We start from the raw sequence: 405610 nt of genomic DNA, 5'->3' as shown, positions 1-405610 counted from the left end.
GGGAGTGCGGCACTCCCCTAAGCCACCACCACCCGCCACACCGCAGAGCCCAGCTCCGTCAGCGGCTGGCGGACGATCGACAGCCCGTCGTAAGGCCCAGCCATCCGCTGCAGCACCTTGCCGATCTGTTTGGCGCTCTTGCCCGCCAGCGCGGCCCGCAGGTGCGGGTCTCGCTCGGCCTGCCGGATCATCATCGCCACCGTGAACGGCGCATCAGCGAAGCTGTCAGCCAGCCCGGCGACCAGTCTGGCGGGATCAAACGGCGGCGAGGCCAGATCGAAGCCGCAGCGCGGACAGCGGCACGGCGGCGGCGGCTCGTGGGCGCCCCTTCGGTCCCGCCTCAAGACCAACCTCCCTCGGGTGGCCGGGCTGAGCGTCGCTCGCTGATCTCAAGGCCAGCATGGCATTTGCGAGGCTGTGACCGTTGGCCGCCCGACCTGAGGTTGGGCACCGCTAGGCAGGTTGGGCGCAAGAAACCCCTGTAATTATAGGAGATGCCCAACCTGCCCAACCTGCCCAACCTAAATAGAGTTCTAGGACAGCGGTGCATTTCGGTGGCCCGGACGGCCTCGGCGGCCGTGGCGGGAAAAACGCCAGACACTATGCGCGCCCACCCTTTAGGGTGGGCAGGTTGGGCGGGAACCGGGTTAGCCACCTGTCTTGACCTTCCGGAAATAGCCCCGGACGCGCTCGGAACCGATGGTGAGTTTGCCGGAACGCATCCAGCCCAGCCGCTTCATCACCACCGACAAGCGCATGGTGTGAGCCTGCGTCTGTTGGCCGGGCGGAATATCCAGCACGTAAGTCAGGAGATCGCGGCTGGCGACGCACTCCTCGTCCTCAGTGTTGCGGTAGACAATGAGCCGCACCTTGGCCTCGGCTGAGGCATCGGCCCCTTTGATCTCCTGATACAGGTGGATGATTGCAAGTTCAGCCTCCCACGGGTCTTTGACCCGGCGTTCGTCCTGCACGACGGCGGCATCAGCCCACATCGTTTCATCCAGCGTGATGCTCTCGCCTGCGGACTGGCACCTCGCGGCTTCACCGATTAACTGCAGCCGGTCGCGCTTGAGCTTTTCAACATCGATCGCCTTCGTCACCCGCAGCGGCCAAAAGCGGCGGTTGCCTGTCTGGCTCTGCAGATATTCGTCGCTGTTGGTGCTGCCGACCTCGATGGAGTGCCTTGGCTGCTTCACCACGAAATGGGCGAAGGCCGCTCGGGCGATGTCCGTGGTGCGACTGGCAAACGCCTTGACGGTCTCGACCTCGGCCTTCTTCATCCCGGCGAGATCGGCATTTTCGTGCAGCCAAATCTCTGACAGCTGCTCTTGGACCTCTCGGTTTCCTTTGCCGATGATCGCTTCATCGGAGAAGTTTTCGTCACCAGCAAGAACACGCCAAGCCGTGGATTTGTTGTAGCCTTCAACGCTCTCCAACACGGTGATCGTGTCGTACTTGCAGCCGGGCTTGCGGGCGCGGGCGACCATCGCAATCATGGTCTTGCGTAGGAATGCGCGATTGACCGGTGTGTCCTCGCAATTGAAATAATCGACGGCCATCCTGTCGAGACGTTCGACGCCATCCCATTCGGCTTCGGCCTTATCGATCAGGTCGCACACTGGATTGAAGCAATGCTGTAGTGCCAGCGACTTCACGGCATCGCGGGTCGCCTTATCTTCCAGATCGAAACCGAACTTGTCGGACATCAGTTGGCGCAGAGCGATGATGCCGTCGTCGCTGACTTCGCCTAGGATCGATTGCAATTCGTGCCTGATGGTGCCGTCGCGAAATCCAAACAGCGTCTTGTTGTGGAACGTGTCGCGGCTGCAGGTGATGCCAAGCGCCACGATCGCAAGGCGCGCATTGTGCATGCTGGGGATCGGTGTGCCGTTCTTGCGCTGCTCTCTCCAATTCGGTGAACCTGCGATTGGCGCGTTGCTGGTCGATGTTGCTGCTGTCTCGTCGCCGTTGCGGCTGCCGCGATAGTCCAACCAATCAGCGATCTGCATCGCGATTTTCTCGTCGAACATTGTCTTAAGCGACGGGTAACCGCGCGACGGTCGGCCTTGCTGATGTTCGGTCGCCTGATCTTCTGCGGCCCGCATGCGGTCGCGTCGCTCGTTATCGCCTGCCGCCTTGGCGACGGCTTCGGCGAAATACTTGATCTCGGGTGGCTTGTAGCCGCAGCGCGCCAGAAAGCCGCCGATAGTCAGCGCCGCGTCGTGTCGCGCGCCTTCACCCGGCCAATAGCGCGCCAAGAGCGCAAGCGCACCGAGTAGCTTCGCGCGGCGCACAAGATCGTTGTCATCGGCAACAGCAGGATCACCATTCTCGCTCCACGTGATCTCTTCGCCGCTCTCATGCACCGAACCGGGGAAGATTGTCTGCGCGCCCTTGTCGCCGCCCACGCGGATTTCCAGCACCGTATTCTTTTTCTTGTCGGGATGTACCGGGTCGATCAACTTCAACGACGCCTTGTCGAGCGTCGCCGCCAGCGTCGTGCGATACTCCCAATGACTATCACGCTTGCTGGTGCGGCCGAAGATCGCGGCGGTTTTCGGCAATACATACGGCGCGATGGCGATGGCTTCGGCACAATCAAGATCGAGATCAGTCAGGCCGTTCGATGTCGGCCCCATGATGATGCCGATATTCTGGGAAGCACCGTTGAAATATTCCGGCACGTTGGCTTCGGTAATGACGCGACGCTGCCAACCTCTCCCGGTCGGCCCCTTCGATTGGTAGGGGACAGGCACTGGGTTCCAGCCGCGACGGCAATAGGCGACGGCGATCTTGCTCACCCGGCCTTCAAGGTCTAACTTCTTTAAACCCATTTCCGGCCTCCAACGCCGCCGATGGCTTGTCTTGAAATCCGCCGCGCCGGTTCGCTCCCGGCGCGGTTTTCGTTGGCGTGAGTTGTCAGTTCCTTTGACATCCCAAAAGAAAAAGCCCCGGACGATGCCGGGGCTTTGCGGTGTCGCAGTGCGTGATGCGGGACATCAGGCGATCTCCCCCAGTAGCCGGTTGAGAGCCGCTGTCGGGATCAGCAGACGCTTGCCGAGCTTGATCACCGGGAGATCACCACGGTGTACCGCGTCGTAAGCTTGGTTGCGCCCGATGCCCAGCCGCGTCGCAGCTTGCTCAACGGTGATGGTCGCGGTGATGATTGCTTCGGCCGCTGCCGATCTCGGTGCAACTGCGGGCACTGCTGCTGCCTTACGTACTTTCTTTTTCTGCTGGCTGACCATCGCACCTCTCCTCCGGAACTGTAGTGGTATGCCACTACGCTACACCTCCTTTCCAAGCCTTGACAATCCCCGTAGTGCCATTTAACTACAGAAAATGGGGATGGAACGGGAGCGGTGGGGATGAAGAAGGCGAAATCAAAAAAGGCGAAACCTGAGCGCGCTCGGTTGCCTGTCAGCCTGAGAATGTCCGCTAAGACGAAGGCCATCGTCGCTGCAGCTGCGGAGGCGAGCCAGCTCTCGCAGTCGGCACAGATCGAGGCGTTGATTGAACGGGCCGTTACCTACGACGCCATGCTCGACGCGATGAACACGACCATGGCCGACATCAAGAAGGGCAAGCTCGAAGCTGCGTTGCGTGAGGCGGGATACAAAGCCGTTCACTCACCGTACGGAAACATCTGGTTGCCGCCCGGTCATCCGGGAGGATCGCACGGCGGCTTCACTGATCCAGAAGGGACAGAGAAATGAAAGGCACGATCAAGCAGCGCTCGGAAGGCTCATATTCGCTGATCATCGATTTGCCGCGCGAGCGCGGCGAAAAGCGCAAACAGAAGTGGGTGACGTTTCGCGGTAGCAAGCGCGGCGCTGAGAAAGAACTCGCGCGCCTGATCACCGAGATAGAGGATGACAAATATGTAGAACCCTCCAAGCTAACGACCGGGCAATGGGTTGATCAGTGGATCGAAGCCGGTGCGCCGGGAAAGCGGAAGAAGAAAGTCAATCAGCGAACGTTGGAGCGCTACGGCCAACTACTTCGAACGCATGTAAAGCCCGTGATCGGCAGTCGTTTGCTTCAGAAACTGCGCGCGGAGGAGATCGATAAGCTGTACTCCGACATGGCGGACGCCAAGATCATTTCCCCTCGGACGCAACACCACGTCCATACTGTTCTTGGCTCTTGTCTGGGGACTGCTCACCGCAAGGGTTTGATCGCAGTCAATCCAATGTCGCGCGTCGAACAAATTCCCGCACCAGAAGCCTTTGACTTTGACCCCGATGATCAGGAAGAGGTTGATCAGATCGGCGAAGGTCTAACGGATACCGAATTGAGGACATTGGTTGCCGGGTTCAGGTCAGTAACCATCTATCCGGTCGTAGTGCTCGCCGCCGCCTGCGGCGCACGCCGCAATGAGTTACTGGCGCTGCGCTGGACTGATCTCGACACCACTAAAAAGACGCTGCGGATTGAACGCGCTTTGGAGCATACCAAGAAATTCGGCATCAGGATCAAGCCGCCGAAGACCAAGCGCGGCTTCCGAACCATCAATCTGGACGATGACGTGATCGCGGTGCTGTTGCAGGAGAAGCAGCGGCAGCTACGTCTCTGTGCTGGTGTACCGGACGGAGCCGACGTTGACCTATCCTTGATCAAATTGCCTAGCGGCGCTTTGATGTTTTCGGCGATCTCGGTGTCGTTCACGACCCCCCGACATCCACGCAATTTCTCGCGGGATTTTGCCGACCGCGCGGAGGCGCTTGGGTTTGGGAAGACCCGGTTCCATGACCTGCGCGGCATCCATGCAACCGCCCTGCTCGACGCAGGCATCCCGGTCCACACCGTCGCGCAGCGGATTGGCGATGACCCCGCCGTGGTGCTGCGCAACTACACCAAGCGAAAACGCTCGCAGCAGGCGGACGACAAGTTGACGGAGGCGCTGGCTGGGTTGGCGGCGGGATTTCTCAGCGCCGGTTAGCAAACGCGTTAGCAAATTTGGGGCGGGATACCCCGAGAGCAACCTAAGTGACTGATTTTACTGGCAGGAGTGGCAGGGCTCGAACCTGCGACCCCCGGTTTTGGAGACCGGTGCTCTACCAATTGAGCTACACTCCTACGAACCCGCGTCACCGCGGATCAGGGGCGCTTTCAAGCACAAGGGACGGCCGGTTTGCAAGGGTGAACCGCGTCGGCTTCGCTTGTTTGTGCCGGGGTTTCCGGGCCACAGTCCGTTCACGATAACGAAAAACAACCGGGAGTGCCCATGACCGCGACAGCGACCGCCACAGCCGCCCCACAGGCCACGACCGCGCTCCAGACCCCGCCTGTGCCGGAAGCGCGCCCCGAGACGCTCGGGCTGTCGCGTCCCCGTCTCCAGGCCATGTCGGACGCATTCAAGCGCGAGATCGACAAGGGAACCGTTCCCGGCATCACCGTGCTGGTGGCCCGGCGCGGCCAGATCGGCTGGTTCGAGGCGCTCGGCAAGCAAAGCCCGGCCGGCGCCGCACCGATGGCGCGCGATTCGATCTTCCGCATCTTCTCGATGACCAAGCCGATCGTCTCGGTCGGCATCATGGCGCTGGTCGAGGATGGCCAGCTCCTGCTCGGCGACGCCGTCGCAAAATTCATCCCGGAATTTGCGAACCAGAAGGTCGGCGTCGTCAAGGACGGCAAGTTGGAGCTGGTGCCCCCGACGCGGCCCATGACCGTACAGGACCTGCTCCGCCACACCTCCGGCCTCACCTACGAGCACCAGGGCGACGGCCCCGTGCACAAGCTCTACCAGGAGTCCCGCGTCCGCAGCCGCAAGATCAGCAACGCCGAGCACGCCGCGCTGGTGGCGAGCTTTCCGCTGGTCTGCCAGCCCGGCGCGGCGTTCAACTACAGCCGCTCGACCGACATCCTTGGCCGCATCATCGAGGTCGTCAGCGGCAAGACGCTCGGCGCCTTCCTCACCGAGCGCGTGCTCGCACCGCTCCAGATGGCCGAGACCAGCTTCTCCGCATCCGAGGCTAATGCCGGCCGGCTCGCCGAGCCGTTCGCGGCCGATCCCTGGACCGGCGACAAGGTCGCGCTGTTCAACATGCTCGAGCAGCCGGTGATGGAGTCCGGCGGCGGCGGCCTGGTCTCGACCACGATGGACTATGCCCGCTTCTGCCTGATGCTGCGCAATGGCGGCACGCTCGACGGCAACAGAGTCATCGGCCGCAAGACGCTGGAGCTGATGGCCTCCGATCACCTCGGGCCAGGCGTTGCGATCAACGGCACCCTGCTCTCGCCCGGCCACGGCTTCGGCCTCGGCTTCGCCGTGCGCAAGGAGGCCGGCATTGCGCCCTTCCCCGGCAGCGTCGGCCAGTATTTCTGGAGCGGCATTGCCGGCACGTTCTTCTGGATCGATCCGAAGGAGGATCTGTTCGCGGTGTTCATGAGCCAGGGCCCCGGACAGCGCGACTACACGCGGACCTTGGTGCGGGATCTGGTTTACGCTGCGGTGGAGTGAAGTCTCGCTCGTGCCCCGGACGCGACGCAGCGCGTAGCGGTGCGGCGCAGAGCCGGGGCCCATGCCTCTGCAATCTAGCCCTTGGCTTTCTGGGTCCCGGCTCTGCGGAGCGGCACTGCGTGCCGCACCGCGTCCGGGACACGAAACCATCAACTGATCGTCGCGCCGCCGTCGATCACCATGGTCTGGCCGGTCATGAAGTCGCCGGCCGCAGAGCCCAGGAACACCGCGGCGCCTGCGATCTCGTCGGGGATGCCGATGCGCTCCAGCGGCGACCGCGAGGTCGAGGCCTTCAAATTCTCCGGATTGTCCCACAGCGCCTTGGCGAAGTCCGTCTTGATCAGGCCCGGCGCGATGCAGTTCACGCGGATGTTGTGCGGGCCGTATTCACAGGCGAGGTTGCGCGCGAGTTGCATGTCGGCGGCTTTCGAGATCGCGTAGGCACCGAGGATGGTCGAACCCTTGAGGCCGCCGATCGAGGAGACGATGATGATGGAGCCGTCCTTGCGCTCGATCATCTGCGGCACCACCATCGAGATCAGCCAGTTGTTGGCGACGATGTTGTTGTCGAGGATCTTCCTGAACTGATCGTCGGAGATGCCGGCGAGCGGCCCGTAATACGGGTTCGAGGCGGCGTTGCACACCAGCACGTCGATCTTGCCGAAGGCACGGTTGCTCTCGTCGACGAGGTTCTGCAGGTTCTCTTTCGACGAGATGTTGGCGGCGACCGCGATTGCGGTCCCTTTGCCGAACTTGTCGTTGATCCCCTTGGCGACCTGCTCGCAGACATCGGCCTTGCGCGAGGAGATCACCACCTTGGCGCCGTGCTCGGCCATGCGCTCGGCGATCGCAAGCCCGATGCCGCGCGTCGATCCGGTGATGACGGCGACTTTCCCCTTCATGTCGAACAAGGTCATGTGTCTCTCCCTGATTGATCTTGGTATTGAATGTCATCCCGGGGCGATGCGAAGCATCGAACCAGGGATCTCGAGATTCCGGGTCGGGTCCTTCGGACCATCCCGGAATGACAGCTTAACTCAGGCGAGCTTCTTGACTTCCGGTCCCGCCGGCTGGTGCATCGCTGCGTGCGCAGCATCCGCAATCCACGGCTGCTGGTTCACCATCGGCAGTCGCCAGACGGTGCGCTCGGGACTCGCAAAATAGTCCAGCCGCGTCACCGAGCAATTGTCGATGTCGAACGACAGCCCGCGCTCCGGCTGGCCGTCGAGCGCGAGGCCCAGCGCCGCCTTGATCGTGCCGCCATGCGCGACCGCGATGATGTCCTGTCCTGCCGCCTCAGCGTTGATCCGCTCGATGGTGCGGCGCGTGCGGTTGTAGAGGTCCATGAAGCTCTCGCCGCCGGGCGCGGGCTCGTTGACATCGGCGAACCAGCTCGTGCCGACGGGGCGGCTCGCGATGAACTGGGCCCGGTTCATGCCCTGCCAGCGGCCGAGATTCTGCTCGGCGAGATCCGCTTCCCACTTCATCGACGCAGGCCTTGGAAAGCCGGCGGCCCAGATCGCCTCGGCGGTCTGGTGGGTGCGCATCAGGTTGCTCGAATACCAGGCCGCCGTGCGTGGCAGCACCTTGGCAACAGCATTGAACACATAGGTGTCGCTGGTGTCGCAGGCGATGTCGGACTGTCCGTAGATGTTGCCGCCGTCATTGCGCACCGGCGCGTGACGGACCCACCACCATCGCGTGACGACCACATTTGGCTTGTCTGCACCTGCCATCGAAACCCTTCCATCCCGTCTGATGTCGCTGTACGTGAGTAGCGAACGTGCCTCAAGACACTTTACCGTTTGAAATCTTGTTTGAAATTCCGCCGCGCGGCAAGCGCCGCGCGGGGCACCACAAGGGAGAAACGCATGGGCCGCCTGCAAGGCAAATCCGTCATCATCACCGGCGCCGGCAGCGGCATCGGTCGCGCGGCTGCGCTGCTGTTCACCAAGGAAGGGGCCAAGCTGATCGCGGTCGATCGCACCGAGGCCGTGAAGGAGACCGTCGAGGAGGTGAAGAAGGCCGGCGGCATCGCGGAAGCCATGATCGCGGATGCCGGCTCCGAAAAGGACGTCATCGCCGTGATCGACAAGGCGGTGAAGGCGCATGGCCGGCTCGACGTGATCTGGGCCAATGCCGGCATCTCCGGCGGACTCGTTCCGCTCGCCGAGCAGACGGTGGAGCACTGGCAGGAGATCTTGCGCATCAACCTGATCGGGCCGTTTCTCGCGGTGAAATACGCGATGCCGCACATGGTCAAGCAGCAGTCCGGCGCGATCGTGCTGACCGCCTCCGTCGCCGGCCTCAAGGCCGGCGCGAGCGGACATCCCTATGCCGCGAGCAAGGCCGGCGTGATCAGCCTGGTGCAGACCACGGCCTATTCGCTCACCGGCACCGGCGTGCGCATCAACGCGGTCTGCCCCGGCCTGATCGAGACGGGCATGACAAAACCGATCTTCGACCGCGCCAAGGAACGCGGCACCCAGGACAAGATCGGCCAGCTCAATCCGCTCAAGCGCCCCGGCCAGCCGCACGAGCTCGCGGCGATGGGACTGTTCCTGGCCAGCGACGAGGCCTCGTATGTCAACGGCCAGGCATTCCCGGTGGACGGCGGCCTCACGGCGTCGATGCCGTACACGGGCAAGCCGGTTTAATTGGGATCCCGTGTCCCGGACGCGCTGCAGCGTTCTTACGCTGCAGCGCAGAGCCGGGACCCAGGACGCCACACGGGTCGCTGCAACATGGGGCCCCGGCTCTGCAGCGCATCGTCGAAGAGACGCTGCGCTGCGTCCGGGGCACAAGAGCGGAATGTTCGCGCTTACTGCCTCAGCATCGTCAAAATCTCTCCGCGGCGACAACAATTGATCCGTCATCCTGAGGTGCGAGGCGTGCGATGCGGACGCATCGCATGCAGAGCCTCGAAGGATGAACGGCCGAGCTGGTGCAGCGGGGCCGTCGCCCTTCGAGGCTTGCTCTGCGACGCCATCGCGCCGCAGCGCGCGCACCTCAGGGTGACGGTGATGCATAGGGTTTGCAATGTACTCGCCTTCATGCGGACACAGCATCGCATCCTCGCGGCGCACTTCGCCCGAGCTTTGCTTGTCGCCTCGCCCTCAATTGAAAGAGGGCGCAGGGAAGACCGGGCGCCGGCTGGCACCCGCGGTCCACTGTGCGAAAGCGTGTGCTTAAAAAAAGCTGCACAGCGGCATACAGGTGAAGCCAAAACATCCGGCCTTCCCTGCGCAGTGGTTTGACGGCTTATGTCGTGATCTCCCCGGGGAGCGATGCACTATTGCCCCCGTCGCCTTGCGGATGACTGACGGTGCGAGCCCGGTCGGGCCGCAACGTCACCGCAAGACTTGGCGCACAGACCCCGGGCGCCAGGACCACACGATTTTGCCGTACGCTGATGGCACCGGTCGTATGCGCGACCACCTTGCTCACGGTTGCCCGCCCTGCAAGCCCGTTCGCGCCAACGCCATCTGCGTCCACCGCCGCCCGGCCCGCGTTCGTGACGATCGCGATACGCCCCTCTTCCATGGGCCGGATTGCGGCGACACATACGCCGTTTCCGAATTTCGGTAAAGCGGAATATTTTGGGCGAGACGTCTTGACCGATGGTTTGGGTGTTTTGCCCGACAGGCAACGCAAGGTCTGGTAGCTCTTCCCTCGTCATTCCGGGGCGCGACGAAGGCGCGACCCCGGAACCCATGTCACCGCGGGTGATGCGGCCCGATGGATTCCGGGCTCGATGCTGCGCATCGCCCCGGAATGACGGTTGCGATGTTGATTTGCCCGACCGGGCGCCACATTGGTATGGTTCCTGCAAGCGTTTCAGCCTCCATTCCCCCGACAGAACGAGACAATGCCAAGCTCAAGACCCGACCGTATTCGAAAACTCCTCGCCGACCTCGTCGGTTTCGACACCATCAGCGACCGCACCAACCTGCCCCTGATCGCCCATATCGAAAACTATCTCGCCGCGTTCGGCATCAAGGGTGAGCGCATCGTCGACGAGACCGGCGAGAAGGCCGCGCTGTGGGTCACGATCGGGCCGGAGGATCGTCCCGGCATGGTGCTGTCGGGCCATACCGATGTGGTGCCCGTCGTGGGCCAGGACTGGAGCCATGATCCGTTCAAGCTGGTGGAGTGCGACGGCAAGCTCTATGGCCGCGGCACCACCGACATGAAGGGATTTGTCGCGGTGTGCCTCGCCATGGTGCCGGAGATGCTGGAGGCCGGGCTCAAGACACCGATTCATCTGGCGATCTCCTATGACGAGGAGATCGGCTGCGTCGGCGTGCGGCCGATGCTGCGCGAGGTCGCGAAGAAGAAGATCAAGCCGCTCGGCGCCTTCATCGGCGAGCCGACGCAGATGCAGGTCATCATCGGCCACAAGGGCAAGCACGGCGTGCGCGCCACCTTTCGCGGCCTCGCTCGGCATTCCTCGATCGCGCCCGACGGCGTCAACGCGATCGAATATGCCGCCGAGCTGATTGTCGAGATCCGCCGCCGCGCCGAGAAGCTTGCGGCCGTGCGGTCAAACGACAGCCTCTACGACGTTCCGCACTCGACGCTGCTCACCAGCATCGTCCATGGCGGCGCCGCGCTCAACATCGTGCCTGACACCTGCATGGTGGATTTCGAATGCCGCGGCATCGGCATCACGGAGTCGCGGGAGGTCACGGATGCGATCGTCGCCTGGGCCAAGGCCGAGCTCGAGCCGGCGATGAAGACCAGACATCCGGAGTGCGGCATCGATTTCGAGGAGATCCTCGACTACCCCGCCCTCGACACCGCCTCCGACGCCGCGATCGTCACGCTCGCCAAAAGCCTGGCGGGACGTAACGACCACGCCAAGGTCGCCTTCGGCACCGAGGCGAGCCTGTTCTCCAGCATGGCCGATATCCCGTCGGTGGTGATCGGCCCCGGCTCGATCGCGCAGGCGCACACGCCGGACGAGTTCGTGGAGATGGCCGAGCTGGAAAAATGCGCAGGCTTCGTGGAGCGGCTAATCGCACATTGTAAGATGGGATAGGCGACAATCAGCAAGCCCATGGCAGGGAAAGTTCGACCACAACTGAAGTCGCTGTTCAGTCCGGACGCCGATCCGATTGATCAGTTCATGCCGGACGGACCGTTCGGGATTCTGGTCATGGCTATGATTGGACCTGCGGACAGCTTGGGTGAAGAGTCCTTCGACTTCATGCTCTGCACTCCCGATTGGTTCGCTTCGTATATGAAGAGCGACATCGTCGAGGGGAGGCACTACCTCTTCGTCAAGGAGTTCAATTACGCGCAACTGAAAAGGTTTATCGAGGACTATTGCGTTAAATGCTCTGCAAACTCATGGCCTGAGGTGGCCGAGAAGCTTGCTCGGCTCGGGAAATGGGAGTTTGAGGACTACGTAGAGCATAGGCCGCCCCCAGCAGCGTGGTAACGGCGGCCAGTCGGGTGGCAATGCAGCGTGGCTCAAAGAACAATGGCGAAAGAAGAGTTCGCCTCATCGCAGCTAGCATGCCCCGGCTTGACCGGGGCATCCAGTACGCCGCAGCCTCTCGGTTCAAGCACCAGCGTCTCTGGAATGCTGGATTGCCCGCCTTCGCGGGCAATGACACGGAGTGTGTGGAGGCAGCTCGAAACCACTAACACAAAGCGCGGCCACATCGGCCGCGCCCTTGTTGTCCTACACCGCGCCCGCCTTCTGCGCATATTCCCACGACGCCTTCGACAGCGGCACGGTGCGCTTGGCGGATTCGAGCGCCTTGGCGTTGGCGGCGGTGCCGTCGCGGACGCGGCCGGCGATGCCCTGGGTGATGCCGGCGAGACGGAACAGGTTGTAGGCGAAGTACCAGTTGAGATCCGGCACCGTCATCTTGGTGACGTTGCAATAGATCTGCGCGGCCTCTTCCACGCTCGGGATGTTGAGCGCCTTGAGGTCCGCGCCGTCGAGGCCCGGCATGATCCACTGCATCAGGAGATAGGTGAAGTCGGCCATGGGATCGCCGAGCGTCGACAGCTCCCAGTCCAGCACCGCCTGCACGCGCGGTTCCGTCGCGTGGAAGATCATGTTGTCGAGGCGATAGTCACCATGGACGACCGACACGCGCGCCTGTTCCGGCACCGTCCGCGGCAGCCATTCGGCGACCTTTTCGAACTCGGGAATGTGCTGGGTCTCGGAGGCCCGGTACTGCTTGGTCCAGCGGTCGATCTGGCGCGCGAAATAGTTTCCGGGCTTGCCAAAATCGCCGAGGCCGATCGTAACAGGATCGAACATGTGGAGCTTCGCCAGCGTCTCGATCTTGCTGGTGAAGATCTTGCGCCGGTCGTCCGGCGCCTGGCTCGGCAGCGTCGGATCCCAGAACACCCGGCCCTCCTCCATCGACATGATGTAGAAGGCGGCACCGATGATGCCGTCGTCCTGGCACAGCGCATAGGCGCGCGCGACCGGAAAGCCCTGCTTGCCGAGCGCGGCGATCACGCGATACTCGCGATCGACCGCATGCGCCGACGGCAGCAATTTGCCGAACGGCTTTCTGCGCATCACGTAGGAGCGCTTCGGGGTGTCGAGCCGGTAGGTCGGGTTGGATTGGCCGCCCTTGAACTGTAGGACGACCAGCGGCCCCTCGAACTCTTCGACGTTCTCGCGCATCCACGCTTCGAGCCGCAGCTCGTCGAAACGATGCCGCTCCTCGACCGGCTTGGTGCCCGAGAACTCTTCGTCTTTCCTGACGCCGTCAGCCACGATGACGCTCCCTCTTCAGTCCGAACATGATCCTAATCGGTAGCCGCTGACGCACTTGCGTCAAGCGGTTACCGCAATTGGATCATGTCCTGTCGTTTCTTCAAATCGGGAGCGCCGCAGGGCTCCCCCGCTTAGTGATTGGGAGAGTTTGCATACTTCCGAACCTCGAGCCTGGCAATGGCGCGGTTGTGCACCTCGTCCGGGCCGTCGGCGAGCCGCAGCGTGCGGATGTGGGCGTAGTCCTTGGCGAGGCCCGCCTCGTCCGACACGCCAGCACCGCCAAACGCCTGGATCGCCTCGTCGATGATCTTCAGCGCCATGTTGGGCGCCGCGACCTTGATCATGGCGATCTCGGCCTGCGCGGTCTTGTTGCCGACCTTGTCCATCATGTCGGCGGCCTTGAGGCACAGAAGACGCGTCATCTCGATGTTGGTGCGGGCTTCGCCGATGCGCTGCTCCCACACCGAATGCTCGACGATCTTCTTGCCGAAGGCGGTGCGCGAGGTGAGCCGCTTCACCATCTTCTCCAGCGCCTCCTCGGCCTTGCCGATGGTCCGCATGCAGTGGTGGATGCGACCCGGACCGAGGCGGCCCTGCGCGATCTCGAAGCCCCGGCCTTCGCCGAGCAGGATGTTCTCCTTCGGCACCCGCACGTTGTCGAGCAGCACCTGGGCATGACCGTGCGGCGCATCGTCGAAGCCGAACACGGGCAGCATCTTCTCGACCTTGATGCCTGATGTGTCGAGCGGAACCAGGATCTGCGACTGCTGCTGGTGCTTGGCCGCCTTGAAATCGGTCTTGCCCATCAGGATCGCGATCTTGCAGCGGGGATCGCCGACACCGGATGACCACCATTTGCGGCCGTTGATGACGTAGTGGTCGCCGTCGCGCTCGATGCGGGTCTCGATGTTGGTGGCGTCGGACGAGGCGACCGCCGGTTCCGTCATCAGGAAGGCCGAGCGGATCTCGCCGTCCATCAACGGGCGCAGCCATTTGCGCTTCTGCTCCTTGGTGCCGTAGCGCATGAACACTTCCATGTTGCCGGTATCAGGCGCGGAGCAGTTGAACACCTCGGAGGCCCAGGTGATGCGGCCCATCTCTTCGGACAAGAGCGCGTATTCGAGATTGGTCAATCCCGCACCGCGGAATTCATCATCTTCATGCTCGTTCGGCGGCATGAACATGTTCCAGAGGCCTTCGGCCTTCGCCTTCTTCTTGAGGTCTTCCAGGATCGGGATGACCTTCCAGCGGTCGCCGTTCTTGTCCTGCTGGTCGTAGATCGGCACTGCCGGGCGCACGTGCTTGGCCATGAAGGACCGCACGCGATCGAGCCATTCCTTCTGCTTGGTGGACAGATCAAAATCCATGGGACGCTCCTCGTTTTCTCTCTCGCAAACCCTTTTGCGCCGGACTGTCCTCCCGCCGCGCGCGGCCCGCAAGCGCGAAACTGCGAGGCGCACCGGAACCCATCACAGTTGCGAATGAGTCCCGATTGCGGATTGACTTTCCCGGCCTTCAAACGATAGTTTCATACAACTGTTTGAATTGCAACTCCCTCGCTCACGGCGTCATTCCGGGGCAGCCTGCAGGGCTGAACCCGGATCTCGAAGTTGTGGCGCGAGATTCCGGGTTCGACGCCGGCGCGTCCCTCCGGAATGACGGGATAAGAGCCATGGCCAGCGATCATACGAGGTCTGCCATTCTCGCCGCCGCCGAACGGCTCTATGCCGATCGCGGCTTCGGCGACGTGACGCTGCGCGACATCGTCGCGGAGGCCAATGTCAACCTGGCGGCGGTGAACTATCATTTCGGCTCGAAGGACGAGCTGATCGCGGAGCTGTTCGTCACACGCTCGATCGCCACCAACCGCGAGCGCCTGCGCGAATTGAAGGCGGCGGAAGAGCAAGGCGGCGGTCGCGCGCCGATCGAGGTGATCCTGCGCGCGCTGGTCGGGCCGACCTTGCGCGGCTGCCTCGGCCCGGCGAACCAGCGCTCCACCGCCGCGCGCTTCATGATCCGCGCCTCGATCGAATCGGTGCCGCCGATCCGCCGCATCAAGAACCGCGAGATCGACCATTTGCGGAAATTCGCCGGCGCGATGCGCCGCGCCCTGCCCGAGCGCAGCGAGGTCGATATCTACTGGGGCCTCAACTTCGCGCTCGCGATGGCGCACCACACCATCCGCGAGAGCGAACGGCTGACGAAGCTGTCGGAAGGCAAATGCGACCTCGACGACGTCGAGGACGTGGTCGCGCGCGTGGTCAGCGTCGCGACGATGGCGCTGACGGCGGGAAAGGTCGACGCAAAGCCGAGAGCGCTGGCGCGGGATTCGCGCTGATCAATGAACATCGATCGCAAGCCGAGCGAGTTGGTCCCGCTTGCGGCAAGACCTCGGAAGTCCGGGTAGCGGCGACAGCGCCTATATCCGCTGCGGCATCTCCTCGGCCTCTTCCTTGGCGAGCAGCAGCAACATCTCGATGCCCATCTCGCCTTCCTGCGGCGAGCGGATGAACTTTATTTCGTCGGCGCTCTGCCGCAGCGCAGCAACGATGGCGACGGCCTGATTGGCGGTGGCCGCCTCGGTCGCCAGAATGGCCTTCTGGTCCTTGGCCTGGAACCCGATCGTGTAGGACATTCACTTCCCTCCCGAACTCAAGTGGAGGGATCGAATCAGAGTCTCGCGCGAAGGGGAAGCCTGTGCGACTACGGACCGGGATTATTTGGGGATTGCGCGCAAGCTTCAGGCAAGCCCCAGCATCCCGCGCGGGTCCTCGGCTGTCGCAATGGCGCGCCGAGGCTCGCGCTCCCTCCGGCGAAAGCGCAATGCGATGAGGCTGAATCGTCATCGTGCTTCAGGTTGTTGTTCAAAGCATGATCTTTTCGGAAAACCGCTGCGCACTTTTCCGGAGGATCATGCTTCAGATGATCCCCTGCTGCCTCAGCGTCTCGATCTTGCCGGCATCATAGCCGAGCTTGGCGCCGAGCACTTCTTCGGTATGTTCCCCCAGCAGCGGCGGGGCGCGGTAGGTCTCGATCGGCGTCTCCGAGAGGGTCAGCGCGTTGCGGACCAGCGAAAGATCGGGTTTGAAGGGGTGGTCGACCTTCACCCGCATGCCGCGCGACTGGACGTGCGGATCGGAGAACACCTGCTCGAAATTGTTGATCGGACCTGACGGCACGCCGGCCTCCTCCAGCTTTTCCAGCCAGTAGGCCACCGGCTTCTTCAGGAACAGGCCGGCGAAGATCGCCATGATCTCCTTGCCGTGCACGACGCGATCGTTGTTCTTGACGAAGCGCGGATCGTTAGCGAGTTCGGGCTCGCCGAGGACGGCGCAGGTGCGCTGAAACTGGCCGTCGTTCCCGACCACCAGCATCAATTCGCCGTCGGCGCAGCGGAACACGCCGGCCGGCATGCCGCCATTGCCCCAGGTGCCGCGGCGCGGCGGCGTCTTGCCGTTGACGAGATAGATCTGCAGCCAGTGCGACAAGGATGCGATGACGGTGTCGAACAGGCAGACGTCAATGTGCTGTCCCTGCCCGCCATTGGCATCACGATGGTAGAGCGCCGAGAGAATCCCGATCGAGGAGTTCATGCCGGTCATGTAGTCGACGATCGACGGGCCGACCTTCATCGGGCCCTCGCCCGGCTCGCCGTCGATATGGCCGGTGACGCTCATCAATCCGCCCATCGCCTGCAGGATGGCATCATAGCCGGCACGCGGCGCATACGGTCCGGTCTGGCCGAAGCCGGTCACCGAGCAATAGATGATGCCGGGATTGATCGCCTTGATGGTCTCGTAGTCGAGGCCGTAGCGCTTGAGATCGCCGACCTTGTAGTTCTCCATGAAGACGTCGGCGTCCTTGGCGAGCTCCCGGACGATCGCCTGCCCTTCCGGCTTGGCGATGTTGACGGTGACGGACTTCTTGTTGCGGTTGGCGCAGAGATAGAACGAATTGTTGTTGTTGGCCTTGCCCTCGGGGTCGGTCAGGTAAGGGGGGCCGAAGGCGCGCGCGTCGTCGCCGGTGCCCGGCCGCTCGATCTTGATCACCTCCGCGCCGAGATCGCCCAGCATCTGGGCCGACAGCGGCCCGGCAAGCACGCGGGTGAGGTCAAGGATCTTGATGCCTGAGAGCGGCAAGGCCGACATATCGATTTCCTCCGGGGAACTGATCTTGGCGCGGCGGCGAGATCGAAAGGCCGCGCTCCCTGCGGATACACTATTTTCGCGCCCTGAGCACTGCACTGACGGCATACGGCCATCTCCTGCCGGGCAGCGGCGCCAATTCCTGCCCGCAACTTCCCGCACCGCGAATTTCGCCTCGCGGTCTCAGGTTGCGCCCGCCGCGACCACCCGCGGCCGGCGGCGGCCGAGCAGGACCAGGATCAGCACCGTGGCGCAGGAGAAGACAAAGGTGAGACCGAGCGCACCGCGGCTGCCGAACTGGGTCAGCAGGCCGACGAGGAGCGGCGGCGAGACCGCCGATGCCAGATTGAGCGGCAGCGCGATCATCGACATGGCCTTGGCGAACTCGGCCTGGTCGTAGAACACGAGCGGGATGGTCGCCCGCGCCACCGCCATCGCGCCGCTGCCGGCGCCATAGAGCAGGATGAACACCGCGACCGCCCAGGTGGCGCCCTCGCTCATCATCAGCAGCAGCATGGCGACCGGCAATGCGGTGCCCGCCACGAGCCCGGTCGTGATCCCGTCCCACCGGCCGCCACCGAGGAAATCCAGCCCGCGGGCGCTGACCTGGATCACGCCCAGCATCGAGCCGAACCCGAGCGCCTGCGCCGGCGTCAGCCCCTCCGCCCGCAAGAGCTCGATCAGGACGGCGCTGATACCGAAATTGACGAAGGCGTTCAGCGTGATCGCGGCGACGACGAGGCCGAACGTACTCCTCGGAATCGCAGGCGGCGGCGACCGCCTGGCCGGTTCGGCGCCATCGTCCTTTGCGACGATCCGGCGTGGCGCGAAAAAAGCATAGAGCGGGAGGCTGACGACGAGCATCATCGCCGCGTAGACGAGGCACGTCCACCGCCAGCCGAGATGGCCGCTCAGGAACGAGGTGGTCGGCCAGAAGATGCTGCTGGACAGGCCCGTCACCAGCATGAGCGCGCCGATCGCGCTCTTGGCCCGCCGCCCCGCGACCTCGTTCAGCATGATATAGGCGCCGGTCGACAGCGTGGCGCTGCCGGCGATGCCGAGCACGATCCACGCGGCGAAATAAAGCATCGGCTCGCGCGCGAGCGAGAGCAGCACGAAGCCCGGCGCAGTGACGATCGTACCGACCATCATGACCGTCCGCGCGCCATGCCGCGCAAACGATTTGGCGAGCAACGGGCCGCACAGCCCCATCGAGACGTAGAGAACGGATGTCCCGGCGAACACCGCCGGCAGGCTCATGCCGAGATCGGCCGCGAGATCACGCCCGACGATGGCGGGAAGCCCGATCGTGCCCCATCCGACCAGCTGCGTGATCGCGAGCACCAGCAGGACGCCGATGAGCCTGCCGTCAGATTTCAAGAACCGCATTCCAATCGCCTGCCCGCCAGGCACAGATCGCGCCCGGCGGCACGTCATACCCGGTATACGGGCCGAGCGGGAATGTCGGTTCCGAATGGCACCGCGGCGCCAGCCGCAGAGCGATTGTCAGGACGTGTGGCCGGGATCGATGTGCTTCGGAGTCTTCTTGTCCCGCTGCGGCGTCATCTTGGCCGGGTCAGGCGCACCGGGCACGCCGCGCTGCTCGCGCTGGATGTCGTCCTCGGACCGGGGCGGCTCGACGCCGTTCTGCTCACGGAGCTTGGTCATCATCGCGGCCTCCTTCTCTCGGTTGTTCTACACACCGAGCGCGTTGTCGCCGGCTTCGCGGCCGGGGACGCTGACATGGACTTCATGCCCCTCGCGAAGGGCCAGGGACGCCGCGGCCACCGCCGACTCGAAGGCGGCTTCCTTGGTGGCGTATCGGCTCTTGACGTCGCCGTCATGCAGCACGCCCCATTCGTCCTGCACCGGTACGATGGCATATTGAGCAAGGCCCATTGTCGAACTCCTCCCGTTCTCGAAGTCTAATGTTGCGTCAGCTGCGGATGCGCTGCCGTCACCCGCCAGACCGTGTTGCCGCTGTCGTCTGCGACCAGAAGCGCGCCGGTCTTGTCGATGGCGACGCCGACGGGGCGGCCGCGCGCCTGGTTGTCACTGTTGAGAAAGCCCGTGACGACGTCCTGTGCGGGACCGCTCGGCTTGCCGTCCGTGAACGGCACGAACACGACCTTGTAGCCATTGAGCACATGCCTGTTCCAACTGCCGTGCTCGCCGACGAACGCGCCGCCGCGATAGGCGGCCGGCAGACCGGCGCCGGTGTTGAAGGCGAGCCCGAGCGGTGCGACATGCGAGCTCAGGGCATAGTCCGGCACGATCGCCTTGGCGACGAGATCCGGCCGCTCCGGCTTGACGCGGGGATCGACGTGCTGGCCGAAATAGCTGTAGGGCCAGCCGTAGAAGCCGCCGTCCTTCACCGAGGTCATGTAGTCGGGGACGAGATCGGGGCCGAGCTCGTCGCGCTCGTTCACCACCGTCCACAGCGCGCCGGTCTGCGGCTCGAAGCTGAGGCCGTTCGGGTTGCGCAGACCGCTTGCGAACAGGCGCCAGCGGCCGCTGGCGCGGTCGATCTCGAGGATCGCGGCGCGATTGTGCTCGGCCTCCATGCCGTTCTCGGTGATGTTGCTGTTGGAGCCGACGCCGGCATAGAGCTTCGAGCCGTCGGGACTAGCGACCAGGCTCTTGGTCCAGTGATGGTTGATCGGTCCGCCCGGCAGCGGCGTCAGCACCGTGCCCGGCGCGGTGATCTTCGTATCCCCTTCCGTGTAGGGATATCGGACGATCGCGTCGGTGTTGGCGACATAGAGATCGTTGCCGACCAGCGCGACGCCGAACGGCGAATTGAGATGGTCGAGGAACACGCTTTGCGTCTCCGGCACGCCGTCACCATTGCTGTCGCGCAGCAGTGTGATGCGATTACTCTCGCCGGTATCGCCGCCGGAGGTCGCCCAAGACTCGACGAAGCCCATCACGATCTCTTTGGGCCGCTTGATCGGGGCGCCCTTCGGCGCCTTGGATTCCACCACCAGCACGTCGCCATTGGGCAGCACGTAGAGCGAGCGCGGGTGCTGCAAGCCCGTGGCGAAAGCCTTCGCCTGCAAACCTTGCGCGACGGTCGGCGTCTCGTCCTTCTTCCAGCCGACGATGGGGGCGATATGGATCGGCGGCACCAAATATTGCTGGATGTCGGGGAGTGTCGGGTTGGCGCCTACTTGCGCCCTGGGATCACCGCTGCCGTCATTGCAGCCGGCCAGAAACAGCAACGACGAGCACAACAGCGCGTGGGCAAGCAAGTGCTTCATCGCGCAACTCCCACGCCGTGGCGATAGACCAGGGCCGAGCCGAGCCAGCCCGTGACAGGCAGGATCAGCACGGTGATCGCCGAAAGCACCAGCCCGACCGGCCACACCGAGGTCCAGGCATCGCGCATGTGGATCATCGTGTTGAAGATCGCCAGGATCAGCACTACCGCATTGCCGATCAAATGCGGCCAGGCCGGCGCCTGCGCCCGCACCAGCCGGTTACCGAGGAAATCGATCAGGCCCGCGATGGCCGCCAGCACGCCGAAGATGACGCCGACGAGAAGAAGCCAGGCCGAAAAATCCGCCCACATGATCTCGGCGCTGACGACATAGGCGATATCGGTCAGCAGCGCCCCGACAAAACACGCGATCGGGATCGGCACCAGCATCGGATGAATGGGATGACCCGCGATCTGCGCGGTGCTGTGCACGCGCACGTCTTCTTGCACGATTGGCCTCGTGTGACTCTCGGCCCCTTCCCGTGCGGCCAACTCAGGCTAGCGATGAAGGTTCCTACCGTTGTGCAGCAAGCCGTGCGCTGACCTCACACGCCCGCCCATGCGCGCTTTCGCCATCGTGAAGCGAGGCCATGGCTCTCGCGCCCATATCCGGCCGGAACAACGGCCGGGCCAAATCCTTCACGTAGTCGCGAGCTTCGAGCCCCAGGGCGCAGCCGATCGCTCCGGGCCAACGCGGCCCGAGGCATCCAGCTACTAACCATCATGCACTCCACAATGCAGTGATGGAGCACCTACGTCCGCAGGCTGTGCTTGTTCAGAACCCTGACCGTGCTGGCCCGTGGTCCCTTCTCTCCGAGATCCTCAACAAAGCTGACACGCGAGCCGACGGCGATGCTCGCGCGGCCCTCCACAACGCTGTTACGATTGAAATAGACCTCCTGGCCGTCGGTCCCTTCCAGAAAGCCGAACTCGCCGCTGGGATCGATACGCACGACGGTCCCAACCGGTTCTCCTTCGTGGAGCTTGGTCTGGCCGTGCATCACACGCACCTGGTCCTGCAGCTGCCGCCGTGCGCGCTTGAATGCATCGTCCACCGCAAAGGTCAGATCGGCGTACCGCTCGTCCTGCTTGGGCGTCCGCCCGACATTGACTTCGCGCCCTTCGGGAAGGCACAGGCGGATGCTCACCTGGTATTGACCGCCCGTCTTGTGACGATCACCAGGGCCTCTCACGACGATGCGGCCCGCGGTCGCTCGACCGTAGCGCTTTTCCAGCTCAGCAATGTGCCCGTCGATCGCCGCTTGCAGCTTCGGGGACGCCGTCACGTGCTCGAACTCGATTTGAGCCGGGGTTTGCATGGTCGCGCTCCTCCTATCGGACGGACATTCTGAGCACACGATGCGCCCAAAACCTTGCGCGAGATCAACCCGATCCGATTGGCAATCCGCCGTGGGAACCTTGCGGCACGTCAAAGCAGGCTGGCCCGAGCCCGCAAATAATCAACGATCGGTCTCTGGTCCGGGAGCAACATCATGAGCATGTCCACGGGTGTGACTGCGTTGGACCATTCGGTCCAGGAAATAAATGTCTGGCTCAAGGCCATCGACGAGCAGCTGGCCTTGGAGAACCGCCATCAGGCCTACAGCGCATTGCGAGCCGTTCTGCATGCGTTGCGCGATCGGTTGCCGCCGGAGGTGGTGGTCAAGCTCGGGGCTCAGCTGCCGATCATGGTGCGCGGTATCTACTACGAGGGCTGGCGCTTGGCGGCAACGCCGACCAAGGAACGGCATATCGAGGAATTTGCGGCACATGTCGCCAGGGAGCTTCCGCCGCAGTTCCCGCTCACTGCGCTCGGCGCAGCCCGCGGCGTCTACGAAGTGCTGTGGGAGAAGCTGGATCCCGGCGAATTCGAGAAGTTGATGGCCCATCTTCCGGCGCCGCTCAGGAATCTACAGGGCTGACCAGACCGGGGGGCGGTGCATGAAACGCGATCAATCGTTCGACGTTCTCATGCCGCCGCTGGGGCTGGCAGGAACGCTGACGCTGCCGGAAAATGCCCGTGGTCTGGTCGCGTTTGCGCACGGCAGCGGCTCCAGCCGGTTCAGCACCCGGAGTATCGCGGTCGCGCGTGGACTGAACGCACGCGACTTCCCGACGTACGCTGGCGATCAACCCCTGCAGAATTAACGGACGGCGCCCCGGATCCATGCTATCGGAAGTGATGAGAGCGCTCATTATGGCTTTGCTTTTGGCCTGTTGGCCGGCGGCGGCATAAAGCAACAAAGAGGAGCTCTCCCGGAATCAGATCAAGGTCATCCACACAAAAGAAAACGCGGATGAAGCGACAGGCCGCCCGAAGGAGTGAGCATGGGATCGCGACGCGCGCGGCAAGCGTCCTTGGGATGAGGGCCCGGACGGCCAGAAGTGAGGCAGCATCGTTGTCCTCGTGCGCCTTGCTTCGCTACCAGATCGCCACGGCCTTCATCAGTTCAGCTGGTTGCAGTGGCTTGCTGAGAAATCGCGCTTGCGAGGGCATTTCGGTTACGTGAGGATGCCTCTTGCCCGACATCAGGACTAATCTGACGGGCGGCCATCGATCTCTCACCGCGCTCGCCAGCTGCAGTCCATCCATGGAACCGGGCATGTCGATATCGGTTAACAGCAGGTCGAACATGCTCTGCGCCAGCATCCGGACGGCAACATCGGCGTTCTCTGCCACGGCCACCTCGTACCCTGCTTCCAGGAGTTGAACTTCAACATCCATGAGAATGAGGGGCTCGTCTTCGACGATCAAGATCTTCAACGGCCCGCTCCTGAGATGAGACCAATTCTTTCCAAGTCCCCCGTTCGAGCTAGGTTCCAGAGACCACAAGAAATGGCGCCAGCCCCCCACGACCTCGCAGACATCATCATCACGGATGAACTCGCAAAAAGGGCCTCGGAGCCGCCCGACTATCTGCGCGAGAAGCTTGCGTTTCGGGATTTGGCCGATGACATGGCCGATAATCCGAAAGCGGTGCTGCCTCGCCTGGTGCGGCTCGCGATGGAGGCCTGCGGAGCAGAATCGGCGGGTATTTCCCTCCTGGAGCACGAGGTTCGCGAGTTCAGGTGGTTTGGACTTCATGGGGCTCTCGCGGCCTTTGAAGGAACACGAACCCCGCTTGATTACAGCCCTTGCGGGGTGACGCTGCAGCAAAATGCTCCAGTCCTGATGAAGCATCCGGAGACGGTCTACGGCTGGATCAGGAGCGCAGGCATCACCATCCCAGAAGTCCTGCTCGTCCCCCTGCACTTGCGACGGCCTGCCGAGGATAGCGGCGCAGGAACGCTCTGGGTCGTCGGTTCGGAGCCGGGCTTCTTCTCCCTGGAACATGTACGTGTCCTGACCGAGCTTGCCGCCTTCTCGAGCGTGGCGATCCGAATGATACAGGCCGAGGAAGTCGTTCAGGCAGCTTTGCAGGAGCAAGAGCAACTCACGCGTGAAATGTCCCATCGCATCAAGAATCTTCTCGCCATCACGGACGGCATGCTGCGACTGACCGCGCGCACCGCGACCACCAAGGAGGAGTTGGTGGCCAAGATGTCGGGGCGACTCCTTGCACTTGCGAACGCCAATCAGCTGGTCAGACGGCCCTTTGCGCACGACACCATATTGCGGGTTGGGCTTCAGCAGCTGATGGAGACCATCCTCAAGCCGTATGAGCGCGTCTCGACAGAGGGGCCCGACGTTGCACTGGGCGATCATGCGAGCAACAGCATGGCCCTCGTTTTTCATGAGCTCGCCACCAATGCCGCCAAGTACGGTGCGCTGAGCCGCGACGAAGGACAGGTCAGTGTAGGATGGTCAATCCATGACGATCGTCTGGAGGTGACATGGAATGAATCCGGCGGGCCGCGGGTCAGCCAACCCGAAACGAGGGGGTTCGGATCCACTTTGATCGAGACGACAGTCCACCGTCATAACGGGACAATACGGTATTCCTGGCTCGATGACGGCCTGACCGCTGTGATCATCCTCCCGCTCTCCAGCCTCGCCCGATAGGCGGACCGATTGGGGTCGGCAGCCTCATTGATCGTGCGCGCATCGCGCGTTTCAACTGTCGGCATTTCCGCTGAGGATTTGCTCCTCGCCCACTGATGAGCGCTCTCCATCCCTGACGTCGAAACAGCAGGACTGCCGAACACGTCCCTATTTGCGTCGACCAGTCGACTTAGCCTCCCGAGCCAAGCGCTCCGCCTTCAAGCGCTCGCGGTTGTCTTGAAACGACTGTTGCGCCATTTCATAGTCATTCGGCTGCTTCGTCTTCGTCGTGTCGACCTGTTTGAACAGCTTGTCGGCCTCGCGCTTGGCACGAGCCGTGCGATTGTCATTCGTCCTCATTTCGTTGTCCTTCGATTGAGTGAACGCGGCGCCTGCCGGTCACATTGCCTGATTGTCTGAGGCGAATAGCGCTTGCAAGCAGCTTGATCGATCGTCGTGGCTGGCCACCACAGTGCTTGCGCTCATGGCATCTTCGGGCGCGGCCGCTCGCAAGCCAATCCAAGTCAACTCATCGTTCGACCATGAGTTCCCCCACCTCCACACGAGCCGGGACCGAAGAAGAATTAGCTTGGAACATCGGACCTCTTGCCCCATATTTTCAGGTATCACCGACATCAGCCAACCATGGGCGTCGGTGGCTGAGAGACCACGCGCGCTCCCGCCTGCAGAGGGAGCGCCGTGATGACCCGGTACTACTTCGACATTAGAGACGGCCAGGATCTCTACCCCGACGAAGAGGGCCTTGATCTCGCCGATCAGAAGGCGGCCGAGATCGAAGCTGCAAGAGCGTTAGGCGATTTGGCCAAGGACCTTCCCCCACTCGATGAGCGCCAGCACATGGCGATCGAGGTTCGAACGATGAGCGGACCAATCTTCCAGGCCGCCTTTGTATTTGAGATTGCCCGGCTGAAGCAATAGGACCGGGTGCTTTTGAGATGGCGCTCGTCTTGCGATCCGCCTGCCGTCTCTGCCCCAGCAAGGGACGGAGACACTCTCTTGATGCGATTCCAAAACAATAGCAGCGCCGACGCTGGATGCTTGCCTCCGGCTCAACAGCGGCCAGCATCCCGACTGGATTTCGGTCATCTTGTTGGGGCAAGCGGAAGATGACTATGCTGGCGTCGCCTTCCTCCAGCTCGCCGCAGGGCACAGCATTCTGGCATTCCGCCAGCGAAGTGCGTGCCAGGTTCGACCTCTGCGCTATCGCATCGCGAAGATTTCCTGATGGAACCTGTCGCCGACAGGAAAGCCGTGCGTGGCAAAGTCTCGCCTGAGCGCTTCACCGAAGGCGGTCGGGCCACAGAACCAGATGCTCGCCGTGCGCCATTCCGGCGCCGCTTCGCGAATGCGCTCGCCACTCAGTCGTCCATCACGGGCGTCGACAAGAACGTGCAGGCGTACATCAGCCGAGTGCGCATCCGCTGCAAGCTTTCCCAGCGCCTCCTCGTCGACATCAGCCGTGGTGTGAAAGAGGTGAACCGTCGGCGCAATGGTGCAAGCGGGAGTCCCCGTCTGCATGGCCAGTTCCTTCATGCGGGCGACGAAAGGCGTGATGCCAATGCCTCCGCCGATCCAGATCTGGTGCGCGCAATCGTCGTCGAAAGTGAAGCAACCGTAGGGCCCTTCCACCTTTACTTCCTGCCCGACGCGGAGCTTCTCCCGCAGCCGGCTGGTGTGGTCGCCCAGTTCCTTAGTGATGAAGGTGATCCTGGGGTTTTCAGCCCTCCAGGCGGACGCGATCGTGTAGGGATGGGCGCCCTCCGAGGTGTCCGACGTGGCGAAGGCAAATTGGCCCGGTCTGTGTCCCGGCCAGCCGTGCGGCACCTCGATTTCGGTCTCGATTGCTCTGACGCCGGGATAGTATTTCAGAGAGGTGATCCTGCCATTAACCTGCCGCCCAGCGCCCACGCGTCGCAGGAGCGCAAGAACGGCCGCCCATGTGCCGCAGGCAAGCAGCCCGCCCATGATCCAGCCGAGCGGGGACATCCAGTAGCTGAACTTCATCAGAGTGACGGCATGAAAGACCAACACGAGGTACGCAAGGGCGATAAGCCGATGCGTCTTGTAGAACAGCCGGTAGGGAAACCACTGAACGAGTGCCAGAACGATCAGCACCACAGTCCCATAGAATGCCCACTCGCCGAGCCCCTCCGCCAACCCGCGCAGGCTGGCAAAGAAGGCTTCAATGGGATTCTCGATGATGGGCCTCGCGCCACGCTCCGGTCGCGCCAATAGACCCCAGCCGACTGCCCATTTCGGGCCATTGGCCCATAGCCAATGAACAATGGCCGTCACAAGGGCCGTGATGCCGAACCATTTGTGCAAGCGGTACATCTTGTCGAGGCCGCCGAGCCACGCCTCCGGCCAGCGCGGTCGCAGTGCGAGGATCATCGCCATGCTCATGCAACCGATTGCCAGGACGCCGCTTAACTGCACCATCCTCTCGCGAAGCGGGAAAAAGGGACCGGTCCCGAATGGACGGGGTTCCGCAACCAGCCAGAGCAGGACGAGAACCGCCAGACTACCCCAAAATGCCCGCTTTAGATTTTGCATGTGGGCCCTGTCTCATGCCGACATCGGCGTGACCGATCGCAGGGCACAATGGAGCCGATCGAGCCGTGTCGCATTGAGCTGACTCAATGCTGCACACATCAGAAGCCACAAGGCACTTGTGGGAGGCCAGCTTCTCCTGCCTGGCAACCCCTCCAGCGTTGATCCACGTCAAGACAAATGGATCGAACTGCGGGCAGGCTTCGACAGGTGTTTCGCTGAACTGGGGTACCGCGATGAGAATGCTGCTCGTCGCAGTTACAGTTGCGACTTCAGCATTTGGTCAGACCGGTCCTGTCGCCGCGCTATGCACGCAAGACATCCAGATCTGTTGCGCCAACAAGGGACACGGTTCGCGCCAGACCCGAACTTGCATGGAGGCCAATCGCGACAAGCTGTCTGCCGAACGTCAATAAGCGCCCGAGACTACCGGGCGCGGCAAGGGCCGGAGCAAACAGGGAGCCAAGTTTCCGGCCAGCTACTGGGTCTCCGGATGCGCTGCCGATGTCTCAACTAACAATCGATCGGATCTGGAAGTCGATTGCCGCAGGTATTGCCGGCAGTATCGCCCATTCGCTGCTGATGTATCTCAAATCTCGCGAAGGGCTGCTTCCATCGTTTCAGCCCTACGACAATCTCCAGGCAACGCTCAGTCATTTGGTGGGGAGCGCCGTCGATCCCATTGTGCCGTGGGCGCTATCATTCCTGAACGGTTCCACATTGGTCGGGCTTGTTTTCGGATACTCTTATCAGCGGTTACCCGGCAAGACTGGGGTGACGAAGGGTGCGGTATTCGGAGTATTCGGATGGATCATCATGGGACTGGTATTCTTCCCGATCATCGGCCTCGGCTTCTTTGCACTCGATGCAGGGCTCGGCATCTCGCCGGCATTGTTCTCTCTGATGATGCTGCTCAGCTACAGCATCGTCATGGGCATTGTCTACAATGCGCTCTACGCCAAGGACGGAAAGACCGGCAAAGACCGGCTACAGCATTGGTGAGATCGCCGGTACACTTCCATATTCGAGCGACAGGAGGAGCAAGGAATCCCTCCAGATCAACCTTAGCCCGCTCGCATATCGAGCTGTCGCCTATGCCGCCACGGCTTCGTAGATATCCTCCTCCTGAGCCGTGTGCATGCGCACCAACGTTTCAATCGCCTCGATGACCCGCTGAGCGTCCCGGACCAGATAGCGGTCGATCTTCTCAGACGGAATGTCCTCGACGATCCGAGCGAGCAGCCGGGCGAGGTGCAGGATCTCCCGATGCGCGCGGCTCATGGCAGACAGGCCATGGCGGTCGCGCAGAACCTCCGCAAGCTTTGGATAGACGCTGTCCTCATCCTCGCGCTCGTGCATCACGACGCTATTCTGAACCAGGCGGTGGGCTTCCCCGATCAACGCCGCGGCGGATTCGGGCGTCACGTCGTCCAGCGCGTCGACGATATCGCGCAGGCGGTCGAGATCCCTAAAGAGGGCCTGATGATCGTGATGCAAGGACAAGCCTTGCTCCGTCGTGATGCGCGGGCCGCCCCTGACCAGGGCCGGAGTGAGCGCCCGCAGCGCATTCAAAATGACCGCAACATCGATCACCTCCTGGACGATCGCCGCGGGCACGGGATCGAGCCAGCCAAGAGTGGCGGCGACCATTGCCACCAGTGACAGCCCCATGCCGACGACAATGCTCTGCACGGCGATACGCCGCGCCCGCTGTGCAATCACGATCGCTTCGCCAACCCGATCGAGCCGGTCCGCCAGAATCACCACGTCCGCGGCCTCGGACGAGGCGCTCGCGCCGCGAGCGCCGAGCGCGACCCCGATGTCGGCCACGGCCAGCGCCGGGGCGTCATTGATGCCGTCGCCGACCATGATGGTCGGATGCTGGCGCTGCTCGGTACGCACCGCCTCGACCTTGTCCGAAGGAACGCGGTCGGCCAGCACGGCATCAAGGTCGAGCGCCGCACCGATTGCCTGCGCCGCTGCGGCGCGATCGCCGGTGACCATCACCATCCGCACAATGCCGGCATCGCGCAGCAGCCGGATCGCGCGTGGCGTATCGGGCCGCAGCTCGTCGGCCAGCAGCAGTGCGCCGATTGAACGACCATCAACAGCAATGAATACGATCAACGCCGAACGCCACGAGGCGCGCCGGATGGCGCGCAGTTCCCACGGCGATAGCTCGGCATGTGAGAGAAGCATCTCTCGCGAGCCGGCGGTGACCTGGCGTCCATCGATCAGGCCGCTCAGGCCCGACCCCATGGTCTCCTTGACATGTTCCGGCGGCCTCAGTTTGAGACCGCGATCGACGGCGGCAGCAACGACCGCCTTCGCGAGCACATGATGCGAGGCTTGCTCGAGCGATGCCCCAAGCGTCAGGACCTCGTCCGCGTCCTGCCCCGGCGCGACCTCGACGGAGAGCAACCGCGCCCCTCCCACGGTCAGGGTGCCGGTCTTGTCGAGCAGGACGGTGTGCGCGCGCGCCAGCGCCTCCAGCGCCGCTCCGCCCTTGACCAAGATGCCGCGGCGGGCGGCTTGCGCCACGCCGGCGATGAAGGCGACCGGTGCGGCCAGGATCAGCGGACAAGGCGTCGCCGCCACCAACACAGCAAGGCTACGGGTCAGATCGCCGGAGATGCGCCACGCCACGAAGGCCATGACGAGCGTCACCGGCAGAAAGATCAGCGCATAGCGGTCGGCCATTCGCACGAAGGGAGCCTTCGCCGTCTGGGCCGCCGTCACCATGCGCACGATGCCGGCGTAGGTGCTCTCGCCAGCCGGCGCGGTCACGGTCAACTCGAAGGTCTCACCCGCATTGAGTGAGCCCGAAAGCACTGCGCTGCCGCGTGTCTTCTCGACCGGAATGGGTTCGCCTGTTACCGCAGACTCGTCGATCGTGGCCGAGACCGAGCCGACGATACCGTCGACAGGCACAATCTCGCCTGCCCGCACCAGGAGCTGTTCGCCGACTGCGACTTCCTCGATCGGCACTTCCTCGATCCGCTCGTTGCTTTTGCGATGAGCCTGCCGCGGTGCCCGATCGACCAGGGATCGCAGGTCGCGCTCCGCCCGCGCGATCGCGATGTCCTCCAGCACATTGCCGCCGGAATACATCAGCGCAACGACGGCGCCGGCAAGCGGCTGGCCCAGCGCCAGCGCCGCGCTCATCGACAGCAGCGCAATCGCGTCCACGCCCAGACGGCCGCCCAGCAGGTCCCTGACGATCGAGACCGCCAGTCCGCCGATCACGGGCGCAGTGCCGAGCGCCCATGCGAGATCGGCCAGATCGAGGCGGCCGACGGCTCGCGCAAGAATACCCGCGGCCAATCCTGCGATTGCAATCGCAACCAGGGTCCATCGCAAGACCCGCTCAAACGACATGGTTTGGTCCCACAGCTACCGGAACGTTACTCTCGCCCGAAACCAGCACCGTTGTTTGAGCAGGATCAACCGCAGAGATGAAGAAACGCCAATTCGCAAGCGCTCCTTCGCAGGGATCATTGCAAGGCTGGGGCGCAACTGGCGTATGCGGGGCGAAAACGAGAATCCCTGCCACTCACGGACCGCGACATCTCGGGTTCTATCCACTGCGCCCGAACGAAATCCCGTGCGGCGGCAACATCTCAGCCACGTTCAACGACCTCGCGGGCTTGCGACATCTCTGCGGCCGTCAGATTGACCGAAATCAAGCGGCCTGGCGGCGGCCTCGTCGATAGTTCCAAGCCGCTGGTCCTTGCAGGAGATAACTCGAAGTGGATACCGTGCCGGGATCTGCTGTCGCATCTCCGGCACGCTCGCGGCGGATGCATGCGATGCTGCCGTTCATTGCTATCGTCGTCGGCCTCCTTTTTCTCGAGCCAGCGGGCGTGGCACTTGATCTATTGCTGCCGGCGGTGACCATGACGTTGATACGAATCCGGCGGGGTTGGGCAGCAGTCGCGATCGAAGCACCGCCACAAGCACAAGAACGTGACGCCGTGCAGTACACATGATGGATTTCCTGAAGCCGAGCCTAAGCCCCGACGTCATCGCCATCATCGTTGCACTCGGCATCGGGCTCCTGATCGGTCTCGAGCGAGAACGCCGCAAGGGCGAGGGACCGGGGCGCTCGCCTGCCGGGCTGCGTACCTTTGCCGCGGCATCACTCGCCGGTGCCGTCAGCGTCATGATCGGCGGCAAGGGCCTGCTGGCGCTCGTGACTGCCGGGATCATGGCCATGACCGCGATCGCCTATCTCCGGTCCAGGAGCGACGATCCCGGCTTGACTTCGGAGACCGCACTCATCCTGACGGTTCTGCTCGGCGGACTGGCCACCCAGCGTCCCCTTTTGGCCGCGGGCGTTGCCGTCATTCTGGCCATTCTGCTTGCAGGCCGTGCGGCATTGCACGACTTCGTCCGGAAGGTGCTCAGCGAAGGCGAGGTCAAGGACGGCCTGATCTTTGCCGCCGCCACGCTCGTTGTCCTACCCTTGCTTCCGGATCGGCCGGTGGGCCCCTATGGCGCGCTCAATCCACGCGCGATCTGGATCATCGTCATTCTGGTGATGGCCATCGGCGCCGCCGGGCATGTTGCAATACGCCTGCTCGGCGCAAGAGGCGGTCTTGCTGTCTCAGGCTTCGCCTCGGGATTTGTCTCCAGCACGGCCACGATCGGAGCGATGGGGGCGCGGGCTCGCAAGGCACCGGAGCTGCTTGGCGCCGCCACCGCCGGCGCAACGCTTTCGACCGTCGCAACGAACGTTCAGCTCGTCGCGGTGCTCGCAGCGACAAATCTCGCTACGTTGCAGAGTCTGATGATTCCGCTCCTCTGTGCCGGTGCCGCGGCAGGTCTCTATGGCGCGATCTTCACGGTGAAGGGCATGCGAGAGACGAGCGCCGCCGAGCTCCAGCTCGGACGTGCTTTCAGCCTGCCGACGGCCTTGTTGCTGGCCTTGACGCTCTCCGGCGTCCTCGTGCTCTCTGCCGGCCTGCGGGACGCGTTCGGGGAAACCGGCCTGCTGGTCAGCGCGGCCGTAGCCGGGCTCGCAGATACGCATTCGCCAGCCGTCGCCACAGCCACCCTCGCCGCCTCGGGAAAGATCAACTCCGCCGACGCTGTGACTCCGATTCTGGCGGCGCTGTCGACAAATACGCTCAGCAAGATCGTGGTCGGCTGGGTCAGCGGCGGGCGCTCCTTCGCGCTGCGGCTGATCCCCGGCCTCGTGCTGGTCATCGCGGCCGCATGGGCCGGCGCTGTCGGTCCTGACGTCGCTCACCAGATGTTTCAGAGATAGCCGGGAAGAGGCGCAGGTTCTGATGCCGACAAGCGATTTGATGCATGAAGTTGGACTGACAACGGCGACCGCGCATTCGTTGCCGGCGAGCGAAATCCTTCGCGCGCTTCAGGTCGAGCCGGAGCAAGGCCTCGCGGAACGCGAGGCGACCGAGCGCCGCATCCGCTTCGGGTCGAACGCGATCGCTGCAAGGAAGCGGGTCAGCGCCCTGACCATACTTCTTCACCAGCTGCAGACCCCGGTGGTCTACCTGCTGGCGGCAGCCGCTGCGCTCGCCTTCTGGTTCGGCGAACTCGCGGAAGGCGTGGCGATCGTCGCCGTTCTCGTCCTCAACACCCTCATCGGCTTCCTGACCGAAATCAGGGCGGCGCGATCGATCGAGGCCCTGCGCGCGCTTGGCCGGACATCGGCTCGCGTGCGACGCGACGGTCACACGCGCGTGCTCCCGGCGGAGGACCTCGTACCCGGCGACATGCTCCTCGTCGAGGCCGGCGACGCGATCTCGGCTGACCTGCGCATCGTGGAAGCCTCGCGGCTTGCGGCCGACGAGTCGACCCTGACAGGCGAGTCGGTGCCGGTCGACAAGTCGTCCGAGCCGGCCGCCGAAGATGCGCGGATCGCCGAACGCACATCGATGCTGTTCAAGGGCACGGCCGTGACGCGCGGCAGTGGTCTTGGCGTCGTCGTCGCGACGGGCTCCCGGACCGAACTCGGCCGGATCTCTCACCTCGTCGAAGGCGCGGAGCCCGAGAGCTCACCGGTTGAACGCAGGCTCGCACGGTTGTCCGGGCAGCTCGTCTGGGCGGTCGGGCTACTGACCGTCGTGATCGCGGCGGTTGGAATGGCGAAGGGAGAAGACGCTTTCCTGGTTGTGGAATCGTCGATCGCGCTCGCGGTGGCCGCCATTCCCGAGGGCCTGCCGATTGTGGCCACCCTCGCGCTCGCCCGCGGGATGTGGCGCATGGCCCGCCAGAATGCACTTCTGGAGCGGCTCTCCGCGGTCGAGACATTGGGCGCGACCACGGTGATCCTGACCGACAAGACCGGCACGCTCACCGAGAACCGGATGGCCGTGCGGCGGTTGTGGGTCGAATCCGGCGAAGTCGAAAAGGCCGGCGCGGAGGAGCTTGCCGGCGATGCGCTGCTCCAGCGGCTGCTGCATACAATGGTACTTTGCAACGAGGCCTCGCTTGGCCATGGGGGAGTAGCCCATAGCGGTGATCCCATGGAAGTGGCGCTGCTGCAGGCTGGCCGGGCGGCGGGTTTGAACCGCCGCGAGCTGCTGCGCGGCTTTCCGATCGCGGCCAAGCACGCTTTCGACAACGAAAGCAAGATGATGGCGACCGTGCACCAGCACGGCGACGCGTATTTCTATGCCGTGAAGGGCGCACCGGAGCATGTGCTCGCGGCGTGCACCGGCATGCTCACCGAGAACGGCGAGACGACACTGGACGAAGCCGCGCGCCGTCTATGGAGCGGGCGGATTGCCGAGCTCGGACAGCACGGCCTGCGCGTGCTCGCCTGCGCGACCAAACTGGCGACATCCGCAGATGCTGAGCCCTATGGCGAGCTGGTGTTCGTGGGCCTCGTTGGCCTGGAAGATCCTGCGCGCGCCGACGTTCCGCAGGCGATCCGCGATTGCCGTCATGCCGGCATCCGCGTCGTCATGGTGACCGGCGATCATGCCGTCACGGCCCGCAGCATAGGCCGTGCGATCGGGCTCGAGGCTGACCATGTGGCGGAAGGCCGCCATGTCGAGCATCTCATCGAAAAGCATCCGCAGGAGCTGGAGCGCATTGGCATCTTCGCCCGCGTCAGCCCGGCGGAGAAACTTGCGATCGTACGCGCGTATCAGGCGTCCGGTGAAATCGTCGCGATGACCGGGGATGGCGTGAACGATGCACCGGCGTTGAAGCAGGCCGACATCGGCGTGGCCATGGGCCTGCGCGGAACGGACGTCGCGCGCCAGGCGGCGGCGATGATCCTGCTCGACGACGCCTTTCCGACGATCGTCAAAGCGGTTCGGGAAGGCAGAGTCATTTTCGGCAATATCCGTCGGGCCGCCGCTTACCTTCTGTCCTGCAACATCAGCGAGGTCATGGTTGTTGGGATCGCGATCGCGGCGGCACTGCCCCTGCCGATCCTGCCGCTGCAGATCCTGTACCTAAATCTCGTGACCGACGTATTCCCCGCTTTCGCACTGGCAATGGGCGAGGGAGAAGGCGATATTCTCGAGCGGCCGCCGCGCCATCCGAAGGAGCCGATCCTCGGTCGCCGGCAATGGACAACGATCGTGCTGCAGAGCATTCCGCTGGCGGGCGGAACTTTCGCGGCGCTTGGGCTGGCGCTTTCGGCCGGCTGGACCGGCGAGGCAGTGGTCACCACCACATTCCTGACGATCGCATTCGCGCAACTCTGGCACGTTTTCGACATGCACAGCAGCCGCTCCGGCGTCGTCGCCAACGAGGTCACGCGCAATCCATGGATCTGGGCTGCCGTCGGCCTCTGCGGCGCTCTGCTCGCGGTTCCTCCCTACTGGCCGCTGATGGCGGAAGTCTTGCACGTCACCCCTCCGACGGCGGCGATGTGGGCCATCATCATGGGCTGCAGCCTGGCGCCATCGCTGCTAATTCAGGTCGGCCGCGCCATCATCGCGCTTGCCAATCGAGGTCGCTAAATCACCGCCGCCAATCGCGCCTGGAATGTTTTCCGCGAGCGCCGCCGCGCGGCCCCTCGGACCCGGAGCAACGGGATCGGGATGGAGCGGGTGAAGGGAATCGAACCCTCGTATTCAGCTTGGAAGGCAACGCCGGCCCCATAATCGCACATCACGCGGGATCACCCTAAACCACCGCAAACATCTTGTTTTATGGCGCCTTCTCTTTGATCTACTTCCGAAACTTCGAGATGTTTTCGCTCAGCCAGCCCGCGGCAGACCGCGGTGCGTGGCCCGTCAAATTTTCAACCGTTGACGTCGTTTCAGCGAGCGCCGAATCGTGGAAGAGACGATCCAGTCCGACCAGCAAGTCAGCCACAAATTCATTCAGTCCCGAGGCGAGCAGTTTTTCGCGTTGCTCCGCGCCGCTTCGCTGCTGATATGTGACGGTCCGCCCAAGTAGTTTCGATATTTCTTCGGCGATCTCTGGCATGCTCACCGCCCGTGGCCCGGTCAGGTGATAGGCGCGCTGAGCAGTCGGGTGTGCGTCGTCCAGAAGCGCAGCGCGCGCGACATCCGCAACGTCGCGCGTGTCGATCAAATTAACCAGTCCATCGCCCGCCGCGCCGCCCCATGAGCCATCGGTAACTTGAGCGCCGGTCCGTGCCAGGATATCGACGAAGGTTGATGGACGCAAAACCGTGTAGCCGATGTCGAGAGTCGCCAGATGCGCCTCGATTTGCATGTGCCAGTCCATCGGATGCAACCGAGAGGGCGGCCCCATCGCGGACAATTTTACGATGTGACCGACGCCTGCGCCGACAGCTGCATCGATCAGTGCAATCTCGTTGTCGACTTGCCGAGGTGAGGTGCCGTGGGCAAGAAAAAGCCGATCGGCGCCACGCAAGGCGTCCTCGAGACTAGACGGTACATCGAAGTCTACCACCGCAAGAGAAGCATCGGAGGGCACGCGTTGTGCGTCCGGATTCCGGGTCAGCGCCACCAAATCAAGAGGTTCGGATACCAGGCTTGCGATGAGGGCTGAGCCAACTCGGCCTGTGGCGCCGGCAACGGCGATCCGGGGGCGACTGTCGTTACTCCGGGAGTGCTTGAGCATTGAGGATCCTTTGGGTATCTTGGAACGATCAGTTCAAGATTGTTGGAACGATCGTTCCAACATGTCAAGCGAGAATTCCATGAGCGGAAAGCCCCAATTTGATGACAGTGCCGTGATCAGCTCCGCAATGGAGATCTTCTGGCGCCATGGCTACGCAGCATCGTCGATCGATCAACTGACGACCGCGATGGGTCTGTCGCGCTCGAGCATGTACAAGCGGTTTCGGGACAAGGACGGCTTGTTCCAGGAGGTTCTTTCGACCTACGCCCAGCGCGTCCTGAAGCGGATGAATGCGGTTCAAGCCAGTACGAAGCGCCAGCAGCTTGAAGCTCTCTTTCACGAATTCCTGCCCAGAGAGGGCAAGACGGCGCGCCCCTCCGGCTGCATGCTCGCTCGATCCTGCACGGAAATGGCCGATCTGCCACCTGCGAGCCAGGCGGTCGCGCGGGAGGGCGTCATGAGCCAGCGCGCCATCCTCGACAGAATCTTGCGGGAGGCTGTCGCCAGGGGAGAATTGGCCCCCACGTCTGACATCGCCGGTCTGTCGTGGCACTTCCTCGGCGTGTTGCAGGCCATGATGAACTTGCCGCAGGCCGGCGCCACGTCTGGAGAGCTTCGCCGAGTTGTCGAACTTGCGATGCTGGCATGGCCATCGGCACCAGCCGCTGCGGCGCCTCAACGGTCTGGCAAACGGAGATCATCCAGCGCAAGGCCTGGCGAGGTCAGCATGCCGAGGCGCGCCAGCAGGAACGAAGACTGTTCATAAGGCGGCCCTTCATATCTTCATCGGCCAGAAACGTCGGCGCCAAGCGCACGCCCTCGCGAGAGCAACTCGAATGCGTGCCCTCTCCCAGGAAGCGCCATCACGCCTCGCTTGCCGGCAGCGAACCAGCAAGCGTCTGCGCTTCTGACTTGAGCGCTTTCAGTTCAGTCGTCTGCGCCTGCGCGTCGAAGCGTTTCGGATGGCTGAAACCCACAGCAGTCTCCTGCCGGTCTACCTTCATCATGACGACGAGGCCAAGCAGGACGCACAGATGAAGTGCATCAAGCGGCGCAAGCAGGCGGCCAGAAAGTGAACATTTGTCGGAATGGATTCAGCCGCCTTGTCGGAATGTAAATCAGGAAAACCGATAAGTGATTGAAAATATTGGAGCGGGTGAAGGGAATCGAACCCTCGTATTCAGCTTGGAAGGCTGCTGCTCTACCATTGAGCTACACCCGCGTCGGCCGATCCCCTAACACGGCCGGGCGGCGGTCTCAACTGCCGAGGAGGTCGCTTTCTCGGCCCTCACAGGCTTCGCGGACCGCCCCGGTTCCTCCGGACCCGCCGCCCTTAACAGCGGCGGCAAGGTTGCCTATATTGATGTTTCCCGAAACCAACGAAAGGAGGTGATCCAGTGTCTTATCTCAAGCGCTGTCACCTCGCTGGGATCGCCCGCTGAGCTTTGACTAAAGGCTTGGCATCGGGGCGCTCTCAGCCCTGGACCAGCGAGCACGAAATCGGGCGCGACGGGGCCTCCCCGCCGCGCCTTTTCCTTGCGATTTCTTTGAAACTGGAAGCCGGTCGGCCGGCGCGAGGCCGCTCGTGCGGCGCGACGGCGGCGATCAGCATGCCGAGGCACCGGCCACGACTTGCACGGTGCGGCTCCCCACCAAGCAGCACCGTGAGGAGGCTCGTCAGAAGGCACGGGACGACAGCCTTGCCCGTTCGGCTCATGATTGCGAGCAGGAACGGCATCGCCGCGATCGACAATTGCAGGACGATCATATGAACGACCGGCTCGTCGAAAGGCTTCAGAAGCCGCAGATGTTGAGCGCGCGCGGCCGTTTGCCGCGCCGGCTTTCCACGATCCGCTCGCCGCCGTTCTCGGCCGAGCTGCCGTAATAGCGTGATGACCGGCCTGGTCGTGCAGATCGGCCGGCTCCGACTGTCCCGCCCGCCGCGCGTCACAGATGATCTTGATGGTATGTCCCGACATTGCCGCCTCCCGCAAAAGCCTGTTGTTTATGGTGCATCAGTCGCGACCCGTTCCGGCGGCGTTCACATGGCCGGGGCGCAATCGGGTTTCAGAACCGTTTCGCCACCTTGCCGGGCACGCAATATTCGTCTCGGGATTGTCGGGACGGGCTGCCGTGCTACGTCCTTGGGACCTGTGCAAAGAAAGAGGTGACGATGCTCTACGCGATCCTGGCCTACCACGTGGAAGACGAGATCTTGTCCTGGACGCCGGAGCAGGACGCCGCAGTCGTGGCCAAAGTCATCGAGGTTCAGGCGCCCCTCCGGGCAAGCGGACAGTTTGGACCGGCGGCCCGCCTGGATGAGACCCGAAAGGCCCGCACCTTGCGCGGCCCTGGCGCGGGAATGGTGCTGGACGGGCCGTTTGCCGAGACCAAGGAACAGCTTCTGGGCTTCCACCTGATGCAATGCGCCACCGAGGATGAGGCAATCGCGGCGGCGCGGAAGCTGCGTGCGGTCAATCCGACGGCGGTCTACGAAATCCGGCCGGTCAAGCTTTACGTGCCGGCCGATGGGTTCGGGGCGACGGAGGGGTGAGCTGAAGCATGATCCGGAAAAGTGCGCAGCGGTTTTCCCTCGCGACAAACGCGGAACGCGTTTGCGCGGAGATCATGCCGAAACACCAACCTGAAGCGCGACGGCGTTCATCCTGATCGCATCGCGCGTTAGGCGTCCGGCCCGGTCCGCGGATTGTAGAAACGCTGGATCACGATTCCGCCGAAGGCGATGAACCACAAGAAGGGCGCGACGTGCGGCGCGAACGCCGCAACGATCGTGCCCGGGATGAACACCAGCAGCGGAAACAGCGCGGCCATGATTTCCTGGCGCCAGCCGCCCAGGATCCTCCACCACAGCCAGGCGTTGAGGCCCGCGATCGCGGTCAAATGCAAGCCGTAGAGCACGGCGACGGCGCTGCTCATGCCGTAATTGGTGTAGAGCCCGTTGGTGACCGGCAGCAGCACGATCGAGAGCAGAAAGAACAGGTTGAGGATCACGTCGCCGCGGCTGCCGACCGGCTGGCGCGCCAGCCGCCGGTGATGGCTGATCCAGAACACGCCGGCGATGATGAAGCTGAGCGCAAAGCCTATCAGCTTGCCGGAATAGACCCGGGCAAGGTCGTTCCAGTCCGGCGCGCTGGTGAACACAGCGGCCTTGGGCAGATCATAGGCGAGAAGCGTCATGCCGACACCGAAAATGGTGTTGCTGAGCGATTCCAGCCGTCGCATCTCGAACTGGTCGGGCTTGAGCTCGGTCATGTCGGGCATGGGGTGCGCTGGAACTGGGGGCCATCTTCCCCCTAAATCCTAATTCCGGTTCCGTCCAGCCGCATTGCGATTCGCGCCGGGATCGCCGACTCTCCCTCTTTCACCGGGGCGATTCGTGGCGACATATCTGGACACGCTCAATGCGGAGCAGCGCCGCGCCGTCGAGCATGGCGTGGTCGAGGGCTCGACCGTGGGCGCTCCCCTGCTCGTCATCGCCGGCGCGGGCTCCGGTAAGACCAACACGCTGGCCCACCGCGTCGCGCATCTGATCGTCGCAGGCAGCGACCCCCGCCGCATCCTGCTGATGACGTTTTCGCGCCGCGCGGCGGCGGAGATGGCCGGCCGCGTCGAGCGCATCGCCCGAAAGGTGCTGGGCGAGAACAACGCCGCGATCATGCGCGATGCGCTCACCTGGGCCGGCACCTTCCACGGCATCGGCGCGCGGCTCTTGCGCGAATATGCCGAGCGGATCGGCGTCGATCCCGCCTTCACCATCCATGACCGCGAGGACTCTGCCGACCTGATGAACCTGGTGCGGCACGAGCGCGGACTGTCGAAGACCGCGAGCCGCTTTCCCGCCAAGGGCACCTGCCTCTCGATCTACTCCCGCTGCGTCAACGCCGAGATGGAGATCGAGAAGGTGTTAGGGGTGCACTATCCCTGGTGCAGCGGCTGGGCCGCCGAGCTGAAGGGCCTGTTCGCCGCTTACGTCGAGGCCAAGCAGGCCCAGCACGTGCTCGATTACGACGACCTGCTGCTCTACTGGTCGCAGATGATGAGCGATCCGCTGATCGCGGAAGAACTCGGCGGTCGCTTCGACCACGTGCTGGTCGACGAATACCAGGACACCAACCGCCTGCAATCCTCGATCCTGCTGGCACTCAAGCCCGACGGGCGCGGCCTCACCGTGGTCGGCGACGACGCGCAGTCGATCTATTCGTTCCGCGCCGCCACCGTGCGCAACATCCTGGAGTTTCCGCAAAGCTTCTCGCCGCGCGCGGAGATGATCACGCTCGACCGCAACTACCGCTCGACGCAGGCGGTGCTGTCGGCGGCGAACGGCGTCATCGGCCTCGCGCGCGAACGCTTCACGAAAAATCTCTGGACCGAGCGCACCTCAGGGCAGAAGCCGCAGCTCGTCACCGTGCACGACGAGGCCGACCAGGCGCGCTACATCGTCGAGGCGGTGCTGGCGAACCGCGAGCAAGGCGCGTTGCTCAAGCACCAGGCGGTGCTGTTCCGCACCTCCTCGCATTCAGGTCCGCTGGAGATCGAGCTCACGCGCCGCAACATTCCCTTCGTCAAGTTCGGCGGGCTGAAATTCCTCGACGCCGCACATGTCAAGGACGTGCTGGCGCTGTTGCGCTTTGCCGAAAATCCGCGCGACCGCGTCGCCGGCTTTCGCATCCTTCATCTGTTGCCGGGCATCGGGCCCGCGACCGCACAGCGCGTGCTCGACCAGATCGCGGAGAGCACCGATCCGCTTGCCGCGCTCGGCCGGCTCCCGGTGCCGGCGCGCACCGGCGACGACTGGACCGACTTCGTCCGCACGGTCGAAAATCTGCGCTATTCGGAATGGCCGGTCGACCTCGAGCGCGTGCGGCTCTGGTACGAGCCGCATCTCGATCGCATCCACGAGGATTCCGAGACGCGCCGCGCCGATCTGATGCAGCTCGAGCAGATCGCGAGCGGCTATGCCTCGCGCGAAAAGTTCCTGACCGAGCTGACGCTCGATCCGCCGGATGCGACCAGCGACAAATCCGGACCGCCCCTGCGCGACGAAGACTATCTGATCCTCTCCACCATCCATTCCGCCAAGGGCCAGGAGTGGAAATCGGTGTTCGTGCTCAACGTCGTCGACGGCTGCATGCCGTCCGATCTCGGCGCCGGCACCAGCGCCGAGATCGAGGAGGAGCGCCGCCTGCTCTACGTCGCGATGACCCGCGCCAAGGACGATCTCCACCTCGTCGTTCCCCAGCGTTTCTTCACCCACGGCCAGGCCGCAAAGGGCGATCGCCACGTCTACGCCTCACGCACCCGCTTCATCCCGGAGCAGCTGGTCCATCTGTTCGAACGCACCGCCTGGCCGAAGGCCGCAGCAGGTGCTGCGCGCACCGCAGCGCAGGGGCCGAAGATCGACATCGGGGCGCGGATGCGGGGGATGTGGCGGTAGACACAAGAGGCTGGTCGCGGGACGTGTCAGGATAACTGGAACAGTGGAGCTTCGACATGAAAGCCGTAGTCGTCGAGCAATACGCCCCCATCGATCAGATCGAGCTGAAGGACGTCCCGGCCCCATCCATGGAGCCCGGCCAGTTGCGCATCCGCGTCGAAGCCGCTGGAATCGGCTTTGTCGACGGCTTGAAGATCGAGGGGCGCTATCAGACCAAAGATCCTCTGCCATTCGTTCCCGGGACAGAGTTCGCGGGCGTAGTGACCGACGCACCCGACGCACCTGACGGCTACCAGCCGGGCATGCGAGTAATGGGAATGACGCGGTCGGGCGCGCTTGCTGAGGAGATCGTCGTCAGCCCCGCAGCGCTCCATTCCCTGCCGGACGGCGTTGCGGCCGAGGTCGCCGCCTCGTTTCGCGCCAATTATCTGACCGCGCTCTATGCGCTCAGTGCACGCGCCTCGCTCTGCGCAGGTGAACAACTTCTCGTGCTTGGCGCGGCTGGCGGTACGGGAATCGCAGCCGTCCAGATCGGCAAGCTGCTCGGCGCTCGCGTGATCGCAGCGGCATCGACGCCGGACAAGCGCGCGTTCGCGCAGGCACACGGCGCCGACGCCGTGATCGACTACACCCAGGCCGGCTGGCGCGACACGCTGAAGGACTTGACCGGAGGACACGGCGCCGACGTGATCTTCGACCCCGTTGGCGGCGAGATCTCTGTGCAGGCTTTTCGCTCCATCGCCTGGCGCGGCCGCCATCTCGTGGTCGGGTTTGCCGCAGGCGCCATCCCCGCGCTGCCGTTCAACTTGCCGCTGCTGAAAGGCGGCGCTCTGCTCGGCGTCGACCTTGCGCAGATTCCAACGCGCGAGCCCGACGAGCAGACGCGCCTGATGTCGCAATTGACGGGCTGGCTTGCCAACGGCCAGCTGAAGCCCGTGGTTGGCCAGGTTTTCGCCTTCGAGGATTTCCGCGAGGCGTTCAAGACGATGCAGGCGCGCGCTGCGCTCGGCAAGATGGTGGTGAGGATCGCGCGATAGAATTCGCAAACGGAAACCGAGCATTTCCGCAGGTGCGCTTGTGACCGGGCCGCGGTCCCTTAGATCTGGCCGATCCTCCCACAGAGACCTGATCGATGACCGCACCGCTTGAATTCGGACTGGATACCTTTGGCGACGTCACGAGAGATGCGTCCGGCGCCTTGATCACGCATGCGCGGGTGATCCGCAACATCGTGGACGAAGCCGTGCTGGCCGACGAGCTCGACCTCGACTTCATCGGGCTTGGCGAACACCACCGCGCTGACTTCGCGATCTCCTCGCCCGAGACCGTCCTCGCGGCGATCGCATCGCGCACCCGGCGCATTCATCTCGGCTCGGCCGTGACGGTGCTGTCCTCGGACGATCCGATCCGCGTGTTCCAGCGCTTTGCCACGCTCGATGCGCTATCGAACGGACGCGCCGAGGTGATCCTCGGCCGCGGTTCGTTTACCGAATCCTTTCCGCTGTTCGGCTTCGACCTGCGCAAATATGAAGAGCTGTTCGAGGAGAAGCTCGATTTGTTCGCCGCGCTCTTGTCGCAGCAGCCGCTGACCTGGGAAGGCAAGCTGCGTCCGCCGCTGCGGGATCAGCTGGTCTATCCGCCGGTCGAGAACGGCACGCTCAAGACCTGGATCGGCGTCGGCGGCAGCCCGCAATCGGTGGTCCGCGCCGCGCATTACGACCTGCCCTTGATGCTCGCGATCATCGGCGGCGATCCTGCGCGCTTTGCGCCCTACGTCGATCTCTATCACCGCGCCTTCAGGGAGTTCGGCCGCCCGGCCAAGCCGATCGGCGTGCATTCGCCGGGCTACGTCGCCGAGACCGATGTGCAGGCGCGCGAGGAGCTCTGGCCCGACTACAAGGCCATGCGCGACCGCATCGGCAAGGAGCGCGGCTGGCCGCCGATGGGGCGCGACGAGTTCGTCAGCGAGGCCGAGCACGGTTCGCTCTATGTCGGCTCGCCGGAAACGGTGGCGCGGAAGATCGCGAAGACCGCGAAGGCGCTCGGCATTTCGCGGTTTCAGTTGAAGTATTCGGCAGGACCTTTGCCGCACGAGAAGCTGATGCGGAGCATCGAGCTTTATGGGCGGAAGGTGGTGCCGATGGTGCGGGAGATGATGGGGTAGCGTCTTGAGGCGGCTTCAGTCCGTCTTCGCCCTACGGGCTTCGCCGGACACCACGCTTTGCCCTTCGGACCTCACGTGGCTGCGCCACGCGGAGCCCGAAGGGCGAAGCGTGGTGGGGGAGGCAGGACTCGAACCTGCGAAGCCATGAGGCGGCTGATTTACAGTCAGCTCCCTTTGCCACTCGGGACACTCCCCCGCTCGACGGCAGCACAATCGGGCCGGACCTTGCCGGCGACCGAAGTCGGCCATGGAACGTGAAGGCCGCGACAACCCGGATCGGGGCGCGACCGGGCGCGTTTATGGGCGATGCAGTGGGGCAAAGTCAACCGAGGCAAACAGCTAAAATCGCCCTCGCAGCCATCGAAATTGCCATATTCCGGAACCCATGACAGAAGCGAGCCCATGAAGGATCGAAAATTCGGCCCCAAGGGGGGGCGCGGCGGGGCTAAGCCCTTCAACCGGCCCGGGAAATCGGCCGGCCGCTCGGCGTGGCGCGACCGTGATTCGCAGCTCGACGGCCCCGTCATCCTCTATGGCTGGCACACCGTCACCATGGCGCTGGCCAACCCTCGGCGCCGGATCCGCAAGCTGACGCTGACCGAGAACGCCGCAAGGCGCCTTGCGGACGAGAACATCGAGACCCGCGTGGCGCCGGAGATCGTGCGGCCCCAGGAGATCGACCGGCTGCTGTCGCCCGACGCCGTGCACCAGGGCCTCTTGGCCGAGGCCGATCCCCTGCCCTCGCCGGATATCGAGACCCTGACGCAGGGAGGCATGGTGCTGGTGCTCGACCAGATCACCGATCCCCACAATGTCGGCGCCATCCTGCGCTCGGCCGCAGCGTTCGCGGTGAAGGCGATCGTGACCACGGCGCGGCACAGTCCGGAAGCGACCGGCGTGCTGGCCAAGGCCGCCTCCGGCGCGCTCGAACTGGTCCCGTTGGTCACGGTGCAGAACCTCGCCCGCGCGCTGACGGCGCTGAACGAGCGCGGCTTCCAGACCGTCGGCCTCGACAGCGAAGGCAGCGAGGATATCAGCGATGTCGCGCTGCGCGAGCCGCTTGCACTCGTGCTCGGCGCCGAAGGCAAGGGCCTCAGGCAATTGACCCGCGAGACCTGCAGCGTCGTGGCGCGGCTCGACATGCCCGGCGAGATCAAGAGCCTCAACGTCTCGAACGCCGCCGTGCTCGCGCTCTATGTCGGCGCGAGCCGGCTCGGCCTGATGAAGCGCTAAGGCGCAATGCGATCAGGATGAATCGTCATCGCGCTTCAGGTTGGTGTTTCGGCATGATCTCCGCGCAAACGCGTTCCGCGTTTGTCGCGAGGGAAAACCGCTGCGCACTTTTCCGGATCATGCTTTGACACAACAAAACGCCCGCCCGCATCGCGCGGACGGGCGTCTCGTTGGGCTTTGGCCGATCAGAGATCAGTGATAGCGGCGCAGCGCGCGGTGACCGCCATAGTAATGCGGCGCGTGGCGATGAGCGTAGCCGTAGCGCGGACCGTGGCCGTAGTGCACACGCGGCAGATAGCCGTAGCGGGGGCCGTAGCCATAACGATACGGACGGTAGTACGGGCGGCGATAGGGGTAAGCGGCCGGCGGTGCGACCGCAGCGGCACGATAGCCGTAGCCGTAGCCGTAATTGGCGGGCGCAACGACCGCGTCCTCACGGTAGGTCGGATACGGCGCGAACGCGCCCGGACCGGTATAGGTCGGGCCCTGGTTCACGTAGTAATACTGCGTGGTCGGCTCGACGAGACGCTCATAGGCGCCATAACCGTAGCCGTAGCCATACCCATAGCCGCCGCAGCCAGTGTTGCAGCCGGAATAGACCGGCGCAACCGGCGCGCACGTGGTGAAGCCGCAGGCGGCGGCGGGCGCGGTGGCGGCGAACGTCACGGCTGCTGCCGCGACCAGTCCCGAAATCATCTGACGCATTACTCTCTCCTGTTGATTTCCGTTTTTTTGGATTGTCACGTTTCTCAACCCGGCGGCCTGCCGGGTAGCTCTGTACGCGGCCGCGGCCGAGGGGGCCGAGGACGATCGTTGATCTCGGGCGCGTAGATCACCGGCGGTGGATCGACGGGCGCGTCCATCTGCGGCGGCAGCGGCGCGGACGACGCGCCCCAACTCTGGTGATAGCTCTCGGCGGGCTTCGGCAATTTGCGGTTCGCCGGCGGCTCGACCTCGAGCCGACCGTAGCCGGGCCGATGGCCGAGCGTCGGATAGTAATGGCCGACATGGTCGGGCTGCCGATCGGCGATATAGCGTCCGCCATAGATCGTCGGCTGCACCTGCTGGTTCTTGCCCAGACCCCAGACGCCTTCGACCACGCTGTAGGACGCGTCGATGTTGTTGATGATGATCGGCACCCCGGGGCGGCCGGGAACGACGATATCGAAGCCCTCGCCGGCAAACGCCGTCGCAGGCAGTCCGATCAGAAAGGCGGCGAGCGCCACGGCGCGCATGAGGAGACCCCGATTATCCGGCGACAACCTAACCGATCGCCACGCAGAGAGGGTTAAGGCCTGCTCACCAATTTCCGGTAAGCCTAATGTGTAAGGGTTGCGCGCCGCTCAAATGCCGCAAAGCGAGCTAGCGAAGTGTTAACGGCGAAGGCTCCGCCGCCGGAACAACGCTGCCGTGCTCACATCCGTTTGACTGTCCAGCTGCGAAAAATCCCACGGTTGCATCGGAACGTCCTGCGCCTTCGGCGTTTAGCCCCCGTCAACAAGATGGGAGCGAACAGCCATGAACATCAAGCTTCTCGGGGCGACGGCGATTGCAGCGACCATGCTGGCAGGCTCCGCCATGGCGCAGGCGGTCGTCACCAATCCCGGCCGCTGCGCGGCGCAATTCCCCAACGCCAACTGCCAGAACCTCGGCCCGGGAAACCCCTACACCGATAGCGGCTATCGTCATCGCCGCGCGTCCTATCGTCAGACCAATAGCGACTGGAATAACGACTGGAACAGGAGCCGCACCGGCTTCTGGCCGACCGACGTCGCAGCGGGCGTTGCCGGCGCCGCGATCGGCACCGCTGGCGCGATCGCCACCGCCCCATTCCGCGCCTGGGACAATTCCTACGCCTATGACAATTCGTGGGACCGCGGCTGGAACAATCGTGGATGGGACAACCGCACCTACGCCCAGCGCAACGGCTTCGTCTGTACGCCCGGGACCTGGTTCAAGGGCGAAGACGGCCGCCAGCACATCTGCCAGTAGGTCAACGAGCGCGAGCGCGATGGATCAGGCGGCCTTCGGGCCGCCTGTTTCGTGCCTGCATCCATCATCGCGGGTTCTGGCACTTTCCGACCAAGTCTGATATTGCGACGCCCGGGCGGACAACCGGCGCACATGCCGGGCCCCGCTCTGCTTTCAAGCCTCGCCGGCTTAGCTCAGCGGTAGAGCAGCGGTTTTGTAAACCGAAGGTCGGGGGTTCAATCCCCTCAGCCGGCACCAGCAGGTGCCTGCATTTTCTAGGGTTTCCCCGTTTTCACGTCCCCGGCAAAGTCGGCACAGACGGCGAACGACTGCGGTTTCGACAGGCACAAAAACAGGATCATTTGTTCTCGGAGCGTTCTGACCTATTATTGGATCGGGCTGGAGAGAGCAAAAATGGATCGAGCGGAGCTATTTCGGATTTATGAATTGGGCGCCAATATTCGCCCGCTTTTGAGCCTGCAAGACAACATCGCCCTTGGAGATTTCTTTCTGCCGATGCTCAACGCCCAAGGAGCGCTTAAGCAGCTGCTCGGGCCCAATCCCCAGGCAAAAGTGGACCTTTGTATAGGTGAAGCTCAGCGACTTCTCGCAGTACTCGATGAAGTTGAGAAGGAGCACTATCAGGATGCAAATGGCAGCTGGCAATGGCCGAAAGACCCAGGCGTCCCGGTTGGCCCATTCACCCTTATGACATTGCGACCTGCGGCTCAGTCATTCGAGACGGTGTTGCGCGTCGAAATGGAAGTTGCAGCTTCCTATTGGGTGCCCAAACGGGGATCCTACAGCACTCGCGACCTGGTTGATGAGTTCGAGAGAGCATTCCTTCCAGAGCTGCACTCGTCTATCGGCCCTGTGGCTCTCGCCGAATATCGGAGCGCCGGCAGGTGCTTTGCCTTCGGCCTTTGGAGTGCAGCCGGCTACCATGTGTGCAGAGCAGTAGAGGCAGTCTTGCGGCGTTACTATACAGCATACACGAATCAACCCGACACGGGCGTTCGTAACTGGGGCGGCTTGCTGCATCGCTTGAATCTGATCACCACCGGTACCATTCCTCAATCCAAAACGATGTTTTATCTGCAGCAGTTGAAGGACAATGATCGCAACCCGCTGATGCACGTCAGAATCGTGCTCAATGAGGGAGATGCGGACATTCTGTTGAACCAAGCCAAAGTGGTTATAGCTTTAATGGCTCGCGAGATACTCGCGATTGAACACTCCAAGCCAGCGACTGCGCTTGTACAAATCGCCGGCGGAAAGCCGTAACCAAGTTAACCCGCTCTACGAAGAACAGCACCCTACTGATGGGGGGCGGGGCGGCTCCTTTGCCATTCCCTCGGCGATAAATTTGTGTCGCTGCGTTCACGTGCGAGAAAGCGACGGTGCCGCCACCTATGCCCAAGATCACCCTTGGCGAAATGCGTCACGGCCGCGCCGGCGCGCGGGGCCTGCTGGTGTTCTGCGCCGACCACCGCTGCGGCCACATGATCAGGCTACCGCCTGCCGAGGTCGATCGCTGGCCCGATGACGTGAGCCTGTCGGACCTCGAGCCCAGGTTCATCTGCAGCAAATGCAGCCGGCGCGGTGCCGACGTCCGGCCGGATTTTCGGCCAGCCCGCATGGGCACGGGCTGATCGTCTCCGGCGGATTTTTTTCGACCAGGAACCTGACCGGTCATTTGCGGCTTACAGATCAATCGAACGGTGTCAGGAGGCGTCCCATGGCTGAGCGCCGTAGGGTGAAGCAAGTTCGCTCTCTCGAGGAGAGACTGGCCGAACAGGCGGCTAAGCTCAAAGAACAAGCCGCGAATCTCCCGGCCGGCGCCGAGCGCGAGAATCTCCTTAGGAGAGCGCGCTTGGCCGAGACGGGTGCCCATTTGAGTGAGTGGATCACCTCGCCCGGGCTTCGGCCGCCCAAACTGACGTGATCGCTCGGCTTGTCCGTCTTCTGCGGTTCCTTGCTTGGAACAACGATCCTGCGCCGAGACGAAATACTCCTGAAACAATCCGCTGCTTACATGCCTGCATCCGGGCACGTGTTTGTATCCTTAGCTGTTTGCATCCCGGGGCTGGTATTTTTGCACCTTATTTTTATCCGAAGCGCTCAGACTTCTGACAGGGCCGCCGCGAAGGCGGCCCTCTCCTATTAACCGCTAGCGCCGACGCCTGCCGAGCTCGCCCGCTAGATGGTTCGCCGTCGTCACCGGAACGAATCAACTCCGAAGGACTCGAATCCACCTGTTCGTGTTGCGTGGAGTTGGCCTGTGGCGTGGCGTCGCGAGAAGTGGAAAGAGATCGGGATCAAGGCCCCCTTCCCCGGCTTCATCGAGCCCGTGCTCGCCGAGCAGGTCGATCGCGTCCCACGCGGCGAGCGGTGGATCCACGAGATCAAGTTCGACGGCTACCGCGGTCAGATCCACATCGCCAACCATGAGGTGAGGATCTACACGCGGAACGGCCACGACTGGACAAAGCGCTTCCGGAAAGTGGCGCACGATGCCGATCTGATCAACGCGACGTCGGCAATTATCGACGGCGAGATCGTGGTGCCCGGCGAAGGCGGCAAGACCGACTTCGCGACCCTGCAGAAGAGCCTCACCGGCAAGGCCGAAAACCTCGTCATGGTGGCATTCGACCTGCTCTATTTCGATGGCCGCGACCTTCGGAAGTTGCCGCTGCTCGAGCGCAAGGCCGCCCTCAAGGCGCTGCTCGCCGGCACGCCGATCGAGTACAGCGACCATTTCGACCTGGACGGCGCCGAGCTCTATCGGCGCGTCTGCGCCGGCGAACTCGAGGGCGTCGTCTCCAAGATCGCCGATTCCCCCTATGGCGGCCTGCGCGGCAATTACTGGGTCAAGACCACCTGCGCCCACCGCGAGACGCTGGCGATCGCCGGCTTCAAGATCAAGGACAACCGCTTCGACGGTATCTATGTCGGCCGGCAGCACGGCGACAAGCTGGTCTATGCCGGCAAGGTCGAGCACGGTTTCGAGGACACGGCCGTCAAGGATCTGCAGCGCAGGCTGAAGAAGCTGGTGCGCAAGACACAGCCCTTCGCCAGGCGCATTCCCAACAGCGGTATCTGGGTCGAGCCGCGCCTTGCCGCCGAAGTCGAGTACCGCGCCAAGTCGGCGAATGGCCATCTGCGGCATCCGTTCTTCAAGAGCCTGCGGGAGGATCTATGATGGTGCTTATATCCGATGCCGAGCACATCGAGCAGAGCTACGACCTCGCCATGATGGCGCTGGCCGACTACCTCACGCATGAGCGCGACGCTGTGGCAACGGTCGATGCACTGCTGCGCATTCTCGATCGCGACAGCCTTCGGGACGCCATCACGGAGGTGCTGGTCGACGCCCGCGTGCATCCAAGGCCGAAGGCGGACACGCCGGTGCGGACATGACAAAGCCCGGCGCGGGCGCTGGCCTGTTTCCGACGTCAGTGGCTTAGTTTGATTTTGGAGTGGCCTGATCTGAAAATGGAACTGGAGTTGTTGAGGTGAATCAATCCTTACCGAGGGCCGCTTGATGAATTGAGCCATGAGCAAGGAAGCACCGGCGCCACCACCAAAGAAACCTCCCGAGGAACAGCGCACGGAAGAGCTGCGCGAGATCGTCAGGCAGGACATTAAGGAACAGCGCGAACTTATCGAAAAGCTGCGCCGCAAATTGCATTGAGGCCGCCCCAGTTGCCGGCGTCCAGGTCAATCTTCCGTCAGTACCCCGGCGCGAGAGGCATCCCGCGCCGGGCTGGAGGCTTGACACGATCTGAAGGGCCGCAAGGCCTCTCACCTAACGGCGCACGCCGATGCTCCGCATCGCGCGGGGGTTCACGATCACGTATCCGGCGATCGAGCGGGCATGCAGCCGAGTCGCGTGACGGCCGGAGTTGGCGTCATAAGCAAGCCAGGTCGAGCCGCCGAGATGCTGCTCGAGCACGAACACATGATGCCGCCGCACCGCGACCATGCCGGTGGCCGGTGCCGCGCGCGGAAAGCCGAACCAGGCGGCCGCCAGCCACAGCTTGCGGACCGGATTGCCGAACACCCGCACCGCCGCGCCGCAGCCGCAGAACGCGCGCCGCGGGCACCCCTGCGGATGCGGCAGGATCTGCGCCGGCCGGGCTGCCATGCGCGCACCGAACCGCGCCGGCCGGGCCGGTGCAGCGACCGAAGCGACCTCGCACGGAAAGATGACGTTGCAGCCGGGATCGAGCGTTGCGGCGCGCACGTGGCGCGGACGGGCGTCGGCGACGGATGCAAACAGGGCGCAGCAAAGCGCCGCCAGGACGAGGCGAAGCAACATGGAGTTTCCTTTTTTCGATGGGGATGGTGCGCGCGGCTACTGCCGGCTGTTCCAGCGGCCGTCGGCGAGCCGGTTGATGCCCTTCAGGATCTCGCGCAGCAGCTCGACCATGTCGTCACTGTGCTCGGCCATCTCGAAACTGTTCTTCTCGAGGTGGCCGAGCTGCTTGTAGGCTTCCCACTGCCAGCGCTTCTCCTCGTCGGTCAGATCAAGGCGGACCGTGAGCACCTCCTCGATGCGGACGACACGAACCTCGTCGTCGTCGGCACGGGTGCGCTGGTTATCCTGCAAGCCCCTCCGGATCGCCCAGAAGCCGGCGGCTGCAACCAGCAGCCCGATCACGATCCCCTGCGCCACCGGCCACGGCCCCAGCGCCTTAAGAAGTTCTTCCATTCGCCACCACCCGATAGGCCACGTCGAGCTCGCCCAGCACGAACATCGACCAGAAGGGCACCCCGGGCGACATGAAGCCCTGGCTGATCGAGAGCTGGATCAGCGCCAGATCGAACTGCACCCACATCACCGCGCACGCCGCCGCGGTCACGGCCCGGATCATCGGCCCGACACGGCGCCCCCTCACCTGGTGCCCGTTGAGCAAGAGACCGACCAGCCGGGCCCAGCCGATCGCGAACAGCAGACACGCCGTGACCCATGGCGAGATCACCAGCGCCATCCACTGGAACGCCGAGGCGCGCAGGATCTCCGGCGAGACGAACGTTGCCACCGCCAGCCACAGCATGGCGATGGTAATGAGCCATTCGTAACGCCGGCCTTCGAGGTAGTAGCTGAGGAGACGCATGCGGCTTCAATCGTCGTCCCGCGGCTCGAGCAGCCGCTCGATGGCGCTGCGCGGCGGCCGGGGCGCCGGCGCAGGCGGCGGCACCACCACAGGCGCCGGCTCGATCGGCGGCGCAGCTGCAGGCCATTCCTTCGCCGGCAACACGCGATCGCGGATCCTCCGGGCTAGGCTCTTGCGCTTCGCCGGCGGCGGCTTGGTCACGTCGATCAGGCCATTTTCATCGAGCCCTGCCGGCCGCGCCTGAGGCCGCCTCCAACGACAGCCCCCGACGCCGCCCTCGACCGTGCTGTCGATCCAGTCCTGGTCGTAGGCAGCCTTGCCCCGCACCTCGTATTTCGGTGCCTCGAAGATCTTGCATTCGCCGCCGGCGATCGAGACCGGACCGCCGTGGCCGCAGCCGGCGAGCAGAAGGCCGAGCAGCATCAACACCGCAACGCGCATCACGAACACCTCCCCTCGCTCTGGATCCAGCGGCCGCCGCGGTCGCGGCATTCACGCCAGGTCTTGCGCAGCTCGGTCGCCTGGCCGATCGCGCGCTTGTCCTCGGCGGCGATGTCGGCGAGCGCGCGGCGGTAGCCGGCCTGGTCGACCTTGTGATGCCAGACGCCGTAGACTGTGCCGGCGACCAACAGCGGGCCAACCACGGCGACGATCCGCATGCCCCAGGAGGCCGCCTTCCAAGCGAGCAGAAACGCTTCGATCATTGCCGTTCTCCGGTTTGCACTGACAGCGTCGAGGTCTTGATCGCGCGCCAGGAATTGTAGGCGATGAAGGCGAGTCCGCCGGCGCCGAGCAGCCACCAGATCTCCGAGGGCATGCCGGCGACATGGCTCCACAGCGTCGACACCAGGCCCGGGTGATCGTCGACGACGTCGCGATGATCGGAGAAGAAATTCCATGCGTCCGCGATGCTACCGCTTACGCTGTCCCAGACCGCACCGACGCCGGCGACGATCGAGCCCCAGAGCGCCGCAAGGAAATTGCGCTTGGCCGGCACCACCTCCGGCGCGAGCTGGGTCACCACCTTCGGATCCGCCGCGGCGCGTGCCTCGCTGACCGGCCGATACCAGCCCTCGGTCTCGGCCTCCGTCAGTTCATCGCGCACCTGGTCGGCGATGCCGTGGAACGTCTCGACCGACGTCGGCAGCGGCAGCGCCAGACCGCGATCGTTCATGAAGCCCGACAGCGCACCGCTGGTGCCGCTGCCCCAGCGGCCGTCGATCACACCGGGCGAGTAGCGGCGCGCCTTGAGGCGCCTCTGCACGTCAAAGAGCACGGGATCGCCGCGCACGTCGGGATCGAGCGGCTGCACGTTCGGCGGCGCCGGCGCCGGATCGTCCTGCGTCGCGGCCGCAACAGCGTCCTGCTCGGCCGCCGGATCCATGGTGACGAAGGACGCGACCGGCGTCGCCGAATAATCCGCCAGCACCTGCTTCGCCTTGGCGAGATATTTGCGGCACTCGGCAAGGCCGTTCTTGCCGCCGTTGATGATCCACCGGGCCTCGACGACGTCGTCGCGATCGGCCGCGGCGTTGCAGCGGCCGTCCTGCGCCCATTCGAGATAAGCTGCCATGAACGCCGAATCCGGCTGGTGCAGCAGCTCCGGATGCTCGACCAGCGGCAGGCCGGTCTTCTTCGCCATCTTCGCGTAGTTGCTCTTGCCCGTGGCCTGCATCATGCCGCCGCCGCGATAGAGCCAGCCATCGTTCGGCCCGGTGTTGTTGAATTCGCGCATCTTGGTCGGATTGCCGACGCCATAGACCCGGTTGAACAGCACGGGCCCACGCCGTGCGACCGGCAGCGCCGCGATGCGCTTCGCCTCTGCCGCGGTCACCGCCGCGCTGTGCCGGCCGACGCCGAAGATCTCCATGATGCGCGCCGCCCTATAGGCCCCGCTCTCCTCGAGGATCGAGAGCCCGCCGGTCTCGGTCATGATCTGCGCCAGGAAATGTGCAGCCCGTAAGCGCGTCGTCAGCCCGGCCTTGGCGACCGCGTTCGGCCAGCCGCGCACGATCGCCGCGACCAGGTCGCCGCGCGCGCCGCTGCCGGCGATCGCCTTCAACTGGGCAGCCGTGATCGATTGCGGCATGGGCATAATCCTTTCTGGAAGGTAGTCCGAAGAGGAGCGGGCCGCGTGCTATTCCGTATTGCCCGAGTAAGTTGCGGCCGCTAAAAGGCGAGCGTCGAGCACCCTGCAATCGGTGCGACAATTTTGGCGGGGAAGCTTCCCGCAATGCGAGGCGAGAGAAGGCCACTCCTCACCATGTCTTCGATGGAAACGCCGCCCGACCCGGACGAGCCAGAGCCGACTGAGGAGGAGATCAACAAGGCCGTTAAGGACTTCGTGCTCGACGTTGGCGTCCTTGTTGCGCTGGCTGCGACGATAGTCGGATATCTCCAGGCGACGGGACGAATTCACTTTTTCTAGTAGCCGCCGCGCGCGTCAATGAGCGCTCGTTCCCATGAAATAGGTCTTTGTGCTCTGCCCGTCGACAGTAGCGGCGCCGCCGGAGGTCTGAAAGGCCCGAATAGTATAGGCGACGCCCTCGTCCGCGACGTCGAACGCGACGCCGCCAACCTGCAGCTCACTGGTGCCAGAGGCATGCTTCGCATCCAAGCGGTGAAGCGCAGTGCCGTTCTTGTACAACCAAAGCTCGTATCGCGCCTGATCGACAGTCACCTGGAATGTTGCGGCTGCGCGAATCTCGATTTTGCGAGCCCCTGGCGTCCATGTGCTCGAAGCAAAGTCGCCGGCAATGTCATAGAGTTCTGTCCCGAATGACAGTGTCGTCAACGTCGATGCCGGAACGCCCTGATCGGTGTTGTTGTTGTGAGCCGAAAAGCCCGACCCGACCGCATCCGCTGACTTGAGGACGCGGCGAAACTCCTCGACAACCATCGCCCCGCGGACGACCAAGCTCGAGCCGATCGTGTCGATCACATCGGCCGCATTTCGCTGTGACAGACGTTTCTTGTAGTAGCTCTGCGCGCTATCGAGCGCGGTCACCGCCTCGGTAGATAGCGCCGCGTTCCCCGAATTGATCGGATGCACGCCGTCGGTATCGAGCAGCGAGGTGTCCCACAGCACGCTCTTGGCATCGATCGGAACGACCCACAAGCCGAGCCCGACAAGTTCGTCGACGATGTTGGCTATGCCGACGTTCAAACGATCGCGCCGCGTCGCGTTGGTGCCCTGAGCCGACTCGCCAACTCCTGAGAAGTGGTGCAGGTTGAATACGTTCACCAGCGGCATGGCCTCGTTCTGCGCGCCGGACAGACCAGCCACATAGCTGATGAAAATGTCGTTGCCGGCGCCGGTAGGCGCAAGATTGGCGACCGAAACCTCCAGCTTCGAGTTGTCGTCGATCCCGACGTTCTTGTAGATCCGCACGAACGGGATCGTCTGCGTCGGCGAGCCGCCCGGCGAATTCGAAAGGATCGTAGGCCGCTTGAAGGAGATGGTATTCTCGACGATCGGCGCCGAGTGATCGGAATTGCCGATGGTCACCGCGCCGATGCCGTTGGATGACGTATTGGCCCAGCCGGCGACGACGACATGCCGGCCGAACACCGTCGCGCGCTTCACGGCGCCGTTGGTGGTGGTCGTCGTCCCGCCCGGATCCAGCGTACTGCCGATATTGCCCCACGCGCCGGCGGCCACGCTCATGGCCTGGCCGGTGACGCGCTTTGCGGTCGGAATGGCGAGATGGCACAGCAGCGCCCGCAGGCCTTCGAGCGACGTCTGCTCGGTCTTGCGATTGTTGCCGGAGTCCAGAATGCAATCATTCGTCAGCAGCCAGACGAACGACGGGTTAGCGATCGAGGGCGATCGTTGCCAGCCGTAGATCGAGGCCTGGTCGGCGATGGTCGCGCCGGATACGGCGTTGGTGACGATCGTCCCCCAACCTTTGGCAGTCTGGATCAGCGCCGGCAGCGCCGGCGAGCCATGGGCATTGGTGAACAGGCTGTCGCCGATGAAGTAAGGCCACGGCGAGGCCACCGGCCCGTAGGCCGGCCGGATGATAGGATCCGCCGCCAACGCATAGCCTTGCGCGAGAGTGGCGCTGTCCGCGGAATCCGACGCGGAATCCGCAGCTGCCGCCTGCGCTGCCTGAGCCGAGGCCAGGATGCCGTCGGCGTCGACATTGGTCGACAGCAGCAGCGTGAAGTGATCTGCCGCGCCAAGCATCAGGATCGGCGAATTGATCAGCAGCTCGCCGCCGAACAGCGCCGTGCCGAATGCCGAGCGGACCGGCAGCGCGCCCTGGCTGTTGTAGTTTAGCGTGGTCGCACTGGTGTTGTTCGCGGTCGGAGTCAGCAGGAACAGCTTGCGGCCCGGCTGCAGCGGCGTCTCAGGCCCGGTCGCAACGATCGCATTCGCCGTCCCGCCCGTCACCGTCAGCGGCACGATCACGCTCGGAAGATCACCGACGCGCGACCATGATCCCGTGCCGGAGGCGCCGGACTTGACGTAGAAGCCATTGTTGCCCGGGCTCGCATCATTATAGACGATCGCCGACGAATTGGCGCCGTGGGCCAGATCAGCGCTGAGTGCGGACAGCGTGGCATAAGCAAGACCAGCGGCGCCCGCGCCTGCATTGAGCATCGTCTCGAGGAATGTTCCCCATGCGATCACATCGTCCTTGACGACCGGATTCGGCCCTGACGCGGGCACGCCGGCAGTCACGTAGCGGCGAAAGATTTCGGCGGCAGTCTTGATGATCGCCATCGGGAAGACCTTCTTTGATTACAGAAAAAAAGCAGATTGCTATTGCAGGGCGAGCAACGCGTCGGGATCGACCAGATTCCATGAGAAGGTCACGCGGCCGTTCACCAGATCGATCGCGCCGCGGTCCTGGATCTCGACGACGCAATCCTCAAGCCCCCTCACTTCAGGAAGCTGCACCCGGACCCAGCGCTGGCCCAGATATCGGAGGCCATAGAGCGTCGTCACGAATGTTCCAGCCATCGCCGAATTGAGGCGCAGCAGCGCCCGCCCCGCGAGTGTCGCCGCCTGGTCGGCATCCTGCACCCAGGACAGGTCGAGCGGCCTCGCGCGCACGATACCGGCGCGCGCGATCGCCGCCTCGTCCCTGACGGAGTCAATCTGGTCGGTCGTGTAGGCGAGATCCGGATTGGTATAGGTGACGTCGAGTTGATTGACCGACTCCTCGTCGGCCTGGCCGCGCCGCCAGCTCCAGCCCAGAATATGATCCGACGACAGCGGCGGCTCGACCGGATCCCGGTAGACGCCGACCGTCAGCGCCAGGCTGCCGTCGCCATTCTCCACCATCCATCCGTCGCAGGTCGCGAGGATCTTGTTGACGACGTTCTCCGGCGAATTATCGAACTGGTAAAATCCGGCCGACTTGTAGCGCGGACGGCCGCCGACATCGATGTCGCAGAGCTCCGCCTCCACCATCCATTGCGCCAGCACGTCGGGCGGAAACAGGACGTCGAACTCCTCCCCCATACCCCCATCCGCCTCGGTGATGTAGTCCATCAGCTGCAGCACCGGGTTTGGTGACGCCAGCCAGGTGGACCGATTGGACCGCGATTGCGCGCCGTCTCGCGGATCGAAAACGGGCGCGCACCTCGCAACGACGGAGAGATCCGGCCGGCCCCGCGGGAATTTCTTCGTGAAATCCTCAGGATTGCCGGGCGCAGTGCAGATGACCGACGCATAGGCAATGCCATTGCCGACATGCGCCGAATCCCAATTCGCAGGCATGCTGGTCATCGGCGCCGGCGCGAGGCCACCGAGCCGCGTCTGTATCGCAACATTGCCTCCGTAGCTGCCGTCCGACAGCGCATCCACGCTGCCCGCGCCGCCCGTGAGGACGGACGGCGTCGTCGTTACGACATCATCGCCCAGGTACAGCGACAGCAGGGTCTCGACCCGCCCGGAGTGAAACGCAATGACATCATAGGAGCGTGACGGCGGACTGTCGGCCTCATAGAACATATAGGCGCCGCCGAGCCTGTTGATCCAATAACCCCGCTGCCGCGGCGGCACAGCCTGCCGGAGAACCTGCGCGCCGTTCTCCGGCTTCGGAACCTGCGGATTGTTGAGCGCATATTGCAGCCCAATCGTCGCCGCTGTGAGCACGGCCGCACCAACCACGGCGTTGACCGTTAGCGTTCCGACGATCGCCGTCGTTCCAAGAGAAGCCGCTCCGGCTACGCCGGCAGCCTCGATCGAGGCGAAAATGAGCGCGCCAACCGTCTCAGCCACGGCCGACACTCCACGCCGCCAGGACAGGCAACGTCGCGACCACGACACCGCGCGGCCACGACAACAGCGCAACACGTCCTCGATCCATCGCGATCGCGCCAGCGGGAACGCGCAGGCCGCGCGCGTTCGGCGCCAGGACCAGCGCAACGTCGCCGGCCGCCGGCTGCGCGACCACCGCCAGCCCGACCCGCGCAAAGCGCCGCCGGCACGCCGCCACCATCCCGCCTTCGCTGCGGATAGCGGCCCTATACTCGGCCTCCGTCGCGTAGGCGCCTCGCCGGTCCGGCATCGCGTCGGGATACCCGCACGTGATCAGCCAGTCAGCCATCAGCGTCGCGCAGTCATGAACCCCATAGGCGCAATCGCGCCCGGCGACGCGATCGAGATAGATTGCGAGTTGCATCAGAAGATCGGCCATTTCTTGCTGAACCCGTGCGCATATTTGCCCGTGAAGTCGCAGAACGTATCGCCAGGAAAGCGCGCCTGATGATCCGCATCGGAATAGTAGGAAAAGGACGGTCGGCGCCGACCCGTGAACCGCGTGCCGCAGGATAGCGTCAGCGTGCGCGTGATCAGGCCGCCGGCGGACGCGACCTGCTCGCCCCCGAGAAAATCAGCAACGTAATAGGCCAGCCAATGCACCGGGCCGATCAATTGGAAGTCGGCGCCCATCAGCGCAAAGCCGACAACGACCGCCTTTCCCTTGACCTGCTCGGCGTCGTCACCCGATGCAATCGTGGCGACGTCGCCGGCGACGCCGGACAGGACGAACTCGACGCGCTCGGCCGCGCCGTTGAGCAGCTGCGAGATTTGCGGCAGGTCGAGCAGGACACGCATTCCGCGATACCGCGCGCCGGCCGGATCAAACACGTTGACGCCCGGCTCGATCGCGCCAAAGCCGAGCCAGATCCGAACCGGCTCCGGCTCGACGTCGAGGCGAAAGAATATCCCGAGATTGGCGACACCGGACTGCAGCTGCGCCAGCTCCTCGTCGGAAAAATTCATGTGATCGGCGCCTCGACGAAATCGACGCTTGCACTGTTGAACGTCCACGGCACGACCCGCAGATCCATCGACGACGGCTGCGCCAGCCGCATCAGGCAGCGCGGCCGGTCGAACTCGAGGCTTTCGCCCGAAGCCACGGCCTCGCGCAGCGGCGGATTGAACGTGATGGTCGCCTCGCTGTCCGACACCATGTCGACCGTCGCGATCTCATAGAGCCGCCAGCCCCAGGTCGGATGATCGATCGAGAAACTCTCGCCGCCGAGCAGCGCGCCGGAATTGGCGATCTCGATCTCGAGCGAGGTTGCCCGCAAGGCGGCCGCGCCGGCCGCGACGATATCGATCACGGGCTGGTAATAGCCCATATCGTCAGAGAACCATGCGCCGTCGCTGTGCGGCAGCGCGATCGGCGCCTGCGCGACCCCCTCCGGCCATGGCCGGAACAGCGCATCATTGCGCGGCACGATGAGATTATTGACGCCCCCGGCGGCGACCTGGCGGACGGCCCGCCAGAGCAAGGTCGAGATCCGCTGGCGATCGCGGCCACGATCAGGCACCGCCTGGCCGGACCGGCCAGACAGGCCGATTTCCGACATTTGGCAGGTCCAGTATCCGCCGCCATCGGAGCGGGTCAGCGTACCGACGCCGCTCGCGATCGCCCCGCCAGCAACGGCGACGCCGGCAAGATTCCACGCATGCGACCGCTCGCGCAGTAGCGCCCGCGGAAATTCGACGTCGCCCATCAACCGACCCCCGTCGTCTGCATGCGTTGCGTCGTCACCATCACGCGATTGACTTGGTCAACCTTGCGATGCGCAGCGACCACGGCCGCCTCGAGTTTTTCGATGGTGCCCGGCGCCACGTCGCCGGCAACCATGAACGTGTTTTGAATCGTGGTGCCCGACGCAGCCCGGCGTGCGACACTATTCGGAATGACCTGCGCGCCGCGCGGCAGGTTGACGATCTCCGGACCGCGCTCGCCGACCCAGGTCGGACCGCCGCGCCAATTGTCGGTTCCCTGCGCATTGAACCCGATTTTCGGAAACAGCTGCGATCCGATCTGCATCGTCCCCACCGAGCCGCCACCGCCGCCGCCGAACAGGCCGCCAAGTGCGCCGGCAATCGGCCCCGTGATCGCCTGGCGGATCGCGATGCGCGCCAGATCGGCAATGATGGAATTCGCCATTGCCTTGAAGGCATCGGCCGCGCTCTCCGTCCCCGTGATGACACCGAGCAGCGCATCCTCGAATGAATGCAGACCGTTCAGGCCCGCACCCTGCAGCTGCGCATTCGTATCGCGCGCCGCCCGTGCAAAACTCAGCAGCGGTCCGTTTGCATCCTCGGCCGCCGCCTTGGATCGCGCATAGGCGTCGGCGAGCGCATCGATCTGCACGCGCTGCGCTTCCGTGACCGTATTCGCGTCGAGGCCGGCCTGCTTGTTGGCCGCCTTGGCGGCCGTCTCGAGCTCGACAGTCTTGCGCGCCCGCTCGCGTGCGTAGGTGCCGAGATCAATCGCCGCGGTCTCGGCCTCCTGCACGGCGATGCGCTTTTTGGTCTGTTCGACCTCGCGCTCGAATGCGTCGGTCTTGTCGACGCCGCCCGTGTCGGCCGGAAGTTTCGTTTTACGGCCGCCGTCGACGCGGATCCGCTCCGGCTGGATGCCGACCGCGTCATAGAACTTGCCGGCATCCTCCTGCGTCATCTGGACGCCTTCCCCGCCGACCGTCATGCGCTGCTTGGCGGCTTCAAAGCGGTCGATCAATCCGATCGCCTCGCGAACGCGGCCAGAGGCCAGCAGGTCGAAACTGAGCGCGAACATTTTGACCGCGATCTCCAGACCCTTGAAGGTCTCGAGCAGCGCCGGCCCGCCCCAATCAACGGCGATTTTTTTATAGGCTGTCGAGGCCCGCTCCTCGATCTTGCGAAACGCTTTGTCGAGCTCGCCGGCCTTGTCGATCAGTCCCTGGTCGAGCACCACGCCGGCGGCCTTTGCGTTCTCGATCAGCGCCGGCAGGCCCTGCTCGGCGATTTCCTTGAGCGTGCCGACCATCTTCGGCCCGGCCTGGCGGCCGAATGCCTCGGTCGCGAGGCGCAGCTTTTCCTGCGGCGTCTCGGCATTCGTGACCAGGCGAGCGAAGTCGACGAGCAGCGCCTCGTTCTCGCGCAGCGTGCCGCTACTGTCGCGCAGCGCGACGCCATTCGCCTTGAATACTTCGGCGAGGTAGCCGCTGCCGAGCGAGGCCTTGGCGATGCTGTCGGAAAACTTGTCGAACGCGCGATCGGCGAGCTCGGCGTCGCCGCCGGCCTGGCCGAGCGTGTGCCGCAGCGCCTGGATCGCATCGGTCGACAGGCCGACGCGCTCGGACATATCGCCGAGATCGTCGACCTCGCCGATCGCGCGGCGGATGCCGCCGATCGACTGCTCGAGCGCCAGCGCGCCGGCAGCGGCGCCGACCAGGCCGCGACTGAACGAATTGAGAAAGGTGTCGGCGACGCTTGGATTGATCCGCTTGAACCGCCCCTCGATCGTCTTTGCGGTCGCGTCGGTCTGCCCGACCGCTTTCGCCAGCGATTTTTCATATTTCGAAATGTTCGCCTCGAGGGAAACGACCAGGCGCTCGAGATCGGTTGCCACGCCATCTATTCCTTAGACTTGAGCCAATCCCAGAGCTCGTCGGTCTCGGCGTCGGTCAGGCCGTTGCCGCTGTCGAGCTGCCCCGCAATCATTGCGTAGAATTGCCACATCGACATGCGGTCGACCTGCTGCGGCGACAGGTTCAGTTTTCCGGCTGCGCCGTAGATGGCTCCGAACCGGATTTTTCCATTGGGGAGATCGTCGACGCGAGTCCCGCCCGGTCCGGAGCCCCGGATTTTTTTTCGATCTGCTCCTCCGGCGCGCCGTAGCAACCGGCGGAAAGAACCGCGATCGCATAGAGCAGGTTTTCCGCCGGCGGATGCGCCTCGACATAGGCGCGGGTTTTCTTCAGAGCGTCGACCGGCGCCAAGCCGCCGCCGACCAGGCCGAGCCGCAAAACGTTGCTGATGTCCTCGATCCTGCAGGCCTTGCTATGCAACCGATCGAGGACGACGAACGGCCCGGCGTCGCAGGCTTCCTGCAGCTTGGCAAGCTCGCCCCAGGCGAGACGGAAATGATAGGTTCCGTCCGCCCAATCGAGCGTGACCGACGCGTCACGGCTCAAGGCGTCACCACGCGCACGAGCTCGCCGTCGCTCTGCATCTCGACGTTGGCCGTCGCCCGGCCGCCCTGCTCGGCGCCGGCTGTAAAGGTCGCGACATGCATGAAGCCGGTCCAGGTAATCGTCTTGGCCGGAAACTCGACCTCGATCTTGACCGGCACGCTGTCGACGTCCTCCCAGGCATCGAGCCAGGTCTCGACCGACTCCGCAGCGAGCACGCCCTCGCCCGAGATCGAGGCCGACAGGCTCGAGGCATCGCGGCCGACCCAGGCGACCGCATCGGGATCGTCGCAGTCGGGCAGATTGACGTCGGTCAATTCCTTGGTCAGCGTCAGGGACTTCGACGTGAAGCCGCAGGGCGCCGCATAGACGATCGGGTCAGCATCGTTGCCGAGCAGCACGCGAAACTTGCCGAACTTGACGGTGGTTGGATCGGCCATGGGTTTGTTCTCCTGTTAAGGCTGGGGTTGCTCGATCAGCGCGACGAACTCGATGACTGCGTGACTGGTCAGTCCATCGGGATCACGGAAATTGCGGGTCTGGCGGTGCAGGATCGACACCAGCGCGTTCTCGGCCAGGGCGAGATCGTGATCGTGCAGGGCAGCCCGCACCGCCTCCGCAGTCTGCTTGACCTCGGGAAAGCCGACGGCGCGCGACCATGCGTCGATCTGGATAGAGATTTCGAAGGCTGTGATGCAGTCGGAATCGTCCGACACCATTTGATCCGGCCCCCAAGACACATAAGGGAACTCGACTTCCGGTGGCACGCGATCATAAACGCGCGGCCCCACGAGAGATGCCAAAGCCGGATAGGCCTTCAGCCGCGCCACGATCGCGCCCTGCAGTTCGAGCGAGGGGCTGGTCACTTTGCTGCGACCTTCTTCGCCGCCTTGTTGGTCGCCCGCGAGATCCGGGATTTGACGCGCTTGCGGAGCGCGCGATAGGCCGGATAGAAAAACGGCTGCGCCACCGTGCCGGGATGCTCCGTGCCCTTGAACTTGCCACCGTTCAAATGCGGCGACGTCCCGAATTCGACCAGGTGCGCATAACGCACCTTGCTGTTGCCGGCAGAGATCCTGACGGTGAGATCCGGATCGCCGGCGCCGGCGCTGCCGGCCAGCGACGAATAACGCGCCTTCTCGCCGCCCCAGGTCTGCACGATGCTGTCGCGCAACGCGCCCGGCGGATTGCCGTGCGATCCCGTCGCGCTGACCGGCGCCAGCCGCTTCTGCATATCCGTGATCTCGTCCGCGCCCTGGGCGAGCGCCTGCTTAATCGCGGATCGGACCTCGACCGGCAGCGCCCGCATCTTCGCCAGCAGCCGCGCGCGGCCCTCGACCTTCGTTGCCATGAATCTCACCTGCCTGTGCTGAAACGATCGCGCGCACCGCAGCCTCCGGAACGCGTTGGTAGGTCCGGCCTGCGGCATAGGCGATGATCACGCCGGCACGCGGGCGGTAGTCGAAGCTGCGCTTCATCAGGACGGTCTTCACGTCGCGACGCCCGTCTGGCAGAGCAGCTCGAGGAAAGCGCTGCGATCGGTCGGATCCGCGATCGAGCGGATGTTGTAGATCTCGCCGGTCCGCGCATCGCGCGCGCGCCAGTCCGCTTTGATCTGCGCCGTCTGCGAGCTCCGCCGCACCGTGATCGTCACCGGCTGCTGGCCGGAGAGTCGAGCCGCCGTCACCTCCTCGCCGCCGAAGCGGGCCTTGACGCCGGCCCAGACCACGAACTGCTGGACGTAATCGGCCTGCGTGTTGCCATAGCCGTCGTCGACGGACTCGCGGCGCTCGAAAGCGATGCGATGGCGGAGCGCGCCGGCGCCGGTCATGACGATGCCCGATTACAGCGTGACGCCGGAGATCACAGGGTGACCCCGGGCGCCTGGATGGCGATCGTCAGCGTGCTCGCATCCTTGGCGAGGCCGATCTGGCAGACGTTCTCGCCGGCGCCGAGGTCGGCGGCGGGCTGGATGCCGCCCGGTGTCTCGCTGAGATAGTAAGGCGAGCCCGGCGTGAGCGTCGCGCCCATATTGACATCGCCGCCGGTTGCGACCGCCAGCGGCTGATTGAGCGCGGCACCATTGAGCGCAACGCCGCCGGCCTTCCGGGCCTCCGCCGTCGCCGAATTGCTGTCCGCGAGCATCCACTTCTTCGTGGTCGACGAGAGATAGACCGTCTTCCCGGCGGCGACGGTCTCGCCCGCGTTGTTGCTTCGGACGATGATGGCATTCGCGGCGGCGACGACGTTGTTCGCGGTGATGGTGAGGTCGGCCATGGGTGGTCTCTCCTGTGGTGGGGATCAGCTGTAGACGCGGTACGGCGAAATCATCTGCATGATGTGCGCGGGCAGCTCGACGGGCTGGCCGCCCGGGCCCGAGACGACGTTCTCCCGGAACTGATAGAGCGCGCCGACATAGAGCTTCAGCCAGGCCTTGATCGCCGCCGGCAGCCGGTCGACCACGGGCGGAGCTGCCTGCGCATCCGCCGGCGGATAACCGCAGGTGAAGCGGATCTTCACCGCCGCGGCGTCGCAGCGCACGGACGGCCAGCTCTCGCCATAGGGCGGCGCGATGCCCTGGCAGATCGCCCCCTGCCCCAGCACGCGATAACCGGTCCCGGCCGCAAGCGCCTGCGTGCTGCCTGTGCCGTCGACATAGGTCACGCTGTCGATCGAGATCAGCGGCGGATATGGCAGCACGATCAGATCCGGCTCGCCGCACTCGCGCTGCCAGAAGTCCCGCAGCTGCAGCTCCCAGGTCTGCGGCCGCAGCGCCCGGCCGAGCCACCCGCCTGCGGCCGGATCGAGCTGGCCGACGGCGGCCAGGATCATGCCGTCGATCAGATCATTATCGTCGTCGGAATCGACGCGAAGGTGCTGCCTGACCTCGTCCCGGGTCAAGACGTCCGCGCTCGGCGGCGTGATGAGCACGCGCTCGGAAGGATGCATGGGTGGTCTTTCCGGGAAAGCTATTTAGAGAGGGGGTGGTTAGGTCGCCATCCGCTGCCTTGAAGGGAGCGGACGGCGCAGGCGCCTAAATCACCTTGCGCACAGACGCGCGAGAAAAGTCGATGCTTCCGCTTGGACTGCCCGACGCCGGCGGCTGCACGGTGCCGGCGAGGAAGACGTGAGACACTCCGGACGGCACCACCAGCGGTTCGGTCTTGAATATCACGCTATCGGTACCGGACGGCAGCGCGCCGTTGCTCGGCGAATAGTACCCGTCCCACGTCTGCGTCACGATCCCAAACCCGGCGTTGTAATAGACGAGGTTCAAGCCGACTCCGATTAAGTCCGCGGTCGACAGGTTCCAAGAAGCCTGCATTTCGGCCTGAAGCACGTCGCCTTCGCTGACGTTCGCGATCAGGTCTTCGCTCGCCAGCACCAGGCCGGTCCCGTCAGACGTGCCGCCGATCGTAATCCGCTGCGAGGCGAGGTTGGTGTAGCCTGCAACAGTCTGTTTCGATCCGGCCGCGGACGCGCCGCTATTCGCGTTGCGCTGAAGCGACCAGCTCGCGGCAACCGTGCCGGATGCACCGTTCGCGACACCGCCGCCCGTGCCGCTGAGCAGGCCATTGGCGAGCAGGTTGCCACGCGGGTTCTTGGTGGCGTCGTAGGTGTCGCCGAGCACCGAAAACCGATCGTCGAATGCGGGGAGGAACGGAGAGATCCCGTCTGCCACGACCCGGCCACCGGCTCTTGCAGACGGCTGGTTATCGTGAATACCATCGCGCAAAAAGTCGGAGATTGCCTGCCCGGTCGCAAAGTCGAGATAGCGCGGGTTCATGTCGATGGGCAGTATTCCGGGTCTGGACCATGCGTAATCGATGATCAATCGATTGAGCGCCGATGCCTGGAAAACGACGTCTGCGCTCTGCGGCGCCGCGGAGCCGTGGACGCGAAGCGGGATAGTCACGACGAATGTCCCGCGCTGTAGCAGCGCGTCATAAATCGCTTGCAGATCGGCCCAAATCGTGGCGGTCGAAGCCGGGCTTCCGTCGAGGCTGTTCTGTCCGCACATGACAAAGCAGATGTCGAGATCAGCAGCCAGCGCCTGCGGCAATTGCAGGGTGCGCACCTCCTCAACACTGGCACCGCCGACCGCAAAGACATTCGACGTCGAGATGTCCAATCGATCATTGAGGTATCGCCTCGCCCACGCGAGCCATCCCCAGTTCGTCCAGCCGTTGCCGACGGCGTCCGCGGTCAGGCTGTCGCCGATCGCTCCGGCCTTCCGAGCCCCGGAGATGACGCGAGGATATGATGCAAAAAGCTCACATGCCCCGATCCTAATTAGCCGCCAGCACCACGACATAGACGCCGTTCAGCGTCACGCGCGCTCCGTTCAGCGTGACAAATTCCCAATGAAAACCAGACGGCGCGTGGCCTGCGGCGAATTGGGGGGCGTTCGCTGTCCCAACGGCAGCGCGCAGCACATGTGTCTTGACGTCGGCCACTGCGGCGTCCCTCAGTTGTTCTCGGCCGAGATGATAGCGGCGAGATCGGACGTACTGCCGAACGTGATGGCGCCATCGGCCTCGATCGCGAAATAGAGATTCCGATCGGGCGAAGCCATGTCGTAGTAGAGATACGGGATTGCGGCGCCGACGCCGATGAGCTCGACCGTGTACCAGGGATTGACGCCCACCGGCGCGACCCAGTCGCCGGCAGCAATCGCAATGCTCTTCAGGAGCTTGGCGCGATCGGCGGCTGCCAGCACCAAGGCAGCATTGTCGGTGAAGGTCGACGCCGAGGGGTTGCTGTCGAAGATGTGCAGGAAGGTCTGCACCGTGATGTTCGTCAACGAGTGCAGGGCGAAGCGGGTGATAATCCCGGATCCGCCCTTGCCTCGCGCAAAGTTCGACAGCGTACGGAGCGGGCCGACGGCGTCGCCGTCGGCATAAGCCGCGGTTTGAACCGCGAGAGCGGACCGGATCGTCAGACCTGTGCTCATGGTGATTCTCCGATAATCCGGCCCGCAGGAAGCGCGCCTAGCGATTGTCGACCAGGACGTGGAAGACGCCGACCTTGGAGGCGCCGCCCTGGGCCAGAACGATCTTGACGCGATCGCTGGCCATGCCGACCGGCTCCAGGACCGCAGTGCCGCCGGCGGCATAGAGCGCGGCCGCACCGACCTGCGAATGCGTCGCCGCGCGCGGATAGCGCACGGTCGAGGCGTTGACGTTCGCCTCCGTCCAGATGTTCTCGCCGGTCGCCTCAGCCGTGATGGTGAAATCGACACCATCGGTGTAGCCATTGCTGCCGTCCTTCGCGTAGTGGACGCTGTGGATCTTGCCATCGAAGCGCGGCGTGTAGGCGGTCGCGGTGCCGTCCGCGGCCGTGGTGACGCTGACCTTGTAGCGACGCATGTGTTCTTCCCCTTCTGCTATGGCGCGCCAGGCGCACCGCTGGTCGTCAGCGGGCGGAATGCCCGCTTCCTGAAATCGAGAGCCGGCTTGGGCCGGACCTCTACTTGTTGTCGGGCGCCTTCTCGGCCTTGTTGCGCGGCTTGCGCTCGGCCTTCATGCGCTGGACCTTGTCGGGGTGCTTCTTCAGCAGCTCCTCGCCGAGGGAATCGCTGACCTCGATCTCCTGGCCGGGTTTCAACGTGTCGCGCGACACCGAGCTGATGTGCAGCTGGTCCGTCATCTTGAGCCTCATGGCTTCTCGCTCCTGGTTTGCTCTGCCCTTACCCTAGACACGGAAAAGCCCGCGCCGTTGCCGGCGCGGGCTCCCCCATCACTCGCTGCGCTCGATCAGGCCGCGAGCGCTCCCGTGAACGTGCCCTTGATGAAGGACTCGGGACGGTAGACCGCGAGCGCCAGGCGCTCCTCGGCGAGGATGGTGACCAGGTTCTTGATGAAGTTGTCGCCGTCCTCGGTCGAGATCTCGACACTGGCATCCTCGCGATCGAAGATCTGCGCGCCGAGCTGGAAGGCGCCGACCAGGAAGTTGTCGACGGTCTCGGCCTGCGTCTCGACCACCGGCAGGCGCCACAGCCGCGGCTCGATGCCGCCCTGCGGATTCGCCATCAGATAATCGCCGACGTCGGTCTTGGTCAGCTCGATGTCGGCCCAGTCGGACGGATGCATCACGATGCCGTTGGCCGGGTACTCCGCCAAGAAGGCCTGCAGGATGGCGAGGCGGATGACGTCGATCTTGGTCAGGCTGCCCGCGGCGGACGGCACGATCGGCGCCGCGTAGGCGGTCGCCTGGGTGTTGATGCCGTTGAGGTCCGTGCCGGTCCCGCTGCCGTTGAGGAGCTGGCCCTCCTCGACATAGGCGAGACCGTAGCGCAGGCGGCCGTCAATATAGGACTGCAGCTGCGGTACGTCGGACAGGATCTGCCGGGTCGCCTTCACCCAGTGCGCGACCGTGGTGACGCTGGTGGTCATCAGGTCGAACTTGATTTCGGACTGCGGCTTGCTGGCGCCGGAGGTTTCCGACATGGTCGCGGCGCTGTTGGTGAAGCCGGTCTCCTTGACGTACTGGATCGCGTTGGAGTTGGTGCGGCCAGGCGTGATGAGATCGCGGATCGTCATGCGGCGCTGGGGCGGCGTGATGATGCCGGCCAGACGCTGCGGCACGATCAGGTCGCCGGCGGATCCGTTCGCATCCGTGGTGAGCGACGAGATGATCGCCTTCAGCTTCATCGAGACCCGGCCCTTGCGGCCAGACTTCAGGAAGTCCAGCACTTCCGCATTCTCGACCACCTGCTCGCCAATCGTCTTCTGACGCTCCGGGCCGCCGCCCTGCCGCAGCTGCGTCATCTTCTGCTCGAGCTCGGTCATGCGCTGGCTGATCTCGGTGTGCTTGATCAGCGCGTCGTCGGCCGACTTCTTGGTCTCGGTGGTGATGTTGCCGAGATTCTTCAGCTCGGTCTGGGTAGTCTCGCCCGCCTTCTTGACGTCATCGGCGGCCTTCTTCAGCTCGACCGCCATCTCGGTGATCTGCTTCTCGAGCGTGGCAAGGCCCGCGGCATCGGCGACGATGCCGCCAAAGGCGTGAGCATGTGCAACGGCGGAGTAGTCGAGCACAACGACCGCGACAAACGCGATCGCAACGATGCCGGCGAATGCCAGCAACGGCGTGTAACGCTTCATGTGATTCCCCTTCAGGGTTTGGTGGTGATGGAGCGCAGCGACGCGAGAGCGTCGCTCAGCGCGGACTTGATCGCCTCGCCGCTCTCGGACTCGCTCCGAACAGCTTTCGCATAACCGACAGAGGCGATCTGCACGGCCATGGCTTTCGGGATGCCTGCCTCGCGCAGGACATCCTCGAACTCTTTGATTGACGGCGGCTCACCGTCGCGCAGGCGGCGCGCGAACTCGCCCAGCGCCTCGCCCTTCACGCCGTCGACGAGCGCGCGGCGGTTCGCCGGAAACGAGACGATGGAGACTTCAAGCAGATCGAGCTTGATGAGCTTGCGCGGCTCACCATCCTTCGCCGGCTCCACGTCGACCTCGCGGTATCCGATTGAAAGCCCGCGGACGGCTTTGGCCTTCAACAAGCTGTATGCCTTGTCGGCGGTAGGGACGCTTTGCTTGATGAGCAACTCGCCCTCGGAATAGAGGCCCTTGCCATCGTCCGCGAAGTCGTCCCATACGCCGATCGGCTCATAGGTGTCGTGTTGCCAGAGCATCAGCGGGAACGTCCCTTCCCGCTTGTGGCGGGCGAGGCTGTCTGCAAACGCGCCGGGCTGCACGGCTTCGTTGTAGCTATCCCGCACGCCGAAGACAGAGGCGTAACCTTTAAGGCGGCCGGACTCGTCCATTTCCTTGACCTGGAACGGAAAGTCCTTCGTTCGCGGCGCCGTCATCGCGTTCTTGAGCTTCATGGCACGGGTTCTCCAGGAGCGGGCTGCACCGGCCGCGGCGGCAGCTTGCCGAGCATGTCGAGCGGCACCAGGTTGGACTGCACGGTCAGCACGTCGCCGCCAGGCTTCGGCGGCCGGTTGTCGAGCGCGCGGCCTTCATTGCGCGTGAGGTAGCCGTTCTGCCCCAGCGACGACAGCAGCGCGGCGCGGCCGGCGCTGTCGGCGCGCAGGAGGCCCTCGACGTTGAACTCGGCGAAGATCCGCCCGCGCTCCTTCGGCACAACCAGGCGCTTCTTGATGGCCTGCTCGATGCGGGTCAGGTATGGCCGCAGGCCGAGGGTAAGCCAGCCGAGCATGATCTGCTCGATGCCGGATCCCCACATGGTCTGCCCGTCGGCGGAGTGGCCGATCAAAACCGGCGGCACGCGCAGCCAGCGGCAGATGTCCTCGACCGAGAAGCGCCAGGTCAGCAGCATCTCGGCATCCTTCGGCGGCAGGCTGACGGTTCGGACGTCGAAGCCATGCTCGAGTAGACCAGCATTGGTCGTCTCGCCGCCGATATAGGGGTCGATGAAGGCCTTGCGAAAATCGCTGCGCTGGCCCTGGTCCATCTTCACGCCGGGAGGCGCCGTGAAGAAGATCGAGCTCTTCATGCCGTTCTTGAACGTCGCGCCGGCGGAGGCGCCGATCGCCTCGGCGATCGCCAGGCTCTGGCGCGCGAAGGCGATCACCGAGAGACCGCCGCCGTTACCATCGTCGCCGAAGCCGCGGATGTGGAAGACGTCATCCTCGGTGAGGCCGATGTAGCGCTTGCCGCGATGGGTGAAGCTGTAGCGCAGGACGCCCTTGTCGTCGCGTTTGCGATCCATGTCGCCCGGCGCCGCCGACAGCGGCGTCAGAGAGATGATCGAGCCATCCTCCCGCTTGTCCTTCAGCGAATAGGCGTTGCCGAAGATGCAGAGCGAGATGACCTGACTCTCCCAGAACTCCGCCGCGGTCTGGTCGGCGTTCGGGCTGTCATGCAGCGTGCCGTACAGCAGATGACCGTCCGCCGGCGCCTTGCTGCCGTCGCGCTGGCGCTCATAGATGCCGAGTGGCAGCGTCGAGATGGTCTCGGCGTTGAGGCGCACACAGGACCAGAACGACGACAGCCGCATGGCGCCATCGGGCCCGACGTCGCGCCCGGCCCAATTGTCGCTGGAGCCGCGCCGCGAGTTCTGGGGATCCTGCACCTTCAGCGCAGGCTTGTGCCACCATGACGTGAGCCAGCTCATCCGGCCATCACCGCATTCTTGAGGAAATCGCTGATGTCCATGACGCCTTGCGGATTCCAGCTCATCAGGATCGCCGCTTCGAACAGCGCGATCAGCGGATCGATCTTGGCACGGCCGGAGATCTGCTTGGTGATCAGGAGGTGATTGCCCTTCTGCTCGACCTTGGCATTGCCCATCACCCACGCCATCAGCAGCTGGTCCGCGTGCCAGAACGTGCCGTCATCGAGCTTCAGCTCGAGTCCGTACATCGCCGGCGCCAGGGCCGGCCCCTGCATCAGCCGGCGGATCTGCTCGGGCTGGATGCCCGCTTCGGCCAGCGCCTCGAACACGGCCGCGGCGTTGTTCGGGTCGACGCCGACGGCATCCTTCTGCGGCAGGAGGCCGGAGGCACGCACCTGCGCGACCAGCTCGACGAAACGCTTGTGGCGCGTGGGGCCGTCGCCGATCGTCAGCGACTTCTCCTCGGCAAAGTCTCGCAGCAGCGGCGCGATCTCCTTTCGCCGATCCAGCACCTTCGGATCGGCGAAGGCGTGGCACCAGGACAGCCACTCGCGCGTCTCGCGATCGCGGCCGATCACGGCCAGGCCAAGGAGATCGTCGAGGCCGCCGCCATCGGCGCCCAGCGTCACGACCTCGGAACGCGCGAGCAATGATTCAAGCGTGAGCGTTTCGTCGGCGGCGCCTTCCCAGAAGTCCGCGCCGCGCCAGCCGTCGGCGCCGAGGCCGACGCCGATCTCGATGTTGAGATGCTGCGAGGCCCAGATCTGTTCGGCTTCCTCATTCGCCTTGCCGTTGTTCTGGTAGTCCTCGAGGAGGCGCTGCGGGTCGATCGAGCGGCCGAGGTTGGGGAGCAACAGCGACCAGTTGTCGACGTTGCGCCAGTACTCCTGGTCCTTTTGCAGCTCGTGCGGATACTCGTAGAGCACGGGCAACAGGATCGGGTTGGGGCCTCCCTTTCCGTCACGGATCGCGCGCGCCTTCTTCAGCTCGTTGCGCCAGATGCCGGCCGGCGGTTCGTCGGACTGCGTCGTGATCATCAGCACCTGGCCGCCCTGCATCGTGATGCCGCCGCCGCGGATCTGCTGCATCACGGCGGCAGCCTTGGCCTTCTTGCCGAGTTCGTGCAGCTCGTCGATGATCGTGAGGATCGGGATCTCGCCCGTCACGATCGAAGTGTCGAACGTCTTGACGTCGAGCTGGGTGCCCGTCTTCCGACGCGTGATGCACTTGAGGTGGTCCTGCACCTTGAAGATCGCATCCAGCTTCTTGTCGAGGCGGATCATGCCCTGCGCCTGCTCGAAGCAGCGCTCGGAGATGTTCTGGCTCGGCGCGACGATCAGCATCTGGCGGTTCGGTGCCTCTTCCAGGAACAGCGCAGTCAGGCCGAGCGCGGCGACATAAGTCGTCTTCGAATTCTTCTTCGGCACCATGCAAAGCAGTTCCCAGACGAGCCGCCGCCTGGTGACCGGATCCTCGCTCGCCAGGAAGGCGCAGAGGATGGCCTTGAACCAGTCGCCGCAGGCCTCCGCCATCGACGGCGTGCCGGGGACGTCGGGAAGCCGCAGCCGGTTGAAGAAGGCCAGCGCCTTCGCCGCCTTGGCCTCGTTCAGCGGCACGTCGGCCATCGGGATCTGGCTGGCCTGGATGCGCTCCCACCAGTCTGGGCAGGCGAAGCGCGGCAGAACCTCAGTGGACCGCATTCTGCGCCGCCGCTTCCTGTTCCAGCTCAGACATCAGGTCGGCGTCGGCGTCGAGCGCGCGCTGCTCCTCGATCAGCTTCTTGCCGATGCGCTCGGCCGCGGGCTTGTCGGCCGGCTGTGCGGCGAAGCTGCTCTCGACCTGCATGCGGTCATTGCGCTCGACATAGGCCAGCCACAGGCGCATGGCGCCGGCGTTGCCGTCGACGACGCCCTGCCAGAGCTTCATCGCGAAGGCCGACTCCATGCGGTCGCGCATCGCGTCGCGCACCTTGAGTTCGGCTCTAAAATACCGCTTCACCGTCGCCGGCGAGACGCCGAGCGCGTTCGCCATCACCGCGATCGACTTGCCGAGCGCCAGCAACAGCTTGATTCTGTTCCGATCTTCCGGCGTCGGCTCATACGGCGGCCGCCCGCGCTGGCCGCGGCCAGAGCGAACCGGATTGCCGAAGAGGTCGAAAACGTCGTCCATCAGAAAAAAATCCGCGAATGGGAGAGCCGCCGGTCCGTGGAGAGGGAGTTTGTGGACTTTTGACCCGCCCTACCCTCAGTGCCAGACGCCGCGGGTGTGCAGCGAGGACTGCTCGGCTTTCTGCTTGTCTCGATCGTGGCAGGTCTTGAGCAGCGTCTGCAGATTGGTCTTGTCCCAGAACAAGCGCTCATCACCACGGTGTGGGATCTTGTGGTCACACACCAGCTTCGAAGTGTCGCCCTCGATCACGCCGCAGCCGCATTGGCAGGTGAAGAGATCGCGTACGAAGATCTCGATACGCAGCGCCTGCCATCGGGCTGTCTTGTACCAGCGCTTCCATGGCGGCATCTGTGCTAGCCTCGGATGGCCAACAAGGAGGAACCGATGGCAGACGATCCGAAGAACGTAGGGAAAGGCGACCGCATTCGCGCCTCACAGCAGCCGCACGAGGTGCAGTACATCGCAAAGAAGTTCAACATCAGCGGTCAGGCAGCATCAGGCGCCATCCGTGCAGCAGGCCCGACCAGGGAGAAGGTCTACGACTACATCAGGCAGAAGAAGGACGGCGACTACGCCTAGAAAGGAAGGCCGCTTGCACCAGGGAGGGCAAGCGGCCTTGGAGGTAGTCGTCCCAAGAGGAAACGCGAGGGCCGGCTGAGCCCGCCGCTTACCTTAGACACGACAAAGCCCGGCCTGATCTGATCTGAGGCCGGGCTTTGCTTTGGATACAGTGAGGGATTGATGAAGCGCGACCGCTTCTGACCGCCTACTCCGTTCCGCTTGCTGACCGAGCCGGTACTAGGAGAGACTGAGGAGATCTTGCAGTGCCTGATTCCGCTTAGCTGAGTCAAGCGAGCGCAGCTGTCGGAAACACTTTTCCACCCTTCGCGGCTTAGCTCCTCGCTTGCTGTGGTGCCGAGGCTTCTTTGCTGCGGACCATCGTTGGCCGTTCTCCACGGCACGTACCAGACTGATCTCCTCGTCGGAGAGCGGACCCAACGTGCCGACAACGCCGTCGACAGCGAGCAACCGACCGTAGTTGCCGTCCCACAGGAAGACGAAGACGTACCCCGGAAACATCGGCCCTCGACGTACCACCTTGCGACCGCGGCTCACGACAGTCTCTACATATTCGGGCTGGTAGATGCCAAAACGGCGCTTTGCCAGCTCATCGACAGCGTCGCGGGACGCAATCTCAACCGCGCACCACTTGGCCTCAGCACCTTCGGATAGCTGCGCAGCGCGTGGATCAACAGGTGCCCGCGGCCGCGCGAGCTCTGCACGTGCATCGGCCGAGAGCATCTCCGCCAACACTTCCGGCGAGAAGGCCGCCGGCAACTTCGTCGTCGTCATAGTCCAACATCTCGATCTCCACACGATTTGCTGGTGATGGCCCGGCCCGAAAGCCGGTTCGAGAAACGGTACCAGTCGGGTACCGTTTCTCCGGGAGGATCATGGGAGCTTGCCTAGGGCCCCTCAACGATCCTCCCGTCTCAAGAAAGCATTGCGAGACAAGGCTTTCTTAAATCCATTGGGAGGTTGGGAGGATTGGGAGCTTATTTCCGTTTGTCATATGTGTGCCTGCGCGCGCACGCGCATGTAACGTATGGAAACAAGCTCCCGAAATTCCCTCAACCTCCCATTCGCTGAAAACTCAACGGCTTAACCGACTTTGATTCTTCCCAACTTTGGGAGGTTGGGAGGATGCGTCGCCGCTCTTCGAGCTTTGCCGCACGTGTCAGATCTCGATCGCGCCGGCATCTGCCGTCTCCTTTTCCCCGTCGTCACGCATGCGCAGCGGGTTGCCGTCGGCATCGACGAAGTCGTTCACGCTCTTGGTGAGCTTGATGTCGAGGAACCACATCACGTTGGACTGCTTACTCTTGTAGCCGCGCTCCTGCATCGCCAGCGATAGCCCGCGGTTCTTCCAGGCGTTCTCGCCTGAGGCCTTGCACCAGGCCTCATAGACCTGATGCAGCACGCTCGACTGCACGCGATCCCCGATGCTGTCGGCCACACAGGCGCCCAGGAAGCGGCCGAGCGGGTCGGAGGCGGCCCGATACTCGGCCGTCGCCTGGACGACGTCCTCAGGCTCCTGCAGCCCCTTGTCGAGCCAGATGCGCAAACCATCGAGCAGCCAGTTGAGAATGCCGGCACCTTCGGCGCGCAGCTTGTCGCCGAGGTGGATGTCGCGCTCTTCCTTGGGAATGGTGACGCTGAAGGGCACGAGGCGCACGCGGCGCCAGATGCCTTCGTCGGTGCCCGAGATCGTCGGCCGGTAGTTGCCCGACATCGTCAGCTTGAACTGCGGATAGAACTTGAAGAAATCGCGGTTGAGGTGTCGCGCCTGGATAGGCTCGCCGCCCGTCACCAGCTTGACCAGCGCCTCGGCCAGCTTTGCACCCTTCTCCGGTTCGGAGGTCCGCAGCATGCGCACGCCCGGCAAAATGGCGAGATCCGGCGTGGCCTGGCCGGCTCCACGCGATTTACCGTGGTCGAGGAACGTCTCGATCGGGACGGTCTCGCCATAGTCGCCGGCGACGAAAGACACGGCATCCATCAGCACTGATTTGCCGTTCGAGCCCTTGCCGTAGAGGAAGGCGAGCAGCTGCTCGGTGACGCCGGTCATCGACACACCCAGCCACTGCTGCAGGAAGGCTCGCATCTCGACCCGCGGCTGCACGCGCTCGAGGAAGGCATCGAACACCTTCCGCTCCGCATCGGGATCGTAGTCGACCGGCGCCAGCTTGGTGATCATGTCGGCTGGATCGTGCGGACGGAACTCGACATAGTCGCCTTCCGCGCGCTTGGCGACGACCAGCGTGCCGTTGCGGACATTGATCTTCATCTTGTCGGCGTCGAGCTTGTCGATCGACACGGCGAAGTACGGCGCCCCGCGCTTCGACAGCGCGCCGAGCTTGTTGACGGCCTCCGAGCTGCGGCCCCAGGCCGCGACCTTGTCGGAATACAGCGTCTTGTTGCCGTCGCGGTCGACCTTGAAGACGAAGTCGCGCGCCCCGCGCGGCGGGTCCGGATCGTCCTTGCAGCCGCTGGCCTTCAGCTCCTTCGCCTCGTCCTGGATCATCCGCACGGTGTCGTGCTCGGCGATCTTGACCAGCTCCTCGGCGCCCTCGCGGCTCCAGCGGCGGCCGTCCCATGTCAGCCAGCCGATCGCCGGGCACCACAACAGCCGATCCTTGTAGCGCTCACGGAAGCGCTCAGCATTGCCGAGGTCCGTCAGCGGAAAGAATGCCAGGCGCATGTTGCGGACGTCATCGGCCTCCGCCGGTGGCCGTGGCGGCTCGCCCCCTGCACCCCAACCGCCGGCAGATTGCGGCACAGCTCCCGTTTGGGAGCTTGGCTTGCCATTCGTCCCCGGTGGGGGTGCAGGGGCGACGGAAGAATCGGGAGGATTGAAATCATCTGGGGGCCGCGCGTCGCCGGCGGCGCCGAGGCGGCCGGAAGAGGACACGCGGTCGGCCGCGTCGGCATCCTCCCTGCGGCCATCATCTCGAGTCACACCCGCGACGTCTCTGCGGCCGCGCGGCCGGCTTTGCCGATCCGCCGCCTGGCGGCGGATCTCGTTCAAGTCGCGCGGTTGCGATCGGCCTTTGCGGAATCCACTCTCGATCGTGGCGCGAACCGCGCGCAGACCATCGTCGCGGATCAGCCCGCAGTCCGCGGCCGCATTCTCGAGCGCAGCACGCACGAAGCTCTCATTGAGCGCGCCGGCGGCAACCAGCTGAGCCAGCTTCAGGCTGGCGATGTTGAGCGCATCGTTCCGGCCGCCCTGTCCCGCCTGGCGCACAGTCTGCAGCTCAGCATCGAGGGCCGAGAGGCCGTATTTGCGCACGGCCTCATCACCGGCCGCGATCGTGTCGCCCTTGCCATCTTGGTTTGCGCCGTTCGCTGACGCTCGGGCGCCCGGCGGCCTGACGCCGGCGGCCGCGCGCGCGCCGATGCCGGATCCTTGGCCGGATCCTTGCGCCGGCTTCTCCTCGAAGGCGCCGCGGCGCAGGATCAGGTCGACCAACGCCGCCGGCGCGATGGCCACGTCGAGCTGCTTGTCGCCCCAGGCGTAGGCCACGCCGTCCTTGCGCAACGATGGCGGCGCAATGACGTAACCGCCCTCGCCGCGAATATCGATCCGCGAGCCCTTGCCGAGCAGGTTGGCGCGATTGCCGATCTCGGATCCGTCGGCCGGCAGCTGGAAATACAGATGCACGCCGCCGCGTGGCGTCAGCGCGTACCTGGTCGGCGGCAGCGGGGCGCCGATCGCGCGCTCGAGGTTGATCTGCAGCGTGGCGGCCTCAAACACCTCGCCGGTCGCCTTGTCCTCGCCGGCGTCGACGTCGACCACGAACGCGCCGATCGGCGCGCCGGTCGGCAGTCCGATCATCGCCTGCGGCCAGCGCTGCCACCAGGCGCGGATCATCGTCTCATCCGTGGTCGCCAGCTTCAGCCCGCCCTCGCCGGCAACGTCGCTCTTCACCAGCGGCTGCTTGGTGCCGGGATGACATGGGAAGACAGACCAGCCGCGGGCGGCCAAGGCGAGCGCGTGCTCGAGCATGCTCATTCCGGCTCGACCTCGACTTCGGTCTCGCCGGCGCCCACCTCGATCGCCTCGGCCGCCTTCTCGGCGATGAATTTGGCCGCAAACTTCCCGCGATACTCCAGCCGATCGAGGATCTCCTGGTCACTCTGGATCATGTCGAGCAGACGCACGATGCCCGCGAAGGCATCGCGCCGCTCGGTCATGCCGGCGTCGGCCTCCTTCAGCTGCCCGCCAGCGACCAGCGCGTCCTGGACGATCTCGATCCGCTCGGCCTCGATCTGCGCTTGGTACTGCATTTTTGCGAGGGTGGACTTGCCGGGAGGCTTCACCGTTCCACCCCTTGTGATGAAAGACAGAACCAATCAAAATCGAGGGATTGCCTAATGGAGATTTCAGAATGCCCCTTATTACCGATCCATCTCGCCACACCGAGCTCCAGCCTTTCGAAGGCATCGCGTTTGCGATGTTCGACCAGGAACACCGCGTCCTCTGCTTCGTCACATGGGCTGCGTTGCTCGATCGCGCTGCAAAGGATGGCACCCGTCAAACGGACGTCAGAGGCACGTTCGACCGGTACCGTTTGAAAATCGAACAGATCGCGAGCAGAAATTACGACCAGGGGGAAGCCAGGCCCGTAGTCCGCACCGAGCAGCTCACGCCGCGCTAGCAGTTCCGCGTCCTCAGCGGCACCCGTTCGATCGAGACCGAGGCGGATCGGTGCGACGAAGCGACCTTTGTAGGAATGGGCGACCATCAGGCCATCCCTTTCGCTTCGATCAAGCCCAGCATTTCCGCCGGAATCTCGCCTGCCCTGTTCTTGGCCTCGACCTCGTCAGCCAGATTGCGCAGCTCCGGCGCGACCCATTCGAGGCCGGTCGACTTGCCGCGCCACTCCGGCGCGCGGTGGTGCTTGTCGTAGATGTTGGCAAGCCCGCGCGCCTCGATCGCGCCGAGATGCAGCGATGCGGTGTGAACCATCATCACCACACGCCAGCCCTTGCGCTCGATCCAGGACACGCCGACAGTCAGCTGCGCATCCGCTGGCGCGTTCATGCAGGCCTGGCCGAACTTGCGGAAAGCTTTATGGGGTTTCACGACGTCAGATCCACAATGATCACGACGGTGCACACGGACTCCTCGGCACCGCCCGGAAAGCAGACCGGCTGACAGGTCGGATTGTGATCGAACGCGGATCCCAGAGAGTAGCTGCCCTCCCAGCCGTTGCTGCAAATACAGCGCAGCCGATCGCGCTTCGGATCGCTCCAGCGATCGGGATAGTCCTCCGCAGCTGCTAAATGCCACATCTCACCCCTCCCGCCGGCACCAGGCCGGCCGCATTGAGCCAATCGTTGATCTTGATCAGGGCGAGACGCTTGGCGTCGTCGACATCGCTGGCCGGGCGCCAGCTGGTCGAGGCCGAGGCTTCCGGTAGGTGCAGGCGGAAGCAGGCACGGTGCCGATCGCCCTCGATCGCATGGATCTCGCCGACGCGCACCCTGCCGAGCAGCACGGCCTCGCGGCCGAGCGTCAGCCGCTCGAACGTCACAACGCCGTCGTGGGCCTCGCCTGCCATCGCAATCAGCGCTTCTTTGCGGTTTTCTTCGCGGCCGTCTTGGCGAGGCGCTTCTGTGCGATCGTGGCTTTCTTCGCCTCCCGAGTAGCCTTGGCTTTCTTGACGGCTTCGCGGATCGACGGCGCCTTCGCCTCTGGCTTCGCAGCTGCCGCCGGCGCGACCGCGGCCGGCGCCTTGTAGCCCTCGCTGCCAGGTCCCTTATAGTGCACCGTGCGTAGCTCCTTCGGCAGCCAGCCGGTCTTGCCGACATTGGCAAGCGCGAACTTCCAGATCTCCTGCTTGGTCTTGCCGGCGATCTTGCGGGCCTCGTCCTGGTTGATCGCCTCCGCAATCGCCTTCAGCACGAACCCCTTCGGCGCCGACGAGAAGTAATCCTCGACATCGAAGCGCTTGGCGATCGCGGCGTTGAACACGTTGGCATCGAGCGTCTGCCGGATGGTCGGAAACTTGGTGCGCACTGCGTCAGGCGTGCGATAGCGGCTATCCGGGACGATCTGGGCACAGACGATCTTTGCCAGCACCTCGGCGAAGGGCGACTCCTGGAGCAAGGGATCGCCGGCGATCGCGTCGCGAGTGGCAGCCGTCAGCTGAGACTCGAGCCGTTCAATCAGGGCATTCGATAGAGTCTTTGGTTCGGGCGGCAGCTTGCCCTCGTCCTTCGCGGCTCTCGCCTCGGCCTTTTGCTGCACCTTGCGCTCGGCCTTTTCGACCTCCGCGGCCTTTTCCTTCTGCGCCGGCTTCACACGACCGTATTCGATCTTGAGGAAACCGTCGTCGTCGACCTCAAGGAAGCATCCGGCCTTGGCCATCATCGCCGGCGTGTAGGCGCGGAGCTGAATGGTGCGCTTCAGCTTGCGCAGCTCGAGGAACGCCTTCTGTCCATCCGCAGACAGCTCATGATATTGCGGCTTGGCATATTGACCACGACCGCGATCGCGCGCGATGGTGCCGGCGAGCTCGTCCAGGCGCACCTGTTCTTCGTCAGTGGGCTTGCCTTCGGCTTTGAGGTGGCCGTAGTTCCAGGCATTCTGCGGCTGCGGGATCGCAAAGCCCCACCCCGCAGCCTTCAGCGCCTTGCACTCCTCGGCGAGCTTCTCGTCCGCAAGTTTCTTCGCGAGGTTCTTGTCGGACACCTGATGGTCGACACCGAACAGGTCTCGCGTAACCTTGCCGCCCTTCGCGACATAGGCGTCAATGCCGACGAATTCCACAAGCGCGCCGGCGTCGCCAGTGACCTCCAGGAGTTCCTTGACGTCCCAGACGTCGATCTCGCCATGGCGCTCTTCCTCGAACAGCTGCTTCAGGACCTCGTCCTGGCGGCTGTGATCCGCCAGCGTGAACGCAGTGGCCGCCGTCGAGGTAATGTCGCCGCTGCGCCAGGCCGCCCGCACGTTCGGCGACAGATGGCCGAGCGCCAGCACCTGCTCGACCTCGCGCGGCGTCATGCCATATTGCCGGGCGATCTCCTCTTCGCTCTTGCCGCGCTCGTCCCGCAGCTTGGCAAAGGCCTCGTATTCGTCGACCGGATGAAACTTCTTCGCCAGCACCGAGACCGCGAGCGAGTCCTCATAAGCCCGTTTGGCCGTCGTCAATTTGCAGTCGATAAGCTCGGACGATTCTTCGCCATAGATCATCCGCAGCGCCTTGAGCGAGCGGTTGCCGTTGGAGACGAAGTAGATATCGGGCACGCCATCGTCATAGACCAGGAGATCGTCGATCTTGCCGCGCGCGTGGATGTGCGCGGCGAGCTCGGCAATACCGTCCTCACGCCCGGTCACGCGCGCGTTGCCGGGATGGTTCGGGGCCTCGTGGCCGTGCCGTAGGTTCTTCAGCGGGACTTGGATATGCGATGGCTGCATCGTCAGTCTCCCTTGTCGGTTTCAATGAGGTAGCTGGCCGCCACGCCCAGCGGCGACGCCGGCGAGCCGTTCGGGTTGCGCTTCATGGCGTGGCAGATGATGTCGGGCGGGCAGCCGTATTGCAGCGCAAGCGACATCAGGATGGCGCCATCGTTGGCGAGAACGTCGAGCGCGGAGTTCACCTTTTGCGCGTTGATGAACACCTCGACGACAGGCCCGGCGCGGCCTCGCGTCACCTCCCGGCCGAGCCCGATCTTGTAGCGCTGCTCGTCGTGCTCGATCGCGATGGTCTCATGTGCGCGCCGATCGGCGGGCCGCTGGCGATGGGTCATGGCTGCTCCTGCCGAATCCGACGCGCGGCGAGCCGCACCCACCATTGCCGGCGCTCTCCCGGCACGTTGGCCCACAGCACGCGGCCGCCGCCGACCTCGAAGACGTCGCCCTTGAACGAAATGCGGTCATCCCAGCAAGTGAAGCGTGTCTCGAGCTGGTCCCACTCGAAGAAGCCGCTGCCGCTCGCGTGGAGCTTGCCGGCCCGGTCGTACCAATAGTGCTTCCACGGCCGCACCACGTAGGGCCGGTGATAAAAGATCACGGTGTTGATGTAGCAGCAGTGCGCCTGCGCCAGATGCGGGCCCGGCGCCTTGGTGAGCACTGGCTCCCAGAGCACCAGGAGATGCGGCCGCGGCCGCGCGACCAGCACGTCGCTGATGTCAGGTGCGCGATCGATGCCGAGACCGGCGCGGTTCCGCCATTGGACCCACGCCAGCGAACCGCGGACGCCGCACGGCCGCACCTCGTGCTCGCTCCAGGCGTCGCGATCGCGCCACAGCCGCGGGCGATAACGATGGGGCTCGATGGTGGCTGTGGTCACGCCGCCCTCCGCGTCACGGGATTGGTCGTGAACCGCTCCGCATCGTCCGGCCTGGTCAGCGTGTCCTTCGCGATCGGCGGGATCCAGAACGGCGGCTGCGGCTTGTGGCCCTTGACCCAGACCAGCCAGAGATAGGCCGTGGCGGTGCCGCCCTCGGGGTCCCAGCGGCCCTTGCACAGCGGCACGCGCTCGGTGAAGAAGGCGACCAGCGTCGGCGGCGTCTTGGAGAAGATCCGCTCATAGCGGCCCTCGCCTTCCAGCCATTGCAGCCGGACGAAGATGGCGACGCCGACGCGCGCGAGCTGCAGCATGCGCAACAGGAAGCTTTCGGCCAGCGCACCGAACGGCGGATTGGTGATGAACCAGTCGGCGGTCTGGCTGGTGTGCTCGTCCAGGAAATCGGCGACGTCGCCATAACCGTAATCGTGGATGTCGCTGGCGAACACCTTTGCGAAGTACTCGGCCAGCACCTCCGCGATGTGGCCCTCGCCGCAGGCCGGCTCGCGGGCGCTGGCGCGCGCGATGCGGAGCTTGAGGTGGGCGAACACGAGCTCGATCAGCGCGCGCGTGGCAAAGGGCGGCGTCGGGAAGTAATCCAGGCTGTCGTCGGGCTCGACCCGGCCGGACATGATCGCCCGCGCGCCGTGGATGATGCCGGAATTGTCGATCGGGTCGACCAGGATGGCGCGACCCGACGAGAGCCGGTCCCGTGTCGCCTGGCACAGCGCGGCAAACTCCGCCGCCGGCATCGCCGCCGCGGCTTGCGCCCGCGACGACAGCTTCTTCTTCAGCCCGATCTCCTCGAGCGTCGCGCGCGAGGTGTCGTCCTTGCGCCGGCGACCGCCGCCCGCAGCGATCAGGCCCGCCTCCTGCAGCGCGTGCAGCATCGTGCCGAGCTTCCGCTCCGCCTCGAGCTGCAGCACCGTCACCTCGATCAGCGCCGCGCGATCCTGGACGTGCCGGGCGTGCAGCTTGACGTGATCGAGCTGCAGACGGATCTCCAGAACGTCCCTCACCTCCCTGGCCTCGACCAGGGCGGCCCGGGCACGATCGCAAAGATCGACGTAGGCGGCTAGCAGGGTCATGCCGCCCTCACGTGGTCGAGGAAGCCCTGCGCGATCGCTTTGCTCTCGGCAGAAAGCCGATAGCCCCGACCCCAGACCGTCTCAATTTCAACGCCGAAGCGCTTGAGCTTCTTGCGGGCCTTGCAGACATAAACATCGATAATCTTGATCTCAGGGTCGAGATCAGGCCGGTCGCCATAGAGGCCGACCATCGCCAGCTCCTTGGTGACGAGATCGCGCCGCAGCAACAGACCGAACAGAACGGCCTCATGGGCGGTGAGACCGAAGACGAGCGGCACGTCGATGCGGATCCCGACCAGCTCCTCGAGCACACGGATGCGCTCGCGCAACTCGTCGTTTTCGTGCTCCAACCGCTGGACCAGATCGTCGCGAAGCGTCGTCATGCGGCATCACTCCGGTCGATGCGGCGCAGCCAGCGGTTGGCGACTTCACGCCAGATCGCCTGCCCCTCGCTCTTCGCCCTGACGTGCGCTTTCGCCAGCCCTTCGGCACCCTCGACCCTGATCGCCGCCGTGAGCACGTCGAGGTCGATATCAGTCCGCTCCTCGCAGATGATGCGTTCGGCGGCCAGGATCTCGGCGCCTGTGATTGGCGCCCGCTTGGCCTTGACCAGGCACTGCAGCACCTTGCGCGCCGGGATAACGCCGCGCTTCTTGACCAGCCGGCGCACCAGGCCGAGCGCGGCCGTGTCCCCTTCGGCGATCGCCGACGACGGCGAGATCAGGCGGATGCGAACGCCGGCACGCTTGCAGACGTTGTCGACATCGACCGCATCGGGATCTCCGGAGGCGAGCAGAGCCCGGTAGATATCGAAAGGCGTAACCTTGATGCGATCGAGGTTATGTCCGACGAAGGCCCGCGCGCGCTCGTCGACACTGTCGGCGCCGACGATCAGGATCAGGATCTCGGGGATTTTCAGCGTGGCGGCGATGATGGCCGTGTGCTGGCCGTCGATGACGTGCAGCGTGGCAGGTCCGGTCTGCACCACGATCGGCGGCTTGTAGCGATTCCAGCGGAACGTTTCGATCGTGCGCCGGATCAGCCGGATCGAGCGTTCGGAGAGGTCGCGCTGATAGGTACCGTCGACCATGAGGCTGGTCGGGGCAATCCACTTTGCGACCGGCTTCTGACCGAAGTCACTCGCTGCGGACGGCATCAAGTCCGGGAAATTCATCGGCCTGATGGTACGGAGCTTGGCGCTCATCGCCGATATCCCTCCCCGGCCGCTTCCTTCTCGTTCCGCAGCGCCTGCCAGGCTTCGCCGCGCAGGATCGGCAGCAGCGCGCCGATCGCGGAGAGCCATCGCGAACCGGGGTCCATCTCGCCGGCGAAGTAGGCTTCGGTGCAGGCGACGATCGCGACGCCGGCGGCCGTGCTGCGGATGCCTTCGGCCGGCCGCTTGTCGGCATCGCGGATCTCTTGCGCGAGCAGGGCAAAGCGGGTGTCGGCGGCGAGGCCATGGTGGCGCGCTGGCCTGGTCAGCAGCTCCTCGGTGAAGCCGATCAGCTCGGTCAGCGTTTGCGACAGCGGCCTCACGTCGACACCTCGACGATTTCGCCGACCTGCGCCTTGCGCCAGAAGCGCCGGCCATCCTGCGTCTCCCACAGGCGCTCGATGGTGACGCCGAAGAAACCTTGCCGAAGGCGCACTCTGTCGAGCTGCGCTTCACCGGCAACATTGCGATCCGGCGGGGGTGGCGGCGCTGTCTTCATGCCGAGACTCCCTGCTCACGCGCGAAGCGCGCGCGCTCGTGCTGAACCAGCTCCATCAGCGAGGCGAGCACGTGCATCCAGCGGTCGAGCCGGGCGGCCTCGCCTTGCGGCTCTGCGGCGACCAGCGCTGTGGTGGCCATGGCGACGTTGAGCATGCGCACCGGATTGAGCAGGCCATTGGCCAGCGGGTCGGCGAGCAGCAGGTCGATCTGCATCTGCTCGGCGTGCATGCCGAGCAGCGTCGGCCCGTCCTGGCCGTGCAGGAACGAGGTGGCGTGCTTGACGGCGCGCACCGCCAGCATGTTCGCGACCTGGCGCGAAGCGTGCGAGAGCCGGTCAGACATTGCCGGCCTCCTGGCGGTCGCACCTGATCAGCCGGAAATAGCGGACGGCGGGAAACCCCGTGTGGAGTGGGTCCCCGCCGTCCGCCGCCGTGCCGGAGGGCACCCGCACGGATCGGAAGAAGAGAGGCCGCCGCAAGCCGAGCGGATCGGCGGCCGCCCGCGCATCGGCCCGGCGCGTCAACGCCTCCAGGTCGGCGCGCGTGTAGCCAAAGGAAGGCTTGTCATTGAAGGAAGGCTTGGCCGACGGGTGTCGCGGCCGCCGGCCAAGCCACATCGCGCACGCCAGACTGAGCGCGACGAAAACAGTAGCGATCGAGATCAGGATCTTTGCTGCCATCATTGTCAGACACGTCTCCTCATTCGCCGGACAGGGTCCGGCGGTGGGTGGGCTCGAAACGCGGGTGGTTACTGGCGAGAAGGCCTAGTCCGGCCCCTCCCGGATTGTGGACGGTCTGTGGAGCACGCCGGGCGAGCCTTGCGACTCACCCGGCGCGCCGTCTTCGTTGGAGTCGTCCAAACCACCAACGGAGCTAGAGGGATGAAGATGTTCGATGCGGCGGCCATCGCCGCTTGGAACGCGGCGCTCGACGACCGGCCGGCAGAGATCACGGAGATCGAATGGTCTGCCCTGCCCCAGGTCGAAGCCTTCGCGCCCGTCGCGATGAACGCCGGCATGAGCTTTCGCCTGCGCGCCCGCGATGGCAGCACCTATGCTTTCGTCATCAACCCGGTCGCAGCGCGCCACCTCGCCGCTTGCATCCTGAGCATGGGCATGCAGGCCGGCTGGCTCGATGCCGGAGGCAATATCATTGCACCCCACCGGCCGCCGCTCGATTCCTAATTTCTGCGAGAACGGCATGCCCTTGGCCGGCTCGGTCGTCTCGACGATCGCGAAGCCCGGGAGCTTGACCAGGTCCGGCGTCGTCCAGGGGATCTCATGAAGTCTTTCGAAGACGGCAAGCGTTCCGCCGTCGAGCCCGATCGTCACAGTCGACGACCGTGCTACCGCCGGCTTCACCGCCGCAGCCAGCGGCGCCGCAGCCATCAGTCCGAACAAGGAGCGCCGCGAGATCATCGCACGCCCTCCCCGCCGGCAACGCCATGAGGCCGTTGCGACCGCCGCAACCAGGCGTGATAGACCTGCCGCATCTGCCGGCCCTCACGAAGCCGGCGACGACGCAAGGATTCGAACGGATACGGCTCGACACCGAGCACCTTACAGGAGACCTCATGACTATCGGCAACCCCGAAGAACTCGGCCGGCGCTGGGCCGACCTGCTCGCCGAGCGGGCCTTTGATGAGATATTGGCCGCCCTCGCAGCGCTCGATCGAAAACTTGCCCTGGAGACTCTCGGGCGGATCGAGCTGATGATCGGGGACGAGCTCGCGCAGTTTCGTCAGAAACACCCCGAGGGGGTCACTCCCGCCAACATGGAGCGGGCTCTTGCGGTCACAATCGAGGCGGCCGGCGAGATGATGCAGACCGCGCGCGAGCTGGTGGACGAGGTCAGCCAACCGCCGAAGGATTGATGGCACGGCGCTCCTCATCGTCCACCATCCTCGCCGCGGATGCTCAACCCGCCGCCAATCGTATGACCGCGCAAGCCCGATGCGTGCGCAGCCAGATGCGGCGCGTCGCCCATATCAGGATGATCGGCAGCGGCGCGCCGGAAGGAAAGCCGTGCGAGATCCGCCGGATGAACTTGGGATACGGCATCGCGCCCTTGGCACCGTTGCAGGGCTGGCAGGCGGCGACGATGTTGCCGCGGAAGGTCCGTCCCCGCCGGGATCGCGGCCATTTGTGATCCGCGGTCGCACAGGCGAGCGGCAGCGGCGCCCGGCAATAGTGACAGCGGCCCTTCTGCTCGTGCAGCGCTTCCCGCTTCAGGCGCTGCACCTTGGCCGACCGTCCCATCGCGCGAAAACCCCTTGAAATGCAGGCACGGCGCGCGTTGTCCACAGGCGTCCACAGGGGACAAATTCGATCTCGAGAACAGCTTATCCACAGCCGGAAATTTCGCGCCGTTCGAAGCCGCAGAGGCCTCGCCGGTTCCAGACGCGAAACGTAGGGTGCCGCTCATGATGCCACCCGCTGCACAGGCCGCTGGATGCCTTCCGGCCACTCCGCATTGCTCGGCCAATTATCGGAGAACCAGGCGATGACCTGGTCATACTTCCGCGCCGTGAAGGTCTTGGACGTGTCGCTCAGATGATCGAAGAAGCGCCAGTCGCCAGCGGCAAGGCGGCCGAGCGTGGACAGGCTCACGCTACGAGCTCCGGTGTACGTCACCGCCAGCGTCGAGAGGTTGCGAATCAGCTCCTGTTCCATGATTCGAGCCGTAGTCGGAATTTTCCGATTCGCCAAGATCAAAACGTCGGAAACATCCCATTCGCCTTTGGAAAACAGGCGTCGGATAAATCCGTCATGGCGAAAGATGAATTGCGTCAACGGATTAGAAACCGGCTGGCCGAACTGGAAATAGGCCCCGTGGAGGCTGCGAACTCCGTCCCCGGGCTGGAGCGCAATTTCATCCGCGACCTCTTGGAGGGCAAGAAGCGGTCCTTCAGCAGCGCGAAGCAACCCTTGGTCGCGCAGGCATTGCAGTGGGAACTGCACGAACTCCTCGGCGCTCGGGCGCCCATCCCTCCCCAGGCCGCCCCTCGGGCGCGCATGAAGCTGGTCCCGCTGCTCGACCGTGTGACGGCCGGTCGGCTAGCCAGTCCTTCGTCTCAGATCCCGGTGGAGAAGGTCCCTCTGCTTGCCTTCGCTGATCTCGGTCCCGGCGAGTTTTTCGCCTTGAAGGTTGAAGGGGATTCGATGGATCGCATCTCTCCTGAGGGCTCCACGATCATCGTCAATCGCGCCGACCGTCAGCTTCTCAGCGGCAAGTACTACGTCTTTGCGGTGGAAGGCGAGACGACCTACAAGATGTGGCAGGGTGGCGAGCACGAATTCCTGATGCCGCTGTCGACCAACCCGCTGAACAAGCCGATCTTCTTCAAACGCAAGCGCGACCTCGAGGTGATCGGCCGCGTGAAGCGCACGCTGCTGGATCTCTGAGGGATGGGCGGCCGCGATGGCATCATGGGGGTTTCGGAAGAGCTTCACCATCGTGCCGGGGTTGAGGCTCAACATCGGCAAAAAGAGTGCCAGTGTCAGGATTGGCGTCCGAGGCCTCGGCTTCACCGCGGGGACCGCGGGCAAACGTGTTTCGGCGTCCATTCCCGGCACTGGCCTCAGCGCAACCCATAAATTCAACCGCGACCGCTCTTCGCGAGAGCGAGCGATTGCTGAAGTCGACCCTATGGTCTTGCCTCGGAAGCGGCGGCCGTGGGGCTGGCTGCTCCTGATCTACCTTGCTGCCTCGCTCATTTGGTGGCGCGTGCTGGACACCTACCAGCTATTGTAGCCAGCGGGATTTTTCCGACGCGATGATTGACAGTCGGAAATTTCCTACTACCCTGCTCTCCCGCATCACCCGGGAGACACCCCATGCCGCGCCGGCCCGACGACATCTCCAAGACCGATTTCGCCCATCAACTCCGCCTGCACAGCCTCGCCTTTCTTCCCAACATCAACCGCTTTATCGACCTGCGCTATCCGGAAGCCCGCCGGCACGTCCTGCCGGTGATGGCTGAGGACGGCCGCACGCTCCTGCGTGAGGCCTCGATCCGCTCCTGCCTCGCCGCCCGTGCCGCCTATGAGGCCGAGCTGGCCGAGAAGGCCCGCGCCGAGCAGAGCAAGGCCGACCTCGCCGGGCGCCTGGCGCCGGCCGCGATCGCGCCCTGCCGCGCCGACCTCGACGGGCCCGCCGCGGTCAACCAGCTCGCCGACGATTTCATCCTGCAGACCACGCGCAACGACGGGGTGGTGTTCGCCGACCTGATCCGCATGGGCTGGCAGGCCGAGCAGCTGAAGCAGCACACCCCGGCCGCCCGCATCGTCGCCCAGCGGCGGCAGGAGAAGCAGATGGCGGAGATCAGCGCATGATCCTGCTGCACCTGGATAGCCATCCCAGCGCCGGCCCTGCCAACCGCAAGGACCTGATCGCGCGCATGGCCGCGGATCTCTGCCGCGTCGGCCTTCCGGCCGACGAGCGCGAGGCGATCCGCACGCTCTGCGCCCTGAATTACCGCTATGGCGATGTTGCCGTGCTGGCCGAGGACGCGCTGCTCGAAGCGCGCCAGGCCGCCGTCGGCGAGGCCATGGCGATCGAGACTCCGCCGCTCCCGACTTCGGCCAAGGCCTCGCAAGCCCCACTGCCGGAAACAGTCCTGGCCGCCCCGGGATCAAGGAGCAGCGGCCTTTTATCCCTGCAGGTCTTGGAAGCGCCGCTCTCCTGGCGCGATCCCGGAGCCGGCCGATGACCGACAGGATCGGATCTGTCGTCGAATACGTCCACCGCCAGGCCATCGGGCAATACTGGCTCGATATCCTCGTCGATCGCGCGCATTGGGCCGCGCTTGGACCGTTTGCGACGGCGACCGAGCGTCAGGCTGCCCACGACGACATGCTGGCGATGATGCGATCGGTCGGCGCCCGCGATCTTCCGGGGCGCGCGCAATGAACCGTCCCGCCCGCCAGCGGATCAAGGTCGCCGACGCCGTCGCCCTGCTCGGCCTCGAGGCCCGGACCGTGCGGGACATGGCCCAGCGGGGCGAAATTCCCGGGGCGGCCAAGCCCCGGGGGGTCTGGACATTCGACCTCGCCCTGCTGGAAGATTACCAGCGACGTTGCGAGGAAACGGCATGCCAAAGAGCTCAAGACCTAAAGCCCCGAAGGGCTGTTTCTGGCGTGGGGACACCCTCTACGGCCGGATTCAGACCGCAGGCGGCGACATCAAATGGTCGCTGCGAACAAGTGATCCAGCGGTTGCGAAGAGCCGGCGTGAAGCCGAGCGCGCCCGCGCCGTAGCCGCCCAGCGCTACGGCGACCAGCGCCGGACCTATGCCGAGGCGCTGGAGGCCTGGGAAGCCCACATCGTCAAGGAAGTCAGCGACGCGACGCTGCGGCGCTACGGCAGCTCCCTGGCGAATCTGAACCCCCATCTGGAGGGGCTCTATCTCGACGAGATCGACCGCAAGCTGATCGGCAGCATCGTGGCGGCGCGGCGCGAGCCCGTGGTGCCGCGCGGCAAGAAGCATCCGATGCGCGTGTCGAACGCGACCATCAAGCGCGACCTCACCGCGCTGTCCTCGGTGCTCGCCTTTGCCGCCGACGAGGAATGGATCGAGGCCAATCCGGTGCTGGCCTGGCTGAAGCCGGGCGGCCGGCGCAAGTCACGACTGGCCGAGCGGCGGGACCCGATCGTGCTGCCCGATCCCGCCCATGTCCGCATGGTGATCGATCGGGCCCCCGGCCTGTTCGGCGCACTGATCGAGACCGCCTGGAAGACCGGGGCCCGCCTCGAGGAGCTCGGCAGCCTGACGCGGTCGAGGTTCGATCGAAACAGCAAGCAGCTCACGCTGATCGGCAAGCGCAACAAGCTGCGCACGATCGACCTCGTCGACGGCGGCGAGGATTTCGGCTTCCGCGTCCTGGCCGGCCTGCCGGTGACGATGGAGGCCAGCTGGCTGTTCTGGTATCGCGACGAAAGGCACAAAAGAGCCGGCCAGAAGCCGACGGTGCGCCGCTACGCGCAGATCTCGTCGAACTTCGGCCGGCTGGTCGAATCCGTGGCGCGCCAGGCGCAGAAACAGGATCAGGACTTCCGCCCGTTCCGCTTCCACGATCTCAGGCACCTGCACGCGGTGGAATGGCTGAAAAGTGGCCGTTCCATCTACACTTTACAGCATCGGCTCGGCCACACCTCGGTCAAGACAACCGAGATCTATCTGGCCTATTTGACGCCCTCCGAGAAGGAACAGGCGATGTTTGCGCGCGCCTCGACAGGATCAAATTCAGGATCGTGAGAAGTGCCCAGGATCAGGATGGCTGCGCGAGAAGTGCCTGCGCCACAGCGATATTCTGGATCTGCGCTGAGGCTCCGGTTTACTCTGCGGGAAGATTTGTAAACCGAAGGTCGGGGGTTCAATCCCCTCAGCCGGCACCACGTCTTGACTGCAGTTTCAGCTCGAAGTCTTGAGCGCGCTGCTATTCGAGCCGCTATCGGGCTTCGCATTCGGCAATTGATCCAGCGGCCAGAGCCCGAGGCTCTTGTCGCGCCAGCCACCACCGCCCTCCTCGCAATGCTCGTTGATCAGCGTGTCCGGCGCGGGCCAGTTGAACGGCGCCTTCTCCATGTTGAGCGCCCGCCAGTCGCCGTCCTCGCAATCGCGGTTGCCGTCCCATTCGGGAAAGGTAGTGACCAGCAGGAAGCGCGCCCCGCTCATCCGAAATTGCGCGAGGGCGCGATCGATGTTTGCAAAGCTCAGATGCACCAGGCAGTCGCGGCAGAGAATGAGATCCGCAAGCGGCAATGCATCGCGCGTGATGTCGGCGACGAGAAACCGGCCAGGCGAAGCGCCGTCTGCGACACGCCGACGGTTGGCCTCGATCAGCGATGGCACGATGTCGATGCCGGTGTAATCGACATCGAGCTCGAGCCGGCCAATCCACCCGGCATCGCCGCAGGGCGCATCCAGCAGCGAGCGCACGCGGAGCCGTTGCAGCAGCGCAGGAAGCGCCTCGCGGATCGCGGCGGTCGCGGGATCCTCCGAGCCGAGGCCGGATACCGAAGTGGCCGCGCCCCAAAGGTTGGTCCGCTCGATGCGCTCGAACCGTGCGGCGAGATCGAGGCCTGCGAGGTTCTCGCGGTCGGCAAGGAAACGTTCATGGGCGAGCACGGGAGGACGACAGGAGATCATCGGACGAGCCTCGAGCCAAGTCGCGAGCCAGTGTACGAGCGATGCGTCGCCGCCGAAATAGCCTACCTTTCCCTCAGGCCGGCTTCTGCCACTCCATGACGTGAAAGAAGGGCACGCGGCGATGACGGGAGACCTGCTCGGGACTGCCGCCTGTCGGCTGCGGCTCGACGAACAGACGCAACTGCAGACCGCGATCGAGCAACAGGGTCATGTAGGTGCTGAGCGGACGGTGCCAGTTCTGGATCCGGATGCCGTGCCAGGCGGCCCAGATCGGACGCTCGTCCATGTAGTGATCGATGGCGAAGCGCATCTCGCCCTCGCTGTCGCGTGTCCAGCCGTCCGGCTGGCCGGCGGTGTTGAAGCTCGTCAGGTTGGCGATCAGCAGCGTACCGCCCGGGCGCAGCGCCGCCACCATCCTTGCGATCGCAGCGTCGAGATGGGGCATGTCGATCAGGCTGAGATAGCTGACGACGAGATCGAAGCTCGCCTCGACCTCCATCGTCTCGGCGCGGCCGAGCCGGTAGTCGCCGTCCGGGTCCAGCTCGCGGGCGCGCGCGAGCAACGCCTCGGTTGGATCGATACCGGTGGTGCGGATGCCGGCCCGCTGCATGATGCGGCAGAAGCGCCCTTCCCCGCAGCCGACGTCGAGCGCGCTGCGGAAGCTGCGCCCTTCGATGCGCTCCTTCATCGGCGCGTCCAGCACGAAACGGCGACCATAGTCGCCATCTTGCCCCTGCTCGACGATCCAGGCAGCCGCCGACGCGGCCCAGCCGTCGCTGACGTCCTCGTTCATAGGCAGACCTTCAGGAGTGGATGTTGGCCGCGGCGCATCGCAGGCGCCGCTACTGATCATAATTTGGATCCGAGTTCAACATGAAGTAGCGTGCGCATACGATGCGCTCCACCACGGTCAAAGAGAAAGCCAGGATCGCCGCCGGTGCGGTTGCGGCTGTCGTAATGACGGCCGTGCTGTTCGCGATCGCAATGGGTTTTCTGCTGGCACGATAGGTCGATGAATGCCGGACCGGAACCAAAGACGTGCGTCACTCGTTCTTGACCCATGCGGATCAGGGAAGAAAACCGAAACATCATTCTGCTGGTGACAGTGATGCTGTGCTGTGGCGCCGTGGCCGGCACGTTGACGCTGTTCGAGGCGGAGCTGGTGCCGGCCCCTGAAAAGCGCGTCGCCGAGAGAGCCGTGATCGACGTCGGCCGGACATCGATCCAGGCTCCAGTCCGGGTGATCGGCGCGCCGTTTGAGCCCAACGTCAATCCCCGCGAGCGGTAGCGCTCACCGCGGCGAGGTCTCCCTGCCCTCCGCGGACAGGGCGTGGGCACGCGCCAATTCTTCCGCGAACGCGATCACCTCCGCCCGCTTGTCGGGCGGCAGCGACAGGAACGCGCGGATGAGCCTCAGCCCCTCCACTTCGTCCGACCGTTCTTCTCCCGCAGCCATTCTGTCAATGTCGGGCGATCGGGAAAAATATGCAATCCTTTTCGAACCTTCTTGATTCGATGCGGCCGCTTTGCTGGAATGAGCGCGGCTGAGGTGGATCATGAAATGGATCAGGGAACGCGACGCACTGATCGCGCAGACACTGGCCTTCGTCCAATTGGTGACCGGCAGGAAGGATGACGTCCTGCAGCCGGATGCGCCCGCGGTTGGCTCGCCCGTCGCGCTGGACATCGTCGCCATGGAGGCGGCCGCCGTCGAGGTCGAGCCGCCAAAAGTTCCGCTTCCGCCCCGGCCCGCACCTCTCACGGCGCGGGCAAGCGGCGATTTCCGCACCGAGATGCAGGCGCGCCTTGCCAATTTCCGGAAGCATCAGGAGCGCTTCGAGCGCGAGCGTGAGGAATACTGTACGGCGACCCTGACCAGATTGCGTGCCGCCATCCGCGACGCCGGCCCACGGGCCAAAAAATAGGGCCCGGTCAAAGGCCTACAGCCAGGACCAGACCAGCCAGAGATTGGCCGCGCAGGCGCCGAGCAGCGCCAGCGTGAGCGGCAGGAGCATGTGCCCGCAGGAGGTGTTCAGGTCGCTCGTCATGGCGGAAAACATCCGCTGATTCCGGCCGACGAGTCCCAGGGATTCTTTTTTCCGGGATTCAGGACTCGTTAAGGACTCAAGGACCGGCGGCGCCCGATCACGGCCCCGTGATCTGGGGGCGGGCCGGAACCCCTGACCGGGCAAGCTCGTTAACCGGGTTTCTTGGAGCGGGAAGAATGCCCTACGCCCTGTTCTGCAACGATGCCCAGATCAGCAAGGCCTATCCGAGCGAGTCGGACGTCTGGAAGCTCGCGCAGCGAAGCGGTCTCGTCGTGGACGTGGTTGCGGACGACGAGCGGCCGGGACCGCGCCGGGTGCTCGACAACGGCTACGAGATCGCGCCGTGCCAGGCAGCCCAAGGCGAAGACCCCGCCCAGAACAAGGCTGAGGCCGACCAGCAGGCGAGGATGGAGCTTGAGCTGAATTCCTGAGCTCCGGCACGAAACCGGGGCGGGCTCAGGGCGTCGCGGCCGCCAGCGAAGCCTGCTCGCCCGGCGTGGCCACGCAGGCCTTGCGGCGATGTAACCCACGGATGGCGCCGGTGACCTTCATCACCTTGCCCGACGGACAGGAAGCGTCCTTGACGAAGGCCACCTCATAAGGTGCCAGCATCAGAGGCTCGGATTTGAGGATTGTCTGTGCAGAGCACGGCAGGAAGGAGAAGCATGAGAGCACCACTGCCGACACCAAGATACGCATGTCCGTCGTCCCACCAGCCCGATAATTGTCATATAACGCGTTCCGGAGCGCGAGTTCCGTAGATCGCAAAAATTATTTTTGCTTTACCCCGGCCCCATGACGCGCGTGAGAAGGCGCGCCAGCCACCATTTGCAAGCAAATGACGCGCCAGATGGTTCACGCAAAGCAAACAACCGGCTGACAAACCGGCAAATCAAAGGCCGGCGGAGCCGGCCTTTGTCGGGTCTTCAATCGCCGCGGGCAGTCAGTAGCGGGAGCCTGCCGGACCGCCCCAGCCGAAGCGGTAGTTCACCCCGACCTTGACGGTATGCTCGTCCTCCCGGCCGCGAGCACCGACGATGTCGGCCGGGCCGGAGGTAAAGGTGGTGCTGCCGAAATTATAGTACTGGTACTCGGCCTTGGCCGACCAGCTCGGCGCGAACATGTATTCGAGGCCGGCGCCGACGGTATAGCCGTCCTTGTTGTTGCCGGTGGTGGTGAAGGCCTGCGGCACCCCGGCGATGTTCACGCCAAGGCCGTTATTACGCCAGGCATAGCCACCCTTGGCGTATAGCAGCGTCGGCCCCCAGGTGTAGCCGATGCGACCGGTCACCGACCCGATCTGGTCGGTGTTGGAGGTCACCTGCGTGCCCAGCGGGAAGGTGGCACCGTTGTTGTTGGTCGGCAGCCAGGAATACTGAGCTTCGATACCCACCACCCAGTTGGGCGCGAACTGGTAGTCGAAGCCGCCCTGCACGCCGCCCATGAAGCGAGCGTCGCTGGATTGGAAGCTGCTGTCGCCGGCAAACGCGCCGCCGACATGGCCGCCTATGTAGAAACCGGTCCAGTTGTAAATGACCTGCGGCGGCGTATAGGCCGGAGCCTTCGCGTAGGTGCGCGGCTGAATGTCCGCGGCGGCGGCCGGCGCGGCCAGCGCAAGCACAGCGGCTGCACCCAGCAAAATCGATCTCATGATCATCCCCGTTCTTTCATAACGACACTCAGGAAACAACGTGGCGTGAATTGGGTTGCTTCGCGGCGATGCCGGAACGTTGATCGTTCGTCACTGTGACGGGGTGGCAACAACGCGATTTTGTTCCGTCACACCACCTTGAGCTAACTGTTTTTGTCGCGTGCACAAGGCCTGGCGCAACGATTTGTCTCAAGAGGAAATCACCCCGTTCAAAGCTCGCCGAAATGTGATCCAGCGGCTCCGGCTGCGTCTGTCTAACAACAGGCGATGAAGGCGGGCTTTGCGCTACCGCGTCATCTTTTCCAGATCCGGAAAGGGTGCGTAAACCGCACCGGCGCACAGATCGCTGGTCCGGTCGACCACGCGGTCCGCCCGGCCGTTGACGAAGATCACGGCCCGTTCGCGCATGGCCTTGTAGCTGCCATCGGTCTCGCGCGGGGTGAAGTGCAGGCAGCTCACATAGAACTGCCGGCCGCCGACTTCGCGCTGCACCGGTTCGGCCATGCTGGCGTCGCGCACGCCGACCGGATTGTTGAGATAGGTCCGCATCAGGGCCAGCGTGTCGCTCCGGAAATTGTCGGGAAACGGCTGCGGCCCGCCGGCCTGGGTCCCGCCCATCAGCGTTGGACGGTCACCGTCGCTGCCGAGACAGGCCGCAAGCGCCAAGGGCAATGCCAATATCACCGCACATCTCGCCAACCGCCCCACAGGCCCCGCTCTCCGCTCGATCAGATCAGGGAGACGTTCTAGCCCCAAGCCTGCACGAAGGGAATTCGCTTGCCGCGGCGCAAGCAGCGCACCGGCCCGCCGCCGGCACCTCGGGCTTTCGCACGAGACTGGGCGAACGGACCGGGCCTGAAGTCCGCGCGCGGCGGCGGGGCAATGCCAGGGATGCCGCCGCGCGGGATCAGCCGTCAGTTGCGCTGGTCTGATGCCGCCGGCTTGGTCACGTCCGGCTGCGCCTTCTGCGACTCCTTGGCCGTGACCTGCTTGTGATGATGGCGATCCTTGCGCACGGTCTTGTGCTCGCGGGTGGTGACCGCGGCGTTTGCATTCATCGCCTTCGACTTGGTATCCACCTTGGCGTCCGCCTTGACGTCGGCGGGCTTGACGTCAGCGGCCTTGGCGTCGGCCTTGACGCCGGCGTCCGGTTTCGCGGCGGTGGTGGACGCCTTGGTCTGGCTCTGGTCCGCCTTGATCACAGGGGCGGTCGTGGTGGTCTTGCCGGCCTCGGCGGCGAAGGCCGGGGCTGCGATCACGGAAGCTGCGAGCAAGGCTGCGGAAATGGTCTTCAGCATGATGGTCTCCTCTTGGAAGGATCTCGAGGCGGCGCCCTCTCGCCTACCCTTCGATCGTAGGTCGGAACCTAGAGGCGACGCACTGAACCCAGTCTGAAGCCCCTAGCAGGCTTCCGTTCATCTCGATGACAAGTTTGTCATCTGCAGCTGGGCGAACAGATCGTGCGAAGCGGGAATGTTTCCGCCAGACGGGTGTTTCGGTCTTCAGGCAATCGTGTAGGATCGCCACGTTCCATACGGGAGAATTTAGATGCGCAAACTCTCAATGCTTGTCGTGCCGGGACTGGTCGCCATGTCGCTGGCGGCCGCACCGGTGCTGTCCAGCGCCTATGCCGCGGGCGGCGACTCCCCTTCGCCGCCGCCGAGCTCGGACTCATCGACCAAGAAGGGCAAGAAGAAGAGCTCTTCCGTCAGCGATCCCAAGTTCCTCGCCGCCTATCGCACCGCCTACACCGCGATCTACGACAACCACGACTACACCGGCGCGATCGGCCAGCTGAAGTCGCTCAAGCGCGACGACGTCGCCGACGTCGCCAATCTGATCGGCTACTCCTATCGCAAGCTCGGCGACTACCAGTCGTCGAAGGTCTATTACGAGCTGGCGCTGAAGGACGATCCGAACCACGTCCGCACCTGGCAGTATTACGGCCTCTGGCAGCTCGAACAGGGCAACCGCGAACAGGCGCAGTATCATCTGAACAAGATCGCCTCGCTTGCCGGCACCGACAGCTCGGAGTATCGCTCGCTTGCCGCAGCGCTCGACAAGCCGACCGGCGCGACGCTGGTCTACTGAGACATCGCATCCTTGAACGAAGTCGACGGGCACAACCTTTCGGGTTGTGCCCGTTCCGCTTTCTCGGCTAGCCTCCGCCACCAATCTTCCCTGCAGATTGGTATGCAATGGACACGTGGCTGCGATCCGCGATCGACTACATCGGCTCCTGGATCGAATTTCAACTGACGACAATCCAGCAGCCCGGCGTCATCGTCGCATTCGCCCATCGCGGCGAGGTCGTCGCCGAGCATGCGTTCGGCCTCGCCAATCTCGATACCGGCGAGAAGCTCACCCCACGCCACCGCTTCCGCATCGCCTCGCACTCCAAGAGCTTCACCTCGGCCGGAATCATGAAGCTGCGCGAACAGCGCAAGATCCGGCTCGACGATCCCGTGGGTGATTATGTCGGCGGCCTGCACCCGCGCGTCGCCGAGACGACGATCGCGCAAGTGCTGTCGCACAGCGCGGGATTGACGCGCGACGGCGCCGATTCCGGCCAGTTCATCGACAGCCGCCCCTATCTCGACACGAAAGAGTTGCTCGCGGAATTGAAGCTGCCGACCGCAATCGAACCCGGCACCCGCTTCAAATATTCCAATCACGGCTTTGGGCTGATCGGCCTCGTGATCGAAGCGGTGACCGGGGAGCCCTACCCGGTCTGGATCAAGCGCGAGATCATCGAACCTGCGGGCTTGCGCGAAACCGAGCCGAATGCACCGCTTGCCAGGGGCACGCCGTTCGCGTGCGGTCATACGCGCATCGTCCCGCTGGGCGAACGCTGCGTGATCCCCGGCAACAATCCCGCACATGCGATGGCATCCGCCGCAGGCTTCGTCGCCACCGCCGCCGACACCGCCCGCTTCTTCGCGCAGCTCGCACCCAACGCGAAGAAGAGCGTGCTGTCGGTCGCGAGCCGCCGCGAAATGACGCGACACCATTGGCGCATCCCGCAGAGCTTCGAGACCTACTACGGCTTGGGCGTCAATGCCGGCAAGACCGACGGCTGGGACTGGTTCGGCCATGGCGGCGGTTTCCAGGGCTACATCTCCCGAACCTGCTCCATTCCCGCTTGCGAGCTCGCGATCAGCATCCTCAGCAACTCCATCGACGGCGCGGCCCCGTTCTGGATGGACGGCGCGATGCAGATCCTGCGCACCTTCAAGACTCGCGGCGCACCCGACCGCCGCGTGCGCGACTGGACCGGCCGATGGTGGACGATCTGGGGCGCGACCGATCTCGTCCCCGCGGGCAACCGTGTGCTCGTCGCCAATCCGCAGTTCAGCAATCCCTTCATGGATGCCGCCGAGATCGAAGTCACCGGCCGCGACAGCGGCAAGCTGGCCTGGGCGGCCGGCTATTCGAGCCATGGCGAGCCGGTGCGCCGGATCCGTGACAAGCGCGGCAAGATCAGCGACATCTGGATCGCCGGCGCGAACGTGAAGCCGGAGCGCGTCGTGGCGAAGGAAATCGCCCGCCGATATCCGCCGCGCAAACGAAGGCCTACTCCCTGATCAATCGCTCGACCTCGCTGCGGAACGCCTGCCGTGATCCGTCGCGTGAGTAGAACATGTGGCCGCCGGGATAGACGACGAACTTCACGCGTTGCGTCACGAAGGCCGGCAGCTGGTCGAGCACCCGCTTCGTTCCGAAATAGGGCGTGGCGAGGTCGAACAGCCCGTGCCCGACCAGGACGTTCAGCTTCGCATCTGTGGCGAGGATCTGGCGCAGCTCGGAGACCGATTGCGGCGGGTTGATGCCGCGGCCGAAGTCCCAGTGGCCTTCCACGGCGCCGTTCAGGACTTCGTAGGAGCCGTCGGGCCGCCAGTTGAGCTTGCGCGTCAGCACGTCGACCGCTGCGCTCGTCAGCGGCGCCTGCAGCGAATCGCCGGAGGGATCGCCGAAGCGCGAGCTGCTGGAATCCGGATAGGGATCGAAGCCACGCACGGAGGCGTCGTAGCGTCCCGTCACCTTGCCGTTCTTGCGGTCGAACTCGCGGCGGAATTCACCGACGTCGAAGCGGCCGGCCAGCCTGCGGCTCACCGCCTGGTCGATGCCGGTGAGTTCGGCGACCTTGTCGGCCAGGCGATTGGTGGCTTCCTTGTCCGCCTCGCCCTTGACGAGGTCGGCCAGGAACTCGCCGCGCGCGTAAGCCTCGACGTCGGCGAGGTCGGCGCGCTTGACCGGTCCCTTGGCCTCGCGCGCCACCGCGACATAGCTCGGCAGCGTCGCGACATATTGCAGAAGGCTGGTGCCGGCGAACTCGCGAAAATCCAGCAACGGCGACACCATGATGAGTCCCCTGACGCCGACACCGTGTTGAAGCTGCAACTGGCGCACGACCTTCGGGCCGCGAATGCCGCCATAGCTTTCGCCGGCGACGTATTTCGGCGAGGTCAGCCGATCATGTTTCTCCAGCCAGCGGCGGATCACGAGCGCGATCGAATTGGCGTCACCGTCGACGGAGTAGAAGGATTTTCGCGCGTCCTCGCTGCTGGCGACAAATCGGCTGTAGCCGGTGCTGACGGGATCGATGAAGACGAGATCGGTGAAGTCGAGCCAGGTCTCCGCGTTCGGCTTCACCTCGGGCGAGGCCGAGGGCGACAAGGCTTCGCCATCGAGCGGCAGCCGCCATGGCCCGGCCGCGCCGAACTGAAGCCACGCCGAGGACGCGCCGGGGCCGCCATTGAACAGGAACGTCACGGGGCGCGTGGCGCGGTCGGCACCATCGAGTTGATAGGACGTGTAGGCGATGTCGGCCAGCGGCTCGCCCTTGCCGTCGAACACGCGGATCGAGCCGGCCGTCGCGGCGAAATTGAGGGTTCGGCCGGGCAGATCGAGCGTCTGCTTCGTGGCCGAATCCGGCGGGAGACGGTGCAGCTCGGCCGCCGATGGCGACGCCTGCGACGCGTTCTGCGGACCACCGCCGCGACTGCCCTTCTGCCCGGACGGGGCAGTTGTCTCCGAGGGCGGCTTCGGCGGATCGTCCGCGCGCGCAACTCCAGCAAGCGCGAAAGCCGAGACCGCCAGCATCAGGACCGTTCGACGGAGCGCCGGCAAATTCGTGACCATGATCGTTCTCCCTGCCCGGCCGTGACAGCCGGTGAGGACAGAAAGGTTAGCCCGGAATTGCGACGCTTTGGGGAATCCCTGGTCTGGCCGGCCTGAACCGGCCGCAGAGGGTCAAATCACCCGGAGCGACAGTCTCCGTCAGCTTTGGAGGGCGGTCCTCCTCGACAATGCAGGCCCACCTCGTATAGACGAGCCCGGCGGAACTTACTCGAGCCAGCGGCACCTGCCCCGGAAGCCATGACAAAGCCCTCGCGATACGACCGGATCGCCTTCGTCGCCAGCCCGAGCAGCGAGGCGCAGGCCGCCTTCGGCCAGCTCACCAGGGACTATGGCAATTACGACCCGAAGGATGCCGACGTCGTCGTCGCGCTCGGCGGCGACGGGTTGATGCTCCAGACGCTGCACCAGAACATGCACACGGGAAAGCCGATCTACGGCATGCACCGCGGCACGGTCGGCTTCCTGATGAACGAGTACTCGACGCACGATCTGCGGGCGCGGCTCGAGGCCGCGCATGAATCCGAGATCAACCCGCTCCTGATGCGCGCGACCGACATGCACGACCGGGTGCATCTGCACCACGCCATCAACGAGGTCGCCCTGTTCCGGCAGACCTACCAGGCCGCGCGCTTGAGGATCCTGATCGACGAGCGCGAGCGCATGTCCGAGCTGATCGCCGACGGCATCATGGTGGCGACGCCGGCGGGCTCCACCGCCTATAATCTCTCCGCCCAGGGACCGATCCTGCCGATCAACGCCGCGCTGCTGGCACTGACACCGATCAGCGCCTTCCGCCCGCGCCGCTGGCGCGGCGCGCTGCTGCCCAACACGGCCTATGTCGTGATCGAGGTGCTGGAGGGCGAGAAGCGTCCCGTCGCGGCGGTCGCCGACCACGACGAGGTCCGCGACGTCCGCCGCGTCGAGGTGCTCTCCGACAGGACCATCTCGATGCGGATGCTGTTCGACCCAGGACACAGCCTCGAAGAGCGTATCCTGCGCGAGCAGTTCGGCTACTGAACCGTCCGCCCCGCAACGCCTCCGGAGCCCGATCGCAACCCTTCGTTAACTCCCGGCACGATATGGTTAACGAAGGTTGACCGCTTTGGCCCGGGCGTCATGTTTCGCATCGACTTCAACAAGCTTCGCTTCCTCGTCTGCGACGACAATCCGCACATGCGCCGCATCCTGCGGACGCTGCTGCATTCCTTCGGCGCGCGCGAGGTCTATGAAGCCGAGGACGGCGCCACGGCCCTCGAAATGTACAGCCATTACGTGCCCGACATCGTCATCACCGACTGGGCCATGCCGATCTTCGACGGGCTCGAGCTTGCGCAGATGATCCGGCAGCCCGAATCGAAGGGCAACCCCTACGCACCGATCATCATGCTGACCGGCCATTCCGAGAAGCGTCGCGTCACCGTCGCGCGCGATGCCGGCGTCACCGAATTCCTGGCCAAGCCGATCTCGGCCAAGGGCCTCTATCAGCGCATCCTCAACGTGGTCGCCAATCCCCGCCCCTTCATCAAGACCAAGACCTATTTCGGGCCGGACCGGCGCCGCAACACCAACTCCGCCTATATGGGCCCCGAGCGCCGCGTCGGCGAAAAGCACGAGGTGCTGCAGCAGCCCTCGCTGCTCGACAAGGCCCGCTCGTCCATCTAGCGCAACGTCTTCAGGCGAGGCAGGTATCATGGCGAAGAACAGCGCAAAGGACATCGAGGTCAAGGCCTTCGCCACGCACCACGTCATCACTCAGCCCAACCCGCTGCGCAAGGTCCTGCGCCGCGTCGAAGAACAGGACATGGACGATCCGGTCGGCCGCGCCGAACAAGCGCTCGCGAGCCTCTCCGGTGAGTTCAAGGACTGGATGGCGATCGAGGTCCAGAGACTGTCCACCGCCTGGACCGCCGTGCAGAAGGATGGCTTCACGAAGAAGCTGCGCGACGAGCTGTTCCACGCCGCACACGACATCAAGGGCGATGCGGCGACGTTCGGCTTTCCTTCGGCAGCGGGAATCGCCGAGAGCCTGTGCCGAGTCATCGAGCACGCGCCTGATCTGGAAAAGGTGCCGGCCGAGCTGTTCACGCACCACATCAATGCCATTCTCGCCATCGTGCACGAGAACACCAGGCTCGACAGCCTCAGCGTCTCCGCCGAGCTCAGCCGCCGCCTGCGCAAGGTCGCCGACGACTATCTCGCCAACGTCAACCGCGACCGCCCTGAGCATCTCGAGGTCATCCTGGCCCCGAGCATCGCGCCGGTGGAGTAAGGTCCAGCTCTCTCCTCGTCATCGCGCGCAGCACTTGCGACGAAGCAATGACGGAATGTGAGGCTGCTTCATCCACACGGGCAGTATCGTAGGGTGGCAAAGCGAAGCGTGCCCACCAATCGATTTTGAGCTGCGCGGATAGATGGTGGGCACGGCGCTTCGCGCCTTTGCCCACCTACGGCATCTCGTTACGCCGCGATCAGGTCGTCGTACAGCGGATCGATTGCATCGTCCGCGACCAGCTCGTCGCAGAACAGTCTCGCCTCTTCCCGTGCCGATTCCGTGGCAAAGCGGCGCAGCAGGACCATCAGCGGTTCCGTGGCGCCCCGGTCGCTCTCGCAGTGGGTGAGCACGCGCTCGACCATGCGCCGGCGCAGCCGCGCCGCGCCGTCGTCGCTATCGACAAAGCCTTGCTCGTGGCAGGCATCGAGCGCGACCTGGAACGCCGCAAACGTCGCCTCCGGAAGCCCGGCGCGACGGAGCAGCGCGTAAAGGCTATTGCCGCCGCGATCGTGCAGCAGCGCGGAGACACGCGCCAGCGGCAAATCGGCGAGCTCGGCGAGGGCCGCGTCGAACAAATCGAGATTGCCCGAGAGCAGTGCACGCAGGATCAGCCCCGCGGTCAGCTGGCCGGTGATGCGCAAATGCCTGACCAGGCCTTGCATGTCCTCGCCGCGCGAGCGCGCCGCGATGTTCATGGTGGAGCGGTCACGTGCCTCGATCGTGATGCGGTCCGCGCGGTCGGCGCTGAGCCAGTTCCGCGCCACGACGAATTGCGCCAGCGTCTGCGAGAGCTTTGCCACCAGCGCCGCGCGCGTTGCGGCCGGCAGATCCTCCAGCACCAGCATCGCCTCGCGGATCGCGGCGAGATGGCCGTGGCGCTCGACGATGCGGTCCCAGGAGAACGGGGCGAGTTCGGCGTGGGGATTCTCGATCAGCTCCAATGCGGCAGCTGCGCAGCCGACTTCGGCGATCGCGGCGCACACCGACACCGGCAACGCAATGCGGCGGGCCACCGCGCATTGCACCTCCTCGTTTCCGGTGGCGACGATGTCGACGAGGTCGGCGTCGATCAGCAGCGGGGAATGTTCGAGCACTGGCAGCGCGACGGTCGGCTGATCTGCCGACAGCGCTCGCACGATTGCGGCCGGCGCCTCGGCGCTGCGGGCAAAGGCCTCGGCCATCGCCTGCCGCACCAGGGGCGAGGGATCGTCGAGCAGCATCAGAAGCGCGCCTTCGGCGGCGATGCGGTCGTCTGCAGAAAGGTCTGAGATCAGCCAGGCCCGCGCCAGCGCCCGTGTCGCCTCGGCCCGCTCGCCTGCGGGCGCCGTCCTGATCCAATTAATGAACTGCCGAACAATCATCCTGCTTCCGGCTTACACAAACAAACGAAAAGAGTGACGGCTCGTCACCTGCAACACAAAATAAACCATGACGCTTAACAAAGCGTTCACCATAACTGACTGGTTTTATTGACGTTTTGTTAATGGAACAAAAGCACTACCCACACGTGCGCCGACAGCAACGCACGCCTTCGGCGAATGCGCCGAGGAGTCGGGCCCGCCTTCGGGAGAGGGGCACGCAGCATGGGTCCCGGCTCAGCGCAGCAGCGTTTCACGCTGCAGCGCGTCCGGGACACGAGACGGCGACTAGCTCGAGAACGTGCCGCTACGATCGCTGAAGAGATCGAGCGGCTGCGGCGGCCGCAGGTCCGGCGTCGCCGACGCGACCGAGGTGAGCGAGGCGTTGTTGCCCCATAGTTTCTGCACCGTGGTCGAGACCGGCTGCGTGGCATCGCCGGGCTGATAGATCGAACGAAACACCGGCGTGCCCGCCGCATTGTCCGCGAGCGTCGTCGGCGAGGTCGCACTGACGGGCGTCGCGGCGCGTGTGTTCGGGAAGGTCTGAAGATAGACGGCATTGTCGATCACCGGCGCCGTCGGCTGCACGCCGATCGCACTCGCGACCTCGGTGGTCGACGGCGTGTCGCCATACATCGCCATCGCGCTGCGCGTCACTTTCGAATTGGCGGCACTGGCGTAGCGCGCGTCGAGCACCGAATAGACTTCGGAGACGCTGCGGGCGCGGCCGTCTTTGGCGTAGAAGATCGAGCGATTGGCGGACGCCGCGTTGGGAAACAGCCGCGCCCCGACCGCCTGCGGATTGTCCTCGGCATTGGCGATCAGCCTGGCCGCGCCGCCGACGCCCATAAAATGCGCCATATAGAGCTCGCTGTCGGACGGCCTGCGGCCGAGCAGGCCGGTGAGCTTGAAGCTGTTCGACTGCGTCAGTGCCGCCGCCATGCTGGAGGCGGCTTCGGGGTCGTCGCGCAGCTTCATGATCGACCGCTTCATCACGGGATCATCGACGGTGTAGGTGCCGGCCGAGGTTCTGGTGATGGCGTCAGCGTAGCTGCCATAGCCGAGCTGGGTGCCGGCTTCCTTCACCGTGCCAAGCCAGGTCTGGTCGATGAACTGGTAGAGTCCGTGCGCGGACGAGGTGGTGGCCCCCGCCGTCGGATCGAAATCCGATTCCATCTTGGCGGTGGTCAGCATGTACTGGAAGCTGACGCCGGAGATATTCGAGGCCTGCTTGATCGCACCGGCGACACGCGCGCGCGACGGATCGAGTCCGACCGTCTGCGTGGCACTGGAATTGTCGATCGACATGATGAAGTGCCCGCCCCGCGCGGCATTGAGCGACGCCGGCAATTCGGCGCCCGTCGTCTCACCGTGGGACAGGCATGGTTAATGCGGGGTTAATTGGCTTTCCGCGTCATTCCGGGGTGTCACGCAGCGATGAACCCGAAATGGCGAGGGTTACTTCTTATAGACCTCGCTCGGAACGAACAGCCGCTCCGTATCGGCGAAGACGAGCCTGGCGCCGCCGCCCTCCGCTTCGATCTTGCGATAGAAGCAGGACCGGCGCCCGGTATGGCAGGCCGCGCCGACCTGCTCGACCCGGATCCAGACCGCGTCCTGGTCGCAATCGGTGCGCATCTCGACCACGCGCTGGGTCTGACCTGAGGTCTCACCTTTTCGCCACAAGGCATTGCGCGAGCGGCTGAAGTACCAGGCATCGCCGGTCGCGATCGTCTTGCGCAGCGCCTCCTCGTTCATGTGCGCGACCATGAGCACGTCGCCGGTGGCGACGTCGGTCGCGACGCAGGTCACGAGCCCGCTCGCATCGAACCTGGGCAGGAAGGCGAGACCTTCTTCGATCTCATGGGAGTGAGCGGACACAGGACCCTCGCGAGTTTACTTTGCGAGGTCAGCGCGTCGTGCCTCGCACCAGGGACAGGAAACGGGCCTGCTCCGCCGGATTGTCGCGGAACATGCCGGTGAAGCGGCTGGTGAAGGTGGAGGCACCATGCTTGGCGACGCCACGCACCGACATGCAGGTATGCTCGGCCTCGATCAGCACCGCGACGCCGCGCGGCTTGAGGATCTCGTCGATGGCCGCTGCGATCTGAGCCGTCAGGTGCTCCTGGGTCTGGAGCCTGCGGGCGAAGATGTCGGTCAGGCGCGCAAGCTTGGACAGGCCGACGACACGTTCCACCGGCGTATAGGCGATGTGCCCCTTGCCGTAGAACGGCATCATGTGATGCTCGCACTGCGAGGTGAACTCGATGTCGCGCACCAGGACGAAGTCGTCATAGCCGGCGGTCTCGCCAAAGGTCCGGTCGAGCACCTCGGCCGGGCACTGGTGGTAGCCCTGATAGAGTTCGTCGAAAGCTTCGACGACACGGCGCGGCGTGTCGAGCAGGCCCTCGCGCTCGGTGTTCTCGCCGATATAGGCGAGCAACGTCTTCACCGCGGCTTCCGCCTCGGCGCGTGCCGGGCGCGGCTGGTCAGCGCGAACGGCGGCAGCAAGGAATTCTGCAGGATCAAGCTCGGCCGGGCGGCTATCGGGCTGCCGGTCGGCGGGCTTGTTGGGGCGGATGGATTTGATTGCAGCGTCCATATCGACTCCGTTCGACGGCCTTGCGGCCGGAGTGTCACCGGCAGACGGGGCGGCCAAGCCGCCGGACGCCTGAACAGAACAAGTTTCGGCGGAAAGTCCTGAGGCGATAACGCCGGCAGCGCATATCTGGATCACCGCCACCGCACCGCTGGACTGTTTTTCCACCAGTTCCGTCTCTATATAGGACCGTGGGCGGCGCCCGCCAAGGCCGATCCGGCCCGGAAGTGGCTGTGGACGTGTTGGACTCCATCACATGCTGAACGACATCTACAACAAGCGGATCATCGAACTGGCCGGGAATATTCCGCGCCTCGGGCGGCTGTCGGACCCCGACGCCTCCGCCACTGCCCACTCCAAACTGTGCGGATCGACCGTGAAGGTCGACCTCAAGATGAATGGCGATACCGTCACCGACTTCGCGCATGACGTGAAGGCGTGTGCCTTGGGTCAGGCCTCTTCATCCATCATGGCAAGTCACGTGGTCGGCTCGACTGCGAGCGAACTCCGTGAGTTACGCGAAACCGTTCGCAAGATGCTGAAGGAGAACGGTGCGCCTCCCGAAGGCAAATGGGAAGAAATCAAGTTCCTCGAGCCGGTCCGCGACTACAAGGCACGCCATGCCTCGACGCTTCTGACCTTCGATGCCGTGGTCGATGCCATCGGCCAGATCGAAGCCAGGGCCAAGCAGCCGGCCGCTGCGCAGGGCTGATCCCAAGCCGATGTCATTCCGGACCGCCCAAAGGCGAGCCCGGAAATCATGCGCTACAACATCTGGATTCAGCGTTCGTCGCTTCGCGACGCCTCGGAATAACCGTGCGGGGAGCTTACTTCTGCGTCGCCGCGGCCGGCGCGGCCACGCCACCCGTCGGCACCAGGGCTTCCGCCGTCTTGGTCGATTTGGCAGACTGCGCCTGCTCCGGTTCCGCGCCGAACCTGGCCTGCGTCTTCGGTGCCAGCTCCGCCATGGCCGGCGCTGACATATCCACATGCGGGAGCACATCAGCCACGAGATCGGTCGTGACCAGATTGGTAAGCTTGAGCTCGCCGGCGTCGAGCTCGTGCAGGTCTTCCCAGGGCGGAACACTGAGCGCAAGCGACAGCAAGTCGCCGGCGCCGCCCATGTCGAATGTGTATTTGGCGAGTCGGCCGATGTCGCGCTCCACGATCATCAGATCCTGCGCGCTGTAGCTCGCCGCCTTGGCATCGTCAGCCCGGTCGCCCATCCAGATCTGGTGGACCCGGACATGGGCGGCTTCCGGCACGTAGCGCTTCTTGCCGGCGAGCAGCAGGAACACGCACATGGATTCGCAATAGGCCTCCGGCGCGACCGCCGGGCGGGTCGACGGCCCGCCGCGGAGGCTGACGCCGACCGTGGTCAAAAGCCCGAGATTGCGGAAGCGCCGGCCGAGGGTGATCGCGTCATTGACGGACCCGCCGCTCGAATCGAGCACGACGGTCGCGCCCCCGAGCTGGCGCCCGCGCGAAAACTCTTCGAATTCCCTTGGCGTATCGGCGGTGATGATGCCGACCGCGCTGACCCAGCCACGGCAGTTCGGCTCGCAGGCGACCCAGCTGAACTTCATCGGCAGCTTGCGCTCTTCGAGGGTATTGCTTGCCCGGGCCGACGACCCGAAAGTCGCGACGGCGCCAGCCAGCGCGACTCCACAGACGGCGGTTCCCACCAGCAACCAGCCGCGAAGATTGAGCGACGTCAGACGTTTCAAACTGGTCCCTTCCCCAAGCCCCAAGGCGATTCAGGCAAGCCCCGTTTTGCGCGTTCAATGAGTCTACACATGAACGTCACAAAAATGGTATCCGGGGGAATACAGCTCGTCCAGAGATACTTGCTGCACTGCTCCCAAAAAGCACGCAAAACAGGGCGTGCAAACAACAGCTTACGGTTCCCTGCGCCGGAACCGGGCAACCCCTGGCTTAAGGTCGCAGCAAAGCGCACATGAAGCATTCAGCCTGCGAGCATTGTTCCAGCCCTGTCGACGGTGCGCTCCGGCTGCCCCGCAGATTTGGGCGTGCGCTGATCTGGCTGTATCGGCATACGCTGTCGCCCCTGGTGGGTTACAACTGCCGGCACTTGCCGACATGCTCCGTCTACGGCGATGAGGCAATCGAACGGTTCGGGCTCTGGGCCGGCGGCTGGATGACGCTCGCGCGCCTGCTCCGCTGCAATCCCTTCGGCACGTCCGGCATCGACAACGTGCCCCTCGCCGCGCCGCAATGCGCACGCTGGTATCTGCCCTGGCGCTACGGCCGCTGGCGCGGGGTCAATGCCGCCTGACGCTTGCTGCGGTGCTTGACCATCGCCGCCCTGGCCGGAACCGGCACTTTCCGCTCGCGTTGTTTCGATGCTCCCACGGGAGGAAACAACAATGCGCTGGAAAATCAGCCCTCATTTTCACTACCGGCATGGTCCGAATTTCGCTCACAGAGGACACGATCCCAGAACCATCGACCTGCTCGCCGTCATCGCGCTGCTCGCGCTCGTCCTCGGCTCAGGTTGGTATCTGGCGAGGAGCTTCGCGACACAGCCAAGCACGACGACGTTCATCGTGCCGAGCCAGAGCGTGCATTGGTAGCTCAGAGATCCAGCACCAGCCGCTCGGCATCCGAGCCCGCCACGCAAACCATGAGATAGCGTTCGCGTTCATACGGCGACAGGATGCGGTCGCGGTGAACCGGCTTGCCTTCGATCCATCCGACCTTGCAGGCGCCGCAGATGCCGCCGCAGCAGGAGGTCGCGATGTCGATGCCTCCCTCCTGCAATGCGGCCAGCATGGTCTGGCCGGCCCGCACCTCGATCTCGGCGCCCGAGCGCGCCAGTGACACTGTAAACGGTTTGGCGTCGGGATCGATGACCGGTGGCGGTGCGATGAACCGCTCGATATGGACGCTCGCAGCGGGCCACGCTGCAGTCACCCGCTCGAAATCGTGGGTCATGCTTTCCGGGCCGCAGCAGGCGACCATCGTCTCAGATCCGCCCTCTCCGACGAGCGCTGCGAGATCGGGGCGCCCGCTCCGGGACGTCCGATGCACGATGATGCGCCCCTCTTCGACCAGCGCGCCGAGATGCGTGGCGAGCGGCACCTCCTCACGCACGATCAGATGCAGCGTGAAGTCGGCTTGCTTCGTTCGTTCGAGATGCCGCGCCATGGACAGGAACGGCGTCACGCCGATGCCGCCAGCCAGGAACACGTAGCGCGCGATGCGCGCTTGGGGCTCAAGTCCGCCGCGTGGCAGCGACACGCCGATGACATCGCCGATGCCGATTTCGTCGTGCAGCGCCCGCGAACCGCCGCGTCCATCCGCTTCGCGCTTCACCGCGATGACATAGCGCTTGTTGTCCGCGGGCTCGTTGCACAGCGAATAGGTGCGGACCAGCCCGTTCGGCAGATGCAGATCGATATGCGCGCCGGGTTTGAACGGCGGCAGTTCCCACCGGTCGGGATCTGCCAGCGTGAACAGTTTGATGCCTGCCCCCGCCTCCTCGATGCCGGTGACGACCGTCTTGACCGTCGTGATCGGTCGCGCGCTCATGCCGCATTCCGCACGGTATCGCCGACCCTGACGACGCCGCCTTGCAGGATCTTGCAGTTGAGGCCGGAGCGATTGATCAGGGGATCGAAGATCGCCTTGCCGGTGATCTCCTCGATATGCCGGCACGGCACCGACAGCCGCGTCGCTTCCAGCAGGGTCTCGCCCAGCCAGAAGCGGCGGCCGACGAGATGATTCAGCGGCACGCCCTTCACCGTGACGTTACGCCGATGCTCTTCCGGGCCCAGCTCGATCCCGGCGTCGCGCTTCAGCGCAACCAGCGTCTCGAGTTCGAACAGGGTGACCTGCCGGCCCTCTTCCGGCTTGTGCGAATAAAACCCCTCTTCCTTGCCGATCATGTAGCGGTCGCCCTCGATTCCTTTCCCGGCGACGAGGGTGATGGTCTCGGCTGCGCGCATCGGCAGGAACGCGCGCGGCGTGAGATGGAGGAAGCGCACCACGCCGGTCCAGCCGAGCTGTGCTGCGCCCTGCGCCGCACCGGCGCTGATCGTATCAAGCATGACAAATCCTTTTGAGAAGCCGTGGCGCCGCCGGCAGCGGCGCCGCGAGATCAGGTCAGTTCCTTGTTCGCCATCTCCGGCGCGAACGTGGTCGCGATCGCGGTGATGGCGGCGCAGGCCACGAGCAGCAGCGAGACCGGCCAGGTGGCGCCGCCGCTCCAGGCCATCAGAGAGGCCGCAATCAGCGGCGTCAACCCGCCGCTCAGGGCCGCACCGACCTGGAACCCGAGCGAAGCACCGCTGTAACGCAGCCGCGCGGTGAACAGCTCGGAGTACCAGGGCGCGCCGATACCGAACATGACCATCTGACCGAAGGTGATCGCGACCACGATGGTGCAGACAACGATCGTCGGATCGCGGGTATCGAGCAGCCAGAACAGCGGGAAGGCGAACAGCGCCGAGAACAGACAGCTCGCATAGAACATCGTCTTGCGGCCGACCAGGTCGGACAGCCAGCCAAACAGCGGGATAGCGAGCAGCGCGACCAGCGATGCGGCGAACGCCCCGTTCAGCACCACCGCGCGCGGCAGGCCGAGATTGGCGGTGGCATAGGACATCACAAACACGCCGCCGATGCTGGCATAGGCGATCTCGGAGATCTTCAGACCGACCGCGGTGAAGAACGGCCGGCGGTGGTGCCTGAAGATCTCGAGCAGTGGCAGGCTTGCGACTTCCTTCTTGGCCTGGACCTGACGGAAGGCGGCGGTCTCTTCCATGTTGAGGCGGATGTAGAGACCGACGCCGACCAGGAGGATCGAGATCAGGAAGGGGATGCGCCAGCCGTAAGTCATGAAGTCGCTCTCCGGCAGGCTCGCCACCAGCGCGAACATGCCGATCGCGGCGAGATTGCCGATGGGGTTGCCGACCTGCACCATGCTGCCGAGCAGGCCGCGGCGATGCGTCGGGCAGTTCTCGACCACCATCAGCACGGCGCCGCCCCATTCGCCGCCGAGGCCGATACCCTGGAGAAAGCGCAATCCGATCAGCAGCACCGGCGCGGCAATGCCGATCTGCTGGTAGGTCGGAAGCAGGCCGATCAGGAAGGTGCCGATGCCCATCACCATGATCGTGATCGCGAGCATCGCCTTGCGGCCGACCCGGTCGCCGTAATGGCCAAAGATCGCCGCACCGAGCGGCCGCGCCAGAAATCCGACGGCGTAAGTGCCGAAGGCCGCGATGGTGGCGAGCGCGGGGTTGCCGGCGGCGAAGAAGACCTTGTTGAACACCAGCGCGGTCGCCGTGCCATAGATGAGGAAGTCGTACCATTCGATCGCGGTGCCGATCACGCTCGACCACACGATCCGTCGCAAGCTCGCCGCCTCGTCCGGCGCTACGTTCAGGGTTACGTCGTCTGCTACGGTCATCGATCTCTCCAAAAGGTACCGGCGCCTGGGAAAAGCAGTTGGCTCGGTCGCGGTGCCCATCGGCAGCCGCGACGGTAAAATCGATCATGTTTACTATTGGAAATCAACGCCGCGGAACGCGGCAAATGCCGACGATCGCGGCAATGCCGACGATTTGCACCAAAATTCGGCGAATATCTGCGTTATACCAATTCACCTGCTCATAATATCCGCGCCCTTGCTCGAAATTTCTGCTCAGGAGTTTTCCAGTGGAATACGCTTGCGAGCGACCGGCGCAGGGCCTTGCCGGCCGCCGGGCTGGCAGTCCGGCGGCTTCTGTTGCAAAACAGGCTTCAGCAGTTCGGGAGACTCATGCGTGCTTGACGTCAGCAAAGCGACAGCGGTCGGGGCCAACATCCGCCAGGCGCGGATCGCCAAGGGCCTGACGCTGGACCAGCTTGCGAGGCAAAGCGACCTCACCCGCGGCTACATCTCGCTGGTCGAGCGCAACCTCAAGATCCCCTCCCTCGCAGCCCTGCTGCGGATGGCCGCCGCGCTCGAGGTCAATGTCGCGAACTTCTTCGACCCGAACGCCGAGCCGGCACCGCGCTACACGCTGTTCCGCCGCCAGGACGGCAATGTGCCGCTGTTCCAGGACACGTTTGGCGTGGTCCCGCTGGCGACCGGTCGCACCCGCAAGATGATGGAGCCTTTTCTGCTGAGCCCGCCGCACAAGGCGGCCACGCGCGCCTCGCATGCGGGCGAGGAGCTGCTGTTCGTCATCAACGGCAGGATCGCGATCAAGCTCGATGGCGAAGAGCTCGTCCTCGGCAGGGGAGATTGCCTGTATTTTTCAGGCGAGACGCCGCACGAGGTCAGGAGCCTCGGCCGACAGAAGGCCGAAGTGCTGGTCGTCGTGGCCCAGACGTCTTGACGCCCAGCCTCGGCAATAGCCTACCGGAACCAGAAGAAACGGCCCTGTGACGGCGGAATCGACTCCGGCGGCCGCAGCCGCTTCGGGCGCGGAGGCCTTGGCGGCGGCTCGGTGGCCGAAGTGGTCTCCGCAGTCGGCGCAGTCTCGCTGCCCGGCACCTTCACCAACAACAGCAAATTCGATTCGCGCATCCGCCAGCGATAGCCGACGCCGAAATCGATCGGCTGGGCGCGCGTGAACAGTTCGGCGTAGCGCTCCTGGTAGCGGCCGGGGAATTCGTCGATGGGGCCGAGATAGCGGCCGAATGGGAAGAACCGCCATTGCCGTGCGTTGTAGTTCGCGAGCGGAATGCCGGAATCGTCCTGGATGATGGTGGCACTGTTGGCAAGCAGCCAGTCGCGCACGACGGAGAAATTGCCGGAGTGCAACAGATAGGACGCACTCTTGAGCAGGCTGTTGCCGGGCCCGAGCGTCTCGCAGAACTTCAGGAAGCCTGCGGCGCGCGCGCCGGAATTGGATAGATCGGTCGAGAAATAATACAGCGTGCGCGCTTCCCCATCGCTGCCGGCGAAGGTGATGCGGACGCCGCGCGTCGCGTTTCGTCCCGGATTGTCGTCGCCGACATGCACCCCGCCCCTGTCGTCGAGCGCGATCATCTCGACATTGCGGATGGTCTTGCCGGAGCGCGCGAGGAAGACATAGAGGATCGGCAAGGTGCCGTTGACCTGGTTGGCGCGCAGATCGACCTTCATCTGCTTGGTGATGAAGAAGGAGAAGCTCAGGATCGAGCCGAGCGAACGCTCGACATTGTAGAGCGCGGCGGCGACCGAACCACGCGGCAGCCGCGTCAGGTCGGGCACGGCGCCGACCGGCTCCAGCGCGCCGAGCACATACGTGCTGGCCTTGGAATAGAAGGCATCGGCGTAGAGGAAATCCGGGCCGCTGAACATGTAGAACATGGTCGGCCGGGGCGCGGCGAGATTGGCGTCGGCCCAGCTGCGGATATTGGAGAGCTGCCGCTGTTCGAGCTGGGCGAAGGCGCCGTCGAAGAACTTTGCATGGCGCTGCCAGCCCGGATCCTTGGTGAGCGGCACCAGCGGCGAGTCCGCCGAAGGCTGCATGCCCGCAAGGAAGCGCGCGGTGTCGTCGAAGCTGGCGTCGGCAGCATGCGCGGACGAGACGACCGCAGCCAGCAGGGCAAGAGCGAGCGCCGCAATTCTCATGGGTCGAAACATCTCTATTCGCGGTGTGATGAGTTGCCGGCGGCAGCCGGCCGCCTGCGGAACACAGCATAGATCAACAGGCCCGCGAGCATGACGAGCATCCCCGAGAGCGACTGCACCGGCCGCTCGGTCAGGAGGTAGTACATCATGAAAGCGGTCACGAGCAGGAAAACGAGCGGCGTGAACGGGTATCCCCAGGCGCGATAGGGCCGCGGCAGGTCGGGATCGGTGATGCGCAGCTTGATGACGCCGGCGACCGTGAAGAACGAGCAGAACAACAGCGCGAACTGGATGAAGTCGAGCACCGCCTCGAAGCTGCGCGTGAACAACAGCAGGTTGGCGATGGCGAGCTGGAACAGGACGGCATAGGCCGGCGCACCGCTCGCCGATCGCCTCGAAAACACGCGCAGGGCCGGAATGTCCTCCCCCATCGTCATCATCACGCGCGGCCCGATCCACATCATCGCGCTGATCGAGGAGATCAGGCCGACGCAAATCATGGCGCCGACGATCCGGCCGCCGAGGCTGCCGAAGATGGCGCTGCCGGCGACGCTGGCGACGTCGAGCTGGCCGGCAAGCGCACTCACCGGCGTGGTGTAGAGAAACACCGCGTTCAGCGCGACATACAGCACGAGCACGATCAGCGTTCCCACAAGCAGCGCGCGCGGCAGGCTCTGCTGCGGCGTTTTCATCTCGCCGATGATGTAGGTCGCCGCATTCCAGCCCGAGAAGGAATACATCACGAAGACGAGGCCGATCGCGAACGGCGCGCTGACGATGTGGGCGAGATCGCCCGGCTGCGGCGTGAAGGCGATCGGCTGCTGCGCGCCGACGACGAAGCCGGCGACCAGGAAGGCGATGATCAGGACGACCTTGAGGATGGTCGAGATCAGCTGGAAGGTCGAGGAGTGCCGGACTCCGGTCAGTTGCACGAGCGAGACCAGCCACACCACGCCGATGGCAAGCGGGATCGGCGGCAGATCCGGGACAACCGATTTGGCGTATTCGCCGAACGCCATCGCCGCGAGCGCAACCGGCGCCGCGAAGCCGACCGTGGCCGACACCCAGCCGGCGAGAAAGCCGAAGGCCGGATGATAGGCGCGGCCGAGGAAATTGTACTCACCGCTCGAGCGCGGAAACATCGCGCCCAACTCGCTGTACGCGAACACCCCGCACAACGCGACGATGCCGCCGACGGTCCAGAGCAGCAGGATCGAGAAGCCGGACGGGATGTCCTTGACCTGGAAGCCGAGGCTGGTGAAGACGCCGACTCCGATCATGTCGGCCACGACGATGGCGGTTGCGACCGGAACGGAGACCCCGGCCCCGCTCCCGGTCAGCCGGCCCATCCAGGCTGCGGTTCCCGCATCTGATGCCGTCATCGGGGTCCTTAACTTCAGGCGTCTCGCCTCGCAGGCCATCGTGCAGTCTGGCCCAGTCAATTCAAGCAGGGTTAACAAGGGTTAAATGAGGCAACGGTAGCGGGTACCAAAACACCGACTAACCACGCTTTTGGACAATGACGCCTGGATTGCCCCGAAATTCCCCGTTCGCGCTCCCCACAATCAGGACACGATTGCATGGTCATTTTGAGCGTTCCGGATGTGGGGAAGTTTCTCCGGACGCTTAACGTCGCCTAAAGCCGGTCGGCTCAATTGTCTGAAAGCATGCCGACGGACTTGATGTCGTGACTTGGGGTCATGGGTGGATGTTCGGGGCCGTTCCGAGACCGAGAGCTGACTGTCGTGCCGATCGGACAACGTCCGATGCGCGCGATCGTGCGCTCCGGATCGGCCTGATCTCGGCCTTGGTGCCGCTGTCGCTCACGCTGGTTCAATGCGGCAAGGCGCCCGATCCGGCGGCGCTGGCAACGAGCTCGCAGGCGAATGTCCAGGTCGTCGCCAAAACCAGTTCGCAAACCTCCAACCCACGCGTGGCAAGCGGCGACACGTTCGAGGACCGCTTCCCCGCCCCGCAGTTCAAGGAGCGCTTTCCCTCGGCGAGCGAAAGCTTCCTGCAACGGCAGATGGCGGACTTCTCGCCCAGGCGCGCCGTTCAGCAACAACCGTCGGAGCAAGCGCCTTACAAGGTGGCTTCGCTCGAGCCGCAGGTCCCCTACAAGCGTCCGCCGCGCGACGACCTGACGACACTCGTCAGCATGAAGTCGTCGGCCTTCCCTTACTTCGGCAACAACCCCGCCTCCGACGCGCCCTTCCTCAACATTTCCAAGGGCGACCGCCGCGGCCACCGCAGCTATTCCGGTCGCGTGTTCTGGCAGGACGAGACCTACAGCGACAGCCGGGTGCTGGTGCACGTGCCCGAGCATTTCGACGTGCACAAGCCCGGTGTGATCGTGGTGTTCTTCCACGGCAATGGCGCCACGCTCGAGCGCGACGTACGCGACCGCCAGCTGGTGCCCAAGCAGATCACGGATTCCGGCGCCAATGCCGTGCTCCTTGCACCGCAAATGGCCGTCGATGCTGCCGATTCCAGCGCCGGCAAGTTCTGGCAACCGGGCGGGTTCAAGCGCTTCATGGCGGAATCGGCCGACCATCTCGCCCGCCTCAGCGGCGATCCGAACAGTGCGCGCGCCTTCGCCAACATGCCGATCGTGATCGTCGGCTACAGCGGCGGCTTCCTGCCGACGGCCTGGAGCCTGGAGGTCGGCGGCATCAGCGACCGTGTCCGCGGCGTGGTGCTGCTCGACGCCATCTACGGCGAACTCGACAAGTTCGCCTCCTGGATCGAGAGCCACCGTTCCGGCTTCTTCGTCAGCTCCTACACCCGCTACACGGCGCGGCGCGACCGTGAGCTGATGAGCATGCTGCGGCAGAAGGGCATCAGCGTCGCCGAGGACATGGAGGGGCCGCTCCGTCCCGGCAGCGTGGTGTTCGTGGAGACCGGCGACGGCATCACCCATCGCGACTACGTGACCCGCGCCTGGACGCGGGATCCGCTCAAGGATGTGCTGGTGAAGATGTCGGCAACGCCGTCGCTCGCGCTCACGCGCGTCGCCTCGACCAATCCATCCGCATCGAGCCGCTAGGCCCGATTGCTCAGCTCGATCAGCGACAGAGCCCTGACCTGGCGAATATCAGTTCTTGGGCAGCTTCGGAATGCTCTCGGCAAAGCCGTTGAAGCAGGCCAGCCGTTCGTCCTCTTCCTTGAAGAACCGGCAGTCGGCGTAGCCCTTGGCCTTCGCCGGCTTCGGTTTCGGCGCCGGCGGGATCACGGCGTCGTAGCAGTTGAGGCGATCCTTGGTGCCATCGTCGATCTCGAGGCAGGCCTGGAGCCGGACGGCAATCGACTGCGGCTTGCCCTTCGCTGCCGCGGCGGGATTGGCCGCTGCCTCTTTGGTTCCCTTCGGCTTGACCTGCACCAGCGGCTTGTCCCCGACCATCGGTGGCTTCTCGGTTTGCGCAAATGCGGAAGCTGAATAGAGCACCGCGGCAACCGCCAGAATCATCCTCATCTCAGTCAACTCTCTTTGGTCCCCATGACCGGCCTTCTAGCGCCCTCACGCGAGGTTTGCCAAGCACCTTGCGCACAGGAAAGACGGCGTTCAGGCGGTTGTCGCAGCCGCCGGCCGTGGCCGGGTCAGCACCAACAGGATCAGCGCCAGCACGACGAATCCGACCGCGACGAAGCCGAGCGTGTGCAGGAGCTCGCGGGCAAACAGCAGCCCACCGACGGCGGAGCCGACCGCCTGGCCGATATAGAGGACCGAGCTATTGAGCGCGACGGTCGCCGATGCCAGCGGCGGCGCGGCCGCGACCAGCCGCACCTGCTGCATCGAATTGGTCGCGGCGAAGCCAAGGCCCCAGGTCGCGACCGCGCCCGCCATCAAGACGAGCGAGCCGGCGCCGAGCGCCCATCCGGTCATCCCGGCAAGCAGCAGGCAGGTGAACAGCAACGAGGTGCGATAGGGCCCCGAGGTGTCGACGATGCGGGTCGCGATGACAACGCCAAGGAAGCCGCAGATGCCGTAAAGCGCGAACACCATGCCGATCGCATCGGCACCCGCGCCGGTGAGCCTGTTGAGCAGCGGGCCCATATAGGTGAACACCACGAACTGCCCCGACATCTGCAACATCGTGATCGCAAGCAGCAGCAGGATCGTCCTGCTCCGGCCGACCGCGGCCCATGTCTTCAGATCCACCGCTGCGCCCTTCAGGCCCGCCGGAAGGCGCAGCAGCAACAGCAGCAAGCTGATGCAGCCGAGCGCGCCGATCCCGCCATAGGCCGCGCGCCAGCCATAGCGGCTGGCGATGAAGGTGATCAGCGGCAGGCCGACGGCGGCTGCCAAAGACCAGCCAAGGAAAATGTATGCAATGGTGCTGCCGCGCCGTTCCGCCGGCACGATCAGCGCTGCCGTGCCGGCGGCCTGCGGCGTGTAGAGCGCGCCGACCGCGAGCATCACGAGGCGAATGACGAGGAGGCTGGCGTAGTCGGGCGCAAAGGCCGAAGCGAGATTGCCGAAGGCAAGCACCGCAAGCGTCGTCGCGAGCAGCGTCCGCCGCTCGATGCGGCTGGTGAGCCAGGCCGTCAGCGGCGAGCCGATGCACAGCGTGACCGCACCGAACGTGATCAGGAGCCCGGCCGCATGGATGCTGACCTGAAGTCCCGTCGCCAATTCCGGCAGCATGCCCGCCGGCGCCAGCACCGAGCAGCCGGTGACGAGATTGCCGAGCATCAGGGCGGTTGGCGCGAAACGGCCGGCGGCGGGGGCTTTTTCCATGCAAGTGCATGTAGAGCAGGCTTGCGGCCAGTTGAAGGGCGCTGCTCGAGATAGTTGGTGCAATGTCCCGGGTTTTGCGCGTCACTTTCTTGGAAATGCCGGATTGCACAGGCCGAATCGCCTGATATATCGCTCGTTCCCGCTTACCTGCGCTCGTTCGCAGGAGTGAGCCTCAGGAGAAAAGCAATGACCGACCAGCCCAAATCCGAGTCCGGCTTCCAGTACAGCCTCTCCAATCTGAAGCCCGTGACTCCCGCTCCCAGAGTCACCCTCACCTTCCCCGACGGCGCCCAGCGCCAGTTCGACAAGGGCATCACCGGCCTCGATATCGCCAAGGGCATCTCGCCGTCGCTGGCCAAGCGCACGGTTGCGATGGCGCTCGACGGTACGCTCGCCGATCTCAACGACCCGATCGAGGCCGACGCCAAGATCGAACTCGTCAATCGCGACGATCCGCGCGCGCTGGAATTGATCCGCCACGATTGCGCGCACGTGCTGGCGGAAGCCGTGCAGACGCTGTGGCCGGGCACCCAGGTCACCATTGGTCCCGTGATCGAGAACGGCTTCTACTACGACTTCTTCCGCAACGAGCCGTTCGCTCCGGAAGACTTTGCCGCGATCGAGAAGAAGATGCGCGAGATCATCGCGCGCGACAAACCGTTCACGAAAGAGGTCTGGGATCGCGAGAAGACCAAGCAGGTGTTCCGCGACAAGGGCGAGGCCTTCAAGGTCGAGCTGGTCGACGCCATTCCCGGCAACGAGCCGATCAAGATCTACTACCAGGGCGACTGGTTCGATCTCTGCCGCGGCCCGCACATGACCTCGACCGGCAAGGTCGGCAATGCCTTCAAATTGATGAAGGTGGCCGGCGCCTATTGGCGCGGCGACAGCAACAACCCGATGCTGACCCGCATCTACGGCACGGCGTTCGCCAAGCAGGACGATCTCGACGCCTACCTCAAGCAGATCGAGGAAGCCGAGAAGCGCGACCATCGCAAGCTCGGGCGCGAGCTCGACCTCTTCCACTTCCAGGAGGAAGGTCCGGGCGTCGTGTTCTGGCATCCGAAGGGCTGGACCATCTTCCAGCAGCTGATCGCCTACATGCGCCGCCGCCTCACCGGCGACTACAACGAGGTCAACGCGCCGCAGATCCTCGACAAGGTGCTGTGGGAGACCTCGGGCCATTGGGGCTGGTATCGCGAGAACATGTTCGCGGCACAGTCGGCCGGCGACGAAGCCGAGGACAAGCGCTGGTTCGCGCTGAAGCCGATGAACTGCCCGGGTCACGTGCAGATCTTCAAGCACGGCCTGAAGAGCTACCGCGACCTGCCCTTGCGTCTTGCCGAGTTCGGCGTGGTGCATCGCTATGAACCGTCGGGCGCCATGCACGGCTTGATGCGCGTGCGCGGGTTCACCCAGGACGACGCGCACATCTTCTGCACCGAGGACCAGCTCGCCGAGGAATGCCTGAAGATCAACGATCTGATCCTGTCGACCTATGCGGACTTCGGCTTCACCGGCGATCTCACGGTGAAGCTCTCGACCCGGCCGGAGAAACGCGTCGGCACCGATGCGATGTGGGATCACGCCGAGCGCGTGATGGCCACCGTGCTGCGCGAGATCCAGTCGCAGAACAATCACATCAAGACCGAGATCAACCCGGGCGAAGGCGCCTTCTACGGGCCGAAGTTCGAATACGTGCTGCGCGATGCCATCGGGCGCGACTGGCAGTGCGGCACGACGCAGGTCGACTTCAACCTGCCGGAGCGATTTGGCGCGTTCTACATCGATCATGACGGCGGCAAGAAGCCGCCCGTGATGGTGCACCGCGCGATCTGCGGCTCGATGGAGCGCTACATCGGCATCCTGATCGAGCACTATGCCGGCAACTTCCCGCTCTGGCTCTCGCCGGTGCAGGCGGTGGTCACGACCATCACCTCGGAAGGCGACGAATACGCCAAGCAGGTTCTCGAGCAAGCGCGGCGCGCCGGGCTTCGGGTCGAGATCGATCTGCGCAACGAAAAGATCAACTACAAGGTCCGCGAGCATTCGCTGGCCAAGATCCCGGCGCTGCTCGTGGTCGGCAAGAAAGAGGCCGAGACGCATTCGGTCTCGGTCCGCCGGCTCGGCAGCGACGGCCAGAAGGTCATGACGACCGCCGAGGCGATCGCCGCCCTCGTCGACGAGGCGACCCCGCCGGACGTCCGGCGGGCGCGTGGCGGCGTCTGATCCCTGAAATCGATCTAAATTCGCTTCCGGTTGCGGGCGTGCATGCCTATCTCGGCATGGCACGCCCGACGACCAGCCGAAGAGGACATCGCAGTGCCCGACGCCATCGAACTCCTGAAGACCCGCCGCTCGGTCAAGCCGCGCGAAATGACCGGCCCCGGCCCCTCGCCGGCCGAACTCGAGACGATCCTGACCATCGGAGCGCGCGTGCCCGATCACGGCAAGCTCGCGCCCTGGCGCTTCATCATCTTCGAGGGCGATGCCCGCCAGCGTGCCGGCGAGGTGATCGCGAGGGTCTTTACCCGGAAGAATCCCGGCGCGCCGGCGGCCGACGTCGAGATCGAGCGCAAGCGCCTCACCGATGCGCCGTTGGTGATCGGCATCGTCAGCTTCACCAAGCCGCATCCGAAGGTGCCGGCGTTCGAGCAGGAGTTGTCGGCAGGCGCCAGCGCAATGAACATCGTCACCGCCGCCACCGCGCTCGGCTACGGCGCCTGCTGGCTAACCGGTTGGTTCTCGTTCGACCGCGACGTGCTTGATGGGCTCGGCCTCAAGCCGGACGAAAAGCTCGCCGGCTTCATCCATATCGGCACGCCGACCAAGCCGAGCGAAGACCGTCCGCGACCGTTCCTTTCGGAAATCGTGACGCGCTTTTAATCGATGTCTTGTTGACGACTCGAACGTTGCGCGGCTTAGATCCCGGCGGGGGAGGAAGCCCGGATGCGACGGCGTGAATTTCTTGTCGGGGCCGCGATGCTCGCCGGTGCGATGGCGCGAAGCCGTGCTGCCGATATTCCCGCTCCCTCATCCGAGGGGCTCGATCGCATCACGGCGTTTTTCGACAACGAGGTGACGAGCGGCCGGCTGCCGGGCGCGGTGATCCTGGTCCAGCAGCACGGCAAGCCGGTCTATCTGAAGACCTTCGGCGTGCGCGACACCAGGACCGGCCTCGCCATGACGCCGGACACGATCTTCTCCATCCACTCCATGACCAAGCCGATCACGTGCCTTGGCGCGATGATGCTGATCGACGAGGGCAAGCTTGCGCTCACCGATCCCGTGTCCAAATACGTCCCCCTCTTTGCCAAGACCAAGGTGGGCCTCCAGACCACCGATCCGCACGGCGAGCTGGAACTTGACTTCGTGGCCCCGGTCCGTCCCGTCAATATCGAGGATCTGCTGCGGCACACCTCGGGTATCAGCTACGACTATATCGGAGCCGAATGGGTCGAGCATGCTTACAAGGCGGCCGACATCTTCGAAGGTCCTTTCAACAACAGGGAGTTCGCCGACCGGATCGCTAGGCTGCCGCTGGCACGGCAGCCTGGAACGCTGTGGCGCTACGGCCATTCCACCGACGTGCTCGGCAGCATCATTGAGATCGTCTCGGGCCAGACGCTGTATCAATTCCTGAAACAGCGCATCTTCGACCCGCTCGGCATGAACAGCACCAAATTCGTGCTCGCGACCGAGGACGAGCTTGCGCGGATGGCGCGGCCGCTGCCGAACGACTTCATCCTGCTTGCCGGCGAACGCGAGCGCCTCGCCCATCCCGAATGGCAATCCGGCGGCGGCGGCCTGCTCTCGACCATCACCGACTATCAACGCTTCTCGCAGATGCTGCTCAACGGCGGCGAGTTCGCGGGCAGGCGCTATCTCAGCCCGGCCGCGTTCAAGGCCATGACGACCGATCACATCGGACCGGGCTCCGGCGTCGCACGCGACTATTTCTATTTCCCGGGCGACGGCTTCGGCTATGGCTACGGCCTTGCGGTGCGGACCGATCCCGGCAACGCGAAACCGCCGCCGCCGGGCTCGCTTGGCGAACTGAAATGGGACTCCGGGAGCGGCACCTATTTCGGCGTCGATCCCAAGCTCGACATGGTCTACCTCATGATGCAACAGACCCAGAACGAGCGCGGCCGCATCACACCCGCGTTCAAGGCGCTTGTCTACGACTGCTACCCGCCCGCACTACGCCGCCCGTGAGGTGCGCTCACCGAAATCGGCGAGGAGCTTTCCGATCTCAGCCGCGGGCCGCGCGGCACTGAACAGGAATCCCTGCACCTCGTTGCAGCCTTCGGCGCGCAGCCAGTCGAGCTGATCTTCAGTCTCCACGCCCTCCGCGGTCGTGGTGATGTTGAGGCTGCGGCCGAGCCCGGAGATGGCGCGCACGATCGCGCCGCAGTCGGGCCGCTGCGCCAGATCCTTGACGAAGGAGCGGTCGATCTTGATCTTGTCGAAGGGAAAGCTGCGGAGATAGCTCAGGCTGGAATAGCCAGTGCCGAAATCGTCCATGGAAATGCCGACGCCGAGCTCGCGCAACTGATGCAGGGTCGCGAGATTGGCCTCGGTCTCGGCCAGAAAGATCGACTCGGTGATTTCGAGCTCGAGCCGCTTCGGCGACAGGCCGGACTGCGCCAAGGCCGAAATCACCACCTGAACCAGGTTGCGGCTGCGGAATTGCGCCGGCGACAGATTGACCGCGACCTTGACGTCGGCTGGCCATTTGACCGCCTCGGCGCAGGCTTCGCGCAGCACCCACTCGCCGAGCTGGATGATGAGGCCGATGTCCTCGGCAACAGGGATGAACTCCGCCGGCGAGATCATGCCCTTGTCGGGGTGATGCCAGCGCAGCAGCGACTCGAAGCCGGAGATGCGGTCGGAGGCGATCGACACCAGCGGCTGATAGTGCAGCTCGAACTCGCCATTGGCGAACGCACGACGCAGGTCGAGCTCCATGTCACGGCGCCTCTGCGCCTGGAGGTCCATCTCGCGCTCGAAGAAGCGGTGCACGCCACCGCCATCGGACTTCGCCCGGTACAACGCCATGTCGGCATTGCGCATCAACTCTTCCGGCGTCGTGCCGTCGCCCGGCGACAGCGCGATGCCGATGCTGGCGCCGATCACCATCTCCTGCCCGTCGAGATCATAAGGTGCCTTCACCATATCGATCAGCAAGGACGCGCAGGCGCTGGCCTCGTTCGGCGAGACGTCGGCGGCCAAGATGACGGCGAACTCGTCACCGCCGAGCCGCGCCGCGAGATTGGCGCCGCGGACCGCGGTGGTCAGGCGCTCGGCGACCTGCTTCAGCAGGCGATCGCCCACCGGATGACCGAAGGAATCGTTGATGTTCTTGAACAGGTCGAGATCCATGTAGAGCACGCCGACCCGTTTTCCATCGGCCTGGTCCAGCGCCTGCTTCAGCCGCTCCTGGAAGAACTCGCGGTTCGGCAGGTCGGTGAGCCCGTCATGGTGCGCCATATGGGCGATGCGGGCCTCGGCCTTGCGCCGCTCGGTGATGTCGACCACCGCCACCAGGTAGCCGTCGCGGTCGTCGAAGGCGACGCGGCGGCCGAAGGTGAGCACCTCGATCTCGCTGCCGTCGGCGCGCAGATGCCGCCAGTTGCGCGAGGAGTGGTAGGCGTCGCCGAGGCGCTCCAGTGCCTCGGCGTGGCTGTCCCACTCGTCCTCCGGCCAGATCTCGTGCAGCTTCATGCGCAGGAAGGTGGCGCGGCTGTAGCCGTAATGCTGGACCGCGGCGTCGTTGACGCTGAGGAACGCCTTGGTCTGCGCGTCGAACACCCACATCGGCATCGGATTGTTGTCGAACAGCAGGCGGAACGAGGCGTCGCGCCGCTTCAGCGCGGTGACATCGGAGATCGTCAGCGAAACCACGTCGGCGAAGGCGGTGGCGCTGAGCCTGAGGTAGCGTGCCTCGCTCTCGATCTCGAAGTGCTCGCCGCGGCCGCTCAGAACGGCCTTGAACAGGAATTCCATCACCTCGGGCAAGGCCAGCAGCGTGCCGCCCTCGCCGATCCGCCGCCACAACAGGCTTCCGCTCGCAACCTTCAGCAGCGCGCCCGCGCTCTTGTTGTGATGCACGACCTGAAGATCGAACGGCTTGCCGCCCGCATCGCGCAGCATCACGAGGGAGACCACCGCATCGTCGGTCGAGGAAAAGATCGCGTCGAGGAGATTGTATTGCGCGCCGCGCTCGTTGACATAGGCGCCGACCAGCGTCGCGCCCCAGCGCGAGGACGTCGGCAGCGCCAGCACGTCGTAGGTCCTGACCATGCCGTCGCGCACGCAATGCGCTCTGCCCCGGTGCGGCCGTCCGGTCGCAAGCGCGCTCGCCGCGGCTTCCGACAGCGCCGTGGCACAATCGGGCGACAGCTCGGCGACGGGAATGTCCCAGGCTTCCTCGCCGAGCCATTTCTGCACGTAGCGTCCGCTGCGCGACAGTTCGAGCGCACCGTCGTTCTTCAGCAGCGCGATGTGATCGGCGAGCCGTCCGAGGCTGCCGAGCATCACGTCCTCATAGCGCGGCAGCCGCTCGCCCGGCTTCAATGCCGCATGCCATTTGCGCTGAAGCACCGGGATGTCGTCAAACATTTCGGTGGCCGGTTTTCCCGACACCCTCTTCGCGGCATTCATGGCAGTCCCCAACGCACTTTGCCGGCGCATCCAATGCAGACGCGCTTAACGACGTGTAAAAAGCGCGCAGGCGCGGGTTCCATTCGGCGATTATGACAGTTTTAAGTCAGGCGTTGGTTAGTGGGCGTTAGAGACTATGACAGTTGTGCAAAGGCGATGCTCTCGTGTCCCGGACGCGGCGCAATGCCGCAACGCGCTGTTGCATGGGCCCCGGCTCTGCAGCGCACCGCTTCGCGCTGCGTCCGGGGCACGAGATCGATGTTGGGATGCACTGTCTCACGCCGTCATTGCGAGCGCAGCGAAGCAATCCAGAGTCCCTCCGCGGAAAGAATCTGGATTGCTTCGCTGCGCTCGCAATGACGGAGTGTGTGGGTGGCAGGCCGCCCTCCAATTCGCAGTTCAATTGCAGACACAGCTGTGCATCCTCGCGGCTCATTCCACCCGAGCTTTGCGTCGATGTCTCACCCTCAAATGGAGAGGGCGCAGGGAAGGCCGGGAGCCGGTTGGCTCCCGTGGACCGCCATGCCGGACGCAAACTGCGTGCGCTTCGATGCATAGCGGGTAACAGGGCAACCGGGGACATCCCGGCCTTCCCTGCGCAGTGGTTGGAACGGCTTATGTCGTGATCTCCCCGGGGAGCGATGCACTATTGCCCCCGTCGCCTTGCGAATGACTGACGGTGCGAACCCGGTCGGGCCGCAACGCCACCGCAAGACTTGGCGCACAGACCCCGGGCGCCAGGACCACACGATTTTGCCGTACGCTGATGGCACCGGTCGTATGCGCGACGACCCTGCTCACGGTTGCCCGCCCTGCAAGCCCGTTCGCGCCAACGCCATCTGCGTCCACCGCCGCCCGGCCCGCGTTCGTGACGATCGCGATACGCCCCTCTTCCATGGGCCGGGTTGCGGCGACACATACGCCGTTTCCGAATTTCGGTAAAGCGGAATATTTTCGGCGAGACGTCTTGACCGATGGCTTGGGTGTTTTGCCCGACGGGAAACGCAAGGTCTGGTAGCCCCGGCGTTGGCTCCATCCGGGCTGCTACGGGTGCGTGCCCGCCAACCGCTCGATCACCAGGTCCAGCAGCGCGCGCAGGCGAGCCAGGCGCTTGAGGTCGCGGTGATAGCCGACGAAGGTATCGCGACCGGGCGGCGACGTACCGATGTCAAGCGCGACGAGGCGACGGTCGCGGTCGCCGAGCGGGCGCGGCAGCACCGCCAATCCGCCGCCGCTCGCGCAGAGCTCGGCCTGCGCCTGCCTGTTGTTGCTGCGCGAAGCCACTTCCGCGTTGGGCAGCGCGCGTTTCAGCCAGGCCGCATCGGGCATGTCGGCGAATTCGACGTTCATGGTCACGACGCGGACGCCACGCCCGTCGCCGGCGCGCGGCGGCTTGCTGCCCTTCTTGCCATAGAGCGCGTAAGGAATGTGCAGCAGCTTCCTGGAAATAATCTCCGGCTCGCTGAACGGCTTAATGCGGAAGACGAGATCGGCTTCGCGGCGCGGCAGGCTGTAGAGGCGCGCATCGGTCAGGAGTTCGACGGTCACCCTCGGATGACGCTTGCCGAAGGCGGCGATCACCGGCGCGAGCATCACCGTCCCGAACCAGTCCGACGACGACAGGCGCAAGAGGCCATCGAGCTGCGTCTCCGCGCCGGAGGCGTGACGTTGAAGGGCGAGCGCTTCCTCCTCAATCCGCTCGGCATGGCGCAGCACGGCGGTGCCCTCGTCCGTGAGGACGAAGCCGTCGGCGGTGCGCTGGAACAGCGTCTGCCCCAACGCCTGTTCGAGCGCGCGAAGCCGCCGGCCCATGGTCGGCTGGGTCTGGCCGATCTTTCGCGCGGCAGCCCCGAGCGTGCCTTCGCGCGCGATCGCCAGGAAGATGCGCAGATCGCTCCAGTCCATCGGAAACCCTCATGCAATAATGCACGTTGATCGTACATCGTCGTTGCTTTTCATGCAAAAATTCATGGGCATATAGGAGGGCGACAATGGAGCGGAACGATCATGACCGAACGATCGACAATGCGTGCAGCCGTGCTGGAGGCGCACAACGCGCCGCTGCGGCTCTCGACCATCTCCACGCCCGGAATCGGCCCGCGCGAGGTGCTGGTCCGGGTGTGCGCGAGCGGGGTCAATCCGCTCGACACCAAGATCCATGCCGGCACGGCGCCGCATGCGCGGCATCCGCTGCCTGCAATTCCCGGCATCGATCTCGCCGGCGTGGTCGAGCAGGCCGGACACGAGGTGACGCGGTTCAAGCCGGGCGATGAAGTCTATGGCATGACCGGAGGCGTCGGCGGCGTGCAGGGATCGCTGGCCGAATTCGCCGCTGTCGATGCCGACCTGCTGGCACCGAAGCCCGCCAATCTCGCCATGCGGGAAGCGGCAGCCCTGCCCCTGATCTTCATCACGGCCTGGGAAGGCCTGATCGACCGCGCGTCGCTGGGGGCCGGCCAGAAGGTGTTGATTCATGGCGGCGCCGGCGGCGTCGGCCATGTCGCGATCCAGATCGCACGCGCCTTCGGAGCGAACGTGTTCGCAACCGGCTCGGCGGCGCAGCGCGCCACGATCGAAGGTTTTGGCGCCATGTTCATCGACCGCAACACGCCAGTCGAAACCTATGTTGCGCAGCATACCGGCGGCCGCGGCTTCGACGTCGTCTACGACACCGTCGGCGGCAAGGTGCTCGACGCCTCCTTTGAAGCGGTGCGCCGCTTCGGCCATGTGGTGAGTGCGCTCGGCTGGGGGACGCACGCGCTTGCGCCGCTGTCGTTCCGCGCCGCAACCTATTCCGGCGTGTTCACGCTGCTGCCGCTGCTGTCGGGCGAAGGGCGCGCGCATCATGGGGAGATCATGATGGAAGCGACGCGCCTGGTGGAGGCGGGCAAGTTGGTGCCGCTGCTCGATGCCAGGCATTTTACGCTGGAGAATGTCGGCGACGCCTATGCGCTGATCCGCAATCACGCAGCAAAGGGCAAGCTGGTCGTCGACGTCTGGTGAGCCTGTTGCCCGTTGGCGCCGCTAGTCCTCGCTGGACGCGGCGGAGCGGTTGCGCAGATAGGCCTGCGACAACAGAAAGAACAACGCGCGCTCGCCTTGATATTTGGCAGACGGCCGGGTGCGCTCGAAGCCATCGGCAAATATCTTGCCGGACTGGTCGCACACCTGCCATCGCCAGCCAAACCGCTTGCGCCTGGTAAGGATCACTTCGAACATGCCGACGGGCTTGGTCCCTGCTCCTTGCCGGTCTCGCAGACGCACAGGCCTGCTCCGGCTACCCCCATTAGATGGATGACCGACATATAACCCAGTGCGGTGGAAAGAGAATAAAATAGATGATCGGAAACTCGTATCGTGCGCCGGAGTGTGACGAAGCCGCGGTGCGGGAATAAGCCGTGGTCAGCGGTGTTTCCTCCGTCCCCAAGCGGCCATTTGGTCAAAAACACGGGGTGCGGCGGCGAAGAGCGTTGCTTCCGGCACCCCGGGACCGATCTGGCGGTAACAAGAGATGCACGTCCGTGCGCTGGATGAGAACGATCGTGCGGTGCGTCAAGTCAGGCTGCACGCAGCGCCGCTTCAGAAGCGCGATGCGATCAGGGTGAATCGTCATCGCGCTTCAGGTTGTTGTTCAAGCATGATCTTTTCGGAAAGCGCTGCGCACTTTTCCGAATCATGCTTCAGCGCGCGACGACTTCGACTTCGCCGTCGACGCCGTTGACGACGTTGAAACCGCGCTCGTAGACCTTGCCCTCGTTCTTGGCGATGGCGCGGTATTCGCCTTCGGAGAGCACGACGCGCGGGAAGGCGCCGATCGATTCCTTGATGACGTCGCCGCCAGGGGTCAGCACCGACCAGGCGGTGTTGGCGAGCGCCTCGCCGCCCCTGTCGCTGACCAGCTTGAGGGTGATGACGGCGGCACGGTGGGTGATGGTGACGTCGGTGAGCTTGCCGGCCTGGACGCGGATGTCCGAGCGCACCACCGAATTGGCGTCGCCGTAGTTGGAGACGATGTAGTAGGTGCCCTCCGGAATCAGCACGACGTCACCGGCGGCGACGTTCGGCACCAGCGATGCGCGCTCGCCGGATTCGAACTGGCTGCCCTTGTAGATCGCGAACGAGATCTGGTTCTGCGGAATGCGACTGGTGCCGACGCGGCCCTCGATGCGCAGGCCGCCCGCCGGCAGCACGAAGGATTCGCGGTCCGTCTCCGCCTTCAGGGCGACGGTGCGCACCGCGCTGACGAGGCCGAAGGCAACATGTACGACGTAATTGCCGGGCGGCAGCACGATGTTTGGCGTGGCGTTGCGGTCCTCGCGGATCAGCTTGAAGGTGCCGTTCTCGTCGGGACGGTCGGCGAACACGCGCCAGACCAGGCCGCTGGTGATGGGCGGAGAGTCCTTGCCGTATTTCGCCGTCAGCGACAGCACGCCCTGCCCCGGCACGGCCGCGTTCAGCGGGGCGGCCGGTGGCACGGTCGTGACCGCGGGCGGCGGCATGCTGGGCGTCGCGGGCTGCATCAGCGTCGGCGGCAGGCTTGGGGGCCCCGCGCCAGGGCCGGAGGGCGGCGCCAGGCTGACGGCGCCGCCGGGGTCGGGCACCGATGCCGGCGGCACCGGCGGCGGACGATCGGAGAAAAGCTGCGCCTGCGCAGCAGTTTGGCCTGAGGTAACGAGGCACGCCGCAAGGATCAGCGCCGGCAGCAGCCTGCCGCTGCGCCGCCATCCGATGATGCCGTCACCCCCGCGTGTCATACTCCCTGCTTTTCACCGAAAACGCGGCAAATTCAAGCCTCTGAAACCCCAGGAAATACGGCCCCGCGCGCGATCGATGGAACCCGATTGACGCTTACGTGATTGCCCCGGAGCCAACCATCCCTCGCCATACTCCTGCCCCGTGCCCTTCGCAAAGCGGCATAAACCATGCTTCACCCCTGATCTGGCGGAGCGCAACAGCGGTGCCTAGTCTGGTGATACGGGCTGGCCTCGGCGTTAGGAGGGTTTCGGTGCTGGACAGATTGAAGGGTCGGGGCTCCAATGGCGAGAAGGTGGGACTCGGCAGCATCCGCCGGCCGGTCATCGGCCTCGCCCTCGGCGGCGGCGCGGCGCGCGGCTTTGCCCATATCGGCATCATCAGGACCCTGCTCGCCAACGGCATCGTGCCTGACGTCGTGGTCGGCACCTCGATCGGCGCCGTGGTCGGCGGCCTCTATGCGGCCGGCCAGCTCGACACGCTGGAAGAATGGGGCCGCAGCCTGCAAGGCATGCGCAACATCCTCGGCTATCTCGACATCCGCCTCAACGGCTCCGGCCTGATCGGCGGCGAGAAGCTCGCAATCCGGCTCGAGGAGGCCTGCGGCCAAACCCAGATCGAGGACCTTCCGATCAAGTTCGCGGCCGTGGCGACCGAGGTCCGCACCGGCCACGAGATCTGGCTGACACGCGGCCGCGTGGTCAACGCGATGCGCGCCTCCTATGCGCTGCCGGGCATCTTCGCGCCGGTGCTGATCGGCGACCGCTGGCTGGTCGACGGCGCGCTGGTCAATCCGGTACCGGTTTCGGCCGCCCGGGCGCTCGGCGCCGAAATCGTCATCGCCGCAAATCTTTCCAGCGACATCTTCACCCATTCCACGACGATCTATTCGCACGGCGCGATGCCGGCGACGGTGGCGCCCGAGGCCGGGGAGACGACGGTCAAGCGGCGCTTTCCGCGGTTGTTCTCGCCGGAGAAAACCGTGAAGCGCGAGTTCTTCGGCGGCGGCGGGCGGCCCGGCATCTCCTCGGTGATGGTCGATGCCTTCAACATCATGCAGGACCGCATCACCCGCGCCCGCCTCGCCGGCGATCCGCCTGACATGCTGATCACGCCACGGGTCGGCCAGATCGGCTGGTTCGACTTCCACCGCGCCGATGAGCTCATCGCCTTCGGCACCCGTGCAGCCGAGCGCGCGCTGGATTCGATCCAGGAGGCCATCCATGTGCTGGCGCCGGCGCCCGAGGGCACCGCGCCGAAAGCACAGGAATGAGGCCGGTTGTGAGGGCGGTCAGGCCGTCTTGATGTAGTCGCGCAGGGCTTCCTGCTCCGACTCGTATTCCTGGACCCGGCGCTTGACGATGTCGCCGATCGAGATCAGGCCGACCACCTTGCCGTTGTCGATCACGGGCAAATGGCGGAACTTGCCCGACGTCATCATCTCCATCAGCTCGGCCACGGTGTCGGTCTCCTTGCAGGTCACGACCTTGCGGGTCATGACGTCCGAGACCGGCGCCTCCAGCACGCCGGCGCCGCGCTCGCCCAGCACGCGCACAATGTCGCGCTCCGACAGGATGCCCTCGAGTCGGCTCTGGTTCATCACCAGCACCGCGCCGATCTTCTTCTCAGCGAGCAGCTTGATCGTGGCGGCCAGCTTGGCGTCGGGCTCGACGCTCACGATCTGGTGCCCCTTGGTGTTCAGAATGGAACGTACCGTCATTGCAGCCTCCCTGAATCGGAGCCGTCCGCCCTCGAGGCGATCCGAACTTGTTCTTCGAGTCTTCAACTAACAGTTTTGGCGCCGGTTTCACGCTCAGGCGCGTTGCGAAGCGTCGCCGCTAGCAGCTTGCGGCTTCGAAACATTGTTCTCGGGGATGATGGATGAATTCGGGCCGCGCCGCAAGCGCCGCTTCAAATACGGTTTGAAATGTCCTGTGATGACGCATCCGCAGCATCGCCTCGAACGCGCGGCACGGGATCGAACAGGGCGAACAGCAGCAGACCGGCAAAGAAGCCGCCGATATGCGCCTGCCAGGCGACGCTCGTGGTCTCGGAATCGATCCCGATCGCGCCGACGCCGAAGATGATGTTGACGCCGAACCAAACGCTGAGGAAACCGATCACCCGTCCGTCGCGCAGCGCGCGCGACAGCGGCAGCGCCGGAACTTTTGCGGCGGTATCGGCGTCCGAACGGCTGAACGACAGGAAGCTGCCGCGGACGAAGGCGAAGCGGATTGCGGCTGCCATCGCACCCGACACCGAGGCCGAGGCGCCGATCATCGGCGCCACCGCATGCTCATGGGTGATGAGATGGGCCAGCGCGCCGGCCGCCGCCGTCACCGCCAGGAAGACGAAGAACCTGACCGCGCCGAAGCGCCGCGCCAGCGCGCTGCCGAACGGCAGCAGCCACAGCACGTTGAAGCCGAGATGGGTCAGATTGGCGTGCAGCAGCGAATAGGTGACGAAAGTCCAGACCTTCGCACCCGCCCCGCCCGGGATCTGCAGATTGAGCAGCGAGGAATCGTAGCGCTTCGGGATGAAGCCGAACACGTCGATGGTCCAGTTCTCGAGCTCCGGCGGCAGCAACACCCGCAGATGGATCACCGCCAAAAGCAGGATATAGGCGGTCAGCGCCGCGGGCAGCGTCAGGATCGGCTCCCGCGGAGCCTCCTCGACGACGGCAGGCACGTCCGGTGACGAATCTTGCGGGGAATCCAAGGCAGCTTCGCTTTCAGGCGCGATCGGAGCGGTAGGCTTGGAGATAGTCGCCTTTGCCGTCCCTGCGCAAGTGCACAAACGGAAAAGGCGCGAGATGTCCGGCTGCGATCCGGACGGCCGCTGGGCCCCGGCTCTGCAGCGCATCACTGAAGAAGTGCTGCGCTGCGTCCGGGGCACCAAACCGCTCCGCCAAGGTCCCGTGTCCCGGACAAGGCGCGGCACGACGTGACGCGCCGCAGATCCGGGACCCAGTTGGCCGCAAGCTCGAACCATGCAATTTTAGATAGTTCCACTCCCGGACTTCGCCGATGCAAACCGCCTTCTTTGTTTACATCCTTGCGAGCAGACGAAACGGCACGCTGTATGTCGGCGTCACCAACGATCTCGCCCGCCGAATGGCCGCACACAAGGCCAAGCTCGTGCCCGGGTTCACGAAACAGTATGGGATCACTCTGCTCGTCTATTTCGAGACCTATGAGTCAATTCTCGAAGCACGGGCGCGCGAGCATTCGCTGAAGCGATGGCGGCGCGCGTGGAAGCTCAAACTAATCGAAGATCTCAATCCCGACTGGCGCGACCTCACGGAGGAGCTGAACTCGCTGGCAGGCTGACTGGGTCCCGGCTCTGCGCAGCAACGCTACGCGCTGCAGCGCGTCCGGGACATGGAGACTTCACCGGCCCGAACCGCTTTCGTGTCCCGGACAAGGTGCGGCACGAAGTGACGCGCCGCAGAGCCGGAATCCAGAAGCGCCAGACACTCGCTGCTGCATGGGCCCCGGCTCTATAGCGCATCACTTGAAGAAGTGCTGCGCTGCGTCCGGGGCACGAGAGATACTGTGAAAAAGGAAAAGGCAGGGCCCTGGGAAAGCCCTGCCTGTCCGTGTCGGTCTTCCGGTGGCCGGAGAGACAAGGAGTATCCCCACCCCTCCCCGCGGCCCGTGACCAAACTGTTTGACGCCCTGTGTACAGGCCTTGCCGAGAACCTGGAGAAAGCGGCGAGGCTTGCGACCGCGGTCACCATAACAGGCAGGCGGCCGGCACAAAGCGCATAGTTAATTTAACGTTAACGACGCAAAGGCAGGCACAACAGGGCCGAAAACGCCGCTGCGGCATGGACGCTGCAAATCCCCTCCTGCACAACAAGAGAAGGGATCGCGGGTGCACTGAAGCGGGACAGGTTTGTCCCGTGAGGTCGCGCCCGGGGGTTAGCGTTCAGACATGAAACATCCGTCGAGCCGCGCGTTCTTCGCGTATTGGAACAAGAAGCGCGGCACTGCGCGAGCCCCTGACCGGGCCGACATCGATCCGGCTGCGGTCCGCGGCCTGCTCGGCGACATCTTCGTGCTGTCCTGCGAGCCGAACCTCGGCTTCCCGTTTCGCGTCGCCGGCACGCGCGTCTGCGCGCTCGCAGGAACAGACCTCAAGGACCAGAGCTTTGCGGCGCTGTTCGCCGATGCGAGCCGCAGCGAGATCGAGGAGATCACGACAATCGTCGCCGACGAGACGCTCGGCGCGATTGCCGGCGTCACCGCGGTGCGCGAGGACGGCAGCAAGGCGCATCTCGAACTGCTGCTGCTCCCCTTCAACGCCCGCCCGCACACGCCGGTGAGCGTGACAGGCGTGCTCGCGCCGTTCGACGACGAATGCGGCTCGCTCTCCGCCTTCACCCTCACCTCCTGGCGCTATCTGCACCAGCCGGAGAAACTCCTGCCGCGCACCATCCGCAAATTGCAGATCGCACGCGGGCTGATGGTGTATGAGGGGCTGAGATAGTCTCCGCCGTCCGCCGCGCGACGAACCAACGCGCGGATGGCCGTTTTTGCCGGATCTGCGTCATTCCTGATGTCGTTGCCAGCGGTTAGCTTCCGCCTCGCGTGAAGCAACGAGGATCGGGTGACACCATCATGATATGGCGCATTCTGGCGTTGTGTGGCGTCGGCTGCGTGGCACTGCTGGCGGCGATCGGTGGAACCTGGCTGTTCCTGCTGCCTGGCTCGCCGGTTCAGGGGACCGCGCCTGCGATATCCAAGGACGAGACCGAGGCGACGCTTGCGGCGTTGAAGCCACCAAAGCGCAAACGTCCCCTGATCGCCATCGTCGGTATCAACGAGATGAGCGAGACCACCGACTATCTGATGCCGTACGGCATCCTCGCGCGCGCCGATGTCGCCGACGTCCTCACCTTGGGGACGCAGCCCGGACCCGTCGCGCTCTATCCCGCATTGAAAGTGCAGCCGCACGCGACGATCGCCGAGTTCGACGCTGCGCATCCCGACGGCGCCGACTACGTCATCGTGCCGGCGATGAGCCGCGAAGACGATGCCGTGGCCCTGCAGTGGATCAAAGACCAGGCCGGCAAGGGCGCGATCGTCATCGGCGTCTGCGTCGGCGCCATGGTCGTTGCCAATACCGGGCTGCTTGACGGCCGCCGGGCCACCACGCACTGGTATTCCGTGCGCGACCTGCAAAAGCATCCCGCGATCCGCTATGTCGCGGACCGCAGGCTGGTGGTCGACCGCGGCGTCGCGACGACGACCGGCATCACGGCGTCCATGCCGATGGCCCTGACCCTGGTCGAGGCCATTGCCGGCCGCGCCAAGGCGCAAGCGGTCGCCCGCGACATCGGACTTGCGGAATGGGATGCGCGCCACCGCAGCGAAGCCTTCCAGTTCACACGCCCCTTTGCACTGACGGCGATCGCCAACACGCTCGCATTCTGGAACCGCGAGCAACTCGGCATCGCGCTGACGCCTGATATCGACGAGGTGTCGCTTGCGCTGATCGCCGATGCGTGGTCGCGCACCTATCGCTCGCACGCGCTCACCTTCGCCGCCACGGCAGAGGCACGGACGAGCCGCAGCGGCCTCCGCATCCTGCCGGACAGGATCGCGGCCGACTGGCCGGCCAAGCAGACGCCGCCGGCCGCCGTCAACCTGCCGCCGGCGCGAGCGCTGGACCAGACGCTGCAATCCATCGATGCGCGCTACGGGCCGCGCACGGCCGACTTCGTCGCGATGCAGCTCGAATATCCGAGATAACGGCACGGCAGCGCGCCGGCTGTCGCGTGCAACGGCCGACGCACCGTGTTTGCGCAGAGCGCCGTTACGGCGTCGCCAGATGCCAGGCACCGTTCAAGAAGCCGTCGCCGGTGATGTCGCCGGGCTTCTGGTCCTTGGCGAAAGTGTAGAGCGGCTTGCCCTTGTAGGCCCACTGCTTCGAGCCGTCGTCGCGCGTGATGATGGTGTAGCCGTCGCCGGCGGCGTCGCCCGCCTCGGCCTTCAGCACCGGCCAGTTCGTCGCACATGGACCGTTGCAGGACGACTTGCCGTCCGCATCCTTGTCGAAAGTATAGAGCGTCATGCCCTTGGCATCGGTGAGCACGTTGCCCTTGTCGGTCTTGCCGGTCTTGGTCGGCGGGGTGGCAAAGGCGGCGGGAACGATCGCGAGCGATATTGCCAGCGCGAGCGCGAGGCGGATCGAGGACGTCATGATGTCTCCTGTCATGCAATTGGCTTGCATGGGTAGGACGCCGCACGCGGCCTCGTATTCCTCGGATCGCAGAAAGATATTTTTCGCTGCGCGCGCCAACGCAGCGGAATAAACTGGACCAACCGAGACGGAACGACGAAGAGACATGAACAAGCCGCACTGGCGCCCCGTGCACCCATCCGATCTGCCCGCGATCAGTGCCATCGCGGCGCGGATCCATCCTGATCTTCCGGAACGCCCCGAGGTATTCGCGGAGAAGATGCGGCTCTATCCCGACGGATGCCGCGTGCTTGTCGCCGGCGACGAGATCGCCGGCTACGGGCTCGCGCATCCCTGGAAGCAGCATCAGATCCCGCCGCTCGATCGCTTCCTCGAACGACTCCCCGAAGATGCAGACTGTCTCTACGTGCACGATATCGCCGTGCTGCCGGATCGGCGCGGCGGCTTTGCGCGCGCCTATGTGACCGGGATCGCGGAGCTGGCGCGCGCCTCCGGCATCGCGACGCTCGCACTGGTCTCGGTCTACGCCACGCGGCCGCTGTGGGAACGTCTCGGCTTCCGTGCCGTGGCGGCGGATGCGACGCTGCATGCGAAGCTGGCCTGCTACGGAGAAGGCGCGACCTATATGTTGCGCGACCTCGCTGCGACGTAACATCCCGCCCCCGGCTCACTCGGGCGTGAAACCGCCTCCTCGAACCGAGTCAGATCAGCCTCCGTCGAGAGAGTGTGTGTGCGAGCCCTTCCGGTCTCGCGAACCGAGGCTGGAGAATATCCATGACGCTCACATTGACGAAAGTTGCCCTGATTGCATGCGTTGGGACGGCCGCGTTCACCGCGACCAGCGCCACCGCGACGCAGTACCGGACCTATGGCTGCGACACCGCCTTCTTCGAAGGCTGCGGCTTCCTGATCGAGACACCCAACGTGGGCAGAAAACCCACCACCGTCATCCATCGCGATACCTCGCCGATCTACATGAAGCAGACCGATCCCCGCTACAGCTCGTCGATGCGTGATGCCGGCGGTGGTGGCGGAGGCGGAGGTGGTGGTGGCGGCGGAGGCCGCTGAGCCCACACCTGCCTTTTCAGATGGTGTCGCCGGTGCAATCCGGCGTCATCATTGCAGTCCGGGTTGATCGGTGACCGATCAACCTCGCCGCTTCTTCTTGGCCTTCTTTCCCGGCGCGCCCTTCGCGGGCCACGGCGTGACCGACGGCTCTGCGTGGCCCGGCCGGCTCTTGTGCTTCTTGTTTCCGAAGGAAGGAGCATCGGCGAATTTCGGCGCGCGATCGCCGTGAGGTTTGCTGCGAGGCTTGAATCCAGCTGCCTCGCGCGGGTGATCGTCGCGCCGTTCACGATGATCGCCGGCCTCGCGCCGGGGCGCGTGAGAGCGCTCCTCCGAAGCTTCCGGCCGGCGCGGCGCCTCCGCCATCCGCTCGATGCGGATGCTGTCTTCCTTGTCCGGACGCTTGATCTTGGCGGCGAACGACTCCGCCGCCCGCTCGGAAATCTCGAACTCGGTGGTGGTGTCCATGATCTTGATGGCGCCGATGTCGCGCTTGTCGATGCCGCCGCGGCGGCAGATCATCGGCAGCAGCCAGCGCGCCTCCGCATTCTTGCGTCGTCCGATGGCGGCGCGGAACCAGACGCTGCCTTCCGCCATGCCGTGTTTCGACGATGCTTTACCAGACTTCGGTCGGAGCCGCGCTGGGCGATCCTCGCCATCCGCGCCTTGAGATTTGTCGCGACCGCGATCATCGCGCGTCCGGCTGCCTCGCTCGCCGGGATCGATGATGTCCTCGGGAGATGGCAGCCGCGCACGGTAAAGCCGCGCCAGCGCGGCGGCGATGTCCTCCGCCGAGCGCTCGGCCAGCAGCGCCTGCGCCAGCACCAGATCGTCGGCCGTCGTCTCCTCGGTGAACAGAACGGCCTTCATGCGCGCGTGATCGAGCTTGCGGATTTCCTCCGCCTGCGGCGCGGTGCCCCAGGCCGCATCGATGCCGGACACATTGAGCAGCAGCTCCGCGCGGCGGCGGCGCGCCGGCGGGACGAGCAGCACGCTGGTGCCCTTGCGGCCCGCGCGCCCCGTGCGGCCCGAGCGATGCTGCATCACCTCGGCGTCGTTGGGCAGATCGGCATGAATGACGAGGTCGAGGCTCGGCAGATCGATGCCGCGGGCGGCGACGTCGGTGGCGACGCAGACGCGGGCGCGCCCGTCGCGCAGCGACTGGAGCGCCAGGGTGCGCTCGTTCTGCGTCAATTCGCCGGAGAGAGCGACGACCGAAAAGCCGCGCTCCAGCAGCGCCGCCTGCAAATGCCTGACGGCATCGCGCGTGCTGCAGAACACCAGCGCGCTCGGCGCCTCGTAGAAGCGCAGCACGTTGACGACGGCGTGCTCGACGTCGGCGGGCGCGATGCGGATCGCGCGATACTCGATATCGGCGTGACCGCCTTCGTCACCGGCGACCTCGATCCGGAAGGCGTCGCGCTGGTATTGCCTCGCCAGCGCGACGATGCCGCGCGGAAACGTCGCCGAGAACAGCAGCGTGCGGCGCGTCTCCGGCGTGGTCTCGAGAATGAATTCCATGTCCTCGCGAAAGCCGAGATTGAGCATCTCGTCGGCCTCGTCGAGCACGACGGCGGCGAGTTCGGAGATGTCGAGACGGCCACGCCGCAAATGATCGCAGAGCCGGCCGGGCGTGCCGACGACGATGTGAGCGCCTGCCGCCAGTTCGCGCTGCTCGCGCCGCGGATCCATGCCGCCGACACAGGAGACGACGCGCCCGGCGGCATGCCCGTAGAGCCAGGCCAGCTCGCGCTGAACCTGAAGTGCAAGCTCGCGGGTCGGCGCCACGATCAGGGCGAGCGGCGCTGCCGCGGGCCCGAACTGCTCGGCGTCATCAAGAAGATTCTTCGCGATGGCCAATCCGTAGGCGACAGTCTTGCCGGAGCCGGTCTGGGCCGACACCAGAAGGTCACGGCCGCTGGCTTCGTGAGCGAGCACGGCGAGCTGGACGGGGGTCAGTGAATCATAGTTCCGCTCGGCCAAAGCGCGGGCGAGCGGCGGGGTCAGGGCCGGAAGGGACACGAGATGGAGAACCTTGGTTGATTCAGGCGCGGAACGGTGATCCGGCGAACCTGAGCTGCATGCGCGGCGAACGGCCCGGCCGCACGCTGGCGATTTGATCTGGGCGCTCTTTACGCCAAGCGCCGGCAAATCGCCATGCCTATGTTGCATGGCTTGAGGGAAAGCACCGCGCCCGAAGGTTGCAGCGGATTCTTGCGGCCACCTTGATTAACATCGGCGCAACCGGATCTGGCGGCGACTGAGCCGAGATCGGACCCTAAGGGATGGAGAGCACAACGATGCGATTGGCAGTCATTTCCGATATCCACGGCAACCTTGCTGCGTTGGAGGCCGTGCTGGCCGACATCAAGGCGCGCGCCGTCGATCGGATTGTGAACCTCGGCGATTGCGTCACCAGCCCGTTGTGGCCGAAAGAGACCTTCGAAGCGCTGCAAGCGCTGTCGTTGCCGACCGTGCGCGGAAACCATGACCGCTGGATCGAGGAGTTTCCGGACGACAAGCTCTCCCCGGCAGGCCTGTTCGCCCGCAACGCATTGACAGCGGAGCAGCGTCGCGCGCTGCACGGCCTGCCCACCCAGTTGCGGCTGGACGACGGAATCCTGGCCTGCCATGGCACGCCCGAGAACGACACGACGTGCCTGCTGGAGGAATCGCTCGACGACGGCCGTTTTGTGCCGGCGCGCCGGGACGTTCTGGAGGCACGCCTCGCGAGCGAACTGGCAGCGCGCGTGGTGCTGTGCGGTCATAGCCACCGGCAGGCGGTCGTTCAGGGTCCCGGCGACCGTCTGGTCCTCAATCCGGGAAGCGTTGGCTGCCCGGTCTTCGCGGACCTTCCCATCGCCGCAAGACTCGAACACCGCTCGCCTCACGCCCGCTACGCGATACTCGCGAAGCGAAACAAGCGCTGGCAGGTCGAACTCCTGGCGCTCGAATATGATTGGGACGCCGCATCGGCGCGCGCGCTCGCCAACAACCGCCCCGATTGGGCGCAGGCCATGCTGACCGGGAGCGTCAAATAGCCGGTTGCACCCGAGATCTCCGCATACGCGACGGCAGCAAGATCGCCCCGCAATGACGGTGTTGTCGCGCCCGCCTCGCAATCCCAAATCGTGCCCCACCAGAGAGCAACGGGTGAAACATGACAAATAGCATATCGCTTGCCGACAAGCTCGCGACTTTTCAGGACTATTGGTCGCCGCGCACGGTCACGACCTTCAACGATTGCGACGTGATGGTGGTGAAGGTGAAGGGCGAGTTCACCTGGCACAAGCACGACGACACTGACGATTTCTTTCTCGTCCTCAAAGGCAATCTGGACATCGAACTGCGGGATCGGACGGTGACCCTCGGTCCGGGCGAACTCTACGTCGTGCCCAAAGGCGTCGAACATCGCCCGGTAGCCCGCGAGGAGGTTCATCTTCTGCTGATCGAGCCGACCGGGACGCCGAACACCGGCGACAAGGCAACCGCAGCGGCGCGCAAGCTCGCATAGCGGGCCACTTGCTCGGCGTCATCGGTAGTGCGCTCAGATCTCCGCGTACACCTCGAGCAGATTGCCGTCGGGATCGCGGAAGAACAGCGTGCGATGGCCGAACGACTGGTCCGTCGGCGGCGACAGCAGCGCCACGCCTTGCCGCAGGAGTTCATCGGCGCATTGATCGACTTCGGCGGCGGAGACCTTGAAGGCCAGTTGCAGCGAGGCGCTGCCCGCCGGGATCGGCGCATCGGAGGCAGTCCGGCTCGGCCTCGCCAAGGCCAGCGTGTTGCCGCCCAAGCCGTATTCGATCCAGTTCGGTGACAGCTCGCGCAGCAGCGGGAAGGCGAGGACGTCTTCGTAGAAGCGGCGCATCGCCGCCATGTCGCGCACGAAAATGACGGTGTAGTCGATCGCGCGGATGGCGTTGAAGGGGGAGCGTCGGTTTGGGTCGTCAGTCTCTTCGTTTGTCATTTCATCGTGCAATCCAAACTCCGACGCGTAGCCCGCATGAGCGAAGCGAGATGCGGGAATCATCAGCAAGGCCCCTACACGTCTTCACTCCACCAGTTCCGGCCACGGCACGATGGTCGATTTCACCGTCTTCATCGCCATCGCATCCCTCACCGCCTGTCCGACGCCCTCTTCCGTAAACGGATAGATCGTCTGCATCTTCAGCCACGGGTATTTGTCGCGCGTCCGATACAGCATGTCCACACCGAGCGGCAGATCGTTGCCGGTAAAACCCCAGGATCCCAGCACGTTGAGATCCTTGGTGCAGATGCGGTGCCAGGAGGTGTCGATCGAGCCGGCGTCGGTGAACTGGCCCATCTCGACATAGGTGCCGCCGTCGCGCAGCATCTCGATGCCTTCGGGGCCGGCGGTGGGATGGCCCGAGCAGTCCATCACGAGATCGGCGCCGAAGCCGCCGACGATTTTCCTCACGCGATCGACGCGCTGCTGCGGCGACTTGAGCTCCTCGATATTCACCGTGGCTTCCGCACCGAACTCACGCGCGAGCTTGAGCCGCGGCTCCTCCGGCGCGCCGACGCAGATGACGCGCCCTGCTCCCATTTCCTTTGCGGCCGCGACCGCCAAGATACCGATCGGGCCGGAGCCCTGGATCACCACCGTGTCACCCCAGCTGAAACCACCGGCGCGGGTCGCGCGATTGAAGGCGCGGATGCAGGAGGTCAGCGGCTCGGATAGCGCACCTAACCGCAACGACATGTCGTCGGGCAGCTTGTAGATCTTGGTGCCCGGCAGCATGTCGAGATCGACATAGACGTATTCGGCCCAGCCGCCCCACAGGTGCGGCGCCTTGTCGAAGCCGAGATAGCGGCCGTAATAGACCGGAGTCAGGCACTTGTTGGCTACTTGCGGATAATGGATGCAGTAGTAGCAGCGGCCGCAGGGCATCAGCGGCGGGATCATCACCTTCGAGCCGACGGTCAGCGGCTTGCTCATGAAATCCTCGGAGAATTCATCGCCGCATTCGACGATGACACCGCCGAGTTCGTGGCCGAGCGTGAACGGCCACGGCAGCGGCTTCGGCCAATGCCCTTTCAGAATATGCAAATCGGTGCCGCAGACCCCGCAGGCGCCGACCTTGATCAGCGCGCCCTTGCGGCCGACCTTCGGCCACGGCACGGTGCGGATGACGGGCTCTGAGCCCGGCCCTGCGTGGGTGCAGACGCGGATGGATTCCATGGCTGTTTCCTCGCTGCCCGTCTGTTGTGATTTGTGGTGCGGGCGTATCGCGAAGCTATCATAGCTCAGCCAGCGAAGGCGGAAGTGCCCTATGTGACCGGCGCACCCTCATTGCGCTGCAAGCGCCCGCATTTCGGCAAGATACTTGCAACGACGCAAGCAGTGCCGCACCAATTCCATTTCGGGGAGCCCATGACTGACAATATACGCGCGCTCTTCGATCGCTGGGAGCGGGTTTGGCATGAGGGGCGATTTGACCTCATCCCGGACTGCGTAGGATCGCATTACATCCGTCATGACGAAAGAGGCGACCGGACCGTCACGCGGGACGAGTATGCTGCGGAATTGCAGACTGTGCACCGAGACCGGCCCGGAATCCGCGTCGTGGTGTATGACCATTCTTTCTCGACTGACCGCGCGTGGTTCCGATTTGCATTCGTTTGGCCCGATCCCACGACCGGCGAGCAGCGCAGCCGCGCCGGCATGCAAAGCTACCGTATTGAAGGCGGCAAGCTGGCCGAGACCTGGATCACAATGCTTGGTCTTGGAACCACATGGGCCGACGAACCCCAGGAAAGCTGGACCCGCCGCAAGACGTGAGGAGAGCTCAGGTTCGGGACGTCGCTCGTCCGCCCGTCGCGATTTGCGGCGCCGGAGCACGGTCGATAGCGCGACGAAGTCACGGCTACCATGCAGGGCATGGCTGGTCTTCGTCCACGTGCAAAGTCTTGAGCCGTCGCCAGCGAACGTGTAAGGCGCCAAGAGTCCCACTCTGGTCATCCCGTGAACCCCCTCCCCCAAAATCCCATGGCCGCATCCGGATCGTTTGCGGCGATGAAGTCCGTGCCCTACCGTCTCCAGTTCGCCTCTTACGTGCTGGCGATGATGGCGGACAATATCGAGCATGTGATCAGCTATTGGGTGGTGTTCCAGAAATTCCATTCGCCGACGCTGGGCGGGTTTGCCGTGCTGTCGCACTGGCTGCCGTTCCTGCTGTTCTCCGTCGCGGTCGGTGGCCTCGCCGACCGGTTCGATCCGCGCCGCATCATCCAGTGCGGCATGCTGCTGTTCATCGTCGCCTCCGCCGGATGGGGCTTCTTCTTCCTGACCGATACGATCCAGATGTGGCACGCGATGCTGCTCCTGGTGATCCATGGCTGCGCCGGCGTGCTCTGGCAGACGCCGAACCAGCTTCTGCTCTACGACCTCGTCGGCCCGGCCGATCTGCCGAGCGCGGTGCGGCTGAATGCGATGGCGCGCTATCTCGGCATCCTGGTCGGACCCGCAGTCGGCGGCATCATCATGCTGACGCTCGGTCCCTCGCACGGCATCATCTTCAACACGCTGTTCTATCTGCCGATGCTGCTTTGGCTGTTCTGGGCCCCGGTCAGGGACAAGAGCGTGGCGGCGCGTCGCTTCGCGGTGCGCGGCCTTGCCGACATCGTGCTCACCATCCGCACGATCGACACCCAGCCCGTGCTGTCGGCGATGACGTGGCTTGCCGGCCTCACCTCCTTCATGATCGGCAACGCCTATCACGCCCAGATGCCGGGCTATGCCGGCGATCTCGGCCATGGCGATCCCGGCGTCTCCTACAGCGTGCTGCTCGCGGCGGATGCGGCCGGCGCGCTGCTGGCCGGCATCGCACTGGAATCCTGGGGACGGCTGAAGGGCACCCCGCGCACCGCAATCACGCTGGCGATGCTGTGGAGCGTGGCGCTGCTCGGCTTCGCACTGGTGCCGGTCTATCCGGTCGCGATTGCGCTGCTGTTCTTTGCAGGCTTCTTCGAGCTCTCCTTCAACACCATGGCGCAGGCGCTGGTGCAACTGAACGCGCCGCACGACATCCGCGGCCGCGTCGTCGGCCTTTACAACATGGCCGGGCTCGGCATGCGGGCCTTCAGCGGCATCACGGTCGGGGTAGCAGGCGCGGCGATCGGGATCCATTGGTCGCTCGGGCTCTCGGCCGCCGTGCTGCTGGCGCTGCTGTGCCTGCTGTATCAGCGCGCGGCGAAGGCGGCGTGAGGGCGCAGCGTTACGACACAGCCGATTGACTCCGGCGTCCCCTCACCGCACGCTCAAGACTTTTGGGAGATGGGGCATTGCGCAATCGCTGGGGCATTCTTGCGATCCTGTTCGTCGTGCGCCTCACCATCGCGTTCCAGTTCCAGAGTGTCGCGGCGGTCGCCCCGCTGCTGCAACAGACCTTCGGCGTCGGCCTTGCCGATATCGGCATCCTGATCGGGCTGTATTTCACGCCGGGCGTCGTGCTGGCGCTGCCGGGCGGCGCGATCGGCCGCACGCTCGGCGACAAGCCGACCACCATCGCCGCGCTGCTGCTGATGACGGCAGGCAGCCTCGTGATGGCTACCACCGACATCTGGGGCTGGCAGATGGCGGGCCGGCTCGCCTCCGGCGCCGGCGGCGTGCTGCTGACGGTGCAGCTCACCAAGATGGCCGCGGACTGGTTCGCGGGCAAGGAGATCGCCACCGCGATGGCGATCTTCGTCAATTCCTGGCCGGCCGGCGTCGCGATCTCGCTGCTGGTGCTGCCGGCGATCGGCACCGCTCATGGTGCGGGCGCCGTATTCCTGTCCGTGGGCGCACTGACCGCGATCGGCATTCTGCTGATCACGTTCTACCAGCCGCCGCCGGGAGCCGGCGCCGGCGCTGCCGGCTCGGGCCGGCTCGATCCGCTGGCGCTGCTGGCGGTGATCGTCGCAGGGCTCATCTGGGGCCTCTATAATGTCGGCTTCGCCATGATCTTCTCGTTCGGCCCGACGCTATTGGCCGAGCGCGGCTGGAGCATCGCCGCGGCGGGCTCGGCGATCAGCCTCGTGATGTGGCTGTCGGTGATCTCTGTGCCAGCAGGCGGCTATCTCGCCGACCGCTTCAAGCGACCCTTTATATTGGCGATCGGGGCCAGCCTCATCGTGGCAGGACTGCTGGCCTGGCTGCCGCGATCGGACGCGGTGATCACCATCCTGATCCTGATCGGCCTGATCGGAGGCCATCCGGCCGGCCCGATCATGAGCCTCGCCGCCCGCGTGCTCGCCCCGGACACCAGGGCGATCGGGATGGGCGTGTTCTACACCCTCTTCTATGCGACCATGATGCTGGGGCCGGCGGTGGCTGGGCGGCTCGCCAAATCGGCCGGGACCGCCGCGGTCGCGCTCGACCTCGGCGCGCTGACAGTGCTGGCGTGCCCGCCCCTGATGTGGCTTTTCGAGCGCATCGTGTCTGTCCGTTGCCGCCGCGCCCAATCCTAACGCGACATTAACCCTACGCACCTTAGGGTCGTCCCGGACTCCGCCCGGGCGGGGGGTCGGGTGTTGAAAATGGCGTTGGCGAACAAAAAATTTCTTCCGGCCGCCGAGGAGCGCAGGCGCTTCCAGCGGGTGAAGGTGCACCTGCTCGGCCGTTACATGCTGCCGGACCGACGGGAATTTCCCTGCCAGGTGATCAACATGTCGCCGGGCGGCCTCGCTTTGCTCGCGCCCGGCATCGGCAATGTCGGCGACCGCGTCGTCGCCTATCTCGATCATATCGGCCGCGTCGAGGGCAAGATTACCCGCATCATCGACAACGGCTTCGCCATGACGATCGGCGCGACACCGAGGAAGCGCGACAAGCTCGCGGCCCAGCTGACCTGGCTCGCCAATCGCGACATCCTCAATCTGCCGGAGGACCGCCGCCACGACCGTATCGTGCCGCGCAACCCCATCGCGGTGCTGACGCTTGAGGACGGCACCAAGATGACGTGCCGCATCATCGACCTCTCTCTGTCGGGCGCCGCGATCGCCGCGGAGAACCGCCCGCCCCTGAAATCGACGGTTCTGCTCGGCCGGGTCCAGGGCCGCGTGGTCCGAAACCTCGAAGACGGCTTCGCGCTGGAGTTCCTGCACGAGCAGCCGATCGAGACTCTCGAAGAGAGCGTTACCGCGCGGTAAAGCGCGCGGACGCGAAAACCTCATTATTTCCAAGCTGGAAGGCGGCCTCCGGGATACGGACGCCGCCTTTTTCGCGTCCCGCGGCGGCCGCCTTGCGGTTAACGCGTCGGTCGCGGAGCGGCGCGAACGCCGGTTCTGCCAGCGTTTCCAAGTTAATCGGTAAAATTTGAATCGATTGCAGTCATATCAAATTTTATTCGAATTCAATTCAAGTATAGATCGAATTCGCCGCGCCTTTTACTTGCATTCGTCTCGACTTGACTTGACTGACTTAGCGGCAACTCAAAAGCTCCGTGCGAAATGTGGTCCCAACAAGAAACGGGGACCGCAATGTTTGACTTCAGGGGACAGGGGAAGAGGCTGGCGCTGGTCGCCATGCTCTTCGGGATCAGCGCGGCGGCGCAGGCCGGCGAAAGCCGTCTGCTCTACGCGAGCCTCGGCGACACCACGCGTGCGCCGATCGGCTGGGTCGAGTTCTGCGCGGACAACGCCGCCCAATGCCAGGGCGCAGCGATGCAGCCGCGCGACATCGTGATGTCGCAGGCCGCATGGCGCGACCTCGTCAAGGTCAATCGCTGGGTCAACGAGACCGTCAAGCCTTTGACCGACCAGGAGCACTGGGGCGTGATCGAGAAGTGGTCGCTGCCATCAGACGGCTACGGCGACTGTGAAGACTACGTGCTGTTGAAGCGCAAGATGCTGATCGACGCCGGATGGCCGCGCCAGGCCCTGCTGATCACCGTCGTGCGCGACAAGAAGGGCGAAGGCCACGCGGTGCTGACGGTGAAGACCGACAAGGGCGAGTTCGTTCTCGACAATCAGAACGAGAACGTCGTTGCCTGGACGGAGACCGGCTACCGCTTCGTCAAGCGCCAGTCGCAGAGCGATCCCAACGTCTGGGTCTCGCTCGGCGATACCAAGCCGGCGGTCTCCACCGCCAGCGCGAAGGATCAGTAGGAACGAGACAACGAGTTACGCGGCCCGGTCACATCCCCACCCCTCCCCGTCCCAGACCGGTTCGCGCGCGCCCAGCCATCCCCCAATGGCTGGGCGCAACTTTTTGGGCTATGCCGGCGCTGTCTCGGCGGCAGCCGGAGCCGCCGCTGGCCGCGCGATCAAGGCATAGGCGACCGGCACCACGAACAGCGTGAACAGCGTGCCGATCGACAGCCCGGTCGCGATCACGAGGCCCATATTGTAACGCGACACCGCGCCCGCGCCGCTCGCGGTGATCAGCGGAACGACGCCGAGCACCATCGCCGCGGTCGTCATCAGGATCGGCCGCAGCCGGATCGCCGCGGCCTCGATGATCGCGTCCGTCGCCGCCTTGCCCTCGAGGCGCAGTTCGTTGGCCACCTCGACCATCAGGATGCCGTGCTTGCTGACGAGGCCCATCAGGGTGAGCAGCCCGACCTGGGTGTAGATGTTGAGGCTCGCGCCGCCGATGCCGAGGCTGATGAAGATCAGGGCGCCGGCCAGCGACATCGGCACCGACACCAGGATGACGATGGGATCGAGGAAGCTGTTGAACAGCGCGGCGAGCGCCAGGAAGATGATGATGACGGCGAAAGCGAACGTCGTGACGAAGCCGCCCGACTCCTGCTCGAGCTGCCGCGAGGCGCCGCCGAAATCCACCGTGTAGCCGGCCGGCAGGGTTTTCGCGAGATCCTTGAGCGTGGCAAGCGCGCTGCCCATCGACACCGTCGGCATCGCAACGCCCGAGATCGTCGCCGCATTGATCTGCTGGAAATGGTTGCGCGACTGCGGAACGGTCCTGTTCTCCAGATGGGCGACGGTCGACAGCGGCACCATCGAATTGTCGCTCGCCTTGATGTAGTAGCCGAGCAGCTGGTCTGCCGTCAGCCGATCGTTCTGCTTGGCCTGAGGAATCACCTTGTAAGATCGGCCGTCCAGGCTGAAATAATCGAGGTAGTTCCCCCCGAGCATGGTCGCGAGCGCACCGCCGAGATCACTCATCTTGAGGCCGAGATCACCGGCCTTGTCGCGGTCGAAGGAGACCAGCGTCTGGGGCCTGTCGATTTTCAGGTCGGTATCGAGGAAGATGAATTGGCCGCTCTTCAGCGCCTGCACCATGAAGTTGCGCGAGACCTGGTCGAGTTCGTTGTAGGAACCGGTCGTACCGATCACGAACTGGATCGGAAGGCCGTTGCTGCCGGGCAGCGGCGACGGCTGGAAGGCGACCGAGCGCGTGCCCGCGATGGTGTTGAGCAGGTTCTGGAAATCCGGCTGGAGAGTCTTCGTGGTCAGGCTGCGCTGGTCCCAGGGCTTGAGCACCCAGCCTCCAATCGCCTGGGTGGGCGTGTCGATCTGGAAAAGGGTCTTCGTTTCCGGGCGCTTGGCCACGAGATCGTAGACCTGCTGGCTGTAGAATTGCCGCTGCTGAAGTGTCGCTGAGGGTGCCGACGTCGTCAGCGAGAGCACGACACCCTGGTCCTCGTCGGGCGCGAGCTCGCTGGTCGAGGTCGCGTAGAGCCAGGGAATGCCGGCCAGCAGCAGCAGCGCGAACACGGCCACGACTGGCTTCATCGCAAAGACGGCCTCCAGCCGGCGGCGATAGGCGCCTGAGAGCCACTCCAGCACGTGGTCGATCGTCCCGACCAAGCGCGCCTCCCAGTTCGTCGCATCGCGCTCGGTCTTGCGCAATAGCCAGGCGCAGTTCATCGGCGACAGCGTCAGCGCGATCACCGCCGATACCGTGACCGCGCCTGCGAGCGTGAAGGCGAACTCGGTGAACAGCGCGCCGGTGAGGCCGCCCTGGAATCCCACGGGCACGTAGACCGCGATCAGAACCACGGTCATGGCGATGATCGGGCTTGCCAGCGCGCGTGCGGACTGGATCGCGGCCTCGACCGGCGCGACGCCTTCGTCGATCAGCCGGTGCACGCTCTCCACGACGATGATGGCGTCATCCACCACGAGCCCGATGGCGAGCACGAGTGCAAGCAGGGTCAGCAGATTGATGGAGAAGCCCATCAGCAGCATCAGCCCGAACGTGCCGATCAGCGACAGCGGGATCGCGATGACCGGGATCAGGACCGATCTCCACGAGCCCAGGAACAGGAACACCACCACGATCACGATCAGCACCGCTTCCACCAGCGAGTGGACGACCTCGTCGATCGAGGAGTTGACGAAGTCGGTGGAGTCGTAGAGCACCTCGCCGACCAGACCGTTCGGAAGCTGCGCCTTGATGTCGGGCAGTACCGCCTTCACACCGTTGATGACGTCGAGCAGATTGGCGGTCGGGGCCGTCTGGATGCCGATATAGACAGCCGTCTTGCCGTTGAATTTCGTTTCGCTGTCGTAATCGTCGTTGCCGAGCGTCACGTTGGCGACGTCGCGCAGGCGGATGATGGCGCCGTTGACGGTCTTGACCACGAGGTTGCGGTACTGCTCCAGCGAATGGAGGTTGGTCGAGGCAGCAAGGTCGACCTGCACGAGCCGGCCCTTGGTCGTGCCGAGGCCGGAGATGTAGTCGTTGCCCGACAGCGCGGTCGATACCTCGCTTGCGGTGAGGCCGTAAGCCGCCAGCTTGTCGGGATCGAGCCAGGCCCGGAGCGCAAACTTCTTGGCGCCCAGCAATTCGGCCGTCTGCACGCCGGCGACGGCCTGAAGGCGCGGCTGCACCACGCGCGTCAGATAGTCGGTAATCTGGTTCGGCGCCAGCACGTCGCTGGCAAAGCCGATGTACATGGCGTCGATGGTCTGACCCACCTTGAGCGTCAGCGTAGGCTGTTGCGTGCCGCTCGGAAACTGGTTGAGGACCGAATTGACCTTGGCGTTGATCTCCGTCATCGCCTTGCCGGAATCGTAGTTCAGCCGCAGATTGACCGTGATGGTGCTGGAGCCGGTGACGCTGCTCGAGGTCATGTAGTCGATGCCGTTGGCCTGGGCGATGGCGTTTTCGAGCGGCGTCGTGATGAAGCCGGCGATGATGTCGGAATCCGCGCCGGCATAGGCGGTGCTCACCGTGACGATGGCGTTCTGCGTGCGCGGGTATTGCAGAATCGACAGCGTCGCCATCGAGCGCAGGCCGAGCACGAGGATCAGCGCGCTGACCACGAGCGCCAGCACCGGCCGGCGGATGAAGATATCGGTGAAGCGCATCTTGTCCTGAACTCGTTGGTCGCCACTCGTTGCTGCGGTATCCTCGCGCCGTCGCGAAGCCTACTGGTCGACGATGTTCGGCGCGGCCTCGGCCTGCGGCACGTGTGAATTGTCGATCTTGACCGGGCTGCCGTTGCGCAGCTTCAGCTGGCCGGCGATGACCACCGTCTCGCCCGGCTTGATCCCATCGTTGACCGCGACGCGGTCGCCTTTCGGGGGCCTCGTCTTGACGAACATCTGCCGCGCGGTGCCCTGTCCGTCATGGAGATCGTCGACGAGGTAGACCAGGTCGCCGTAGGAATTGTTCACGATCGCGGTGAGCGGGAGGGTAACGACCTGTTCGGGCTTGCCGACGGCGATCTCGACCTTTGCGAACATGCCCGGCAGCAGCCGGGCCTCGGCGTTGCGCAAGGTGGCGCGAACCTGGACGTTGCGGCTGCTCGAATCCACCTTGGCGTTGATTGCCGTGATCTGCCCGGTGAAGCGCTCGGCCGGAAACGCATCGACTGCGACCGACACGTCCTGCCCGATGCGGATCGAGGCCAGCGCCTGCTGCGGCAGGTAGAAGTCGACATAGATCGGATCGAGACTCTGCAGCGTGACGATGCTGGTGCCGGCGGAGAGATACTGGCCGAGATCGACGGCGCGGATACCGAGGCGCCCGGAGAACGGCGCCTTCAGCGTCTTCTGCTCGAGCAGGGCCTTCTGCTGCTCCACCAAGGCCTGTGCGTTCTTCAGGTTGGCCCTGTCGCTGTCGACCGTCGCCTGGCTCACCGCGTTGAACTTGATCTGCTCCTCGTCGCGCTTGAGCACGATCGCGTAGTTCTCCGCCGTCGCCTGCAGTGAACGCAGCTTGGCGAGGTCGTCGGTCGCCACCAGCGACAGCAGGGTCTGTCCAGCCGTGACGCTGTCACCCGAGGAGAACTCGATGCTCTGCACGATGCCGGCGACCTGGAGCGCGAGGTCGGCGCCGTTGACGGCGCGCAGCGAGCCGACCGCGCTCAGGCTGGACTGCCAGGGCGCGTTCGCGGCAACCGCGGTGGAGACGGTCTGCGGCGGATTGGCCAACGCGCCGATGGCCCGCCTGATCATGACCTCCTTGAAGGTCTGGAATCCATAGAGGCCGCCGAACAGGATCGCCATCCCGCACAGCATGATTGTCATCCGCTTGATCATCGCAACGCGTCCTCGGTCTTCTTGTCGACGCCGGCGAAGTACCCGGCATTGGCGCGCGGCAGCGCGTCCGGCGTTTCATCCACGCGATTCCACCAGCCGCCGCCGAGCGCCTGAAACAGCGCGGCGGTGTCGGTAAAGCGGGTCGCCTGCGCCTTGACGCGCGACACCCGTGCGTTGAGGTAGGATTGCTGGGCGTTGATGATGTTGGCGTACGGAACGGCGCCGGTCTTGAACTGCTCGACCGCCATCGCGAGGCTGTCGGCCGTCGCCTTCTCGGCGGCGGTCTGCGCCTTCAGCGTCGCGGCGTCGTACTGGATGGCGCGCAGGGAATCGGCCACGTTCTGGAACGCGGTCACCACCGTGCTCTTGTAGAGCGCGAGATCCTGCTCGAACGCCGCCACGTCGGCTTCCTTGGTGTGGTACAGCGTTCCGCCGTCGAAGATCTTCTGGCTGACGCTGGAAGCGGCACTCCAGACGATCGTCTCGGGCGAGAACAGCCGCTCGGGGCTGGTGGCGCCGTAGCTGCCCGAGAGCGTGAGTTGCGGCAGCAGGTTGGCGATGCCGACACCGACGGTCGCGGTCGCCTGATGCAAGGTCGCCTCGGCCTGACGAATGTCCGGCCGCTGCCGCACCAGCGTCGAGGGCAGCGACAATGGCAGCCGGCCGGGCAGGCGCAGATCGGCCAGCCGCACATGCTCGCCGCGGTCCTGACTCGGCAGCCGGCCGAGATAGGCCATCAACTGGTTGCGCTGTTGCGCCAGCTGCTTCTGCAGAGGAGCCAGCGTCGCCTTGGCTTGCGCCAGCGTCGCCTCTTGCGACAGCAGGTCGGATTTCGAGATCGCACCGATGTCGAACTGGCGCTGGATGCGCGCCAGCTGATCCGACTCCGCCTTGATGATCTCCTCGGTCGCAAGGATTTGATCGCGGAGCGAGGCATCCGTGATCGCGGCCGTCACCACGTTGGCGGTCAGCGCGAGATAGGTCGCTTCGAGCTTGAAGCCCTGATAGTCGGCCTGGGCTTGCAGCGCCTCGACCTGACGCCGCGTGCCGCCCCAGATGTCGAGCGCGTAGGACACGCTGACGGAAGCGTTGTAGAGCGTGTAGGTCGAACCTTGCGCCGGCCACACCCCCGACTGCGACGTGCTCGTCCGGTCGCGCTCCGCCGCGGCGCTACCGGACACTTGCGGAAACAGGCTGCCCTGTTGCGCCAGCGCATTCTCCCGCGCATAGCGCAAGACGAACTGCGCCGCCTGCACGTCGGGATGATTGCGGATGGCTTCCTCGACAAAGGCGTTGAGTTGCCGCGACCTGAACAGCGCCCACCAGGCGCCGGGAATGTCCCTGCCTGTTTCGAAGCCCTGCGAATTGCCGCCGGTCACCGGCGCACTCGTGGTGGCGGCCGGGCGCTGCTCGCGTGTGTAGCCGTTCACGGCCGGTCCGGCCGGCGACACGAAGTCCGGTCCGACGGCACAGGACGCCAGCACAACGCCGCAGAGCGAGACGCCGGCCCAGGCCGAGGCCCGCGCCGGCCGCCACCCTGCTGCGACGACGGGGACGTGCCTGGGCCTGCCTGGAAGAGGAGCTGTCAAAGAACTAAACCGTTTAGTTTTTGTCCGGGAGGCTGTATGTTGCAGGTTGGAACCAAAAGTCAAGCCGTGGGGTTAGGGGTCAATGACGACGACAGTGCATAAGGCGCAGATGCGAGAGACCAAAGGACTGGCCGATAGAAGTCAGAAGCCGCGCGCCAGGGCCAAGCACAGCCAGATTCTCGACAGCGCCCGCGTTCTCTTTCTCGATCAGGGTTTCGATGCCACCAGCATGGACGCGATCGCGCGCGAGGCCGGGGTCTCGAAGGCTACGCTCTACGTTCATTTCGACGACAAGGACGATCTGCTGCTCGCGCTCGTGAATGAGGAGTGCAAGCGCTTCGGGCCGAAGACGCTATGGCGCGACCATGGCGGCAAGATCGATCTCAGGGCAGAACTCCACGCCATTGGCACGACGTTCCTCGAAGCCTTTCTCGACCAGCGCGGGCTTGCCGTGCACAGACTCGTGATGTCCTGCGCCTCGCGTTATCCGCGCGTGGCGGAGGTTTTCATGAAGTCCGGACCGGACCGCTGCGACGCCGAAGTGGCCGCCTTCCTGCGTGCAGCGCAGGCGCAGGGCCTTGTCGACGTTCCCGACGTCGCCATGGCGGCGACGCAGTTTCTCAGCCTGATCCAAGGCAAGGAGATCCTGAAATGGACCCTCTCGATGAAGACGCCGAGCCCGGCCCGCCATCGCGCGCTGATCGAGAATGGCATCAACGTGTTTCTCGCGGCCTATGAGCGACGTCCCGCGGCGGTGAAGCAGACGCGGCGAAACCCGGCGAAGGCATCTGCGCGCCGCTAAAGCGCGATGCGATTAAGATGAATCGTGATCGCGCTTCAGGTTGTCGTTCAAGCATGATCTTTTCGGAAAGCCGCTGCGCACCTTTCCGGATCACGCTTTAGTATCAGAACCGCTCAGGCGCCCAGCACGTCGGCGAGCCGCCGATCCGCGGCGTCGAGCTCTTTCAGGAACAGTTCGGCCTCGATCTCCTGCAGATGCGACAACATCAGCGCGCACGCGGCCTCGCCATCGCGCCGGCCGATCGCCTCGACGATCCCGGCGTGATGATCGGTGCCGCAAGCCGGCGTGTCGTGGCGGCGGTAGAGCAGGATGATGAGCGAGGAGCGCGCGATCAGCTCCTTGAGGAAGCCGAGATAGATGCTGTGGCCGCTCATCTCGGCGACGAGACGATGAAACTCGCCGGAGAGCCGCACCGAGGCGCGCGCATCGCCGCGCAGCTCCGCCTCGCGCTCCTCGGTGAGATGGCGCTGCAGGCGATTGATCCAGGCCGGAGACGCCGCATCGATCGCGTGATCGACGATGGCGGGCTCGATCAGGCGCCGCGCCTCGAACACTTCGCGAGCGTCGGCAGGCGTCGGCCGCGCGACGAAGGCACCGCGGTTCTTCTCGATGTTGACGATGCCCTCATGCGCGAGCTGCTGCAGCGCGGTGCGCACCAGCGTGCGGCTCGCGCCGTAGATATCGCCGATCTCGTCCTCGCCGAGCTTCGTGCCCGGCAGCAGGCGATGTTCGAGGATCGCGGCGGTCACGCCCTCCCGGATACGGCTGACGCGATCGCTCGCATCTGGCGCATCGGATTTCGGGCGGGTCTTGGCAGCCATTGGTGTGAGGGCTCGATCGGCGACGTTCGGCCAAATGGTAGTCGACGAGCTGTATCCAATCACAGGCGAAACTTTATACAATCTGCGCCCGTTTTGTGTGCAGAGAGGAGCACCGGCGTCGGCCAGCCAGCCGGGGTCGGAATTGACCTAACGATCTGACTCCACTGCACAGTTCTCTGAAATCGGTTGGCTGAAGGCGCTTGGCACGGAGCTTGCGGAGAGAGGCGCATCGCCCCTGCTCGGACACGCCATGGCCACTCCCGCCGCTCTCGAACTGGTCGCCGTCACCAAGCGCTACGACACCACGCTGGCGGTCGACAACGTCAACCTGAAGATCCCGGCAGGCACCTATTGCTGCCTGCTCGGCCCCTCCGGCTGCGGCAAGACGTCGACCCTGCGCATGATCGCCGGCCACGAGGCGGTCAGCGAGGGCGACATCATCCTCGGCGCGCAGAACGTCACCGACCTCGAGCCGGCCAAGCGCGGCACGGCGATGATGTTTCAGTCCTACGCGCTGTTTCCGCACCTCAGCGTGCTCGACAATGTCGCGTTCGCCTTGAAGATGCGCGGCATCGACAAGCCGACGCGGCACAAGCGCGCCGGCGAATTGCTCGAGCTGGTCGCGATGAGCCAATATGCGGGCCGTCTCCCGGCGCAGCTTTCCGGCGGCCAGCAGCAGCGCGTGGCGCTCGCCCGCGCGCTGATCACCGAGCCGCAGATCCTCCTGCTCGACGAGCCGCTCTCCGCGCTGGATCCGTTCCTGCGCATCAAGATGCGCGGCGAGCTGAAGCGGCTGCAGCGCGAGCTCGGTATCAGCTTCATCCAGGTCACCCACGGCCAGGAAGAGGCGATGGCCCTCGCCGACCACATCGTGGTGATGAACCAGGGCCGGATCGAGCAGCAGGGCACGGCGCGCGACATCTTCCATCATCCCCGCACCGAATTCGTGGCGCGCTTCATCGGCGGCCACAATGTCCTCAGCGACTCCGGCAAGCTCATCGCCGTCCGCGCCGATCAGCTCGGCATCGTGCCGTTCGCCGACGGCACGTTCGGCGCACCGGCCTTGTTGACCCAGACCGAGTACCAGGGCGCCTACATCGCGGTCTCGCTCACGCTCGACGACGGCACGGCCCTGTTCTCCCACGTTCCCGAAGCCACCTTCGACGTCCACCCGTTCCGTCCGGGCGATCGCGTGCTGGCGACCTGGGATCCCGCCAAGGCGCAACCCCTGCAATAGCGCCGATCGATCACCGGAATGCGCAACAGAGGAGTGATGACATGACCGAGACCACCAGGACGAAGGGCGTCAGCCGCCGCACGCTGCTCAAGGGCACCGCAGGTCTCGCCGGCCTTGCCGCCGGCTCGGGGGCGATCACAGGCTTTCCCTACGTGAAGTCGGCCGACGCGAAGGTGCTGCGCTATCTCGGCACCGCCGTGAACGAGGGCGACGACATCGCAAAGCAGTGCCTGAAGGACACCGGCATCAAGATCGAATACATCACCGCGACCACCGACGACGTCACCAAGCGCGTGATGACCCAGCCGAACTCCTTCGACGTGCTGGACACCGAATATTTCTCGCTGAAGAAGATCGTGCCGTCGGGCAACATCCTCGCGCTCGACGCCAGGAAGATCAAACAGTTCGACAACATCACGCCTGTGTTCACCAAGGGCGAGACGCCAGGTGGCAAGAAGATCGGCGGCCAGGGCACGGCGCCCTGGAAGGTGCTCTACCTCGAAGGCAAGGACTCCAAGAAGTTCGCGACGTCGGCGACCGAATTCGTGACGCTGATCCCGACCGTCTACAACGCCGACACGCTCGGCATCCGCCCCGACCTGATCAAGCGGCCGATCAGCTCGTGGTCCGAACTGCTCAACCCCGAGTTCAAGGGCAAGGCCTCGATCCTCAACATCCCCTCGATCGGCATCATGGACGCCGCGATGGTCGTGGAAGCCACCGGCAAGCACAAATATGCCGACAAGGGCAACATGACCAAGGAAGAGATCGATCTCACCATGAAGGTCATGACCGAAGCCAAGAAGGCCGGTCAATTCCGCGCCTTCTGGAAGGATTTCAACGAGAGCGTCAACCTGATGGCCTCGGGCGAGACCGTGATCCAATCGATGTGGTCGCCGGCGGTGACGAAGGTGCGCTCGATGGGGATCGCCTGCACCTTCCAGCCGCTCAAGGAAGGCTACCGCTCCTGGGCCTCCGGCTTCTGCGTCTCCAAGGGCGTCTCGGGCGCGAAGCTCGAATGGGCCTATGAGTTCGTCAACTGGTTCCTGTCCGGCTACGCCGGCGCCTATCTCAACCGCCAGGGCTATTACTCGGCCGTGCTCTCCACCGCGAAGGCGCATATGGAGCCCTACGAGTGGGCCTACTGGATGGAAGGCAAGCCGGCCGAGAAGGACATCAAGGCGCCCGACGGCTCGCTGCTGGAGAAGGCCGGCGCGGTGCGCGACGGCGGCTCCTACGAGGACCGCATGGGCGCAGTCGCCTGCTGGAACGCGGTGATGGACGAGAACGACTACATGGTCCGCAAGTGGAACGAGTTCATCGCGGCGTGACGTGATGGACACCTCCGAGGACATCCTGCATCAGGTATCCCCGGACCTCGTCCGGGGATCGGAGACGGCGCGCCGCAGCAAGACGGCGCGACCGTCACCGTCTTTGGTATCCTGGCTGCAGGCCGGGCCGATGATGCTGGTGTTTCTCGCCTTCTTCCTGATCCCGCTCGTCTTCGTCGTCATCGTCTCGTTCTGGGATTACAACGAATACCAGCTGCTGCCGGTCTTCTCGGGCCGCGGCTACACCGATACGTTCGAGGGCTGCATCGCGCAGCTCCCCGAGCTGTGCACGATCGGCAAGACCTATCTGAAGACGCTGAAGCTGTGCTTCATGGTCTGGGCCATCACGCTGTTCATCGGCTTCTGGGTCGCTTATTTCCTCGCCTTCCACGTCAAGTCCAAGACCTGGCAGATGGGATTGTCGCTGCTGTGCACGATCCCGTTCTGGACCTCCAACGTGATCCGCATGATCGCCTGGATTCCACTGCTCGGGCGCAACGGCCTCGTCAACTCGGGCCTGATGAAGACGGGCCTGATCAACCATCCGATCGAATGGCTGCTGTTCTCCGAATTCTCCGTCGTGCTGGCGCTGGTGCACCTCTTCACCTTCTTCATGGTGGTGCCGATCTTCAACTCCATGGTGCGCATCGACAAGTCGCTGATCGAGGCGGCCTATGACACCGGCGCCACCGGCTTCCAGACCCTCGTCAACGTCATCATTCCCCTCGCAAAGCCCGGCATCGTGATCGGCTCGATCTTCGTCATCACCATCGTGATGGGCGACTTCATCACCATCGGCGTGATGGGCGGCCAGCAGATCGCCGCCGCCGGCAAGATCATCGAGACGCGGGTCAACGCACTGCAATTCCCGGCCGCCGCCGCCAATGCCGTGATCCTGCTCGCGATCACCTTCCTGATCATCACCATGATGTCGCGCATCGTCGACATCAAGAAGGAGCTCTGAGCATGAGGGAAGGACGTCCGCGCTCCTTCTACGTGCTCGCGATCTTCTTCGCGGCCTATGTGCTGTTCCTCTACGGGCCGATGATCGCGATCTACGTGCTGTCGTTCCAGGGACCGCAGGGCGGCCTCACCTTCCCGATGAACGGCGTCTCGACCTTCTGGATCGCAAAGCTGTTCCAGGGCACCGGCATCGTCGATCTCGGCGCGGCCTTCCGCCGATCGCTGCTGCTTGGCCTCGTCGTGATGGTCCTCACCGTCGTGCTGTCGGTCGCCGCAGGCATGGCCTTCCGCAGGAAGTTCAAGGCGCAAAGCATCCTGTTCTATTCGGCGATCGCGAGCCTGATCGTGCCCTCGATCATCACCTCGCTCGGCATCTCGCTGGAATTCCGCATCATCGACGATCTGATCAAGGCGCATTGGAACGAGAATTTCGAAACCTCGATGGGCCTGCTCACCTCCGGGCTCGGCGCGCACCTGACCTGGACGCTGCCGTTCGGGCTGCTCATCATGTTCGCGATCTTCAACCGCTTCGACCCGCGCCTCGAGGAAGCCGCGCGCGATCTCGGCGCGACACCATGGCAGACCTTCCGTCACGTCGTGCTCCCGATCATCCTGCCGTCGGTGATCGGCATCGGCCTGTTCGGCTTCACGCTGTCCTGGGACGAACTGGCCCGCTCCAGCCAGGCCATCGGCGCTGTGAATACATTGCCGCTCGATCTGCAGGGCCTCACCACCACCGTGACGAACCCCGACATCTATGCGCTCGGCACCGTGATCTCGGCCGTCTCGTTCACCGTGATCTCGCTTGCGCTCGGCACCATCCACGTGCTCAACAAGCGGCAGGCGGCCAAGGGTTCGGACGCCGGCAAGGGACTCGTCTGACAAGGAACTTGTCTGATCCGATGCGGCTTCACGTCGTCAATCCCAACACCACTGCGTCGATGACGGCGAAGATCGCCGCTGCGGCGCGCAGCGTCGCCCTGCCCGGCACGGTGATCGACGCGCGTCAGCCGACGATGGGCCCGGTCTCGATCGAGGGCTTTTACGACGAGGCCTTCGCGGTCCCCGGCATGCTCGGCTGCATCCGTGAAGCCGACCGCGACGGCGCGGACGCGCACATCATCGCCTGCTTCGACGACACCGGCCTCGACGCCGCGCGCGCCGCCGCAAAGGCGCCGGTGATCGGCATCGGCGAAGCCGGCTTCCACATGGCGAGCCTGATCGCCGCGCGCTTCGCCGTGGTGACGACGCTCGGTGTCTCCATCGTGCCGATCGAGCACAATCTGAGGAAATACGGCCTCGCCGAGCGCTGCACCCGGGTCCGCGCCGCCGAAGTGCCGGTGCTCGCACTGGAAGAGCGCAATACCGATGCGCTCGGCAGAATTTCGGCGGAGATCACTGCCGCGATCCGAGACAACCGCGCCGAGGCCATCGTGCTCGGCTGTGCCGGCATGGCCGATCTCGCCGCCGATCTTGCCGCCACGCACGGCCTGCCCGTGGTCGACGGCGTCGCCGCGGCGGTGACGCTGGCGGAATCACTGGTGCGGCTGGGGCTGAAGACCTCCCGGCTCGGGCCCTATGCCGCGCCGCGATCGAAGCCCTATGATGGACTGCTGTCGGGCTTTCGTCCGTAAGCGCAGCACCACATACCTATGGACGGCATGAGCACGGGGTCCGTGTGCCCGGCCCGCACCGACACCGCGACGATCGGCCTCGTCTGCCGATTCTGATGCGGAATCACTGACGCGCGCAGCCCCGACGACCGGATCAGCAACGCGTCCTCGGGCGGACGCCTGCGACCCGGATGGAGGGAATCTCGCGAAAATGCGGCGGAAAAGGTGTTATTGAACCTCTTTTTGCAGCCGCCGGTCCCATTAATCCCAACCAGCCTCTTTTTGGTCCTATTCCTTGCCGAAACCTAAGGCTTTCGGGACGCCCCGGTGGCCCTCTGGGTTGCCGGTCTTCGCCATTCGCCAAGTTTCCATTTGGGTTTTGTCAGCGATGATCGATCTCGCCCGGGACACACCGTCCACCTCCCTCCTTCGCCTTGGCGGCCAGCCCATCGCGCTGACCGCTGCAGCCCTCTTGCTCCTGATCGCGGGCGTGACTTCAATCGCGATCTGGCGTGCCTATACCGGCGCCGCCCCTGAGAGCGACCGCATGGTGGCATCGCGGCAGCTCCAGGCCCGCGCGGCCCAGGCGTCCGAGCAGCTGGTCGAGAAGACCAAGGGTCTGGAGGCGACCCAGCAGGAGTCGATCGACCAGCTCCAGGTGGTGCAGGATCAGCTCCTGACCATGAAGCGGCTGCTCGCCGCGCAACAGGCCGATACCAAGCGCCTGTCAGAGCAGGTCGCCACCCTGAACGAATCCATCGACGGCTTGCGCCAGTCATTTGCCAGTGCGCGGGCGACCGAGGTCGAAACACCGTCGGTTACCCGCAGGAAACCGGCGCGGCACCGCGTCCAGGCCAGCGCGCGCAAGCGGTCGCGCGGCTGAGCCGACAGCCGCGGGAACTTTATTTTCGCCACTTGTGAACTGGATCACATTCGCCCGTAGGATTCCGCGCGATGTTGGCATCTACCGGATGGCGTGAGCCGATTTCAATATCCGGGGCTGGCAAGGTCGTTGACGGTATACTGCGTCAACGGCCTTGTTCTTTAACAGGTTTATTCGGTCTTACTCGCAGACGTCGACGCGGCGGTACCGCCATCCCGACGGCGTCATGACACGCTTCCGCGCGACATAGCAGCCGCCGTAACCGTCGTTGTAGCCGGGGCCGTAATAGTAGGGATCGCCGTAGTAGGGATAACCATAGCCGTAATAGCCGCCGTAGTAGCCGGCACCGACGAAACCCGCGCCGATTGCGACTCCTGGCCAGAAGCCGCCGCCATGCCAGTGGCGATGCCCCCAGCCTCCCCCATGGAAGCCGCCGCCACGAAAGCCGCCGCCATGGAAGCCTCCGCCATGGAAGCCTCCACCATGTCCGAAGCCGCCGCGCGCCTCGGCCGCCTGCGGCGCCAATAGTCCGAACGCCGCCACAGTCAGCGCCGCCACGATCATCTTGCGAAACATCACTCGATCCTCCGCGTGGAGACACTCCACGCTTCAAAGCCGGACCAAGCTAACGTCAGTTGGGAACTCGTGACAGCCACGCTGTCTCACTTCCGCGCGAGCGTCAGCAGCCGCGGCAGATGCTCTTGATCTTCCTGTCGAGCTGCCGGTTCTCAGCATTGACGGCGGCATCAGCCGCCTCACCTCCGCCGGTGCCGGTCGTGACTCCGGAGCCAGGGCCGGATGATTGAGCCGTACCCAGGCTGTTGGTACCGGGCGGCGGAACTGGCGAATTGGCAAAGCCTCCGGTCGATCCTACCGAGCCTCCCGTCGATCCCACTGAGCCTCCGCTCGATCCGGCTGAGCCGCCGGTCGTTTGCGCGAACGATGAGGCGGGCAAGGCCGCGAGTGCGAGGATCATGATCACAGTCTTTATTGAACTGGTTGCAGACGATCTGGCCATCGGAAGTCCTCCTTTGCCGGTCAACCGACGCGGCGAAGACAGGTTCCGGAACAGACGTCTTAGGCGCAACCGGCGTCGCGTTCGCCGCGCAATGCTGCCGAGCTGATTATGTCCACTCCGCGCCTTACCGCGATGCGTCAACCGATCCGCTTCAGACCCTTCTTGAAGCGCGGGCCGTTGGCGACATAGAACTTGGCCGCGCCTCCCATTCGCTGCACCTGGGCGTCGTCGAGCGTGCGGACCACGCGCGCCGGCGAGCCGATGATGAGGGAACGTTCAGGAAATTCCTTGCCCTCGGGAATGACGGAACCGGCGCCGACAATGCTGTTGCGGCCGACCCTGGCGCCGTTCATCACGACCGAGCCCATGCCGACAAGGGCGCCCTCCTCGATGGTGCAGCCATGCAGGATGACATTGTGGCCGACCGTGCAGTTCCTGCCGACGTGAAGCGGAAAGCCGAGATCGGTGTGGCAGGTCGAGCCGTCCTGCACGTTGGCGCCCTCGCCGATCTCGATCCACTCGTTGTCGCCGCGCAGCACGGCGCCGAACCAGACGCTCGCACCGGGCTTCAGGCGCACGCGGCCGATCACGGTCGCGGTCTCCGCGATGAAATAGTTGCCGTCGGCGGGAAGATCGGGCGCCTGCCCGTCGAGCTCGTAGATCGCCATCAAGGTCTCCTGTCGGGTTGACCCAGCCATAGCGAAACGGCGGCTCCGACGCAAAGGGCCGGCCGCACTCAAAGCGAGGCGTTAGACCAGAATGCCGGCCGCGCGCAGCGTCATCAGAAAGAAGGTGCCGCTCATCATGCTCCAGAAGCCGGCGATGACGGTCGCCATCATCACGAATTCGACGCGGCGGCTTTCCACCTGCACGCCGCGCAGCGTGTTGCGCATGATGATGAAGGGCGCGGCGAACACCAGGAACGGAACCGCCGCGAAAGTTTTCGGCGCCACGCCATCCTGCAACAGGCCGAAGCCGGCGGGCCGCTGCGCGAGCGCCTGGTAGCCGTTCACGAGCGCGCCAGCGAGCGCGAAACCGATGCAGATCGAGAAGAAGGTATTGAGAGCTTCGGGTGTCATCGGAACAGTCCGCATTTACACAACGCCGGAGCTTTCCTGTGACAAAGAGTGCCGGTTAACGCTACATTATCCTTAAGAGAAGGTTAACGCGGCCGGCCGGTCCACGCAGGGCCGTCCCCGCCTCCCGCAGCCGGGAATGCTCCGCGAAACCGCCCTCGCGTGGCATATTCGCCGCTGATTCGTCGGCCATCGGCCGACCTCCGGCTCGACTTGCGCAATTCATGACGGTGTCTTCGGCAGCTCCCCTCAGGTTCCCCCGCACGCGCACCCGCGCGCATGTCCTCCCGATCGTGCTCGCCGGCACTGCCGCGGCATGCGCGGTTGCGCTCGTCGCCTATTTGTTGTGGCCGACCTGGGGCCCCAGGGGCGCCAACGCCCCGGACAAGCTGCCGGTGAGCATCGGCGGCACACTGTTCAACCTGCCGACGGCTGCGATCCGCATGAAGATCCAGCGGCACTCGGGGCCGCAGGAGCGCATCGATCTCGACTTCCTCTATCCCTCGCTGGAGCCGCCCGGCGCGCCGAAGCACGTCACCGCCGACACGGTGGAAGCGGCGGTGCAATCGATCGACCGCATCTTCCTGTCGATCGCGGCCCATCACGATGCGCTCTCGCCCGAGCAGCGGACGGCCACGATCTATCCGCGCTATCTCGATCAGGCAGCAGTGATGCCCGCGGACGGGCTGACGATGCGGATGTTCCGCACCGACACGCCTTACGGCAGCGAGGATCTCTATTCCGCGGCAAACCCCGCGCTGGCCGCGCGCTGCACCCGCGATGCGGCCACACCGGGCATGTGCCTCTCGGAGCGCCGCATCGGCGGCGCCGACCTCACCTTCCGCTTCCCGCGCAGCTGGCTGTCGCAGTGGCGTGACGTGGCGGATGCGATGGACAGGCTGACGGAGCAATTGCGCGGGCCGAGGGGCTGAGCTCGGCCCGCGCTCCCCCTGGCCCGCCGCAAGATCGAAGCCTCCCCGACGAAAATAGCGAAAACAACCCCATGCACAGTAGCCAAGTCGCTGCGATTATTCGTATTTTTCGAAGGCAACTTTGACCCGTCGGGCATGGGGTGACGGTCGCGGAGGCGACCGCGCAGGTCCGCGTGCGCGACAAGACATAGCTCTTGCGGCGGCGAGGTCCGCCCTCCCTTGACGGAGGCCTCAGTCCCGAACCTTCTGCGCCCGATACAGGCTCGGGGTCGTCCCGACCGCCTTGCGGAAGGCGCGGTTGAAATTGGCCTGCGACGAAAATCCCGTGGCGTAAGCAATGTCGACCAGCGGACGATCGCTGGTCGACAAGAGGTTCCTGGCGAGGTCGAGGCGCTGCCGGCTGACATATTCATGCGGCGCCGCGCCGGTTGCCGCCTTGAAGCTGCGGGAGAAATGCGCCGGGCTCATGCACGCCACCGACGCCAGTTCCTTCACCGTGAAATCGCGATCGACGGACGCCGCGATGAACTCCGTCACGCGCGACAGCCGCCTGGCGTCGAGCGGCTTCTGGACAGCATGGGGTTGCTTCAGCCGGACTGACGTCGCCGCATAGCTGTGCACCAGATGAGCCGACAGGGCCCGCCCCAGGCTCTCGATCAGGAGGCGGCCGGTCGAGGTCTCATGTTCGAGCTCGCCGAGGATCCGGTCCGCGACGTGCTCGATGAAGATGTCGCGGTCGATGCTCTCGTAGCGGATCGACATTCCGGACGGGTCGATGTCGAGATCCCGAAGCATGGTGTCGTCGAACGGGTGTCCGGGAAGAAAGATATGCAGGCACTCCTGCATCTGGTTCTCGACGCGGATGAAGTCCTCGCGGATGCCGGCCGGACACAGCCACACGGTGCCCCTTCTGCCGAAAGTGCGCTGCCGCATGCCTGCACCTTCCCGATCGACGACCGAGTTGCCGCGCAGCAGGATCGCGATCTCGGTGTCGCGCGGCAATTGTGCCGGCAGATCACCCGGATCATGGCTCCACCGCTCCGCAAGCAGGTGCGACCAACGCCGCTCGTTGGATGTCTGAAGCATTCTGCCGGTAACATATTTATCGACAGAATTGCCGAGCATACCCATCGTGTCTCTCCGTCAGACAACGCGATGTGCAGGTAAAGGTAGTGCCGGGTCCAGCAATTAGCATGCCAGAGATCGGCCCGGGCGTCCACCGGCCGAGAGCAGGCTGGGACAACAACACCGCACGTTTTGAGAAGCCAGACCGGGCCCGACGACCGCATCCTTCGGATTGCCTCAAATCAGGAAGCGGAGAGTTCCATGGCAAGGACCACGGTCATTGGCGCATGCCCCCACGATTGCCCGGACACCTGCTCGATTCTGACCACGGTCGAGGACGGCAAGGCCATCGCCGTCCGCGGCAATCCCGACCATCCGTTCACGCGCGGACGGCTTTGCGTCAAGGTCAACAACTACGAGGAGCGTGTCTACAGTGACAAGCGCGTGCTGTATCCGCTCAAACGCGTCGGACCGAAAGGCACCAGGCAATTCCAGCGGATCTCCTGGGAGGAAGCGCTCGCGACCATTGCCTCGCGCTGGACATCCGTCATTGCCGAGCACGGTGCGCAGGCAATCCTGCCCTACAGCTATCTGGGCACGCAGGGCGTCATCAATGGGCTGAACGTCGGCGATCCCCTCTTCAACAAGCTCGGCGCGACGGTTCTGGAGCGCACCTTCTGCGATTCCGGCTCTTGCACCGCGTACATGATGACGATCGGGCACACGCCGGGCGTCGATCCCGAGAGCTTCGTGCACTCGAAGTACATCATCCTGTGGGCCTGCAACACGCTGAGCACGAACTCGCATCACTGGCCGTTCATCGAGCAGGCGAAAAAGGCCGGTGCCAAGCTCGTGGTCATCGATCCCGTCCGCACCCGCACCGCGCGCCTCGCCGACTGGCATATTCCGATCCGTCCCGGCACCGATGCTGCGCTGGCGCTCGCGATGATCCACATCATCATCAAGGAGAATCTGGTCGATCGCGACTATATCGACAAATACACCGTTGGTTACGACGAGCTGGCCGAACGGGTCTCCAGCTACACACCCGAATTCGCCTCGCAGGAAACCGGCATTCCCGTCGACGACATCCTCAAGCTGGCGCGGGAATATGCGACGACACCTCCGGCCGTCGTCCGCATCGGCGTCGCGGTCGAGCGGCATGCCGGCGGCGGTCAGACCGTGCGCGCGATCGCCTGTCTTCCGGGACTGATCGGCGCCTGGAAGCACGTCGGCGGCGGGCTGCTCCAGCTCCCGATCTGGGCGTTCCCGGTCAGATGGGACGTGCTGATGCGTCCCGATCTCCAGCCGGAGAGGATGCGCGTGCTCAATTCCTGGCGCCTCGGAGCGGCGCTGACGGGCGAACTCGGCTTCGATCCGCCGATCAAGGCGCTGTTCGTCTACAACGCCAATCCAATGGCGATGGTGACCGAACAGGGCAAGCTCGAAAAGGGATTGGAACGCGAGGATCTCTTCACCGTCGTCAGCGAGCACTTCCTGACCGACACCGCCAAATACGCCGACATCGTTCTGCCCGCAACCACGCAGCTCGAGCAGAAGGACATCATGTTCTCCTGGGGGCATCTCTATCTGTCCTACAACAACCAGGCGATCGCGCCGCTCGGCGAGGCCGTGTCCAACACCGAGCTGTTCCGCCGGCTCGCGCGCGCGATGGGCATCACCGACCCCTCCTTCTTCCGGAGCGACGACGAGATCATCGAGGCCTCCCTCGACTGGAGCAGCCCGGTGCTCGCAGGCATCACGCTCGACGACGTCAAGGCCAAGGGCTATGCGCGCCTCAACATGCCCGCGCCGGCCGACTGGGCGCCGCACCGCGAGGGTAATTTTCCGACCGCATCGGGGAAGTGCGAGTTCAGCTCGACCATCGCCGCCGGCGGCAACTTCGTGGTGCCGCTGTTCCGCCAGGGCTACAATGGCGATCAGGACGCCACGCCGGTCGATCCTCTGCCCCACTACATCCCGCCGAACGAGAACCCGCGCACCGCGCCCATGCTCGCAACGCGCTATCCGCTCAGCCTGATCTCGCCGAAGAGCCACGCCTTCCTGAATTCGAACTACGGCAACCTGCCGGCGCAGACCGCGCAGGCTGGCGAGGAACAGGCGGTGCTCCTCAATCCGGACGATGCGGCACAGCGTGGCATCGTCGCGGGCGCGCCGATTCGCGTGTTCAACGACCGTGGCGCGTTCGAGGCCTTCGCGACCGTTTCGGCCGACGTCATGCCGGGTGTGGTGGTGGCTCCCTCGGGCTACTGGCAGCGGTCCAATCGCAGGGGCGCGACGGTTCACGTGCTGACGCCTCCCGCCTTCGCCGACCTCGGCCGTGCCCCGACATTCTCGGACATCCTCGTTCAGGTCAGCGGGGCCTGACGATGACATATGTGGTCACCGACAATTGCCGCGGCTGCCGATACACCGAATGCGTCACCGTCTGTCCCGTGGAGTGTTTCCACGTCGATGACACCATGACCTACATCGATCCGGAAAACTGCATCGATTGCGGCGGCTGCGCGCCGGCTTGCCCGGTCGGCGCGATCGAGCCCGACTATCGCCTCGCCGCGGACAAGAAGTACTGGATCGACGTCAACCGCAAGCGCGCGACCGAGACTCCCGTCATCAGTGCACGCCTGCCGGCCCTGCCGGGGGCCGATGAACGCAGGCAGGCGCTGGGCCGATGACGGCGTCCGCTGCAAACGAAAACCGCATCGCCGTCGTCGGCAGCGGACCGAGCGGCTTCTACACCGCCGAGGCCCTGTTGCGCTCGGGCGTGCCCTTGACTGTCGACATGTTCGAACGGCTCCCGGTGCCGTACGGGCTGGTGCGGTTCGGCGTGGCTCCCGACCATCCAAAGCTCAAGCAGGTCACAACGGCATTCGACCGGATCGCCGCCATGCCCGGGTTTCGCTTCATCGGCGGCGTGACCATCGGAGACGACGTCACGATCGACGAGCTGCGCGAGGCCTATGACGCCGTCGTGCTGGCGACGGGCGCCGAACTGAGCCGGGCGCTCGACATCCCCGGCGAAACACTCCCGGGCAGCCACACGGCGGGCGATTTTGTCGCGTGGTACAACGGGCATCCGCAGTTTGCGGATCTGCGGTTCGATCTTCATCATGAGACCGCGATCGTCATCGGCCATGGCAACGTCGCTCTCGACGTGGCGCGCATCCTCGCCAAGACCGCGGACGAGCTGCGCCGGACCGACATCGCGCGTCACGCGCTGGACGTGCTGGCTGAGAGCCGGATCCGCGAAATCCACGTCGTCGGCCGCGGCGGACCGGCGCAGGCCAGGTTCACCGCAAAGGAATTGCGTGACTTTCTCGAACTCAACACGTGCGACACATGCGTCGACATGCGCAACGTCAGCTCTGATGAATTCGAGCCGCGATCTTCCGGCGATCCGGAGCTGACCGAAAAATTGTCGTTGCTGCGCGCGTTCTCGCAGGCCGCCGTGACGAAGCCGCGGCGCTGCGTTTTTCGATTTCGTCTGTCACCCGTGGCGCTCCGCGGACGAGACCGCCTGGAGGCCATCGCGTTCAAGCAGGAATCGGGCGCTATCGAGGACATCGCATGCGGCCTCTCGCTCAGCAGCGTCGGCCGGAAGACCACGCCGGTGGCTGGGGTTCCCTATGACGCGCGTCGCGGCGTGCATGCGAACGTCGACGGACGTGTCGCGGTCGATGGTTCGGTGACCGAGGGCCTCTATGTCTGCGGATGGAGCAAGCGCGGGCCGAACGGCACGATCGGCACCAATCGCGGCTGCGGCATTGCGACCGCAGAGGCCGTCCTGGCGGATATCACCCATCGACGGCCGCGCTCGGACACGCCTGACGCACTGCTTGCGCGCCTGACCAGCCGCGTCGCACGCATCGTGAGCTATCCGGATTGGGCCACGATCGACGCGGCCGAGAAGCGCAGGGGAGCCGTGCTGGGCAAGCCCCGGGAGAAGTTTGTCACGATTCCCGACATGCTCGCCGCCGTGGGCGCGTGACGGAGAAGCGTGCACGGACCGCGAAGGTAACGGCGTCATTGCGAGCGCAGCGAAAGAATCCAGAATCCCTGCGCGGAAAAATTCCTGGATTGCTTCGCTTCGCTCGCAATGACGATGGGGAGCGAGTTCAGCTCGATCTGCGTGCCCCGGACGCAGCGCAGCGTCTCTTCGACGGTGCGCTGCTGAGCCGGGGCCCATGTTGCGGAGATGCGTCGTGCGGCTTCCTGGGTCCCGGCTCAGTACTGCAACGCCGTAAGCGCGTTTACGCGCGTCCTCGACGCGCTATGGGCGTTGCAGTACGTCCGGGACACGAGAGAACGCCGCGCATGGCGAAGACTCAGCTCCGCTCGCGACGACGGCGTACCAGCAGCTACTCCTGATCGACGAGATCGTCCTCGAGGATGGCCATCTGGAACTGGAACGAGCGATCGTCGTCCTCGTCGTCGACGAAGAGCACGCCGATGAACTCCTCGCCGATATAGACTTCGGCGGAATCGTCCTTCTTCGGCCGCGGCACGACGCGGATCTTGGGATTGCCGAATACGCGCTTCAGATACGCGTCGAGCTTCCTTACTTCCTTGACGTCCACGGCAAGTCTCCAATCGAAATCTAACGTGGCGGGGTTTTAGGACGAGACGCGACGAACCGCCAGCATGAATTGCCAAAGAATTTGGGGACGACAAGGGCCGGAGAATCCGGCCCTTTGCAACGTCAAACCACGGTCTCAAAGCCCCATGGCGTTGATCATCTGATCCATGGTGCGCGAAGGCTCGGCGCAGCCGGCTTCGCCGACGATCTTGGCGGGCACGCCTGCGACCGTGACGTTGTGCGGCACCGGCTTGACCACGACCGAGCCGGCAGCGATGCGGGCGCAATGGCCGATCTCGATGTTGCCGAGGATCTTCGCGCCGGCGCCGATCAGGACGCCGTGACGGATCTTCGGATGACGATCTTCATTCTCCTTGCCGGTGCCGCCGAGCGTGACGCCGTGCAGGATCGAGACGTCGTCCTCGATCACCGCGGTCTCGCCGCAGACGAAACCGGTGGCGTGGTCGAGGAAGATGCCGCGGCCGATGCGCGCGGCGGGATTGATGTCGGTCTGGAACACCGCGGAAGCGCGGCTCTGCAGATAATACGCAAAGTCCTTGCGGCCCTTCAGATAGAGCCAGTGCGCGAGGCGATGGGTCTGGATGGCGTGGAAGCCCTTGAAGTAGAGCAAGGGATCGATGAAGCGCGAGGTCGCGGGATCGCGATCGTAGACGGCGACGAGATCGGCGCGGAAGGCGTTGCCGAGATCGGGATCGTCGCGCAGCGCTTCGTCAAAGGTCTGGCGCACCAGATCGCCCGACAGCGCGGAGTGATCGAGGCGGTCGGCGACGCGATGGACCACGGAGTCTTCGAGGCGGCTGTGGTGCAGCACCGTCGAATAGATGAAGGTCGCAAGCTCGGGCTCGCGGTGGACGATGTCCTCCGCCTCGCCCCGGATCCGATCCCAGATCGGATCGAGCGATGCGAGCTTTCCTCCCGGATTGACCTGATGCACTGCCATGCGATTTGCTCTCTCGAATTGGCCTCTTTTACCGGCTGTATAGCACAGTCTAGGCGACAAAGTCCTGACGGGCTTGCCTGAGAGTGAACAGCACCTTGCCCCGCGGGGGCACGCCAAGGCTTTGAAACACAAGCATTTCTTCTGACGCCCCCAAGCGGCAAGGTCGGCTCAAAGTGGTCAGAGTTCTGCCAAATTCAAGCGGGGCGGCATCAAACTATTGGTGAATTCTCTCCGAGCAGCTATTGCAGGCCAGGTCCGAACGAGGGGCACGGAACCGATTTGACCATCACCACCGATCAATTGCGCGCACGCGCCGCTGATACGTTTTGGCTTCGGCTCGCGGCGGCGGCCCTGCCCCTCCTGATGATCGCGCCGGCGTTCTGGAACGGCTATCCGCTGTTGCAATGGGATACCGGCGGCTATCTGGCGCGCTGGTACGAGGGCTATCTCGTCCCAAGCCGCTCCACGGTGTTCGGCCTCTATCTGCACTATGGCGAGAGTTTTGGCTTCTGGATCAATCTCGCCGTCCAGTCGCTGGCGACGCTGTGGCTGCTGCAGCTCACGCTCCGTCTGTTCTCGATGATGCAGACCTTCCGCTTCGTCGCGATCAGCCTTGGCCTGATCCTGTCGACCGCGCTGCCCTGGCTTGCAAGCCTGCTGCTCACCGACATCTTTGCAGGACTCTCGGTGCTGTCGCTGTTCCTGCTGGTCATCGGAGGACAGCGCACGTCACGGCTCGAAAAGGTCGCGCTGTTCGCCTTCACCGCCTTTGCGGCCGCGACCCACAGCGCGACGCTCGGCGTGCTGCTCGGTCTCTGCGCCGCCGGCTGGATAGCGCGGCCGTTCGTGGGCAAGCGGCTTCCGCTTGCCGGATTGACACAGGCGAGCCTCACCATCGTTGCGGGCGGCCTGATGCTGGTGTCGGCGAATTACGCGCTGTCCGGCAAGTTGGCCTGGACGCCCGGCGGCTACGGCGTCGCCTTCGGCCGGATGCTGCAGGATGGCATCGTTGCGCGCTATCTCAACGACCATTGCCCGCGCGAACGCTACAAGCTCTGCCCCTATCGCAACGAGCTGCCGGCGAGCGCCGACGAATTCCTGTGGGGCAAGAGCATGTTCAACACGCTCGGCCGCTTCGATGGGCTCAACGAGGAGATGGGCTACATCGTCGTGCATTCGCTCGCGGACTATCCGGCCTGGCAAGCCGGCGCGGCGTTGCGCGCGATGGGACAGCAATTGCTGCATGTGGCGACCGGCGAAGGCACCAATGGCTGGATTCCGCACACCTACGGCATCATTGAGCGCTACATCCCCTCCCAGGTCGCGCCGATGCGGGCGGCGCGGCAGCAGCACTGGGACATCGATTTCGACTACGTCAACTGGCTGCATGTGCCCGTCGCGCTGGCCTCGATGCTGGGGCTGGTCCTTCTGCTCGCGCATGCGCTGGCGAAGCGCCGGCTGGACGACCTGACGCTGCTGGCCGCGACGGTGACGCTGGCCTTGCTCGGCAACGCCTTCATCTGCGGCGTGATCTCCGGCCCGCACGACCGCTACGGCGCGCGGATGGTGTGGGTTGCGACGTTCGTGGTGCTGATCGCCGCGACGCGCCGTATCGGCGAGGACGTCAAAGCGCGATGAGACTGGGGTGAAGCGACATCGCGCTTGGATTCGTCCGAGCAGCAATCGCTTTCATCGAAAAGGAACACCCGGAACTGACTTGGCGTTCAACAGCCTCTCCGAGTCGGCAAAGAACCAGAGTCCGATAACAGCCCTTGGCCGGCTCCGGGCGCTCTCGAGCGGGCCGCTTGCACGTCCGCTCGTGCCCCTAAGCGGACATGTAGCGGACGTCCTCGGGCAGCAACGCGGGCCGCGGGCCGAGGAAAAGGAAGTAGCAGCCGACCACGATCAGGATGATTCCGGAAAGTCCCAGAAGGATCGACGAGAAAGGCCAGCCGAATTCCCTGCTGCGCATCCGGCTCCGTCATGTCAACGGTGCCGGTGGTCCCCACCTCCACGATGCCTGCCGTGCATGAAAAAATGCATGAGCGGACAAGCTAGGAGAGGCAACCAGAGCAGAGCGCCAAGCACATGGGCCTGATGCTGGGTGAACAGCAGCGCGCCCGCGATAGCCGCGATAACGGCAAGTCCCACAACGGTTAGAGAATTGCGCGACAGGCCCCGGCGTACTCCGGCCTGATCGTGGGCATGGTCTGGCAAGGTCATCGGAGCACCTCAAGACGGCACCATTGCCTGATCGGCGAACAGGGCCAAAACCAAGTCTCGCAGATCTCGCATGAATAATCTTGATGCACGTCAAACTGCGGTTCCCCGTAACGGTCGGCAACGGCAGCGTTGATGTGCATCAAATCGCGATCTCAGGACTGTTGTTTAATGGAATTTCAACAGGTCTGTCTCAACCGGAGGAACGTCCATGACTGCCAAGAATTTTTTCGCTGTGCTGGCGCTCGCTTCTCTCCTACCTGCTCCCGCAATGGCTCAGACCGCAACGAAAGACACTGAAAAGAGCGGTCACCACTATCAGGGCGGGCCGAAGACCGAAGTGCCTCATCACATGGGTAAGAAGGAAACTACCGGAAAGGCGACCACCGGCCAGTCCGGCGGACATCACTACACCGGCGGACCAGCAACATCGACACCGCATCACATGGGCGACAAAAAGTAAGCGGCATGAGAACCGGTGGCGTGCCGCACCGATGATGCGCCCTCCTTATAGGAGTAACTGGCATGGCAAAGCTCCCTTATGTGCGAACTATGTTCGCAACTTGCATGCTGTTTCAGGTGATCTACGTTCTATGCGTGCTTCTCTGGTTGGCCTTCCCGGACTTGAAGGGCCATGAACTCCTCCCGATTGTCTTTCCCGGTTTCAAAACGATTGCGGTCGGGAGCCTCATCTACGGCCTTGTCGCCAGCATGATCTACGGGTGGGCCGTTGCGATCATCTACGTCTTCTTCTTCAATCTTTGGCCGCAACTCGTGGCTGCTGTGATTGGACCGCGAGCGGTGCAACGCACCTAAAACGGACATCGGAGACTACTGACGAACAACTCCTGCCGCCTGCAAACAACTGACTGGTTGGCTCGAACCGAACGGCGAGACGCCAGCATTTAGCCCTTTGCCGACGTTCCTACTCGCTTCGAACCGACGTCTCATCAGCGCCCTTAGAGGGCTCCAGATCTCTGCGCATGAAGGAGTGGACGGCCTACCCTGAAGGGAGCGGATGCCCTCTTGTGATGGGACATTTCAGAATACGGTGACAGTGCACTAATCTCCGCACGGCGCGGCTATCCGGAGCGCTGATCAGCGCCAACTTTGTGCACGGTCACCGCAATGGAGCATGCCAGCAGGTGCTCGAAGACAAATCCCGGATCACTGAAGCTGAAGCTCCTTAAGGCGAATGCGCAGGCCCTCGCCTCAATGCGTTCACACCGCCTTGGCGAGCGCGAACAACCGGAAATCTTCGAGCGCCGCGTGCCGATGCGGAGCGACTTCGCGCCGGTAGGTCTCGGTGTCGACGATCGCGCGGAAGGTGGCGAAATCGGCGTATTCATTGATCGCCGCTTCGTCCCAGCGTTCGCCTGGCGAGCCGACGAGGCTCGTCAGGACCGGGCCAGAGAACATCCGCGCGAGCGGCTTGCCGGCCGCGAAACGCCGGAATGCCGGCCTGTAGCGTTCATTGAAGGCTTCGCGGCCCGTACAGGGCGCGGCGTCGAACCCGTCCTCGTAACGCGCCTGCGCGCGGTAGCGAAGCAGATTGAGCATAAAGACCGGCTGGCCGGATGGGATCGCCCGCTCGGCGGCGTCAAGGGCTTGCAGAGTGATTTCGATAGGGTTCATCGGACTTCCCGCGTTTTGGCGTCGCAGACTGCGCGCTGGCGCTTCGTGATTAACCGTTCGGGCCTGGCTCTTGTAGTGACCCCGCAGCCATGACTATATGGACTCCATGTCCACAACGGCTTTGCCTCCCGATCTCTCGCGTCTTCTCGCCTTCGTCCGCGTCGTCGAGGCGGGCTCCTTCGCCGAAGCCGCGCGGCGGGCGGGGACGACCACCTCGGCGATGTCCAAGGCGGTCGCCCGCTTCGAACAGGCTCACGGGCTGCGGCTTTTGCATCGCTCCACCCATTCGTTGGCGCTGACCGACGAGGGCGACAGGCTGATGACGGCGGGACGCGCGTTGGTCGAAAGTCTCGCCCGTGTCCAATCCGCGCTCGGCGAAGTCGCGCGCGACGATGGCGGACGGGTGCGCGTGACCGCCCCCGCCTCGTTCGCGCGCGCCTGCATCCTGCCGCGACTGCCCGCGTTCCTGCGGGAACGGCCGGAAATCGAGATCGAGGTCAAATTCCGCAACGAGATTCTCGATCTCGCGGCGGAAGGCGTCGACGTCGCGATCCGCTCAGGGCCGCTCGACCGCGCGCCGGGCCATCAGGCGCGGCGGCTTTGCACGTTCTCCTGGATCGCTTGCGCCTCGCCCGCCTATCTGAAGGCGCGCGGCGCGCCGGCGACTCCATACGAGCTTTCCGCGCACGACCATGTCGGCTTCCGGAATCCCGCGAGCGGTCAGATCCTGACCTGGCGCTTCGCCGACCCGCGCGGCAAAGGACCCATTCGCGTCGCGCCCAAGCCCAAGCACATTTGCGACGACGCGCACGCTTCGCTCGCTTTGATCGCGAATGGGTTTGGGGTCGGCTGGGGGCCAGCGTGGCTCGTCAACGAAGACCTTCGCACCGGCCGACTGGTCGAAGTGCTGGCGCCCTGGCGCGCGCCTGGGGAACCTCTATGGATGCTGCGCACCTCGGGCCGCCGCCCGCCCCTGCGTACACAGCGCGTCATGTCGTTCCTCACCACGCTTCCCGCCGCGTTCAGCGACAAGTCGGTGTGAAGCATCGGCCGTCACCGAAATTCAGGCGCCAAGCAACTGAGCTCCAGGTTCCAGGAATTGGTGGGCGAAGACCCCTCTTGGCCCTTTGCCGGCTCAGCCGCGGCGTGAGAGGAAGTCGAGCACGCCGGTCTTGTAGACCTTGTCGCCGACCGCACGCATGTGGTCGCGATTGGGAATATCAAGCACTTCCGAGCCCGGGATGATCGCACCCAGCGCGCTGGCGGAGCCGGCGACGTCGTCGGCGCTGCCGACCGCGATCAGCACGGGCACCTCGATGCGCGCAGCCTCGTCCTTCGTCATGAGATCTCGCGTACCGCGCAGGCAGGCGGCGAGTGCACGGCGGTCGGAGCGCGTCTGATCGGCAAACGCGCGAAAGGTGCGGCCGACGGGATCGGTGACGTCCTCGAGCTCCGGCGCTTCCAGCGCTTTCGCCACGTTCTCTCCGGGTCCGGTGCCCTCGATCAGGCCGCCGATGCCGATGCCGCCGAGGATCGCCGAGCGCAGGCGCTGCGGCTCGTTGAGCGAGAGCCACGCCGTCATCCGTCCCCCCATCGAATAGCCCATGATGTCGGCCTGCGGGATGGCGAGATGATCCATCAGCGCGAGCACGTCGCCGGCCATGGTCGGGATCGAGTACTGTTCTGGCTCGTAGAGCTTCGCGCTTTCGCCGTGGCCGCGATTGTCGAGCGCAATCACGCGGCGGCCGTTCTTGCGCAGCTCCGAAACCCAGGTCGGATAGACCCAGTTCACGTTCTTGCTGGAGGCAAAGCCGTGCACCAGGATGATCGGATCGCCCTCGCCTTCGTCGAGATAGGCAATTTCAACGGCGCCGTTGTGAAAGCTCGGCATCATCAGTTCCGTGGGGTCTCTGGGGGGAAGGTTGATCTTAGACATGATCCGGAATTGTGTGCAGCGGTTTTTCCGCGCGACAAACGCGGACCGCATTTGCGCGAAGATCATGCTCAAACAATGACCCACAGCGGCGGCGACGAATTACCTCGATCCCATCGCGATTTAGGCCCTGAGGGCCGCATCCGCCAAAGCGGCGTCAGCCGCGATCTGCGCCCGGCGAAGCCGCCGCGCCCGCCTGCGATCGCACCAGGCCTGGGTCAGGCGCTCGGTCGTCGCCTTGATGGAGGACAGAAGGCCGAACAGCGTCAGTGCGGCGCCGAACAGCGCGAGCGCCAGATCGAACGCGCCGCCGAGGAGCAGCAGTGCGCCCCGGCCCAGGAGCTTCATGATCGCGCGCGTCTTGCCGCCCTGCGCTTCCGCAAGCCGCGCCGCGCGCGCGAGGTCCTTGGGACCCTCGGCCATGCGCAAGGTGTCCATCGCACCGCGCGTGCCGGTCTTTTCGGCGACGCGCGTGACGTCCTTGCCGAGCCGAACCAGCGCACCGGCCTTCTCGGCCCGGAACGCGGCCTTGATCGCGCTCATGGTCTGGCCCGGCCGCAGCACCGAGCCTGATACCACCGCGTTCCGGAGCGTCGGCGTGTCGACGACCTCGCGCGCCGACCGGCCGGCCCATGCGGCCAGTCCCTCGCCGAGCCGTCCGACTTTGCGCGCATCCTTCACCAGCGTCAGTCCGGCGCGCACCGGCGCGGCACCGCCGACGGACACGTAGGTTGCCGCCGTCACCGCAAGGCCGGCAGCCGCAAGCCCGAGCACGAGACGGTCGGTGTCCTCGCCCATGGCAAGATGCTTGCCCTCGCGCACCACGTCCCTGATGTCGCCGAACACGAACAGATCGCCGGCGACCGTTCCCGACAGGCTCGCGACGTCGTCGGCGTTGCCGGTGACGAGACCGGTGGCGAAGCGTTTGGCGAAATGCGAGGTGGAGTTCTCCGCCTTGACGGCGTCACTGACACGGTTCAGGAGGTCGTCGGGGAGCGCGATGTTGCGATCGCGCGCCAGCGCAACGAAACTGTCGGCGAGATCGGCATCGCCGGCGGCGAGCGCGGCCTCGATATTGTCCTGAACCAGCCGGTCGTTCCGCCGCAGCAGCGCATCGAGCTTCAGCTCCGACAGCGCGGAAGGATCATCCTGGGCAGCGAGGATCGCGCCGGCCTCACGGGCATGCGGCGCGACCTGCACGAGCATGAAGCTGCACGCCGCGATACCGGTCAACGCTGTGCTGATTCGCAGCCACTTCATGCGGAATGCCTGGATGGTCCCTTCGGGTCGCTTGCGCCTGACGATTCGTCCTTCGTCGCAACTTGCAGTCGTCCATAGAGATAGTTTGCCAAAATTGCGACACAACGTCCCCGACGAAAGAAGGGCTTCTCTCAGGCCTCAAGATTGTGTCGAATTTGCATGAGCAAATGAGCATGGGGCAATTGCGAACCTTTCGGTTCCACTGGACTAGCAATCATCTGCACCCGTAAGTATGGTCCGCGGCGCCTCAAAGATGCCGCGTCAGTTCTTGATTGTGTCTGCCGCCATTGCCACTCCAGGATGAGTTACGATGTCCGATCATGTCGTCCCGCACTTCCATAACGATGCCGGTGTCCCCGTCATCGAGATCGGCTCGCAAGAGTTCATGTGTGTGGGCGCCAACCCTCCGTTCGACCATCCGCACGTCTTCCTCGACCTCGGCAACGACAACGAGATCATCTGCCCCTATTGCTCGACGCTGTACCGCTTCGCGGCCGACCTGAAGGCGGGCGAAGCCCGCCCGCCGGAATGCGTCCTGAAGGACAAGGTGGCCTGACCGCTTCCATCGGTCAGGGGTGGCGCTCTCCCGAACGATTGTCATCGCCGGTGCCGGTATCGGAGGCCTGACGGCTGCGCTTGCGCTCGCGGCCCGCGGCTTCCGCATCGTCGTGCTGGAAAAGGCCGAGCGCCTCGAGGAAGTCGGCGCCGGCCTGCAGCTCTCCCCCAATGCCAGCCGCGTCCTGGTCGAGCTCGGCCTGACCGAACGCCTCAAGGCGCGCGCGGTAACCCCGGAAGCGGTCTCGATCATGAGCGCGCGCGCCGGCGGCGAGCTCTTGCGCATGCCGCTCGGCGAGGCTGCTTCGGCGCGGGCCGGCGCTCCGTATTGGGTGGTGCACCGCGCCGACCTCCAATCCGCGCTGGCGGGCGCTGTCGCCGATCATCCCGACATCGACCTGAAGCTGGGTGCAACCTTCGAGGACGTCGCGCCCCACGCCAAGGGCCTCACCGTCGTCCATCGCAGCGGCACGATCCGCCGCAGCGATCTCGCGAGCGCCCTGATCGGCGCCGACGGCATCTGGTCGACGGTCCGCCAGCATCTGTTCCCCGAGGTGCAGCCGCGCTTCTCCGGGCTGATCGCCTGGCGCGGCACGCTCGATGCCGCGCAACTGCCGAAGGACTATGCCGCGCGCCGGGTGCAGCTCTGGATGGGGCCGAACGCGCATCTGGTCGCCTATCCGATTGCCGGCGGACGCCAGATCAACGTGGTCGCGGTGCTGCCCGGCACCTGGAACCGGCCGGGCTGGAGCACGCCCGGCGATCCCGTCGAGGTGATGGACGCCTTTGCCGCCCCGCGCTGGCCGCCGGCTGCGCGGATGATGCTCGCCCCGGTCGAGAGCTGGCGGAAATGGGCGCTGTTCGGCGTGCCCGACGGCTGCCCCTGGAGCAAGGACCCGGTGGCGCTGCTCGGCGACGCCGTGCATGCGATGCTGCCCTTTGCAGCCCAGGGCGCCGGAATGGCGATCGAGGATGCCGCCGTGCTCGCCCGGCATTTGAGCCCTGAGGCCACCGAGAGCACCAAGGACATCGCCGCCGCGCTGACGCAATACGGCCGTGCCCGCCAGGCGCGGGTCCTTCGGGTGCAGCGGACCGCGCGGCAGCAGGGCAGGATCTATCATCTCGGCGGGCCGCTCGCGCTCGCACGCGACCTTGCGATCCGCGCGCTCGGCCCGGAGCGCATGCTGGCGCGGCAGGACTGGATCTATAGCTGGCGTCCCTGATGCGAAGCGCGGTCCGCGGACGCCTCGGCAGATCACCTTTTTCCGGATGTCGAAGCGGGCTTGCCAGCGGGTGATGGCGGCTCCGCCGCAGGCGGCGTCGCCTCAGGCATCTCCCGGCACTTGTTGCGGCGCCAAGCCTCTTCCAACAACTGCGACTGCCCGCGCACAGCAATATAGTCGTTGCGATAGGCAAGCTCGGATACGACCGCGCCACCTGCCCCCGTCTCGGCCTTCTCCATCAGCCTCTGCAGATCGGCAGTGCGCTTGGCGAGCGCCTTGCGCTCGGTCTGCAGCTGCTTGCAGTCGTACAATTCATATCTTGCGGGATCGGCAAAGGCCGGTGCGATCGTCTCGCTTATGCCGGCGCAGCCGGAGAGCGCGGCGCCGGCGACAAGCAGCATGAGGAGCGCGCCAAAGCCGCGCAGCGAAGAGGAAAACGAAGCAGCCATGCCGGATGAATAGTCCCCGTGGATTGAGAATGCCTAAAGCAACAACAGATGTCCGGATTGAGGCTTTGCCTTGTGCGTCCGGCTCGCTTAAGGAAGAACCGTCCCTCCGGGTCCCAACGCGCCAATTCCAGATGGCCGGAGATGGACTTAAGTGTTTGATCTCGTTGGATCAAGCGGGCATGGCGGAATTGGTAGACGCAAGGGACTTAAAATCCCTCGGTGCGCAAGCGCTGTGCCGGTTCGACCCCGGCTGCCCGCACCAACGGAGCTGATGGCGCAGGCCGTGCGCGGCCCGGAGACGACCGCGCGGTGGATCCATGACGTCCTGCAAGGCGCTTTCGCGCCGTGCGAATTCGTCCGATCCAGAAGCATTTGAGCGCGGTGGAGAGCAGGACAAAACTGCTCGATCAGATTCTCCCGCAAAGGAGATCAATGGCACTCGCGCGCCAGCTCGTGATCCTGCTCGACGGCGCCACGACCGTGATGCTGCTCCATCGCGATCTCGCCTATGTCGATGCCGCCGGACAGTTGGCGCTCGACGTGATCGAGCGGGCCCGCAGCACCCGCTGAGCTCCTTGCCGTGAGCTCCGACGGCCCTCACAAAGTCTTGTCCGCCCCTGCTCCGCCTGCCAGCTATCCCGAAACGAGGGTTGTGCAACGCAGCATGAACGGAGATAAAGCCGCTCGATTTCAGGGGTGAGATTCTTGTCTGACGTCAATGCCGACGATTGGGTGTCCGCGGGACACCGCCCGATGGGATTTCCAGAATTCGTCATCGTGATCGCGTCCATCATGGCGCTCAATCCGCTTGCGATGGACATGATGCTGCCGGCGCTACCCAACATCGGCACCGCCTTCCAGATTCCCGTCGCGAACCATCTCCAGCTGGTGCTGTCGACCTTCCTGATCGGCTTCGGAGCCGGACAGTTCGTCATGGGGCCGCTGTCGGACCGTTTCGGCCGCCGGCCGGTGCTGCTCGGCGGCATGGCAGTCTATGCGGTCGCGAGCGTGCTGGCGGTCGCGGCGCCCTCGTTCGAGACGCTGCTGCTGGCGCGCGCGCTTCAGGGGCTCGGCACCGCGGCGACGCGCGTGATCGCGACCTCGATCGTGCGCGACTGCTATGTCGGCCGCCGCATGGCGAGCGTGATGTCGCTCGCGATGATGGTGTTCATCGCGGTGCCCGTGATCGCGCCCTCGTTCGGACAGGCGGTGCTGCTGGTGACGGCGTGGCGCGGCATCTTCGTGGTGCTGATGCTCTACGGGCTCCTCGCGCTCGCATGGTGTGTGCTGCGGCTGCCCGAGACGCTCCCCGAGTCGGAGCGCAGGTCACTGGCACCGGCCGACGTGCTCTCGGCGTTCCGGCAGACCGTGACCAATCGCCAGACCATCGGCTATGCCACGGCTGCCGGCAGCGTGATGGGCGCACTGTTCGCCTACGTGTTCTGCGCCCAGCAGGTCTTCACCGGCATCTATCGCCTCGGCCATTACTTCCCGCTCGCTTTCGCGGCGGTCGCGGTCGGCGTCGCCATTGCCGGCTTCCTCAATGCAAGGCTGGTCGGGCGGCTCGGCATGCGCGTGATCTCGCACGGCGCGCTGACGCTCTACACGGTGGTGGCCGGCGTGATGCTGCTGACGGAAAGTCTCGGCGTGCTGCCGCTCGCCTTGTTCATGGTGCTCTCCGCCCTGATGATGTTCTCGTTCGGCATGATGGTCGCCAACTTCACTGCGCTCGCGATGGAACCGCAGGGACACATCGCGGGGACCGCCTCATCGCTTTACGGTTCGATCACGACGCTGATCGGGATCGTGGTCGGCATGGTGATCGGGCAGAGCTTCGACGGCACGCTGCTGCCCTTCTCGATCGGCTTCTTCCTGTCGACCCTCGCCGCGCTTGCGATCGTGCTGGTGGTCGAGAAGGGACGGCTGTTCAAGCCGCATCATCGCCCTGCCTAAACCATGATCCGGACGCTTCATCCCAATCGCATGGCGCTTTAGGGAACCACGCGCCGGCCTCGATGTTGTCCTGCAGCAATTCGAAAGGGCGCTGCAATGGAACTGGAACACCGCGAAGACCACGCCGAGGTAGAACGGCAGAAGACGGAACGTTCCGAACCGCGCGCTGAGCAGGCCACCTTGACCACGCCGCTTGCGAGCGAGGGGCTCGAAGGGGTACGCGATAGCCACTGCTGAGCACGACGCCTGCTCAGTCGCTCGCGCCGGCTGGCGCCGAAATCATCCGCAGCGCCGACGCGAAACCGACAAACGAAAACGGCGCCGCTGATGACAGCGGCGCCGCGTTCGTTGGCACGAAAGGGAGCGAGACGCACCCTTTGCCTACTCGGTCCTGTCCTACTCCGACTTGTCCATATTCCAGAACACCGGCGTCGCCGGACCGTCGATCACGCCGCTAATCGACTTCCGCCATGCGCTCGGACCCTGATACTGGCCGAGCGGCACATAGAGCACCTGATCGTAGACTTCCTTCTGGATCTCGACCGCGATCTTCTTCTGATCCTCCGCCGAGGTCGCGCGAACGAAGGCATCCTTGAGCTGCTCGACCTTGACGTCCTCCGCCCAGCCGAACCAGCCCCCCTTCTTGCCCTGCCCGCCGACGGCGACGTTGGAGATCGGGTTGACCACGTCGGCGCTGACCCAGTTCGTGATGAACATGTTCCAGCCGCCCTCCTTCGGGGACTTCTGGCTGGCGCGCCGGCTCACCACCGTCTGCCAGTCGGTGGCCTGCAGGTCGACCTTGAAGCCGGCTTCCCGCAGTTGCTGGGCCACCACGATCGGCTGAGCCTTCAGCGTCAACACGTCGCCCGGCGCCATGAGCACGACGGGTGTCCCGTCGTAGCCGGACTCGGCGAGCGCCTTCTTGGCCGCAGCAATGTCACCGCCCTTCGCGAGGGTCTCACCGCCAATGTCGGTCGCGAAAGGCGTGTCGCAGATGAAGATCGCGGCGCAGGTCTTGTAGTACTTGGGATCGCCGATCAGCGCATCGAGCACGTCCTTCTGCTTGACCGCCAGGAGTGCCGCGCGGCGAACCTTGACGTTGTCGAATGGCGGATGGAGGAAGTTCATCCGCGCACCCGTCTGGAATCCGAACTTGTTCAGGATCTCGGTTTTGAGCCCCTTGTCGGCTTCGATGGCGGGCAACATTTCAATGGCGGGATTTTCCATGAAATCGATGTCGCCCGACTGCAGCGCGTTCAACGCGGTCTGGGCGTCCGGCATGGTGATCCACTCGACGCGGTCCACCTTCACCACCTTGCCGCCGGCAGTCCAGCTCGCCGGCTCCTTGCGCGGCACGTAGTCGGTGTTCCTGACGTAGATCGATTTCACGCCGGGCTGGAATTCCGACGCCACGAACTTGAAGGGACCCGAGCCGATCTGCTCGGGGATCGGCTTGTCGGACGGCGTCTCGGCGAGACGCTTCGGCATCATGAAGGCAACGCGCGAGGACGGCTTGCCGATGGAATCGAGCACCAGGCCGTAGGGCTCCTTCAGCTTCAGCGTGATGGTCCTGGCGTCGGTCGCCTCGATGCTCGCGGTGAAGTCCATGAGCTTCTGGCCCATGCCGTCGACCGCGGCCCAGCGCTTCAGCGAAGCGACGCAGTCTTCCGCCGTCACCGGCGCACCGTCATGCCACTTCAGGCCGTCGCGCAGCGTGAAGGTATAGGTGAGCTTGTCGTCGGAAATCTTCCAGTCCGCCATCTGCGGCTGGATCTTGAAGTTCGAATCCGTCGCGATCAGCGTGTCGAAGATCATGTAGCCATGATCACGCGAGATGTAGGCGCTCGTGTAGATCGGATCGAGGACGCGCAGATCCGAGTGCATCACGGCGGTAATGGTCTTGCCCGCAGCAAGAACTGGCGAGCCCAGAGCCGAAAGCGCGACGACCGAAAGCGCAAGTCTGGAGGCGAACGCGCAACGCCCCCTCATGAGTTGGAACATCGGGCTCCCCTGGACTCTTTCCTGGCGGGCGGCGCCGCTGATATCAGCGGCGCCGCGTGGCGATCCGGACGAAGGTCGCGGCGAGAACGCCTCGCCTACTCCGACTTGCTGACGTTCCAGAACAGCGGCGTCGCCGGACCGTCGAGCAGGCCGGTCAGCGATTTGCGCCAGCCGCTCGGCAGGAGATACTGCCCCAGCGGGATGTAGATCACCTGATCGTACGCCTCCTGCTGGATCTCGGCCGCGATCTTCTTCTGCTCGTCGAGCGAGGATGCGCGGACGAAAGCGTCCTTGAGCTGCTCGATCTTGGGGTCTTCGGCCCAGCCGAACCAGCCCTTCTTGCCCTGGCCGCCGATCGAGAGATTGGCGATCGGGTTGGCAACGTCGGCCGCGACCCAGTTGGTGAAGAACATGTTCCAGCCGCCCTCCTTCGGCGGCTTCTGGCTGGCGCGGCGGCTCACCACCGTCTGCCAGTCAGTCGCTTGCAGGTCGACCTTGAAGCCGGCCTCGCGCAGCAGCTGGGCTGCAACGATCGGCTGCGCCTTGAGCGTCGTGACGTCGCCGGGCGCCATGATCACGATCGGTGTGCCGTCGTAGCCGGACTCGGCAAGCGCCTTCTTGGCTGCGGCCATGCCGTTGCCCTTGATGAGAGTCTCGGCGCCGACGTCGGTCGCGAGCGGCGTATCGCACACGAAGAAGGCGCCGCAGATCTTCTGATATTTGGCGTTGCCGACGAGTGCATCGAGAACGTCCTTCTGGTTCATCGCCAGCAGGGCAGCTCGCCGCACCTTCACGTTGTCGAACGGCGGATGCAGGAAGTTCATGCGGCCGAGCGTCTGGAAACCGAACTTGTTGGAGACCTCGATCGTGAGCTCCTTGTTGGCTTCCAGCACCGGCAGCATGTCGAACGGCAGGTTCTCCATGAAGTCGATGTCGCCAGACTGCAGCGCGTTCACTGCGGTCTGCGAGTCCGGCATGGTGATCCACTCGACGCGATCCACCTTCACCACCTTGCCGCCGGAGGTCCAGCTCGCCGGCTCCTTGCGCGGCACGTAGTCGGTGTTCTTGACGTAGACCGCCTTCACGCCGGGCTGGAATTCCGATGCCACGAACTTGAAGGGACCCGAGCCGATCTGCTCCGGGATCTGCTTGTCCGGCGGCGTCTCGGCGAGGCGCTTCGGCATCATGAAGGCGACGCGCGAGGACGGCTTGCCGATGGAATCGAGCACGAGGCCGTAGGGCTCCTTCAGCTTCAGCGTGATGGTCTTGGCGTCGGTCGCCTCGATGCTCGCGGTGAAGTCCATGAGCTTCTGGCCCATGCCGTCGACCGCGGCCCAGCGCTTCAGCGAAGCAACGCAGTCTTCCGCCGTCACCGGCGCACCGTCATGCCATTTCAGGCCGTCGCGCAGCGTGAAGGTATAGGTGAGCTTGTCGTCGGAGATCTTCCAGTCCGCCATCTGCGGCTGGATCTTGAAGCTCGAATCCGGCGCCACCAGCGTGTCGTAAACCATGTAGCCATGGTCGCGCGTGATGTAGGCCGTGGTGAAGATCGGGTCGATGATGCGCAGATCCGAATGCATCACCGCCGTGATGGTCTTGCCGGCCGCAAGCACTGGCGAGGCCAGCGCGGTCGAAAGCGCGACGACCGACAGCGCAAGTTTGGAGGCGAACGCGCGACGCCCCCGGCGCATGAAGTGGAACATAGAAAGTTCTCCTGACGTGAAACTGTTCAAAGGCAGGTCATTGGTTGAGCATGCGGTTCATTCGTTGGGCGAACTAACCTCATGCAATGCCTTTATCTTTTTGAGACTTGCAGACAGTGCCGAGCGCGTCAATCCGGTTTCGTCGCAGCCCCTCACGGCGCGCGCACGGGCTCCACAAAGATCGGTTTGGCTCTACAACACCCTCCGCTTGTCCTGCCCCGCGCCGATGCAATGCGCGTTCCATCTTTCGAAGCTTGAGAGACATTGAGATGAATCCTGCCAATCTTCCCTTTGATTCCGAGGCGATGCTCGAGGGCCTGCGCGGCTGGGTCGAATGCGAGAGTCCGACCTGGGATGCAGGCGCCGTGGACCGCATGCTCGATATCGCGGCGCGGGATATGGCGATCATGGGTGCGACGATCGAGCGCATTGCCGGCCGCCAGGGCTTTGGTGGCGTCATCCGCGCGCGCTTTCCTCATCCCAAGCAGGGCGAGCCGGGCATCCTGATCGCCGGACACATGGATACCGTTCATCCGGTCGGCACCATCGAGAAGCTGAAATGGCGGCGCGAGGGCAACAAGTGCTATGGCCCCGGCATCTACGATATGAAGGGCGGCAATTACCTCTCGCTGGAAGCGATACGGCAACTGGCGCGCGCCTCGTTCACCACACCGCTGCCGATCACCGTGCTGTTCACGCCGGATGAGGAAGTCGGCACGCCTTCGACGCGGGACATCATCGAGGCGGAAGCGGCGCGCAACAAATACGTGCTGGTGCCGGAGCCCGGCCGCGCCGACAACGGCGTCACGACCGGACGCTACGCCATCGCGCGCTTCAATCTCGAGGCGACGGGACGGCCGAGCCACGCCGGCGCCACGTTGTCGGCCGGACGCTCGGCGATCCGCGAGATGGCGCGGCAGATCCTCGCGATCGACGCGATGACGACGGAGGACTGCACCTTCTCGGTCGGCGTCGTCCACGGCGGACAATGGGTCAATTGCGTTGCGACGACCGCAACCGGCGAAGCGCTCTCCATGGCCAAGCGTCAGGCCGATCTCGACCGCGGTGTCGAGAGGATGCTGGCGCTGTCGGGCACCACCAACGACGTCACGTTCAAGGTCACGCGCGGCGTGACGCGTCCGGTTTGGGAGCCGGATGCGGGTACCATGGCGCTGTATGAGAAGGCGCGCGGCATCGCCAAATCGCTCGGCGCGGACTTACCGCATGCCAGCTCCGGCGGCGGCTCCGACGGCAACTTCACCGGCGCGATGGGAATTCCCACGCTCGACGGCCTCGGTGTCCGCGGCGGCAATGGCCACACGCTGGAGGAGTTCATCGAGGTCGATAGCCTGGTCGAGCGCGGCCGGCTGATGGCAGGTCTGCTGGCGACTCTGGAGTAATTGAATCGAATTTGCACTGCACAATACGTCGGCAGTCACGGTCGAAATTTAGCCTTGTCTAAAAATGAGGCGTATCGTACTGCTCGGCCGTCCACGCGATGATGCGGGAGAGATCGCGGCGAAGGCTTTCAGCCTTCGTTGCGGCGCCGACGGAGCAACCGCCCCGGAAACTCTCAGGCAAAAGGACCGTTTCGTCAGGACGATCTGGAGAGAGACGACGCGATTTCAGGCAATCGTGACGTCCACCGAAGGGGATAGTCCGTTGCGAGATCCGCAGCGGATCAAGCTCTCAGGTAACCGTGACAGATGGGGCGCCGCCAACGGCCTTACGGCCGGCGGTCCGCCGACTCTAACTCACGGGAGCCCCGAACTTCACCATGACCCATATTGCCATCATCGGCGCCGGCATCACCGGCGTCACGACCGCCTATGCCCTGCTCGAACGCGGCTACAAGGTGACGGTGCTCGACAAGCACCGCTACGCCGCGATGGAGACGTCCTTCGCCAATGGCGGGCAGCTCTCCGCATCGAACGCCGAAGTGTGGAACAGCACGGCGACGATCCTGAAGGGCTTGCGCTGGATGTTTCGGCGCGACGCGCCGCTGCTGATGAACCCGCGGCCGAACTGGCACAAATATTCGTGGATGAGCGAGTTCGTCGCCAACATCGGCAACTACCGCGCCAACACCATCGAGACCACGCGGCTCGCGATCGAAGCGCGCAGGTATCTGTTCGACATCGCGGCGCGCGAAGGGATCGACTTCGATCTCGAACGCCGCGGCATCCTCCACATCTATCGTGACAAGGCCGGCTTCGAATCCGGTCTGCGCGTCAACGCGCTGCTGCAGGAAGGCGGCCTCGATCGCCGCCCGGTGACGTTGGAGGAAATCCGCAGCATCGAGCCGACACTGCGCAAGGACTATTATGGCGGCTTCTACACGCCGTCGGATGCGACCGGCGATATCCACAAGTTCACCCGCGGCCTGGCGGAAGCCTGCAAGCGGCGTGGCGCGACCTTCATCCACGAGGCCAATATCGATTCGATCGCACGTGCCGGCAGCGGCTTCGTCATCGGCTGGGCCGATCTGGCCGCGAGCGATGCCGTCGCGGCCGCGCGCGGCGCACTGAACGCGGACGGCGTCGTGGTCTGCGCGGGCGTTGCGAGCCGTCACTTCGCCGCCCTGCTGGACGAGCGCGTCAACGTCTATCCGGTGAAGGGCTACTCGATCACGGTGCAGCTCGACACCGCCGAAAGCCGCAACGCCACCCCGACGGTGAGCCTGCTCGACGAGGCCGCCAAGATCGTCACCAGCCGGCTCGGCGCCGATCGTTTTCGCGTCGCCGGCACCGCCGAATTCAACGACTTCAATCGCGACATCCGCGCCGACCGCGTGCAGCCGCTGATCGACTGGGTGCGCAACAACTTCCCCGCCGTCGAAACGTCGCGCGTCGTGCCGTGGGCAGGGCTGCGCCCGATGATGCCGAACATGATGCCGGTCGTGCGCGCCGGGCGGATACCGGGCGTGTTCTTCAACACCGGCCACGGCCATCTCGGCTGGACTCTGTCGGCCGCGACGGCGCAGATGATCGCCCAGACCATCGACGGCTGGCGCGGCCTCAACGCTCCGCCGACGGTCCCTTCACTTGGGGTTGAGCGTGAACTGCGACATGCATCCTGAGTGGTCGATATCCGAGACATGCCGGCCTCTTGCTACGGCGCAGCCCTTGGCACACAATTTGCCCTAAGAGGACGGCGTCTCCGAGCGGCCTTTCCAGCCCAAGTGATAGGCATGATAGACACGACAGAGTTCACGGGAGCCTCAGGGCTCCACACGTTCCGTAGCCGGAGATAAGTGCATGCTGGGTTATCTTATTCGCCGCGTTCTGGCCGCGGTGCCCGTGATGGGCGTCGTCGCGCTGTTCGTGTTCCTGCTTCTGCGGCTGACGCCGGGGGATCCCGCCGCGATTCTCGCCGGCGACAACGCGACACCGGAACGGCTCGAGCGCATCCGCGCCTCGCTCGGCCTGAACGAGCCCCTGATCGTGCAGTTCATCACATGGGTGAACAAGCTGCTGCACGGCGACCTCGGGACCTCGCTGATCTCCAACCTGCCGGTGATGAAGATGATCGGCCAGCGCGTCGAGCCGTCGATCTCGATCGCGCTGTCGACCATCGTCCTCGCGGTCGTCGTCGCCGTTCCCCTGGGGGTGATCGCGGCCTGGAAGCACGGCACCTGGATCGACCGCTTCGTGATGGGCCTGTCCGTGCTCGGCTTCTCGGTGCCGGTGTTCGTGGTCGGCTATCTCCTGATCCAGATCTTCGCCATCGACCTGCGCTGGGTGCCGGTGCAGGGCTTCCGCAGCATCTCGAACGGCTTCGGGCCGTTCTTCGAGCGCATCATCCTGCCGACCTGCGCACTCTCCTTCATCTACATCGCCCTGATCGCGCGCATGACGCGCGCGGCGATGCTCGACGTGCTCGGCGAGGACTATGTCCGTACCGCGCGCGCCAAAGGCATCAACGAGGTCGCGGTGATGATGCGCCATGCGCTGCGCAACGCCGCGGTCCCCGTGATCACCGTGATCGGCACCGGCTTCGCGCTCCTGATCTCCGGTGTCGTTGTCACCGAGAGCGTGTTCAACATCCCCGGCATCGGCCGCCTCACCGTTGATGCGGTGCTGGCGCGCGACTATCCGGTGATCCAGGCGATGATCCTGCTGACGTCGCTGATCTATGTCGTCGTCAATCTTCTCATCGACGTCGCCTACACCCTGCTCGATCCCCGGATCCGGTACTGAGGCAAGGATAAGGATACAAATGTCGGTCGATACCCTTCCCCAGTCGTCCATCCCGATCACGTCGCCGCTGCGGCCGCGATTTGGATTCCTCACCTCGACGCCCATCATTGCGACTGCGACGGTCCTGCTCACGCTGGTCGTGGTGGTCTCGATCCTCGCGCCGCTGATCGCGCCGCATGATCCGATCCAGCTCGCGCCGTCGCAGCGGCTCAAGCCCTCCTCCTCGCAATTCCTGCTTGGCACCGACGCCTACGGCCGCGACCTGTTGTCGCGCGTGATCTATGGCGGCCGCATCTCGCTTCTGATCGGCATCGGCTCGGCGATCCTGTCGATCGTCATCGGGCTCACGATCGGCCTCGTCTCCGGCTTCTTCAAGCTGGTCGATTCCGTGCTGATGCGCGTCATGGACGGCCTGATGGCGATGCCGAGCATCCTGCTCGCGATCGCCGTGGTGTCGCTGTCCGGCGCCAGCATCTGGACCGTGCTGATCGCGATCACCATTCCCGAGATTCCGCGGGTGGCGCGCCTGGTGCGCTCGGTCGTGCTGTCGGCGCGCGAGGAGCCTTACGTCGAGGCCGCGATCTCGGTCGGCTCCAGCCTGCCGAAGATCATGTGGCGCCACCTGATGCCGAACACGATCGCGCCGCTGATCGTCCAGGGCACCTATGTCTGCGCGAGCGCCATTCTGACCGAGGCCATCCTCTCCTTCCTCGGCGCCGGCATCTCGCCGGAGACGCCGACCTGGGGCAACATCATGGCCGAGGGCCGCCAGTATTTCCAGATCAAGCCGTCGCTGATCTTCTGGCCGGGCCTCTTGCTCTCGATCGCCATCCTCAGCATCAACCTGATCGGCGACGCCGCCCGCGACGCACTCGATCCGCGCATGAAGCAGCGGGAAGGCAAGTGATGACCAACACCATCCTCGACATCAACAACCTCGTCGTTTCCATCGGCAAGAAGCCGAAGGGCGTGAACATCATCGACGGCATCTCGATCCAGGTGCGCGAGCGCGAGACGCTGTGCCTCGTCGGCGAAAGCGGCTCGGGCAAGTCGGTGACGTCGCTCACCACGATGGGCCTCCTGCCGAAGGGCACGCTGGTTCCCACCGGCGGCAGCATCAAGCTGGTCGGCGAGGAGCTGCTCACCGCGACCGACCGCCGCCTGCGCCAGCTTCGCGCGACCAAGATGGCGATGATCTTCCAGGAGCCGATGACCGCGCTGAATCCGGTGGTGCCGGTCGGCCGCCAGATCGACGAAGTGCTGCGCGCGCATACCGATCTCGACGGGAAAGCGCGGAAGAAGCGCATCCTCGACATGATGGAGCAGGTCCACCTGCCCCAGGTCGAGCGCATCTTCGCCTCCTATCCGCACCGCCTCTCCGGAGGCCAGCGCCAGCGCATCATGATCGCGATGGCGCTAGTGCTGGAGCCGAAGCTCCTCATCGCCGACGAGCCGACCACCGCGCTCGACGTCACCACGCAGAAACAGATCCTGACGTTGATCCGCGAGCTGCAGCGCGATCACGGCACCGCCGTGCTGTTCATCACGCACGACATGGGGGTGGTCGCCGAGATCGCCGACCGCGTCGCGGTGATGCGGCAGGGCCGCCTGGTCGAGACCGGCCCGCTCGACACCGTGCTGCGCAATCCGACCATGGAATACACCCGCAACCTGCTCGCCTCGGTACCGAGCCTGGTGCCGCGAGCGCCGCGCGAGGACAGCCGCGAGCCCGTGGTGCTGGAAGCCAACGAGCTCAGCAAGGTCTACAAGGAGCGCGCCTTCTTCGGCAAAGGCCGCGAGGTCGTCGCCGCCGACAAGGTCACGCTGACGCTGCGCAAGGGCCGCACCCTCGGCATCGTCGGCGAAAGCGGCTCGGGCAAGTCCACGGTGGCACGCTGCATCGTCCGCCTGATCGATCCGACCTCCGGTGGCGTGCGCCTCGCCGGTCGCGAGATCGCCGACATCTCGCGCCGTCTGCTCCAGCCGCACCGGCAGAAGATCCAGATCGTGTTCCAGGATCCCTACCGCTCGCTGAACCCGCGCGTGACCGTTGGCGACAGCATCGCGGAAGGCCCGATCAACTACGGCGTCTCCCAGGCCGATGCGATGAAGCGGGCACGCGAGCTGCTCGAGCTCGTCGGCCTGCCGGCAGATGCCGTGTCGCGCTATCCGCACCAGTTCTCCGGCGGCCAGCGCCAGCGCATCGCCATCGCACGCGCGCTCGCGCTCGATCCGGACGTGCTGGTCGCGGACGAGGCGGTCTCCGCGCTCGACGTCTCCGTGCAGGCACAGGTGCTGGAACTGCTGGACGAGATCCAGAATCGGCTCGGCATCGCCATCCTGTTCATCACCCACGATTTGCGCGTCGCTGCGCAAATCTGCGACGAGGTCGTGGTGATGCAGCATGGCCGCGTCGTCGAACAGGGTCCCGCCGCCGAAGTGCTGACGCATCCGAAGCAGGCCTACACCAAGGCGCTGCTGGACGCCGCACCAGGGCGAGGCTGGGATTTTGCGAACTTCCGGCCGGTGGCGGAAGGCATGGGGGCCACACTCTAGCAACATTCTCGCTGTCGTCCCGGCGAACGCCGGGACCCATACCGCGGAATCTACCGGTCACGTGCGGTGCCAATCGCGGACGACGTATCTTCGCCAAACTCCTCCCTGGGGTTATGGGTCCCCGCGTTCGCGGGGACGACACTGAGAATGTGGAAACGTCGCGGCTCACAACATGCACCGCGTCCGCAGCATTCCCAAAACAGCTTGAGGCCATGCACGGCGAGAGTGCTTCCCGCCTTGCTCTCTCCTTCGCGCCAAGGCTAACGTCGCGCACTTTCAATCGGGACTGAACTGAATGACACGTATCGCCATCGGCGGCTTCCTGCACGAGACCAACACGTTCGCTCCGACCAAGGCGACATTCGCGGACTTCCGGCATGGCGGCGGCTGGCCGGCGATGACGGAAGGCGCCGACGTGCTGAAGGTGATGCGGCGCATCAATGTCGGCCTCGCCGGCTTCGTCGACAGCGCTGAAGCCAGCGGCTGGGAACTCGTTCCGACGATTGCCTGCGGGGCGAGCCCTTCCGCCCATGTCACCAAGGACGCCTTCGAACGCATCGTGAAGGTGATGGTCGACGGCATCGCAGCCGCCGGTCCGATCGATGCGGTCTATCTCGACCTGCACGGCGCCATGGTGACCGAGCATCTCGATGACGGCGAAGGCGAGATCCTGGCGCGCGTGCGCCGCGTCATCGGCAAGGATGTTCCGCTCGTCACCAGCCTCGATCTCCATGCCAACGTCACGCCCGAGATGATCGAGCATGCCGACGCGCTGATCGCCTACCGCACCTATCCGCATGTCGACATGGCCGAGACCGGCCGCGCCTGCGCAAGACATCTGGCGCTGCTGCTGCAGACGAAGCAGCGCTTCGCAAAGGCGTTCCGGCAACTGCCGTTCCTGATCCCGATCAGCTGGCAATGCACCAACGACCAGCCGACCAGAGGCATCTACGAGAACCTCGCCGCGCTGGAGGGCGATGCGGTTCCGACACTCTCTTTCGCGCCCGGCTTCCCGGCCGCGGATTTCCGCGATTGCGGGCCGAGCGTATTCGCCTACGGCAAGACGCAAGCGGACGCCGACCGCGCGGCCGATGCGATCGTGAAGCTGATCGAAAGCCACGAGGACGATTTCGACGGCAAGATCTGGTCGCCTGACGATGGCGTACGCCATGCCATGGAACTTTCTCGGAATGCGAGCAAGCCGATCATCATCGCGGACACCCAGGACAATCCCGGCGCCGGCGGCGATTCCGACACGACAGGCATGCTGCGCGCATTGGTGCGCAACAAGGCGAGCGCCGCCACCGGCGCGATCTACGATCCGGACTCGGCCAGGGCCGCGCATGCGGCCGGCATCGGCGCCAGCGTGACGCTCTCGCTCGGCGGCAAGTCCGGCATCCCCGGCGATGAGCCCTATCGCGAGACCTTCGTGGTCGAAAAGCTCTCCGACGGCCGCTTCATCGCGCCCGGCCCCTATTACGGCGGCCGCGAGATGGAGATGGGTCCCTCCGCGTGCCTGCGCATCGGCGACGTCCGTGTGGTCGTTTCTTCGCACAAGGCGCAGCTCGCCGACCAGGCGATGTATCGCTATGTCGGCATCGAGCCGACGCGAGAGAAGATCCTGGTCAACAAGAGCTCGGTACACTTCCGCGCCGATTTCGAGCCGATCGCGGAGAAGCTGATGATCTGTGCCGCGCCCGGCGCAATGCCGGCCGACACGGCTTCCCTGCCCTGGACGCGGCTGCGGCCGGGCATCCGCATCAAGCCGAACGGCCCTGTTTTCGATCCTCCCTCACGCTAACCGGACAGGACACATGCCCACGATCGACCGCATCGACGGCTACGCCGACGAACTCACCGCTATCAGGCGCGACCTCCACGCCCATCCCGAGATCGGCTTCGAGGAAGTGCGCACGTCCGGCATCGTCGCCGACAAGCTGAAGAGCTGGGGCATCGAGGTGCATCGCGGCCTCGGCGGCACCGGCGTGATCGGCGTCATCAAGGGCAAGGGTTCGAGCGGCAAGCGCATCGGCCTGCGCGCCGACATGGACGCGCTGCCGATGGAGGAGAACACCAACCTGAAGTGGAGCTCGAAGATCCCCGGCCGCTTCCACGGTTGCGGCCATGACGGCCACACCACCATGCTGCTCGGCACCGCGCGCTACCTCGCCGAGACCAGGAATTTCGACGGCACCGTGCACCTGATCTTCCAGCCCGCCGAGGAAGGCCTCGGCGGCGCCCGCGCGATGATCAAGGACGGCCTGTTCGAGAAGTTTCCTTGCGACGAGCTCTACGGCCTGCACAACGCGCCCGATCTCAACCATGGCGAGATCGCGATCCTGCCCGGCCCGGCGATGGCCGGTGCCGACTTCTTCGACCTTCGCATCACCGGCTACGGCGCGCATGGCGCGATGCCCGAGCGCTCCAAGGACGCGGTGATCATCGCGACCACGCTGGCTCAGGCGATCCAGACCATCGTCAGCCGCAACGTCGATCCGCTGCAGGCCGCGGTCATCTCGATCACGCAGATCCATGCGGGTTCCGCCTACAACGTCATTCCTGGCGACGCGCATCTTTGCGGTACCATCCGCACCTTTTCCGATGAAGTCCGCGCCCTGATCAGCGAGCGCATCCGCACGATCTGCGCCGGCATTGCGAACGCCTATCAGTGCGTGATCGACGTCGACATCCGCGACACGTTCGGCGTGCTGGTCAACCAGGTCGAGCAGTCCAAGGTGGTCGAGGAGGTTGCGCGCACCATCGTCGATCCCGCCAACGTGATCACCCGCACCCAGCCGAAGATGGGCAGCGAGGATTTCGCCGACATGCTGCAGACCGTACCCGGCGCGTATTTCTGGGTCGGCCATGACGGCTCGGTGCCCGTGCACAATCCCGGCTTCGTGCTCGACGACAAGATCCTGCCGATCGGCGCCAGCATGTTCGCCCGCATCATCGAGACGCGCATGCCGGTGGGGGCCCATGCATAAAAAGAGCGTCGAAGAGGCGGTCACCTCGCTGCACGATCTGTCCGCGGTCGATCTGATCGCAGGCTATCGTGCAAAGCAGTTCTCGCCGAGCGAGGTGCTGGAGGACCTGCTCGCGCACGTCGCTGCGTGGGAGCCGCACCTCAAGGCACTCTATGCGTTCGATCCCGACGGCGCGCGCGAGGCCGCAAAGGCCTCGACCGCGCGCTGGACCGGCGGCGAGCCGTCCGGCGCGCTCGACGGCGTGCCTGTCACGGTGAAGGACAACATCGCGACCAAGGGCGTGCCGGTGCCGCTGGGCGCGGCCAGTGTCAAGCTCGTGCCGGCCGAGAAGGACGCCCCGCCGGCTGCGCGGCTGCGCGAGGCCGGCGCGATCATCTTCGCCAAGACCACCATGCCCGATTACGGCATGCTGTCCTCCGGGCTTTCCAGCTTCCATGCGCTGGCGCGTAATCCCTGGGACCTCACCAAGAATCCCGGCGGCTCCAGCGCTGGCGCAGGCGCGGCCGCAGCGGCCGGCTATGGTCCCTTGCATCTCGGCACCGATATCGGCGGCTCGGTGCGGCTGCCAGCCGGCTGGTGCGGGCTCGTCGGCCTGAAGCCGAGCTTCGGCCGCGTGCCGATCGATCCCACCTATGTCGGCCGCGTTGCCGGCCCGATGACGCGCACGGTCGACGACTGCGCCCTGATGATGAGCGCGATCGCAAAACCCGACCGGCGCGACGGCATGAGCCTGCCGGCCGAACCCCTCAACTGGAAGGGGCTGGAGAAATCGCCGCGAAAACTGCGCATCGGCCTGATGCTCGATCCCGGCTGCGGCCTGCCGCTGGAGAAACCGGTGCGCGAGGTCGCGGTAAAGGCGGCGAAGGCGTTCGAATCCGCGGGCGCCGTCGTGACCGAGGTCGACGGCATCCTCACGCGCGAGATGCTCGACGGCCTCGACAATTTCTGGCGCGCGCGGATGTGGGACGATCTGTCGAAGCTGACGCCAGCCGAGCAGGCAAAGGTGCTGCCTTACATCTTCAAGTGGGGCGAGTCCGGCGCCAGCCTCTCCGGCGTCGACGTGATCCGTGGCTTCAACCAGACCATGGCGATCCGCGCGGCGGCGTCAAAGCTGTTCTGCGAGCTCGACTATGTGATCTCGCCGACCGCGCCGAACGTGAATTATCCGGCGGAATGGGCCTCGCCGACCAACGATCCCATGAAGCCGTTCGAACACATCGCCTATACCGTGCCGTGGAATATGTCGGAGAACCCCGCGATCTCCGTCAATGGCGGCTTCGATGCCAAGGGGTTTCCGATCGGCGTGCAGATCGTCGGCCGGCGCTTCGACGACATCGGCGTGCTCGGCATGGCCAAGGCGTTCGAGGGCCTGCGTGGCCCGCAGCGGCCCTGGCCCGAGCCGCCGGCCAATTGATCGCAGCGTCGTCATTCCGGGTTGCGCCCTCTTGGCGCAAGCCCGGAATCCATTCATCCGCACAAGTGGTGCGGAGAAATGGATTCTCGGGTGCGCAATTGCGCACCGTAGTTCGCGCCTTCCGCCTTCGCTCTGCGAGCTTCGGCGGCCAAGTCGCGCGCTCCGGAATGACGTGCTAGAGAGACCGATAAAGAAACAGGGAAGGAAACCGCCATGGCGTATGAGACGATCAAATACGAGGTCGCCGAACAGATCCTCACCATCACGCTGAACCGGCCCGACAAGCTCAACGCCTTCAATGCACAGATGCAAGCAGAGCTGATCGACGCGTTCGACGCCGCCGACAAGGACGACAACGTCCGCGCCATCATCGTCACCGGCGCCGGCCGCGGTTTTTGCGCGGGCGCGGATCTTTCGTCCGGTGCCGACACGTTCGATCGCGACGCGCGGCGCGGACCTGTAAAGCGTCTCGCCGACGGCAGGGTCGATTACAGCGATCCGCAGGTGCGCGACGGCGGCGGCCAGGTCACCTTGCGGATCTTCAAGTGCCTCAAGCCCGTCATCGCCGCGGTGAACGGGCCCGCGGTCGGCATCGGCGTCACCATGCAGCTCGCGATGGATATCCGCATTGCCTCGGAGGCCGCACGTTTCGGCTTCGTGTTCTCCCAGCGCGGCATCGTGCCCGAGGCCGCCTCGAGCTGGTTCCTGCCGCGCATCGTCGGCATCTCGCAGGCGCTGGAATGGTGCTATTCGGGCCGCGTCTTCCCGGCGCAAGAGGCGCTTGCGGGGCGCCTCGTCAGCAAGGTGGTGCCGCCGGATGATCTCCTGCCAACCGCCCGCGCGCTCGCCAAGGAATTCGCCGCGAAGACCGCGCCGGTCTCGGTCGCGCTGATCCGCCAGATGATGTGGCGCATGATGGGCGCCGACGATCCGATGGAGGCCCACAAGGTCGACAGCCGCGGCATCTACGCCCGCGGCCGCTCCGACGACGTCAAGGAAGGCGTGGTGTCGTTTCTGGAGAAGCGTCCGGCGCAGTTCAAGAACAAGGTCTCGACCGACATGCCGGATTACTTCCCGTGGTGGACGGAACGGGAGTACAAATAGCTTACGGTCATTCCGGGGCTCGCGAAGCGAGAACCCGGAATCTCGAGATTCCGGGTTCGCCCTCCGGGCGCCCCGGAATGACGGTGAGGAACATCACTCCATCACCAGCGCCACCCGCCCGATCGCCTTGCGATCGAGCAACAGCCGCATCGCCTTCGCGTAATCCTCCAGCGGCAGGCGGTGCGAGACGTTGGGGCGCAGCCTGCCCTCCTCCGCCCATTGCAGCAGCGCCTTCAGGCGCGCTTCGCCAAGCGCAGGATTTTTCCGCACCGCTTCGCCGGCGCGCACGCCAATGACGCTGGCGCCCTTGATCAGCAGGAGATTGGTCCTGGCCGAACCGATGCCGCCGGTGAAGCCGATCACCAGCAGCCGGGCGCCCCAAGCGATGCAGCGCATGGAATCTTCAAAGACCTGGCCGCCGACCGGATCGAACACGACGTCCGCGCCGCGGCCGTCGGTGATCCGCTTGACCGCGTCGCGAAACGATTCTTGATCGTAGCGCACGAGATGATCGGCGCCGCGCGATTTCGCAATCGCAAGCTTCTCGTCGCTCGAGGCTGTCGCGATCACGATCGCGCCCAGCATCTTGCCGATCTCGACGGCGGCAAGACCGACACCGCCGCCGGCGCCATGCACCAGCAGCACCTCACCCGGCTCGACCCGGCCGCGGTCGATCAGCGCGTGATAGGCCGTGCCGTGGCCGGCGAGATAAGTCGCGGCCTCGGCATAGTCGAACGTCGACGGCATCGGCGTGAGTTGGGCCGGCGTCACCACCACCTCATCAGCGAAGGCTCCATGGCGCATCTTGACGATGACCTTGTCGTCGACCGAAACGCCCCTTGCCTCCGGTCCTACCTCGGTGACATCGCCGGCAGCTTCCATCCCGGGCGTGAACGGCAGCTCAGGCTTGAGCTGATAGTCGCCGGCCGCCATCAGCACGTCAGGAAAATTCAGCCCGGCGGCGCGGATCGCGACGCGCACCTCGCCCGGCTTCAGGGCGCGGGGCGGAAACTCCTCCAGCCGCAACGTCTCGGGCGCACCGAGCGCGCGGCATACGACAGCGCGTACCATCAGGCCGCGCTCGCCTTGCTGCGCAGCAATGCTTCGCGGATCAACGGCAGGCGATCGTTGCCGAAGTACATGTCGGTCTTGTTCACGAAGATCGTCGGCGAGCCGAAGCCGCCACGGGCGACGACCTCCTCGGTATTGGCCTTGAGCTGATCCTTGATCCCCTGCTCCGAAATGCCGGCAAGGAATTTCTGCTCGTCGATCCCGATTTTCCTGCAGATCCCGGCGAGCACCGCATCCTGCGAAATATCCTTGTCCTCGCCCCAATAGGCCTCGAACACGGCCGTCGCAAACGGCACGACGTCTTTGCCGCGCCAGATGCAGCCGCGCATCGCCTTGACGCTGTTCACGGGGAACACCGTCGGCGGCATCTTGATCGCAAGCCCCGCCGAGCGCGCCCAGTCCTGAAGATCCTTCGTCATGTAGCGCGCCTTCAGCGGCACCGGCTTTTCGCGCTGGGCGTAGACGCTCGGGTTGACCGTGTTGAAGATGCCGCCGACCAGGATTGGCCGCCAGACGATCTCGGCGCCTAGTCCCTTGGCCAGCGGCTGGATGTTGTGGAAGGCGAGATAGGTCCAGGGGCTGGAACAGTCGAAGAAGAATTCGATCATGGCGTTTCCTTTGCTGACGGACCTCATCCTGAGGAGGCCGCGGAGCGGCCGTCTCGAAGGATGGCCACCCGCGATAGTCGGGCCTTCATGGTTCGAGACGCGCCTGCGGCGCTCCTCACCATGAGGAACGGGCACTACGTCTTTCCTAACAGCTCCTTCGCACGCTGGCCGAACATGATCTTGCGTGATTCCTCGTCGAACGGCTCTTTCACGAACTTGCCGATCGCGAGCCCGGACTGCACCTGCGGCCTCGCACGAACCTCGGCATACCAGCGTTTCACGTTCGGATAGTCGTCGAGCGTAAAGCCTTGCGCCTTGTGGGTCATGGTCCAGGGAAAGCAGGCGATATCGGCGATGGAATAGTCGCCGGCGACAAAGGCTCCGGTCTTGCCGAGCTGGCGATCGAGCACGCCGTAGAGCCGCGCTGCCTCGTCGCGATAGCGCTCGATCGCATAGGGGATCTTCTCCGCCGCGTAGAGCGCAAAATGTCCATGCTGGCCGAGCATCGGTCCGAGCCCGGCCATCTGCCACATCACCCATTGGATCGTGGTCGAGCGCCCGCGCAAGTCCGTCGGCAAGAACCGGCTGGTCTTTTCCGCGAGATAGATCAGGATGGCGCCGGTCTCAAAGGCCGAGAACGGAGGCCCGCCGTCGGCAGGATCATGATCGACGATGGCCGGGATACGGTTATTCGGGGAGATCGCGAGAAATTCGGGGTCGAACTGCTCGCCGGCGCGGATGTTCACGGGCTTCACGCTGTAGGGAAGCCCGAGTTCCTCCAACATGATCGAGATTTTCCAGCCGTTCGGCGTCGGCGCGTAATAGAGATCGATCACGACCCTTCCCCTGGCCTTTCCTTTGGGCCTTCCCTGTCATCGCCGTCGGAATAGAGAGCGACTTTTGTTGTTCTGTACCTCGACGTTAAGTCATGGCAGGAAGAGGCGCAACACAACCTGCCGGGAGGGCCGCCATGCTGTTTCCAACCACGATCGCCGGCTCCTTGCCGAAGCCGGAATGGCTGGCCGAGCCCAACATGCTGTGGGCGCCCTGGAAGTCGCAGGGCGACGAGCTCCTCCGGGCCAAGCGCGATGCGACCTTGATCTGGCTGAAGATCCAGGAGGACGCCGGCATCGACATCGTCACCGAGGGCGAGCAGGCCCGGCAGCATTTCGTCCACGGATTCCTGGAGAAGATCGAAGGCATCGATTTCGCCCACAAGGTCGAGATGGGCATCCGCAAGGACCGCTACAAGGCGATGGTGCCGCAGGTGGTCGCCCCGCTCCGGCTGAGGGGACGCGTCCATGCCTTTGAAGCGCGCGTGGCGCGCACACATACCAGGAAGAAGCTGAAGTTCACCCTGCCCGGCCCAATGACCATCATCGACACCATTGCGGATCGCTACTATGGCGACCGCGTGAAGATGGCCTTTGCCTTCGCCGAGCTGCTCAACGAGGAGGCCAAGGCCTTGCAGGCCGACGGCGTCGATCTCGTGCAGTTCGACGAGCCGGCCTTCAACGTCTACATGGACGAGGTCAACGACTGGGGCATCAAGGCGCTGGAGCGCGCTGCGCAAGGCCTCACCTGCGCCACCGCCGTTCACATCTGCTACGGCTACGGCATCAAGGCCAACACCGACTGGAAGGAAACGCTCGGCAGCCAATGGCGGCAGTACGAGCAGATCTTCCCGGCAATCGACGCGAGCCCGATCCAGCAGGTTGCGATCGAGTGCCGCAATTCGAAGGTGCCGCTCGACCTGCTGGCGCTGCTCAAGACCAAGATCGTGCAGGCCGGCGTGATCGACGTCGCCAGCGACACGGTGGAGACCGCCGAGGACGTCGTGAAGGTGATCGACGCGGTGTCGCAATTCGTGCCCAAGAGCAACATCATCGCCACCACCAATTGCGGCATGGCACCGATGCGGCGGGAGATCGCCGAGGCCAAGCTGATGGCGCTCGGCGCCGGCGCCGCGCTGGCGCGCGAGAAGCTTGCGTGAGAAGCCAGGCTGACGTCGCCGACCTAAAGCGCGATGCGATTAGCGTCATCGCGCTTCAGGTTGTTGTTTAAGCATGATCTTTTCGGAAAACCGCTGCGCACTTTTCCGGATCAGGCTTTCGCGCGAGGGCATGGACTCAACAGCGCGGAGCCACAGCCTAACTTCGCGACAGCAACGTCCCGGCACCCGTCGTCGGCCCGGCCGTTCTGATGACGTCGTGCGGGTGATCACCCTTGCAAGCATGCTCGTCGAGCGACTCCAGCCCGAGCAGATATCGGCCGTGCTCGTGCATGTTGTTCGTCATGTATCTGTCAATACGGCTGAGAAAGTTCAGCATTTGACTCTCCTCGATGCTGCACGAGAAGATAAGTTGCCGGGTGTAGCCGATCGATGGGACCGCCGGGACAATGATATAAAGAGAGTATAGTCGTCGCCGAAACGGCTGCCCGAACGAGTAAGAAAATGTCGACCACGCCTCATGGTCCGCAATAAGAGATCATGGGGAGTGGTGCCGCCTCGTCCGTGACAGCGTCGAGTGCGCGGCCTAGCTGAGCGCCGTCGGATGCAGCGTGGGCCGGTAGCCGGCGTCTAGCGCCCGAAGCGTTGACGGTGGCGTCAGGAGCTTTGCGTCATCGAGCTGACGCTCAACGCTGGCATAGCCTGCCGGCGACCACAGCAGCACCCTGCCCTGCACCACCAGAAAGCTCTCTTCGCCCTGGTGCACCATCGCGCCGTCCGGCAAGTCCGGCCACGGCATCGGGAGCGGATGCAACCGCTTGCGGCCGCGATGGAGACGCTCGCGATGCAGCGCGGCATCCATCGTCTTCGCGCTGATGCCGCTTGCACCATTGCCCGCTTCCCACGCGGCGCGGAATCGCATGGCATCGTCCCGGCGGCAGAAGAAGCAGGGACGATGGCCCGCGGCAAAGGCGGTGGCCTCGTCCAGGAAGAACAGCTCGGTCCAGCTCCGCCGTGCCATCACCGGCCGCCGCCAGCCACGGAATTCGCACAGGCAGGTGATCCACGCCGGCGACGACCAGCGCTTCTTCAGAAGCGTCTTCGTCGCGGGATCGTGGATGATGCCGCGATTGCCTGTGAACAGGCCGCGATGCGGGGTGGCGATGATGTCACCGGTCGGGGTGACACGGTTCTGAAGGGGGCGAGTAGCGAATGGCGAATTGCGAGTGGAGGAGCTGCTACTTGCCATTCGCTACTCGCCACTCGCTCTGGTCACGCCGCCCCGTCGCGAAGCGGCGGGTGATAGGACAACGCGGTATCCCAGGGGAAGAAGATCCAGGTGTCCTGCGACACTTCCGTGATGAAAGTGTCGACCAGCGGGCGTCCCATCGGCTTGGCGTAGACGGTGGCGAAATGGGCCTCCGGCAGCATCTCGCGCACCAGCTTGCCGGTCTTGCCGGTGTCGACGAGATCATCAACGATCAGGAGACCCCTGCCGGTGCCGCCGCCGAGCTTCATAACTTCGTCCGAGATGCCCTTGAGCACCTTCAGCTCGCCCTGCTTGGTGTGGTCGTAGCTGGCGATGCAGACGGTATCGATGACGCGCACGCCGAGCTCGCGTGCCACGATCGCCGCCGGCACCAGGCCGCCGCGTGTGATCGCAATCACCGCATGGAACGGGCCGACTTCGTTCAGTCGCCAGGTCAGCGCCCGGCAATCCCGGTGGAACTGGTCCCACGAAACCGGAAAAGGCCTGCCTGCGCGCTCCTGCGCGCTCAGTTCCGGTGCTTCACCCATCGTCGTCTCCATTCGTCTCGATCGTCTTCTGCTAGCGGGTGATGTTCAGCCCCGCCAGCATTTCCTTCACCGCCGCCATCGCCGCGGCGAGCTTCTCCGGATCGCGCGAGCGCACCACCAGATTGGTGTTCGGCTTCTGCTCCTCGTCCATGAAGGGATAGCTGCCGATGATGGTGTCGGGATGGGCTGCGGCGATCGCCCGCAACGGACCGCCGATGTCGCCCTCGCGCGCGTTGGCGCGGACCGATTCGGAGAGCATGCGCACGCCCGATTTCAGCTTGGGCGAGACGATATCCATCATCGCCTGCATGATCGACGGCACGCCGGCCATGACGATGACGTTGCCGATCTTGAAGCCGGGAGCGAGGATGGTCGCGCTCTGGATCAGCTCGGCACCGTCGGGGATGCGGGCCATGCGCAGGCGGGCCTCGTTGAGGTCCTGCTCGCTCCAGCGCTCGCGGAAGCGGGCGACGACCTCCGGATGGTGGTCGATACCGACGCCGAACGCCTTGGCGACGGCATCGGCGGTGATGTCGTCATGCGTCGGTCCGATGCCACCCGTGGTGAAGACGTAGCTGTAGCGATGCCGCAGCGCGTCCAGGGCGGCGATGATGTCGGCCTCGTCGTCGGAAACGATCCGGACCTCTTTCAGGTCGATGCCGATATTGGTCAAGTATTCCGCGATGAAGCCGATATTCTTGTCCTTGGTCCGGCCGGACAGGATTTCGTCCCCAATGACCAGGATGCCCGCCGTGACGATGTCGCTCATGCCTTAAGTCCCTCACCTGTGACGCCGACTTTGCCGAGGTAACGCGTTGAAGTCACGTGGTTTTGCTTCTGAAATAAGCAGTCCTCAGCCATTTTTTCAGGCAAGCCCGCGGCCGTCGCCGGCAAATGCCCCTCCTCCATGCTTATCGCGCTGGCCCGGCCCTTGCTACCTCCTAGGGAAGTCATGCACTCTCACGGCATGGCCAGGGAGAACAGTCGGATTCTATGGCAGTCGCGTTTGACGAAATGAATATTGCCGGCGGAGACCTTCGCCCCGCCTATCGGGAGCTGGCGCGCTGGCTCAAGGAAACGCCCCCCGAAGCCCTCGAATATCGGCGCCAGGAGGCTGAGCTCCTGTTCCGCCGGATCGGCATCACCTTCGCGGTCTACGGCGATTCCGAGTCCACCGAGCGCCTGATCCCCTTCGACGTGATCCCGCGGATCATGTCCGGCAAGGAATGGGCGCTGCTGGAGAAGGGCCTGAAGCAGCGCGTGCGCGCGCTCAACATGTTCCTGCGGGACATCTATCACGGCCGCGACATCCTCCGCGCCGAGATCGTGCCCGGCGATCTGATCTTCCAGAACCCGGTGTTCCGTCCCGAGATGAACGGCCAGCAGGTGCCGCACGACGTCTACGTGCACATCGCCGGCATCGACATCGTCCGGGTCGACGCCGAGGACTTCATCGTGCTGGAGGACAACGCCCGCACGCCGTCGGGCGTATCCTACATGCTGGAAAACCGCGAGATCATGATGCGGCTGTTTCCGGACCTGTTCGCCCGCCACAAGGTCGCGCCGGTCGAGCGCTACCCGGACGAGCTGCTCTCAGCCCTGCGCTCGGTCGCGCCGCTAAGCGCCTCCAGCGAGCCGACCGTCGCCCTGCTCACGCCCGGCGTCTACAACTCGGCCTATTACGAGCACTCGTTCCTCGCAGACAAGCTCGGCATCGAGCTAGTCGAAGGCCGTGACCTCATCGTCAAGAACAACGAAGTGTTCATGCGGACGACGGAAGGGCTGAAGCGGGTCGACGTGATCTACCGCCGTGTCGACGACGATTTCCTCGATCCCCTCACCTTCCGTCCCGACTCCGTGCTCGGTGTGCCCGGCCTGATGTCGGCCTACGCGGCCGGCAACATCACGCTCGCCAACGCCGTCGGCACCGGCATCGCCGACGACAAGGCGATCTACTCCTACATGCCCGACATCGTGAAGTTCTATCTCGGCGAGGAGCCGATCCTGAAGAACGTGCCGACCTGGCGCTGCCGCGAGCCGAAGGACCTCGCCTATGTGCTGGACAATCTGAGCGAGCTCGTCGTCAAGGAAGTGCACGGCTCCGGCGGCTACGGCATGCTGATCGGCCCCGCCGCCACGAAGGCCACGATCGAAGCCTTCCGCGACAAGCTCAAGCGCGAGCCGGAAGGTTTCATCGCGCAGCCGACGCTGGCGCTATCGACCTGCCCGACCTGCACCGCATCCGGCCTCGCGCCGCGCCATGTCGACTTGCGCCCCTTCGTGCTGACGGGCAGCAAGAGCACCACGATCGTGCCGGGCGGGCTTACACGGGTCGCGCTCAAGGAAGGGTCCCTGGTGGTGAATTCAAGCCAGGGCGGCGGCACCAAAGACACCTGGATCCTGGACGAGTAGAGAGATGCTGTCGCGTACCGCCGAAAACCTCTACTGGCTCGCCCGCTACGTCGAACGGGCCGAATATCTCGCGCGCACCATCGATGCGACGCTGCGCGTCACCGCGCTTCCCGCCGCCTATATCGGCAAGACCAATGAATGGGATTCGGCGCTGCTCACCGCCGGGGTCGCCGCCAGCTTCTATCAGACCTACGAGGAGGCCAACGAGCACAACGTCGTCGAGTATCTCTCGTTCTCGCCGAACAATCCGTCCTCGATCAGGAACTGCATCGAGGCGGCGCGGCTCAACTCGCGCTCGGTGCGCACCGCGCTCACCAGCGAGATGTGGGACACCATCAACTCGGCCTGGATCGAGCTTCAGGCGGTGTGGAGCAAGGGCGCCTCGACGCGCGAGGACCTCGCCAAGTTCCTCCGCTTCGTGCAGGAGACCTCGCTGCGCTTCGACGGCTCGGCCTACCGGACCATGCTGCGCAACGACGCCTACTGGTTCTCGCGCATGGGCGTGCATCTGGAGCGCGCCGACAACACCGCGCGCATTCTCGACGTGAAGTACCACGTGCTGTTGCCCGAGGAGGAGCATGTCGGCGGCCCGCTCGACTTCTATCAATGGAGCTCGATCCTGCGCTCGGTCTCGGCGCTGACGGCCTATCACTGGGTCTATCGCGAGACGCTGAAGCCGTGGCTGATCGCGGATCTGCTCATCCTCAACGACACGCTGCCGCGCTCGCTCGCCAGCTGCTACGGCAACCTCGTGCGCAACCTCGACCAGATCGGCGTCGCCTATGGCCGCCAGGGCCCGGCCCAGCGCCACGCCCGCGGCATCCGTAACCGGCTGGAACACAGCAATATGAACGACATTTTCCAGCATGGCGTGCATGAATTCATTCAGGAATTCATCACGGACAATTCCAGGCTGGGCGAAATCATCACGAAGCAGTATTTGATCTAGCCGAGACTGAAACCTTCACCTTTCGTCATTCCGGGGCGATGCGAAGCATCGAACCCGGAATCTCGAGATTCCGGGTCTGGCGCTTCGCGCCATCCCGGAATGACGGATCAAAACACCATGCGCCTGCGAATCCAGCACATCACGACCTATCGCTACGAGCCGCCGGCCACCAGCGTGATCCAGATCCTGCGCATGACGCCTGGCAGTCATGACGGGCAATACGTCGCGGAATGGCAGATCGACGTCTCCACCGACACCAAGCTCGACATGCATGAGGACGCGTTCGGCAACGTCACCCACGTGCTGTCCTGCGGACCTGTCGGCGACATCCAGATCACGGCAGAAGGGCTGATCGAGACTCACGATACCGGCGGCGTGCTGCGCGGCACGGACGAGCGTTTCCCGGCCGGGATGTTCCTGCGCTCCACCGACCTCACCTCCGTCAATCCGGCGATGACGGCGGTTGCGCGCCAGTTGCGCAGCGAGGCCGAGAGCGACACGCTGGGCTTCCTGCACGCGCTGATGTCGCAGATTGCCGATCACATGACGTTCGACGAAGACCCCACCAACAGTGGCACGTCCGCGGTGGAGGCGTTCGCGCTCAAGCGCGGAGTCTGCCAGGATTACGCGCACATCTTCATCGCCTGCGCCCGCGCCGGCGGCGTGCCGGCGCGCTTCGTCTCCGGGCACTTTCTGCGATCGGACGACACGGCGCATCAGGAGGCCGGCCATGCCTGGGCGGAGGCCTACGTGCCCGATCTCGGCTGGGTCGGCTTCGATCCCGCCAACAGCATCTGCGCCACCGACGCCCATGTGCGCGTTGCGATCGGGCTCGACTATCTCGGCGCGGCCCCGGTGCGTGGCACGCGCTATGGCGGCGGCACGGAAACGCTGGCGGTGGCCGTGAAGGTCGAGCAGACCAGCCGCAGCGGGCAGTCGCAATCGCAGTCCCAGCGGCAGAGCTAGGTGCTACCGGACGAGCGCATGCGCCGTGCTACAATCGCGGGATCAGACCAGACCAGCGAGGTAGCCCATGGCGACTGTAAAACTGCTTTCGGATGACGAACTCTCCGCCGACGCGCGCGCCGTCTTCGACGACATCCGGATGGTGCGGAAGTCGGATTTCGTCAACAATTTCTGGCGGGCGCTGGCGCATGATCCGAAGACGCTGCGGCGGACCTGGGAGAGCATCAAGGAAGTGATGGCTCCGGGTGCGCTCGATCCCAAGGTCAAGGAAATGCTTTATGTGGCGGTTTCGATCGCGCATGGCTGCAGCTACTGCATTCATTCGCACACGGCCGCCGCACGGGCCAAGGGCATGACCGAGGCCGAATATGGCGAGCTGCTCGCCATCGTCGGCATGGCCGCGGAGACGAACCGGCTGGTCACGGCGCTCGGCGTGCCCGTCGACGAGGCGTTTCTGGTCGATGCCGCGGATTGAGGCGGGAGCCGAGCGCTGAGCCGTTTGCTCCTTGTCGTTCCGGGGAGCGCGCAGCGTACGCCCCGGAATGACGACCGGAATCGGGGGTTGGAGCGGCTGCCGAAATTGGCTAGTAATTCCGCGCAAACGCGTTCGGGGACTGGAAATGACCTATTGTTGCGGAATCCTGGTTCGGGACGGTCTGGTGATGATCGCCGACACCCGCACCAATGCCGGCCTCGACAACGTCTCGACCTTCCGCAAGCTGCACATCTTCTCCAAGCCCGGCGAGCGCATCATGGCGATCGCCAGCGCCGGCAACCTCGCGATCAGCCAGTCGGTGCTCTCCACCCTGACCGAAGGCCTGGAGGATCCCAACACGGGCGAGATCGAGACGCTGATGAACGCGCCGACCATGTTCCAGGCCGCCCAGCGCATCGGCCGGGCGATCCGGGCGGTGCATGCCACCGAAGGACCGGCGCTGAAATCCGAGGACGTGTCCTTCGACGTCTCCTTCCTGTTCGGCGGCCAGATCAAGGGCGCGCGCATGCGTCTGTTCATGGTCTACACCGCCGGCAATTTCATCGAGTGCACCACCGACACGCCCTACCTGCAGATCGGCGAGCACAAATACGGCAAGCCGGTGCTCGACCGCGCCATGCATTACGACGTCGAGCTCTACGAGGCGCTGAAGACCGGCCTGATCTCGATGGACTCGACCATGCGCTCGAATCTCGGCGTCGGCCTGCCGATCGACGTGCTGGTAGTGCGCACGGACGCCTGCGAAGCCGATCTCAACCACCGTATCGAGGCGGGCGAACCCTATTTCCACGATTTGCGCTCGCGCTGGTCGGCGGCCTTGCGCGCCGCGCACCAGAACATTCCGCGCCCGCCCTACAAGAACGAAAAAGAACCCAAAACCTGACAGCAGAAGAGAAAAGGCAGGAAACGATGAGTGAGGCGAAAAAGATCGCATTGGTGACCGGCGCCGGCACCGGTGTCGGGCGCGCAGCGTCGCTGGCGCTGATGAACACCGGCTTCACCGTGGTGCTCGCAGGGCGCCGGCTCGACATGCTCGAGGAGACGGCGAAGCTCGGCCCCGCCGGAAAGAGCCTCTGCGTCACCGCCGACATGACCAAGCCGGAGCAGATCGCCGCGCTTTTCGACAAGGTCAAGGCAACCTATGGCCGCCTCGACGTGCTGTTCAACAATGCCGGTATGGGCGCGCCGGCCGTGAACTTCGAGGACCTCAGCCTCGAGCAGTGGCAGGCGGTGGTGAACACCAACCTCACCGGCCCGTTCCTGTGCACCCAGCACGCCTTCCGCATCATGAAGGACCAGACCCCGCGCGGCGGCCGCATCATCAACAACGGCTCGATCTCGGCGCATGCGCCGCGGCCGTTCTCGGCCGCCTATACCTCGACCAAGCACGCCATCACGGGCCTGACCAAGGCCAGCAATCTCGACGGCCGCATGTACGACATCGCGGTCGGCCAGGTCGATATCGGCAATGCGGCGACGCCGATGACGGACCGCATGGTCAACGGCCCCGGCGTGCTGCAGCCTGACGGCACCACCAAGCACGAGCCGCGCATGGACGCCAAGGCGGTCGGCGACGCCGTCGCCTACATGGCCAGCCTGCCGCTCGACGCCAACGTGCTGACGATGACGGTGATGGCGACCAAGATGCCGTTCGTCGGGCGGGGCTGACCTAAAACCGCGAAAACAACCCCATGCACAGTAGGGATCTCATTGATTCCGCTGTGCTCTGTCCGCGCCCTTCCTTGCGGGCAGCAATCCGGGGCATCGGTCTCGTGCCAGGACGCTGCGAGGCATGAGCCGGGGCCCATGCCTCCGCGAATCTCGTTCCTGGCCTTCCGGGTCCCGGCTCAGCGCTGCGACGCTGACGCGTTGCGGCTTGTCCGGGACACGAGACCTCCGCCTACTCCAAGCTCTCCACCTGCCGCGGGCTCGGAAACGGGACGCGTTCCGGACCGCCCGGCATTGCCTTTGCAGCGCAGGCGCGGCCATAATCATTGAGGGTTTGGGGACATCATGCTGCGCTTGCAATCGGCATTCGGCATTTTCGCATTGCTGTTGATGGCCTTTGCATTGGCAGAGAACAGGCGCGCCGTGTCGCTGCGACAGGCGGCGATCGGCCTCGCCGCGACCTTCGTCACCGCGGTCGTGCTGCTGAAGCTGCCGGTCGTCGCGCATGCGTTCGGCACCATCAACGACGCGGTCGGCGCGATCTCGGCGGCCTCCCGCGCCGGCTCCGCCTTCGTGTTCGGCTATATCGGCGGCGGCGCCCTGCCATTCGATCTGAAGGTGCCCGGCGCCGATTTCATCCTGGCGTTCCAGGCGCTGCCGATCGTGCTGGTGATGAGCGTGCTGACGACGCTGCTGTTCTATTGGCACGTGCTGCCACCGATCGTGCGCGGCCTGGCCTGGCTGCTCGAGCGCACGCTCGGCGTCGGCGGCGCGGTCGGGCTGTCGACCGCCGCCAATGTCTTCCTCGGCATGGTCGAGGCACCGCTGTTCGTGCGGCCCTATCTGGCACAGATGACCCGCAGCGAGCTGTTCCTGGTGATGACCGGCGGCATGGCGGGCATCGCCGGCACGGTGCTGGTGCTCTATGCGACGCTGCTTGCTCCCCTCATTCCCGACGCCGCCGCGCATTTCGTCATCGCCTCGGTGCTGGGCGCGCCGGCCGCGATCCTCGTCAGCCTGATCATGGTGCCCGAGACCTCCGACAAGCGCACCGGCGGCGCGCTGGAGGATCCGGAAATGAATGTATCCGGCACGATGGATGCGATCGTGAAGGGCACCACTGCCGGCCTCGAATTGTTGCTCAACATCGTCGCCATGCTGCTGGTGCTGGTGGCGCTGGTCTACCTCGTCAACGCCATGCTCGGCCTCCTGCCGAACATTGGCGGCGCCGCGATCTCGCTGCAGCGTCTGCTCGGCCTCGTCATGGCGCCGGTGTGCTGGCTGATGGGATTGCCGTGGGATCAGGCGATCACCGCCGGCAGCCTGATGGGCACCAAGACCGTGCTCAACGAATTGATCGCCTATGTCGACTTTTCGAAGCTGCCGCCCGACGCGCTCGATCCGCGCTCGCGCCTGATCATGCTCTATGCGATGTGCGGCTTCGCCAATTTCGCCAGCCTCGGCATCATGATCGGCGGCCTGGGCGTGATGGCACCGGAACGGCGCGAGGAGATCAACGCGCTGGGGCTGAAGTCGATCGTGTCGGGGACGCTGACGACGTGTCTGATGGGCGCCGTGGTGGGAGTGGTGGCGTAGGTCTCTCCGCCGTCATTGCGAGGAGCCCTTGCGACGAAGCAATCCAGACCGTTCCCGCAGATGCATTTCTGGATTGCTTCGCTTCGCTCGCAATGACGAGTGGACAGAGATGTGTGCGCGTTTCAGACAGCTCCCTACGCCTTCAACTCGACCGTCTTGAACTCCGCCGGCAGGATCACCTCCAGCAATTCCACATCATCGGAATAATCCAGGATCATGTGCCTGATCTTCGGTGGCTGGGTCCAGGCGCTGCCTTGCTTCATCAGGGTCTCGCCCTGCCCGTCCATGTAGGTCTTCACCCAGCCCTTGAGCACGTAGACCATCTGGAATTCGACGTCGTGATAGTGGAGCTTGGACACCTCGGCCGGATTGCAGGGGCCCTGCAAGCGGATCACATGTGCCTGCGCGAGGCCATGGGTCGCGTCGGCGATGCCGAGATCGCGGTACTTGGCATAGGCGCGCAGGCCGTCGGCCTTGAAGTCTTCCTCGCGGTGATGGCTGACGGCGATACGCTGCTTCGGCCGCACGGGCTTCTTTGGAGCGACGGTGCGCGCCTTCGCCTTCACCGCCTTGCGCGCCGGGGATCGCGCCGCTGCCTTGACGCCGCTCCGCTTCTTCACCGCAGTCTTCGTTGCGGGTCTCGATGCCTTTTGCTTGGCCATTGTCTGCCTCCCTGATCCGAGCCGCGCCCGCCCGACGGGGCCAACCCGAAGGCAGATTACCCAGTCTTGGGCGAGGCAGCAATTGCTGGGCCTGGGGCAATGAGTTCGACGAACTCAACCGGCCGTAGCTTGTCCCAGGCTGTCGTGGCGAGCGGCCATCGTCTCGTATTCACTCTCTCGCTGAATTAATCTCGCCCGGGTATCTGGGGGAATTGATTCATGGGCAGCAGCGTCGGTCAGCGTGCATTTCAAAATGCCCGGCTTCAGAAACGGCAGAAGGCCGAAGTGCTGCCATTGCTCGGGCGCGCACTCGAGTTGCACAAGAAGGGACTTCTGTCCGAGGCTCGGGCCGCCTATCGACAACTGCTGCAGATCGCGCCCGATCAATTCATCGCGCTGCATATGCTCGGCATTCTGGAGTCCGATGCCAGGAACTATCAGCAGGCTGAAATTCTACTGAGCCGGGCGGTTGCCGTGGATCCACGATCTGCCGAAGCTCACATGGGCCTGGGCGTCGCGCTCAACGGGCTGAAACGCCACGATGAGGCCCGAGCAAGCTATCGAAAGGCACTCGCCCTAAAGCCCAACTACGCCCTGGCCCTGTCCAATCTCGGCAATGCAAGCGCGGCGCTTGATCTGCACCTCGAAGCGCTCGAGAGCTACGATCGGGCGCTCGCAATGGACGGAAACCTCGCCGAAGCCCACAACGGCCGGGGCTCTGCGCTCTGCCGTCTGCGCAACTATGACGAGGCTCTCACAAGCCTGAATCGCGCGCTCTCGATCAAGCCCGACTATGCCGCAGCACTGGCGAACCGCGCCGTCGCATTGCGGGAGCTTCAGCGATTTGACGAGGCCATGGCGGATTGCAATCGGGCAATTGCCCTGGCACCCGACGACGTGAACGGGTGGCTCTGGCGCGCCAATGTCCTGCTCCAGACCCAGCGAATTGCCCCGGCATTGTCCGATTGCGAGAGGGCTCTCGCGATCGCTCCCGATTCCGCTCAGGCTCATCTGGTGCTGGGCCTTTGTCTTGCCGGACTTGGCCGGGTCGACGAAGCGCTCGTCAGTTTCGACAGAGCCCTTGACATCCAACCTGACCTCCAGAGCGCGATCTCCAGCAAGATATTCACCCTCGATTTCGTGCCGGACGCCAGCGTCGAACAGCATCAGCAAGCGCGGCAAGTGTGGTGGGAGCGGATCGGCGCGAAGATCGCTGCAGAGGTGGCGGCGCCCCATGACAACAGCCGCGATCCGGATCGGCGTCTGGTGCTTGGCTATGTCTCGTCGGATTTCAACGCGCATTCGGCCGCGTTCATCTTCAAGCCCGTGCTACAACACCATGACCGCGCGCAGTTCGAGATCGTGTGCTATTCCTGCTCGTCGAAAGCGGATGCGACGACGAGCGAATTTCAGGGGATCGCCGATCGCTGGCGTGACGCCGCGCAATGGACCGACGATCGCCTCGCCGCTCAGATTCGCGCCGATCGCATCGATATCCTGATCGATCTGTCCGGCCACACCAGAGGAAACCGCCTCGGCGTGTTTGCGCGCAAGCCGGCACCGATCCAGGTGCACGGCTGGGGCCACGGCACCGGCACCGGGCTGCCGACGATCGATTATCTGTTCTCGGACCCGATCGCGATTCCCGTCGCGGTTCGGCATTTGTTTGCGGAGACCGTTCTCGACCTGCCATGCTTCGTGACGCTGGCGCCGCTGCCGGCCGGGATTGCGCGGGCGCAGGCGCCGGCTGTCTCGAACGGTTTCGTCACGTTCGGCGTCTTCAACCGCATCAGCAAGATTTCGGACGAGGCCGCGGAAGTCTGGTCCAGGATTCTCGCGCGGGTCCCTGGCTCGCGACTGCTGATCAAGGATGTTGCGCTGGACGATCATCTGGTTCGCGACAAGCTGCTGGCGCGATTTGCGGCTTGTCGATTGCCGGCCGAACGCATCGATCTGCTCGGAGCCACCTTGCGGAGCGAACATCTGGCATCGTTCAATCGCGTCGATATTGCGCTCGACCCGTTCCCGCAGAACGGCGGCGTCAGCACATTGGAAGCCCTGCAGATGGGGGTGCCCGTGGTGGCGAAGCTCGGGAACAGCCTGCCCAGCCGCGCCGCCGGCGCCATTCTCTCCGCGCTTGGCTTGCCGGACTGGGTCGCAGACAGCGATGAGGCATATGTCGAGATCGCAGTCGGCCGCGCGGCGCGGATCGGCGATCTCGATCGATTGCGCCGCGAACTGCCCGCACAGATCAACGCTGCGGCCGCCGGCAACCCCATCTCATATGCGCAAGCCGTAGACGACGCCTATCGCGCGATGTGGACACGCTACTGCAGCGGCGGCGGCTAATCTCTGCTCACTCAATGCAGCCGGAACACGCCGTCCACGGCGCGCAGCTCGGCCGGCTTGATCAGCTTGGAATGCGCCACCGTGACCGAATGCAGGGGGCCGTCGAGCTTTTCCTGCCAGAACGCCAGGAAATCCTTCAGCGCCGGAAATTTCGGAAACATGTCGTAGTTCTGCCAGACGTAGGTCTGGAGCAGCGACGGATGATCCGGCATCCGATAGAGAATTTGCGCCGTCGTCAGTCCGTAGCCCAGCATCTGTTTCCGGAAATCCTCGGAAACGCCCCCACTCCGCAGTCCCATGCCAAACCTCCTTTGCAGGAGCGCATTCGGGGGGTGGCTTGCTCGGTGCCCCGGGAGCCACCCGGAAACGATGCGCTCACATGAGAGAAATGTGACGCAAACTGACAACCCATCTCAAGCCTAAAAGTTTAACAAGCTGTTGAAATTCAATGCTTTAGCAGCAGATACAGCTCCGTGCTAATACGGGCCCGACGCCGGTTAACGATGGCAAAGAGATTCTGGCAGTCCGTGCTTTCGGGTGCTAATTTTTCTGCTAGAAGGCCTTGCCCCCGCAAAATTCCTGGCTTATGTCAGCCTCGCCTGTGCTAGCACTCGCGGGCAACGACTGCTAACAATCTCAAAATCCTCAACACGTGCAATTGCTTAGGAGGACTGCATGAAATTCCGTCCGCTTCACGACCGCGTCGTGGTCAAGCGCATCGACGCAGAAGAGAAGACCGCTGGCGGCATCATCATTCCCGACACTGCCAAGGAAAAGCCCTCCCAGGGCGAAATCGTCGCCGTTGGCCCGGGTGGCCGTGACGAGTCCGGCAAGCTGATCCCGATCGACCTGAAGGTCGGCGACCGCGTGCTGTTCGGCAAGTGGTCCGGCACCGAGGTCAAGATCGACGGCCAGGACCTGCTGATCATGAAGGAGAGCGACGTGATGGGCGTTCTCGAAGTCAGCGAGTCCAAGAAGAAGGCGGCCTAAGAGCCCCCTCTCCCTCCAGTCAAATCATTCCAAGGAAAAATCCAGATGGCAGCCAAAGAAGTCAAATTCTCGGTTGATGCGCGCGACAAGATGCTGCGCGGCGTCGACATTCTCGCCAACGCGGTGAAGGTCACGCTCGGCCCGAAGGGCCGCAACGTCGTGCTCGACAAGTCGTTCGGCGCTCCCCGCATCACCAAGGACGGCGTCACCGTCGCCAAGGAGATCGAGCTCGAGGACAAGTTCGAGAACATGGGCGCGCAGATGGTGCGCGAAGTCGCCTCCAAGTCCGCTGACGCGGCCGGCGACGGCACCACCACTGCCACCGTGCTGGCCCAGGCGATCGTGCGCGAAGGCGCCAAGTCGGTCGCCGCCGGCATGAACCCGATGGACCTCAAGCGCGGCATCGACCTCGCGGTCGAGGCGGTCGTTGCGGACCTCCAGAAGAACTCCAAGAAGGTCACCTCGAACGACGAGATCGCCCAGGTCGGCACCATCTCGGCCAACGGCGACCAGGAGATCGGCAAGTTCCTCTCCGACGCCATGAAGAAGGTTGGCAACGAGGGTGTCATCACCGTCGAGGAAGCCAAGTCGCTCGAGACCGAGCTTGACGTCGTCGAAGGCATGCAGTTCGACCGCGGCTACATCTCGCCCTACTTCGTCACCAACGCCGACAAGATGCGCGTTGAGATGGACGACGCCTACATCCTCATCAACGAGAAGAAGCTCTCCTCGCTGAACGAGCTGCTGCCGCTGCTCGAGGCCGTGGTGCAGACCGGCAAGCCGCTGGTCATCGTCGCCGAGGACGTCGAAGGCGAAGCCCTCGCGACCCTCGTCGTGAACCGCCTGCGTGGCGGCCTGAAGGTCGCTGCCGTCAAGGCTCCGGGCTTCGGCGATCGCCGCAAGGCCATGCTGCAGGACATCGCGATCCTGACCGGCGGCCAGGCGATCTCGGAAGATCTCGGCATCAAGCTCGAGAACGTCACGCTCAACATGCTCGGTCGCGCCAAGAAGGTGATGATCGACAAGGAGAACACCACGATCGTCAACGGCGCCGGCAAGAAGGCCGACATCGAGGCGCGCGTGGCCCAGATCAAGGCGCAGATCGAGGAGACCACCTCGGACTACGACCGTGAGAAGCTCCAGGAGCGTCTGGCCAAGCTCGCGGGCGGCGTCGCGGTGATCCGCGTCGGCGGCGCGACCGAGGTCGAGGTGAAGGAGCGCAAGGATCGCGTTGATGACGCGATGCATGCGACCCGCGCGGCTGTCGAGGAAGGCATCGTCCCGGGCGGCGGCGTCGCCCTGCTCCGTGCCTCCGAGCAGCTCAAGGGCCTGCGCACCAAGAACGACGACCAGAAGACCGGCGTCGAGATCGTGCGCAAGGCGCTGTCGGCTCCCGCCCGCCAGATCGCGATCAACGCCGGTGAAGACGGCTCGGTGATCGTCGGCAAGATCCTGGAGAACAAGGCCTACAATTACGGCTTCGACTCCCAGACCGGCGAATATGCCGACCTCGTCAAGAAGGGCATCATCGACCCGACCAAGGTGGTTCGCACCGCGATCCAGAACGCAGCCTCGGTTGCCGCGCTCCTGATCACCACGGAAGCCATGGTCGCCGAGCTGCCCAAGAAGGGCGGCGCCGGCCCCGCAATGCCCCCGGGCGGCGGCATGGGCGGCATGGACTTCTGATCCAGCCGTTCAGGCAAAGCCAAGACTACGAAACCCCGGCAGCGATGCCGGGGTTTCTGTTTGGGGCAAACCCTCTCCCTTCGTCATTCCGGGGCGCGCCCTCTTGGGCGCGAGCCCGGAATCCATAACCACGAACCTTGATTGGTTATCCCCGGATGGAAATCAGCCGGTTCGAATCCCGATCCTCGATTACCGAGTCTTCCGATCCCTCCGCCACTTCCTGCACTCTTTCTTACGGGCGACAGGGATAGCGGGCCATTCCATCCGCCTGTGGTTATGGATTCCGGGCTCGGCGCTGCGCGCCGCCCCGGAATGACGGAGCAGCCTCACTCCACCTTTCCCAGCCGCTCGAAGTGCGGCTCGCCGTCCTCGTCGAGCGACCAGATGATCCGCGTCACCTTGCCGATCAGGTTGTCCATAGGCACGAAGCCGAACGTCGACATGCGGCTGTCGGTGGAATTGTCGCGGTTGTCGCCGAGCACGAAGAAGTGGCCCGGCGGCACCGTGAAGACGGCGGTGTTGTCGAGGAAACCGTCGTCGGCGCAGTCGTGGGTGACATAGGACGCGCCGTTCGGCAGCGTCTCGCGCCAGCGCTTGACGGTGGCGCCCTCGTCGACGCCGCAGGTGGAGCCGGCGAGCTTCGTCTCCAGGGCGACGCGCGTCACCGGACGGTCGTTGAGGACGAGCCGGCCCTGCCGCATCTGGATGCGGTCGCCGGGCAGCCCGACCACGCGTTTGACGTAGTCGACCGAATTGTCCTTCGCCGTCCGGAACACGACGATGTCGCCGTATTCCGGATCGGCGGCAAGGACGCGACCCGAGATCCAGGACGGCGCGAACGGGAAGGAATAGCGGCCGTAGCCGTAGGCGTATTTGGCGGCGAAGACGTAGTCGCCGACCACCAGCGCCGGCGTCATCGAACCCGAGGGGATGCTGAACGGCTGGTACAGGACGAAGCGAAACAGGAGCAGCGGCGACCACAGCACCGGGACCATGAGGATCAGGATGAGAATCGCCTTCCATTCCCGCGACTGGGCTGTCGAGGGCCGGATCGTCTGCGAAAGAGTGGTCATGCGCTTGCCCCGGTCAAGTCTCGTCACGAGATTGCGCAACCTTGGCGCGCGCGCAATCCCGGCTCCGCGATCTTTGTCGCACGTCGCGCGGACTGCGTTCAATGCGAAGGCCTTGAACGTCGTCCGGCCTCAGAGCTGCGGGACGTCCTTGAAGCAGTGCCTGACCCAGTCGATCGTCACGCGGGTCGCTGCGTCGCGCTTGAGGTGGTTCTGCACCAGGAGCCAGACGTCGCGCCGTTTCGACAGCAGCGTGGCACGCAGGCTGCGGTCGGCGAGCAACGCGGTGCAGCTGTGCTCCGGCAGCACGCCGATGGCCTGATGCGACTGGATCATGGTCCGGATGATCCGGACATTGTCGGTGACGCAGCGCACGTTCGTCAGCCGCTTCGCGCGCAGGAACTGCGCCTCCGGAATGGTGTCGAGCTCGTCCGGATAGACGCAGGCGATGGGCTCGCCGCCCGAGCGGTCCGCGGGCTCGAAGAAATACAGCCTGACGTCGCCGAGCTTGGAGATGGTGAAGTCGCCCTTCTCCGGCTTGCGCAGGCGGATGGCGAGATCGGCCTGCCAGCGCGAGAACTTGACGTTGCCGCTGGAGGTGAGGAATTGCAGCGTCAGCCCCGGGTGATCGCGCAGGAAGCTGGCCGCATGCGGCGCCAGCAGCTCTTCGGCGACCGCATTGGTCGAGGCGATGCGCAGCCGGCCGACCGGGCCGGATTGAGTGTCCTTGATGCGGTCGATCGCCGCCGCATGCGCCGCCATCGCGCCGACATGTTCGAGCACCGCCTCGCAGTGGCGCGTCGGCCGGCGCTGGCCGTCCACCGCATCGAACAGCGGCACGCCGAGATCGCGCTGGATGCGCGCGAGCCGGCGGCCGACGGAGGTCTCGTCGATGCGCAGCCGCGCACTGGCGCCGGCATAAGTGCCCTCGTCCCTCACCGCGGCAATGATGCGCAGATCGTCCCAGTTCATTCCGCGAGCCTAGCAGGCGATGGCGTATCCTGCAAATTTGCAGCCATATGCCGCAATATTCCTGCACAATGGCAGGTCACGGCTGCGCTAAGGTTACGTCATCCGACATCCTGAGAAAGGCTGACCGCCATGACCGCTCCAAAGACCCTGCTCGAACTTGCCGGCGCCGATCTCGATCCGCCGAAGCTCAAAGAGGCCTGCCTCGTGCTGATCGACCTCCAGAACGAATATTGCGCCGGTCCGCTGGCCCTGCCCGATGCACAGCCGGCGATCGCCGCGGCTGCGCGCCTGCTCGCGCGGGCACGGGAGAGCGGAGCCGCGATCTTCCATGTCGCGCACAAGGGCCGCGCCGGCGGCCTGTTCGACCGCGAGGCCGCGCGCGGCGCGATCGTCGAGCGCCTGACACCGCTCGCGAGCGAGCCCGTGATCGAGAAAGCGCTGCCGAACTCGTTCGCCGGCACCGATCTGCAAGCGCGCCTTGCCGCAACCGGACTCAAGAACATCGTGCTGGCCGGCTTCATGACCCACATGTGCGTCTCCTCGACCGCCCGCGCCGCGCTCGATCTCGGCCTGCGCACGACGATCGCGGCCGACGCCTGCGCCACCCGCGACCTGCCCGACGGCCGCGGCGGCACGCTGGACGCCCGGACGATCCATCAGGTCGCGCTGGCCGAATTGTCGGACCGCTTCGCGATCATCGCGCAAGCCGAAGCACTGACTTGATGGAGCATGCGATGCTGCAGCTCTATTTCTTCCCGATGGCCTGCTCGCTCTCGAGCCGCATCGCGCTGATGGAGGCCGGTATCGAGGCCCAGTATCACCTCGCCCACATCTGGACCAAGCAGGTCGTGGACGACGGCAGCGATTTCCGCGACCTGTCGCCGAAAGGTGCGGTGCCGGTCCTGGTGTTGGAGAACGGCGAGCGGCTGACCGAGAGCGCGGCCGTGCTGCAATACATCGCGGACCTGAAGCCGCAGGCAGGCCTTGCGCCTGACAACGGCGATCCCGATCGCTATCGCCTCCAGGAATGGCTGAGCTTCATCGGCGCCGAGATCCACAAGGCGTTCCTGTTTCCGACCTTCTGGTACAAGGACGACGGCTCGCTCGCCAAGCCGCGCGCAAGGATCATGCAGACCTTGTCGGTGCCATCTGCTCATCTGGCGCAGCGCGAATTCCTCGTCGGCAACGGCTTCACGGTGGCCGATGCGCACCTCACCTGGGCCCTGCTGCTGCTGCGTCCCGCGGGAGTCGACATCGCGCAATGGCCGTCCTTGTCGGCCTATCTCGCGCGCATGCAGGCGCGCCCCGCCGTGCGGGAGGCGATCGCGACCGAGATGGCGCTGCGCAAGACCGTCGCGGCCAGCGCTGCGTGACAGGATGTCGCGGCCGGCGCATCCGATCGCCCCGTCGCGAGGGCATTGATGCCGGCGCGGCATGCACTAATCTGGGAGATATTTTTCAATATTTCCCGGACAGTTTTCATGCGCGCTCTTTCAGGTCTTCACCTGCCCGGATTCTCCCTTGCCCTCCTCGCCTGCTGGCTCGGCCTTGGTCCTGCATCAGCCGAGACGCGGGTCGCGCTCGTCATCGGCAACGGCGCCTATGCCTCGACGGCGCGGCTCCCCAACCCGTCGCACGATGCCGAGGACGTGGCGGCTTCGCTGAGGCGCAGCGGTTTCGAGGTGATCCAAGGCGTCGATTTGCGCCAGGCCGACATGCAGGACCTGACCATCCGCTTCGCGCGCGCGGCGAGCAGAGCCGACGTCGCCCTGTTCTACTACAGCGGCCATGCGATGCAGTACAACGGCGTGAACTATCTGATGCCCGTCGACGCCTCGCTGACCGATGAAGCGGACCTCAAGCGTTTCGTCCGGGTCGACGACATCGTGAACGACCTGCAGCAGGCCAAGAACCTGCGCATCCTGGTGCTCGATTCCTGCCGCGACAATCCACTGGCAGAAACGCTCAAACGCTCCGCCGGCACGACGCGGGCCGCCTCGATCGGACGCGGTCTGTCGAAGGTCGAGGCGCCGCGCGGCACCATCGTGTCGTTCTCGACGCAATCAGGCCAGGTCGCCGCCGACGGCATTGGCCGCAACAGCCCCTACACGACGGCGTTCCTGAAGCACATCGAGGAGCCGCAGGAGATCGGCGACGTCTTTCGCGACATCAGCAGCGACGTCTATGATGCCAGCGGCAAGACCCAGCTGCCGGAGCTGTCACTGTCGATCATCGGCAAGTTCTATCTGAACGGTCCGGTCGCGGTCACAGTCGCCCCCGCGGCGGCGCAAGCCGCGCCGCGGCCCGACCCTTGCGCGGCCGCGGAGGCCCATTGGAAGGCAGCGGACGGCATCGGCACCGTCAGCGTCTTCGAGGATCATCTGGCGCGATTTTCGAGTTGCAGCTTCGCCGGCCTCGCCAAGGCGCGGATCGACAGCCTGAAGCAGAAGGTGGCGGTAGCACCGAGCGGCAATGCCAGAACCACCAGCAGCAATGATTTCGACGGCCACTGGGACGTGACCCTGAACTGCCCGCCCACCGGCAAAGCGCAGGGTTTCACCAGGCCCCTGGTCGCCACCGTCACCAACGGTGTGTTTCACGCCGAGGCTCAGGGCAAGGACGTCAACCGCCTGGAGATGGACGGCCAGATCCCGGCCGACGGCAAGACGACGCTGAGCGCGCGCGGAACGACCGGAGCAAGCGCGTACACGCTCAACAACCTCGCGCCGGGCTCGCCCTACGCCTTCACGGTCGATGCGCAGTTCGATCGCACCCGCGGCAGCGGCAAGCGCAACGAGGCGCGCCCCTGCAATCTTGTCTTCGTCAAGCGCTGATCGTGCAGAAAGCGGTGAGGCGCGCTGCGCCTCACTCCACCCGCGCCAGCACCGCGAGCTTGCGGATGCCCTTGTTGCGGTAGGCGTCGAGGAACGCGTAATAGTCCTTGAACGACACGCAGCCGTTGGAGTCGCCGTTCGGCCCGAGCATGAAAGTGTGCGCGAGCAGGCCGTCGCGGCCGTGGATCGCGCTCTCGCCGCCGATCGGGGTCAGGCGCAGCGCCGGCACGCCGTGGAACAGCGCCTCGCGCGGCTTCAGCGTGTAGATGTGCGGCGGCGTCACGCCGCGCATGCGGATCTTCGAGGAGCGCGGATCGTCGAGATTGGAGCCGAGGCCCGAATGCGCCTCGAGCTTGGTGCCGTCGGGCAGATACACCGCCTTGGCGGTGATGTCGTACACCGCGGTGTCGCGCTCATAGGGCGGCGCGCCGCCGAACATCGGATTCTGCTCCTTCGGCGCGATGGACGCGGTCACGCTGGCATCCGCCGAGGCGTAGGCGAGCAGCCCGCCGGACGGCTCGCGCTTGCCCCAGAGCTTTTCCACCATCGACTGGCGCGGTCCGGTGATCGACATCACCGCGGCCTTGGCGCGATCGGCGAACGACTTCGGCTGCGCCTCGGGCGCCGGCACGATCTGGGCCGGATCGGCCGAGGCCAGCTGCATCTGGGCATCCGGCGCCCGCCTGGTCTTGTCAGCGGTCTTGTCAGCCGTCTTGGCCGCCGGCTTCAGCGCGTCGGCGACCCTCGCGACCACGCTCTGCTTCGGGGCGTCCTTCGACGTCTCCTTGGCCAGCGCAACCTGGGTCGGGGGCACTGCGCTCGCCGCATTCGACGGCACGCCCTGCGTCGCGGCCGCGGCAAAGCGCTCGTTGAACATCTCGCGCGAGATCGGGGCTGCGACCTGGAGCCGGTCGGGCAGCAGCGCGAAGGTTTCCCTGATGGCCTCGCCGGCCTCGCGCAGCACGACCTTGGGCGCGCGCCTGACCACCGGATCGTCGTAGCCGATGCTGCCGACGGTGGGGTAGACGCTCGCGCCGAGAATGTTGCTGTAGATGATCCAGCCGGCGCCCATCAGGACGCAGCCGACCGCCGCGGTGCCCAGCCAATTGGCCGTGGTCATTTTCCGGGAAGGCTTCCGAAGAGAATTCTTGCCAGGATTTTTGGACTTCCGTGCCGCGATACTTTGCGCAGCGATACTCGTACTCATTCGCCTTGCGTCCAGGACGGTGTCACTCGGTCCCCCTTCAAAGTGCCGCTGGTCACGATCCGGGAACAGCATCTCGCAGAGGGTCGGAGCGTCATTAAGGCGACTTTTAGTTAAATGCAGATTAAGTTCGGGCGGATATGGGGCAACGCGTCAACGCTGTCCCGTTTTGAGAAAAAAGCCCGCAGAATTACGGACTTAGTCGCATCTGTTAACCATGTTTCTCGACCGGTTTACGTCAGGTCTTCGACGCTTGCGGCCGCACCCACGAGACACCCAACAACGTCATTTTCGTGGTCGCCAACCGGCCCTGACCGTAGCGCGGAAGCGTTGCGCGAGGCTGGTGGGCCCGGCGTCCATCGGCCCTGCGCCCTCACGCGGCACGGCGCCGTGACCGAAAGTTGATCACGTCGGTTCTGGTAATCGCCGCCGCGAGAAAGTAGCTCCTACCTCGGCACTTTTCAGCAGCCTCTGCGCGTCATACGGTACCGTATCGATTTGCCCTGAACTGTGCCGTGCACGCAAACGGAGGCTGGCATGAGAGGGATCGCGCGCTCAGGGGTTTTCGCCCTGGCGGGGTTGTTTCTGTTGATTGGATCTGCGACTGCGCAGCCTGGTGCCAATTTGGGCTGTACGGCATCGCCGTCGGCTGCCGGGACGCAGACCTGGCGCTGCGACAACGGCATCACCATCGTTGCGGAAAATGGCGCCAGATTTGAACTTAAGGACGCCAACCGCGACGGACATATAGACTCCGTGGAGTTGAGCAGCAAAGCCCTGCTGGTCGAGGTGCCCCGGAAGCTGCGGGGCAATCCGTTCAAGGTGCTGACGCCGCAAGCGATCGCCGCGGTGCGCGGCACGAAATGGGCGGTCGATGTCGCTGACGCCAAGACCTCCGTGTTCGTCGCAGACGGCCGGGTCGGCGTGACCCGAAGGGCTCGTGGACGCGGCGTCGTGCTTGGACCCGGCGAAGGCGTCGATGTCGAGGCAACCGGCCCGTTGACCGTCAAGACCTGGGGCCAGCCGCGCGTCGACGCGCTCATGGCAAGACTCGGACAATAAGACCGGGTCAACGACGCTCGCCCACGAGATTTGGACGATAGAAGATTGCAGAACGAGCGCATGCGCAGCCGACGCGTTCAGATCCTGGTGGCACTCGTCCTCACCGCGCTGTGGGGCGCGGGCATTTTTGCCGCGCACGCCAACGGCCGTCTGCGCTTTCTCGACCGCCTCGAAGCCACGCTGACGGATTGGCGCACGCAAGCCCGCGGCGTGCGGCGTCCACCCGACCTCGTCACCATCGTCGCGATCGACGACACCGTGGTGAAGCGCGGCGGCAGCTATCCGCTGCCGCGCGCCGATCTCGCCCGTGTCGTCGATACCATCGTGCAGTTCAAGCCGAAGGTCATCGGGATTGATCTCCTGCTCGTCGACCGCAGCGCTGCGATCGGCGATGCCACGCTCGCCAGCACGCTCGCCACCGGTCCCATGGTGCTCGCCGCCGCGGCGATCTTCCCCTCCGCCAGCGAAACCGTGGATCCGAGCAGCGAAGGTCCCCTCACCGTTCTGCCGCAGGCCGAGCGCTTCCTGCAGCCGTTGCCCGCATTCGCCGAACACGCCGAGGTCGGCGTCGTCAACGTCGCGACGGGACAATCGGGCTCACCGCTCTCGGTGCCGATGCTGTTCCGGACGCGCGACAAGGTCGAGCTGTCCTTCCCCTTGCGCGTCGCGGCCCGCGCGCTCGACCAGCCGCTGACGGTCGCGCCGGACCATCTCATGCTGGGCGATCGCGCGGTGCCTACCGACGGCGATCTGGCATTGCCGATCACCTATTACGGCCCGCGCCGCACGATCCGTACCGTCAGCGCACAGAGCATCTTCGACGGCACGCTCGATCGCGCGGCGATCGAGAACCGGATCGTCGTGATCGGCGCCTCGGTCGCCGGCGGCGGAGACTTCTATCCGACGCCCTTCGATTCCCTGATGCCCGGCGTCGAGGTGGTCTCGACCGCGATCACGCATCTCGTCGCCGGCGATGCCATGGTGCGCGACCGCAGGGTCCGTATTGCCGACGCGCTCACTGCGATCCTGCTGCCGATGCTGCTGGTCGGGCTGCTCGCCTGGCGGCGTAGCGCGCTGGGCATCATGACGGCGGCCGCGGTGATGATCGCCTGGGCCGGGGTCAACCTGTTCGCGTTCACGCACGGTGTCTGGCTGAACGCCGCAACCACGCTCGCCGCGGCAATGCCGCCGGTTGCGGTCTTTGCCGGCGTGCAGCTGTGGGCCGGGGGCCGCCGCACGCAATATTTTGCCGCCAAGAGCAGGTCGCTTGCGCAATTCCAGGCTCCGGCGCTGCAGGAGTGGCTGGCGCGAGATCCGAACTTCCTGTCGAAGCCTGTCCGGCAGGATGCAGCCGTGGTCTTCGTCGATCTCTCCGGCTTCACCGGACTGAGCGAGCGGATCGATCCGGACGAACTCAGGACTCTCCTGAAGGCGTTTCATGCACTGATCGACAAGGCCGCGATCGCTTGCGACGGCATGATCACCGGCTTTCTCGGCGACGGCGCCATGATCCTGTTCGGGCTGCCGCACGCGATGCCCGACGACGCGGCGCGCGCGCTGAAATGCGCGATCGATCTGCATCGCGGCCTCGAACGCTGGATCGCTTCGCTGCCGCCGGCGATCGCAGGTCAGCTCGGTTTCAAGATCGGTGCGCATTGCGGCCCGATCGTCGCGTCCCGGCTCGGCGAAAGCCATCAGCACATCACGGCGACAGGCGATACCGTCAATGTCGCAAGCCGTCTGATGGAGATTGCCGCCCAGAACGATGCGCAGCTCGCGCTGAGCGATACGCTGCTCGACACTGCCGATTTCAGCGGCGCTCCCGACGGCGTCCTGTCCGGCCCCCTGCTCGCCCAGGTCCGCGGCCGCTCCGGCATCGTGACGGTCTGGTTCTGGCGCGACCGGGATGGGCCGGGTCAGGCCTCGACCAAGGCCGAGATGATCGGCTGAGGCCCGCTACCGCGCTTCCGGCGGCGGCGAGCGATCCAGCACCTCGCCCTTGGCGCCCTCGAGCAGGTCGATGCCGTAGGTCTCGACCACGAGCGGCCCGCGCTTGCGCTGCAATTGCGCGATCTGCGTCACCTGCGCAAAGAGGGCATTGAGGGCTGGATGGCCTTCATGGCGCAGCTCGTCGACATAGAGCAGCTTGCCGGCGAGCAGCCTGGGATCGGGCTCGGGCATGTTGACCCAGCGGATGCGCTGGGTCTGCTGCGCAACGCAGGTGCCGCGCGGCAGATAGAATGCAAGCCAGCCCGTGGTGCCGTAGTCCTGCGCCAGCACGCAGGTCGCACCACTGCGCACGCGCACCGCTTCGATCTCGGCGGCAAGCTCGCGCCAGCCGACGCCGACGCTGCGCACCGTGGCATCGCGGCGATATCCGGACAGCCAGCCGGTATTGGCCTGCACGATCAGGGCTGCAAACATCACGATGCCTGTTGGCGCCGCCCAGCGCAGGCAGAAATCGACCAGGCGCCGCTGGCGTGGCTTCCACTGCACGAGGTTGGCGGCGGCCGCCGCGGCGATGACGAAAGGCGGATAGACCGGCGCAAACCAGTTGGCTTCGACGCGGGCATGCAGCGAATGCCAGATGAAATAGACGACGATGGTCCAGAACATCGTCTCGATCAGCACGCGCGAGGCCAGCGCGCCGGCGCGCCGCCAGGTCAGCGCGTGCAGGCCCATCGCGCCGAGGATGAAGACCAGCGGCGTCGCGAACGCGATCTGGGTCGGGATCAGTTCGGCGATGAAGACGGGGCGGAAGTCCTCGATCCTGGCGCGGCCGAGCTGCTTTGTGAACGAGACCCATTGATGGTCCGCATTCCACAGGATCACCGGCGAGAACAGCGCCAAGGCAACGAGGCCGCCGAGATAGGGCCAGGGCGAGAGAAACCAGCGCCTGAGCTTCGGCACGGCCGCGAGCCAGATCAGGATCGCCGGCCCAAAGAACATCGCGGTGTATTTCGACAGCAGTGCCGCGCCAACCGCCGCACCGACTGCGAGCCACCAGGCGCCCCGGCCGGTCTCCAGCACCTTGGCGAGGAAGAACAGCACGAAGCTGGAGGCGACCAGCAGCGGCGCATCGGGCGTGACGATCAGCGTGCCGACGGAGGCCAGCAGCGTCACGTTGAGCAGGATGGCGCTGGTCGCGGCCACGCGCGCGCCGCCGAACAGGATCGCGGCAGAGCGATAGACCGCATAGCTCATCGGCAGCGCCAGCAGGATCGAGACGAGGCGGACGCCGAGCTCGGTATCGCCGGCAATCATGGTGCCGGCGCGGATCACATAGGCGACCATCGGCGGGTGGTCGTAATAACCGCCCGCCAGATTCTTCGACCACATCCAGTAATAGGCTTCGTCGAACGTGATCGGCGTGAATGCGGCCGCAACGAGCCGCAATCCGATCAGCGCGAGAATCAGCAGCGCGGTGTTGCGGACGATCCGCGCGTCGACCCCGCCCATCGCGTGCTATTTCTTGCGCCAGACGAACAGTCCGGACATCGCGTAGTTCCACACCACGCCCATCAGCGCGCCGGCCATGCCGGCCAGCCACCAGATCGGCTCCTGGTCGTACACCGAGAAGGCGACGCCGACATTGGCGAGCAGGCCGACGCTGCATACGATGTAGAAGGCGATGAGGCCGCGCAGCAGCGCAAAGCCCTTCAGCCGCTGGTCGCGATAGGTGAGGAAGTTGTTGAGGATGAAATTGCTGGTCATGGCGACGATGGCGCCGGCGGCCTGCGCCTCCGCGAACGGCGCGTTGAACAGCTGAAGCGCGATGAACAACGTGGTCAAGTGCACCACGAGGCCAATGCCGCCGACCATGGCGAACAGGATGAAGCGCAGCGAGACGATGTCGTTGGTCAGCTTGGCCAGCACGAGACCCAGGAAGTCGAGTGCGACCATGGAATCGAGCTTGCTCTCGCCGTGCTGGCGGGCGCCGAAAGTGTAGGGGATCTCGACGGCGCGCAAGCTGCCGTGCGCGCTCGCGACGACGTCGAGCAGGATCTTGAAGCCGTGCACGGAGAGCTTTGGGGCGAGCTGCTCGAAACGGTCGCGGCGAATCATGAAGAAGCCGCTCATGGGATCTGCGATCTCGACCCGCAGCATCTTCCTGGCGACCTCGGTCGCGAGCGCACTGGCTCCGGCGCGCTGCTTGTTGAAGCCTTCGCTCTTGTAGCCCTCGATGTAGCGGCTGCCGACCACGAGGTCGGCCTGATCGCTGGCGAGGAGCAGCAGCATCTTCGGCAGCTGCGTCTCGTCGTGCTGGAGGTCGGCATCGATCACGGCCACATAGGGAGCGCTCGAGGCGAGGATGCCCTCGATGCAGGCGCCCGAGAGGCCGCGACGGCCGATGCGGCGGACACAGCGCACGCGGCTGTCGCGCTGCGCCAGCGCGCGCACGACGTCCCAGGTGCCGTCGGGCGAGTTGTCGTCGACGAACACGACTTCCCACGCGATATTGGCGAGCGTCGCCTCCAGCCGCCGGTACAGCACCGTGACGTTGTCGCGCTCGTTGAAGGTCGGGACGATGACCGACAGTTCCGGCCCCTCTTGAGCCTGCGGCGGGATGTCGGCGCCGGGTCTGATCGCTTCGTTCATGACGGCAGCGTATATCCGCCGCGTCCTGCGCTGCCAAGCCGGGGTCTCTGGGGAACGGCCGAAAAGGGGCCCTAAAATGCCAACGACCCCGGAACGGCGGACCTGCGCGTACATCCGGCGCAGGCCTGAGCTATTCCAAGGTCGTCCCAGCGACGGAGCTCTTCGCTCAACGTCGCCGTTACAGGCTAGATGGGGACGGCAGAAGCGCTTCGCAAGGGGCAGAAAGCTCGTTTTCCTGCCCTATTGGTTGGGCACTTCCCGGATTATCGGGCCGCGCGGCGCGGGCGCGGCGGGAGCGGCCGGTGCCGCCGCCGGCTCGACTTTCGCCGGCCTGGGCGGCTTGCCGTACTGGCCGATCGGCCCGAACACGACGGCAGCCGCAAGCACGATCGCCGCCACGATCGCCCCCAGAATGCCCCCCATCGACTCAGACGACATGCAAGTCCTTCCCTGCTCCAGATCCGCCCACTGATACCACGGATGAGCGCGCGGCCGGAAGAGAGCTGCCGGAAAGGGGCGAGTAGCAAATGGGGAGTAGCGAATCGGGAAACCGGCCTCCTGCGCCATTGCTATTCGCCACTCCCTGCTCGCTATCTCGCGGGCGGCCGATGCTTGACGAAGGCCATCACGATGTCCTTCTGCGCCGCCTCCACCGCCCTGTTCGCGGTGGCGAGATGGGCGCCGGCATCGATGTTCGGATACTGCGTGGTGAGATAGTCGAGCAGCGCGACCCGGTAATATTGCCGCTCCGATGGACAGGCACCCGCAACCGAGCGGCCGAAATCCTGCTCCGACAGGCCTTGATTGGAGTCGCGCGAATATTCCCGCGCCAGGCAATGCCAGTAATCGTCGCGGCCCTGCTGGGCGAGCTTCTGTGCGCTTCTCGCGTCGTCGTCATCGGCCAAAGCAGGCCATGTCATGGCAGCAGATGTCATCATGACGAGCGCCGCTCCCACCGACAGCATCCGCATCTTGTTCTCCTTTTTTCGCGGGTCCGGGCGCAAGCTTAGACGGGGTGGACCAACTGGCCAATCACAACTGGTTTGACTAGGATGGGGTCCCTCCCCGTCGATGCGAGAAATTCCGTGGCCAAAGCAAAAACCGCGTCAAAAAAATCCGGCAACATCTTCATCGGCATCGGCGGCTGGACCTTCGAGCCCTGGCGCGGCGTGTTCTATCCGGAGAAGCTGGCGCAGGCGAAGGAACTGTCCTACGCAGCCTCGAAGCTCACCTCGATCGAAATCAACGGCACCTATTACGGCTCGCAGAAGCCGGAGAGCTTTCGCAAATGGGCGAGCGAAGTCCCTGATGGTTTCGTGTTCTCGGTGAAGGGACCGCGCTTCGCCACCAACCGGCGCGTGCTCGCCGAGGCCGGCGATTCCATCAAGCGGTTCTATGATTCCGGCGTGTTGGAACTCGGCGACCATCTCGGGCCGGTGCTGTGGCAGTTCGCCCCAACCAAGAAATTCGACGGCGCCGATTTTGGAAAATTCCTCGAGCTGTTGCCGCGCAAGATCGACGGGCGTGCACTGCGCCATGTCGTGGAAGTACGCCATGACAGCTTCTGCACGCCGGACTTCGTCGCGCTGATCCGCGAGTTCGAGACGCCCGTGGTGTTCGCCGAGCACGGCAAATATCCTGCTATCGCCGACGTTGCCGGCGATTTCGTCTATGCAAGGCTGCAGAAGGGCAATGACGAGATCAAGACCTGCTATCCGCCGAAGCAGCTCGATGCCTGGGCCAAGCGCTTGCAGGACTGGGCTTCGGGCGGTGAACCCGACGACCTCCAGAAGGTCGATAAGGGCAAGCCAAAGAAGGAGCCGCGGGACGTGTTCGCCTATGTCATCCACGAGGGCAAGGTGCGCGCGCCGGCCGGCGCCATGGAACTGATCGCGCGGGTGAGCTGAGGGCTACATGGCAAAGGCGAGGAAGCTGTTTACCATCGGCTATGAGCAGACGCCGCCCAAAGCCGTGCTGGACGAGCTGGAAGAGGCCGGCGTCAAGCTCGTGGTCGACGTGCGCGCGGTGACGTCATCGCGCCGGCCGGGCTTTTCCAAGAAGCAGCTGTCGGCAGGCCTCGACGAGCGCGGCATCGCCTATGTGCATCTCGCCGCGCTCGGCACGCCGAAAGAGGGCCGCCTCGCCGCCCGCAGCGGACAGTACGACGTGCTGGAGAAAATCTACGCAAAGCACCTGAAAACGCCGCAGGCGCGGGAAGAGATGGACGAGCTCTCGGCGCTGGTGAAGAAGGCCGGCCCCATCTGCCTGCTCTGCTACGAGCGCGACCACACCCACTGCCACCGCCAGATGATCGCGGAGATCATCGAGGAGCGCGACGGGGTGACGGTGAAGAATCTGGCGGGGCGGCAGGTGTAGCTGCCGCCGTAGCCGTCATGCTGGCGCAACCTCGTCGCGCCCCGGAATGACAGCCTACCCCTCTCCCGCGAGCTTGAACGTCCCTTCCATCATCTGCACGCAGCTCCCGCCGACATGGGCGGAGACGATCGTGCCGTCCTGCTTGCGCACGCGGGTGAGAAGCATGCTCGGACGGCCCATGTCAAAGCCCTGGCCGATGGTGAGCTTCAATTCGCCGTCACGCGTGGGATCGAGATCGGCGAACAGCGCGGCGGCGGCGACCGTCGCACTGCCGGTGGCGGGGTCTTCGATCAGGCCGCTTGCGCCGGGAAAGAACATCCGCGCCTGACGCTCGCAGGGCGCCTCCGCTGCCGGCACGTCGCGCGTGTAGAAGTAGACCGAGAAAGCGCCGTCGCGCGGCAGCATCCGGCCAAACGCAGCAGCGTCGGGCTTGGCCCTGCGCACGGCTTCGCGCGATCCCACCTCCGCCACCACGAACGGCGTTCCGACGCCGACGACTTGCGGCGCATGATGATCGGTCTTGATGTCATCCGCCGCCAGGGAAATGCAGGCAGCGACGTCGGCCGCGGACAGCTCCGCAAGCCTCGCCAGTTTCTGTGGCGCGGTGAGCTCGGCGCTGATCACCCTGCCCTGCTCCCGCACGATATCGACCGGGACCAGACCGGCCTTCTCCTCGAACAGCAGCTGCGGCTTCGATTCTTTCGCGATCGTTGCCAGCACGAAGGCCGTGCCGACATTGGGATGGCCCGCAAACGGCAGCTCCCGGACCGGGGTGAAGATGCGCACCTCGGCGTCGTTGGCCTTGTCGCGCGGCGGCAGCACGAATGTCGTCTCGGAATAGTTGAACTCGGTAGCGATCGACTGCATCTGCGCGGTCGAGAGCCCGCCGGCATCGAGCACCACGGCGAGCTGGTTGCCGCCGAAGGCGCGATCGGTGAACACGTCGACGGTGATGTAGCGGCGCTGCATCGTCTCTTCCTCATGCAAGTGACGGCCGCGACCGGCCGCTTCGCCGGCACTCTACAAGCCGGCCGCATCGCTCGTCATGTCCCAAAATTCGGAGCAATCGGAGCAATCGCGTGTGATGGAAGAGACCTGCGCGCGGCGACGCATGATGTGCGCTACCCCAGCTGAAACACCCGCATCTTCTGCACGTAGCCGCGCACTTCGACCTCGCCGAGCGCGACGGCGTCGCTGCCGTCCTCACCCAGCGCTTCACGGACAGATGCCGAGATCAGGAGCTGCGAGCCGAACTCCTTGTTCAGCGCCTCCAGGCGCGAGGCGAAGTTCACGGTATCGCCGATGACGGTGTATTCCTTGCGCCGGGGCGAGCCGATGTTGCCGGCAACGACCTCGCCGAAATGGATGCCGATGCCGATGCGAAGCGGCCAGCTCGTCTGCGCGTTGATGCGGTCCATCGCGGTCAGCATCTCGCGGCCGGCGGCGACCGCGCGGTGCGCGGCGTCGGAAGCCTCCAGCGGCGCCCCAAACAGCGCGAGGAAACCGTCGCCCAGAAACTTGTTCACGATGCCGCCGTGACGGTCGAGAATATCGACCAGGACCGCAAAGGCGCCGTCGAGCCGATCGACCACCTCCTGCGGGGTGCGCGACTGCGCGCCGGCGGTGAAGCCGCGGAAATCGACGAACATCACCGCGACACGGCGGAGATCGCCGCCCGCGCTGGCTCCGGCGGCCATCAGCCGCTCCACCACCTGGGGGGAGACGTGCTGCCCGAACAGGTTCGTCACGCGGTCGCGCGCGGTCGCTGCCGCAATACTCGCGGCGAATTGCCGCCGCAATTGCGCTCCGACGGCACCCGCCAGCACGCCGCAGATCAGGATGACCACGCTGCGCACGGCGTGGAAGTAGATCAGGGGCTCGCCGGTCTCGCTCGTCGGGTTGTAGTACAGCGCGGCCGTCAGAAGCCCGGCGGCAGCCACGAAACCCGTGAATGTGGAAAGCCAGAAATCAAGCCGCAGAGTCGAGAGGATGATGAAGATGAAGTACATGAGCGGTACAGCGAAACCGAGAGCCTGGCTCGCGCCCATGGACCGGATTTGCAGGATGAGGATGACGGTCGGCAGCGAGGTCTCGATCAGCGCGCCGATATAGCGCCTGATCACCGGCAGGTCGCGATCGAGGCGGAGATTCTTCCTGATCTGGGTGTGGACCCAGACCTCGAACAGGATGAAGCCGAGGAGAAGGCCGTAGACCTGGATGATCCCTTCCGTCCCGCGCCAGACCCGGTTCACCACAGTGGGATCGAGCAAATAGATCGCGGTGAGGAACAACATCATGACGCACCCCGTCAGGATCAGCGCCCGCACCCGCAACAGCTCGGTGCGCAGCACCTCCCGCGTCAGCTCGCGCTCGAAATCCTTCGAGAGGACGGCATGCTGCCGTGTCTTCCTGCTCGCAAAACGAACCATCATCCCCCCTTGTCATTCCGGGACACGCGCAGCGTGAACCCGGAATCTCGAAATTCCGGGTTCGCACTTCGTGCGCCCCGGAATGACATCGAGGACAGTTTGCCTCAATCCAGCGTGCGACGGAAGCGCGTCACGGCGATGGTCATGGCGAGCAGCATCAGGGCCGCCAGCGCCAGCGTGTCGAAGTGCAGGTTCTGCATGGTCGCGCCCTTCAGCATGATGGCGCGGACAATGCGCAGATAGTGGGTCAGCGGCAGGCCCTCGCCGAGATATTGCGCCCACGCCGGCATGCCGGCAAATGGGAACATGAAGCCGGAGAGCAAAATGCTGGGCAGGAAGAACATCATCGACATCTGCATCGCCTGGAGCTGGTTCTGCACCAGGGTCGAGATGGTGTAGCCGATCGACAGATTGGTGGTGATGAACAGCGTCGAGAGCAGCGCCAGCAGGACGAGGTTGCCGAGCACGGGCACGCCGAACAGGCCGACGCCGATGCTGATGATCAGGAAGGCCTGGACGAAGCCGACCAGCACGTAAGGGATGATCTTGCCGAGCATCACCTCGACCGGCCTGATCGGCATCGACAGCAGGCTCTCCATGGTGCCGCGCTCGACCTCGCGCGTGACCGACAGCGCGGTGAAGATCAGCATAGTCATGGTCAGGATGGTGCCGACCAACCCCGGCACGATGTTGAGGCTGGAGGCCGCGGCCGGATTGTAGCGCGCGTGCGCGCGGATCTCGAACGGCATCTCCGGGGGATCGCCGATGTAGAGATCGTGCTTGAGCGCGGTCTGCACGACCATGCCGAGCGAACCGATCGCCGCGCTCGCCGCGACCGGGTCCGTGGCATCGGCGGCGACCAGCAGCGCCGGCTTGTCGCCGCGCCGCACCGCCCGCTCGAAGCCGCGCGGGATCTCGACACCGAACAGCACCTTGCCGGATTTCAGCAGGTTGTCGAAATCGTCGACGTCGTGCACTTCGTAGAGGAAGCGGAAATAGGCGGTGTTCTCCAGTGCCTTCAGGATCGAGCGGGCGAGATCGGAGTCCTCCTGGAGCAGCACGGCGCTCGGCAGATGGCGCGGCGTGGTGTTGATGGCATAGCCGAACAGCATCAGCTGCATCACGGGCAACATCACGATCATCGCGAACGAGACGCGATCGCGCTTGAGCTGGATGAACTCCTTGACCAGCATCGCATAGGAGCGCCGCAGAAAGCCGAAGCGCTCGCGGATCTCGCGTCGGGGTGCGGGATGGTCGACGGCGCTCATTGGAAGTTGTCCTTGGAGCGCCCCATCAGCTCGATGAACACGTCTTCGAGCGACGGTTGCGACTTCTGCCAGCGCAGTCCGCCCTTCTCGCGCCAGGGCGCGATGCTGCCTTCGAGCGCCGCGACGTCGCGGCCGGAAACGTGCAGTGAGCTGCCGAACGGCGCCACCATGTCGATCCCGGGCTTGCCCGTGAGCGCGGCCGCAAGCTCGTTCAGTCCTTCGCCCGTGACGGTGTAGGTCGTCAGCGCGGATTTCGCGATCACCTCCTCCACCGTGCCGTGCGCCAGCAGATAGCCGTAGGCGATGTAGGCGATCTCGTGGCAGCGCTCGGCCTCGTCCATGTAGTGGGTCGAGACCAGCACCGTGAGGCCTTCGGCGGCGAGTGCGTGGATCTCGTTCCAGAAATCGCGCCGCGCCTTGGGATCGACGCCGGCGGTAGGCTCGTCGAGCAGCAACAATTGCGGATTGGGCAGCGTGCAGGCCCCCAGCGCCAGCCGCTGCTTCCAGCCGCCGGAGAGCTCGCCCGCAAGCTGCTCCTCGCGCCCCGAGAGCCCGAGCCGCCTGATCATGTCGCGTGCGGCGCCGCGCGCGTCAGTGACGCCATAGAGCCGCGCGACGAATTCGAGGTTCTCGCGCACCGAGAGGTCCTGGTAAAGGCTGAAGCGCTGGGTCATGTAGCCGACCTGGCGCTTGATCTTCTCGGCATCGCGACGGATGTCGTAGCCGAGGCAGGTGCCCTCGCCGCTATCGGGCGTGAGCAGCCCGCAGAGGATGCGGATGGTCGTGGTCTTGCCCGAGCCGTTGGGTCCGAGGAAGCCGTAGATCGAGCCGCGCTTCACCTGCATCGACAGATCGTGCACGACCTCGCGTCCGCCGAACGACTTGGTCAGGCCCTTGACGTCGATCGCGATGCCGTTGCCGCTACTCATCGCTTGTCCGCCACGGGTGTCTTCGGATTGAGATAGACGTCGATCGGCTGTCCCACACGCAAGGCATCGGGACGAGAGGGCCGCGCCTGGATCAGATAGACCAGCTTGCTGCGCTCATCGAGGCTGTAGATGACAGGCGGAGTGTATTCGGCCGAGGTTGCGATGAAGTAGATCTTTGCGGTGAGGTCGGCCGCGCAATTGTCGCAAGAGACGCGCACCGTGTCGCCGATCGCGAGCTTGGGCAATTCGGCTTCCGGCACGAAGAAACGCAGCTTCATGTTTCCGGGCGGCATGATCGACAGCACCGGACGCTGCGCCGCCACCATCTCGCCCTCGCGGAAATAGATCTGCTGAATGGTGCCGGCGACGGGCGCAAAGCCCTTGCGCCGCGCCATCCGCGTCTCCGACGTCGCCACCCGCGCTTCCGCGACGCGCAAGGCCGACACGGCGGCATCGAGATTGGCCTGCGTGCCCGAGCCGGTCTTGCTCAGCGAGGCCGCCCGGTCGTAGGTCTGCTGCGCGTTCGCCAGTGTCGCCTTGTTCTGGTTGAGATCGGCGCGCTGGAGATCGTCGTCGACGGAATAAAGGGCATCACCGACCTTGACCTCGTCGCCTTCGCGGACGTTGAGCTTGGTGACCCGCCCCGCTTCGTCCGGGCTGACGAAGATCATGTCGGCCTCGACCCAGCCCTGGAAGCCGGGATCGCGCCTTTCCTTGCATCCGGCAAGCCCGGTTGCGAGCACGGCGACCAATGCCAAGACTGAAATTGCCTGCGACGACGTCATGTCGTGCTCCGTTCGCCAAAAATCAGATCGAGATGGACGCGCAGCATCTCTTGCGCGTCCAGCGGCGCGTGCCTCGCAAACAGGCTCTGCCAGATCACCGCGATCATCGCGGGTGCGACCAGGATCTGCGGATAGCGCGCGAGGTCCTTTTGCCGGATCTCGCCGCGGGCGATGCCGAGCTCGATCAGCGCGCGCATGGCGGCGATCCCGCGCGAGACGACCTCGCGGTAGTAGAAGTCGGCGACGGACGGAAAGCGCGGGCCTTCCGCCACGATCAGGCGCACCAGATCGCCGCGCCTCGTGCCGATCACCTCGTTCAGGAAGTTGCTCGCGAAGGCCTCGATCAGGTCGCGCACCGAGCCCGCCGGCGGCGGCAGCGTGGTCAGCCGTGCGACCACGGGAACGATGACGATACGCACCAGCTCCTCGAACATCGATTCCTTGTCCTTGAAATGCAGGTAGATCGTGCCCTTTGCCACGCCGGCGCGCTTGGCGATGTCGTCGAGCCGTGTCGCCGCAAACCCGCGCGCGATGAATTCCTCCATCGCCGCTTCCACGATCGCCGCACGCCGCTCCGCCGCGCGCGTAGCACGGTTCGAGGCAGGCGCCTCTTCGTTGCGAGCAGGCGCGGGGCCCTCGGCACTGGCGCGAGTTGCTGCCGGCAAGGCGGCTTTGGTCGGCTTCCTGGTCATTTGATATTTATGACTGACTGGTCAGTCATAGTCAAGCTCGACGAGTGTAGCCCTTGAGATTAGATTAGTGTTGACTAATGCATTAGCGAATGCTAATCAATCGGCATGATCGAAGCCGCCCAAAACCCCGTCACCACCGTGATGCGCGCCCTCGCCGACCCGACACGGCGCGCCGTGTTCGAGCGCGTGTTCGAAAGCACGGAGATCAGCGTCGCCGAACTGACGCGCGGCAGCGGCGTCACTCAGGGCGCGATCTCGCAACACCTGAAGTCCCTCAAGCAGGCCGGTCTCGTCGCCGAGCGCGCAGAGGGCCGCAACGTCTATTACCGCGCCGCACCGCAAGGTCTCGAACCCCTGGTGACCTGGATGGATCATTACGGCGTCTTCTGGCGCGAGCGTTTCCAGACCCTGCGTGACCTCTTGAAGGAGATCGATCCGTGAGTGCTGCCGCGTTGAAAGCCGAAACGAGGGATATCGTCATCGACGAGGTCTTCCCTCACACGCCCGAGACAATCTGGAAGGCGCTGACCAGCGCGCAGTTGATCGCCCGCTGGCTGATGCAGCCGATCGGCTTCGAGGCCGTCGAAGGCAACAGCTTCACGTTCCAAACCACGCCGGGCGGCAACTGGGACGGCGTGATCCATTGCCGGGTTCTGGAGGTCGTACCAAACCGCCGCCTCGTCTACGCCTGGAAGGGCGGCGATGAGCGCAACACCGGCTATGGCGCACCGCTCGACACCGTCGTGACGTGGTCCCTCACGCCGGTCGAAGCCGGCACGCGGATCCGCCTGATCCATGCGGGCTTCGTCCTGCCGAGGAACGAGTCGGCCTACACGGTCATGAGCGGCGGCTGGAAGAAGGTTGTGCGCAAGCTCGACGAGATCAGCGGCGAAGAGTGAGTGGGAGATATCGCGATGGACAAGCCCTATACCGGCGGCTGCGCCTGCGGCGCGATCCGCTATTTGATTTCCGGCGAGCCGCTGCTCAGCAATCACTGCCAGTGCCGGGACTGCCAGCGGGAAAGCGGCAGCGGCCATGGCTCGTACGCGACATTCGCGCGCGCTGGCGTCACGCTGACCGGCGAAGCGAAGCATTGGGACATGGTCGCCGACAGCGGCAACGTCAAGACGCGCGGCTTCTGCACGCAATGCGGTGTGCCCATCTACATGACCTTCTCAGCGCATCCCGACGTGTTCACGATCCGCGCCGGAAGCCTCGACGAGCCCGCCCGCTACAGGCCGCAGGCAGTCACCTTCGCCGCGCGCGGTCATGACTGGGATCGCCTCGACCACGGCCTCGCGACGTTCGCGGGCATGCCGCCGGGATGAAGCGTCAGCCGAAGTCCAGCACCATGCGGCCCTCGATCTTGCCGGCCTTCATCCGATCGAAGACGTCGTTGATCTGCGCGAGCGGCACCTTGGCCACCTCGGCCTTCACCTTGCCGTCGGCGGCAAACGCGATGGCTTCGTCGAGGTCGCGCCTCGTACCGACGATGGAGCCGCGCACCGTGATGCGCTTGAGCACGACGTCGAAGATCGGCGTCGGGAATTCGCCCGGCGGCAGGCCGACGAGGCTGACGGTGCCCTTGCGGCGCACCATCTTCAGCGCCTGCGCGAACGCGGCAGTCGAGACGGCCGTCACCAGCACGCCATGGGCTCCGCCCCCGGTCGCGGCCAGCACCTTGTCCACAGCGCCGGCTGCGAGCGCATCGACCGCGAGATCGGCGCCAGCCTCACGTGCAAGTGCGAGCTTGTCCTCGGCAATGTCGACCGCGACCACCTTGAGCCCCATCGCCTTGGCGTACTGGATCGCGACATGGCCGAGCCCGCCAACGCCTGAGATCACCACCCACTCGCCGGGCCTGGCCTCGGTCTCCTTCAATCCCTTGTAGGTGGTGACGCCGGCGCACAGGATCGGCGCGATGGCAGCAAAGTCCACTGTCGCCGGAAGCTTCGCGGCGAAGGCGGCCGAGGCGATGACATACTCGGCGAACCCGCCGTTCACGCTGTAGCCGGTGTTGTGCTGGTGCTCGCACAGTGTTTCCCAGCCGGTCTCGCAATATTCGCAAGCCATGCAGGCATCATGCAGCCAGGCGACGCCGACGGCATCTCCCACTTTCAGATTTTTCACGCCGGGCCCGAGCGCTGCGACGATGCCGGCGGCCTCATGGCCGGGGATGAAGGGCGGCACCGGCTTGACCGGCCAGTCGCCGGAGGCGGCGTGCAGATCGGTATGGCAGACGCCGCAGGCCTTGACCTTGACCAGAACCTCGCCGGGACCGGGCTGCGGCACCGGCACGTCCTCGATCACCAGCGGCTTGCCGAATTGCTTGACGATTGCGGCTTTCATGGTCGGCATATCTCTGCTCCTTCGCATTGCGAACGGCAGAGTAGCGGCCACGCGCGGCCGCCACTTGATCCGGGTCAAACCGCCTCAATCGTTGCGCAGCGCGCTGCCGTCATGACAGCGCGGTGACAGGACTTCCGCAGGTGGATATCAACTATGGAACTTCAGGCCATCGACGATCTTGTCGATCACCTTGCGCTCGGCGCGCATGGCGATGCCGACGAGATTGAGCTCGGTGCGCGCGACCGCCCTCACCGCCTCGCGGTTGGCGGCATCGTGCGTGGTGCTGAACATGTCCTCGGTATAGACGGCCGGCATGACGTTCCGGGTGAGCGCGCGGTCCAGCGCGCGCGACAACGCCGGACCGTCGGCGCCATAGATCAGGATCGGCTGACCGATCAGCGCGTGATATTTCGTGCCCGAGGCATCTTCATAGGCTTCGCCGATGCATTCGGGAAAAGCGGCGGCGATGCCGCTGGTGAGAAAGGACGCGACGTTGAGCTTCTGCCAGGTCTGAAGATCGGTGCGGATCACGACCGCGATCTTGGTGTCGAACTGCATGGGGTTCCTCAGCTGTCATTCCAGGGCGCGCCATTTTGGCGCGAGCTACGGTGCGCAATTGCGCACCTGAGAATCCATCGCGCTACCGAGCAAGTGGACGAATGGATTCCGGGTGCGACGCTACGCATCGCCCCGGAATGACAGCAAGAGAGATGGATGGAATCAACCCTTGGCGTCGCAGGCCCAGGCGCGGATCACGCATTCCTTGCCGCCGTACTTGTAGCATTCGCGCGTGGCGGCATTGAGCGAGGCGGAGATCTTCGGCTTGACGGCATAGCCGTAGGCACCGCAGGGATTGGTGAGATCGACCGACATCGCGGCGCAGGCGCGCTTCATCGTGACGGTCGTGCAATCGCCCTTGCACTGCTTCTGCGCCGCGGCAAGCGCTTCATGCTCGTGACCATAATCGAAGGCTTGGCCATAAGCACCGCATTTGCCAACCGCAAAGGCACCGGCGGCATGGGCTTCGGTGATGTAACGGGCACCGGCGACACAGACGGACAGCGCAAAGAAAAACATCGCGCAACGGCGCGCGACGACGTTCGAAGCCATGGAAAATCCCCTCCCCCCAAGGCAGGTCGAGGCGACTCTAAGCGGCGGTCGTTTCCAGATGGTGAACGGAGGGTTGAAATCGGCGGGCTTGGGAGATGCCGTAGGGTGGGCAAAGCGAAGCGTGCCCACCAATTGTAGATCGCAACGAAGAGATGGTGGGCACGGCGCTGCGCGCCTTTGCCCATCCTACGGCAGCGTCATCCGCCCCTTGCCGCTTCCAGCGCCTGCGGCGTGTCGATGTCGAGGAAGGCGCTCTCGCCCTCGACGGGCACTTCGGCGACCGCCTCGGTGTGCTTGGCGATCAGATGGCGCGCGCCGACGTCGCCGTCGAGCGTCATCAGCTCCTTGAAGAAGCGGCGCGACCACAGCACGGGATTGCCGCGGCGACCTTCGCTGACCGGCACGACGATGAGATTGCCGCGGTCGGGCGCAAAGCTGTCGATGAGGCGGTCGATCAGGCCGGCATCGATCAGCGGCATGTCGCCGAGGCACACCACGGCGCCGCCGCAGGTCTCCGGCACGGCCGCGATGCCCGCCTTGACCGAGCTGGCGATACCACCGGCGAAATCCGGATTGCGGACGAATTTCACCTTTAGGCCTTGCAGCGCCTGCTCGACGAGCTCCGCCTGGTGCCCGGTCACGACGATCACCTCGGATGCTTTCGAGGCCAGCGCCTGCTCGGTGGCAAGGCGCACCAGCTTCTTGCCGTCGAGCTCGGCGAGCAGCTTGTTCGGGCCGCCCATGCGGGTCGAACGGCCCGCCGCGAGCACGATGGCCGCGACCTGACTGTTGCCCTCCGTCTCTGGCTGTGTGCGCGGCTGCGGCCGCGTCACGATCTCCATCAGGAGACCGCCGACGCCCATGCCCATCAGCTCGGACCGCGTCACCTTGATGCCGGCGAGGAGCCGCATCAAGACCCAGTCAAAACCGTTCTCGACCGGCGAGCGCGCACAACCCGGCGCGCCCAGCACCGGGACGCTGCCGGCGCGGGCGATCAGCAGCAGATTGCCGGGATCGACCGGCATGCCGAAATGCTCGATCTCGCCGCCGATGCCGGTAACGGCCGCGGGGATCACGTCGCGGCGATCGGCGATCGCAGAGGCGCCGAACACGATGACGAGCTCGGCACCGAGGCCCAGCACTTCCTTGATCGCGGCCGACAGCGCGTGCTCCTCATGCGGGACACGCCGCTCGGCGATGATGCCGGCGCCGGCCGGCGCCAGCCGCTCGGCGGTGACGCGCAGGGTCTTGTCGATCACCTTGGAGGACAGGCCCGGCAGCAGCGTCGAGACGACGCCGACGCGCTTGATCACGTAAGGCGCGACCTTCAGCACGTCCTTGCCGGCCGCCTTCACCGCCGCATCGCGCAACGCGCCCTCGACGCCGAACGGGATGATCTTGACGGTACCGACCATCTCGCCCTCGACCACCGGCTTGTAGGCGGTGAGCGTCGCGAAGGTGATGGCCTCGTCGACATTGTTGATGCGGTCGACCGCGGCGCGGTCGATCACCAGCACGCCCGGGCGCGCGGCGAACAGATTGGCGCGCCCGGTGAAGGCGCGCTCGACATGGATACCCTCGCCGCCGACGGCGAGCGCGATGCTGGCAGCCGCGACGTCCTCGGAGACGTCACCCGCCTCCATCCGCACCACGACGATATCCTTGATGCCGGCACGCTCCAGCGCCTCGACCTCGGCGGCGCCGATCTTCGTGCCTTTCTTCAGCACCAGCGGCCCCTGGCGCAGGGTGTGGACGGTCACCCCGCCAATCGCATCCCTCGGGCTCGCTGGTCCGAATTTCATGCCGCCTCTTCTTTTTCTTTCGGAGGCAGCCGAAGCACGGCCGTGATCTCGGCCATGATCGCCACCGCGATCTCGGACGGCGACACCGCGCCGATCGGAAGGCCAATGGGCGCGTGGATGCGCGCGATGTCGCTTTCCCTGGCGCCCTGCGCCCGCAACCGGTCGGCCCGCTTGGCATGCGTCTTTCGCGAGCCGAGCGCGCCGATATAGAAGCAGTTGCGCTCGAAGGCGTGCAGCAGCGCGGGATCGTCGATCTTGGGATCGTGCGTCACCGCGACGAAGGCGGTGTAGGCATCGACGTTGAGCGGCGGCAGCGCCGTGTCGGGCCATTCGGCGATCAGCGGAATGTCCGGGAAGCGCTCCGGGCTTGCAAAGGCCGTGCGCGGATCGACCACGGTGACGTCGTAGCCGAGCGAGCGCGCCAGCGGCGCCAGCGCCTGGCTGATATGGACCGCGCCGACGATGACGAGCTTTGCCGTCGGCGCGTAGACGTTGAGGAACAGCTTCTTGCCGCCAGCCTCGACACTGGCGCTCTTGCCCATGCGAAGCTGCTTCTCCAGCTCGGTGCGCAGCGGATCCCTGGCAAAATCCTTGGCTTTGACCAGCCGCTGCTCGCCGCTCTCGGTGTCGGTCACCAGGATCACCGGCCGGCGCGCGGCGCGCTCGGCATTGAGTTCGTGCAGGATCTCGAGCTTCACGATTAACCGACCTTCTCGACGAAGACGCGGATGGTGCCGCCACAGGACAGCCCGACATTCCAGGCGGTCTCGTCGGCCACGCCGAACTCCAGCATCCTCGGTTTACCGCTCTGGATCACATCCATGGCCTCGGTCACCACGGCGCCCTCGACGCAGCCGCCTGACACCGAGCCCAGAAAGGTCCCCTCGTCGTTGATGACGAGGCTCGAGCCCGCCGGGCGCGGGGCCGAACCCCAGGTCTCGACAACGGTAGCGAGCGCGACGCCACGACCGGCCTTCTGCCAGTCCTCCGCCGCCTTCAGGATATCCTCGTCGCGATCGAGCATGGGTGCCTCTCAAGCTGCGGAGCGGATCAGGCTGCGGTGATGCGGCGGCAGCGGCCGGGAGAGCGTCGTGATCAGCTCCTGGATCGAACTCAAATTATGTACCGGGCGGAATTCGTCAACGTGGGGAAGCATCATTTTGATGCCCTGCGCCTTGGCCTCGAAACCGCCGAACCGCAACAGCGGGTTGAGCCAGATCAGCCGCCGGCAGGACCGGTGCAGCCGGTCCATCTCGAAGGCCAGCTTGGAATCGGCTTCCCGTTCCAGCCCGTCGGAGATCAGCAGCACGATGGCGCCCTGGCTCAGCACCCGCCGCGCCCACAATTTGTTGAAGTTGTGCAGCGAGGCCGAGATCCGGGTGCCGCCGGCCCAGTCCTCGACCGAGGCCGAGCAGCTCGCCAGCGCCTCGTCGGGGTCGCGCTGGCGCAGCGCGCGACTGACGTTGGTGAGACGGGTGCCGAACAGGAACACCGAGACGCGCTTGCGCGCGTCGGTGATGGCGTGGAGGAAGTGCAGGAACAGGCGGGTATACTCGCTCATCGAACCCGAGATATCGAGCAGCGCGACGATCGGCGCCGGCTTCTGGATCCGCCCGAGGCGATGGATGTCGATGATGTCGCCGCCGGTGCGGAGCGATGCGCGGAGCGTGCGGCGCAGGTCGAGCCGCAGGCCCCGCGCGTCGGGCTGGCGCCGGCGCGTCAGAAGCTCCGCTTGCGGAAGGTGCATCCGCTCGATGGCGCGGAGCGCCTCGGTGATCTCGGCCGCGCTCATCTGCGCGAAATCCTTCTTCTGAAGGATCTCCTTGTCGGAGACGGACAGGCGCAGATCCTGCTCCTGGTGCTGCGGCGTCTCGGTCATCCGCGGCTGCGACATCGCCTCCTGCACGCGGCGCGCGCCCGCCTGCGGCTTCTTCTTGGCCTGCTCCGGCAGCGGCACCGAATCCAGCATGTGCTTCCATTCTTCCGAGGCGCGGAAGAACAGGTTGAAGGCCTGCTTGAAGATCAGCGCATGCTCGTGGCGCTTGACGAAGATCGCCTCCAGCGTCGTGAAGACGTCGGCGCGGTTGCCGATGTCAATCACCTCGAGCGCATTCATGGCATCGATCACCGCACCCGGCCCGACGGGAATGCCGGCGGCACGCAGCGCGCGGGCAAAGCCGACGATGTTGTCGGCGAACTGCTCGGTTTGCTCCGGGGCAAGGTGGTTGATGGCCATGGTCTGTCGCCCCTGCCGTCATTCCGGGGCACGCGTAGCGTGAACCCGGAATCTCGAGGTTCCGGGTTCGATGCTACGCATCGCCCCGGAACGACCCAACTAATTCTCGCTCGTCGCTTCCTTCAGCACCTTCTGCAAGGCATCGCCCTGCATCCGGGTGATGTCGTCCTGATATTTGAGCAGCGCACCCAGCGTGTCGCCGACCACTTGCGGGGTCAGCGACCGGGCATCGAGCTCGGACAGGGCAGTGGCCCAGTCGATGGTCTCGGCGACACCCGGCGACTTGTAGAAGTCCTGGTTGCGCAGCGCCTGCACGAAACGCACGACCTGCTGCGACAGCTTGGCGGAGATGCCGGGCACGCGCGTCTTGACGATCGCAAGCTCACGCTCGGCGGCAGGATAATCCACCCAGTGATAGAGGCAGCGCCGCTTCAGCGCGTCATGGATCTCGCGGGTGCGGTTGGAGGTGATGATGACGATCGGCGGATGCGGCGCCTTCACGGTGCCGAATTCGGGGATGGTCACCTGGAAGTCGCTGAGGATCTCGAGCAGGTAGGCCTCGAACGCCTCGTCGGCGCGGTCGAGCTCGTCGATCAGCAGCACCGGCGGACCGGCGACGTCGGGCTCCAGGGCCTGAAGCAGCGGCCGCTTGATCATGTAGCGGTCGGCGAAGATATCGCTCGAGAGCTGGTCGCGATCGGTGTCGCCGGCGGCTTCCGCCATCCGGATCGCGATCATCTGCGCGGCGCTGTTCCACTCGTAGACCGCGGAGGAAACGTCGAGGCCTTCATAGCACTGGAGGCGGATCAGCTTCCGCCCCAGCGCCGCCGAGAGCACCTTGGCGATCTCGGTCTTGCCGACGCCGGCCTCGCCTTCCAGGAACAGCGGCCGGCCCATGCGCAGGGAGAGGTAGGTCACCGTCGCAAGCGACCGCTCGGCGAGGTAGCCCCGCGACGTCAGAAGTTCGAGCATCGCATCGACCGATGCCGGCAAAGCACCGGACGAATTGGGCGTTGAAGTCATGAGAAAGCCAGTCTTACTACGCCCTCATCGGGACATGTTCGGGGCCGATGCGTGAGGTCACCTCACGCCTTGGCGTTGGCGGCATCGACGGCACGCCGCGTCAGCACCCCGATGAGGTGCGCGCGGTATTCGGCGCTGCCGTGGATATCGCTGTTGAGACCTTCCGCCGGCACCGCGATGCCTTCCAGCGCCTTCGAGGCGAAGCGCTTCTTCAGGGCCTCCTCGAATGCGGTGACGCGGAACACGCCTTCAGAGCCGGCGCCGGTGACGGCAACGCGCACGTCCGAAGGACGCCGCGCCACGAACACGCCGACCAGCGCATAACGAGAGGCCTGGTTGCGGAACTTGATGTAGGCCGCCTTTTTCGGCAGCGGAAACATCACCTTGGTGATGATCTCATCGGCTTCGAGCGCCGTGGTGAACAGGCCCTGGAAGAACTCTTCGGCCTTCAGGCGGCGCTTGTTGGTGACGATGGTGGCGCCCAGCGCCAGCACCGCGGCCGGGTAGTCGGCGGTCGGATCGTTGTTGGCAAGCGAGCCGCCGATCGTGCCCTTGTGACGCACGGCGGGATCGCCGATCTGGCTGGCGAGATCCGCCAGCGCCGGGATCGCCTCACCGACGATGGCGGAGGTCGCGACCTCGGCATGCCTGGCGGTGGCACCGATCACCAGCGAGCGGCCCTTCATCTCGATCGCGTTGAGCCCCTCGATATGGGAGAGGTCAACCAGATGCGGCGGGCTTGCGAGGCGCTGCTTCATGACGGGAATCAGCGTGTGGCCGCCGGCGATCACCTTGGCGTCTTCGTTCTTCACCAGGAGGTTGGCCGCCTGGCGAACCGTCCCAGGGCGATGATATTTGAATTCGTACATCTGGATGTCCTGATCGCGGGATGCGCGTTACGCGAGGTCGGATTTCGCCATCGCCTTTGCGCCGGCGGAAATCGAGGCGACGATGTTCTGGTAGCCCGTGCAGCGGCAGAGATTGCCTTCGAGCTCCTCGCGAATCGTGTGGTCGTCGAGTTCGTGGCCCTTGCGATGCACGATGTCGATCGCGGTCATGATCATGCCCGGCGTGCAGAAGCCGCACTGCAGGCCATGGTGTTCGCGAAAGGCCTCCTGCATCGGATGCAGCGGCGCGCCGTCGGCCGCCAGCCCCTCGATCGTCTTGACCTCGTGGCCATCGGCCATCACCGCAAGCGTGGTGCAGGACTTCACGGCCTTGCCGTCGAGATGCACGACGCAGGCGCCGCACTGCGAGGTGTCGCAGCCGACATGGGTACCTGTCAGCCGCAGATTCTCGCGCAGAAATTGCACCAGAAGCGTGCGCGGATCGACATTGGCCGTCACAGGATTGCCGTTCACGATGAGGGAGATTTTTGCCATAAGCACTCTCTATCAGCGCCCCGACGGGTCCCGTCGAAGCGGTTCTTATAATTATTCCAACCCATCATATGGGCCAATATGCCCGGGGGCAACATCGCCCGGAACGCAAGGCGCCATGCCGAAAGCGATAGGTGTCAGCTTTGTACCGCCTTGGCGAAGTTCGCGAAAAATTCGTCGGCCAGTTTCTTGGCGGCGCCGTTGATCAGGCGCTGGCCGAGCTGCGCCAACTTGCCGCCGATCTGCGCCTCGACGTCGTACGACAGCAGCGTGCCGCCGTCCTTCTCCGCGAGCTTGACCACCGCGCCGCCCTTGGCGAATCCGGCCACCCCGCCCTCGCCCTCACCGGAGATCTTGTAACCGTTCGGCGGGTCGAGATCGGACAACGTGACCTTGCCCTTGAAGCGCGCCGACACCGGGCCGACCTTCATTTTAGCCGTTGCGCGGAAGCCGCCATCGTCGGTCTTCTCCAGCTCTTCGCAGCCGGGGATGCAGGCCTTGAGCACCTCGGGGTCGTTGAGCTTGGCCCACACGGCCTCGCGCGGCGCCGCAAGCTGGACTTCGCCGTTCATCGTCATGGCCATGAGGTGCCTCCCGGATCGGACAACTATAGTGCTGATCAAGTAACGCAGCGGCGCGGCAAAGGAAAGGGCGGGGCCGGGTCACGTGCAATGCATATTCGCAACTGCAAAAAAACGTGTGGGGCCGGTAGGGGATTGGCACAGCCGGGCCATGATGATTAGGTCGCGCGCAACATGAGCACATCCCTCTCCCCCCTGCTCGCGCCGATGCTGTCGAGCGCCGCCATGCGCGCGGTCTGCGACGACCGGTCTACCCTGCAGAACATGCTCGATTTCGAGGCAGCCCTGGCACGCGCCGAGGCCGCCACGGCTGTGATTCCGGCATCCGCCATCGGCCCGATCGAGGCCGCGTGCAAGGCCGATTCCTTCGACATCGCCGCACTGGCCGAGGCCGCGACGCGATCGGGAAATCTCGCGATTCCCCTGGTCAAGACGCTGACCGCCAATGTCGGCAAGACCGACGCGGAGGCCGCGCGCTACGTGCATTGGGGCGCGACCAGCCAGGACGTCATCGATACCGCGACGATGCTGACGCTTCGTGCCGCCATCGATGCATTGGATGTCGACCTCAGCCGCGCCATCAAGGGCTTTGCCGCACTGGCGCGCAGCCATCGCAACACCGCGATGGTGGCGCGGACCTGGCTCCAGCATGCGCTGCCGATGCCGTTCGGGCTGAAGGCGGCTGAATATGCCGCGAGCCTTGCCCGCGCCCGCTGCCGCCTGCGCCGGCTCTCCCGCGAGGGCCTCGCGCTGCAATTCGGCGGCGCCGCCGGCACCCTCGCCGCGCTCGGCGACAAGGGGATCGCGGTTGCCGAACGGCTGGCGCAGGAGCTCGGTCTGCCGCTGCCGGAGGCGCCCTGGCACTCCCATCGCGACCGCATCGCCGAGGCTGCATCCTGCCTCGCAATTCTCACCGGCAGCTGCGGCAAGATCGCGCGCGACGTCTCGCTGATGATGCAGACCGACGTCGCCGAAGCGTTCGAGCCCGCCGGCGAAGGCCGCGGCGGCTCCTCGACCATGCCGCACAAGCGCAACCCGGTCGCCGCTGCGACCGCGCTGGGCGCCGCCACCATGGCCCCGCAGCTCGCCGCCACGATCTTGGCCGCGCAGGTGCAGGACCACGAGCGCAGCGCCGGCCCCTGGCATGCGGAATGGCCGACGCTGCCGCAACTGATGCTGGTCACCTCCGGCGCGCTTGCTGCCGTCGTCGACATCGCCGAGGGACTCGAGGTCGATGCGGTGCGCATGCGCAGCAATCTCGATGCGACACAGGGGCTGATCATGGCCGAAGCGGTCACCTTCGCGCTGGCCGAAAAGATCGGCAAGAGCGATGCGCATCATCTGATCGAGGCCGCGAGCAAGCGCGCGGTCGCCGAGAGGAAGCATCTGCGCGAGGTGCTGTCGGCCGATTCGCAGGTCAATGCGCACCTTTCTCCGGAAAAAATTGCGGCATTGTTCGAGCCGATGGCCTATCAAGGAGCCTCCCAAGCCCTGATCGACCGGCTGCTCGACAGCCTCGACCGCGAATAAGAACCGCAAATACGACGGAGACGCCGCATGCCCATGATCGATGCCGACGGATGTCTGCTCAACGTCTCCGTCGAGGGCCGCGACGGCGGGCCGACGCTGATGTTGTCCAACTCGCTGGGCTGCACGCTGCAGATGTGGGAGCCGCAGATGAAGGCGCTGACGCAGGTGTTTCGCGTCATCCGCTACGACCGCCGCGGCCACGGCAAGTCCAACGTCCCGCCCGGCCCCTACACGATGGAGCGTTTCGGCCGCGACGTGCTGGCGATCCTCGACGATCTCAACATCGAGAAGGTGCATTGGTGCGGCCTGTCGATGGGCGGCATGGTCGGGCAGTGGCTGGGCGCCAACGCGCCTGAAAGGTTCGGCAAGCTCATCCTTGCCAATACGTCCTGCTACTATCCCGATCCTACAAACTGGCATAACCGCATCAAGGCGGTGAAGGAGGGCGGCATCACCGCCGTCGCCGATGCCGTGATCGCGGGCTGGCTGACCCAGGATTTCCGTGAACGCGAGCCGGAGATCACCGCGAAGATGAAATCGATGCTGCTCGCCTCGCCGGTCGAGGGTTATCTTGCCTGCTGCGAGGCGCTGTCGACGCTCGACCAGCGTGCGCTGCTGCCCAGGATCAAGAGCCCGACGCTGGTGATTGCCGGCCGCCACGACGTGGCGACGCCGATCTCGGCGGCCGAGTTGATCCGCTCGAACATTCCGGGCGCGAGCATGACCATCATCGACGCCGCGCACATTTCCAACGTCGAGCAGCCGCACGCATTCACCGATGCGGTGGTGGGCTTTTTGACGCAGCGTTAACCGCAACCGTCATTGCGAGGAGCGTAGCGACGAAGCAATCCAGACTCTCTCCTCGGACACATTTCTGAATTGCTTCGCTGCGCTCGCATGACGAAGGAGGAAACATCATGGACGACCAGAAGCGCCGCGACGCCGGCATGAACGTGCGCCGGAAAGTGCTCGGCAATGCCTGGGTCGACAAGTCGATCGCGAACCGCAACGCGTTCAACACCGACTTCCAGGACATGATCACGCGCTATGCCTGGGGCGAGATCTGGACGCGGCCGCATTTCGACGAGCGCACGCGGCGCGTGCTGGTGATCGGCACCATGGTCGCGCTCGGGCAATGGGACGAATTCCGCCTGCACGTGCGCGCTGCGCTCGCCGAGGGTGGCTTCACGCCTGACGACATCAAGGAAATCCTGCTTCAGCAGGCGATCTATTGCGGCGTGCCGGCGGTGAACCACGCCGTCAAGGAAGCCTCAGCGATTGTGCAGGAGCTCGGCCTGCTCAAGACCTAGCGGCTCAAGGCCTAGCGGCTCAAGGCTTGGCGTCGCGGCGATCTCCGACGTCTTCGGCGCTGCCGCCGGCTTCTCGATCACCACCACGATCGCGGCACCGAGCAAGAGCAGGAGCTCGGTGGCATGCAGCCGCAGCGCGGCCATCTCGCCGACCTTCGAGGCCATCACCATGCTGGCAAACGAGATCAGGCTGCCGATCGCCAGCGCGATGCCGAGCGCCTCGTCGCAGCCGCCGTTCTTGCGGATTCGGGGAATGCACAGCAGCACGAGGAAGATCGCAAAGAACGCCACGACCGTCAGCCGGCCCAGCGCAAGCAGCCAGGCGGCGCGCACCGTGTCCATCCCCGCCATCTGGAGATGGTCGCTCAGGAACAGCGCGACCGCAACGCTCGGGCGCTCGTAGAGGCCGTGCACCGGGGCGACAATGATGTTGAAGGCAACCATCGCCCAGGCCGGAATGAAATAGGCCGCCAGCAGCGCGCCGTTGACCGAACCGATCCGCCAATTCCCGAACATGCCGCTTCCCGCCTGTTTGCCGGCCTTCGACGAAAAGGCCGCGGCTTCGCCGAGCTAACTCGCATCAGACCGTGGCGGCAATTTAAACTCTCTGTTTACCTTAACTGCCCTGGGGACGGGGAACTGTCCCAGGGACCTGGGCGGCAAAAGGAAAGCCCCGCCTCTCGGCAGGGCCTCCTCACTCCTGGGCTCCCAAACTCGCTATTCCTGATCGCGCTGGCCGCCCTGTTGCTGGCCTGGACGCTCGCCTTGGCGCATCGGATCGTTCTGCTGCTGCTGTCCGGGTTTCTGGCCGCCGCCCTGCTGCCCGGGCTGTTGACCGGGGCGCTGCTGGCCGGGGTTCTGACTCTGCTGGCCCGGATTCTGGTTCTGCTGCTTCGTCATTTCGGGAAACTCCCTTGTTGGACGTCAGAGCCGAGACAACGGCGGGCATCCACTTTGGTTGCCTGAGGGAACCCGGTTCCTCGCAGTTGAGGAACCGGAAAAGACGACAGTCGTAACGAAATGACCATTGTACAAGCCCGTCTGCCGCGGCTTCGCTAGTTGCAGCCGCCAGTTCCCTCCTGTTACAAAACCTGAAGAATGCTCAAGGGCTGCCGGGGCCCGAGAAGAAACTCAAGACTCTCTCTCGAATAGCTCCCTTTGAGCGGCGTCAGGTTTGGTAACGGCAGCCCATGGATTATTTCGCCCAGCAGCTCATCAACGGTCTCGTCCTGGGCTCGATCTACGGCCTGATCGCGATCGGCTACACGATGGTCTACGGCATCGTCGGCATGATCAACTTCGCCCATGGCGACGTCTTCATGATCGGCGGCTTCATCGCACTCATCACCTTCGTGATCCTGATCTCGCTCGGGCTGACCGCCATCCCCGTGATCCTGCTCGTCGTGCTGCTGGTCTCGATGGCGATCACCGCGCTCTATGGCTGGACCATCGAGCGCATCGCCTACCGGCCGCTGCGCCATTCCTTCCGTCTCGCCCCGATGCTGTCGGCGATCGGCATGTCCTTCGTGCTCACCAACTATTCGCAGGTGGCGCAAGGCGCGCGCGTCAAGCCGATCCCGCCCTTCATCACCGGCGGCTACACGCTGCACGAGAGCGCGGACGGCTTCGTGATCCAGCTCTCCAACATCCAGATCATGGTGGTCGTCACGACCATCGTGCTGCTGGCGATCTTCACCTGGCTGGTCTCCCGCACCCGGCTCGGGCGCGACATGCGCGCCTGCGAGCAGGACCAGACCATGGCGGCCCTGCTCGGCGTCAACGTCGACCGCACCATCTCCATGACCTTCGTGATCGGCGCCGCGCTCGCTGCGGTGGCCGGCCTGATGTACCTGCTCTATTACGGCCTCGTCGACTTCTTCATGGGCTTCGTCGCCGGCATCAAGGCGTTCACCGCTGCCGTGCTCGGCGGCATCGGCTCATTGCCCGGCGCCATGCTCGGAGGGCTTGCGATCGGCCTGATCGAGACGTTCTGGTCGGCCTATTTCTCGGTCGAATACAAGGACGTCGCGGCGTTCTCGATCCTGATCGTCGTGCTGATCTTCATGCCGACCGGCCTGCTCGGTCGTCCCGAAGTCGAAAAAGTCTGACGGTCACGCGTGGCAGCTCCCTCGACCATGACGGCAAAACCCGCAACAGGCCTCACCTCCCTCCTGAAGACGGCCTTCATCAACGCGCTGATCGCGCTGGTGCTGTTCTCGTTGATGGTCGGTATCCGCACCGAGGCGGGCTCCGACGGCCAGCTCACCTACTGGACGCGCTTCGGCGAACTCGCCTCCCTCGTCGGGGCGGTGTTCGGCGGCTCGATCGTGATCGAGCTGCTGCGGCAATGGATCGGCCCGACCGGCGCCGAGAAGTTGGTGCCGCCGGCGGTGCAGAGCGGCATGTCCTTCATCGGCCGCTACCTCGCGCCGGCACTTCTGGTCTTTACGGTGCTGGTGCCCGTCATCTTCTATGACCAGCGTTACATCCTCGACCTCGCGATCCTCGTGCTCACCTATGTGATGCTGGGCTGGGGGTTGAACGTCGTGGTCGGGCTCGCCGGCCTGCTCGATCTCGGCTACGTCGCCTTCTATGCGGTCGGCGCCTATTCCTACGGACTGCTCGCCACCAATTTCGGCTGGTCGTTCTGGATCTGCCTGCCGCTCGCCGGCATCCTCGCCGCGTTCTGGGGCGTGCTGCTCGGCTTCCCCGTGCTCCGCCTGCGCGGCGACTACCTCGCCATCGTGACGCTCGCCTTCGGCGAGATCATCCGCCTCGTCATCATCAACTGGCAGGAGCTGACCGGCGGTCCGAACGGCGTCTCCGGCATTCCGCGCCCCTCTTTCTTCGGCATCCCGCTCGACAACAGCGACGAAGGGCTCGCCGCAAGGCTCGGCATCGAGTACTCGCCGACCCACCGCATCGTCTTCCTGTTCTACCTGATCCTGGCGCTGGCGCTCCTCACTAACTGGGTGACGATCCGGCTGCGCCGCCTGCCGATCGGGCGGGCCTGGGAGGCCTTGCGCGAGGACGAAGTCGCCTGCCGTGCGCTCGGCATCAACACCACGACCACCAAGCTCACGGCGTTCGCGACCGGCGCCATGTTCGGCGGCTTCGCTGGCGCGTTCTTCGCCACCCGCCAGGGCTTTATCAGCCCGGAATCCTTCACCTTCCAGGAATCGGCGCTGGTGCTCGCCATCGTCGTTCTCGGCGGCATGGGCTCGCAGCTCGGCGTGGCGCTTGCCGCGCTCGCCATGATCGGCGGCTTCGAGCTGTTCCGCGGCCTCGAGACCTACCGCATGCTCGTGTTCGGCATGTCGATGGTGCTGATCATGATCTGGCGGCCGCGCGGTCTGATCGGCCATCGCGCACCCACCGTGTATCTGACCAAGGCGGAGGCGATCTCGTCCGACCTCGTCAAGGAAGGGCACGGATGAGCGCCGACCAGATTCTGAGCGTCGACCGGCTCGTCATGCGCTTCGGCGGCATCGTTGCCGTGCAGGACCTGTCATTTTCGGCGGAGCGGAAGAAGATCACCGCGCTGATCGGGCCGAACGGCGCCGGCAAGACCACGGTCTTCAACTGCATCACCGGGTTCTACAAGCCGAGCGGCGGCACCATTCGCCTCACCCACGACGACGGCAGGGTGATGGCGCTGGAGCGGCTGAACGATTTCCGCATCGCCAAGCAGGCCAAGGTCGCGCGTACCTTCCAGAACATCCGCCTGTTTCCCGGCATGACCGCGCTGGAGAACCTGATGGTGGCGCAGCACAACGCGCTGATGCGCGCCTCCGGCTACACCCTTCTCGGTCTCCTCGGCGTTCCCACCTACCGTGACGCCGAAAAGCGTGCGATCGATCTGGCCACCGACTGGCTGAAGCGGGTCAATTTGCTCGACCGCGCCGACGACGCCGCCGGCAATTTCGCCTATGGCGACCAGCGCCGGCTGGAAATCGCCCGCGCAATGTGCACCGAGCCCGCCCTGTTGTGCCTGGACGAACCCGCGGCCGGCCTCAATGCGCGCGAGAGCGCGGCCCTGAGCGAGCTCCTGCTCTCGATCCGGGACGAACTCGGCACCTCGATCCTGCTGATCGAGCACGACATGTCGGTGGTGATGGAAATCTCCGACCACATCGTGGTGATGGACCATGGCGTGAAGATCGCGGAAGGCACGCCGCGCGAGGTCCGCGACGATCCGAAGGTGATCGCCGCCTATCTCGGCGCCGACGAGGACGAGGCCGTGGCCGTGATGGAGAACGGGACGTGACATCGGCGCCCACTCCCCTGCTCGCGATCCACGGTCTTCGCGCCGCCTACGGCAAGATCGAGGCGCTGAAGGGCGTCGACATCGAGATCAATGCCGGCGAGATCGTCGCGCTGATCGGCGCCAACGGCGCCGGCAAGTCGACACTGATGATGACGATCTTCGGCAAGCCGCGTGCCCGCGCCGGCCAGATCCTCTATGAAGGCCGCGACATCACCGACGTTCCCACCCACGAGATCGCGCATTTGCGCATCGCGCAATCGCCGGAGGGCCGCCGCATCTTCCCGCGCATGAGCGTTGCGGAAAATCTTCAGATGGGGGCGGACTCGACCGAATGCACCGACGCCGAGCGCGAGGCGACGCTGCAACGCGTGTTCGCGCTGTTTCCGCGGCTGAAGGAACGCTATGCCCAGCGCGGTGGAACCCTGTCCGGCGGCGAGCAGCAGATGCTGGCCATCGGCCGCGCGCTGATGAGCCGCCCCCGCCTGCTCCTGCTCGACGAGCCCTCGCTCGGCCTCGCACCGCTGATCGCACGCCAGATCTTCGATGCGATCCGCACCCTGAACCGGCAGGACGGTCTGACCGTCCTGATCGTCGAGCAGAACGCCAACCATGCGCTCAAGCTCGCCCATCGCGGTTACGTCATGGTCAATGGCCTGATCACTTTGGCCGGGACCGGCACCGAATTGCTGCAGCGCCCGGAGATTCGCGCCGCCTATCTGGAAGGCGGCCGCCACGGCTGACCGAGCCAAGACCGACAAGTGCGGCCGAATGTGGCGAGATATCTCCGCAAATGCCCGTATTTTGCCGGTGACTTCTCCTCGAATTCATTCAAGAATGGCGCCGGTTTGAACCGGGCATGCCCGGCAACTTCCACAGGCGACCACCCGCGAGGTATCTCATGAAATCACTGAAGCTCATCGGTCTGGCATTCGGCGCATCGCTCGCGCTGTCGGGCGCGGCATTCGCGCAGGATGTCACCGTCGCAGTCGCAGGCCCGATGACCGGCGGCGAGTCCGCCTTCGGCCGCCAGATGAAGAACGGCGCCGAGATGGCCGTGGCCGATATCAATGCCGCCGGCGGCGTCAACGGCAAGAAACTCGCGCTCTCCGTCGAAGACGACGCTTGCGATCCGAAACAGGCGCGCTCGATCGCCGAGAAGATCGCCGGCGCGAAAATCCCGTTCGTGGCCGGGCACTATTGCTCGTCGTCGTCGATCCCGGCTTCGGAAGCCTATGCCGACGGCAACGTGCTCCAGATCACGCCGGCCTCGACCAACCCGCTGTTCACCGAGCGCAAGCTCTGGAACGTGGCTCGCGTCTGCGGCCGCGACGATCAGCAGGGCCTGATCGCCGCGCAGTACATCGCCAAGAACTACAAGGGCAAGAACATCGCGATTCTCAACGACAAGACCACTTACGGCAAAGGTCTTGCCGACGAGACCAAGAAGGCGCTGAACAAGGCCGGCGTCACCGAGAAGATGTACGAGTCGTACAACAAGGGCGACAAGGACTTCAACGCAATCGTCTCCCGCCTGAAGCGCGACAACATCGACCTCGTCTATGTCGGCGGCTATCATCAGGAAAGCGGCCTGATCCTGCGCCAGATGCGGGACCAGGGCCTCAAGACCGTGCTGATGGCCGGCGACGCGCTCGCCGACAAGGAGTACGCCTCCATCACCGGCCCCGCCGGCGAAGGCACGCTGTTCACCTTCGGCCCCGACCCGCGCAACAAGCCGACCGCCAAGAAGATCGTCGAGGCATTCAAGGCCAAGAACATCGACCCCGAGGGCTACACCCTCTACACCTACGCAGCGATGCAGGTGTGGTCGCAGGCGGCCAAGAAGGCCGGCACCACCGACGCCAAGAAGGTCATGGCGGCGATGAAGGCCGGCAAGTGGGACACCGTGATCGGCCCGGTCGAATATGACGCCAAGGGCGACATCAAGCAGATCGACTACGTCGTCTACAAGTGGGACGCCAAGGGCGGCTACGCCGAGATCAGCGGCAACGGCACCTGAGCGCGCTTGCCGGGCCTTTGGGCCGCCATCCAATCATCATCGCGCCCCGGCCTGGCCCGGGGCGTTTCTTCTTGCGGCAGGATCAGACGGCTGCGGCCAGCTTGCCGCCGGCCGCGGCCTGGGCCTTCCGCAAGGCCTGCAGCAGGTCGTTCGGCCGAAACGGCTTTTGCAGGCAGACCACGTTGGCGAGGTGGGGCGATTGGTCCACGAAATCGAGCGCCGTCATCCCGGAGACCGCAATGATGGGGAGCGTCGGTGCACGCTCGCGCAGGGTCGCGATGACGTCGGCGCCGCTGGTGTCGCCGAGAAAAATGTCGACGATCGCCGCGTCAAAGGGGCTTTCCGCGAAGGCCTTCAGCCCCGCCGCGCCGCTTTCGGCCTCCACGACCTCGAAATGATTGACCCGAAGCACGATCGCGACCATCGCACGGACGTCCTTCTGGTCGTCGATGATGAGAACGCGGGGCATGGGGGAACAACTCCCGATATCGAGATCCGAATCGCCAGGTTCGAACCTGGAACCCGCCGCGGCGGAGCGGCATTGTGGCATCGCCCCAGTAAAGGGCACCTTACCCAGGCCCCATTCCGTGTTCCCACCGAGATTAAGAAAGCTGTAACCTTCGGTTGAGTCGTGGCCGGTCTTGTTCACGATCCGCGCCCAGAACCGCTACCATGAACGGACTGCCGGCCGAATGAGACTTGCGGAGATGCTCAGACCCGACCAGCCCAAGACCAACCCGCGAGAGGTGGATGTGCCTGCGACGGTCGACCGGAGCACATTTCTCTCGACCCTGCCGGCCACTTCGGCCGACCGCGCCGCAGCGTCGACGATCGTCGGCGTGTCCTCGCTCCTGTTCGCAGCGGCCGTGCCCTTCGCGGGTACCCCGCTCCTGCCGGTGCCGGCCTTCGTCGCGAGTTATCAATCGGCGCTCGCCGTGAGCGACATCGTCACGGCGGTGCTGCTGCTGTCGCAGTTTGCGATCTTGCGGACCCGCGCGCTGCTGTGGCTCGCGACCGGCTATCTCTTCACCGCTGCGGCGGCGCTGGTTCATGCCCTCACCTTCCCCGGACTGTTCGCACCCGCCGGGCTCTTCGGCGCGGGCCGGCAGACCACGGTCTGGCTCTACATGATCTGGCACGCCGTCTTTCCGCTGTGCGTGATGGGTTATGCCTGGCTGAAAGAAAAGGACGGTGGCCCCCGGATCCGCGGCGCGGCAAGCCGGGCGATTTACGCCAGCGTGCTCGGCGTCATCGCCGCGGTGGCGGTGTTCGCCTGGATCGTGACCGCGCAGCACGATCTGCTGCCGGTCCTGTTGCGCGACGGCCGGTACACGCCAACCATGATCGGAGTCGTGTCCTTCGTGTGGTCGCTGAGCTTTGCCGCACTGGTCTCGCTCTGGTTCCGCAAGCCGCATACGGTGATCGACGTCTGGCTCATGGTGGTCATGTGCGCCTGGCTGTTCGACATCGCGCTGTCGGCGATCGTCAACGTCGCACGCTTCGATCTCGGCTTCTATGCCGGACGGCTCTACGGTCTCGCTGCGGCGACCTTCGTGCTCGCAGTGCTTCTCATCGAGAATGTCCGCCTCCAGGCACATACGGTGGGCCTCGTCGGCAGGCTGCGGCAGCAATCGGCCTCGGAACGCGACTATTACGGCAAGCGGCTCGCGCTGTACGGCGCGGTCGTCGAGTCGTCCAACGATGCCATCATCACGAAATCGCTCGATGGCATCATCACCGGCTGGAACAAGGCCGCCGAACATCTTTTCGGCTATTCCGCTGCCGAGGCCATCGGCAAGCCGATCGACATCATCGTGCCGCCGGATCTCAAGGGCGAGGTCAGGAGCATCCTCAACCGGATCGCCGGCAATGAGTCGATCGCCCAGCACGAGACGATCCGGATCCGGAAGGACGGAAGCCCGCTCGACGTCGTCCTCAACGTTACGCCGCTGCGGACCGATGAGGGAGAGATCATCGGCGCCTCCAAGATCGCCCACGACATTACCGAAGAGAAGCAGGCGAGAGAGAAGCTGCGCCGGGAGACCGAAGAACGCCAGCGCATCTTCGAGACGTCGCAGGACCTGATCCTGGTCACCGACGGCTATGGCAATTTCGTCCAGGTCAGCCCGAGCGTGAAGAACATTCTCGGCTACGACCCCGAGGACATGGTCGGGCACAGCGCGACCGAGTTCATCCATCCCGACGATCTCGAGAATACGCGGAACGAGATGCGCGCAGCCCGTCGCGGTGCGGTCAAGCGCAGCTTCGAGGCGCGCTACTACCATTACGACGGTCACGAGGTCACGCTGAACTGGATGGGCACCTGGTCCGAGCCGGTGAAGCGCCATTACTTCATCGGCCGCGACCTCACCGACAAGCAGGCCGCCGAAGCCCAGCTCAGGCAGATCCAGAAGATGGACTCGATCGGGCAATTGACCGGCGGCGTCGCCCACGACTTCAACAACGTGCTGACCGTCATCACCGGCACGATCGGCATTCTCGGCGACGCGGTCGCCGACCGGCCCGAGCTTGCCGCCATCACCAAGCTGATCGACGATGCCGCCGAGCGCGGCGCGCAGCTGACCAGGCATCTGCTCGCCTTCGCCCGCAAGCAGCCGCTCCAGCCACGCGAGATCGACGTCAATGCGCTGGCGCTCGAAGCCGCCAAGCTGCTGCATCCGACGCTCGGCGAGCAGATCACCATCATGCCGCAGCTCACCGAGGATGCCTGGCCGACGCTGGTCGACCCCGGCCAGCTGTCCACCGCGATCCTCAATCTCGCGCTGAATGCGCGCGACGCCATGCCCGATGGCGGCACCCTGGTGCTGGAGACCCGCAACATCTTCCTCGACGACGGCTACGCCAGCATGAACCCCGACGTCACTGCCGGCAATTATGTGATGATCGCGGTCAGCGACACCGGCAGCGGGATCCCGGCGGAGCTGATCGACCGGGTGTTCGATCCCTTCTTCACCACCAAGGAGGTCGGCAAGGGCACCGGGCTGGGCTTGAGCATGGTGTTCGGCTTCGTCAAGCAGTCGGGCGGCCACATCAAGATCTACAGCGAGGAAGGCCACGGCACGAGCGTGAAGATCTACCTGCCGCGCTCGAGCGGGGTGCAGGATGCCGAGTTCGAGGCGCTCCAGAACGCGCCCATCGCCGGGGGCGACGAGAAGGTCCTGATCGTCGAGGACGATGCGCTGGTGCGGCAGTATGTCGTGACGCAGGTCAAGAGCCTCGGCTATACCGCGCTCGAGGCTGCCAGCGGCACCGAGGCCCTCAACATCATCGACAGCGACGAGACCATCGACCTGCTCTTCACCGACATCATCATGCCCGGCAACATGAACGGACGCCAGCTTGCCGACGAAGCGGCGCGGCGCCGCCCGGACCTGAAGACGTTGTTCACCTCGGGCTACACCGAAAATGCCATCGTCCATCATGGCCGGCTCGATTCCGGCGTGCTGCTGCTGGCCAAGCCCTACCGCAAGTCCGAGCTCGCCAAGATGCTCAGGACCGCGCTCGCCGGTTGAGCCTGCGGCATCGCTGCGCTATCGCAGACCGCGAAATGCTCTCAACGACGAGGCCGTCTTGAAAAACCTTCTCACCGATATCGCCGGCGTCCGGGTCGGCCATGCCGAGAATACGGAAGTGGCCTCCGGCACGACCGCCATCATTTTCGACCAGCCGGCCGTCGCGGCGATCGACGTCCGCGGCGGCGGACCAGGTACGCGCGAGGCCTCGCTGCTCGACGTCGCCAATACCGTCGAGCGGATCGATGCGATCGCGCTCTCCGGCGGCTCCGCCTTCGGTCTCGATGCCGGCGGCGGCGTGCAGGCCTGGCTCGCCGAACAGGGCCGCGGCTTCAGGGTCCGGGAGGCCGTGGTCCCCCTCGTTCCGGGCGCGATCGTGTTCGACCTGCTCAACGGCGGCAACAAGGCCTGGGGCCGCTTCTCGCCCTATCGCGATCTCGGCTATGCCGCCGCTGCCTCCGCCGGCACCGACTTCGCGCTCGGCAGCGTCGGTGCGGGCCTGGGTGCGACCACCGCCACCTTCAAGGGCGGGATCGGCTCGGCGTCGGCCGTCACGACGAACGGCGTCAAGGTCGCCGCGATCATGGTGGTGAACGCGGTCGGCAGCGTCACCGTCGGCAACGGGCCCTGGTTCTGGGCCGCGCCGTTCGAGGAAAACGGCGAGTTCGGCGGACGGGGCCTGCCGCCTGCGTTCACGCCCGACATGCTGGCGATGCGCATCAAGGGCGGGCCGGCCGCGCGTGAGCGCGAGAACACCACGATCGGCCTCGTCGTCACCGACGCGATCCTGAGCAAGGCGCAGGCCAAGCGGCTCGCGATGATCGCACAGACCGGATTTGCCCGCGCGATCTATCCGGTGCACGCTCCGCTCGACGGCGACGTGCTGTTTGCCGCGGCCACCTGCGAGAAGCCGATCGAGCCGCTGGTGGAGCTCACCGAGCTCGGCATGGTCGCCGCCAACGTGGTCGCCCGCGCGATCGCAAGCGGCGTGTACAGCGCGACCGCGCTGCCGTTTCCCGGTGCGCTGCCGGCGTGGAAAGACAGGTTCGGCTAGGCGAGAAACGAAACGGCGGACACGGCGTTGTCCCGGTGGACCGAGGTGTTCCGCCATGCCGTCGTCCGTGATCCGCTTCGTTCGATATGCGCCAGGCACGCGCGAGCAGAAGGTGACTTTCGTCAGCGGAAGGATCTACCTCTACGAGGACGTTCCGCCCGAGGCCGCCGCTGCATTCAGTCAAGCGCGCTCAAAAGGGACGTTCTTCAATCGCGAGATCCGCGACCGTTATGCCTATCGTGACAGCGCGCTTACACGCTCATCGACATTGATGAAGCCGACCCCGCCGAAGCTTGTGCCTGACGCTGCATCATCTGCCCGAACCAGTCATAAGGCGAATTGCCGCCGCCGTTGGCATTCGAACTGCTGGAGGCACCCGGCACCGTGGTCGACATCTTGAAGCCGTCGGCATAGGTGACGGTGGTGGTGGTCGAGCCGTCGGCATTGGTCGTCGTGGTCGACGTCGAGCCGCCGCCGGATTGCGACGAGGAGTCCGAACCATCGCCCGAGCCGCCGGCACCCTCTGCATGATGGCCGTGGCCGCCCCGCAGCGCCTTCGTCATCTCTCCGAGATTGATGTCGCCATCCGCATTCGCGTCCATCTTCGAGAATACCTCGTCGGCCTTGGCCAGATTGGTGCCGCCCGCGCCGAGGGCGTCCTCGAACTCGGACTTGGTGATCTTGCCGTCACCGTCCCCATCGATCTGCGAGAACAGGTCCTTCAGCGCATCCTCGGGACTCTTCGATGCCGAAGACGCCGACCCGGTCGAGGATGAGCTGGTCGCGCCGCTCGTGTCCGTCGACTGGCCCTGTGCCGCGAACAGCGCGTTCATCGTCTCCGGCGAGATCTGCGGATATCTGCCCGAGTTGACCGACGAGGCCGCGCCGCTGGTCGTGCTGCTGCCGCTGTCGATCGCGAACGGATTGGTCGCGCCTTGCGTCGATCCCGTCTTCTGCGTCGATGAGGACGATTTCGAGTTCGTCAGCGACTGGATCGCGCCGAGCGCACTCGATACCGCACCAAGGGCGAACAACATTGCACAACTCCAACCGATGCGGCATGCCGCGGCCAATGTTCCGGACTGACGTCAGCAAGCGTCGTGCCATCGTGAAAAGCTCAATGAAATCCGCCTCCGCCGCGCTCGGCACCGCCGGGGAGCACCGGCAATTCGTGCCGGCCGCGGCAGAAATTTCCGCCCACAGGAAGCGCGGCTTCCCTGCATTGCCCGCCACGGAGGCCCATGTTAGGCGAGGCCATCTTTCACGGCCGCCACGGGAAAACGCGCCATGACCCAAGCCTTCGCCCCCCGCCCCCTAGCCATCGCGCCCTCGATCCTGGCCTCGGACTTCTCCAAGCTCGGCGAGGAGGTGCGCGCGGTGGATGCCGCCGGCGCCGACTGGATCCATCTCGACGTGATGGACGGGCACTTCGTTCCGAACATCTCCTACGGTCCCGACGTCATCAAGGCGATGCGTCCGCACACCAAGAAGATCTTCGACGCGCATCTGATGATCTCGCCCTGCGATCCCTATCTCGAGGCCTTCGCGAAAGCCGGCTGCGACCACATCACCGTGCATGCGGAGGCCGGTCCGCACCTGCACCGCTCGCTGCAGGCGATCCGCGCGCTCGGCAAGAAGGCCGGCGTCTCGCTCAATCCGGCGACGCCGATCAGCGCGCTCGAATACGTCCTCGACCTCGTCGACCTCGTACTGGTGATGTCGGTCAATCCCGGCTTCGGCGGCCAGGCTTTCATCCCCTCGGCGATCGGCAAGATCCGCGATATCCGCGCGATGACGGCGGGCCGTCCGATCGACATCGAGGTCGACGGCGGCGTCGGCCCCGACGTTGCCGGCGCGCTCGCGGCGGCCGGCGCCAACGCCTTCGTCGCCGGCACCTCCGTGTTCAGGGGCGGCACGCAGGACGCCTACAAGGCCAACATCGCCGCGATCCGCAACGCCGCGCTGGGAGCCCGCGGCGAGGCCATCTGACCTCCATTCGAGCGCCGAACCGGCCCTATGGCCGCTGCGACCAACGGGAATGGATGAGATCCGTGCCACTCCCTTCCTGGCAGGCTTGCGGCGCCTGCTCGCCGAGACCTTGCAGGACGGCGAGCAGGTGGTCTGGCAGGGCCAGCCCGACGGCGTTGCCCGGATGATCATGTGGCGATTGCTGTGGTGGATCGGATTCCCCTGGCTGTTGCTGACCGCCGTCGCCGCCGTGAACGATTGGATCGACCAAGCGGCCCAACCTCTCATGATGGTTGGCGTTGCGATGGTTGCGGCTCCGCTGGTGATGCTGCTGCACGACCTGCAGACGCTCTATGTGATCACCGATCGCCGCGCGCTGATCCTGCGAACGGCCTGGGGCAGACGGACCGTCAGCCAGACGCCGTTCCGGGCAATGGACGCTGCGTTCGAAGTCCTCGACATCGGCGGCGGCGCCGGCCACCTCAACTTCGCGTCAGGGCGATCGACCCGTTCGCCCGATACCGACTACACCGGCCGCTGCGGGTTTCGCTGTGTTCGAAACGCTCCGCGCATCCGGGATGTCCTCGAGGGCGCACGCGCCGGAAAAGTGCGGCGGTCGCCCGCGCAATAAACGGGAGCGCCTCCAGGCGCTGCAGTGGGCAATTGCTGAAAATTGCAACCTCGTTCCGTACTCCTCCGGACTTCCCTGATTCGCGCAAATCACTGCTAGTGGTTCTTGCCTGTTTTTCACGGGAGCACATCATGACGACGACCCTGGTCTGGACTGGCGTGGCGTTGTGGCTTGGTTTCAGTGCGTTTGTTCTGTTCGGTCCTTCGACCGGACCGGTGCAAGTCCCGGCACGTTCGGCGCGCAGCGTCCGTCGCAACCGGATCTGACACCGTGCAATTCGCGCTCGTGAAGCGCCAGCCGAAGCGCAGGTGCCGTATCCCGCGTCGTCCGCATCCGGGCCTCGACTACTTCTTCGGTCGGCTCGAACTTGCCGAAGGCGAGATGCGGGACGATCCGGGAGAGGAAACGGCGGACCTGGACTACCCGCTCCGGTCGCCGAACCGGCATTGAAGATTCTGGATTGGACTCGATACTGATGAAGCCGCATTGCCCGAACTGCCTCAAGGAAATGACCAAGGCGTCCGCGTCGCGTAACCTGTTCAGTTGCGAGCCTTGCCGCGAGATCATCCAGTATTTTGGCGGCGGCGCGGATCACGGCGAACCCGGCCCGCAATTCTCCTGGCCCATCCGCCGCAAGCGCTCCGCCCACGCGGCCTGACCCAAGCCCGCAACACGCCAGGCGGGCTATCCCGCCATGTCGCCGGCATCTGAGCCGCCGACATTGCCAGCCAGCCGCTGCGGCCGCACCACGGTGACGGTGCAGCTCGCTTCCGCGGCCACCTTGGCCGAGACACTGCCGAGCAGCGTGCGCCTGAACGAGCTCTGCCGCGCGCCGATGATGACGTGGTCGACCTGGTTGGCCTCGGCGAATTCCAGGATCGCGGCGGCGGGATCGACCGATTCCAGCACATGAGCCGTCAGCCGGCTCTCATCCAGCTTGAGCGGCGTCGCCCAATGCCTGAGCGCGACCAGGCGGTCGATATGCTTGTTGGAGCCCTGCTCGTCCAGGGTCCGGTCGATCGCGATCCGGTTCAGCTTGAGCACGTTGACGCAGGCGAGCCGCGCCGACGGCAAGGTGGCGAGGATGCGCTCGGTGGTCACACGCAGCGCCTCGTTCAGCTCCGGTGCGCCCTCCACGGTGTCGAGCGCGACAGCGAGGATCGGGCTCGATGCGATCTGGGCGGCGACATCCGATTTCGCGCGCGGCGCCATGGCGCCAAGGTTGAAACGACGCCGCCAGGCGACGCTGAGGGGATCACGTTTCAGCCGCTCCGAGCGCGCGGTGAGCTTGACCTGGCCCGGATGGGCGAGATCGAAGGCGAGCTGGGACGCCGTCGGGTAGCGCCACACCGGCTCGATCTCGAGACACCGCAACACCACCTCCTGAAGCCAGGGCGGATAATCCGGGCGGATCTTGCGCGGCGGATGCGGGTCGCGCCAGAGCCGGCGCCGCATCGCGCGCAGCGTCTCGCCCTCGCCGAACGGCCGCTCGCCGGTCGTGAAGAAATAGAGCAGCACGCCGAGCGAGAACAGGTCGCTGCGCGGATCGTCGCGCACCCCTGACAGCCGCTCGGGCGCCATGTAGGGCGCGGTGCCGTAAGGCAGGCGGAATTCCTCCTGCAGGAGATCCGGCAGGTGGTTGTGATGCGACAGCCCGTAGTCGATCAGCACCGCCTCGCCGGAATCGCGAAACATGATGCTGCTCGGCTTGATATCGTGATGGATCACGTTCTGCCGGTGCAAATCAGCAAGCGCGGTTGCGATCTTGGCGACGAGCTGCCGCGCCTCGTCATAAGGCAGCGGCAGCTCAGGGAGCCGCTTGTAGAGCGTGGCGCCTGGGATGCGCTCGATCACGACATGGGCCTGGTGGGCGAAATCACCTGTGCCGAAGCAGGCCGGCACGTGCGGCCCCGCGAGCCGCGGCAGGATCATCATCTCCATCTCAAAGGAGACGATCGCGGCGGGGTCCTCGCCCTCCGACACCCGCGGGATCTTCATCAGCAAGGGCACGTCGATGCCCGGATGGGTGACGGTCCACAGCGTCGCCATGCCGCCGGCATGCACGCATTCACCGATGGTGTAACCGTCGATCTCCGCGCCTGACTTGACCAGAGGTTTCGGCATCGCGGTCAGCGCCCCTGCGACAGCCTGTCGGCCAGCCAGGGCGGCAGTCCGTTGTCGCGGATCCTGCTTGCCGCGGTCGCGATGTCATAGGGTGCGCGGCAATAGGTGATCTGGCACGAGACCGTGTCGAACAGCACGAAGGACGCCGAGGGATCGCCGTCGCGAGGCTGGCCGACCGAGCCGAGCACGGCGAGCCATTGCCGTCCGCGCAGGAGCTGCACGGGGACGTCGGTCTTCGGCACGAAGCTCGTCATCTTGGCCGTCACCGACATCGAATAGAGCGCGGGGCGATGGATGTGGCCGCAGAACGTGACATGGGCGGGCGTGGCGATCAGGCTCTTGGCGGCGTCCACCGTCGAGCGGACATAGTGCCAGCGCTGGGGATGAGAGGCTTCGGAGTGCACGAACAGGCGGCCCTCGTCCTCTACCAGCATCGGCAATTCAGCCAGAAACTGCCGCTGCGCGGTGTCGAGCCGGCCGCGGGTCCATTCGATCGCGATCTGCGCCTCGGCGTTCATGGTCTCGGCCGAGGAATTGACCGCCTGATCATGATTGCCGCGCACGGCGACGGCGCCCTGCGCAACGAGCTCCATCGCGGTATCCACCACCCATTCCGGATCGCCGCCATAACCGACGAAATCGCCGAGCAGGACGAAGCGCTCCGCGCCCTTCGCACGGGCGATTTTCAGGCAAGCTTCAAACGCCTGCCGGTTGCCGTGGATATCCGAGAAGACAGCTAGCAGCACGCACCCTCCACCCTCCAAATCTTATTGAAGCCCGATAAGGCCAAATTGAGGGAGGTCAAGACCATGCGCCGGGACCGCGCCGTTTACCAGCACGCCCCGCGCGGCTGGTGAAGAGCCTACTGCTCGTCCTTGGGCGGCATCCGCGGCGGCGGCAGCGGCGTGAACACGGCGCCTTGCGCGCCGGCCGGCGGCGCATTGAACTCGCCGGTCGAGGAATCGCCGCCGCTGGTCTCCAAGATGGTCTTGGGCGTCACATATTCCCGGACCATGTCGATCAGGCTGCCGTCGCCGCCGCCGAAATCCGCGGCGCGCCCGCCTTGCGGATGACCGGCCGCGATCTCGTTCTCCGCGGCATGGGTCTTGTCGGCGAGCCTGTCGTTGTAGGGCACGCGAAAGGCCCGCGGGATGCCGCTCGGACGATTGTCCTCGTCGAGCTGCTCGACCCACAGATAGATCGAGCCGGGATCGCCCTGAAGCGAATGCGGCTCGACGATGCGGGCCTTCAACAGCTTGAAGGCGGCAGGCAGCCGGTCGGAACTGGCCCAGCCGAGCAGCCCGCGCATCTCGGTGAAGCTGACGACATAGAAGGCGCTGGTCACGATCACCGCGACCGCCTTCAGCGACCAGTGCAGGCGCGCATAGACCAGTACGACCAGCAGCAGCGCGCCGATCACGGCGTAGGCGACCGACAGCGTCAGGATGACCGTCTGCAGGCTAGTCACGGCGTATCCTCATAGGGTTCCCGCTCACACCGGTCCTCGGATCGAGATCGGCGCCGTTGCGCCAACCGCTGCGGAACGTCTCCAGCAGCGATTTCGGCCGCTGGTCGACATTGATGACCTTGCCCTCCTCATCGATCCGGAACCGCACCGCGGTCTTCTCGTCGCCGGTGTGGTCGAGCGTGAACTTGTTGTCGAACACCACCTGCGCCGTCGGATTGAGCTTCTGCACCTTCACGTTGGCCGTGACCGGCTCGCCGGTCGTCGCCACGAAATGCGAGACGTTGACGGTGTATTCGCCGGCGACGATGCCGCGCACGGTGACGATCTCCTCGCGGATCGGCGAGGCGATCTTCTTGCCGTTGACGATGATGAAGTCATTGGCTCCGCCGCGATCATCGCGGTCGAGCGTCAGGAAGCCGGCCTCCCGGTGGCGATACCAGGCGATGTTGCCGGCCGGATCCTGCACGAAGAGGTCGAGATCGTCCGGATGATTGTCCGGCCAGTCCATCGTGATGATGAACTCCGCCTTGGAGTCGATCTTGCCCTCCTTGGCGTCCGGCGAGACGGCGAGCAGTGCCAGGAAGAACAGGAACGCGATCACCTGGAGCGCCTTGAACAGCATCACGCCCAGGGGGTCGAACGGCTCCTCGCGCGGATAGAGACCGAAATCATCCATCATGACGGCGCACCGGAACCTTTGCGCTCCAGCACCGGCGTCACGTAGGTCTCCGTCAGCAGCACCGCATCCGAGAACACCCGCTGGGTCGCGGCGTCGAGCATGTAGTACTGGATGCGGACCAGGATCGAGCCGACGAGGCCGGCGAGCGTCGTGTACATCGCGACCGCCATGCCGTCGCTCATCAGGCCCATCGAGGAGCGCATCGCGACCTTGTCGGCGGCATCCAGCCCCGCGATCGGCGCCAGCATGATGATGAAGCCGATGATGGTGCCGAGCAGGCCGAGCTTCATCAGCGTGTCCGAGACGAAAGCACCGAAGCCGTTGGAGCCGCGCAACCGATCGGCGAGATTTCGCAACAGCAGCGTCTGGTCGACCGCCCGGTAGTCCTGCGCCGCGGCTTTCGTCACCAGGCTCTGGATGTGGTCGCGCACGAGGCCGCGCGGCAGCACCGCCGCGCTTGCATCCAGCGCCTTGCTGCCGTCCGGCGCCGCCAGCACCGCCCGGCAGCGCCGCGCCGCCGCGCCTTCACGCGCAATCGCCCGCGTGCGCAGGAAGCAATGGCCGCAGGTGAGGACATAAAGCAGCGCGATCACGCTGGAAATGTAGGTCCGGTCCGAGGTCAGCATCAGGTGGATCAGGCCGAAGCGCCACAGCAGCACGACGGCGAAGATCGAGAGCCCGGTGAAGATCATCCAGAACAGGAGCGCACTGCGCTCGGACGGGTCGGTCGCAGTCCCCGCGATCGGTCCAATCGTGATCGAACTCATGCTGCACCGCTCCTGGATTGCAGGCACTGGCCTGCAGCGTGTCCCCACCGAATAGATCAAAGCCGCCGTATCAGGTCCAAAGACCCATGCCCAATCCGGCTTGGGAAATTTGCCCGAGCTGCACTCCGGCCCACCCCTGCAATTGGCAAGACGCGGCGGCGTTGTTAGGCTGACCTTACCAAACGTCGGGGGTGATCGCATGCGCCTCGTGCTTCAGCTTGTCGCCCGTCTGCTGCTCATCGTCGTGCTCTGCCTCGGAGCCGCGACCGTGTGGGCCACATTCGACGCCTATCGCAGCATCGATCGGGCGACCGCGGCCTCGGCGCAGCGGGTCGCGCAGGCGCTCCAGGCGCTGTATTGGCGCGAGCTTTTGTTGCGCAGCAGCAGAGCGCGCGAGCATCTCCTGCCGGTTCCCGACTGGCGCACGCTGGAGACGATGAAGCTGATCTCGCCCGGCGTCTGCGTCGAGTTCCAGCCGGCTGTGGCATTCGAGAAGCCCCTCTGCGGCCAGAGCGAGGGGCTGGGCAAGGCGCCGCCGCGCTGGTTCGCCGCCATTGTGCCCACCTTCCTCGGCAGCCACGCCGAGGTCATCCGGCCCGTCAGCCCCCGCGCAGCGGCTGCCGGCACCGTGGTTGCGACGCCGGACGGCGCGGCGGCCGTCTCGCTGGCCTGGGAATACATCCTCAATGTGATCGATGTCGCGCTGCTCATGGCGGCGGCAATTGCGCTGCTGGCGTCGCTCGCGATCGCACATGCGCTGGCGCCGGCGCGCACGATCGTGACCGCCTTGCAGCGCATGGCGCGCGGTCAATATCGCACGAAACTGCCGCGCTTCCGCTCGATGGAGCTGGCGATGATCGGCACCGCCGTCGGCGAGCTCGGCAACCGGCTGGAAGAAGCCACCGAGCAGCGCGCCGCCCTGACGCGGCGCCTGATCGAGATCCGCGACGACGAGCGCCGCGCCCTCGCCCGCGAGCTGCACGACGAGTTCGGGCAGAATCTCTCCGCCATTCTCGCCTTCGCCAACACAATCGAGACAGCGAGCACGAAGGACCGCAGCACCGGAATCGCTCAGGATGCGCGCATGATCTCGCAGGCCACCCATCATCTGATGGCCTCGCTCCGCGATGCATTGAAGCGTCTGCGCAATCCGCTGCCCGAGGAGCTCGGGCTCGAGGCAAGCCTCGTCAATCTCGTCGACAGCTGGCGCTCGCAGAGCGCGGCGCGGCCGACGATCCAGCTCGATCTCAGGGGTGACCTCACCGACATCAGCGGTCCGGCCGCCACCACGGCCTATCGCGTGGCACAGGAATGCCTGACCAACGCGCTGCGTCACGGCGTGGCGCGCGAGATCAGCCTGCGCGTCGAACGCCGTGCCGGCGAGGACGATGCGCTGCTGATCCGCGTCGAGGACGACGGCGGCGGCGACGCGGCCCGTGTCGCGCAGTCGGCCGGTTTCGGTCTGACCGGCATCCGCGAGCGCGTCACGGCAGCCGGCGGATCGCTGTCAATCCTGCCGGCCCGCGGCGGCCTCAGCGTTGCCGCCACCATCCCGCTCGCTGCGTGAGGCCGGGATGAGCGAGGTTGCAGCAACAGGCATCTCCGTGCTGCTGGTCGACGATCACCCGATCGTCCGGCAGGGCTACCGGCGCGTGCTGGAAAGCCAGGGCGATCTGCACGTCGTGGCGGAGGCCGAGAACGCCGCGGACGCCTACAGCGCGTTCAAGGCGCATGATCCCGACGTCGTCGTGCTCGATATCTCGATGCCCGGCGCGAGCGGGCTGGAGGCGATCCGCAACATCCGCGCGCGCAGCCCGCGGGCGCGGATTCTCGTCTTCACCATGCACAACGAAGCCGTGCTGGTGAAGGCCGCCTTCGGCGCCGGTGCCTCCGGCTTCGTCACCAAGAGCAGCGAGCCGTCCGCGGTTGTGCACGCCATCCGCAGCGTGGCGCGCGGCGAGCGCGCCATGAGCGACGACATCGCGCATATTCTGGCCGAGGACAGCCTGTCGCCGAGGGGTTCGGCGCTGGACCAGCTGGGTGAGCGCGAGATCGAGATCCTGCGCCAATTCGCCGGCGGCGCCACCACCGAGCAGATCGCGACGCATCTCAATCTCAGCGTCAAGACGGTGCAGAACTATCACTACCTGATCAAGACCAAGACCGGCGCGCGCACGGATGCGCAACTCGTGCGGCTGGCCGCGACCTGTGGGCTGACCAGGATCTAGCAGCCAGGCTGCCGCACTGCGTTATCCCTTGAAGCTTCTCAATCTGCTGAACGAAATTGGAACGGAGCCGATCCGGCTCCGGTTAGTACGCCAGAGAAGGAGTAAAGGGTCATGACTAAGGGTCACCACAAGGCAGTCGACCATCCCCCGATCATCACAGTAGGCGAGCTCATCGACGAACTTTGCCGCCTGCCGGACACAGCCGTCGTCCACTTTCGCTGCCCCATGTTCGATCAGGACCTGACGTTCTACCGCCTTCGAAAGCGGTCAAAGGACTCCGTCGAGATCGCAGTCAATGCATACCCGCATAGCCCGCCGGTCGTGCCGTCCTCCGATCCTGTCTTCCACACGCGAAAACATTCGGCTTCCTCGCCCTCGCTTCGCGATGGCGCCGCTCTCCAGAAGGCGAAAGGTTGATTGGCCGCACCCGCGATTCAATGGGACCTACGGCCCTAGGCTGTCCTCAGCCCGCGCAGCAGCAGAGCGAGCATCGCATCGACGCGCGCGGAGAGATCAGCGTCCTTCCACTCGTCGGCATGGGCCGGATGGTGGAAGCGGACGGTCGCATCGAAGATCGCGCGCGCGGTTGCCTTGACGTCGCCCACGGCGAATTCGCCCCGCTTCACGCCATCGGTCAGGATCGCCGCGATCTGGTCGATCATGGTGTCCTTGTGACATTTGACGGCCGCGCAGGCCTCGCGTGCCAGCGTCAGGTAGGTCTCGAACATCTCGGGATCGTCGAGCACACGCGAACGCTTGGCTGCGAACAGCGTGCGCAGCCAGCGGTCGAGCCTGTCGGGCGCCGGCCCCTGCTCGTTGGCGATCGCCAGCAACGGCGCGTCGATGCGGTCGAGCCAGCGTTTGGCAACGGCCTCGCGCAGCGAGGCCTTGCTGGGGAAATGGCGATAGACGCTGCCGTGGCTCACATCGAGCGCGCGGGCAACATCGACCACGGTGGCCTTGGCAAGCCCGTAGCGCCTGAGCACGTCCTCGGTGACTTCGAGGATCCGCTCCGGCGTCAAGACAACGGCTTCATTCATGCCAGCACCATGTTCCCGTTTGGGGCTCAGTTACCCGGCAGTAGGGCTGCTTCCGAAGCGCCCTTGCCGGTCGTTCGGAAAGCCTATGCCTTAATGAGGCAGTTTTGCAGCCTGCGCCGCGATCTGGCGCGCCACCAGCAAATTGAGCCAATGCCCAATCACGCCGGTGAGATTGAGGATTTCGGTCGTCATTTCTTAAGTCTCCATTCGTCCGCGGTCCCCGTTCTTCGATCCGCCCTCCGATCCGAGCTTGTTTCGGATGTCGGGCTCTCCGGGGTTTATCGCGGGACGCCCAATCGGAGCGTCCGGAGACGGATATACACGTCCAGCTGACAGATTTCAATATCTGTCAGTCAATGATCCGTGATTGACCGCTGATTTCTGCGGCCGGGCGCCCCTCCTCGCCGGATACCGGTGCCGGCCGAACCTTGGCGCTGGCTGCCTGCTCGGTGCAATCATCCCCCGCTAGCTTGCGCCCGCCGTTTGTTTAGCCCTCCCCGCTCTGCTAAATCACGGCGTAAAAAACATTTTGGCCGGCACAGCCCCCCTTGGGCGGCCCGCCTACCTTGCTGGAGCCGTCAGATGATCCCCCGCTACACCCGCCCGGAAATGGCCGCGATCTGGGAACCGCAGACCCGGTTCAAGATCTGGTTCGAGATCGAGGCGCATGCGGCGGACGCGCTCGCCGAGCTCGGAACCATCCCCAAGGAGGCCGCCAAGACGGTCTGGGCCAAGGCCAAGGACGCCACGTTCGACGTCGCCCGCATCGACGAGATCGAGCGCGAGACCAAGCACGACGTCATCGCCTTCCTCACCCACCTCGCCGAGATCGTCGGTCCCGAGGCGCGCTTCGTGCACCAGGGCATGACCTCCTCCGACGTGCTCGACACCTGCCTCAACGTCCAGCTCACCCGCGCCGCCGACCTGCTGCTTGCCGACCTCGACAAGGTGCTGGCCGCGCTGAAGAAGCGCGCGTTCGAGCACAAGATGACGCCGACCATCGGCCGCAGCCACGGCATCCACGCCGAGCCTGTCACCTTCGGCCTCAAGCTCGCCTACGCCTATGCCGAGTTCTCGCGCGCCAGGGAGCGCCTGATCGCGGCGCGCAAGGAGGTCGCGACCTGCGCCATTTCCGGCGCGGTCGGCACTTTCGCGCAGATCGATCCGCGCGTCGAAGAGCATGTCGCGAAAGCCATGGGGCTCGTGCCGGAGCCGATCTCGACCCAGGTGATCCCGCGCGATCGCCACGCCATGTATTTCTCGACGCTCGGCGTGATCGCCTCCTCGATCGAGCGGATCGCCGTGGAGATCCGCCACATGCAGCGCACCGAGGTGCTGGAGGCCGAAGAGTTCTTCTCGGAGGGGCAGAAGGGCTCGTCCGCAATGCCGCACAAGCGCAACCCGGTGCTGTCGGAAAACCTCACCGGACTGTCGCGCATGGTACGGGCCTATGTGACGCCGGCCCTGGAGAACGTCGTGCTCTGGCACGAGCGCGACATCTCGCACTCCTCGGCCGAGCGGATGATGGGCCCCGACGCCACCGTGACGCTCGACTTCGCGCTGGTGCGCCTCGCCGGGCTGATCGACAAGCTGCTGGTGTACCCCGCCAACATGCAGAAGAACCTCGACCGCCTCGGCGGCCTCGTGCATTCGCAGCGCGTGCTGCTGGCGCTGACGCAGAAGGGCGCGAGCCGCGAGGACGCCTACAAGCTCGTGCAGCGCAACGCGATGCCGGTCTGGCGCGGCGAAGGCGACTTCCTCCAGCTCCTGAAGAAGGACACCGAGGTGAAGACGTATCTCACCGACGCCGAGATCGAGGAGCAGTTCGACCTCGGCTATCACCTCAAGCACGTCGACACGATCTTCAAGCGCGTGTTCGGCGAGAGCTGAAGCGTCGCTTTCGTAGCCCGGGTGAGCGCAGCGCTACCCGGGAACTCTCTCGCGAAAGATCCCGGATGTCGCTGCGCTCATCCGGGCTACAACCAATCAAGAACGGATTCCTCATGCCCATCGTCAACCGCGTTGCCGCCCTCTCCGACGAAATGGCCGCCTGGCGCCATGACTTCCACGAGAACCCCGAGTTGCTCTACGAAGTCCACCGCACTGCCGGCATCGTCGCGGACAAGCTTCGCGAGTTCGGCTGCGACGAGGTGGTGACCGGCATCGGCCGCACTGGCGTGGTCGGCGTGATCCGCGGCCGCAAGTCGGCCTCCGGCAAGGCCATTGGCCTGCGCGCCGACATGGACGCGCTGCCGATCATGGAGACGTCAGGCGTGCCTTATGCCTCCAAGGTCCCCGGCAAGATGCACGCATGCGGGCATGACGGCCACACCGCCATGCTGCTGGGCGCCGCCAAATATCTCGCCGAGACGCGCAATTTCGACGGGACCGCGATCATGATCTTCCAACCCGCCGAGGAAGGCGGCGGCGGCGGCAAGGCGATGGTCGAGGACGGGCTGATGACGCGCTGGAACATCCAGGAGGTCTACGGCATGCACAACATGCCGGCGCTGCCCGAGGGCCATTTCGCAACCACGCCCGGCCCGATGCTCGCGTCCTCCGACAACATCCAGATCACCGTCCGCGGCAAGGGCGGCCACGCCGGCGCAGGCCCGCACAAATCCGTCGACAGCGTGCTGATCGGCTCACAGATCGTGAATGCGCTGCAATCGATCGTCGCGCGCAACGTCGATCCGCTGAAATCGGCGGTGATCTCGGTCACGCAGTTCCATTCCGGCACCGCCTTCAACATCATCCCGGAGGTCGCAGAGCTCGCCGGCACCGTGCGCACGCTCGACCCCGAGGTGCGCGATCTCGTCGAGCGCCGCATCGGCGAAGTTGCCGACAGCATTGCCCGCGCCTATGGCGGCTCGGCCGAGACGAAGTACACGCGGATGTATCCGGTGACGATGAACCATGCCCGCGAGGCCGGCATGGCCGCCGAGGTCGCCCGCGACATTGTCGGCACTGAGCGCGTCAACGACAAGTTCGTCCCGATGATGGGCGCCGAGGACTTCTCGTTCATGCTGGAAGCGCGCCCCGGCGCGATGGTGCTTGTCGGCATGGGCGACGGCAACGAGTGCCACCACCCGGGTTACATCTTCAACGACAACATCCTGGGCCACGGCGCGTCGTTCTGGGCGCGCCTCGTCGAAACGCGGATGCCGGCGGACTGAAGCCGAATTTGTCGCACTTGCAGATGAGGTAACGGGGCCGGCCGCCCGGATGACCGACTCGTCGGCCGTAGCTCGAACATCGAAGGCGGAGCGTACCTCGTCGTCAGTTGCAGATTTCGGCTGGTATCTTGACCGCGGGATTGGAAGGATGATTGGCTGTCCCGAGCCGGCACCCCTTAGCGATCGGCCTGCAACCGGCGCTGGTGCAGATCACCTGCCCCGAAGCTTGCGGCGCTGACGGCGCGGCTTCCGTTTGTCTTCGATCCTGATCCCGTCTTTTCGAATCTTCCCGCGTCGCGACCGGCTTCTTCTCCGGGATCTTCTCGCACTCGTTGTCGTCACCGACGCGATAGCCGGCACGGCAGGTGATCTTGACGCATTGATCGCCGTCGGCCTTGAAGCCGAAATTGCAGACGAGCGGGCAGATCCGGCCCGGCTTCGCCTTCAGCGCATCGAGGGCGTCGACGCTGGCGAGCTTCACGTCGAGCTGCGTGCCGGCGTATTTGTTGAATAGCGTCAGCGAACGTTGCGCAGCCGACGTCCATTCGCCTTCGGCCGCAGACGTCAGGCAGCCGACGCGGCGCAACTCGCTCTGCACCGACTTGGCGAGGTCAGCTGCGGATAACGTTGATGTCGGCGCCGGTGAGAGCGCGGCCACCTTCTGGGCCTCTGCTTCGGGCATCTGCCGGTCGGCGGCCGGCTTTGCGGTCTGCTCCGCTTTCTCCGCCGCCTGCTTTGCCGCAAGCTCGGCCCTGGCCTTCTCCGCCGCCTGCTTCTCGGCCAGTGCCTTCGCTGCTGCCGCCTCGGCGGCCTTGCGCTGGCGCTCGGCCGCTTCAGCCCTCGCCTGCTCGATCTGCTTCTGCTTCTCCGCGGCGATCCGCGCCTCCTCGGCCGCCTTGGCCGCCGCGGTCGCCTTCTCCTGCTCGGCCTTCTGGGCGCGCTCGGCAATCAGCCTCGCCTTCTCCTGCTCGGCCGCCCTGGCCTTTTGCTCGGCCGCAGCGCGCGTCTCTTCCGCAGCGATCTTGTTCAACTGGCCCTTGGCGAGATTGGCATAGAACCCCTCCGGATATTGCGCCAGGAACGCTTCCCAGCCGTCCCGTGTGCCGAGCTCGAGCGCGAGCTCATAATCCCTGCGAATGGCCTCCTGCGGGTTTGCCTGGGGGCCGGTCGCGGCTGGCCTTGCGACCAGCGGCACGTCGTCACCGCCGAGCGAGCCGTAGACATACGGCTCCTGCTTGTAGCCGGTCGCCTTGAGCACGTCGTCGCGCACGAAGCCGAACGCCTTGCGCAGGTCGAGTCCCGGCTTCGGCAGATGCTCGACCAGTGCGGTGGCGAACGGACTGTTTCTGGAATCGCCGTCGGAGGCCGTCGATCCCGCCTTTGCCGCGAAAGCAATCATGGTGTTGGGGGTGGTCGGCTCGACCTTGGCCAGGCCGCGCCCGATCGCACGTGAGGCCAGCGTGCGCTTCATCGTCTTCGCGAACGGGTTGTCGCGGCAGGCGTCCAGGATGATCAGGCGCAATTGCTTGGCCGGCTCGACCGCGAACAGCGCGCGCTCCACTGGAATGGTTTCGTCGAGAACGTCGCCATCCGTCTCCAGCGTCGCGTCGGTTGGAATGAGATAATTATTGCCGTCGAGCTCGATGCCGTGACCGGCGTAGTAGATCACCGCCATCTCCGCATCGCGCGACCTGCCGGCAAACTCGCGCAGCATGCGCCGCATCTCGCTGGCGCTGAGATCGAGCCTCACGTCGACGGAATCGAAGCCGGCCTTCTTGAACATGCCGCCGACCAGCGTGGCGTCGTTGACGGGATTACCGAGCTTCGGCGCGCTCTTGTAGGCGGAATTGCCGATGACAAGCGCCACCCGCCGGTCGGCATGTGCCGGACCGCAAGCAAAACCCATCGCCAATATGAGCCAAACAAATAGCCGAAACGGAATCACTTGCGTCCCCCCGGATGCAATTCCATGAGACTATTCGGTAGCGTCGCCGATTGCCAATTCTTACTATGTGATATCGATCACATAGCGGCTGTCGCTCAGCGATATGGATAACGCGGCGAAGCGTCGCCCTCCTATCGAAAGTGAGCCCAAACCCGGTCCTGCCTGCGTTCGCTACCTCTGCACCACCTCGTGGCGCATCACGAACGGTGCAAGCAGCGCATGCACTTCGCTCGCAACTACCTCGCGCTGATCCTCCGGCAATCCCGTCAGCGTCACGGTCGCGATCGAGCCATGGCTGCCATGGGCGCCGACCTTCACCTTGCAATCGATGCCGCGCTCGACCAGCGGCGCCAGCACCTTGGTGAACACGCGCTGCGCCGCGTCCCAGCGCAGCTGCGGCTTGAACACCTTTCCGACACCGGTCACCGGCATCGGATCGATCGGAATGACCTGCACCGGGACGGCCGCGCGCTCCGGCGTGCGCTCCCGCACCCACGCCTCCAGCTCGCCCGGCTCGACCTTGGCGCCCGGCTTCAACTGCACGTAGCCCACCGGCAGCTCGCCGGCATAGGCATCGGGCTGGCCGACCACCGCGGCGAAGCCGACCGCGGGGTGACGGAACATGATCTCCTCGATCGGCGCCGGATCGATGTTGTGGCCGCCGCGGATCACGAGATCCTTGGCGCGGCCGGTGATCCAGAGATAGCCGTCGGCATCGAGCCGGCCGAGATCGCCGGAGTTGACCCAGACCTCGTCGACGAAGGCGCCCTTGTTGTGCTCGTCGTTGAGATAGCCGCCGAACACACCGGGCCCGGCCATGATGACGACGCCGATCTCGTCGGTCGCGCAGTCGCGGATCAGGCGTCCCTCGGCATCGAGCTGCACGATTCGCACGCGCGCATAAGGCATGGGAAGGCCGACCGAGCCGAGCCGGATCGGCCGCGACGGATAGGCCAGCGTGTGCACGCTCGAGGTCTCGGTCATGCCGTAGACCTCGACCACCGGCAGCTTCAGCTTCTCCTGAATCGCCGAACCGACCGCGACCGGAATCGCCGAGCCGCCACCTGCCGCATATTTCAGGCTCGATATGTCCGCGTTATCAGGCGGCACCGCGAGGGTGGCGGCAAGCACCGTCGGTACGCTCGACAGCGCTTCGGGCTTGAAGCGCTCGACCAGCTGCCAGATGTTCTTCACTGCATTCGGATTGCGCCAGCCGCTCGGCGACAGCACGACCAGCGAGCCGCCGCTCGACAGCGTCAGCAGGACCTGCGTCAGCGAGCCCCCGACGTGGAACAGCGGCATTCCGAACAGCAGGTTTGCGCCGGGCTTCGCCTTCAGCAGCAGATTGAGCGCCCAGGCCTGATAGACCTGGTTGGCATGCGTGTGCCGTACCAGCTTTGGCGTGCCGGTGGTGCCGCCGGTATGGAAATAAGCAGCGATGTCGCTGCCGAGAATCCGGCGTCCGCTGACGAGCCGGTCCGCCGGCTGCTGCTTGATCAGGTCGCCGAAGGCGAAGATGCCCTTGGCGGGATCGCCACCGCCGAACACCTGCACGATGGCCTTGAGGTGCTTGAGCTGCGGGCGGATCTGCTCGACCTTCTGCCAGATGTCGGTGCCCGGCATCGGTCCGAGCGCCACCAGGATCTTGGTGTTCGCGGCCTCCAGGATCTCGGCGATCTGGTGTGGCTCGAGCAGCGGGTTGACGGGATTGGCGATGCCGGCGGCCTCGGCGCCGAACAGCGTGACGAAGGCATCGGGCACCAGCGGCAACATGAAGCTGATGACGTCGCCCTTCTCGGCGCCGAGCGCGTGAAACATGTTGGCGGCCTGCGTGACGCGCGCGATGAAATCGCGATAGGTGACGACCAGCGGCGTATCGGCGGGATCGGCGTTTTGCAGGAACTGGATCGCCGCCCCGTCGGGATTGCGCGCCGCACCTAGCCTGATCGCGTCATAGGTGCTCTCGGCCGCGACGCGGTCGGCGTAAGGGACCTGCTCGAACGCCCGGATATCCTCGTCCGTCAAAAGATCCGGATAGTCGTTGCCGATGAACCGATCGAGCGCATGGATGCCCGCCATGAAATTCAGTCCTCCCTCAGATGCATGTCCCCGCCCCCGTATCTTCTGACATCTTGGTTCGGCGAGGCCCCGGCCGATCGCCGGCCGAGCGCGGACAGAATGATGGATGATTGAGCGTTCGTCCATCGCCTACCGGCCGTGGCGCTTGAACCTCTGCGGCTGATCCGGGGACCAAGAACTGGCACTGAATTCGCTCGCCAGCGTCCTGCCGCAAGACTTGAGGTCATCATGACGACGCCCCCGCGGAATCGCATCACATGGCTGATTGCAGCGTTCGCGACGGTATTCGCAATCGCTCTGCCCTCTGCCACTCTCAGCGCGGACACCCAGCTCGACAAGATGCGTGCCAAAATCGCAGCCTTCGTCGCCGACAAGATGGAGAAGCTGGGCGGATCCCGCATCATCTACAGGGTGGACACCGACGGCTTGCGGGTGGCCGTCGTCACCGATCTGCGCGACGACGTCTACAAGACCTTGCGCGAGGGCCGGATCGCCTTCTCCGGCCTTGCGATCCGCGACGGCGGCGTCGACGTGAAGATCGCGGACGCGAAGGGCCGCGAACAGCTCACGCGCAAACTCGCGTCGGCAGCCGAGGGACTGCCGGCGCATGCGTTCACCGTGACTGATGGCGCAGACGGTCTGATCAGGCTTGCACCGACCGACGCCGCATCCGCCGAGCGGCTGCGCGACCTCGTCGAAGATTCCATCGCCATGATCGAGCAGCGCCTCAAGGATGCCGGCGTCAAGCTTGCCAGTGTTCAAGTCGATGGGACGGACCGCATCCGCATCTTCCTGCCCGGCGTGATGGAGCCCGAGCATGTCACCGCGATCTTCGCCAGGAAGGTCAAGGTCGGCTTCCGCCTGATCGACCTCTCAATGTCCGCGGAGCAGGCGCAATCCGGCGCGCCTCCGGCAGGCACCGAAGTCCTGCTCGGCTTCAAGGACAGGCGCCCCTATCTGGTCGCCAAGGACAGCGCGCTCGAGGGCGACGACATCAGCTATGCCGGTCCGGGATTTACGAGCGACACGAAAGAGCCGATCGCCTCGTTCCGTTTCAACGGCCGCGGCACGCGGCGCTTCGCCCACATCACTGCAGAGAACGTCGGGAAGCCCTTTGCCATCGTGCTCGACGACAACGTAATCTCCGCTCCCGTGATCCGCGAGCCCATCACCGGCGGCTCGGGCCAGATCGCCGGCAACTTCACCCTGGAAGAGGCCAACAGCGTCGCGATGCTGCTGCGCGCCGGCTCGTTGCCAGGGCGCCTCGGCCTCGTCGAGCAGCAGGTCGTACAGGCCGCCACCAAGCCTTAAGCGACAGATCGCGCCACGCACCGGCCTCCCGGCCGGTCCGCGACGCCGCTGCCCGCACGGCTGCCCCGAATCACGGCCGCGCCGCGGCCAGGCGGGCAACCAAGAGGCAATTGCCGAAACGCCCGATCAAGCTAAAATTTGCCTCTTGCAGCATGACGGCCGGAAGCGTCATTCAAGCGGTCGTCATTCGATTTCGGCTATACGGGTGCCGACCAGGATTGAAGGCCTTACGCGAGGACCAGATCATGCCGTCCGGCAGCGCAGACATTTCGTCGATCCTCGACCGCATTCTCGATGCGGCAACCGATAACCTCAGGATCGCCAAGATCCTGGTCCAGATGGGCCTCGACCCGAACAACGTCACCTACGACGCGATCTTCAACCGGCTGCTGGAGATCTTTGTCCAGAACATCACGCTGGCCAATCTGTTCGCCGCGGTGGGCGCCGGCTTCTTCGTCGCCACGCTCTTGATGCGGACGATGGTGCCGCTGCGTGTCGCCAACATGATCGGCTGCGGGTTCTTCGCCGTCTTCGGCGCGCTCTCCGCCAACGTCGCGACGTTCCTCCTGTATCTCCTGCTGCTTCCGATCAACGCCCTGCGCCTGCGGCAGATGCTCAAGCTGGTCAAGAAGGCGCGCCATGCGGCCGAGGGCGACATGTCGATCGAATGGCTGAAGCCGTTCATGACCGAGCGCAAATATCGGCGCGGCGAGACGCTATTCAAGCTGCGCGATCCCGCGAAGGAGATGTTCCTCACGGTCACCGGCAAGTTCCTGGTCAAGGAGATCAACGTCGAGATCGGGCCCGGAGCGCTGATGGGCGAGCTCGGCTTCCTCACGCCGGACAACCGGCGCACGGGAACGGTCGAATGCATCGAAGACGGCCAGGTGCTGACGATCACCTATGACCGGCTGCTCGAGATCTACTTCCAGGACCCGCAGTTCGGCTACTATTTCCTGGTGCTGACCAGCCAGCGCCTCCTGCAAAACATCGATCGCCTGCAGAAGCAGCTGGCGGCGGAGCGCGCGGCGACGACGAACAGGATCGCATGACCGCCGCGCGGGCCACGTGACGTCGGCCTCCGTCCGGGACTTTGCGGGGCCCGCCGCAAAATCGCCCTAAAAACCGAATGGTAACCATGACGGGCTAGGGTATTGGCGTGACCAATTCTGAGACCATCCTGGTGTTCGATTCCGGCCTTGGCGGGCTCACGGTGCTCCGTGAGGTCGTGGCCGCGCGCCCGGGTGCCCATTACGTCTATGTCGCCGACGACGCCTTCTTCCCCTATGGGCACCATGACGAGGCTGAGATCATCGCCCGCGTGGTGCCGCTGATGGGCGAGTTGATCGGCACGCATGATCCCGACCTCGTCGTCATTGCGTGCAACACGGCCTCCACCCTGGTCCTGTCGCACTTGCGCGCCGCATATTCCCTGCCCTTCGTCGGCACGGTGCCGGCGATCAAGCCGGCCTGCGCGCAGTCGAGGACCCGCCGCGTCTCGGTGCTCGGGACCAAGGGAACGGTGAAGCGGGAATACACGAAGGCGCTGATCCGCGATTTCGCGCAAGGCTGCGAGGTGACGCTGGTCGGCTCGCCCGAGCTTGCGTCGCTGGCCGAAGCCGAGCTCCGCGGCGCGCCGGTCAGCGACGAGGCCCTCGCCGCCGAACTCGCGCCGTGCTTCGTCGGCGATCCCGCCGACGCGACGTCGCGCACCGACACGGTGGTGCTCGCCTGCACGCATTATCCGCTGCTGCTCGATCGGCTGAGGCGGCTCGCACCCTGGCCGGTCGACTGGATCGATCCGGCCCCGGCGATCGCCCGCCGCGTCTCCGATCTGCTTGGCCCGCGGATCGGCGCACTCGCGCAGTCGGGCGCTGAGATGATCTTCACCTCGAACCGCACGCACGGCCTGTCGGCCACGCTGACGCCGTTCTTCGGCGGGCGCGCGCTGGCCTGACTTTGCGCGGCCACGAGCCGCTGCTAGGCTCCGCCGTCGTCATCTTTTCCGCAGGCCATTTCCATGTCGGTCCCGTCCACGCCGCTCAACCGCCTCCGCCAATTGTGGCGCGAGGGTCGTCCTGCCTTCGGCGCCATTGCGACGATCCCAAGCGTGCAGACCGTGCAGATCATGGCGCGCTCGCTCGACTGGATCATCGTCGATCTCGAACACGGCCCGATCGGATTGACCGAAGCGCATGCGATGATCGCCGCCACGACCGGCACGCCCTGCACTCCCTTGGTGCGGATCGCGGCGAACGAGCCATGGCTTGCCAAGGCACCGATGGACATCGGCGCCTTCGGCATCAACTTCCCCATGATCACCAATCGTGCGGAGGCTGAGAAAGCGGTCCGTAGCGTGCGCTACCCGCCACGCGGCGACCGGCTCTGGGGTCCGTTCCACGCCCCGTTCCGTTGGGGCCAGTCGATGCCGGACTACATGGCGAGCGCCGACGACGAGATGATCTGCATGATCACCATCGAGCATGTCGAGGCGGTCAATCGCATCGACGAGATCATGGCGACGCCGGGCATCGACGTCGCCGTCATCGGCCCCGGCGATCTCGCCACCTCCATCAACAAGCGCGGCCAGATGGACGATCCGGAGTTGCTCGAACTGATCGCGCGCGCCGAGGCCGGCATCCTCAGAAGTGGCGTGCCGATCGGGGGCGTGGCGCGCACCGCCGACCAGGCCAACGCCCTGATCGACCGCGGCTACCGCGCGATCGCGCTCGGCTTCGACTGGTCGCTGTTCCAGCGCGGCATCATGGCGGCGTTCGAGGGCATCAAGCGCTGAATCGCCGCAACGCGTGTGGCCGGCCTTGCCGGGAACTGCGGCGCTGCTAGGGGTCCGTGGTTCAGAGGGGAAACACGCTCGAGACGACTTTCCTCGCGCAATCCTTGGCCAGCCTTGCCTCAACAGGCCCTGTCTTTTGCGATAAGCAATTGAAAATATTAATAATTTACGCGATCGACAAGGCCGAGCCGCTGGCGTCACCGGCGCCCTGAAAGCGGCGAACCCAACGGTCCCAAGCCGGTTGGTTCATGCTAGAGGACGGGACGAGCGGACGACCCGCTCGTTGCACATATTTTAATCTTATCCCAGGAATTATAGAGCGATGCGCGGGACGCCCAAGACCATTTCGCTGCGGCGCCGCCTGATCTGCGACCTCATGCACGCCTCGATGGGCGTGCCCTTCGTTTCGCTCTCCCGTTCGCTCAATATCCGCCCCCTGCTGGAGGCCCGCGCAGGCGCGGCGGCACCCGCCGGCTGGGCCGCGATCTTCGTCAAAGCCTTCGCCCTGGTTGCCCGAGACGAGCCGATCCTGCGCACCGTCTACGCCAAATGGCCTTGGCCGACCCTCTATGAGCTGCCTAAGAGCGTGGCGCTGGTGGCGATCGCCCGGGTCGAGGCCGGCGAGGAATGCGTGATGCCGCAGCGAATCGCGGCCCCGGAGGCCCTGTCGCTGGCGGCGATCGATGCCGAGATCCGACGCGGCAAGACGGCCCCAGTCGAGGACGTCCCGATGTTCCGCAAGATCATGCGGGCAACCCGGCTGCCGCTGCCGCTCCGGCGGCTGTCATGGGCCATCGGCCTGAATTTCGGCCGCCAGCGCGGCAACTGGTTCGGCAGCTTCGCGGTGAGCTCGGTGGCCGCCTATGGCGGCGGCGAGCTCCACCCCATCACGCCGGGCCCCTTTATCATCAGCTATGGGCTTGTCGAGACCGACCAGACCATCCATGTCGTGATCCGTTGGGACCACCGGGTCACCGACGCCGCCCCGATTGCCCGGGTCCTGACCCGGCTGGAGCAGGCCCTGAACACTGAAATCGCTGCCGAATTGCGGGCGGCCGGTTCTAAGCCGATCCGGGCGGTCGGGACCTGAACGCGCGGCGGCCATCCCGGCGCTGCGTACCGCCCGGGAATGACGGCTAAAGAATTGACAGCCAGCCCCAAACTCCCCTAAAAGCCGCCTGCTCGCGGGCCGATTTCGGCCCGCGAAGCGTTTCGCGACCCGTGGTCAAATCCCTTAAGCTTTGGGGATCGGACCTGTCGGTGCCGGGCTAGGCCCGTCACACAGGAGGGCGCGTTTCCTCAAACCATGTACCTGAAGAGGACGCGATGACTAAGCGCAGTGAGGCGAAGTACAAGATCGATCGCCGTATGGGCCAGAACATCTGGGGCCGCCCGAAGAGCCCCGTGAACCGCCGCGAATATGGCCCCGGCCAGCACGGCCAGCGCCGCAAGGGCAAACTCTCCGACTTCGGCGTGCAGCTGCGCGCCAAGCAGAAGCTGAAGGGCTACTACGCCAACATCAGCGAGCGCCAGTTCCACGGCATCTATGTCGAGGCGAGCCGCCTCAAGGGTGACACCGGCGAGAACCTGATCGGCCTGCTCGAGCGCCGTCTCGACGCGGTCGTGTACCGCGCCAAGTTCGTCTCGACGATCTTCGCCGCACGCCAGTTCATCAACCACGGCCACGTCAAGGTGAACGGCCGCAAGGTCAACATTTCGAGCTACCAGCTCAAGGTCGGTGACGTCGTCGAGGTCAAGGAAGCCTCCAAGCAGCTCGCCCACGTCCTCGAAGCCAGTCAGCTCCCGGAGCGCGACGTGCCCGACTATCTCGAAGTCGACCACGGCAAGATGACCGCGAAGTACACGCGCATCCCCAACCTCTCCGACGTGCCGTTCCCGGTGCAGATGGAGCCGCATCTGGTGGTCGAATTCTATTCGCGCTGATAATTTCGGCAGATCGACGTACAAAGGCCCCGGTATCCGGGGCCTTTTTGGTGTGGTAACGTGCCGTCGATGTCCCGGACGACCGACCAGTTCGCCAAAATCACCCCATCAGCCACGCCTAGCGAGGCGGAGCTTGAGGCGTGGGCCAAGCTGTCCCGCGACGAACAGGTCCGCCGATATCAAGCACTGTTTGCGCAGCCCGATTGCAACGAGTTCACCTCGGACACGCCGGACGACATTCTGGCTGCCGCACGCCAACGCGTTGCTCAACGCCGCCATGGCTGAGTACCGGTTATCGGAGCGTACCCGAGCCGATTTGATCGACATCTACGACTTCACCGAGAGCCGGTTCGGCAAATATCAGGCTGAGGCTTACTATGCAGGTCTGATCCGCTCCTTCGGGCTTCTGGCCGATTTCCCTCTCATTGGCCAACAGGTGGATGAACTCGCGGCTGGCTATCGGCGTTTCCGCTTCCAATCACATTTGATTTTCTACACGGTGCAATCCGAACACGTCGAAATCCGCGCCATTCTCCACGGTGCGCAAGACATCAGGCCGCAATTGTTCGACTAGACGAGACCAGTCATGCTCTACACCCCTCCCCCGATCGATCCCAAGGCGCCACCTGTCCGAATCAACCTGCTCTCGGACACGCAGACCAGGCCGACGGCCGCGATGCGCGAGGCGATGGCGCGGGCGGAGGTCGGCGACGAGCAGGTCGGCGACGATCCGACCGTCAATACGTTGTGCGAGCGCGTCGCGGATCTGCTGGGCAAGGAAGCGGCGGTCTACATGCCCTCCGGCACAATGTGCAACGTGACCGCGACGCTGGTGCATTGCCGTGCCGGCGACGAGATCCTCGCCCATGAGACCGCGCACATCATCGCGCGTGAGGGCGGCGCGCATGCGGCGATCGGCGGCTTCCAGGTCACGCAGCTCAAGGGCGAGGGCGGCCAGTTCACGCCGGAAACTCTTCGCAAGGCCCTGCACCCGCGCACGCGCTACCAGCCGCCGCAGACCGTCGTCAGCGTCGAGCAGACCGCCAATATCGGCGGCGGCACGATCTGGAAGAAGACCGCGCTCGACGAGATCGTCGCGATCGCCAGGCAACACGGCCTCGTCACCCACATGGACGGCGCGCGCCTGCTCAACGCCACCGTGGCAAGCGGCATCTCTCCGCGCGACATGACCGCGGGCTGGGATTCGGCCTGGATCGATTTCTCCAAGGGCCTCGGTGCGCCGATCGGCGGCGTGCTCGCGGGCTCACGCGCCTTCATCGACGCGGTGTGGCAGTGGAAGCAGCGCCTCGGCGGCTCGATGCGGCAGGCCGGGATCTGCGCGGCGGCCTGCATCTACGCGCTCGACCATCACGTCGAGCGCCTGGCCGACGACCACGCCAATGCGCGGGCGCTCGCCCGCGGGCTGTCGCAGATCTCAGGCATCGAGGTCCAGGAGCCCGAGACCAATCTCGTGTTCTTCAAGCCGGACGGCGCCGGCATTCCCGGCGACAAGATGGTCGCCGCGCTCCGTCAACGCGGCGTGACGCTTGCGATGATGGACGGCCGCATCCGCGCCTGCACCCATCTCGACGTCAATGCGAGCCAGATCGAGGAGACGATCGGATATGTGCGCGAGATCGTGCGTGGCGCCTGATCACCGCCCCATCGCCTGATAGATCAGCGTCTTCAGTTCGAGTTGGATCCGGCCGCGCTGCGACGGGGTCTGCGCCATGAAGATCCCGATCAGATCGTCCTCGGGATCGACGAAGAAGAACGTGCCGGCAACCCCGTCCCAGCGATATTCGCCTGTAGGCCAGGACGTGCCCGGAGGCACCGAGGTGCGCACCGCGAAGCCGAGGCCGAAGCCTGAGCTTCCACCCGGATAGTACATCTGGTCGCGTACGATCTTCGTCTCGGGTCCGATGTGGTCCGAAACCATCAGCGCAATGGTCTCGGGCTTCAGATAGCGACGGCCCTCGTAAGTGCCGCCATTCAGCAGCATCTGCGCGAAGCGGGCGTAGTCGCCGATCGTGCCGACCATGCCGGCGCCGCCCGATTCCCATCTCACGGGCCGCCTGATGTCGCGGACTGCAGTCGTCGGGCTGATGTTGCGGTCCTCCGGCATCGGCTCGGCGATACGTGCAAACCTGGCGGGATCGGCAACATAGAACGCAGTCTCGCTCATGCCGAGCGGATCGAGCAGCCGCTCCTTCTCGAACTGGAACAGCGTCTTGCCCGAGACCACTTCGACCACGCGGCCGAGCACGTCGGTGCCAAAACCGTAATCCCACACCGTGCCTGGCTGCTCGGCGAGCGGCAGCGTGGCGAGCTTCGCGACGAACTCGGCATTGGAGAGATCGCTGTTGAAGAGGTCCGCCGCGGCGTGGACCTCGCGCACCAGTCCACCGCCACGAAAGCCGTAAGGCAACCCCGCGGTGTGGCGCAAGAGGTCCTTGATCGTGATCGGACGCTGCTGCGGCTCCAGCATCAGCGAAACCTTGCCGTCCGCTGCTTTCCTTTCGATGCCCACCTTCATGCCGGAAAAGGCCGGAATGTATTTGGACACGGGATCGTCGAGCGAAAGCCTGCCTTCCTCGACCAGCATCATCGCCACGACGGATGTGATCGGCTTCGACATCGAATAGAGGCGGAAGATCGTATCCGCGCTCATCGATATCCGGGTGCCGACATCGCGAACGCCGAAATTCTCGTAGTAGACGGGCTTGCCGTGCTGCTGGAGCAGCAGGATGGCGCCGGGGATCTTGCCGGTGGCAACCTCGTTCCGGATGTGGTCGGAAACCTTCGCCAGCCCTTCCGTGGAGAGAGTGCGGGCAGCGCGTCCCTCGGCGCCGGCCTTCGCACCGACGACGGCAACGAGAAGAACGAGCCCCGCGATGAACGCGCTGCGCCCGCGCACGTCATTTCTCCATGGCTTCATGAACCGGCTGCTTCAATGTTTGCTGAACTCGCTCGCACTCGGTCGGGATCTGCTTCAGGAGGACGAGGAACTTTTCCTGCCTCGGATCGATCACGAAACAGCGCCGCCGATATTGTTGGGGCCGCCGTGTCGCGCAAGCGCCTCGGCATGACGTTCGGCGCCAGGCTCGGCGAAGCAGCAGAACACCACGTGAGCAACGGACGGCGCAGCGGCGAGCGCTTCGATCGTCGTGCGCACGGCGATATCGGCCGCCCGGTCGGCAGGAAAGCGGAAAATGCCGGTCGAAATCGCGGGGAATGCCACCGAGGTCAGCTCGTGCCGACCGCACAGCTCCATCGATCGGCGATAGCAGGAGGCGAGCAGATCGTCCTCGCCGAGCGTGCCGCCATTCCACACCGGACCGACGGTGTGGATCACATGTCCGGCCCTGAGCCGATAACCCCTGGTGATCTTCGCCTCACCCGTCTTGCAGCCGTGGAGCATGCGGCATTCGGCGACGAGTTCGGGCCCGGCCGCCCGATGGATCGCACCGTCCACGCCGCCCCCGCCAAGGAGCGACGTGTTGGCGGCGTTGACGATGGCGTCGACGCCGAGTCTCGTGATGTCGGCAACGATGACCTCAAGCCTGGCGCCGCCGATCCGGCGCGTCAGCACGGTCACGTATCAGGCCGCGACGACGACGCCCTTTTCGGAGAAGAGCTGCTGCAATTCGCCGGCCTGGAACATCTCGCGGACGATGTCGCAGCCGCCGACGAACTCGCCCTTCACGTAGAGCTGCGGAATGGTCGGCCAGTTGGAGAAGGTCTTGATGCCGTTGCGCAGTTCGGCGGATTCAAGGACGTTGAGGCCCTTATAGCCGACGCCGAGATGATCGAGGATCTGGACGACCTGGCCGGAGAATCCGCACTGCGGAAATTGCGGCGTGCCCTTCATGAACAGGACCACGTCGTTCGACTTCACTTCGTTGGCGATGAATTCCTCGATGCTCATATCCATGTCCTTCTGGGCCGAGCCCTCACCAGTCATTTCGGGCCGGCTCGACCGATTTAACCCGATACCTACCTATATATGTAGCCCAAACCGTTGTGCATCCAAAGTAAAATGGCGGCGACAGGCTCCTGGTGGCCGTGCAGAGCCCCCACAGGTCCATAGGCTGATGACATCAATATCATCGCCGGAGAGGACTTTCATACCGTAACGGAGCCCCTATCTAGGACGAACCCTCGTTATGGAACCGGGTCGCGCAAACAACGTTCTCTTGTCCTGTCTGGAGAAAAACGTGACGAAACAAGCCTCAGCTACGGCCGCCCCCCAGCTTTCGTCACCGTCCTCGCATCCGGACGACCTCGCCCAGCGGCTGGAGGCAGCGTTTCTTGCCGTCCGCAATGAGACCGAACGGCGGGCAGCACCGCTGTCACCGGAGGACCAGCAGATCCAGTCCATGCCCGATGCCAGCCCGACCAAATGGCACCGGGCCCATACCACATGGTTCTGGGAGCAATTCCTGCTCGGCGAGCACGCTGCGGGCTACCGGCCCTTCCATCCCGATTTCGCGTTCCTGTTCAATTCCTATTACGTCAGCGCCGGCCCGCGACATGCCCGCAATCATCGCGGCGACATCACCCGGCCGAGCGCCGACCAGGTCGGCGCCTATCGCAAATACGTCGATGCGGCCGTCAGCAAATTCTTCCGCGAGGCCGGCGCGGACAAGCTCCGCGCAATCGCCCCGCTGGTCGAGGTCGGGCTCAATCACGAGCAGCAGCATCAGGAGCTGATGTTCACCGACATCCTGCATGCCTTTGCGCAGAACCCGATCTACCCGGCGTACGATCCGGACTGGCGCTTCCCGGCCGCGACGCGCGGCGGCGATGACTGGCTGACGCTGAACGAAGGCATCCACACCGTCGGCCATGTCGACGAGGGCTTTCATTTCGACAACGAGAAGCCGGCGCACCGCGCCCTCGTTGGGCCCGTCAGCATTGCACGCAACCTCGTCACCAATGGCGAGTGGCTCGCCTTCATGCACGACGGCGGCTATCGGAGCGCAACGCTATGGCTGATGGACGGTTTTGCCACGGCAAGCAAGGAGGACTGGCAGGCGCCGGGCTACTGGCGCGAGATCGACGGCCAATGGCACGTGATGACGCTGGCCGGCCTCAAGCCGGTCGATCCGGACGCGCCCGTCTGTCACATCAGCTACTATGAGGCCGACGCCTTCGCGCGCTGGTCCGGAAAACACCTGCCGACCGAGATGGAATGGGAGGTCGCGGCCCGCGCTGGCCAGCTCAACGACGCCTTCGGCATCGTCTGGCAATGGACCCGCAGCTCCTATTCACCCTATCCCGGTTACCGCGCCGTCGAAGGCGCGCTCGGCGAGTACAACGGCAAGTTCATGGTCAACCAGCTGGTGCTGCGCGGTTCTTCGCTTGCAACTCCGCAAGGCCACAGCCGTATCACCTATCGCAACTTCTTCTATCCGCACCATCGCTGGCAGTTCACCGGACTGCGGCTCGCCGACTACGACTAGAGCATGATCCGGAGAGGTGTGCAGCGGTTTCCCGAAAAGCTCATGCTCAAACGACAGCCTGAAGCGCGGTCTCATCGCGCTTCAAGTTCATCCGACGATCAATGCGCGCCGGACAGCGCGTTCAGGAGAGTATCATGAATGTGCACGCCAGCGCGTTGGCCGAGGCCCATCTTCCCGACGAGCAGACCACCTCCTTTGCCCGCGAGGCCATCGAGGACCTCTCGCAGCAACCGAAAAAGCTGTCGCCGAAATACTTTTATGACGCGACGGGATCGGAGCTGTTCGAGGCGATCACACGCCTGCCGGAATATTATCCGACGCGCACAGAGCTTGCGATCCTGAGAGAGCGCGGGGGCGAGATCGCAAACATCATTCCGGAGCACGCGGCCCTCGTCGAGTTCGGCGCCGGCGCGACCACGAAGGTGCGCCTGCTGCTCGATCATTGCAGGTTCGCGGCCTATGTCCCCGTCGATATCTCCGGCGACTTCCTGAAGGCGCAGGCGAACGGGCTGAAGCGGGACTTCCCGACGCTCGGCATCTATCCGGTCGCCGCCGACTTCACCACGCCGTTCGAGCTGCCGACAGCGGTCGCATCCATGCCGAAGGTCGGCTTCTTCCCCGGTTCGACCATCGGCAATTTCGAGCCGCAAGAGGCCCAGGCCTTCCTGAGGAGCGCCCGCAAGATTCTCGGCAAGGGCGCGCAGATGATCATCGGCGCCGATCTCGAGAAGGACGAGCGCATCCTCTTTGACGCCTACAACGACGCCGCCGGCGTCACCGCGCGCTTCAACCTGAATGTGCTGGTGCGCATCAATCGCGAGCTCGGCGGCAATTTCGATCTCTCCGCCTTCACCCACCGCGCTATCTACAATCGCGAGCGGCACCGGATCGAGATGCACCTGATCAGCAAGAAGAGCCAGACCGTGCGGCTGCTCGGCACCAGCTTCTCGTTCCGCCCGGGCGAGAGCATCCACACCGAGAACAGCTACAAATACAGCATCGAGCGTTTCGCCGCGCTGGCGCAGGGCGCGGGCTGGCGCGTCCGCGAGAGCTGGACGGACGCGGCGAACATGTTCTCGGTGCACGCGCTCGAGGTGGCGGAGTAGCGCCGGGGCTCAATGCTCCGCCGCTTCTTCCGGCCCGGATCCCAGCGACACCGACTCCCACACCGCCACGACGATCATGATCATCGTGGTGGCGACCGACAGCCAGAGCGGCGAGAGGTCGGCTGCGAACCACCACAGCACCAGCAGCAGGATGATGCCGATCCCGTGCGAGAGCTGGAGGAAGCCGCGGATCGCGTACTTGAAGAGGATGGTGCCGACCAGGAACACCAGGGGCCCGCCGACCGTGCTCACGATGGTGCGGGTGTCGGAATGGCCGGTCGGGTGCTTCAGCACCAGCTCGTCCGAGACCGCGGTCAGGATGATGCCCGCCACGATCGGCGTGTGCAGATAGGTGTAGGCGAGCCGGGCCAGGCGGCCGGATTCGGCGGACTTCGAGATGCGCTCGGCTCCGGCCTCCGCGCCCTTGTGAAAATAGATCCACCACATCGCGATGGCGCCGACCAGCGCCGAGACGAAGGCCAGGATGTTGTTCGCGGTCCACTCGAGCTCGGCAAAGGTGGCGCCGTTGACGACGATGGCTTCGCCGAGCGCGATGATGACGAACAGCGCGCAGCGCTCGGCCATGTGGCCGCCTTCGACGGCCCACGCCTCGATCGAGGAAAACCCGAGCTTCGGGACCCAGAAGCGTGCCGCCGGCGAGATGTATTCCCAGGCCACCGCCGCGATCCACAGCCATAGCCGCGTGTCTCCCTCGGACAGGCCGCCTGCGATCCACAGGACCGCGGAGATCGACAACCAGGTCAGGATGCGGATCGCGTTGTGCCGCACGGCCGTTCGATGCCGCGGCGTTGCGAGCAGCCAGAATGCGGTCCGTCCGACCTGCATGGTCGCGTAGGCAATCGCGAACCACAGGCCGCGCCCCTCGAACGCGGTCGGGATCGTCGTCGACAGCACGAGGCCGCCCAGCATCATCGAAAAGAGCAGGAGGCGGACCGGCGTCAGCTCGGGATTGAGCCAGTTGGTGACCCAGGCGGTGTAGACCCACACCCACCACACCGCGAGAAACAGCACCGCGACCTGCACCGCGCCGAGCGGCGTGAAATGATGCAGCAGCGAGTGCGAGACTTGCGTGACGGCAAAGACGAAGACGAGGTCGAAGAACAGCTCGACAAAGGTGACGCGGCTGTGCTGGCTCGGCACGATAACGCGAAACATCGCGCCGCGAGGATTGTCCGCAGCCATCATTGCCCCCGTGGCACGATCAGGTCAGGTGCCGGGCACGCCGGTTTGCAGCGCCAGCGCGTGCAGGACGCCCCCCATCTGGCCCTGCAGGGACTGGTAGACGATCTGGTGCTGCTGGACGCGCGATTTGCCGCGGAAGGATTCCGAGATCACGGTCGCGGCATAGTGGTCGCCGTCGCCGGCGAGGTCACGGATGGTCACCTCGGCATCGGGGATCGCTGCCTTGATCATCGCCTCGATATCGTGGGCGTCCATGGGCATTCGGGTCTTGCTCCTTCTGGTCCAAGCGTTTTCTGGTCCAAGCGTTCGAATCGTTGCCGGGGTCCCCTCGCCGGCAAGCTCAAACTTAGCGTGAACGGCCTTCTCCGTCACGCCTTCCGGCACTATATCCGTGATCCCATCAGGATAAAGGCACGACAAAGTGCCGCGCGCGGCAGATTGATCGAAAAGGCGTGAAATCATGAAGCTTCCAGGGCCCGACCACCCCATCACCATCACCCCAAATCCCCGGCGCGTCCGGGTGACCGCAGGCGACATCGTCATCGCCGAGACCAGCAAGGCGCTGACCCTGAAGGAGGCCAAATATCCGGCGGTGCAATATGTGCCACGAGAGGACACCAACATGGCCCTGCTGGAGCGCACCGACCGTGTCACGCACTGCCCGTACAAGGGGGACGCGAGCTATTTCAGCGTCAAGGCCGACGGCAAGATGCTGGACAACGCAATCTGGACCTATGAGACGCCCTTCCCCGCCATGACCGAGATTGCCGGCCATCTCGCCTTCTATCCGGACAAGGTTAAGATCGAAGAAGTGGGGTAGCGCGCTCCGTATGCTGCTGTCATGGCCGGGGCTTCTTCCCGGCCTCCTTGGACGCAATCGATGGATGCCCGGGTCAAGGCCGCTGTCACGACTGAGCGTGGGGCGGCCCCCCGCTAAGCCCTGAAGATCGTGAGGCCCAGTATCAGCAGGACGAGGAAGATCACGACAAAGACGTAGAACAGGAAGCGGGCAATATCGGCGGAGGCGGCCGAAATGTCGGTGAAGCCGAGCACGCCGGCCACGATCGAGACAAGCAGGAAGATCAACGCCCATTTCAGGATCGTCATGGCCAGCTCCAAACTGCCGTTTTCGTGCGGCCCTCGCCCTCCGGCGGATGCCAACGTCGTTGCGCAGAACTGGTTCCTAGAGGTAGTCCGGGGCCCTTGCTGAATCAGGTTCCCGGCGGCAGAGTCCGGCCGAGACAGAAAGTGTGGGGCGGCCATGATGACGATGTCACATTCAGCGACGATCGGCGCGGACGTGCATGCCGCGCCTACGAGCAAGGTGCGCAATATGGCGATCGATCGCGCCCGCACCTTCCTGACCCTCGTGGTGCTGCTGCATCACGCGGTGCTCCCCTATACCTATTTCGGTCATACCGATCCGAAATATTTCTTCGGCTTCGACATGATCGTGCTCGCCACCGACAGTTTCTTCATGGCGATGTTCTTCTTCCTGTCGGGACTGTTCGTCTGGTCTGGCATCGCCCGGAAGGGAGTGCGGAGCTATTTGGCAGATCGCTTGCTTCGGCTTGGCTTACCCTTCGCGATCTGCGCTCTTACCGTCATTCCGCTCGCCTACTATGCGATCTCCCTGCGGCAGCATCCTGAGATCGGCTTTTCGGAATTCTGGTGGAATATGGTCACGAAGGGCCCGTGGCCGAGCGGGCCGATCTGGTTCCTCTGGGTCTTGTTCGCCTTCGACCTGATGGCCTGCCTTTTGTACCGGCTGTCACCCAATCTGCTCGATCCGATCAATCGCCTCTCGCTGCATGGTCGGCGTCGGCCCGCCGTGTTCTTCGCGGTCATGCTGGCGGTCACCGCCGCGTTCTACATTCCCGGGCTGGTTCACTTCGGACCGAGCAGCTGGTTCGAGTTCGGGCCGTTCTCGGTCCAGCACGGGCGCGTGATGCTGTATGCGACCTATTTCTTTTTCGGTGCCGGCATCGGCGTTGCGCAAATGGATCGCGGGCTGCTCTCTGTCGACGGCCGCATGGCAAAGGTCAGCTGGGACTGGATGGTCCTGGCGATCGTTCCGTATTGCCTCTTGTGGGGGCTGATCTTCATCAAGCGCGAAATATTGGGCAACCCGTCGCCGTTGCCGGACTGGTATGAAGCGCTCTATGCCATCTGCTTCACTATCTTCAGCGTGGCCATCATGTTTCTGATCCTGGCCTTCTTTCAGAGATTCAAGCAATCAGGCCCGGCCAGGCTGCTCGATCCAATGCAGGGCGACGCGTTCGGCATGTTCCTGGTGCACTATCCGTTCGCCCTGTGGCTGCAATACTGGCTGTTCGACTATGACCTGCCGGCGATCGTCAAGGCAACGATCGGGTTCGTACTGACTGTCGCGGCGAGCTGGGCACTGACGCGAGCGTTGCGGCAGATCCCGGGCGCGTCACGCGTGTTGTGAGGCCAGGCCTCCTCGTTCGTCATTGCAAGGAGCCCTTGCGGCGAAGCAATCCCGACTGTCTCAGCAGTAAGATTCTGGATTGCTTCGCGGAGCCTGTCATCGGGCCGCGCGCGCGGACCCGTTGGCTCGCAATGACAGCGTGTGTCGCAGCGCCTTACGCCGCCTTGCCGCCCATATATTCCGGCAGCCAGCGTTCGAACGACTTGCGCAGCGTGTCGATCGCAACCGGCGCTTCGCCCGCGATCGCGATCGCATCGCCCCCGGTGGTGCCGATCCGCACGCACGGCACTTCGCAGCCACGCATCTTGGCGAGCACGCGGCCGGCTTCCGCTTCCGGCACGGTGACGAGATAGCGCGCCTGGTCCTCGCCGAACCAATAGGCCTGCGGCACCAGCGCGGTCGGCGCCGCGAGCAGTTTTGCGCCGATCCCGCCCGCCATCGCCATCTCGGCAAGCGCGATCAGGAGGCCGCCGTCGGAGAGGTCGTGCACGGCGGTCGCGGTGCCCGCATGGATCATGCCGCGCACGCAATCGCCGTTGCGCTTCTCGGCGGAAAGATCCACCGGCGGCGGCGCGCCCTCCTCGCGGCCGCAGATGTCGCGCAGGTACACGGACTGGCCGAGCCAGCCATGGGTTTCGCCGACCAGGAGGATCGCTTCGCCCTCGGCCTTGAAGGCCAGCGAGGCGGATTTTGTGAAATCGTCGAGCAGGCCGACGCCGCCGATCGAGGGCGTCGGCAGGATCGCACGGCCGTTGGTCTCGTTGTAGAGCGAGACGTTGCCGGACACGACCGGGAAGTCCAGCGTGCGGCAGGCTTCCGAGATGCCCTTCAGGCAGCCGACGAACTGGCCCATGATCTCGGGCCTTTCGGGATTACCGAAGTTGAGGTTGTCGGTGATCGCGAGCGGCTTGCCGCCGACCGCGGTGATGTTGCGCCAGGCTTCCGCCACCGCCTGCTTGCCGCCCTCGAACGGGTCCGCCTCGCAATAGCGCGGCGTGACGTCGACGGTCAGCGCCAGGCCCTTCGGCCCGTCCTGCACGCGCACCACGGCGGCATCGCCGCCGGGGCGCTGTATGGTGTTGCCGAGAATGACGTGGTCGTACTGCTCCCAGACCCAGCGCTTGCTGCACATGTCGGGCGTGCCGATCAACTTCTCCAGCGCGGCACCGAGGCCCATCGGCGCCGGCACGTCGCGGGCGTGCACGACCGGCAGCCCGGCGGAGGGGACGTGCGGGCGGTCATAGAGCGGCGCCTCGTCGCCGAGCTCCTTGATCGGCAGATCGGCCATCACGTCGCCGCCATGCTTGACCACGAAACGCTTGCTCGGCGTGGTGTAGCCGACCACCGCGAAATCGAGGCCCCATTTCCTGAAGATCGCCTCGGCTTCCTTCTCCTTCTCGGGCTTGAGCACCATGAGCATGCGCTCCTGGCTCTCCGAGAGCATCATCTCATAGGCGCTCATGCCGGTCTCGCGGGTCGGCACCGCATCGAGATCGAGGTCGACGCCGAGATCGCCCTTGGCGCCCATCTCCACCGCCGAGCAGGTCAGGCCCGCCGCGCCCATGTCCTGGATCGCGATGACGCAGCCCTTCTCCATGATCTCGAGGCAGGCTTCCAGCAGCAGCTTCTCGGCGAAGGGATCGCCGACCTGCACGGTCGGGCGCTTCTCCTCGGACTTGTCGTCGAATTCGGCCGACGCCATCGAGGCGCCGTGGATGCCGTCGCGGCCGGTCTTGGAGCCCAGATAGACGATCGGCATGTTCACGCCGGAGGCAGCCGCATAGAAGATCTTGTCGGCATCGGCGAGGCCGACCGCCATCGCGTTGACCAGGATGTTGCCGTCATAGCGGGTGTGGAAGCGCACCTGCCCGCCGACCGTCGGCACGCCGAAGGAATTGCCGTAGCCGCCGACCCCCGCCACGACGCCGGAAACGAGATGCCTCGTCTTCGGGTGCTCGGGCGCACCGAAGCTGAGCGCATTGAGGCAGGCGATCGGGCGCGCGCCCATGGTGAAGACGTCACGCAGGATGCCGCCGACGCCGGTGGTCGCGCCCTGATACGGCTCGATATAGCTCGGGTGGTTGTGGCTCTCCATCTTGAAGACCACGGCCTGTCCGTCGCCGATGTCGATCACGCCGGCGTTCTCGCCGGGGCCCTGGATCACCCAGGGCGCCTTGGTCGGCAAGCCGCGCAGATGGATGCGCGAGGACTTGTACGAGCAATGCTCGTTCCACATCGCCGAGAAGATGCCGAGCTCGGTGAAGGTCGGCTCCCGCCCGATCAGCTTCAGGATGCGCTCATATTCGTCGGGCTTGAGCCCGTGGGCGGCAACCAGTTCGGGGGTGATCTTGGGTTCATTCTTCATGGATTCGGGGCTTTCGGCGGCGGTTGGCCGTTCTTAGGAACATCAGGCGGCTTGGAAAAGCCCTTTATGGCGCATTTTCCCGCTGTCCCACGTTTTGCGCCGGGCGCTCCGCGGGAACAGGAATTGCACGGCGCGGACAGATCGGATTTAAGGGTTCAAGACCCGCAATTGAAGGCCTGTTTCCCTTGCACGAACTGACCAAATCACCCCCGCCGCGCCGTCCTGACCTCCACGTCGCCACGGAGGGTGAATTTCAGGGCTGGCGGACCTGGATTCGGGACAGTTTCGAGTCCCATGTCGGCCCCTTCTGGCACCGGATCGAGGCTGACGGCAGTGTCCGCAGCGCCTTCCGGGTCGAGAAAAAGCACCTCAACGGCTCCGGGAACGTCCACGGCGGCTGCTTCATGGCGTTTGCCGACTATTGCCTGTTCGCAATCGCCACCCACGAGCTGGATGGGCCGGCGGTGACGACCAACTTCGCCTGCGATTTTCTCGACGCCGCCCGCGAGGGCGAGTTGGTCGAATGCGTCGGCGAAGTGTCTCGGGCCGGCGGCTCGCTGATCTTCCTGCGCGGCAGGCTGACCTCCGGCGGACGGCCGCTGTTCACCTTCTCCGGCACGATCAAGCGGGTGAAGCGGAAACCGGCACCGCAGCCAAACGCATAGCTCGGCAGCTTCCATTCTTGCGCCCCCTCGCCCACACTTGGCCGAGCGCTTTTGCGCCGGGGAGCAGAAACAAGGTGCCGCAGAGCACATCGGAGGCGGGTCGCGCGGCGGCGTCCGCATCAAAGCCGTTGCCGTCCATGCCCGCCACCGGCGCGCGCAGCTGGCGCGACTACGCGCTGCTGCTGGCGCTGGCCTGCTGCTGGAGTTCCACCTATCCGCTGGCGAAGCTGGCGCTGGACACGATCCCGCCCATCACCTTCATCTCGGCGCGCTCGCTGATCGCGGCCGCTTTCCTGTTCGCGATCCTGTGGATGCGCGGGGTCAGCATCCCGACCGACGCGAAAGCCTGGAAGCTGTTCGCAACCCAGCAATTGATCAACTCGACCTTCCCGTTCCTGATCATCACCTGGTCGCAGCAATATGTGCCGGCCTCGAACACGGTGGTGCTGGCCTCGACGACGCCGATCTTCGCCTTCCTGATCACCTCGCTGATCACGCGGCACGAGCCGGCAACGCTGCTCAAGCTCGCCGGCGCGATCCTCGGACTTGCCGGGACCACCGTCATCGTCGGCCTCGATGCGCTGCGCGGCTTCGGCAGCGAGATCGTGGCGGAGATCGCGATCCTGCTCGCCACCATCTCCTTTGCCTGCGCGACGATCTTCGGCCTCAGGCTGTCGGACTACGACCCGATGGTGGTGGCGGCCGGTTCGCTGCTGTTCGGCGGCATCATCCTGCTGCCGCCCTCGCTGCTGATCGACCAGCCCTGGACGCTGCACCCGACGCCGACCGCGATCGTCGCCACCATCGTCATGGGCATCGTCTCCAGCGCGCTCGGCTTGATGCTGTTCTACGTCTGCCTCGGCCGGCTCGGCACGCTGACGACGAACGCGCAAGGCTATTTGCGCATCCCGATCGGCGTCGGCCTCTCCGTGCTGCTGCTCGGCGAGAGCGTGCCGTCGAATTTGGCGCTGGGCCTGCTGCTAGTGATGGCCGGCGTTGCCGCGATGACGGTGCCTGCGGAGAAGCTCAAGCTGCGCTAGGGTCTGGACTCAACCAAGCTGTGGCCGTGGAATCAATCTGAACAGGAGAAGCAGACAACATGGTGAGCGACACGAACGTTTGGGCTGGCCAGTGCCATTGCGGTGCGGTGCGCTTCGAGGTGTCGCTCAGCGACGGCTTCAATTCGATCCGCCGCTGCACTTGCTCTTACTGCCGGATGCGAGGCGCCGTCATTGCCATGGCGGAAATGAGTGGGTTCAAGTTCCTGCAGGGCGAGGACGCGCTCACAACCTACCGCTTCCATACCGGATCGGCGCAACACTTCTTCTGTTCTCGCTGCGGAATATACACGCACCATCAACGGCGATCTGACACGACATCATATGCCGTCAACGTGGCCTGCCTGGACGGGGTAAGCCCATTCGACTTTGCCGAGGTGCCCGTCATGGATGGCGTCAATCACACCAACGATACCGGCAAGCCAACGCGTCGAGCAGGCACACTCCGGTTTATCCCGGCTGACTAAAGCGGAATGGCCTTAGGTTGAATCGATCGCCGTGGGCCGTTCACCTCTCCCGCGTGCGGAAGAGGTCGGCGCGTCCGGGCGAAGCGAAGCTTCGTCCCGTGCGCCGGGTGGGGGCTGTCTCCTCTTGGGGACTATCCCACTGCGGAAATACCCTCTCCCCATCCCTCTCCCGCAAGCGAGCGGGAGAGGTTACGGACCGCAGTTGCTCAACTGGCCTCGATCAAGCCGATACGAGATAGCCCAGCTGGATAGCGAGAGCGTCGTGAATCCCCGTCTGCACGATCTGGGCTGGTTGAAAGTTTCCGTTGCCGTTTCCGTAGAGCACGCCGGCAGAACCGCCATTGTCGAGCGCGGCAATATCGAGGCGGCCGTCGCCATTGATGTCACCGACCGCTATCGAAATAGTTGTTTGATCGCCGTTCGGTGAAGCACCGTTGGACCAATTGGACTGCGGCTGGAACGTACCGTCACCGTTGCCCAGCATGGTGAAGACGCTGCTATTCACGTCGTGCGTCGCGCCGACGATGTCGAGCTTGCCATCGCCATTCAGGTCGGCCAGGATCAGGTCGGTGGTTTCCTCCGACTGATAGGAAATTGAATTCAACGGAATACCGCTGGAGAGCGATATAGCCGTTTGTAAGGTGCCGTCGCCGTTGCCCAGCAGCACGCTCATGGAGTGGGGTGTCTTGCCCGGCGCGAGGTTGTTGTCGTCAAATCCCCCGGTGACGACATCGAGCCTGCCGTCACCGTTGACGTCGCCGACTGCAACCGCATCGGTCATTTCGTGCTCGACGACGATGTTTCCCGTCGAATAGATCGTGGCCTTCCCAAAACTTCCGTCGCCGTTCCCGAGCAGCATGCTGACGCTGTCGGTCGAGTTGTCGCCCGTCGACGACCCTGCCGCGCCGACGGTCACGATGTCGAGCTTGCCGTCCCCATTGAAATCGCCGCTCGCCAGCGCGTAGGTGATCTGCGACCGCGTGGCGTAGACGGTCCCGGTGCTATAGGGCTTGCCGTCCTGGAAGGTGCCGTCGCCGTTTCCAAGGAGCACACCCAGGCTGCCGACGGACGGGTCACCGCTCACCCCTGCGGTCGCGATGTCGGGCACACCGTCTCCGTTGAAGTCGGCGATATCGAGCGCGAGCGTGTATTCGTGGTTGGGCCCCCATGATGTGCCATCATGATAAGCGGATCCCGAGCCAAAGGTCCCGCCGCCTTGCCCGAGCAGCACCCCGACGCTGGCGCTCGAGTTGGTGCCGAGGCCGGCAAGGCCGGTGGTCACAATATCGGACAAGCCGTCATCATTGAGATCGGCGATTCCGATCGCGGTCGTGTATTCGAGCGTGGCGTTATAATAGCTCGTCCCGTTGTGATAGAGGGCCGGAGCCTGAAATCCTCCGGTTTCGTCATGGAGCACAACGGCAAGGGAGCCCGGGTCCGCCACGATGTCCGTGAACTCCGCCCCCGCCACGATATCGAGGTGCCTCGGTTCGTCGGCGCCATGGATAGTCACATCGATGACTTGATACGCCGTGCCGTCCGCGGAGCTGACCGTCAGTTGGTCGTGCCTGACATCATTGGCGGTCAATGCCTGGACATTGGCCGCGCCATTGTCGAGCGTATAGCCCCAGACGCCGGTCGTTGGGTCGAACGCGAAGGTCCCATAGGTGCCTGCCAAGGAAGCAGGCACCTGGAACTGACTCTGACCGTGATCGGGGTCGGTGACGGTCAGCGCGCCATGTGCGGTCTGCATCGCGCTGTCCTCCGCGACCGTTCCGATCGACGTGCCACTGATCGTGGCTGCATCGTTGACGCCGTCGATATGTACGTGGACATGAGCCTCACTCAACCTTCCGTATCCCCACCGGATCGCGTACACGAAATCGTCGTCGATGACGTCCCCGGCCGCCATGGAGTTGAAATCGGTCGCCCCGAGCGCGGACAGCGAATGGCCGAGATCGAGTTCGATCTGGCTGTGATTGATGCGGATCAGATTGCCGTTATCGGTGGTTTCCCAAGGCGAAGCCCCGTCGGGACCAACGTCCTTTGCCAAAAGCGCCCAATCGAACCGCCAGCCGCCACCGTCGTCGATTGAATAGAGCCTTGCGGCATGGCTCGCGCGATCATTTGCGAGGACGTCCAGCGACAGGATACCAGTCGTGAGCCGTTCGGCTTGCGCCTGATCCTCGGTCAGTCCGAAAACGTCATTGACGGCGTGATGATTGACGGCGTGAGAGAACCTCCAACGCCAGGCAGAGCCGAAGTGCATGAGGATGTTTCCATGTTGTCGAGTGGTTCACCTCCTCAGCCGCCACGAATGTACCCACAGATTGCGACCACTTTTCTGCACGGGCGCATCCGACAACCCTGATCGACCGGATTTTTGGTCGGACGCCATCAATGCGCCGCGGCAGCCGCGGCGCCTGCGAGAAATGAATGATATGGACGGAAGGAGCGCCGCTACTTGTTGGCGTCGTCTGCCAGCATCTTGCGGTACTTCTCGACGTCGCGCGTCACGAGCTTTTGCAGCACTTCGGGCGCGTGCTCGTCGGTATCGGGCGCGACGGTCGACAGGTCGGCAAAGCGCTTCTTCACCGCCTCCGTCTCGACGGCCGTGCGCACCGCTGCATTCAGCTTGGCGATCACGGCCGGCGGCGTGCCCTTGGGCGCGAACAGGCCGTTCCAGCCCTGTGCCTCGAACTCAGGCAGGCCCGCTTCCGCCGAGGTCGGCAGGTCCGGCAGCGTGGCAAGCCGAACGGTCGAGCCGACCACGAGGCCCTTCACCAGCTTCTCGTTGATCGCTTGCGAAACCGAGGCGGCCGCGTCACAGACGCCGTCGATCTGGCTGCCGACCGCGTCAGTCAGTGCCGGCGCTGCGCCGCGATAGCCGACCAGCGTCGCGTCGATCCCGGCGGCCGTGACGAAGCTCTTGCAGATCAGATAGTTGGAGGAGCCGACGCCGGCATGGCCGAGATTGATCTTGCCCGGATTGGCCTTGGCATAGGCGATGAACTCTTTCAGATCCTTCGCCGGAAAGTCCTTGCGCAGCGCGATGATGCCGAACGTCTTCGCCACCATGGCGATCGGCACGAAGGAATCAGGCGTGAACGGCAATTTTGGATAGATCGTGTAGGTCGCGGCATTGGTGCCGGCATTGCCGATCGCAATCGTATAACCATCGGGCTCGGCGCGGGAGGCCCGCGCCAGCGCGGTCGAGCCGCCGGCGCCGGCAACGTTCTCGATCACGATGGTCTGGCCGAGCGCAATCCCCATCTGCTCGGCCACCGCGCGAGCGATCACGTCCGATGTGCCGCCTGCGGCGAACGGCACGATCATGGTGATGGGACGCTTGGGATAATCCTGCGCTGATGCGACCGTCGCGAACGCCAGCGCCGCGACCGCGGCGAGAGCACGCTTCACTACGAGCGAAATCACGCAGCCTTTTCCAGGTGCTGGACGAGGCCGGCGAACAGGCCGCGGCCATCGGTGCAGCCCATGATGTCTTCGACGTGGTTTTCCGGATGCGGCATCATGCCGAGCACGTTGCCCTTGTCGTTGACGATGCCGGCGATGGAGTGCGCCGCGCCGTTGATGTTGTGGGCCTCGTCGACCACACCTTCAGGCGAACAATAACGATAGAGCACCCGCCCCTCGCCTTCGAGCCGCTTGATGGTCTCTTCGTCCGCCTCGTAATTGCCTTCGCCATGGGCGACCGGCACGCGGATCACCTGCCCGGCATTGTAGCCACGGGTGAACGGCGTGTCGGAACGCTCGACGCGCAGATGCACGTCATGACAGATGAATTTCAGCCGCGCATTGCGCATCAGCACGCCCGGCAGCAGGCCGGACTCACAGAGGATCTGAAAACCGTTGCAGACGCCGAGGACGAGCCCGCCCTTGGCGGCATAGTCGCGCACCGCATCCATCACCGGGGCCCGCGCTGCGATAGCGCCGCAGCGCAGATAGTCACCGTAGGAAAATCCGCCCGGCACCACCACGAGATCGGTGCCCGCCGGCAGCGACGTTTCGGCGTGCCACACCATCGCGGGCTCGCTGCCCGAGATCAGCCTCAACGCACGCGCCATGTCGCGCTCGCGGTTGATTCCGGGAAAGACGAGGATGGCGGCTTTCATAACAGAGGTTCCGACGGTGGGCGGGAATCGGGGCTGGCCGACGGGCCAATTCGTGAAGAGACATAACCATTTGACGGGGATTTTACCAGTGCTAGCCTTGGTCGAGCGCCTTGTACACAGGCGATAGTCGCATGCCGATCGGCCAGTCGTTTCGCCCGGGATTGAAGCCATGAATGTCCCGTCGCTGCCCGCATCCCCCTCCGAGCCGGTGCCCACCGAGGGCGTCGTCGCCGCCGGCGCCTATGTCGACGGCCGGCGCGTCGCCAATATCGCCATCAGTGAGGCCTCGAGCTGGCGGGCCAAGCCCGGCCACGTTGTCTGGATCGGCCTGCATGAGCCGGACATGACGCTGCTCGGCGCGGTCCAGAAGCAGTTCGACCTGCACGAGCTCGCGATCGAGGACGCCAACCACGCCCATCAGCGGCCCAAGATCGAGCAATATGGCGAGGCCCTGTTCATCGTGGCGCGCACCGCGCAACTGATCGAGGGCCGGATCGCCTTCGGCGAGACGCACATCTTCGTGGGCGAAGGCTATCTGGTCTCGGTGCGCCACGGCGCCTCGACGTCCTACACACCGGTGCGCGAACGCTGCGAGAGCTGCCCGCGGGCGCTCGCGCGCGGCGAGGACTACATCCTCTACGCCATCCTCGATTTCATCGTCGACAATTACTCGCCCGTGCTCGAGAGCATTCACGAGGAGGTCGAGGGCATCGAGGACGACGTGCTCTCCAAGCCCCTCAGCAAGGCGCAGATCGAGCGGCTCTACATGCTGCGCCGCGACCTGCTGCGGCTCAGGACCGCGATCGGCCCGCTGGTGGAGGTCTGCCGCCGGCTCGAGCATGACGAGCTGTCGATGGTGCGGCAGGCCATGCAGCCGCTGTTTCGCGACGTCACCGACCACGTCCGCAACATCCAGGAGCGCATCGATTCCATGCGCGAGGTGCTGGCCTTCGCCTTCGAGGCCAGCCTGCTGGTCGGCCAGGCCCAGGAGACGGCGGTGTCCAAGAAGCTCGCCTCGTGGCTCGCGATCATCGCGATCCCGACCGCGCTCGCCGGCATCTACGGCATGAACTTCAAGTACATGCCGGAGCTGGAATGGGAGTACGGCTACTACATGCTGCTCGGCTTGATGCTGACGGCGTGCACCACGCTGTACTGGCGTTTTCGCAGCGTCGGATGGCTGTGAGCAAAGCGTGCAGCCAACAGCAGCTCAGCTAATAGACCCTCATGGTGAGGAGGCGCGCAAGCGCCGTCTCGAACCATGCAGGCCCAGCTCTTACAGCTCGGCCTCCATCCTTCGAGACGCGCGCGAACAGCGCGCTCCTCAGGATGAGGAGTGGCAGCTCAGCCGATCAACTCCACCCGATAGTTCTCGATCACGGTGTTCGCCAGCAGCTTGTCGGCGGCGTCCTTCAGCGCGGCTTCGGCCTTGGCCTTGTCGGCGCCGGCGAGCTCGATGTCGAACACCTTGCCCTGGCGAACGCTGGCGACACCGTCGACGCCAAGCGACTTCAGCGCGCCTTCGATGGCCTTGCCTTGCGGATCGAGGATGCCCGTCTTCAAGGTAACGGTGACACGTGCCTTCACGTCAAAAACCTCTCTTAGCTCTTCACCAGCACCGGGCCGGAGCCCTGCGGACGCTCGTTCTCCATGAGGATGCCGAGACGCTTTGCGACCTCGGTATAGGCCTCGAGCAGGCCGCCGAGATCCCTGCGGAAACGATCCTTGTCGAGCTTCTCGTTCGACTTGATGTCCCACAGACGGCAGCTATCCGGCGAGATCTCGTCGGCGACAATGATGCGCATCATCTCGTTCTCGAACAGTCGCCCGCACTCCATCTTGAAGTCGACGAGGCGGATGCCGATCCCGAGGAAGAGGCCGGTGAGGAAATCATTGACGCGAATCGCGAGCGCCATGATGTCGTCGATCTCCTGCGGCGTGGCCCAGCCGAAGGCGGTGATGTGCTCTTCCGACACCATGGGGTCGTTGAGCTGGTCGTTCTTGTAGTAGAATTCGATGATCGAGCGGGGCAGCTGCGTGCCCTCCTCGATGCCCAGTCGCTGCGACAGCGAACCGGCGGCGACGTTCCGCACCACCACCTCGAGCGGCACGATCTCGACCTCGCGAATCAGCTGCTCGCGCATGTTGAGCCGGCGGATGAAATGGGTCGGCACCCCGATGTCGTTGAGGTGCTGAAACAGGTACTCCGAGATCCGGTTGTTGAGGACACCCTTGCCCTCGATCACCTGATGCTTTTTCGCATTGAACGCGGTGGCGTCGTCCTTGAAGTGCTGGATCAGGGTACCGGGCTCCGGGCCTTCGTAAAGAACCTTTGCCTTGCCTTCATAAATGCGACGCCGACGGCTCATGGGGATGTACCGTGTTTTGTTGAAATCCATGAATTTGGTGTGCTCCGGTTGACTAGGATTACGACCCACAGCGGAGCTGCCGTGAACGGCTGGGAACCCATCTATAAACCCTTGGAAACAGAACGGGAACCAAGCCTTCAGGCAACCTATCCGATTGGCTGTCCCAGCACAATCGATCCGGCCGTCCGGCGCCAACTTATACCATCTTGCCTGCGGCTTAACGGCCCGTTGTTTTGCCGATTCGTGCTATCTATGTAGGCATGCAGCCGGGTCGCCGCAACGGAAGGCTCCCGCGCCATTCAGCAGGGGATTTGGAACAAGGCATGAGCGAGTTCGACAAGCGCCAGGAAGGCTTCGAGAAGAAATACGCCCTCGACGAGGAGCAGAAGTTCAAGGCGGAAGCCCGCCGCAACCGGCTGCTCGGCCTGTGGGCGGCGGAAAAGCTCGGCATGTCCGGCGATGCCGCCACCGCCTATGCCAAGGAGGTCGTCGCGGCCGACTTCGAGGAGGCCGGCGATGCCGACGTCGTGCGCAAGCTGGCGGCCGATTTCGCCGCCAAGAACGTCGCCGTCACCGAACAGGCGATTCGCGCCAAGATGAGCGAACTGCTCGCGGTGGCGGCCGCCGAGGTGAAGGCGGGGAAGTGACACGAAGTGTCATTCCGGGACGCGCGCCAGCGCGGACCCGGAATCTCGAGATTCCGGGCTCGATGCTCTGCATCGCCCCGGAATGACGGGGGTCTGGCTCACTCTTCCTTGAAACCGTATTCCGGCACATTGCCGCTGGCGCCGTAATATTTGTACGGCAGGAACTTGCCGCTCATGGTGATCTTGACGCGGTCGCCCTTGGGGTTGGCGACGCGTTCGATTCCCATGTCGAAGTCGATCGCCGACATGATGCCGTCGCCGAACTCCTCCTCGATCAGCGCCTTCCAGGCCGGGCCATTCACCATCACCATCTCGTAGAAACGGTAGATCAGAGGATCGGTCGGCGGCATCGGCGTGCCGGTGCCGCGCATCGGCACCTCGTTGAGCATCGCAACTTCGGCCTTCGACAGGCCGAACAGCTCGCCGGCATTGGCGGCCTGCGGCTTCGTCAATTTCATCTGGCCGAGGATCGCGCCGACGATCAGCACTTCGGAATAGCCGCCGATCTGCTCGCAGATGTGCTTCCAGCTCCAGCCCTTCTCGCGCTTGATGTCGAGCAGCTTCTCGGTGAGGTCTTCGCGTTTCATCAGGGGTCTCCGTGTCAGGCAGTCAGTCCGGGACTGGTCCCGGGGGTCCAGGTCTGGCGTGGCTCCTCGCCGTTCGAGGCGATCGTCAATCCGGGCTTGCCGATGTGCACCATCGGCACGTTGCGAGGATCGTGATCGGGTGTCTCGGCGGCAAAGGTCTTGCTGCGCGTCACCAGGAAATCGATGATGTGGTTGCGCAAGGCGTAGTAGAGCGGATGGCGGTGCAGATCGGTGCGGCCGCGATCCCGCGGCAGCGGGTTCTCGACGACCTCTGCCAGCACCGCGCCGGGACCGTTCGTCATCAGGAAAATCTTGTCGGCGAGATAGATCGCCTCGTCGACGTCATGGGTGATCATGAACGCGGTCTGCCCGGTCTCCAGGCAGATGCGCCGCACCTCGTCCTGGAGCGTGCCGCGCGTCAGCGCGTCCAGCGCCGAGAACGGCTCGTCCATCAGCATCATCTTCGGCGTGATCGACAGCGCGCGTGCGATGCCGACGCGCTGCTTCATGCCGCCCGACAGTTCCGAGGGACGCTTGTGCTCGGAGCCGGTGAGACCGACGAGATCGATGAAGGTCTGCGCATGCGCCCTCACCTTGGCGCGATCCCACCTCCGCCATTTCGAGCTGACGGCATAGGCGACGTTGCCGAGCACGGTGCGCCAGGGCAGAAGCGCGTGGCTCTGGAAGATCACGGCGCGGTCGAGGCTGGTGCCCGAGATCGCCTGGCCGTCGACGATGACGGCGCCCTCGCTCGGCGCATCGAGGCCGGCGAGGATGTTGAGCACGGTGGTCTTGCCGCAGCCGGAATGGCCGATCACGCAACAGAACTCGCCGCGCGCCATCGAAAGCCACAGGTTCTCGAACACGGTTGTCGTGGCGCCGCCCGCGCCGGGATAACGCTTGGCGATGCCTTCGATGGAGACGAATTTGTCGGTCACTTGCCCTACTCCGGAAACGTGACCATGCGCGTGAAGCGCGCGAGGATCTGGTCGAGCAGCATGCCGACGACCCCGATCAGCAGGATCGCGATGATGACGTTGGTGATCGAGAGGTTATTCCACTCGTTCCAGACGAAATAGCCGATGCCGGTGCCGCCGACGAGCATCTCGGCGGCGACGATCACGAGCCAGGCGATGCCGATCGAGATGCGCATGCCGGTCAGGATCGTCGGCGCCGCCGCGGGCAGGATCACGGTGAAGGCGCGCCTGACGGTGCCGACCTCCAGCGTCCGCGCGACGTTGATCCATTCCTTGCGCACGCTGGCGACGCCGAACACGGTGTTGAGCAGCATCGGCCAGATCGAGCAGATGAAGATGACGAAGATCGCGGAGACCGAGGAATCCTTGATGGTGTAGAGCGCGAGCGGCATCCAGGCCAGCGGCGAGATCGGCTTCAGCACCTGGATGAAGGGATCGAGCGCCTTGCTGAGCAGCGGCGACATGCCGATCAGGAAGCCGAGCGGGATCGCGACCAGCACGGCCAGCAGATAGCCGGTGCCGACGCGCGCGATGGAATAGCCGAGCTGGATGCCGAGCCCCTTGTCGTTCGGCCCGTTGTCGTAGAACGGCCGCTTCAGATGCTCCCAGAGCTTGGCGCCGACGTCGAGCGGCCCCGGCATCGCCGATTTGCCCTGCGTCGCGGTCAGGCCCATCAGCTTGGCGTATTCCGGGCTCATCGTGGCGACCGGGGCGGTCGAGCGCGTGGCGAGATGCCAGATGCCGAGAAACGCGGCGAGCAGCACGATGGAGACGAGGCCGGCGCGGAGGCGGAGGGATGATGTCATTGTGCATATTCCCGGTATCGTGTCCCGGGCGCGGCGCAGCGCCACCGGCGATGCGGAGCATCGTCCGGCGTGATGCGACGCAGAACCGGGACCCATGCGGCCCCACTGGGTCCCGGCTCAGCGATGCAACACTCCGTGCTGCATCGCGTCCGGGACACGAGAGCGCCCGCCATCACGACGCCTTCCTGATCTTGAAGCCCGCCAGATAGTCCTCCGGCTTGGCCGGGTCGAACGTCTTGCCCATCACCGCGAAGGATTTGTAGGCGCTTGCAGGCGGCGACAGCCCCATCTCGGTCATCAGCTTCTTGGTGTCGGTGGCGAGGTACACCTGCTCGGCGATCGCCTTGTAGTCGACGTCGCCCTTGATCTGGCCCCAGCGCTTCATCTGCGTCAGCATCCACACTGCAAAGGACTGCCAGGGGAACGGATCGAAATCGACCCGCTTGGGATCGGTCTTCACGCCCCCGAGGCCGTCGGCATAGGTGCCGGTCAGGACCTGCTCCAGCACCGTGACAGGCGCGTTGATGTAGTTGGCCGGCGCGATCGCCTCTGCGATCTGCTTGCGGTTCTCCGCCTTCGACGCATAGGCGGTGGCATCGACGATGGCCCGCGTCAGCGCCGCAAAGCTGTTCGGCGCCGTCGTGATGAATTCGCGGCTGGCGGCGAAGCTGCAGCAGGGATGGCCGTCCCAGATCTCCTTCGACAGGATGTGCATGAAGCCGACGCCGTCATAGATCGCGCGCTGGCAGATGTTGTCGGGGGCGAGGAAGCCGTCGATGTTGTCGGCGCGCAGATTCGCCACCATTTCCGGCGGCGGCACCGAGCGCAATTGCACGTCGGTATCAGGGTCGAGTCCGTGCTCGGCCAGATAATATCGCAACAGATAGTTGTGCATGGAATAGTCGAAGGGAATGGCGAACTTCATGCCCTTCCAGTCTTTCGGATCACGCTTGTCCTTGTGCTTCATGGCAAGCGTGATGCCCTGTCCGTTGATGTTCTCGATTGCGGGCACGGCAAAGGGGATCGCGTTCGAACCCAACCCGAGCGAAATCGCGAGCGGCATCGGCGCCAGCATGTGCGCGGCGTCGTATTCCTTGTTGATGGTCTTGTCGCGAACCACGGCCCAGCCTGCCGTCTTCACCACCTCAACATTGAGGCCGTGCTTGGAATAGAAGCCGAGCGGCGCCGCCATGATGATCGGCGTCGCGCAGGTGATGGGAATGAAGCCGACCTTGAGGTCCTTCTTCTCGGGCGCGCCGGTCGCGGCGAAGACCTCCGTGGCCGTCTGAAGCGGGAAGAATTGCGACAGCGCCGCGAGCGCGGTCGACGCACCGACCGATTTCAGGAAGGCGCGGCGCGCCACGTCCTGCGGAAACATCGCGCGCATCACGGCAGAGGCGACGACACCCTCGTAGCGCTTCTCCTCGCTCTCGACCGGCTCGCAACGCAGCGCCGCGGCTGCCTGGTCATGCTCTGCCGCGGATCGGTGCTGGCCACAGGCACAGCCGGCCCGAAGGTTACGGTCGGGATCAAACGGATTGTCGAACGTGGACATCGGCCCTCCTGCGCGTCGTTGCGAGGAAGAATTACGCAAGGAGCATGCCACGGCTTCCAGATCCGCCAGCGCCTTGACGACGCAGCACTTTCGATCGAGCTTGGTGACTACGAAAATTCGTGATAAACGAGATTTCGTAGTTCAATTACGAGATTTCATAATGGCAACGACGCCAATGCCCGTCCATGACGATGTGGCTCCCTCGATCGATCCGCGTGTCGCAGCGTTCGAATCCTCGGTTGAGGCGACACTGCTGGTCGATCCCTTCAGCGACCAGATCGTCGATGCCAATCCGGCCGCCTGCTCCCTGCTCGGCTATGACCGCGCGCTGCTGCGGCAGACCAGGCCCAGCACGCTCCACGCCGGCGAGCTTCCGGCCCTCACCGTCTTCACCCAGGCCGTGCTGCACAAGGGCGCCTACTGGACCACGGCGCTCACTCCCCGCCACGCGACGGGGCAGGATCTCCAGCTCGAATATGCAGGCTGCGTGCTGCCGCATGACGGCCGCACGCTGCTGCTGCTCACGCTGACCGATCTCGACGCGCGCCGCCGGCGCAATGTCGATGCCGCCGCCGAGGATCACATGCGCAGCGGCATATCGACCTGGCAGCGGGTCGAGCGCGTCTTTCAGGACATCGAGCGCGAGAACCAGTTGATCCTGCGCGCCGCCGGCGAAGGCATCTATGGCGTGAACGCGGAAGGAAAGACCACCTTCGTGAACCCCGCGGCGGAGCGGATGCTGGGCTGGACCGCCGAAGAGCTGGTCGGCAAGGAGATCCACCCGATCGTGCACCACACCCACCACGACGGCCGCCACTACCCCGATCACGACTGCCCGATCTACGCGGCGTTCCGTGACGGCGCCGTGCATCAGGTCGATGGCGAGGTGTTCTGGCGCAAGGACGGCTCGCCGGCCTGGGTCGAATACACCTCCACGCCCATCCGCGACCGCGGCGTCGTGGTCGGCGCGGTCGTCGTGTTTCGCGACGTCAGCCAGCGCCGCGAGGCCGACGAGAAGCTGCATGCGGCGCTTGCCGAAGTCGATCGCCTGCGCGAGCGGCTCGAATTGGAAAACGCCTATCTGCAAGAGGAGATCCGCATCGAGACCAATCCGCGCGGCATCATCGGTGGAAGCGAGGCGATCCAGAAGACGCTGCGCCAGGTCAAGCTGGTGGCGCCGACCACGGCGGCGGTGATGATCACCGGCGAATCCGGCACCGGCAAGGAACTGATCGCGCGTGCCATCCACGAGGACTCGACCCGCAGCGACCGGCCGCTGATCCGGGTCAATTGCGCCGCGATCCCGCGCGAATTGTTCGAGAGCGAGTTCTTCGGCCATGTCCGCGGCGCCTTCACCGGTGCAATGCGCGATCGCATCGGCCGCTTCGAACTGGCCGACGGCGGCACGCTGTTTCTCGACGAGGTCGGCGAAATTCCGCTCGAGCTCCAGGGCAAGCTGCTGCGCGTATTGCAGGAAGGCCATTTCGAGCGCGTCGGCGAAGCACGCACGCGCGCGGTCGACGTCCGCGTCATCGCCGCGACCAATCGCGACCTCAAGCAGGAAGTCCAGCGCGGCCGTTTCCGCGAGGACCTCTATTTCCGCCTCAACGTGTTCCCGATCGAGACCGTCCCCTTGCGCGAGCGGCGCGAGGATATTCCGTTGCTCGCCCAGCACTTCCTGACGCGAGAGGGCAAGGCGCTGAAGTCGAACCTGCGTCTGTCCGAGGGCGATGCGCGGCGACTGACCCGCTACGACTGGCCCGGCAATGTCCGCGAATTGCAGAATGTGATCGAGCGCGCTGCAATCCTGTCCCAGAACGGCCGTCTGCGCATCGATCTGCCCGACGGCTCCGGCGCGCAGGTTCTGTCCGGCACCGCACGCCCGAAGGCCGATGCGCGCCCGGCGGTCATGACCTCATCCGAGATGCGCGAGCACGAGCGCGCCAACATTCTCGCCGCACTCGAGGCCTGCGCGGGAAAGGTCTTTGGCCCCGGCGGCGCGGCCGAGATGCTCGATATCAAGCCGACCACACTGGCCTCGCGGATCAAGGCGCTGGGGATTGCGCCCCGTCCGCCGCATGCGGCCCATCCTTCGAGACGCCCGCCATAGGCGGGCTCCTCAGGATGAGGGCGGAGTGCGCGGCAACGGAAGCAACAGACACCGATGCCGCTTAGCCTCATCCTGAGGAGACCGCGAAGCGGTCGTCTCGAAGGACGAGGCGCGCGCTCAGGCCGCCTTGGTCGTGACACCCGATGCAATCGGCAATCCCTGCTCGATCGGGAGCGACGGATCGCGCGACCATTCGTTCCAGGAGCCGAAATACATCCGCACGTCCTTCACGCCGGCATTCTTGAGCGCCAGGAACGTGTTCGAGGCGCGCGCTCCCTTGAAGCAGTAGAGGTAAACCGGCGTCGCCGGCGAGATGCCGACGGTGGCGCATTCCGCCAGGATCTCGTCCTTGGACTTGAAGCGCGGGCCCTCGGCGGTCGGCTTCATCATGCGGTACCATTCCAGCCACACGGCGCCGGGAATGCGGCCCTTGCGCGGGCAGAAATCCTTCCCGTAGGGAGACGAGCTGTCGCCGATCCATTCGTCGACGTCGCGCACGTCGAGGATCGCGATGCCGGGCTTGCCGACGGCGGCGAGCATGGTCTTCGCGTCGATCAGGATCTCGCCCGCTTCAGGCACGATCGGGAACGAGGCCTTCACCGGGGTCGGAACGTCCTTGGTCACCGGCAAGCCTGCGGCTGCCCAGGCATCGAAGCCGCCGTGCAGCACCTTCACCTTGGGATAGCCGAGCATGGTGAGCAGATAATAGCCGCGGCAGGATTGGCCGAAGCCGGAATTCATCGACTGCTCGTAGACCACGGCCGTTTCCTTGCCGGAGAGGCCGGCCGCGCCGAAGGCGTCGGCGAATTTGGTCTTCAGCTCGCTGATGCCCTCGGGCGTCGAGGTCGCAAGGAACGTGAAGATGTCGTGCACGTTCACGGCATTGGGCAGGTGCCCGGCGCCGTAGGCGTCGGGATTGCGGGTGTCGATCACGACACACGGTTCGGTCTTCAAGAGATCGGCAAGTTCGCTGGCAGAGATCAGAACGTCCGTCATTTGGCAGCCTCTCCGTTGAGGTTGGGTGGTCTTCGGGGTGGACTCGTGAAGCTCAGGACTCGGCGAGCATCTTGCGCAGCTGCTTGGTGGCAGGCGTGACGATCGCGACGAAATAGGCCTCGCGCATGCGCCGCTGCGCGCGGTGGCTCTTGAGGTAGCCGCGCGCACCACAATGCAGCATCGCCGCATGCGCCGCCGCGACGCTGGCCTCGCCGGCGCGAAGCCGCAGTGCGATCACCTTGCGCCAGTAAGTTTCCTCCTCGTTGTAGGGATCGCGTGCCAGCGCCATGGTCTCGGCCTCGAGCTCGGCGGCGAGATCGCGGAAATGCACCGGCTGCTGCGGCAGATAGCGGTTGATATGGCCGAGGGGACTGTCGACCTCGTCCATGATGTTGATGCAATCCTTGATGAGGCCGAGCGCCATGCCGGCCTGGAGCAGGATGAAGCCGGCGCGGATCTTCTTGACGAAGGGCCCGGCCGGATCGGCCAGGATCAGCTCGTCCGGCACGAACACGTCGCGGAATTGCACCCCGTAGGTGCCGGTGCCGTCCATGGCGAGGAACGGCTTGCACGGCGTCAGCGTGATCGCAGGGTCGGAGCAGTCGGCCAGGAACATCACGGTCCCTTGGTCGTCCTCACGCTCGAAGATGGTGCCGAAATAATGGTCGGGACCGAGATTGGAGACCCAGGGCAGCGCGCCGCGCACGATATAGCCGCCCTCGACCTTGCGCCCCTTCAGCTTCAATTTCTCGATGCCGAAGAAGCTCTTCATGGGGTTGGAGAGCCCGGTGCCGCCGAGCACGCGCCCGGTCGAGAAGGCATCGCCGAAGCGTTTGGCGAGCTTCAGGTTGGTCGAGTTCGCCGCGTACCAGACCAGGGTGTCCTGGCACCAGGCCATGAAGGCCGTAGCGCCGCAGACTTCCCCGATCGCGGCCATCGCCTGGATGGCGCAGCGCAGATCGGCCGGGCCTTCGTGGGGTACGTGACTGCCCCACGCCCCGACCGCACCGAACTTGCGCAGCACCTCGGCCGGATAGACCGTACCGTCGTCGATGCCCGCGGCGAGCGGCGCGAGCTGCTCGCGCGCGATCCGCGCCACCTCGCCCGCAATGGACAGTGCGGGCTGATCCATAATTTCGGCCGATAAAGCCAGTGAACCCATGATCGTCTCCCGCACCTTGTCCTGATTGCCGTCTGCTAGATGCCGACCTCGAGATTGACCGGCCGGGTGAAGGTGTTGGCGACCGGCGACCATTTCTTCACATGGGCAACCAGCGCATTGATCTCGTCCTGCGAGACGCCCTCGCATTCCATGTCGACCTTGACGCGGACGTCGGTGAAGCCGACCGGCTTGTCGGAAGTGTCGCCGGTGCCCCAGACCGCGGTGATGTTGAGGTCGCCTTCGAGCTCCAGCTCGAGCTTGTTGACGATCCAGCCGCGATGCACCGCATTGGCGTGCAGGCCGACCGCAAGGCAGGAGCCGAGCGCGGCGAGCGAGGCTTCGGACGGATTTGGCGCGGTGTCGTCGCCCAGCAGCCCCGGCGGCTCGTCGACGATGTAGGGCGGCAGGTTGCGGATGTAGTTGGCGTGGCGGAATTTGCCTTCCGCGACCGTCTTGCACTTCAAGGTCTTGATGACCTTCGGATTCGCCTTGCCGTTGGCGATCAGCTGCTCGAGCCCATTCTTGTCGATGGGCGCGAGGCACCCCGTCAGCACTGTCTTTTGAACGACGGCAGTCATCAGTCTTCTCCCTGGCAGAAGTGGAAATCGGTAGGATACCGAACGGTCTGTTTCCTTGCATGGAGCGTGCCAGAAGCAGCCAAAAGCGAAATGCGAAGCATTGGAGCCGCTTAAGCGTCGCTGCCTGCCGATTGGTCAGCCCCTCCTGCTCAAAGGCGGAGCAGATGACTGAGCGGATGCGAATCTTTTCAGCGCCAACCAGATGCGGCTTGCTGATGTGATGCAGCTGCGATTAAGTTGCAGCCCATGGCAAAGACGTCATCGAAGAAGAACGCGAACTCGCCCCACGCTGGTGCAGGCGACGACGAATCCGCGCGCGGGCGCCTGCTCAGTGCCGCGACGCATCTGTTCTGCAAGAACGGCATCAACGCCACCGGCATCGATGCGATCATCGAGGAAGCCGGCACCGCTAAGACCACGCTCTACAAATTGTTCGGCTCCAAGACCAATCTCGTCAACGCCGTGCTGGAAAGCGAAGGCAAGCAATGGCGCGAATGGTTCATCGGCGCCATGGAGCAAGGCGGCGGCGATGCGCAGGCGAAGCTCACGCGCATCTTTCCCGCGCTGAAGAGCTGGTTCGCGGAGGAGCGCTTCTACGGCTGCCCCTTCATCAACGCGGTCGGCGAGCACGACAAGGACGCCAAGCAGTTTCGCAACATCGCGCTGAAGCACAAGAAGATCGTGCTCGGCCATATCGAGAAGCTCGCCGGCGAGCTCGGCTCGACCGAGCCTGCGGTGCTCGCGCATCAGCTCGGCCTGATCATCGACGGCGCGATCGTCGCAGCGATGATCTCGCGCGACCCGGGCGTGGCCGATACGGCGGCACTCACGGCAGGCCCCCTGCTCGGCCAGTCCAAGCCGAAGAAGAAGCGGGCGGCGGAGCAGCTCGAGGCGGTCTGAGTCCGTAGGGACGGTTAGGGAAACGCAACCGATCCCGTCCCTTCAGCGTCACGCGGGTATTCGAATGATGGTGTCCGCGTCCAGTGGGGCAGCCAGGCTTACCGACTCCTCGACCTGCGCACTCGTCGTCGCCACGGCGGCGGCGTTCTTCATTGAGACAAGGGGTGTCCGCAACCAGCAAGCTGCTCCGAGTGCATATTGCGTGTGCTCCGGCGCGTTGCCACTCAGAAGACGACTTGCCGTGCCGGCTCCTTTGGGCGACACTGGCCGTATTTCAGAGAACGTATTTTTCGAGAGGGCGTCATGCCCGAGATACTGGACGTCATGCTGTGGTGTGCCGCGCTTGCGACGTGGCTGATGCTTCTCTTCGCGTTCTTGGGCGACGCCTTGAAGCCGCTCACAAGGAGCATCCGTCGAGCGATCGAGGACGCATTCAAGCCCCATGTGAAGTGATGCCGCCTATGTTGCCCGGTCCAGGCTGAAGCGGCCTGGCCCGGTGACGAAGATCAACATCGCGCCTCCCATGATCGAGATGTTCTTCAGGAAATTGTTGTATTGACCAATCTGCTGCGCCCCGGCGGGATATTCCCAGTAGCGGTGCGCGATCACTGTCGCCATCAGCACGAACACGAACATCAGAACTGCGCAGTAGCGCGTGCCGAGACCGAATATCAGACCAAGGGATATGAGGACCTCGACCGCTATGTTGATGATGGTGAACAGCTCAGGTGCTGGAAGGTTCAACGATCTGAAATAGCCCACCGAGCCGCCGAAATTGGATAGCGCTCCGTACGCGCTTCCGACGAATACCCACGCAAGCAGAATGCGGCCGATCAAGATCAGCACGCCCGCTCTCCTTGTGGCGAACTCGTCGAGCGCCCGCGACTCAAAATGGGATTTCACTGAAAGAATCCCCCTTGCTGTCCACGACCGGCTGAACACGTCTACGGCGAGAGCCAGCCTATCACGATTGGCGGATCGCACGAAGCGCTCAGACCGCGCGCAGGCCGAGCTGCCGCTCACGAGTGTCAGCGGAGTTGACGCATATTCGTGGGACGTAGTGGAGTACGACGCGCCCTGAGCCTGCTGCTACGGAGCGCTCGATCCTTCGGCCATCATCCCCGCAAGCCGCGCCAGCTCCGCCTCCAGATCGCGCTCGACGTCCGCCGCCCGCATTTCCATCACCCGATAGTCCCGCGCCTCCAGCCAGGTCCGCCGGCCCGCGCGGTCGGCCGCAATCGCCTCGCCCTCGCCCGGGTTCACCAGCTCGATCGCGATCCGGTGCGGGAACGAGACGAAATCCGGGATGTGGCGGCCGACCGGGGTCTGGCGCTTGAACTGGCCGGCGAAGCGGCGGTCGCGCGTCAGCGCCTGCCACAGCAGGCGCTCGGCATCGGTTGGATTGCGGCGAAGCAGCCGGGCGAGGCCGCGCACGGTCGAGCCGCTGTCGGGGACGCCGCCGCCCTGCCCGTGCTCGGCCAGCAGCGCGCGCAGGCGCGTGGCCTGCTCGCCGTCGAGCACGCCGCCCTTGGCCGGGCCCTTGCGTCCCTCGGCGATCGCCATCACCACGCCATGGAGGGTGTGCATGTCCTGCTTGGTCGGCTCCATCCGGGCGAAGATGTTGCGCAGGTTCACCAGCATGGTGTCGCGCTTCTCGGCCGGGCGCAGGAATTCGACCTTGTCGAGCTCGCGCACGAGGTTGTCGAAGAAGGCCTGCATCTGGTGCTGCGAGGCGCGCTCGGAGCGCTCCGGCATGGCGTGGGGCAGCACACCCGAGGTCGCGCGCTTGAACCATTCATAGCCGACCAGCAGCACGGCCTGGGCGAGGTTGAGCGAGGCAAAGCCCGGATTGACCGGGAAGGTGATGATCCGGTTGGAAAGGCCGACCTCCTCGTTGGTCAGGCCCCAGCGCTCGCGGCCGAACAGAATGCCGCACCTGCCGCCGGTCGCGACGTGCCCGGCGATCTCGCTGGCTGCGGCTTCCGGCCCGACCACGGGCTTGGCCTGGTCGTGGGGGCGCGCCGTGGTGGCGAACAAAAGATCGAGGTCGGCGACCGCCTGCTCCACCGTGTCGAACAATTCGACCTTTTCCAGGATGTGGTCGGCGCCGGCCGCGGCGCGCTGGGCAGCGATGTTGGGCCAGCCGTCCCTGGGGTTGACGATGCGAAGGCGGCGCAGGGCGAAATTGCCCATGGCGCGCGCGGCCATGCCGATGTTCTCGCCGAGCTGCGGCTCGACCAGGATGACGATGGGACCGTCGAGGGAAAGCCCCGCCTTGCTCTTGTCAGTCCCCGACATCTCGCTTCGCTTTCACACTATCTCTCAAGGCCTTGGCCAGGCGCTCTCAGGAATCGATTCAAGCCGCGCCTTCCGGCCGGCCCCGCCCGCCTGTCGTTTGCCTGTCCTGACGAAATTCTCAAGGGAAATAACGGGTTGGATTCGACTTCTGAATCTCGCTGGGAACGCGAGCCCGGGCCCGGCTGAGGCCCGGCCAGCCGCTCCCCATCTGCGGAAGCTGGATGAGCTAAAAGTGCATAATCCCTTGGCTTTCGCCCGCCGCGCGGCGATGCTAAGAGGCGGCGGATATTCCCGTGGCGCACCACAAGCGCCGTTCCCAAGAGGCTTCCCCGATCATGGCAAAAATCAAGGTATCCAATCCCGTCGTCGAACTCGATGGCGACGAGATGACCCGGATCATCTGGCAGTACATCAAGGACAAGCTGATCACCCCGTTCCTGGATGTCGAGCTGCTCTATTTCGACCTGGGGATGGAATACCGCGACCACACCAACGATCAGGTCACCATCGACGCCGCCGAGGCGATCAAGAAGGTCGGCGTCGGCGTGAAGTGCGCCACCATCACCCCGGATGAAGCCCGGGTGAAGGAGTTCAACCTCAAGCAGATGTGGAAGTCGCCGAACGGCACCATCCGCAACATCCTCGGCGGCGTGATCTTCCGCGAGCCGATCATCTGCAAGAACGTGCCGCGCCTGGTTCCCGGCTGGACCAAGCCGATCATCATCGGCCGTCACGCCTATGGCGACCAGTACCGCGCCACCGACATCAAGTTCCCGGGCAAGGGCACCCTGTCGATGAAGTTCGTCGGCGAGGACGGCACCGTGATCGAGAAGGAAGTGTTCAAGGCGCCCGGCGCCGGCGTCGCCATGGAGATGTACAATCTCGACGACTCCATCATCGACTTCGCCCGCGCCTCGCTCAATTACGGCCTGCTCCGTAATTACCCGGTGTACCTGTCGACCAAGAACACGATCCTCAAGGTCTATGACGGCCGCTTCAAGGACATCTTCCAGGACATCTTCGACCGCGAGTTCAAGAAGGAGTTCGACGCCAAGGGCCTGACCTACGAGCACCGCCTGATCGACGACATGGTGGCCTCGGCGCTGAAATGGTCCGGCGGCTATGTCTGGGCCTGCAAGAACTACGACGGCGACGTGCAGTCCGACACCGTCGCGCAGGGCTACGGCTCGCTCGGCCTGATGACCTCGGTGCTGCTCACGCCCGACGGCAAGACGGTGGAAGCCGAAGCCGCCCACGGCACGGTGACCCGTCACTACCGCGAGCACCAGAAGGGCAAGGAGACCTCGACCAACTCCATCGCCTCGATCTTCGCCTGGACCCGTGGCCTCGCCCACCGCGCCAAGCTCGACAACAATGCCGAGCTGGCGAAGTTCGCCAACACGCTGGAGAAGGTCTGCGTCGACACCGTCGAGGCCGGCTACATGACCAAGGACCTCGCACTCCTGGTCGGCGCCGACCAGCGCTGGCTCTCGACCACCGGCTTCCTCGACAAGGTTGCCGAGAACCTGACGAAAGAGCTGGCGGCCTAGCCGCCATCCGCAATTTTGCCCGACTGGGCCAGACATCATCACGGGCCGCGCGTCAAGCGCGGCCCGTTTCTTTTTGGCTCTTGCGGAGACCACCATGTTCATCAAGCTTGCTGCCCCCACAACACTGCTCGCGGCCCTGCTCGCACCGGCGGGGGCCGCGGAGCCGATGCCCGAGGCCATCGCCGCACCTGGCGAGAGCGTGGTGCTCAGCGTCCACGCCGAGGGCGCGCAGGTCTATGAGTGCAAGGCGGGCACGGACGGCAAGCTGACCTGGGCCTTCCGCGAGCCGATCGCGACTCTCCTGTCGGAGGGCAAGACGATCGGCCGACACTATGCCGGGCCGAACTGGGAGCACGCCGACGGCAGCGCCGTGGTCGGCAAGGCCATTGCCAACGCGCCGGGCGCAACCGCCGCCGATATCGCCTGGCTGAAGCTGGAGGTCGCCTCCCGCCGCGGCAGCGGTGTCCTGACGCCGGTCACCACGGTCCAGCGCATCAACACCCATGGCGGCAAGCTCGACGGCGCATGCCAGAAGGCCGGCGAGTTCAAGAGCGCGCCCTACTCGGCCGACTACGTCTTTCTGAAGAAGGGCTGAGACCAATGCTCTTCATGGTGATCGAACGCTTCAGGGATCGCGACCCGATTCCGGTCTACCGGCGCGTGCGCGACGAGGGCGTCAAGTTTCCGGAAGGCCTCAAATATGTCGGCAGCTGGATCGAGCCGAATTTCGATCGCTGCTTCCAGCTGATGGAATGCGACGATGCCCGCCTGCTGCAGGAATGGGTTTTGAACTGCCAGGGCTTCGGCATGACCTTCGAGATCGTGCCCGTGGTGCCCAGCAAGGAGACGCGAGAGGTCGTCGCGCCATTCCTCGACGGGACGTGACGGCTACCCAGCAGGGCCCGCTTCCTTCTCCGCCTGCGCGAGCTCGGCGAGCGCGAGATCGCCGGTGTCGGCGAGCCTTGCCTTGGCGGTGGTATGGACGTGGTCGGCGAGCGTCGGCATGCGCTCGATCAGCGCGTGAAAATCCTGGGCGTCGAGCACGAGCAGCCGGGACTTGCGGGTCGCCGTCACCGTGCCGCTGCGCTTTGTTTTGTGCAGCAGCGCGATCTCGCCGAAGAAGGTACCGTCGGCGAGCCGCACATGCTGGCTCGGCAGCGCGATCTCGACCTCGCCGGCGGTGATGAAATACATCGACGAGGCGACATCGCCCCGCCGCACCAGGATCTCGCCCTGCTCGATGGTGCGCGCCCGGAGCAGCCGCATGATGTCGGCGATCTCCGCCGCCGACAGATGCGAGAACAGCGGCACCCGCGCCAGCATGCCCCAGGTGACGACGAAATCGCGCCGCTTCACCTCTTCCGCGAATGCGGTCGAGATGATCGCGACCGGCAGCGCGATCATGGCGAAGCCGGCGATGATGGCGAAGGTGGAGACGAACTTGCCGAGCGGCGTCACCGGCACGACGTCGCCATAGCCCACGGTGCCGAGCGTGACGATCGCCCACCACATCGCCTGCGGGATGGTGCCGAGCTTGTCCGGCTGCACGTCGCGCTCGATGGCGTAGAGCAGCGAGGCGAAGGTCAGCACCGCGCCGATCAGGATGACGATGCAGCCGATCAGCGCCCGCCGCTCGGCATGCACGGCCGCGAGCAGCGAGCGCATCGCCGGCGAATAGCGGATCAGCTTGAAGAACGGCAGCACGCCGAGCGCGGCCAGCGTCGCATGCCCGCCGGTGGCGAGCACGATTGCCGCCGGCAGGAACGCCATGAGATCGATGATGCCGAGCGCGGAGAAGGCGTAGCCGAGCCGGTCGGCCAGCGCGGAGCCCTTGCGCTGGGTGTGCCCCGCCACCGTCCACAGCCGCGCCGCATATTCCAGCGCGAACACGATCACGGACAGGACGGTGATGCCTGCGAACAGCGTGCCGAACTGCGCATCGAGCTCCGGCACCGAGGCGAGGATCATCGCGGCCACATTGAGCACGATGACCCCGATGATCAGCTGGATGAAGCGCGACCCGACCGAATAGGCCAGCGGATCGTGCTCCAGCAAATCGTAGAGGCGATCCCGAAATTCGGGATCGCGAAGCCCACGTCCGCGCGGAACGGGGGCCATGGCGACTTAAGCGCCCGCCATCGCTTTTTCGATCGCGGTGAGCGCGGCCGCCGCCTTGGCACCATCGGGACCGCCGGCCTGGGCCATGTCGGGCCGGCCGCCGCCGCCCTTGCCGCCGAGCGCCTCGGAGGCGATGCGCACGAGGTTCACGGCGTTGAAGCGCGCGGTGAGGTCCTGCGTGACGCCGACGACCACACCGGCCTTGCCGTCCTCGGTGACGCCGACGATGGCGACGACGCCCGAGCCGATCTGCTTCTTGCCGTCGTCGGCGAGGCTCTTGAGATCCTTCATCTCGATGCCTTCCACCGCGCGCGCCATCAGCTTGACGTCGCCGACCTCGCGCACGCTTGAGGCTGCGCCGTTGCCGGCGGAGGCGCCGCCGCCCATCGCGAGCTTCTTGCGGGCGTCGGAGAGCTCGCGCTCGAGCTTCTTGCGCTCCTCCATCAGCGCGGCAATGCGGGCGGGCACGTCGTCGAGGGAGGTGCGCAGCTCGTTCGCCGCGGTCTTCGCCAGCGCCATGGTGTCGTTGGCGTGCCTGCGCGCGTAATTGCCGGTCAGCGCCTCGATGCGGCGCACGCCGGATGCGACCGCGCTCTCGCCCGTCAGCGTGATCAGGCCGATATCGCCGGTGCGCTTGACGTGGGTGCCGCCGCAGAGCTCGACCGACCAGCCGAGCGCGTTGGTGCCCCGCTCGCGCGCGGTCCTGCCCATCGAGACGACGCGGACCTCGTCACCGTATTTCTCGCCGAACAGCGCGCGCGCTCCGGCCTCGCGCGCCTCGTCCACGCCCATGATGCGGGTCGTGACCTCGTCGTTCTCCAGCACCACGTCGTTGGCGATGTCCTCGACGCGGGCGAGCTCCTCCGCCGTGATCGGCTTCGGATGCACGAAGTCGAAACGCAGGCGGTCAGGTGCGACCATCGAGCCGCGCTGGGCGATGTGGTCGCCGAGCACCTGGCGCAGCGCCTCGTGGATGAGATGCGTCGCCGAGTGATGGGCGCGGATCGAGGAGCGGCGCGAATGATCCACCTCGAGCTGCAGCGCGGTGCCGAGCCTGATTTCGCCGCTCTCGACCGTGCCGATATGGACGAAGAAATCGCCGAGCTTCTTCTGCGTGTCGGTGACGCGGAACTTGACGCCGCCCTCACCCGTCAGCACGCCGGTGTCGCCGACCTGGCCGCCGGACTCCGCATAGAACGGCGTCTGGTTGAGCACGATCGCGCCCGTCTCACCGGCCTTGAGGCTGGCGACTTCGTGGCCGTCCTTGACCAGCGCGGACACTACGCCTTCGGCGCTCTCGGTCTCGTAGCCCAGGAATTCGGTCGCACCCAGCTTCTCGCGCAGCGGGAACCAGATCGCCTCGGAAGCCGCCTCGCCCGAGCCCTTCCAGGACTCGCGCGCCTTCACTTTCTGGCGCTCCATCGCATCCGTGAACGCGGCCTGGTCGACGCCGATGCCGCGCGACTTCAGCGCGTCCTGCGTCAGGTCCAGCGGGAAGCCGTAGGTGTCGTAGAGCGTGAAGGCGACGTCGCCGTCGAACATGTCGCCCTTCTTCAGGCCGGCCGACTTCTCGTCGAGGATGGCCAAGCCGCGCGACAGCGTCTTGCGGAAGCGGGTTTCTTCCAGCCGCAGCGTTTCCTCGATCAGATTCTCCGCGCGCATCAGGTCGGGATAGGCTTGGCCCATCTCGCGCACCAGCGCCCAGACCAGCCGATGCATCAGCGGCTCTTTCGCACCCAGCAGCTGCGCATGGCGCATGGCACGGCGCATGATCCGGCGCAGCACGTAGCCGCGGCCCTCGTTCGAGGGCAGCACGCCGTCGGCGACGAGGAACGCGGAGGAGCGCAGATGGTCGGCGATGACGCGGAACGAGGCCACGGTCTGCTCGTTCGGCCCGGTGCCGAGCGCGGACGCCGTCGCATCGATCAGGTTCTTGAACAGGTCGGTCTCGAACACGCTCTCGACGCCCTGGAGGATGCAGGCCATGCGCTCCAGGCCCATGCCGGTGTCGATCGAGGGACGCGGCAGCGGCTGGCGCTCCTCCTTCGTCACCTGCTCGAACTGCATGAACACGAGATTCCAGAATTCGAGGAAGCGGTCGCCGTCCTCCTCCGGCGAGCCCGGAGGCCCGCCCCAGATGTGCTCGCCGCGGTCGATGAAGATCTCCGAGCAGGGGCCGCACGGGCCGGTGTCGCCCATCGCCCAGAAATTGTCCGAGGTCGGGATGCGGATGATGCGGTCTTCGGAGAAGCCGGCGATCTTCTTCCACAGCCCCGCCGCCTCGTCGTCGGTGTGATAGACCGTGACGAGCAGCTTGTCCTTCTTCAGCCCGAACTCGGTGGTGATCAGCTTCCAGGCAAGCTCGATCGCGCGCTCCTTGAAATAGTCGCCGAACGAGAAATTGCCGAGCATCTCGAAGAAGGTGAGATGGCGCGCGGTGTAGCCGACATTGTCGAGGTCGTTGTGCTTGCCGCCGGCGCGCACGCATTTCTGCGAGGTGGTAGCGCGCTGATAGGGCCGCTTCTCCACGCCGGTGAAGACGTTCTTGAACTGCACCATGCCGGCATTGGTGAACATCAACGTGGGGTCGTTGCGCGGCACCAATGGCGAGGACGGCACGATCTCGTGGCCGTTCTCGGCAAAGAAGTTCAGAAAGGTCGACCTGATCTCGTTGACGCCGCTCATGTTCATCCAATCGGGTGTGCTTGGACCCGCTTCCTGCCATCCAAACCAGAGGTTAGGGCTGATATCTGCGGGCCAAAGCGCTTTTAGACAAGGCCTGCTTCAGTGTCCAGAAACTGTGCAAGGAGATCAGAGGGTTGCCGCAGGCGCGCAATCCCGGTTGAAAAGGCGAAACCGCCGCGTTGACAGGCTTGGCCGGCCTGTGGTCTTTAACCATCTATATCGTACGGCCACGTCGGGAGAGACCGGCTTTACTGCCGGCGCCGAAGGAGCAACCGCCCCGGAAACTCTCAGGCAAAAGGACCGCGTGGCTTTGATTGCATCTGGAAAGAGGCGCCGACGGGCCTAAGAACCCGGGTGGCACCCGCCGACGGGATAATACTCTCAGGCACAGCGACAGATGGGGCTTCGACAGGTTGGCCCGGGGAATTGTCCCCGGGGAACCGCCGAGGACCCCTGTGATGCCAGTACCCGACGACCAGAAATCTCTCCGACATACGCCCCTCCACGCCCTGCATGTGTCCCTCGGCGGCAAGATGGTGCCGTTCGCCGGCTATGACATGCCCGTGCAGTACCCTGCGGGCGTGCTGAAGGAGCACCTCCATACGCGCGCCGCGGCCGGCCTGTTCGACGTCTCCCACATGGGCCAGCTCGCGCTCCGGCCGAAGTCGGGCAAGGTCGCGGACGCCGCCCGCGCGCTGGAACGGCTGGTACCGCAGGACATCGTGGCGATCGCGCCCAACCGGCAGCGCTACGCCCAGTTCACCAATGCGGACGGCGGCATCCTCGACGATCTCATGGTCGCCAATTTCGGCGATCACCTGTTCCTGGTCGTCAACGCCGCCTGCAAGGACGCGGACGAGGCGCATCTGCGCGCGCACCTCGCGGACGACTGCGTCATCGATTCTCTTGCCGACCGCGCGCTGATCGCGCTGCAGGGCCCGAAGGCTGAGGCGGCGCTGGCGAAATTGTGTGCAGAGGCGCCGTCCATGACATTCATGGATGCCGGCCCGCATGAGGTCGCCGGCATCAAATGCTTCGTCTCGCGCTCCGGCTATACCGGCGAGGACGGCTTCGAAATCTCCGTTCCCGCCGCCGACGCCGAGCGCCTCACCAGGACGCTGCTCGAAAACCCGGACGTGCTGCCGATCGGCCTCGGCGCCCGCGACAGCCTGCGGCTGGAAGCCGGGCTTTGCCTGTACGGCCACGACATCGACACCGCGACCACGCCGGTCGAGGCCGCGCTGGAATGGTCGGTGCAGAAGAGCCGCCGCAGCGGCGGCGCGCGCGCCGGCGGCTTTCCCGGCGCCGAGAAAATCCTCGCCCATTTCGACAACGGCGCATCCCGCCGCCGCGTCGGCCTGCGGGCCGAAGGCCGCGCGCCGGTGCGCGAGGGCGCGTTGCTGTTTGCCGATCCGACCGCAGGCGAGCCGATCGGAAAGGTCACATCGGGCGGTTTCGGCCCGAGCCTGAACGCGCCGGTCGCGATGGGCTATGTGCCCACGAATCTGAGCGCGCTCGGCACGAAACTCTTCGCCGAGGTGCGCGGCCAGCGCCTGCCGCTCGCAGTCGCCGCCATGCCCTTCGTGAAAAACACCTACAAACGCTGAGGACAAGACAATGACCACGACGCTGTACACCTCCGACCATGAATGGCTCGCGATCGACGGCGACGTCGCCACCGTCGGCATCACCGATTACGCCCAGCAGCAGCTCGGCGACGTCGTGTTCGTCGAATTGCCCAAGGTCGGCCGGAGCTTGAAGAAGGCCGAAGCCGCCGCCGTCGTGGAATCGGTGAAGGCCGCCTCCGACGTCTACGCGCCTGTTACGGGCGAAGTGCTCGAGGCCAACGAGGCGCTCGCCGCCGAGCCGGCGCTGGTGAACTCGGACGCGCAGGGTGCGGCCTGGTTCTTCAAGATCAGGATTGCCGACAAGAGCGAGCTCGGCAGTCTCATGGATGAAGCCGCGTACAAGGCCCATACGGCGTGAGATGAAGCGCGATCTTTCCACATCGTCATGGCCGGGCTTGTCCCGGCCATCCACGGCCTTCTCACGGCACGAAGAACGTGGATGCCCGGGACATAGGCGAGCGAAGCGACGCCGTCCTTCGGACGGCTATGCCCGGGCATGACTCCGACGACAGAAGATCTAAAGCGAGGACCCATGATGACCGCGCACCGCAAATCCAACGGCGATACCGCCGCCTCTTTCGTCCGCCGCCACATCGGCCCCTCGGCGCGCGACGTCACCGCAATGCTCGAAACGGTCGGCGCGAAAAGCGTCGAGGCGCTGATGGCGGAGACGCTGCCAGCGTCGATCCGGCAGGCCGCCCCGCTCGACCTCGGCAAGCCGCTCAGCGAAACCGAGGCGATCGCGCATATGGGCGAGCTCGCAGCCCAGAACCAGGTCTTCACCTCGCTGATCGGCCAAGGCTATTCCGGCACGATCCTGCCCGCCGTCATCCAGCGCAACATCCTGGAGAATCCGGCCTGGTACACGGCCTATACGCCCTACCAGCCCGAGATCAGCCAGGGCCGGCTGGAGGCGCTGTTCAACTTCCAGACCATGATCTGCGACCTCACCGGGCTCGACGTCGCCAACGCCTCGCTGCTCGACGAGGCCACCGCCGCCGCCGAAGCCATGGCGCTCGCGGAGCGGCACTCGCAGGTCAAGGCGAAGGCTTTCTTCGTCGACAAGGACGTGCATCCGCAGACGCTGGCCGTGATGCGGACCCGCGCCGAGCCGCTGGGCTGGACCCTGATCGTCGGCGATCCCCTCACCGATCTCGACAAGGCGGACGTGCTTGGCGCGCTGCTGCAATATCCGGGCTCCTCGGGCGCATTGCGCGACCTCAGGCCCGCGATATCAGCGCTGAAGGCCAAGGGCGCGCTCGCGATTCTCGCCGCCGATCTCTTGGCGCTGACGCTGATCGCCTCGCCCGGCGAGCTCGGGGCCGATATCGCCATCGGCTCGGCGCAGCGTTTTGGCGTGCCGATGGGCTATGGCGGACCGCATGCGGCCTATATGGCGGTGCGCGATGCGCTGAAGCGCTCGCTGCCCGGCCGCATCGTCGGCCTCTCCGTGGATTCCCGCGGCATGCCGGCCTACCGCCTCGCGCTGCAGACGCGCGAGCAGCACATCCGCCGCGAGAAGGCGACCTCCAACATCTGCACCGCGCAGGTGCTGCTCGCCGTGATCGCCTCGATGTATGCGGTCTATCACGGCCCCGAGGGGCTCTCGCAGATCGCGCGCAACGTCCACCGCCGCACCGCCGTGCTCGCGAGCGGCCTGCGCAAGCTCGGCTTTGCGCCGCAGTCCGAGAACTTCTTCGACACGCTCAGCGTCGATGCCGGCGCCAGGCGCGCCGAGATCGTCGCGCGTGCCGCGGCCGAACAGATCAATCTCGGCATCGGTGACACCGCACTGCGCATCGCGCTCGACGAGACCACGACGCCTGCGACGGTGGAAGCGGTCTGGCGCGCCTTCGGCGGCACCTTCGCTTATGCCGAGATCGACGCCGGGACGCGCGAGGCGCTGCCGGAGACGCTGAAGCGCACCACCCCGTTCCTCACTCATCCGGTCTTCCACGCGCATCGCTCGGAGACCGAGATGCTGCGCTACATGCGCAAGCTCAGCGATCGCGATCTCGCGCTCGACCGCGCCATGATCCCACTCGGCTCCTGCACCATGAAGCTGAACGCAACCACCGAGATGATGCCGCTGACCTGGCCGGAGTTTGCGACGCTGCACCCGTTCGTGCCGCGCGAGCAGGCGAGCGGCTATCACGCGCTGTTCGCGCGGCTGGAAAAGTGGCTGTGCGACATCACCGGCTATGACGCGATCTCGCTGCAGCCGAATTCGGGCGCGCAGGGCGAATATGCCGGGCTGCTCGCGATCCGCGGCTATCACGCCGCGCGCGGGCAGAGCCACCGCAAGATCTGCCTGATCCCCTCCTCCGCCCACGGCACCAATCCAGCCTCGGCCGCGATGGCCGGCATGGACGTGGTGGTTGTGTCTTGCGAGAAGAACGGCGACGTCGACGTCAATGATCTCCGCGCCAAGGCCGAGAAGCATTCGAACGACCTTGCCGCGGTCATGATCACCTATCCCTCGACCCACGGCGTGTTCGAGGAGCACATCCGCGAAATCTGCGACATCGTCCACGGCCATGGCGGCCAGGTGTATCTGGACGGCGCCAACCTCAACGCGCAGGTCGGCCTGAGCAGGCCGGGCGACTACGGCGCCGATGTCAGCCATCTCAACCTGCACAAGACCTTCTGCATCCCGCATGGCGGCGGCGGCCCCGGCATGGGCCCGATCGGCGTGAAGGCGCATCTTAAGCCGTTCCTGCCCGGACATCCCGCAACAGACGGCGAAGCACCGGTCGGCCCGGTCTCGGCCGCGCCGTTCGGCTCGGCCTCGATCCTGACCATCTCCTACATCTACATCCTGATGATGGGCGGCGAAGGATTGAAGCGCGCGACCGAGATCGCGATCCTCAACGCCAACTACATCGCAGCGCGTCTCGATGCGCACTTCCCGGTGCTCTACAGGAACGAGAAGGGCCGCGTCGCGCATGAATGCATCGTCGACCCGCGGCCGCTGAAGACGACCTCAGGCGTCACCGTCGACGACATCGCCAAACGGCTGATCGACTACGGCTTCCACGCGCCCACCATGAGCTTCCCGGTGCCGGGCACGCTGATGATCGAGCCGACCGAGTCGGAATCGAAGGCGGAGCTGGATCGTTTTTGCGACGCCATGATTGCGATCCGCAAGGAGATCGCCGAGGTCGAGGCCGGCCGCTTCAAGATCGAAGCCTCGCCCTTGCGTCACGCTCCGCATACCGTGCACGACATCGCCGATGACGATTGGAATCGCGCCTACACCCGCAGCGAAGGCTGCTTCCCCGACGGCGTCTCGCGCACCGACAAGTATTGGTGCCCCGTGGGCCGCGTCGACAACGTCTACGGCGACCGCAATCTGGTGTGCTCGTGCCCGCCGGTGAGCGATTACGCGCAAGCCGCGGAGTAGGATTTGTAGGGTGGGTCAGCGGGCGGTCGCGCGAAGCGCAGGCCGCCGGCGTAACCCACCACTTCAGCTTTCGCGGAGATAAACAGTGGTGGATTACGCCTTCGGCTAATCCACCCTACTACACCGAAATGCGCCGCTAGGGCGAGATCAACGACCGGCGCTCGCCATCCCAGCGCCAAAGCCGTTCACTGGTGAGAAGCGTGCCGCCCCACCAGCGCTTGATCGGGTTGGGACCGCGAAAATCTTCCCGGCCGGCCAGGACCGCTTCGCCAAACTCCGTCAGCGACAGCCGGCTCCGGCGAAAGGCAGCATTGCGACTTCTCGCGTTGTCCGGATCGAGTGTCGCCAGCTTGCCGTCCAGACCCGCGATCGCTGGCGCCGGACCAAATGCGAGCCCTTCGAGCAGCGCGCCCAATTCCCACGGATCGAACACGCGTGTTGCCAGCGCGCCCGGCCGAAACAGCTCATCGGTGCGATTGTGTCCACCTGCAATCCGCTCGAGCAGCCGAGTCTCGGTCGCGCCCAGTCCCGTCGCCGGCGACGGCAGTTCTGCGAGCAGGTCTTCCATGGCCGGCTTCAGGAAAGACAGCTTGCCGAGCGGCCTGCCGAGCAGCCCGGCGCAAAGCTCGGGCGTCGGCGCGCGGTAAGCTTCCCAGGCCATGCTGGCGATCCCAAGATCGCTTTCCGTGATATCGACCTGCCGCACGTCACGGTGACGAAGCTCTGAGGGATCTGCTCCGCGCAGATCGAAATCGACGCGTCGCAATCTCAGCTTCTCCGTGATGGATGGTTCGGAACGCAAGTAATCGAGGAGCCAGATCAACTGCAATTGACTATTGGGTTCAGGATCGAACCACAGTTCGATGAGATCGACCCCGTAGGTTTCGCAGACCCAGAGCAACGCACCCGCCCGATCCTGGCGCCTGAGAAGGGGCGATTGACGGACGCCGACGCAATCCGACCAGTGCATCCCGTTAGACCACCACCTGGAGGCGAGATAGCTGTTGAGGTGGTCAGCCGTGGGAAGTGGCCCGGAAGCGAAGCGATAGATGAAGGGGACGACCATGTCGGCGCGATCGGCGTGGGCAAGACCGACGCCGGACGAGCTGGTCAAGATCACACGCTTCATCTCGACGCGTCCTTCCTCACGCCAAACGAAACGGGCACCGAAGACGTCGGCAACTCAACGTCCTCAGTGCCCGCTCCTCGCGAAAAACTTTTCGTTGGTCGAAGCTTACTCGTCCGCCGGCTCCTCGCCGTCGGCGTCGCGCTCCGGCGTGCCGGCCAGAATCTGCTCGGCGATCAGGCCGGAGTTCTGGCGGATCGCGGTCTCGATCTTGGCGGTGATGTCGGGGTTGGCCTTCAAGAACGCCTTCGAGTTCTCGCGGCCCTGACCGAGGCGCTGGCTGTCATAGGAGAACCAGGCGCCGGACTTCTCGACGATGCCGGCCTTGACGCCGAGATCGAGGATCTCGCCCATCTTGGAGACGCCCTCGCCGTACATGATGTCGAACTCGACCTGCTTGAACGGCGGCGCCAGCTTGTTCTTCACCACCTTGACGCGGGTGGTGTTGCCGACCACCTCGTCGCGCTCCTTGATCGCGCCGATGCGGCGGATGTCGAGGCGGACGGAGGCGTAGAATTTCAACGCATTGCCGCCGGTCGTCGTTTCCGGCGAGCCGTACATCACACCGATCTTCATGCGGATCTGGTTGATGAAGATCACCATGGTGTTGGACTTGTTGATGGAGGCCGTGAGCTTGCGCAGCGCCTGGCTCATCAGGCGGGCCTGCAGACCCGGCAGCGCATCGCCCATCTCGCCCTCGAGCTCGGCCTTCGGCACCAGCGCCGCGACCGAATCGATCACCATCACGTCGACCGCGCCCGAGCGCACCAGCGTGTCGCAGATTTCCAGCGCCTGCTCGCCGGTGTCCGGCTGCGAAATCAGGAGCTCGTCGATGTTGACCCCGAGCTTGCGGGCATAGACCGGGTCGAGCGCGTGCTCGGCGTCGATGAAGGCGCAGATGCCGCCCTTCTTCTGCGCTTCCGCCACCGTATGCAGCGCCAGCGTGGTTTTGCCCGAGGATTCCGGCCCGTAGATCTCGACGATACGTCCCTTGGGCAGGCCGCCGATACCGAGCGCGATGTCGAGCCCGAGCGAGCCGGAGGACACCGCCTCGATGTCCATGGACCGGTCGTTCTTGCCGAGCTTCATCACCGAGCCCTTGCCGAACTGGCGCTCGATCTGCGAGAGCGCGGCGGCCAGAGCTTTACTCTTGTCCATGGAAGATCCTTCGACGATACGCAAGGCAGTTGCGGACATTGGGTCGTGCTCCTTATGGCGAGGATTCGCGTGAGGGACAAACAATTGGCGAGGCAGCTCGGCGATAAAAGCAATGTACCCTATTTGTTCCTAGTTCGCAATATGTTCTTTTGCGGAAGATGCGCGTGCTGGCCTGTTTCCGGCCGCAGTGGCCTGGTTTGATTTTGGGAGTGGCCCAGTTTGGACTTTTGGTGCTGGGAGGGCGGGAGAAACCCGTCTGCGCATTTTACGGCGCCCAGCTGATCGCCTCGCCAAGTCAAACTCTCCCGGCTTGGCTAAGGCCGCCCGCGTTCTAGTGCCAGCTGGATCGAAGTTCAAACTGGCAGAGTAAGGCCACCTCAGTTGGCGGCCTCTTCGTTTTTTCGTCTTTGTTCAAAAGGGACCTCCATCGCGTTTACTGTCCCGAGCGCCTCGTCTTCATCGACGAGACCTGTCATCGCCCGGTCGCAGTCATGGAGCTTCGCAGTCATGGAGCTGCGGTCGTTATGCTCGCCGGAGAGGCCAGCCCGTCGCATCCATGAGTGCACAGTCTCACACTCTCCTGCGTCACGCAGTCGGGAACACGCTATCGTGGCGATGATTCGGATGGCTGATCCGCGCGTGAAGAGGGGTGGGGGTTTATGCTTAAGGGGCGAGCCCGGTGGCATCGCATGATGTCACGGGCGGTACGCGCGGGCTTTGTGCTCGGCGCGATGATGTGGTGCGGCCTGGCTGGACAGGATGCGGTCGCGGCCGAGAACGGGGCGGGTTTCTATCTGCTCGGCGGACGCGGGCCGATGGCGGGCTATCTGGCCTCGCCCGGGGTCTATTTCGAGAGCGACACCTATGTCTACGACGCGTCACTCGATGCGAAGAAATTGCTGCCGGCGGGCGGTCGGATCGTCGCGGATGTCCGCAGTCAGGTGCGGGCCGATTTCCTGAGTGGGACCTGGGTGACGCCCTGGCAGTTTCTCGGCGGCAATCTCGCCGTCGGCGCCACCGTGCCTGTCGGCTATGTCCGCGTCTCGGCAGGCGTCGAATACGACGCGCCCGCGACGAAACAGATCATCAACCAGGCGCTGCGCGACAGTGCGACGGTCTTCGGCGACCCTGTGGTCTCTGCGATGCTCGGCTGGCATTCGGGCAAATTCCACTGGACCACGGGCGTCATGGTCAACATGCCGGTCGGGGACTATCGCGACGGGGAGCTCGCCAATCTGGCCTTCCACCGCTGGGCGAGCGATCTGTCCGGCGCCCTGACCTGGTTTGATCCCGACACCGGGATCGATCTGTCCACCGCGGTCGGCATGACCTTCAACGGCACCAACAATGCGACCGACTACCGGACCGGCACCGAATTCCACGTCGAGTGGGCGGCCTCGAAGGCGCTGACCAGCGCGCTCTCGGCCGGCGTCATCGGCTATCACTACCAGCAGCTCACGGGCGACAGCGGCGCCGGCGCCACGCTTGGCGCCTTCAAGGGGCGCGTGACGGCGCTCGGCGGCACGATCGCTTACAATTTCGAGGCGGGGAAGACGCCTGTCTCGGCGCGGATCAAGGTGCTGCGCGAGTTCGAGGCCGAGAACCGCGCGTGCGGGACCGTGGGCTTGCTCACCGTGGCGCTGCCTCTCACTGCGGCACGATAGGCATGATCCGGAAAAGTGCGAAGCGGTTTTCCGGAAAGATCATGCGTAAACAACAACCTGAAGCGCGATGACGATTCGTCCAAATCTCATCGCGCTTCAGCCATGAAAAGGGGCCGCGCCGTCGCGCGGCCCTCGCTGTTCGGGACGAACGGCCGTCGTCCTCAGGACTTGTTGAACTGGAGCGGCGGCGGCGTCAGGTTGAGCTTGAAGGGTGCGACCTGCAGGCCCTTGGCGTCGAGGTCGAAGCTCGTCAGATCGACGGTCCGGAGCACCTGATCCCTGTAGCCCTTGATGTAGTACTTCTTCGCACGCAGATCGGCGATCGAGGTCCATTGCGTGTATTCGAGCTCGCCGCCCTTCGCCGCGGAGTCGATGAAGCCGATCGGGATGTCGAAATTGTTCATGATGTGCTCGACGAGGCGCACCGTCTGCGGGCCGTCGGCAACCTGCTTGGCCGAAGCGGCGTAGCCCAGTGCCCGGATGAAGCGCGAGGGCGGCGTTGGATCGCCGGGAATGCCAAGCAGGCCCGAGCCCTGGCCGAAGGGTTCGAAGCTCTTGCTTCCGATCTTGAGCGGGGCAGCGCCGACCGGCGAGATCCTGACGTAGTTGCGGACATTGGTGAGATGCCAGTCGAAGGTCGGCGAGTTGGTCAGGACACCGAGCGGGTTGTCATAGACCTTGAACTTGCCGTCGATCGGCTCGATCACGATCGAGGCGCCTGTGGCGTCATGGATCGGGAAATGGAAAGGCAGGGTGAAATTCACCATCGGCGCGGGCAGGTCGACGATCACCGCCTTGTCGAGCGCCGCCTTGACCTCCGCGACCGTCGCGAAGTTCGAGAGGACCCAGGTCAGGAACTCCCAGGGCGCGAGCGCCGTGCTCGGATCGGCCTTGTCGACAGGTGTGTAGCCGGCAAAGCCGGGGAAATAGAGTGCGCCGCCAGCGAGGCCCTTCTCATTCATGCCGTCCGAGACGAAGGGCTGGCCGAAGCTCATGACGCCGACGAAGCCGTAGCGGCTGCTCCATTTCGGGGCCGCCATGTTGGCCGGACGCGTGCCGATGAATTCATGGTTGCGCGGTACGACGACGACGTCGGACTGGGTCTCCAGCGCGTACTCCAGGGTGCGGCCATAAACGGGCGTGCCGTCGGCCGCCAGCAACAGAATGTTGGTGCAGGCCTGCGCCGGCGCTGCCGCCGCCATCGTGCCCGCCAAGACAGCGGCAATGCCCCGCCTGAAAAATCCCCGGCCCCACTTGATCATGCCTCTGTCTCCTTGTTGAAGCGGCTGTCTTGATAGGTGGATGGAGCCGCAACAATCGTGAACATGCGCGGCCTCTCATCGCGTTCTGCGCCGAAAAGCAGCGCTGCGGTGAATCGGTGATTAATTGCCCGACTCGGCAGCTCTCCTGGTTCGGAATCATCTCGGTGCCGCTCGCACTGGCGCCAGTCGTCGCGACCTCGCCGATCTTGCTCCATAGCCGCCTGGCCTGACTGGCTCAGGCGAAGCTCGTTCCGGCAGATGCGCTGGATGCGTCGACGCAGCGAGCGATGCCTGGTGAACTGGACAAGGTTGCAGATCAGGCTCGCGCCCAGCGCGAGTGCCGATGCGCCGATAGGATCAAACGGCAGACGCTGAAAAAAATAGAGGCCGCCTCAGTTGGCGGCCTTTTTCGACTCACAGGATCGACGTCAGATATTCCAGTTCCGTACGGTGGCGCACCTGCGACTCATTCACCTGCAGCGGGCGTCAAACGCGAAGGGCCGCTGCTCTGGGACAACGGCCCCTCATGCGTCCGGGTTTCAATGATTCCGAAATGAAATGGCTTAGCCAGCCCCGGACTTCCATTTTTTCCCGGTTGACAAATCCTTGCCACAACAAATGTGAATCGGACCCCGTATTTTTTCCGGGTTCATACGGGGACACCACGTTCCAGAATCGACTCGCCAATCCAGCGCTCGCGTAGCAGCATGGTACCTGCAAGGTGCGGTAAGGGAGTGGCTCCATGGAAAGATTCATCGCCTCTGCAAACGTGGACCACTACCTGGACCTGCTGAAGATCCCGGACATCTCGACGCATGCGCGGTCAACGATCACAAAGCTGCTGATCGAGGAAGAAGACAAGCTTGGCCGGGATTGCGCTCAACTCGAGTTCGTCGAAAGCAAGGCTGCAACATGCCGTGCGCGCGCCGACCGGCAAAGGCGATTGATGGATTCATTCGCCCCTGGTTCGGACGATTGGGTGCAGGCCGAAAGGCTGCTCGTCAATTTCGAATCGCTTGCCCAGTTCGTCGAGAGCTTCTGTCATCAGATGCGCCGCAGAGTGAATGATCATCCCCTTTGAGAGCGGCCGGAGCCGCATTGACGGAGTTCCGGGATTCATTTCGGCTTTCCAATTCGCCTTGTGCGCACAACTGAACAGACGCGGATCCGTTTATGGATCCAAAATGGATCATCACCGCGCGGATCCCGGGCACTATCGGTGACGAGGACGCCGATCGCGCTCCCGCCTTCCTCGCATGGATATGAGAACGCCATGTTCAAGCGGCGACGTTTCAAGCAACAGCTGACCCTCCAGGACCGGCTTTCCGCATGGGTGAAGCAGGTCCAGCAGCAGGCCTCCAGGCTCCCACCGGGTGCCGAGCGAGACGCCCTCCTCAAGAAGGCCCGCCAGGCCGACGTCGCCAATCATCTGCACGACTGGGTCAAATCGCCCGGGCTTCAGCCACCGAAATAGCCGGCAATCGGTGTTGCCCTTCGGGAGCGAAGGCTGCCGCGCATCCACGGCGCGCGGCCGGTGCGCCGTCATGTTTCCGCAATCTTGGCGCACCGAACCTTTTCGCGGTCTCAGGCCTTCTTTGGGGATGGGACCGCAACTCCGGGGACCTCAGTCATGACGGACAACGACACGCAGCACGATGCGATCAGACGCAATCCCCTGCTGGAGGCAGCGCAGAAGGAGATGGTGAAGTTCGAGCGCAAGGAAAACGAGTTCCGCAGGAAGGACCGTGAAGAGCGCGCCGCCGAGCTCCGCCTGCCCTTGAACGAGATCAGGATCCACTAAGGCCCGCCAGAACGGGCGTGGGCCGAGGACCGTACTCCATGCCGGCGACCGCCTGCCGATCACGATCCGGCATCGCGGATGCGTGGCCTGTGAAGGCACCACGCGCAGGTTAAAGGTATCTAAATACTACCTATAAGCCATTGGCGTGTCAATGAAATTTCCAGGCACCCTACTGTGCATGGGGTTGTTTTCCAGTTTTTGAAAGTCGAGGCGTGCCTGGTGCCATCCACCGGATGGGCACGGCCGCCGTCACCCGGCACGCAAACCCGCCTACAGCACCGCCAGCAGCACCAGGCCAGTCACCAGCACTACGAAGCCAGCCGCCGTCGCGGCGGCAAATGACCGCTCTACGTTATCCATGATGCCACCCCGTTGTCGGCGGGCCACGTTTCCCCCATGGCCGCGCCGAACGGATAAAATCTTGCCGACGGGTGTGTCGGCAGTGGTGCGAACGGATGTCGAAATTGGGACGGGTGCGCGGTCAGTCTGCGGCCGTTCGCGCGCGCTTCCCATGCCGACCCCTACAGGCTTTCTTAAGCCTGCCGGCCGGCGCGCGGGTCCCTCTCATCCCGGGTCAGGCGCAGCGAGAAGGCGCGGATCGCAGGCGCCGCCAGCAGCACGATGGGCAGCATCGCAGCCCATGCGATCAGCCACGACACCATCCAGTGCCGAACGAAGATCATCGGGCTGCCCGCGGGCAAGCTGGCGATTCCCGCCGCGACCAGCGAGGTCAGTCCGGACTGGATGATCCCGAAGACGAAATGGGAATAGCGGCGGGGAATGCCGAGCATGAGGTATTCCTGGGTGCTTGCCTCGTCAGGCAAGCAAGGCACATGCCGTCACCTGGTGGGGATCTGGAAGCCTCGGCGGGAACCCAGCCACGCCTTGACCCCTTGCCCGGGTGCAACCTGAACGGAGTTCAGGAACTCTGTTCATGGTCGGAGAACCACGGAGCGCGCGAGCGCCCTTTCACGCGCCGCAGCCCGCCGACGGTTCCGTGTAGTCCGTAGCCGCCCGGGATTGATCCGACGGTGGTTTGGGATTGGACTGCGCGCGCCCGGGGCCTTGGGGGCGAGGCTCCATGCGCGCGATCGGTGCCTGCCATGCCGCTCTATTTCTTTCGAATCCGCAACGGCCGCTATTCCGGCTGCGCCGACCAGGCGACGGAATTTGCCAATCGCGATGCGGCGTGGAAGGAGATGACCAGCGTCTGCGCCGACATGACCGCCGGCATTGCCCGCAAGCTCCAGGAAAATTCCGAATGGCAGATGGAGCTGCTGGACGAGGCCAAGGAGCCGGTGTTCCGGATCCGCATCGTTGCCGAAACCCTCGACTAGCAAGGCCTTTGGGATCAGTCCGCGCTGGGCAGCCGCCGCATGGTGAACTCGATGTCGCCGCCGGGCAGTTCGCGCCAGGTCTCGACCGCACTCATGTAGCCGGCCTTGGGGTAGCGGGCGAAGAAGGCCTGCGCCCTTTCCCGCGCCGCCGCGCGCGGCAGCGTGAAGGTCTCGCGCAGATAGCCGTCGCCGGCCGCCTGACCCGGCTTGCCGGCCATCTTGCGCCGGCGCACCATCCGCTCGGCGAGATCCCGCGGACGATCGGCCATGTCCTGCCCTCCTCTACGCGCTCCGCTCTCAGCCAAATGTAGGGCGCGGCCCGGATCAAGAGGAGTCCTGTCCGAAGGCGTCGTGTCGCCCCCGAACGGGGCTGCGGTCAGTTGGCGGCGGTGCCGCTCTTGGTCTTCTTCGGAGTACCGGTTACGGCCGATGCCTTCGATCCCGCCGGCTGCTTCGGCGGATCGGCGCGCATGCCGCCCCAGGGATCGTTGGACGCCTTGGAATCCGGGATCTTCTTCAGCGTTTCCTTGTAGGCCTTGTCGCGCTCGGCTTCGGCGGCCTTCTCCTCCGGGGTCTTGCTCGGGGCATCCTGCAGCAAATTGAGATTGGGCATTTGCGCGTAGGCAGGTCCCGCCAGCACGGCCAGCACCGCGGCCAAACGGAAAAGCTTCATCATCGACTCCTTGATCATCCATGGCGCGCGGATCGCCCGCGCCGTGTCATCCTTGTCTCAGCCCGGTCGCAACCTGAGGCCGCTCAAGGCCGCGTGGGCCCGCTAGAGCCGATCCGATCTGCACGATTTGGGGGCATGCAGCCAGTCGTCCCAGATCGGACCGCATTTGGTGCACCCGCTCAGCGCAAGACCGAGCGCGACCATGCCAAAGACGAGGACACACCGACGCAACATCATCCACCCGTACCCAAGCAGGGCATCATACCGGTCCAAGTCAGGCAATTTCAAGCCGACGGGACCGGCGCGAGACCGGGTGACTTTGCCGCGCCGATGCGCGCACAATGAGGCGAAACATCCGGCAACACAGGAGAGTGCGACAGCAATGCAAATGCAGCCAGAAGCCGAGTTCGGCCTCGCCGACGCCCGCCGCATCCTGGGCGAGGTTTTTGCGCCCTGGGTCCAGGATCTCAACCTCGCGGTCGAGCGCATCGAGCACGCGCAGCCGGCAGACGTCCCGGACTGGCAGCCGGGCGCGCTGCTGCGCATGCCGTTTTCGGAGCGGCTGTGCCGGAACGGCGGCGTGGTCTGCGGCCAGGCCCTGATGGCGCTTGCCGACACCGCCATGGTGATCGCGATCCTCGCGGCCAACCGCGGCTACCGCCCCATGACAACGGTCGACCAGACCACGCATTTCATGCGCGCGGTCTCCTCAATGGACGTGCTGGCGGATGCGCGCGTGGTGCGGCTCGGGCGCACCATGAGCTTCGGCCGCGTCACGCTGCTTTCCGCCGCCGATAGCAAGCCGGTCGCGATGGTGTCGAGCGCGTTCGCGATGCTGCCGGGGTGAACGCTCTCCGCTTCAACGTCGTAAACAAAATCTGAAACGCTGTGCAAGTAGCGCCAGTATTGAGTTTAGTTCAATGTAATTTCTATGCACTAATTCACAATCATCAGCAGGACCTGACGCGGATGATCGAGAAGCGCGCATCGCAACGTCACCGTGTTTTCAAAGGTGGAACGATCACCTTCGAAAACGGCGGCATCGCTTGCACGGTGCGAAACATGTCGGCTGGCGGCGCGGCGATCGATCTGGACGCCCCCGTCATGCTGCCGCAATCGTTCGAGCTCTCGATCGCGCGCGACCGTTTCGCACGGCATTGTCGCACGGTCTGGCGCAGCGACAAGCGCGTCGGCCTCGCCTTCGTGTAGTCGTGCACACGGTGTGAATGACCGTTCGCATCGTACGCGCGATGCCGATCCATGTTCGCCCGATACGACGACCACGCCATCGCAAGCGATGCAGCAAGAAGTCGTCCGCCGGGGCGATCGATCATGCGCGACCACAACGACGGCGCCTCGCGGCTTGGCTGCACCACAAACAATGCGAGTGCGAGCCCGGCCGAAATCAAACCGGCAGGTCCGCAGGATCAGCCTCACTTCATTTCGGCTTCTTGGCAGGTTCGCTCGGGCGGGCGCCGCCCCACGGGTCGTACTTGTCCTTGGGCTCGGGAATGCGCTCGAGCGCGGCCTTGTAGGCCTTCTCGTCGACCTTGGGCGTGTTGTCCGCCGGCTTGGCTCCATCGTTGGGCGGGCGCCGGCCCTGCGCCTGGGCCGAGGCAGCCGTCAGTGCCAAGACCGCCGCCGCTATGACCAAAATCCTCATCGGTGCAATCCCCCTCGTGTGGGGTACAAACTAGCCGGCTATCGGGGAATAGCAAACGCCCACGGTTCGGCGCCTTCAGCAAGTTTTGATTGGCGCGGACTTCGTCGGATCGCATTCGTGCCTATTTGTCGGTCCGCAGGGGACCTTCACGGATGTTGCGGATTATTTCTCATGCAGCGCTGCTCGGTGGCGCGCTTGGTCTCGGCGCTTGCGGCTTTGCCGACAGCCGTGCACCGGTGCCGGAATTCATGCGCATGAAGGAGGCGGAGCAGCCGCCGCCCGAAGCGCCTCCCGACGTCAAGCGCTTGGTGCGCGAGCAGATCGACGTCGTCTTTCTCGCAACGTCCTATCCGCGCGAGGTGCACGTCGCCCCGCCCCGTCGCGAGGTGCGAGGACCGGGCTGGACGGCGTGCGTCCGCGCGCAGCTCACCTCCGCGACCGGCACGCCGCTCGGTGCCCAGACCTACATCGTGACGATATCAGGCGGACGCGTTGTCGACCGCCGACGCGCGGAAGAAGACGACATCTGCCGGACCGAGGCTTACGAACCGATCTAGGAACCAGCTCTTGACGATGCGGTTCCGGGAAAAACCAGCATGGCGGCGGGAACGATCACCGCCTCCCCTTCTTGTTACCGCCGAGGGCAGCTCGGAGGAGGACATGATGAGGACGTTTACGATTGCGCTCTTGGCCGGCGTCGGTGCTTTGGCAGCCGCGTCGGGTGCGAAGGCTTCCGATATCTACACGACCAGCGAATACACCAATCCGGATCTCGTCCAGCAGGTGCGGCTCGTCTGCGACGACGCCGGCCGCTGCTATCGCACGCGCGGCGGTTCACGCGTGATCGTCCGCGATTCCTACGATTCCTACAACTACATGCCGCGCGACCGCTATTACGAGCGCCGGACCTATCATCGCCATTGGGACGACGGCCCGCGCGCCGGAGTCGGCATTCGTGCGCCCGGCGTGAGCGTCGGGGTCGGTGTCGACGACCGCTGGTAATCGATCAACGATGGGCGGGACCGGACGAGACTAGTCGCCCGGTCCCGTTCCTGTAATCGTATGGGGTGACGCCGCTATACGGCGGCCGATTGCTGCTGGAACTGCTCGAAGGCCGCGATCGCATCCGCGGCGTACATCAGCGACGGCCCGCCTCCCATGTAGACGGCCATGCCGAGCGTCTCCTCGATCTCCTGGCGCGTCGCACCGAGCTTGACCAGCGCCTCGGTGTGAAAGCCGATGCAGCCGTCGCAATGCGCGGCGACGCCGAGCGCCAGCGCGATCAATTCCTTGGTCTTCTTGTCCAGCGCGCCGTCGCGCGTGGCGGCCTGAGCGAGTAAGGCAAATCCCTTCATGGTGTCGGGAATGTCGCTCCGCAGCTTCTTCAGGTTGGCCGAGATGTTCCTCGTGATGTCGACGTAGTTCTTGTCCATCGGTTCCTCGCTAGCGGGATCTGGCTGTGGTCGGAGCCGCCTCGCGCGGCGCGCGCAAGGCGATGTAGATCGCGGGAATCACCAGCACGGTGAGCAGCGTTGACGAGGCGAGCCCGAACAGGAGCGAGATCGCCAATCCCTGGAAAATCGGATCGAGCAGGATGGTTGCGGCCCCGATCATGGCCGCGAGCGCGGTGAGCAGGATCGGCTTGAAGCGGACGGCGCCGGCCTCCAGCACCACGTCGCGCAGCGACTTGCCCTCGGCGCCGCTGTGCCGGATGAAGTCGACCAGCAGGATCGAATTGCGCACGATGATGCCGGCCAGCGCGATGAAGCCGATCATCGAGGTCGCGGTGAACGGCGCACCCAGCAGCCAGTGGCCGATCAGGATTCCGATCAGCGTCAGCGGGATCGGCGTCAGGATCACGAGCGGCAGACGGAAGCTCCTGAACTGGGCGACGACCAGCACGTAGATGCCGAGGATGGCTGCGCCGAAGGCCGCACCCATGTCGCGGAAGGTCACCCAGGTGATTTCCCATTCGCCGTCCCACAACAGCGTCGGACGCGACTCGTCCGACGGCTGGCCGTGCAGGCTGATCGCAGGCTTCGGCAGCTTGCCCCAATCATGGGCATCGACGCGATCGGCGACCGCGAGCATGCCGTAGAGCGGCGCCTCGAAGCGCCCGGCGAGCTCGGCCATCACCATGTCGGCAAAGCGGCCATCGCGGCGGAAGATCGTCGCCGAGCCCTCCTCCATGGTCGCCTTCACGACCTGGCCGAGCTCGACCACCGTCTTGCTGCCGGGCAATGTATTGGCTGGCACCGGCGTGGAGGCCAAGGCCTCGTCCCAGACCAGGTCGCGCTTTCCGAGATGCACCGCGATCTCGATCGGGTTGCGGTCCTCGCCGCGATGCGAATAGCCGATCGAGGTGCCGCCGAACAGCGTCTGAATGGTGTCGTAGACGTCGCGCTGCTCGACGCCGAAGAATTCGAGCCGGTCCTGGTCGATCGAAAGCCGCAGCCGTGGCCGCTTCTCGCCGATGGAATCGTCGATGTCGACGATGAACGGCACGTCCGCGAAGATCTTCTTGAGCTCGGCCGTGACCGCCCGGCGCGTGGTCGCATCGGGACCGTAGACCTCGGCGAGCAACGTCGACAGCACCGGCGGGCCGGGCGGCACTTCGACCACCTTGATGCTGGTGCCCGCGGGCGGACCGAGCGCCTTCAGCTTCTCGCGCAGCTCGAGCGCGATATCATGGCTCGCGCGCTTGCGCTCGCCGCGCGCAGTCAGGTTGATCTGCACTTCGCCGAACTCGGGCCTCTCCCGCAAGTAATAGTGCCGTACCAGGCCGTTGAAGTTGAAGGGAGCCGGCGTGCCGGCATAGGATTGCAGCGAGGTGACCTCCGGCAATTGCCGCGCAATCTCGGCCGCGCCGAACAGCGTGCGCTCGGTCGCCTCCAGGCTCGCCCCTTCCGGCAGGTCGACGAGAACGGCGATCTCGGACTTGTTGTCGAACGGCAGAAGCTTGACGGTCACCGACTTGGTCGCAAACAGCGTCATCGACAGCAGCGTCGCGACGCCGACGCCGACCAGGAATATCCAGGCCGACCGCTTGCTCCGCACGATCGGCGTGGCGAAGCGCCGGTAGAGCCGGCCGAGCCGGCCTTCATCGTGGGCCGCATGCGTCGGGGCAATGTCGCCCTTCGGCGCGAGCTTGAGCATCAGCCAGGGCGCCACCACCATCGCCACGAAGAACGAGAACAGCATGGCAGCCGACGCATTGGCCGGGATCGGCGCCATATAGGGGCCCATCAGGCCCGACACGAACAGCATCGGCAACAGCGCCGCGACCACAGTCAGCGTCGCGACGATGGTGGGGTTGCCGACCTCCGCCACCGCCTCGATGGTCGCCTGCAGGCGCGGCCGGCCGTCGCGCATGGCCCAGTGCCGCGCGATGTTCTCGACCACGACGATGGCGTCGTCGACGAGAATGCCGATCGAGAAGATCAGCGCGAACAGGCTGACGCGGTTGATGGTGTAGCCCATCAGATTGGCGGCGAACATCGTGAGCAGGATCGTCGTGGGAATCACGACGAAGGTCACCAGCGCCTCGCGCCAGCCGATCGCGATCGCGATCAGCACGACGATCGAGAGCGTTGCAAGCCCGAGATGGAACAGCAACTCGTTGGCCTTCTCGTTGGCCGTCTCGCCGTAGTCGCGCGTCACCGTCACCTGCACGTCTTCGGGAATCAGGCGCGACTTCAGTCCTTCGAGACGTTCGGCGATGCTCTCGGACACGACGACCGCATTGGCGCCGGCCCGCTTGGCCAGCGCCAGGCTGACGGCGGGCGTGCGCGTCCACTGTCCGGCGCCGTCACGCGATTCGGTCCAGACCCGGTGCTCGACGGTGCTCGGGCCGACGATGACGGAGGCGACGTCCTTGACGTAGACCGGCCGGCCGTCGCGGCTCGTGATGAGCAATAGTCCGATATCGGGAATGCCGGACAGCGTCTGCCCCGCAGCGACGCTCCGCACGATGCCGGCATCGCGGACCTGCCCCGCCAGGAACGACCGGTTGGCGTCCTTGACCTTGGCCACGAGCTGCTGCAGCGTGATGCCGAACAGCGACAGTCTCTCCGGATCGGCCTCGACCCGGATCTGTTGCGCCGCGCCGCCGGATATGTAGGTCAGGCCGATATCGTCGACCTTCATTAGTTCCGCGCGCAGCTTGTCTGCGAGCTCGTAGAGGTCCTTGTCGGTCCAGCGGCTGGCAGCTTCCGGCTTCGGCGACAGCGTCAATACCGTGACCGCGACGTCATTGATGCCCCGGCCGACGATCAGCGGCTCGGGAATGCCGACGGGAATGCGGTCGAGATTGGCGCGGATCTTCTCGTGCACCCGCAGGATGGCATCCTCGGACTTGGTGCCGACCAGGAAACGCGCGGTGACCATCACGCGGTCGTCCTCGGTCTGGCTGTAGACGTGCTCGACGCCGTCGATGCCCTTGACGATCGATTCCAGCGGCTTGCTCACCAGCTCCACCGCGTCCGCCCCGCGCAGGCCGTCGGCATTGACACGGATGTCCACCATGGGAACGCTGATCTGCGGCTCCTCCTCGCGCGGGATCACCACGACGGCGATCAGCCCGACGACGAGCGCCGCGAGCAGGAACAGCGGCGTCAGCGGCGATGCGATGGTCGACTTGGTCAACCGTCCTGAGAGCCCGAGATTCACGGCCGCACCAATTGGTCGCCGGCTGAAATGCCGGACAGGATCTCGAGCCCGTCGGGGTGCGCCGGCGTCGGCAATTCGCGGCCACGCTGCACCGGTACGTCTATCGTGCCGCTGTCCTTCTGCAGCCGAACGTAGTCGATGCCGAACCGGCTCGTCACATAGCTCGAGGGGATGACGAAGGCCGGTCGCATGCCGCCGGAGATCCAGACCCGCAAGCGGTCGCCGACGAAATATTCGCCGAGGCCCTCGACGGTCGCATCCGCAATGACGCGCCCCTCCTCGATTTGAGGATAGACGAGGTCGATGACGCCCGACTTGGCGGCTTCTCCGACGAACTCCGCGCCGTCGATGCGAATCCTGTCGCCCGCCTTGAGCAAGCGCGCATGCCGCTCCGGCACGCGAAGCCGCAGCTTGAAGTTCTGTTGGGCGACGGTGACGATCGGATCGCCCGCGAGCACGACGGATCCTATTGTGATCAACCGCTTCAGCACGCGACCATCCGCCGGCGCGAGCACCTGACCCTGGTTGAGCTGCTCGTTGATCACCGCACGTTCGGCAGTCTTGGCACGCAGGCCGTTCTCGGCGACGTTCAGCGCGGTGCGCTGCTCGTCGAGCTTGATCCGGGGCAGGATACCGCGTTCGACCAGCCCTTCGGTCCGGCTGAAGTCGAGCTGCGCCTGGTTCGCCTGCGCCTGCAGCGCCTCGATCTGCGCGTCGAGCGATTTCATCTGCAACACGAGCTTTTCGTCGCCGATGGTCGCGATTGCCTGGCCGGCGGCGACGCGATCCCCTTCCCTGACCTTGAGCTGAACCACCGTGCCGCCGATGCGTCCGCGCGCCGGCACCACGCTGGTGCTCTCGACCGTGGCGAAGACGGCCTTTTCATCGGCGATCGATTGCCGCGCGACCACGAGCGTTTCGGCCGCCGTCGCCGGTGTTCCAGACGAGCCGATCGCCGCAAAGGCGGCCAGCAGGCCCAAATATCTCATCATACATCGCATGGAACTTATCCGTGTCATGATCAAAGCATCACCACGCCGCTGCGCAGCTCATTTCATCCGCATCGGAATGGGGCATGTTGATCCTGCTCAAGGCGCCCTCACCCGAGCTATCCTAAGTTTCATTTTGTCCTTGCGGACCTCGGCGCGCAGAACGCCTGATAGAGCGTCTTCAGCACCTCGCGCGCCGGCTCGCTCGCGATCGAATAGAAGATCGTCTGCGCCTCGCGCCGGGCAGACACCAGTCCGTCCTTGCGAAGGAGCGCAAGATGTTGGGACACCGTGGAGTCCCGGAGGTTCAGGAACTCGGCGAGTTCGCCGACCGACCGCTCGCCATCGATCAACTGGCAGATGATCAGCAGACGATGCCGGTTGGCGAGCGCCTTCAGCAGCTCGCTCGCCTGATCCGCCGCCCGCTCCATGATTTCAGCATTCATCTTCATACTTGCGTATATACGGAATTACGAATATATAGTCAAGCGCCGCACGACAGCTGGAGCTAAATCGGCGGAGCGGCTTGGTCCAACGGAGGTACCCATGGCGGAAGTTGTCGTAATCGGAGCTGGTCTGAGCGGAACGCTGATGGCCTATGAATTGCTGCCGCAGTTGAGAAAAGAGGACCGCCTCAGCGTCGTCTCGCAAGGCGCCGTCTATCATTTCGTCCCATCCAATCCTTGGGTCGCAGTCGGCTGGCGCAAGCGCGAAGAGATCGAGATTGATCTGGCGGACGTCATGAAACGCAAGGGCGTGCGGCTGCTCACGCAGGGTGCAAAACGCGTCCACCCGACCGAGAACCGTGTCGAGCTCGGCGACGGCACGTCGATCGACTACGACTACTTGGTCGTCGCGACCGGTCCCGAACTGGCGTTCGACGAGATTCCGGGTCTCGGGCCACAAGGCCATACCCAGTCGATCTGCCACGTCGATCATGCCACGCATGCGCGCGAGGCCTTCGAGAAGCTCGCGGCGAACCCCGGCCCGGTCGTCATCGGCGCCGTGCAGGGCGCGTCCTGTTTCGGACCGGCCTACGAATTCCTCTTCATCCTGGAGACGGAGCTGCGCCGGCGCAAACTGCGCGACCGGGTCCCGATGACGTTCGTCACCTCGGAGCCCTATATCGGCCATCTCGGTCTCGACGGCGTCGGGGACACCAAGGGTCTCCTGGAAAGCGAGATGCGGGAGAAGCACATCAAGTGGATCACCAACGCCCGCGTCGACAACGTCGCCCCCGGCCTGATGTCGGTGGAGGAGTTCGCCGACGACGGCACGTCTCGCAAGGCCCACGAGCTGCCATTCGCCTATTCGATGATGTTGCCCGCCTTCCGCGGCGTCGAGGCGGTGCGCGGCATCGAGAGACTGACCAACCCACGTGGCTTCGTCGTCGTCGACAAGCACCAGCAGAATCCCGCCTTTCCCAACGTTTTCGCGGTCGGCGTCTGCGTCGCGATCGCGCCGGTCGGCGCCACCCCGGTGCCGGTCGGCGTCCCCAAGACGGGCTTCATGATCGAATCCATGGTGACGGCGACGGCGATGAACATCGGCGCCCTGCTTCGCGGCAAGGCGCCCACAGCAGAGCCGACCTGGAACGCGATCTGCCTCGCCGACTTCGGCGACTCCGGCGTCGCCTTCCTGGCGCAGCCGCAGATCCCGCCGCGAAACGTCAATTGGTCCTCCAAGGGCGAATGGGTGCACCTCGCCAAGGTGGCCTTCGAAAAATACTTCTTGCGCAAAATGCGGCGCGGCGAGAGCGAGCCGTTCTATGAGCGCTTCGTTCTCGACAAGCTGAACATCGCCAAGCTCAAGGAGGTCCGAACCGGCACATGAGCACGACACGCCAGATCGTCTGCGGCAGTTGCGGACGCATCAACCGCCTGCCTGCCGAACGCGCGGCGCAAGGTGCGCGTTGCGGCGCCTGTCACCAGCCGATGTTCACCGGTCATCCGACCGAGGTGGACGAGGAGGCCTTCAGCCGCCATGTCGCGAGCAGCGACATTCCCGTGCTGGTCGACGTCTGGGCACCGTGGTGCGGCCCGTGCCGCGCCATGGCACCGATGTTCGAGCGCGCCGCGCAGCAGCTGGAGCCGAACGTCCGGCTGTTGAAGCTCAACTCGGACAACGCACCTGCACTGTCGTCGCGCCTCAACATCAGCGGCATCCCGACCCTGCTGTTGATGCGCGGCGGCCGCGAGATCGCCCGCCATTCCGGCGCGATGGATGCGCGCAGCATCGTCGCCTGGACTGAATCCAACCTGACCCGTTCGTAAGTCGCCAGATAAAGGAGCCTGCCATGAATGTCGATAAAGCCGTCCTCGCCTTTGCGGGATTCGTCGTCCTGCTCGGTCTCGTACTGGGCACCTATGTGAATGCGTATTGGTACCTGCTGACGGCCTTTGCCGGGCTGAACATGTTGCAGGCCTCGTTCACCGGCTTCTGCCCGGCGGCGATCGTGTTCAGGAAGCTGGGCCTGAGCAGCGGTTGCGCGTTCTCCTGAACGCGCAATCCAGCCTGTGATGCGGGGGAATTTGCCATGACCGACGACACCTTCATCGAGGGACCTCTCTACGAGAAGCGGAGGAAGGTCTATCCGCAGTCGGTCCATGGCCCTTTCCGCCGCATCAAATGGGCGATCCTCTGCGTCACGCTCGGAACCTACTATCTGTTGCCGTTCGTACGCTGGGATCGCGGACCCGGTCTGCCCGACCAGGCCGTTCTGATCGACTTCCCGCATCGGCGCTTCTACTTCTTCTTCATCGAGCTGTGGCCGCAGGAAGTCTACTACTTCACCGGCCTGCTGATCATCGCTGCCATGACGCTGTTCCTGATGAACGCGGTCGCCGGCCGGCTGTGGTGCGGCTACCTGTGTCCGCAGACCGTGTGGACCGACCTGTTCTATGCGGTCGAGCGCTGGGTCGAAGGCGACCGGCGCGAGCGCATGCAGGGCGACAAGCGTTACTGGACGTTCGATCACATCCGGAAGGTCGCACTCAAGCACTTCCTCTGGATCATGATCGCATGGTGGACCGGCGGCGCCTGGGTGCTCTATTTCGCAGATGCGCCGACGCTGGTGAAGGAGCTTGCGACCTTCCAGGCGCCCTTCATCGCGTATCTCTGGATCGGCATTCTCACCGCCACCACCTACGTCTTCGCCGGCCACGCCCGCGAGCAGATGTGCATCTATATGTGCCCGTGGCCGCGGATCCAGGCGGCGCTGACCGACGAATGGGCGCTCAACGTCACCTATCGCCGCGACCGCGGCGAGCCGCGCATGTCGGTGAAGAAGGCGGATGCTGCCCGCGCGCAGGGCAATCCCGTCGGCGATTGCGTCGACTGCCATCAGTGCATCAACGTCTGCCCGACCGGCGTCGACATCCGCCATGGCATCCAGCTCGGCTGCATCCAGTGCGGCCTGTGTATCGATGCCTGCGACAACGTCATGAGCGAGATCGGACGGCCCAAAGGCCTGATCGGCTACGACACCGACATCAACATGCAGCGCCGGCGCGAAGGCAAGCCGCCGATCTACCGCATCATCCGTCCGCGCACCCTGGTCTATGCCGCAGCCATCGCCATCGTCGGCGGCATCATGCTGTACACGCTCGCCACGCGCGCGACGATGGACGTCAACGTGCTGCACGAGCGCAATCCGCTGTTCGTCCAGCTCTCGGATGGCGGTGTGCGCAACGACTACACCGTCCGCATCCTCAACAAGGGTCCGCAACGATCGTTCGCGATCGAAGTCTCGGGCCTGCCCGGCGTGACCCTTCGCGTTGCGGGCATCGCGCCGAGTTCCGACGGCAAGCCCGTGGTCGAGGTCGGGCAGGATCAGACCAGCGAAGTCCGGCTATCGGTGCAGGTCGGCCCGGCCGATCTGCCGAAGACCTCTCGCGACATCGATATCGCCATCACCGACACGGTCAGCGGCGAGCGCGCGGCTGCCCGTGACCATTTCGTCCCGGGTGACAAATAGCCACCGGTTGGATATCGCCGGCACAGGGGAGGAATGGAAGCCGCTCACGACCGGAACTGGAGACGCCAGGCGTCCGCCAACTCAAGCGAACAGCCGCTGCTCCCGCGCCATCGCAGGTCGGGTCGAAATGGCATCACAGTCCCGCACCTCGTTCGTGATCACGTTGAAGTGCACGAGTTCCGCCTGGCCAAAGGCGGTCGAAATGGCCACGTCGGCTGCATCCCTGCCGCGTGCGATCACGACGCGGCCGATGCGGGGATGATTGTGCCGCGCATCGAACGTGTACCAACGTCCGCCGATATAGGCTTCGAACCAGGCGCTGAAATCCATCGGCGCGGGATCCGGCGGCACACCGATATCGCCGAGGTAACCGGTGCAGTAACGGGCCGGGATGTTGATGCAGCGGCACAAGGTGACGGCGAGGTGCGCGAAGTCCCTGCAAACTCCGATACGCTCCTCGTGGCCTTCGGAAGCCGTCCGGTCGCTTCGCGCGAATTGATAGCCAAACTTGATATGGCCGTGAACGTAGTCGCAGATCGCCTGGACGCGGCGCCAGCCGCCGCTGATGTGACCGAACGTCGACCAGGCCAGATCCGTCAGGCGCTGGGTGTCGCAATAGCGACTGCCGAGAAGATACACCAGCGCTTCGTCGGGAAGCCGGTCCAACGGGATCTGTTCGGCATGAGGCGCAACCTCATCGGGCAACCCACTATCCTCGATGATGAACTCGTTTCGAATATTGATCTGACCGACAGGGGCGACGAGCCGCGTGCAGACGTTGCCGAACCCATCCTTGTAGTCCCTGAGCGCAACGTTCGGCGACACCCGGATGGCATGGTCGGTCAGAAGGTCGCCTTGCCTCGACGGATGAACAGTCAGCAACAGCACCATCGGCACGTCCTGAAAACAGTTGAACGCAATGTCGTAGCCTGCCCGAATCCTCAAGATCGTGTCCTCTCGCATCGCCATTGATGTCGATCGACAAGCTCCGCTGGGATCATTGGTTCCGCGTGCGCTACCGCGAATCTGCTGAAATGCAAGGCACTTGTGCGGTGTGCACACACAATTGGGCTCTTGGAACCGATGCAGAAGCAGGCTCATATGGTGCGAGCCTGAGTACAACAGATGCCCCTCTATTCCGTCCACCACAGCACGACCTACCGCTACCGGCAGCCCGTCAGACTTGGACAGCACCAGCTGCTGTTTCGTCCGCGCGACAGCTTCGATCAGCGTCTGCTCGCGTGCCGAATCGCAGTGCGCCCCGAGCCGTCGGAAGTCCGCTGGATCCACGATGTGTTCGGCAATTGCGTCACCCTCGTCGATTTTGCGGCCCGGACCGACGTGCTGGAATTCGAGACCACGATCCGGCTGGAGCATACCCCCGAGAACGCGCCGGATTTCCGGATCGAGCCATACGCCCGCGAGCATCCGTTCGCCTACGACGAGACCGAGTTGCCGGATCTTGCACCGTACATGCTCCGGCATCATCCCGGCGACGTCGCCGTCGACGACTGGTTGTCGAAATTCATTGCGCCCTCGGCGAGCCGGCCGACGGGGCAACTGCTGATGACGCTCAACGAAGCGATCGCCGAAGGTTTCTCCTATCGGAGGAGAACCTCGCATGGCACGCAAACGCCCGCCGAAACGCTCGACCTGCAGCAGGGAACTTGTCGCGATTTTGCCCTGCTGATGATGGAGGCCGCCCGATCGCTCGGTTTTGCGGCCCGCTTCATCACCGGTTACGTCTACGTGCCGGACCGCGACGGCCCGGCACGGCTGGGCGGAGGCTCGACCCACGCATGGTGCTCGATCTATGTGCCGGGCTCGGGCTGGGTCGAGTTCGATCCGACCAACGGGATTGTCGGAAACCGCGATCTGATCAGGGTCGGAGTTGCCCGCACGCCGGCGCAGGCGATTCCGCTCTCGGGGTCCTACTGGGGGGAGGCGGACGACGAACTCGGCATGGAGGTCGCGGTCAACGTGAAGACGGAGACCGGGCCGGAGCCCGAGGAGACGGGCACGGCGGCACCCGATCTGGCTGCGCTATCCTCAGCGGGACGTTAACGGGACCGCTCGAATTGATTCTGCGGCCCAACGCTATTTTTCCAATCTTTGCGCTAAGGATGATCCTGCTGGGACGGGCTTTGCCCGCGTAGACGGGGACGACGGACGTGGTCGACATCGCGCATCAGACAGCGATCAATCCGGCATCGGCAAGGGATGCCGGCGCCGCGCGCGCGCTCGTTCCGCTCACGGCGATCGACCCCGGTCAGTGGCGCGCACTCGCGCAGCGCGCGGTCGAGCCGAACGGATATTACCTGCCCGCCTGGGAGCTGGCTGTCAGTGCGACCGCGCGCGGCCGCAGCAATGCCTCGGCACTTCCGGCATTCGATGGATCTTCGACGCGGCTGATCGGACTGATGCCGGTCATATCGCTCTGGCGCGCCTGGAAGATCCCTCTGCCCGCGCTGGCGAGCGCGCATCCCTACGGCACGCTGTGCAGCCCGCTGATCGACGGCGATGCGCCGATCGAGGCCGCCACGCGGCTGTTGCAGCAGGCGCGCGAGGCCGGCGCGCATGCGCTCGTGCTGACCGACGTCGCGCTCGACGGCGCGGCGATGAATTCGCTGAAACAGGTCCTGGATCGCGCCGGCCTGAAGCCGCGAATCCTCTCCTCCTACATCCGCGCCAGCCTCGATGCGACACAGGATGGCGAGACGCTGCTGCGCGAGGCGCTCGGCGCCAAGAAGCTCAAGGAGCTGCGGCGCCAGCGCCATCGCCTGGAGGAGCACGGGCCCGTCGTGTTCGAGGTCGCGCGCAAGCCCGACGAGATCGGGCCGGCGCTCGAGACATTCCTGCAGCTCGAAGCCGGCGGCTGGAAGGGCAAGCGCGGCACCGCGCTGGTCCAGCATGCAGGCGATGCGACCTTCATCCGCCGCGCAGTCCCCGCGCTGGCAGAGACCACGCAATGCGAGATCGTCACGTTGCGCGCCGGCACCACGGCGGTCGCCGCCGGCATCGTGCTGCGCCATCAGGATCGCGCCTTCTTCTTCAAGCTCGGCGTCGACGAACGCTTCGCGAAGTATTCGCCGGGTGTGCAGCTCACCCTCGAGCTCACCCGCCACCTCTGCGCCGATCCCGCCATCGCCAGCGCGGACTCGACGGCGAGCGCCGATCACCCCATGATCAATCCGATCTGGCGCGGACGCTTCGCGATCGGCGATGTGCTGATCCCGCTGCGCCGGCACGATCCGATCGTGACGCTGGTTCACGCGGCGGTCGCGGCGCACGGCATCGCGTATGCAGCGGCGCGCCGCGCAGTTCGCCTACTTCGCAAATAGACCAGCTACTCCGCTGCCTGCGCGTTGATCTCCGCCGAGACCTGGCGGATGGCGCGCGCGAGCAGGTTCGGATCCTGCGCGCCGGAGACGGCGTATTTCTGCGCGAAGACATAAGTCGGCACGCCGGAGATACCCTTCTCGGCGGCTTCCTGCGCATCGGCCGAGACGCGCGCCACGTCCTCGTCGGTTGCGAGGCGCTTGCGCACGTCGTCGGCATCGAGGCCGACATCGGCCGCCGCCTGCACCAGCACGTTCACGTCGGTGAGATCGCCGCCGTCGCGGAAGTACAGCTCCATCAGGCGCTGTTTCATCTCGGGCGCCTTGCCGATCGCCTCCGCCCACAGGATGAGGCGATGGCAGTCGGTCGTGTTGGGCTGGCGCGCCACCAGCTCGGGCTTGTAGACGAGGCCCTCCTCGCCCGCGGCCGCGACGACGCGCCCCGCAATGCCCTTATAGGCCTCGACCGAGCCGAACTTCTGGGTGAGATAGTCTTCGCGGCTGATGCCCTCGCGCGGCACCCAGGGATTGAGGAAGAAGGGCCGGAAATTGAGCTTGACGGGAACGTCGGGCACGAGCGCCAGCGCGCTCTCGATCCGGTGCTTGCCGATATAGCACCAGGGGCACACCACGTCGGAGACGACGTCGATCTGGAGCGGTTTCAGCGTGCTCATGTCAGGCGCCTCCTTCGGGCAAGTCACGGATTAGCCCAAAGATAAGCAGAACCCTCCCCGAGGCAAGCAGGGCTATTGCATATGAGAGCTTTTCCCTGCGGCCATCCTTCGAGATGCCCGCCTTTGGCGGGCCCTCAGGGTGAGGACCGAGTGCGCGGCAGCAGTTTCAGCGGGCACCGATGACGCTTGGACTCATTTTGAGGAGACCGCCACCGGGTCCGCGCATAGCGCGGCCGATGACAGGCTCCGCGGTCGTCTCGAAGGACGAGGCGCGCGCTCAGGCCCGAGGCAAGTACGCTAGGTCATGGCTGATGCGATCTGCTTCAGCCGTTCGGCCGTGCGCTCGTCCGCCGGAAAGAACGTCTCCAGCGCCAGCTCCGACAGGGTGATGTCCACGGGCGTGCCGAACACCATGGTGGTGGAGAAGAAACTAAGTATCTCGCCCTCGTGCCGCAGCTTGAAGGGGATGGCGACATTGTCGCTCGACAGCGGCGCCGAACGCGCCGGAATGGGATAGCTCTTCAGATCATTGTAGAGCTTGATCAGCTCGGGATCGGCCGTGGCCTCGCATTGGCGGTGCAGCCGCTCCAGCAGATGGCCGCACCATTCCGCGAGATTGACCGTGCGAGGCGCCAGCGCCTCGGGATGGAAGGCGAGCCGCAGCACGTTGAGGGGCTGGCCGAGCAGATACGGCGGGACGCCTGCGAGCAGCGGTGCCACCATGCGATTGGCGGAGACCAGGTTCCAGTGCCTGTCCACCGCAAGCGCGGGGTTGGGCTCATGTGCTTTGAGCACCAGGTCGATCGCCCGGCGGGCTGACTTCAAGGCGGGATCCTCCAGCGTGCGCTGCGGGAACGCCGGCGCGTAACCGGCGGCGACCAGCAGCACGTTGCGTTCGCGCAAGGGCACGTCGAGGCGCTCGGCGAGCCTCAGCACCATGTCGCGCGAGGGCGCGGCGCGGCCGGTCTCGACGAAGCTCAGATGCCGCGCCGAGATCTCGGCTTCGCCCGCGAGATCGAGCTGGCTCATGCGGCGGCGCTGCCGCCATTCGCGCAGATGGTCTCCGATATGGACCGGCTGGCTGCGTTCGGTACGTGCCGTGGAAGCATGTGCGTTCATGGTCGAAAAACTAGCATGCGGATTTCGGCCCTTCCATTACCCGCGAGGTAATCGAATTGGGGCGCGGCCGCGCGCATCTTTGGTCGCAACAGGAGATGACCATGATCGCACTGCTGCTCTATCGCACCGTTGCAGACCACGTCCTGCCCTGGGCCATGGCATTCGCAACCCGGATGCTCGCGCGCAGCCTCAACATGCCGGAGCCGCTGGTGCATTCGACCGGCGACTATGTCGTCGCCCGGGTCATCGCCTTCGAGCATGGCGTCGGCAGGAGCCTCTGCCCGTTCCGTCTCGCCCGCCTGCTCCGCGCCTGCTGGCGCGGTCGGCGTTGAGTTCCACCCCAAGCCCACCCCAACCCAGGAGACCCAAGATGATCGAAGCCTCCACCTTCCTGCGCCGCGCACTTCTCGCCGACGCCGTCTTCAGCGGCATCGCCGCGCTCGGCTTCACCTTCGGTGCAGGCGCGTTCGCGACACTGTTCAATCTGCCCGAAGCATTACTGCTCGAAGCCGGCCTGTTCCTGATCGCCTACACCGTCCTGGTGGGGTGGCTCGCCTCGCGCGCCACCGTCGCGAAACCGCTCGTCCTACTGGTCGTCGTTGGCAATGCGGCCTGGACGGTCGGCAGCATCGCCCTGCTGCTCTCTGGCGCGGTGTCACCGAACCTCGCCGGCGAGCTCATGGTTGTGGCGCAGGCGATCGCGACCGGCGTGTTCGCCGAGCTGCAATATGTGGGATTGCGGAAGAGCGCGAGCGTGGTGGCAGCGTGAGGCCGCACCACGTGCCATCGTCGCCCGGCTCGGCCGGGCGACGACAACATTCAAGAGACAATCAACCCATGCGGACAAGCTGCGGCGTGCAGGATGGTTCGGTCCCGGCTCCGTGACACCTGAGCAGGCAACGTGGGCTTGTTATGCCCTTGCGCGACCGACCTTGCCGGTGAAGTGCTTGCCGTTCAGCTTCTTCTTTTTCGCCGACCCGACCTTCGCATCCGCTTTCTTGGCCTTGCGCTCGGTCCGCGCCTTTACCTTGGCGCGTTCGGCCCGCACCTCGGCACGCAGCTTCTTGCGCTTCTTCTCGCAGGAATCGCACTTGCAGCCGATCGGCTTCAGATAGGCTTTGAAATAGTCGGTGCCGTAATCGTAGTTGATCTCGTCGCCCGGCCCGATGTTCTTGATGGCGCGGATGAAGACCTTGCGCTCGCGCGGCCGGACGTCGGATTCGGCGTTGGGCCGGCAGGAATGGTTGATGTAGCGGGCGAGGTTCTTGCGCACCGACCCGTCGATGGTCCAGCGGCCGTTGAGCTCGAACAGATATTTGTTCTCGATCTCGTCCTGCTCGGGAATCCTGGAATCCAGGATCGGTCCGAAATAGCGGATGATCCGGGTGCCCTTCTTGATCGGCTTGGTGGCGAAGAGGCCGAGCCCGGTCTTGGAGCGGCCGACGCGATAGGGTTTGTTCGAGGATGTGGCTGGCATGATCAGGAGTACGAAGGCGCGAACGAGGCTGGAGGAGCCCAAGCGAAGCCGCTCTTCTAGAACGATTCCGTGCCGCTGTCAGGTGCCTGGCGGTGCTGTTTGAACCTTGCCCACAATCAAGGCGTCTGATGGTACGAAGTTCCAGCTGCCTCGAAGTGTCATCATGATCCGCATGACCGCCCCATCGCTCACCGCGCTGCTGATCTGCGCCGGCCTCGGCTGCGCCAACGCCCAATCCGTGGGCAGCAGCTACACCTCGACGGCGCCGAAGGACTGCCGCCAGATCGGCAAGCCCAGCGACCTCGACGGCAGCACCACGCGGGTGTGTCCGGGCAAGGACGGGCTCGTGGTGCTGATCGCCGAGGATGATCTGCGCGAGATCGTCTCCGTCGGCCGAAATCGCAAGCAAGCGGCGGAGGAACCGGCAGCCGACGTCTGGTTCGCGCCATTCAACTCATCGGAAAGCACCGTCGAATGGCGCACTGCCGGCGAAAAGCCGTTTGCGATCATCCAGCGCTGGCACATCGCGGACAACGCCGATCCCGACAAGCAGGGACGGCCGAAGACCAAGGCCATGCTGGTGGTGACCCGGCTGCCGCCGGGCCCGGTCTGCCACGTCGCCTATGTCGACGCGATCGCCAACCCGACGGCCAATGAACTCGCCCGCAAGGCCGCGGACGATTTCGCCCGGGGGTTCACGTGCGGAAAGGACAAGGTGAAGATCATCGGCACAAGCGGGCGCGCCGTCGAGCTGGCCACGATGCGCTAGCCTCTCGCCTTGGCGCGGCGATAGACGCCTCACCATGGCGAGAGTTGCGTTGGGATCAGGGGCCCGTCGGCTTGCCCGTGATCGGCGCCGTCAGCATCGCCTCGAGCAGGCGTTCGGCAGTCGTCCCCTCGGGCAAGCGACCGAGGATGTCCTCGAGCCGCCCATCGAGCAGCAGCATCGTGAAGCCGTGCACCATCGACCAGGCGCGCGCGATCGCCGCGCCCTGGGTCAGCGTCAGCGCGTCTTCGCTGATCTGCTCCTGCCGCATCATGCCGATCGCATTTGCAAGCCCCGCGAAGGAGGCCTCGGCGGCCTCGTGTAGCGAGGGTCTCGAATAGTCCAGCCGCTCGGTGCGGAACATGATGCCGTACATGCCGGGATGCGCCTGCGCATAGGCGACATAGGCTTTCGGCCTCGCCAGCGCGCGTTCGAGCGGCGTTGTGGCGGCATCGCAGGCCGACGCCATCGCGGCGTTGAACTGGCGGAAGCCGACGGCGGCGAGCTCGCTGAGAAGCCCCGTGAGATCGCCGAAATGATGAGTGGGCGCGGCATGCGAGACGCCCGCCTCGCGCGCCACCGCGCGCAATGTCAGGCCGGCGAGCCCGTCGCGCTCGAGCACCCGTTCGGCGGCCCTGAGCAGCGCCTCGCGCAGCGCCCCGTGATGATAGGGTGTCTCGGTCCTCGCAGCCGCCGGGCGCCGCGCGGGACGCGCCTGCGCCTTCGCTGCCGACGATGTCTTTTTCGGAGTGCGCGGGTTACGCGCGGTTTCGCTCTTGCCCATGAGACAAGCTATATGACGCAATATTGACAGTGTAAAGATTTCGCTTGACCGGAACGACAATCGGTATTATCTGATCTTTACGATGTAAAGATAGGGAGCAACGCCGTGCAGCAGGTCGCCGAGCGCCGCAACAATATCGCACCGATCCCATTCGAGGCCGACGCGCCCTTCCTCAAGATCATCGGCGAATTGCCGCGCGAGCTGAACGGCACGCTCTACCGCAACGGTCCCAATCCGCAGTTCGAATCGCCCGGCGCGCACTGGTTCGTGGGCGACGGCATGCTGCACGCCTTCCATCTCGAAAACGGCCGCGCAAGCTATCGCAACCGCTGGGTCCGCACGCCGAAATGGCTCGCCGAGCACGATGCCAGCCGGGCCCTGTTCGGCGGCTTCGGCCGCAAGCTGCCGGATGCACCGGCCAACCTCACCGATGGTGGCGTCGCCAACACCAACATCATCTTCCATGCCGGCAAGCTGCTCGCGCTGGAAGAAGCGCACCTGCCCACGGAGATCGAGCCGGGCACGCTGGCGACGCGCGGCTATCACAACTATCAGGGCCACGTCGCCGGCAGTTTTACCGCGCATCCGAAGATCGATCCCGTCACCGGCGAACTGGTGTTCTTCGGCTACAATGCCGCGGGACCGTTGACGCCCGCCCTCTCCTACGGATCGATCGACGCATCCGGCAAGGCGACGCGCTTCGAGCGCTTCGAGGCGCCCTATGCCAGCATGGTGCACGATTTCATCGTCACCGAAAACCATGTGCTGTTTCCGATCCTGCCGATCACGGGCAGCATGGAGCGCGCGATGAGCGGACGGCCGCCCTATGCCTGGGAGCCGGACAAGGGCGCCTATGTCGGCGTGATGAAGCGCAGCGGCACCGCCAAGGACATCGTCTGGTTTCGCAGCGAGGCCTGTTACGTCTTCCACGTCATGAATGCGTGGGAAGACGGTGACCGCATCGTCGCCGACGTCATGCAGTTTGAGGAAGCACCGCTGTTTCCACATCCCGATGGCCGACCCACCGATCCGGAAAAGTCGCGGGCCCGCCACTGCCGCTGGACGTTCGATCTCGCAGGTAATACCGACCGCTTCCAGCGGACCTACCTCGACGATCTCACCGGCGAATTCCCCCGCATCGACGACCGCCGCGCCGGGCTGAAAAACCGACACGGCTGGTACGCCTGCGCCAATCCAAAGCTACCGATGTTCGGCGCGCTGTCGGGCATCGTGCATGTCGACGGCAACGGCCGAAGGCTCGGCCATTACCTGCTGCCGGCCGGCGACACCATCTCCGAACCGGTGTTCGTCGAGCGATCGAAAGATGCGGCCGAGGGCGACGGCTGGCTGCTGGCGGTGATCTGGCGGGCGCGTGACAACCGCAGCGACCTCGCCGTGTTCAATGCCACCGATGTCGAATCCGGCCCGGTCGCGCTCGTCCAGCTCGGGCACCGTGTGCCCGACGGCTTTCACGGCAATTGGGTGGGCGCGGCATAACCATCATCGTCATTCCGGGCGCGACGAAGTCGCGAACCATGATGCGCAATTGCGCATCCGAGGATCCATCTCACCGCACATTCTGCCGCCCCACGGATTCTCAGCTTCGCAATTACGCCACCCGGTTCACGCTTGGCGTCACCCCGGAATGACGGAAAGAGGAGTTTCCCATGCACATGCCCTCGATCACCACGGGCTGCATCGCCCTCCTCGCCCTCGCCTGCATCACGCTCGCCCTCCGAATGATCCAGCTGCGGCGGAGCAGCCATGCCATCTTCAACGGCGGCATCCTGCTCGCCGCCGGCCTTCTCATCGTCTCTGCGCTGCCGATCCTGCCGCGCCTGCCCTGGGCGGAGCTGGTTGACGAGGTGTCCGACCAACTCGTTGCAGCACTTCATTTTTTGGAGATCGCCTACGTCATTTTGACACTGTAAAGATTATGCTTGACCCCGACCTCGCTCTTGAACTACTTATCTTTACACCGTAAAGATCAGTTTGACCGAGGCGGCCAATGGCGATTTTCGTGATCCTTGCGCCCTATGGCGCCTTCACTTTTCTGATGCTGGTGACCTCGGCCACTTCAAGCGTTTTCGCGGCTTCCGCGATCTGCCTCGGCACGGTGGCGATCGATGTCGCGTGCGGCCGCTCCGTGAAAATCCTGGCCGTGGGCTCGGCGATCGTATTCGCAGCGATCGGCCTTTACCTCGCGCTGATCGACCCCGCGCTCGGCACGCTCGGCGTCAAGCTGTCGGTCGATGTCGGCATCTTCGTCATCTCGCTGGGCTCGATGCTGATCCGCCGTCCCTTCACGCTGCAATATGCGCTCGAATCCGTGCCGACCGAGACCGCGGCGATGCCCGGCTTTCTCCGCGCCAATTACATCATCACCGCCGCGTGGACGGCGGCCGCCCTGTTGATGACGGCCGCCAATCTCGTGCTGCTCTACGCCCCCGGCCTGCCGCTCTGGTCGAGCCTTGCGGTTGCTTTTGCCGCCCGGAACAGTGCGATTTACTTCACAAAGTGGTATCCCGAGTATTGCCGGATCAAGTACGGTACGCCTGCCCGCGCATTGCTCAGCGCACGCTGAACAGGATTGACGATGAAGGACGTATTCGCCCGCCTCGCCTCCGACCTCTTCTCCGCCATCGTCTTCCTGGTCATCTATCTCATCACCGACAACGTCATCCTGGCGACGTCGGTGGCGATCGCCGGCGCGTTCGCACAAGTGGTCTACGCCCGCATCAAGGGACAGCACCTCAACTACATGACATATGCGAGCCTCGCGCTCGTCGTCGGATTGGGCGCGGTCACATTGCTGACCAATGATCCCCGCTTCATGCTGGCGAAGCCCGCGATCGCGCATTTCGCGATCGGCCTCATCATGCTCAAGCGCGGCTGGATGCTGCGCTACATGCCGCCGATCGTCACCGAGACCGTTCCGGAATATGTGACGGCTGCGGGCTATGCCTGGGCCGTGCTGATGTTCGTCATCGGCGCCGGCATGATCGCTGTCGCATCGACCGGCGATTTGAAGCTGTGGGCGTTCTACCTCACGGTGGTCGCAGGCGGCGGCAAGATCCTGGCCTTTGCCGTTCAATACGTCGTTCTGCGCCTCATCGTCACCAGCCGCCGGCGTGCCGCCGCCCGCGCCTAAATGCCCTAAGCACGATGCGATTGGGATGAATCGTCATCGCGCTTTAGGTCGTTGTTTAAGCATGATCTTTTCGGAAAATCGCTGCGCACTTTTCCTGATCATGCTTTCGCGCAGGGTTAGGCAGGAGCTGCGAGTTGGGCTATAGCCTCGCTCAGGACGGGCCGCGGATCGTCGCGGACCGCCGAAATCTGTTCGGGAGACGGGAATGGCCGTAGACGGCAACTGGAATCTGACGATGACGACGCCGATGGGCGAGCGCCAGGCGACGCTGACCCTGCTGAGTTCCGGCGGCACGCTGACGGGCACGCAGGGCGCAGAGGGCAACACCGCAGAGATCTTCGACGGCACCATCAGTGGCGACGCCGTCAACTGGAAGGTTTCCATCACCAATCCGATGCCGTTGACACTCGAGTTCATCGGAAAGGTCTCCGGCGACAGCATGAGCGGCGAGATGGGCATCGGCCCGATGGGCAGCTTTCCGTTTACGGGCGTACGGGCGTAACGCCGCGGCTTCGGCACATGCCCAACATCCGCCTCGTCGCGGCGACGTTGCTGTGTGTCGCAGCATCGGTGGCGGCGCACGCGGAAGACACCGAACCGGCGTGGCGCGCAAGCGCGCTCGCCATGGTGCCGCCAGGCTTTGTGGCCGGCACCGCCTATCGGACCGATGGTTCGACCGGTTATCTCGCCGTTGATCCCGCGACATCGAATGATCCGAAGACGCCCGCAAGCGTGTTCGCCGCACGCCAGGCGCTCGTGGTCACGCTGACGGCGGATGCGGCACGCGCAGTCTCGGCGGAGTTGAAGCCGCGCCCCGAGCCCGATTCCGACAATGACCACACCGATTTCGCAAAGCTGCACGCCGATCTCGCGGCCAAGCGCGCCAGCTTGCCTGCAGGCACCGAGCCCTGCGATCTCGGCGCCTGGTCCATCGACAAGGACCCGGGCGGCCTCAACGTGCGTGCCGAGCCGTCGGTAAAGGCGCGTGTGCTCGGCACGTTGCCACCGCCCTACCGGCTCAAGCTCGGAGGCAGCGAGAACACGCCCGACGGCGGCTGGCTCACCGAATTCCGCATCATCGGCTTCAGGGACGGCTGGTTCCTGATCGAAGGCGCGAAGCCGCCCGGGAAGGACTACGAGGACGAGAAGAGATATCCGCGCAGTGCGCCGAAGCCCTATGGCGGGCGCGGCTGGGTCGCATCCAACAAGGTGGGTGCGGCCTATGCCAATGGCGCCACGCGCATGGGCGGGCTGTTCCAGGCGCCCTTCGTCGATGCGAAATGGATGCCGGCGCAGCGCGAGCTCGGCGGCGCGCTCGACACCGACGGCGGCCCGAAGCGCCTCTTGGCCTGCAGCGGCTTGTGGGGTCTCGTCGAGAGCCACGACGGCGTCCGCGGCTGGTGGCGCGCACTGTGCTCGAACCAGGTCACGAATTGCAGTTAGCGAAATATAGAGCGACCAAGCACCGCTCTCGTGTCCCGGACGCGGCGCGGCACGCAGTGACGCGGCGCAGAGCCGGGACCCATGTCACCGCGCGGACCCCGGATCAGCAGCGCATCACTTCGTGCCGCGCTGCATCCGGGGAACGTGGCCTCAGCCCAAGTTTAACTCCTTGAAGAAGTCGTTGCCCTTGTCGTCGATGATGATGAACGCCGGGAAGTCGACGACCTCGATGCGCCAGATCGCTTCCATGCCGAGCTCGGGATATTCGAGCACCTCGACCTTCTTGATGCAGTGCTCGGCGAGGTTCGCGGCGGCGCCGCCGATCGAGCCGAGGTAGAAGCCGCCATACTTCTTGCAGGCCTCGCGCACGGCCGGCGCCCTGTTGCCCTTCGCCACCATCACCATCGAGCCGCCGGCGGCCTGGAACTGGTCGACGAAGGAATCCATGCGGCCTGCCGTGGTCGGCCCGAACGCGCCGGAGGCGTAGCCTTCGGGCGTCTTGGCGGGGCCGGCATAGTAGACCGGGTGGTTCTTGAAATAGTCCGGCAGCGGCTCGCCCTTCTCCAGCCGCTCGCGCAGCTTGGCATGCGCGCTATCGCGCGCGACGATCATGGTGCCGGTCATCGAGACGCGGGTCTTGATCGGATATTTCGAGAACGTCGCCAGAATGTCCTTCATCGGCTGGTTGAGGTCGATCTTGACGACCTCGCCGCCCAGCGACTGCTCGACCTGGGGCAGGTACTGCGCCGGGTTGTGCTCGAGCTCCTCGAGATAGACGCCGTCCCTGGTGATCTTGCCGAGCACCTGGCGGTCGGCCGAGCAGGACACGCCAAGCCCGATGGGGAGCGATGCGCCGTGGCGCGGCATGCGGATCACGCGCACGTCGTGGCAGAAATATTTCCCGCCGAACTGCGCGCCGACGCCGAGCGACTGCGTCATCTTGTGGATTTCCTTCTCCATCTCGACGTCGCGGAAGGCGTTGCCGTCGGGCGAGCCGTGCGTCGGCAGCGCATCGAGATAGCGCGCCGAGGCGAGCTTCACCGTCTTCATGCACAGCTCGGCCGAGGTGCCGCCGATCACGATGGCGAGGTGATAAGGCGGGCAGGCCGCGGTGCCGAGCGTGAGGATCTTCTCCTTGAGGAAAGCGAGCAGCCGGTCCTTGGTCAGCACCGATGGCGTCGCCTGGAACAGAAAGCTCTTGTTGGCGGAGCCGCCGCCCTTCGCCATGAACATGAACTTGTAGGCGTCGTCGCCCTCGGCGTAGATCTCGCACTGCGCCGGCATGTTGTTGGCGGTGTTCTTCTCCTCGTACATCGAGAGCGGCGCGACCTGCGAGTAACGCAGGTTGCGGCGGAGATACGCGTCGCGCGCGCCTTCCGACAGCGCGGCCTCGTCGTCACCGTCGGTGATGACGTTGCAGCCCTTCTTGCCCATGATGATCGCGGTGCCGGTGTCCTGGCACATCGGCAGCACGCCGCCGGCTGCGATGTTGGCGTTCTTCAGGAAGTCGAGCGCCACGAACTTGTCGTTCGGGCTCGCCTCGCCGTCCTCCAGGATCGCGCGGAGCTGCTTTAGATGACCGGGCCGCAGGTAATGGTTGATGTCGCCAAAAGCCGCCTCCGACAGCGCCCGCAACGCCTCGCGCGACACCACCAGCATGTCCTTGCCGAGGACCTTCTCGACCCTGACGCCCTCGGACGAAATCTTCTTGTAGGGCGTCTCGTCCTTGCCCAGCGGGAACAGCGGGGTGTGCTTGTAGGGCGGAACGGGCTTGGACTGATCGGGAAAGGCGGTGGGAGCGTTCATGGGGCGGATCTCGGGGTTTCGGGGCCTCGCGGGCCTCCAGGCATAGAAGGGTTCTAAGCGCATTTTGGCCAGAAAAGAAAGGGAGCGGTGCGCATGGGAGAGGCAGGCCGGGCTCGGGAAGGCATTGGCACACCTCGTGGAAATGCCTCTGCCCGCCCTTGCGCTTCGGGCCCGCCGACGCTTGAATGCGCGCGCTAAGGGGCTTTTCATCATGACATTGAACTTGAACGTCCGCGGCGCGATCCTGGTCGCCGCCGCCATTGCCGGCCTTGTGGCCCTCGTCTCTCCCGCCCGCGCCGACCGCTGCGACGACAGCGCCAAGGAGCTGGCGAACCAGGTCGATCGCCTCAAGGTGAACTTCCGCGCCGCCAATGTCGTCTACATGACGCATCCGGCGGCCAAGGAGCTCTCCGTGAGTTGCCGCGGCGACAAATATTCGATCGAGCTCTATGCCAAAGGCGATCGCAAGCCCAAGCCGGAGTTCTATGCGCTGGTGGGATCGATGGCCGCGATCGTCTTCACCGTGACGAAGGACGACACGACGACGGGCGCGACACGCTGCCTGAAGCGGATGGGCCTGCTCCGCGGCGACAAGGTCAGCATGCGCTATCGCCGGCTCAACATGGAATGCACCCGCACCAAGACCGAGGCGTCGATCGCGATCACGCGCGGCAAGGACGAATAGGGCGGCATACTCCTCGCTCTTGCTGCGGGCGCGGCGCAGCTGGCGCGCAATAGCTGGCCACGTACTCCGTCATTGCGAGCGCAGCGAAGCAATCCAGAAATCTGTCCGCGGAGACAGTCTGGATTGCTTCGTCGCATCAGCGCAAAATTGCTACGCAATTTTGTCGCGAGCTCCTCGCAATGACGGGGAGAGGCCTCGTCGTCTCCTTGTTTGCTCCGCGCAGATGAGACGTATACACGGCATTCACCGCACCAATTCCCTCGCATTTTAGCGATTGCCTTGAAGGAAATTTCGCTCCTCGCAGGGCAGGCTGAATTGTTTCCATATGTGAGGATTTGTGGATGAAGGTTTCCACCGTGGCGCCCCCGCCGATCGCGATCGTGGTCCCTAACTACGACACGACCAAGCAGCAGGACGACCAGACCAAGGTCAAGGACGAGGATCCGACCTTCAAGCCGCAACCGCCCGCGCCCCTGCCGCCGGGTCAGGGCACGCGGATCGATCAGCTCGCCTGAGCAGACTTGCCACGGCTGAAGCGCCCGATCCGGTCGATCGGGCCTTTCGCGCGTCCGGCCGCATCTTTGCCGGATAGCTGCACCAATATCGTGCGCGCCTCCCCGGGACCTGCGCATGATCGCACGCCTGCTGTTGCAGAACACGGTCTTCGTCGTCGCCATGGGCGCGGTGCTGTTCGCATCCGCCGGAACACTGCATTGGCCGTCGACCTGGACGTTCCTCGCCACCTCCGCGCTCCTCGGCCCGCTCTGCGGCTGGTGGCTCTACCGGATCGATCCGGCGCTGCTGGCCGAACGTCTGCGGCCGGTGCTGCAAAGGGATCAGCCCGCCGCCGACAAGATGTTCATGACGGCCTTCGTCTTCGTGATGCTGGCCTGGCTGGTCGTGATGGGGCTTGACCGGCGCTTTCAATCCTCCGACATGCCGACTGCGTTGCAGGCGCTCGGCCTCGTGCTGTTCCTGGCCTCGACACTGTTCACCATGTGGGTCTTCCGCGAGAACTCATTCGCCGCCCCCGTGGTGAAGCTGCAGACCGAGCGTGCGCAGCACGTGATCTCGACCGGTCCCTATGCCCATGTCCGGCATCCCATGTACAGCGGCATGGTGCTGTTCTTCGCCGGCCTGCCGTTGCTGCTGGGGTCGTGGTGGGGACTTGCGATGCTGCCGCTCTTTGTCGCCTTGTTCGCGGTCCGCATCTCCATCGAGGAGCGCACGCTGCGCGAGGGCCTGCCGGGCTATACCGACTATGCGGCGCGGGTGCGCTATCGCCTCATGCCCGGCGTCTGGTGAGGGCTGATCCTTTTCCGGTCCGAACCGCTAACCGTCCAGCTCGCGGTAGCGGCGGAAGATACCCTGCTCGTTGAAGGGAATGCGGCGCTCGCTTTCGAGATAGGCCTTGATGTTCGGCCGCGCGGCGATGCGGTCGTGCAGACCGACAAGGCCCGGGACATCCGCTTCGAACGCCTTCATGCGCCTGGGGAAGGCATAACGCAGCCCGTCGACGATCTGGAATAGCGAGAGATCGACGTAGGTCAGGCGGCGACCGGTGACGTAGGTGCCGCCGCTCCCGTCGAGAAGCCGCTCGAAATAGCCGAGATATTTCGGCACGCGCTCGTCCCAGAAGTCGGCCGTGCGCTTTTTCGCCGGTGCCTTCTGGTCCTCATAATAGAGCGAGGGTCCGAGCGGATGATGGGTGTCGTGGATCTCGACGACGAAGTCCGTGATCGTGAGCTGAAGCTGGTGCACCCAGAGCCTGCCGGCTTCCGTCTTCGGCGCAAGCCCATGGCGGGCGCCGAGATAGAGCAGGATGTTGGCGGTCTGGCCGATGACGAGCTTGCCTGCCTTCAGGAACGGCGGCGCAAAGGGCGGCGTGCCCTCGTGCGCGTCCATCATCTTCATCATCGCAGCAGTCCCGCGCGGACCGCGCGCGACATCGACGTAAGCGGCCTCCGCCTCCTCCAGCGCCAGCCGCACATATTCGCCGCGGCCCTGGATCTCGGGCCAGTAATAGAGCTCGTATTTCATGGGAGGGATCCGTGCAGGTGGGGCGACGGAACCAATGTATCACTCGCCACAAGGTTCCGTCAGCGCCGCAGCGACGGCTGCCGCTAAACAATCCGTCATTGCGAGCGTAGCGAAGCCATCCGGAGTCGTTCCGCGGAAGGCATTCCGGATTGCTATGCTACGCTCGCAAGCCGCGCGGAGAGAGCGGTGGGCCCAACGAAAAGGGCGCCGTGCCCGAGGCACGACGCCCTTCCTCGCAAATCGCTTGCGATCAGTTGGCCTGCTGGATCGCCGACAATTCCCAGCCGCTGCCCGGCCTGCGGGCGAACGTCCAGATCTCGGTGGCCTCGCCCGGCTGCTCGCTGCCGGCAACCACGGCGCCGGTGTTGCGGTCGACCGTCTTGTCGGTGAGCGCGAAGCGCAGCGCCACCGTGGCGTATTCGGTCTCGCCTTCCCGCCAGGCTTCCGCGAGGTCGCCCTGCAGGAGCTTGACGTCAGTCACCTTGTTGACGACGTTGCGCGCACGGTTCTGGGCAAGGTCCTGCTCGAAATAGGAAACCATTTCCGGCGTCGCGAGCGTGTGCAGCTTGGCCACGTCCTCGTTCGACCAGGCGGTCTGGACTTCGCCGAGCAGGCGCTCGAACGCCTCATAGTCGTCCGGCTTGATCTCGAGCGGCGCGTTGTTGGCACCGAAGCCGAAGCCGCCAAGACCACCGCCAAGACCACCGGCAAGACCACCGGCAAGACCGCTGCGATGGCTCGTCTGCGGTCCAGGCGCTGCGCCTGAATCAGCATTTGCATTGGCATAAGCCGCCCGCGGGGCGTGACGGCGCTGCCACCACGACATGGCCAGCCGCACCACCAGCACAACGAGCGCGATCTGGATGATCAGGCCGAGGATCGAGGACAGGCCGCCGAGGCCGCCGAACAGGCCGCCGCCGAACAGCATGCCGAGCAGGCCGGCACCGAGGAAGCCGGCCGCGAGGCCGCCCAGGAAACCGCCGCCGCGGCCGAACAGGCCGCCGCGCGCGGGCGCGGACGCAGCCGAATTCATGCCTGTGCCCGGCTGGGTGTAGGTCCGGTTGAACTGCGAGGCCGAGCCCGGCGCTGTCGTGGTCGGGGGCGGCGCCGAATAGGTGCGCGAGCCGCGTGAACCCGACGAGGAGCCGCCGCCGACGCGCGCGTCGGCGGACGAGATCGCCAGTGCAGTCGGCAGCGCAAGCGCCAGCACGACGGCGATCGTCTTGAAGAGATTGCGGGAGCGTAGCGAGAAAGTCATATGCGTTTCCCAAATCCCCGGCATGGGGACGTGCGCTTAAGATGGGCAGACTTCCCGAAAAGTGAAGCCGGTTTCGGAGCTCGTGACTGCGGCCCTCAGTCGCGGGGATGTGGCAAAAGCCCATATTTGGCGCGGGCTTGGCGGGGCGTGGCAGGGAACCGCGGCCGCGGGCTACCGGCGCTCTTTCGAGGAAAATTCCGCTTTCTCCTTGCCATTGCGTGCGCAGCGGACGCAATCCGGAATCTCTCCGAGAGAGCAGCCTGGATCGCTTCGCCGCAACGGCTCCTCGCAGTGACGGCAGAGGCTCCTCACCCCTGCTTGGTCATCGTCTCCTTGACCGCCGCCACGAGCTGGCTGAGCGTGAAGGGCTTCGGCAGGAAGTCGAACTGCTGGCCTTCGGGCAGGCTCTTCTCGAACGCGTCTTCGGCATAGCCGGAGACGAAGATGAACTTGATGTCAGGGTTCTTTTCCCGCATCGCCTTCAGCAGCGTCGGGCCGTCCATCTCGGGCATGACGACGTCGGAGACGACGAGATCGATCGCCCCGCTCTGCTCCTCCAGCATCTCCATGGCTTCGACGCCGTTCTCGGCCTCGACCACGGTGTAGCCGCGCGAGCGCAGGCCACGTGCGTTCAGCGCGCGCAGGCCCTCCTCGTCCTCGACCAGCAGGATGGTGCCCTGCCCGGTGAGATCGGTGCGCGGCTTGGCCTCGGCGGGCGCGGCTTCCTTCGCGGCGCCGCCGGTCGCGCTGGCCGCGGCCGCGGGCTGCTCGACCTGCACGTCCTGCTCGGCGTGATGGCGCGGCAGGAAGATATGGAACGAGGTGCCCTGCCCCGGCTCGGAATCGACATAGATGAAGCCGCCGGTCTGCTTGACGATGCCGTAGACGGTGGAGAGCCCGAGGCCGGTGCCCTTGCCCACTTCCTTCGTCGAGAAGAACGGCTCGAAGATCTTGTCGCGGATGTCGGCGGGAATGCCGGTGCCGGTGTCGGCGACCTCGATCCGGACATAGTCCGCAGCCGGCATGCCCTTGTAGGCGAGCTTGCCTGCGTCCTCGGTGGTGACGTTTGCGGTCCGGATGATCAGCTTGCCGCCGTCCGGCATGGCGTCGCGCGCGTTCACCGCCAGGTTGACGATCACCTGCTCGAACTGGGAGACGTCGACCTTCACCGGCCAGAGGTCGCGACCGTGGACGAGGTCGAGCTTGACCTTCTCGCCGATCAGCCGGCGCAGCAGCATGGTGAGATCTGAAAGCGCGTCGCCGAGATCGAGCACCTGCGGCCGCAGCGTCTGACGGCGCGAGAATGCGAGCAGCTGTCGCACCAGCGTCGCGGCGCGTGTCGCGTTCTGCTTGATCTGCATGATGTCCTGGAACGACGGGTCGGTCGGCTTGTGCGCGTTCAGCAGGAAGTCGTTCGCCATCATGATGGCGGACAGCACGTTGTTGAAGTCGTGGGCGATGCCGCCGGCGAGCTGGCCGACAGTCTCCATCTTCTGGGACTGGTTGATCTGGTTCTCCAGCGCGCGCCGCTCGGTGGTCTCGAGCATGTGCACGATGGCGGCTTCCGCGTCATTCTCGGCCGAATCGACCGGCGTGACGAAGAACTGGCCCCAGCGCTCCTTGGCCCCTTCCAGCGCCACCTCGACCGGCGCGATGTCGGCCTTGCCTTCGGCGGCCTGGTTGATGGCAGCGATCAAAAGCTGCCGGTCGCGCGAGCTGACCGCGCGGAAGATCGACTTGCCGGCGCTGTCGAGCCCGAGCGCCTGTCCGAGCTTGGCATAGCGCGCATTGGCCCGCACGACGTTGCCGGCGCGATCGACGGTCGCGATCGCCATCGGCGTGTGGTCGAAGAAGCGCATGAAGCGCACTTCGGCGGCGCGGTCGGGGTCGCTGCGCTCGTCGCGGGCGCGGCTGATCACGAGCGTGCGCGACGGCCCCGGCGCGCCGTCGGCGCCGAAGGCGAGCTTGTGATAGAGCCGCACCGGCATGGTCTTGCCGCTGCGCATGCGCAGGTCGATGTCGAAGACTTCGGTCTTCACCTCGCCCGGCACCGCCACGATGGAGGTGAGCAGCGAGGCGCCGTCGCCGGAGACGATGTCGGTGAGCTTGAGGCCGCCCGAACCGATCTCGGCGAGATCGTAGTCGAGCCAGTTCGCCAGCGTCGCATTGACATAGGCGAGCTCTCCGGCCGGATTGACCGAGAAGAAGCCGCACGGCGCGTGATCGAGGTATTCGATCGCGTGCTGGAGCTCCTGGAACACGTCCTCCTGGCGTTCGCGGTCCCGGGTGATGTCGGCGATCGACCACACCGCGTATTTCGCCTCGCGCTTTCCGGTGCCGAGCGGGCGCACCCGCATGCGCAACCAGCGGCCCTGGCTGCCGTCATGGCCGGAGATGCGCACCTCTTCCTGCTGCCGCTTGCCTTCGCGGGCGGCCTTGAGCAGGCGGAACACCGCTTCGGAGACATCAGGGTTGCCGATGAAGACACGCTCGACGGGACGCACGTCCTGGGGGCCGCTGGCGCCGGTCAGCGTCAGATAGGCGGCATTGGAATAGACCACGTGTCCGCGCGCATCGGTGACTGCGAGCCCGTCGAAGGCGTGATCGGAGATGTGGCCGATGATGGGATCATCGAGATTGCGGTCCGCGAAGCGGATGATGCCGGCGGCGAAGGCGAACAGGTTGAACAGGCCGACCATCGCCAGCACGGCGAGGATGCCCAGGATATAGGGCTGCGCCTGCGCGCGCCCGAGCGTCATCAGGCCGACGGCGACCGCAACGAGGCCGGCGGCCACCAGCAGCACCAGCGCAATGCTGCCCGAGCGCGGCGACGGCTCGTGCGCCGCAACGGGCTCGCGTGTGAGGTCGTGGTCGGTCTCAGCAGTCATATCGAGCTGGCGCAGCCTGTCGGCAGAGAATCAACGCGTTACGGGGCGCGTGGGGTCCTCCCTGCCTGAATCGGACCCAAAGGTGCAAGGGCAGCAGCGGCGAAAGGTACGCTGATTCCCAGTTTACGACCATTTCCGGTATTTTTCGGGTGTTTTATCCCCGCCCGGCGCTGAATCCGCGCTTCAGCCGCATGACGTAGCCGATGACTTCGGCGACCGCATGATAGTGCTCAGTCGGGATTTCCTGGTCGATGTCGACCGTGGCGTAGAGCGCCCGGGCCAGCGGAACGTTCTCCACGATCGGGATGTCGTGCTCGCGCGCGATCTCCCGGATCTTGAAGGCGAGGTTGTCGACGCCCTTGGCGACGCAGATCGGCGCCGACATGCCCCGCTCGTAGGACAGCGCCACCGAATAGTGGGTCGGGTTGGTGATGATCACGGAGGCCTTGGGAACCGCCGCCATCATGCGCTTCTTGGCGCGCTGCTGCCGCAACTGCCTGATCTTGCCCTTGATGTGCGGATCACCTTCGGATTGCTTGTACTCTTCCTTGATCTCCTGGAGCGACATCTTCTGCCGCTGGAACCAGCTTCGGTACTGGAAGAAATAATCGGCGATGGCGACGATCGCGAGCGCCGCGACCACCGCTCCGAGCAGATGAATGGTCATGCTGGTGGTCGCGCCGAGCATGGCGGCCGGATCGAGCCGGACCATCGCCTCCATGCGGTGCCGCTCCGGCCACAGGATCATGGTCATGACCGCGCCGAGCAAGACCAGCTTGCCGATGCCTTTGAGAAAATTGGCGGCCGCCTGCTTGCCGAAGATGCGCTTGAAGCCGGCGCCGGGCGAGATCTTGTTGAATTTGGGTTTCAGGGATTCGGCCGACCACACCAGGCGGTGCTGGAGCATGTTGCCGGCAATCGCCGCCAGCATCAGCATCAGGAGCGGCACGCCGACGGCCGCGAGCACGACGAATTCGATCTGCTGCATCAGCGCGAGCAGAGCCTTGCCGTCGGTCTTGATCATCCAGGAATTGGCGAGCAGGTTGCGCATCGGCGTCAGCAGCCCGCTGCCGACCGAGCCCGAGAAGGTCGAGACCACGAGCGTGCCGCCCGCCATCATGAACCAGGTGTTGATCTCCTGGCTCTTGGCGACGTCGCCGCGTTCGAGCGCATCGTCGAGGCGCTTTTGCGTCGGGTCTTCTGTTTGACTTTCGGGATCGTTGTCTTCCGCCATCGATCGACCCCGTCACTTGAGCGGCATCATCTGGTGCATGACACCGATGAAATAATCGAGAAAAGTGCCCATCATCGCGGTCAGCACCACGGCGAGCACCAGGAAGCCTGCGAAGATCGACAGCGGGACGCCGACGAAATAGACCTGCATCTGCGGCATCAACCGCGCTAGCACGCCGAGCCCGATGTTGAAGACGAGGCCGAACACCAGGAACGGTCCCGAGAGCTGCAAGCCCAGGCGGAACGCGGCGGTGAAGGCGCGCGTCGCCAGCGAGGCGACATCGCCGCTCGATACGGTCTCGCCCGGCGAGAAGATCGTGTAGCTGTCGTTCAGCGCGGCGATCACCAGATGGTGGCTGTCGGTGGCAAACAGCAGCGTCACGCCGAGAATGGTCAGGAAGTTGCCGACCAGCACGCCCTGCTGTCCCTGCGTCGGATCGACCGAGGTGACAAAGCCAAGCCCCATCTGCTGCGCGATCACGGATCCCGCAACCTGGAGCGCCGACAGCGTCACGCGCGCTGTCGCGCCCAGCACGATACCGATCGCGATCTCATGCAGCATCATGACCAGCAGCGGCGCGAGCGAGCCCATGTCGACCTGGTAGGCGTTTCGATGCAGCGGCAGGATGATCAGCGTGAGCATCAGCGCGATCGACAGCTTTATCCGCGTCGGGATGTTGGTCTCGCCCAGCCCTGGCAGCAGCATCACCATCGCGCCGACCCGGGCGAAGGCGAGCATGAAGGAAGCGGCGAGCGCCGGCAGCAGCGAGACGTCGATGCGCATAATTCACGCATCTTGCCTCAGCCGCCGATGATTCGCGACGATATACGCATCATGTGGGCGTGGAGCGAGTCGGCCATGAACGGCAGCGCCAATAGCATCGTGGCGAAGATGGCCAGGATCTTCGGCACGTAGATCAGCGTCTGCTCCTGGATCTGCGTCAGCGCCTGGAACAGCGACACGATGACGCCGACCACGAGGCCGACCACCATCAGCGGTGATGACACGATCACGATGGTCCAGATCGCATCGCGTGCGACGTCGAGGGTCTCGGGTCCGGTCATTTGCTGAATTCCTTATTCAAGTTTCATCCCCACCATCCCGGAGAGGATTGTCCGGCCCCTCCCCGTCACTGCGAGGAGCCCTTGCGACGAAGCAATCCAGAGTGGTGCAACGGAAAGATTCTGGATTGCTTCGCTGCGCTCGCAATGACGCTTGGCGGGCACCCTGCCCCCAATTCAGATCGGCATCTTCATGATGTCTTCATACGCCGCGATCACGCGATCGCGGACCGAGACCAGCGTGGATACCGCGACGTCGGTGTCCGCGACCGCCGTCACCACGTCCATCACGTTGGCCTTGCCGGCGGCCATCGCCACCGTCTGCGCATCGGATTTGCGGCCGGACTCCATGACGCTGCCGACGGCGTCCTTCAGCAGCGAAGCAAAGGATTGCCCGGTCGGCTCGCTGCCCTTGCCGGCGCCGCCGTTCTCGAGCACGCGGGCAAGGTTGGCATAGGCGTTCGCGGCGATTGTCGGTGATGCCATGACTCAGATGTCCTGTTCAGCTCTTGAGGATGTCGAGCGTGCGCTGGATCATCCGGCGCGTCGCACTGATGATGTTGAGATTGGCCTCGTAGGACCGCTGCGCGTCGCGCATGTCGGTTATCTCGACCACCGAGTTCACGTTGGGATATTTGACGTTGCCGCTCGCATCCGCGGCCGGATTGTTCGGCTCGTATTTGACGCGGAAGTTGGACTGGTCGGGCTTGATCCTGCCGAGAGTGACGACCTGCGCGTCCAGCGTACGGTCGAGCGCGGAGGAGAAGGTCGGAACCTTGCGCCGGTAGGGATCGCCGCCGGCGGTCTGCGCCGTCGAGTCGGCATTGGCGATATTTTCCGAAATCACCCTCATGCGCCCGGCCTGCGCGCGCAGGCCGGAGGTCGCGATCGCCATCGAGCGGGCAAAGTCGCTGCTGTCATTCGCCATGATGCGCCTCTAGCTCTCCTGGTTCCGGGATCACGCCTAGGCCTTGCCGATCGCGGTCTTGAGCAGGCGCAGGCTCTTCGAATAGAGCGAGGTCGCCGCCGCGTAGTCCATCTGGTTGCTGGCGGCCTTCATCATCTCCTCCTCGAGATTGACGGCGTTGCCCGCAGGGCGGGTCTCGAAGCCGGCGTTCCTGTCCTGGTCGAATGCGGAGACGGCGCCTGATGGCGTCATGTGCGAGCCGCTGGTACGGGTCAGGGCCAGCGGCCCCATGGACCCCGTGACGGCGCCGGTCCTGTCGAGCTTCGGCTCGACCAGGTCGCGCGGCCGGAATTTGGGCGTGTCGGAATTGGAGACGTTCTCGGACAGGACGCGCTGGCGCTCCTGGTGCCACTGCATCTTGGTGCGAAGCGCCGACAGCACCGGGAGGTCGTTGATGGACATCGTCGCGGCTCCTTCAGCCACCCTTGCGGACCCGAGGTCCGAAGCTAGGCAGAATTTGCCGCCTGTATGGTTAACAGCTGGTTAAGAGCGCTCTCGAAGCATGTCGCCGGGCGAGACACGATTTTCGCGCGCCCGTGATTCTACGCCTCGAAAAGTGGCATTAACCCAACCGCTTGGCGGGGCGTGCACAGGCCAAGAAGTCGTTTTGGATCGGGCGATTCATGGGTTATTAAGAGTTGGGGACGGCAAAACTTGCCGTGGAACGTTAAGAAATCGCAGCTTGGGGCATCGTACGCCGGTGGTTGGCAAATCTGACCATGGGTACGAGAAAAGCGCCATTTGTCGGGGACAAGTATGCAAGGCAGCCCTATCACCTTCATCGTCGCGTTCATCGTCGTTCTGGCGTTGATCGGCGTCGCTGCATGGCTGGTTCGCCGATTCGGCAGCAGCCGGCTGGGCGCCAACACCCAGCGCGGCAGGATGCCCCGGCTCGCCGTGATCGATGCCGCCGCGGTCGACGGCCGGCGCCGTCTGGTGCTGGTCCGGCGCGACAATGTCGAGCATCTCCTGATGATCGGCGGCCCCACCGACATCGTCGTCGAGCCCAATATCGTTCGCGCCGCGCCGAGCCGCGACCAGCTCCCGCAGCGTCCCAACGCCGCCGAGCCGCCGCGCCTTGCTCCCATGCCCGACGTCGGCGGTTGGGCCGACGAGGCGCCGCGACCGGAACTACTCGATCATCCCGAGCCGCAGATGCCCGAGCCCCCGCCGCGGCCCGCCCGCCCATCCTTCGCCGATGAGGTGCGCCGGCCTGCTCCTGCGCTGGCCGAACGTCGCAGCGAACCGCCCCTGGGAGGCTTTACACCTGAGCCGATCGCGCCGCGTCCCGAGCGCGAACCACGGCCCGAGCCCCTGCCGCCGCGCATCGCCCGCGGCGAACCGCCGCTGATGCCGCGTCCGCCGCGCCAGAGTGAGCCGGTGAAGATGCCGCCAATGCGCCCCGAGCGCGCCGCACCTCCGCCTCCGCCTCCGCCTGTTGTGCCGCAGGCTGCGCCCGTTCCGCCGCCGGCACCGGCCCCTGTGCCCTCGAGCGCCGAGCAGAATCTCGCCGAAATGGCGCAGCGGCTGGAGGCTGCCCTGCGCCGCCCGGCCGGCGAAACGGTCGCGCCTCCGGTTGCGCCGGAGCCGCCGGCCGCCCCCCCGCGTGCCGCACGCAGCGAGCCGCCGGCGCCACCCGCCCCGGCAGCGAAGCCGGCCGCGGAAAAGACCAGCTTTGAAAATCTCGAAGACGAGATGGCCTCGCTGCTCGGCCGTCCGAAGCCGTCTTCGTGAGGTTGCCGGCCCTCCCGCGTAGAGTTCTCTTCCTTTCTGTACTGATCGGCGCGGCCTCGCTCGCGATGCCGGCGCATGCCCAGGACATCAGCATCAATCTCGGCGGCGGCGCTGGCGGCGGCGGCGTCACCGAGCGCGCGATCCAGCTGATCGCGCTGCTCACGGTGCTGTCGATCGCGCCGTCGATCCTGATCATGATGACCTCGTTCACGCGCATCGTGGTGGTGCTGTCGCTGCTGCGTACCGCGCTGGGCACCGCGACCGCCCCGCCGAACTCGGTGATCATCGCGCTCGCGATGTTCCTCACCTTCTTCGTGATGGGCCCGGTGCTGCAAAAGTCCTACGACGAAGGCATCCGCCCGCTCGTCGCCAACCAGATCGGCGTCGAGGATGCGCTCCAGCGCGCCTCCGTCCCCTTGCGCGGCTTCATGCAGAAGAACGTGCGCGAGAAAGACCTCAAGCTGTTCCTGGATCTGTCGGGCGAGCCGCCGCCGGCCACCCCCGACGAACTCGCCTTGCGCATCCTCGTTCCCGCCTTCATGATCTCCGAGCTGAAGCGCGCCTTCGAGATCGGATTCCTGTTGTTCCTCCCCTTCCTGATCATCGACCTCGTCGTCGCCTCGGTGCTGATGTCGATGGGCATGATGATGCTGCCGCCGGCGACGATCTCGCTGCCGTTCAAGCTGATCTTCTTCGTGCTGGTCGACGGCTGGTCGCTGGTCGCAGGAAGCCTGGTGCAGAGCTACGGAGGATAGGCAGGCTTTGCAGGAGCCGCCAGCCAAGCATCGCATCCTCTCCGCAGGCAGCGATAGCCTCCGCCCTCTCGCCGTCATTGCGAGGAGCCCTCGCGACGAAGCAATCCAGACTCCCGCCGCGGAAAGATTCTGGATTGCTTCGCTGCGCTCGCAATGACGCTGGATGACGCGACAGCTCGCCCTAAGAAATCTAACAGCCTGCGCCGCTAGATCAGCGTGTCGTACAAATCCTTCCAGTCCGGATTGACACTCTCGATCAACGCCAGCTTGTTTGCCCGACTACCACCCTTGACCTGCTTCTCGCGCGTGATGGCGTCGAGCATCGTGGCGTGCAGCTCGTACCAGACAAGCAGCTTGCACCCGTATTTCGCGGAGAATCCCTTGACCAGTCCTTCACGATGCTCGAAGGCACGACGCGGCGGATTGGAGGTGACCCGGTGTAGATCGTCCCGTTGCGACGATTGGCGAACATGTAGACGCATGGCTGCTTCATGATCGTGCTCGGCTGAGAAGTGCATCGACAATAGCACAACTTGGCGACGCGTTGCGAGCCGCGACACGTCTGTGAGCGAGAATATGCAGTTCTCTCCCCGTCATTGCGAGGAGCTCTTGCGACGAAGCAATCCAGACTGCCGCCGCGGAGAGACTCTGGATTGCTTCGCTTCGCTCGCAATGACGGAGAATGTCGAGCCGTCACGGGCCGCGCTTCGCGCGGCAACCAAGCCCTACCGCGTCATCTTGATCTGCCGCACGACGGGAATCGTGGGCAGCGAGCCGGTGTGGTCGGACTCGTCCTTGGCTTGCGGCGAACCGGGCGCACGCGCCGTGGCGTCGGGGAAGCGCTGCTTCATCTCGCGCAGGAAGCCGTCCAGCGTATCGACGCTGGCAGCCAGCTTGGCGATCTCGGCGAATTCGGCGCTCGAGGCCGCGGCCGGCTTGCTGGCGATGTCGAAGGCGAGACGGTCGGCGCTTTCGCTCATCAGCGGCGCGTATTTCTCGCGGAAGCGCGACAGGCCGATCGAATCGTCCGCGAGCGCATAGCCGACGGCGGCGCGGATGATGTCGCTCTTCTCGACCGCGTTGAGCGGCTTGAAGTCGCGGAAACGGTCGCCGTAATAGAGCTCGATCTGCTCGGCGGACTCGCGCCAGCGCCGCGCCGCCCAGAAGATGTCGGAGCGAAGGCGGAGCACTTCGCGCCCGGAGACGTTGGAGACGATGTCGAGCGCGAGATCGTGGCGGCCGACGTCGCTCTGCGCGCGCGCTTCCAGGAGCAGGCGCTGCTGCCGGAGCTCGCCGGAGAGATCGCTGATGCGGCTCGCGCGCAGCGCGGTGATCGCCATGTCGGGCTTGCGGTTGGCGAGATAGATCATGGACAGGCGCGCGGCGACCTGGGCGCGTGCCGCGCCTTCAAGGCGATGATCGACCTGGTATTGCAGGAGCTCGGCGGCCTGGTCGAGCAGATCGATCGAGGCGAGACGGTCGGCGAGCCGGCGGATCAGCTCGTCGCCGCGGCGGCCGATCGGCGTCAGCTCGCGGAACTCGTAGAACATCCCGAGCGCCTCCACCGGCGGCAGTTCGTCGCCCTTCGGCCCGAGAAATATCTGCGTGAACAGCTCGGAGGCGAGATCCTGCGCCTGACGCGAGGCCTCGGCGTTCGGCTGAAGCCTCGTCGCGGTCCGCGCGGCGGTGAGCGCATCCCGGTAACGCCCGTTCTCGGCATACAGCCGCGACAGCATCTGGAGCGTCTTGACCTCGATCGTGTCGCCGCGCCAGGTCATGGACAACGTCTCGAGCTCGCGCAGCGCCTCTTCCTTGCCGATCTCGTCGCGCTTCTGACGCAGCGCGACCTCGAGCTGCTTGGCCTCGGCCGCAGCCGGCCGGTCGCTCGAAGCGACCGCGAACCTGTAGTCGTCCAGCGCATCCTTGTCGTGGCCGAGCGCCTCGGCGAGCCGGCCGCGCAGCACGGCGAAGCCGGGCGCGGCCTCAGGCGGGACACCGACCACCTCGAGCTCGCTGCGGCGCTTGGAGGCGCCGGCATAGTCCTTGACCTCGAGCGAGGCGCGCATCGCGTCCATCGTCACGATACGCTGGATATCGAGCGGCAGCGAGGCGATGGCGAATTCGACGTTCTTGAACTTCTCGCGCGCGTCCGCCCATTTGCCCTGACGCGCATAGGCGAGCGCCTTCCAGAGCTGGGAATCATGGCTGTTGCCGATCACGGGATTGGCGAGGTCCTTGAGGCCCTGCGCCGGCCGGCCGATCAGGATGCTCGCGATCGCATGCATGATCAGCGCGCCGCTCTCCTCCTTGTTGAGGGGATCGCTCAGCATGACGTCGGTGACGGCCTTGGCTTCGTGATACATGGCGCGCGACATGTAGAACTGCGCGAGGTCGAGCCGCGGCAGCGAACGCAGCGCCGGCTCGACCGCCGAGATCGCCGTCACCAGCTCGCTCTGGCGCACCATGAAGTTTTCCGATTGGCCCTTGCGCCAGCCTTCTGGGCTGAAGATCGGGCGCACCGCGGTCGGCGCCCGCTCGGCCGAGATGTCGACCGGCGAGAGCGTCAATCCCCCCTTCTTGCCGACAATCACCTTGTCGGAGCCGACCTCGACGCCGACCTCGTCGGAGTTGGGCCGGATCGCGATGCCGTGCGCCGATTCCAGGAGCGAGAGATCGACGAGATCCTGCCGCTTGATGAAGCCGCGCACCGGCCGCTGCGCGGTGACGACATAGAGCGTATCGCCGGCGTCGGGGTCGGTGAGCTTGTGCAGGAGGCCCGGATTGGCGAAGGGGATCGCGATGTTGGCGAGCGCGGGATCGGTGATGTTGCGCGACATCATCAGCGGCAGCGGCGTCGCCTGGATCTTGTCGGCGAGCGTCAACAGCCAGTTGGTCTCCTTGCCGACCTCCTCGCTCGTCAGCGAATAGACCAGCGGACGGGTGAGACGGATGCGCACCGCCTGCCCCTTGTCGAGCGGGATGCGGCCGACCTCGCCGATCATGGCGCCGCCCTTGGTGCGGATCGCCTCGACATCGATCGGCTTCGGCGTATCGAACACCAGCCACACCGTGTCGCCGCGGCGGAACGCCGCCGCCGGCGTTGCGACCTGAAGCGGGAACGTCACGCGCAAGCCGTCGCTGTCGCGGCGCGCATCGACGCTGGCAACGGCGGGCTGCGCGGCCGGCGCCGCGGGCGCAGCCTTGACGACTTCCTTGACCGGCTCCTTCGCGGCCTCTTTCGGCGCGTCGGCCGGCGCCGGCCTGGCAAGCGCCGCCGCAGCTTCGGGAGCGGGCGACGCCGGCTTCGCGGCTTCCTTGGGCACTTCCGGAGCGGGCGCAGCTTCGACCGCGGGAGCGGCTGCCGGTTTCGGCGCCTCGGTGGACGGCAGCGCGGCGGGCGCTTCCGGCTTCACCTCGGACTTGATGTCGATCTTGGCTTCGCGTGCGATCGTCTCGGAGGTCGGCGGCGCGATCTCGCTGCGGGGGTCCTTCGGCTTCTCGGCCGCCGGCTTTTCCGGCGCAGGCGCCGGTGCGTGACCGGCGGGCTTCATCTGCGCGATCGCCGCCTCGGGCGTCGCGGCCGCCTTGCCCTTGTCGGGCTGGAAGGCGACGTCGACGACGTAGTTCTTCTCGTCGCGGAACGAATGCACGTCCGAATCGCCGATCAGCGCGATCTCGACATTGGTCTGGTCGATGTCGGCCTTCTGCTTGATCGAGGCGACGTTCGGCGGTGCCGCGACGACCGCGTCCGCCAGGTCGAAATTGAGGTTGGCGTTGAAGACGAGCGTGAGCTTCTGCTCGTTGAGCACGGAGGAGACGCCGACGCCGTCGGGCATCTCGAACACGAAGCGCACGAAGGTCGGCTGCACCGAGGCACGCACGCGGATCTGCGGACGCTTCCTGGCCTCGGCCGCGGCGCGCTGGGCACGCAGCGCGCGCTCGGCCACGCGCGCGCGCTCGGCGAGTTCCTTGACCACGTCCATGGGCAGGCTCGGCGGCGGTCCCTTCCAGCCTTCGGGCAGCAGGTCGACGAAGGTGCGCTCGCCGGCGTTCATGGTGTTGACGGTGACGCGCCGCGCCAGCGACAGGCGGATCGCGCTCCCATCCGGGTCGCGGCGGGCGGAGTTGACGTAATCGGGCGCACCTTCCGGGATCCGGTCGACGGGAACGTCGACGGGCCGGTCGAAGCGGATCACGAGGATGGAGCCTGCGGTCGTCACCTCGGAGGGAACGTCCTCGCCGAGCCTGATCACGAGACGGGCGAAGCCGCCGCCGGCGGAAAAACTCGCCTCGCCCCTGACCGGGTCGGCCGCCCGGGCCGGCGCCGTGAGGCCAATCAGGATACAGGCCGCCAGCACGCGCGCCTTTTGGACATGACGCGACAATCCCCGCGCCACTGCGCGGGCTCGCGACACAAATCCAGCGGCAGCCTCTCGCGCCATTGGCGGCATTTCTTCCGGTTCGGCGGGCGTGGCGGCACTGGCGCCGGCCCGTACCGTCGAATTTAAGGTTTTCCCAATTAAGGACTTCTTAAGTATGAGCCCTCAATTCGGCTTTTGCGTCGGCTTGCCCTCGATCTTGGGAAGATCGCCGGCCGAGGCGGACTGATCGCCGCCGCCATTGGCGCGGCGGGCCATCTCGACCGTCAGCCGCTCGGCCGCCTCCGGCGACATCAATCCCATGATGTCCGACATCTTGCGAGGCGCGATGGCCGAGGCGATCTCGATCAGCACGCCCATCTCGAGCCGGTCGAACACCCGCGCGGCATCCTTGGGCTTCATCCCCTCATACATGGTCACGAGGCCCTTCATGCGCTGGGCTTCGGCGGCCTTCTGCTCGGCCTGCGTCGCGGAGATGCGGGTTTCCACCGCCTTCATCTCCTCGACCTTGTTCTCGATGCGCTTCTCGGCCGATTTCAGCAGGCTTTCCCGAATGTCGATCTCGCGCTGGCGGGCTTCGATCTCCTGCCGCCGCGCCTGCAGCCGTTCCAGGATCGCACGTTCCGAGGCCGAGACCTGGGGCTGGCCTTCCTCCACCTTGACCACGGTGCCCTCGGGCTTGGTCTCCGGTGCGGCCGGCTTGGGCGCCTCCTTCGGCGCACCATGGGTCGATCCGGTGATGTCGGGGTCATCGCGACCGGTCGGGAAATTCAGATTCTCCTGCGCCCAGGATTTCTTGGTCTGGTTCGGCTTGTAGTCGAAGACGTAGCCGCCGTTGATCACGAGGCCCGCCACCTTCAGCGTGGCGAGGCCTGCGACGGCGACCAGGACGACCGGAATGACGCGGATGTTACGAAAGGACTTCATACCCAGGCTTTATGCGGCAAGGCCGTTGGATCGCCGGCGCTCGGAGAAGGCTTCGGCCGCAGCCGCCACCGCCTTCGCCGTCGACGGCTTGGCCGCAGGCGCGGCCGCTGTTTCGGGGTTCGTCACGGGACGCGCGGCGATCGCGATCTTGGACAGGCGCCGCACCACGTTGTCGGCCTCGCCGAGCTGCTTGTAGAGCTGGTCCGACATCTGCGTCGCGGCGGCGAGCTGGCTGCCCAGGTTCTCGTTGACATCGCGCACGGCCAGCTTCAGCCCGCCGATCGCGCGCTCGGCGATCTCCGTCGCCGTGATCAGCTCGCCGATGACCGCCTTCAGCGAATGCTCGTCCGCCTTCAGCCGCGTCAGCCGCTTGTTGAGCATGACGCAGTAGACGATCGTCAGCATCAGCAGGATAGCCACCAGCGTCTCGATCGCCATTCCCAGGGAGTGGTTCATGGGGCCTCCATCATCTTGTTCTGCTCGTCCACCTTCTCGAACATCGCCAGTGTCGTACTTGGCTTGCGCAAGGGTTTCGTCACGCGGATCGCGACGCGGTCGCCGACCCGACCCATCCGCCCCTCGGTCAGCGTGACGTCGCCGCAGCGCACGGTGACGTTGGCGTCGGCGCGCATGTCCAGCGGCAGCGTGTCGCCGACCTTGAGCCGCATCAGCTGCTTGAGCGGAATGTCGGCCTCGTAGAGCACCGCATCGACGGCGATCTCGGCCTGCACGATCTCGGTGGCGAAATGGCCTTCCCAGACCGGGTCGCGGCCGAACTTTTCGCCCATGAACATCTGGAGCAGGACGCCCCGGATCGGCTCGATGGTCGCGTAGGGCAGCAGCAGCTCGATATTGCCGCCGCGGTCTTCCATGTCGATGCGCAGGCGGACCAGGATCGCGGCGTTGGCGGGACGGCTGATCGCGGCGAAACGCGGATTGGTCTCGAGCCGGTCGATCGTGAAGGTCACCGGCGACAGCGGCCGGAACGCCTGCTCGGCATCGGAGAGCACCACCTCGACCAGCCGCTTGACCAGCTCGGTCTCGATCGTGGTGTAGGGCCGGCCCTCGATGCGGAGCTGGCTGGTGCCGCGGCGGCCGCCGAGCAGCACGTCGATCATCGAATAGATCAGGTTGGAATCGACCGTCGCCATGCCGAAGTTCTCCCACTCCTCGGCCTTGAAGACGGTGAGGACGGCGGGCAGCGGGATCGAGTTCATGTAGTCGCCGAAACGCACCGAGGTGATGCGGTCGAGCGAGACTTCGACGTTGTCGGAGGTGAAATTGCGCAGGGACGTCGTCATCAGCCGCACCAGGCGGTCGAAGACGATTTCGAGCATCGGCAGACGCTCGTAGGAGACCATCGCAGAATCGATGATCGCGCGAATGCCGGAATGATCGTCGAGCGTGACATCGCCGACGGTGAAGCCGAGGAGATTGTCGATCTCCTCCTGCGACAGCACCCGCTCGCCGGAGTTCTTGCCGGTGCCGAGATCGCGACTGCCGTCCTCGACCATGGCCGCCCATTGCAGGGCCATGGTTTCCGACAGCTCGTTCTCGGCGGCAGCCTTTGCGGCCTCGGCGGGATCCTCGGAATCGAGCGAGGCCTCCCACTGGGCGGCAATTGCATCCTGGTCGACCTGGTCGTTGCCCGCCATGATCCCTAGTCCGTCATGCTCACTGGACCACGACTTCCTTGAACAGCACCGCGCTGACCTGGATCGGGGCGACCGCCGCGTTGACGCGCTTGGTCAGCTCCTCCTTGAGGCGGAAGATGCCGGCGGAACCGTTGAGGTCGGAGGGGCGCAGCTCGCGCACATAGGTCTGGAAGATGTCGGTGACGCGCGGCATCGTCGGCTTGATCGCCTCGATCTGCTTCTCTTCCTTCAGCTCCAGCACGATCTTCAGCCGCAGATATTGCACGCGCTCGCCCGGCGCACCGGCGAGGTTGACCATCATGTCCGGGACGTCGACGAAGGCCGGCGGTTTCGGCGGCGGCGCGGCCTCGGCATGATGCTCGGCGTCGCCATGACGGAAGAAGAAGAACCAGGTCGCCGCACCGCCGCCGAGGACGGCGAGCAGCCCAACAGCCATGATGATGAGCTTGAGCTTGTTCTTCGGCGGAGCGGCTTCCGCGCCGTCGGCGGCTGCGCCGCCCTCCTCATTCTCTGCCATGGTTGCCGCGCTCGTTCATTTCTCAAAGGGGTCGAAAGAGCGAAGCCTCCTGGCAGACAGTGACGCGATACAAATGCCCCAGCGCAATGCGCTCCTCTGATGCGCAAACGCTACGGTAATAATGGTTAACGGAACCTTTCGATTGGGCCTCCGCTAGGAAAAATCTGCCGGGCAAACATGGCTAACAGAACCTTTCTGCCGCCCTTCCGCGCCCCTCAAAAATCAGCAACCATTTGAAATTTCGACGTCTTTCGAGTTGGCACGGCTTTCGCTGAGAGAGGGCCGAGACCTCACGGTTTGGGAGAACCCGAGGTCTCGTTCACGGGATCCGCCAAGGCGCTTGGGAGAGCGAAATGGCAGATCTCACTCAGGGGAGATTTTCCGATGCAGAACGCGCTTCTGATCGGCTTGTCACGGCAGATGACGTTGGAACGGCAGATGGACGTCGTCGCCAACAACGTCGCCAATGCCAACACCAACGGCTTCAAGGCCGACCATTCGCTGTTCGAGGAGTATCTCAACTCGAACGCACGTCATGACAATTTCATCGGTCGCGACCGCCGGATCTCCTATGTGCAGGATCGCGGCACCTTCCGCGACGTCGGCCAGGGGCCGATGGAGCCGACCAACAATCCGCTCGACATCGCGATCAACGGCAACGCCTATTTCGCGGTGCAGGCCAATGGCGGCGAGCTCTATACCCGCGACGGCAAGTTCTCGCTCAACAGCACCGGCCAGCTCGTCACCGCGAGCGGCAATCTCGTGCTCGGCAATGCCGGCCCGATTACCTTCCAGCCGACCGACCACGACATCAATGTCGCGCCCGACGGCACCGTCACGGTGCTCGAGGGTACGGCGCGGACCGACTCGATCCGCGGCAAGATCCGCATGGTGTCGTTCGACGATCCGGCCAAGCTGACCAAGCTCGGCGGCAATCTCTATGGCGCCGGCTCGGCCAACCAGCAGGCCGACACCAGGTCCACCTTGCAGCAGGGTTACATCGAGAAGTCGAACGTGAATGCGGTCGGCGAGATGACCCGCATGGTCGAGGTGATGCGCAGCTACACCGCCATCGCCAGCCTGCTCCAGCAGCAGAGCGACCTCCACAAATCGGCGATCGACAAGCTCGCCGACGTTCCGGCCTGATTGAAGGAGAACTGACATGCAGGCGCTTCACACCGCTGCGACCGGAATGGCGGCACAGGAACTCAACGTTCAGGTGATCTCCAACAACATCGCCAACCTGCGCACCACCGGCTTCAAGAAGCAGACCGCGGCGTTCCAGGACTTGATCTATGAGCACGTCCGCCGCGTTGGCGCCCAGTCGTCCGACCAGGGCACCATCCTGCCGGTCGGCGTCGACATCGGCGGCGGCGTCAAGACCGTCGGCACGCCGCGCAGTATGACGCAGGGAACGCTGTCGCAGACCGGCAACGACCTCGATCTCGCGATCTCGGGCGATGGCTTCTTCAAGATCCTGATGCCCGACGGCACCTACCAGTACACCCGCGACGGCACCTTCCAGATGGACAATCAGGGCCGCGTCGTCACCGCGCAGGGCAACCCGGTGCAGCCGACCATCACCATTCCGAACAACGCCTCGGGGATCTCCGTCAGCGAGCAGGGCCAGGTCTCGGTGACGCTGCCGGGTTCGTCGACCTCGTCGATCATCGGCCAGATCGGCGTCACGCGCTTCATCAACAAGGCGGGCCTTCAGCCCGTCGGCAACAACCAGTTCATCGAGACGCCCTCCTCCGGCGCGCCGCAGGACGGCACCGCCAACTCCGAGGGTTACGGCAAGATCACGCAGGGCAGCCTGGAGCAGGCCAATATCGACGTCGTCTCGGAGATGAGCGACCTGATCGCCGCGCAGCGCGCCTACGAGATGAACGCCAAGGTCATCAGCGCGGCCGACCAGATGATGCAGTCGACCACGGCGCTGTTCCGCTGAGGTGATGACGATGATCCGCACCACGCTCGCCTCGATCTCCACCCTTCTCATGCTGGCATTGCCGGCAGTGGCCGCCGACGAATTCATCGCCTCGCCGGCGCTGCGCGCAAGCGTCAACGTCACGTCGGACGTGGTGCGGATCGGCGATCTGATCGAGAACGCAGGATCCGCCGCGCTGATCCCGGTCTACCGGTCGCCCGATCTCGGCACCACCGGCACGCTGACGGTCGGCCAGGTGCTCGCCGTGCTGCGGGCAAAACAGGTGATCGGCGTCACGACCGGCGACATCAAGGAGGTCCAAGTCACCCGCCTCGCCCGCACGCTCGCGAGCAAGGACATCCAGAACGCGGTCACCGCTGCGCTCGAGCGCCGCTTCGGCCTCGGAGAAGCCGCCAACATCACCGTCACGTTCGACCGCAGCGTCGCCGAGATGCGGCTCGATGCCTCCAACACCGGCGCGCTCGAGCCGGTCGCAACCCGCTACGACGCCCGCAGCGGCCGTTTCGACATCGCTTTCGAGATTGCCAACGACAGCAACTCTGCGCCGACCAAGCTGCGCTTCACCGGCAGCGCGATCGAGACCGTGGAGGTGGCCGTGCTGACCCGCGACATCGACCGCGCCGAGCTTCTGAAATCCTCCGACGTCTCGCTGGAACGCCGGCCGAAGGCCGAGGTCACCGGGGAACCAGCCGCGCGCGACCGCAGCATCGGCATGCAGTTGCGCCGGCCGATGCGCGCGGGCACGCCGATCCGCGTCGCCGACATCGTCAAGCCCGACTTCGTGCTGCGCGATCAGGCCGTCACCATCATCTACCAGGTGCCCGGCCTCTATCTCACCACGCGCGGCAAGGCGATCGAGAACGGAGCCGAGGGCGACACCGTCAGCGTGCTCAATCTGCAATCCAAGCGCACGCTGACCGGCGTCGTCACCGGCCGCGGCCAGGTGACGGTCCAGGGTGGCAGTCAATCCGCGCCGATGGCGCCGGCCGTCGAGCAGACCTCGTCGATCAAGCGCGACGACGTGCCGCCGGCCGCAGCCCTGGCGCAGAGCCTGATCCAGACATCCGCGTCTCCGGCCCAGATCGCCCAGGCACAGATCCCGCAGCCCCCGATCCCGCAAGCTCGTCTCCCGCAAGCTCCAGCCAAGTCAGAGTAGGTCATGTCCACGTTCAGTTCGGCTTTCCGCCTTCGTCGCATCGCGATCTCTGCCCTGCTGCTGGCAACTTGTGCGCTGGCAAGCGGCTGCTCCTCGATCGACCGCCTGTCGCAGATCGGCGAGCAGCCGAAGCTGTCGGCGATCGACAATCCGACGACGCAGCCCGGCTACAAGCCGGTGCAGATGCCGATGCCGAAGCCGGAAGTTGCCTCCTACAATCCGAACTCGCTGTGGCGCAACGGCAGCCGCGCGTTCTTCAAGGACCAGCGCGCCCGCCAGGTCGGCGACCTCCTGACCGTGACCGTGAACATCACGGACAAGGCCAACATCGAGAACGACACCTCGCGCAGCCGCACCAACAAGGAAGATTCCGGAATCACGGACTTCATTGGCTCCCAAACGATCACCCAGGCCAACAAGATCCTGCCCGGCCGCATCCTGACAGCCGACTCGACCTCGTCCAGCGAGGGCAAGGGCAGCGTCGACCGCAAGGAAGCCCTGCAAACCAACGTCGCCGCCGTGGTGACCCAGGTGCTTCCGAACGGCAACCTGGTCGTCGAAGGCAAGCAGGAGATACGCGTCAACTTCGAGATCCGCGAGCTGATCGTGGCCGGCATCGTGCGCCCCGAGGACATCCAGAGCGACAACACCATCGACTCCACCAAGATCGCCCAGGCCCGTATCGCCTATGGCGGCCGCGGCCAGATCACCGACGTGCAGCAGCCGCGCTACGGCCAGCAAGTCATGGACGTGCTGCTGCCCTTCTAGTCCTCTCCCGAGCTCCCACATCGTGTTCGCGAACCTAGGCGCGAACGACGGTGTACTACGCGGCCCTCGCTAGCTCCCCTGGCGAGGGCCGCATGTGTTTCGGAGATGATGTACCGCGACGCATGACTTCGAGGCCAGTCGGTGTAATCAAGCGGCCCCAGCCTCCGTCATTGCGAGCGAAGCGAAGCAATCCAGACTGCCGCCGCGGAACGATACTGGATTGCTTCGTCGCGAAGGGCTCCTCGCAATGACGGTGGCGAGAGCTCACGTAAACTCCGCCTCCACCACGCCCAGCCCATCCAGCTCCATCCGCACCTTGTCGCCGGCTTTCAGCCACAGCGTCTTGACCAGGCTGCCCGTCAGCACGAGTTGCCCCGCATGGAGACCCTTGCCCTCGGCGGCGAGATGGTTGGCGAGCCAGGCGAGCGCGTTGTGGGGATGGCCGAGCACGTCGGCGCCGGTGCCCTGGCTCACCTCCTCGCCGTTGATGATGGCACGGCCCTTGACCACCTTCAGGTCCGGAACCGACGAGCGCGGCACCGACGGACCCAGCACGCAGCCGGCGGCGAAGAAATCGTCGGCAATCAAGGTCGGCGCGCCCATCGTTTCCCACTTCACGTAGCGATCGTCGACGATCTCGATTGCGGGATGATAGGCATCGACCGCCTCGCCGACCCATTCGGCCGTGAACGGCGCCTCGCCGGCGGCAAGGTCGCGCTTGAGCCGCACCGCGATCTCGCATTCAACGCCGACCCGGACATAGTTGGAGGTGGCGAGCTTGGCGCCGCTGTCATGGACCCCCTTCTGGAACACGCCACCGCCGCAGGGGTGCGGAATGCCGATGTAGTCCTGCATCACCTGGCTCGTGCAGCCGATCTTGTAGCCGACGAGCGGACCGAGATGCGGCAGCAGGAGATCGTGCAGGGCGCGCTGGACCTGATAGCCCTCGGCTTCATCAGCAGGAGGACGCTCCAGCGCCGCGAGCGGCGCATGGTTGCGGCGCGCCAGCGCGATCGCCTTTGCGGCTTGGAGTATCCTGTCCATCGGCGCCGGCTCCCACGCTACGCATTCGAAGGCGACACTTCAGCATCCCCGCCCGGGCGTGACAAGTCGGGGGCAACCTCACGCCTTGACCAGGCCGAGCCGGATCAGGCTCTCGGCGGTCGCAAGGATCGCCTCGTGGTTGGAACGGGGCTCCCAGCCGAGCAGCGACCTCGCCTTGGCGCTGGTGGAACGCCGCACCCTGCCGAGCATCGGCACGACCGCACGCAGCAGGGGAATCCGGGTCGCGGCCAGCCGCACCAGCCAGTCGGGGGCCTGAAGCCGCGGAACCCGGCGAGCGGACGGCCCGAGTTCCCGCCGCAGCACCTTGGCGATATCGAGGATCGACATCGTTTCACCGGAGACCGCGATGAAGCGCTCGCCCCTGGCCTCGGGCGCCGTCATCGCGCGCAGGTGCAGATCGGCGACATCGCGCACGTCGACCACGCCGAAATAAACCCGCGGCACCGCCGGCATGGCGCCGTCGAGCAGCGATTTGACGATCTCGATCGAGCCGGAGAAGTCCGGCCCCAGCACGGGACCGAAAATGCCGGCGGGATTGACCACCGACAGTTCGAGGCCGCCGCCCTCGCGCGCGATGAAATCCCAGGCCGCCCGCTCGGCCAGCGTCTTGGATTTGATGTAGGGCTGCAGGCCGGGACCATCGAGATCGGTCCAGTCGGTCTCGTCGAACGGCTTTTCACGCGGCGGATGGCCGTAGCCGATCGCGCCCAGCGACGAGGTGATGACGACGCGCCTGACGCCGGCCTCGCGCGCGGCGCGCAGCACCCGCAGCGTGCCGTCGCGGGCCGGGACGATCATCTCGTTCTCGTCCTTGGGCACGCTGGTCGACAGCGGCGAGGCGACGTGCATGACGTAGTCGCACCCGTCGATCGCCTCGCGCCAGCCCGCGTCTGCCGTGAGGTCCGCCGTGAAGAAGGACACGGTTTCCGGCGAAGCCGCCCCGCCCTCGCGCAGCATCGCCAGCACGTCGTCCCGACGATCGGGCCGGCGTACCGTCGTCCGCACGGCATGGCCCGCGGCCAGAAGTTGCAGGACGACGTGAATGCCGACGAAGCCCGACCCGCCGGTGACCAGAACAGTGCTCATTGCCAAATTCCCCTCGATGCGAGGGTCGGCGGATCGGTTCCGATGCGGCCCTGCTCAAGGCCGCATCTGGTCACTATCTCCAAGGGGACAAGTAGAATGGATTTCGAGACCGGTATGGAAAACCTGACCAGCAACTGCGACCACGACTGCGATTGCAGCCCAGATCCTGCCCTGCTCGGCGACTTCAAGCGCGCCATCCACGCCCTCGGCGGCAAGTGGAAACTGGAGATCCTGTCTACGCTGATGAACGGCGCGGTTCGCTTCGGTGCCTTGCGACGATCGATCGGCGGCATCACCCAGCACATGCTGACCACGCAGCTTCGCGAGCTCGAGCAGGATGGCCTCGTATCGCGCATCGTCCTCACGGAGAAACCCTTGAGGGTCGAGTACGAGCTGACGGATGCGGCTTACGGCCTCTTGCCGGCATTTAAGGAAATATTGAGCTGGTCCAGGCTTTATGGGGACGCGCGCCTCCTGGCGTCGCGGCAGACCTGATTGCAGCGATGCTTGATGCAGCTGGATCGGCGTCTCACCATTCGAGCCGATGTCGTTGATGCGACTCGCAAAACCTGTCCCACATGAAGTGAAGGCTGTTTCTGATCCGAACTCACGTGAGCTCGGAGGAATCGAGTCTAGCCCATTGATCGTGATTCACTTTTCGCGATCACGCTTCGCACGTTGCCGCGCGGCTGCAAGCGGCAGGCAAAATGCGGATCACGGCGCCAAACGGCGCCTTGCGTCCCAAAAACAAAGAGCCGCACTTGGCGGCCCGGGCTCTATTCGTCGCGATAGACCTTCTCGCGTTTCTCGTGGCGCTCCTGCGCTTCCACCGAGAGCGTTGCGATGGGCCGGGCTTCGAGCCGCTTCAACGAGATCGGCTCGCCGGTTTCCTCGCAATAGCCGTAGGTGTTGTCCTCGATGCGCTGGAGCGCGGCGTCGATCTTGGCGATCAACTTGCGCTGGCGGTCGCGGGCGCGGAGTTCGATGGCACGGTCGGTTTCGGACGATGCCCGATCGGCGAGATCGGGGTGGTTCACGTTCTCCTCCTGCAAAGCCTGCAGGGTGAGCTTGGACTCTTTGAGGATCTCATCCTTCCAGGCGAGGAGCTTCAAACGGAAGTACTCCTTCTGCCGGTCGTTCATGAAAGGCTCTTTGTCGGTCGGTCGGTAGTTTTTCAACTTTTCCAAGGGAGGCCTATCTGTCTAAGCAACGACTCGCAAACGGAACGGGGTCCGTCGAGCGGGGCGTTATATAGCGGCCTCCTGTGACAGACAATATTTCCCCTCGTCGCCCGGGTGCCGCCCCCAAGCCCTTGCACAGGAAGGTTTATCCTGGAGGGACCTGGGGGGCGGCTGACGGCTCAATAGCCGACCGTGAAGCGCTGCCTCGGATGGGCGGGCCGCTCGATCTCATCGGCGAGCGCGATGGCGTAGTCGGCGAAGGTGATCCAGCTCTTTCCATTCGCATCTGCGAGAAGCTGGTCGGTCCCAAGCCGGAACTTGCCCGTGCGTTCCCCCTCGACGAACAAAGCCGACGGCGAGATGAAGGTCCAATTCAGGTCCTTTTCCTGCCGCAGCAGGTCGAGGAAGGCCGAGCCCGCCTCCGCCTCAGCCTTGTATTGGGTAGGAAAATTGGGAGTCGTGACCAGCTTCACGCCTGGGGCGACCTCGAGGCTGCCGGCGCCGCCGACCACGAGGTAACGACCGATCTTGGCGTCCTTCGCCGCACCGATCAGCTTGAGCGGGTCACTGGCCAGGAAGTGCACGGAACTCACGGCGACGTCATGCCCTGCCCACAGCTTGGCCAAACCGGCTTGGTCGAGCACATCCCCCTTGGTCGGCGTGACGTTGGGCAGGGCTGCGATCTTCTCGGGGTTCCGGGCGATGGCTGTGACGGCGTGGCCGCGGCGGGACAGTTCCCTGGTGATCTCCGACCCGGCCCGGCCCGAGGCGCCGGCGACTGCGATTTTCATGGAAGGCTCCTTTGCTTCTATAGTAACTATCAGTAACTAGATATCGCAAAGGATGCTGGTGTTAAGAGAGCACTTTGTGCTTACCTGATTACGCTGGAGTAACCGGCATGCATATTCGCAAGCGACCAGACTCTCCGAGGACCGACGATGAAACCCGACGTTTACGCAGCGAACTGCCCTACCCGCCAGATCCTCGATCGCGTCGGCGACAAATGGGCGGTGCTGATCCTCTTGCTCCTGCGCGAGGAGCCGATGCGCTTCAATCAGTTGCGCCGCACGATTGAAGGCATCTCGCAGAAGATGCTGAGTCAGGTTCTCAAGTCGCTCGAACGCGACGGCCTGATCAGGCGCCATGCCATCGCGACCGTTCCTGTCACGGTGGAGTATTCGATCACGCCGCTCGGGCTGACGCTGGCCGCGGCGGTCGATCCACTGCGCGATTGGGCCGAGCAGAATCTGAAGGACGTGCTCGCGGCGCAGCGCCGCTACGATGCGCAGCAGAAGGAGGAAGCGGCGTAGACGCTAGGCCTGCCCGGCCTTCGCGAGCTCGACTTCGACGCGCAACTCGATCTCCGAGAGCACGGAATCGAGTCCGGCATCGCCCGACGAGGATTTGAGGTTCGCCGCAGCATCACGCAGACGCATCACGGTCGAGGCGTCGAGGTTTCCGGCCAGCAGTCCCATCTTCAGATCGTCGAGCACGTCGAGCGCGGTCCTGCCGCGGGCGACCGAGCGCTTGCGGCGCTCGACCGGATCCTCTTCGACGCCCTGCAATGCCAGCAGCGCGTCGATGTTGGCGGTGGCCTTCGGTGCGGCAGCGCTCCGCGTCTCCTGCGCCGACGAGGTGTCGGGCAGCACGAAGGTGCCGGAGCCGGTCCGCCTGGCCTGGCTGGCCGGCGTTCCCAGCGTGGTTCCGTTCGGTCCGTAGATGCGCATCGGAAGGAATCCGGGTGATCGATGCCGGAGCTTCGCCGTTTTATGGTTAACGGCCCGTAAACAGCCCGGCAAAATCTGCCGACAGGCGGCAGTTTCGCTCCTCAGGCACAACACCCGCTGACACCGGTCGAAACAGATTTATTCAACCTATTCAGCGATCTATCCCGAAGCCCCGGGTTGGCACAGCGCTCGCAAGGAAAGCGCCGGACCAGCTCGTCATGGGAGTGTCGTGCAGGTCCTTCGGATTTGAGGAGCCTCTTTAGGAGCCTTGGGGAGCAGAGGATGCCAGGCGTTCGTTGGGTGAGGATTGTTGGGGTGGCCTGCGCCGCGCTGTCAGCGCTGGCGCTCTCGGTCACGCCTGCAAGCGCGACATCGCGCATCAAGGACCTCGCCAACATCGAGGGCGTGCGGCAGAACCAGCTCATCGGCTACGGCCTCGTCGTCGGCCTCAACGGCACCGGCGACACGCTCAACAACATCCCCTTCACCAAGCAATCGCTGCAGGCGATGCTCGAGCGCATGGGCGTCAACATCCGCGGCGCCACCATCCGCACCGGCAACGTCGCGGCCGTGATGGTGACCGGCAACCTGCCGGCCTTCGCCACCCAGGGCACGCGCATGGATGTCACCGTCTCCGCGCTCGGCGACGCCAAGAACCTCCAGGGCGGCACCCTGCTCGTGACCCCCCTCCTGGGCGCCGACGGCAACGTCTATGCGGTGGCGCAGGGTTCGCTCGCGATCTCCGGCTTCCAGGCCGAGGGCGAGGCGGCCAAGATCGTGCGCGGCGTTCCGACCGTCGGACGCATCGCCAACGGCGCCATCATCGAGCGCGAGATCGAGTTCGCGCTCAATCGGCTGCCGAACGTGCGCCTGGCGCTGCGCAACGCCGACTTCACCACCGCCAAGCGCATTGCGGCTGCGGTCAACGACTATCTCGGCGTCAAGACCGCCGAGCCGATCGACCCCTCGACGGTGCAGCTGTCGGTCCCGCCGGAGTTCAAGGGCAACGTCGTCGCATTCCTCACCGAGATCGAGCAGCTCCAAGTCGATCCCGATCTCGCCGCCAAGATCATCATCGACGAACGGAGCGGCATCATCGTGATGGGCCGCGACGTCCGCGTCGCCACCGTCGCTGTGGCGCAGGGCAACCTCACCGTCACCATCTCCGAGAGCCCACAGGTCAGCCAGCCCAACCCGCTGTCGCGCGGCCGCACCGTGGTCGCGCCGCGCAGCAGCGTCACCGTCACCGAGGACGGCAAGAAGCTGGCCGTCGTCAAGGACGGCGTCTCGCTCCAGCAGCTCGTCGACGGTCTCAACGGCCTCGGCATCGGTCCCCGCGACATGATCAGCATTCTCCAGGCGATCAAGGCCGCCGGTGCGATCGAAGCCGACATCGAGGTGATGTGATGCAGGCAGGCTCCATCAACACCCCGCGCGCCACCACCGCTTCGGCGTTCTCGGTGGAGAGCCGCAACGGCCGGCCGGACTTCGAGCTCGCCGCCGCGCTGCAGAAGGTCTCACCGCAGCAGCAGGCCAAGGCGCAGAAGACCGCCACCGATTTCGAGGCGATGTTCCTCAACAGCATGTTCTCGCAGATGACCTCGGGCCTGAAGGGCGAAGGTCCGTTCGGCGATACGCCCGGCACTGGCGTGTGGCGCTCGATGCTGACCGAGCAATATTCCAAGAGCTTTGCCCAGGCCGGCGGCGTCGGCGTCGCCACCGAAGTCTACCGCACCCTGATCACGCAGCAGGCGAAAACGATCCGCACGGCATAAGGTCAAACGAAATGAACCATTTCCACGCCTCACGTCAGCCGATGCAAGCCCAGAGTCCGAACACCGCGCCCGGCAGCACCGAGGCGCGCAAGCTCGCCGAAGGCCTGATGGACGCAATGAGCGCGCTGCTCGGACTGATCGAGCGCGAGACCGAGCTCGTTCGCGCCGGCAAGGTCCGCGAGGCGATGACGCTCGAGAGCAAGAAGCAGGAGCTGTCGCGCAATTACGTCGGCGCCGTCAGCCAGCTGAAGGCGAACCAGGCCCAGCTCGCGAAATCCGCGCCGGAGCTGCTCTCGACGCTGCATCGCCACCACGATGCGTTTCGCGCGATGCTCCAGGTCAATCTCACCGTGCTCGCGACCGCGCACGCCGTCTCCGAGAGCGTCGTGCGCGGCGTCAACGCCGAGATCCAGAAGCGCAACGTGCCGAACACCTATACGGCCGCGGGACGCCGCGCCGCGCCGGGGCCGCGCCACATCACCCCGCTCGCGGTCAGCCGCTCGCTCTGAGCGCACAGGACAAGCGACATTTTTACGAAATATTGCGCGGCGATAGCGTCGCACGGTTAGTCACGTTTCCTTACCAGGTCTTCAAACCTGGTGTTCCATGGTTGCGCTATTAGAGGGGTTGGGATTTGACTCAAGTAAGGCAACCAGGAGGCTGCCATGAGTACAGATTTCAGCATCAGGCCGGTGGGGATCCCGGCACCCGCGCAGATCGTACCGACGTCCAACGTGGCGGCGAACGAGGCTGTGCAAACGGATCTTCCGGTGAGCCAGACGGTCGCCGCGAGCGATACGGGCGCGCCTGTGCGCAATGATCTGCCGAACCACGAGAACGTCTCGCGCCAGGTCGTGTTCGACCAGGCGGCCGCGTCCTTCGTCTTCCAGGTCGTCAACGCCAAGACCGACGCGGTGGTAACCCAGTTCCCCGACGAGGCGATGCTGCGCCGGCGCGCCTATTTCCATGCTCTGGATATGAAGTCCGAACCGTCGCGTCCGCTCAGCACGGACGTCAGCGCCTGACGACGAGGTGTCGACCGTCACGACGGCGGATCGACACCAGTCGAGTCCGCCGCAAGTTCGGTGGCGATGTCATTGATCCGCCCCAGCGCCGGCTTCCGTCAGCGTCGACCTGGTCCGCGGTCGGCAAATGCTCGACCACGACCGCTCTGCGTCACGGCCGTCCGGACAGGCCTGCAGCGATGTTGCGGTTGATCTCGATCAGCGGGCGGAAATGATCGAACTGCGGGCTCATCTGCAGCGCGGCCGTCTGGCTCAGCACGAACACGCTGATGTTGGCGATCTTCTGCCGGACGTCGATCGGCTGCGGATTGGTGTCACGCATCGCCTCGCTCAGGAAGATGGTCCAGAGCTTGCGGTTGAACATCAGGGCCTGCATGGTCTGCTCGCTGAGCGGATCGGCGTTGTTCACCGCGTCCTGGAGCTTGTTGGCCGCCTTGAGCAGGGTCTGCGCCTCGATGTCCCGAGGAGATGCGGTGGTCGTTGCAACACGCGCATAAGCCGAGGCAGCGGAATTCGACATCAATCACACCCTGGACGTTACCTAACGCGTTCTACGCGCTTAAGGATTTCTTTCCCAACCCTAGGCAGCACCGCTTAAGATTTGCTTACGTGTTGTGCTTGGAAGCACTCCGGACAATTACGGGGCACGGAGCTCTTCGTCGGCGCAACGCTAGATGCACGCACGCACGATGTAAACTCGCTCGGCGTGATGCGCATCGATCTCAGCTAATCTTGTCTTAGCGATCTCCCTTAAAAGAACGGCGGAGCGTTAGCTCCGCCGCGAAATCTCGAGTAGCGAACTTGCGCCGCGAAATTAGCGGAGCAGCTGCAACACGCTCTGTTGCGACTGGTTGGCCAGCGACAGCGCGGAGACCGCGATCGACTGGCGAGTCGAAAGCGCCTGGCTGTTCGCCGCTTCCTCATTGGTGTCGGCGAGCGTCAGATTGGACGAGCCGGTCTGCAGCACGTTGATCAGGTTCTTGGAGAAGTCCTGACGCACCTGCACGATCGACAGGTTCGAACCGAGGGTGGAGCCTTCCGAGCGCAGCGTGCTCGAGGCTGCATTCAGGCTGGCCAGCACCTTGTTGGTGGCGCCGTTGTCGATGAAGTCGACGCCGTTGACGAGATTGCTGAGACCGAGGCCCGCCGCATTGAACACCACGCCGTTGATGCTCAGCGTGGAGCTGCCGGTCTCGTTGAAAACGAGCTTCAGCGTGTCGCCGTTGAGCAGGTTGACGCCGTTGAAGGAGGAGTCCTGCGACGTCGTGTCGATCTGGGCCAGGATGTTGTTGAACTGGTTGACCAGGTTGGAGCGCGCGGTCTGCGCCACCGGATCCTGGACCGGCGGCTGCGCGGTGGTGAAGGCCAGAACACCGGTGATCGTGCCGCCGACCGCGCCGCCCGCGAGGGTCGAACCGAGCGTCGACGAGGCGTATTCGTTGACGGTGGTCACCGTGAGCACGCCGTTGGCATCGATCGTCGCCGTCAGGTGGTTGGCCTGCAGCTGCGCGTTGAGCTGGTCCAGCGTCTTGACGGTGCCGTTGGTGCCGTCGCCGAAGGTGACGTTCACCGGGGTGCCGCCGTTGAACGAGGTGAAGGTCAGCGTCTTGCCGCTGATGCCGCCGACGCCGGACGTGCGGGCCGCAGTAAAGGCAGTCGCCGTTCCCGTATTGCCGCTGAGACCGAATGCGCCGAGGGCATTGCCGGTACCGGTGATCGAGAGATCGGCGTTGACGCCGGTAGAAAGCGCAAGCTGACCGCTGCTGTTGACCGACGACGGGATCTGGCCTGCAGTGGTCGACAGCGTCGCCGCGCCGTTGAAGATGCTGGCGGTCTTGACGCCGGTCGCGAGGTCGACGGCGTTGAGCAGGTCGGTCAGCGTCGCGCTCTGGATGTAGACGGTCGAATTGCCGTTGCCGTCCGTGACGATGTTGCCGCTGACGCCACCCGACGTGACGCTCGCGGCCGACTGCGGCGTCTGCGCGTTCTTGAAGGTGATGGTGTGGCCGTCGATGTTCAGCGTCGAGCCGTCCTGCACCAGGGTGCCGAGCGAACCCGCGGTGGTCGACCGGGCCGCGGTGACGTTGGCGTTGCCGGCGCCGGTTGCGGACGTCAGACCGAGCGCCTTGAGGAAGTCGGCCTTTCCGGTCACGCTCAGATCGGCGCCGGTCGAGCTCTTCAGGGTGACCTGGCCGCCCGCGATCGACGATGCCACCTGCAGCGTGCCGACGGGACCGGCCGAGCCGCTGACCGAGATGGTCGCGGCGCCGGCGCTGATCGCGGCGCTCTTGACGCCGCTCGCCAAGTCGATCGCGCTCAAGAGGTCGTTGACAGTGCCGGTGGGCGCGGCGGCCGTGCCCATATAGACGATCGAGTTGCCGTTGCCGTCAGTGGCGATGTGGCCGCTGGCATCCAGGCCCCAGCCGGTCGGCTGCGTCGCGGGCGCCGCGCCGGTCCGGAACGTAATGGTCTTGCCGTTGACGGTGATCGAATCTCCGTCGGCCGGCGACGAGCCGAGGGTGCTGGCCGCCGTGGTGCCGATCAGCGTCGCGCTGCCGGTCAGGGCAGTGGTGCCGTCGGCCATGGTTGTGGCAACGCCGGTCAACGTGCCCGCCGTCGAGCCGAGCGATGCACCGAGGGCGGCGGCGGCCGTAACCGGCGTCACGCCACCGGGGGCACCCGTATAGAGCACGTTGCTGTTGGCGGTTGCGCTCGCATAGGACGTCGTGCCGCGCAGATCGGCCGGCGTCGCACCGGGAATCGTGGTCGAGACGTTCGACTTGGTGGAATAGCCGACGGTGGTCTGCAGCGCCTGGTTGGCGATCGATTTCGCGCTGTCGATCAGCTTTTGCAGCGAGGTGATGCCGGTGTTGGCGGCCTGGAGCACCTGCACGCCGTTGTTGATGCCGTCGAGCAGGTTGCTGATGTCGCTCGCCCGGTTGTCCAACCCCTGCGCCGTGAAGAAATTGGTGGGATTGTCGAGCGCCGTATTGACCTTTTTGCCGGTCGACAACCGCTCCTGCGTCGTGGCCAGCAAGTCGGCCGTCGACTGCAGCGACAACAGGTTCTGGCGAACGGACGCCGAGAGAACGATGTTGGACATTGGCGAGTCTTCCTCTTGAACCGGATACGAATCGGCCGCGCGGTCTGCAAAGCGGGGCTTTGGTCCAGTTTTAGAAGGTGTCCTTTAAAGTATGGTTAACGCCGGTTTAAGGGATAGGGTTAATGGCGGGTGAAGGCCCCTGCCCGCCTCCAAATGCAAAAAGAGCGGCGGGGCAAATGGCCCCGCCGCTCGATTTTACCTCGTAATTTCAGTTGCTTACTAGCGGAGCAGCTGGAGCACGCTCTGCTGCGACTGGTTGGCCAGCGACAGCGCGGAGACCGCGATCGACTGACGGGTCGACAGCGCCTGGCTGTTGGCGGCCTCGACGTTGGTGTCGGCCAGGGTCAGGTTGGACGAGCCGGTCTGCAGCACGTTGATCAGGTTCTTGTTGAAGTCCTGACGGATCTGCACCACCGAGAGGTTCGAGCCGAGGCTCGAGGCTTCCGAGCGCAGCGTGCTCGACGCGGCGTTCAAATTGGTCAGCACCCTGTTGGCGGCGGCGTTGTCGATGAAGTCGACGCCGACGGTCAGCGCGGCGAGGCCGAGACCCTTCGAGTTGTAGGTCACCCCGGTGATGTTCAGGCTCGACTTGCCGGTCTCGTCGAACACCAGCTTGAGCTGGTCGCCGTTCAAGAGGTTGACGCCGTTGAACGAGGAGTCCTGCGCGGTCGTGTCGATCTGGTTCAGGATGTTGTTGTACTGAGATACCAGGTTCGCACGGGCCGTCTGTGCGACCGCATCCTGGACGGGCGTGGAAGCCGTCGAGAACGTCAGCGCCGAGGTCAGCGTGCCGCCGATCGCACCGCCCGCTGCAGTCGAGCCGAGCGTCGAGGAGGCATAGTCATTGGACGCCGTGATCGTCAGCAGGCCATTGGCGTCGATCGTCGCGGACAGGTTGTTGGCCTGAAGCTTCGAGTTGAGCTGGTCGAGCGTCTTGACCGTGCCGTTGGTGCCGTCGCCGAAGGTGACATCGACCGCCGTACCGCCGTTGAAGGAGGTGAAGGTCAGGTTCTTGCCGCTGATGCCGCCGATGCCGGAGGTACGGGCCGCCGAGAACGCCGTCGCATTACCGGTGTTGCCCGAAAGACCAAACACTGCCAGCGCGTTGCCGGTGCCGGTGATCGACAGGTCGGCATTGATGCCGGTCGAGAGCTGGAGCTGGCCGCTGGTGTTGATCGACGACTTGCTCTGGCCGGTTGCGGTATTCAGTGTCGCCGCACCGTTGGCCGCAATCGACGCGGTCTGCACGCCGGTGGCGAGATCGATCGCGTTCAGCACGTCGGCGACAGTGCCGGCCTGGAGGTAGACGGTCGAGTTGCCGTTGCCATCGGTGATCACGTTGCCGCTCTTGCCGAACCCGGCTGGAATGGCCGGCGCACCTGTCGAGCCCGGAACCGGCGCGTTCTTGAAGGTGATGACGTGGCCGTCGACGTTCAGCGATGCGCCGTCGGTGATCAGCGATCCCAGTGAGCTCGAGCTCGTCGTGCGGGTGACGCTCAGCGACGCATTGCCGCCGCCGGTCGCGCTGGTGAGGCCCAGCGCCTTGAGCAGGTCGGCCTTGCCGGTCAAGGATAGATCGGCACCGGTCGAGCTTTTGATCGTGGTGATACCCGCGGCAATCGAGGAGGGCGTCTGGCCCGCGCTGTTCGCGATCGTCGCCAACCCGCTTGCGATGACCGAGGTGTTCACGCCGCTGGCGAGGTCGATCGCGGTCAGGAGGTCGTTGACGGTCGCGGCCGGGGTGGCGGCGGTGCCGAGATAGACGGTGGTGTTGCCGTTGCCGTCGGTCACGAGATTGCCGCTGAGGCCCGAGCCGCTCGGGACCGCGGCCGCCAAGGGGGCCGAGCCGGAGCGGAAGGTGATGGTCTTGCCGTTCACCGTCAGCGTGTCGCCGTCGGCGGGAGCCGAACTGATCTTCGTGGCGGCGGTGGTGCCGATCAGGGTCATCGTGCCTGTCACGGCGGTGGTGCCGTCGGCAGCGTTCACGGCAACCGTATTCGAGAACGTACCCTGGGTCGCGCCGAGAGTGGTGGTTGCGACGGCCGCGGTAACGCCGCCCGCCGTGCCGTTATACAGCACGTTGCTGTAGGCGGTCGCGCTGGCATAGGAGGTCGTGCCGCGCAGGTCGGCGGCGGTTGCGCCCGCGATCGTGGTGGAGACGTTGGACTTGGTGGAGTAGCCGACCGTGGTCTGCAGCGCCTGGTTGGCGATCGACTTGGCGCTGTCGATCAGCTTCTGCAGCGAGGTCAGACCGGTGTTGGCGGCCTGCAGCACCTGCACGCCGTTGGCGATGCCGTCGAGCAGGTTGTTGATGTCGCTGGCGCGGTTGTCGAGCGACTGGGCGGTGAAGAAGTTGGTGGGATTGTCCAGCGCCGAGTTGACGCTCTTGCCGGTCGACAGACGGTTCTGTGTGGTGGCGAGGAGGTCGGCGGTGGACTGGAGAGAGAGCAGGTTCTGACGAACCGACGCAGAGAGAACAATACCGGACATGACTCTTACCCTTCTGGCTTACGCGTCTTCGTTCGATCGCTTCGGACCGAGTGACGGGCACAGCCTGCGCGGACATGGCTAACAAAGGGTGAAACGCGTCTCGCCGGCATAAGCGGCGGTTCACCATAAGCTGCCGGAAGGCGCGGATGGCATCGACAATCCGTCTGAAATAATTGGCGTTTCTCTGCGCTTACGCTCCATTAACCATAACCGCTGGTTACTTTTCAGAGCGTCTCCTGGTTTCTCGAAATATCGAATGACATACGAAAAAGCGGCGGGGCCGAAGCCCCGCCGCCTGATCCTGCTTGCGATGTCGTCCGCGACTTAGCGGAGCAGCTGGAGCACGCTCTGCTGCGACTGGTTGGCCAGCGACAGCGCGGACACCGCGATCGACTGACGGGTCGACAGCGCCTGGCTGTTGGCCGCCTCGACGTTGGTGTCGGCCAGCGTCAGGTTGGCCGAACCGGTCTGCAGCACGTTGATCAGGTTCTTGTTGAAGTCCTGACGCACCTGCACGATGGTCAGGTTCGAACCCAGAGCGGAAGCTTCCGAGCGCAGCGTGCTCGACGCAGCGTTCAGGTTGGTCAACACCTTGTTGGTGGCAGCGTTGTCGATGAAGTCGACACCACTGGTCAGCGCAGCAAGGCCCAGACCCTTGGAGTTGTAGGTCACGCCGGTGATGCTCAGGCTCGACTTGGCGGTCTCGTCGAACACCAGCTTGAGCTGATCGCCGTTGAGCAGGTTGACACCGTTGAACGAGGAGTCCTGCGCGGTCGAGTCGATCTGCTGGAGGATGTTGTTGTACTGGTTGACCAGATTGGCACGCGAGGTCTGCGCGACGACGTCCTGGACGGGGGTGGAAGCCGTCGAGAAGGTGAGCGACGAGGTCAGCGTGCCGCCGATCGCACCACCCGCGGTGCTCGATCCGATGGTCGAGGACGCGTAGTCGTTGGTGGTCGAGATCGTCAGCAGGCCGTTGGCGTCGATCGTCGCGGA

At 64.9% G+C, this 405610-nt stretch carries 434 protein-coding genes, 5 tRNA genes, 3 pseudogenes and 3 riboswitches; of the genes and pseudogenes, 205 read left to right on the top strand and 237 right to left on the bottom strand.

Translation table 11 applies throughout. The annotated features are described in order from the left end of the window. Nucleotides 1-17: 17 nt before the first annotated feature. The 3 genes from AC1RQP_RS28515 to AC1RQP_RS28505 form a co-directional block, all read right to left on the bottom strand. Nucleotides 18-344 (bottom strand): hypothetical protein, encoded by a 327-nt coding sequence (locus AC1RQP_RS28515; protein ID WP_492939891.1) that lies wholly within the window; start codon nucleotides 342-344, stop codon nucleotides 18-20. Between the two features lie 303 nt (nucleotides 345-647). Further along, entirely contained in the window at nucleotides 648-2834 is a 2187-nt protein-coding gene (locus AC1RQP_RS28510; protein ID WP_492939889.1) for a VapE domain-containing protein, read from the bottom strand. A 165-nt stretch (nucleotides 2835-2999) separates the two neighbouring features. Continuing rightward, nucleotides 3000-3248 carry a helix-turn-helix domain-containing protein gene (locus AC1RQP_RS28505; protein ID WP_492939887.1) on the bottom strand — a complete coding sequence of 83 codons (249 nt, stop codon included), beginning with the start codon at nucleotides 3246-3248 and terminating at the stop codon, nucleotides 3000-3002. Between the two features lie 120 nt (nucleotides 3249-3368). Between AC1RQP_RS28505 and AC1RQP_RS28500 the strand changes: the two genes are divergently transcribed. Both AC1RQP_RS28500 and AC1RQP_RS28495 read left to right on the top strand, forming a co-directional pair. Next, entirely contained in the window at nucleotides 3369-3716 is a 348-nt protein-coding gene (locus AC1RQP_RS28500; protein ID WP_492939885.1) for a hypothetical protein, read from the top strand. Then, nucleotides 3713-4942, top strand: coding sequence for a tyrosine-type recombinase/integrase (locus AC1RQP_RS28495; RefSeq protein WP_492939883.1), 1230 nt, complete (start codon nucleotides 3713-3715; stop codon nucleotides 4940-4942). The genes AC1RQP_RS28500 and AC1RQP_RS28495 overlap by 4 nt, the downstream gene beginning before the upstream one ends. 61 nt (nucleotides 4943-5003) lie before the next feature. Here the strand turns inward: AC1RQP_RS28495 and AC1RQP_RS28490 are convergent. Then, nucleotides 5004-5079 (bottom strand) — tRNA-Trp (locus tag AC1RQP_RS28490). A gap of 148 nt (nucleotides 5080-5227) precedes the next feature. Here AC1RQP_RS28490 and AC1RQP_RS28485 point away from each other — a divergent pair. Beyond that, nucleotides 5228-6463, top strand: coding sequence for a serine hydrolase domain-containing protein (locus tag AC1RQP_RS28485; RefSeq protein ID WP_492939881.1), 1236 nt, complete (start codon nucleotides 5228-5230; stop codon nucleotides 6461-6463). Between the two features lie 149 nt (nucleotides 6464-6612). On the opposite strand, the gene AC1RQP_RS28480 is transcribed toward AC1RQP_RS28485, so the two are convergent. Both AC1RQP_RS28480 and AC1RQP_RS28475 read right to left on the bottom strand, forming a co-directional pair. Further along, nucleotides 6613-7380: an SDR family NAD(P)-dependent oxidoreductase gene (locus tag AC1RQP_RS28480; protein WP_492939879.1), complete on the bottom strand. Its 768-nt coding sequence runs from the start codon at nucleotides 7378-7380 to the stop codon at nucleotides 6613-6615. 120 nt (nucleotides 7381-7500) lie between these two features. Then, nucleotides 7501-8199, bottom strand: coding sequence for a histidine phosphatase family protein (locus AC1RQP_RS28475; RefSeq protein WP_492939878.1), 699 nt, complete (start codon nucleotides 8197-8199; stop codon nucleotides 7501-7503). A gap of 135 nt (nucleotides 8200-8334) precedes the next feature. Here AC1RQP_RS28475 and AC1RQP_RS28470 point away from each other — a divergent pair, with 135 nt between their 5' ends. From AC1RQP_RS28470 to AC1RQP_RS28460, 3 genes are all read left to right on the top strand, one after another. Further along, nucleotides 8335-9120, top strand: coding sequence for an SDR family NAD(P)-dependent oxidoreductase (locus tag AC1RQP_RS28470; RefSeq protein WP_028182362.1), 786 nt, complete (start codon nucleotides 8335-8337; stop codon nucleotides 9118-9120). Between the two features lie 1211 nt (nucleotides 9121-10331). Continuing rightward, on the top strand, nucleotides 10332-11504 hold the full coding sequence (gene argE, locus AC1RQP_RS28465; RefSeq protein ID WP_492939876.1) for an acetylornithine deacetylase: 1173 nt from the start codon (nucleotides 10332-10334) through the stop codon (nucleotides 11502-11504). Between the two features lie 18 nt (nucleotides 11505-11522). Beyond that, nucleotides 11523-11906 (top strand): immunity 8 family protein, encoded by a 384-nt coding sequence (locus AC1RQP_RS28460; protein ID WP_492939874.1) that lies wholly within the window; start codon nucleotides 11523-11525, stop codon nucleotides 11904-11906. A 246-nt stretch (nucleotides 11907-12152) separates the two neighbouring features. Here AC1RQP_RS28460 and AC1RQP_RS28455 read toward each other — a convergent pair whose 3' ends face one another. Both AC1RQP_RS28455 and AC1RQP_RS28450 read right to left on the bottom strand, forming a co-directional pair. Next, nucleotides 12153-13211: a phosphotransferase family protein gene (locus AC1RQP_RS28455; RefSeq protein ID WP_492939872.1), complete on the bottom strand. Its 1059-nt coding sequence runs from the start codon at nucleotides 13209-13211 to the stop codon at nucleotides 12153-12155. Nucleotides 13212-13342: 131 nt separating this feature from the next. Further along, nucleotides 13343-14578, bottom strand: a complete 1236-nt coding sequence (locus tag AC1RQP_RS28450) for an acyl-CoA dehydrogenase family protein (protein WP_492939870.1) — start codon at nucleotides 14576-14578, stop codon at nucleotides 13343-13345. 305 nt (nucleotides 14579-14883) lie between these two features. Between AC1RQP_RS28450 and AC1RQP_RS28445 the strand changes: the two genes are divergently transcribed. Beyond that, the gene (locus AC1RQP_RS28445) at nucleotides 14884-15549 is read left to right on the top strand and encodes a TetR/AcrR family transcriptional regulator (RefSeq protein ID WP_131867512.1); all 666 of its coding nucleotides are present in this window, start codon (nucleotides 14884-14886) and stop codon (nucleotides 15547-15549) included. Nucleotides 15550-15630: 81 nt separating this feature from the next. Here AC1RQP_RS28445 and AC1RQP_RS28440 read toward each other — a convergent pair whose 3' ends face one another. The 8 genes from AC1RQP_RS28440 to AC1RQP_RS28405 all read right to left on the bottom strand — a co-directional run bounded on the left by AC1RQP_RS28440 (nucleotide 15631) and on the right by AC1RQP_RS28405 (nucleotide 21934). After that, on the bottom strand, nucleotides 15631-15846 hold the full coding sequence (locus AC1RQP_RS28440; RefSeq protein ID WP_239624507.1) for a hypothetical protein: 216 nt from the start codon (nucleotides 15844-15846) through the stop codon (nucleotides 15631-15633). A gap of 283 nt (nucleotides 15847-16129) precedes the next feature. After that, nucleotides 16130-17359, bottom strand: coding sequence for a CaiB/BaiF CoA transferase family protein (locus AC1RQP_RS28435; protein WP_492939868.1), 1230 nt, complete (start codon nucleotides 17357-17359; stop codon nucleotides 16130-16132). A 180-nt stretch (nucleotides 17360-17539) separates the two neighbouring features. Next, nucleotides 17540-18745 carry an MFS transporter gene (locus AC1RQP_RS28430; protein WP_492939866.1) on the bottom strand — a complete coding sequence of 402 codons (1206 nt, stop codon included), beginning with the start codon at nucleotides 18743-18745 and terminating at the stop codon, nucleotides 17540-17542. A gap of 117 nt (nucleotides 18746-18862) precedes the next feature. Beyond that, complete coding sequence (locus AC1RQP_RS28425) at nucleotides 18863-19027, bottom strand: hypothetical protein (protein ID WP_492939905.1); 165 nt, start codon at nucleotides 19025-19027, stop codon at nucleotides 18863-18865. Between the two features lie 24 nt (nucleotides 19028-19051). Continuing rightward, nucleotides 19052-19255 carry a hypothetical protein gene (locus AC1RQP_RS28420; RefSeq protein ID WP_061030115.1) on the bottom strand — a complete coding sequence of 68 codons (204 nt, stop codon included), beginning with the start codon at nucleotides 19253-19255 and terminating at the stop codon, nucleotides 19052-19054. Between the two features lie 26 nt (nucleotides 19256-19281). Next, complete coding sequence (locus AC1RQP_RS28415) at nucleotides 19282-20616, bottom strand: PQQ-dependent sugar dehydrogenase (RefSeq protein WP_492939864.1); 1335 nt, start codon at nucleotides 20614-20616, stop codon at nucleotides 19282-19284. Further along, on the bottom strand, nucleotides 20613-21065 hold the full coding sequence (locus AC1RQP_RS28410; protein WP_492939862.1) for a DUF2231 domain-containing protein: 453 nt from the start codon (nucleotides 21063-21065) through the stop codon (nucleotides 20613-20615). The genes AC1RQP_RS28415 and AC1RQP_RS28410 overlap by 4 nt, the downstream gene beginning before the upstream one ends. 302 nt (nucleotides 21066-21367) lie before the next feature. Continuing rightward, nucleotides 21368-21934 (bottom strand): HPF/RaiA family ribosome-associated protein, encoded by a 567-nt coding sequence (locus AC1RQP_RS28405; RefSeq protein ID WP_492939860.1) that lies wholly within the window; start codon nucleotides 21932-21934, stop codon nucleotides 21368-21370. 174 nt (nucleotides 21935-22108) lie between these two features. On the opposite strand from AC1RQP_RS28405, the gene AC1RQP_RS28400 reads away from it, so the two are divergent. Both AC1RQP_RS28400 and AC1RQP_RS28395 read left to right on the top strand, forming a co-directional pair. Then, complete coding sequence (locus tag AC1RQP_RS28400) at nucleotides 22109-22537, top strand: DUF2267 domain-containing protein (RefSeq protein WP_245311862.1); 429 nt, start codon at nucleotides 22109-22111, stop codon at nucleotides 22535-22537. A gap of 19 nt (nucleotides 22538-22556) precedes the next feature. Continuing rightward, a complete protein-coding gene (locus AC1RQP_RS28395) occupies nucleotides 22557-22763 on the top strand; it encodes a hypothetical protein (RefSeq protein WP_492939858.1) in 207 nt (68 codons plus the stop codon). 274 nt (nucleotides 22764-23037) lie between these two features. Here AC1RQP_RS28395 and AC1RQP_RS28390 read toward each other — a convergent pair whose 3' ends face one another. Then, nucleotides 23038-23379: a response regulator gene (locus AC1RQP_RS28390; RefSeq protein ID WP_492939856.1), complete on the bottom strand. Its 342-nt coding sequence runs from the start codon at nucleotides 23377-23379 to the stop codon at nucleotides 23038-23040. 72 nt (nucleotides 23380-23451) lie between these two features. Here AC1RQP_RS28390 and AC1RQP_RS28385 point away from each other — a divergent pair, with 72 nt between their 5' ends. Continuing rightward, complete coding sequence (locus tag AC1RQP_RS28385) at nucleotides 23452-24618, top strand: sensor histidine kinase (protein WP_492939854.1); 1167 nt, start codon at nucleotides 23452-23454, stop codon at nucleotides 24616-24618. Nucleotides 24619-24765: 147 nt separating this feature from the next. Here the strand turns inward: AC1RQP_RS28385 and AC1RQP_RS28380 are convergent, their stop codons facing one another. Continuing rightward, the gene (locus tag AC1RQP_RS28380; protein WP_492939852.1) at nucleotides 24766-24957 is read right to left on the bottom strand and encodes a hypothetical protein; all 192 of its coding nucleotides are present in this window, start codon (nucleotides 24955-24957) and stop codon (nucleotides 24766-24768) included. A 342-nt stretch (nucleotides 24958-25299) separates the two neighbouring features. Between AC1RQP_RS28380 and AC1RQP_RS28375 the strand changes: the two genes are divergently transcribed. After that, nucleotides 25300-25536, top strand: a complete 237-nt coding sequence (locus AC1RQP_RS28375; protein WP_028182355.1) for a DUF6894 family protein — start codon at nucleotides 25300-25302, stop codon at nucleotides 25534-25536. A 282-nt stretch (nucleotides 25537-25818) separates the two neighbouring features. On the opposite strand, the gene AC1RQP_RS28370 is transcribed toward AC1RQP_RS28375, so the two are convergent. Next, a complete protein-coding gene (locus AC1RQP_RS28370; protein ID WP_492939850.1) occupies nucleotides 25819-27171 on the bottom strand; it encodes a ferredoxin reductase family protein in 1353 nt (450 codons plus the stop codon). A gap of 501 nt (nucleotides 27172-27672) precedes the next feature. Between AC1RQP_RS28370 and AC1RQP_RS28365 the strand changes: the two genes are divergently transcribed. Next, nucleotides 27673-28170, top strand: coding sequence for a DUF6789 family protein (locus AC1RQP_RS28365; protein WP_492939848.1), 498 nt, complete (start codon nucleotides 27673-27675; stop codon nucleotides 28168-28170). A 90-nt stretch (nucleotides 28171-28260) separates the two neighbouring features. Here the strand turns inward: AC1RQP_RS28365 and AC1RQP_RS28360 are convergent, their stop codons facing one another. Then, nucleotides 28261-30546 (bottom strand): heavy metal translocating P-type ATPase, encoded by a 2286-nt coding sequence (locus AC1RQP_RS28360; protein ID WP_492939846.1) that lies wholly within the window; start codon nucleotides 30544-30546, stop codon nucleotides 28261-28263. A gap of 371 nt (nucleotides 30547-30917) precedes the next feature. On the opposite strand from AC1RQP_RS28360, the gene AC1RQP_RS28355 reads away from it, so the two are divergent. From AC1RQP_RS28355 to AC1RQP_RS28345, 3 genes are read left to right on the top strand one after another with little or no spacing between them, the layout of a single operon-like run. Continuing rightward, complete coding sequence (locus AC1RQP_RS28355) at nucleotides 30918-31157, top strand: hypothetical protein (RefSeq protein ID WP_492939844.1); 240 nt, start codon at nucleotides 30918-30920, stop codon at nucleotides 31155-31157. Then, nucleotides 31154-32437 (top strand): MgtC/SapB family protein, encoded by a 1284-nt coding sequence (locus tag AC1RQP_RS28350; RefSeq protein WP_492939842.1) that lies wholly within the window; start codon nucleotides 31154-31156, stop codon nucleotides 32435-32437. Before AC1RQP_RS28355 ends, AC1RQP_RS28350 begins: the two co-directional genes overlap by 4 nt. Nucleotides 32438-32459: 22 nt before the next feature. Further along, the gene (locus tag AC1RQP_RS28345; RefSeq protein WP_492939840.1) at nucleotides 32460-35114 is read left to right on the top strand and encodes a cation-translocating P-type ATPase; all 2655 of its coding nucleotides are present in this window, start codon (nucleotides 32460-32462) and stop codon (nucleotides 35112-35114) included. Nucleotides 35115-35325: 211 nt separating this feature from the next. Here the strand turns inward: AC1RQP_RS28345 and AC1RQP_RS28340 are convergent, their stop codons facing one another. Then, entirely contained in the window at nucleotides 35326-36210 is an 885-nt protein-coding gene (locus tag AC1RQP_RS28340; RefSeq protein WP_492939838.1) for an SDR family oxidoreductase, read from the bottom strand. Between AC1RQP_RS28340 and AC1RQP_RS28335 the strand changes: the two genes are divergently transcribed. Continuing rightward, the gene (locus AC1RQP_RS28335) at nucleotides 36203-36976 is read left to right on the top strand and encodes a TetR/AcrR family transcriptional regulator (protein WP_492939836.1); all 774 of its coding nucleotides are present in this window, start codon (nucleotides 36203-36205) and stop codon (nucleotides 36974-36976) included. The genes AC1RQP_RS28340 and AC1RQP_RS28335 overlap by 8 nt on opposite strands. A 97-nt stretch (nucleotides 36977-37073) precedes the next feature. Here the strand turns inward: AC1RQP_RS28335 and AC1RQP_RS28330 are convergent, their stop codons facing one another. After that, nucleotides 37074-37217, bottom strand: coding sequence for a hypothetical protein (locus AC1RQP_RS28330; RefSeq protein WP_492939834.1), 144 nt, complete (start codon nucleotides 37215-37217; stop codon nucleotides 37074-37076). Nucleotides 37218-37358: 141 nt separating this feature from the next. Then, nucleotides 37359-37432, bottom strand: a tRNA-Gly gene (locus AC1RQP_RS28325). A gap of 363 nt (nucleotides 37433-37795) precedes the next feature. Between AC1RQP_RS28325 and AC1RQP_RS28320 the strand changes: the two genes are divergently transcribed. Both AC1RQP_RS28320 and AC1RQP_RS28315 read left to right on the top strand, forming a co-directional pair. Then, nucleotides 37796-38095, top strand: a complete 300-nt coding sequence (locus AC1RQP_RS28320) for a hypothetical protein (RefSeq protein WP_492939832.1) — start codon at nucleotides 37796-37798, stop codon at nucleotides 38093-38095. Between the two features lie 288 nt (nucleotides 38096-38383). Beyond that, nucleotides 38384-38764 (top strand): YciI family protein, encoded by a 381-nt coding sequence (locus AC1RQP_RS28315; protein ID WP_061880604.1) that lies wholly within the window; start codon nucleotides 38384-38386, stop codon nucleotides 38762-38764. 128 nt (nucleotides 38765-38892) lie between these two features. Here the strand turns inward: AC1RQP_RS28315 and AC1RQP_RS28310 are convergent, their stop codons facing one another. After that, nucleotides 38893-39483, bottom strand: a complete 591-nt coding sequence (locus AC1RQP_RS28310) for a TMEM175 family protein (protein ID WP_239629826.1) — start codon at nucleotides 39481-39483, stop codon at nucleotides 38893-38895. Between the two features lie 124 nt (nucleotides 39484-39607). Between AC1RQP_RS28310 and AC1RQP_RS28305 the strand changes: the two genes are divergently transcribed. The 3 genes from AC1RQP_RS28305 (at nucleotide 39608) to AC1RQP_RS28295 (ending at nucleotide 43829) form a co-directional block, all read left to right on the top strand. Continuing rightward, complete coding sequence (locus AC1RQP_RS28305) at nucleotides 39608-41665, top strand: ATP-dependent helicase (protein ID WP_492939830.1); 2058 nt, start codon at nucleotides 39608-39610, stop codon at nucleotides 41663-41665. Nucleotides 41666-41721: 56 nt separating this feature from the next. Next, nucleotides 41722-42702, top strand: a complete 981-nt coding sequence (locus AC1RQP_RS28300; protein ID WP_492939828.1) for an NADPH:quinone oxidoreductase family protein — start codon at nucleotides 41722-41724, stop codon at nucleotides 42700-42702. Between the two features lie 95 nt (nucleotides 42703-42797). Beyond that, nucleotides 42798-43829, top strand: a complete 1032-nt coding sequence (locus AC1RQP_RS28295; RefSeq protein ID WP_492939826.1) for an LLM class flavin-dependent oxidoreductase — start codon at nucleotides 42798-42800, stop codon at nucleotides 43827-43829. A gap of 110 nt (nucleotides 43830-43939) precedes the next feature. Here AC1RQP_RS28295 and AC1RQP_RS28290 read toward each other — a convergent pair. Further along, nucleotides 43940-44025, bottom strand: a tRNA-Tyr gene (locus tag AC1RQP_RS28290). 206 nt (nucleotides 44026-44231) lie between these two features. On the opposite strand from AC1RQP_RS28290, the gene rlmB reads away from it, so the two are divergent. Further along, nucleotides 44232-45062, top strand: coding sequence for a 23S rRNA (guanosine(2251)-2'-O)-methyltransferase RlmB (gene rlmB, locus AC1RQP_RS28285; RefSeq protein WP_492939824.1), 831 nt, complete (start codon nucleotides 44232-44234; stop codon nucleotides 45060-45062). Nucleotides 45063-45254: 192 nt separating this feature from the next. Here the strand turns inward: rlmB and AC1RQP_RS28280 are convergent, their stop codons facing one another. Next, nucleotides 45255-45767, bottom strand: coding sequence for a hypothetical protein (locus tag AC1RQP_RS28280; protein ID WP_239624550.1), 513 nt, complete (start codon nucleotides 45765-45767; stop codon nucleotides 45255-45257). A gap of 44 nt (nucleotides 45768-45811) precedes the next feature. After that, entirely contained in the window at nucleotides 45812-46297 is a 486-nt protein-coding gene (locus tag AC1RQP_RS28275) for a hypothetical protein (RefSeq protein ID WP_492939822.1), read from the bottom strand. Nucleotides 46298-46580: 283 nt separating this feature from the next. Here AC1RQP_RS28275 and AC1RQP_RS28270 point away from each other — a divergent pair, with 283 nt between their 5' ends. The 7 genes from AC1RQP_RS28270 (at nucleotide 46581) to AC1RQP_RS28240 (ending at nucleotide 50727) form a co-directional block, all read left to right on the top strand. Further along, a complete protein-coding gene (locus AC1RQP_RS28270) occupies nucleotides 46581-47054 on the top strand; it encodes a hypothetical protein (protein ID WP_239624554.1) in 474 nt (157 codons plus the stop codon). Nucleotides 47055-47216: 162 nt separating this feature from the next. After that, nucleotides 47217-47291 (top strand) — tRNA-Thr (locus AC1RQP_RS28265). Nucleotides 47292-47447: 156 nt separating this feature from the next. After that, nucleotides 47448-48317, top strand: a complete 870-nt coding sequence (locus AC1RQP_RS28260; protein ID WP_492939820.1) for a hypothetical protein — start codon at nucleotides 47448-47450, stop codon at nucleotides 48315-48317. Nucleotides 48318-48445: 128 nt separating this feature from the next. Next, on the top strand, nucleotides 48446-48685 hold the full coding sequence (locus AC1RQP_RS28255) for a hypothetical protein (protein ID WP_492939818.1): 240 nt from the start codon (nucleotides 48446-48448) through the stop codon (nucleotides 48683-48685). A gap of 629 nt (nucleotides 48686-49314) precedes the next feature. Beyond that, on the top strand, nucleotides 49315-50235 hold the full coding sequence (gene ligD / locus AC1RQP_RS28250) for a non-homologous end-joining DNA ligase (protein WP_492939816.1): 921 nt from the start codon (nucleotides 49315-49317) through the stop codon (nucleotides 50233-50235). After that, a complete protein-coding gene (locus tag AC1RQP_RS28245) occupies nucleotides 50232-50453 on the top strand; it encodes a hypothetical protein (RefSeq protein WP_492939814.1) in 222 nt (73 codons plus the stop codon). Before ligD ends, AC1RQP_RS28245 begins: the two co-directional genes overlap by 4 nt. Nucleotides 50454-50589: 136 nt before the next feature. Continuing rightward, nucleotides 50590-50727 carry a hypothetical protein gene (locus AC1RQP_RS28240; RefSeq protein ID WP_492939812.1) on the top strand — a complete coding sequence of 46 codons (138 nt, stop codon included), beginning with the start codon at nucleotides 50590-50592 and terminating at the stop codon, nucleotides 50725-50727. A gap of 114 nt (nucleotides 50728-50841) precedes the next feature. Here AC1RQP_RS28240 and AC1RQP_RS28235 read toward each other — a convergent pair whose 3' ends face one another. The 6 genes from AC1RQP_RS28235 to AC1RQP_RS28210 are packed head-to-tail and all read right to left on the bottom strand — an operon-like array spanning nucleotide 50842 to nucleotide 54242. Next, the gene (locus AC1RQP_RS28235) at nucleotides 50842-51354 is read right to left on the bottom strand and encodes a hypothetical protein (RefSeq protein WP_492939810.1); all 513 of its coding nucleotides are present in this window, start codon (nucleotides 51352-51354) and stop codon (nucleotides 50842-50844) included. Between the two features lie 36 nt (nucleotides 51355-51390). After that, nucleotides 51391-51747 (bottom strand): hypothetical protein, encoded by a 357-nt coding sequence (locus AC1RQP_RS28230; RefSeq protein ID WP_492939808.1) that lies wholly within the window; start codon nucleotides 51745-51747, stop codon nucleotides 51391-51393. Further along, complete coding sequence (locus tag AC1RQP_RS28225) at nucleotides 51731-52153, bottom strand: hypothetical protein (RefSeq protein WP_492939806.1); 423 nt, start codon at nucleotides 52151-52153, stop codon at nucleotides 51731-51733. Before AC1RQP_RS28225 ends, AC1RQP_RS28230 begins: the two co-directional genes overlap by 17 nt. A 6-nt stretch (nucleotides 52154-52159) precedes the next feature. Then, entirely contained in the window at nucleotides 52160-52597 is a 438-nt protein-coding gene (locus AC1RQP_RS28220) for a hypothetical protein (protein ID WP_492939804.1), read from the bottom strand. After that, nucleotides 52594-52857 carry a hypothetical protein gene (locus tag AC1RQP_RS28215; protein WP_492939802.1) on the bottom strand — a complete coding sequence of 88 codons (264 nt, stop codon included), beginning with the start codon at nucleotides 52855-52857 and terminating at the stop codon, nucleotides 52594-52596. The genes AC1RQP_RS28220 and AC1RQP_RS28215 overlap by 4 nt, the downstream gene beginning before the upstream one ends. Continuing rightward, nucleotides 52854-54242 (bottom strand): hypothetical protein, encoded by a 1389-nt coding sequence (locus tag AC1RQP_RS28210; protein ID WP_492939800.1) that lies wholly within the window; start codon nucleotides 54240-54242, stop codon nucleotides 52854-52856. The genes AC1RQP_RS28215 and AC1RQP_RS28210 overlap by 4 nt, the downstream gene beginning before the upstream one ends. A 174-nt stretch (nucleotides 54243-54416) precedes the next feature. On the opposite strand from AC1RQP_RS28210, the gene AC1RQP_RS28205 reads away from it, so the two are divergent. Then, nucleotides 54417-54581, top strand: a complete 165-nt coding sequence (locus AC1RQP_RS28205; protein WP_492939798.1) for a hypothetical protein — start codon at nucleotides 54417-54419, stop codon at nucleotides 54579-54581. A 15-nt stretch (nucleotides 54582-54596) separates the two neighbouring features. Here AC1RQP_RS28205 and AC1RQP_RS28200 read toward each other — a convergent pair whose 3' ends face one another. From AC1RQP_RS28200 to AC1RQP_RS28080, 25 genes are all read right to left on the bottom strand, one after another. Next, the gene (locus AC1RQP_RS28200) at nucleotides 54597-56882 is read right to left on the bottom strand and encodes a hypothetical protein (protein WP_492939796.1); all 2286 of its coding nucleotides are present in this window, start codon (nucleotides 56880-56882) and stop codon (nucleotides 54597-54599) included. A 39-nt stretch (nucleotides 56883-56921) separates the two neighbouring features. After that, a complete protein-coding gene (locus tag AC1RQP_RS28195; RefSeq protein WP_492939795.1) occupies nucleotides 56922-58388 on the bottom strand; it encodes a hypothetical protein in 1467 nt (488 codons plus the stop codon). Then, nucleotides 58381-58806, bottom strand: a complete 426-nt coding sequence (locus AC1RQP_RS28190; RefSeq protein WP_492939793.1) for a DUF6950 family protein — start codon at nucleotides 58804-58806, stop codon at nucleotides 58381-58383. Before AC1RQP_RS28190 ends, AC1RQP_RS28195 begins: the two co-directional genes overlap by 8 nt. Then, nucleotides 58791-59393 (bottom strand): hypothetical protein, encoded by a 603-nt coding sequence (locus AC1RQP_RS28185; RefSeq protein WP_492939791.1) that lies wholly within the window; start codon nucleotides 59391-59393, stop codon nucleotides 58791-58793. Before AC1RQP_RS28185 ends, AC1RQP_RS28190 begins: the two co-directional genes overlap by 16 nt. Then, entirely contained in the window at nucleotides 59390-60133 is a 744-nt protein-coding gene (locus tag AC1RQP_RS28180; RefSeq protein WP_492939789.1) for a hypothetical protein, read from the bottom strand. The genes AC1RQP_RS28185 and AC1RQP_RS28180 overlap by 4 nt, the downstream gene beginning before the upstream one ends. Further along, on the bottom strand, nucleotides 60133-62025 hold the full coding sequence (locus AC1RQP_RS28175) for a phage tail tape measure C-terminal domain-containing protein (protein WP_492939787.1): 1893 nt from the start codon (nucleotides 62023-62025) through the stop codon (nucleotides 60133-60135). The genes AC1RQP_RS28180 and AC1RQP_RS28175 overlap by 1 nt, the downstream gene beginning before the upstream one ends. A gap of 142 nt (nucleotides 62026-62167) precedes the next feature. After that, nucleotides 62168-62590: a gene transfer agent family protein gene (locus tag AC1RQP_RS28170; protein ID WP_492939785.1), complete on the bottom strand. Its 423-nt coding sequence runs from the start codon at nucleotides 62588-62590 to the stop codon at nucleotides 62168-62170. Beyond that, on the bottom strand, nucleotides 62587-63027 hold the full coding sequence (locus AC1RQP_RS28165) for a phage tail tube protein (protein WP_492939783.1): 441 nt from the start codon (nucleotides 63025-63027) through the stop codon (nucleotides 62587-62589). Before AC1RQP_RS28165 ends, AC1RQP_RS28170 begins: the two co-directional genes overlap by 4 nt. Before the next feature lie 15 nt (nucleotides 63028-63042). Next, on the bottom strand, nucleotides 63043-63453 hold the full coding sequence (locus AC1RQP_RS28160; RefSeq protein WP_492939781.1) for a DUF3168 domain-containing protein: 411 nt from the start codon (nucleotides 63451-63453) through the stop codon (nucleotides 63043-63045). After that, the gene (locus AC1RQP_RS28155; RefSeq protein ID WP_492939779.1) at nucleotides 63450-63938 is read right to left on the bottom strand and encodes an HK97-gp10 family putative phage morphogenesis protein; all 489 of its coding nucleotides are present in this window, start codon (nucleotides 63936-63938) and stop codon (nucleotides 63450-63452) included. Before AC1RQP_RS28155 ends, AC1RQP_RS28160 begins: the two co-directional genes overlap by 4 nt. Continuing rightward, complete coding sequence (locus AC1RQP_RS28150; protein WP_492939777.1) at nucleotides 63859-64080, bottom strand: hypothetical protein; 222 nt, start codon at nucleotides 64078-64080, stop codon at nucleotides 63859-63861. Before AC1RQP_RS28150 ends, AC1RQP_RS28155 begins: the two co-directional genes overlap by 80 nt. After that, nucleotides 64077-64418, bottom strand: coding sequence for a phage head closure protein (locus tag AC1RQP_RS28145; protein WP_492939775.1), 342 nt, complete (start codon nucleotides 64416-64418; stop codon nucleotides 64077-64079). Before AC1RQP_RS28145 ends, AC1RQP_RS28150 begins: the two co-directional genes overlap by 4 nt. 32 nt (nucleotides 64419-64450) lie before the next feature. Beyond that, nucleotides 64451-64864 carry a hypothetical protein gene (locus AC1RQP_RS28140; protein WP_492939773.1) on the bottom strand — a complete coding sequence of 138 codons (414 nt, stop codon included), beginning with the start codon at nucleotides 64862-64864 and terminating at the stop codon, nucleotides 64451-64453. Between the two features lie 24 nt (nucleotides 64865-64888). Next, nucleotides 64889-65536 (bottom strand): head-tail connector protein, encoded by a 648-nt coding sequence (locus tag AC1RQP_RS28135; protein WP_492939771.1) that lies wholly within the window; start codon nucleotides 65534-65536, stop codon nucleotides 64889-64891. 85 nt (nucleotides 65537-65621) lie between these two features. Then, on the bottom strand, nucleotides 65622-66902 hold the full coding sequence (locus tag AC1RQP_RS28130; RefSeq protein ID WP_492939769.1) for an SGNH/GDSL hydrolase family protein: 1281 nt from the start codon (nucleotides 66900-66902) through the stop codon (nucleotides 65622-65624). After that, nucleotides 66877-67044, bottom strand: coding sequence for a hypothetical protein (locus tag AC1RQP_RS28125; protein WP_492939768.1), 168 nt, complete (start codon nucleotides 67042-67044; stop codon nucleotides 66877-66879). The genes AC1RQP_RS28130 and AC1RQP_RS28125 overlap by 26 nt, the downstream gene beginning before the upstream one ends. A gap of 11 nt (nucleotides 67045-67055) precedes the next feature. Next, nucleotides 67056-67541: a hypothetical protein gene (locus tag AC1RQP_RS28120; protein WP_492939766.1), complete on the bottom strand. Its 486-nt coding sequence runs from the start codon at nucleotides 67539-67541 to the stop codon at nucleotides 67056-67058. A 37-nt stretch (nucleotides 67542-67578) separates the two neighbouring features. Further along, nucleotides 67579-67956, bottom strand: a complete 378-nt coding sequence (locus AC1RQP_RS28115; protein WP_492939764.1) for a hypothetical protein — start codon at nucleotides 67954-67956, stop codon at nucleotides 67579-67581. Nucleotides 67957-68056: 100 nt separating this feature from the next. After that, nucleotides 68057-68248 (bottom strand): hypothetical protein, encoded by a 192-nt coding sequence (locus tag AC1RQP_RS28110; protein WP_492939763.1) that lies wholly within the window; start codon nucleotides 68246-68248, stop codon nucleotides 68057-68059. Between the two features lie 95 nt (nucleotides 68249-68343). After that, nucleotides 68344-69690 carry a phage major capsid protein gene (locus tag AC1RQP_RS28105; protein WP_492939761.1) on the bottom strand — a complete coding sequence of 449 codons (1347 nt, stop codon included), beginning with the start codon at nucleotides 69688-69690 and terminating at the stop codon, nucleotides 68344-68346. Nucleotides 69691-69701: 11 nt separating this feature from the next. Beyond that, on the bottom strand, nucleotides 69702-70424 hold the full coding sequence (locus AC1RQP_RS28100) for an HK97 family phage prohead protease (RefSeq protein WP_492939759.1): 723 nt from the start codon (nucleotides 70422-70424) through the stop codon (nucleotides 69702-69704). Further along, a complete protein-coding gene (locus tag AC1RQP_RS28095; protein WP_492939757.1) occupies nucleotides 70421-71677 on the bottom strand; it encodes a phage portal protein in 1257 nt (418 codons plus the stop codon). Before AC1RQP_RS28095 ends, AC1RQP_RS28100 begins: the two co-directional genes overlap by 4 nt. Continuing rightward, nucleotides 71674-73377 carry a terminase large subunit domain-containing protein gene (locus AC1RQP_RS28090; RefSeq protein WP_492939755.1) on the bottom strand — a complete coding sequence of 568 codons (1704 nt, stop codon included), beginning with the start codon at nucleotides 73375-73377 and terminating at the stop codon, nucleotides 71674-71676. Before AC1RQP_RS28090 ends, AC1RQP_RS28095 begins: the two co-directional genes overlap by 4 nt. Beyond that, a complete protein-coding gene (locus AC1RQP_RS28085; protein WP_492939753.1) occupies nucleotides 73364-73846 on the bottom strand; it encodes a helix-turn-helix domain-containing protein in 483 nt (160 codons plus the stop codon). The genes AC1RQP_RS28090 and AC1RQP_RS28085 overlap by 14 nt, the downstream gene beginning before the upstream one ends. 75 nt (nucleotides 73847-73921) lie before the next feature. After that, nucleotides 73922-74194 carry an HNH endonuclease gene (locus tag AC1RQP_RS28080; protein WP_284282952.1) on the bottom strand — a complete coding sequence of 91 codons (273 nt, stop codon included), beginning with the start codon at nucleotides 74192-74194 and terminating at the stop codon, nucleotides 73922-73924. A gap of 36 nt (nucleotides 74195-74230) precedes the next feature. Here AC1RQP_RS28080 and AC1RQP_RS28075 point away from each other — a divergent pair, with 36 nt between their 5' ends. After that, nucleotides 74231-74425 carry a DUF3606 domain-containing protein gene (locus tag AC1RQP_RS28075; protein WP_492939751.1) on the top strand — a complete coding sequence of 65 codons (195 nt, stop codon included), beginning with the start codon at nucleotides 74231-74233 and terminating at the stop codon, nucleotides 74423-74425. A gap of 219 nt (nucleotides 74426-74644) precedes the next feature. On the opposite strand, the gene AC1RQP_RS28070 is transcribed toward AC1RQP_RS28075, so the two are convergent. The 18 genes from AC1RQP_RS28070 to AC1RQP_RS27985 all read right to left on the bottom strand — a co-directional run bounded on the left by AC1RQP_RS28070 (nucleotide 74645) and on the right by AC1RQP_RS27985 (nucleotide 86923). Then, complete coding sequence (locus AC1RQP_RS28070) at nucleotides 74645-75199, bottom strand: transcription termination/antitermination NusG family protein (RefSeq protein WP_492939749.1); 555 nt, start codon at nucleotides 75197-75199, stop codon at nucleotides 74645-74647. Between the two features lie 385 nt (nucleotides 75200-75584). Continuing rightward, nucleotides 75585-78422, bottom strand: a complete 2838-nt coding sequence (locus tag AC1RQP_RS28065; protein WP_492939747.1) for a phage/plasmid primase, P4 family — start codon at nucleotides 78420-78422, stop codon at nucleotides 75585-75587. Continuing rightward, a complete protein-coding gene (locus AC1RQP_RS28060) occupies nucleotides 78419-78730 on the bottom strand; it encodes a hypothetical protein (RefSeq protein WP_492939745.1) in 312 nt (103 codons plus the stop codon). The genes AC1RQP_RS28065 and AC1RQP_RS28060 overlap by 4 nt, the downstream gene beginning before the upstream one ends. Beyond that, entirely contained in the window at nucleotides 78727-79155 is a 429-nt protein-coding gene (locus AC1RQP_RS28055; protein WP_492939743.1) for a hypothetical protein, read from the bottom strand. Before AC1RQP_RS28055 ends, AC1RQP_RS28060 begins: the two co-directional genes overlap by 4 nt. After that, on the bottom strand, nucleotides 79155-79496 hold the full coding sequence (locus AC1RQP_RS28050) for a hypothetical protein (protein ID WP_492939741.1): 342 nt from the start codon (nucleotides 79494-79496) through the stop codon (nucleotides 79155-79157). The genes AC1RQP_RS28055 and AC1RQP_RS28050 overlap by 1 nt, the downstream gene beginning before the upstream one ends. Beyond that, complete coding sequence (locus AC1RQP_RS28045) at nucleotides 79493-79705, bottom strand: hypothetical protein (protein WP_492939739.1); 213 nt, start codon at nucleotides 79703-79705, stop codon at nucleotides 79493-79495. The genes AC1RQP_RS28050 and AC1RQP_RS28045 overlap by 4 nt, the downstream gene beginning before the upstream one ends. Then, nucleotides 79693-79974, bottom strand: a complete 282-nt coding sequence (locus AC1RQP_RS28040; RefSeq protein ID WP_492939737.1) for a hypothetical protein — start codon at nucleotides 79972-79974, stop codon at nucleotides 79693-79695. Before AC1RQP_RS28040 ends, AC1RQP_RS28045 begins: the two co-directional genes overlap by 13 nt. Nucleotides 79975-79979: 5 nt before the next feature. Beyond that, a complete protein-coding gene (locus AC1RQP_RS28035; protein WP_492939735.1) occupies nucleotides 79980-81833 on the bottom strand; it encodes a ParB/RepB/Spo0J family partition protein in 1854 nt (617 codons plus the stop codon). A gap of 2 nt (nucleotides 81834-81835) precedes the next feature. After that, nucleotides 81836-82165 carry a hypothetical protein gene (locus tag AC1RQP_RS28030; protein WP_492939733.1) on the bottom strand — a complete coding sequence of 110 codons (330 nt, stop codon included), beginning with the start codon at nucleotides 82163-82165 and terminating at the stop codon, nucleotides 81836-81838. Then, complete coding sequence (locus tag AC1RQP_RS28025) at nucleotides 82162-82707, bottom strand: hypothetical protein (RefSeq protein ID WP_492939732.1); 546 nt, start codon at nucleotides 82705-82707, stop codon at nucleotides 82162-82164. Before AC1RQP_RS28025 ends, AC1RQP_RS28030 begins: the two co-directional genes overlap by 4 nt. Then, nucleotides 82704-83792: a hypothetical protein gene (locus AC1RQP_RS28020; RefSeq protein ID WP_492939730.1), complete on the bottom strand. Its 1089-nt coding sequence runs from the start codon at nucleotides 83790-83792 to the stop codon at nucleotides 82704-82706. The genes AC1RQP_RS28025 and AC1RQP_RS28020 overlap by 4 nt, the downstream gene beginning before the upstream one ends. Continuing rightward, nucleotides 83789-84175: a helix-turn-helix domain-containing protein gene (locus AC1RQP_RS28015; protein WP_492939728.1), complete on the bottom strand. Its 387-nt coding sequence runs from the start codon at nucleotides 84173-84175 to the stop codon at nucleotides 83789-83791. Before AC1RQP_RS28015 ends, AC1RQP_RS28020 begins: the two co-directional genes overlap by 4 nt. Next, complete coding sequence (locus AC1RQP_RS28010; protein ID WP_492939726.1) at nucleotides 84172-84996, bottom strand: hypothetical protein; 825 nt, start codon at nucleotides 84994-84996, stop codon at nucleotides 84172-84174. Before AC1RQP_RS28010 ends, AC1RQP_RS28015 begins: the two co-directional genes overlap by 4 nt. Further along, complete coding sequence (locus tag AC1RQP_RS28005) at nucleotides 84993-85328, bottom strand: hypothetical protein (protein WP_492939724.1); 336 nt, start codon at nucleotides 85326-85328, stop codon at nucleotides 84993-84995. Before AC1RQP_RS28005 ends, AC1RQP_RS28010 begins: the two co-directional genes overlap by 4 nt. After that, a complete protein-coding gene (locus AC1RQP_RS28000; protein ID WP_492939722.1) occupies nucleotides 85325-85504 on the bottom strand; it encodes a hypothetical protein in 180 nt (59 codons plus the stop codon). Before AC1RQP_RS28000 ends, AC1RQP_RS28005 begins: the two co-directional genes overlap by 4 nt. Next, a complete protein-coding gene (locus AC1RQP_RS27995) occupies nucleotides 85501-85848 on the bottom strand; it encodes a hypothetical protein (protein WP_492939720.1) in 348 nt (115 codons plus the stop codon). Before AC1RQP_RS27995 ends, AC1RQP_RS28000 begins: the two co-directional genes overlap by 4 nt. After that, entirely contained in the window at nucleotides 85841-86188 is a 348-nt protein-coding gene (locus AC1RQP_RS27990) for a hypothetical protein (protein ID WP_492939718.1), read from the bottom strand. Before AC1RQP_RS27990 ends, AC1RQP_RS27995 begins: the two co-directional genes overlap by 8 nt. Nucleotides 86189-86269: 81 nt before the next feature. Next, a complete protein-coding gene (locus AC1RQP_RS27985) occupies nucleotides 86270-86923 on the bottom strand; it encodes a hypothetical protein (RefSeq protein WP_492939716.1) in 654 nt (217 codons plus the stop codon). 56 nt (nucleotides 86924-86979) lie between these two features. On the opposite strand from AC1RQP_RS27985, the gene AC1RQP_RS27980 reads away from it, so the two are divergent. Then, the gene (locus tag AC1RQP_RS27980; RefSeq protein ID WP_492939714.1) at nucleotides 86980-87378 is read left to right on the top strand and encodes a hypothetical protein; all 399 of its coding nucleotides are present in this window, start codon (nucleotides 86980-86982) and stop codon (nucleotides 87376-87378) included. A gap of 43 nt (nucleotides 87379-87421) precedes the next feature. On the opposite strand, the gene AC1RQP_RS27975 is transcribed toward AC1RQP_RS27980, so the two are convergent. Then, nucleotides 87422-87763, bottom strand: coding sequence for an HNH endonuclease (locus AC1RQP_RS27975; protein WP_492939712.1), 342 nt, complete (start codon nucleotides 87761-87763; stop codon nucleotides 87422-87424). Between the two features lie 162 nt (nucleotides 87764-87925). Next, nucleotides 87926-88177 (bottom strand): hypothetical protein, encoded by a 252-nt coding sequence (locus AC1RQP_RS27970; RefSeq protein WP_492939710.1) that lies wholly within the window; start codon nucleotides 88175-88177, stop codon nucleotides 87926-87928. A gap of 96 nt (nucleotides 88178-88273) precedes the next feature. Here AC1RQP_RS27970 and AC1RQP_RS27965 point away from each other — a divergent pair, with 96 nt between their 5' ends. The 7 genes and pseudogenes from AC1RQP_RS27965 (at nucleotide 88274) to AC1RQP_RS27935 (ending at nucleotide 91761) form a co-directional block, all read left to right on the top strand. Continuing rightward, nucleotides 88274-88909, top strand: coding sequence for a S24 family peptidase (locus AC1RQP_RS27965; protein ID WP_492939708.1), 636 nt, complete (start codon nucleotides 88274-88276; stop codon nucleotides 88907-88909). 16 nt (nucleotides 88910-88925) lie between these two features. Then, nucleotides 88926-89258, top strand: a complete 333-nt coding sequence (locus tag AC1RQP_RS27960) for a DUF4236 domain-containing protein (protein WP_492939706.1) — start codon at nucleotides 88926-88928, stop codon at nucleotides 89256-89258. Nucleotides 89259-89341: 83 nt separating this feature from the next. Next, a complete protein-coding gene (locus AC1RQP_RS27955) occupies nucleotides 89342-89839 on the top strand; it encodes a phospholipase (protein WP_492939704.1) in 498 nt (165 codons plus the stop codon). Beyond that, nucleotides 89836-90216 carry a hypothetical protein gene (locus AC1RQP_RS27950; protein ID WP_492939702.1) on the top strand — a complete coding sequence of 127 codons (381 nt, stop codon included), beginning with the start codon at nucleotides 89836-89838 and terminating at the stop codon, nucleotides 90214-90216. Before AC1RQP_RS27955 ends, AC1RQP_RS27950 begins: the two co-directional genes overlap by 4 nt. Then, the gene (locus AC1RQP_RS27945) at nucleotides 90213-90416 is read left to right on the top strand and encodes a hypothetical protein (protein ID WP_492939701.1); all 204 of its coding nucleotides are present in this window, start codon (nucleotides 90213-90215) and stop codon (nucleotides 90414-90416) included. The genes AC1RQP_RS27950 and AC1RQP_RS27945 overlap by 4 nt, the downstream gene beginning before the upstream one ends. Next, nucleotides 90413-90574: pseudogene (locus AC1RQP_RS27940) on the top strand (helix-turn-helix domain-containing protein); the annotation flags it as partial. The gene AC1RQP_RS27945 and the pseudogene AC1RQP_RS27940, both read left to right, overlap by 4 nt. A gap of 23 nt (nucleotides 90575-90597) precedes the next feature. Further along, complete coding sequence (locus tag AC1RQP_RS27935; protein ID WP_492939699.1) at nucleotides 90598-91761, top strand: tyrosine-type recombinase/integrase; 1164 nt, start codon at nucleotides 90598-90600, stop codon at nucleotides 91759-91761. Nucleotides 91762-91917: 156 nt separating this feature from the next. On the opposite strand, the gene AC1RQP_RS27930 is transcribed toward AC1RQP_RS27935, so the two are convergent. Beyond that, nucleotides 91918-92655, bottom strand: coding sequence for a class I SAM-dependent methyltransferase (locus AC1RQP_RS27930; RefSeq protein WP_492939698.1), 738 nt, complete (start codon nucleotides 92653-92655; stop codon nucleotides 91918-91920). A gap of 73 nt (nucleotides 92656-92728) precedes the next feature. Beyond that, nucleotides 92729-93448, bottom strand: coding sequence for a class I SAM-dependent methyltransferase (locus tag AC1RQP_RS27925; RefSeq protein ID WP_492939696.1), 720 nt, complete (start codon nucleotides 93446-93448; stop codon nucleotides 92729-92731). 267 nt (nucleotides 93449-93715) lie between these two features. Here AC1RQP_RS27925 and AC1RQP_RS27920 point away from each other — a divergent pair, with 267 nt between their 5' ends. Then, nucleotides 93716-93943 carry a hypothetical protein gene (locus tag AC1RQP_RS27920; protein ID WP_492939694.1) on the top strand — a complete coding sequence of 76 codons (228 nt, stop codon included), beginning with the start codon at nucleotides 93716-93718 and terminating at the stop codon, nucleotides 93941-93943. Between the two features lie 3 nt (nucleotides 93944-93946). On the opposite strand, the gene AC1RQP_RS27915 is transcribed toward AC1RQP_RS27920, so the two are convergent. Further along, nucleotides 93947-94213 (bottom strand): hypothetical protein, encoded by a 267-nt coding sequence (locus tag AC1RQP_RS27915; RefSeq protein ID WP_492939692.1) that lies wholly within the window; start codon nucleotides 94211-94213, stop codon nucleotides 93947-93949. On the opposite strand from AC1RQP_RS27915, the gene AC1RQP_RS27910 reads away from it, so the two are divergent. Then, nucleotides 94212-94580 (top strand): hypothetical protein, encoded by a 369-nt coding sequence (locus AC1RQP_RS27910; protein WP_492939690.1) that lies wholly within the window; start codon nucleotides 94212-94214, stop codon nucleotides 94578-94580. The two genes, AC1RQP_RS27915 and AC1RQP_RS27910, sit on opposite strands and share 2 nt — an antisense overlap. 299 nt (nucleotides 94581-94879) lie before the next feature. After that, nucleotides 94880-95134 carry a hypothetical protein gene (locus AC1RQP_RS27905; RefSeq protein WP_492939688.1) on the top strand — a complete coding sequence of 85 codons (255 nt, stop codon included), beginning with the start codon at nucleotides 94880-94882 and terminating at the stop codon, nucleotides 95132-95134. Nucleotides 95135-95159: 25 nt separating this feature from the next. On the opposite strand, the gene AC1RQP_RS27900 is transcribed toward AC1RQP_RS27905, so the two are convergent. From AC1RQP_RS27900 to AC1RQP_RS27885, 4 genes are all read right to left on the bottom strand, one after another. Then, nucleotides 95160-95402 (bottom strand): hypothetical protein, encoded by a 243-nt coding sequence (locus tag AC1RQP_RS27900; protein WP_492939686.1) that lies wholly within the window; start codon nucleotides 95400-95402, stop codon nucleotides 95160-95162. Between the two features lie 244 nt (nucleotides 95403-95646). Continuing rightward, nucleotides 95647-96354 carry an outer membrane protein gene (locus tag AC1RQP_RS27895; protein ID WP_492939684.1) on the bottom strand — a complete coding sequence of 236 codons (708 nt, stop codon included), beginning with the start codon at nucleotides 96352-96354 and terminating at the stop codon, nucleotides 95647-95649. Nucleotides 96355-96639: 285 nt separating this feature from the next. After that, nucleotides 96640-97035, bottom strand: coding sequence for a hypothetical protein (locus AC1RQP_RS27890; protein ID WP_492939903.1), 396 nt, complete (start codon nucleotides 97033-97035; stop codon nucleotides 96640-96642). A 233-nt stretch (nucleotides 97036-97268) separates the two neighbouring features. Beyond that, on the bottom strand, nucleotides 97269-97652 hold the full coding sequence (locus tag AC1RQP_RS27885) for a His-rich protein BRANT (RefSeq protein ID WP_492939682.1): 384 nt from the start codon (nucleotides 97650-97652) through the stop codon (nucleotides 97269-97271). A gap of 250 nt (nucleotides 97653-97902) precedes the next feature. Between AC1RQP_RS27885 and AC1RQP_RS27880 the strand changes: the two genes are divergently transcribed. After that, complete coding sequence (locus AC1RQP_RS27880) at nucleotides 97903-98445, top strand: tetratricopeptide repeat protein (RefSeq protein WP_239624572.1); 543 nt, start codon at nucleotides 97903-97905, stop codon at nucleotides 98443-98445. Nucleotides 98446-98552: 107 nt separating this feature from the next. Beyond that, nucleotides 98553-99938, top strand: a complete 1386-nt coding sequence (locus AC1RQP_RS27875) for a serine hydrolase domain-containing protein (protein WP_492939680.1) — start codon at nucleotides 98553-98555, stop codon at nucleotides 99936-99938. Here AC1RQP_RS27875 and AC1RQP_RS27870 read toward each other — a convergent pair. Continuing rightward, a complete protein-coding gene (locus tag AC1RQP_RS27870) occupies nucleotides 99928-101496 on the bottom strand; it encodes a S10 family peptidase (RefSeq protein ID WP_492939678.1) in 1569 nt (522 codons plus the stop codon). The genes AC1RQP_RS27875 and AC1RQP_RS27870 overlap by 11 nt on opposite strands. Nucleotides 101497-101733: 237 nt before the next feature. Here AC1RQP_RS27870 and AC1RQP_RS27865 point away from each other — a divergent pair, with 237 nt between their 5' ends. The 3 genes from AC1RQP_RS27865 (at nucleotide 101734) to AC1RQP_RS27855 (ending at nucleotide 103765) form a co-directional block, all read left to right on the top strand. Beyond that, on the top strand, nucleotides 101734-102513 hold the full coding sequence (locus AC1RQP_RS27865) for an NAD kinase (RefSeq protein WP_061880580.1): 780 nt from the start codon (nucleotides 101734-101736) through the stop codon (nucleotides 102511-102513). A 99-nt stretch (nucleotides 102514-102612) separates the two neighbouring features. Then, entirely contained in the window at nucleotides 102613-103158 is a 546-nt protein-coding gene (locus tag AC1RQP_RS27860) for a response regulator (RefSeq protein WP_008549760.1), read from the top strand. Nucleotides 103159-103186: 28 nt separating this feature from the next. After that, entirely contained in the window at nucleotides 103187-103765 is a 579-nt protein-coding gene (locus tag AC1RQP_RS27855; RefSeq protein ID WP_492939676.1) for an Hpt domain-containing protein, read from the top strand. A 188-nt stretch (nucleotides 103766-103953) separates the two neighbouring features. On the opposite strand, the gene AC1RQP_RS27850 is transcribed toward AC1RQP_RS27855, so the two are convergent. The 4 genes from AC1RQP_RS27850 to folE form a co-directional block, all read right to left on the bottom strand. Beyond that, entirely contained in the window at nucleotides 103954-105129 is a 1176-nt protein-coding gene (locus AC1RQP_RS27850; protein WP_492939674.1) for a DUF2336 domain-containing protein, read from the bottom strand. Nucleotides 105130-105414: 285 nt separating this feature from the next. Continuing rightward, nucleotides 105415-106434, bottom strand: a complete 1020-nt coding sequence (locus AC1RQP_RS27845) for a lytic transglycosylase domain-containing protein (protein WP_492939672.1) — start codon at nucleotides 106432-106434, stop codon at nucleotides 105415-105417. Nucleotides 106435-106584: 150 nt separating this feature from the next. Further along, nucleotides 106585-107007 carry a phosphoribosyl-AMP cyclohydrolase gene (hisI, locus tag AC1RQP_RS27840; RefSeq protein WP_492939670.1) on the bottom strand — a complete coding sequence of 141 codons (423 nt, stop codon included), beginning with the start codon at nucleotides 107005-107007 and terminating at the stop codon, nucleotides 106585-106587. 28 nt (nucleotides 107008-107035) lie between these two features. Beyond that, nucleotides 107036-107728 (bottom strand): GTP cyclohydrolase I FolE, encoded by a 693-nt coding sequence (folE, locus tag AC1RQP_RS27835; RefSeq protein ID WP_492939668.1) that lies wholly within the window; start codon nucleotides 107726-107728, stop codon nucleotides 107036-107038. Between the two features lie 253 nt (nucleotides 107729-107981). Here folE and AC1RQP_RS27830 point away from each other — a divergent pair, with 253 nt between their 5' ends. Then, the gene (locus AC1RQP_RS27830) at nucleotides 107982-108437 is read left to right on the top strand and encodes an iron-sulfur cluster assembly scaffold protein (protein WP_492939666.1); all 456 of its coding nucleotides are present in this window, start codon (nucleotides 107982-107984) and stop codon (nucleotides 108435-108437) included. A gap of 115 nt (nucleotides 108438-108552) precedes the next feature. Here AC1RQP_RS27830 and AC1RQP_RS27825 read toward each other — a convergent pair whose 3' ends face one another. Beyond that, nucleotides 108553-109452: a COG3904 family protein gene (locus AC1RQP_RS27825; protein ID WP_492939664.1), complete on the bottom strand. Its 900-nt coding sequence runs from the start codon at nucleotides 109450-109452 to the stop codon at nucleotides 108553-108555. 230 nt (nucleotides 109453-109682) lie between these two features. On the opposite strand from AC1RQP_RS27825, the gene yidD reads away from it, so the two are divergent. Together yidD and AC1RQP_RS27815 are read left to right on the top strand one after the other, a co-directional pair. Further along, nucleotides 109683-110021 (top strand): membrane protein insertion efficiency factor YidD, encoded by a 339-nt coding sequence (gene yidD / locus AC1RQP_RS27820; RefSeq protein ID WP_492939662.1) that lies wholly within the window; start codon nucleotides 109683-109685, stop codon nucleotides 110019-110021. Between the two features lie 91 nt (nucleotides 110022-110112). Next, entirely contained in the window at nucleotides 110113-110319 is a 207-nt protein-coding gene (locus AC1RQP_RS27815; protein WP_239624586.1) for a hypothetical protein, read from the top strand. Nucleotide 110320: 1 nt separating this feature from the next. On the opposite strand, the gene AC1RQP_RS27810 is transcribed toward AC1RQP_RS27815, so the two are convergent. Genes AC1RQP_RS27810 through AC1RQP_RS27800 form a run of 3 tightly spaced genes read right to left on the bottom strand, consistent with a single transcriptional unit; the run spans nucleotide 110321 to nucleotide 113159 of the window. After that, complete coding sequence (locus AC1RQP_RS27810) at nucleotides 110321-111277, bottom strand: PDR/VanB family oxidoreductase (RefSeq protein ID WP_492939660.1); 957 nt, start codon at nucleotides 111275-111277, stop codon at nucleotides 110321-110323. Further along, a complete protein-coding gene (locus AC1RQP_RS27805; RefSeq protein ID WP_492939658.1) occupies nucleotides 111274-111795 on the bottom strand; it encodes an MOSC domain-containing protein in 522 nt (173 codons plus the stop codon). The genes AC1RQP_RS27810 and AC1RQP_RS27805 overlap by 4 nt, the downstream gene beginning before the upstream one ends. Nucleotides 111796-111845: 50 nt before the next feature. Then, nucleotides 111846-113159: an MFS transporter gene (locus tag AC1RQP_RS27800; protein ID WP_492939656.1), complete on the bottom strand. Its 1314-nt coding sequence runs from the start codon at nucleotides 113157-113159 to the stop codon at nucleotides 111846-111848. A gap of 355 nt (nucleotides 113160-113514) precedes the next feature. Here AC1RQP_RS27800 and AC1RQP_RS27795 point away from each other — a divergent pair, with 355 nt between their 5' ends. After that, nucleotides 113515-114072, top strand: a complete 558-nt coding sequence (locus AC1RQP_RS27795) for a helix-turn-helix domain-containing protein (protein WP_131871146.1) — start codon at nucleotides 113515-113517, stop codon at nucleotides 114070-114072. A gap of 20 nt (nucleotides 114073-114092) precedes the next feature. Here AC1RQP_RS27795 and AC1RQP_RS27790 read toward each other — a convergent pair whose 3' ends face one another. Both AC1RQP_RS27790 and AC1RQP_RS27785 read right to left on the bottom strand, forming a co-directional pair. After that, entirely contained in the window at nucleotides 114093-115307 is a 1215-nt protein-coding gene (locus tag AC1RQP_RS27790; RefSeq protein ID WP_492939654.1) for a hypothetical protein, read from the bottom strand. A 2-nt stretch (nucleotides 115308-115309) separates the two neighbouring features. Then, a complete protein-coding gene (locus tag AC1RQP_RS27785) occupies nucleotides 115310-116677 on the bottom strand; it encodes an APC family permease (protein ID WP_492939652.1) in 1368 nt (455 codons plus the stop codon). 326 nt (nucleotides 116678-117003) lie between these two features. Here AC1RQP_RS27785 and AC1RQP_RS27780 point away from each other — a divergent pair, with 326 nt between their 5' ends. Further along, nucleotides 117004-118341 carry an alpha/beta hydrolase gene (locus AC1RQP_RS27780; protein WP_492939650.1) on the top strand — a complete coding sequence of 446 codons (1338 nt, stop codon included), beginning with the start codon at nucleotides 117004-117006 and terminating at the stop codon, nucleotides 118339-118341. Between the two features lie 48 nt (nucleotides 118342-118389). On the opposite strand, the gene AC1RQP_RS27775 is transcribed toward AC1RQP_RS27780, so the two are convergent. Then, nucleotides 118390-118767 carry a hypothetical protein gene (locus AC1RQP_RS27775; protein WP_239624597.1) on the bottom strand — a complete coding sequence of 126 codons (378 nt, stop codon included), beginning with the start codon at nucleotides 118765-118767 and terminating at the stop codon, nucleotides 118390-118392. A 90-nt stretch (nucleotides 118768-118857) separates the two neighbouring features. After that, nucleotides 118858-120033 (bottom strand): MFS transporter, encoded by a 1176-nt coding sequence (locus tag AC1RQP_RS27770; RefSeq protein WP_492939648.1) that lies wholly within the window; start codon nucleotides 120031-120033, stop codon nucleotides 118858-118860. 186 nt (nucleotides 120034-120219) lie between these two features. Here AC1RQP_RS27770 and thrS point away from each other — a divergent pair, with 186 nt between their 5' ends. From thrS to AC1RQP_RS27755, 3 genes are all read left to right on the top strand, one after another. After that, a complete protein-coding gene (thrS, locus tag AC1RQP_RS27765) occupies nucleotides 120220-122262 on the top strand; it encodes a threonine--tRNA ligase (RefSeq protein WP_492939646.1) in 2043 nt (680 codons plus the stop codon). 93 nt (nucleotides 122263-122355) lie between these two features. Beyond that, a complete protein-coding gene (locus tag AC1RQP_RS27760; protein WP_247801855.1) occupies nucleotides 122356-122919 on the top strand; it encodes a nitroreductase family protein in 564 nt (187 codons plus the stop codon). A 63-nt stretch (nucleotides 122920-122982) separates the two neighbouring features. Beyond that, entirely contained in the window at nucleotides 122983-124251 is a 1269-nt protein-coding gene (locus AC1RQP_RS27755) for a serine hydrolase domain-containing protein (protein WP_492939644.1), read from the top strand. Here the strand turns inward: AC1RQP_RS27755 and AC1RQP_RS27750 are convergent. Then, complete coding sequence (locus tag AC1RQP_RS27750; protein WP_492939642.1) at nucleotides 124237-126699, bottom strand: putative bifunctional diguanylate cyclase/phosphodiesterase; 2463 nt, start codon at nucleotides 126697-126699, stop codon at nucleotides 124237-124239. The two genes, AC1RQP_RS27755 and AC1RQP_RS27750, sit on opposite strands and share 15 nt — an antisense overlap. A 1044-nt stretch (nucleotides 126700-127743) precedes the next feature. Further along, nucleotides 127744-128604: a LysR family transcriptional regulator gene (locus AC1RQP_RS27745; RefSeq protein ID WP_239624605.1), complete on the bottom strand. Its 861-nt coding sequence runs from the start codon at nucleotides 128602-128604 to the stop codon at nucleotides 127744-127746. Between the two features lie 102 nt (nucleotides 128605-128706). Between AC1RQP_RS27745 and AC1RQP_RS27740 the strand changes: the two genes are divergently transcribed. Then, a complete protein-coding gene (locus tag AC1RQP_RS27740; RefSeq protein WP_492939640.1) occupies nucleotides 128707-129702 on the top strand; it encodes a zinc-dependent alcohol dehydrogenase family protein in 996 nt (331 codons plus the stop codon). A gap of 21 nt (nucleotides 129703-129723) precedes the next feature. Here AC1RQP_RS27740 and AC1RQP_RS27735 read toward each other — a convergent pair whose 3' ends face one another. Both AC1RQP_RS27735 and AC1RQP_RS27730 read right to left on the bottom strand, forming a co-directional pair. Then, nucleotides 129724-129963: a hypothetical protein gene (locus tag AC1RQP_RS27735; protein WP_239624609.1), complete on the bottom strand. Its 240-nt coding sequence runs from the start codon at nucleotides 129961-129963 to the stop codon at nucleotides 129724-129726. Nucleotides 129964-130379: 416 nt separating this feature from the next. Beyond that, entirely contained in the window at nucleotides 130380-131453 is a 1074-nt protein-coding gene (locus AC1RQP_RS27730; RefSeq protein WP_492939638.1) for an RgsD C-terminal domain-containing protein, read from the bottom strand. 251 nt (nucleotides 131454-131704) lie between these two features. Between AC1RQP_RS27730 and AC1RQP_RS27725 the strand changes: the two genes are divergently transcribed. Further along, a complete protein-coding gene (locus AC1RQP_RS27725) occupies nucleotides 131705-132724 on the top strand; it encodes a patatin-like phospholipase family protein (protein ID WP_239624613.1) in 1020 nt (339 codons plus the stop codon). A gap of 18 nt (nucleotides 132725-132742) precedes the next feature. Here AC1RQP_RS27725 and AC1RQP_RS27720 read toward each other — a convergent pair whose 3' ends face one another. Both AC1RQP_RS27720 and AC1RQP_RS27715 read right to left on the bottom strand, forming a co-directional pair. Further along, nucleotides 132743-133171: a CBS domain-containing protein gene (locus AC1RQP_RS27720; protein ID WP_454646227.1), complete on the bottom strand. Its 429-nt coding sequence runs from the start codon at nucleotides 133169-133171 to the stop codon at nucleotides 132743-132745. A 191-nt stretch (nucleotides 133172-133362) separates the two neighbouring features. After that, nucleotides 133363-134169: a rhomboid family intramembrane serine protease gene (locus AC1RQP_RS27715; protein ID WP_028181142.1), complete on the bottom strand. Its 807-nt coding sequence runs from the start codon at nucleotides 134167-134169 to the stop codon at nucleotides 133363-133365. Between the two features lie 308 nt (nucleotides 134170-134477). On the opposite strand from AC1RQP_RS27715, the gene AC1RQP_RS27710 reads away from it, so the two are divergent. The 3 genes from AC1RQP_RS27710 (at nucleotide 134478) to AC1RQP_RS27700 (ending at nucleotide 137207) form a co-directional block, all read left to right on the top strand. Continuing rightward, nucleotides 134478-134780 carry a GIY-YIG nuclease family protein gene (locus tag AC1RQP_RS27710; protein WP_492939635.1) on the top strand — a complete coding sequence of 101 codons (303 nt, stop codon included), beginning with the start codon at nucleotides 134478-134480 and terminating at the stop codon, nucleotides 134778-134780. Nucleotides 134781-135387: 607 nt separating this feature from the next. Continuing rightward, on the top strand, nucleotides 135388-135942 hold the full coding sequence (locus tag AC1RQP_RS27705; protein ID WP_492939633.1) for a PAS domain-containing protein: 555 nt from the start codon (nucleotides 135388-135390) through the stop codon (nucleotides 135940-135942). A 131-nt stretch (nucleotides 135943-136073) separates the two neighbouring features. Beyond that, entirely contained in the window at nucleotides 136074-137207 is a 1134-nt protein-coding gene (locus tag AC1RQP_RS27700; protein ID WP_492939631.1) for a DJ-1/PfpI family protein, read from the top strand. A gap of 64 nt (nucleotides 137208-137271) precedes the next feature. On the opposite strand, the gene AC1RQP_RS27695 is transcribed toward AC1RQP_RS27700, so the two are convergent. Beyond that, nucleotides 137272-137658, bottom strand: coding sequence for a COG4315 family predicted lipoprotein (locus AC1RQP_RS27695; protein WP_492939629.1), 387 nt, complete (start codon nucleotides 137656-137658; stop codon nucleotides 137272-137274). 145 nt (nucleotides 137659-137803) lie between these two features. Between AC1RQP_RS27695 and AC1RQP_RS27690 the strand changes: the two genes are divergently transcribed. Then, nucleotides 137804-138310 carry a GNAT family N-acetyltransferase gene (locus AC1RQP_RS27690; protein WP_492939627.1) on the top strand — a complete coding sequence of 169 codons (507 nt, stop codon included), beginning with the start codon at nucleotides 137804-137806 and terminating at the stop codon, nucleotides 138308-138310. Between the two features lie 122 nt (nucleotides 138311-138432). Beyond that, on the top strand, nucleotides 138433-138726 hold the full coding sequence (locus AC1RQP_RS27685) for a hypothetical protein (RefSeq protein WP_492939625.1): 294 nt from the start codon (nucleotides 138433-138435) through the stop codon (nucleotides 138724-138726). 78 nt (nucleotides 138727-138804) lie between these two features. Here the strand turns inward: AC1RQP_RS27685 and AC1RQP_RS27680 are convergent, their stop codons facing one another. Beyond that, nucleotides 138805-140745: a DEAD/DEAH box helicase gene (locus tag AC1RQP_RS27680; protein ID WP_492939623.1), complete on the bottom strand. Its 1941-nt coding sequence runs from the start codon at nucleotides 140743-140745 to the stop codon at nucleotides 138805-138807. A gap of 278 nt (nucleotides 140746-141023) precedes the next feature. Here AC1RQP_RS27680 and AC1RQP_RS27675 point away from each other — a divergent pair, with 278 nt between their 5' ends. Then, nucleotides 141024-141764, top strand: a complete 741-nt coding sequence (locus tag AC1RQP_RS27675) for a metallophosphoesterase family protein (protein ID WP_492939621.1) — start codon at nucleotides 141024-141026, stop codon at nucleotides 141762-141764. 119 nt (nucleotides 141765-141883) lie between these two features. Further along, entirely contained in the window at nucleotides 141884-142237 is a 354-nt protein-coding gene (locus AC1RQP_RS27670; protein ID WP_239624631.1) for a cupin domain-containing protein, read from the top strand. Nucleotides 142238-142270: 33 nt separating this feature from the next. On the opposite strand, the gene AC1RQP_RS27665 is transcribed toward AC1RQP_RS27670, so the two are convergent. Both AC1RQP_RS27665 and AC1RQP_RS27660 read right to left on the bottom strand, forming a co-directional pair. Continuing rightward, complete coding sequence (locus tag AC1RQP_RS27665) at nucleotides 142271-142693, bottom strand: VOC family protein (RefSeq protein WP_239624632.1); 423 nt, start codon at nucleotides 142691-142693, stop codon at nucleotides 142271-142273. An 84-nt stretch (nucleotides 142694-142777) separates the two neighbouring features. Beyond that, a complete protein-coding gene (locus AC1RQP_RS27660; RefSeq protein ID WP_239624634.1) occupies nucleotides 142778-143929 on the bottom strand; it encodes a zinc-binding dehydrogenase in 1152 nt (383 codons plus the stop codon). Between the two features lie 192 nt (nucleotides 143930-144121). Here AC1RQP_RS27660 and AC1RQP_RS27655 point away from each other — a divergent pair, with 192 nt between their 5' ends. The 5 genes from AC1RQP_RS27655 to AC1RQP_RS27635 all read left to right on the top strand — a co-directional run bounded on the left by AC1RQP_RS27655 (nucleotide 144122) and on the right by AC1RQP_RS27635 (nucleotide 148836). Then, nucleotides 144122-144529, top strand: a complete 408-nt coding sequence (locus AC1RQP_RS27655; protein WP_492939618.1) for a nuclear transport factor 2 family protein — start codon at nucleotides 144122-144124, stop codon at nucleotides 144527-144529. Between the two features lie 207 nt (nucleotides 144530-144736). Continuing rightward, nucleotides 144737-145954, top strand: a complete 1218-nt coding sequence (locus AC1RQP_RS27650) for an MFS transporter (protein ID WP_492939616.1) — start codon at nucleotides 144737-144739, stop codon at nucleotides 145952-145954. A 77-nt stretch (nucleotides 145955-146031) separates the two neighbouring features. Then, entirely contained in the window at nucleotides 146032-147198 is a 1167-nt protein-coding gene (locus AC1RQP_RS27645) for an MFS transporter (RefSeq protein WP_239624640.1), read from the top strand. A 69-nt stretch (nucleotides 147199-147267) separates the two neighbouring features. Further along, the gene (locus tag AC1RQP_RS27640; RefSeq protein ID WP_024340745.1) at nucleotides 147268-147879 is read left to right on the top strand and encodes a PilZ domain-containing protein; all 612 of its coding nucleotides are present in this window, start codon (nucleotides 147268-147270) and stop codon (nucleotides 147877-147879) included. Nucleotides 147880-148209: 330 nt separating this feature from the next. After that, nucleotides 148210-148836 (top strand): transglutaminase-like cysteine peptidase, encoded by a 627-nt coding sequence (locus tag AC1RQP_RS27635; RefSeq protein ID WP_492939614.1) that lies wholly within the window; start codon nucleotides 148210-148212, stop codon nucleotides 148834-148836. A 108-nt stretch (nucleotides 148837-148944) separates the two neighbouring features. Here the strand turns inward: AC1RQP_RS27635 and AC1RQP_RS27630 are convergent, their stop codons facing one another. The 3 genes from AC1RQP_RS27630 to AC1RQP_RS27620 are packed head-to-tail and all read right to left on the bottom strand — an operon-like array spanning nucleotide 148945 to nucleotide 154772. Beyond that, entirely contained in the window at nucleotides 148945-152007 is a 3063-nt protein-coding gene (locus AC1RQP_RS27630; protein ID WP_492939612.1) for an efflux RND transporter permease subunit, read from the bottom strand. A gap of 60 nt (nucleotides 152008-152067) precedes the next feature. Then, on the bottom strand, nucleotides 152068-153183 hold the full coding sequence (locus AC1RQP_RS27625; RefSeq protein ID WP_492939610.1) for an efflux RND transporter periplasmic adaptor subunit: 1116 nt from the start codon (nucleotides 153181-153183) through the stop codon (nucleotides 152068-152070). Beyond that, the gene (locus AC1RQP_RS27620; protein WP_492939608.1) at nucleotides 153180-154772 is read right to left on the bottom strand and encodes an efflux transporter outer membrane subunit; all 1593 of its coding nucleotides are present in this window, start codon (nucleotides 154770-154772) and stop codon (nucleotides 153180-153182) included. The genes AC1RQP_RS27625 and AC1RQP_RS27620 overlap by 4 nt, the downstream gene beginning before the upstream one ends. A gap of 82 nt (nucleotides 154773-154854) precedes the next feature. Between AC1RQP_RS27620 and AC1RQP_RS27615 the strand changes: the two genes are divergently transcribed. After that, nucleotides 154855-155574, top strand: coding sequence for a TetR/AcrR family transcriptional regulator (locus AC1RQP_RS27615; RefSeq protein ID WP_492939606.1), 720 nt, complete (start codon nucleotides 154855-154857; stop codon nucleotides 155572-155574). A 113-nt stretch (nucleotides 155575-155687) separates the two neighbouring features. On the opposite strand, the gene AC1RQP_RS27610 is transcribed toward AC1RQP_RS27615, so the two are convergent. Continuing rightward, nucleotides 155688-156395 (bottom strand): GntR family transcriptional regulator, encoded by a 708-nt coding sequence (locus tag AC1RQP_RS27610; protein WP_492939604.1) that lies wholly within the window; start codon nucleotides 156393-156395, stop codon nucleotides 155688-155690. A gap of 250 nt (nucleotides 156396-156645) precedes the next feature. Between AC1RQP_RS27610 and AC1RQP_RS27605 the strand changes: the two genes are divergently transcribed. The 6 genes from AC1RQP_RS27605 to AC1RQP_RS27580 all read left to right on the top strand — a co-directional run bounded on the left by AC1RQP_RS27605 (nucleotide 156646) and on the right by AC1RQP_RS27580 (nucleotide 162422). Beyond that, entirely contained in the window at nucleotides 156646-157632 is a 987-nt protein-coding gene (locus AC1RQP_RS27605; RefSeq protein WP_492939602.1) for an ABC transporter ATP-binding protein, read from the top strand. Nucleotides 157633-157673: 41 nt separating this feature from the next. Next, nucleotides 157674-158963, top strand: a complete 1290-nt coding sequence (locus AC1RQP_RS27600) for an ABC transporter substrate-binding protein (RefSeq protein ID WP_239624783.1) — start codon at nucleotides 157674-157676, stop codon at nucleotides 158961-158963. A gap of 4 nt (nucleotides 158964-158967) precedes the next feature. Next, a complete protein-coding gene (locus AC1RQP_RS27595; protein WP_492939600.1) occupies nucleotides 158968-159927 on the top strand; it encodes an ABC transporter permease in 960 nt (319 codons plus the stop codon). A 2-nt stretch (nucleotides 159928-159929) separates the two neighbouring features. After that, entirely contained in the window at nucleotides 159930-160808 is an 879-nt protein-coding gene (locus AC1RQP_RS27590) for an ABC transporter permease (RefSeq protein WP_061882840.1), read from the top strand. A gap of 20 nt (nucleotides 160809-160828) precedes the next feature. Then, nucleotides 160829-161560: an aspartate/glutamate racemase family protein gene (locus tag AC1RQP_RS27585; RefSeq protein WP_492939902.1), complete on the top strand. Its 732-nt coding sequence runs from the start codon at nucleotides 160829-160831 to the stop codon at nucleotides 161558-161560. A gap of 367 nt (nucleotides 161561-161927) precedes the next feature. Beyond that, nucleotides 161928-162422 carry a hypothetical protein gene (locus tag AC1RQP_RS27580; RefSeq protein ID WP_492939598.1) on the top strand — a complete coding sequence of 165 codons (495 nt, stop codon included), beginning with the start codon at nucleotides 161928-161930 and terminating at the stop codon, nucleotides 162420-162422. Between the two features lie 180 nt (nucleotides 162423-162602). On the opposite strand, the gene AC1RQP_RS27575 is transcribed toward AC1RQP_RS27580, so the two are convergent. The 4 genes from AC1RQP_RS27575 to AC1RQP_RS27560 form a co-directional block, all read right to left on the bottom strand. Beyond that, a complete protein-coding gene (locus tag AC1RQP_RS27575; protein ID WP_239624789.1) occupies nucleotides 162603-162998 on the bottom strand; it encodes a hypothetical protein in 396 nt (131 codons plus the stop codon). A gap of 103 nt (nucleotides 162999-163101) precedes the next feature. Then, on the bottom strand, nucleotides 163102-163440 hold the full coding sequence (locus AC1RQP_RS27570; protein WP_492939596.1) for a hypothetical protein: 339 nt from the start codon (nucleotides 163438-163440) through the stop codon (nucleotides 163102-163104). 137 nt (nucleotides 163441-163577) lie between these two features. Further along, entirely contained in the window at nucleotides 163578-164108 is a 531-nt protein-coding gene (locus AC1RQP_RS27565; protein ID WP_239624793.1) for a gamma carbonic anhydrase family protein, read from the bottom strand. Nucleotides 164109-164189: 81 nt separating this feature from the next. Further along, nucleotides 164190-164519: a DUF6949 family protein gene (locus tag AC1RQP_RS27560; RefSeq protein WP_028180891.1), complete on the bottom strand. Its 330-nt coding sequence runs from the start codon at nucleotides 164517-164519 to the stop codon at nucleotides 164190-164192. Nucleotides 164520-164740: 221 nt separating this feature from the next. Here AC1RQP_RS27560 and AC1RQP_RS27555 point away from each other — a divergent pair, with 221 nt between their 5' ends. Further along, the gene (locus AC1RQP_RS27555) at nucleotides 164741-165448 is read left to right on the top strand and encodes a hypothetical protein (RefSeq protein ID WP_492939594.1); all 708 of its coding nucleotides are present in this window, start codon (nucleotides 164741-164743) and stop codon (nucleotides 165446-165448) included. A gap of 231 nt (nucleotides 165449-165679) precedes the next feature. Here AC1RQP_RS27555 and AC1RQP_RS27550 read toward each other — a convergent pair whose 3' ends face one another. After that, nucleotides 165680-166534, bottom strand: coding sequence for an AraC family transcriptional regulator (locus AC1RQP_RS27550; RefSeq protein WP_492939592.1), 855 nt, complete (start codon nucleotides 166532-166534; stop codon nucleotides 165680-165682). 240 nt (nucleotides 166535-166774) lie between these two features. On the opposite strand from AC1RQP_RS27550, the gene AC1RQP_RS27545 reads away from it, so the two are divergent. The 3 genes from AC1RQP_RS27545 to AC1RQP_RS27535 are packed head-to-tail and all read left to right on the top strand — an operon-like array spanning nucleotide 166775 to nucleotide 170522. After that, complete coding sequence (locus tag AC1RQP_RS27545) at nucleotides 166775-168901, top strand: molybdopterin-containing oxidoreductase family protein (protein ID WP_492939590.1); 2127 nt, start codon at nucleotides 166775-166777, stop codon at nucleotides 168899-168901. A gap of 2 nt (nucleotides 168902-168903) precedes the next feature. Continuing rightward, complete coding sequence (locus tag AC1RQP_RS27540) at nucleotides 168904-169209, top strand: ferredoxin family protein (protein WP_091889461.1); 306 nt, start codon at nucleotides 168904-168906, stop codon at nucleotides 169207-169209. Beyond that, nucleotides 169206-170522, top strand: coding sequence for an FAD-dependent oxidoreductase (locus AC1RQP_RS27535; RefSeq protein WP_492939588.1), 1317 nt, complete (start codon nucleotides 169206-169208; stop codon nucleotides 170520-170522). Before AC1RQP_RS27540 ends, AC1RQP_RS27535 begins: the two co-directional genes overlap by 4 nt. A gap of 370 nt (nucleotides 170523-170892) precedes the next feature. On the opposite strand, the gene AC1RQP_RS27530 is transcribed toward AC1RQP_RS27535, so the two are convergent. Then, entirely contained in the window at nucleotides 170893-171111 is a 219-nt protein-coding gene (locus tag AC1RQP_RS27530; RefSeq protein WP_007602550.1) for a DUF3126 family protein, read from the bottom strand. A gap of 135 nt (nucleotides 171112-171246) precedes the next feature. Further along, nucleotides 171247-172071, bottom strand: coding sequence for a serine O-acetyltransferase (gene cysE / locus AC1RQP_RS27525; protein WP_028180886.1), 825 nt, complete (start codon nucleotides 172069-172071; stop codon nucleotides 171247-171249). 279 nt (nucleotides 172072-172350) lie between these two features. Between cysE and AC1RQP_RS27520 the strand changes: the two genes are divergently transcribed. After that, entirely contained in the window at nucleotides 172351-173709 is a 1359-nt protein-coding gene (locus AC1RQP_RS27520; RefSeq protein WP_492939586.1) for a hypothetical protein, read from the top strand. A 187-nt stretch (nucleotides 173710-173896) separates the two neighbouring features. Here AC1RQP_RS27520 and AC1RQP_RS27515 read toward each other — a convergent pair whose 3' ends face one another. Then, a complete protein-coding gene (locus tag AC1RQP_RS27515; RefSeq protein WP_492939585.1) occupies nucleotides 173897-174043 on the bottom strand; it encodes a hypothetical protein in 147 nt (48 codons plus the stop codon). A gap of 14 nt (nucleotides 174044-174057) precedes the next feature. After that, nucleotides 174058-174294, bottom strand: coding sequence for a DUF2933 domain-containing protein (locus tag AC1RQP_RS27510; RefSeq protein ID WP_239624801.1), 237 nt, complete (start codon nucleotides 174292-174294; stop codon nucleotides 174058-174060). 208 nt (nucleotides 174295-174502) lie between these two features. Between AC1RQP_RS27510 and AC1RQP_RS27505 the strand changes: the two genes are divergently transcribed. Both AC1RQP_RS27505 and AC1RQP_RS27500 read left to right on the top strand, forming a co-directional pair. Beyond that, nucleotides 174503-174754, top strand: coding sequence for a hypothetical protein (locus AC1RQP_RS27505; protein ID WP_492939582.1), 252 nt, complete (start codon nucleotides 174503-174505; stop codon nucleotides 174752-174754). Between the two features lie 62 nt (nucleotides 174755-174816). After that, nucleotides 174817-175107 (top strand): hypothetical protein, encoded by a 291-nt coding sequence (locus AC1RQP_RS27500; RefSeq protein WP_239624804.1) that lies wholly within the window; start codon nucleotides 174817-174819, stop codon nucleotides 175105-175107. A gap of 405 nt (nucleotides 175108-175512) precedes the next feature. Here AC1RQP_RS27500 and AC1RQP_RS27495 read toward each other — a convergent pair whose 3' ends face one another. Beyond that, on the bottom strand, nucleotides 175513-175926 hold the full coding sequence (locus AC1RQP_RS27495) for a hypothetical protein (RefSeq protein WP_492939580.1): 414 nt from the start codon (nucleotides 175924-175926) through the stop codon (nucleotides 175513-175515). Between the two features lie 106 nt (nucleotides 175927-176032). Here AC1RQP_RS27495 and AC1RQP_RS27490 point away from each other — a divergent pair, with 106 nt between their 5' ends. Then, entirely contained in the window at nucleotides 176033-176968 is a 936-nt protein-coding gene (locus AC1RQP_RS27490) for a LysR family transcriptional regulator (protein ID WP_492939578.1), read from the top strand. 93 nt (nucleotides 176969-177061) lie between these two features. On the opposite strand, the gene AC1RQP_RS27485 is transcribed toward AC1RQP_RS27490, so the two are convergent. After that, entirely contained in the window at nucleotides 177062-177817 is a 756-nt protein-coding gene (locus tag AC1RQP_RS27485; RefSeq protein ID WP_492939576.1) for an alpha/beta fold hydrolase, read from the bottom strand. 165 nt (nucleotides 177818-177982) lie between these two features. After that, nucleotides 177983-179119 carry a hypothetical protein gene (locus AC1RQP_RS27480; RefSeq protein ID WP_492939574.1) on the bottom strand — a complete coding sequence of 379 codons (1137 nt, stop codon included), beginning with the start codon at nucleotides 179117-179119 and terminating at the stop codon, nucleotides 177983-177985. A gap of 310 nt (nucleotides 179120-179429) precedes the next feature. Here AC1RQP_RS27480 and AC1RQP_RS27475 point away from each other — a divergent pair, with 310 nt between their 5' ends. Together AC1RQP_RS27475 and AC1RQP_RS27470 are read left to right on the top strand one after the other, a co-directional pair. Beyond that, complete coding sequence (locus AC1RQP_RS27475; RefSeq protein ID WP_007602543.1) at nucleotides 179430-179675, top strand: zinc-finger domain-containing protein; 246 nt, start codon at nucleotides 179430-179432, stop codon at nucleotides 179673-179675. Nucleotides 179676-179694: 19 nt separating this feature from the next. Beyond that, nucleotides 179695-180897, top strand: coding sequence for an FAD-dependent monooxygenase (locus AC1RQP_RS27470; protein ID WP_492939572.1), 1203 nt, complete (start codon nucleotides 179695-179697; stop codon nucleotides 180895-180897). 32 nt (nucleotides 180898-180929) lie between these two features. Here the strand turns inward: AC1RQP_RS27470 and AC1RQP_RS27465 are convergent, their stop codons facing one another. After that, complete coding sequence (locus tag AC1RQP_RS27465) at nucleotides 180930-181346, bottom strand: twin-arginine translocation pathway signal (protein ID WP_492939570.1); 417 nt, start codon at nucleotides 181344-181346, stop codon at nucleotides 180930-180932. Nucleotides 181347-181519: 173 nt separating this feature from the next. Between AC1RQP_RS27465 and AC1RQP_RS27460 the strand changes: the two genes are divergently transcribed. From AC1RQP_RS27460 to AC1RQP_RS27450, 3 genes are all read left to right on the top strand, one after another. Next, nucleotides 181520-181608 (top strand) — tRNA-Leu (locus AC1RQP_RS27460). Nucleotides 181609-181778: 170 nt separating this feature from the next. Beyond that, nucleotides 181779-181916: a hypothetical protein gene (locus AC1RQP_RS27455; protein WP_239624814.1), complete on the top strand. Its 138-nt coding sequence runs from the start codon at nucleotides 181779-181781 to the stop codon at nucleotides 181914-181916. Between the two features lie 135 nt (nucleotides 181917-182051). Then, nucleotides 182052-183299, top strand: coding sequence for a multidrug effflux MFS transporter (locus tag AC1RQP_RS27450; RefSeq protein ID WP_239624816.1), 1248 nt, complete (start codon nucleotides 182052-182054; stop codon nucleotides 183297-183299). A gap of 396 nt (nucleotides 183300-183695) precedes the next feature. On the opposite strand, the gene AC1RQP_RS27445 is transcribed toward AC1RQP_RS27450, so the two are convergent. Further along, the gene (locus AC1RQP_RS27445) at nucleotides 183696-185300 is read right to left on the bottom strand and encodes an ABC transporter substrate-binding protein (protein ID WP_239624817.1); all 1605 of its coding nucleotides are present in this window, start codon (nucleotides 185298-185300) and stop codon (nucleotides 183696-183698) included. Between the two features lie 95 nt (nucleotides 185301-185395). Then, nucleotides 185396-187003, bottom strand: coding sequence for an ABC transporter substrate-binding protein (locus AC1RQP_RS27440; RefSeq protein ID WP_239624819.1), 1608 nt, complete (start codon nucleotides 187001-187003; stop codon nucleotides 185396-185398). 269 nt (nucleotides 187004-187272) lie between these two features. Between AC1RQP_RS27440 and AC1RQP_RS27435 the strand changes: the two genes are divergently transcribed. The 9 genes from AC1RQP_RS27435 (at nucleotide 187273) to AC1RQP_RS27395 (ending at nucleotide 199263) form a co-directional block, all read left to right on the top strand. After that, nucleotides 187273-188403, top strand: coding sequence for a M20/M25/M40 family metallo-hydrolase (locus AC1RQP_RS27435; RefSeq protein ID WP_492939567.1), 1131 nt, complete (start codon nucleotides 187273-187275; stop codon nucleotides 188401-188403). Between the two features lie 94 nt (nucleotides 188404-188497). Next, nucleotides 188498-188602: riboswitch (glycine riboswitch) on the top strand. Between the two features lie 3 nt (nucleotides 188603-188605). Then, nucleotides 188606-188711, top strand: a riboswitch (glycine riboswitch). A 69-nt stretch (nucleotides 188712-188780) separates the two neighbouring features. Beyond that, nucleotides 188781-190082, top strand: coding sequence for a D-amino acid dehydrogenase (locus AC1RQP_RS27430; RefSeq protein ID WP_492939565.1), 1302 nt, complete (start codon nucleotides 188781-188783; stop codon nucleotides 190080-190082). Between the two features lie 178 nt (nucleotides 190083-190260). Beyond that, a complete protein-coding gene (locus AC1RQP_RS27425) occupies nucleotides 190261-191202 on the top strand; it encodes an ABC transporter permease (protein WP_492939563.1) in 942 nt (313 codons plus the stop codon). 19 nt (nucleotides 191203-191221) lie between these two features. Beyond that, complete coding sequence (locus AC1RQP_RS27420; protein WP_492939561.1) at nucleotides 191222-192109, top strand: ABC transporter permease; 888 nt, start codon at nucleotides 191222-191224, stop codon at nucleotides 192107-192109. Beyond that, on the top strand, nucleotides 192109-193758 hold the full coding sequence (locus AC1RQP_RS27415; RefSeq protein WP_492939559.1) for an ABC transporter ATP-binding protein: 1650 nt from the start codon (nucleotides 192109-192111) through the stop codon (nucleotides 193756-193758). Before AC1RQP_RS27420 ends, AC1RQP_RS27415 begins: the two co-directional genes overlap by 1 nt. Before the next feature lie 295 nt (nucleotides 193759-194053). Next, nucleotides 194054-195559, top strand: a complete 1506-nt coding sequence (locus AC1RQP_RS27410; RefSeq protein WP_492939557.1) for a M81 family metallopeptidase — start codon at nucleotides 194054-194056, stop codon at nucleotides 195557-195559. A 13-nt stretch (nucleotides 195560-195572) separates the two neighbouring features. Beyond that, nucleotides 195573-196745, top strand: coding sequence for a M20 aminoacylase family protein (locus tag AC1RQP_RS27405; RefSeq protein WP_492939555.1), 1173 nt, complete (start codon nucleotides 195573-195575; stop codon nucleotides 196743-196745). Further along, the gene (locus AC1RQP_RS27400; RefSeq protein WP_492939553.1) at nucleotides 196738-198159 is read left to right on the top strand and encodes an amidase; all 1422 of its coding nucleotides are present in this window, start codon (nucleotides 196738-196740) and stop codon (nucleotides 198157-198159) included. Before AC1RQP_RS27405 ends, AC1RQP_RS27400 begins: the two co-directional genes overlap by 8 nt. A gap of 213 nt (nucleotides 198160-198372) precedes the next feature. Further along, nucleotides 198373-199263: a crotonase/enoyl-CoA hydratase family protein gene (locus AC1RQP_RS27395; RefSeq protein WP_492939551.1), complete on the top strand. Its 891-nt coding sequence runs from the start codon at nucleotides 198373-198375 to the stop codon at nucleotides 199261-199263. A 93-nt stretch (nucleotides 199264-199356) separates the two neighbouring features. On the opposite strand, the gene AC1RQP_RS27390 is transcribed toward AC1RQP_RS27395, so the two are convergent. The 3 genes from AC1RQP_RS27390 to AC1RQP_RS27380 form a co-directional block, all read right to left on the bottom strand. Then, nucleotides 199357-200334 carry an NADPH:quinone oxidoreductase family protein gene (locus AC1RQP_RS27390; RefSeq protein WP_492939549.1) on the bottom strand — a complete coding sequence of 326 codons (978 nt, stop codon included), beginning with the start codon at nucleotides 200332-200334 and terminating at the stop codon, nucleotides 199357-199359. Next, on the bottom strand, nucleotides 200334-200942 hold the full coding sequence (locus AC1RQP_RS27385; protein WP_492939547.1) for a 2-hydroxychromene-2-carboxylate isomerase: 609 nt from the start codon (nucleotides 200940-200942) through the stop codon (nucleotides 200334-200336). The genes AC1RQP_RS27390 and AC1RQP_RS27385 overlap by 1 nt, the downstream gene beginning before the upstream one ends. A 134-nt stretch (nucleotides 200943-201076) precedes the next feature. Beyond that, entirely contained in the window at nucleotides 201077-201778 is a 702-nt protein-coding gene (locus AC1RQP_RS27380; protein WP_492939545.1) for a glutathione S-transferase N-terminal domain-containing protein, read from the bottom strand. Between the two features lie 134 nt (nucleotides 201779-201912). Between AC1RQP_RS27380 and AC1RQP_RS27375 the strand changes: the two genes are divergently transcribed. Next, complete coding sequence (locus AC1RQP_RS27375) at nucleotides 201913-202935, top strand: methionine synthase (RefSeq protein WP_492939543.1); 1023 nt, start codon at nucleotides 201913-201915, stop codon at nucleotides 202933-202935. 157 nt (nucleotides 202936-203092) lie between these two features. On the opposite strand, the gene AC1RQP_RS27370 is transcribed toward AC1RQP_RS27375, so the two are convergent. The 4 genes from AC1RQP_RS27370 to AC1RQP_RS27355 form a co-directional block, all read right to left on the bottom strand. Further along, on the bottom strand, nucleotides 203093-203272 hold the full coding sequence (locus tag AC1RQP_RS27370; RefSeq protein WP_492939541.1) for a hypothetical protein: 180 nt from the start codon (nucleotides 203270-203272) through the stop codon (nucleotides 203093-203095). 207 nt (nucleotides 203273-203479) lie between these two features. After that, complete coding sequence (locus tag AC1RQP_RS27365; RefSeq protein ID WP_239624843.1) at nucleotides 203480-204142, bottom strand: hypothetical protein; 663 nt, start codon at nucleotides 204140-204142, stop codon at nucleotides 203480-203482. Between the two features lie 23 nt (nucleotides 204143-204165). Further along, nucleotides 204166-204690, bottom strand: a complete 525-nt coding sequence (gene gpt, locus AC1RQP_RS27360) for a xanthine phosphoribosyltransferase (protein WP_028177329.1) — start codon at nucleotides 204688-204690, stop codon at nucleotides 204166-204168. 31 nt (nucleotides 204691-204721) lie between these two features. Next, nucleotides 204722-205459 (bottom strand): competence/damage-inducible protein A, encoded by a 738-nt coding sequence (locus AC1RQP_RS27355; protein WP_492939539.1) that lies wholly within the window; start codon nucleotides 205457-205459, stop codon nucleotides 204722-204724. A 224-nt stretch (nucleotides 205460-205683) separates the two neighbouring features. Here AC1RQP_RS27355 and AC1RQP_RS27350 point away from each other — a divergent pair, with 224 nt between their 5' ends. The 7 genes from AC1RQP_RS27350 to AC1RQP_RS27320 all read left to right on the top strand — a co-directional run bounded on the left by AC1RQP_RS27350 (nucleotide 205684) and on the right by AC1RQP_RS27320 (nucleotide 212777). Further along, entirely contained in the window at nucleotides 205684-207102 is a 1419-nt protein-coding gene (locus AC1RQP_RS27350; RefSeq protein ID WP_492939537.1) for a circularly permuted type 2 ATP-grasp protein, read from the top strand. Nucleotides 207103-207106: 4 nt separating this feature from the next. Then, the gene (locus AC1RQP_RS27345; RefSeq protein WP_028177332.1) at nucleotides 207107-208051 is read left to right on the top strand and encodes an alpha-E domain-containing protein; all 945 of its coding nucleotides are present in this window, start codon (nucleotides 207107-207109) and stop codon (nucleotides 208049-208051) included. A 117-nt stretch (nucleotides 208052-208168) separates the two neighbouring features. Continuing rightward, complete coding sequence (locus AC1RQP_RS27340; protein WP_492939535.1) at nucleotides 208169-209017, top strand: transglutaminase family protein; 849 nt, start codon at nucleotides 208169-208171, stop codon at nucleotides 209015-209017. A gap of 67 nt (nucleotides 209018-209084) precedes the next feature. Continuing rightward, entirely contained in the window at nucleotides 209085-209492 is a 408-nt protein-coding gene (locus AC1RQP_RS27335) for a carboxymuconolactone decarboxylase family protein (protein ID WP_492939533.1), read from the top strand. A gap of 145 nt (nucleotides 209493-209637) precedes the next feature. Next, complete coding sequence (locus tag AC1RQP_RS27330) at nucleotides 209638-210396, top strand: proteasome-type protease (protein WP_035678903.1); 759 nt, start codon at nucleotides 209638-209640, stop codon at nucleotides 210394-210396. A 26-nt stretch (nucleotides 210397-210422) separates the two neighbouring features. After that, nucleotides 210423-211181 (top strand): SDR family oxidoreductase, encoded by a 759-nt coding sequence (locus AC1RQP_RS27325; RefSeq protein WP_239624851.1) that lies wholly within the window; start codon nucleotides 210423-210425, stop codon nucleotides 211179-211181. Nucleotides 211182-211526: 345 nt separating this feature from the next. Further along, nucleotides 211527-212777: a NupC/NupG family nucleoside CNT transporter gene (locus tag AC1RQP_RS27320; protein WP_492939531.1), complete on the top strand. Its 1251-nt coding sequence runs from the start codon at nucleotides 211527-211529 to the stop codon at nucleotides 212775-212777. Between the two features lie 134 nt (nucleotides 212778-212911). Here AC1RQP_RS27320 and AC1RQP_RS27315 read toward each other — a convergent pair whose 3' ends face one another. Then, nucleotides 212912-213439, bottom strand: a complete 528-nt coding sequence (locus AC1RQP_RS27315; protein WP_492939529.1) for a cupin domain-containing protein — start codon at nucleotides 213437-213439, stop codon at nucleotides 212912-212914. A 219-nt stretch (nucleotides 213440-213658) separates the two neighbouring features. On the opposite strand from AC1RQP_RS27315, the gene AC1RQP_RS27310 reads away from it, so the two are divergent. Next, a complete protein-coding gene (locus tag AC1RQP_RS27310) occupies nucleotides 213659-215788 on the top strand; it encodes an O-linked N-acetylglucosamine transferase, SPINDLY family protein (RefSeq protein ID WP_492939527.1) in 2130 nt (709 codons plus the stop codon). Nucleotides 215789-215799: 11 nt separating this feature from the next. Here the strand turns inward: AC1RQP_RS27310 and AC1RQP_RS27305 are convergent, their stop codons facing one another. After that, the gene (locus AC1RQP_RS27305; protein ID WP_028177340.1) at nucleotides 215800-216087 is read right to left on the bottom strand and encodes an usg protein; all 288 of its coding nucleotides are present in this window, start codon (nucleotides 216085-216087) and stop codon (nucleotides 215800-215802) included. Between the two features lie 376 nt (nucleotides 216088-216463). On the opposite strand from AC1RQP_RS27305, the gene AC1RQP_RS27300 reads away from it, so the two are divergent. Both AC1RQP_RS27300 and groL read left to right on the top strand, forming a co-directional pair. After that, nucleotides 216464-216778 carry a co-chaperone GroES gene (locus AC1RQP_RS27300; protein ID WP_028137285.1) on the top strand — a complete coding sequence of 105 codons (315 nt, stop codon included), beginning with the start codon at nucleotides 216464-216466 and terminating at the stop codon, nucleotides 216776-216778. 45 nt (nucleotides 216779-216823) lie between these two features. Beyond that, nucleotides 216824-218464 carry a chaperonin GroEL gene (gene groL / locus AC1RQP_RS27295; RefSeq protein ID WP_035696468.1) on the top strand — a complete coding sequence of 547 codons (1641 nt, stop codon included), beginning with the start codon at nucleotides 216824-216826 and terminating at the stop codon, nucleotides 218462-218464. A 326-nt stretch (nucleotides 218465-218790) separates the two neighbouring features. On the opposite strand, the gene lepB is transcribed toward groL, so the two are convergent. Together lepB and AC1RQP_RS27285 are read right to left on the bottom strand one after the other, a co-directional pair. Next, nucleotides 218791-219537, bottom strand: coding sequence for a signal peptidase I (gene lepB / locus AC1RQP_RS27290; RefSeq protein WP_239624860.1), 747 nt, complete (start codon nucleotides 219535-219537; stop codon nucleotides 218791-218793). A 129-nt stretch (nucleotides 219538-219666) separates the two neighbouring features. Beyond that, the gene (locus tag AC1RQP_RS27285) at nucleotides 219667-220506 is read right to left on the bottom strand and encodes a LysR family transcriptional regulator (protein ID WP_492939524.1); all 840 of its coding nucleotides are present in this window, start codon (nucleotides 220504-220506) and stop codon (nucleotides 219667-219669) included. A gap of 129 nt (nucleotides 220507-220635) precedes the next feature. On the opposite strand from AC1RQP_RS27285, the gene AC1RQP_RS27280 reads away from it, so the two are divergent. The 3 genes from AC1RQP_RS27280 to AC1RQP_RS27270 all read left to right on the top strand — a co-directional run bounded on the left by AC1RQP_RS27280 (nucleotide 220636) and on the right by AC1RQP_RS27270 (nucleotide 223340). Continuing rightward, nucleotides 220636-221229: a cysteine hydrolase family protein gene (locus AC1RQP_RS27280; protein WP_492939522.1), complete on the top strand. Its 594-nt coding sequence runs from the start codon at nucleotides 220636-220638 to the stop codon at nucleotides 221227-221229. Nucleotides 221230-221240: 11 nt separating this feature from the next. Further along, nucleotides 221241-221879, top strand: coding sequence for a glutathione binding-like protein (locus tag AC1RQP_RS27275; RefSeq protein WP_492939520.1), 639 nt, complete (start codon nucleotides 221241-221243; stop codon nucleotides 221877-221879). Between the two features lie 108 nt (nucleotides 221880-221987). Beyond that, nucleotides 221988-223340 (top strand): caspase family protein, encoded by a 1353-nt coding sequence (locus AC1RQP_RS27270; protein WP_492939518.1) that lies wholly within the window; start codon nucleotides 221988-221990, stop codon nucleotides 223338-223340. A 31-nt stretch (nucleotides 223341-223371) separates the two neighbouring features. Here AC1RQP_RS27270 and AC1RQP_RS27265 read toward each other — a convergent pair whose 3' ends face one another. Continuing rightward, the gene (locus tag AC1RQP_RS27265) at nucleotides 223372-224460 is read right to left on the bottom strand and encodes a DUF2778 domain-containing protein (RefSeq protein WP_492939516.1); all 1089 of its coding nucleotides are present in this window, start codon (nucleotides 224458-224460) and stop codon (nucleotides 223372-223374) included. Nucleotides 224461-225081: 621 nt separating this feature from the next. On the opposite strand from AC1RQP_RS27265, the gene AC1RQP_RS27260 reads away from it, so the two are divergent. Next, nucleotides 225082-225606: a FecR domain-containing protein gene (locus AC1RQP_RS27260; RefSeq protein ID WP_239624871.1), complete on the top strand. Its 525-nt coding sequence runs from the start codon at nucleotides 225082-225084 to the stop codon at nucleotides 225604-225606. A 60-nt stretch (nucleotides 225607-225666) separates the two neighbouring features. Continuing rightward, nucleotides 225667-227556 (top strand): CHASE2 domain-containing protein, encoded by a 1890-nt coding sequence (locus AC1RQP_RS27255; RefSeq protein WP_239624873.1) that lies wholly within the window; start codon nucleotides 225667-225669, stop codon nucleotides 227554-227556. 6 nt (nucleotides 227557-227562) lie between these two features. On the opposite strand, the gene AC1RQP_RS27250 is transcribed toward AC1RQP_RS27255, so the two are convergent. The 4 genes from AC1RQP_RS27250 to AC1RQP_RS27235 form a co-directional block, all read right to left on the bottom strand. Next, the gene (locus AC1RQP_RS27250; RefSeq protein ID WP_492939514.1) at nucleotides 227563-229065 is read right to left on the bottom strand and encodes a glycosyltransferase family 39 protein; all 1503 of its coding nucleotides are present in this window, start codon (nucleotides 229063-229065) and stop codon (nucleotides 227563-227565) included. 6 nt (nucleotides 229066-229071) lie between these two features. Then, complete coding sequence (locus tag AC1RQP_RS27245) at nucleotides 229072-230205, bottom strand: glycosyltransferase family 2 protein (RefSeq protein ID WP_028177350.1); 1134 nt, start codon at nucleotides 230203-230205, stop codon at nucleotides 229072-229074. Between the two features lie 240 nt (nucleotides 230206-230445). Beyond that, entirely contained in the window at nucleotides 230446-230643 is a 198-nt protein-coding gene (locus tag AC1RQP_RS27240; RefSeq protein ID WP_239624876.1) for a hypothetical protein, read from the bottom strand. A 152-nt stretch (nucleotides 230644-230795) separates the two neighbouring features. Next, on the bottom strand, nucleotides 230796-231176 hold the full coding sequence (locus AC1RQP_RS27235; RefSeq protein WP_239624878.1) for a hypothetical protein: 381 nt from the start codon (nucleotides 231174-231176) through the stop codon (nucleotides 230796-230798). Nucleotides 231177-231290: 114 nt separating this feature from the next. Between AC1RQP_RS27235 and AC1RQP_RS27230 the strand changes: the two genes are divergently transcribed. Further along, on the top strand, nucleotides 231291-232112 hold the full coding sequence (locus AC1RQP_RS27230) for a DUF72 domain-containing protein (RefSeq protein ID WP_492939511.1): 822 nt from the start codon (nucleotides 231291-231293) through the stop codon (nucleotides 232110-232112). Nucleotides 232113-232119: 7 nt separating this feature from the next. Next, a complete protein-coding gene (locus AC1RQP_RS27225; protein ID WP_492939509.1) occupies nucleotides 232120-232581 on the top strand; it encodes a DUF488 domain-containing protein in 462 nt (153 codons plus the stop codon). A gap of 54 nt (nucleotides 232582-232635) precedes the next feature. Here AC1RQP_RS27225 and AC1RQP_RS27220 read toward each other — a convergent pair whose 3' ends face one another. From AC1RQP_RS27220 to AC1RQP_RS27195, 6 genes are all read right to left on the bottom strand, one after another. Then, nucleotides 232636-233550, bottom strand: a complete 915-nt coding sequence (locus AC1RQP_RS27220) for a PhzF family phenazine biosynthesis protein (protein WP_492939507.1) — start codon at nucleotides 233548-233550, stop codon at nucleotides 232636-232638. 152 nt (nucleotides 233551-233702) lie between these two features. Further along, the gene (locus tag AC1RQP_RS27215) at nucleotides 233703-235010 is read right to left on the bottom strand and encodes an adenylate/guanylate cyclase domain-containing protein (RefSeq protein WP_492939900.1); all 1308 of its coding nucleotides are present in this window, start codon (nucleotides 235008-235010) and stop codon (nucleotides 233703-233705) included. Between the two features lie 104 nt (nucleotides 235011-235114). After that, nucleotides 235115-236278, bottom strand: coding sequence for an ABC transporter permease (locus AC1RQP_RS27210; RefSeq protein WP_239624885.1), 1164 nt, complete (start codon nucleotides 236276-236278; stop codon nucleotides 235115-235117). After that, nucleotides 236275-237207 carry an ABC transporter ATP-binding protein gene (locus tag AC1RQP_RS27205; RefSeq protein ID WP_492939505.1) on the bottom strand — a complete coding sequence of 311 codons (933 nt, stop codon included), beginning with the start codon at nucleotides 237205-237207 and terminating at the stop codon, nucleotides 236275-236277. Before AC1RQP_RS27205 ends, AC1RQP_RS27210 begins: the two co-directional genes overlap by 4 nt. Continuing rightward, a complete protein-coding gene (locus AC1RQP_RS27200) occupies nucleotides 237204-237992 on the bottom strand; it encodes an HlyD family secretion protein (protein WP_492939503.1) in 789 nt (262 codons plus the stop codon). Before AC1RQP_RS27200 ends, AC1RQP_RS27205 begins: the two co-directional genes overlap by 4 nt. Then, the gene (locus AC1RQP_RS27195) at nucleotides 237989-238684 is read right to left on the bottom strand and encodes a TetR/AcrR family transcriptional regulator (RefSeq protein WP_492939501.1); all 696 of its coding nucleotides are present in this window, start codon (nucleotides 238682-238684) and stop codon (nucleotides 237989-237991) included. The genes AC1RQP_RS27200 and AC1RQP_RS27195 overlap by 4 nt, the downstream gene beginning before the upstream one ends. A gap of 105 nt (nucleotides 238685-238789) precedes the next feature. On the opposite strand from AC1RQP_RS27195, the gene AC1RQP_RS27190 reads away from it, so the two are divergent. Genes AC1RQP_RS27190 through AC1RQP_RS27180 form a run of 3 tightly spaced genes read left to right on the top strand, consistent with a single transcriptional unit; the run spans nucleotide 238790 to nucleotide 240012 of the window. Beyond that, on the top strand, nucleotides 238790-239125 hold the full coding sequence (locus AC1RQP_RS27190) for an ArsR/SmtB family transcription factor (protein ID WP_492939499.1): 336 nt from the start codon (nucleotides 238790-238792) through the stop codon (nucleotides 239123-239125). Continuing rightward, nucleotides 239122-239583 carry an SRPBCC family protein gene (locus AC1RQP_RS27185; RefSeq protein ID WP_492939497.1) on the top strand — a complete coding sequence of 154 codons (462 nt, stop codon included), beginning with the start codon at nucleotides 239122-239124 and terminating at the stop codon, nucleotides 239581-239583. Before AC1RQP_RS27190 ends, AC1RQP_RS27185 begins: the two co-directional genes overlap by 4 nt. Nucleotides 239584-239598: 15 nt before the next feature. After that, on the top strand, nucleotides 239599-240012 hold the full coding sequence (locus tag AC1RQP_RS27180; protein ID WP_492939495.1) for a GFA family protein: 414 nt from the start codon (nucleotides 239599-239601) through the stop codon (nucleotides 240010-240012). A 4-nt stretch (nucleotides 240013-240016) separates the two neighbouring features. Here AC1RQP_RS27180 and adhP read toward each other — a convergent pair whose 3' ends face one another. The 11 genes from adhP to AC1RQP_RS27125 form a co-directional block, all read right to left on the bottom strand. Beyond that, on the bottom strand, nucleotides 240017-241042 hold the full coding sequence (gene adhP / locus AC1RQP_RS27175; protein ID WP_492939493.1) for an alcohol dehydrogenase AdhP: 1026 nt from the start codon (nucleotides 241040-241042) through the stop codon (nucleotides 240017-240019). Between the two features lie 138 nt (nucleotides 241043-241180). After that, on the bottom strand, nucleotides 241181-241591 hold the full coding sequence (locus tag AC1RQP_RS27170) for a DUF2000 family protein (RefSeq protein ID WP_492939491.1): 411 nt from the start codon (nucleotides 241589-241591) through the stop codon (nucleotides 241181-241183). Nucleotides 241592-241753: 162 nt separating this feature from the next. Next, nucleotides 241754-242143: a DUF4189 domain-containing protein gene (locus AC1RQP_RS27165; protein ID WP_492939489.1), complete on the bottom strand. Its 390-nt coding sequence runs from the start codon at nucleotides 242141-242143 to the stop codon at nucleotides 241754-241756. A gap of 197 nt (nucleotides 242144-242340) precedes the next feature. After that, nucleotides 242341-243945 carry an NTP transferase domain-containing protein gene (locus tag AC1RQP_RS27160; protein WP_239624902.1) on the bottom strand — a complete coding sequence of 535 codons (1605 nt, stop codon included), beginning with the start codon at nucleotides 243943-243945 and terminating at the stop codon, nucleotides 242341-242343. Then, on the bottom strand, nucleotides 243942-244643 hold the full coding sequence (locus AC1RQP_RS27155; RefSeq protein WP_239624904.1) for an XdhC family protein: 702 nt from the start codon (nucleotides 244641-244643) through the stop codon (nucleotides 243942-243944). Before AC1RQP_RS27155 ends, AC1RQP_RS27160 begins: the two co-directional genes overlap by 4 nt. Nucleotides 244644-244645: 2 nt before the next feature. After that, nucleotides 244646-244969 carry an XdhC family protein gene (locus AC1RQP_RS27150; RefSeq protein WP_007602422.1) on the bottom strand — a complete coding sequence of 108 codons (324 nt, stop codon included), beginning with the start codon at nucleotides 244967-244969 and terminating at the stop codon, nucleotides 244646-244648. Between the two features lie 9 nt (nucleotides 244970-244978). Further along, nucleotides 244979-246181, bottom strand: coding sequence for a vWA domain-containing protein (locus AC1RQP_RS27145; protein WP_239624906.1), 1203 nt, complete (start codon nucleotides 246179-246181; stop codon nucleotides 244979-244981). Between the two features lie 99 nt (nucleotides 246182-246280). Next, nucleotides 246281-247204 carry an AAA family ATPase gene (locus AC1RQP_RS27140; protein ID WP_061882914.1) on the bottom strand — a complete coding sequence of 308 codons (924 nt, stop codon included), beginning with the start codon at nucleotides 247202-247204 and terminating at the stop codon, nucleotides 246281-246283. Nucleotides 247205-247266: 62 nt separating this feature from the next. Beyond that, the gene (locus AC1RQP_RS27135) at nucleotides 247267-248073 is read right to left on the bottom strand and encodes an FAD binding domain-containing protein (RefSeq protein WP_239624908.1); all 807 of its coding nucleotides are present in this window, start codon (nucleotides 248071-248073) and stop codon (nucleotides 247267-247269) included. Nucleotides 248074-248100: 27 nt separating this feature from the next. After that, entirely contained in the window at nucleotides 248101-248586 is a 486-nt protein-coding gene (locus AC1RQP_RS27130) for a (2Fe-2S)-binding protein (protein WP_014494194.1), read from the bottom strand. Between the two features lie 134 nt (nucleotides 248587-248720). Further along, on the bottom strand, nucleotides 248721-249167 hold the full coding sequence (locus AC1RQP_RS27125; protein WP_200455919.1) for an SRPBCC family protein: 447 nt from the start codon (nucleotides 249165-249167) through the stop codon (nucleotides 248721-248723). 171 nt (nucleotides 249168-249338) lie between these two features. Here AC1RQP_RS27125 and AC1RQP_RS27120 point away from each other — a divergent pair, with 171 nt between their 5' ends. The 3 genes from AC1RQP_RS27120 (at nucleotide 249339) to AC1RQP_RS27110 (ending at nucleotide 252004) form a co-directional block, all read left to right on the top strand. After that, entirely contained in the window at nucleotides 249339-250694 is a 1356-nt protein-coding gene (locus tag AC1RQP_RS27120; RefSeq protein WP_492939485.1) for a 3-carboxy-cis,cis-muconate cycloisomerase, read from the top strand. A gap of 27 nt (nucleotides 250695-250721) precedes the next feature. Further along, complete coding sequence (gene pcaD, locus AC1RQP_RS27115) at nucleotides 250722-251504, top strand: 3-oxoadipate enol-lactonase (RefSeq protein WP_492939483.1); 783 nt, start codon at nucleotides 250722-250724, stop codon at nucleotides 251502-251504. 107 nt (nucleotides 251505-251611) lie between these two features. Beyond that, nucleotides 251612-252004, top strand: coding sequence for a carboxymuconolactone decarboxylase family protein (locus AC1RQP_RS27110; RefSeq protein ID WP_212288797.1), 393 nt, complete (start codon nucleotides 251612-251614; stop codon nucleotides 252002-252004). Here the strand turns inward: AC1RQP_RS27110 and AC1RQP_RS27105 are convergent. Together AC1RQP_RS27105 and AC1RQP_RS27100 are read right to left on the bottom strand one after the other, a co-directional pair. Next, the gene (locus tag AC1RQP_RS27105) at nucleotides 251966-252520 is read right to left on the bottom strand and encodes a hypothetical protein (RefSeq protein WP_492939481.1); all 555 of its coding nucleotides are present in this window, start codon (nucleotides 252518-252520) and stop codon (nucleotides 251966-251968) included. The genes AC1RQP_RS27110 and AC1RQP_RS27105 overlap by 39 nt on opposite strands. Nucleotides 252521-252721: 201 nt before the next feature. Next, a complete protein-coding gene (locus AC1RQP_RS27100) occupies nucleotides 252722-252904 on the bottom strand; it encodes a hypothetical protein (protein ID WP_492939479.1) in 183 nt (60 codons plus the stop codon). Nucleotides 252905-253194: 290 nt separating this feature from the next. On the opposite strand from AC1RQP_RS27100, the gene AC1RQP_RS27095 reads away from it, so the two are divergent. From AC1RQP_RS27095 to AC1RQP_RS27075, 5 genes are all read left to right on the top strand, one after another. Beyond that, entirely contained in the window at nucleotides 253195-254112 is a 918-nt protein-coding gene (locus AC1RQP_RS27095; protein ID WP_028179275.1) for an ABC transporter permease subunit, read from the top strand. Nucleotides 254113-254139: 27 nt separating this feature from the next. Continuing rightward, nucleotides 254140-255441, top strand: a complete 1302-nt coding sequence (gene livM, locus AC1RQP_RS27090) for a high-affinity branched-chain amino acid ABC transporter permease LivM (RefSeq protein ID WP_239624917.1) — start codon at nucleotides 254140-254142, stop codon at nucleotides 255439-255441. Beyond that, nucleotides 255438-256271 carry an ABC transporter ATP-binding protein gene (locus AC1RQP_RS27085; protein ID WP_061882922.1) on the top strand — a complete coding sequence of 278 codons (834 nt, stop codon included), beginning with the start codon at nucleotides 255438-255440 and terminating at the stop codon, nucleotides 256269-256271. Before livM ends, AC1RQP_RS27085 begins: the two co-directional genes overlap by 4 nt. Continuing rightward, nucleotides 256268-257011, top strand: a complete 744-nt coding sequence (locus AC1RQP_RS27080) for an ABC transporter ATP-binding protein (RefSeq protein ID WP_492939476.1) — start codon at nucleotides 256268-256270, stop codon at nucleotides 257009-257011. The genes AC1RQP_RS27085 and AC1RQP_RS27080 overlap by 4 nt, the downstream gene beginning before the upstream one ends. 158 nt (nucleotides 257012-257169) lie before the next feature. Beyond that, nucleotides 257170-258288, top strand: a complete 1119-nt coding sequence (locus AC1RQP_RS27075; RefSeq protein WP_061882924.1) for a branched-chain amino acid ABC transporter substrate-binding protein — start codon at nucleotides 257170-257172, stop codon at nucleotides 258286-258288. Between the two features lie 82 nt (nucleotides 258289-258370). Here the strand turns inward: AC1RQP_RS27075 and AC1RQP_RS27070 are convergent, their stop codons facing one another. Further along, nucleotides 258371-258757: a response regulator gene (locus tag AC1RQP_RS27070; protein WP_239629313.1), complete on the bottom strand. Its 387-nt coding sequence runs from the start codon at nucleotides 258755-258757 to the stop codon at nucleotides 258371-258373. Nucleotides 258758-258995: 238 nt separating this feature from the next. Here AC1RQP_RS27070 and AC1RQP_RS27065 point away from each other — a divergent pair, with 238 nt between their 5' ends. The 3 genes and pseudogenes from AC1RQP_RS27065 to AC1RQP_RS27055 form a co-directional block, all read left to right on the top strand. Beyond that, nucleotides 258996-261821, top strand: a complete 2826-nt coding sequence (locus AC1RQP_RS27065; RefSeq protein WP_239624920.1) for a PAS domain S-box protein — start codon at nucleotides 258996-258998, stop codon at nucleotides 261819-261821. Nucleotides 261822-261879: 58 nt separating this feature from the next. Then, a complete protein-coding gene (locus tag AC1RQP_RS27060; RefSeq protein WP_492939474.1) occupies nucleotides 261880-262875 on the top strand; it encodes a P1 family peptidase in 996 nt (331 codons plus the stop codon). 55 nt (nucleotides 262876-262930) lie between these two features. Next, nucleotides 262931-263095: pseudogene (locus AC1RQP_RS27055) on the top strand (KTSC domain-containing protein); the annotation flags it as partial. Between the two features lie 31 nt (nucleotides 263096-263126). Here the strand turns inward: AC1RQP_RS27055 and AC1RQP_RS27050 are convergent. Further along, a complete protein-coding gene (locus AC1RQP_RS27050; protein ID WP_492939472.1) occupies nucleotides 263127-263912 on the bottom strand; it encodes an EF-hand domain-containing protein in 786 nt (261 codons plus the stop codon). A gap of 250 nt (nucleotides 263913-264162) precedes the next feature. Here AC1RQP_RS27050 and rpe point away from each other — a divergent pair, with 250 nt between their 5' ends. From rpe to AC1RQP_RS27025, 5 genes are all read left to right on the top strand, one after another. After that, nucleotides 264163-264864 (top strand): ribulose-phosphate 3-epimerase, encoded by a 702-nt coding sequence (gene rpe / locus AC1RQP_RS27045; protein WP_028180407.1) that lies wholly within the window; start codon nucleotides 264163-264165, stop codon nucleotides 264862-264864. Nucleotides 264865-264913: 49 nt separating this feature from the next. Beyond that, nucleotides 264914-265474 carry a hypothetical protein gene (locus AC1RQP_RS27040; protein WP_492939469.1) on the top strand — a complete coding sequence of 187 codons (561 nt, stop codon included), beginning with the start codon at nucleotides 264914-264916 and terminating at the stop codon, nucleotides 265472-265474. 131 nt (nucleotides 265475-265605) lie between these two features. After that, on the top strand, nucleotides 265606-265740 hold the full coding sequence (locus AC1RQP_RS27035) for a hypothetical protein (RefSeq protein WP_492939467.1): 135 nt from the start codon (nucleotides 265606-265608) through the stop codon (nucleotides 265738-265740). Between the two features lie 4 nt (nucleotides 265741-265744). Then, nucleotides 265745-265924, top strand: a complete 180-nt coding sequence (locus tag AC1RQP_RS27030; protein ID WP_194393141.1) for a hypothetical protein — start codon at nucleotides 265745-265747, stop codon at nucleotides 265922-265924. Nucleotides 265925-265934: 10 nt separating this feature from the next. Beyond that, a complete protein-coding gene (locus AC1RQP_RS27025) occupies nucleotides 265935-266132 on the top strand; it encodes a hypothetical protein (RefSeq protein ID WP_454646001.1) in 198 nt (65 codons plus the stop codon). Nucleotides 266133-266158: 26 nt separating this feature from the next. Here AC1RQP_RS27025 and AC1RQP_RS27020 read toward each other — a convergent pair whose 3' ends face one another. The 5 genes from AC1RQP_RS27020 to AC1RQP_RS27000 all read right to left on the bottom strand — a co-directional run bounded on the left by AC1RQP_RS27020 (nucleotide 266159) and on the right by AC1RQP_RS27000 (nucleotide 270512). Next, a complete protein-coding gene (locus AC1RQP_RS27020; RefSeq protein WP_492939465.1) occupies nucleotides 266159-267598 on the bottom strand; it encodes a serine/threonine protein kinase in 1440 nt (479 codons plus the stop codon). A gap of 5 nt (nucleotides 267599-267603) precedes the next feature. Continuing rightward, nucleotides 267604-268344 carry a metallophosphoesterase family protein gene (locus AC1RQP_RS27015; RefSeq protein WP_492939463.1) on the bottom strand — a complete coding sequence of 247 codons (741 nt, stop codon included), beginning with the start codon at nucleotides 268342-268344 and terminating at the stop codon, nucleotides 267604-267606. Between the two features lie 116 nt (nucleotides 268345-268460). Next, on the bottom strand, nucleotides 268461-269066 hold the full coding sequence (locus AC1RQP_RS27010) for a hypothetical protein (protein WP_492939461.1): 606 nt from the start codon (nucleotides 269064-269066) through the stop codon (nucleotides 268461-268463). Then, complete coding sequence (locus AC1RQP_RS27005; RefSeq protein WP_239624940.1) at nucleotides 269059-269745, bottom strand: DUF2135 domain-containing protein; 687 nt, start codon at nucleotides 269743-269745, stop codon at nucleotides 269059-269061. Before AC1RQP_RS27005 ends, AC1RQP_RS27010 begins: the two co-directional genes overlap by 8 nt. Continuing rightward, on the bottom strand, nucleotides 269742-270512 hold the full coding sequence (locus tag AC1RQP_RS27000; protein WP_239624942.1) for a MotA/TolQ/ExbB proton channel family protein: 771 nt from the start codon (nucleotides 270510-270512) through the stop codon (nucleotides 269742-269744). The genes AC1RQP_RS27005 and AC1RQP_RS27000 overlap by 4 nt, the downstream gene beginning before the upstream one ends. 199 nt (nucleotides 270513-270711) lie before the next feature. Here AC1RQP_RS27000 and AC1RQP_RS26995 point away from each other — a divergent pair, with 199 nt between their 5' ends. Together AC1RQP_RS26995 and AC1RQP_RS26990 are read left to right on the top strand one after the other, a co-directional pair. After that, nucleotides 270712-272079, top strand: a complete 1368-nt coding sequence (locus AC1RQP_RS26995; RefSeq protein ID WP_239624944.1) for a sensor histidine kinase — start codon at nucleotides 270712-270714, stop codon at nucleotides 272077-272079. Nucleotides 272080-272086: 7 nt separating this feature from the next. After that, the gene (locus AC1RQP_RS26990) at nucleotides 272087-272740 is read left to right on the top strand and encodes a response regulator (RefSeq protein ID WP_492939459.1); all 654 of its coding nucleotides are present in this window, start codon (nucleotides 272087-272089) and stop codon (nucleotides 272738-272740) included. A gap of 452 nt (nucleotides 272741-273192) precedes the next feature. Here AC1RQP_RS26990 and AC1RQP_RS26985 read toward each other — a convergent pair whose 3' ends face one another. Then, nucleotides 273193-273780 carry a TetR/AcrR family transcriptional regulator gene (locus AC1RQP_RS26985; protein WP_239624947.1) on the bottom strand — a complete coding sequence of 196 codons (588 nt, stop codon included), beginning with the start codon at nucleotides 273778-273780 and terminating at the stop codon, nucleotides 273193-273195. Nucleotides 273781-274362: 582 nt separating this feature from the next. Between AC1RQP_RS26985 and purB the strand changes: the two genes are divergently transcribed. Both purB and AC1RQP_RS26975 read left to right on the top strand, forming a co-directional pair. Further along, entirely contained in the window at nucleotides 274363-275670 is a 1308-nt protein-coding gene (gene purB / locus AC1RQP_RS26980) for an adenylosuccinate lyase (protein ID WP_492939457.1), read from the top strand. A gap of 113 nt (nucleotides 275671-275783) precedes the next feature. After that, on the top strand, nucleotides 275784-276956 hold the full coding sequence (locus AC1RQP_RS26975; protein WP_492939455.1) for a M20 aminoacylase family protein: 1173 nt from the start codon (nucleotides 275784-275786) through the stop codon (nucleotides 276954-276956). Nucleotides 276957-277059: 103 nt separating this feature from the next. Here AC1RQP_RS26975 and AC1RQP_RS26970 read toward each other — a convergent pair whose 3' ends face one another. Then, nucleotides 277060-278862 carry a caspase family protein gene (locus AC1RQP_RS26970; RefSeq protein ID WP_492939453.1) on the bottom strand — a complete coding sequence of 601 codons (1803 nt, stop codon included), beginning with the start codon at nucleotides 278860-278862 and terminating at the stop codon, nucleotides 277060-277062. 210 nt (nucleotides 278863-279072) lie between these two features. After that, complete coding sequence (locus AC1RQP_RS26965) at nucleotides 279073-280980, bottom strand: acyl-CoA synthetase (protein WP_492939451.1); 1908 nt, start codon at nucleotides 280978-280980, stop codon at nucleotides 279073-279075. A gap of 228 nt (nucleotides 280981-281208) precedes the next feature. On the opposite strand from AC1RQP_RS26965, the gene AC1RQP_RS26960 reads away from it, so the two are divergent. From AC1RQP_RS26960 to AC1RQP_RS26920, 9 genes are all read left to right on the top strand, one after another. Continuing rightward, on the top strand, nucleotides 281209-282291 hold the full coding sequence (locus AC1RQP_RS26960) for a SecDF P1 head subdomain-containing protein (protein WP_492939449.1): 1083 nt from the start codon (nucleotides 281209-281211) through the stop codon (nucleotides 282289-282291). A gap of 245 nt (nucleotides 282292-282536) precedes the next feature. After that, nucleotides 282537-283343, top strand: a complete 807-nt coding sequence (locus tag AC1RQP_RS26955; protein WP_492939447.1) for a Crp/Fnr family transcriptional regulator — start codon at nucleotides 282537-282539, stop codon at nucleotides 283341-283343. 107 nt (nucleotides 283344-283450) lie between these two features. Then, a complete protein-coding gene (gene murI / locus AC1RQP_RS26950; RefSeq protein ID WP_492939445.1) occupies nucleotides 283451-284248 on the top strand; it encodes a glutamate racemase in 798 nt (265 codons plus the stop codon). 63 nt (nucleotides 284249-284311) lie between these two features. Further along, complete coding sequence (locus tag AC1RQP_RS26945; RefSeq protein ID WP_492939443.1) at nucleotides 284312-285085, top strand: HpcH/HpaI aldolase family protein; 774 nt, start codon at nucleotides 284312-284314, stop codon at nucleotides 285083-285085. Between the two features lie 322 nt (nucleotides 285086-285407). Further along, complete coding sequence (locus AC1RQP_RS26940; protein WP_492939441.1) at nucleotides 285408-286175, top strand: acyltransferase; 768 nt, start codon at nucleotides 285408-285410, stop codon at nucleotides 286173-286175. 236 nt (nucleotides 286176-286411) lie between these two features. Further along, on the top strand, nucleotides 286412-287029 hold the full coding sequence (gene rpsD, locus AC1RQP_RS26935) for a 30S ribosomal protein S4 (protein ID WP_239624967.1): 618 nt from the start codon (nucleotides 286412-286414) through the stop codon (nucleotides 287027-287029). A 69-nt stretch (nucleotides 287030-287098) separates the two neighbouring features. After that, complete coding sequence (locus AC1RQP_RS26930) at nucleotides 287099-287314, top strand: hypothetical protein (protein WP_239624969.1); 216 nt, start codon at nucleotides 287099-287101, stop codon at nucleotides 287312-287314. Continuing rightward, nucleotides 287307-287603 carry a type II toxin-antitoxin system RelE/ParE family toxin gene (locus tag AC1RQP_RS26925; protein WP_492939439.1) on the top strand — a complete coding sequence of 99 codons (297 nt, stop codon included), beginning with the start codon at nucleotides 287307-287309 and terminating at the stop codon, nucleotides 287601-287603. The genes AC1RQP_RS26930 and AC1RQP_RS26925 overlap by 8 nt, the downstream gene beginning before the upstream one ends. Nucleotides 287604-287615: 12 nt before the next feature. Further along, entirely contained in the window at nucleotides 287616-288683 is a 1068-nt protein-coding gene (locus AC1RQP_RS26920) for a threonine aldolase family protein (protein ID WP_492939437.1), read from the top strand. Here the strand turns inward: AC1RQP_RS26920 and AC1RQP_RS26915 are convergent, their stop codons facing one another. The 3 genes from AC1RQP_RS26915 to grxD all read right to left on the bottom strand — a co-directional run bounded on the left by AC1RQP_RS26915 (nucleotide 288684) and on the right by grxD (nucleotide 290957). Continuing rightward, nucleotides 288684-289967, bottom strand: coding sequence for a serine hydrolase domain-containing protein (locus tag AC1RQP_RS26915; protein ID WP_492939435.1), 1284 nt, complete (start codon nucleotides 289965-289967; stop codon nucleotides 288684-288686). It lies immediately after the preceding gene. Nucleotides 289968-290057: 90 nt separating this feature from the next. Continuing rightward, entirely contained in the window at nucleotides 290058-290627 is a 570-nt protein-coding gene (locus AC1RQP_RS26910; RefSeq protein ID WP_492939433.1) for an O-acetyl-ADP-ribose deacetylase, read from the bottom strand. 3 nt (nucleotides 290628-290630) lie between these two features. After that, nucleotides 290631-290957, bottom strand: coding sequence for a Grx4 family monothiol glutaredoxin (gene grxD, locus AC1RQP_RS26905; RefSeq protein WP_194393118.1), 327 nt, complete (start codon nucleotides 290955-290957; stop codon nucleotides 290631-290633). A 238-nt stretch (nucleotides 290958-291195) separates the two neighbouring features. On the opposite strand from grxD, the gene egtB reads away from it, so the two are divergent. Then, nucleotides 291196-292494 carry an ergothioneine biosynthesis protein EgtB gene (gene egtB, locus AC1RQP_RS26900; RefSeq protein WP_492939431.1) on the top strand — a complete coding sequence of 433 codons (1299 nt, stop codon included), beginning with the start codon at nucleotides 291196-291198 and terminating at the stop codon, nucleotides 292492-292494. 134 nt (nucleotides 292495-292628) lie between these two features. Continuing rightward, nucleotides 292629-293600: an L-histidine N(alpha)-methyltransferase gene (gene egtD / locus AC1RQP_RS26895; protein ID WP_492939429.1), complete on the top strand. Its 972-nt coding sequence runs from the start codon at nucleotides 292629-292631 to the stop codon at nucleotides 293598-293600. A gap of 9 nt (nucleotides 293601-293609) precedes the next feature. Here egtD and AC1RQP_RS26890 read toward each other — a convergent pair whose 3' ends face one another. Both AC1RQP_RS26890 and AC1RQP_RS26885 read right to left on the bottom strand, forming a co-directional pair. After that, the gene (locus AC1RQP_RS26890; protein WP_492939427.1) at nucleotides 293610-294803 is read right to left on the bottom strand and encodes a low temperature requirement protein A; all 1194 of its coding nucleotides are present in this window, start codon (nucleotides 294801-294803) and stop codon (nucleotides 293610-293612) included. A gap of 24 nt (nucleotides 294804-294827) precedes the next feature. Then, the gene (locus AC1RQP_RS26885) at nucleotides 294828-295064 is read right to left on the bottom strand and encodes a BolA/IbaG family iron-sulfur metabolism protein (RefSeq protein WP_008139419.1); all 237 of its coding nucleotides are present in this window, start codon (nucleotides 295062-295064) and stop codon (nucleotides 294828-294830) included. 199 nt (nucleotides 295065-295263) lie between these two features. On the opposite strand from AC1RQP_RS26885, the gene AC1RQP_RS26880 reads away from it, so the two are divergent. Beyond that, nucleotides 295264-295623, top strand: a complete 360-nt coding sequence (locus AC1RQP_RS26880; protein ID WP_492939425.1) for a DUF427 domain-containing protein — start codon at nucleotides 295264-295266, stop codon at nucleotides 295621-295623. Between the two features lie 113 nt (nucleotides 295624-295736). On the opposite strand, the gene AC1RQP_RS26875 is transcribed toward AC1RQP_RS26880, so the two are convergent. Beyond that, nucleotides 295737-295910 (bottom strand): DUF1328 domain-containing protein, encoded by a 174-nt coding sequence (locus AC1RQP_RS26875; protein ID WP_061883064.1) that lies wholly within the window; start codon nucleotides 295908-295910, stop codon nucleotides 295737-295739. A 154-nt stretch (nucleotides 295911-296064) separates the two neighbouring features. Here AC1RQP_RS26875 and AC1RQP_RS26870 point away from each other — a divergent pair, with 154 nt between their 5' ends. Further along, on the top strand, nucleotides 296065-297255 hold the full coding sequence (locus AC1RQP_RS26870; RefSeq protein WP_492939423.1) for an acyltransferase family protein: 1191 nt from the start codon (nucleotides 296065-296067) through the stop codon (nucleotides 297253-297255). Nucleotides 297256-297409: 154 nt separating this feature from the next. Here the strand turns inward: AC1RQP_RS26870 and purL are convergent, their stop codons facing one another. After that, the gene (purL, locus tag AC1RQP_RS26865) at nucleotides 297410-299620 is read right to left on the bottom strand and encodes a phosphoribosylformylglycinamidine synthase subunit PurL (protein WP_492939421.1); all 2211 of its coding nucleotides are present in this window, start codon (nucleotides 299618-299620) and stop codon (nucleotides 297410-297412) included. Nucleotides 299621-299805: 185 nt separating this feature from the next. Here purL and AC1RQP_RS26860 point away from each other — a divergent pair, with 185 nt between their 5' ends. From AC1RQP_RS26860 to AC1RQP_RS26850, 3 genes are all read left to right on the top strand, one after another. After that, nucleotides 299806-300285: a PaaI family thioesterase gene (locus tag AC1RQP_RS26860; RefSeq protein ID WP_239624991.1), complete on the top strand. Its 480-nt coding sequence runs from the start codon at nucleotides 299806-299808 to the stop codon at nucleotides 300283-300285. 74 nt (nucleotides 300286-300359) lie between these two features. Next, nucleotides 300360-301325 carry a DMT family transporter gene (locus AC1RQP_RS26855; protein WP_492939419.1) on the top strand — a complete coding sequence of 322 codons (966 nt, stop codon included), beginning with the start codon at nucleotides 300360-300362 and terminating at the stop codon, nucleotides 301323-301325. A gap of 59 nt (nucleotides 301326-301384) precedes the next feature. Beyond that, nucleotides 301385-301810, top strand: a complete 426-nt coding sequence (locus AC1RQP_RS26850; protein WP_492939417.1) for a GFA family protein — start codon at nucleotides 301385-301387, stop codon at nucleotides 301808-301810. A 220-nt stretch (nucleotides 301811-302030) separates the two neighbouring features. On the opposite strand, the gene AC1RQP_RS26845 is transcribed toward AC1RQP_RS26850, so the two are convergent. From AC1RQP_RS26845 to purQ, 3 genes are all read right to left on the bottom strand, one after another. Beyond that, nucleotides 302031-304079, bottom strand: coding sequence for an FG-GAP-like repeat-containing protein (locus AC1RQP_RS26845; protein WP_492939415.1), 2049 nt, complete (start codon nucleotides 304077-304079; stop codon nucleotides 302031-302033). 191 nt (nucleotides 304080-304270) lie between these two features. Beyond that, nucleotides 304271-305245 (bottom strand): tripartite tricarboxylate transporter substrate binding protein BugD, encoded by a 975-nt coding sequence (locus AC1RQP_RS26840; RefSeq protein WP_492939413.1) that lies wholly within the window; start codon nucleotides 305243-305245, stop codon nucleotides 304271-304273. Next, on the bottom strand, nucleotides 305242-305943 hold the full coding sequence (gene purQ / locus AC1RQP_RS26835; RefSeq protein WP_061882961.1) for a phosphoribosylformylglycinamidine synthase subunit PurQ: 702 nt from the start codon (nucleotides 305941-305943) through the stop codon (nucleotides 305242-305244). Before purQ ends, AC1RQP_RS26840 begins: the two co-directional genes overlap by 4 nt. A gap of 169 nt (nucleotides 305944-306112) precedes the next feature. On the opposite strand from purQ, the gene AC1RQP_RS26830 reads away from it, so the two are divergent. Then, nucleotides 306113-307129 (top strand): magnesium and cobalt transport protein CorA, encoded by a 1017-nt coding sequence (locus tag AC1RQP_RS26830; RefSeq protein ID WP_492939411.1) that lies wholly within the window; start codon nucleotides 306113-306115, stop codon nucleotides 307127-307129. Between the two features lie 158 nt (nucleotides 307130-307287). On the opposite strand, the gene purS is transcribed toward AC1RQP_RS26830, so the two are convergent. Then, the gene (gene purS, locus AC1RQP_RS26825) at nucleotides 307288-307530 is read right to left on the bottom strand and encodes a phosphoribosylformylglycinamidine synthase subunit PurS (RefSeq protein WP_007602264.1); all 243 of its coding nucleotides are present in this window, start codon (nucleotides 307528-307530) and stop codon (nucleotides 307288-307290) included. Between the two features lie 14 nt (nucleotides 307531-307544). Then, nucleotides 307545-308312 (bottom strand): phosphoribosylaminoimidazolesuccinocarboxamide synthase, encoded by a 768-nt coding sequence (purC, locus tag AC1RQP_RS26820; protein ID WP_173015815.1) that lies wholly within the window; start codon nucleotides 308310-308312, stop codon nucleotides 307545-307547. 323 nt (nucleotides 308313-308635) lie between these two features. Here purC and AC1RQP_RS26815 point away from each other — a divergent pair, with 323 nt between their 5' ends. Next, nucleotides 308636-308959, top strand: a complete 324-nt coding sequence (locus AC1RQP_RS26815) for a DUF1476 domain-containing protein (RefSeq protein WP_239624998.1) — start codon at nucleotides 308636-308638, stop codon at nucleotides 308957-308959. A 98-nt stretch (nucleotides 308960-309057) separates the two neighbouring features. On the opposite strand, the gene cynS is transcribed toward AC1RQP_RS26815, so the two are convergent. From cynS to AC1RQP_RS26795, 4 genes are all read right to left on the bottom strand, one after another. After that, nucleotides 309058-309546, bottom strand: coding sequence for a cyanase (gene cynS, locus AC1RQP_RS26810; RefSeq protein ID WP_239624999.1), 489 nt, complete (start codon nucleotides 309544-309546; stop codon nucleotides 309058-309060). 14 nt (nucleotides 309547-309560) lie between these two features. Further along, nucleotides 309561-310484: an ABC transporter ATP-binding protein gene (locus AC1RQP_RS26805; RefSeq protein ID WP_492939408.1), complete on the bottom strand. Its 924-nt coding sequence runs from the start codon at nucleotides 310482-310484 to the stop codon at nucleotides 309561-309563. 5 nt (nucleotides 310485-310489) lie between these two features. Next, nucleotides 310490-311329: a nitrate ABC transporter permease gene (gene ntrB / locus AC1RQP_RS26800; protein WP_239625001.1), complete on the bottom strand. Its 840-nt coding sequence runs from the start codon at nucleotides 311327-311329 to the stop codon at nucleotides 310490-310492. Nucleotides 311330-311501: 172 nt separating this feature from the next. After that, the gene (locus tag AC1RQP_RS26795; RefSeq protein WP_492939405.1) at nucleotides 311502-312884 is read right to left on the bottom strand and encodes a CmpA/NrtA family ABC transporter substrate-binding protein; all 1383 of its coding nucleotides are present in this window, start codon (nucleotides 312882-312884) and stop codon (nucleotides 311502-311504) included. A 160-nt stretch (nucleotides 312885-313044) separates the two neighbouring features. On the opposite strand from AC1RQP_RS26795, the gene AC1RQP_RS26790 reads away from it, so the two are divergent. After that, nucleotides 313045-314994, top strand: a complete 1950-nt coding sequence (locus AC1RQP_RS26790) for a sigma-54 interaction domain-containing protein (RefSeq protein WP_492939403.1) — start codon at nucleotides 313045-313047, stop codon at nucleotides 314992-314994. Between the two features lie 117 nt (nucleotides 314995-315111). Here AC1RQP_RS26790 and AC1RQP_RS26785 read toward each other — a convergent pair whose 3' ends face one another. From AC1RQP_RS26785 to AC1RQP_RS26775, 3 genes are read right to left on the bottom strand one after another with little or no spacing between them, the layout of a single operon-like run. Then, nucleotides 315112-315990 carry a sulfurtransferase gene (locus AC1RQP_RS26785; protein ID WP_492939401.1) on the bottom strand — a complete coding sequence of 293 codons (879 nt, stop codon included), beginning with the start codon at nucleotides 315988-315990 and terminating at the stop codon, nucleotides 315112-315114. A gap of 52 nt (nucleotides 315991-316042) precedes the next feature. Beyond that, entirely contained in the window at nucleotides 316043-317152 is a 1110-nt protein-coding gene (locus AC1RQP_RS26780; RefSeq protein WP_492939399.1) for an acyl-CoA dehydrogenase family protein, read from the bottom strand. A 35-nt stretch (nucleotides 317153-317187) separates the two neighbouring features. Next, nucleotides 317188-317730: an OsmC family protein gene (locus tag AC1RQP_RS26775; protein ID WP_028178841.1), complete on the bottom strand. Its 543-nt coding sequence runs from the start codon at nucleotides 317728-317730 to the stop codon at nucleotides 317188-317190. A gap of 246 nt (nucleotides 317731-317976) precedes the next feature. Here AC1RQP_RS26775 and AC1RQP_RS26770 point away from each other — a divergent pair, with 246 nt between their 5' ends. Then, a complete protein-coding gene (locus tag AC1RQP_RS26770) occupies nucleotides 317977-318630 on the top strand; it encodes a TetR/AcrR family transcriptional regulator (RefSeq protein ID WP_492939397.1) in 654 nt (217 codons plus the stop codon). A 303-nt stretch (nucleotides 318631-318933) separates the two neighbouring features. Further along, on the top strand, nucleotides 318934-319083 hold the full coding sequence (locus AC1RQP_RS26765) for a hypothetical protein (RefSeq protein WP_492939395.1): 150 nt from the start codon (nucleotides 318934-318936) through the stop codon (nucleotides 319081-319083). 6 nt (nucleotides 319084-319089) lie between these two features. On the opposite strand, the gene AC1RQP_RS26760 is transcribed toward AC1RQP_RS26765, so the two are convergent. Together AC1RQP_RS26760 and AC1RQP_RS26755 are read right to left on the bottom strand one after the other, a co-directional pair. Further along, nucleotides 319090-319533, bottom strand: coding sequence for a DoxX family protein (locus tag AC1RQP_RS26760; protein ID WP_492939393.1), 444 nt, complete (start codon nucleotides 319531-319533; stop codon nucleotides 319090-319092). Between the two features lie 186 nt (nucleotides 319534-319719). Beyond that, nucleotides 319720-320928, bottom strand: coding sequence for a TrmJ/YjtD family RNA methyltransferase (locus AC1RQP_RS26755; RefSeq protein WP_492939391.1), 1209 nt, complete (start codon nucleotides 320926-320928; stop codon nucleotides 319720-319722). 335 nt (nucleotides 320929-321263) lie between these two features. Here AC1RQP_RS26755 and AC1RQP_RS26750 point away from each other — a divergent pair, with 335 nt between their 5' ends. From AC1RQP_RS26750 to AC1RQP_RS26740, 3 genes are all read left to right on the top strand, one after another. Further along, nucleotides 321264-322478, top strand: a complete 1215-nt coding sequence (locus AC1RQP_RS26750; protein ID WP_239625011.1) for an NADP-dependent isocitrate dehydrogenase — start codon at nucleotides 321264-321266, stop codon at nucleotides 322476-322478. A gap of 94 nt (nucleotides 322479-322572) precedes the next feature. After that, nucleotides 322573-323073 carry a DUF3455 domain-containing protein gene (locus tag AC1RQP_RS26745; RefSeq protein WP_492939389.1) on the top strand — a complete coding sequence of 167 codons (501 nt, stop codon included), beginning with the start codon at nucleotides 322573-322575 and terminating at the stop codon, nucleotides 323071-323073. Between the two features lie 5 nt (nucleotides 323074-323078). Further along, nucleotides 323079-323363: a DUF3303 domain-containing protein gene (locus tag AC1RQP_RS26740; protein ID WP_239625013.1), complete on the top strand. Its 285-nt coding sequence runs from the start codon at nucleotides 323079-323081 to the stop codon at nucleotides 323361-323363. Between the two features lie 3 nt (nucleotides 323364-323366). On the opposite strand, the gene AC1RQP_RS26735 is transcribed toward AC1RQP_RS26740, so the two are convergent. Both AC1RQP_RS26735 and alaS read right to left on the bottom strand, forming a co-directional pair. After that, nucleotides 323367-324596, bottom strand: a complete 1230-nt coding sequence (locus AC1RQP_RS26735; RefSeq protein WP_492939386.1) for a cyclic nucleotide-gated ion channel — start codon at nucleotides 324594-324596, stop codon at nucleotides 323367-323369. Nucleotides 324597-324602: 6 nt separating this feature from the next. Further along, a complete protein-coding gene (gene alaS, locus AC1RQP_RS26730) occupies nucleotides 324603-327281 on the bottom strand; it encodes an alanine--tRNA ligase (RefSeq protein WP_492939384.1) in 2679 nt (892 codons plus the stop codon). 223 nt (nucleotides 327282-327504) lie between these two features. Then, a riboswitch (glycine riboswitch) is annotated at nucleotides 327505-327593 on the top strand. Between the two features lie 146 nt (nucleotides 327594-327739). Here alaS and gcvT point away from each other — a divergent pair. From gcvT to gcvP, 3 genes are all read left to right on the top strand, one after another. Then, nucleotides 327740-328888: a glycine cleavage system aminomethyltransferase GcvT gene (gene gcvT / locus AC1RQP_RS26725; RefSeq protein ID WP_492939382.1), complete on the top strand. Its 1149-nt coding sequence runs from the start codon at nucleotides 327740-327742 to the stop codon at nucleotides 328886-328888. Nucleotides 328889-328898: 10 nt separating this feature from the next. Further along, nucleotides 328899-329267, top strand: a complete 369-nt coding sequence (gcvH, locus tag AC1RQP_RS26720) for a glycine cleavage system protein GcvH (RefSeq protein WP_454645900.1) — start codon at nucleotides 328899-328901, stop codon at nucleotides 329265-329267. Between the two features lie 177 nt (nucleotides 329268-329444). Further along, a complete protein-coding gene (gene gcvP / locus AC1RQP_RS26715) occupies nucleotides 329445-332312 on the top strand; it encodes an aminomethyl-transferring glycine dehydrogenase (RefSeq protein ID WP_492939898.1) in 2868 nt (955 codons plus the stop codon). A gap of 136 nt (nucleotides 332313-332448) precedes the next feature. Here the strand turns inward: gcvP and AC1RQP_RS26710 are convergent, their stop codons facing one another. The 3 genes from AC1RQP_RS26710 to AC1RQP_RS26700 form a co-directional block, all read right to left on the bottom strand. Further along, nucleotides 332449-333378 carry a hypothetical protein gene (locus tag AC1RQP_RS26710; RefSeq protein WP_492939380.1) on the bottom strand — a complete coding sequence of 310 codons (930 nt, stop codon included), beginning with the start codon at nucleotides 333376-333378 and terminating at the stop codon, nucleotides 332449-332451. Between the two features lie 168 nt (nucleotides 333379-333546). Continuing rightward, entirely contained in the window at nucleotides 333547-334635 is a 1089-nt protein-coding gene (gene recA / locus AC1RQP_RS26705) for a recombinase RecA (RefSeq protein WP_061882979.1), read from the bottom strand. A gap of 338 nt (nucleotides 334636-334973) precedes the next feature. Next, nucleotides 334974-335105 carry a hypothetical protein gene (locus tag AC1RQP_RS26700; RefSeq protein WP_492939378.1) on the bottom strand — a complete coding sequence of 44 codons (132 nt, stop codon included), beginning with the start codon at nucleotides 335103-335105 and terminating at the stop codon, nucleotides 334974-334976. A gap of 180 nt (nucleotides 335106-335285) precedes the next feature. Between AC1RQP_RS26700 and AC1RQP_RS26695 the strand changes: the two genes are divergently transcribed. After that, complete coding sequence (locus tag AC1RQP_RS26695; RefSeq protein ID WP_492939376.1) at nucleotides 335286-336260, top strand: SphA family protein; 975 nt, start codon at nucleotides 335286-335288, stop codon at nucleotides 336258-336260. A 161-nt stretch (nucleotides 336261-336421) separates the two neighbouring features. Here the strand turns inward: AC1RQP_RS26695 and AC1RQP_RS26690 are convergent, their stop codons facing one another. Continuing rightward, the gene (locus tag AC1RQP_RS26690) at nucleotides 336422-337522 is read right to left on the bottom strand and encodes a linear amide C-N hydrolase (protein WP_492939374.1); all 1101 of its coding nucleotides are present in this window, start codon (nucleotides 337520-337522) and stop codon (nucleotides 336422-336424) included. A 742-nt stretch (nucleotides 337523-338264) separates the two neighbouring features. Here AC1RQP_RS26690 and AC1RQP_RS26685 point away from each other — a divergent pair. The 3 genes from AC1RQP_RS26685 to AC1RQP_RS26675 all read left to right on the top strand — a co-directional run bounded on the left by AC1RQP_RS26685 (nucleotide 338265) and on the right by AC1RQP_RS26675 (nucleotide 339323). Further along, nucleotides 338265-338603: a hypothetical protein gene (locus tag AC1RQP_RS26685; RefSeq protein ID WP_492939372.1), complete on the top strand. Its 339-nt coding sequence runs from the start codon at nucleotides 338265-338267 to the stop codon at nucleotides 338601-338603. A 192-nt stretch (nucleotides 338604-338795) separates the two neighbouring features. Beyond that, a complete protein-coding gene (locus tag AC1RQP_RS26680) occupies nucleotides 338796-338996 on the top strand; it encodes a hypothetical protein (protein WP_061882986.1) in 201 nt (66 codons plus the stop codon). Between the two features lie 156 nt (nucleotides 338997-339152). Further along, entirely contained in the window at nucleotides 339153-339323 is a 171-nt protein-coding gene (locus AC1RQP_RS26675) for a hypothetical protein (RefSeq protein ID WP_239625026.1), read from the top strand. Between the two features lie 533 nt (nucleotides 339324-339856). Here AC1RQP_RS26675 and AC1RQP_RS26670 read toward each other — a convergent pair. Further along, nucleotides 339857-340114 (bottom strand): DUF2798 domain-containing protein, encoded by a 258-nt coding sequence (locus tag AC1RQP_RS26670; protein WP_492939370.1) that lies wholly within the window; start codon nucleotides 340112-340114, stop codon nucleotides 339857-339859. Between the two features lie 312 nt (nucleotides 340115-340426). On the opposite strand from AC1RQP_RS26670, the gene AC1RQP_RS26665 reads away from it, so the two are divergent. After that, complete coding sequence (locus AC1RQP_RS26665; protein WP_061882989.1) at nucleotides 340427-340660, top strand: DUF6894 family protein; 234 nt, start codon at nucleotides 340427-340429, stop codon at nucleotides 340658-340660. A gap of 14 nt (nucleotides 340661-340674) precedes the next feature. Here the strand turns inward: AC1RQP_RS26665 and AC1RQP_RS26660 are convergent, their stop codons facing one another. Together AC1RQP_RS26660 and AC1RQP_RS26655 are read right to left on the bottom strand one after the other, a co-directional pair. Further along, the gene (locus AC1RQP_RS26660; RefSeq protein WP_492939368.1) at nucleotides 340675-340929 is read right to left on the bottom strand and encodes a hypothetical protein; all 255 of its coding nucleotides are present in this window, start codon (nucleotides 340927-340929) and stop codon (nucleotides 340675-340677) included. Nucleotides 340930-341036: 107 nt separating this feature from the next. Then, nucleotides 341037-341333, bottom strand: a complete 297-nt coding sequence (locus AC1RQP_RS26655; RefSeq protein WP_239625030.1) for a hypothetical protein — start codon at nucleotides 341331-341333, stop codon at nucleotides 341037-341039. Nucleotides 341334-341715: 382 nt separating this feature from the next. On the opposite strand from AC1RQP_RS26655, the gene AC1RQP_RS26650 reads away from it, so the two are divergent. Continuing rightward, complete coding sequence (locus tag AC1RQP_RS26650; protein WP_028181100.1) at nucleotides 341716-342180, top strand: PaaI family thioesterase; 465 nt, start codon at nucleotides 341716-341718, stop codon at nucleotides 342178-342180. A gap of 122 nt (nucleotides 342181-342302) precedes the next feature. Next, complete coding sequence (locus tag AC1RQP_RS26645) at nucleotides 342303-342542, top strand: PilZ domain-containing protein (protein WP_061882991.1); 240 nt, start codon at nucleotides 342303-342305, stop codon at nucleotides 342540-342542. 229 nt (nucleotides 342543-342771) lie between these two features. Here the strand turns inward: AC1RQP_RS26645 and AC1RQP_RS26640 are convergent, their stop codons facing one another. Then, the gene (locus tag AC1RQP_RS26640) at nucleotides 342772-342996 is read right to left on the bottom strand and encodes a hypothetical protein (RefSeq protein ID WP_027577068.1); all 225 of its coding nucleotides are present in this window, start codon (nucleotides 342994-342996) and stop codon (nucleotides 342772-342774) included. A 152-nt stretch (nucleotides 342997-343148) separates the two neighbouring features. Here AC1RQP_RS26640 and AC1RQP_RS26635 point away from each other — a divergent pair, with 152 nt between their 5' ends. Together AC1RQP_RS26635 and AC1RQP_RS26630 are read left to right on the top strand one after the other, a co-directional pair. Beyond that, complete coding sequence (locus AC1RQP_RS26635; protein ID WP_492939365.1) at nucleotides 343149-343553, top strand: hypothetical protein; 405 nt, start codon at nucleotides 343149-343151, stop codon at nucleotides 343551-343553. A gap of 103 nt (nucleotides 343554-343656) precedes the next feature. After that, nucleotides 343657-343998 (top strand): hypothetical protein, encoded by a 342-nt coding sequence (locus AC1RQP_RS26630; RefSeq protein WP_492939363.1) that lies wholly within the window; start codon nucleotides 343657-343659, stop codon nucleotides 343996-343998. A 74-nt stretch (nucleotides 343999-344072) separates the two neighbouring features. Here AC1RQP_RS26630 and AC1RQP_RS26625 read toward each other — a convergent pair whose 3' ends face one another. The 4 genes from AC1RQP_RS26625 to AC1RQP_RS26610 form a co-directional block, all read right to left on the bottom strand. Next, the gene (locus AC1RQP_RS26625) at nucleotides 344073-344429 is read right to left on the bottom strand and encodes a carboxymuconolactone decarboxylase family protein (RefSeq protein ID WP_239625037.1); all 357 of its coding nucleotides are present in this window, start codon (nucleotides 344427-344429) and stop codon (nucleotides 344073-344075) included. Between the two features lie 10 nt (nucleotides 344430-344439). After that, nucleotides 344440-347664 carry an efflux RND transporter permease subunit gene (locus AC1RQP_RS26620; protein ID WP_492939361.1) on the bottom strand — a complete coding sequence of 1075 codons (3225 nt, stop codon included), beginning with the start codon at nucleotides 347662-347664 and terminating at the stop codon, nucleotides 344440-344442. After that, on the bottom strand, nucleotides 347661-348653 hold the full coding sequence (locus tag AC1RQP_RS26615; protein WP_239629315.1) for an efflux RND transporter periplasmic adaptor subunit: 993 nt from the start codon (nucleotides 348651-348653) through the stop codon (nucleotides 347661-347663). Before AC1RQP_RS26615 ends, AC1RQP_RS26620 begins: the two co-directional genes overlap by 4 nt. Nucleotides 348654-348784: 131 nt before the next feature. Continuing rightward, complete coding sequence (locus AC1RQP_RS26610) at nucleotides 348785-349105, bottom strand: ArsR/SmtB family transcription factor (RefSeq protein WP_239625041.1); 321 nt, start codon at nucleotides 349103-349105, stop codon at nucleotides 348785-348787. A 94-nt stretch (nucleotides 349106-349199) separates the two neighbouring features. On the opposite strand from AC1RQP_RS26610, the gene AC1RQP_RS26605 reads away from it, so the two are divergent. From AC1RQP_RS26605 to ccoG, 4 genes are read left to right on the top strand one after another with little or no spacing between them, the layout of a single operon-like run. Beyond that, nucleotides 349200-350486 carry an NAD(P)/FAD-dependent oxidoreductase gene (locus tag AC1RQP_RS26605; RefSeq protein WP_492939359.1) on the top strand — a complete coding sequence of 429 codons (1287 nt, stop codon included), beginning with the start codon at nucleotides 349200-349202 and terminating at the stop codon, nucleotides 350484-350486. Beyond that, a complete protein-coding gene (gene trxC, locus AC1RQP_RS26600; RefSeq protein WP_492939357.1) occupies nucleotides 350483-350926 on the top strand; it encodes a thioredoxin TrxC in 444 nt (147 codons plus the stop codon). The genes AC1RQP_RS26605 and trxC overlap by 4 nt, the downstream gene beginning before the upstream one ends. A 23-nt stretch (nucleotides 350927-350949) precedes the next feature. Further along, nucleotides 350950-351153: a YgaP family membrane protein gene (locus AC1RQP_RS26595; RefSeq protein ID WP_061883001.1), complete on the top strand. Its 204-nt coding sequence runs from the start codon at nucleotides 350950-350952 to the stop codon at nucleotides 351151-351153. Nucleotides 351154-351189: 36 nt separating this feature from the next. Beyond that, the gene (ccoG, locus tag AC1RQP_RS26590; protein ID WP_492939355.1) at nucleotides 351190-352629 is read left to right on the top strand and encodes a cytochrome c oxidase accessory protein CcoG; all 1440 of its coding nucleotides are present in this window, start codon (nucleotides 351190-351192) and stop codon (nucleotides 352627-352629) included. Between the two features lie 81 nt (nucleotides 352630-352710). On the opposite strand, the gene AC1RQP_RS26585 is transcribed toward ccoG, so the two are convergent. After that, entirely contained in the window at nucleotides 352711-353574 is an 864-nt protein-coding gene (locus tag AC1RQP_RS26585) for a transglutaminase-like domain-containing protein (protein WP_492939895.1), read from the bottom strand. 180 nt (nucleotides 353575-353754) lie between these two features. On the opposite strand from AC1RQP_RS26585, the gene AC1RQP_RS26580 reads away from it, so the two are divergent. Both AC1RQP_RS26580 and AC1RQP_RS26575 read left to right on the top strand, forming a co-directional pair. Beyond that, a complete protein-coding gene (locus AC1RQP_RS26580) occupies nucleotides 353755-354693 on the top strand; it encodes a transglutaminase family protein (protein ID WP_492939353.1) in 939 nt (312 codons plus the stop codon). A gap of 107 nt (nucleotides 354694-354800) precedes the next feature. Then, nucleotides 354801-355970 carry a GNAT family N-acetyltransferase gene (locus tag AC1RQP_RS26575; protein WP_492939351.1) on the top strand — a complete coding sequence of 390 codons (1170 nt, stop codon included), beginning with the start codon at nucleotides 354801-354803 and terminating at the stop codon, nucleotides 355968-355970. A gap of 5 nt (nucleotides 355971-355975) precedes the next feature. On the opposite strand, the gene AC1RQP_RS26570 is transcribed toward AC1RQP_RS26575, so the two are convergent. After that, entirely contained in the window at nucleotides 355976-356641 is a 666-nt protein-coding gene (locus AC1RQP_RS26570) for a DsbA family oxidoreductase (RefSeq protein WP_131871351.1), read from the bottom strand. A 297-nt stretch (nucleotides 356642-356938) separates the two neighbouring features. Then, nucleotides 356939-357760, bottom strand: coding sequence for a helix-turn-helix domain-containing protein (locus AC1RQP_RS26565; RefSeq protein WP_239625058.1), 822 nt, complete (start codon nucleotides 357758-357760; stop codon nucleotides 356939-356941). Nucleotides 357761-357861: 101 nt separating this feature from the next. On the opposite strand from AC1RQP_RS26565, the gene AC1RQP_RS26560 reads away from it, so the two are divergent. Then, a complete protein-coding gene (locus tag AC1RQP_RS26560) occupies nucleotides 357862-358092 on the top strand; it encodes a hypothetical protein (RefSeq protein ID WP_492939348.1) in 231 nt (76 codons plus the stop codon). A 38-nt stretch (nucleotides 358093-358130) separates the two neighbouring features. Continuing rightward, complete coding sequence (locus tag AC1RQP_RS26555; protein WP_492939346.1) at nucleotides 358131-358529, top strand: hypothetical protein; 399 nt, start codon at nucleotides 358131-358133, stop codon at nucleotides 358527-358529. Nucleotides 358530-358670: 141 nt separating this feature from the next. Here the strand turns inward: AC1RQP_RS26555 and AC1RQP_RS26550 are convergent, their stop codons facing one another. After that, entirely contained in the window at nucleotides 358671-359237 is a 567-nt protein-coding gene (locus tag AC1RQP_RS26550) for an SET domain-containing protein (RefSeq protein WP_492939893.1), read from the bottom strand. A gap of 163 nt (nucleotides 359238-359400) precedes the next feature. Here AC1RQP_RS26550 and AC1RQP_RS26545 point away from each other — a divergent pair, with 163 nt between their 5' ends. Continuing rightward, on the top strand, nucleotides 359401-360006 hold the full coding sequence (locus tag AC1RQP_RS26545; RefSeq protein ID WP_239625064.1) for a hypothetical protein: 606 nt from the start codon (nucleotides 359401-359403) through the stop codon (nucleotides 360004-360006). A 55-nt stretch (nucleotides 360007-360061) separates the two neighbouring features. Here the strand turns inward: AC1RQP_RS26545 and AC1RQP_RS26540 are convergent, their stop codons facing one another. Then, the gene (locus AC1RQP_RS26540; protein WP_131871357.1) at nucleotides 360062-360787 is read right to left on the bottom strand and encodes a TetR/AcrR family transcriptional regulator; all 726 of its coding nucleotides are present in this window, start codon (nucleotides 360785-360787) and stop codon (nucleotides 360062-360064) included. Nucleotides 360788-360892: 105 nt separating this feature from the next. Between AC1RQP_RS26540 and AC1RQP_RS26535 the strand changes: the two genes are divergently transcribed. The 6 genes from AC1RQP_RS26535 (at nucleotide 360893) to AC1RQP_RS26510 (ending at nucleotide 365381) form a co-directional block, all read left to right on the top strand. Beyond that, entirely contained in the window at nucleotides 360893-362284 is a 1392-nt protein-coding gene (locus AC1RQP_RS26535; protein WP_492939344.1) for a carotenoid oxygenase family protein, read from the top strand. Between the two features lie 170 nt (nucleotides 362285-362454). Beyond that, nucleotides 362455-362718: a hypothetical protein gene (locus tag AC1RQP_RS26530; RefSeq protein WP_492939342.1), complete on the top strand. Its 264-nt coding sequence runs from the start codon at nucleotides 362455-362457 to the stop codon at nucleotides 362716-362718. A gap of 77 nt (nucleotides 362719-362795) precedes the next feature. Then, nucleotides 362796-363371 (top strand): hypothetical protein, encoded by a 576-nt coding sequence (locus AC1RQP_RS26525; protein WP_492939340.1) that lies wholly within the window; start codon nucleotides 362796-362798, stop codon nucleotides 363369-363371. Between the two features lie 12 nt (nucleotides 363372-363383). Beyond that, nucleotides 363384-363938 (top strand): inner membrane-spanning protein YciB, encoded by a 555-nt coding sequence (locus tag AC1RQP_RS26520; RefSeq protein WP_492939338.1) that lies wholly within the window; start codon nucleotides 363384-363386, stop codon nucleotides 363936-363938. A gap of 205 nt (nucleotides 363939-364143) precedes the next feature. Then, nucleotides 364144-364440, top strand: coding sequence for a hypothetical protein (locus tag AC1RQP_RS26515; protein ID WP_028181202.1), 297 nt, complete (start codon nucleotides 364144-364146; stop codon nucleotides 364438-364440). Between the two features lie 17 nt (nucleotides 364441-364457). After that, a complete protein-coding gene (locus tag AC1RQP_RS26510) occupies nucleotides 364458-365381 on the top strand; it encodes an SH3 domain-containing protein (protein WP_492939336.1) in 924 nt (307 codons plus the stop codon). Between the two features lie 150 nt (nucleotides 365382-365531). Here AC1RQP_RS26510 and AC1RQP_RS26505 read toward each other — a convergent pair whose 3' ends face one another. Then, the gene (locus AC1RQP_RS26505; protein WP_492939334.1) at nucleotides 365532-367187 is read right to left on the bottom strand and encodes a fumarate hydratase; all 1656 of its coding nucleotides are present in this window, start codon (nucleotides 367185-367187) and stop codon (nucleotides 365532-365534) included. A 211-nt stretch (nucleotides 367188-367398) separates the two neighbouring features. Here AC1RQP_RS26505 and AC1RQP_RS26500 point away from each other — a divergent pair, with 211 nt between their 5' ends. From AC1RQP_RS26500 to AC1RQP_RS26490, 3 genes are all read left to right on the top strand, one after another. Continuing rightward, nucleotides 367399-367872, top strand: a complete 474-nt coding sequence (locus tag AC1RQP_RS26500; protein WP_239625078.1) for a hypothetical protein — start codon at nucleotides 367399-367401, stop codon at nucleotides 367870-367872. Nucleotides 367873-368213: 341 nt separating this feature from the next. Next, entirely contained in the window at nucleotides 368214-368387 is a 174-nt protein-coding gene (locus tag AC1RQP_RS26495) for a hypothetical protein (RefSeq protein ID WP_194393053.1), read from the top strand. Nucleotides 368388-368502: 115 nt separating this feature from the next. Beyond that, nucleotides 368503-369177, top strand: coding sequence for a methyltransferase family protein (locus AC1RQP_RS26490; protein ID WP_492939332.1), 675 nt, complete (start codon nucleotides 368503-368505; stop codon nucleotides 369175-369177). A gap of 27 nt (nucleotides 369178-369204) precedes the next feature. Here AC1RQP_RS26490 and AC1RQP_RS26485 read toward each other — a convergent pair whose 3' ends face one another. The 9 genes from AC1RQP_RS26485 to flgB all read right to left on the bottom strand — a co-directional run bounded on the left by AC1RQP_RS26485 (nucleotide 369205) and on the right by flgB (nucleotide 377722). Then, complete coding sequence (locus AC1RQP_RS26485; protein WP_492939330.1) at nucleotides 369205-369912, bottom strand: glutathione S-transferase; 708 nt, start codon at nucleotides 369910-369912, stop codon at nucleotides 369205-369207. 250 nt (nucleotides 369913-370162) lie between these two features. Beyond that, on the bottom strand, nucleotides 370163-371194 hold the full coding sequence (locus AC1RQP_RS26480) for a Tim44 domain-containing protein (protein WP_492939328.1): 1032 nt from the start codon (nucleotides 371192-371194) through the stop codon (nucleotides 370163-370165). A gap of 284 nt (nucleotides 371195-371478) precedes the next feature. Further along, nucleotides 371479-374058 carry a cell cycle histidine kinase CckA gene (cckA, locus tag AC1RQP_RS26475; RefSeq protein WP_492939326.1) on the bottom strand — a complete coding sequence of 860 codons (2580 nt, stop codon included), beginning with the start codon at nucleotides 374056-374058 and terminating at the stop codon, nucleotides 371479-371481. 154 nt (nucleotides 374059-374212) lie between these two features. After that, a complete protein-coding gene (gene flhB, locus AC1RQP_RS26470; RefSeq protein WP_492939324.1) occupies nucleotides 374213-375292 on the bottom strand; it encodes a flagellar biosynthesis protein FlhB in 1080 nt (359 codons plus the stop codon). A 12-nt stretch (nucleotides 375293-375304) separates the two neighbouring features. Beyond that, nucleotides 375305-376075: a flagellar biosynthetic protein FliR gene (gene fliR / locus AC1RQP_RS26465; RefSeq protein WP_492939322.1), complete on the bottom strand. Its 771-nt coding sequence runs from the start codon at nucleotides 376073-376075 to the stop codon at nucleotides 375305-375307. 17 nt (nucleotides 376076-376092) lie between these two features. Further along, nucleotides 376093-376356 carry a flagellar biosynthesis protein FliQ gene (gene fliQ / locus AC1RQP_RS26460; protein WP_028180904.1) on the bottom strand — a complete coding sequence of 88 codons (264 nt, stop codon included), beginning with the start codon at nucleotides 376354-376356 and terminating at the stop codon, nucleotides 376093-376095. Between the two features lie 174 nt (nucleotides 376357-376530). Next, a complete protein-coding gene (gene fliE / locus AC1RQP_RS26455; protein WP_028180905.1) occupies nucleotides 376531-376839 on the bottom strand; it encodes a flagellar hook-basal body complex protein FliE in 309 nt (102 codons plus the stop codon). Nucleotides 376840-376855: 16 nt separating this feature from the next. Next, complete coding sequence (gene flgC, locus AC1RQP_RS26450; protein ID WP_492939320.1) at nucleotides 376856-377281, bottom strand: flagellar basal body rod protein FlgC; 426 nt, start codon at nucleotides 377279-377281, stop codon at nucleotides 376856-376858. A 36-nt stretch (nucleotides 377282-377317) separates the two neighbouring features. Further along, nucleotides 377318-377722: a flagellar basal body rod protein FlgB gene (gene flgB, locus AC1RQP_RS26445; RefSeq protein WP_492939318.1), complete on the bottom strand. Its 405-nt coding sequence runs from the start codon at nucleotides 377720-377722 to the stop codon at nucleotides 377318-377320. Between the two features lie 354 nt (nucleotides 377723-378076). Here flgB and AC1RQP_RS26440 point away from each other — a divergent pair, with 354 nt between their 5' ends. Both AC1RQP_RS26440 and fliP read left to right on the top strand, forming a co-directional pair. Beyond that, entirely contained in the window at nucleotides 378077-379054 is a 978-nt protein-coding gene (locus tag AC1RQP_RS26440; RefSeq protein ID WP_492939316.1) for a flagellar biosynthetic protein FliO, read from the top strand. Then, on the top strand, nucleotides 379051-379809 hold the full coding sequence (gene fliP, locus AC1RQP_RS26435) for a flagellar type III secretion system pore protein FliP (protein WP_239625093.1): 759 nt from the start codon (nucleotides 379051-379053) through the stop codon (nucleotides 379807-379809). Before AC1RQP_RS26440 ends, fliP begins: the two co-directional genes overlap by 4 nt. Before the next feature lie 206 nt (nucleotides 379810-380015). Here fliP and AC1RQP_RS26430 read toward each other — a convergent pair. The 6 genes and pseudogenes from AC1RQP_RS26430 to fliL form a co-directional block, all read right to left on the bottom strand. Then, nucleotides 380016-380302: pseudogene (locus tag AC1RQP_RS26430) on the bottom strand (GIY-YIG nuclease family protein). Between the two features lie 232 nt (nucleotides 380303-380534). Beyond that, nucleotides 380535-384251: a tetratricopeptide repeat protein gene (locus AC1RQP_RS26425; RefSeq protein ID WP_492939313.1), complete on the bottom strand. Its 3717-nt coding sequence runs from the start codon at nucleotides 384249-384251 to the stop codon at nucleotides 380535-380537. Nucleotides 384252-384353: 102 nt separating this feature from the next. Then, a complete protein-coding gene (locus tag AC1RQP_RS26420; protein WP_239625097.1) occupies nucleotides 384354-385115 on the bottom strand; it encodes a MotE family protein in 762 nt (253 codons plus the stop codon). Nucleotides 385116-385124: 9 nt separating this feature from the next. Beyond that, a complete protein-coding gene (locus AC1RQP_RS26415; RefSeq protein WP_035675328.1) occupies nucleotides 385125-385571 on the bottom strand; it encodes a DUF6468 domain-containing protein in 447 nt (148 codons plus the stop codon). Further along, a complete protein-coding gene (fliM, locus tag AC1RQP_RS26410; RefSeq protein ID WP_024341022.1) occupies nucleotides 385568-386770 on the bottom strand; it encodes a flagellar motor switch protein FliM in 1203 nt (400 codons plus the stop codon). The genes AC1RQP_RS26415 and fliM overlap by 4 nt, the downstream gene beginning before the upstream one ends. A 19-nt stretch (nucleotides 386771-386789) precedes the next feature. Continuing rightward, nucleotides 386790-387287, bottom strand: a complete 498-nt coding sequence (fliL, locus tag AC1RQP_RS26405) for a flagellar basal body-associated protein FliL (RefSeq protein ID WP_239625099.1) — start codon at nucleotides 387285-387287, stop codon at nucleotides 386790-386792. Nucleotides 387288-387671: 384 nt separating this feature from the next. Between fliL and flgF the strand changes: the two genes are divergently transcribed. From flgF to flgH, 4 genes are read left to right on the top strand one after another with little or no spacing between them, the layout of a single operon-like run. Next, on the top strand, nucleotides 387672-388433 hold the full coding sequence (gene flgF / locus AC1RQP_RS26400) for a flagellar basal-body rod protein FlgF (RefSeq protein ID WP_492939310.1): 762 nt from the start codon (nucleotides 387672-387674) through the stop codon (nucleotides 388431-388433). A 16-nt stretch (nucleotides 388434-388449) separates the two neighbouring features. After that, complete coding sequence (gene flgG, locus AC1RQP_RS26395) at nucleotides 388450-389238, top strand: flagellar basal-body rod protein FlgG (protein ID WP_028182232.1); 789 nt, start codon at nucleotides 388450-388452, stop codon at nucleotides 389236-389238. Nucleotides 389239-389248: 10 nt separating this feature from the next. Beyond that, the gene (gene flgA / locus AC1RQP_RS26390; RefSeq protein WP_492939307.1) at nucleotides 389249-390394 is read left to right on the top strand and encodes a flagellar basal body P-ring formation chaperone FlgA; all 1146 of its coding nucleotides are present in this window, start codon (nucleotides 389249-389251) and stop codon (nucleotides 390392-390394) included. Nucleotides 390395-390397: 3 nt separating this feature from the next. Further along, a complete protein-coding gene (gene flgH, locus AC1RQP_RS26385; protein ID WP_239625103.1) occupies nucleotides 390398-391162 on the top strand; it encodes a flagellar basal body L-ring protein FlgH in 765 nt (254 codons plus the stop codon). Nucleotides 391163-391426: 264 nt separating this feature from the next. Here the strand turns inward: flgH and AC1RQP_RS26380 are convergent, their stop codons facing one another. Together AC1RQP_RS26380 and AC1RQP_RS26375 are read right to left on the bottom strand one after the other, a co-directional pair. Continuing rightward, a complete protein-coding gene (locus tag AC1RQP_RS26380) occupies nucleotides 391427-392206 on the bottom strand; it encodes a 2-keto-4-pentenoate hydratase (protein ID WP_239625105.1) in 780 nt (259 codons plus the stop codon). Nucleotides 392207-392284: 78 nt separating this feature from the next. Beyond that, nucleotides 392285-393313, bottom strand: coding sequence for an SDR family oxidoreductase (locus AC1RQP_RS26375; protein WP_492939305.1), 1029 nt, complete (start codon nucleotides 393311-393313; stop codon nucleotides 392285-392287). A 96-nt stretch (nucleotides 393314-393409) separates the two neighbouring features. Between AC1RQP_RS26375 and AC1RQP_RS26370 the strand changes: the two genes are divergently transcribed. After that, nucleotides 393410-393808 carry a winged helix-turn-helix transcriptional regulator gene (locus tag AC1RQP_RS26370; protein WP_492939303.1) on the top strand — a complete coding sequence of 133 codons (399 nt, stop codon included), beginning with the start codon at nucleotides 393410-393412 and terminating at the stop codon, nucleotides 393806-393808. Nucleotides 393809-394089: 281 nt separating this feature from the next. On the opposite strand, the gene dksA is transcribed toward AC1RQP_RS26370, so the two are convergent. Both dksA and AC1RQP_RS26360 read right to left on the bottom strand, forming a co-directional pair. After that, a complete protein-coding gene (gene dksA / locus AC1RQP_RS26365) occupies nucleotides 394090-394455 on the bottom strand; it encodes an RNA polymerase-binding protein DksA (protein WP_085966600.1) in 366 nt (121 codons plus the stop codon). Nucleotides 394456-394673: 218 nt separating this feature from the next. Continuing rightward, complete coding sequence (locus AC1RQP_RS26360; RefSeq protein ID WP_492939300.1) at nucleotides 394674-395285, bottom strand: NAD(P)-dependent oxidoreductase; 612 nt, start codon at nucleotides 395283-395285, stop codon at nucleotides 394674-394676. A 147-nt stretch (nucleotides 395286-395432) separates the two neighbouring features. Between AC1RQP_RS26360 and AC1RQP_RS26355 the strand changes: the two genes are divergently transcribed. Next, nucleotides 395433-395804, top strand: a complete 372-nt coding sequence (locus tag AC1RQP_RS26355; protein ID WP_061023262.1) for a winged helix-turn-helix transcriptional regulator — start codon at nucleotides 395433-395435, stop codon at nucleotides 395802-395804. Nucleotides 395805-395807: 3 nt separating this feature from the next. On the opposite strand, the gene AC1RQP_RS26350 is transcribed toward AC1RQP_RS26355, so the two are convergent. Further along, nucleotides 395808-396221, bottom strand: coding sequence for a flagellar assembly protein FliX (locus tag AC1RQP_RS26350; protein ID WP_492939298.1), 414 nt, complete (start codon nucleotides 396219-396221; stop codon nucleotides 395808-395810). Nucleotides 396222-396503: 282 nt separating this feature from the next. Here AC1RQP_RS26350 and AC1RQP_RS26345 point away from each other — a divergent pair, with 282 nt between their 5' ends. The 4 genes from AC1RQP_RS26345 to AC1RQP_RS26330 all read left to right on the top strand — a co-directional run bounded on the left by AC1RQP_RS26345 (nucleotide 396504) and on the right by AC1RQP_RS26330 (nucleotide 399021). Next, nucleotides 396504-397628 (top strand): flagellar basal body P-ring protein FlgI, encoded by a 1125-nt coding sequence (locus tag AC1RQP_RS26345; RefSeq protein ID WP_028181459.1) that lies wholly within the window; start codon nucleotides 396504-396506, stop codon nucleotides 397626-397628. Beyond that, nucleotides 397628-397996 carry a flagellar assembly peptidoglycan hydrolase FlgJ gene (gene flgJ / locus AC1RQP_RS26340; protein WP_492939296.1) on the top strand — a complete coding sequence of 123 codons (369 nt, stop codon included), beginning with the start codon at nucleotides 397628-397630 and terminating at the stop codon, nucleotides 397994-397996. Before AC1RQP_RS26345 ends, flgJ begins: the two co-directional genes overlap by 1 nt. A gap of 11 nt (nucleotides 397997-398007) precedes the next feature. Next, nucleotides 398008-398505 carry a hypothetical protein gene (locus AC1RQP_RS26335; RefSeq protein ID WP_028181461.1) on the top strand — a complete coding sequence of 166 codons (498 nt, stop codon included), beginning with the start codon at nucleotides 398008-398010 and terminating at the stop codon, nucleotides 398503-398505. Nucleotides 398506-398661: 156 nt separating this feature from the next. Then, nucleotides 398662-399021: a hypothetical protein gene (locus AC1RQP_RS26330; RefSeq protein WP_239625117.1), complete on the top strand. Its 360-nt coding sequence runs from the start codon at nucleotides 398662-398664 to the stop codon at nucleotides 399019-399021. A gap of 151 nt (nucleotides 399022-399172) precedes the next feature. Here AC1RQP_RS26330 and flaF read toward each other — a convergent pair whose 3' ends face one another. The 4 genes from flaF to AC1RQP_RS26310 form a co-directional block, all read right to left on the bottom strand. Further along, nucleotides 399173-399541, bottom strand: coding sequence for a flagellar biosynthesis regulator FlaF (flaF, locus tag AC1RQP_RS26325; protein ID WP_028181463.1), 369 nt, complete (start codon nucleotides 399539-399541; stop codon nucleotides 399173-399175). A gap of 294 nt (nucleotides 399542-399835) precedes the next feature. Continuing rightward, entirely contained in the window at nucleotides 399836-402124 is a 2289-nt protein-coding gene (locus AC1RQP_RS26320) for a DUF1522 domain-containing protein (protein ID WP_239625119.1), read from the bottom strand. Nucleotides 402125-402343: 219 nt separating this feature from the next. Beyond that, complete coding sequence (locus AC1RQP_RS26315; RefSeq protein WP_492939293.1) at nucleotides 402344-404614, bottom strand: DUF1522 domain-containing protein; 2271 nt, start codon at nucleotides 404612-404614, stop codon at nucleotides 402344-402346. Between the two features lie 324 nt (nucleotides 404615-404938). Next, on the bottom strand, nucleotides 404939-405610 hold a 672-nt coding region (locus tag AC1RQP_RS26310), incomplete at its 5' end, for a flagellin (protein WP_492939291.1).

Source organism: Bradyrhizobium sp. GW821-FHT13H06 (genome assembly GCF_058803975.1).
Note: the sequence above shows the minus strand (reverse complement) of the source record. Positions and strands in the feature narration are given on the sequence as shown.

What these genes read in the sequence shown, in the direction of transcription:
- AC1RQP_RS28510 (WP_492939889.1), bottom strand. Translation starts at nt 2,834, where the DNA reads ATGGGTTTAAAGAAGTTAGACCTTGAAGGCCGGGTGAGCAAGATCGCC.
- AC1RQP_RS28505 (WP_492939887.1), bottom strand. Translation starts at nt 3,248, where the DNA reads ATGGTCAGCCAGCAGAAAAAGAAAGTACGTAAGGCAGCAGCAGTGCCC.
- AC1RQP_RS28500 (WP_492939885.1), top strand. Translation starts at nt 3,369, where the DNA reads ATGAAGAAGGCGAAATCAAAAAAGGCGAAACCTGAGCGCGCTCGGTTG.
- AC1RQP_RS28495 (WP_492939883.1), top strand. Translation starts at nt 3,713, where the DNA reads ATGAAAGGCACGATCAAGCAGCGCTCGGAAGGCTCATATTCGCTGATC.
- AC1RQP_RS28485 (WP_492939881.1), top strand. Translation starts at nt 5,228, where the DNA reads ATGACCGCGACAGCGACCGCCACAGCCGCCCCACAGGCCACGACCGCG.
- AC1RQP_RS28480 (WP_492939879.1), bottom strand. Translation starts at nt 7,380, where the DNA reads ATGACCTTGTTCGACATGAAGGGGAAAGTCGCCGTCATCACCGGATCG.
- AC1RQP_RS28475 (WP_492939878.1), bottom strand. Translation starts at nt 8,199, where the DNA reads ATGGCAGGTGCAGACAAGCCAAATGTGGTCGTCACGCGATGGTGGTGG.
- AC1RQP_RS28470 (WP_028182362.1), top strand. Translation starts at nt 8,335, where the DNA reads ATGGGCCGCCTGCAAGGCAAATCCGTCATCATCACCGGCGCCGGCAGC.
- argE (WP_492939876.1), top strand. Translation starts at nt 10,332, where the DNA reads ATGCCAAGCTCAAGACCCGACCGTATTCGAAAACTCCTCGCCGACCTC.
- AC1RQP_RS28460 (WP_492939874.1), top strand. Translation starts at nt 11,523, where the DNA reads ATGGCAGGGAAAGTTCGACCACAACTGAAGTCGCTGTTCAGTCCGGAC.
- AC1RQP_RS28450 (WP_492939870.1), bottom strand. Translation starts at nt 14,578, where the DNA reads ATGGATTTTGATCTGTCCACCAAGCAGAAGGAATGGCTCGATCGCGTG.
- AC1RQP_RS28445 (WP_131867512.1), top strand. Translation starts at nt 14,884, where the DNA reads ATGGCCAGCGATCATACGAGGTCTGCCATTCTCGCCGCCGCCGAACGG.
- AC1RQP_RS28440 (WP_239624507.1), bottom strand. Translation starts at nt 15,846, where the DNA reads ATGTCCTACACGATCGGGTTCCAGGCCAAGGACCAGAAGGCCATTCTG.
- AC1RQP_RS28435 (WP_492939868.1), bottom strand. Translation starts at nt 17,359, where the DNA reads ATGTCGGCCTTGCCGCTCTCAGGCATCAAGATCCTTGACCTCACCCGC.
- AC1RQP_RS28430 (WP_492939866.1), bottom strand. Translation starts at nt 18,745, where the DNA reads ATGCGGTTCTTGAAATCTGACGGCAGGCTCATCGGCGTCCTGCTGGTG.
- AC1RQP_RS28425 (WP_492939905.1), bottom strand. Translation starts at nt 19,027, where the DNA reads ATGATGACCAAGCTCCGTGAGCAGAACGGCGTCGAGCCGCCCCGGTCC.
- AC1RQP_RS28420 (WP_061030115.1), bottom strand. Translation starts at nt 19,255, where the DNA reads ATGGGCCTTGCTCAATATGCCATCGTACCGGTGCAGGACGAATGGGGC.
- AC1RQP_RS28415 (WP_492939864.1), bottom strand. Translation starts at nt 20,616, where the DNA reads ATGAAGCACTTGCTTGCCCACGCGCTGTTGTGCTCGTCGTTGCTGTTT.
- AC1RQP_RS28405 (WP_492939860.1), bottom strand. Translation starts at nt 21,934, where the DNA reads ATGCAAACCCCGGCTCAAATCGAGTTCGAGCACGTGACGGCGTCCCCG.
- AC1RQP_RS28400 (WP_245311862.1), top strand. Translation starts at nt 22,109, where the DNA reads ATGAGCATGTCCACGGGTGTGACTGCGTTGGACCATTCGGTCCAGGAA.
- AC1RQP_RS28395 (WP_492939858.1), top strand. Translation starts at nt 22,557, where the DNA reads ATGAAACGCGATCAATCGTTCGACGTTCTCATGCCGCCGCTGGGGCTG.
- AC1RQP_RS28385 (WP_492939854.1), top strand. Translation starts at nt 23,452, where the DNA reads ATGGCGCCAGCCCCCCACGACCTCGCAGACATCATCATCACGGATGAA.
- AC1RQP_RS28380 (WP_492939852.1), bottom strand. Translation starts at nt 24,957, where the DNA reads ATGAGGACGAATGACAATCGCACGGCTCGTGCCAAGCGCGAGGCCGAC.
- AC1RQP_RS28375 (WP_028182355.1), top strand. Translation starts at nt 25,300, where the DNA reads ATGACCCGGTACTACTTCGACATTAGAGACGGCCAGGATCTCTACCCC.
- AC1RQP_RS28370 (WP_492939850.1), bottom strand. Translation starts at nt 27,171, where the DNA reads ATGCAAAATCTAAAGCGGGCATTTTGGGGTAGTCTGGCGGTTCTCGTC.
- AC1RQP_RS28365 (WP_492939848.1), top strand. Translation starts at nt 27,673, where the DNA reads ATGTCTCAACTAACAATCGATCGGATCTGGAAGTCGATTGCCGCAGGT.
- AC1RQP_RS28360 (WP_492939846.1), bottom strand. Translation starts at nt 30,546, where the DNA reads ATGTCGTTTGAGCGGGTCTTGCGATGGACCCTGGTTGCGATTGCAATC.
- AC1RQP_RS28350 (WP_492939842.1), top strand. Translation starts at nt 31,154, where the DNA reads ATGATGGATTTCCTGAAGCCGAGCCTAAGCCCCGACGTCATCGCCATC.
- AC1RQP_RS28345 (WP_492939840.1), top strand. Translation starts at nt 32,460, where the DNA reads ATGCCGACAAGCGATTTGATGCATGAAGTTGGACTGACAACGGCGACC.
- AC1RQP_RS28340 (WP_492939838.1), bottom strand. Translation starts at nt 36,210, where the DNA reads ATGCTCAAGCACTCCCGGAGTAACGACAGTCGCCCCCGGATCGCCGTT.
- AC1RQP_RS28330 (WP_492939834.1), bottom strand. Translation starts at nt 37,217, where the DNA reads ATGATGAAGGTAGACCGGCAGGAGACTGCTGTGGGTTTCAGCCATCCG.
- AC1RQP_RS28315 (WP_061880604.1), top strand. Translation starts at nt 38,384, where the DNA reads ATGCTCTACGCGATCCTGGCCTACCACGTGGAAGACGAGATCTTGTCC.
- AC1RQP_RS28310 (WP_239629826.1), bottom strand. Translation starts at nt 39,483, where the DNA reads ATGACCGAGCTCAAGCCCGACCAGTTCGAGATGCGACGGCTGGAATCG.
- AC1RQP_RS28300 (WP_492939828.1), top strand. Translation starts at nt 41,722, where the DNA reads ATGAAAGCCGTAGTCGTCGAGCAATACGCCCCCATCGATCAGATCGAG.
- AC1RQP_RS28295 (WP_492939826.1), top strand. Translation starts at nt 42,798, where the DNA reads ATGACCGCACCGCTTGAATTCGGACTGGATACCTTTGGCGACGTCACG.
- rlmB (WP_492939824.1), top strand. Translation starts at nt 44,232, where the DNA reads ATGAAGGATCGAAAATTCGGCCCCAAGGGGGGGCGCGGCGGGGCTAAG.
- AC1RQP_RS28280 (WP_239624550.1), bottom strand. Translation starts at nt 45,767, where the DNA reads ATGCGTCAGATGATTTCGGGACTGGTCGCGGCAGCAGCCGTGACGTTC.
- AC1RQP_RS28275 (WP_492939822.1), bottom strand. Translation starts at nt 46,297, where the DNA reads ATGCGCGCCGTGGCGCTCGCCGCCTTTCTGATCGGACTGCCTGCGACG.
- AC1RQP_RS28270 (WP_239624554.1), top strand. Translation starts at nt 46,581, where the DNA reads ATGAACATCAAGCTTCTCGGGGCGACGGCGATTGCAGCGACCATGCTG.
- AC1RQP_RS28260 (WP_492939820.1), top strand. Translation starts at nt 47,448, where the DNA reads ATGGATCGAGCGGAGCTATTTCGGATTTATGAATTGGGCGCCAATATT.
- AC1RQP_RS28255 (WP_492939818.1), top strand. Translation starts at nt 48,446, where the DNA reads ATGCCCAAGATCACCCTTGGCGAAATGCGTCACGGCCGCGCCGGCGCG.
- AC1RQP_RS28245 (WP_492939814.1), top strand. Translation starts at nt 50,232, where the DNA reads ATGATGGTGCTTATATCCGATGCCGAGCACATCGAGCAGAGCTACGAC.
- AC1RQP_RS28240 (WP_492939812.1), top strand. Translation starts at nt 50,590, where the DNA reads ATGAGCAAGGAAGCACCGGCGCCACCACCAAAGAAACCTCCCGAGGAA.
- AC1RQP_RS28235 (WP_492939810.1), bottom strand. Translation starts at nt 51,354, where the DNA reads ATGTTGCTTCGCCTCGTCCTGGCGGCGCTTTGCTGCGCCCTGTTTGCA.
- AC1RQP_RS28230 (WP_492939808.1), bottom strand. Translation starts at nt 51,747, where the DNA reads ATGGAAGAACTTCTTAAGGCGCTGGGGCCGTGGCCGGTGGCGCAGGGG.
- AC1RQP_RS28225 (WP_492939806.1), bottom strand. Translation starts at nt 52,153, where the DNA reads ATGCGTCTCCTCAGCTACTACCTCGAAGGCCGGCGTTACGAATGGCTC.
- AC1RQP_RS28215 (WP_492939802.1), bottom strand. Translation starts at nt 52,857, where the DNA reads ATGATCGAAGCGTTTCTGCTCGCTTGGAAGGCGGCCTCCTGGGGCATG.
- AC1RQP_RS28210 (WP_492939800.1), bottom strand. Translation starts at nt 54,242, where the DNA reads ATGCCGCAATCGATCACGGCTGCCCAGTTGAAGGCGATCGCCGGCAGC.
- AC1RQP_RS28205 (WP_492939798.1), top strand. Translation starts at nt 54,417, where the DNA reads ATGTCTTCGATGGAAACGCCGCCCGACCCGGACGAGCCAGAGCCGACT.
- AC1RQP_RS28200 (WP_492939796.1), bottom strand. Translation starts at nt 56,882, where the DNA reads ATGGCGATCATCAAGACTGCCGCCGAAATCTTTCGCCGCTACGTGACT.
- AC1RQP_RS28190 (WP_492939793.1), bottom strand. Translation starts at nt 58,806, where the DNA reads ATGGCCGATCTTCTGATGCAACTCGCAATCTATCTCGATCGCGTCGCC.
- AC1RQP_RS28185 (WP_492939791.1), bottom strand. Translation starts at nt 59,393, where the DNA reads ATGAATTTTTCCGACGAGGAGCTGGCGCAGCTGCAGTCCGGTGTCGCC.
- AC1RQP_RS28180 (WP_492939789.1), bottom strand. Translation starts at nt 60,133, where the DNA reads ATGGGCGACGTCGAATTTCCGCGGGCGCTACTGCGCGAGCGGTCGCAT.
- AC1RQP_RS28165 (WP_492939783.1), bottom strand. Translation starts at nt 63,027, where the DNA reads ATGGCCGATCCAACCACCGTCAAGTTCGGCAAGTTTCGCGTGCTGCTC.
- AC1RQP_RS28155 (WP_492939779.1), bottom strand. Translation starts at nt 63,938, where the DNA reads ATGGCAACGAAGGTCGAGGGCCGCGCGCGGCTGCTGGCGAAGATGCGG.
- AC1RQP_RS28145 (WP_492939775.1), bottom strand. Translation starts at nt 64,418, where the DNA reads ATGACCGGCGCCGGCGCGCTCCGCCATCGCATCGCTTTCGAGCGCCGC.
- AC1RQP_RS28140 (WP_492939773.1), bottom strand. Translation starts at nt 64,864, where the DNA reads ATGGCCGACCTCACCATCACCGCGAACAACGTCGTCGCCGCCGCGAAT.
- AC1RQP_RS28135 (WP_492939771.1), bottom strand. Translation starts at nt 65,536, where the DNA reads ATGCATCCTTCCGAGCGCGTGCTCATCACGCCGCCGAGCGCGGACGTC.
- AC1RQP_RS28130 (WP_492939769.1), bottom strand. Translation starts at nt 66,902, where the DNA reads ATGTCGTGGTGCTGGCGGCTAATTAGGATCGGGGCATGTGAGCTTTTT.
- AC1RQP_RS28120 (WP_492939766.1), bottom strand. Translation starts at nt 67,541, where the DNA reads ATGAGCACAGGTCTGACGATCCGGTCCGCTCTCGCGGTTCAAACCGCG.
- AC1RQP_RS28115 (WP_492939764.1), bottom strand. Translation starts at nt 67,956, where the DNA reads ATGCGTCGCTACAAGGTCAGCGTCACCACGGCCGCGGACGGCACCGCG.
- AC1RQP_RS28110 (WP_492939763.1), bottom strand. Translation starts at nt 68,248, where the DNA reads ATGAGGCTCAAGATGACGGACCAGCTGCACATCAGCTCGGTGTCGCGC.
- AC1RQP_RS28105 (WP_492939761.1), bottom strand. Translation starts at nt 69,690, where the DNA reads ATGAAGCGTTACACGCCGTTGCTGGCATTCGCCGGCATCGTTGCGATC.
- AC1RQP_RS28100 (WP_492939759.1), bottom strand. Translation starts at nt 70,424, where the DNA reads ATGAAGCTCAAGAACGCGATGACGGCGCCGCGAACGAAGGACTTTCCG.
- AC1RQP_RS28095 (WP_492939757.1), bottom strand. Translation starts at nt 71,677, where the DNA reads ATGAGCTGGCTCACGTCATGGTGGCACAAGCCTGCGCTGAAGGTGCAG.
- AC1RQP_RS28090 (WP_492939755.1), bottom strand. Translation starts at nt 73,377, where the DNA reads ATGCGGTCCACTGAGGTTCTGCCGCGCTTCGCCTGCCCAGACTGGTGG.
- AC1RQP_RS28085 (WP_492939753.1), bottom strand. Translation starts at nt 73,846, where the DNA reads ATGGACGACGTTTTCGACCTCTTCGGCAATCCGGTTCGCTCTGGCCGC.
- AC1RQP_RS28080 (WP_284282952.1), bottom strand. Translation starts at nt 74,194, where the DNA reads ATGCCGCCATGGAAGCGCTGGTACAAGACAGCCCGATGGCAGGCGCTG.
- AC1RQP_RS28075 (WP_492939751.1), top strand. Translation starts at nt 74,231, where the DNA reads ATGGCAGACGATCCGAAGAACGTAGGGAAAGGCGACCGCATTCGCGCC.
- AC1RQP_RS28070 (WP_492939749.1), bottom strand. Translation starts at nt 75,199, where the DNA reads ATGACGACGACGAAGTTGCCGGCGGCCTTCTCGCCGGAAGTGTTGGCG.
- AC1RQP_RS28065 (WP_492939747.1), bottom strand. Translation starts at nt 78,422, where the DNA reads ATGAGCATGCTCGAGCACGCGCTCGCCTTGGCCGCCCGCGGCTGGTCT.
- AC1RQP_RS28055 (WP_492939743.1), bottom strand. Translation starts at nt 79,155, where the DNA reads ATGGTCGCCCATTCCTACAAAGGTCGCTTCGTCGCACCGATCCGCCTC.
- AC1RQP_RS28045 (WP_492939739.1), bottom strand. Translation starts at nt 79,705, where the DNA reads ATGTGGCATTTAGCAGCTGCGGAGGACTATCCCGATCGCTGGAGCGAT.
- AC1RQP_RS28040 (WP_492939737.1), bottom strand. Translation starts at nt 79,974, where the DNA reads ATGGCAGGCGAGGCCCACGACGGCGTTGTGACGTTCGAGCGGCTGACG.
- AC1RQP_RS28035 (WP_492939735.1), bottom strand. Translation starts at nt 81,833, where the DNA reads ATGCAGCCATCGCATATCCAAGTCCCGCTGAAGAACCTACGGCACGGC.
- AC1RQP_RS28030 (WP_492939733.1), bottom strand. Translation starts at nt 82,165, where the DNA reads ATGACCCATCGCCAGCGGCCCGCCGATCGGCGCGCACATGAGACCATC.
- AC1RQP_RS28020 (WP_492939730.1), bottom strand. Translation starts at nt 83,792, where the DNA reads ATGACCCTGCTAGCCGCCTACGTCGATCTTTGCGATCGTGCCCGGGCC.
- AC1RQP_RS28015 (WP_492939728.1), bottom strand. Translation starts at nt 84,175, where the DNA reads ATGACGACGCTTCGCGACGATCTGGTCCAGCGGTTGGAGCACGAAAAC.
- AC1RQP_RS28010 (WP_492939726.1), bottom strand. Translation starts at nt 84,996, where the DNA reads ATGAGCGCCAAGCTCCGTACCATCAGGCCGATGAATTTCCCGGACTTG.
- AC1RQP_RS28000 (WP_492939722.1), bottom strand. Translation starts at nt 85,504, where the DNA reads ATGAAGACAGCGCCGCCACCCCCGCCGGATCGCAATGTTGCCGGTGAA.
- AC1RQP_RS27995 (WP_492939720.1), bottom strand. Translation starts at nt 85,848, where the DNA reads ATGTCTGACCGGCTCTCGCACGCTTCGCGCCAGGTCGCGAACATGCTG.
- AC1RQP_RS27990 (WP_492939718.1), bottom strand. Translation starts at nt 86,188, where the DNA reads ATGATGGCAGCAAAGATCCTGATCTCGATCGCTACTGTTTTCGTCGCG.
- AC1RQP_RS27985 (WP_492939716.1), bottom strand. Translation starts at nt 86,923, where the DNA reads ATGATCTCGCGGCGCTCCTTGTTCGGACTGATGGCTGCGGCGCCGCTG.
- AC1RQP_RS27975 (WP_492939712.1), bottom strand. Translation starts at nt 87,763, where the DNA reads ATGGGACGGTCGGCCAAGGTGCAGCGCCTGAAGCGGGAAGCGCTGCAC.
- AC1RQP_RS27970 (WP_492939710.1), bottom strand. Translation starts at nt 88,177, where the DNA reads ATGGAACAGGAGCTGATTCGCAACCTCTCGACGCTGGCGGTGACGTAC.
- AC1RQP_RS27965 (WP_492939708.1), top strand. Translation starts at nt 88,274, where the DNA reads ATGGCGAAAGATGAATTGCGTCAACGGATTAGAAACCGGCTGGCCGAA.
- AC1RQP_RS27960 (WP_492939706.1), top strand. Translation starts at nt 88,926, where the DNA reads ATGGCATCATGGGGGTTTCGGAAGAGCTTCACCATCGTGCCGGGGTTG.
- AC1RQP_RS27955 (WP_492939704.1), top strand. Translation starts at nt 89,342, where the DNA reads ATGCCGCGCCGGCCCGACGACATCTCCAAGACCGATTTCGCCCATCAA.
- AC1RQP_RS27950 (WP_492939702.1), top strand. Translation starts at nt 89,836, where the DNA reads ATGATCCTGCTGCACCTGGATAGCCATCCCAGCGCCGGCCCTGCCAAC.
- AC1RQP_RS27945 (WP_492939701.1), top strand. Translation starts at nt 90,213, where the DNA reads ATGACCGACAGGATCGGATCTGTCGTCGAATACGTCCACCGCCAGGCC.
- AC1RQP_RS27935 (WP_492939699.1), top strand. Translation starts at nt 90,598, where the DNA reads ATGCCAAAGAGCTCAAGACCTAAAGCCCCGAAGGGCTGTTTCTGGCGT.
- AC1RQP_RS27930 (WP_492939698.1), bottom strand. Translation starts at nt 92,655, where the DNA reads ATGATCTCCTGTCGTCCTCCCGTGCTCGCCCATGAACGTTTCCTTGCC.
- AC1RQP_RS27925 (WP_492939696.1), bottom strand. Translation starts at nt 93,448, where the DNA reads ATGAACGAGGACGTCAGCGACGGCTGGGCCGCGTCGGCGGCTGCCTGG.
- AC1RQP_RS27920 (WP_492939694.1), top strand. Translation starts at nt 93,716, where the DNA reads ATGCGGATCAGGGAAGAAAACCGAAACATCATTCTGCTGGTGACAGTG.
- AC1RQP_RS27910 (WP_492939690.1), top strand. Translation starts at nt 94,212, where the DNA reads ATGAAATGGATCAGGGAACGCGACGCACTGATCGCGCAGACACTGGCC.
- AC1RQP_RS27915 (WP_492939692.1), bottom strand. Translation starts at nt 94,213, where the DNA reads ATGATCCACCTCAGCCGCGCTCATTCCAGCAAAGCGGCCGCATCGAAT.
- AC1RQP_RS27905 (WP_492939688.1), top strand. Translation starts at nt 94,880, where the DNA reads ATGCCCTACGCCCTGTTCTGCAACGATGCCCAGATCAGCAAGGCCTAT.
- AC1RQP_RS27900 (WP_492939686.1), bottom strand. Translation starts at nt 95,402, where the DNA reads ATGCGTATCTTGGTGTCGGCAGTGGTGCTCTCATGCTTCTCCTTCCTG.
- AC1RQP_RS27895 (WP_492939684.1), bottom strand. Translation starts at nt 96,354, where the DNA reads ATGAGATCGATTTTGCTGGGTGCAGCCGCTGTGCTTGCGCTGGCCGCG.
- AC1RQP_RS27885 (WP_492939682.1), bottom strand. Translation starts at nt 97,652, where the DNA reads ATGCTGAAGACCATTTCCGCAGCCTTGCTCGCAGCTTCCGTGATCGCA.
- AC1RQP_RS27880 (WP_239624572.1), top strand. Translation starts at nt 97,903, where the DNA reads ATGCGCAAACTCTCAATGCTTGTCGTGCCGGGACTGGTCGCCATGTCG.
- AC1RQP_RS27875 (WP_492939680.1), top strand. Translation starts at nt 98,553, where the DNA reads ATGGACACGTGGCTGCGATCCGCGATCGACTACATCGGCTCCTGGATC.
- AC1RQP_RS27870 (WP_492939678.1), bottom strand. Translation starts at nt 101,496, where the DNA reads ATGGTCACGAATTTGCCGGCGCTCCGTCGAACGGTCCTGATGCTGGCG.
- AC1RQP_RS27865 (WP_061880580.1), top strand. Translation starts at nt 101,734, where the DNA reads ATGACAAAGCCCTCGCGATACGACCGGATCGCCTTCGTCGCCAGCCCG.
- AC1RQP_RS27860 (WP_008549760.1), top strand. Translation starts at nt 102,613, where the DNA reads ATGTTTCGCATCGACTTCAACAAGCTTCGCTTCCTCGTCTGCGACGAC.
- AC1RQP_RS27855 (WP_492939676.1), top strand. Translation starts at nt 103,187, where the DNA reads ATGGCGAAGAACAGCGCAAAGGACATCGAGGTCAAGGCCTTCGCCACG.
- AC1RQP_RS27850 (WP_492939674.1), bottom strand. Translation starts at nt 105,129, where the DNA reads ATGATTGTTCGGCAGTTCATTAATTGGATCAGGACGGCGCCCGCAGGC.
- AC1RQP_RS27845 (WP_492939672.1), bottom strand. Translation starts at nt 106,434, where the DNA reads ATGTCGATCGACAATTCCAGTGCCACGCAGACGGTCGGACTCGATCCG.
- folE (WP_492939668.1), bottom strand. Translation starts at nt 107,728, where the DNA reads ATGGACGCTGCAATCAAATCCATCCGCCCCAACAAGCCCGCCGACCGG.
- AC1RQP_RS27830 (WP_492939666.1), top strand. Translation starts at nt 107,982, where the DNA reads ATGCTGAACGACATCTACAACAAGCGGATCATCGAACTGGCCGGGAAT.
- yidD (WP_492939662.1), top strand. Translation starts at nt 109,683, where the DNA reads ATGAAGCATTCAGCCTGCGAGCATTGTTCCAGCCCTGTCGACGGTGCG.
- AC1RQP_RS27815 (WP_239624586.1), top strand. Translation starts at nt 110,113, where the DNA reads ATGCGCTGGAAAATCAGCCCTCATTTTCACTACCGGCATGGTCCGAAT.
- AC1RQP_RS27810 (WP_492939660.1), bottom strand. Translation starts at nt 111,277, where the DNA reads ATGAGCGCGCGACCGATCACGACGGTCAAGACGGTCGTCACCGGCATC.
- AC1RQP_RS27805 (WP_492939658.1), bottom strand. Translation starts at nt 111,795, where the DNA reads ATGCTTGATACGATCAGCGCCGGTGCGGCGCAGGGCGCAGCACAGCTC.
- AC1RQP_RS27800 (WP_492939656.1), bottom strand. Translation starts at nt 113,159, where the DNA reads ATGACCGTAGCAGACGACGTAACCCTGAACGTAGCGCCGGACGAGGCG.
- AC1RQP_RS27790 (WP_492939654.1), bottom strand. Translation starts at nt 115,307, where the DNA reads ATGTTTCGACCCATGAGAATTGCGGCGCTCGCTCTTGCCCTGCTGGCT.
- AC1RQP_RS27785 (WP_492939652.1), bottom strand. Translation starts at nt 116,677, where the DNA reads ATGACGGCATCAGATGCGGGAACCGCAGCCTGGATGGGCCGGCTGACC.
- AC1RQP_RS27780 (WP_492939650.1), top strand. Translation starts at nt 117,004, where the DNA reads ATGTTCGGGGCCGTTCCGAGACCGAGAGCTGACTGTCGTGCCGATCGG.
- AC1RQP_RS27775 (WP_239624597.1), bottom strand. Translation starts at nt 118,767, where the DNA reads ATGAGGATGATTCTGGCGGTTGCCGCGGTGCTCTATTCAGCTTCCGCA.
- AC1RQP_RS27770 (WP_492939648.1), bottom strand. Translation starts at nt 120,033, where the DNA reads ATGGAAAAAGCCCCCGCCGCCGGCCGTTTCGCGCCAACCGCCCTGATG.
- thrS (WP_492939646.1), top strand. Translation starts at nt 120,220, where the DNA reads ATGACCGACCAGCCCAAATCCGAGTCCGGCTTCCAGTACAGCCTCTCC.
- AC1RQP_RS27755 (WP_492939644.1), top strand. Translation starts at nt 122,983, where the DNA reads ATGCGACGGCGTGAATTTCTTGTCGGGGCCGCGATGCTCGCCGGTGCG.
- AC1RQP_RS27750 (WP_492939642.1), bottom strand. Translation starts at nt 126,699, where the DNA reads ATGAATGCCGCGAAGAGGGTGTCGGGAAAACCGGCCACCGAAATGTTT.
- AC1RQP_RS27745 (WP_239624605.1), bottom strand. Translation starts at nt 128,604, where the DNA reads ATGGACTGGAGCGATCTGCGCATCTTCCTGGCGATCGCGCGCGAAGGC.
- AC1RQP_RS27740 (WP_492939640.1), top strand. Translation starts at nt 128,707, where the DNA reads ATGACCGAACGATCGACAATGCGTGCAGCCGTGCTGGAGGCGCACAAC.
- AC1RQP_RS27730 (WP_492939638.1), bottom strand. Translation starts at nt 131,453, where the DNA reads ATGACACGCGGGGGTGACGGCATCATCGGATGGCGGCGCAGCGGCAGG.
- AC1RQP_RS27720 (WP_454646227.1), bottom strand. Translation starts at nt 133,171, where the DNA reads ATGACGGTACGTTCCATTCTGAACACCAAGGGGCACCAGATCGTGAGC.
- AC1RQP_RS27710 (WP_492939635.1), top strand. Translation starts at nt 134,478, where the DNA reads ATGCAAACCGCCTTCTTTGTTTACATCCTTGCGAGCAGACGAAACGGC.
- AC1RQP_RS27705 (WP_492939633.1), top strand. Translation starts at nt 135,388, where the DNA reads ATGAAACATCCGTCGAGCCGCGCGTTCTTCGCGTATTGGAACAAGAAG.
- AC1RQP_RS27700 (WP_492939631.1), top strand. Translation starts at nt 136,074, where the DNA reads ATGATATGGCGCATTCTGGCGTTGTGTGGCGTCGGCTGCGTGGCACTG.
- AC1RQP_RS27695 (WP_492939629.1), bottom strand. Translation starts at nt 137,658, where the DNA reads ATGACGTCCTCGATCCGCCTCGCGCTCGCGCTGGCAATATCGCTCGCG.
- AC1RQP_RS27690 (WP_492939627.1), top strand. Translation starts at nt 137,804, where the DNA reads ATGAACAAGCCGCACTGGCGCCCCGTGCACCCATCCGATCTGCCCGCG.
- AC1RQP_RS27685 (WP_492939625.1), top strand. Translation starts at nt 138,433, where the DNA reads ATGACGCTCACATTGACGAAAGTTGCCCTGATTGCATGCGTTGGGACG.
- AC1RQP_RS27675 (WP_492939621.1), top strand. Translation starts at nt 141,024, where the DNA reads ATGCGATTGGCAGTCATTTCCGATATCCACGGCAACCTTGCTGCGTTG.
- AC1RQP_RS27670 (WP_239624631.1), top strand. Translation starts at nt 141,884, where the DNA reads ATGACAAATAGCATATCGCTTGCCGACAAGCTCGCGACTTTTCAGGAC.
- AC1RQP_RS27665 (WP_239624632.1), bottom strand. Translation starts at nt 142,693, where the DNA reads ATGACAAACGAAGAGACTGACGACCCAAACCGACGCTCCCCCTTCAAC.
- AC1RQP_RS27660 (WP_239624634.1), bottom strand. Translation starts at nt 143,929, where the DNA reads ATGGAATCCATCCGCGTCTGCACCCACGCAGGGCCGGGCTCAGAGCCC.
- AC1RQP_RS27655 (WP_492939618.1), top strand. Translation starts at nt 144,122, where the DNA reads ATGACTGACAATATACGCGCGCTCTTCGATCGCTGGGAGCGGGTTTGG.
- AC1RQP_RS27650 (WP_492939616.1), top strand. Translation starts at nt 144,737, where the DNA reads ATGGCCGCATCCGGATCGTTTGCGGCGATGAAGTCCGTGCCCTACCGT.
- AC1RQP_RS27640 (WP_024340745.1), top strand. Translation starts at nt 147,268, where the DNA reads ATGGCGTTGGCGAACAAAAAATTTCTTCCGGCCGCCGAGGAGCGCAGG.
- AC1RQP_RS27635 (WP_492939614.1), top strand. Translation starts at nt 148,210, where the DNA reads ATGTTTGACTTCAGGGGACAGGGGAAGAGGCTGGCGCTGGTCGCCATG.
- AC1RQP_RS27630 (WP_492939612.1), bottom strand. Translation starts at nt 152,007, where the DNA reads ATGCGCTTCACCGATATCTTCATCCGCCGGCCGGTGCTGGCGCTCGTG.
- AC1RQP_RS27625 (WP_492939610.1), bottom strand. Translation starts at nt 153,183, where the DNA reads ATGATCAAGCGGATGACAATCATGCTGTGCGGGATGGCGATCCTGTTC.
- AC1RQP_RS27615 (WP_492939606.1), top strand. Translation starts at nt 154,855, where the DNA reads ATGACGACGACAGTGCATAAGGCGCAGATGCGAGAGACCAAAGGACTG.
- AC1RQP_RS27610 (WP_492939604.1), bottom strand. Translation starts at nt 156,395, where the DNA reads ATGGCTGCCAAGACCCGCCCGAAATCCGATGCGCCAGATGCGAGCGAT.
- AC1RQP_RS27605 (WP_492939602.1), top strand. Translation starts at nt 156,646, where the DNA reads ATGGCCACTCCCGCCGCTCTCGAACTGGTCGCCGTCACCAAGCGCTAC.
- AC1RQP_RS27600 (WP_239624783.1), top strand. Translation starts at nt 157,674, where the DNA reads ATGACCGAGACCACCAGGACGAAGGGCGTCAGCCGCCGCACGCTGCTC.
- AC1RQP_RS27595 (WP_492939600.1), top strand. Translation starts at nt 158,968, where the DNA reads ATGGACACCTCCGAGGACATCCTGCATCAGGTATCCCCGGACCTCGTC.
- AC1RQP_RS27590 (WP_061882840.1), top strand. Translation starts at nt 159,930, where the DNA reads ATGAGGGAAGGACGTCCGCGCTCCTTCTACGTGCTCGCGATCTTCTTC.
- AC1RQP_RS27585 (WP_492939902.1), top strand. Translation starts at nt 160,829, where the DNA reads ATGCGGCTTCACGTCGTCAATCCCAACACCACTGCGTCGATGACGGCG.
- AC1RQP_RS27580 (WP_492939598.1), top strand. Translation starts at nt 161,928, where the DNA reads ATGATCGATCTCGCCCGGGACACACCGTCCACCTCCCTCCTTCGCCTT.
- AC1RQP_RS27575 (WP_239624789.1), bottom strand. Translation starts at nt 162,998, where the DNA reads ATGTTTCGCAAGATGATCGTGGCGGCGCTGACTGTGGCGGCGTTCGGA.
- AC1RQP_RS27570 (WP_492939596.1), bottom strand. Translation starts at nt 163,440, where the DNA reads ATGGCCAGATCGTCTGCAACCAGTTCAATAAAGACTGTGATCATGATC.
- AC1RQP_RS27565 (WP_239624793.1), bottom strand. Translation starts at nt 164,108, where the DNA reads ATGGCGATCTACGAGCTCGACGGGCAGGCGCCCGATCTTCCCGCCGAC.
- AC1RQP_RS27560 (WP_028180891.1), bottom strand. Translation starts at nt 164,519, where the DNA reads ATGACACCCGAAGCTCTCAATACCTTCTTCTCGATCTGCATCGGTTTC.
- AC1RQP_RS27555 (WP_492939594.1), top strand. Translation starts at nt 164,741, where the DNA reads ATGACGGTGTCTTCGGCAGCTCCCCTCAGGTTCCCCCGCACGCGCACC.
- AC1RQP_RS27550 (WP_492939592.1), bottom strand. Translation starts at nt 166,534, where the DNA reads ATGCTTCAGACATCCAACGAGCGGCGTTGGTCGCACCTGCTTGCGGAG.
- AC1RQP_RS27545 (WP_492939590.1), top strand. Translation starts at nt 166,775, where the DNA reads ATGGCAAGGACCACGGTCATTGGCGCATGCCCCCACGATTGCCCGGAC.
- AC1RQP_RS27540 (WP_091889461.1), top strand. Translation starts at nt 168,904, where the DNA reads ATGACATATGTGGTCACCGACAATTGCCGCGGCTGCCGATACACCGAA.
- AC1RQP_RS27535 (WP_492939588.1), top strand. Translation starts at nt 169,206, where the DNA reads ATGACGGCGTCCGCTGCAAACGAAAACCGCATCGCCGTCGTCGGCAGC.
- cysE (WP_028180886.1), bottom strand. Translation starts at nt 172,071, where the DNA reads ATGGCAGTGCATCAGGTCAATCCGGGAGGAAAGCTCGCATCGCTCGAT.
- AC1RQP_RS27515 (WP_492939585.1), bottom strand. Translation starts at nt 174,043, where the DNA reads ATGCGCAGCAGGGAATTCGGCTGGCCTTTCTCGTCGATCCTTCTGGGA.
- AC1RQP_RS27510 (WP_239624801.1), bottom strand. Translation starts at nt 174,294, where the DNA reads ATGACCTTGCCAGACCATGCCCACGATCAGGCCGGAGTACGCCGGGGC.
- AC1RQP_RS27505 (WP_492939582.1), top strand. Translation starts at nt 174,503, where the DNA reads ATGACTGCCAAGAATTTTTTCGCTGTGCTGGCGCTCGCTTCTCTCCTA.
- AC1RQP_RS27500 (WP_239624804.1), top strand. Translation starts at nt 174,817, where the DNA reads ATGGCAAAGCTCCCTTATGTGCGAACTATGTTCGCAACTTGCATGCTG.
- AC1RQP_RS27495 (WP_492939580.1), bottom strand. Translation starts at nt 175,926, where the DNA reads ATGAACCCTATCGAAATCACTCTGCAAGCCCTTGACGCCGCCGAGCGG.
- AC1RQP_RS27490 (WP_492939578.1), top strand. Translation starts at nt 176,033, where the DNA reads ATGTCCACAACGGCTTTGCCTCCCGATCTCTCGCGTCTTCTCGCCTTC.
- AC1RQP_RS27485 (WP_492939576.1), bottom strand. Translation starts at nt 177,817, where the DNA reads ATGCCGAGCTTTCACAACGGCGCCGTTGAAATTGCCTATCTCGACGAA.
- AC1RQP_RS27480 (WP_492939574.1), bottom strand. Translation starts at nt 179,119, where the DNA reads ATGAAGTGGCTGCGAATCAGCACAGCGTTGACCGGTATCGCGGCGTGC.
- AC1RQP_RS27475 (WP_007602543.1), top strand. Translation starts at nt 179,430, where the DNA reads ATGTCCGATCATGTCGTCCCGCACTTCCATAACGATGCCGGTGTCCCC.
- AC1RQP_RS27465 (WP_492939570.1), bottom strand. Translation starts at nt 181,346, where the DNA reads ATGGCTGCTTCGTTTTCCTCTTCGCTGCGCGGCTTTGGCGCGCTCCTC.
- AC1RQP_RS27455 (WP_239624814.1), top strand. Translation starts at nt 181,779, where the DNA reads ATGGCACTCGCGCGCCAGCTCGTGATCCTGCTCGACGGCGCCACGACC.
- AC1RQP_RS27445 (WP_239624817.1), bottom strand. Translation starts at nt 185,300, where the DNA reads ATGTTCCAACTCATGAGGGGGCGTTGCGCGTTCGCCTCCAGACTTGCG.
- AC1RQP_RS27440 (WP_239624819.1), bottom strand. Translation starts at nt 187,003, where the DNA reads ATGTTCCACTTCATGCGCCGGGGGCGTCGCGCGTTCGCCTCCAAACTT.
- AC1RQP_RS27435 (WP_492939567.1), top strand. Translation starts at nt 187,273, where the DNA reads ATGAATCCTGCCAATCTTCCCTTTGATTCCGAGGCGATGCTCGAGGGC.
- AC1RQP_RS27430 (WP_492939565.1), top strand. Translation starts at nt 188,781, where the DNA reads ATGACCCATATTGCCATCATCGGCGCCGGCATCACCGGCGTCACGACC.
- AC1RQP_RS27425 (WP_492939563.1), top strand. Translation starts at nt 190,261, where the DNA reads ATGCTGGGTTATCTTATTCGCCGCGTTCTGGCCGCGGTGCCCGTGATG.
- AC1RQP_RS27420 (WP_492939561.1), top strand. Translation starts at nt 191,222, where the DNA reads ATGTCGGTCGATACCCTTCCCCAGTCGTCCATCCCGATCACGTCGCCG.
- AC1RQP_RS27415 (WP_492939559.1), top strand. Translation starts at nt 192,109, where the DNA reads ATGACCAACACCATCCTCGACATCAACAACCTCGTCGTTTCCATCGGC.
- AC1RQP_RS27410 (WP_492939557.1), top strand. Translation starts at nt 194,054, where the DNA reads ATGACACGTATCGCCATCGGCGGCTTCCTGCACGAGACCAACACGTTC.
- AC1RQP_RS27405 (WP_492939555.1), top strand. Translation starts at nt 195,573, where the DNA reads ATGCCCACGATCGACCGCATCGACGGCTACGCCGACGAACTCACCGCT.
- AC1RQP_RS27400 (WP_492939553.1), top strand. Translation starts at nt 196,738, where the DNA reads ATGCATAAAAAGAGCGTCGAAGAGGCGGTCACCTCGCTGCACGATCTG.
- AC1RQP_RS27395 (WP_492939551.1), top strand. Translation starts at nt 198,373, where the DNA reads ATGGCGTATGAGACGATCAAATACGAGGTCGCCGAACAGATCCTCACC.
- AC1RQP_RS27390 (WP_492939549.1), bottom strand. Translation starts at nt 200,334, where the DNA reads ATGGTACGCGCTGTCGTATGCCGCGCGCTCGGTGCGCCCGAGACGTTG.
- AC1RQP_RS27385 (WP_492939547.1), bottom strand. Translation starts at nt 200,942, where the DNA reads ATGATCGAATTCTTCTTCGACTGTTCCAGCCCCTGGACCTATCTCGCC.
- AC1RQP_RS27375 (WP_492939543.1), top strand. Translation starts at nt 201,913, where the DNA reads ATGCTGTTTCCAACCACGATCGCCGGCTCCTTGCCGAAGCCGGAATGG.
- AC1RQP_RS27370 (WP_492939541.1), bottom strand. Translation starts at nt 203,272, where the DNA reads ATGCTGAACTTTCTCAGCCGTATTGACAGATACATGACGAACAACATG.
- AC1RQP_RS27365 (WP_239624843.1), bottom strand. Translation starts at nt 204,142, where the DNA reads ATGGCAAGTAGCAGCTCCTCCACTCGCAATTCGCCATTCGCTACTCGC.
- gpt (WP_028177329.1), bottom strand. Translation starts at nt 204,690, where the DNA reads ATGGGTGAAGCACCGGAACTGAGCGCGCAGGAGCGCGCAGGCAGGCCT.
- AC1RQP_RS27355 (WP_492939539.1), bottom strand. Translation starts at nt 205,459, where the DNA reads ATGAGCGACATCGTCACGGCGGGCATCCTGGTCATTGGGGACGAAATC.
- AC1RQP_RS27350 (WP_492939537.1), top strand. Translation starts at nt 205,684, where the DNA reads ATGGCAGTCGCGTTTGACGAAATGAATATTGCCGGCGGAGACCTTCGC.
- AC1RQP_RS27345 (WP_028177332.1), top strand. Translation starts at nt 207,107, where the DNA reads ATGCTGTCGCGTACCGCCGAAAACCTCTACTGGCTCGCCCGCTACGTC.
- AC1RQP_RS27340 (WP_492939535.1), top strand. Translation starts at nt 208,169, where the DNA reads ATGCGCCTGCGAATCCAGCACATCACGACCTATCGCTACGAGCCGCCG.
- AC1RQP_RS27335 (WP_492939533.1), top strand. Translation starts at nt 209,085, where the DNA reads ATGGCGACTGTAAAACTGCTTTCGGATGACGAACTCTCCGCCGACGCG.
- AC1RQP_RS27330 (WP_035678903.1), top strand. Translation starts at nt 209,638, where the DNA reads ATGACCTATTGTTGCGGAATCCTGGTTCGGGACGGTCTGGTGATGATC.
- AC1RQP_RS27325 (WP_239624851.1), top strand. Translation starts at nt 210,423, where the DNA reads ATGAGTGAGGCGAAAAAGATCGCATTGGTGACCGGCGCCGGCACCGGT.
- AC1RQP_RS27320 (WP_492939531.1), top strand. Translation starts at nt 211,527, where the DNA reads ATGCTGCGCTTGCAATCGGCATTCGGCATTTTCGCATTGCTGTTGATG.
- AC1RQP_RS27315 (WP_492939529.1), bottom strand. Translation starts at nt 213,439, where the DNA reads ATGGCCAAGCAAAAGGCATCGAGACCCGCAACGAAGACTGCGGTGAAG.
- AC1RQP_RS27310 (WP_492939527.1), top strand. Translation starts at nt 213,659, where the DNA reads ATGGGCAGCAGCGTCGGTCAGCGTGCATTTCAAAATGCCCGGCTTCAG.
- AC1RQP_RS27305 (WP_028177340.1), bottom strand. Translation starts at nt 216,087, where the DNA reads ATGGGACTGCGGAGTGGGGGCGTTTCCGAGGATTTCCGGAAACAGATG.
- AC1RQP_RS27300 (WP_028137285.1), top strand. Translation starts at nt 216,464, where the DNA reads ATGAAATTCCGTCCGCTTCACGACCGCGTCGTGGTCAAGCGCATCGAC.
- groL (WP_035696468.1), top strand. Translation starts at nt 216,824, where the DNA reads ATGGCAGCCAAAGAAGTCAAATTCTCGGTTGATGCGCGCGACAAGATG.
- lepB (WP_239624860.1), bottom strand. Translation starts at nt 219,537, where the DNA reads ATGACCACTCTTTCGCAGACGATCCGGCCCTCGACAGCCCAGTCGCGG.
- AC1RQP_RS27285 (WP_492939524.1), bottom strand. Translation starts at nt 220,506, where the DNA reads ATGAACTGGGACGATCTGCGCATCATTGCCGCGGTGAGGGACGAGGGC.
- AC1RQP_RS27280 (WP_492939522.1), top strand. Translation starts at nt 220,636, where the DNA reads ATGACCGCTCCAAAGACCCTGCTCGAACTTGCCGGCGCCGATCTCGAT.
- AC1RQP_RS27275 (WP_492939520.1), top strand. Translation starts at nt 221,241, where the DNA reads ATGCTGCAGCTCTATTTCTTCCCGATGGCCTGCTCGCTCTCGAGCCGC.
- AC1RQP_RS27270 (WP_492939518.1), top strand. Translation starts at nt 221,988, where the DNA reads ATGCGCGCTCTTTCAGGTCTTCACCTGCCCGGATTCTCCCTTGCCCTC.
- AC1RQP_RS27265 (WP_492939516.1), bottom strand. Translation starts at nt 224,460, where the DNA reads ATGACCACGGCCAATTGGCTGGGCACCGCGGCGGTCGGCTGCGTCCTG.
- AC1RQP_RS27260 (WP_239624871.1), top strand. Translation starts at nt 225,082, where the DNA reads ATGAGAGGGATCGCGCGCTCAGGGGTTTTCGCCCTGGCGGGGTTGTTT.
- AC1RQP_RS27255 (WP_239624873.1), top strand. Translation starts at nt 225,667, where the DNA reads ATGCGCAGCCGACGCGTTCAGATCCTGGTGGCACTCGTCCTCACCGCG.
- AC1RQP_RS27250 (WP_492939514.1), bottom strand. Translation starts at nt 229,065, where the DNA reads ATGGGCGGGGTCGACGCGCGGATCGTCCGCAACACCGCGCTGCTGATT.
- AC1RQP_RS27245 (WP_028177350.1), bottom strand. Translation starts at nt 230,205, where the DNA reads ATGAACGAAGCGATCAGACCCGGCGCCGACATCCCGCCGCAGGCTCAA.
- AC1RQP_RS27240 (WP_239624876.1), bottom strand. Translation starts at nt 230,643, where the DNA reads ATGTCGTCTGAGTCGATGGGGGGCATTCTGGGGGCGATCGTGGCGGCG.
- AC1RQP_RS27235 (WP_239624878.1), bottom strand. Translation starts at nt 231,176, where the DNA reads ATGCGGATGCTGTCGGTGGGAGCGGCGCTCGTCATGATGACATCTGCT.
- AC1RQP_RS27225 (WP_492939509.1), top strand. Translation starts at nt 232,120, where the DNA reads ATGGCAAAGGCGAGGAAGCTGTTTACCATCGGCTATGAGCAGACGCCG.
- AC1RQP_RS27220 (WP_492939507.1), bottom strand. Translation starts at nt 233,550, where the DNA reads ATGCAGCGCCGCTACATCACCGTCGACGTGTTCACCGATCGCGCCTTC.
- AC1RQP_RS27215 (WP_492939900.1), bottom strand. Translation starts at nt 235,010, where the DNA reads ATGGTTCGTTTTGCGAGCAGGAAGACACGGCAGCATGCCGTCCTCTCG.
- AC1RQP_RS27210 (WP_239624885.1), bottom strand. Translation starts at nt 236,278, where the DNA reads ATGAGCGCCGTCGACCATCCCGCACCCCGACGCGAGATCCGCGAGCGC.
- AC1RQP_RS27205 (WP_492939505.1), bottom strand. Translation starts at nt 237,207, where the DNA reads ATGAGTAGCGGCAACGGCATCGCGATCGACGTCAAGGGCCTGACCAAG.
- AC1RQP_RS27200 (WP_492939503.1), bottom strand. Translation starts at nt 237,992, where the DNA reads ATGACGTCGTCGCAGGCAATTTCAGTCTTGGCATTGGTCGCCGTGCTC.
- AC1RQP_RS27195 (WP_492939501.1), bottom strand. Translation starts at nt 238,684, where the DNA reads ATGACCAGGAAGCCGACCAAAGCCGCCTTGCCGGCAGCAACTCGCGCC.
- AC1RQP_RS27190 (WP_492939499.1), top strand. Translation starts at nt 238,790, where the DNA reads ATGATCGAAGCCGCCCAAAACCCCGTCACCACCGTGATGCGCGCCCTC.
- AC1RQP_RS27180 (WP_492939495.1), top strand. Translation starts at nt 239,599, where the DNA reads ATGGACAAGCCCTATACCGGCGGCTGCGCCTGCGGCGCGATCCGCTAT.
- adhP (WP_492939493.1), bottom strand. Translation starts at nt 241,042, where the DNA reads ATGCCGACCATGAAAGCCGCAATCGTCAAGCAATTCGGCAAGCCGCTG.
- AC1RQP_RS27170 (WP_492939491.1), bottom strand. Translation starts at nt 241,591, where the DNA reads ATGCAGTTCGACACCAAGATCGCGGTCGTGATCCGCACCGATCTTCAG.
- AC1RQP_RS27165 (WP_492939489.1), bottom strand. Translation starts at nt 242,143, where the DNA reads ATGGCTTCGAACGTCGTCGCGCGCCGTTGCGCGATGTTTTTCTTTGCG.
- AC1RQP_RS27160 (WP_239624902.1), bottom strand. Translation starts at nt 243,945, where the DNA reads ATGAAATTCGGACCAGCGAGCCCGAGGGATGCGATTGGCGGGGTGACC.
- AC1RQP_RS27150 (WP_007602422.1), bottom strand. Translation starts at nt 244,969, where the DNA reads ATGCTCGATCGCGACGAGGATATCCTGAAGGCGGCGGAGGACTGGCAG.
- AC1RQP_RS27145 (WP_239624906.1), bottom strand. Translation starts at nt 246,181, where the DNA reads ATGGCCATCAACCACCTTGCCCCGGAGCAAACCGAGCAGTTCGCCGAC.
- AC1RQP_RS27140 (WP_061882914.1), bottom strand. Translation starts at nt 247,204, where the DNA reads ATGACTTCAACGCCCAATTCGTCCGGTGCTTTGCCGGCATCGGTCGAT.
- AC1RQP_RS27135 (WP_239624908.1), bottom strand. Translation starts at nt 248,073, where the DNA reads ATGTACGAATTCAAATATCATCGCCCTGGGACGGTTCGCCAGGCGGCC.
- AC1RQP_RS27130 (WP_014494194.1), bottom strand. Translation starts at nt 248,586, where the DNA reads ATGGCAAAAATCTCCCTCATCGTGAACGGCAATCCTGTGACGGCCAAT.
- AC1RQP_RS27125 (WP_200455919.1), bottom strand. Translation starts at nt 249,167, where the DNA reads ATGGCCATGACGATGAACGGCGAAGTCCAGCTTGCGGCGCCGCGCGAG.
- AC1RQP_RS27120 (WP_492939485.1), top strand. Translation starts at nt 249,339, where the DNA reads ATGAGCACATCCCTCTCCCCCCTGCTCGCGCCGATGCTGTCGAGCGCC.
- pcaD (WP_492939483.1), top strand. Translation starts at nt 250,722, where the DNA reads ATGCCCATGATCGATGCCGACGGATGTCTGCTCAACGTCTCCGTCGAG.
- AC1RQP_RS27110 (WP_212288797.1), top strand. Translation starts at nt 251,612, where the DNA reads ATGGACGACCAGAAGCGCCGCGACGCCGGCATGAACGTGCGCCGGAAA.
- AC1RQP_RS27105 (WP_492939481.1), bottom strand. Translation starts at nt 252,520, where the DNA reads ATGTTCGGGAATTGGCGGATCGGTTCGGTCAACGGCGCGCTGCTGGCG.
- AC1RQP_RS27100 (WP_492939479.1), bottom strand. Translation starts at nt 252,904, where the DNA reads ATGACGAAGCAGCAGAACCAGAATCCGGGCCAGCAGAGTCAGAACCCC.
- AC1RQP_RS27095 (WP_028179275.1), top strand. Translation starts at nt 253,195, where the DNA reads ATGGATTATTTCGCCCAGCAGCTCATCAACGGTCTCGTCCTGGGCTCG.
- livM (WP_239624917.1), top strand. Translation starts at nt 254,140, where the DNA reads ATGACGGCAAAACCCGCAACAGGCCTCACCTCCCTCCTGAAGACGGCC.
- AC1RQP_RS27085 (WP_061882922.1), top strand. Translation starts at nt 255,438, where the DNA reads ATGAGCGCCGACCAGATTCTGAGCGTCGACCGGCTCGTCATGCGCTTC.
- AC1RQP_RS27075 (WP_061882924.1), top strand. Translation starts at nt 257,170, where the DNA reads ATGAAATCACTGAAGCTCATCGGTCTGGCATTCGGCGCATCGCTCGCG.
- AC1RQP_RS27070 (WP_239629313.1), bottom strand. Translation starts at nt 258,757, where the DNA reads ATGCCCCGCGTTCTCATCATCGACGACCAGAAGGACGTCCGTGCGATG.
- AC1RQP_RS27065 (WP_239624920.1), top strand. Translation starts at nt 258,996, where the DNA reads ATGCTCAGACCCGACCAGCCCAAGACCAACCCGCGAGAGGTGGATGTG.
- AC1RQP_RS27050 (WP_492939472.1), bottom strand. Translation starts at nt 263,912, where the DNA reads ATGTTGTTCGCCCTTGGTGCGGTATCGAGTGCGCTCGGCGCGATCCAG.
- rpe (WP_028180407.1), top strand. Translation starts at nt 264,163, where the DNA reads ATGACCCAAGCCTTCGCCCCCCGCCCCCTAGCCATCGCGCCCTCGATC.
- AC1RQP_RS27040 (WP_492939469.1), top strand. Translation starts at nt 264,914, where the DNA reads ATGGATGAGATCCGTGCCACTCCCTTCCTGGCAGGCTTGCGGCGCCTG.
- AC1RQP_RS27035 (WP_492939467.1), top strand. Translation starts at nt 265,606, where the DNA reads ATGACGACGACCCTGGTCTGGACTGGCGTGGCGTTGTGGCTTGGTTTC.
- AC1RQP_RS27020 (WP_492939465.1), bottom strand. Translation starts at nt 267,598, where the DNA reads ATGCCGAAACCTCTGGTCAAGTCAGGCGCGGAGATCGACGGTTACACC.
- AC1RQP_RS27005 (WP_239624940.1), bottom strand. Translation starts at nt 269,745, where the DNA reads ATGATGGATGATTTCGGTCTCTATCCGCGCGAGGAGCCGTTCGACCCC.
- AC1RQP_RS27000 (WP_239624942.1), bottom strand. Translation starts at nt 270,512, where the DNA reads ATGAGTTCGATCACGATTGGACCGATCGCGGGGACTGCGACCGACCCG.
- AC1RQP_RS26995 (WP_239624944.1), top strand. Translation starts at nt 270,712, where the DNA reads ATGCGCCTCGTGCTTCAGCTTGTCGCCCGTCTGCTGCTCATCGTCGTG.
- AC1RQP_RS26990 (WP_492939459.1), top strand. Translation starts at nt 272,087, where the DNA reads ATGAGCGAGGTTGCAGCAACAGGCATCTCCGTGCTGCTGGTCGACGAT.
- AC1RQP_RS26985 (WP_239624947.1), bottom strand. Translation starts at nt 273,780, where the DNA reads ATGAATGAAGCCGTTGTCTTGACGCCGGAGCGGATCCTCGAAGTCACC.
- purB (WP_492939457.1), top strand. Translation starts at nt 274,363, where the DNA reads ATGATCCCCCGCTACACCCGCCCGGAAATGGCCGCGATCTGGGAACCG.
- AC1RQP_RS26975 (WP_492939455.1), top strand. Translation starts at nt 275,784, where the DNA reads ATGCCCATCGTCAACCGCGTTGCCGCCCTCTCCGACGAAATGGCCGCC.
- AC1RQP_RS26970 (WP_492939453.1), bottom strand. Translation starts at nt 278,862, where the DNA reads ATGGGTTTTGCTTGCGGTCCGGCACATGCCGACCGGCGGGTGGCGCTT.
- AC1RQP_RS26965 (WP_492939451.1), bottom strand. Translation starts at nt 280,980, where the DNA reads ATGGCGGGCATCCATGCGCTCGATCGGTTCATCGGCAACGACTATCCG.
- AC1RQP_RS26960 (WP_492939449.1), top strand. Translation starts at nt 281,209, where the DNA reads ATGACGACGCCCCCGCGGAATCGCATCACATGGCTGATTGCAGCGTTC.
- AC1RQP_RS26955 (WP_492939447.1), top strand. Translation starts at nt 282,537, where the DNA reads ATGCCGTCCGGCAGCGCAGACATTTCGTCGATCCTCGACCGCATTCTC.
- AC1RQP_RS26945 (WP_492939443.1), top strand. Translation starts at nt 284,312, where the DNA reads ATGTCGGTCCCGTCCACGCCGCTCAACCGCCTCCGCCAATTGTGGCGC.
- AC1RQP_RS26940 (WP_492939441.1), top strand. Translation starts at nt 285,408, where the DNA reads ATGCGCGGGACGCCCAAGACCATTTCGCTGCGGCGCCGCCTGATCTGC.
- rpsD (WP_239624967.1), top strand. Translation starts at nt 286,412, where the DNA reads ATGACTAAGCGCAGTGAGGCGAAGTACAAGATCGATCGCCGTATGGGC.
- AC1RQP_RS26930 (WP_239624969.1), top strand. Translation starts at nt 287,099, where the DNA reads ATGTCCCGGACGACCGACCAGTTCGCCAAAATCACCCCATCAGCCACG.
- AC1RQP_RS26925 (WP_492939439.1), top strand. Translation starts at nt 287,307, where the DNA reads ATGGCTGAGTACCGGTTATCGGAGCGTACCCGAGCCGATTTGATCGAC.
- AC1RQP_RS26920 (WP_492939437.1), top strand. Translation starts at nt 287,616, where the DNA reads ATGCTCTACACCCCTCCCCCGATCGATCCCAAGGCGCCACCTGTCCGA.
- AC1RQP_RS26915 (WP_492939435.1), bottom strand. Translation starts at nt 289,967, where the DNA reads ATGAAGCCATGGAGAAATGACGTGCGCGGGCGCAGCGCGTTCATCGCG.
- grxD (WP_194393118.1), bottom strand. Translation starts at nt 290,957, where the DNA reads ATGAGCATCGAGGAATTCATCGCCAACGAAGTGAAGTCGAACGACGTG.
- egtB (WP_492939431.1), top strand. Translation starts at nt 291,196, where the DNA reads ATGGAACCGGGTCGCGCAAACAACGTTCTCTTGTCCTGTCTGGAGAAA.
- egtD (WP_492939429.1), top strand. Translation starts at nt 292,629, where the DNA reads ATGAATGTGCACGCCAGCGCGTTGGCCGAGGCCCATCTTCCCGACGAG.
- AC1RQP_RS26890 (WP_492939427.1), bottom strand. Translation starts at nt 294,803, where the DNA reads ATGGCTGCGGACAATCCTCGCGGCGCGATGTTTCGCGTTATCGTGCCG.
- AC1RQP_RS26885 (WP_008139419.1), bottom strand. Translation starts at nt 295,064, where the DNA reads ATGCCCATGGACGCCCACGATATCGAGGCGATGATCAAGGCAGCGATC.
- AC1RQP_RS26880 (WP_492939425.1), top strand. Translation starts at nt 295,264, where the DNA reads ATGAAGCTTCCAGGGCCCGACCACCCCATCACCATCACCCCAAATCCC.
- AC1RQP_RS26875 (WP_061883064.1), bottom strand. Translation starts at nt 295,910, where the DNA reads ATGACGATCCTGAAATGGGCGTTGATCTTCCTGCTTGTCTCGATCGTG.
- AC1RQP_RS26870 (WP_492939423.1), top strand. Translation starts at nt 296,065, where the DNA reads ATGATGACGATGTCACATTCAGCGACGATCGGCGCGGACGTGCATGCC.
- purL (WP_492939421.1), bottom strand. Translation starts at nt 299,620, where the DNA reads ATGAAGAATGAACCCAAGATCACCCCCGAACTGGTTGCCGCCCACGGG.
- AC1RQP_RS26850 (WP_492939417.1), top strand. Translation starts at nt 301,385, where the DNA reads ATGGTGAGCGACACGAACGTTTGGGCTGGCCAGTGCCATTGCGGTGCG.
- AC1RQP_RS26845 (WP_492939415.1), bottom strand. Translation starts at nt 304,079, where the DNA reads ATGCACTTCGGCTCTGCCTGGCGTTGGAGGTTCTCTCACGCCGTCAAT.
- purQ (WP_061882961.1), bottom strand. Translation starts at nt 305,943, where the DNA reads ATGAAAGCCGCCATCCTCGTCTTTCCCGGAATCAACCGCGAGCGCGAC.
- AC1RQP_RS26830 (WP_492939411.1), top strand. Translation starts at nt 306,113, where the DNA reads ATGAATGTCCCGTCGCTGCCCGCATCCCCCTCCGAGCCGGTGCCCACC.
- purC (WP_173015815.1), bottom strand. Translation starts at nt 308,312, where the DNA reads ATGAGCCGTCGGCGTCGCATTTATGAAGGCAAGGCAAAGGTTCTTTAC.
- AC1RQP_RS26815 (WP_239624998.1), top strand. Translation starts at nt 308,636, where the DNA reads ATGAGCGAGTTCGACAAGCGCCAGGAAGGCTTCGAGAAGAAATACGCC.
- cynS (WP_239624999.1), bottom strand. Translation starts at nt 309,546, where the DNA reads ATGAAACGCGAAGACCTCACCGAGAAGCTGCTCGACATCAAGCGCGAG.
- ntrB (WP_239625001.1), bottom strand. Translation starts at nt 311,329, where the DNA reads ATGACATCATCCCTCCGCCTCCGCGCCGGCCTCGTCTCCATCGTGCTG.
- AC1RQP_RS26795 (WP_492939405.1), bottom strand. Translation starts at nt 312,884, where the DNA reads ATGTCCACGTTCGACAATCCGTTTGATCCCGACCGTAACCTTCGGGCC.
- AC1RQP_RS26790 (WP_492939403.1), top strand. Translation starts at nt 313,045, where the DNA reads ATGGCAACGACGCCAATGCCCGTCCATGACGATGTGGCTCCCTCGATC.
- AC1RQP_RS26785 (WP_492939401.1), bottom strand. Translation starts at nt 315,990, where the DNA reads ATGACGGACGTTCTGATCTCTGCCAGCGAACTTGCCGATCTCTTGAAG.
- AC1RQP_RS26780 (WP_492939399.1), bottom strand. Translation starts at nt 317,152, where the DNA reads ATGGGTTCACTGGCTTTATCGGCCGAAATTATGGATCAGCCCGCACTG.
- AC1RQP_RS26775 (WP_028178841.1), bottom strand. Translation starts at nt 317,730, where the DNA reads ATGACTGCCGTCGTTCAAAAGACAGTGCTGACGGGGTGCCTCGCGCCC.
- AC1RQP_RS26770 (WP_492939397.1), top strand. Translation starts at nt 317,977, where the DNA reads ATGGCAAAGACGTCATCGAAGAAGAACGCGAACTCGCCCCACGCTGGT.
- AC1RQP_RS26765 (WP_492939395.1), top strand. Translation starts at nt 318,934, where the DNA reads ATGCCCGAGATACTGGACGTCATGCTGTGGTGTGCCGCGCTTGCGACG.
- AC1RQP_RS26755 (WP_492939391.1), bottom strand. Translation starts at nt 320,928, where the DNA reads ATGTCGGGGACTGACAAGAGCAAGGCGGGGCTTTCCCTCGACGGTCCC.
- AC1RQP_RS26750 (WP_239625011.1), top strand. Translation starts at nt 321,264, where the DNA reads ATGGCAAAAATCAAGGTATCCAATCCCGTCGTCGAACTCGATGGCGAC.
- AC1RQP_RS26745 (WP_492939389.1), top strand. Translation starts at nt 322,573, where the DNA reads ATGTTCATCAAGCTTGCTGCCCCCACAACACTGCTCGCGGCCCTGCTC.
- AC1RQP_RS26740 (WP_239625013.1), top strand. Translation starts at nt 323,079, where the DNA reads ATGCTCTTCATGGTGATCGAACGCTTCAGGGATCGCGACCCGATTCCG.
- AC1RQP_RS26735 (WP_492939386.1), bottom strand. Translation starts at nt 324,596, where the DNA reads ATGGCCCCCGTTCCGCGCGGACGTGGGCTTCGCGATCCCGAATTTCGG.
- alaS (WP_492939384.1), bottom strand. Translation starts at nt 327,281, where the DNA reads ATGAGCGGCGTCAACGAGATCAGGTCGACCTTTCTGAACTTCTTTGCC.
- gcvT (WP_492939382.1), top strand. Translation starts at nt 327,740, where the DNA reads ATGCCAGTACCCGACGACCAGAAATCTCTCCGACATACGCCCCTCCAC.
- gcvH (WP_454645900.1), top strand. Translation starts at nt 328,899, where the DNA reads ATGACCACGACGCTGTACACCTCCGACCATGAATGGCTCGCGATCGAC.
- gcvP (WP_492939898.1), top strand. Translation starts at nt 329,445, where the DNA reads ATGACCGCGCACCGCAAATCCAACGGCGATACCGCCGCCTCTTTCGTC.
- AC1RQP_RS26710 (WP_492939380.1), bottom strand. Translation starts at nt 333,378, where the DNA reads ATGGTCGTCCCCTTCATCTATCGCTTCGCTTCCGGGCCACTTCCCACG.
- recA (WP_061882979.1), bottom strand. Translation starts at nt 334,635, where the DNA reads ATGTCCGCAACTGCCTTGCGTATCGTCGAAGGATCTTCCATGGACAAG.
- AC1RQP_RS26700 (WP_492939378.1), bottom strand. Translation starts at nt 335,105, where the DNA reads ATGACTGCGAAGCTCCATGACTGCGACCGGGCGATGACAGGTCTCGTC.
- AC1RQP_RS26695 (WP_492939376.1), top strand. Translation starts at nt 335,286, where the DNA reads ATGATGTCACGGGCGGTACGCGCGGGCTTTGTGCTCGGCGCGATGATG.
- AC1RQP_RS26690 (WP_492939374.1), bottom strand. Translation starts at nt 337,522, where the DNA reads ATGATCAAGTGGGGCCGGGGATTTTTCAGGCGGGGCATTGCCGCTGTC.
- AC1RQP_RS26685 (WP_492939372.1), top strand. Translation starts at nt 338,265, where the DNA reads ATGGAAAGATTCATCGCCTCTGCAAACGTGGACCACTACCTGGACCTG.
- AC1RQP_RS26680 (WP_061882986.1), top strand. Translation starts at nt 338,796, where the DNA reads ATGTTCAAGCGGCGACGTTTCAAGCAACAGCTGACCCTCCAGGACCGG.
- AC1RQP_RS26675 (WP_239625026.1), top strand. Translation starts at nt 339,153, where the DNA reads ATGACGGACAACGACACGCAGCACGATGCGATCAGACGCAATCCCCTG.
- AC1RQP_RS26670 (WP_492939370.1), bottom strand. Translation starts at nt 340,114, where the DNA reads ATGCTCGGCATTCCCCGCCGCTATTCCCATTTCGTCTTCGGGATCATC.
- AC1RQP_RS26665 (WP_061882989.1), top strand. Translation starts at nt 340,427, where the DNA reads ATGCCGCTCTATTTCTTTCGAATCCGCAACGGCCGCTATTCCGGCTGC.
- AC1RQP_RS26660 (WP_492939368.1), bottom strand. Translation starts at nt 340,929, where the DNA reads ATGGCCGATCGTCCGCGGGATCTCGCCGAGCGGATGGTGCGCCGGCGC.
- AC1RQP_RS26655 (WP_239625030.1), bottom strand. Translation starts at nt 341,333, where the DNA reads ATGAAGCTTTTCCGTTTGGCCGCGGTGCTGGCCGTGCTGGCGGGACCT.
- AC1RQP_RS26650 (WP_028181100.1), top strand. Translation starts at nt 341,716, where the DNA reads ATGCAAATGCAGCCAGAAGCCGAGTTCGGCCTCGCCGACGCCCGCCGC.
- AC1RQP_RS26645 (WP_061882991.1), top strand. Translation starts at nt 342,303, where the DNA reads ATGATCGAGAAGCGCGCATCGCAACGTCACCGTGTTTTCAAAGGTGGA.
- AC1RQP_RS26640 (WP_027577068.1), bottom strand. Translation starts at nt 342,996, where the DNA reads ATGAGGATTTTGGTCATAGCGGCGGCGGTCTTGGCACTGACGGCTGCC.
- AC1RQP_RS26635 (WP_492939365.1), top strand. Translation starts at nt 343,149, where the DNA reads ATGTTGCGGATTATTTCTCATGCAGCGCTGCTCGGTGGCGCGCTTGGT.
- AC1RQP_RS26630 (WP_492939363.1), top strand. Translation starts at nt 343,657, where the DNA reads ATGATGAGGACGTTTACGATTGCGCTCTTGGCCGGCGTCGGTGCTTTG.
- AC1RQP_RS26625 (WP_239625037.1), bottom strand. Translation starts at nt 344,429, where the DNA reads ATGGACAAGAACTACGTCGACATCACGAGGAACATCTCGGCCAACCTG.
- AC1RQP_RS26615 (WP_239629315.1), bottom strand. Translation starts at nt 348,653, where the DNA reads ATGAGATATTTGGGCCTGCTGGCCGCCTTTGCGGCGATCGGCTCGTCT.
- AC1RQP_RS26610 (WP_239625041.1), bottom strand. Translation starts at nt 349,105, where the DNA reads ATGAAGATGAATGCTGAAATCATGGAGCGGGCGGCGGATCAGGCGAGC.
- AC1RQP_RS26605 (WP_492939359.1), top strand. Translation starts at nt 349,200, where the DNA reads ATGGCGGAAGTTGTCGTAATCGGAGCTGGTCTGAGCGGAACGCTGATG.
- trxC (WP_492939357.1), top strand. Translation starts at nt 350,483, where the DNA reads ATGAGCACGACACGCCAGATCGTCTGCGGCAGTTGCGGACGCATCAAC.
- AC1RQP_RS26595 (WP_061883001.1), top strand. Translation starts at nt 350,950, where the DNA reads ATGAATGTCGATAAAGCCGTCCTCGCCTTTGCGGGATTCGTCGTCCTG.
- ccoG (WP_492939355.1), top strand. Translation starts at nt 351,190, where the DNA reads ATGACCGACGACACCTTCATCGAGGGACCTCTCTACGAGAAGCGGAGG.
- AC1RQP_RS26580 (WP_492939353.1), top strand. Translation starts at nt 353,755, where the DNA reads ATGCCCCTCTATTCCGTCCACCACAGCACGACCTACCGCTACCGGCAG.
- AC1RQP_RS26570 (WP_131871351.1), bottom strand. Translation starts at nt 356,641, where the DNA reads ATGAGCACGCTGAAACCGCTCCAGATCGACGTCGTCTCCGACGTGGTG.
- AC1RQP_RS26565 (WP_239625058.1), bottom strand. Translation starts at nt 357,760, where the DNA reads ATGAACGCACATGCTTCCACGGCACGTACCGAACGCAGCCAGCCGGTC.
- AC1RQP_RS26560 (WP_492939348.1), top strand. Translation starts at nt 357,862, where the DNA reads ATGATCGCACTGCTGCTCTATCGCACCGTTGCAGACCACGTCCTGCCC.
- AC1RQP_RS26555 (WP_492939346.1), top strand. Translation starts at nt 358,131, where the DNA reads ATGATCGAAGCCTCCACCTTCCTGCGCCGCGCACTTCTCGCCGACGCC.
- AC1RQP_RS26550 (WP_492939893.1), bottom strand. Translation starts at nt 359,237, where the DNA reads ATGCCAGCCACATCCTCGAACAAACCCTATCGCGTCGGCCGCTCCAAG.
- AC1RQP_RS26545 (WP_239625064.1), top strand. Translation starts at nt 359,401, where the DNA reads ATGATCCGCATGACCGCCCCATCGCTCACCGCGCTGCTGATCTGCGCC.
- AC1RQP_RS26540 (WP_131871357.1), bottom strand. Translation starts at nt 360,787, where the DNA reads ATGGGCAAGAGCGAAACCGCGCGTAACCCGCGCACTCCGAAAAAGACA.
- AC1RQP_RS26530 (WP_492939342.1), top strand. Translation starts at nt 362,455, where the DNA reads ATGCACATGCCCTCGATCACCACGGGCTGCATCGCCCTCCTCGCCCTC.
- AC1RQP_RS26525 (WP_492939340.1), top strand. Translation starts at nt 362,796, where the DNA reads ATGGCGATTTTCGTGATCCTTGCGCCCTATGGCGCCTTCACTTTTCTG.
- AC1RQP_RS26520 (WP_492939338.1), top strand. Translation starts at nt 363,384, where the DNA reads ATGAAGGACGTATTCGCCCGCCTCGCCTCCGACCTCTTCTCCGCCATC.
- AC1RQP_RS26515 (WP_028181202.1), top strand. Translation starts at nt 364,144, where the DNA reads ATGGCCGTAGACGGCAACTGGAATCTGACGATGACGACGCCGATGGGC.
- AC1RQP_RS26510 (WP_492939336.1), top strand. Translation starts at nt 364,458, where the DNA reads ATGCCCAACATCCGCCTCGTCGCGGCGACGTTGCTGTGTGTCGCAGCA.
- AC1RQP_RS26505 (WP_492939334.1), bottom strand. Translation starts at nt 367,187, where the DNA reads ATGAACGCTCCCACCGCCTTTCCCGATCAGTCCAAGCCCGTTCCGCCC.
- AC1RQP_RS26500 (WP_239625078.1), top strand. Translation starts at nt 367,399, where the DNA reads ATGACATTGAACTTGAACGTCCGCGGCGCGATCCTGGTCGCCGCCGCC.
- AC1RQP_RS26495 (WP_194393053.1), top strand. Translation starts at nt 368,214, where the DNA reads ATGAAGGTTTCCACCGTGGCGCCCCCGCCGATCGCGATCGTGGTCCCT.
- AC1RQP_RS26490 (WP_492939332.1), top strand. Translation starts at nt 368,503, where the DNA reads ATGATCGCACGCCTGCTGTTGCAGAACACGGTCTTCGTCGTCGCCATG.
- AC1RQP_RS26485 (WP_492939330.1), bottom strand. Translation starts at nt 369,912, where the DNA reads ATGAAATACGAGCTCTATTACTGGCCCGAGATCCAGGGCCGCGGCGAA.
- AC1RQP_RS26480 (WP_492939328.1), bottom strand. Translation starts at nt 371,194, where the DNA reads ATGCCGGGGATTTGGGAAACGCATATGACTTTCTCGCTACGCTCCCGC.
- cckA (WP_492939326.1), bottom strand. Translation starts at nt 374,058, where the DNA reads ATGACTGCTGAGACCGACCACGACCTCACACGCGAGCCCGTTGCGGCG.
- flhB (WP_492939324.1), bottom strand. Translation starts at nt 375,292, where the DNA reads ATGGCGGAAGACAACGATCCCGAAAGTCAAACAGAAGACCCGACGCAA.
- fliR (WP_492939322.1), bottom strand. Translation starts at nt 376,075, where the DNA reads ATGCGCATCGACGTCTCGCTGCTGCCGGCGCTCGCCGCTTCCTTCATG.
- fliQ (WP_028180904.1), bottom strand. Translation starts at nt 376,356, where the DNA reads ATGACCGGACCCGAGACCCTCGACGTCGCACGCGATGCGATCTGGACC.
- fliE (WP_028180905.1), bottom strand. Translation starts at nt 376,839, where the DNA reads ATGGCATCACCGACAATCGCCGCGAACGCCTATGCCAACCTTGCCCGC.
- flgC (WP_492939320.1), bottom strand. Translation starts at nt 377,281, where the DNA reads ATGGCGAATGACAGCAGCGACTTTGCCCGCTCGATGGCGATCGCGACC.
- flgB (WP_492939318.1), bottom strand. Translation starts at nt 377,722, where the DNA reads ATGTCCATCAACGACCTCCCGGTGCTGTCGGCGCTTCGCACCAAGATG.
- AC1RQP_RS26440 (WP_492939316.1), top strand. Translation starts at nt 378,077, where the DNA reads ATGCAAGGCAGCCCTATCACCTTCATCGTCGCGTTCATCGTCGTTCTG.
- AC1RQP_RS26425 (WP_492939313.1), bottom strand. Translation starts at nt 384,251, where the DNA reads ATGGCGCGAGAGGCTGCCGCTGGATTTGTGTCGCGAGCCCGCGCAGTG.
- AC1RQP_RS26420 (WP_239625097.1), bottom strand. Translation starts at nt 385,115, where the DNA reads ATGAAGTCCTTTCGTAACATCCGCGTCATTCCGGTCGTCCTGGTCGCC.
- AC1RQP_RS26415 (WP_035675328.1), bottom strand. Translation starts at nt 385,571, where the DNA reads ATGAACCACTCCCTGGGAATGGCGATCGAGACGCTGGTGGCTATCCTG.
- fliM (WP_024341022.1), bottom strand. Translation starts at nt 386,770, where the DNA reads ATGGCGGGCAACGACCAGGTCGACCAGGATGCAATTGCCGCCCAGTGG.
- fliL (WP_239625099.1), bottom strand. Translation starts at nt 387,287, where the DNA reads ATGGCAGAGAATGAGGAGGGCGGCGCAGCCGCCGACGGCGCGGAAGCC.
- flgF (WP_492939310.1), top strand. Translation starts at nt 387,672, where the DNA reads ATGCAGAACGCGCTTCTGATCGGCTTGTCACGGCAGATGACGTTGGAA.
- flgG (WP_028182232.1), top strand. Translation starts at nt 388,450, where the DNA reads ATGCAGGCGCTTCACACCGCTGCGACCGGAATGGCGGCACAGGAACTC.
- flgA (WP_492939307.1), top strand. Translation starts at nt 389,249, where the DNA reads ATGATCCGCACCACGCTCGCCTCGATCTCCACCCTTCTCATGCTGGCA.
- flgH (WP_239625103.1), top strand. Translation starts at nt 390,398, where the DNA reads ATGTCCACGTTCAGTTCGGCTTTCCGCCTTCGTCGCATCGCGATCTCT.
- AC1RQP_RS26380 (WP_239625105.1), bottom strand. Translation starts at nt 392,206, where the DNA reads ATGGACAGGATACTCCAAGCCGCAAAGGCGATCGCGCTGGCGCGCCGC.
- AC1RQP_RS26375 (WP_492939305.1), bottom strand. Translation starts at nt 393,313, where the DNA reads ATGAGCACTGTTCTGGTCACCGGCGGGTCGGGCTTCGTCGGCATTCAC.
- AC1RQP_RS26370 (WP_492939303.1), top strand. Translation starts at nt 393,410, where the DNA reads ATGGATTTCGAGACCGGTATGGAAAACCTGACCAGCAACTGCGACCAC.
- dksA (WP_085966600.1), bottom strand. Translation starts at nt 394,455, where the DNA reads ATGAACGACCGGCAGAAGGAGTACTTCCGTTTGAAGCTCCTCGCCTGG.
- AC1RQP_RS26360 (WP_492939300.1), bottom strand. Translation starts at nt 395,285, where the DNA reads ATGAAAATCGCAGTCGCCGGCGCCTCGGGCCGGGCCGGGTCGGAGATC.
- AC1RQP_RS26355 (WP_061023262.1), top strand. Translation starts at nt 395,433, where the DNA reads ATGAAACCCGACGTTTACGCAGCGAACTGCCCTACCCGCCAGATCCTC.
- AC1RQP_RS26350 (WP_492939298.1), bottom strand. Translation starts at nt 396,221, where the DNA reads ATGCGCATCTACGGACCGAACGGAACCACGCTGGGAACGCCGGCCAGC.
- AC1RQP_RS26345 (WP_028181459.1), top strand. Translation starts at nt 396,504, where the DNA reads ATGCCAGGCGTTCGTTGGGTGAGGATTGTTGGGGTGGCCTGCGCCGCG.
- flgJ (WP_492939296.1), top strand. Translation starts at nt 397,628, where the DNA reads ATGCAGGCAGGCTCCATCAACACCCCGCGCGCCACCACCGCTTCGGCG.
- AC1RQP_RS26335 (WP_028181461.1), top strand. Translation starts at nt 398,008, where the DNA reads ATGAACCATTTCCACGCCTCACGTCAGCCGATGCAAGCCCAGAGTCCG.
- AC1RQP_RS26330 (WP_239625117.1), top strand. Translation starts at nt 398,662, where the DNA reads ATGAGTACAGATTTCAGCATCAGGCCGGTGGGGATCCCGGCACCCGCG.
- flaF (WP_028181463.1), bottom strand. Translation starts at nt 399,541, where the DNA reads ATGTCGAATTCCGCTGCCTCGGCTTATGCGCGTGTTGCAACGACCACC.
- AC1RQP_RS26320 (WP_239625119.1), bottom strand. Translation starts at nt 402,124, where the DNA reads ATGTCCAACATCGTTCTCTCGGCGTCCGTTCGCCAGAACCTGTTGTCG.
- AC1RQP_RS26315 (WP_492939293.1), bottom strand. Translation starts at nt 404,614, where the DNA reads ATGTCCGGTATTGTTCTCTCTGCGTCGGTTCGTCAGAACCTGCTCTCT.